This is a genomic window from Exiguobacterium sp. ERU653, from assembly GCF_018617775.1.
GTDB classification, from domain to species: domain Bacteria; phylum Bacillota; class Bacilli; order Exiguobacteriales; family Exiguobacteriaceae; genus Exiguobacterium; species Exiguobacterium marinum.
Window position 1 is genome coordinate 230,687 of sequence record NZ_JACSKV010000001.1, and the last position, 461,373, is coordinate 692,059.

Genomic DNA, 461,373 nt, shown 5'->3' on the forward strand with positions numbered 1-461,373 from the left:
TTGTTGCTGTCTTCACAGATGAGATGATTAATAATTCGATGTCTGTTTTATGGACACTAGTCATCTATTGCTATATTGCACGAGTGGGACTAATTATCACTGAAATCACAAGTGTATCGGTACCTTGTCGACAGCGGTATTGAGTTATTTGCCGGAAATTATGAACAAATCCTTTAAATAACATAATCTATTTACAAAAGAGAAGGACTACTGCATTTATAATCGAATATAAAATATCGAACAGAAGTCTAAAGAAAGGTGTGAAATCAGATGTATTCTGACCGGGAATTGTTCGCGGTGCATTATGCTGAATTTGAAGAAGATAGTATCTATACCTTGAAGTTATTTGGATATTTGAAAGGAAGTGAAATGTTGGCTTTTTTAAAAGGAGCGAATCTAGAGATTGAAAAGCCAAAAGTTTTATCTGAGCAGGAAATAATTTATGTACAAACTGAACTTCTGAAAATCTTGCCAGAAGGTAAAAAGAGCAGAGAAGATGTTGAGAAGATCGAAAAAAGCGACGGCATTTTTATTAGAATAGGATGAATTCTACAAAAAGCTGTCAACTATACACCTCAATTAAGTTTATGTTTAAAAGATATTTTAAACAATGTTAATAAATTCATTTTGTTTCGGCGTCGTTCTATCGGCGCCTTTTCTCATGGAGTAATTCATACTAATGCAAAGGGGCTCACTCAGTGTATGCAACCTGCCAAGATCCCGAAAAGGAGGCGCGTTATGCGCACACAACAATTCGCAGAGGGAATCGTCGTAATAATCGCGACGAGAGTCACCGCTCTATTAGGGGGATGGGATGTGGCGATTAAACTGCTCGTCACACTAATCGTCATAGATTATATGACAGGATTTCTTGCCGCAGCCAAGTATAAAAAAATAAATAGCGATGTTATGTTTTGAGGGGGCATCCGGAAGGGTGTTGTCTTTTTTGTTATCATCGTTGCTGTTCTCGCAGACGAGATGTTGAATAACTCGATGCCTGTTCTGCGTACACTCGTGATCTATTACTATATCGCTCGAAAAGGTTTGTCAGTCACCGAGAACTGCGCGCTTCTAGGTGTGCCACTTCCGCAACAATTGGTCGATGTCCTCGCGCAGTTACAGGGCGACAAACCAGAGCCGACCGTTGACCGTATTGCACAGGACGTGGCACCAGAGGACGAACAAGTCAAGCCGGTCAGCCGAGAGGTTCTTATTGATAAGGAATTAGCTGAGAAGGAAGTTATAGTTACAAAGGAGGAAGACAAATGATTGAGAAAGCTATATTGTTACTGAACAATGCTCGCATCATCGCTGGATACAAAAATCCCACTTGTCATAAAGCGATGGAATTTCAGCACTTTGGGATTGATATGGCGGATCTAAAACGTAAAGATTTGAGTGTATATGCTCCTTTCAAAATGAAAGTCACTGCTGTTGGAAATGACACACTCATGGGCGGTAGCGTCATCGCTATCAGTGAGAATCCAGTTGACGTCCTCTATGGGTCGAAGAAAGGTGCGCGTCGCCTCGTGGTCCGCATGGCGCACCTTGCTGAGGTTTACGTCAAGGTCGGGGATGTCGTCGTACCGGAAAATGCAAAGATTGCCGACTACGGATCTACCGGACGTTATGGCGGTTCGCCTCACCTACACATCGAGCTCGACACAGATATCGACTATCCTACGTACTCACCAACATTATTCCGTTCGTCGAACATCTGGAAGGCGGGGCGCGATTCAACCTTGAATCCTATGGATGTGTTCAAGGTTGATACAACAGGAAAACGCGGCTACAAGCAGACGTTTAATCATGCAATTGCTTCAGGTGCCTGGGTGCAACCGGACGACAAGACGACGCTTGAGCTCAATGGCAAGGTCATCAAGTCAAAAGGCATCTGAACGCACGAAGCCCCACTCAAACTGAACTGCTCCCCGTCAAGTAGACAGGGCAAATAATGAAAACCAAACTAGGCGGCTTGAGACCTGTATTCGACAGGGTTCAAGCCGTTTAGCCGTTTCTGGAAACGGTCATGGTTGTAGAATGATATGTAGGTCTCGATGGCCGACGTGAGTTCGCTATAGGCCTGAAACTCACGCAGGTAGTACATCTCGACTTTCAGGGTACCCCAAAAGCTCTCGATCGGGGCGTTGTCGAGACAACGTCCGACCCGGGACATGCTGTGGGTCAGCCCCGCATCTTCTACCATGCGACTGAACCCTCTCGATGTGTATTGATATCCTCGGTCACTATGGATCATCGGACCCGCTCCTGTACGGAGCCCCGCGATCGCTGGCATCATCGTCTGGAAGACGAGCGCGTTGTTGTTAGATTTCCCGATGCGATAGGCGACGATCGAGCCGTCATAGAGGTCGATGATCGCGCTCAGATACGCCTTCTTCCCGGCGCCATATTTGAACTCGGTGACGTCGGTGCACCATTTCTCGTCAGGTCGGGACGCACTGAATTCCCGGTTCATCAGGTTCTCGGCCACATGCTGCGGGGACGACTTTTTGTACCGTTTTCGCTTCGGGCGGATGACCGAACGGATCTCATGGATGCGCATGAGACGATAGATGCGCTTCTCGTTGTATGCCGGCAGGCCATGCTGACGTCGTCTGCGGTTGACCGTCATGGTGATCCGTCGATAGCCGTAGGTCCCGTTCACCTGATCATAGAGGAGGCGGATGTCCTCCAGTAGGCTCATGTTCTCCTCCTCGCGTACCGAGACGGTACGCTTCAACCATTTATAGTAGGCGGCCCGTGAAACCTGCGCGATCTCACACAGGAGCACGACCGGGAACGTATCGGTTGTCGACATTTCCTCGATCGCCATGTAACGCAATTGTAGCCGGATCTGGCTGATCAACCTCTCCTCTCGATCTCCTCTAACTTTTTTAGGAACAGGTTCTCGGCCCGGAGGCGCTCGTTCTCCCGCTCGATTTGTTGGATGCGACGTTCGAGCTTCTCCTCGTTGGTCAGTTCCTCTTCTTGCTTCGTCCGTCCACGCCGGTCCTCGAGCTCGTGCACGCCGTCGGCGTCATATTTTTTCGTCCACCCATAGACCTGTTGATACGACACGGCGAACATCTCGGCCGTCCGTTGATGTTCCGTCCATTGTCCAGGCAATACCTGACGATCTCCATGCGTTCCTCGAATGTGGTCTTTCTCCCTTTTGCCATAGCTCGATCCATCCCTTTTCTCGAATCTGTTAACTCGCTATGACTAGTATACTTCTTAATCCATCTCCGAAGAACAGACCAATCACTGATTTGATGTTTGGAGAGAACCTCCATTTTAGTGAACCCATCGAGATAGTCACGGACGGCCGCGAGCTTCTGTTCCTTGGTGTACAGTTTCCATGTCTTCGATTCCTTCAACGCATCAATCCCACCGGTATCGAATTTCACTTTCCACACCCGGAGGGCATCCTTAGAAACGTCATGGGCCTCCATAATTTCCTTCCATGTGTATGTCTCTGCTTCTATCATGCGCAGCGCACTCAGTTTTTGTTCGATCGAATGCCGACTTCTCGCCATAAAAAAACACTCCCCAATAGAATAAACAGATTTGTTATTTCATCTGTCTACCTATCGGGGAGCATTTCAAAACGAGTGGGGCCTTTTTTATTGGGCAATGTCTTTTTCAGGAACAGACAAATCTATCGGCCGTGAAAAACGACCTGTCATGAAATTGAAGTACACAGAACATAGGTCGCTGTCACAGCTGACGCGTAACAAGACTCGACCTTTTAGGATTTTTTCAATGCTGAAGATGACATCTCGCCTCTCAAGAGCAGTCGTGAGTCGTGTATAGATCCAGTTTAGTTCCTCTTCGCTTGCTTGGCGGAATGGTTTGCTATATCTAAAAATCTCCAATATCATCACGTCATACAAAGCATAATGCTCTAGGAAGAAGTCGTCATGTGTCTATATCGTTAAAAGAAGGTATGATACATCATAAGTAAGAACTCTATTTAAGAGTTTGTCGCGCCACTTCAAAAATATTTAATTTTAATATGAAGATAGTGAACGAAAGTAAATGTGATTATAGTATTTATATCTAGTTCAGATGTCTGTATTTGAATACGAAGAACCAACTGATTGCCCGGAAGACGCTCTTCGTCGGTGGGCTCAACTCCTCCATCGTACACCCTCGTGATGTATTCTGTGAGGCGGGCAATATCGTCGGCATCGCCTGTCTCGACCATGTTATCATCGGGGAAGACCATTACGTCAGCATGAAGCAGCGGGGATATATGAATGGGTAAGGAGTAGAGAGCAGGCATCGTGATGTCTGCTTTTTGTGTTTACGAGAGCACTGGCACCTCATTAAATTTTGGATATAGTTGGAAAAATGTGAATGGAGATGTAGAATTTGAAGAGAGCAGAAATAATGATGAATAAGTTTGTTCATAGGAGGTTATCGAATGTCGCGAATTACGATATGGAATTTGATTGGTTGGCTGTTTCTCCTTTTCTTAGCAGTCAGTAAAGCATTTTTTGATGAGCAATTGTCCTTGATTACGACTGGTCTGGGCGGATTGATTTGTTTGATGTTGAGTTTGTGGATGATCTATTCCGGAGAAGAAGAGTCATCACAACATCCGAATGAAAGGCCTGAATGAACAGCGCTATTTATACTGTCATTTGGCTAAAGATTATATGGAGAATCATATTGAGAAGAGCGGTGTAGGAATATGAATGTATTGTCGGAAAACGAATTAAAAGAAGCCCTTCAGATGATGAAAGATGGAGATTTAACGTATTACGAAAAAAACAAAGAAGCCATTCTCACAAGTATGGTTCAGCATATCGAGTCAACGGACGGCGAACTCCGTGACCGACTCATTTATACGATATTCTTTCGCCTCATCATTGAACAAAAAGACATCGATTACGACAAGATGAGTGAACTCCTTGGGACGTCCTTGCATGTTCTCTTGTTTCATGGGATTGAAGAAACACAGTCTGACGCTGTCTTCACGAGAGCATTCACGACTTTATTGATGGCCTTGATTCTGCATCGGGATGTAGAAGAGAACTTTTTGACAGATGAACAATTCCAGCAGGCGTCAGAAGGTCTGATTCGATATCTTCAGCTCGAAAAAGATACAAGAGGTTATGTCAACGGGAAGGGGTGGGCCCACTCGATTGCTCACGCGGCAGACGCGGTGGACGAACTGATCGCAAATCCGAAACTGGATCCAGAGTCATTTCCGCAACTCTTCAACGTCATCATCGATCAAATCATGCGTTCTGAGGTGTTGGCGCATGATGAAGACGAACGCCTTATCCATCCCATTCTACGTTTACTCGAACGAGGGATGGATTCTGAAATCATCCTTCGTCATGTGGAGCGGCTCCCACATCTCTTAGAAGAACGTAAACAAGATCTTGATGAGGAAAAATTTTGGTGCGTCGTGCATAATGTGAAAACATTTTTGAAGAGTCTGTATGTCCGTTTAAATGAAGAGCAGCGGCATGATCTGATACAACAATCTATTCTTGCCGCACTGAAAAAGTTGTGATCAAGGAACGTAGTTTACTCTAATCGAATCTGGATTTTGATTAGAAAACAAACGAGGTGTTTTTATGGAAAAAATCATTTGGGTTTTGATGATCGGGATGTCACTATTCGTCAGCTACATACACTTAGAACCGACACTTTTCTCGATTGTCCTGTTTATCTTGTTTTTATTTGTAAGTACGGTGCTCTTCCTTCGGTTCGACGAGGACCATTGGCTCGACCGTGTCTCACCGCTTGTCGGCATCGGGGTCGGTGCTCTATCGCTCATCGCTTATATTGGTCTTATTGTGCTCTCTTTTAATGAAATCGACCAACTCGGCATGTGGACGGTACTCGTCCGCCTCATGCTCATGTACGTCGGCATCTACCTTTTCGTCGTGACGACATCGAGCTTTTTGGCGGGAGCGACACGCCTGAAACCGTCCCGCTTCTTTCGACCAGTATTAATTTTCTCGGTCTTCTTCTACGGGGCGATGTTACTCATCCCGCTCCAACCAGGATTGTAACCGTTCTCTTCTTAGGCAGACGCTTACTCGCGTCTGCTTTTTTGATTTGCCTTTTTACCGAAAAGAAGGCAAACTAAAAGACGGTGAGACAGGACTGAGATGCGGTTATTGTAAATAACCTGTAATCGAATGAACGTTTTCAAACATGATTTTTCCGTTATAATAAAAAATAGTGTAACGAAGAGAGGAGCAACACCTATGTTTCGTAGTTTTAACCGAGAAATCGGAATCGACCTTGGAACGGCTAACACGCTCGTTTATGTAAAAGGTCAAGGAATTGTTGTACGTGAACCGTCCGTCGTGGCGTTCCGCACTGATACAGGAAGAATTGAGGCCGTTGGTAACCAGGCCAAAGATATGATTGGACGTACTCCAGGGAACGTCTCTGCACGTCGTCCTATGAAAGACGGCGTCATCGCTGACTTTGAAACGACTGCAACGATGATTAAATACTTCATGGAACAAGCTCAAAAATCAAAAGGCGGTTTGTTCGCATCGAAGACGAACGTCATGATTTGTGTACCGAGCGGTATCACGTCTGTTGAAAAACGTGCCGTCGAAGACGCAGCTAAACAAGCAGGTGCTCGTGAAGCATATACAATCGAAGAACCGTTCGCGGCAGCAATCGGTGCAGGCCTCCCGGTTTGGGAACCGACTGGCTCGATGGTCGTCGATATCGGTGGCGGAACGACCGAAGTCGCAGTGATCTCACTCGGCGGCATCGTGACAAGCCAATCGATTCGTGTCGGTGGTGACGAAATGGATGATGCCATTATTCGTTACATCAAAAACAAGTACAACCTCATGATCGGGGAACGTACGGCCGAGACGCTCAAAATGGAAGTCGGTTCGGCGCGCATCGATGCATCGAACGAAGCGGAAAAGATGGAAATCCGTGGTCGCGACCTCGTGACAGGACTTCCGAAACAAATCGAAGTCACATCTACAGAAGTGTGTGAAGCACTTTCGGATACGGTCGAAGCGATTTTAGCAGGTGTCAAGCAGACGCTCGAACAAACACCTCCTGAACTCGCAGCTGACGTGATGGACCGCGGAATCGTCTTGACTGGTGGCGGCGCGCTCCTTAAAAACTTGGACGACGTGATTTCAGACGAGACACACATCCCGACACTCGTTGCGGATGAACCACTCGACTGCGTTGCGATTGGTACAGGGAAATCTCTTGAAATGATGGACGTCCTCCGTTCGAAATCAGGCATCTCGTCACGGCGATGAGAGGTGAGACACGATGAGCCGATTCGTACGTAATAAAAAGCTCATCATCACGCTAGTTGTACTGATCTTGTTTTTTGTCATTTTAGGGGTTTCGATTCGAGGACGATCGGAATCAGCCTGGTACCAAGACGTCACGCGTGATGTGGTCGGCACGTTCCAGCGAGTGTTCGCGGTACCAATCGGATGGATGGACTCGACGGTCTCTTCCATCTCAGACGTCCGCGATATCTACGAAGAGAACCGCCAGCTGAAAGAACATTTGGCGAAGTACGCCGAGGTATCGGTTGAAGCGGATGATTTGCGTCGTGAGAATGAGGAACTTCGAAAGATGGTCGAAGCGAAAGACAAGTCGTTACGTGACTTCGACCTCATTCCCGCGGAAGTCATCGGTCGTACACCGAACGATTGGCAACGCTACGTCACTATCAACGTCGGTTCAGAACGAGGCGTTGAGAAAGGCATGGCCGTAACCGCGGCAAGTGGGATGGTCGGTCGTGTCATCCAGACGAGTGCCTATACGTCACAAGTTCAGTTGCTCAGCGACAACAATCGGACGAATAACGTTTCGGCTGTCGTCAAAGATGCGGATGGAAAAGCGACATATGGAACGATTGACGGATTCGATACCGAAACGAACGAATTGTTCTTCACGAAAGTATCGAATAGCGTCAAGTTGAAAGAAGGAGAACTCGTATCGACTTCTGGACTCGGGGGACGCTACCCGGCCGGACTCGTCATTGGTACAATCGAGTCGATTGAGACGGACGAATACGGGGTCTCACAAGTCGCCCGAATTAAACCGGAGGCCGACTTCAATGAGTTCTCACAAATGTACGTGATTAATCGGACACTAGACGAACCGTTTCTAACGGGTCCCGAGGAAGGAGGAGCAGCGGGTGAGTAACATGAAAGTGTTCATCGCCCTGTTCCTCCTTTTTCTTATTGAAGGAACATGGGCATCGATTTTCTCTTGGCACTATGCGACGCCGTTTCTCTTATTGACGCTCATCGGACTGATGTTTGTCAGTCTGTACGGTCGATGGGAAACGGCGCTCGGGTTTGGTCTTGTATTCGGATTGCTGTATGACATCGTCTACACCGACTTGCTCGGAATTTACGTATTTACTTTTTCACTCATTCCTCTCTTAGCCAGCTTCGTGTTAAAATATATAGGTGAGAACTTTTTCTCCGTCACCATCACATTTACGTTTATGATTCTTGTTTTCACCGTTTCGATTTACGGGATCATGGCGGCGATTGGTGGGACGTTGATGACAATTCAAACACTATTGGTTGAACAGATTCCAGGGACGATGTTTGTCAATGCCATCGCCATCGTGATTCTTTATTATCCGATGACGCGATACGTGACGACACGACCTGTTGTGAAAAGAGGGTAGCCATGATGGAGCGTAAACGACACATTACGATTAAAGGACATCGCAACGGCATTGCCATTCACTTCAATCCGAAGAGTGGCATCGACGAGGTGCTTACGGACTTAGAAGCGACACTCCAAGAAATGGAGCCGCCGTCCGGGAAGATTGCCCTGAAGTTGCATGCGGGTACTCGTTATCTTGACGAGGAGCTGTCACGTCAAATTCGTGAGGTCGTCGCTCGTCATGGCGTTTTTTATATTGAAGACTTGTCGAGCGATGTCATGTTGACGGAAGAAGCGAAAGCGACGTACGGCAGAAAGACGTTCCACTATCACAGTGGGACGATTCGTAGCGGGCAAGTCCTGACGTTTGATGGTTCTGTGCTCGTGATTGGGGATATCAATCCCGGGTCAGAAGTCCGGGCGACAGGAAGTATCTATTGTTTAGGAACGATACGAGGAAATGTACGTGCGGGTGTCGAAGGATGGGAAGAAGCGGTGATTACCGCGAGCCTGCTCCATCCGAAATTTTTAGCAATCGGCGAACATGTTCTCACCTCCGACGACGAGGAAGAACTTCCTGAAATCGAGATGGGTTGTGCGTATCAGACGAGTGACGGGATTGAGATGACACGTCTCCGGCACGTCATGACCGGTCTGAAAGACGCATATGCAATGGAATTACAGAGAGGGTGAGTGGAATGGAGCAAGTAGTGGAGCCTGTACATACAGAAAAAGAAGTGAAAAACGGCAGAGCCATCGTCGTGACATCAGGAAAAGGGGGCGTCGGTAAGACAACGACGACCGCGAACATCGGGACGGGGCTCGCCTTGTCTGGTCACTCGGTCTGTCTCGTCGATACGGATATCGGTTTACGTAACCTCGATATCATTCTCGGACTCGACAACCGGAGCATTTATAACCTCGTCGACGTCATCACAGGGCAGTGTAAATTGAACCAGGCACTCGTTCGTGACAAACGGTTCGAGGAGATGTACCTACTCCCGGCAGCACAGTCAAAAGATAAGACATCGGTCAATCCCGAACAAGTGAAGGAGATTGTCGATCAGTTGAAGACGGAATATGATTTCGTCTTGATTGATTGTCCTGCAGGAATTGAGCAAGGATTCATGAACGCGATTGCTGGAGCGGATGAGGCGATTGTCGTCACGACACCTGAGAAGGCAGCTGTTCAGGATGCAGACCGGATCATCGGGATGCTTGAACAAGCGGAGCATATCGATGCACCAAAGCTGGTTGTCAACCGAGTCAAGAATCACCTTGTCGAGTCAGGTGATATGCTTGACATCGATGACATCATGCGGATTCTTTCGATTGACCTGCTCGGCGTCGTGATTGACGATGAGGAAGTGATTGCTGCTGCAAACCGTGGGGTCCCGGTCACGATGAACCCAGATAACTATGCCGGACAGGCGTACCGGAACATCACACGCCGTATCCTCGGCGAATCGGTCCCGCTCATGTCGATTCAGACGGACGCGGCACCGGTCGGCTTCTGGGCAAAACTGATGATGAAGTTTGGAATGAAAAAAGTGTAAAGGCAACGAAAGTTGCCTTTTTCTGTCGAAAGGATTGATGCACATGAAGTTAATCTATGAACGCACCCCTTCGGTTGAGCGGGCGATGCTCGTGGACGGAGAACGTTTACTTGAAGTCGAGGAACGGTTTGTCGACCAACTGTCGGTCGGTACGATCGTCGAAGCTGCAATCGAACGGATTCATCCGTCGCTCGGTGCAGCCTTTTTGACGGACGGTGAGACGACGTTCTTCCTGCCGATCGCAGAGACGCTCCGTGCGCTCGCCTCTTACCCAGAGGTACCGGCAATCGGTCAGGCTGCTATCGTTGGGGAAAAGCGACTGGTTCAAGTGACGAAAGAAGGAATCAACGGTAAGCATCATAAAGTGACAGAAAATATTCGTTTCGGCGGACGCTATCTCGTCTACTTCCCGTTTGGTCGGCGGAAATTGTTTAGTCGGAAGCTTGACCTTGTCACGCAGGATCGTCTCTCGAAGGTGCTCGAGCTTTCAGAAGAGGAAGGGGTCCTGTTTCGGACGGAAGCCGGGCAAGTGGCACCTGATGCTTTACAGGAAGAACTGAACCTTCTTCGTGAACGTTCGACTGTTGTGATTGATCAGCGTTATGGACAAGATGAGTTACTATGTGAACACTTCGTACGACGCCATGTGGTCGAATCGGTCCTCCTGAATGACAAAGAAGGACAAACACGAATCGAACGATTGGACGTCCCCGTGAAACGTCACATCGGGAAAGGACGAATGCCTGAGGCGAAACGTCTAGACGGCGCAATCGAGAAGCTTGAGAGTCGTGCCGTCTGGCTAGACGGAGGGGCATTCGTCCTAATCGAACAAGTCGAGACGATGACCGTCATTGACGTGAACAGCGGAAAGAACGTTGCCGTCAAAGACAAAGGACGAGCGGCCGACACGATTAACGAGGCCGCCCTCTACACAATCATGGAGCAGTTGCGCTTGCGTAACATCGGAGGCATGATCACTATTGATTTCTTGCGCGGTTCGAAAGAAGGTCAGACTCGGCTCCTTAAAAAGATGAAAGAACTTGGGGCGCGTGATCCGCGACGTGTCGAGGTGTATGGATTCACACGGATGGGCTTGTTCGAGTTGTCGAGAGAACGGACGGGACGCTCGATTCAAGATCGAATGACGTATGCCGGCAAGCCTTCGAAACTGGCCATCTTCTCACAGTTCGAACGTGCACTACTTGATTTGAACGATCAATATGAAGCGGTCGTACTCTCGCTACCAAAAAAGTGGCACGATGCTTCTTGGCACGAATGTGACATCGAGGTGCACCTCGTTGAAGGGAATCCAGAGTTCGCGTTTTATGGAACGTCCGAAGAATGTCAGAATTTCTTATCTCGTCGTTGACAATGAATAATTGAGAATGGTATTATCTATAACGTTAGTTCGTTTGGAAGCACCCAAATGGCTACAACCGCACAGAACGGGTTTTTAAAGGTTTTTGCCCTGCCCAGGATGGCGAGTCTGAGTTTAACAAGGAGGTGCACGTATATGTACGCAATCATCAAAACTGGTGGTAAGCAAATCAAAGTTGAAGCAGGTCAAGAAATCTACATCGAAAAACTCGATGCTGATGTCGAAGGTTCTGTAGAATTCGGTGAGGTTCTTTTTGTTGGTGGTGACGATGTTAAAGTCGGCGCTCCACTCGTAGAAGGAGCTAAAGTTGTCGGTACTGTGGTAAAACACGGCCGCGCTAAGAAGATCACTGTCTTCAAAATGAAAGCTAAGAAAAACTACCGTCGTAAGCAAGGTCACCGTCAGCCTTACACGAAAGTTCGCATCGAGAAAATCGAAGCGTAAGCTATGATTCGGGTCAAGGTAAGACGAGACGAAGCGAATTTGATTCGCTCTGTCGAAGTGACTGGTCATGCCAACTTTGCAGAACCTGGTTCTGACTTGGTGTGCGCCGGTGTTTCAGCCATCATATTTGGTGCCTATAACGCCGTCGAAACGCTTGCGGGTCAATCGCTTCTTGTAGAAATGGCAGATCAAACAGAGGGTGGTTACTTTTATGTCGAGACGTATCCTGACTTATCACCGCAGGATATGGAACGCACCCAACTGTTATTAGAAGGGATGCTCGTGCAGTTAGACACGATCGCCCAAAGCTACGGTGAATATATCCAAATTGAACAATAGGAGGTGGACCTCATGTTACAATTGAACCTTCAGTTCTTCGCTTCGAAAAAGGGAGTTGGTTCGACTAAAAACGGTCGTGACTCAATTTCGAAACGTCTCGGTGCAAAACGCGCTGACGGACAAACAGTTTCAGCTGGATCAATCCTTTACCGCCAACGCGGTACAAAGATTCACCCAGGTGAAAACGTTGGCCGTGGTGGCGACGACACTTTGTTTGCGAAAGTTGACGGCGTAGTACGCTATGAGCGTCTTGGTCGCGACAAGAAACAAGTGAGCGTTTACCCAGGCGCGTAAGTTGAACGACGCAGAAGACTCTAGCCACTTTTTTGGTTAGAGTCTTTTTTTCTAGGAGAGGATCAAATGGATTCAGAACAGACACTCGAGCTCTTATCGACCGTCCGTCACGAATGGATGAATCGGCTTCAATTGATCTCACTCTATGCGGCACTCGATCCGACTAAGCTCGAGGAACTTTACGAACGCTATCGGAAACAGGCTGACGAGGAGAGTGCGCTCGTTCGTCTGAACGTGCCGCAGACGAGCCTTGTCGTGATTCAAGCGAATTGGGAAGGACGGATGACGTATACGATTTCGACCGACCAACTTGCCATCGATGACGCGCGAGTGGCAGAGATGCTTGTCCGTTTATTAGAAGACACGGACGGGCCGATTCATGTGACGTTCACGGACGGACTGATGGTTCGCGTCACGGGCACTGTCCCGGCAGGTGTGAACCCATCAGCCGATGTGTACGAACAGAACGTAGATAGTACTACGTTTCACATAAAGGAGGGGAAATAAATGTTTGTCGATCAGGTTAATATTTTTGTAAAAGCTGGAGACGGCGGAAAAGGTATGGTTGCCTTCCGCCGCGAGAAGTATGTCCCAGATGGTGGACCTGCAGGTGGTGACGGTGGTCACGGTGGAGATGTCGTCTTTGAAGTAGAAGAAGGGTTACGTACACTCGTTGATTTCCGTTATTCGAAGAAGTTTATCGCCTATGATGGCGAAAAAGGGATGTCAAAAGGGATGCACGGACGTAAAGCGAAGCCGCTCATCGTCAAAGTTCCACCTGGTACCATCGTGTTCGATGCACAAACGGATACGGTCATCGCCGATTTGACAGAGCACGGACAACAAGCAACGATTGCCAAAGGTGGACGTGGTGGACGGGGGAACTGTCGTTTCGCGACACCAGCCAACCCGGCTCCTGAAATTGCAGAGAACGGAGAACCAGGTCAAGAGCGCGAGTTACGTCTCGAGTTGAAATTACTCGCTGATGTCGGACTCGTCGGCTTCCCGTCTGTCGGAAAGTCTACGCTACTCTCGGTCGTTTCATCTGCACGTCCTAAAATTGGGGCGTACCACTTCACGACGATCACACCGAATCTCGGCGTCGTCAAGACAGCGGACGACCGTAGCTTCGTCATGGCCGACCTTCCTGGTCTCATTGAAGGAGCGAGTCAAGGCGTCGGTCTCGGTCACCAATTCCTGCGTCATATCGAGCGGACGAAAGTCATCGTTCATATGATTGATATGAGCGGAATGGAAGGACGCGACCCGTTCGAGGACTACACGACAATCAACCGTGAGCTCGAGTCGTATAACTTACGCCTTCTCGAGCGTCCACAAGTCGTCGTGGCGAACAAAATGGATATGCCGGACGCAGAGGAACATCTCGAAGAGTTCAAGAAGAAGGTAGGGGACGATGTCAAAGTCTTCCCAATCTCTGCACTCGCTCAAGATGGTCTTCGCAACTTGTTGATTGAAGTGGCGAACTTCGTCGATACGACGCCTGAATTCCCACTCGATGAGCTTGAAGAGAAGACAGCGACGCCTCGTGTCGTGTATCGTTATGAGAAGGAAGAAAAAGGTTATCAAATCCACATCGATGAATACGAACGCTTCGTCATCACGGGACCACGTATCGAGAAGCTCTTCAAGATGACGAACTTCGACCATGATGAGTCAATCAAGCGATTCGCTCGTCAAATGCGTCAGATGGGCGTCGATGACGATCTTCGTAAATTGGGTGCCGAAGACGGTAGCGTCGTCGCAATCCTCGATTTCGAATTCGAATTTGTGGAGTAAAAAATTATTTGTTAAGAAGAAACGGAGTGTGAAGCTAACGTGGACCCTGTGCCCTCGTCAAGTTTAATTCTATATGCAGTTTTGATTCTATTGTCAGCGTTCTTCTCGTCATCTGAGACCGCCTTATCGAGTGTGAACCGAGTGCGGATGATTCGGATGTCAGAGGATGGGGATAAACGTGCCAAGCGCGTCCTCAGCCTTGTCGACAATTTCGATGATACGCTCTCGACAATCCTCGTCGGGAACAACATCGTCAACATCGGTTCGGCGACGGTCTCGACTACGATTGCGACTACGATCTTTACCGGAGGGACGGGACTCCTTGTTGCGACATTCGTAACGACGATTCTCATCTTGATTTTTGGTGAGATTTTACCGAAGTCTCTCGCGAAAGAATTCGCAGAGAAGTACTCGCTCGCAATCAGCGGGATTCTTGTCTTTCTTGTCAAAATCCTCAAACCGGTCACTGTTGTGTTCACAGGTCTCAAAAATGTGACATTACGTCTCATCGGGATGAAAGATAAAGAGCCATCAGTCACAGAAGAAGAGTTGAAAGTGCTCGTCGATATGGGTGAAGAAGAAGGTGTTCTCGGCGAGACGGAAGCTGAGCTTGTGCACAGCGCATTTGCCTTTAACGACATTTCCGTGGATGACGTCCTGACACCACGTATTGATATTTTGGCCGTCGACATCGATGATACGCTCGATGAAATCAAAGATACGATTTTCAGTGGTGGTCATTCACGGTTACCGGTCTATAAAGACTCGATTGACAACGTCATCGGTGTCTTGTCGGAGCGAGACTTCTTGCGTTCGATGATGAGAGATGAAGTGACCGATGTCCGTTCGCTCATTCGACCGGTCACGTTCGTGTCACCGCAGACAAAACTGATTGAACTGCTTCCGATTCTCCAACAGAAACAGTCTCACATGGCTGTCGTCCTCGATGAATTCGGGGGGACAGCAGGTTTGATCACTCTAGAAGACATGCTCGAGGAACTTGTCGGTGATATTTGGGATGAGCACGACGAATCCGTCGTCTATCTCAGACGTCTCCGTGAAGGTGTGTATGAGTGTATGGCCGATATGGATGTTGATGAGTTCGCAGAAGAGATGGGAATCAAAGACCCAGACATCGATTCAAACACGATGGGTGGATGGTTCGTTGAATTGCTCGGTGACATCCCGGAGAAAGGTGCGCAAGTCATGTATGAAGACATGACGTTCACCGTCCTCCACGTGGAAAAACGTCGCGTCCGTAAGCTATTAGTGGAGACCGGCCAATCGAAGCAAGAAGACATGCAAGAAGCATAAGCAAAAGAGATGATTCGCTCATAGCGAATCATCTCTTTTTTTGTTATACCGACTGGCGTTCGATCCGTTCAATCAATTCATATGGACGTACTTTATAAATCGCGTACGGCATATAAATCGGGTCGATTGCATCAAGGAAGCGCATTTGGAAATGTTCCCGCTTGATATAGTCGCCGACGTTACCCGCATCAATCGGATAGAACCCGACTTCTTGCGTCTCGCCTGCTTGCGACCTGAGCTCACCTGATACGTATTTCGCGCGGAAGGTGACACAGAGGACGCGGGATGAGACGTTTTGATAAATCCCGGTGATGCCTTCCACTTCTATTTCTGCACCAGTCTCTTCTCGCACTTCGCGATGGATGGCGTCAACGAGTGACTCATGTTCTTCGACCTGTCCACCCGGCATTTCGAACGAGTCGTTCCGATGCATGTTTTTGACGAGTAGGACCTCGCCCGCTTCGTTCGTGATATGGGCCGTCACAGAGACGATAGTACGAGGTGGCGTATAGTGTCCCGTCGGCATCATGAACTCTTCGCTCGATTTGATATACAAGTCTTTTCCGAGACGGGCTCGTTTTTTCATCGCTTCTCGCCGTAACGCACTGCCTCGGTAATCCCGTTCGACTTGCTCATAATGTTCACGGTCCCGGTATTCCCATAAGGCCATGACCTCAGATTTGTCTTCCGTCACCCAGCGTCCGACAAGACGAGCGCCATGGGACGCTTGGATCGGGTAGATGTATGTATGAAAAAAGTCGGTGAATTCTTGCAGGCGTTCAGGTCGAATCGTATACGTTTTGCGACGATGGAACATGGTGATTCCTCCTTTTTTCGTTGTGCGGTATCCTGTATGTATGACCGCAATTCGCTTACATAGTTCTTATTCGACAGATTCCATCGTTTCCCTTTCCAACAAAAAAAGAATCCGTCACGTTTAGGCGGATTCTTTCAAACGCTTTGGTTGGTGGCGAAAATGACGAATGACGAGGGTCGTGCCGATTCCAAATGCTAGGAATGGGAGAACATTGTCCATGAAGTGCCCGATCATCCGCCAGTTATTGCCGAGCATCATCCCTACATGAATAAACACGAAGGACCAGGCCGCAAAAATCAATGTCGTCACTGTCAAGAATTTACGGAATGACAGACGCATCACACCGGCACTCACTGCGAACAACTGTCGCCAAAAGAGACTGAGACAGACGATCCAAGCCCCGTACTTCTCAAACCATCGTTCGGCCCGAAGTTGCTTGTCCGACCGAATTCGAAAATAGCGATACAGTTTTAAGGCGACGGGACGACCGCCGTACCGACCAATCCAATAAAGAGCGATTTGACTGAGCGTGAATGAAAACCACGCCAGTAGGAACATAAGAAAGAAAGGCGCATCATGTGATTCAACGAGAAAGCCGCCGTATGCGAGGACGAGTTCGTTCGGGATGAATTGAATCAAGATACCGATGGGGATGCTGAAGACACCGCATGCGGCAAGCAAATGCTCGAGAACGTTCATGACAAGTCCTCCTTTCAAAAGTTTCAGGAAAGATGTTCCATCCATCAGTATAACGGACATGAACCAAAAGAAAAAGAAGAGATGTCACATATTCGTGACGTCCCTTCAATCTAATTCGGATACGAGGATGCCAAGGCGGTCCAGTTCTTTCACCGCAGCATCGATTGCCTCTTTATGATCTGCTTCGAGCGTATGGATGTGTAAGCCCCCGGTCAGTTGTGAGAGCGGGGAGGCCCCATGTGTTTTGACACGTTCGAGAAATGCGCGAACGTCGCGTCGACTCTTCACCATAAGTTGACCGGTGATAGAACCGTAAACTGGGTGATCGATGACGACGTCTTTGATCGTGACTCCTTCATCAACGATGGCGTTCATTTCTGCCTCCATCTCGTTTGCAGTGTGACGACAAGCTACCTTTTTCGAATAAGTAGACGGAGTAAGGTCCCCGTGCAAATAGACATAACCACGGGCTGTGGCGATGATTTGATGACCTTTCGCTTTTAAGAGCGACAAGTCTTGGACGATGACTTGACGACTGACAGATACGTGCCTTGCGAGTTCAGATCCTGTGATTGGTTCAGCGCTCGATTCAATCAGCTGAAGTAAAGTGCGACGGCGTTCTTCGCCGGCTAAACGTTTGTTCATGATGTTCGACTCTCCTTGCTAAAGTGACGATGGCATCGGCGAGGGCCGATGTGTCTTCGACGGTCGTTTGTGCGCCGAAGGAAATACGGACGAGTCCATGGCAGGCACTCGTTTCATACCCGAGTGCTTCGAGCATGCGGTTCGGTCCATTCTGGCCGGCACGACATGCCGAACCGGCCGATACTTGGAACCCGAGATCATCGAGCTCAGTCATCCACCATTGCCCATCGCGTTGATGCGACACGAAGGAAAAGATAGCGGGACTTTGTTCGTCAAACTCGAGCCAATTGACATATCTTGAAGTCTTCTCTTTCAAGATAGCACGAAACGCCATGAAATTTCTCTGAAAACGCGTCAATTGCTCCTGTCGTTCCCCGAGTGCTTTCACGAAAGAGCTGATTCCGGGTACGTCAATCGTACCGGGACGAATCCCATATTGATGATGACCTGGATAGTATGGCGGTGGAATCAATCGTTCCATATAAAGCGCCCCCACGCCTTTTGGTCCCCCGACCTTATGGGCGCTGAACGAGTAGGCGTCGATGCCTTCGACAGAGATTGGGATTTTCCCGAGTGCCTGCACCCCATCCACATGGAAGAGGATTTTTCTGTACTTCAGTAAACATTGAATGTGATGAAGCGGTAACACCCATCCTGTGTCGGAATTGACGTGTTGGAGCGTGACGAGTCCGATGTCACGGTCAAGTAGGTGCGTAAACTGATCCAAATCAAACTTTCCATCTTTTAACTTCAAACGATGTACAATCACACCTTCCCGTTCCCATTCTTCAAGTGGAAGGGAGACCGAATCATGTTCATGCCAAGACGTAATCACTTCTTTGCCTTTCATACGTTTCCGTAAACTTGTGAGCGCGATGTAGTTACTCTCAGATCCACTTCCGGTAAACAATAATTTTCCGCGTAAGACGTCAATTCCGAGCGCTTGTTTGAATAGACGTCGTGCCTCAGTTAAATAATCTTCAGCCATATATCCTTGTGTGTGGAGTGATGATGGGTTCCCATAAACGTTTTGGGCCATAGCCACGTAATGGTCTAATGCAGCATGTGTCATTGGATGTGTAGCGGCGTAGTCGAAGTAGCGGTTCATCATGGACTCCCCTTTTCTCATGTTGTCTTCTACACAAAATTATGCGAAACTAGTTTACAAGTCAATATTACATATGGAATACAGGTGATATACAGGTGTCTTTACACAAAGAGAGAACTGACATTTTGATTATTGGTACTGGACTTGCCGCCGTCACAACGGCCTTGCATGTGCCGGGTTCTTTATCTGTTCTCCTCGTTTCAAAAGGCGGGGTGACGGAGAGTAACTCAGATTTGGCACAAGGAGGAATTGCGAGTTCGTATCTTGAGGAGACGAGTGAGGCACATAAAGAAGACACGATGTTCGCTTCAAACATGACATCGTGCTCAGCACGAGTAGACATTCTCGTCGAAGAAGGTCGTCAATCGATTGAAGAGATGGAGCGATTTGGTGTCCGATTTGATCTTGAAGAGGGCGAGTATGCCCTCGGACGAGAAGGCGCACATCGAGCGCATCGAATTTTTCATGCCGGTGGCGACGAGACGGGTCGTCATGTCATGCGACAATTACGTCAGTCGTTGTCAGACAACGTGAAAATGCTCGAACACGTCCTCGTACATGACCTGGTGATGAAAGAAGGACGAGTCGTCGGTGCGATGGCGTTTCATAAAGAAGAAGTCCTACATATTGAAGCCGGTGCTGTCGTGTTGGCGACAGGTGGCATTGGTGGACTGATCGATTGGACTTCAAACGCGCATACCGTGACCGGCGATGGTCTCGTTCTGGCAAATCGATGTGGTGCTAAGCTGACACACTTACAGCGGATTCAATTTCACCCCACATTACTGGCGACTGATGAGCCTCACCTCGTAACCGAGGCGCTCCGAGGAGCCGGGGCGACGCTCGTTGATAAGGAAGGAAACCATGTGATGGCGCATCATCCGCTTGGCAGTCTCGCTCCTCGAGATGAGGTGGCTTGGGTCCTGACTGAACAAGCGGGACCTGTTTATCTAGATACGACGACAGTGAAACGACTACGGGACCGCTTCCCGAAACTCGCTTTGACATGCGACAAGCTTGGGATTGATCGTCACCGGATTCCGGTACGTCCAGGTCTTCATTTTCATATGGGTGGAATCGAAGTGGATGACATGGGAAGAACCGGCGTTGATGGATTATACGCAGTCGGTGAAGTCGCGGATACAGGAGTCCATGGGACGAATCGGTTGGCTTCGAACTCGCTTCTTGAATGTTGGGTGTTCGGGAAACGGGTCGCGCGAGCGCTTCAGCTACATGACTCATCCTTTACGTCAAGTGAGACGATGGCTTACGACATCAAACCGGATGACTTCCGAACGTTACGTCATCAAATCGGTAAATGGTTGACAATCTCACCAAGTCTTGAAGAAATGAAATGTTTCTTACAAAATACCCAATCATTGACCTTGACGAAACACGTGACAAGACAATTAAGTGAACAAACTTTACAACTCGATGCAGCGCGTCTCCTCGCGCAAAGCATCCTTGAAATGGAGAGGTATGATGAACACGATTTATCTACGCGAACAGCTGCAGAACTTTTTGATTGAAGACATCGGATTTGGCGATTTATCGAGTGCGTTGATTGACCCGGATGATGAATCGGTCGCAACAATCGTTGCGAAAGAAGAAGGGATCTTTTGCGGAAAACCAATCGTTCAAGAACTTGCTACGATTCAGCAGTTTGATGTCTTGTTCTGCCAAGAAGACGGTCATCAAATCGCGATCGGCGACGAACTGATCGTCTTGAAAGGAAAGACACGTGTCCTTTTAGAGACGGAGCGCGTCCTATTGAATGTGATTCAACACGTGAGTGGTGTTGCGACCATGACACGTCAGTGCGTTGATTCTCTCAATGACGAATCGATTCACGTTACCGATACACGGAAGACGACCCCGGGCCTTCGTATGCTTGAGAAGTATGCGGTTCGTGTCGGCGGCGGCTATAACCATCGACTCCGACTCGACGATGCCGTCATGATCAAAGACAACCATATCGTCGCACTCGGTGGTGTGACAGAGGCCATTCATGCCGCACGCGCTAAAGTGGGGCATACGACCCCGATTGAAGTCGAGGTCGAGACGTTCACACAGCTCTTAGAGGCGATTCCGGCGAAACCAGATATTGTGATGCTTGATAATCGTACACCGGATGAATTGAGAGAATGGGTCCGGCATATCCCACGTCATATCAAAACCGAAGTGTCCGGGGGCATCACGCTCGATTCGATTGCCGCATACAAAGGAATTCGCATCGATGTGATCTCCCTCGGGCAATTGACCCATTCAGTGCGCGCGCTTGACTGTAGTATGAATTTACAAGGAGGAATGAAATATGCAACTACTCGGAACACTTCCACCGACGTACGCTAACCTTTCGGTGGAAGAAATGGAGACGCGGATTCAGGCAGTCAAAGACCGACTCGGGAAGCGACTGTTCTTGCCGGCACATCATTATCAAAAAGACGAAGTCGTCCAGTTCGCAGACGCGACAGGAGATTCGCTCCAGCTCGCGCGACTCGCGGAACAGATGAGCGAGGCGGAATTCATCGTCTTTTGTGGTGTCCATTTCATGGCAGAGACGGCTGATATGTTGACGCGGGACGACCAGATTGTCGTCTTGCCCGATATGCGTGCCGGTTGTTCGATGGCAGACATGGCCGATATCGATCAGACGGAGATTGCCTGGGAAGAACTGACGGAACGATTTGGAGAAGGAATCATACCGATTACATACGTCAATTCAACAGCGGCCATCAAAGCGTTCGTCGGTCGTCACGGTGGGGCGACCGTCACTTCGTCAAACGCCCATGAAATTGTCAAATGGGCACTTGAGGCCGGGGAACGAATTTTATTTCTTCCGGATCAACACCTTGGTCGGAACACGGCATATGACCTCGGGGTCCCGCTCGAGGCGATGGCCGTCTGGGACCCACTTCACGAAGAATTGGTTGCGGAAGGCGAGCTCGAACAAATTCGGGTCATCCTTTGGAAAGGACACTGTTCCGTCCATGAGAAGTTCACCGTCTCGCAAATTCAGACGTTTCGTGAACGCGAACCGGACCACCGCATCATCGTTCATCCGGAATGTACGTTTGACGTCGTTCAGGCAGCGGATGAGGCGGGATCGACATCGTATATCATCGACAAGATTGATGCGAGTGCGCCGGGGACGAAATGGGCGGTCGGAACGGAGATGAACCTCGTCAACCGCTTGGCGGCCACGTACCCACATCTTGATATCGTCTCATTGAACCCGTTCATGTGTCCGTGCCTCACGATGAATCGAATCGACTTGCAACATCTACTTTGGTCGCTTGAATCACTCGAGACCGATCCAGTGAATGTGATTCGTGTCGATGCTGACACGACAGAATTGTCGAAACGTGCGCTTGAACGGATGCTGGCACGGTAATCGCTTCAGGACAGGTAAACGCCTGTCCTTTTTTCGTGTCGTCCGTTATGGTACAATAAATGCAGTTTTTCCGACCGAAAAGGAGAGTACACCGTGATTGAATTCGTAAAAGGACCCGTCGCCTATGTGTGTGCGGAATATATAACGTTAGATGTTTCGGGCGTCGGCTACAAAGTACATGTGCCTAACCCGTTTTTTTATCGTGAACAAGACGAACATGTAATCGTATTTACGCATCATTACGTGCGTGAAGACCAACAGACGCTATACGGTTTCCGGTCACGCCGGGAGCGGGAGCTCTTCAATAAGCTTCTTAGCGTCAGCGGGATTGGACCAAAAGGAGCGCTCGCCATCGTCGCATCTGGCGATATCGATGCGTTGATTGACGCAATTGAAACCGAGAATGAGAAGTATTTGACGAAGTTCCCGGGAGTCGGTAAGAAGACGGCTAAACAGATGGCCCTCGACCTAAAAGGGAAGCTATCCGAACTCGCACCGGATTATGTGCCGAACGAAGGATTGTTCGCACAAGGTGCATCAGAACTAGACGAGGCGTGTGAAGCGCTCGTCGCACTCGGATATTCTGAACGAGAGATTGCGAAAGTACGCAAAGCATTGAGCGGGGAAATCTTGACGACCGACGCGTACATAAAACGCGCGCTACAGCTGTTATTGAAATAAGGAGGAAGCTATGGACGAACGATTGTTGTCACAATCTCATCAGCAATATGAAGACTCTGAAGAGTGGAGCTTACGTCCGCAGCGCTTCGAGCAATATATCGGGCAAGAAAAAGCGAAAGGCAATTTGTCGGTCTTCATTCAGGCCGCCAAACTTCGCAGTGAGACGCTCGACCACGTATTGTTATACGGACCACCTGGACTTGGAAAGACGACACTTGCCCAAATCATCGCCAACGAGATGGGTGTCGGGATCAAGACGACCGCTGGCCCTGCGATTGAACGACCAGGTGATTTGGCGGCAATCCTCTCGACACTTGAACCGGGAGACGTCTTATTCATCGACGAAATTCACCGGTTGAGCCGGACAATCGAAGAGATTCTCTATCCAGCGATGGAGGACTACTGTCTCGACATCGTCTACGGACAAGGCGAGATGGCACGAAGTGTGCGCATCGACCTGCCACCGTTCACGCTTGTCGGAGCGACGACAAGGGCCGGAATGTTGTCGGCACCACTTCGTGACCGTTTCGGCGTCACACTGAAGCTTGAATATTATGAACCGCATGAATTAGCGGCCATTGTCAGTCGGACGGCACAGTTGTTCCGTCTCTCGATTTCACCTGAGGCGAGCGGAGCGATTGCGAAACGATCGCGCGGGACGCCACGAATCGCGAACCGGTTATTGCGACGTGTTCGTGACTTCGCACAAGTGGCTGGAACGAAAGAAATCGACCCCGTGCTCGCATCCGACGCGCTCGACCGTCTTCACGTCGATGCGCTCGGTCTCGATGAAGTCGATCACCGGTTACTTCGGTCCATGGTCGAACGGTTCGGAGGTGGACCGGTCGGACTCGAGACGCTCGCCGCTACGATCGGTGAGGATGCTCAGACGATTGAAGACGTCTATGAGCCCTATTTATTACAACAAGGATTCTTGCAGCGCACGCCGCGAGGACGCATGATTACACAGTTTGCCAAGTCGCATTTTGGTTATGTTGAGGAAGAGGAGTAAGGTATGCAAGATATTCAATTAAACGTAAACGATTATGATTTTGAATTACCGGAAGAGTTGATCGCACAAGTCCCGTTACTCGATCGAACAAGCTCACGACTGCTCGTATTGGACCGTGAGACAGGAGACATCGAGCATCGTCATTTCCGTGACGTGCTCGATTACTTGAACGAGGGGGATGCGCTCGTCGTCAACGATTCACGCGTCTTACCGGCACGTCTTTTCGGTGCGAAACAAGAGACGGGTGGGAAAGTCGAACTGCTCTTATTGAAGCAGACGGAAGACGATGTGTGGGAAGCACTCGTCAAACCTGCAAAAAAAGTACGCATCGGTGCCATCGTCGAGTTCGGCGACGGACTTCTCCGCGCAGAATGCGTCGAGGAGCTCCCGGAAGGAGGACGTCGTTTCAAGTTTGACTACGACGGGATCTTCTATGAAATTTTAGACGAGCTCGGTACAATGCCGCTCCCGCCGTATATTCGCGAACAACTCGACGACCAGGACCGATACCAAACGGTCTATGCACGAGAACGTGGAAGTGCAGCGGCACCGACAGCAGGCCTTCATTTCACAGAAGAATTACTCGAGGCAGCCAAAGGGAAAGGCGTTCGGTTGATTCCACTCACACTTCACGTCGGCCTCGGTACGTTCCGTCCGGTGACGGCTGATTCCATCGAGGAACATACGATGCATAGTGAATATTTTGAGTTGTCAGCAGAGTCCGCAACAGCGCTCCAAGATGTTCGAGCTCAAGGTGGTCGCATCTTTGCGGTCGGAACGACGTCGACGCGGACGCTCGAGACCATCATGCGAGACCATGGGGACTTCGTCGAGTCATCGGGCTGGACGGATATCTTTATTTACCCTGGTGTCGAGTTGAAGGCAATCGATGGATTGATCACGAACTTCCATCTTCCAAAATCGACACTCGTCATGCTCGTCTCGGCGTTCGCGACGCGCGACATTATCTTACATGCTTATCGAACTGCGGTCGCAGAACGATACCGCTTCTTCAGCTTTGGAGATGCGATGCTCATCACGAGGAAGGAAGTAACAAAATGACAAAACATGCAGTCACTTACGAACACATTCACACATGTAAACAGACCGGAGCGCGGCACGGGATCGTCCATACGCCGCATGGCTCATTCGAGACACCGGTCTTCATGCCGGTCGGAACGCAAGCGAGCGTTAAAACGATGGCACCAGAACAAGTCAAGGCGATGGGCGCGAACATCATCTTGTCGAACACGTACCATCTATGGGTACGTCCGGGCCATGACGTCATCAAACAAGCCGGTGGTCTTCATAAATTCATGAACTGGGATGGCGCGATTCTAACGGACTCGGGCGGCTTTCAAGTATTCTCTCTCGCTGATCTTCGAAACATTCAAGAAGAAGGTGTCCATTTCCGCAATCACTTGAACGGAGACAAGTTGTTCTTGTCACCTGAGAAAGCGATGGAGATTCAAAACGCGCTCGGGTCGGATATTATGATGGCATTTGATGAGTGCCCGCCATATCCGGCGACACATGAATACATGAAGAAATCGGTCGAACGTACGAGCCGTTGGGCAGAACGTTGCCTCGAGGCACACGAACGTCCAGAAGACCAAGCGCTCTTCGGTATTATTCAAGGTGGAGAATATGAAGATCTTCGTCGTCAAAGCGCGCAAGACCTTGTCTCACTCGATTTCCCAGGATATGCGGTAGGAGGTCTCTCGGTCGGTGAACCGAAAGACGTTATGTATCGTGCCCTTGAATTCACGACACCTCTCATGCCTGAAAACAAACCACGCTATTTGATGGGTGTCGGCTCGCCAGATGCATTGATTGAAGGATCGATTCGTGGAATCGACATGTTCGATTGCGTCCTTCCGACACGAATCGCGCGTAACGGGACGCTCATGACATCAAAAGGTCGTGTCACGATTAAACAAGCAAAATATAAGACAGACTTCGGTCCAATCGATGAGAAGTGTGACTGTAACACGTGTAAAAATTATTCGCGTGCGTATGTCCATCACTTGATTCGTGCGGAAGAGATGTTCGGACTTCACTTGTGCACGACACATAACCTTCACTTCCTCGTGAAGTTGATGGAGCAGGTTCGTCAAGCGATTCGTGAAGACCGTTTGCTCGATTTCAAAGAAGAGTTCTTCGAAGAATACGGTTACAACAAGCCAAACGCGAAGAATTTCTAAGAAATCGTGTCGGACATTATGTGACATTGTTTCAGTTTCACGGTATAATGAACCTGATATTGAAGGAAAGGGTGAATGTTACACATGGAAACACTCGTTGCGTTATTACCAATGATCTTGATTTTCGTCGTATTTTACTTCCTTTTGATTCGTCCACAGACGAAACGCCAAAAAGAAGTACAATCGATGCAAAACGCCCTCGAGCGTGGCGACAGCGTTGTCACAATCGGCGGTTTACACGGCGTCGTTCATCAAATCGAAGACACACATGTCGTTTTGAAATGCGACCAGTCGCTTCTTCGCTTCAACCGAAGTGCAGTGGCAGAAGTCGTGAAAAAAGCGAATGCCTCATTTGAGGAATAATCAAGTAAGCGTCTGACCGTTACGGTCGGACGCTTTTTTGTGTCGAGAGAAGTTGGGGGATGATTCTACGGGCTGCCTCTTGCCCGCCATAGACGGCACGTGCGAACGGACCGATGATCAAGTCGGCGTATGCACCGGTTAAATAGAGACCGCCTGTCCACTCAAGTCGATTGTTCAACACTGGGGTTCCACACGGCGTGAAAGGGAGATCGAGTTGCTCGATCAATGGTCGTAAGAACGTTTCTTTCACGGGTTGAGGTCGTATCCCGGTGCACAACACGATTTCACTGTCGTCTAGACGCTCGCCATTTACCATGAGTGTGTCTTGATGACGTTCTACTTCACCGATTTGATGCGTAACGGCATCCGTTTGAATCAAGCGCTTTACTTTTAAGACGAGGTCGTTCGGAGCAGAACCTGGTTTTCTCTCCCGTGTGATGAACGAGCGTTTTGTCGTCCAGTCCTGCTGTAAACGATTGAACTGGTCCAATCCTTTCGGTCCCATGAACTCACGATCTGCATCGAACTGACTGACTTCTAGCGGACGTCTCGTTACGAGTGTGACGCGATGTCCTTGATTGACGCGCTTGACGACATAATGGAGTGCCGTAATACCACCGCCGATTACAGTCACATCATTTGATTCATCTCCTCGAACTTTCGTGAAAATGTGCTGGCATCGTTCGTTCGTCCATTCCGGCAATACGACGGACGCAGATTGACCGATCGCGACAATGACCGAGTCCGCCACAATCATACGTCGGTCAGTTTGGACGTGAAAACCCTGCCCTTCTTTACGAACTGCCATTACCCGTTCATTCCCGAGAAAGCAGTCATTTAGACGAAGTTCGTCCCATAGCATCAAGGCATGATCGTTGAACAGTTCGAGCGACGGACGTCCAAACGTGTCTTTGAAATGATTTGAACGGTAGGCATGACGGGATGCGAATTGCTTCAAGGCGTATGGGTTTGAAGAGACGTGGTGAACACGAGTCGAACGCAGGTGCGACATCGAAATCGAGTCGGTCTGTCGCGTCCAGTTGGCCAGCGGGTCGGAATTCGGATCGACAATTAGTAAATCATCTAATTTACCGCCTTGTTCTATATATGAGATGGCGAGTGTCATTCCGTGGACACCACCACCAATAATTAATACCGATGTGTTTTCAACATTCATTTGAATACCTCACAAAACGTAATTATTACGATTTAAAGTATACAAAAGATGACTTATTTTTGTCAAAATGAATTAGTTTCAAATTCATCCACCTTATTTCGAAAAATCGATTTGAATAGTGAAAACGTTTGCATTAATGTCAAGGTGAGAAGAAATCCGAGATGAAGGAGAACGAACGATATGGATGTGAAACGATTTGTAAGACCGTTCAAAAATTGGAAAGGGTGGACACGGAAACGAAGCGGTGTGAAACAAAATAGACGTTCTTCACTTAAAAGACGTATGGCAATCGCACTAGTTCCGACGATTATCGCCCTCGTCATTGTTGGAGCACTCGGGTCATATCAGTTGAGACAATCGACTGCTGCTTACGATCGGGTCCTCAGTGAAGGGATGCAAGAGATGCTCCTCGCAGAAAATTTGTCATTGGCAGTAACGGATGCTGAACGATATTTGAATTATTATATGCTTGTCGCAAATCCAAAGACACTCATTAGTTTACAGGGGGTTCAAGAGAATCGTGATGAGTTGATGAAAAAACTCAACGCATCGTCTTCAGATGAGAAAATCTTATCTTGGCTAGAAGACTTGGAAAAGTTTAACGAACTGTTGGACCGCGAAATGAATCGTGCGATCGAACTTCGCCAGCAACAAGACGAGATTGGATATAAGACTGTACTCAATACGAGTGTGACGCCTACGACGGACCGTGTCCGCATGACGGTGACAGATCTTGTCGAGTATAAAGGAGGCCTCCTTGAGTCTGAGACGGAGGTGGTTCAAAAGGATGCAGAAAGTTCGATTTTTTGGATGATTGTCATCAGTGTTGTCGGTGTCGTAATTGGAATTCTTTCTCTCTTAGCACTACAACGCCTATTCCTAAAACCGATCAACCGACTCGGTCGTCAAGCCCGAATCATGGCGGAAGGTGATTTGACGGGAGAAGATATCGAAGTCGCATCAAACGATGAACTTGGAGACCTTGTGACGGCGTTTAACGAGATGAAACATAACCTTGTCGGTTTGATTCGTCGCGTGGGAGAAGCTTCAGATAAAGTCACAGCCTATTCAGAGGAACTTTACGCAAGCACAGATCATGTGGCAACGACGACACAAGGTGTCTCACGATTATTCGAAGACATGAATATAGCTGCCCAAGGGTCATCCAAGCGCGCGGAGGAAGGAACGATCGGTGTCAATCAAGCGGTTGACGGCTTGAATCAAATTGCTGCCGCTTCACAAGGAGTGAATGAACAGACGATTCATACACTCGAGGCGGCGAACGGTGGACTAGATACGGTTCAATTGGCCGAGAAGCGAATGCAAGAAATCCGTCGGGCAAATGAAATGACCAATCAAATGGTGAGTCGTCTGTCGAACCAGTCGCTAGAGATTGAAAAGATCACCCGTTCCATTACAGCCATTACGGAACAGACGAACTTGCTTGCCTTGAATGCGGCCATAGAAGCGGCACGTGCCGGTGAGCATGGTAAAGGATTCGCGGTCGTCGCTGCGGAGGTTCGAAAGCTTGCCGAAGAATCAAAGCAGTCCGCGATTCAAATTCAAACCGTCGTCCGCGACATTCAGCGGGACACAGAACAAGTCGAATCGGCGTTTGAGGAGTCGAGTGTGCACGTAGAGAACGGGGTATCGCAAATGGGTGAAGTGGCCGAAGCGTTCCGGGAGATTGTAGCGGTCATCGAAGAAACGTCGCGTCAAATGAGTGAGATTGCTGCAGCGACGGAAGAGGTAAGTGCCAATACGACAGAGGTCGCGGTATCGGTTGAAGATATGTCTACGAACGCTGTCTCGACACAGCGAAGTGTCGAAGAAGCGGGTGCGAACGTCGAAGAACAACTTGCGGCTATTCAGGAAATCAATGGGATTGCCGAGACGATGAGCCATATGTCCTCCGAATTAAAAGATGTTGTCCATGTATTTAAAACAAATTAAAACAATGCCCTGACGGCTTCGTCAGGGCATTGTTTGTTACATCAATAGAATCAGACTTGTCGCCATAACAATCATCCCGGCGACCATTCCATACATTGAGTGATGGGCACGCCCATATTCGCGGGCGGCAGGTAGCAATTCGTCAAGTGAGATGAATACCATGATTCCACCGACTGCCGCGAATAATAGTCCGAATACCGTGTCGCTCAAGAACGGCATGAGAATCAAAAAACCGATGGCAGCTCCGGCCGGTTCGGCAAGTCCAGATAACATCGAAAGTTTGAACGCCTTCTTCCGTGAACCCGTCGCATAATAGATTGGAACCGAGACGGCAATCCCTTCCGGAATGTTATGCAAGGCGATGGCGATCGCGATGGCAAGACCGACGGCAGGATCATCAAGTGCCGAGATGAACGTCGCCAACCCTTCAGGAAAGTTATGAATTCCGATAGCGAGTGCCATGAAAATCCCCATTTTTCTTAGGCGGTTTTGTGTTTCCGGATGAGTGATGTTGGTCGATTCATTTGTTGCGGTCGTCGCCAATTCTTGAGTAGACGGATCATTTTGCATCGATTCAACGAATTTGACCTCGTGCGGGTTCTCCATTTTTGGGATGAATTTATCAATCAAGCCAATCAAGAACATACCACCGAAGAACGCAAGGACTGTATAAATCGTACCTGTGGATTCTCCGTGTGCGCCAACAAGCTCTTCAAGCGCTTTTGGGAAAATTTCGATGAATGATACATAAATCATGACACCTCCGGAAAAACCGAGTGATATCGATAAGAAAGCTGTGTTTGTTCGTTTCGCAAAGAATGCGATCATACTCCCGATCCCTGTCGCAAGTCCTGCAAACAAGGTGAGGAGGAACGCATAAATAATCGTACTATCCATGAGGGAAGACTCCTTTAATTTCGTAATGGTTAGGTTTATCATACATGAAGTTTTGCCTATGCGCAACATTTAGTCTTATACGCAAATTAGGACAGATAATCTGTGAACAGCCGTTACAATTTTAGGAAAATGATTGATAAATGTTTAGAAAATTTGTAATGTTAACAAGAGAAGTTTTTATCAAGAACAGTGGTCTAGAAAGGAAATAGTCGTATGTACAAAAAAGGCAACATTGTGATTTTCGCGATCCTCATGATTGCGACAATCCTGCTCGCTGTGTTCACGACACCATGGGTCGTCAAGAACACGAATCTCGGACTCGACCTAAAAGGTGGATTCGAAGTTTTGTATGAAGTGCAACCGCTCGAAGACGGTGATGTCATCGACGAATCGGCGATGAATGCAACCGTTCGCGCCATCAACAACCGAATCAACGTCCTCGGGGTATCCGAACCGGACGTTCGAATCGAAGAAAACAATCGAATCCGTGTCCAACTCGCGGGCGTGTCGAACCAAAACGAAGCGCGCGAAGTCATCTCGTCAACGGCACAATTGACGTTCCGTGACGTAAATGACAACGTCTTGCTCGACGGGAAAGACTTGGCGCCCCGTGGTGCTGCACTCAGCTACAACCAACAAGGGCAACCGGTCGTTGAGTTGACGCTTCAATCCGCTGACAAATTCGGTGAAGTGACGTCAGAAATCTCACAACGTCCTGCTCCCGAGAATCGTCTCGTCATTTGGCTCGATTACGAAGAAGGTGACACATACGAGGAAGAAATTCAAAAAGAGAACTCGAAAATTGTGTCAGATGCTTCCGTCAACGGGCCAATCTTGTCGGATAAAGCCATCATTTCAGGTGGTGGGATTGACGCAGAGAGCGGTCAACGCCTCGCTGACATCTTGAACGCAGGTGCGCTTCCGGTCAAGCTTGATGAGATTTATTCGACATCGGTATCGGCCCAGTTCGGTCAAGATGCACTTGAAGAAACGGTATTTGCCGCAACAATCGGGATTATCGCTGTATTCTTCTTCATGTTGTTCTTCTATCGTCTACCAGGACTCGTGTCGATTATTACACTCGTTCTATACATTAATTTGATCATGTTGTTCTTCAATGGAATCAATGCGGTCTTGACGCTCCCAGGGATCGCGGCACTCGTCCTCGGTGTCGGGATGGCGGTCGATGCGAACATCATCACGGCAGAACGGATCAAAGATGAACTCCGCTCTGGTAAGTCGGTCTTATCGGCGTTCCGTGCCGGTAACCGTCGTTCGCTCAGTACAATCATCGATGCCAACTTGACAACGCTCATCTCGGCTGCTGTTTTGTTCTATTTCGGACAGAGTTCAGTCAAAGGATTTGCGATTATGCTCATGATTTCAATTGCGATGACGTTCATCTCAAACGTGTTCATCTCACGTTATTTGATGCACCTCCTTGTCTCAAGTCGCCTGTTCGACAAACGTAAAGGATGGTTTGGTGTGAAGGAGAGTGAAATCCGTGAACTTTAAGCTTACTGAATGGAATTACGTCAAACATATGCGCACGATGTTCTTGATTTCGACAGCCATCGTCGTTCTCGGAATCGGTCTCTTGTTCTTCCGGGGATTGAATCTTGGAATCGACTTCGCCTCAGGAACACGTGTCGAGGTACAAACGGAAGAGCGGGTCTCACAAGAAGAGTTCACACAGGCGTTCAATGACGCGGGTGTCGACCAAGAGATTTCGAGCGTCCAATATGCAGATGAAGGTCGCTTGGCATATGTCACGTTCGTCGGACAATTAGGACAAGAAGAAGTTGCGAGCGTCAAGACGGCGTTCACAGAACAGTTCGGCAACGATCCGAACATCAGCACCGTGTCGGCTCAAGTCGGTCGTGACTTGGCGAAAAATGCCTTGTATGCGGTAGCCGTCGCTTCGATTGGGATCATTCTCTATATCACGGTCCGCTTCCAATTCTCTTATGCGGTCGCGACTGTGGTCGCGATGCTACACGATGCGTTCTTCATGATCGTCGCATTCTCGCTCTTTGGTGTTGAGGTCAACCTATACTTCATCGCAGCGATTCTGACGATTATCGGTTATTCGGTCAACGATACGATCGTTACGTTCGACCGGGTCCGGGAGAATATCACGTCGTATGAAAAAGAACGGAAAATTCGATCGATGGATGTGTATGAGTCGATCATCAATCGCTCGATTCAAGAGACGATTGTGCGTTCGGTCAACACCGTCATCACGGTACTCGTGACAGCCCTCGCCTTGTATGTGTTCGGTGCTGAGTCGATCCGTGGGTTCTCACTCGCATTGTTGGTCGGACTCTTCATGGGGATGTATTCATCCATCTTCATCGCATCTTACTTATGGCTCCTCATCAAACGTACAACCATCAACAAGAAAAAAGATACGCCGGTCACAGAGGCGTAACGACTGGGTCTCCCTTCCGAAGGGAGACCTTTTCAAATGTCAAGACGGCACATCTTTCACGCGGTCTGCTATAATCTACAATTGATTGGAGTGAAGGACATGTATCATTCGAAGAAACAGTGGGTCTATCCAAAAACAAATTTGGAAGACGTCACACGTTTACAAAGCGAATTAAATATATCAGCACAACTCGCGACGTTACTCGTTCAGCGTGGTCATCAGGACGTAGAGGCGGCCAAAGCATTTTTGTATGCCGAGGAAGAGCTCGTCTTTCATGATCCGTACTTGTTCGAACAGATGGAGAAAGTCGTGTCACGAATCAAGCGGTCGGTGGACGAAGGTGAGATGGTACTCATCTATGGAGACTATGACGTCGATGGTGTCAGCGCCTCTTCTGTCATGTGGCACGCCCTGACTGAAATTGGTGTCATGGCCGAGTGCTATATCCCGAACCGTTTCACAGAAGGTTATGGACCGAACAAAGAAGCGTTCCAGTGGGCGGCCGATGAAGGGTTCACATTGGTCATTACGGTGGATTGTGGGATTTCTGGAATTGAAGAAGCGACATTGTTGAAAGACCTTGGTGTCGATTTGATCATCACGGATCACCACGAGCCGAAAGAGACACTCCCGGACGCCTATGCGGTTATCCATCCGCACATCGACCCGAGATATCCATACGATAAACTTGCCGGTGCGGGGGTCGCCCTTAAAGTGGCGCATGCGGTTTTAGGAAGAATGCCGGAGGAACTCCTTGATTTGGCCGTTCTCGGCACGATTGCCGACCTCGTTCCACTAGACGGAGAGAATCGACTGCTAGCGAAAAAAGGGATCGCGGCACTCGAAGCTTCGAAGCGACCAGGTATCTTAGCATTACGAGAAGTGTGTGGTCTCGGTGACAGTGTATTGAATGAGGAGTCGGTCGGTTTTGCGTTCGGACCTCGTATCAATGCTGCGGGTCGTCTCGACTCGGCGATGCCGGCGCTTCAAATGCTCCTCGCCGAGCATGTCGAGGAAGCACTTGAGCTCGCGAAACAACTCGATAAGCAAAATAAAGAGCGTCAAGATATCGTCAAGACGATCACCGCTGAAGCGAAAGAACTCGTCGAAGCGTCGATGACAGAGGACCGTGTGCTTGTGGTCGCGAGTGAGAAATGGAACCCTGGAGTTGTCGGAATCGTCGCTTCTCGTCTCGTCGAAGCGTACTATCGTCCGGTCATCCTCCTCTGTCACGACCCGGAAACGGGCAAGGCGAAGGGTTCGGGGCGATCGATTGACGGGTTTGACCTGTTTAAAGAACTCTCTAAAAATGAAGACATCTTGCCACACTTCGGGGGACACCCAGCCGCGGCAGGGATGACGTTACAGTCTGAAAACGTCGCTGAGCTACGGGAACGACTGAACCATCAAGCGGAATCGATTCCCGGTGACGTGTTCGTGCCTCGGGTCAATGTCGATTTGAAACTGACGGTCAACGACGTCTCGCTCGATTTGATTACAGAAATCGGCAAACTCGCGCCATTTGGGATGGGTAACCCATCACCACGTGTTGTCGTGGCAGATGCGAAACTACGTGACATTCGTCAAATCGGACGTGATGCAACACATTTGAAAGTACAGCTCGCCGGAGACAAGCGTGAGCTCGATGGTATCGGGTTCGGGTTCGGACACGTCGTCTCGGAAATCTCGCAGATGGCTCATGTCTCGGTGATGGGGAGTCTTCAGGTGAACGAATGGAACGGGATGCGAAAGCCTCAGCTCATGATTCAAGATTTACGTGTCGATGACTTCCAAGTATTTGACTACCGTGGGAAGAAAAACTCGGTGCAAGAGTTGAAGGACCTGCCGAAAGAACATACGTCGTTCCTGTCATTCCAAGGAACATCAGAGGATTTTCCGCTTCATGAAGACGATGAACCACTCAATCGTTTCGTCGTCCTGCTCGATCTTCCTGACGATGAGGCGGTTCTCGCAGAAAAACTTCATGAAGGTGTCGAACGAATCTATTGTGCGTTCGGACAAGGGGACTCGTTCTTTGAACGTCTTCCGTCGCGTGAGGATTTCCGAACGTATTATGTGCATATGGCGACTTGCGAACGGAAAAATCTACGTGAAAACCTGATTCGTTTGTCAAAAGAGCGAAAATGGTCAAAAAATACGATTCAATTTATGCATCAAGTATTCTCTGAACTCGAATTTCTTGTTACAATGGAAGACGGACTGCCTGGAGTCAATCCGGAAGCACCGAAACGCGATTTGACCGAGGCGCCGTGCTATCAACGCCGGATTGGACGCCAACAACTCGAAGAGCGTTTCGTATACGCGTCATTGGCAGAGCTCAAAGAGCGGTTACAATCGTTGCGATTGAACAAGATGCAGGAGGCATACACATAAAATGAATTTCAAACAGCATATTAAAGAAGTAGCAGACTATCCAAAAGAGGGCATTAGCTTTAAAGATATCACGTCACTTATGCAAGATGGCGAAGTCTACAAGAAATCAGTAGATGAGCTCGTCGCTTATGCACGTGAGCGTGGAGCAGAGTTGATTGCTGGACCAGAAGCGCGCGGATTTGTCGTCGGTTGCCCGGCAGCCTATGCGCTCGAACTCGGGTTTGTACCGGTACGTAAAGAAGGAAAGTTACCGCGTGAGACAGTGCGTGTATCATACGGTCTCGAGTATGGAACGGACATCTTAACGATGCACAAAGATTCAATCAAACCTGGACAACAAGTTGTCATCCTTGATGATTTGCTCGCAACAGGTGGAACGATTGAAGCGACAATCAAAATGATTGAGCAACTTGGTGGAGTTGTAGCAGGAATCGGATTCTTGATCGAACTCGACGGACTCGGTGGACGAGAGCGTCTTGAAGGATACGACATCTTCTCACTCATCCGATACGAAGACTGATTTTTTTGAACGGGAAGCAGATGCTTCCCGTTTTTGAATAGTTTTTGAGGAAAATAACCGACAACCTTTGACAGGTCGTCAGATTTTTTCGATAATGGTTATAAAAATTAGAGAATCTTGAACATAAACTACTACCATGCTGCGACGAATCCAAAGCGATTGGAGCGGTAAGAAAAAGGGTGTCGAATGTTATGACCAAAAAACAAATCGTAAGTATTGAGGATCTTCTCGACGCGCTCGGGGAGTATATGGGTGACGACGATATAACCGAAGTGAAACGCGCTTACGAATACGCAAAACTTCATCATACCGGTCAGTTCCGACGTTCGGGCGAGCCCTATATCCTCCATCCGGTCCAAGTGGCCGGCATTCTCGTTGATATTGGCTTAGATGCCACGACGATCATCGGAGCACTCTTGCATGATGTTGTCGAAGACACGGATATTTCGTTACAGCAATTGACGGACGATTTCGGTCCGGATGTGGCCATGCTTGTAGATGGGGTCACGAAACTTGGTAAAATCAAATATAAATCGAAAAAAGAAGAACTCGCAGAGAACCACCGGAAGATGATTATCGCGATGGCTGAAGATGTGCGCGTCATCTTGATCAAACTTGCGGACCGTCTCCATAACATGCGTACACTTCAGCATATGCCGAAAGAGAAACAAGTCCAAAAGGCAGAAGAAACGCTTGAAATCTTTGCACCGCTCGCACACCGGATGGGGATTTCAACGATTAAATGGGAGCTCGAAGATATTTCGTTACGATATATCAACCCGCAGCAATACTACAAGATCGTCTCGATGATGAAACAAAAACGGACGGAACGAGAAGCGCTCGTCACTTCTGTCATCACAGAAGTGAACGGAGTTCTTGAAGAAGTGCACATCGATGCCGATGTAAACGGTCGGCCGAAACATATCTATTCCATCTACAATAAAATGTTCAAGCACAAAAAAGAATTTAATGAAATTTATGATTTGATGGCGGTCCGGATTATCGTTGACTCGATTCGTGATTGTTATGCGGTGCTCGGAATCATCCACACGCAATACAAACCGATGCCAGGACGATTCAAAGATTATATTGCCATGCCGAAACCGAACATGTACCAGTCGCTCCATACGACGGTGATCGGTCCTAAGGGTGAACCGCTCGAAGTCCAGATTCGAACGAAGGATATGCATTTCATCGCCGAGTTCGGGATTGCGGCACACTGGGCGTATAAAGAAGGGAAGAATGTCTCGACGAACGGATTCGACGAGAAAATCGCGCACCTTCGTGAGATTCTCGAACTTCAAAAAGACACGACGGATGCAGAAGAATTCATGGAGTCCCTCAAGGTCGACTTCTTTAGTGACATGCTTTACGTGTTCACGCCAAAAGGGGACGTGTTCGAGTTACCAAAAGGCTCTGTTCCGATTGACTATGCTTACCGAATCCATACGGAGATCGGGCACCGGATGACGGGGGCAAAAGTGAACGGACGGATGGTCCCGCTCGACTATAAGCTCGAGACGGGCGACATCATTGAAATCATCACGTCGAAGCACAGTTACGGTCCGAGTAAGGACTGGTTGAAGCTCGCCGTTTCGAGTCAGGCGAAGAATAAGATTCGCCAATGGTTCAAACGCCAACAGCGTGAAGAGAATGTCGAGAAAGGGAAAGATCTCGTCGAGGCGGAAATCAAAAAGCTTGGATTCGAACCGAAAGAAGTAATCGACGAGCCGGCACTCAGTATCGTCGTCGAGAAATTCAACTTTGGGAATGAAGAAGAAATGTATGCCGCTGTCGGTTATCAAGGCATCACTGCCGCTCAAGTCGCACATAAGTTGACCGAAAAGCAGCGAAAAGAGCCGAAGCTCGAGCTATCAGAAGCCATCAGCGAGTTAAAAGTCAGTCAGTCACCGAAGAAAAAGACGACGGAAGCAGGCGTGACGGTCAAAGGGATCGACAACATGCTTGTTCGGATGAGTCGTTGTTGTAACCCGGTACCGGGGGATGAGATCGTCGGGTATATCACCCGTGGACGCGGGGTCTCGATTCATCGGAAAGATTGCTTGAACATCGTCAACGAGCAACACCCGGAGCGTCTCCTAGATGTCGAATGGGAAGTTGGTCAGGCGAAAGAGAAAAACTATAACGTCGATATCGAAATCACTGGATATGACCGCTCAGGACTCCTGAACGATGTCCTTCAGGCCGTGTCGGCGACGAATACGAATATCATTGCCGTCAGCGGTCGGGGCGACCAAAACAAACAAGCCCGCATTTCGATGACGATCTCGATTCCAAACGTGAATCACCTGCAGAAAGTCGTCGAGCGCATCAAACAAATCTCAGACGTGTATTCGGTCAGCCGAGTCATGATGACGTGACGAAAGGAAGAGGAACGTGCGTGTATTATTGCAACGAGTGAAAGAAGCATCGGTCACAGTCGAGGATGAAGTCGTCGGGGCAATCAAAGCTGGATACTTGCTTCTCGTCGGTGTGACACATGAAGATACTGAAGAAGAAGTGAACTGGCTCGCCGACAAAGTGACCGGACTTCGCGTCTTCGAGGACGATCAAGAAAAGATGAACTTATCGATTCAAGATGTGTCTGGTCAAATTTTGTCAGTCTCTCAGTTCACATTGTATGGAGATACGATGAAAGGACGACGACCTGCTTTCACAAAGGCAGCGAAACCGGACATGGCCGAGACGCTCTATGAAAAGTTCAACGAGCGACTTCGGTCAAATGGACTCGTCGTCGAGACGGGACGCTTTGGTGAGATGATGGACGTCGCACTTGTCAATGACGGACCGGTCACACTCATGCTCGAAAAAAACGCTTGACAGATACCGGCTTGATTCGGCATCATGAAGCATATAGTCAAACACCTACGATAAAGAAGAGTACGGTCAACCCACCAGCAAAGAGAGCGATGCCTTGGCTGAAAGCATCGACTGGATGATGACCCGAACGACACTTTGGAGGTGCTCCTTTGAAAGCGAGTAGGGGGAGCCGTCTCATCGGGCGTTAACCGATTTCGAGTGGCAGAGTTTCAAGTGATGGCTCTGCAACGAGGGTGGTACCACGGGAAACTTACACAGGCTCTCGTCCCTTTGCGGACGAGGGCCTTTTTTGTATTTTTAAGGAGGGAAATGTGATGATGAAAGCACCACGCGGTACACAAGACCTACTTCCGGGCACGGTCGAGACGTGGCAATATGTCGAGGGGAAACTTCGCGACATGAGCGCCCGTTACAACTATAAAGAGATCCGCACACCAATCTTTGAAACGACGAACCTGTTTACACGTAGTGTCGGGGAGACGACGGACATCGTCCAAAAAGAGATGTTCACGCTCGTGAAGAAAGGGAAAGACGAGTATACGCTTCGCCCAGAAGGGACAGCCTCTGTCGTGCGTGCGTTCGTGACGAACAAATTGTTCGGGAATCCGGACCAACCGACGAAGCTCTACTACATGGGACCGATGTTCCGCTATGAGCGTCCGCAAAAAGGCCGCTTCCGTCAGCTTCACCAATACGGTGTCGAAGCGATCGGCAGTAGCGACCCGGCCGTTGACGCGGAGGTCATCAGCCTCGCTTACTCAATCTACAAGTCGTTTGGGCTTCAGAAAATCAAAGTCGTCGTCAATTCGCTTGGGGACGCGGAAAGCCGCAACGCCCACCGCGATGCGCTTATCCGTCACTTCGAGCCGGTGGCAGGTGAACTTTGCCAAGACTGTCAGTCACGTTTGTATAAGAATCCGCTTCGCATCTTGGATTGTAAAGTCGACCGCGATCACCCGTCGATGAAGACGGCACCGTCGATCCTTGAATATTTAAATGAAGAGTCGAAAGCATATTTCGACCAAGTGCTCGCACAACTCGATGCACTTGGTGTCACCTATGAAATTGACCCGACGCTCGTTCGTGGGCTCGATTACTACACGCACACGGCGTTTGAAATCATGTCCGAGGCAGAAGGTTTCGGAGCCATCACGACACTTTGTGGCGGCGGACGCTACAACGGTCTCGTGCAAGACATCGGTGGACCAGACATGCCGGGAATCGGTTTTGGGATCGGGTTGGAACGTCTCATCCTCGCCTTGGAGAATGAAGGGGTCTTACCTGAACTCGAGACAGGACTTGACGTCTTCATCGTCGCGCAAGGTGAGAAAGAAGTCGAATTGACGGCGACACGCCTCTTGCAACTACTCCGCATGGAAGGGTTCAAGGCAGACCGAGATTACCAAGGGCGCAAGTTCAAAGGACAGTTCAAGCAGGCGGACCGCCTGAAAGCCAAGTTTACAGTCATCTTAGGAGATGATGAAGTCGAACGCGGGGCAGCCGCCTTGAAAGATATGACGACTGGTGAACAAGTTGACGTGCCACTCTCGGCCGTCGCAGACAAAATTCGTGAACTATCGGAAGGAGCAGCACAATGATCGGACGCACACATATGAACGGCCGGGTGACAGAGTCACTCATCGGCCAAGAAGTACAACTTAAAGGATGGGTACAAAAACGTCGTGACCTCGGAGGACTCATATTCATCGACCTTCGTGACCGCACAGGGATCGTCCAAGTCGTCGTTCGCCCAGAAAACGAAGCAGTCCACCAACTCGCAGAGACGATTCGTAGCGAGTTCGTCCTCGACGTGAAAGGGACAGTGCTCGAGCGTGAGAACAAGAACCCGAACATGCCGACAGGAAACATCGAAGTCATCGCGTCTGAGATCAACATCTTGAACGCGGCGAAGATGACACCAATCCCAATCGGGGACGAAGCGGAAAACGTTTCAGAAGACCTTCGTCTTAAATATCGTTACCTCGACCTTCGTCGTCCGGCGCTTCAAGAGACGTTCCGCCTTCGTTCGAAGACGTCGAACACGATCCGTAACTTCTTGACAGAAGAGGAGTTCCTTGAAGTCGAAACACCGATTTTGACGAAGTCGACACCTGAAGGCGCACGTGACTACCTCGTCCCGAGCCGTGTCCACGGTGGAGAGTTCTACGCACTCCCACAATCACCGCAGCTCTTCAAACAGTTGCTCATGGTCGCAGGGTTTGACCGTTACTTCCAAATCGCGCGCTGTTTCCGTGACGAGGACCTTCGTGCAGACCGTCAGCCTGAATTCACACAAGTCGACATCGAGACGAGCTTCATGGACATCGAAGACTTGATGGCGATGATGGAATCGATGATGGGACAAGTCATGGAATCGACGCTCGGTCGTACGGACACACCGGCGAAGTTCGAGCGCATGACTCATGCTGAAGCGATGCGTCGCTTCGGTTCAGATAAGCCGGACACACGTTTCGGTCTTGAACTCATCGACGTGGCGGACGCCGTGACAGGTGCCGGCTTCAAAGTGTTCGATGCGGCACTCGAATCAAACGGACAAGTCAAAGCGATCAACGTCAAAGGTGAGGCGGACAATTTCTCACGTAAAGACATCGACAAGCTCCAAGAGTTCACAGCGGTATACGGTGCGAAAGGTCTCGCATGGCTCAAAGTGACAACGGAAGGCTTGAACGGGCCAATCGCGAAGTTCTTTGACGAGACGTATGCACAAAAGTTGATCGAAGCAACGAATGCAGAAGCGGGTGACCTTCTTCTCTTTGTCGCATCGAAACCAACTGTCGTCGCAGACAGCCTTGGCGCACTCCGCGTCAAACTCGGACACGAACTCGGTCTCATCGACGAGTCGAAATTCAACTTCCTATGGGTGACGGACTTCCCACTCGTGACGTTTGAAGAAGAAGAAGGTCGCTTCTATGCGAACCACCACCCGTTCACGATGCCAAACCGTGAAGACCTTCACCTTCTCGAGACAGACCCGGCAAGCGTACGCGCCATCGCCTATGACCTCGTCTTGAACGGTTACGAGCTCGGTGGCGGATCACAGCGTATTTACGAGCGCGACATCCAAGAGCGCATGTTCAAATTGCTCGGCTTCACGCAAGAAGAAGCAGTCGAACAGTTCGGCTTCTTACTTGAAGCGTTCGAATACGGTACACCACCACACGCAGGAATCGCACTCGGTCTCGACCGTCTCGTCATGATTCTTGCAGGTCGTTCGAACCTTCGCGACACGATCGCCTTCCCGAAAACGGCATCGGCAAGCGACTTGCTCACGCAAGCACCGAGTCCTGTCGTGGACGCGCAACTTGAAGAGTTGTCGATTCGTACGGCAGTGAAAGAGAAGAAATAAGCACAAAAAACGAGGGTTGCCATGGCAATCCTCGTTTTTTGTATGTGTGAAACGGATTTTGGATTCAACACGAGATGGTAGATATTTAATCGGAACACATACTCTTGTTAACGTTTATTCTCTTCTCGCTGCATATATTTCGCTGTTCGCTGCAACGCAAAACCGAACACAAACAGTGAGGCGATGACAGCAGACATCGTGTAAACCGAGTCGGTAAACGCCAGATAGATCCCGAACAGTCCGAGCCCGAAGCTCAAGAAGAAGAGCACCAACAGTCTCGGATGTTGTTTCAGTGTCTGTTTCATCGGCTCGGGACGTTCAACTGACAACCCGTGCCGTCCGTGACGAGTAGATTCGAATTGAACACTTGCCCGTCACTCTTCAAGACGAGCGTACGACGGTCTTCAAGGAAATCGATTTTCATCTGTTCGTCTAAAAATACTTTCGTCCAGTTTTTTATTAAGATTGGACCGAGGTTCGAGTCGATCTCAACGTCTTCTGGAGTCGTCTCCGTGACGTATCGAATCTCGAAGATTCCGCTGTTTCCACAGCCGCAACCTTCCGTTTCGTAAAAGAGGTGCATCTGTCCCTCGCGTTCGCCTTTCAACGACTTGATTCGTTCGAGCGCGCGTTCTGTAATGTGTACATGCATGTGTATCACTCCTTACCTTTATTATACGCCGATTGAAAAAAGAATGAAAAAAGGATGCATCCTGTTTTCCACCTTTCGGAAAAAAGCGTACACTTAATGTTTAGAAGGGGGTAAGAGAATGTTTGCACGTTTTTTTAGTTATTATCGGCCACATAAGAAGTTATTCATCCTCGACTTTTCATTCGCGATTCTCGTCGGACTGCTTGAACTCGGGTTTCCGCTCGCCGTTCAATGGTTCATCGATGATTTGTTGCCAGGTGGGGAATGGAACTGGATTATCATTGTCAGCATCGGTCTATTGATTCTTTACATATTGGCCATGATGATGCAGTATGTTGTCAACTATTGGGGACATAAGCTAGGAATCAACATCGAGACAGACATGCGAGAAGAGTTGTTCACGCATATCCATAAACAGTCGTTCCGCTTCTTTGACAACCATAAGACCGGGCATTTGATGAGCCGGGTCACGAACGACTTGTTCGATATCGGGGAAGTGGCGCACCACGGGCCGGAAGACTTCTTTATCGCCATCATGACGCTACTTGGTGCGTTCGGGATCATGTTCTCGATTGACTCAGAACTCGCACTCGTCACCGTTGTCGCGGTACCATTCCTCATCATCATGATCACGTATGCGAATAAAAACATGAACAAAGCATGGCAAAAGATGTACACGAATATCGGGGAAGTGAACGCACGCGTTGAGGACAGTGTGTCAGGGGCACGTGTCGTGCAGTCGTTCACGAATGAGACGTTTGAGATTGGACGTTTCCAAAAGGACAACAACTTCTATCGCGGCTCGAAGATTGAAGCGTATCGGGTCATGAGTAAGTCACTCGCCGGAATCTACATCACGACGCGTCTCATGACGTTACTCGTCCTTGTCTACGGGGCATACTTAACGTATGAAGGGCAGTTGTCTTACGGACAGCTCGTCGGGTTTATCTTGTATATGAACTTGCTCATTAAACCGATTGAGAAGATCACGGCACTTCTCGAGATGTATCCGAAAGGGATGGCAGGATTTAAACGCTTCACGCAACTTTTAGACGAAGAACCGGATATTAAGAATCGCGACGAAGCGGTTGATGTTGAGACGTTGAAAGGCGATATCGTCTTCGACGACGTCTCGTTCGGATACTCGGATTATCGCCAAGTGTTGACGGACATTGACTTGTCGATCAAGGAAGGGACGACCGTGGCCTTGGTCGGGACGAGCGGGGCAGGTAAGACGACAATCTGTTCACTCATCCCTCGTTTTTATGACGTCACAAAGGGTGCTATCTCGATTGACGGGATGGACATCCGTGATATGACGAAAGAGAGTTTACGTCGTCAAATCGGAATCGTTCAACAGGACGTCTTCTTGTTTGCGGGTACATTGCGTGAGAATATCGCTTATGGGAAGCTTGATGCGACCGATGCCGATATCATGTATGCGGTAGAGAAGGCGCATCTCGGGACGCTTGTCGAGGAGCTCGAACACGGTCTCGACACACAAATCGGGGAACGAGGACTCAAGCTCTCCGGTGGTCAGAAACAACGAATCGCTATCGCACGTATGTTCTTGAAAAATCCGCCGATTTTAATTTTGGATGAGGCGACTTCGGCACTCGATACGGAAACCGAGGCCATCATTCAAGATTCACTCAATGAACTGGCGGCGAATCGGACGACGCTCATCATCGCTCACCGCTTGGCGACGGTGAAGAATGCCGATCGGATCCTCGTCGTGACGGCCGAAGGAATCGTCGAGGACGGGACACATGAAGAGCTCAGCCAAAAAGGCGGCGTCTTCACAAATCTGTTACAACGCCAACAGCTTTAAACGGAGGGTCACCTGAGAATGGTGACCTTTTGGGCGTGATATGAATGGTTCGTGGGTAAATACATATGGATGAACGAAAGAGAAGGAGGCAGATACACCATGAAAGCTGTGCAAGTCGTAGGATATGGGAATGTCGATCAACTTCAAGTGATCGATATCCAAAAACCGACACCGAAAGCGGGAGAAGTACTGATCAAGGTGCGCGCCTGTGCCATTAACAATACCGAGATTTGGATGCGAGAAGGGGCGTATGGAACTGGCGAAAAGTCAGGTTGGCGCCCGGAAGGCGTCCATTTTCCCCGTATTCCCGGTTCAGACATCACGGGAGAAGTCGTCGAGGTTGGGGACGAGGTCGATCAAACGATGATTGGCCGACATGTCGTCTTGTTTCCGTTCACCTCGAGCGGACCTGAACGGAAAGAACACTTGTCAGACGATATGTCCTTTATTGGCTCAGAATATGACGGAGGTTATGCAGAATACGTTGCCTGGCCGGCCGACCTTTGTTTTGATATGCCACTCGATGATTTTGTCGAAAGTGCGGTTTTTTCCGTGAGCGGACTCACAGCGTGGCATATGAATGAGCAGTTACACATTCGTTCCGGTGAGACGATTGTCGTCACAGGTGCGAGCGGTGGTGTCGGTTCGCTCAACGTTCAGATTGCTGCGAACGTTTTCGGTGCGAAAGTGTTCGCCATTGTCGGTGATTTGAAAAACGAGCAAGAATTGAAAGCGTTCGGTGCGACCGAAGTCTTTTCCTATCGTTCTGAGACGCTCGCCGATGATATCATCGCGGCGAACGGCGGTCCGGTCGATGCCGTGCTTGATGTCGTCGGGGATGCGTTGTTTGATATGTCTCTTCAAGTATTGAAGAAGGGTGGGAAATTCTGCATTTCCGGTTCTGCCGGCGGACAGACGACCCATCTCGATTTCCGTACATTGTATTTGAAGCATATTGCGATGTATGGGTCTGTCCTCGGGACAAGGCATGAGTTCGCGGAAATGTTGCGTTCGATCGCGGAAGGGAAGCTAAAACCGGTCATCGATCGGACGTTCCCGCTTGAAGAGGCACGTGAAGCGCAAACGTACTTCAAACAATCGGGTAAGTTCGGAAAGATTGTCTTGATTCCGAACACATAAAAAGAGAGGGAATCCCTCTCTAATTCATGCAAATTTTACTTTGAGACGATCGACGTAGGCGATGAACAGGCGGAACCGTTCTAACCAGAACTGGAAGAACGGACCGATGAGGAAAATCGATAGGATGGTGCCGAAGAAGAGCGGTCCGCCAAGCGCCCAGCCTATAAGACAAGCAGTCAACTCCATCCAAGTCCGCATGGCACGGACAGACTTTTTAAAACGGTCTGCTAAGGCAAGCGTCAATCCATCACGGGGACCGGCACCATACCCGACAGCGACGTACAGACCGGCTCCCATACCCATCACAAATATGCCGAATGTGAGCCAAACGATATTCATGATCATCCCTTCGAAAACAGGAAGCCATTGCTCATTTAAAATCAAGTTCATGAATACCCCGACGAAAACCGCGTTGACGAGCGTCCCGAACTGAGGACGGACGCGATCGAGTATGTATTTGAATAGGACGAGTAGAAGACCGACGCATAAGATGACAGTTCCGATTGAAATCGGAAGATGGTGAGCGATTCCGATATGAAGGACGTCCCACGTGGAGACACCGAGATTTGCCGTGATCATGATCGATGAGCCGAGTGCGAGTAAGAACAATCCGGTCATGAAGAGGCCCCATTTGAAGAGAATACGTAAAAAGTGGATAGACCTTGCGTGCACGAACATCGCCTCGTTTCAATAAAATGATTGATTTATCTTAGCACACTCGATTTGAAAACATGAAAAAAACGTCTCAGCGTGAAAGCTGAGACGAGATCGTTATTTCTTCGGTGATTTTTTAGCTTTATTCTTTTTATAATATTTGTAGACGAACGGTGCGACCGCCGTCGCGACTTTGATTAATGATCCCATCTTACCTTTCTTAGCCATAGTAGCACCCCTTTCTCTTCTAGATGAATATATTCCACACAAATTGGTTTTGAAAACATTTTTCAAACACATCCTAATCTTTTTGTACTAAACTGTCATCCATCATACTAAGTAATGGAGGAGGTCACTTCATGAAAACAATTATATGGTACCAAAATGATTTACGCGTCGATGATCACTTGCCACTCGAGGAGGCGCTGCGACATGATGATCCGATAGAAGGGCATTATTTTATCAGTCCAAAGCAGCTCGTTGAGAATCGATATGGTGTCATTCCGCTCGGGAACGAACGGTTTCATTTTTTGAAAGAAACGTTAGAAGACGTGGCGGGTTCATTGAATGCTCTTGGGATTCCGTTCTATGTCCATGTTGGGCATCCGCTCGACATAATAGACCCGGCCGACCGTCTCTTGTTTCAGAGGGCAATCGGATACAATGAACGAAAGCGTGAAGAAGAAGTAATCGGGGAGTGGGAGGGGGAGTACGAAACGTTCGAAGGATTTACGTTATTTGAAGAAGTTGATATCCCATTTGAAAAGATGCCGTTCCTGTTTACAGAGTTCCGTAAAGCAGTCGAATATGATGTTCGACCACGCGAACTCACCTCCCGAAAGGCGACAGCGTCTAAACGCGAAGTGACGTTCCCATTCCCAGTTCAAGAAGTCGAGCAAGACCCGAGGACGGCATTCCCCTTCAAAGGTGGCGAATTAGCTGCAAAACGTCGGTTGAATGATTATTTGTCCGTGCCGATTCGAACGTATAAAGAGACACGGAATGGATTCGGGGTCGACGATTCGACAAAGTTGTCCCCGTATTTGGCGAATGGCTCGTTGTCCCCGCGTCGAGTCTTCTTTGAATTAGAAGCGCACGAGCGGACACATAGTGTGAACGAATCGACGTACTGGCTCTACTTTGAGTTGTTGTGGCGCGAGTTTTTTCAATGGGTCGCACTTGAACAAGGAAAACGATTGTTTCGGGAGCAGGGGATTCGTTCGAAGCCGAAGGAGTGGCGGGTCGATTCTGACATCATCGAGAAATGGCGACGAGGCGATACCGGAGTGGAGTTTGTCGATGCGTTCATGCGCGAGCTAAATGCAACAGGGTGGATGTCGAACCGGGGTCGGCAAATCGTTGCCAACTATTTCGCTAAGGAGTTAATGCAGGATTGGCGATACGGAGCAGCCTATTTTGAATCGAAGCTGATCGATTATGATGTCGCTAGTAATTGGGCGAATTGGGCTTATCAAGCGGGTGTTGGAAACGACTCACGAAATCGGCATTTTAACATCGAGCGTCAACAGTTCACGTACGATCCTGACCGTGCGTTTCGTAACAAATGGTTGTGACGAAACTGTCACGAGAAGTCGGTGTTTCTCATTGACTTCTTTTTATAGAAGCGCTATAGTTAAATCAACAGATGGGATACCTGAGGTGTACGAGAGCCGCCTTCGTTATTTTGAGCCAACACTTTGAATACGGGAGACCGAACTGCTAACCGGATCAACTGCCTCATCACGTGCAGGAGGACTTGTGAAGGAAACGCTAGGTCACCCACCTGCATACGCAGGTTCAAAAGCAAGGCATCGTCACGGCACTCCGGGCCCCATCGATTTTTTTGTAAACACGTCGCGAGACGTCTTTTTTTTGAATATAATTCCGAGTAAAATAGTATGAGAAAATAGAATTGGTTGGAGGAAGAAACATGTTACACCAGTTTTCACGAAATGAATTGGCCATCGGTTCAGAAGGCCTCGATGCTTTAAAAAATAAAACGGTCGCGATTTTAGGTGTCGGTGGCGTCGGCTCATTCGCAGCCGAGGCACTTGTGCGCAGTGGCGTCGGACGCATCGTCCTCGTCGATAAAGATGACATCGACATCACGAACGTCAATCGTCAAATCCACGCGTTGTTGTCGACAGTCGGTCAACCGAAAGTAGAAGCGATGGGCAAGCGTCTCCTCGACATCAACCCGGACTTAGACCTCGTTCAACTGAAGATGTTTTATACAGAAGAGACGTACGAAGAATTCTTCGCTCAAAACATCGACTATGTCATTGATGCTTCAGATACGATCATTTATAAGATCCATTTAATCGTAGAGTGTAAGCGCCGTGGTATTCCAGTCATCTCGAGTATGGGGATGGCAAACAAGATGGACCCGACTCGCATCAAAGTCGTCGACATCAAAGATACATCGTATGACCCGATTGCGAAGATGGTTCGGACACGTCTCCGTAAAGAAAAGATTTATAAAGGGGTCCCAGTCGTCTTCTCGGACGAATCTCCAATTGTGACGCGTGAAGACGTGAACGAGGTCGTCGGGAAGAAAGACGCTCCAATCCGGAAAGCAAAGATGCCACCGAGCTCGAACGCGTTCGTCCCATCGGTCGCAGGACTTGTAGCTGCCGGTTACGTCATTAACGACTTGCTCGAACAAGCAGGAGTCGAGATCAATCGAATCCAAAAGTAAAACGACGCGACTCGTTGTGAGTCAGCGTCGTTTTTCCCAATACTCAAGCCGTTTTTGGATTTGTTGCTCGAATCCACGAGGCGTCGGCTTATAGTAGTTCGGTCGTTTTCGGGCCAAATTCTCAGGCCAATAGTTTTGAGGAACGAACCCGTCTTTTTCATCATGAGGATATTTATAACCGACCCCGTTCCCAAGTTCACGTGCCCCGGGACTATGGGCGTCGCGGAGATGCACCGGTACAGGTCCACCTTCGACTGTTCGGACATGATGGAGCGCCTTGTCGATGGCAGTGATGACCGCATTTGATTTTGGGGCGGTCGCGAGATAAAGAACAGCTTCTGCAATCGGTATACGGGCTTCAGGAAAGCCGATGTATTCGCTCGCGCGTGCTGCCGCATCGACGACGAGTAGCGCGTTCGGATCGCTCATTCCGATATCTTCTGCGGCATGCACGTAAAGACGACGCATGATGAAGCGCGGGGACTCGCCAGCTTCGATCATGACGGCGAGCCAGTAGAGCGCGGCATCCGGGTCCGAACCACGAATCGATTTGATGAAGGCCGAGATGACATCGTAGTGTCGGTCGCCCGTTTTATCATATTTGATCGATTTTTGTTGAATCGACTCTTCTGCGACCTCTAGTGTGATGTGAATCTGCCCGTTCACTTCTGGCGTTGTTAAGACGGCGAGTTCAAGTGCATTTAATAGGACACGGTAGTCACCGTCCGCCATTTTGATATAATGGTCAGCAGCAGCTTCATCCATTTTCACAGGGTAGTTCCCGAGACCACGGGAGTCATGGAGCGCCCGGTCAAGGACGGCACGTAACTCCTCGGCACCCGGCTGCTCAAGTCGGAACACCGTCGCCCGAGACAACAGGGCGGCATTCACTTCAAAGCTCGGGTTTTCGGTCGTCGCTCCGATGAGGACGAGCTTTCCGGACTCAAGGGCAGGGAGAAGCGCGTCTTGCTGAAGTTTATTGAATCGATGGATCTCATCTAAAAAAAGAATCGTTCGCTCATCGTCGAAGTCAAACCGGGACTCCGCTTCACGAATGACGCTTCGCAATTCATCGAGCTTGGCGGTGACGGCGTTCAATTGGACGAACGTCGCCTTCGTGTAATTCGAAATGACACGAGCGAGTGTCGTCTTACCGGTACCCGGTGGACCGTATAAAATAATCGTACCGAGTCGATCCGCTTCGATGGCACGGCGAAGGAGCTTGCCCTCGCCGACGATATGTCGCTGTCCGATCACGTCATCTAACGTTTCGGGGCGCATCCGGTTGGCGAGCGGTCCACCATTCGATTGATGAAACAAATCAGGCATACGTAACCATTCCTTTCGACAAACGTTTGTTCGATTAGTATAACAGAAGGAGACTTGAAGATGAAAATATCTACAAAGGGCCGTTATGGCTTAACGATTATGATTGCGTTGGCACGAGAGACAGACAACAAACCGCTCAGTTTAAAAAAAATCGCGGCACGTCACGAGTTGCCGGAGCATTATTTAGAGCAACTGATCGGTCCGCTCCGAAACGGAGGCCTCGTCAAGAGCGTACGTGGTGCATACGGTGGCTATCAACTCGTCAAACCGGCAGAAGAAGTGACGGCAGGAGAAATTATACGCTTACTTGAAGGACCTTTAGCCGTTGTCGAGGACTCTGAAGCAGATGATGCGGTGAAACGAAAGCTTTGGGATAAAATCAAAGAGGCAATCGATACTGTCCTAGATGAGACGACACTCGCTGACCTCGCAGAAGAAGAGTCAGACGGCTACATGTTTTATATTTAAGAACGAGGTGACCTTATTATGAACTATTTTGATCACGCTGCGACGACGCCGATGCGACCGGAAGTCCTTGAAGCGATGACACCTTACTTTTTAGAGACGTATGGGAACGCGTCGAGCATTCACGGGATTGGTCGTAATGCCCGAGCGGCGCTCGATTCGTCACGTCGTGTCCTTGCGAAATGGATCGGTGCTTCACCGAACGAAATCGTGTTCACGTCAGGTGGGACGGAGTCGGATAATTATGCCTTGTTCGGTGCAGTCTATGCCCACAAAGGAAAAGGCAAACATATCATCACGACGAAAGTCGAACATCATGCCGTGCTTCATGCGATGGAACAGCTCGAACGAGAGGGGTTTGACGTCACGTATCTCGATGTCGACGCGTCAGGAGCTGTCGATGTAGATGTGTTCCGGGCCGCGTTACGAGATGACACGATTCTCGTGTCGATCATGTACGGCAACAACGAGGTCGGGACGCGCCAACCGATTCAAACGATTGGCGAGTTGTTACAAGACCATCAAGCCATTTTCCATACCGACGCGGTACAGGCGCTCGGTACAGAAGAAATCGATGTGAAAAAGATCCATGTCGATTTATTGTCGGCGTCCGCGCATAAAGTGAATGGGCCAAAAGGTATCGGTTTTCTTTTCATGAAAACAGGTGTAAAATTAGCGTCACGTTCTTTTGGTGGACAACAAGAACGTAAACGTCGAGCCGGCACGGAAAATGTTCCGGGTGCCGTCGGATTCCAAAAAGCAGCTGAACTCATCATGGCAGAGCGTGAGGACCGGGTGACACTCTATGCGTCGCTCGATCTGGCGCTGCGTCAACGTCTTGACGAACTAGGCGTAACTTATGAAGTGAACGGGTCAAACCGTTTACCTCACATCGTGAACCTATACCTCCCTGGAATTGACCTTGAACCTTTCCTCATCATGATGGATATGCGAGGCATGGCGATTTCGAGTGGGAGTGCCTGCACGGCAGGGTCGGTCGAACCGTCCCATGTATTGTCGGCGATGTACGGGGATTCAGAACGGACGCGTCAGTCTGTTCGAATCAGTTTTGGACACGGCAACTCGGTCGAGGACGCGAAACGGCTCGCGGAGCGACTACAAGAAGTCGTCTCGACATTTATGAACGGAGTGAGATAGATGAATTTACGCACGAAAGCCCCTGAAGAGACGACGGTCGTCGTCGGCATGTCAGGTGGCGTCGATTCATCGGTGACGGCCCACGTCTTGAAAGAACAAGGGTACAATGTCATCGGAATCTTTATGAAAAACTGGGACGACACGGATGAGAACGGTGTGTGTACGGCGACAGAGGATTATGAAGACGTCATCGCCGTGGCCAACCAAATCGGGATCCCGTACTATGCGGTCAACTTTGAAAAAGAATATTGGGACCGCGTCTTTGAATATTTCTTAGCAGAATATCGTCTCGGTCGAACGCCGAACCCGGACGTCATGTGTAACAAAGAAATCAAGTTCAAAGCATTCCTTGAACATGCTCTTCGACTCGGTGCCGATTTTGTCGCGACGGGGCATTACGCCCAAGTGAATTACGTTGACGGCGAACACCGTCTGCTACGAGGAAAAGACGACAACAAAGATCAAACGTATTTCTTGAACCAATTGTCTCAAGACCAACTCGCGCGGACGATGTTCCCGATTGGTCATATGGACAAGAAAGATGTGCGTGCGATCGCCGAAGAAGCAGGACTCGCGACAGCGAAGAAGAAAGACTCGACTGGGATCTGCTTTATCGGAGAACGGAATTTCAAAGAGTTCTTATCGGAATATCTTCCGTCACAACCAGGTGAGATGCGGACGCTCGACGGTGTCGTCAAAGGACGTCACGACGGGTTGATGTATTATACGCTCGGACAACGTCACGGTCTCGGGATTGGTGGCGACGGGGACCCTTGGTTCGTCGTCGGAAAAGATGTGGAGAACAACGTCTTGTTCGTCGGACAAGGCTTCCATCATGACGCGCTCTATTCGGACGCGCTCCTTGCTTCAAAACTCTCTTGGACGGGTGTTGCTCCAACAAATGAGTTCCGGGCGACGGCGAAGTTCCGCTATCGTCAACAAGACGTGCCGGTCACGGTCGCTCCGCTCGAAAATGGCGAAGTCCTCGTCAAGTTCGATGAGCCGCAACGTGCCATCACACCAGGACAGGCCGTGGTCTTCTATGACGGCGACGTCTGTCTCGGTGGAGCGACAATCGACGAAGCATACCGCAACGGCAAACGACTCGACTATATCGGATGAGGTGATTGAATATGAACGCAAACGAACAAGGCATCCAAGCGATGCAACAAGGTGAATTTGAACAGGCAGCCAAACATTTCAATGAGGCGATTGAAGAGAACCCGACGGACCCAACAGGTTTCGTCAACATGGGAACGTTGCTTCAGGCGATCAACGATTACGACCGTGCCGCCATCTTCTATGACAAAGCGATTGAACTCGATGATTCATTCGGTGCCGCGCACTATGCGAAAGGCGCTCTCGCTTATGAACTTGAACAATTGGAGTCTGCGGAGACCTCGCTTCGCCAAGCACTCCTTTCGGGGATGGACGATGCCGATCTTCATTTCATGCTCGGCTTGACGTACAAGGCGATGGGTGATTTTGTTCGCGCGATGCCACGTCTACGTGAGGCGAAGAAACAATCGCCGGAAGACGTGGAAATCACGTTCCAATACGGACTTGCACTTGCGCAAAGTGAACAGTTGGAAGAAGCGGTCGACGCATTGGAAGAGACGCTAGACCTCGATGCGAGCCATACGGATGCACGCTACAACTTGGCAATCGCATATGCCTTCTTGGGAGACCAAGAAAAAACATATGCCGAGCTTCAACGCGTCTTGGAGATGCAACCGGATCATGAACTTGCACGTGACGCCATCGCGAAGATGGATGCACTGCTTGGGAACTGATTTCTTGAATAGGAAAGTACCATCGCAATGGAGCGATGGCACTTTTTTCGTTAACGCGATTAGAGTTGTTTCGTCGTGATTTTGACGGGTTCTCCGGCAAATTCTCCGTAAGCCTCGTCCATATTTTTCGTATACAGTTCGATAATGTTATGGCTCGGATCCTTGAAGTAAGCAGAGCGCTCTTTCCCATTTTTCGTCTCGTCTTCATCCCACGTTCGCAGTTTGACCGGGACATCGGTATCATTCAAAATCTCAAGTGCTTTTTCAAACGACTCTATCGGAACGAAGAACGCGCAATGGACGTGGACGCCACCTTCGTCATAAAGTGTGTCCCAATCGGTCACATCTTGTTTGCGGTTCGCGTTTTCTTCCTCTGTGAAGTTACGCTTCAACCAAAGTCCGAGTCGCGTATTCCCTCCGATATAGAGCCATGTTGCCCACGGCTCGTTCGCGTGTTCTTGTGACTTACTTGGCTCGGCATCGTCTCCGACCCATTGTTCGACGACAGGGAGACCTAATTTTTCATGCCAAAATGCTACCGCTTCTTCCATATCCGTCACTTCTAACACGAGTTCGCATAATCCGCTGACTGGAATTCGTTTACCCATTTATGACTCCTCCTTCACTGTGTCATTCGAACAGTTCCCCGTTTCTTTGAATCAAAAACGCGACTACCCCTCTTGAAGTGGGGGAATGACAACTTATAGAAGGAGGTCGAGTGGCTTGCGAAAATTCAGCATGGTCAGTGTCATTTTGTTTTTCATTGTCGAGTATGTGTGGTTCACACAATTATTTGAATCGGTGAATGAACGACTGGCAGACGGGAAGTGGACGAATACGATTTTGTATCAAGTGGTCATTGAACCACGAGGGCTCTTGATGTTATTACTCATGCTGTTCGTAGCGCTCCTCATTGTCGGATGGGTTGTTCACTATGTGTACTCGGAACGGAAGTCTTGGCAGCATACATCTGAACACGTCGGTGTCGGGTGGGTCGTTCCATTGCTTCTTGCAGTACTCGGATTCCTCATTCCGAACGTATATATCCAAGTCGGAATCTTGCTCTTACAATTGACGTTCATTCCGCTCATCCCATTCATCGATCAGACCGTCCCGTTTTGGAAAGTCGTGACGAACTGGTTGATTCAGTTGGCGGTCATCGGTCTCGTCCTATTCGGGGCGAGGGGAATGCTGGAAGATTCGATTCGAATCGAGAAGACCGAGCTCTTCACAAAACTCGAGGCATATCAGGCATCTGGGGACTTAGACCGGATTCAGCGTCTGATTGAAGAAGTGGACCTTGATCAGGTTGAGCGCATTTTGGACCGGGTCGATATCGAACAGTTGATACGCATTTTAGAAGTCGTCGACCTTGATCGGATTGAACAAATCTTAAATCTGTTCGGATAGGTCATTTGTTCAATCGATTCATCTCGGGCTATAATGGATGATGGAAAAATAGCTGGAGGTGTCGGATATGATGGCAGCACCTTATGAGTTGACTGGAAAAGTCATTCGAGTCCTGTTTCAATCAGAAGAAGAAGCGCACACGATCGCGCTCGTACGAATAAAAGAAAAGAATTTTGAGACGGACGAGACCGAGATGGTCATCGCGGGCGTCGGTGTCGGCATCGAGAAAGGCGAGACGTATAAGGCGCACGGTCGTCTCGTCGAACACCCTAAATTTGGGAAACAGATGAAGGCCGATTGGATTCGCCGTGTCGTCCCGATGACGAAACGGGCAGCCGTCCGCTTTTTGACGAACGGATCTTTCCCTGGAATCGGTCAAAAGACGGCGCAGAAGATTGCGGATGCTCTCGGCGACGATTGTATCGACCAAATCGTGAAACATCCGAGCATCCTGTCAGAGGTCGACGGGTTGAAAGAGAAACAGGCACATGTGATTACGGAACGTCTGAACGTCTTATACGGGGTCGACCAACTGTTACTATTTCTCGCCCCATTCGACGTGACGCCACGTCTCGCCTCAAAGATTCATAAAGAATATGAAGGCCGAGCGATGGAAACGATTGAAAAGAATCCATACGCGCTCATGTACGATGTGCAAGGCATCGGCTTCAAAACGGCCGATGCCATCGCCGCGCATTTTGGGATTCAAGGAATCCATCCTGAACGCATCGCGGCAGCAGTACTTTACGTATTAGAACTCGAACAAGGGAACGGTCATCTATATGTAACCGCAGACCAACTCGAGGCCGAGATGCCTCGCATCATCGGAGCGGACCCAGGTGACGCCCTCGTCACGGCTTTGGAGTCACTTGCGAAAGAGGAACGAGTCGTTATCGAAGACGGGGTCGTCTATCATCCCCGTGTCTTCCGTGCCGAACGGAAGGCGGCAGAGGAGTTAGCCCGAATCATGGCGACGTCGACGACAGAAGACGTGGACATGACGACAATCTTTGATGCGGTCGGACGTGTTGAGGAGATGTTCTCGATCGAATATGCGACACAGCAACGAGAAGCCATTGAGCTCGCACTTAAATCACCGCTCATGGTACTCACCGGAGGGCCGGGTACAGGGAAGACGACTGTCGTTCGAGGCATCATTCATGCACTCAGTGACGTCTTCGATTGGAAGTTAGAGCCTGTACCGAACCAACCGTTCCCATTCGTCTTGGCCGCACCGACGGGTCGAGCGGCGAAACGCCTCAGTGAGTCGACAGGGCTACCGGCCTCGACAATTCACCGTCTGTTGAAGTTCGACGGAAGTTCGTTCCAAGTGGATGAAACGAATCCGCTTGTCGGGAAAGTCCTCATCGTCGATGAGGCATCGATGATTGACATCTTCTTGTTCCGAAGTTTGCTCAAAGCGGTACCGAACGGCATGAAAATCTTGTTCGTCGGAGACCGCGATCAGCTCCCGTCTGTCGGACCGGGGCAAGTACTTGCGGATTTGATGCAGACGGACGGGATTCCGGTCGTTCGACTTGACGTCGTCCATCGTCAAGCGTCGGAGTCGAGTATTTTACGGCTCGCGCATTCTTTGAACGCCAAGAAAATGCCGGACGATTTGTTGGCGGCTCTCCCGGACCGTCGTTTCTATACGGCGAATCAGGAGACGGCGCTTCAAGCGATCTGTCAGATGGCAGGGGCTGCCCTTCGGAAAGGGTATTCACCGTTTGACATCCAAGTACTCGCTCCGACGTATCGTGGTGTATGCGGGATTGACGGGTTGAACGAGGCGCTCCAAAATGTGTTCAATCCTAAATCGAATGCTCGTGAAGTAAAACACGGGACACGCATTTACCGAAATGGCGATAAAGTGCTACAACTCGTCAATAATGCTGAAGAAAACGTATATAACGGAGACATCGGTGAAATCACGAACATCTTCTTCGCCAAAGAGAACGTCGACAAGGTCGATAAGATTTATATTCGATTCGACCAGACGGAAGTCGAATATAACCGTAGTGAATGGGATCAGTTTACTCACGCCTACGCCATCACGATTCATAAGTCACAAGGTTCGGAGTTCCCAATCGTGCTCATGCCGGTCTTCTTCAACGGAGGATTCCGGTCGTCGCGTAACTTGATTTATACAGCTGTGACCCGGGCGAAGAAAAGTTTACTGCTGTTCGGGGACGTACGGGCACTCGAGGCGGCCACGCGAGAAGAGGAACCAGTACGACGGACGAAATTGGTCGAGCGCTTAGGTGGGAAGTCTTGACGTCTTCATAAGCGCGTGTGATAATGACGAATAGACAACTGAAACGATACAGACGATGAAGGAAATGAGTACGTCGTCACCACCTCTACAGAGACATCTTCCTAGGCTGCGAGAAGATGGGGGCAGGCCGACCGAAGCTATTCTGGAGTTCCCACTCAACCTGGGCGCCTCATCCACGTTAACGGATGTTTCGAGGCACGGTGTTACCGTGCGAACGAGGGTGGTACCACGAAGCGATGCTTTCGTCCCTTTCCACAGGGGCAGGCATCGCTTTTTTTCGTTTCGTTCAGAATTTAAGGAGGAATTGTTCATGAAACCGCTCAAATCATTGACTGGCGCACAGATTCGCCAAATGTACTTAGATTTCTTTAAATCAAAAGGTCACAGCGTTGAGCCGAGTGCTTCGCTCGTTCCGGTCGAAGACCCGACTCTTTTGTGGATCAACTCAGGCGTAGCGACACTCAAAAAATATTTTGATGGTCGTGTCATCCCTGCGAACCCACGCATCGTCAACGCTCAAAAATCGATTCGGACGAACGATATCGAGAACGTTGGGAAGACCGCTCGTCACCATACATTCTTCGAAATGCTCGGAAACTTCTCAGTCGGTGAATACTTCCGTGAAGAAGCAATCACATGGGGTTGGGAGCTATTGACGAGTGACGAATGGTACGGTCTCGACACGGAGCGCCTGTCCGTCACGATTCACCCGGACGATGAAGAGTCGAAACAGATCTGGTTGAAGCTCGGTGTGCCGGCTGACCGCATCATCCCGCTTGAAGATAACTTCTGGGAAATCGGTGAAGGCCCGTCTGGTCCGAATACAGAGATTTTCTTCGACCGAGGACCAGCGTTTGGAGACGACCCGACCGACCCTGAACTGTATCCAGGTGGGGAGAACGAGCGTTACCTTGAAATCTGGAACATCGTATTCAGTCAATATAACCATGATGGGCACGGGAATTATACGGAACTCCCACGTAAAAACATTGATACGGGGATGGGACTCGAACGGATGGTGAGCGTCCTTCAAGATGTTCCGACGAACTTCGATACCGATCTCTTCATGCCGATCATTCGTGAAACAGAAAAGATCAGCGGAGACGTTTACCGCCAAGATAGCAGCAAAGATGTCGCGTTCAAAGTCATCGCGGACCATATTCGTACCGTATCGTTCGCGATTGGTGATGGGGCACTTCCGTCGAACGAAGGACGTGGATATGTACTTCGTCGCCTCCTCCGTCGTGCCGTGCGTTATGCGAAGATGCTTGGCATCGAGCGTCCGTTCATGTATGAACTCGTCGATGTTGTCGGAGACATCATGATCGACTTCTATCCACAAGTGACTGAGAAGAAAGATTTCATTAAAAAAGTCATTAAAAACGAGGAAGAGCGTTTCCATGAAACATTGAACGATGGACTCGCGATCTTGAACGAAGTTGCAAAAGCACAAAAGGCAGCAGGGTCGAACGTGATCAGCGGTGAAGATGCGTTCCGTCTTTATGACACATACGGCTTCCCACTTGAATTGACAATCGAATACGCAGAAGATCATCAGATGACGGTCGATGAAGACGGCTTCAAAGAAGCGATGAATGAGCAACGTGAACGTGCACGACAAGCGCGTACCGACGTTGAATCGATGCAGATTCAGTCAGGTGTGCTCGCGGACATCACGATGCCATCGACGTTCCTCGGCTACAACAATTTAGAGACGAATGCAAAAATTGTCAGCTTGATTCACGATGGCGAACTCGTCGATGTCGTCGCTGCCGGGGAAGAAGCACAAGTGATGCTCGATCAGACACCATTCTACGCAGAAAGCGGTGGTCAAATCGGTGACAAAGGACAAATCGTCGGAGAAGATTTCGTTCTTCGTGTCAAAGATGTGTCAAAAGCACCGAACGGTCAAAACTTACACACGGTCACGGTCGAATCAGGTGTGGCAAAAGCGGAAGCGGCAGTCACGGCAACGGTCGACCAAGCATCACGTCAAGCGATCGTGAAAAACCATACGGCGACGCATCTTCTTCACCGCGCGCTAAAAGACACGCTCGGCGAGCACGTCAACCAGGCTGGATCACTCGTGACACCAGATCGCCTTCGTTTTGACTTCTCTCACTTCGGTCAAGTGACACCCGACGAGCTTCAATCGATTGAGCGTCAAGTAAACGAGAAGATTTGGGCATCGATCGGTGTCGACATCGAAGAGATGAACATCGCTGATGCGAAAGCAAAAGGAGCGATGGCACTCTTTGGTGAGAAATATGGCGATGTCGTTCGCGTCGTATCAGCAGGTGACTACTCGGTTGAACTTTGTGGTGGTTGCCACGTATCCAATACGGCTGAAATCGGACTCTTTAAAATCTTGTCTGAGTCAGGGATTGGCGCTGGGACACGTCGAATCGAAGCGGTCACAGGTGCTGGCGCATACGAAGTGATGAACCTGCAAATCGAGACGCTTGAAGCGGCAGCGAAACTATTGAAGACGAAACCTCTCGAGGTTCCGGTACGTGTTCAGGCACTTCAGGCTGAAATCAAAGAAGTAGAGCGCGCTTCAGAGTCACTCAAAGCGAAGCTTGCGAACATCGAAGCGTCTTCTTTAACAGATGCAATCGAGACAATCGGTGACGTCCAATTGATCGCGAAACGTGTCGATGGACAAGATATGGATGCTCTTCGTAGCATGGTCGACGACTTGAAAGGAAAACTCGGTTCTGCCGTGATCATCCTTGGGTCTGCGAACGGAGACAAAGTCAACCTCGTCGCGGGCGTGACGAAAGACTTGAATGACCGAGGCTTCCATGCCGGAAAACTCATTAAAGAAGTTGCGACACGTTGCGGTGGCGGCGGTGGCGGTCGTCCAGACATGGCGCAAGCCGGAGGGCGCGATGTAACAAAACTAGATGAAGCATTGAAGTTTGCTTCACATTATGTCCAATCACTGGCATAATAGAGTGTGAAGTGCAAACGGAAAGAGGTGGATTCTTGTGAGCCAAATGGATCGCACGATGCAATTCAATTTTCCAGAAGATGATCAACGTGCTAACACACGCGAAACGCTGATTACGGTATATCAAGCACTCGAGGAAAAAGGATATCAACCGATCAATCAAATCGTGGGATACTTATTGTCAGGTGACCCTGCCTACATTCCACGTCATAATGATGCGCGAAACTTGATTCGCAAAATTGAGCGGGACGAACTACTCGAAGAGTTGGTCAAATCGTATTTGAACGATCGTAGAGAGGGTTAATATGAAGCGAGTCATGGGACTCGATGTCGGTTCGAAAACAATTGGTGTCGCGGTAAGTGACCTAATGGGATGGACGGCACAAGGTGTGGAGACAGTCTACTGGACTGAACCTGACTTTGAAGAGGCCGTTCGTCTCCTTCGTCCGATTATCGAACAGTACGATGTGAAAGAAGTTGTTGTCGGTCACCCGAAAAACATGAACGGAACAATCGGTCCTCGTGGAGAGGCATCAGAAGCATTTGCTGAAGCCCTCACTGAACAGACTGGTCTTCCGAGTGTGTTGGTGGACGAACGATTGACGACGATGCAGGCGGAACGGATGCTCATTTCAGCAGATGTCAGCCGCAAAAAGAGAAAAGCGGTCATCGACAAAATGGCGGCCGTGATGATTTTACAAAACTACCTGGATCGTTCCGGGAATTAAAGGAGGAATCTCTCATGGCAGAAATCCGTCGTGAAGAAGAAATGTACCGTATTCCAGATGAAAATGGAGACGAGCATTTATTTGCAGAAATTTTCCGTATGACAAGCGATCGCACGAAAAAGACATTCGTCGTGCTTGAGCCGGTCGGCGCTCCGGAAACAGAAGATGAAGACACAATCGAAGTATATGCATTTGAAATTGAAGAACTTGAAGATGGCGAATTCATCTTGAAGCTTGTCGAAGACGATGAAGACTTTGACGAGGTTATGGAAGCATTCGATGTCGTCAGCGACGAAGTCGGTCTAGACTAAATAGGGGACGGGCGGCTAGGGATCATCCCTCGTCGCCTCTCTTTTTAAAAAGAACAGGGGAGAAATGCATGAATCATCCATCTATGTCAGATGAGAAACGTGCCCGCAACCGAATCGTTCGCCGTATCACGGTTGTCATCCTTGCGATCTTCCTTCTCGTCATCGCCACAGGATCTGCTCTCGCATATGTATTTGTGAAGCGCTCTGTCGAACCGATTGACCCGACATCGACGGAAACGGTCGAGGTCGAAGTCCCACTCGGAGCTGGTTCGGGATACATTGGTGAATTACTTGAAGAGAATGGGCTTGTAAGGAGTAGCACGATTTTCCGTTTCTATACACGCTTTAAAAATGAATCTTCGTTTCAGGCGGGGACGTATACACTATCTCCGTCACAATCAATCGATGAGTTGATTGAAACGTTGCAAACAGGTAAAGTCATTGTGGTCCCTGATATCAAGCTTGTCATTCCGGAAGGGTTCACAATCGACCAGGTGATTGCGCGACTTGCGAAAGTCGCCGAGATTCCGAAAGAAGAAATTTCAGAACAATTGAGTGACCGTGAATACATTCAGTCTCTCGTGAATGAGCACGAAATGTTGACGGAGGAAGTGTTGCAGGACGGCATCTATCATCCGCTTGAAGGATACCTGTTCCCAGCCACGTATGAATTTAATAAAGGGGTAACACTCAACGAAATTATCGATGAGATGTTATTGCCGACTGAAAGTATGTATCAAGAATACAAAGGTCGTTTAGCTGATTCAGGACGTACGTTCCACGAGACGCTCTCTCTTGCATCCGTTGTCGAGAAAGAGGCCGTGTCGACGGAAGACAGAAAAGAAATCGCCGGTGTCTTCGAGAATCGTTTAAACGACGGAATGAGATTACAATCTGACCCGACCGTTTGGTACGGTACAGGAGAAACATCAATTTTCACTTCGTTCGCTGACTTGGAGAACGATTCCTTATATAATACGTATCGTTATGAAGGCATTCCAGTTGGACCGATTGCGGCCGTGAGCCGTGACGCCTTTGAGGCAGTGCTCAACCCGAACGATACAGAGAACATTTACTTCTACGCACGCCCTCCACGTGAAGGGTTCCCGAATGGTGAAGTCTTGTTCGAAGTCAACTATGAGGACCATCAACAAAACGTCAATAAGTACCGTTCCGAATGGGAAGCGTTTGAAGAAGCAAACAGTAATTGATGGGACGACCGGAAGCATCTGCTTCCGGTCGTTTGAATGAAGAGAGTGAAGAGGTGGAACGAGTGGACCATGCATCCTATGAAGGATATGTAGAAAAATTGATTAATGACCGCTCCCCGCTGTTGACGGAGATGGAGGCATTCGCGCGCGTTCACCATGTTCCGATTATGGATCTGACAGGTTCTGAAGTGCTTCTCTCGTTACTGGCGATGCAACGACCGGCTCGAATCCTCGAAGTAGGGACGGCGATCGGCTATAGTGCCATTCGCATGGCGGAGTTGTTGCCGGATGCGGAAATCGTCACAATTGAGCGGAATGCTCGCCGGTTTGAAGAAGCGACGGGCTTCATCAAGCGATCAGATGTTCGTGAACGTATCACGCTCATTCATGGTGATGCTGTCGAATTGATCGGTTCGATTGAAGGGAAGTTCGATGCGGTATTTATTGATGCGGCGAAAGGACAATATCAAAAATTTTTTGATGGGTATGGCGCTTTAGTACCAATTGGTGGTACGATTTACAGCGATAATTTGTTTTTGAGAGGAGACGTCCTGCTTGAAGACGTATCAGTACTTGATCGTCGAAGACGCCGGCTTGTCCGTCTTGTAAAACAATTTACTGAGCAATTGATGGCACGGACCGATTATCATACTGCAATTTTGCCCCTTGGTGATGGCCTAGCAATCAGTCGTAAATTACGATGAGGAGGACTTAACTTTGATGCAACATAAACCCGTCATTATTGGCGTGGCCGGGGGGACCGGATCTGGAAAAACGACCGTGGCCCGCGCGCTCGTCGATTCGTTTCAAGGTCAATCGGTCGTCATGATTGAGCAAGACGCGTATTATAAGGATCAATCAGAGATGACAATGGAGGAACGGTACAAAACGAACTACGACCACCCCTTCGCCTTTGATAACGATTTGTTAATCGAACATATCCAACAGTTACAACAGCATCAGGCAGTCGAGAAACCAGTATATGATTATGCGGCCCATACACGGTCGGACGAGACGATTTTGATCGAGCCGGTCGATGTCGTCATCGTAGAAGGCATATTGGCGCTCGAAGATGCCCGTTTACGTGATTTAATGGATATTAAAGTCTTCGTGGACACAGATGCGGACGTTCGAATTTTAAGACGAATGCAACGTGATATTAATGAACGTGGACGCTCGATTGATTCAGTCGTGGCACAGTATACGAACGTCGTACGTCCGATGCATTTGCAATTCTGTGAACCGACGAAGCGGTACGCGGACATCATCGTTCCTGAAGGCGGAGAAAACTTTGTCGCGATTGATTTACTCGTGACAAAAATCCGTTGGGTGCTCACTGAGCGCAATCGCGCGTGAGGAAATAAATCGTTTTCAATTCACCCCTAGCTGTAATATACTAGGAGACAATGAAGGAGTGACAGAAATGGCTGAAAAACAACACTATATGACGTTAGACGGAAAAGCGAAAATCGAGAATGAATTAAACGAACTGAAGACGGTGCGCCGTAAAGAAGTCGTTGAAAATATTAAGATTGCTCGTGATTTCGGTGATTTGTCAGAGAACGCGGAATATGACGCGGCAAAAGAAGAACAAGCGATGGTCGAGGGACGAATCGCACAACTAGAAGAGATGCTCCGCAATGCGGTCATCATTCAAGATGACGCAGGGGATAACTCGGTTGTCTCTATCGGTAAGACAGTGACGTTCTTCATTCAAGAAGACAATGAAGACGAGACGTATACAATCGTTGGTGGAGCCGAAGCGGACCCGTTCACAGGGAAGATTTCGAATGAATCACCGATTGCCAAGGCGTTGCTTGGACGTACAATCGGAGACGTGGTTACGGTTCAAACACCGGGTGGCGACATGGTCGTCGAAATAAAAGAAATCAAATAATGCGAAGAGCGACCTCCTATTCGGAAGTCGCTCTCTTTATGAGGAGGAACCGGAATGAAAGTAGGCATCATCGGCGCGATGGAAGAAGAAGTGAATTTGCTTCGGAATGAGTTGACGGAACGGAAAGATACGGAAATCGCAAACTATCATTTTTATGAAGGCTATCTTGGAAACATGCAAGTCGTCATCTTGAAGTCGGGCATCGGCAAAGTCAATGCGGCAATCGGGACGACACTCTTGATTGATAAGTTCAAGCCGGACGTTGTCATCAATACAGGCTCTGCCGGCGGCTTTAAAAAAGGAATGAAGGTCGGCGACGTCGTCGTCTCGACGGAAGTCCGTCACCACGATGTCGACGTGACTGCTTTCGGGTATGAATACGGGCAAGTTCCAGGGATGCCGCCGGCGTATGAGGCAGATGCCAAACTCGTCAGTGTCTGTAAAGATGTGATTGAAAGCTTGCCTGATGTGAATGTCCACCAAGGGTTGATCGTCACAGGAGATTCATTCATCAATGACTCGAAACGTGTAGCAGACATTCTTGGACATTTCGACGAGGTCGCTGCTGTCGAGATGGAAGCTGCACCAATTGCACAAACATGTTATCAGTTCGGCGTACCGTTCGTCGTGACACGTTCCATCTCGGATAGTGCGGATGAAGAGGCGAACTTGTCATTCGATGAATTTTTAGAAACGGCTTCGATTAATTCTGCGAAGATGGTCATGGCTGTTACGAAGCGACTAGAAAAGGCATAACCGAGTTATACCGAAGAGGATGCATTGACATCCTCTTTTTATTCCCTTATATTAGTACCAGATACTAAGAATAGGGGTCGACGATATGAATATTGGAATCATCGGCATCGGATCGTTCTTACCGGACAATCGGGTGACAAATATCGATTTAGAAAAGCGAATGGATACGAGCGATGAATGGATTCGTACGCGTACAGGCATCGAGGCACGACATTTAGCAGAAACAGGGACGTCGGTTGCAGATATGGCAACACGTGCCGCAGAGCGTGCTCTACAGAGCGCAGGAGTCACGATTGATGAGATTGAGGCAATCGTTTGTGCGACGGCTACAGCACCATCTTTCCCGGCAACAGCATGCCTCGTGCAGGCGAATCTCGGTGCAAAGCGGGCTGTGGCGTTTGACGTGAGTGCAGCATGTAGCGGATTCATCTTTGCGATGGACACTGCGAAGAGCTTGATGGATTCAAAAGGGTTTAAAAAGACGCTCGTTATCGGGGCAGAAAAGATGGGAAGTCTGATTGATTGGGATGATCGATCGACCGCCGTTTTGTTTGGGGACGGGGCAGGTGCCGTCGTACTTGGAGAAGATGAGGTCGCTTCGATTGACTCATTCGTACTCGGAAGTGACGGTACGGGTGGTAAATACCTATATGAGAATGAAGAGGGTAAAATCGTCATGAATGGTCGTGAAGTCTTCAAGTTTGCGGTACGTAAAATGCCGGAAATCGTACTTGAATCGCTTAATAAAGCGGATAAATCACTGAATGACCTCGATGTTCTCGTACCGCATCAGGCGAACCGCAGAATCATCGATGCTGCGATGGAACGGTTGAGTTTAGAAGAAGAGAAAGTCGTCATGACCATTCAGGACCATGCAAACACATCGGCAGCATCCATTCCGCTCGCTTTAGCCGAAGCGGTAAAATCAGGTAAAATCCAAGATGGACAAACGGTCGTCATCGCAGGGTTCGGTGCCGGTCTCACATGGGGTGCTAGCTGTTTGACATGGAATCAGGCAACAATTACGGAGGGGAATCATCTATGAAACGAGTAGTAGTAACAGGGTTAGGAGTCGTATCACCGTTAGGAAACGACGTGTCGACAATGTGGGATCGCCTTTTAAAAGGGGACAATGCGATTGATACGTTGACGAAGATTGACATCAGTCAGTATCCGGCGAAGGTTGGGGCAGAAGTGAAAGAATGGAGCATTGAACACTTAGTTGAACCGAAAGAAGCACGTAAGATGGACTCTTTCATTCAATATTCACTTTTAGCAGCAGATGCTGCGCATAAAGACAGTGGGCTCGATGTGAAAGCGATGGCGGATGATGTCGGTACTTGGATTGGGAGCGGAATCGGTGGCGTCGAAACGATTGATAAACAATCTGCCATCCTACACGAACGTGGACCACGTCGTGTCAGTCCATTCTTCATTCCAATGATGATTCCGAATATGGCTAGCGGACAAGTGTCTATTTATCTTGGCGCAAAAGGACCGAGTAACTGTTCCGTGACAGCTTGTGCATCAGGGACGAACTCTATCGGGGAAGCGTTCCGCGTTATTCAACGTGGAGATGCGATTGCGATGTTCGCTGGTGGGGCGGAAGCACCGATCACACCACTCTCGTTCGCAGGGTTCTGTTCTAACAAAGCATTGTCAACGAATCCGGATCCAAGTACGGCGTGCCGTCCGTTTGACGAGAATCGTGACGGGTTTGTCATGGGAGAAGGAGCAGGTGTGCTCGTCTTAGAAGAATATGAGCATGCATTAGCACGAGGTGCGAAAATGTATGCAGAAGTCGTCGGATACGGCATGAGTTCAGATGCTTATCACATCACAGCACCGTCACCAGAGGCAGAAGGTGGCTCGAAGGCGATGAGTGAAGCGATTCGTGATGCCGGGATTAAACCGGAAGAAGTTCAATACATCAACGCGCATGGAACGAGCACGCCGCTCAACGATATGCTCGAAACAAAAGCGATTCGTCGTGTGTTCGGAGAACATGCCGACAAGCTCGCAGTGAACTCCTCGAAATCGATGATTGGACACCTCCTTGGTGGTGCAGGTGGCGTCGAGGCCGTCATCACAGCGCTTTCGATTCATGAAGGTAAAATTCATCCGACGATTAACTGCGAATCACCTGCAGCGGATTGTGATTTAGACTATGTACGAGAAGGAAATCGGGAACTTGAAATCCAGTATGCACTTAGTAACTCACTCGGCTTCGGGGGCCACAATGCGACACTCGCATTTGCGAAAGTGACGAACTGACGGTAGAAATATCATTCAAAAAAGGTTAGGGTATAAGGGTTGGTCTAACAGAAAGGAGCACAACGAATGAAAAAGAAATCATTCATCGTGACCGCCTTGTTAGGTTCAGTCCTTATCCTTTTTTTATTTATTTGGAACGAACAACGAGAGCAGTCACGTGAACTATTACCGCCAGAAGAGCAAACCTTGACGATTTACGGAGAGTCACTTCCAACACAACCGGATGTCATGTTAGCGATTGATCCGGCATCACAAACAATATTGTCGCATCTATATGAAGGACTGTATCGCTTTGGTGAAGATGGGTCCATCGAGCCGGCCCTTGTCGAAAAATTGGAGCGTTCAGAAGACGGGACGGTATATACGTTTACGTTAAAAGAGAGTACGACAACAGAAGGAAACGCGATTACGGCGCAAACGTTCATCGACCATTTTCGTAAACTTGTCGATGATGACACGAATTCACCATTCAGTTTTTTACTCGCAGATGTCAAATCGGCAAAAGAAATTGGTTTGGGGCAAAAAGAGCCCAGTACGTTAGGAGTTAAGGCAATCGATGATCAAACGCTCGAGCTGACCCTCATCCGACCGATGGAAGGATTCGAGAAGGTACTAGCGATGCCCGCATTTTTACCACAACTATCGGCGAAGGCGTGGGATGAACTAGAAACAAACGGTCCGTTTGAAATCAATTCAATTGATGATACAACTGTCTCGATACATAAAAACGAAACGTATCGTGAGGCGGAGAGCGTCATGCTCGAAACCGTTTCTATCCGTAGTGAGCCGAACTTGTCCGAAACATCCGGGATGCATCCGGTTCCATATGATTTTGACATGTCTACTGTTAACGAAGAGGTCATGACGATTCGGGACGTACCACGGAGTGGTGTATTTTACTTAAAACCGAATGTTGAAAAAGCACCGTTTAATGATGTAGCGTTTCGACAAGCCCTCGCGTTGACATTAGAACGGACGGCGATTGAAGATTCTCTCGCACGAGCGGAGCAAACAACGGAACGATTGCTCGTCATGGACGAAAAGTCAGCTGTCAAAGAGCTAGAAGGAGACCCCAGTCAATTATTTGAGGATGTAAAACAACGTCTCAAGAAGGACGAAGTGGAGATTGAACTGCTTAGTTTTGTTGATGAGGAAGCACGTCAAATTTCAACAAAGTTGAAAGAGAATTTAGAACAGTTGGACGGATTAACAGTCAAAGTCATCGAGCTTCCCTTAGGAGATAAAGTTAGGAAAGAAGTCTCAGGTGATTACGCATTCTCCTTGTCGGGTTGGCAACCAGACTATCCAATGTTATCAGCCTATTTGACTCAATTTGAGACAGAAAATGTGTTGAATTCGAGTCGATATGCAAGTGAGTCGTATGATGAGTTGCTAGATCAGGCGCGCGTGACAGAGAATTTAGATGAACGAAACAAGATCTTACGACAGGCAGAAGCACAGTTGTTAGAAGAAGCAGTTGTTATGCCAATCTATCAAGCAGGACGTTCATATATGATTGATAAAAGTTATGAACATGTCGGTTATCCGGTCATCGGTCCTTCATATGTCCTAACGTTTACAAAAAAATATGAAAATTGAGCTAAAAGCCCGCCGCTGTAGGCGGGCTTTTAGCCTATAGAGAAAATTTTTTAGAAAAATCAAAATAAACACTTTGCAAAATTATCAGAATATTGTATTATTGCATCAACGGGATTTTGGTAACAAATACTGTCAGAACAAATGACTGAATTTTCTACCATCATTCAATTCGTTAAAACGAAAAAATCAGGGGGTCATCGCAATGAATAAGAAAAAAGGTTTTGCTTTAGCATCTTCGGTTACACTTTTATCTAGTGCATTCCTAGCTGCATGTTCGACAGGGGATGAAGACACAGGGTCTTCAAACGGATCAGGTTCGGAAGGTTCTGCAGATGAAGCGCAAGTCCTCAACTTGCTCGACAGCTCGGATATTCCTTCACTTAACCCTACACTCGCAACGGATGCTGTATCGTTCAACGTGTTGAACAACGTTAACGAAGGTCTTTACCGTATGGATGAGAACGATGAGCCAACTCCGGGTATGGCTGAATCTCACGAAGTTTCAGAAGACGGGAAGACTTACACATTCAAGCTTCGTGAAGGCGCGACTTGGTCAAACGGGGAGCCTGTCACAGCGAACGACTTCGAATACGCTTGGAAAGAAGTACTCAACCCAGATAACGCTTCACAATATGCATACGTTATGTCTGTCATCGAAGGCGCAGATGCGTACAATACAGGCGAAGGCGAACGCGATGCAGTAGGCGTTAAAGCAATCGACGATCAAACACTTGAAGTTAAATTGACAGCACCAGCTGACTACTTCCTCGGATTGACAAGCTTTGGTGTCTTCATGCCAAAACTTGAATCATTCGACACAGAGCAAGGCGAAAACTTCGGTACATCTGCAGAGACGACTCTTTACAACGGACCGTTCAAACTCGATAGCTGGGAGCGCGAACAAGGTTGGAAGATGGTCAAGAACGAAGACTATTGGGATGCAGAAGCAGTTAAACTTGAAGAAATCAACGTTAAAGTCGTTAAAGAAGTTTCGACAGGTGTTAACTTGTACGAAAATGGTGACGTTGACCGCACAGGCTTGACTTCGGAGCTCGTAGCCCAATATCAAGATAACGAAGACTTCTCAACAGTCGTAGAACCGACGATTTTCTATCTCCAATTCAACACAGAAGTGGAAGAGCTTAACAACCAAAAAATTCGTAATGCGATTGACCGCGCTTACGACAAGTCTGCGATTGCAGAAACACTTCTTGCGAACGGTTCAATCCCTGCGAACTTCTTCGTTCCAAAAGACTTCGCATCAGGTCCTGACGGAAAAGACTTCCGTGAAGGTAATGGAGATATCGGCGGATACAACGTTGAAGAAGCTCAAAAACTTTGGGAAGAAGGGCTTTCTGAGCTCGGAACAGAAGAAATTGAACTTGAACTTCTCAACTATGACTCAGAATCTGCGAAGCAAATCGGTGAGTTCATTAAAGGTGAACTAGAGAAAAACCTTCCAGGTATGACGGTTACTATCAAGCAACAGCCGTTCAATAACAAACTTGACCTTGAGAACAACGGAGACTTCGAGTTCACGTTCGCTGGTTGGGGTCCTGACTACCAAGATCCAATGACATTCGTTGACCTCTTCGTCACTGACGGACCATACAACCGTGGTAAATGGTCGAACGAAGAATTCGATAAACTCATCGCTGATGCGAAATCAAGCACAGACCCTGCTGAGCGTTGGACTCAAATGCAAGATGCTGAGAAAATTGTTCTTGAAGAGAACGCAATCTCACCAGTTTACCAACGTGGTTCAGCTCGCCTTACGAAACCATACGTTAAGGATATCGTCGAGCATGCATTCGGTGCGGACTACTCTTACAAGTGGGCTTCAATCGAAGGCAAAGAATAATCAATCATCTTTACTAAGAGAGACAGGGACGCCTGTCTCTCTTTTTTGTGTATTAAAAAGACTCTCAAAAAATGAACTGCACCCCAATTGTTAGACACATCTAACAATTGGGGTGCAGTTTTTTAATAGGTTAAATTACTTTTTCACTTTTGCCCGTTTGCGACTAAGACCCATCGCTTTTTCAATCTTCGCGAGATTTTTATTGGCGACGGCTTCTGCTTTCGCGCGGCCAGCATCGAGAATTTCATCGAGTTCTGTAGAATCGATCAGTTCGTGGAAACGCGCTTGAATCGGTTCAAGTAAAGCGACGACAGCTTCCGCCACATCTTGCTTGAACGTTCCATAATTGGAGTTCTCATATTGTTTGACGAGGTCGTCAATCGATGTCCCTGTCGAGAGTGAATAAATTTCCAATAAGTTTGAAATACCTGGTTTGTTCTCACGATCGAACGAGATGACACCGCTCGAGTCCGTGACGGCACTCTTAATCTTCTTACGAATGACATTTGGTTCATCGAGCATTGAAATATACCCTTTTGCGTTTGTATCCGATTTTGACATCTTCTTCGTCGGATTCGTAAGAGACATAATGCGTGCGCCTTCTTTTTGAATGAGTGGTTCTGGCAACGTGAACGTCTCGTAGTAGCGTTTATTGAAACGTTCTGCCAAATCACGCGTTAATTCGATGTGTTGCTTTTGGTCATCCCCGACAGGAACGAGTTCTGTATTGTATAACAAGATATCAGAGGCCATGAGGGTCGGATAAACAAACAACCCTGCGCCAACGTTTTCGTTGCCTCGCGACTTATCTTTGTATTGCGTCATGCGTCCGAGTTCACCCATGCCGGCGATACATGTTAACATCCATCCAAGTTGGGCGTGCGCTTTTACTTCAGACTGTACGAAAATGGTTGCTTTCTCTGGATCGAGACCCGATGCAAGATAAAGTGCTGCTAGTTTCCTTGTGTTGTTCATGAGCTCGATGCGGTCAAGTTGAACTGTGATTGAATGTAAATCGACGATACAATAATATGCATTGTGATCGTCTTGTAGGTCGACGAATTGCTTCATCGCGCCAAGGTAGTTTCCGAGCGTCACGACGCCGGTCGGTTTAATACCTGAAAAAATAGTTGCCATGTGTATACACCTCCGTAAAATATAAAAAACCGCAGTCGTCCGCCCGAAAAAATCGGGACGAATAACCGCGGTGCCACCCAAATTTGCATGAAATATGCCACTTGAACGCAATAACGAGCGTGAACCGTCTCGCCATACTCAAGTTCAAGCGAGCCACTCCAAAGTCCATTCGTTCAAAGCCTTATCATCTACTTGCAGCACCGTAGACTCTCTGGAGAAAAGGAAATTTGAACTACTTGTCTTCTTCCATGTGTTCTTATTCTGCATTAAGTTTAGCACAGGATCCGGCTAACTAAAAGATGAATTAAATCAACGCAATGAGGAATGAGAGTACGGTACTCCCGACTCCCACATACACCCAGCTCCACGCTGATTGTTTGCGAAGAAGACGATCTTCAGGATCTTCTTCCTCGTCCTCTTCATAGTCTGAATCGATTTCTTTAAGTTTCGCCCGTCGATTTCGTTTGAAACCATACATGAAGCCATCGAACAGACCGGTCGCGCTCATATGTGAAAACATTCCGATCGCAAACGTGAGAACTCCTGAAACGAATAATCCGCCACTCAAATGAAAGAGAAAAGATTCACTTCGATAATAGGCGGAAAACGACCAAATGGTGTAGACGATTGTGACAATTCCCCAAACAAAAAATATATTTCGAAACTTTTTCAACGCTGTAATCTCCTTTCAAACCGTAGAAGGTATGAGTCGCCATTCTATGTTTCTTCTATGATACTAGTAAGACGGGGGGGAAAGCGAGTGTGAAAGGTAGATTTTATGATAGCGTTTTATTCCATAGTTGACAGTTTGATTAAAAATTTCTTACAATAGCCCTAACGTTCTTTCGTCGAATACTTTATGAAATATTCAGAAAATTAAAGAAAAAGTAAGATGTTCATTCGACGAACGGCTAGCTTTTCAAATCGAAAGGGGAAATCGCAATGAAGAAAAAATCGATTCTGCTCATGATGACACTCATCTTAGCACTCGGTTCAGTACTCGCAGCTTGTTCGACAGGCGGAGACTCTGATGGCGACGGTTCTTCAAATGGAGAAAAAGTTCTTCGTTTGACGGATACGTCAGATATCACAACAGCCGACCCGGCGCTTGCTACAGATGCGGTCGCATTCAACTTGATCGCAAACACGATGGAAGGTCTTTACCGTCTTGATAAAGATGGAAATGCCGTTCCGGCACTCGCAGAAAGTGAGCCGGAAGTAAGCGAAGACGGAACTGTTTATACGTTCAAACTTCGTGATGCTGAATGGTCAAACGGAGAACCGGTCACAGCAAATGACTTCGTTTATGCATGGCAACGTGCTGTCGATCCTGCGACAGGTTCACAGTACGCTTACATCATGAACACAATTAAAAACGCTGAGGCTATCAACACAGGTGACACGCCGAAAGAAGAGCTTGGCGTAAAAGCAATTGACGAGAAGACACTCGAAGTCACTCTTGAGCGTCCAGACCCATCATTCCTTTCGCTTACTTCATTCGGTACGTTCACACCAATCAATGAAGCATTTGCAACCGAAGCGGGAGAAGATTTCTCAACAAACCCTGAAAACCTTCTTTACAATGGACCGTTCACATGGACTAATTGGGATCGTGAACAAGGATATGTCTTAACGAAAAATGACACGTACTGGGATAAAGAAAACGTCGCACTTGATTCTGTTGACGTAAAAGTTGTTAAAGAAACATCTACAGTCGTGAACTTGTATGAAGCTGGTGATGTGGATTACGCTGGCCTTGCATCTGAACAAGTCGCAGCATTCCAAGAAGATGAAGACTACAACACAGGTCTTCGTTCGTCAATCGGCTACTTCAAGTTCAATCATGAAGATGAGATTTTCTCTGATGTAAATGCACGTAAGGCAATCGCACGTGCAGTTGACCCATCAGGAATCATCGATCAGCTCTTGAACAACGGTTCAATGGCAACAACTTCATTCATCCCGAAAGACTTCATCAAATATGAAGATGGAACGGATTATACTGAAGGCGTCAAATACTTCGAAACGAACGCTGACGAAGCAGCTTCACTTTGGGAAGATGCAACAGGCGGAGAAGCGACAACGATCGAACTTCTCTCATTCGATAGCGAAGTATCGAAACAAATCTCTGAGTACATGAAAGGTCAAATCGAGTCGAACTTGCCGAACGTAACGGTTGAGATCGCGCAACAGCCTTTCAACAACAAACTCGAGCGTGAAGCAAACGGGGACTACCAAATGTCGTTCGCATTATGGGGACCTGACTATCAAGATCCACTTACAAACCTTGGTATCTTCACATCAAATAACGGCCAAAATGATATCAAGTACAAGTCATCTGAATATGACAAGTTGATTAACGAAGCATCTGCTGAAACAAACATTGATGCACGTTATGACTTGTTCAAAGAAGCAGAAGCGCTCTTGATTGAACAAGATCAAGCAATCATGCCGATTTATCAAGCTGGTGTGGCATACTTGATTCGTCCAAACATCGAAAACTTTAACCGTCAATTATTTGGTGCTGATTACCAGTACAAATACGTTGATATCAAGTAATGGAATGAGGGGGCATGCGAACCGCATGTCCCCAATTTTCTAAAAAATTCTACTAAAGTAAGAGAAAATACTGTTCAAATGTTTTGTTGGTAAAGTATAATGTAGTAACAGTGAAAATTCAGAATAATCTTTGAAAAGAATATTCTTTGTTTTCAGCCACTGTACTAAGAGCCTTGAGATGAGGTGTAATCTATTCTTTCAGAAAATTCCTTTCATTTTGTGAATTTGAAAAATGGGTCATATGTCATAGTAAAGCTGTTGGTGCAAGTAGTAGAAAGAATTAGACAAAACACAGGGGGTTTTTATTCATGGGACGTTATATCCTACAACGGCTGACTTACGGCGTCATTACGTTCTTTTTGATTGCCACGTTTACGTTCTTCCTGATGGACCTGCTCCCAGGTTCTCCGTATCAAAACCAGGAAAAACTGACAGAATCACAAATTCAATTATTGAATGACCGCTACGGACTCAATGATCCGCTGCCGGTCCGCTACGCGACGTACATCGGAAACATGCTTCAAGGTGACCTTGGTGTATCATTCCGTACAGCAAACCGTCCAGTAACTGAATTGATTATGGAACGAATCGGTCCTTCAGCACAACTAGGGCTCCAAGCATTAGTTCTCGGAACTCTTGTAGGTATATTGTTAGGTGTTGTCGCGGCAATTCGTCACAACACGGTGATCGACTATGGTGCGATGTTCATATCGGTAATCGGTATTTCTGTCCCATCTTTCGTCTTCGCAGCCCTTCTTCAGTACTATGTTGGGGTCAAATTGCAGTTGCTCCCAGTCGCATTCTGGGATTCGCCAGCACATACGATTTTGCCGACGATTTCATTATCTCTTGGAGTCACGGCATCGATTGCTCGTTTTGTCCGTACCGAGATGCTTGAGGTTACGGGACAGGACTATGTCACGCTTGCCAAGGCTAAAGGACTTAGTGGTAACGCAATTGTGTGGAAACACATGGTGCGTAACGCAATGATTCCAGCTATTACAATTTTAGGTCCGTTAACAGCGGCTCTTTTGACAGGTACATTCGTTATTGAGAAAATCTTTGCTGTACCTGGACTCGGAGAATTGTTCGTCACGTCAATCACGTTGAACGACTATACCGTAATCATGGGGACGACACTATTTTTCTCGGCTGTCTTCATTTTAATTATCTTACTTGTCGACTTGCTATACGGCGTTGTTGACCCACGTATTCGTCTTGGGGGGAATAACTGATGATTGAAAACAAAAAGAATTTCGAACAGTTCGACCAAGACATGTTCGCACCCGTAAAAATGAATGAACAGCTTGGTGAAAGAATTGCAGGAAAAAGCTTAAACTTTTGGCAAGATGCTTGGATGCGTCTAAAGAAAAACAAAGCGGCAATCGTATCGCTTTCGATTATTTTACTTCTCGTGTTGCTCTCGCTCTTTGGTCCTATGCTTTCAGGGCGTGACGCATACGAACAAAATATTTCACAAGCAAAGCTTCCGCCTAAAGTCACTGGTCTCGAATGGGCAGGCTTTGACGGGATGGCGACACTCGGAGGACGCGACATCGATTTTTATGAACAAAAGAGTGTAGAAGAGAACTTCTGGTTCGGTACGGACTATCTCGGACGTGATCTTTGGTCGCGTATTTGGGAAGGGACGCGTATTTCCCTCTTCATCGGTTTGATGGCAGCGATTATCGATACGGTCATCGGAGTCGCATACGGTGGAATCTCTGCCTACTTCGGTGGACGTACCGATAATATCATGCAACGGATCGTTGAAATTTTGACAGGTGTACCAAACTTAATCTTAATCATTCTATTCATCTTGATCTTTGACCCGGGTGTCTTCACTATCATTTTAGCCATGGCGATCACAGGATGGATTGGGATGAGTCGACTCGTTCGAGGTCAGATTTTGAAATTGAAGAACCAAGAGTTCGTCTTGGCCGCTCGTACATTAGGCGCATCAAGTACCCGTTTAATTTTCAAACACTTGATTCCTAACACGTTGGGTGCGATTATCATCACACTCATGTTCACGATTCCATCTGCCATCTTTTTCGAGGCATTCCTCAGCTTTATCGGAATCGGGCTTCAACCGCCACAAGCATCACTTGGTACGTTGATCAACGATGGATACAAAGAATTACGGACATTCCCGTTCCTTCTTGTTATCCCATCGGTCATCATCGTCTTGCTCATGGTTAGCTTCAACTTGCTTGCCGATGGCTTGCGTGATGCGTTCGATCCGAAAATGCGTAAATAATACAGAAAGAGGGGGACTCGTGCATGGAAACGATTTTATCAGTACGAGACTTAGAGGTCTCGTTCCACACATATGCCGGAACAGTTCAAGCTGTTCGTGGTGTATCGTTTGATTTGAAAAAAGGCGAGACGCTCGCCATCGTAGGAGAATCGGGTTCAGGTAAATCCGTTACTTCGAAGGCAATCATGCGTCTCATTCCGAACCCTCCAGGTGAAATCACGAACGGAGAAATCATGTTCGAAGGGAAAGACTTGGCGAAATTATCGGAAAAAGAAATGCTCAAAATTCGTGGTCGCGACATCGCAATGATTTTCCAAGACCCGATGACATCACTTAACCCAACAATGACGATTTACAAACAGATCGCAGAAGGGCTAAAGCAGCACCAAGGATTGACAGGTGAGGATGCGAAGAAACGTACCCTTGAACTGTTGACACTTGTAGGGATTCCAAACCCTGAAGCGCGTTTGAAGCAATATCCACACCAACTTTCTGGTGGGATGCGTCAGCGGATTGTAATCGCGATTGCACTCGCATGTAACCCGAAAGTGTTAATTGCCGATGAACCGACAACGGCACTTGACGTTACGATTCAAGCACAGATTCTTGAACTGTTAAAAGACATTCAACAAAAGACGGGTACAGCAATTATCTTCATCACGCACGACCTAGGTGTTGTCGCGAATATGGCTGACCGCGTTGCTGTTATGTATGCAGGTCGTCTCGTCGAAAAAGGAACGGTTGATGAAATTTTCTATGAGCCACGTCATCCATATACATGGGGACTTCTTGGTTCAATGCCGCGTCCGACAGACGACCGAAATGAAGCGTTACCGGCAATCCCGGGTACGCCTCCGAACTTGCTCGATCCTCCGAAAGGAGATGCATTCGCACCGCGTAATCCATACGCGATGAAGATTGATTTTGAGAAAGAGCCGCCGATGTTCCAGGTAAGTGATACACACTTTGCGTCAAGCTGGTTATTACACCCGCAAGCACCAGTGGTGAATCCTCCACGTGCGATTCGTGAACTCGCTCTCAAATATCGTCCGGACAGTGCGTTCGCTAAATCGTTTACGAAAGGTGGTGCTGAATAATGGAAAGCGAGAAATTACTCGAGGTAAAAAACCTGAAGCAGCACTTTAAAATTGGCCGTGGTCGTGTCGTTAAAGCGGTCGATGGCATCACGTTTGATATTTACAAAGGTGAAGTGCTCGGACTCGTAGGTGAGTCTGGTTGTGGAAAGTCGACGACAGGACGTACAATCATCGGTCTTTATGATGCGACGGATGGTGATGTTGTCTTCAAAGGCGAAAACGTCCACGATAAAAAGTCAAAAGCAGACAAGTTGAAATTCAACCGTGCAATGCAAATGATTTTCCAAGATCCATACGCATCTCTTAACCCGCGTATGACCGTTGCAGATATTATTGCGGAAGGGATCGACATTCACGGTCTTGCGAAGACGAAAGAAGATCGCATGAACCGTGTGTATGATCTTCTTGAAACAGTTGGATTGACGAAAGAGCACGCGAGCCGTTACCCACACGAATTCTCGGGTGGTCAACGCCAGCGTATCGGGATTGCCCGTGCCCTAGCCGTTGAACCAGACTTCATCATTGCAGATGAGCCGATTTCTGCTCTTGACGTATCGATTCAAGCGCAGGTCGTCAACTTGATGAAAGAATTGCAACGCGATCGCGATTTAACGTATTTGTTCATCGCCCATGACTTGTCGATGGTTAAATACATCTCTGACCGCATCGGTGTTATGTATCAAGGTCACCTCGTTGAGCTTGCGACAGCCGATCGTCTCTACGAGAACCCAATTCATGCGTATACGAAATCGCTTCTTTCAGCGATTCCGCTTCCGGACCCGGAGCATGAACGCACACGTAAGCGGATTGTGTATGAATCAACTTCAAAAGGTCCAGTTGGACGTTCGGATGAGGATTCAAGCATTCCACCACTTCGCGAAGTTGAGCCAGGACACTATGTCTCACTCACAGACGAAGAGTACGAAGCGTACAAAGCACAACTCGTTTAATGAAAAAGATCCTGACTCACTCGTTGAGTCAGGATCTTTTTACACAAAAAAATCACCTATCGAACTAGGTGACCGGTTATCCATTTGAAATGCGAGGCAAGTTTGATAATCGTTCAACGATTGCATCAATCTGGCGAACGCGAGCTAACGCATCTTCGACTTCCATTGTTTCATAATGATGCAGACCGCCTGGCTGCTCGACGAATGTATCGGCGTCATGGACGAGCTGTTGAAGAGGTGTGCGCTGAATGCGGTTCGGTGGTAAATATGAATCGGTGTGTAAGAGAATCATCACAGATATCTCTTTTGCTCGAGCGGGGTCTTCCCCTAATCGAATCAATAGTTTATGGGCACGTTCAGCACCTTTGATCGCATGAATATCATTTTGACGATACAAATCATAATTCCATTTACCTTCCGTATACCATTCATAATGACCGATATCATGAAGTAAAGCGGCCTTTGTCGCTAAATCGGTGTCGAGCCCTCGCTTTGTTGCCATCTCGAGAGCGCGTTCACATACGTCGATTGCATGCTTTAAGCCTGATCGAGTCAAATATTTTTGGGTGATGGGATGTTTCATAATTGTTTCTAATGTGATTCTCATCATCGCTCTCCTCCTTAAAAATAAAAAGGTTATTTCTATTAACTATACAGGTTTTATTGGGTAGTTGCAAATTTCAACTATGTAAAGAAATCATGAACCTTTAAGAATGATTCACAATTCACAAACAAATGTGCTATAATTTAATTGTAGATTTAGTGCAACTTTAAGATTTTCAGAATCGGTAATGCTCTGCATGTTCCTTACGCTGTATGGGGGTGAGAGGCCATGAAAGAACGTGATAAAGTTTTACGAGAGAAAAAAAGACTTTTAAAAGAAGTGCTGAAGAAAAAGTTGAAAGACTTACAAGTAAAGCCAGGGAAAGAGACGGTGTCTCAACCGGTTTCTCGAATCCCTGCATCTTGATATAGGTCATTCAAGGTCGCATTCAACGAATGCGCCCTCTTTTCTTATCCGACTGATAAAGAATATCATTGAAGTTTCAACAATTAAGAATTATTATAATTAAGTGGATGCGAATTTGGGTATACAAATAGAGTCACTTAAAAAGATGGACGCATACTCGATCAGGGAGGAAGAAAAATGGTCACACTATATACGTCTCCAAGCTGTACATCTTGCCGAAAGGCACGGGCTTGGCTCGAAGAACACGATATCCCTTTTACAGAAAGAAACATATTTTCAGAACCGCTCTCACTTAATGAGATTAAGCAAATTTTACGTATGACTGAAGATGGGACAGATGAAATCATTTCGACACGTTCAAAAGTCTTTTCTAAAATCGATGTATCTGTTGATGCCTTATCACTTCAACAACTTTATGATTTGATTCAAGAATATCCGGGTTTATTACGTCGTCCGATTCTTATTGATGAGAAACGTTTGCAAGTTGGATATAACGAAGATGAGATTCGTCGATTCTTGCCACGGAAAGTTCGGACGTTCCAGTTGCAGGAAGCACAGCGACTTGTGAATGAATGAATGAAAGCATACTGTTTAAGCAGTGTGCTTTTTATTATTGATTATTTCCTATAAAATAAAGATATAACCCGTCATCCAGATTGAATGATGTCAAAAAGGGTACAATGATAAAAAGAGAATTTCCCCTCTCCTCCTTATGTGAATTGGGAGCGAGGTGAGAAGGGAGTGGACAATCGTGAAAATTGAGCGCATCAACGATAATACCGTCAAATTTTTCATCACATATGTGGATATTGAAAAGCGTGGTTTCGCACGTGATGAAATTTGGTACAACCGAGAACGTGGCGAGCAGCTGTTCTGGCAAATGATGGACGAGGCTAACGAACGTGAAGATATCTCGTTTGATGGTCCACTATGGATTCAAGTCCAGGCTTTTGAAAAAGGTCTAGAAGTGACGGTGACAATCGCGAAAAATGTGATGGATTCCGAAGATGATTCTGAACTCGGTTCGCTTCTCCGCTCGGCAATTGATGAAGCACGGGATCAGCAGTCAGTACTCGATCAATTGAGTGAGTTAGATGAACTTGAAGCTGAAACAGATGCTTGGGCCCCACTTGCGATGGAAACAAATGATTTCGAGGCAATCATTTCACTGAGTAAGCGTGCAGGTGACACTTTCAGTGATCTTGATTTGAAACTATATCATTATCAAGACCGTTACTACTTGTGGATTGAGTTCCCGGATGAAATGGAACCTGAAGACGAAGAGAATGCACTCAGTCTCTTAGCGGAATATCTATCATTCAGTACACAGACGCAACCTATGCTTGAGGAGTATGGAAAAACCATTCTCGAAGGAGACGTCTTTGCGAAAGTACGTCACTACTTTTAACGGTGCATCGCCTGTTCAGTTGGACAGGCGATTTTTTCAAATCAATGGCAAAGAGGTGTTGGTATGGTGAGACGAATACGTTTATTACTCAATGAAAGTGCTTGGTTTGTCCCCTTCTTATACGGAGCGGGCGGAATTTTACTAACGATTTTGACTCAACTGTTTAGTGAATTCTTTCGAGATTTACTCCCGAATTTCATATATTTAGATTTGGACTCAGCTGCATCTGTTTTATCTTCGACGTTTACGAGCCTTATGACGATGATGACATTCAGCTTTTCCACCATTTTAGTGGTTTTGACGACCTATTCGTCTCAATTTTCTCCACGGACAGTAAATAACTTCTTAACGAATACTGCGGCTAAGCATACGCTCGGCCTTTTCATCATGACCACAATTTACGGGATTTCGAACTTATTCCTCGTTCGCACTGCGGATGAAGGTGTTGTGCTGTCATCTGGAATTAGTGTAATCTTGGTGATTGGATCAATTTGGGCTTTCGTAAAATTCATTCAAACAGTCAGTGTCTCGATTCAGGCGGAGCGTCTCTTATCAACATTACATAAAGAGGCTTTGTCGGTCATCAGTGAGCAAAAAGATGCAATCGAGTCGGAAAAGGTGAATCTCGTTCTGTCAAGATCTGTTCATTCATTCGAAGGGACTGCAGTCCGGGCACCACGAACGGGATACGTCCGTTTGTTTTTAAGAGAAAAGCAAGGAGATCATGAAACGGACTTTGAATCAGTTGTAGCCGTGGGAGATTTTGTTGCAAAAGGGGACCTCGTTGGATTTTGGAAGAGTGAAGAAACTCCAGATGTCGAGTTGTTTGAAATCGGAGAAGTTCGTTCTTCGATGCAAGACCCGTCTTTTGCAATTGAAAAATTGAGTGAGATTGCGTTACGCGGGATTTCGCCGGGGGTTAATGATCCGAATACGGCCATCCACGCGATCCATTACATCGGAGATATATTAAGGGAATTATGTGAACTGCCGGATGGTGATTTCCTCTATTCAAATGGGAAGTGCGATTGGCACGTGAAACGTAAGACACTGGACACGATTTTATTTGAATCGTTGTCACCGATGCAAACATACGCAAATCAAGATATTTTCGTGATGGGTTCTGTATTTGAAGCGATTCGAATGGCTCGTCTCGAAGCCCATGAAACATTGGATTCAACGTTTGATGGTATGGTTGATTACTTTGAAGACGTAATTAATTGGGATCATTTTCATTCAAAAGAGCAACACTATTTGCGGAATAAGATGAATCGTGCGAAAAAGCTGACAGCATGAACAGAGACCACCTTTTCAAAAGAAGAGATGGTCTTTGTTCAAGAGAGGGTATAACCGCCGTCGACGGTAAGGGCTTGTCCATTTATATAAGTCGAAGCGTCAGTCAATAAAAATTCGACAACAGGAGCAACTTCTTCAGGTAAGGCTGCATGTCCACGGAAATGATGGCTCATGGCATCTTTGAACTTCGCCTCACCTCCATACAGTTTGTGGCTTAGCGGCGTATCAACAGGACCGAAACAGACAGCATTGAATCGTACTTTTCCTTTCATTCGGTGTGCAAACGTTTTGGTCAAGGCGACGACGGCCGCTTTTGAAGCAGCATAATGTGCGAGCATCGGTGGAAATTTGACGTGGCCAACGATGGCGGCATTGTTAACAACGCTGGCACCTTGTTCAAATAACGGGATTGCGCGTTGTGTGACCGTGTTAAGTGCATATAGGTTGACGTCGAATACTTCGGTATAGGCATCATGCGTGAGACGTTCTGGCGTACCGGGTCTGCCAAAAGTCGCCGCGTTGTTGAACAAGCCGTTTAACGTCACGCCCTGCTCTTTCAAATGTCTGAAGAGATGGTCGAGGTCTTCTGCAGACTGAAGGTCACAACGAATGAAGGTGGCCCGTCCGTCCGAATCAGATTCAAGGGAAGCCCCCCTTGTTTCATCACGACCAATCCCGATCACACGATGTCCATTCGTTGTTAACTGCAATGCGACGGCGCGTCCAATTCCGCTAGTCGCACCTGTTATTAGAAAAGTCCCCATAGTTTGTTCGCTCCCCTCAAAAATTTAGCGTTACGATGTATAATTAATGATAATACATGACAGAAACGAGGTCAGGTTATAATATGTTGCGACGCATACAAGTACTCTTTTCCCTTATTTTGCTCGCGGGACTCATTGCGATATTATCGTATTACTGGAGCTCACAAGTGATTGGACTCTTCTCGATTCTTGTCTTTTTGACAACGTTCAGCATTTTGCTAGTGATTCTGCTCGAAAATCGAAATCCGCAACGAACATTGATTTGGGCGATTGTCATGATTGGATTTCCTGTCATTGGATTGTTCGCGTACTTTGTGTTCGGTCAGAACTATCGACGAAAGCGAATGTTTACAGAAAAAGCGATGCTCGACGAAGAAACTTACTTAGCTTATCGCCAAAAGGCGATGACGCTATCCCCATCGCTTATGTTCACACACGACGATTATGAGAAGTTGATGCATCTCACTTCTTCGTTAAATCAGCTTCCGGTCTCCTCGAATACGTATACACAAATCTTGACGAATGGTCGTGAAAAATTCTCGAAACTGTTACCTGCTTTGAAAGGGGCGACAAGACACATCCATCTCGAATATTACATTTTTCGGGATGATCGTATTTCTCGGGAAATTCAGCGGATCCTCATCGAGAAAGCGAAAGAGGGGGTCGAAGTCCGCTTTTTATATGATGCGGTCGGCTCGATTCATACGAGTGGCACTTTTTTTGAAGAAATGAAACAGGCTGGCGTTCAAGTACAGGCGTTTTTCCCAGTCGTACTTCCGCTCGTCTCGAGCAAGACCAACTATCGTAACCATAGAAAAATTGTAGTAATCGATGGGACCGAGGCATTCACTGGAGGCTTGAACGTTGGGGATGAGTACTTGGGTGAACATTCTAAATTTGGATTTTGGCGAGACACGCATCTGTACGTCAGAGGAGAAGGAGTGTCTGAATTACAGCTAATTTTCCTACAAGACTGGTATTACATGACCGGTGAGCGTCTTTTCACTCCGTTTTATTTAGAGCCACTTGAAACGGTTCGAAGTGCGAGTGGAGGCGTCCAAATTGTGGCGAGTGGACCAGATGAACCATATGAAACGATGAAATCGATTTATTTTTCGCTGATTAATGCCGCGAAAAAGTCTGTTTATATCTCTTCACCCTATTTAATTCCCGATGAAGATATTATGAGTGCATTGAAGACGGCATCTTTGTCAGGGATTGATGTACGGATTGTGCTGCCGAGTTATCCCGACCATAAGATTGTATTTTATGCGAGCCGCTCCTATTATGAAGAGCTACTACTAGCTGGGGTGAAAATCTATTTATATGAGGAGGGCTTCATGCATTCAAAAGTTATCGTCGTTGATGACGGACTAGCTACGATTGGAACGGCAAATATGGATTTTCGTAGCTTCCACTTGAACTTTGAAGTGAATGCCCTCTTGTATAACACGAATTCAGTCAACCAACTGAAACAAGACTTATATCATGATTTTGAAGGATCTCACGAGTTAGTGTTAGAAGAGTTTGTGAAACGCTCATTCTTTATCAAACTCGTGGAGTCATTGGCTAGAATGTTTTCACCACTACTATAAAAAGGGGGGAGCAAGATGCGATTTGCAATCGGTCGGGAAGGGGACATTGTTGATTCTTTTACCCTAAATCGAATGCAGGCGGAGCAGCTTGCTCCTTTTCGATGCCCAACTTGTCAAGAAGTGCTCATCCTGAAGCAGGGCGTGAAGCGGCGCCTCCATTTTGCTCATATCCATACGTGTGGAAGCGCAGAATCGGTTCCACACCATCAAGACAAATGGGCGGTGAGTCAGTGGTTACAAGAAAGAGGGTATCCGGTCGACCAAGAAGTAACGATTGGAGCGCGACGTGCGGACATTTTAACTAAAATCGATGGAAAGTCGACGGTTATTGAGATTCAGGCATCTTCATTACGCCCGGAAGAATATGTCGAGCGGACGAGCGACTATGAGAAAGCAAATCTTGATGTCATTTGGCTCGCAAGTGGTCTCGACTTGAGGATGAACCAATCTTTCCAACCGTGGATGCGTCTTGAACTCTCGAGACGTCATATGTTGATGACGGTGAATAGCGGTTCTATAGTTCGTTTCAATGGGTTTCCGATTTCGATCAAGTATGGAATAGGCAATTGGGAAGCCTCTTCTTCAGCAAAGACGTCGCCGTTTGAAGCATACTATCGGTTCAACGCGATGGAATGGACGGAAATGATTCGTCGGAAGCGAATGGCTCCGCCCTATCCTTCCCCAAAGAATCGCCGATTGATCTTCAATCGTCTCTATCCACTCGGTTTATTGCCGGCACTTTTACCGACAGGCTGTTATCTTCCGCTCACATCGCTATGGGGAATACGTGTACATCCGGTAGATTTTCAGACCGTCCTTTATTTAAATCGGTACGAGTCACCGAATGATTCGATAGAATGGAGCATTGAAAAGACGTGTCGTCAGTTTGGAGTAACACCGACAAGCGACTTTTCGGAGTCATTTCATGTACAATGGAAACAACTCTTGAATGCATGTCGTCTATCTTGTGATGTCAGGTCATGGTCGTTGCCGATTACATATGAAGAGGCGAGACATCACGATACACGTTTGTTTCAAGGATTTCAACGATTGATGTTACAGTCGACCAATCGATAAGAAAAGGGAGTGGACGTATGTCAGAGGTATTAACAAGACAGCAAGTTCCAGTGGAAGAAACATGGAACTTAGAGACCATCTACAACGACGATCAAGCTTGGGAAGCAGACTTTCAAGCGCTGAAAGAACAAGTACCAGCTTTAATTGGATTTAAAGGCCGCCTTGGAGAATCGGCAGAGGTTCTACACGAGGCATTACAGCTTCGAGATGAACTATCTCGTAAGTTACATAAGCTGTACACATACGCACACATGCGTTATGACGAAGATACGGCAAATAGCCATTACCAAGCATTGAATGACCGTGCAGGCTCACTCGCGTCTCAAATTTCGGCTCAGCTCGCGTTTATGACGCCTGAACTTCTATCGATTGATGAAGCTCAGATTGAAGCCTACATGGATCAACACGATGCACTTCGTGTATATCGTCATGCATTCGATGAACTAGCGCAAGAACGTCCTCATGTGTTGACGGAAGCGGAAGAAGCGATCCTCGCTCAAGCAGGGGACGTACTCGGACAATCGAGTTCGACGTTCGGTATGCTCAACAACGCGGATTTAAAATTCCCGAAAGTGAAGAATGAAAACGGGGAAGAGGTCGAGTTGACACACGGCCGTTACATTACGTTCCTCGAGTCGGCTGACAGAACCGTCCGTGAGGGCGCATTTAAAGCGATGTACGGGACGTATGAGCAATACTTGAATACGTTTGCTTCTACGTTGTCAGGAAGCGTAAAGAAGGATAACTTCTATGCGACTGTCCGCAAGTTTGAAAGTGCAAGACAATCAGCACTTCACAATAATGCGATTCCGGAGTCTGTCTATGATGGTCTCGTTGAGGCAGTGAACGAACGTCTTGATTTGTTGCATCGTTACGTCGCGCTACGTAAACGTGCACTCGGCTTAGATGAGTTGCATATGTATGATTTATACACGCCGCTCGTCAAAGACGTAGAGATGAAAGTGTCATATGAAGAGGCAAAACAATTGATGGTCGACGGTTTAGCGCCGCTTGGTGAAGAGTACGTTCAAATTGTGAAAGACGGGCTCGACTCGCGTTGGGTAGATGTACGGGAAACACGAGGCAAACGCAGTGGCGCCTATTCGTCAGGCGCGTATGATACACAACCGTTCATCCTCATGAACTGGCAAGACAACGTCAACAATTTGTTCACGCTCGCACACGAGTTTGGACACTCTGTGCACAGTCATTACACGCGTACGTCACAGCCGTATCCATACGGTGACTACTCCATTTTTGTGGCGGAAGTTGCGTCAACGACAAATGAAGCCTTGTTGAATGATCATTTATTGAAGACGAGAACGGCAAAAGAAGAACGTCTCTATTTGTTGAACAATCAACTTGAAACGTTCCGTGGGACATTGTTCCGACAGACGATGTTTGCTGAATTCGAACATTTGATTCACAAGGCGGCACAAGAGGGTGTCTCGCTCACGCCAGAATATTTAAACGAGACGTATTTAGAGTTGAATAAACGATATTTCGGAGACGGCATTGTCATCGATGAAGAGATTTCATATGAATGGGCGCGTATCCCACACTTTTACTACAATTATTACGTCTATCAATACGCGACCGGTATTTCAGCATCAGCTGCATTGTCGCAACAGATCATGGAAGAAGGGGAGGCGGCTGTCCGTCGCTACATCGACAACTTCTTAAAGGCGGGTTCTAGCGACTATCCAATTGAAGTATTAAAAGCGGCGGGTGTAGATATGACAACGAAAGAGCCGGTACTCAAAGCGCTCAATCAGTTCGAAATGGTTCTCGATGAAATGGAATCATTGTTGTTCTCGTGAACAATATGTGACAATATACACAAAGAGGTTGTCAGATGAAGTTGGGCTAGGTATATTATAAGTGTGAAATCAATCACAAACCCCTTTATTGACCGTAAACTTTCTCCCATCTTGTAGGCCTTCCCCGGGCCTCAAGGTTCGACGTTTCTTGTCCCCGCTTGAAACGTCAAAAACCCCACGGCTCCCCGGCCGTGGGGTTCTTTTTTTATTTCGTTTGAGCCCATGCTTCCCCGCTACATCCCGGTACAGGACGACAACGTTGCTGCAAAGATAGCTTTTTCAGTTCGCGTTCAATCACAGTTTTCTCCATGTCTAGAATGTATGAAAGTTCGGTAATCGTCGATGCATCATAACGAGCCAATACTTTGGCTACGTCCCAATCGGTTGAACGGCTAGGGGCATAGCCTAACAACTCTGTCATGACCGATTGATACACATCGTACGGATACACGCCTTCAATCTTCAACGCCTCATCACGAGTCACAAAAGTGAGTGCGGGCAATGACTCAATCTCCCAATCTTTCAACACTTGATGGTCGACCGCTAACGCATTCAAGAGCTGGTTCGATTGAAGATCGGCTTCGAGTTCACTTAAATCAAGACCATACTCTTCGAAAGATCGTGCGAGTTCCCATAGATCGATGGGGTCGGGTTGTTTACTGGAAAATAAATCATTCACATGCAAATGACGCAAGAAACGCATTGCATGACGCTTTCCTTGTAATTCTAGCGCTTTGATCATGGTGAGAAGGCGAACCTCTTCCTGACATCCGCCAACACAGCTAGGAACAGTAGAGACCATGCGAAAACGAATGACATGTCCGTATTCAATCTCTAACTTTTTGATTAATGTCATCACATGAAAGTTTTCAGGGCTCGAAATGTCCATGAAATAGAATAGCTCCAATGGCTTATAAGTTACTTGAATAGGAGTTTCTTCCAGTGAACAAGATGACCCATTACAATGATCACGTTCCATTTGTGTCGCCTCCTCTCGTTAAAAATTCTTTTAACTTTGTATGCTTATTGTAGCAACGAAAAAAAAAGGTTGGCAATGTATCTGCTCAACCTTCAAGAGGATTCATTTTTAACTCCATGAATCGAACGATTTTATTTTTGGCGGGACGGTAAGGAAGTCCGTGTTCTGCTAAGAGTCGTTCAAAGGCGCGTCGACCGGCTTCTTCGTTCGTTACTTCAAATTCTATTTCGTAGTCTGTTGTCTCCAAATAATGGCTTTCATCTAGGACGAGTAGTCCATCTTTCATTTGATGTTCTGCCCGGTGCGTTTCGAGACGACCGAGGTGTTCGAGTGGGGCGCTCAACTGAAATGGTGCAAGTGCTTGTTTCATTTGGTCATCGTGAATAATGCCGTATTTAAATAAATCTTCAGCCTCTGCCTCTGTGATAGTTGCGTGTGTTTCAAGCAATCCGACATCATTCGGCTGTTTTAGCGTCAATACTTGACCTTGTTTCTTCTCGCGAATGCGGAGTGCTGCACCCTTTTCTTTTAACTGGAACGATGGTGTGTCAAAATAGTCATTCGCTTGCCAGCGAACTTGATCCTCTAACTTGTAGGTTTGAAGTAGCGTCTCGTATTCTTTTTTCGTCAACATTGATTTAAATTCAATTTCCACTTCTTGGGTCATGAATCATCGCTCCATTCTATGAACAATTGTTCGTTTATGATACCATACAAACGGATACATACGGAAAGGACACGTTTTTTTCCGGAAAAGAACGAAAGTGGTGACAGCGTATGCAATCAATAAACTGGGATCAGTTTTTAGTACCGTACCAAATCGCGGTAGACGAGTTGAAAGTGAAATTAAAAGCAGTTCGTAAGCAATTTAAGTCTCAAAATGACCATTCTCCGATAGAGTTTGTCACTGGTCGAGTGAAACCGATCGGGAGCATACTTGAAAAAGCGAAACGAAAAAATATCGCTAAACACGAATTGGCGACAGATATGCAGGACATTGCTGGATTACGAATTATGTGCCAATTTGTAGATGATATCGTTCACGTCTTGGATTTGCTTCATCGTCGAACAGATTTTAAAATAGTGGAGGAACGGAATTACATTACTCACCAAAAAGATTCTGGTTATCGATCGTATCATGTCATCATCGAATACCCGGTTCAAACGATTCATGGAGAAATCCCGACGCTAGTCGAAGTACAAATCCGCACGCTTGCGATGAACTTTTGGGCTACGATCGAGCATTCATTAAACTATAAATACGATGACGATATGCCTTTAGAAGTACAAGAGCGTTTGAGACGTGCGGCCGAGGCGGCATTTCTTCTCGATGCAGAAATGAGTCAACTCCGCGTCGAAATTCAAGACGCCCAGCAAGTGTTTCGGGATAAAGAGATGAACGTGAAAACGGATGAGGACTAGGGGGAATTGATATGCAGTTTGCGATTGTTTCGAGAGGGGATACGCGATCAGCGGAGATTGCCCAGGAACTGACTGGTAAACTTCAAGCTGCCGGGCATACGCGATCTGAGGAGCCGCGAATCGTGGTATCGGTCGGGGGAGATGGCACGATGTTGCAGGCGTTCCATAAATACATTGACCGACTCGATGAAACGCTTCTCGTCGGCATTCATACTGGACATTTAGGCTTTTATGCCGATTGGCAACCGGATGAATTGGACGAATTGACGGAAATGATTACGAGTGAGTCGTTCGAGCCGGTCTCGTACCCACTATTAGAAGTTCTGATCGACTACGAGAACGGAAAGACCGATCGTCAATTAGCGATGAATGATTGTACGATTAAAAATTACAAGCGAACTCTCGTTTGTGATTTATCGATACGAGATGATTATTTTGAGACGTTTCGTGGAGATGGACTGTGTATCTCGACCCCATCCGGTTCGACTGCTTATAATAAAGCGCTCGGCGGGGCAATCGTTCATCCGTCAATCGAAGCAATTCAAGTGACGGAAATGGCCTCGATTAACAACTTGGTTTATCGAACAATCGGGGCGCCGCTTCTTTTACCGAAACATCATCAAGTGAAAATCAAGCCGCATACGAAAACCGAATTCGAATTGGCGTTTGACCATCAAGAAGCTTTGTCTTGGTCTGACGTCGTCTCGATTCGATGTGCGGTTGCAAAAGAAAAAGTGACGTTCGCTCGATTTCGGCCTTTCCCGTTTTGGCGCCGGGTGCGCGAATCGTTCATTGAGGAAGGAAAGTAACGGATGCAAGGATTTACAATTCGTCGCGTTGTGGAAAAAGAAAGCCCACTTCGCGATTTTTTAATGCAAGATATGGGCATTTCCCGAAAAATGCTCACGCTCGTGAAGTATGAAGGGAAGATTGAAGTAAACGGAGTAGCTCGAACCGTGCGTCATAATCTCGAACAGGGTGATGAAGTGGAGGTCACGTTCCCAGAAGAATCTCCTTCGACAGAAATGGTCGCTTCAAACCGATTGCTTCGTATTTTATACGAAGATGACGCTTTGTTAGCGGTTGACAAACCTGCAGGAATCGCGACGATTCCATCAAGATTACACCCGACCGATACGCTCGCGAACGCAGTACTCGGATATTATAAGCAAATCGGTCTTCCTTCTGCGATTCATGTCGTCAACCGACTCGACCGCGATACGAGCGGGGTGGTTTTATTTGCGAAGTTTGGTTTTGTTCATCATCGATTCAGCGAACTTCAAAAGGCGAATAAATTGATGCGCTCGTACATGGCACTCGTCGAAGAAGAAGTGTTGCCCCACACAATTGATGCGCCGATTGGGCGTGCTGAGGGCTCAATCATGGAACGGGTCGTGACAGAAGATGGGCAACGTGCCGTCACACATGTTCTCGCTTGCCAGAAATTCGGAAGTGACTTTTTATTGACCATACGTCTTGAGACAGGACGGACCCATCAGATTCGCGTTCATTTGCGCCATATTGGACATCCTCTCATTGGGGACTCTATGTATGGTGGAGTCAACCGAATGGACCGTCATGCCCTTCACAGCGCGTCTGCACGATTTATTCATCCGCTAACAGGAGAAGAAATCTTTATCGAGGCGCCGATCCCAGAAGATTTTATCCGAGCGTGAACAAAGCCCTCAAGTTCAATTCCTTGAGGGCTTTTGTCAATCGTCATCAAACATATATGTTTTTGATTTGGATGCCACGTTCATCACGAGACCGATTGCAATCATGTTCATGATGATTCCCGTTCCCCCGTAACTGACGAATGGAAGTGTGAGACCCGTGATTGGCAAAACACCGATCGTCATCCCGATGTTTTGGAAAACCTGGAATGTGAACATAGCGATAACGCCGGTGACGATGTAACTTCCAAAAGCGCTACTTGACTCTAATGCAATATGAATCATGCGATAGAGGAACAGGAAAAAGACGATGATAACGAGCGCTGCACCAATGAAACCATAATGTTCGGCGATCACTGCGAAAATAAAGTCTGTCTGCGATTCCGGCAAATAGACGAGACCTTGTCCGTATCCTGTCCCGAACATTTGTCCGGACCCGATTGCTTGTAACGACTTGATTAACTGGAATGCTAAATCGTCTGAATACTCGTATGGATAAATCCATGCTTGAAATCGGTTGAGGGCATGGCCCGGTACGAACGCTTGCAACAACTCAAAATGGGAGAAGAACAAATACATAAATGTTCCGATTGTCAGAGCGGCCGCACTGAAGAGACCGAGCAACCACTTCCAGCCAATTCCCGAGACGATAATGACGGCGCCGAGCATCGTTATTAAGACGAGCCCTGTTCCCAAATCGGGTTGCGTTACAATCAGTCCGAGTGGAGGGAGGGCGACTAAAATCAGTTTGACCAAGAGCCACGTATCGAGTTGAGATGAGCCATATCGTTTGTTGTGTTCATACACAATCGTCGACATCGAAATTAGCAGGAACAATTTCATGAACTCGGCAGGTTGGAAACTGAAACCTGGAACGTTATACCACCCATACGCCCCATTAATATTTGGAACGAGCGTTGTATCTCGGAGAGGGATTAACCCTACGAGAAGGAGCAGGCCGAATGCGTACAAATACCAATGGATTTTCCGTAGTTGTTCATATTCAATCGTCATGATGGCAAACATCGCAAAAAAGCCAATAACGTAACGAATGCCTTGCTCGAGAGCGAAGTTGATATGCTGAAGGCGTGTCGGCAACATCGGCTGTGCCGTATAGATTGCACCGAGGCTGATGATCATTAACAGGAAGACGATGGTCAACAGCGTCGTGTCTAAACTTTTAAAATATGATTGAATGCGGTTCATAATGGAGTCGAGTCACCCTTTCTATACGTATTTTATCTTACCGCAACTTAAAAAAATCGCAATACGAAACGAGCCGGTTGACAAAAGAGAAACCTTTCTGTAATCTGATAACAGATATTATCACCAGGTACTAAAAAGGGGAGTTTATGATGTCAATTTTTCCAACGTTAACAGATAAAACTTATGTCGTCATGGGGATTGCCAACAAGCGCTCGATCGCCTGGGCCATCGCCAAAACGCTTGATGAAGCGGGAGCGAAGCTCGTATTGACTTATGCAGCAGAACGATTCAAATCAGGATTAGAATCACTTGCGGGTGAGTTAAAGCAAGAAGCGATTTTACTTGAGTGCGATGTGACGAACGACGAAGCGATTGAAATGACGTTCCGCTCAATCCACGAAGGAGCAGGGGAGATTCAAGGAATCGCTCATTCAATCGCGTTTGCTGACAAAGAAGCGCTCCGCGGTGAGTTCTCTGAGATGACACGAGGTCAATTCGCGCAGGCGTTAGACATTTCAGCTTACAGTTTGACAGCCGTTGTGAAAGCAGCGAAACCATATTTCGCATCCGATGCTTCAGTTATCACGCTCACGTATCTCGGTGGAGAGCGTGTCGTCCCGAACTACAACTTGATGGGCGTTGCAAAAGCGGCACTTGACTCAAGTGTCAAATACTTGGCGAACGAGTATGGACCTCACGGGGTTCGTGTCAATGCAATTTCAGCAGGCCCGATTCGCACGTTGTCGGCTAAAGGGGTCGGTGATTTTAACAGTATCCTTTCTGAACTTGAACAGAAGGCACCGTTACGTCGAAACGTATCTGCAGATGAAGTGGCTTCGACAGGACTCTTTCTTCTTTCGGGAATGGGGAGCGGCGTTACCGGTGAAGTCATTCACGTAGATAGCGGGTACCATATTTTATAAGTTTGGGCAATGGCGCAGTGATGCGCCATTTTTGTATTACCACATGAAAGAATCGGGTAAGGACCTATGAAGGAGGTCAGATCATGGGTCCTTATCAAATTGATTTCACAGTCGTGCAATATGTCAATCGTCAAGTCCAGCCATCAGGTCGAGCGAGCATCGAACCGGTGACACGCATCAAACGTGTTCAACGTATCCGGCCTCGGCGGGAAGAATGGCTAGAAGAAGAGCAAGAAAAAAACCCCGGTCGCTATGTCGACCGGAGCATATAAGTTTAACCACGGAAACGGAACGTCTCATAGACGTTCCACGTTTCGTTTTCGAGTTCGTACATGACGGCCATCCGTGTGATGGTCTCTTCAAAATGAACTTGTTCCATACGCAACCGCTCGAGTACATCGAACAGTTCCGCATCGGTCAAATCTTGACCGATGGTGATGTGCGGCAAAAATTCATATTTCGGCGGTTGATTGAGGAGACCTTCATGTAACCGCTGGTGAAGCGTGGATAGTTCACGTGTCGGGAGTACCTTCAAATACAATACATTGTTTGTTGGTGCGAAAGACCGGACACCATCGACTTTTAGATGAAGCGGTTTAGTCGAATCTGCGACTTGCTGTAAATATTCTAGTACTTTCGGCAACTCTTCTTCTGACACTTCTGTACGTGCTTTAATTGTCACATGAGGTGAAATTAACGCATATTTCGTGTCATAACGTTTTCGATAAGAGTTCGCAAAATCTTGCACTTGTTTTGACGGAAATAAGACTACCCCAATCTTCATTCCTCTTCCCCCTTTAATCGTTTACACTACATGTTTATGATGAACGATTTAATAAGCGAAGTCAAAGCAGGGTTCGTCTTTTTTTCGATTTTTCAGTATAATGGTTATATCATATAGAGAGATTATAACTCTCTGAACGAAGGGATGTGAAGCAGGATTCCGATCCTGCGCATACAATGAAACACGTACCACACTCACGAGACGTCCGAGACGCGGCTCGTGCTCGTCTATTCGAGCGCGGCGTCACGATCGAATCGATTGCGGAGATTGTCTATCAGATGCAAGCACCTTACTCACCGCATCTTTCATTAAAAGACTGCATGGATTCTGTCGAGGCGGTTCTCGACAAACGTGAATTACAACATGCAATTCTTGTCGGCTCAGAGCTTGATATGTTGGCAGAGAAAGGTCAGTTATCAGAACCACTCTTATCAATTATCGCATCTGATGAGGGATTATTTGGTGTGGATGAAACGATTGCGATTGGTGCCGTCAACACATATGGTTCGATTGCCGTGACCACATTCGGATACTTAGACAAGGCAAAAATAGGTATCATCAAGCAACTTGATACGAAGATGGACGACGGTCAAGTGCATACGTTCATGGATGACCTCGTCGGCGCGATTGCGGCAAACGCTTCAGGGCGTTTGGCACACCGGTTACGCGATATGGTCGATTTCGGAGAAGAAGAGATACGTGAACGAAAAGGGTTATATTGATGGCGTGGACACCGAAGAAGGTGATGATAGCCGGGACGGTCGCTTATGTGATCGTGTCGGTGTTTGTCGTTTTAGGGGCGGTCGATCCGATGAACACAATCGTATATGAATGGTTACAACCGTTACCGAATCGTATATTTTCATACGTCACAGAATTAGGGAGCGCTCAAGTAATCGTTGGACTCTCGATTTTAGGATTGTTGTTTTGGTTATGGCGAGGGAATCGTGTCGAGGCATGGCGCCTAGCGCTCGTGGGAATCGGGACACTTCTGTTGACCCAAGTGTTAAAACTCATCTATGGAATTGACCGACCCCTCATCGATGCGTCTCTTGATGCGACGACGTACAGTTTTCCGAGCGGACACGCTTCCGGTTCGTTTGCGCTGTATGGATTGATGGCGTATGTACTGTATCAAAAGAGACAGTCGAAGGTCGCTATTGCAATACTCGTCTGTCTTGTGGTTGCAGTGTCGCTAAGTCGGGTCATCTTAAATGTTCATTACTTTAGTGATGTGCTCGGTGGATGGTTCGTTGCACTGACCATGATTGCACTCTCTGAATGGTTCATAAGGAGGAAGACAGTTTGATCATCGTCGTAGATGTAGAAAAATGGCTGTTTGTTCACAAAAAAGAAGCGGATGAAGCATCAATTCCTACGATTTTAGTGGAAAAAGATATTGAGGGGGCAACGTGGTTCACTTCGATGAGAATTTTGTTCCAATTGAAAAAATGGGCGAGTCAACGCCAGTTTATCCCGCTTTTATCTTATAATGAAGGGACGTATCATTCGTATGAAGTGTTTCATGTCGATGCCGTCCCACCGATGACGTTACTCGATGGAGGACGGACGTTACTTGTGAACAACCAACGTGACGAGACTTACGATCTCGCCTTGCAGAAAAGTGGGCATGAATCGGAAGAATCCGTCTTGTCGTTCGCGCTTCACTATATTGAACAGGCGACAGGCGAAGATGTCGTGTTTGCGGGAAATGGCACGATTGACGTATCTCGAGTCGTTCCAAACGAATTATGGGATGCGACTAACCGACTCGATTCCGGCCGTCGCCTTTTTGAGTGGATGAGCGAAGAAGACTCACGTAAGGAGAATGGACATGACTGATTGGGAACATACGTTTCAGCAATTGTTAGAGGGACAAGTAGAGGAAGTGAAAGTGCCGAAAGAAGACTTCTTATTTGTTCGAACTATGTTAATTGAGAATGGTTGGCTTTTCGAAGTTGTAGGGGAAGCCAAGCATGGGGGAATAACCATCTATCGGAAAAATTCGATCACGCCGACTTCATAATATAAAGAGAAACGAAGGAAAGTTCTGATTTCAGATAAAGAAACAAGGTCTTTCTCCCACACGGAGACAAGACCTTGTTTTGTTTAAGCGTTTGAAGCTAATTTGATTTTTTGTCGTTTCATCTTGTGTAGTAACCATGCATAAAGGACTTCACAAGAGTTGTGAGGAAGGGTCAGCTCCACAAGAGGGTGAGCATGACCAAATATAGTGAAGCGCGAATGGTCCTCGTCGAGCAGAGAGACTTGAATGTCGGTCGCATCCTGTAGTGAAATGCGTTGTTCCCCTGCATGAGCATCTTTTAATTTCAGCATTTTTCCATTCGTCGCAAACTTGGTGAACGAAGAGACTCCTTGTACTTTCAGTTGTTCCATTTCGTGTATCTATCCATCCGCGTGATGAATAGATTTTCACCTCGCTTTCTCTATATTGCCTTCCATTCCTCCAGAAGGTTATTCCTAGTATAACGCCTCATTCAGAAAAGAAAAGTGTTAATTTAACAAAAAATTAAGACAATTTGTTATCAATTTTTAAGGATAGCGTTCAAGCCCGGTTATGAAGGGAAATTGCTTGAAATAATCAGTCTGAAAATAACAAAAAAGAACCTCTTGTCCAGAGGTTCAGATACGTTAGTTACATGTGTGACCTTATAACCGTTCGATTTGCCAAGTACGACGGCGATACATCAACTGTCCTTTAAGTGCGATGGACTCTTTCTTGGCGTCGAAGTCTTCTTCGAGGACGGACATGTCCTCATAGCGGCCAGCCACATAGAAAGAAATAACAATTTGTCGATTGAATAAACTTCGTTTTGTATGATCGAAGTCGATGATTAGCCCTTGAGGTGCCAAGTCGAGCAATTCATCAATTACAGGAAGTGGGATCGGGACAAAACTAATGTTGCGAATGTCTCGGTCGAGTTTACTTTGCAACATGTTTTGAACAAATCGATTGATGGTCGACCAGTCTCGAATGTAGAGGCTACTGTGCCGATCGTTCGCTTCGTTGAAAAAAGCAATCTCATTATCGAGCGAATCCAAAAACGGTTTTTTAATCCCACGTTCCATATGACTTAAAAACAGGATCTCTGCAATCTCATGATCAGACAACGTTTCAAGCGTGTTGTAATCTGGAAAGTCGATTGCTGTGAATGTCGTTTGGTTATTCAAATACTTTGACGAGAACGAAGAAAGCTCATGCGCTTCGATATAGCGAAAACGTGACCGTGATGATTGCCTCATCCCTTTAATATCGGTTCGACAAATGATCATCGGTCTCCTTACGGAAAAAGCCTCTGTTACATCGGCCAATGTTACACCATGAAGCGTGAATCGTTGGACGTCTCGGTCTAGTTTCAAATAAAAGAGTTGTTTTGACATATGGTATCCCCTCAGTTTGACATACTACATTCATAGTAGCAAAAACACTTGGTTTCTGCCATCTTGAGACGATTACTGAGGATTGAGTTCGATACATTTGGGAAAAGACAAGTATAATTGAGGAAATGAATAGGAAAGGCGGGTTCCATATGTGGGGATTGAAACGTAGTTTTCCTGAGCTCGCTACGCCACGGTTTATCCTTCGGGAGCTTGAACCGCGTGATGCAAGAGCGCTTTATACCATCTTATCCACGGAAGAAGTGATGCGATATTATGGGTCGGACCCGTTGCTTGCCGTCTATGAAGCGAAGAATGTGATCGCTTATTTTAAAGATCAATTTCAGCAAGGGAAAGCCATCCGCTGGGCGATTTGCGATCGATTTACGAACGATTTGGTCGGAACGATTGGATTTCACAATTGGACCGCCCAATACTATCGTGCTGAGATTGGATTTGAGGTCTCTCATCATTATTGGAGACAAGGTGTGGCGTTTGAAGCGGCTACGGCTGTCATCCAGCATGGATTTGAAGAGTTCAAGTTCCACCGAATTTCCGCATTGGTCGCACCAGGTAATGAAGGCTCGAATCGACTCGTACAAAAACTCGGGTTTATCGAGGAAGGATTATTGAAAGATTATGCGTACAGTCATGGTCGTTTTATGGATTTGACGATGTATCGATTACTCAAAACAGAATGGGAAGAAAAGGAGCATTCAATCTTATGAAAGCACTTGTCTTGTTACATGGGTTATGTGGTTCGCCACAGTACTTTGAACAGTTAGAACCTTTGCTAGATGCGGAAGTTCATGCATTCATATTACCGGGTCATGCAGGCACGGAAGTGGGACCGGAAACGATGGATCAGTTCGCGGACTGGGTCATTGAAGAGATACGACTGCGTAATCTTGACAAACCACTCGTGTTCGGGCATTCATTCGGGGGATATGTGACTACAAATCTCGTTCGTCGTTATGAGAGCGAGTTGTCTGGGTTTGGACTGATTCATTCAACCGCTGCGTCAGATTCAGAAGAGGCTAAAGAAAAACGCAATGCGGCGATCAATAAAGTCATCGAAGAAGGGGTAAAGCCGTTTATTGATGGGATGATTCCGAGTGTCTTCTCGAATGATTCAGACCCTATGCTCGTCGAAAATGCGATTAAGATTGGATACCATATGTCGGTCGATGGAATTGTGAATGCGCAACGAGCGATTCGGGATCGTGAAGATGAAGTGAACACTGTCGAGGCAACTGAACTTACGGGATTATTCATTTATGGAGAGAAAGATCCGAACATGAATGAGGACCGGGCGTTTTTAGGTGCGAGTCGTCACACGACCGCCGTTGTCCCTTACAGTCATATGGGGATGATGGAAGCACCTCAGGAAGAGGCTGCGATTATTAATCAATGGCTACAGGAGGCTTCTCATGAAAAAGTATAAATTGATTGCGATTTCTGGCAGCCTTCGGAAACAATCATTCAATACGGCTCTTCTCCGCTCAATCATCGGACTTGCTCGAGACGATTTTGACATTGAAGTCGTCTCAATCGAGCTCCCATTATTTAATGATGATTTGATTGACCCAGATGAACCGGAAGTGGTGGCCACTTTGAAACAAGCCGTTCGGGAAGCGGATGGATTACTGATCGTCACTCCGGAATATAATCACAGTATCCCAGGTGTCTTGAAGAACGCGATTGACTGGCTCTCGCTCGAACCGGGTACCCCACTTCGGGATAAACCGGTCATGATTGCCGGAGCGTCTCCAGGTATGCTCGGAACGGCCAGATGCCAGATTCATCTTCGACAAGTATTTGCCACAAATCGAGCAAATGTTTTACCAGGAAATGAAATCTTTATAACGCATTGTAAAGACAAAATCGGGGAATCAGGACTTCACGATGAAAAGTCCATTAGACAAATTAAAAAAACGTTATCTGAGTATTATAAATGGATTGAATTTTGGAAGCGTAGCGCAAAAAATTAACTTGAAGTCGTTCTTGTTGTTTGATAGAAAGGAATTGTGAAAACAAACACAAGAGGAGCGACACCAAAATGGAAACTTACATCGAACTGTACAATGGCGGCGAATTAGGTGATCGGGCGGTAATGAACGATGGAATGACGTTTGGACGTATGACGATTGTAGAGTTGTTCTATCAATCCAATCATATTTTCGGTTATGTAAAAGAAGACGGAGAAAAACGTTTCTTCCTTGAACCGATTGCAGATGACGACACGTTTACCGTGGATGGTGATACGTATTCGCTCCAACAGTTCATCGCGCTGTTCTAAACATAAATAGACGAATGATTGACGCAAGCGACTCGCTTGCGTTTTTTTGTCATTTTCGTCACGATGAAGAGTGAGGTGATGAGAATGAAACTAGTAGCAATTGAACCAACACCAAGTCCAAATAACTTGAAAATTATCGTAGAACCTCCATTTGAAGGAAGAGGCACCACGTATGACAAAGCGAATACCGATGCTCCGGTCATCATTCAGGAGATTGTCGCACTTCAAGGGGTGAAATCAGTCTATGCTGTATCTGATTTTATCGCTGTCGAACGTCATCCGAAACATGATTGGCACGACGTGATGAATGAGATTCGTCGAGTTTTTGGGGAACAAGTCGAGGAAGTCGAGACCGCCCAAATGGATACGGACTATGAACCGGTTCACGTTTCTGTTCAGTTTGTACTTGATGTTCCGATGCAATTAAAACTCGTCAAAGGGGACGAGGAAAAGCGAATCGGACTGTCGAAACGATTCGTTGATGCAGCGATGGAAGTTCAAGCACAGGTGAAAAATGTTATCCAAGACCGTCGTTGGGTGGAACAAGCCCCACGTTATGGCCAACTGGATGAAGTCAGTGCCGTCGCTCAAGAAGAGTTGGAGGCTGCGTATCCAAAAGAACGTGTCGAACGCATTGTAGCTCGGGCATTCGGACGCGAGGCTGATTTTGAGACGAACGCGAATCATTTACAATCGGAGAACTGGAAAGATCGGATGGCATTCCTAGATGAACTCGAAATCCATCATGAAAATATGCCATATTTCCGTCGTGCACTAGAAGATTCAGTGATGGCCATCCGTCGACAGGCTGTCGTGATGATCGGGATGTTTGAAGAGCGACGTGAGGAATATGTCACATATATCGAACAAGCCTTAGTAGACGCTTCTCCTATTGTGAGGCGCACAGCTGGGGACACAGTCTCAGACTGGGCGTTACCTCAATCACAGCCATCGATGATTGAGGCGCTAAAAGATAAGAACAAACTTGTCCGTTGGCGTGCGGCTCGATTCTTGTTTGATTGTGGAGATGAACGTGCTGTCCAAGCCCTATCAATTGCCGAAGAAGACCGTGAATTTGAAGTTTCATTACAAGCAAGACTTGCGAAAGAGCGGATCACGAGCGGGGAAACGGCACTCGGAACGGTATGGCAACAAATTTCTAACCGCTCTAAATAACTTGTTTCGTTCGACAAGTGTTGAATCAATTTGATTTACAATTTAAGGTAAAGAGGAGCGTCTGCAGTGCGGATTGCTCCTTTTTTCATAAAATCATATGCACATTTCCCCAATTGCTTAACATTTGATGTAAGCGTTTCGACAATAGGTATAATGTCATTGGTTCACTGTCGAACGATAGGACATATATATCGGTTTAAGATTGGTACACTAGGTTTATCACAGATGAACAAAGGAGCCTTACTTATGATATTGTTTGCAGAAACGCCTGAACTTGTAGCTTATAAGGAAGTAGTAGGAGAAACGATGGTCGTCACGTTTGAATCGATGCACAGTGAGACGTTCTCGATTACGGCTCAAGTCCGGTCTGATCTCGATATCGCAGATTCATTGTTCATGACCGGCTGGCAGCAATACATGGAACAAACTAAAGTTTCGTAAAAAAGGTAAATAATATAAGGAAAATCATTACAAACGTCTGCACTTTGTATACACTAGTGCTATAGACGTTTTTTTATTTTGTTGAGGAGAGTGGGATCCATGAAGAAAACTTGGTTGCTCGCCGTAGTGACGGCAATCTTATTAGTCGTAGTAGGGTGTGGTAAAGAAGAGGCGAAACCGAGTCAAGTGAACAGTGATTCGTCTGAACCACCGGCTCCATTGACGCTCGACACGGAAGTGGCATACGATTCATCTGCAAATACACTGTCGGCAACAATCAAAATGACGAACCCAAATGAAGAAGCCGTGGACGTGACATTCAATACGTCACAGCGCTATCAGTTGATTATCAAGCAAGGTGACAAAATCGTATTTGATTATGGTAGCGAATTTATGTTCACGGAATCGATTATTGAAGAAAAGTGGGCAGCGGATGAACAAAAGATCTTCGATGAGGTCTTACTGTTAGATGAATTAGAGGCTGGTGAATATTCAGTCGAAGTGGTCGGGCTCGCTCAAGTCGACGGGGCTCCGGAAATTGCTGTAACGGATGAGACGAAGTTCACAGTTGAACGATCTGTTTCAGAAAAACCTGAAGAAGATACTTCAGAACCATCTGCATCAGAACCTCAATCAGATGGTGCGTTCCGTGATGTACAAATTGATGTGAATGACACGATGATTCAAGTTAGTGGTTTCACGGACGAGGTAGAGTTCGAGTGGTCTGTATCAGATGGGCATAACCTGTATGCACAAGGAGCAGCTGAAGTCACAGGAGGCGGATTCTCGTTTGGCGTGTTGCTCGACGAAGCGCCAACGGATGATCAACAATTGTTCTTAGAAATGACACCGATTGGTGGAGAAGTCACATCATTTAAAATTCAATAACTTTCTTGACGGAAACGATTGTTTCCGTCTTTCTTTTTTTTAGAGTGCTAGTTGACGGGGTATAAGGATTATCGGACAATAAAGCAAAATGAGAGAATAGTGGGAGGGTCATCCATGCAACAACATATCATTGAATCAACACATGTCAAACCGACCATCGATCCGAAAGAGGAGATTCGACAGCGGATTGACTTCTTGAAAACTTACGTGAGACGAGCTAGTGCGAAAGGACTCGTCCTAGGTATTTCAGGAGGACAAGACTCAAGTTTGGCCGGAAAACTATGTCAACTCGCGATGGAAGAGCTGCGATCGGAAGAGGATGGAAACTATACGTTTTACGCGATAAGATTACCATATGGTGAACAACATGATGAAGGTGATGCGCAACTTGCTCTTGAGTTTATACGCCCGGACAAAGCATTGACCATCAACATCAAACCTGCTGTCGATGCATCACTTGAGGCGTTCCGACAAGCGACTGATCTTGAATTGAGTGATTTCCATAAAGGAAACACGAAGGCGCGAGAACGAATGAAAGCTCAATATGACGTCGCGGCAACTTTCGGTGCCCTCGTCGTTGGTACCGACCATGCAGCAGAGTATGTGACAGGATTTTATACGAAACATGGCGACGGTGCATGTGACCTCACACCTTTGACTGGCTTGAACAAGCGTCAAGGAAAAGCACTTCTCCACGAATTGGAGGCTCACGAACGTGTCATTTATAAAGTACCGACAGCAGACCTTGAAGATGGTCGTCCTGGACTTCCTGACGAAGTGGCGCTTGGTATGACGTATGATCAACTAGATGATTATTTAGAAGGGAAATCCATCGACCCGGAGATTGCCGAACTAATCGAGACGATTTTCAAGCGTTCACGTCACAAGCATCATATGCCTGCCTCTTTGTACGACGAGTGGTGGCAATGAAAATAGGAGAAGCTGTCGCGATGACAGCTTCTCCTTTATTTGTTTCACGCTTTCTTGAAAGGGGCGAACTGAATAATCAGAATGCATGTGAATGCGATGAAACTGAGTAAAGGAATTGTGACGAATCCAAAGTAGTTGACCCAGCGAATCAGGCAGTCGTTCGTACAGAAAGCCTCTCCATTAGGGATGCGTTCTAAAATCACGTGGTATAGGCTAATACACCATCCTGCTCCGGCCATGATTCCGACAAACAAGCGGTTGACATCACGAACGGTCAACATGGTGGTCAGATAGTAGATGGCCAGCGGATACATAAAAATACGCTGGAACCAGCATAATTTACACGGTAAAAAGAGCATAACTTCAGAATAATAAAGGCTGCCGAGTGTCGCGACAGCTGCGAAGATAAAGGCGAAATGACGGCGTTGCATCAGAATTCCTCCTAATACTCAAAATATTGAATAAACATGATATGATACATTGAAACAAATACTTATTCAGTATACAATCTTTCAAACGATAGAGAAACAGGTGACGTGATGCAAGTTTCAGAAGTAGAAGTGTTAATTATTCTTGCAGAAGAATTGAATATGCGTAAAGCGGCAGAGCGATTGTTCGTCTCACAACCGGCTCTCAGTCAGCGGCTCGTGACAATCGAGCATCAATGGGGGAAGAAGATTTTTGTTCGTTCGACCCGAGGGCTCGCATTGACACCAGATGGCGAGAAAATCATCGAGTTTGCCAAAAAGATGTACAGTGAAGAACAGGAACTAAGAGGCGAGCTGACAGCAAACCAAGGAGAAGTATACGGGACATTGAAAATCGCCGTCGCCTCTATCATGGGGCAATATTGGCTACCGAAAGTATTAAAGACGTTTGTGGAACGATATCCGTCCGTTCGAGTGAAGTTGGTCACAGGATGGTCGAGTGAAATGATGCGTTATATGCTTGAAGAAAATTATCATATAGGGATTATACGAGGGAATCCGGACTGGCGGGGCGAGCGTATGAAGTTGTTCTCCGACTCCTTACACTTGGTCGATTTGAAGATGACCGAACTCTCCCAACTGAAAAATAACGAACGCTCGTTCATTCAGTTTAAGAGTGATTCGACTTATTACCAGGAAATATTAGAGTGGTGGCAAGAACGGTTTTCAAGTCCGCCACTCACGACGCTTGTCGTAGATCAGATTGAAACGTGTAAACAGATGGCGTTACATGGAATCGGCTTTGCAATTTTGCCGGAGTCGACCATCAAAGATGTCAATGAGATGAATAAGATCCCATTGACCTCATCAGCTGGGGTGCCGCTTGTTCGAGACACTTGGATGCTCTCGACAGAATCGATGTTAGAGTTGGCGCAAGTTCAAGCATTTTGGAATATTGTTGAAGAAGTAACGAAGGAGACTGAATCATGAATTGGGCAATCGAAGCGAGAAGACAACTACATTTAATTCCAGAGGTCGGGTATGAAGAGTTCAAAACACAAGCGACTCTTGAACAATTGATTCGTTCGCTCGATTCACCACGTGTTCAGATCACGCATTGGCGGACGGGGCTCTTTGTACGTGTAGATGGACTTGTCGGTGAAAAGACGATTGGATATCGGGCTGATATGGATGGGTTACCCATTACGGAAGAGACAGATTTAGAATTTGCATCGATTCATGAAGGGATGATGCATGCGTGCGGTCATGACGTCCATATGTCCATCGCGCTCGGATTGATTAAACGTGCCGTCGAAGTACCGTTTAATCATCATCTCGTCATCTTCTTCCAACCTGCTGAAGAAGGACCGGGGGGAGCGGAACCGATGGCGAAATCTGAGTTGTTCTATCACTTTCGTCCAGATGCGTTATTCGGCTTACATGTCGCTCCTGAATATCCGGTCGGGATGGTAGCTTCAAGACCCGGTGTGCTATTTGCAAGCGCGCGCGAGCTCCATATGACGATTCATGGTAAAGGAGGGCATGGCGCCTTTCCTCATGCTGGGATTGATGCTGTCATCGTTCAAGCTGCGCTCATCATGCAACTGCAAACAATCGTGTCACGGAACATCGACCCGATGGGAAGTGCGGTCGTCAGCATCGGAAAGGTCGCGGCCGGGACGAAAGAGAATATCATTGCTGATACGGCTAAATTGGATGGGACGGTACGAGCATTGTCTGATAAAGAAATGGTCGTGCTCGAGAGTCGGATTCGTCAAGTCATCGCCGGGGTCGAGATGACGTATAACGTTCAAATTGATCTTGAATTCGGGAATCGCTACCATGAGGTCGTCAACGATGAGCGCTATCTCTATCAATTCGAAGAAGCGGTCGAAGAGGTGGGCTATTCGTATAAGACTTGCGTACCAGCCATGACGGGCGAAGATTTCGGATATATGCTGAAGCAAGTCCCGGGCTTCATGGTTTGGTTAGGGGTAAACGACATGGGGTCGGGTCTCCATCAATCGACACTCAATCCGGATGAACGTGCGATAGAAGTTGCCATTGATTTATTTGATCACTACTTCCGTACAGTCATGATTCAATAACTCGGAGCGGTCGCGTTTGTGACCGCTTTTAGTGTGTTCAAATAGGAGTGAAGCTTGGTGGAAAAGGGAAAAGTGAATGAATGTAAAGCGACGATTTTGTGGCGATTGCTCAAATGTGAACATTTTGCGAACTCAAGCATTAGGACATTACAGCGCAATACAAAATCATTATGATGAAAGTATCGAAGGGTATTCATCTGTGATTGTCGCTTCATACATGTTTCGAAGCGATAGAGAGAGATAGGAGGTAATCAATAGATGTTTCAAGATCCTGTCCTGATGAGCCGGGCATTGACGGCACTCACATTAGGGTTTCATGTGATTTTTGCCACACTCGGCGTCGGGGTTCCACTTTTAATCTTATTGGCAGAATTTTTAGGGATTCGTAAAAAAGATCCGAAATACACGCTCATGGCTCGACGATGGTCACGTGGCTATGTCGTGACGGTAGCGGTCGGTGTTGTGACGGGTACGGCAATCGGTCTACAGCTTTCTCTATTATGGCCGAATTTGATGCGCGTCGCGGGTCAAACGATTGCGCTCCCGCTGTTCATGGAGACGTTCGCGTTCTTCTTTGAAGCGATTTTCCTCGGAATTTATTTGTACACGTGGGATCGCTTTAAAAATCCGTGGCACCACATGCTTCTCGGCATTCCGGTAGCGGTAGGTGCATTGTTCTCAGGATTTTTCATCACAACGGTAAACAGTTTTATGAACCAACCTGTAGGGTTTGATATTGTCGACGGTCGTTTGGCGAACGTTAGTCCCCTTGAGGCGATGTTCAGTCCGGCGATGCCGACGAAGATGGCTCATGTGCTGACGTCTGCGATTTTAACATCTGCGTTCATCCTAGCAGCGATCGCAGCCGTACAATTGTTGCGTCAACGTCGTAATCAACTCGACAAGATGTCGATCGAGTACCACAAAAAAGGTCTTCGTTTGACGATGACAGTCGCACTGATTTTTGCGATTGCGACAGCGCTTGTTGGTGATTTCTCAGGTAAATATTTGGCTCAATACCAACCGGATAAATTAGCGGCAGCTGAATGGCACTTTGAAACCTCCTCCGAGGCAGAATTGATTCTCGGTGGTTGGTTAGAAGATGACGGTGAAGGCGGATATGAAGTCCGAGGGGCTTTGAAGATTCCTTATGCACTTTCTATTCTCGCTGGTGGTGTCCCGAACTATGAGGTGACAGGTCTAGATGAATTCGCAAAAGAAGACCAACCGCCGCTCTTTGTTCACTACTTTTTTGATGCGATGGTCGGAATCGGGATGCTTCTCGCGCTCATCTCTTTCCTATTCGTACTAGGGCGCTATATTAAGCGATTGAATCAGTTCAGTAAACCGATGCTCTTTGCGATTGCAGCCGGCGGACCGCTTGCGATGGCAGCGATTGAATTTGGATGGTTCTTCGCTGAGTTTGGTCGCCAACCTTGGGCGCTTTATGAGTTGATGCGCACGAGTGATGCAGCTACGACATCGGCAAATGTCGGTTGGATGCTTGTCGCTTTCGCGATCCTCTACGCGGTACTTGGAACAGTCACAGTATTGGTTCTATCACGCCTGTTCAAAGAGAACCCAGTAGGGAAAGAACTAAAACAATCCGAACATCGTGGTGAAGCGATGTTTGCGGATGAAGTGTGATCGGAGGGTATGACATGCAAATTCAAGAATTAGGGATTGCCGTCTTATGGACGTTCTTGTACGGCTATCTCATCGTCGCATCGATTGACTTCGGTGCAGGATTCTTCGCCTTTTATAGTCGCTATACGAAACGCGACCATCTAGTGAACCGACTCGTCAAGCGGTATTTGTCCCCGACATGGGAAGTTACGAACGTATTTTTTGTCTTCTTCTTTGTCGGAATTGTTGGATTCTTCCCTGACACGGCTTACTATTATGGGACGGCATTACTCGTTCCGGCATCTGTAGTTTTAATCTTGCTTGCGATTCGTGGTAGCTTTTATGCGTTTGCGAACTACGGGTCGAAAGAAAGTACGCTTTATGTATTCCTTTACGGGGCGACCGGGTTACTCATCCCAGCTTCGATGTCGACAGTATTGACGGTCAGTCAAGGTGGTTTTATCACCGAAACGGAAAACGGAGTCATCTTTGACGCGGCGAAGTTGTTTACCAACTTCTACTCGTGGACAGTCGTCATTTTAGCAATTGTCTCGGTCCTATATATTAGCGCCATGTTCCTTTTGTTCTATGCGGACAAAGCACGTGATCGAGATGCGGTCGAACTCGTCAGAAAATGGGCTCTCTTTTGGAGTGTACCGACGATTATTGCTTCAGGGCTTGTCTTCTTCGGCTTGAAATCGCAGGCGGCTTGGCACTATGAAAGTATTCTAGGAGGAAACTGGTGGTGGTTCGCGATGAGCTTCCTCTTCTTCGTCATCGCCGTCTCCTTCGTTTATATGAAACGGAACTACGGTATTGCTTTCCTGATGGTTATGGGACAATTTTTCATGGCTTGGTTCGGATACGGATATTCGCACTTGCCGTATATCTTGTATCCGTACATCGATATCAATGGAAGTGTCGTCAACGAGTCGATGGCGGTGGCGCTCGTCATCGTATTCATCTTAGGATTGCTCCTTCTCGTTCCGGCGCTCTATCTCTTGCTTCGTTTGTTCTTGTTCGACAACGACTACGTACGAGGGAAACGCTCGAGTGGAAAAGCATAATGTCAAAGACGGGATTTCCTTTATTTGAAGGGAATCCCGTTTTGTTTTTTGTATAGAGTTTTGAAGTGGAATCAGTTAAACTGAACGAAGAATCAAGAAGAGAATATGTGTAGGAAAGGGATGTAGCATCATGACAGGTGAATTTGCAGTCATCGGATTAGGACGGTTCGGTGGGTCGATCGTCCGTGAATTGTCTTCAAACGGATACGACGTCCTCGCCATCGATTCCGATGAAGAACGTGTCAACGAGTTTATGGGGTTGGCCACTCATGCCGTTATTGCCGATACGACCGATGAGAACGTATTGAAAAGTTTGGGGATTCGTAACTTTGAACATGTCATTGTCGCAATCGGAGAAAACATTCAAGCTTCGATTTTGACGACGTTAATATTAAAAGAGCTCGGTGTACAAATCATCACGGTGAAAGCGACAAACGATTACCATGAAAAAGTCCTTCGTCGAATTGGGGCAGACAACATCGTCCACCCAGAACGCGATATGGGCGTTCGAATTGCAAATGGATTGATGAGCCAAAGTATTCTCGACTATCTTGAGTTATCGAATGAACACTCGATTGTCGAAATCAAAGCGTCTGATAAGTTGTCGAACAAATCTCTTATTGATTTGGACTTACGGGCGAAATACGGGGTGAACATTGTTGCCGTTCGTCGCGATGATGATGTCCTCATTTCTCCGCAGGCGGATGAAATGATTTTATCAGAAGATATTTTGATCATCATTGGTAAAGATACTGATCTAGATAGACTCGAGCGGACGTTACGTTCGAAATAAAAAAGACCTCTTGAGCGATACCGTGATTGTTGAATCGTTTGATCCAACTCGACGGTTTGACTCAAAAGAGGTCTTTTTTTAGATTAGCTTCATGGTCTTCAAACCGTGTTCGATACCATCTTCGAGGATTGATTTTGTCACAAAATCCGCAACGTCCTTCGCTTCAGAACGAGCATTGCCCATGGCGATACCTGTCCCTACATATTGGAGCATGGCTAGGTCATTCAAAGCATCTCCGAAGGCGTACGTATTTTCAACGCGGTAGCCGTTCGTTTCGATAAAGTGACGGATGCCATCGGCCTTACTTGCCCCTTTATTGATCACGTCCATCGCATGAGGGTGCCAACGAATGAAATCGAACTCCTGATAGGTACCGATATAGTGATGTTCATCTTCTGGCGTACAGTAGAGGAGTGTCTGGTACACATCCTCTTCCACGTGGAAGTTCGGTTCAAATCGAGGAATCGGCATGGCAAGCTCTCCGAGGGATTGATTGACAATGGTATCATTCGGTTTTGAGGCGCCTCCACTGTCCTGTCCTAAATAGACGAGGGTATGGTCATTTGATGTGGCGTGAGTCGTCAAACGGGTTAAGGCGTCTTTTGAGAGCGTGTTACGATACACGATTTCGCCTTGATGCACAACGATTTGACCGTTGTAACATACAAGGCTGTCAATCCCGACGCGTTCCGGGATGTCCGAGAGCATGGCTGGTCCTCGCCCCGTAGCGATAAATGTTTCGACACCGTTTGCCTGCAAAGCTTGAATTGCTGAAATCGTTGAAGGTGGAATATAACTTCCTTCATGTAAGAGCGTTCCGTCAATGTCGAAAAAAACAACTTTTTGGTCTTCCATTTGATTCACCATTCTTTCTCTTTGTCTAAAAATATGTTTTTCGAACCCACTAAAAGGATAACATGAATTAGGGAAACTACCACGAATATCACATCGTTAGTGAAATATTGGCATGATATGAGCTATAATGAAAAAAGAATCTTACGGGCATATTCGAGAATCACTTATGTTTCACATAGATGTATTAATAATTAAAGTAAGGAGAGATTAAATGAAGTTTGTTAAGAACCACCAAACAGCTGTGTTCGCATTAGGCGGACTAGGAGAAATCGGGAAGAACACATACGTTGTTCAATTCCAAGATGAAATCATCGTCATCGATGCGGGAATTATGTTCCCAGAGGATGACTTGCTTGGAATTGACTATGTGATTCCAGATTACTCGTACTTGATTAAAAATAAGGACAAAGTAAAAGGGGTATTTATCACGCACGGTCACGAAGACCATATCGGTGGGATTCCATTTTTACTAAAGCAAGTTCAGTTACCGATTTATGCGACAAAACTCGCCCTCGGTTTGATTAAAGTAAAACTAGAAGAGCACGGATTGTTACGTGAAGCGGAGCTCCATGAAATTGATGAAGATGCAATCGTTAAATTCCGAAAAACGAGCATCTCGTTCTTCCGTACGACTCACTCGATTCCGAACTCACTCGGTGTCGTCGTGAAAACACCACAAGGGAATATCGTCCATACGGGTGACTTCAAGTTTGACTTCACTCCGGTCGGTGAACCAGCAGACCTCGCTAAGATGGCGGAAATCGGAAAAGAAGGTGTGCTCTGTCTTTTATCTGACTCTACCAATGCGGAAGTCGAAGGTTTCACGATGAGTGAAAGTGTTGTCGGAGGTACCATTAGCGAGACGTTCCGTAAGGCAGACGGTCGTATCATCTTTGCAACGTTTGCATCAAACATCTATCGATTACAACAAGTGGTCGATGCGTGTGCCGAGACTGGACGCCATCTGATGATTTTTGGTCGCTCGATGGAAAAAGTCATGACGATCGGGCAAGAGCTCGGTTTCATCAACGTTCCGAAAGGGATGATCATTGAGACGAATCAAATGCGTCATTACGACCCGAATGAGATTGCGATCCTTTGTACCGGCTCACAAGGTGAACCGATGGCCGCGCTCAGTCGCATCGCAAACGGGACACACCGTCAAGTGTCGATTATTCCTGGAGATACGGTCATCTTCTCATCTTCTCCGATTCCTGGTAACGCCATTTCCGTCGGGAAGACGATTGATCAGTTGTATAAAGCAGGGGCGGACGTTGTCTATGGGAAGTTGACGAACATTCATACATCAGGACACGGTTCGCAACAAGAACAGTTGTTGATGATTCGTCTTCTCAATCCAAAATTCTTTATGCCGATTCACGGTGAATATCGGATGTTGAAGAAACATGCGGAACTTGCTGAATCCGTTGGCATCCCGAAAGAGAACAGCTTCGTCATGGATAACGGGGAAGTGCTCGCCGTCGATGCCGATTCGGCTGCTGTCACCGGTAAAATTTCTGCGAACGCTGTTTATATTGATGGAAATGGAATTGGCGACATCGGAAATATCGTATTAAGAGACCGACGCATCTTGTCTGAAGATGGACTCGTTGTCGTCGTCATCAGTATCGACGGCAAGACACGTAAACTCGTGTCAGGACCAGATATCATCTCACGAGGATTTGTCTATATGCGTGAATCAGGTAGCTTGATTCGTGATGGTGAACGTCTGTTGAAGAAAACGGTCGAGCAAGGATTGTCAAATAAGCAGATGAAGTGGTCGGAGATGAAGCAACTTGTGTCTGAGACGCTCACACCATATTTGGCACAAAAGACGCGGAGACACCCGATGGTTCTACCGATTATTATGGAAGTGTGATTTCAACGGGCTGTAGAAAACTACAGCCTGTTTTTTTTCACCGCAATTAAGGAGGGGAAAGTATGGCTAATAAGACTGGGAAAAAGAAGTGGTGGAAGTGGGGGACGGCAATCATTGCGGTCATTTTTCTCATCACGCTCGTATATCATCAAATCAAACCATTACCGGAAGGGGTGTCACGTCAGTCCGAACCGTATATGATTTCGGATGACCAAATCGATTTTCTACATGATCTGACATATCAGGGTGAGGATACAGAAATTGTCGAGCAAGAAATCTTTAATGAAGTGGAACGAGCCATTCGAGAGGCGAAAGATTATATCGTCATGGACTTCTTCTTATTTAATCCTTATTCGAACGAAGATCGGCAATATCCAGATATTACTTCAAGACTCTCTTTCGCGTTGCTTGAACAAATGGAACGCTATCCAGACTTGAAAGTCGTCTTCATCACAGATGAAATTAATACAACATACAACGGTCACGTGTCAGACCATTTCGACGTACTAGAGGAAGCAGGGGCAGAAGTCGTTTACACGAATCTTGACGAACTTCGTGACCCGAATATTTTATACTCCTCGTTTTACCGGATGGCGATTCAATGGTTCGGAAATAGTCAGGACGGTTGGTTACCGAATCCGATGGCCTCATCTGCGCCGGACATTACTGTTCGTGCGTATTTGAGGCTGTTAAACATCAAAGCGAACCACCGGAAGGTCATGGTCACTGAAAATGAAGGGTTCGTGTTATCTGCGAATCCGCATGACGCCAGTGGGTATCATTCAAACGTCGGTGTCCATCTGAAAGGACCGATTTTAAAAGAAATCATTGAAGGCGAGCAAGCGGTTGCGACGTTCTCGAAAGGGGATGCACGACGCTTCCCGGATGACGAGGCGTTGTCTAGCATTGAGAGCGAACCGTCTGAGGCGACAATGAAAATTCGTTATGTCACGGAAGGGAAGATTCAAGAGTCGGTGCTCGACGCGATGAATGGAGCGGACGACGGAGATACCGTTTGGATCGGAATGTTCTACCTGGCTGATCGGAATATCATCCAGGCAATCGAGGACGCCGCGGGACGAGGTGTGACCGTTAATTTGATTCTCGACCCAAACACGAATGCGTTTGGTCGTTCAAAGTCGGGATTACCGAACTTACCGGTGACAGCCGAACTAAATACCGTCAACCCGGAACGAATCGAGATTCGCTGGTATGACGTTGGCAAAGAGCAGTATCACCCGAAAATTCTATATGTCGATGGAGATGAGAAAACGGTCGTGTTAGGCTCTGGGAATTATACGACCCGAAATATGAACGACTATAATTTAGAGGCAGATGTCGAAGTGAAGGGGGAAGGGGATACAGCATTCTTTGATGAAGTGGACGGGTATTTTAATCGTTTGTGGAATAACGAGAACGGGACATATGCGGTAGCATATGACGAAATACAAACAGACATTCCACTCGCTAAGTACGCAATCTATTGGCTTCAAAAAGTCACGTGGACGATGACATATTGAAAAAAACAGCTATCCTCAGTCAAAAGGGGATAGCTGTTTTAACGTTAATTCGTCTCAATGGGATTAAATTCATTCGTGTATTCGTACAAGAATTTCCCCGTCTCTTCCAATAAATCGCTCTTTCGATGGAGCGAGAAGTGGTCATACGGGACGGTTTCGGTTTGAATATTATTCGTATACTCTTCTAGTAGCAGAGAACTGGATTTCTCGATAAGATTAAATTCGCCACCTCGTCCGGAAAATGAGAGTACTTGTACGGAGCGTGGCCATGTCTCAAGTTTTGATTGGAATGCTTGCAACCCATCCGAGTTAGGTGATAAGTCACGGATAGCGGGACTACCTGTATTGATTCCGAAATTACTTGCAGATAGTCCGAAGTTCGCAAGTCGTGTGCCGCCGAACGGACTATCAAACGTGACGAACTTATCCACGATGTAAGTCTCTTGATTCAGGATATAGTTGGCAGCAGCAACACCACCCATACTGTGACCGATAATATACATGCGATCAAACGAACGATTTCTTGTTTTTTTATACGTTTCGATGGCAGCGTTAAACCACTTCGTCTGGTTGTTTAAAGAAGCCTCCGCATCTTCGAATTCGATTCGGACAATAGGGCGATTCGAACTATAATCATAAATTTCACAATCGGCTTTTCCTTTTACAGTAACAGTGCAGAGTGCGCCATCAGTCGCTTGACCACTTTGTTCCATAGCTTGAGAGAAGCGAAGGAAGGTCCGATCTGTACCGAGTAGACCATGCACTGCAAAAGTAGGGATGAATTCATTCGTTTGTGAAGCTTGACGAACCGCCTCAGATTGTCGCTCGTTCGCTAACTCTTGTCGGAATGTGACAATGATGAGCGATAGCGATAGCGAGACAATTAAAAGTCCTAGCAGTCGTGAACGAATCGAGGTCTTTCTCGGATTGCCAACATTTCGACGATATTTACGCCAAATAAAATAGGATAAGATTACCGCCGCAATGAGTACGATGATCGTCACAATCCACGCTTTGATGTTTGGCACGTGGGCGACGAGCTTCAAATTGTTTTGGCGTCCTCCATATACTTGCCACTCAACATGTTTCATAGAACGGAGATCAAGACCGGTCCCGTCCTCGACAAACACGCCGGTCGGCACGTTCAAGTTGAAACGGATATCGGCTTGACGGATATACCGCTCAGCTAACTTTTTAGGAGACCCTGTCAGTTCAACTCCTGGTAAGTCGACTTGATCAAGTCGAAGGTCGAGGTTCGTCTGAAGGGTGTAAGAATCGAACCAGATACCCTCTCGCTGTTCGATGTCGAATCGAATGTCTGGAGGAACCAAAATTCCAGCTGGACCCGTTTTCCACTCTTCTTTAATCTGTTGCAACTCATCCACATTTTTAAATGTCTTCCTCAAAACCATTCCTTCATAGTCGTCGGTACTCGAGTAATCATCCGTTTCATACCCGTTATCCTCAGCCTGTTCTTTCCATGTATCCCAATCGAGCCTGAGATTGAGCAACTTCATGACCGGATGTTCCCGAAAGGCGTATGTCGTTTCGAGAGAAACGGACTGATCGTAGTTTACAGTCGCGTCATAATTAATACGTACACATCCCCCGATTAAAAGAAATAAAAATGGGAATAGTAACAACAGTGCCCTTTTTCTCGAACTAAACATGTTAAATCGGTTCGCCGTAAGTTTCTAACGGGTTCGCTGTATTGATACGGTCATAAAACAAAATTCCGTCCAAATGGTCGAGCTCGTGCTGACAGACGATGGCGCGCATTCCGCGTAAGCGAAGCTTAATCGGCTTCCCGTCTCGGTCGAACCCTTCTAATGTGATTCGACGAAAACGAGGTACATTTCCTTTGACCACGCGGTCTACCGATAAGCAGCCTTCCCCACCATTTAAAAATGTTTGTTCGACGGAATGGCTCGTAATTTTAGGGTTGAAGATGGAGAGTTTGAATGTCTCTTCCTCTTCTTGAAGCAGTATCGTGAAGAAACGACGGTTCACGCCGAGTTGTGGAGCAGCGATTCCGACACCGCCCCGCAGCTCATATTTTTCGCTCATTTCTGGATCTTGACTATTGACGAGGAACGTCTCCATCTCGTCGAGTAATGCCAAATCTTCTTCTTTTGGCGGAATCGGTACTTCAGTTGAGCGAGCGCGAAGCCGTTCATCTCCCTCGCGAATCACATCTTTCATTGTTAACATAAACAACTTCCTTTCTATCAAACGTATACGTTTGATTATATCATATTTAAACAGGAAGTAATGTGGATGGTACAGAAGGTGAAATGAAAATAATACAGCGGTAAAAAAGACGTAATAACCCTTCAATGTAAGCGGTTTATTTTAGTGAGCATATTTTTTGCGTTATTGTAACAACCCGTTTTATACTAACAAGGAAACGGCAGGATAGAATAACTTTCCTGAATCACGTTAATACAGATTGCTTTTTTGGACAGATACACGTAAGATTTGAGATAGTGTTTGATCACAAAAAAGACAATTGTCTCATAGTTGAAAGGATGAGGTGAAACGAATGAACAACGTTCAGGTACTTCAAAACGTGGAAGAAAATTTCCAAACGTTCCGTATTCTCGACGAGAAGGGTGAGGTCGTCAACCAAGACGCAATGCCTGACTTAACGGACGAGCAACTTCAGGAGCTCATGCGCCGCATGGTCTATACTCGAATCTGGGACCAACGCGCCATCTCACTTAACCGTCAAGGACGCCTAGGATTCTACGCGCCAGTGGCAGGTCAAGAAGCGACGATGATCGGGACGCAATATGCGCTCGACAAAGAGGACTGGATTCTTCCAGGATACCGTGATATTCCACAACTCGTATTCCACGGACTTCCGCTCTATCAAGCATTCTTGTTCTCACGTGGACACGTGGCAGGAAACCGCATCCCTGAAGGTGTCAACGTATTGATGCCACAAATCATCATCGGTGCACAAATCGTTCAAACTGCGGGTGTGGCAATGGGTCTCAAACGCAACGGCAACAAAAATGTCGCCATTACTTACACCGGTGACGGCGGGTCATCACAAGGTGACTTCTACGAAGGATTGAACTTTGCAGGTGCATTCAAATCACCAGCAATCTTTGTCGTTCAAAACAACCGCTTCGCTATTTCGACGCCAGTTGAGAAGCAGACGGCAGCTAAGACGATCGCGCAAAAAGCTGTTGCAGCTGGAATCAACGGAATCCAAGTAGACGGAATGGACATTCTTGCAGTGCTTGCAGCGACACAACAAGCTCGTGTAGACGCACTCGAAGGAACACCTACACTCATCGAGTCACTCACATACCGTTACGGACCACATACGCTTGCTGGGGATGACCCAACACGTTACCGTACAAAAGAACTCGATACTGAGTATCAAGAAAAAGATCCGCTTGTTCGTTTCCGTCTCTTCCTTGAGAACAAGAAGCTTTGGAACGAGGATATGGAGAACGAAGTGATCGAGCAAGCGAAGGCAGATGTGAAAGAAGCAATCAGCCAAGCTGACAAAGAACCAAAACAAAAAGTTTCGGACTTCATCAACAACATGTATGAAGAACTTCCTTCAAACTTGAAAGAACAGCTTGAAGAATATACTGCAAAGGAGTCGAAGTAAGTTATGGCTCAAATGACAATGATCCAAGCGATTACTGATGCGATGCGCGTTGAAATGAAACGCGACGAGAAAGTACTTCTCTTTGGAGAAGACGTTGGTAAAAACGGTGGGGTATTCCGTGCGACGGAAGGTCTCCAAGACGAGCTCGGCGAAGACCGTGTCTTTGACACGCCACTCGCTGAATCAGGGATTGGTGGTCTTGCAATCGGTCTAGGTCTTACTGGATTCCGTCCAATCATGGAAGTTCAATTCTTCGGATTCGTATTCGAAGTTTTCGACTCAATCGCAGCTCAAATGGCACGTATGCGTTACCGCTCGGGTGGCGCTTACAGCCAACCGATTACAATTCGTTCACCATTCGGTGGTGGCGTTAAGACACCTGAGCTTCACGCGGACAGTCTTGAAGGTTTAATGGCTCAGTCACCAGGTCTAAAAGTCGTTATTCCATCAACTCCTTACGATGCAAAAGGTTTGTTGATCGCGTCAATCCGCGACAACGACCCGGTTGTGTTCCTCGAGCACATGAAATTGTATCGTTCATTCCGTGGCGAAGTGCCTGAAGGTGATTACACAATCGAACTCGGTAAAGCAGATGTGAAACGTGAAGGGACAGACGTTTCAATCATCACTTACGGTGCGATGGTTCACACTTCACTTAAAGCAGCGGAAGAGCTTGAAAAAGAAAACATCAACGTTGAAGTCATCGACCTCATGACAGTGAGCCCGCTTGATATTGAGACAATCGTAGAGTCTGTTAAGAAAACAGGTCGTGCGATCGTCGTTCAAGAGGCTCAACGTCAAGCAGGAATCGCAGCAAACGTTGTAACTGAAATTCAAGAGCGCGCAATTCTTCACCTCGAAGCACCAGTTCTTCGAGTGACTGCACCAGACACAGTCTTCGCATTCGCACAAGGTGAAGACATGTGGTTGCCTGACCATAAAGATGTCGTTGCAAAAGTTAAAGAAGTTGTGAACTTCTAAGATCGTGTCGAATAAACGATGAGGGAGATTTGTCTCCCTTATCGTGTTTACATGATGAATTGATGGGAGGAAAAACCAGTGGCAGTATTTGAATTTAAATTACCAGATATCGGTGAAGGTATTCACGAAGGTGAAATCGTCAAGTGGTTCGTAAAAGCAGGGGATACGGTCAAAGAGGATGATGTTCTCTTGGAAGTACAAAACGACAAAGCAGTCGTTGAAATCCCGGCTCCAGTCGACGGCACAGTCAAAGAGGTTAAAGTTTCTGAAGGTACAGTTGCCGTAGTCGGTGACGTCCTCGTTACATTTGACATCGAAGGCGACGCACCAGCAGGAGAAGAAGAAGAGACTCCTGAACAACCGAAAGCAGAAGAGAAAACAGAAGACGTAAAAGAAGAAGTGAAAGAAGACGCGCCACGCGACGTTCAACTTCACAAATCTGAGCGTGTCATCGCAATGCCATCTGTCCGTAAATATGCACGTGAAAAAGGTGTAGATATCCGTGAAGTGAGCGGTTCTGGCGACAACGGTCGTGTCATGAAAGAAGACATCGATGCATTCGCGAACGGTGAAGCACCGTCTGCAGAAGCTACAACAGAAAAAACAGATTCTGTAGCACCGGCAGCAGCTGCAAAAACGGAAATCAAGCCTTACGAGTCAGCGACTCCAGAGCTTGAAACACGTGAGAAAATCCGTGGAATCCGTAAAGCTATCTCGAAAGCAATGGTTAACTCGAAACACACTGCACCACACGTTACACTCATGGACGAAGTCGACGTTACAAAACTCGTCGCACTCCGTAAAGACTTCAAACAAGTCGCGGCTGACCAAGGTGTGAAACTCACATACTTGCCATTCGTCGTGAAAGCATTGACTGCTGCAGCGAAAGCATTCCCAACAATCAACGCTTCAATCGATGACGTGAACGAAGAAATCGTTTACAAAAACTACTACAACATCGGGATCGCAGCTGACACAGACAACGGACTCGTTGTACCAGTCGTTAAAGATGCAGACCGTAAATCAATCTATTCACTTGCTACAAACATTAACGAACTTGCGGGTAAAGCTCGTGAAGGCAAGCTCGCTGGGGACGACATGAAAGGCGGATCAATCACAATCACAAACATCGGTTCAGCCGGTGGACAATGGTTCACGCCTGTCATCAACCACCCAGAAGTTGCGATTCTCGGTATCGGCCGGATCGCTGAGAAAGCTGTCGTGAAGAACGGTGAAATCGTTGCCGCGCCAGTCCTTGCACTTTCATTCAGCTTTGACCACCGCCTCATCGACGGTGCGACTGCACAAAACGCTCTTAACATGGTGAAACGCTTGCTCGAAGACCCAGCACTTCTAATGATGGAGGGATAAGAACATGGTAGTAGGAGAATTCGCACAAGAAACTGATTTGCTTGTCATCGGTGCCGGTCCTGGTGGATACGTTGCCGCAATCCGTGGCGCACAGCTCGGAATGAAAGTAACGATCGTTGAGAAAGGCAACTTCGGTGGTGTCTGCTTGAACGTAGGATGTATCCCGTCGAAAGCGTTAATCACAGCTGGACACAACTTCCAACACGCTAAAGGACACGATTCAATGGGGATCTCGTCTGACAACGTGTCAGTGGACTTCACAAAAGTTCAAGACTGGAAACAGTCAGTTGTTAACAAATTGACTGGCGGTGTCAAAGGTCTCCTTAAAGGAAACAAGATTGAAATCCTTCAAGGTGAAGCGTTCTTCGCTTCTGAAGACACAGTTCGTGTCATCACAGAAGATAGCTCGACTCCTTACAAATTCAAAAAAGCGATTATCGCGACTGGTTCTACACCAATCGAGATCCCATCGTTCAAATGGTCAAAACGCGTCCTTTCTTCAACTGGTGCATTGGCACTTCCTGAAGTACCGAAAAAACTCGTCGTTATCGGCGGTGGATACATCGGTATGGAGCTTGGAACTGCATACGCTAACTTCGATACAGAAGTCGTCGTTGTAGAAGGCGCTAGCGACATTTTGTCTGGTTTCGAACCACAAATGACGCAAATCGTTAAGAAGAAACTCAAACAAAAAGGAAACGTCACAATCCACACGAATGCACTTGCTAAAGGTGTTGAAGAAACGGAAGACGGCGTAACCGTTAAGTTTGAAGTAAACGGTGAAGAGCAATCTGTTGAAGCGGACTATGTCCTCGTCACAGTTGGTCGTCGTCCAAACACAGGCGACATCGGTCTTGAAAACGCGGAAGTGAAAATTAGCGACCGTGGCATCATTGAAATCGATGACCAGTGTAAAACATCGAACGAAAACATCTACGCAATCGGTGATATCGTTCCTGGACCACCACTTGCACACAAAGCTTCTTACGAAGCGAAGATTGCAGCAGAAGCAGCTGCAGGTAAGCCAGCTTACCTCGACTACTCTGCAATCCCTGCAGTCGTCTTCACTGATCCTGAACTCGCAACTGTCGGTTACACAGAACCACTCGCAAAAGAAGAAGGACTCGAAATCACAGTTTCGAAATTCCCATTCGCAGCGAACGGTCGTGCACTCGCACTTGACGAGCCAGACGGCTTCATGAAGCTTATCACACGCAAAGAGGACGGTCTCTTGATCGGTGCTCAAATTGCGGGTACTGGCGCATCAGATATGATTGCTGAGCTTGGTCTTGCAATTGAAGCTGGTATGACTGCTGAAGATATCGCGCTTACAATCCACGCTCACCCATCACTCGGTGAGATGGCAATGGAAGCTGCTGAAATCGCAATGGGGATGCCAATCCACGTTGTAAAATAATAACGGCAATGAACCTCTCTCACGATTCGTGAGAGAGGTTTTTTATATAGGTGACGATGCGTTCGACTTCCTTGAATCCAATTTTTTTGTGAAACTGTTGGCTGTCTTTATTTTCAAGTTCGGTATCCGAAGCCAGTTCGATACACCCGTTACGTGTGGCAAAGGTAGAGGCAGCCTCAATCAAATGCGATGCAACACTTTGATGTCGTGCTGATTCGATGACATAGACACCTTCCACGTAGGCAGTCGGGGATGCAGACGAACCGGGCACATAATCATACCGGAAACTGAGTTGACAGAAACCGATGGATCCTCCCGTGTCGGAGGATGCGATGAAATAATGCATCTTCTTTGAAGTGAGACCGAGCTTGACCTCCATCTGGAGTTCGTCAATCGGTGCGTCAGGCCATAACTGATGCATCAATTGAACGAGTGCGGTTTGATCTGATTGTGAGGCATATGCAATTTTCATGTCGAACGCTCCTTTGTTTAGGTTTCATACTCATAGTATAAAGGAAAATACTTGTGAAGAGAGAAGGGAGGGAATCCTGATGGCATTCGATGAGGAGTTATTATATACCGTATCCGAGACGAGTCGCGTAAGATTCACTGGAATCGAAACAGAAGCTGCACGTTATGATTTCGGGTTTGTGTACACCCATCAGTTTATGGGAAAAGTGTTGGTCGTATGTATGCAAACCGGACAATCGGCCCTTCTCGATCAACATGCGCTAGAAGAGCCGCGCCAATTATATCCGATGCTAGGTATCAACTTGAATGATACGGCGCACGTCGCTGAATTTTTACGGGTTTGTTTAGCTGAAAAAATAAAAGAATCAGAGGAAATTGATACTTGAAAAAATGTAAGCGTTTTCTTATAATAGGTAACAGGGGAAGCAATTCGATCATCTACAGCCACCTTTTCTGAGATGACATAAAAAATGAGCCGGTCGTAATGACCGGCTCATTTTTTTGTTTAACGAATCGCTTTTGTTTGTTGGATGACTTTAATCATTTGGAGCGACTCGTCTTCGAGACCTTGAACCGGTAGTCCTGCTTCGATGTTGGCCATGATATAGTCGAGCGTCGACGTTGTGATCAATTCACCTGGGATGATAATCGGAATCCCTGGAGGGTACACCATGATGAATTCCGCTGAAATGCGTCCGACAGCGTTCTCGAGTGGAATTGTTTCCGTTTCTTCATAAAACGCATCACGTGGGCTAAGCGCAAGTGGTGGAATCTCAGGAAGCATGATTGATAACGAGTCATTCCCAGACTTCTGATAAACGGAGACGACATCGTGCATCGCATCGATCAATGCCTGGATTGTCGACTCATCATCTGCTGATGTGACAATGAAGAGAACATTCAGTAAATCCGACATCTCCACTTCGATCCGATGTTTTTCACGAAGATATTTTTCCACTTCAAAGCCTGTCACACCGAGTTCACGTACCGATACGAGCACTTTTGTCTCGTCGAGTGCGTAAGTCGATTCAGAATGAAGCTCGGCATGCCCGTATACAGACAAGTTGGGCATATGACTGATGGCCGTACGGGACGTTCTAGCGAGATCTAATGCCCGTTCGTTCATCTCATGCCCTTTTGTCGCGAGTTGTCGACGTGCAGCATCAAGAGAAGCAAGGAGCAAGTAAGACGTTGAGGTCGTTGTAATCATTGAAAGCATCGCATGGATCCGTTCCGGTGAAACGAGACCGCGACGTACGTTCAAAATGGAGCTTCCAGTCATCGAGCCCCCAAGTTTGTGTACGCTCGTAGCGGCCACATCAGCTCCAGCTTGCATAGCTGAAAGAGGAAGTTCATCGTGGAACGGGAGATGAACCCCATGTGCCTCATCGACGAGAACAGGAACATCTTGCGCATGGGCGACGGAAACGATGCGTTCTAAGTCACCGGCGACACCGAAATAAGTCGGGTTGATGACGAGCACAGCTTTTGTATCAGGGTGAAGTTCGAGAGCACGTTCTACCGCGCTAGCTGTGATGCCATGCGCAATACCGTACGTCTCATCGAATTCTGGATGGATGAAGACCGGATGAGCACCAGTTAAGACAAGAGCAGACATGACCGATTTGTGCACGTTTCGCGGCACAATAATCTTTTCATTCGGTCCAACGACGCCCATGATCATCGCCATGATTGCGCTCGAAGTTCCTTGTACGGAGAAAAAGGTCTCATCAGCACGGAACGCCTCTGCCGCTAAGCGCTCCGCTTCAGCGATTGCCGCCTTTGGATGATGGAGGTCATCTAGAGGGGCGATGTTAATCAAATCAATTTTTAAGGCGTTTTCGCCAATAAAGTCACGAAACTCAGGATCCATACCTTTCCCGCTTTTATGACCGGGAATGTGGAACGCTATCGGGTTCGAGTCGACATGTTCAAGCAACGTGTCAAATAGTGGCGTTTCGAGCTGAGTAGCACCTTTTAATTTCAATCGTAAATCCCCCTTGGAAACAGTTTATTTATATGATGAAAGATATCGTTACGTTATATGCTGATTTAAAAAAGAAGCAACAAAAAAACTATAGAGATTTCTAGCTCAACTTGCAATAGTTTTTTTTGTTGTTACAATGAGTGTCGAGGTGAACAATATGCAAATCAATTATCCAATCAATCCGGATTGGACGACAGACGAATTGATTGATGTCGTCGAGTTTTATAATGTCGTCGCACAGGCGAATGAAGGTGGGGTCGAGCGGGAAGTTTTCCTCGACGCATATCGGACCTTCAAACAAATCGTAACATCTAAGTCAGAGGAGAAACAACTGAACGCGGTTCACGACGAACAGACGGGATATTCCACTTATCGTACCGTACAAGCGGCAATGAAGTCCTCGAATAAAAGAATCAAACTGTAAGTCTAAGTATGCCTGTGCAATTTGAGGCATACTTTTTTGTTATTTCTCTTTTAAATCGGGTACAGTTCTTTAACACTGATTCAGGTTTAATGGGCTCAAAATTGGGAATATATCCAGTAAGATAAAAAATTCAAAATAGTCAGACAATTCTCTTTCTTTTTCAGATTTTATCTGATATACTCAATTCAACTCATTAAACCGTAACTTGTAGCCCAACAAAAGGAGTGTGGCATCTTATGAAACAAGTGATTGAGGCATTCAAAAGAAAAGACGCAGAAAAACGGATTCCGGTGCTGCGCTTAGAGATTGATTATGAATTGGCAACCCTCTTCGATGCGATGGCGTCACAAGATGATGCCACAGTTCAGGCTAGCAAGCATCGGTTAGAGAAGTACCGCCAAGAATTATTGCGTCTCGAAGCCTAACCATTACACACATTCAACCAGTATTCCGAGCGGATACTGGTTTTTGTTTGGTACAATACAGTTGAGGTGATCACAGATGATAGAATGGTTTGCAGTCGATTTAATCAAACAGGCGGGGGAGTTAATTCGTCGTGAGATAGATCAAAGTTATGAAGTGGAACGAAAGACCGGAAAGGGGGATTTGGTCACTGAAATTGACCGGGCGGTGGAACAGCTGATTGTTCGTCGTATTCAAGAAGCATTTCCACACCATCAAATCATGGGGGAAGAAGGGACGACAGACTCACCGGACACGTTAACAGGGACGGTATGGTTCGTTGACCCGATTGATGGGACGTTAAATTTCATTCATCAGAAACGAATGTTTGCGATTTCGGTTGCTATAATGATTGATGGAGCCGTGGAGTATGGATTCGTGTATGATGTGATGGCAGATGAGATGTTTATGGCTCGAAAAGGTTTTGGTGCGACGTTAAACGGTAGGATGTTGACGACTCTTCATGAACATCAAGTACGAGATGCTTTTTTAAGTATGAATGCCACGTGGGTTACGCCGAACCATCAAATCGCCCCGGAAATCCTCGCTCCGATTGTACGGGACTCGATTGGGACACGGGCGCACGGGGCCGCGTCACTTGAACTTGCCTGGCTAGCTGCCGGGCGTGTTGACGGGTACATCACGATGCGTAATATGCCGTGGGACTATGCTGCTGGGAAGCTGCTCGTAGAAGAAGTAGGAGGGCGTGTCGTTTCTGTATACGGTGAACCGATTCAGTATGATAGCAAAACGTCCGTATTGGCAGGCAGCGAATCATTCGTGAACGATGTCATCAAACATTATGTCATCGCAAAAGGGGTGACAGCCGAAGCGAAGCCAGATCTTCACATCGTGGAGCATGAGTCTTATGAAGAAGTCCGGGATCTTCTCGTGTTAGCGAATCCGAATGAAGCGATGGTCCTAAAACAATTTCAGGAAGGGCGTACGTTCAAAGCGTTACTCGGTGGTGAAATCGTGGGTGCATACATGTTAGTGTCACACGAGGTGGGACGGGTCGAACTCGTGAATATCGCAGTGAAGCCGGAACGCCAAAACCAAACAATCGGACAGCGAATGCTACAGGATGCAGTGAAGCGGGCATCATCGTTCGGCGGAAAAGAACTCCTCGTCTGTACGGGAAACTCTAGCATCATGCAACTTCGCTTTTATCAACAAGCCGGTTTCCGATTCGACTCGGTTGAACGGGATTACTTTATCAACCACGGATACGAAGTGATTGAAGAAGATGGATTACTCCTTCGAGATCGCGTCTGTTTGACGCGTCCGATTTAACTTTTGATGAAGAAGGTGTAGCTTTGACCTGAGTCAAAGCTACACCTTTGTTTTCATGAAGATTGACGGTCTGAAAGAATGCGACGGCGTAACTGGATGCCAAAGAACGTTGCGACACCACTTAACACGAGACTACCTAAGATGATAGCGGTGCTCCCTTCGGCAACTCCGATGCCGACACCGACAAATCCAGCGACGACGGCTAAAGCAATCAATAAAAACATAAGCTGCATGGAGACTCCTCCTCATTTTCTGTTATCTTCCCTATTGTATGATAAAAAACATGCAATGAAAACGTTCACAGTCGATTCCACTCGACAAAGGTACTGTGACGTGTGCTATACTCTTAAAGTTGAAGAAAAGTTGAAATTTTTTAAATAAGAGAGGAATAACTACATGAACGTAAGAACAAACCTTCGTAACGTAGCCATCATCGCTCACGTTGACCACGGTAAAACAACGTTAGTTGATGAATTATTGAAACAGTCTGGTACATTCCGGACGAACGAGGCAGTCGCAGAACGTGCGATGGACTCAAACGATATCGAGCGTGAGCGCGGAATCACAATTCTCGCGAAAAACACGGCCATCGATTATAAAGACACACGAATTAACATCGTCGATACTCCAGGCCACGCAGACTTTGGTGGCGAAGTTGAACGAATCATGCGTATGGTAGACGGCGTAATCCTTGTCGTCGACGCGCGTGAAGGTTGTATGCCACAAACTCGTTTCGTCTTGAAAAAAGCGCTCGACCAAGGACTTCGTCCAATTGTTGTCGTCAACAAAATTGATAAGCCTATGGTTCGTCCGCTTGATGTTGTCGACGAAGTCGTTGATCTCTTGATTGACCTTGGTGCAGATGAAGATCAACTTGAATTCCCTGTCGTCTACACATCGGCTGTCAGCGGTTCAAGTTCGTTCGATCCTGATCCAGAAAAACAAGAAGATACCATTACTCACGTGCTCGACACGATTCTTGAAAACACACCGGCTCCAATCGATAACTCGGATGAGCCGCTCCAATTCCAAGTCACAATGCTCGACTACGACAACTATCTCGGTCGAATCGGTGTTGGTCGCGTCTTCCGCGGGAAAATTAATGTCGGAGAACAAGTCTCACTTTGTAAGACGGATGGGTCAATCAAGCAACTTCGCGTCACAAAATTGTTCGGTTACTTCGGACTCAAACGCGTTGAAATCGAAGAGGCGAAAGCTGGAGATTTGATTGCAGTTGCCGGTATGGAAGACATCAACGTCGGGGAGACGGTCACGCCGGTTGGGAAAGAGGATGCACTTCCGCTTCTTCGTATCGATGAACCGACACTTCAAATGCGCTTCATGACGAACAACTCACCGTTCGCAGGACGTGAAGGGGACTTTGTCACAGCGCGTAAAATCGAAGAGCGTCTCTTGAAGCAACTCGAGACAGACGTTTCACTTCGTGTCGAAGCGACTGACTCACCGGACCAATGGGTTGTATCTGGTCGTGGAGAGCTTCACCTCGGAATTTTGATTGAAAACATGCGCCGTGAAGGATACGAACTCCAAGTATCTAAGCCGCAAGTCATCATTCGTGAAGACGAAGACGGTACGAAAGTTGAGCCATTCGAACGCGTTCTCATCGATGTTCCAGAAGAGTATACAGGACCTGTCATGGAATCAATCGGTCTCCGTAAAGGGGAACTCGCAAACATGAACACGAACGACAATGGACAAACACGTATGGAATTCATCGTTCCTTCACGTGGTCTCATCGGCTATCGTAACGAGTTCTTGTCTGCGACACGCGGATATGGGATTTTGAACCACACGTTCGAAGAGTATCGTCCGTTCATCCAGGCTGACATCGGCGGTCGTCGCAGCGGTGTCATGGTTTGTATCGAGCCTGGTAAGTCTACAGCCTACTCAATCGGCGCCCTTGAAGACCGTGGAACGATCTTCATCGAGCCAGGTACGGATGTATATGAAGGGATGATTATCGGTGAATGTAACCGTGACGTCGACCTTGCCATCAACGCTGTTAAAGGGAAGCAGTTGACAAACATGCGTGCCTCGGCAAAAGACTCTACACAAGTCTTGAAACGTCCGCGCGTATTCTCGCTCGAAGAGTCGCTCACATTCTTGAACGATGACGAATATTGCGAAATCACGCCAGAGTCAATTCGTCTCCGTAAGAAAGTGTTGAACAAAAACGAACGCGAGAAAGCTGACAAGCGTCGTAAACTTGGTAAAGAATAAATGGTAAAAGGGAACGCTTCGGCGTTCCCTTTTATGTGGAATAGTGTAGAATGGATGTGTATGAAATAAAGGGGGACTTATTGTCTTGAAAGCTTCTCAAACAATTGATATCACACAGATTGACGTTCCGTGGATCGCCTCGATGTTAGGTGTCGGTAGCGACCAGAACGACTTTTCCGTCGGTTTTAATGCACTTGTCGTTGTTGTCATTTTACTGACGATTCTCGTTTTTAAACTTGGTTTTGCGAAACAGTTGGCGTGGTGGAAGTCACTCATTGTCTATATTCTTCTGTCACTTGGAGCAGGGACGATGGCACTCGTCTTTTTCACTTGGCCAATTCCGGAAGTCCTTACCGTTATGGCGATTGTGTTGGCCATCTATCGGGGACGCCTCTGGTGGAACCGTCGTCAAGATGCAGTTGAAGGATAAAAAAATACGGGCGTCTCTTCGGAGGCGCCCGTTTGCATTACCAATTTCGTTTTTGACGAAATGTAGGATATAACTTAAATTGTCCAGATGCAGCGCGTTCGGTGGTTCGTTCGCTGATTCGCGCCTGACACTCTTGACACATATACGTTTTAGCCGGTTTATTGCGCAATCGTTTTGCTTCAAATGACCATGAATCGATCGTTTCGATTTTATCGCAAAGAGAACATTTTACACGCATCTTCTCACCTTCCTCTATAGGATGAGTATAGCATGATTTCATCCGTTGAAAGCAGGGAATTAAACCGGTAAGGGAGAATGATACAACCATACCCGATTAAAAGGAGGGGAGTTGAATGGCGAGTAAGGCAACGTTTGAATTGACATCCGCGCAAGAGCGTCTGTTAAATGACATGCCGTTAACATTTCTCGTCGGTTTTGATGAGGCGAAGCGTTGGCCAATAAGCCATGCCATCAGTTGGGTGCAAGCAATCGATGCTGTCACGATTCGACTTGCTTTGACCAAAAACTCACACATCGTCACCATCTTGACGACTGAAAAGACGGCAGGTCTCATCTTTATCGAAGATGGTCAATCTTATCACGTCTTGCTTTCATCCATCCAAGAATTTGAGCCATCGATCAAACCGAGTCTTCACCTTCGTTTTTTCGAAGGGCATGTTGAAGAAGTGAGGAACATCTCGTTTTATGGTGCATCCTACGCTCAGCCTGAAATCACAAAAACGTATGATATCCGTGCGGCGGAGAAGCTAGACCGTGAAGTGGGAGAAAGCCTTCATTCTTGACCACCATCCTATATTCGAGGGGCGGCAAAGTCTATGAAAAAAACGTATGTCTTAGATACGAACGTACTTCTACATGATCCGCTATCCTTATTTCAATTCGAAGAACATGATGTGGTCATTCCGGCCATCGTCTTAGAAGAGCTTGATGGTAAAAAACGAAACATGGATGAAGTTGGACGTAATGCTCGTGAAACGTCGCGTGTCTTGGACCAACTTCGGGCAACAGGTAAACTTCATGATGGCGTGCCACTTGAAAACGGGGGCCGTCTCTTTGTCGAGATTGGTCACGAGCATCAGGTCGATATTCCTTTTGACGTGATGACGAACGATAATCGGATTTTAGTCGTCGCGTTGAAACTAATGAAACAATATGAGGATGATGAAAATCGAAAAGTCGTCATCGTCTCAAAAGATATATTAGTCCGAGTGAAAGCAGATGCGATTGGAATCGATGCAGAAGATTATTTGACAGACCATATCGTGGATACAACTGACTTGTACGCTGGATACCGCGAAATTGAGGTCGACCAGTCACTCGTCGATGAATTTTATAAGGTTCGTCAACTACCAACATCCGCCTTTACCCAACAAGTCCTTTATCCGAACTCGTTTGTCGTCTTGAAAAGTAATGTCTCAAAGGCGAGTGTACTTGCGGTAGTCGATGCTCTCCAACCAATCATAAGGCCATTGGCGCTCGACGCTGACCACATTTGGGGAATTCACCCGCGAAACGTCCAACAACGAATGGCACTCGACCTGTTGCTTCGAGATGATATTCCTTTCGTCACTTTACTTGGGAAAGCTGGTACCGGTAAGACGCTCCTTGCTCTAGCAGCAGGGCTCTCGCTTGTTGAAGATGAACAGCGTTACAATAAGCTGGTCGTCGCTCGCCCGGTCGTGCCGATGGGGAATGATATCGGCTACTTGCCAGGGGAAATGGAAGAAAAGCTTCGCCCATGGATGCAACCGATTTATGATAACCTGGAATTTTTATTTAATGCGAATTCAAAAGACGAGCTCGGGAATATATTAGCCGGTATGAAATCGATTCAGCTCGAAGCGCTCACCTATATTCGAGGTAGAAGCATGCCTGACCAGTTCATCATCATCGATGAGGCGCAGAACTTAACGAAGCACGAAATCAAAACAATTCTCACCCGAGTCGGGGAGAACTCAAAAATCGTACTCGTCGGTGACCCATACCAAATCGACCATCCGTACTTGGATGAATATTCGAACGGACTGACGTATGCGGTGGAACGGTTCAAAGGACAAAATGTCTTCGGGCATGTCCGGCTGGTGAAAGGGGAGCGTTCGTCGCTCGCAAGATTGGCTGCAGATTTACTATGACGGATGCACGACAAATAACGCCGAGCACCTTGCCCGGCGTTATTTTGTATCGAGTTGTAGCGACTGGACGTTCGTCCGTTCTAAGAAAGCGTTCGAGATCATGATTAGTCCCGTGATGATGAACAAGGCCGAAAAACCGAAATAGGCTACGATTTGAGAACCGAATAGCGGCCCGAGTAAATTCCCCATAAATTGAGCGGACTGGTTATACGAAAAGATTCGACCCGTCGCCGATACGGGAGTGTGTTGGCGTAAGAGTGACTGAACCGATGGCATCAAGGCGGCTGTCGCGAATCCAATTCCAAAGCGCAGTAAAATGAGTTGGGTCGTCGATGTGACGTATGCTTGCGGAATTAAGAAAACGCTATAGAGAAGCAGTGCCCAAAACAAGATACGTTCTGCACCGTATCTGTCCGATAAGCGTCCGAGACGCTGAGCTGAAAAGAGAGCGGCGAGTCCTGGGGCGGATGCGACGATACCTGCCATGAAAGCGAGGGCGGTCGTATGCGGGTTCAATTCACGTACATATAATGTCAAGAGCGGCCCGATGGATTGTGTCGAGAACTGAATAAGGAACGTTGTCACAAACAGTCCGACAATCAACTGAGGATGTCGCAGTGAGGCGAAAATGGACTTCATCGAAGCGAGCTCATCACGCTTCACGGGAACGAAATCTTCTTTGACGAACCAGAGCGTGATGAGAAATGTCAGGAAGAGTGCACTTCCGGTAAAGAGAAAAACGGATCGAAGCCCAATCCAGTCTGCGAGCAACCCGCCGATAAGCGGGCCTAAAAGACCTCCGGTGATGCCACCGGTTGACAGGGTACCAAGCGCCCAGCCACTTTTCTCTTTAGGGGTTTGGGAAGCGACCAAGGTGATACCGGCCGAGATAAATCCAGAGACGGCACCCATGAGTAAGCGCAACCCGACAAGTTGATAGACATCTTGGACGAAGCTGATGAGAAACATGACGACGGCCATACCGAGACTGGCCCGGATCAGCATCAGTTTTCTCCCTTTTCGGTCAGCTAATCGGCCCCACATCGGGGAGACGATTGCGGCAACGAGGAATGTCGCACCAAACGCAACAGCAGACCAGGTGACGACATGATCTGGGTCCTTCACACCGAGCTGTTCAATGAATAGTGGAAGAAATGGTAGAACAAGACTCATCGAAGCGGCAGTCAAGAAGCTACCGATCCAAACTACCATTAAATTTCGTTTCCATAAAGGAATCGTAAGCGTCACAACCTTTCATAGATTCATTATAATCAATACACTATATGTTACACTTTATGAACTAAAAAGTCCAAAAAATGAGAAGGAAATTTCCTCCTCATTGATTGCTCAGTACGGTGATGTGGTTGACTTGACGAATGACTTGATCCTCATACAACACATAGACCGGACCATCAGCGAGTACTTTTCCGTCCTTTGAAAATTGTAAATACACACGTGGCGCCTCGTTGAGTGGAATCGTCAAAATCGTGTCGCCATAGAATCGTATATGTGTCGCCAAGTCGACAGGTTCAGCATTGTTCAAAAATGGGGCGAGCGGCATGGCGAACGAATCGCGAAGTGCTTCGTCCTTGTCTTGTCGTGACATCGGTTTATTGTGGTCGATTCGGGTTCCTTGTGATAATCCATCATCCCATGCTTTCCCCATTTTCGCATAGTAGGCATCACGGTCATTCACTATCACCGCGTCCAAATCTTCAATCTTTCGTTTCCGTTCGTCAAAAATCCATACGGTCGGGTCAATCGTCAAACTGTGGCGAACCGATCCGTCTAGTGGAAATATCATGATTACGTCCCCCTTCATGCACATTACATGTTTCATTATAGCGTTCTTTCTTTTAAAATGGAAAAAGGAAGAATGTCGCATTCATTTATACTGTACATTGAATTATGATGAAAGATAATGTACAGTTGAGTTATGACAAACAGTCTGTCATCGTACGGAGGAGGGGTCGTAGTGGCGACAAATTTGGCTGCAATCCAACGGGAGCAAGCGCTTCAATTACTCGAGGCGGATGCTGAAAAAATCCGTTGTCTGATTGAAGTACAGTTAGAAAACCTTAAAATGCCGAAGTGCCCGCTTTATGAAGAGGTGCTTGATACACATATGTTTGGACTATCGCGCCAAATTGATTTTGCGGTTCGTCTTGGACTCATTTCAGACATTGAAGGTAAAGGACTGCTCGATTCATTGGAACAAAAGTTGTCTGCCTTGGCAGAAGCTTCAGAATTATGAACCTTATACTCAAACTGTGCAAGTGGCGCTGTTTGAGTATTTTTTTATAAAGGTTGTCGGATTGTTGTACATAAGGAAGTGAATACATGAAAACACGGTTTCGGTATTTTGATTTTGCGTTGTTTTTGTCAGTGCTCTTGCTCGTAGGGATCAGCTCCATCATGATTTATAGCGCGAGCGTATGGAATCGTGGGGATTACGCAAATAGTAGCTTATTTTATCGCCAACTCATCTACGTCGGGATCGGGATTTTTGTCTACTTGTTTGCGACGTTATTCCGTTATGAGATGTTTCGTAATAAAGGTCTTCGCCTCACTCTCTATACGGTGTCGGTCATTCTGCTGTTTGTCACATGGGCGATGCCGCCGTTAAATGGGGCGCGGGCTTGGCTCATCATCGGAGGGTTCACGATTCAACCGGTCGAGATCGCAAAATTCGTTCTCATCATTTTACTTGCGAATTACTACCATGAATTATGGAATAACGAGTTGAAAGGGTTACCGGGTCGACTAGCCCGAGCCGCCATTGTGAAAAAAGGGTGGCGCGCACAAATCGGTGCCTTCTTTTTAGTACCGGTCCTCTTTTACTTCTCGCTCTATGCCATCGCGATCAACGGTCAACCGGATATGGGTGGATTGTTTGTTCTCGGTTCCATCATGCTACTTATGTGGTTCGGTGTCGGGGCACCACTTCGGGTTTTGATTCCTGGTATTTTAGCGGGGATTGGAGTTGTTTTCTTATTGTTTACGACCATCTTCTCGGAGAATCAACGAAGCCGAATTGAAGTCGTGTTCAACCCATTTATGGACCCGGAAGGATATGGTCACCAATTGCTCATGTCGATCATTTCGATTGTGCATGGAGGATTGACCGGTGTCGGGCTCGGGAACAGTTTTCAAAAGTATGGGTATTTGCCAGAACCTGAGACTGACTACATCATGTCGATCATTGCTGAGGAGTTAGGGTTCTTCGGTGTGTTGACGGTTTTGGTATTACTCTTCTTTATCGCGTTTCGCGCGATTCATATCGCCAATCATGCGGATAATCATTTTGCGATGTTCGTCTCGTTTGGTATTGCATCACAAATCATTGTTCAAACGGCCATCAACATCGGTGCGATGTCCGGTTGGTTCCCAGGGACAGGGGTGACCTTACCGCTTGTCAGTTATGGTGGGACATCGCTCATTATGATGATGGGGGTTCTCGGTGTGCTCAGTAGTATCTCGATGCGAAATCGTCATCAAGAAGCGACAAGACGAGAAGAAATTCGAGTGAAGTCAGAAGAAAATGTACAACGTTCACCGCTTCACGTGATCAGGTAATATCAATATCTAATTTCATTAATGGGGGGATTTCATTTGAAAGCAATCAAAAAGTTACTTGTTGCAAACCGTGGGGAAATTGCCATTCGGGTATTCCGAGCGGCGACGGAGTTAAGTATTCGGACCGTGGCCGTCTATTCGCAAGAAGATAGCGGCTCGTTACACCGTTTTAAAGCCGATGAGGCCTATTTAGTGGGACTGGATAAAAAGCCGATCGATGCGTATCTCGATATCGAAGACGTTATTCGAATCGCTAAAGAATCGGGCAGTGATGCGATTCACCCAGGATATGGATTCCTTTCTGAAAATATCGAGTTGGCACGACGTTGCCGCGAAGAGGGGATTATCTTCGTCGGACCTAACGAGTCGCACCTACATGCCTTCGGGGACAAAGTACGTGCACGCCAAAGTGCAATAGCCGCTGGACTCCCTGTCATTCCGGGATCAGACGGTCCACTCACATCTTATGCAGATGCGGAGGCGTTTGCCAATGAGCACGGTTTCCCGCTAATGGTCAAAGCATCTATGGGTGGCGGGGGACGCGGTATGCGTGTCATTCGTACGGAAGCCGAAATGAAAGATTTAATTGAACGTGCGAAATCAGAAGCGAAACAAGCGTTTGGTTCTGATGAAGTGTACATAGAAAAATTAGTTGAACGTCCGAAACATATCGAGGTCCAAATCCTCGGGGATGAGCATGGTCACATCATTCACTTGTTCGAACGTGACTGCTCGGTTCAGCGTCGCCACCAAAAAGTCGTCGAAGTGGCTCCGTGTGTGACGTTGTCTGAAGCATCTCGACAAGCGATTTGTGATGCAGCGGTTCAACTTATGCGGCACGTTGGATATGTCAACGCCGGTACGGTCGAATTTTTGGTGACTGAAGACGAATCGTTCTACTTCATCGAAGTCAATCCGCGTGTCCAAGTCGAACATACCATTACCGAGATGGTGACAGGCTTTGATATCGTTCAAACACAACTGATGATCGCTCAAGGCGAGTCGCTTCACGGCGATTTGATTCAAATGCCACGACAAGAGGACATTAAACTTCTCGGATACGCGATTCAGTCACGTGTTACGTCAGAAGACCCAGGCAACAACTTCATGCCGGACACTGGAAAAATTATGGCGTATCGTTCACCGGGCGGCTTTGGTGTCCGTTTGGATGGTGGGAACGCATATGTCGGTGCAGAAATTTCTCCATACTATGACTCGCTTCTCGTTAAATTGTCGACACATGGGATGACATTTGAACAAGCTGCCTCAAAAATGGTTCGAAACTTGAATGAATTCCGGATCCGTGGAATCAAAACGAACATTCCATTCTTGATTAACGTGATGAAACATGCGAATTTTATCAGTGGTGACTACAACACGTCGTTCATCGATGAGACGCCAGAGCTTTTCGTTTTCCCGAAACGGAAAGACCGTGGAACGAAACTGTTGAACTATATCGGAGACGTCACGGTGAACGGATTCCCTGGTGTCGGATTGAAGGATAAGCCGATTAGCCGTTCAGTGCGAATCCCGCATAACCTCCCGTCAGAAGCGAAGCCAGGAACGAAACAAATCCTGACTGAACTCGGACCTGATGGGCTCGCCGACTGGATCAAGCATCAACCTGAACTGTTATTGACAGATACGACGATGCGTGATGCGCATCAGTCATTACTCGCGACACGTATGCGGACGCAGGACATCCTCAATATCGCGGAGCCAACGAGCAAACTGATGCCGGAATTGTTCTCGGTCGAGGCGTGGGGAGGGGCGACATTTGATGTCGCTTATCGCTTCTTGTCTGAAGATCCATGGGTTCGACTCATGAAGCTTCGTGAGAAGATGCCGAACGTCTTGATTCAAATGTTGCTCCGCGGTGCGAATGCGGTCGGATATAAAAACTATGCAGACAATGTCATTGAGAAGTTTGTACATGAAGCGGCTTATGCAGGTGTTGATATATTCCGAATCTTTGACAGTCTCAACAACTTAGAGTCGATTCAACTTGCGATTGATGCGACATTGCCGACAGGGAAAGTGGCAGAGGCTGCCATCTGTTATACAGGCGATTTATATGACGGTAACCGCCCGAAATATCACTTACCTTACTACGTCGATCTTGCGAAGAAGCTTGAGGCGAGTGGTGCCCATATCTTGGCAATCAAAGATATGGCTGGTCTCTTGAAGCCAGAATCTGCATATGCACTCGTATCGGCATTGAAAGATGCTGTCGATTTACCGATTCATCTTCATACACACGATGCATCCGGAAACGGGATTTTCACATATGCACGGGCGACAGATGCCGGGGTCGACATCGTAGACGTTGCTGCGAGCTCGTTGTCAGGGATGACGTCACAGCCTTCAGGTGGAAGCTTAGTGTATGCGCTCAACCATCATGAACGTCAACCAAAGATTGATCCAAAACACTATGAAGTCATCAGTGACTACTGGCAAGACGTTCGTCACAACTATGAACCGTTTGAAAGTGATATGCGCGCTCCACATCCGTCTGTATACGAACATGAGATGCCAGGGGGGCAATATTCAAACCTTCAACAACAGGCGAAAGCAGTCGGACTCGGGGACCGTTGGGGAGAAGTCAAAGCGATGTACGCACGGGTCAATATGTTGTTCGGTGATATCGTCAAGGTGACACCGTCATCAAAAGTCGTCGGTGACATGGCGCTCTTCATGGTCCAGCACAACTTGACGGAAGAAGATGTGATGACGCGTGGTCATCAGTTAGACTTCCCAGACTCGGTCGTCGAAATGATGCGAGGTGAGTTAGGGACGCCTCCTGGTGGATTCCCGAAAGAAGTGCAACAAGTCATCTTGAAAGGGGAAGAACCACTAAACGTTCGTCCGGGTAAACTGATCAAGCCGTACGACTTTAAATCTGCAGGTCAAGAACTGTTCGAGAAATTCGAACGACCGGTCACGGACTTTGAGCTTCTCGCCCATGCGCTCTATCCGAAAGTGTATGAAGACTATATCAAACATACAACGACATATGGTGACGTATCGGTGCTCGACACGTTAACGTTCTTCTATGGACTAAACGTTGGCGAGACGATCCATGTTGAAATCGAGACTGGGAAAACGTTGATTATTAAGCTCGTGCAAGTCAGTGCACCAAACGAAGATGGCATTCGTCTCGTCTCTTATGAGATGAACGGGGTACCACGTGAAATCGAGATTAAAGACGTTAACGTCAAGTCGGCGACGACGAGCCGTCCGAAAGTGGACCGGGGGAATCCGAAACAAGTTGGTGCATCGATGCCAGGTTCTGTCTTGAAAGTACTGGTTGAACCAGGCAGTCGTATTCATCGTGGGGAGCAGCTGCTCGTCACGGAAGCGATGAAGATGGAGACGACCATTCAAGCAGCACAAGATGGTGAGATTAAAGCCATCCACATAAAAGAAGGCGACACAATACAAAGTGACGATTTGTTGATTGAATTTGTATAATCAAAAGAAGCATAGTTCGCTATGCTTCTTTTTTGTAGATAGGAGTGAAAATCATGAAACGAGTATGTTGGTTCCGATCCGATTTTAGACTGACCGATAATCATATGCTACACCGTGTTTTGAAAGATATGGGGGAAGGTGACGACCTAGATTTTGTTTTTTGGTTAAACCCTGAATATTGTGATCCGTTTGAGGTACGCCACGACTACTTCTTTTCGACAATGCGTACCTTTATGGATGATTTAGAAGCGGATGGGTTAGGACTTCGTGTCCTCGTCGCCGAGTCAGAAGCTGACTTTGTGAAACAGCTCGGTGACATCGACGTTCTTTATTTTAATGCGGAATATGTGGAACCGTTCAAACAGCGCGACGATCGCGTCATCGAAAAACTTGGTGAAGAAGTGAAAGTCGTACGACTGCTTGACCGGCATCTGTTTCAACCTGATGCGTTTAAGACAAAGAGCGGTGATCCATACAAGGTGTTCACCCCGTTCAAAAAAGCGGCATATGCCGAACAGCCGCCGAAACCTTACGATGTGGATGTCGATCGCTTAGCGCAATTCATTAGCACAAAGAATGAAATACCGAGTGAACTAAAAGACTTGTTCAAACGTTGTGAACGCGAGTGGAAAGGGTTAGGGGAGACCGAGGCGAAGAAACGGTTGACCCGCTTCGTCAATGATCGCATGGTCGATTACGGTGAGAAACGTGACATTCCAAGCATCGCAGGAACGAGTCGATTGTCCCCATACTTACGTACCGGTGTATTGTCGATTCGAACCATCACCGAACAGGTATTGTCCGCTAAACAGTCGAAAGGACGCGACACGTATTACGACGAACTATTGTGGCGCGAATTTTACTACATGGTCATGGCAAAGTTCCACGGATTGAAAGAACAACCGTTCAATCCCAAATATAAGTCGCTTGAATGGGAAGAAAATGATGAACAGTTCGAAAAATGGTGTAACGGGGAGACCGGTTATCCAATTGTAGACGCAGCGATGCGTCAACTGAACGAGACCGGATGGATGCACAACCGCCTACGTATGATTGTCGCGTCCTTCTTGACGAAACATCTCCTTCTCGATTGGCGAAAAGGGGAACTTTATTTCGAACGGAAACTGATTGATTACGAGGCCTCGTCGAATATCGGTGGGTGGCAATGGGCTGCTTCGGTTGGGACCGATGCCGTTCCATATTTCCGCATCTTCAATCCGACGACGCAATCTGAACGGTTTGACCCCGATGGAACGTTCATTCGACATTATGTGCCGGAACTGAAGCATGTGTCAGATAAGTCAATTCACTTCCCGGACCCGTCGGAAAGGGAAGATTATCCGATGCCGCTTGTCGACCATAAAGAAGCGAGAGAACGTGCCCTCGAACGATTTAAAGAATTGTAAACAAAAAAGCGCTGAAGCGCTTTTTTGTTTGAGTTATCCATTCATGTCTTTCAGTCGTGCTACATCTTTCCGAGCTGTCGATCGATAAGCGTGGTAAGAAAGGTATGACAGAATACCAAAGTAGCAAGTAATCAAGAATGCGTGTAGAAGTGGCACGTATGTGGCGTGGCCACCAAGTACGATCCATGCTCCTGTTCCGACTTGAAGAAGGATGAAGAAGAGGGACGCCATCATCCCACGTTCGATCAACTGATCCATCTCTTTCTTCGCTAAGTAGAGAACGAATAATGTGTACAGGACAAGGAGCCCCGCCATCAATCGATGTCCCATTTGAACATAAGATTCGAACGTCCATACATTTTGGTCACAGATTGGCCAACCGACACATGCGTAAGTAGCGCCTAAATGTCGGACGTACGCTCCCGTATAGACGACAATCATCGTATAAATAGAAAGGCCGTACAGATGAGCGCGCAATTTCTTTGATACAACTTTATGTTCTCGGTCCCCCTCGAATAAGAGAATCGTCAAAATGAGTAGCGATGCGAATGAGACGAGAGAGATACCGAAATGAAGTGCCAAAATGGCATCTGATTGTTGCCATATGACTGCTCCTGCTCCAATGATCGATTGGATGAGCATGAAGATAAATGCGAGAAATGCAAAGATTTTTACATCAATACGACGTTTGACAGCGATGAACGTCCAAATTGCGAGCGCAATGATGAGAAGGCCTTCAAAGCCAGATACTACACGGTGACTGTATTCAATCATCGTTTCAACGCTCGGGTTCGTTGGAATCAATTTTCCGTGACAGAGTGGCCAGTCCGTCCCACAACCATCCCCTGAGTCCGTCTTCGTCACGGTTCCACCCATGATGAGGACAAGCATCATTCCGAGGGTGACAAACCCTGAGAAAAACGCGAGTTTTTTATGCATGCATTACCACCTGCTTCTAATCAAAATCCGATAAAATTGTGCCTTGTTTATTTATATTTTTTTCGCCATACTTATTATACGGCTTTCTGTTCGAAAAACGAAATGGAAAAGCTTGCAATCGTTATCAAAAACGTTATTCTAATATTAGTAAAGCACATTAGGTGTGACAAATATCACACTATCGACACAAAAAACTCGCTATTTCACAAGCATAAAAGGCGTATTTTATAAAGAAATATGGTATCTTTGTAGAGAGTTAAGTGTATTTTGTTCATATTGTGTTTTTTCTGTGAAGAGAATGCGAGGATTTCGTGATTATGTGGGGGGGTCAGTATGACAAAAGTCAACCCAGGAATGACGGTAGAGTTAGAATATACAGAGTCAACGTCATTTCGAGATTACGTCGCCTTAGCGAAAATGGGAATCGTTCGTGCCAACCTGTTGTTGGTGTTTGCGGGATTTTTCGTGGCAGCGACGTATCAGAGCGATACGCCAGTACTTTACTTGTTTGAAGTTTGGCCACAGCTCTTATTAACGATGTTAGGAAGCGCACTCGTGATTTCGGGGAGTTGTTACCTAAACAACTTCGTGGACCGAGATATCGATTACTTAATGGATCGTACGGACAATCGACCGAGTGTAACCGGCAAGATTTCAGGGGAGAAAATCTTACTCCTCGGATTGACACAACTTGCGATTGGAACACTGTTATTGCTCCTTGTATCGTACGTCGCTGCAGTATTCGGTTTAATCGGGGCATTTTTTTATGTCGTGATTTATACGATGTGGCTTAAGCGTACGAGTACGCTCAATACGGTCGTCGGGAGTATTTCGGGAGCCGTTCCACCGCTCATCGGTTGGGCAGCGCTTGATCCGACACTTCATATCGATGCGTGGCTCATGTTCCTTGTCATGTTTTTATGGCAACCACCGCACTTCCTAGCGCTCGCGATGCGACGTACGGAAGAGTATCGAGCGGCAGGCATTCCGATGCTTCCGGTCGTGAACGGATTTGCCATCACGAAACGGCAAATCATCTGGTGGATTGCGACGCTAATTCCAGCATCGCTCTTATTTATGCATTACGGTCTTGTTTACTTGACAGTCGCAGCCGGTTTAGGGGGCTACTGGTTGTATCTCGGGTTGAAAGGATTCAACGCCGAGGATGAAATCAAGTGGGCAAACAAAATGTTCTTCTATTCATTAATTTATTTAGTCGTGTGGATTATCGCGCTGATTTTGACAGCACTTTGGTGACCGCACTCACTATATAGAAAACCATTACACATCATTTTGGGAGAAAGTGGGGATTGTTGTGAAATCATTTAAGAAGCTTCTGTTTGGCATCGTCCCGATGATGATGTTCGCAGTCCTGTTGTCAGGTTGCGGTCAAGAGGGATTGTCTGCATTGAAGCCGATGGGAGAAGGGGCTGAGCTTCAGCTCCGCATCATTCTCATCAGTTTGGCAATCATGCTCTTCGTACTCATCATCGTCTCGGTCATTTACGTGTACGTGCTCATGAAGTTCCGTCGGAAAGACGAATCGATTCCGAAGCAAGTTGAAGGTAGCAGTACACTTGAGATGATTTGGACAGTCGTTCCGATTATCCTTCTCATCATTCTCGCTGTTCCGACAATCACGACGACTGTCGAACTCGCGAAAGCGAAAGAAGCGAAAAAAGAAGAAGAAATCAATGTTACAGCTAACTTGTACTGGTGGGAGTTCGAATATCCAGAGGCAGGTGTAGTGACAGGGCAAGAGCTCGTCATTCCAGTCGGAAAACGAGTCGGCATCAACTTGACGTCTAAAGATGTCATTCACTCATTCTGGGTACCGGCTTTATCTGGTAAGACAGATACGAACCCAGGACTTGATAACGAAATGTGGTTGCATGCAAATGAACCAGGTACTTACTATGGAAAATGTGCTGAGCTTTGCGGTCCGTCACATGCCCTTATGGACTTTAAAGTCATCGCGCTCGAGCAAGAAGAATACGATCAATGGCTCGCTGACATGAAAGTCAAGCAAGACGATAACGGTGAGAACCTCGTCGCAGACAACACGAACTTGACGACAGGTGAACAAGTGTATGTCGAAAGTTGCTTGAGCTGTCACGGCGGCGGTAAAGTGGCACCAAGTTTAACGAACTTCGGTGATCGGGAATGGCTCGCAGGTTACCTCGAAAACAACGAGGACAACTTGAAAGAGTGGATTCGTGACCCGCAAGAGAAGAAACAAGGGGCTCTCATGCCAGGTTTCAATGAAGGTCAAATCAGCAACGAAGAATTAGACGCACTCGTTGACTTCTTGTATGAGCAGAAGATTGACTAACGGGAAAAGGGGGATTTCACGTGGCACAGACCACTGCAATGCAGCAATCGCGTAAATACAATGGCATCATGGATTGGATTACGACGGTTGACCACAAAAAAATCGGTATTTTGTATTTGTTTTCAGGAATCTTCTTCCTCCTTCTCGGTGGAATTGAAGCATTACTGATTCGTTGGCAACTCGTTAAACCAATGAACGACTTTGTCAGCGGTGAGACATTTAACCAATTGATTACGATGCACGGGACGACGATGATCTTCCTTGCGGCGATGCCGATGCTATTCGGCTTCATGAACGCGGTCACACCGCTTCAAATCGGGGCACGCGACGTTGCGTTCCCATTCATTAACTCATTAGGTTTTTGGTTGTTCTTCTTCGGTGGAGTCATGCTTAACTTGAGCTGGTTCTTCGGAGCAGCACCAAACGCAGGGTGGACAGCATACGCGCCACTTTCAACACAACCGGAAGCGACAGGGGTAGACTTCTACGCTCTTGGTCTTCAGATTTCAGGTTTCGGTACACTGATGGCCGGGATTAACTTCCTCGTCACCATCTTGAACATGCGTGCGCCAGGAATGAAACTCATGCGTATGCCACTCTTCACATGGACGACTTTCGTTGCATCGGCATTGATCGTCTTCGCATTCCCGCCACTTACGGTCGGATTGTTCATGTTGATGTTCGAGCGACTCTTCGGAGCCGCATACTTTGACCCGGCACTTGGCGGGAACGTTGTCATCTGGGAACACCTTTTCTGGATCTTCGGTCACCCGGAAGTATATATCTTGATCTTACCGGCATTCGGTATTTTCTCGGAAATCATTCCAACATTTGCGCGTAAACGTCTCTTCGGTTACACGACGATGGTCTTCGCGACAATGCTCATCGGTTTCCTTGGATTCATGGTTTGGGTTCACCACATGTTTACAGTCGGTCTTGGTCCGGTTGCCAACTCGATTTTCGCTGTTGCAACGATGGCGATTGCCGTACCAACGGGTGTTAAAATCTTTAACTGGCTCTTCACACTGTGGGGCGGTCAAATTAAATTCAACGTCGCTATGCTTTACTCAGTCGCGTTCATTCCTTCATTCCTCGTTGGTGGGATGACAGGTGTTATGCTTTCAGTCGCACCCGCTGACTATCAGTACCACGACAGCTACTTTGTTGTCGCTCACTTCCACTACGTTATCGTAGGTGGAGTTGTATTCGGTCTCTTCGCAGGACTTTACTACTGGTTCCCACTCATGTTCGGAAAAGCCCTTTCTGAAAAGCTTGGATACTGGCAGTTCTGGTTGTTCTTTATCGGATTCCACTTGACGTTCTTCCCGCAACACTTCCTCGGATTGTTCGGTATGCCACGTCGAGTCTTCACATACCTCGATGGTCAAGGTTGGGATACACTCAACGTGCTCTCGACAATCGGTGCATTCTTCATGGGTGTGTCAACGATTGTCTTGCTCGTCGCTGTTGTGAAAGCCTTCTTGTCAAAAGAACGCGTCAAAACAGACCACTGGGGAGACGGACGTACGCTTGAGTGGACACTTCCTGTTCCGACTCCGGAGTACAACTTTGCACAAACACCACTCGTCAAAGGACTTGATACGTTCTGGCTCGAGAAAATGGCTGGTAACAAACGCGTATCAGTCGCTGAAGAAGTTTCGGACATCCACATGCCGAACAACTCGCTCATTCCGTTCTTCATGTCACTCGGCCTCTTCATCGCAGGACTCGGTGCCATTTTCCAGATGGATAACACAGTTGTCGGCTGGTCATTGATCGGATTTGGATTAGCGATGACGTTCGTCTCGATGTTCCTACGTTCTTGGATTGACGATCACGGCTACTACATTCCGAAGTCACAAGTCGAAGCAGACTTGAAAGCGATTCGTGAGAAAGGAGAACAATAAATGGCACATACAGTTGAAAAACACCCAGTGACCGGTATCCCGGCCAATCCAGAGAAAGCAACGCTGGAAGGGAAAAATAAATATGTGGCTTTCTGGTTCTTCCTTGGTGGTGAGACAGTCCTCTTCGCCTCGCTCTTTGGAACATACGTTGGTCTCTTGAACTCTGGTGCGCCAGAGGAATTACGCTCATATAACATTTTTGAAATGGAGCTCGTCTTCATCATGACGATGCTCCTCCTCACAAGTTCACTCACAAGTGTCCTTGCGATGATGAACATGAAAGCAAACAATCCAGGACGGATGAAGCTTTGGTTGATTGTGACACTCCTTCTTGGTGCTGGATTCCTTGGTGCGGAGATTTACGAGTTCATTCACTACTACCACATTGGTCACACGTTCACGTCGAGCGCATTCGGTTCAGCCTTCTACACGTTAGTCGGCTTCCACGGAGCGCACGTCACGTTCGGTCTCCTTTGGATTACGACGCTCTTGATTCGTAACTGGAACCGTCCGATTGATGTATACAACGCACCAAAGTTTTATGTATCAAGTCTATACTGGCACTTCATCGATGTTGTTTGGGTCTTCATCTTCTCAATCGTCTACCTCTTAGGGATGGTGAACTAATATGGAAAAACGAGCTATGAACGAATCACACAAACAATTAGAGCTAGAAGTAAAAGCAGAATCAAAGCGTGAGTATCAGCTTCAATTGATTAGTTTTGCGATGATGATTTTACTCACGTTCGTGGCATTCGGTGCCGTTTATGCGGAACTCATGCCAGTTTGGGCAGCAGGTGGCTTCTTGATCATCTTGGCAGTCATTCAAGTCTTTCTACAGTTATATATCTTCATGCATATGAATAACCGTGGGAACACATGGATCGTCGGTATGATGTGGTTAGGCATCTTTATTGCTATCATCACGGTAGCTGCACTACGCTTACTCATTTGGTAATTGTGACAAAGGATTGAACATCTGTGGAAACACGGATGATTCGGTCCTTTTTCCTTTACTTCAAAAATGAATGAATAGTAATCTTGAAGTGAACGGTTTCAAAGGTTAGGGAGAGAAAGAAAAGGGGTGAACGGATGCTCTGGAATACGTCGGAGCTGCTCAATCAATTTGATTGGCTCACGTTATGGAGTCCGCTGTTCGGATTGCTCATGGTCGGGATTTATGTATTATACGCCGTCGTGACAGAGAGAATGGCGAAGCGAGGATATGCCTCGACCACGTTGTTACAAAAGTTTAGTATGTTGTTTGCCATTGTCTTGTATTACATCGGTTTTGGAAGTCCAATCGATGTCATGGCACATATCATTTTATCGGTGCATATGTTCCAGATGGTGCTCGTCTACATTTTGGCACCGGCACTCGTCGTTTACGGTCTGCCGTACTGGGTGTTTGAAAAAGTACTTAGCTTCAAGTTTATTGGACCGATGTTTAAGTTTTTAACGACGCCACTGATTGCGCTCATTTTATTCAACGCATTGTTCTCGATTTACCATATGCCGGTCGTATTCGACTACGTCTTGACGAACTATGGCGTTCACCGGATCTTCCACGGTGCACTAGTCGTCTTTAGTTTGACGATGTGGTATCCGGTCATCGTTCCGCTCGTCTCAGACGAAGAGGAAGGAATGTCCGATTTGAAACGAATGGTATATATTATCGCCAATGGGGTCTTGTTGACACCGGCCTGTGCGCTCATCATCTTTAGTCAAACGACGCTTTATAATGCGTATACGGATCCGCAGACGTTTGCGACGGTCCTTGGATACTGTCTACCGAACGGTGACGTGTCCGGAATCGATTTAGAGGCGTTAATGGGAGCGACGAATAGCGCGCTCGAAGACCAACGTTTCGGTGGGGTCCTCATGAAGCTCGGTCAAGAAATCGTGTATGGTTTCTTCTTCGGCTGGACGTTCTTCGGCTGGGTGCGTCGGACGAAATCTCTTGCTCTCGATGAAGGCATGTCATTCACTCCGCAAGAAACAAATGAGAAAAATTAAAAAGAACAAAAGGGGAAACGTTGATGAACTATCTTGCCTTAATTAGTGTGTCATTCATCGTCATCAGTGCGATTCTAGTCGCCATCGGATGGGTGATTATCGCAAAAGACCGCAGCAACATTGAAAAACATAAAAAGGTGATGACGGCTGCCGCGATTGCAGCGACGACGTTCTTCATCCTATACGTCTCGCGTACCATTTTTGTCGGAAACACGGCATTCGGAGGACCGGATTCAGTGAAACCATTCTATCTCGGGTTTATGATTTTCCATATCCTTCTCGCGACAACAGGTGGTGTCCTCGGATTGATCACGCTCTATCTCGGTTATAAAAATAAAATCGAGAAACACCGTAAGATTGGACCAAAAGCTTCAGTCGTCTGGTTCTTTACGGCTATTACGGGTGTGACGGTTTACATTCTTCTCTATGTGGCATATGACCCTGGTGAAACGACGAACGTATTCCGCGCGATAATCGGAGGATGATTTATAGAGAGGGAGAGCTGTATGAAACGGAATAGCTATATGACGGTCGGTTTGACCGTCTTGACGCTTGTTGTCATCGGAGTAGCCGTGTATTTTGTTTTCTTCAATCAAGACGACCTACCCGTCATTCAAGAGCCAACCCCGTTCACATTGACGAACGCATTAAATGAAGAGACGTACAATTCCGATAATGGAAAAGTGAAAATCGTGACGTTCTTTTACACGAACTGTCCAGATATTTGTCCGCTCACGTTACGTGATTTCATGAAGCTCGAAAAAGAATTAAAAGATGAGAACTTATACGGCTCAGACGTAGAACTCGTCGCCATCACGGTCGACCCGGACGTGGATACCGTGCCCGTACTTAAAAACTATGGTGAGGCGTTCCAAGCGGAGCCGACGGGATGGAAGATGTTGACGGGAGACCAGGTCGACATCGACCGCATCACGCGTCAACTTCAATTTTATTATTCCAAGGCGAACAGTGGACTCGTGACGCACGCGACGACGATGTACGTCATCGACCGTCACCATGATGTACGTGCTGTCGCTCAGATGGCAACGGCAGGGGATGACCCGGTCGATATTGAATCTATCATGGAGGACGTGAAAGTACTCGCGAATGAAAAGGAGTGATCACCATGAATGATACGATGGCTGTGATTGGGAATGACTATTCATACGGAGACGTGACGATCGCGGAACGGGCGATTGAAGATTTGATTGCCTGTAGCGCCATTGAATTTGGCTTGAAAGAAGTGAAAGTCGTCTCTCGCTCGAAAGACCACTATGATTATCTAATCATTGCACCATTATCACTCGTCGAGGCAGAGCGATTGTATCGCTATGTTCGAGACCAATTCGATTTATTGCTCGGTCAAGTCGATGTGACATTGACCGTCATTGCGACGAACTGATTAAAGCCCACGGAAGCGAATCTGCTTCGGTGGGCTTTGTTTCCATTCGTACTTTTTAATGAGATTGATACAAGATAAAAATTTTATTCTTAAGTGGGTCATGAAAAAGTTCTGCAAAGAAGCAATACCCATCTTGAAAGTCATCTAGGTCTGCTTCATTTGAAAGTACGATATGAGATTTGTATGACTCGCTCTAATGAGATTGAATATCGCTGATTGATTGAGGTGAGGATCTAGTATATTCCGATCATGTATTTGATAAGTTGAGAAATAAAGAGTCTGGATGGATTCAGAACAAATCATTTGTTCTAATTCATTGTTTGAATCAGGCAGAGGAAGCATTTCTAATTGGATGCGTGACGCCCCAGTGTATAAGATGCTGCCCTCTCTTTCAAAATAAATCGAGTGATTCAAGGTCGGGAGCCTTCAATCTAGTCAAAAAACAAACCCCTTCGCTTATGCAAGGGGTTTGACTTCTAGTGTTTCTGCGAGTGCCTTTAGACGACGTTCGCAGTCGCGGACGATTTCTTCTGGGAAGACTTCATCGTATTCAACACCGTGTGGGTAATAATGCTTTCCTAAAATCGGTGTGAGCATTTTGACAACAGCGTGACGATCTTCGATTTGACCTTCGATCGCGTATACAGGTAAGCGAAGATAGAATGTTTCGCCGGTCGATTGTTTCTCATATTTCATATCATACGTGGCACGCTCGTAGTCCCAAGCACCTTCACGGATGAAATGATGATGATCCATGATCGTCTCGAGCAAACCAAAACGGATTTCTTTTCCCTCGATGTGGAACTGCTCAAATTTCATCATAATCCCCCTTTTCGAATAAACCTCATATGTCATCATACCATATTCAAAAACGTTCTTGGAATAACGTGTGTTCAAATTGTGAAAAAAAGATGAACGATTAATCAACCAAGTGTATTTAAGTATTCCTCGATTTTTTGGGGAAGTTTTACACCGAGCGGAAGCAGTCCTTCTGAACCGAAAAAGACGTTGAACTCCAAAATATAAAATCCGTCTTCCGTCACGATGACGTCAAACGCCGCGTGATTGATGGATAACGTATTCGCAATCGTTTGAACTTCTTTGACGACGTCTTCCGGGATGTCTTCGTACGAAAAGTTGGCTCCTTGGGCGACGTTGTTTAAAAAGGCCTCACTGACACGCCAGTAGGCACCGACGACTTCTTCTCCAATCACGATAACGCGTAAGTCACGATCATTCGGAATAAACTCTTGTACGTAGAACGTATCATGTTTCTCGACGTATTCTAACCAGTCCTGGTCGTTTTTAATCAACCATACGCCTTGACCCATCGAGGACTTGGCTTTTTTGGCGACGAACGGATAGTGGAACTCTTCCAAAACGCGTTCAATTGTGTATGGGTTTTTTCCGTAAATCAACGTCTTCGGAATGCGATGAGGATACGTCGCTTTAAATGCACGCGTCATCTCGATTTTGTCGTGACCGAGGTGATATGTCGCAGGAGACGGGAAAATGGCTTTGTTCATCCCATAGATGATGGAATTGACCATCCAATACTCGGGGAACAAGACGAGGTCGGCAGCGCGTACCTTGTCGAGTTGGTCGAAATAATATTCGGGTTTCGCATAATCCGTCTTGATGCCGGCTGATCGAATCATATTAAAAGAAACTTTTTTCATATACAGACGCACATGGTGCGTCTCTTCACTTCCTTTCTACATTGAACGCCTTGCGGTCACATTCAATTATAGTGTGGATTGCTTACATAGGGAAACAATTGTGGTAAAATCATGGCAGAAAGGGTGAGGGGTATGATAATCACTGAACAGACGATTGCCCTGCTCGATCAAACAGAAGAATTGACCGATTTGATTGAAGCAAGCGAATCGTTTCAAACATATATTCAAACGAAAGCGGCACGGCGCACATCGCAGGAAGCCAAGGAAATCGAGCGCGAGTTTTTAAAGATGAAAGAAGATTACGAATATGTCCAACGTTTCGGGAAACATCATCCGGATCATGACCGCATAAAAAAAGAGATGCATCTCATCAAACGTCGTCTCGACGTTCAGCCGGAAATTGCGGCGTTCAAAAAAGCGGAACGAAACTTGGATAAGTTGTTAGGGGAAGTGAGTGAACTATTGGCTCATTCAGTCTCTCCTAAAATCAAAGTCCCGACCGGCAACCCATTCTTTGACGAAGGTGGATGTTCCGGAGGGGGCAGTTGCGGAGGAGGCGGAAGTTGTGGATGCGCCGTCTAAGTTGAATGAACGGATTGGTATCGTCGTATATGTGAATTCCTTGAAACAATTGAAGGCACTCAGACGTTATGCAAACCTGTACTTTGTCTCGAAACGAGAGAAGTATGCTTTTCTTTACACGGACCTCGAAGGTTATGAAACCGTAATCGAACAAGTGAAGGCTCTGCCATTCGTGGAAGCGGTCGTTCGGAGTGAGCGTCCGTTCGTTTCAGAAACGTACGAGACAAAATTGAAATAATCAAAAAGATGAAGGTGGCGTCACCTTCATCTTTTCTGCTGGAGGGAAAGACATGCGTGTCATATCTGGAGAACGAAAAGGGACCCGATTGAAGGCGGTCCCGGGCACGGCTACGCGGCCGACGACGGACAAAGTGAAAGAGTCATTATTTAACATCATCGGACCTTATTTTTCCGGGGGGAAAGCGCTAGACCTTTACGCGGGTAGCGGAGGACTAGGAATCGAGGCATTATCGAGAGGTTGTGACGAAGCCATTTTCGTCGACCGTCAACCGAAAGCCGTCCAAACGATTCAAGAGAATTTACAGACGACCCATTATGAAGAGAAAGGGAAGGTATATCGTCAAGATGCCAAAGCTGTGCTCGAGCAGCTCAAACTGAAACAGGAATCTTTCAAACTCATCTTTATGGACCCTCCCTATTATGCGGAAGAACACGTTGCGTTCTTACAACTAATCGATGAGTCTGACATGTTGATCGATATCGGCGTAATCGTCTGTGAACATGGTAGTGACGTGACGTTACCGGAGCGAGTGGGACGATTTGAACGAATTAAAGAACAGCGATACTCAGATGTGATCACCATCAGTTTTTATGAGTATGCATCGATTGAGGAGTGAAACGAATGAAACGAATTGCGATATGTCCGGGCAGCTTTGACCCCATCACGAACGGACATCTAGATATAATTGAACGAGCGGCGGCCATTTTTGACGAGGTCATTGTCGCCGTCCTTGAGAATTCAAGCAAGGCCCCACTGTTTGATGTGGAAGAACGATTAGGACTTATACGAGATGTGACGACACATCTTCCAAACGTGTCGGCCGATGCGTTCGGTGGATTACTTGTCGAGTATGCTGCAGAGCGGGAAGCGGCGACGATTGTCCGTGGGCTTCGTGCGGTATCGGATTTTGAATACGAGCTTCAAATCGCATCAATCAACAAAAAGTTGAATGAGAACGTAGAGACGTTATTCATGATGACGAATAGTCAATATTCGTTCCTCAGCTCGTCCATCGTCAAAGAAGTGGCGAAATACGGTGCGTCGGTCAGTGAGCTCGTACCGGAGCAAGTCGAAGTGGCGTTACGGAAAAAATATCAAGTGAGCTCGGGACAATGAAATCGTTAAAAATTGGTCTCGGTCTACTTGTTACAGTGCTGCTCTTTCTTTTCGTACCGCTCCCTTACTACATCTCCTCACCTGGAGCAGCGACCTCGATTGAAGAGTTCCTGACTGTCCAAGGCGGCGTAAAGGATGAAGGGGAACTGATGATGGTGACGATCTCCCAACGACGCGCGACACCTTTTTGGTTAGTAGAAAGTTGGATCACACCGTTCACGGAAGCAAATTTATCTAGTCGCTATTTATATGATGGTGAAAGCGAAGCAGATTACGACCGTCGTCAGAAATTATTAATGGATTCGTCGCAACAAGCAGCGATTCAATATGCCTATAAACTCGCTGGCAAGGAAGTGACAGTCGACTTTGATGGAATCTATGTGTCCGCACCGATTCCAGGGTCGCTCGCTGCCAATATATTAAAGCCCGGAGATGTTATCACCGCAATTGACGGGATGTCTTTTGCAACACGCGGAGACTTTTTAAAGCGGGTGATGGAATTTGATGCAGGTGATGAAGTGAGATTGACGATTGAGAGAGACGGGGAAGAGCGCATCGTCAAAACGCTCATTCAACCGATTGACCAGAGCGGCGATCGGGTCGGAATCGGGATATACGAGCCCCTTCCCGTGCAGGAAATCACAGCCAACCCTGAAGTGAATGTGTCCTTGACGAATGTCGGAGGACCCTCCGCAGGATTGATGTTCACGCTTGAAATTTATGATCAATTGACGCCGGGTGATTTGGCGAATGGCAAACGGATTGCCGGAACGGGAACGGTCGATGAGGAAGGAAATGTCGGACCGATTGGGGGCGCGTGGCAGAAGATCGTCGCGGCCGATGAAGAAGGCGCGGAAGTCTTTTTTGTCCCATCTGGTTCGAACTATGAAGAAGCGCTTGAATCGCGAGACCGTCTCGACAGTGACATCGAAGTTGTCCCTGTGAAGACGGCCGAAGATGCGATTCGTTATTTAGAAAAAATGAACTGAGGGCGTTGGCGATGTTCAATCAACTCATCGTTTTGAAGAGGGAGTCGATACGCTTCGGTTACACGGGCTTCGAAGTCGAGACGTGCATCGAACTTACTGACGATTGGAAGGTCTTGTTTCACATCTCGTAGCGCAAGTCGCCCAATTTCATTAAATGCGAGCGGTCTCACGTATGGGACATCGTCAAAAAGTGTCGGGACTTCCTCTTTTAACCAATGAAGCAGAACTGACACAAACGCCCGTTGAATCGCGGTACGCGTGTAACGACGGGTCGAGACGGCAGTAAGGGCCTGGTCGAAAGACGTCTCTAATCCTGCACGTATAAGTCGCGGTGCGAGAGATGCATCAATCCCTACGAGTTCAGTTAGCGTGGTGAGTGGAAGTGTTCGAAGTTTATATTGCAAGACTGGCCAATACAATTCCCAATGGGTCATCGATTGCGTCCGAAACATCGCTTCTGTCGCTTTTGGCACGGCACGAACTTCTCCAGAGTCCAAGTAATGTGCCCGAATGCCTGTCGCTGACATGACGTCCGCCAATGAAGGATCATGATAATCCGCACCTAGTCGTTTGACCGTGTGCAACTGAATCGTCTTCGCCGCTTTGGCGTAATGATAGGCCAAAATATTATTAGGGCGAGTCAAATCAAATGTAGGATAGACGGTCTGAAACGCACGACTCGAAGCTTGTGCAGATGAATGACCTGCTTGCAGCGCTTGACGGAGTTCCTTTTTATATATCGGCATCTCTTCGACGTCTGCTCGTGCTGCATGAAGAATAGCATCGACATCACCGCTCTCGCTCCCGAACGATAAGGTTTGGCAACCGAGTTGTTCTGCGATTGAGACAGCGGCTGTGGCGAAACGGTCGGCGCGCTGCACACCATATTGGGTCGGCAGTTCGATGACAAGGTCGATGCCACCGCTCTCGACGGCCGCTTTTGCCCGTTTCCACTTATCGAACGATGCTGGTTCTCCTCGTTGAGTGAACTGTGCACTCATGATGGCAATCATGATATCAGCCCCTGTTTCTTGACGTGCAGTTTGCGCTTGGTAATAGTGCCCGTTGTGAAATGGGTTGTACTCTGCAATAATGGCCGTCTTTTGCATGATTTACTCCTTTGCATTGTCGTATGGATTGGTGTAAGATGAGTAAGTACGCTTTGGCAAAGCGCCGTCGTCAACTGATTTTAGTGTAAAGAAAAAACATTGACAAAACAAGTTGGCCTATCTATAATTCATATTGTTGCAATTGAGGTGATTCGGATGAAATGGTCTATTGCACAGCTACTTAAGCTCCGAAACCAGGGTGACGGTTTTACAATCGATGAGATGGTAGAACTACCAGAGCTGACTCAGCTCCATCCGGATATCCGTTCGATTCGCCCGGTGCATGTGCACGGGGATGCATCGTTCACATCTAATCAAGTTACATTCAATCTGAAGATTCAAGGTGACCTGACGTTGCCAGATGCGCGAACGTTAGAAGATGTCACTTATGAATTCGATATTGAATCGCTCGAGCCTTTCTTTTTGGAGAATGGGCGTTATACGGAGCAATTCGATGACGTGAATTTGCCAGAAGGAAATACGATCAGTCTTGTACCGATTGTAAAAGAGCTCATCATGTTAGACGTCCCGATGCAAGTTTACGGGAACGAAACAGACAAAACTCAGGTTGAAGGAGAAGGCTGGACGCTCACTGACGATCAGCCCGAAACCCAACCAAAAATTGACCCGCGCTTCGCGGGACTGGCTGACCTGTTCTCGAAAAAAGAGAACGAGGAAGGTTAACTTTTCAAGGAGGTGGACAACGATGGCAGTACCATTCCGTAGAACGTCGAAAACTCGCAAACGTCTTCGTCGTACTCACTTCAAACTCAACGTACCTGGTATGAACGAGTGCCCGAACTGTGGGGAAATGAAACTTTCACACCGTGTTTGCAAATCTTGCGGACATTACAACGGTAAAGAAGTAACAAGCAAATAATGCGAGAAGAAGCGATCTGATTTCAGGTCGCTTCTTTTTTGTTTGCGATTTTTGGGTCATAGCGAAAAGATGTGGTAAACTTTTTGTGCGAAAATAGTTTTTATAGGAGGAGGGCAACTATGAACTCCATCAAACGTATCGGGATAATCGGAAACGGAGCGGTCGGACTATTGATGGCATCCTTACTTGCTGATGATTATGAGGTGACAGTCTATGGACGAAACATATCATCACCCGACGAGCGGCTATCCATTACGAGGACAGGTATGACGAATGGATCAGCGCATGTATCTCTCAAGTCTAGCGAGACGTTACAAGAGACCGACGAGGACATCTTCTTTGTCACGACAAAAGCCCATCAAGTAGAGGGAGCTACGGAGCGACTGACAGGAAAAGTGCCGGTCTTCATTTGTTCAAATGGGATCGCACATCTTGACTATGCGAAACGCCGAGGCTTTCATTTGGGAATCGTCGAACACGGTGTGACGAAATCAAGGGGCGGGATAGAACACCGAGGACTCGGACGTATTCGAATCGGAAGTTCGACAGGTCTTCCCCCGATTCAGATTAAAGAGAGTCCGCTCCAGCTTGTGTGGGAAGAGGATATCGAACAAGTCGTCATCGAAAAGCTATTCGCCAATGCCATCATCAATCCCATCACAGCATTATGTCGTGTCCCGAATGGAGCACTCGTTAACTCTCCATATCGTGAGATTGCGCAGTCAATTTATCGTGAGTTGACGCCGTTGTTTCCGCAACAAGTCCCATACACATACATTGAGTCAATCATCGCAAGCACCGCGGAGAACCGTTCCTCGATGCTTCGAGACATTGAAGAAGGTAGGCCAACAGAAGTGGATGCAATTTTAAAGCCGGTGATTGAAAAAGCCGCTCTGAGGCAGAATTCACTCACCGTCATTCCACTGCTACATAAATTGATTATAGGAGCGAGCGCATCGTGTTAGTGTATATCGTTTCATTTCCACTCATCTTATGGTTTATGGTGTATATGATACTTAGAAAAATTATGCCGAAATCAATCAACTCATTTAAACTCGCCTGTGATACTGGAGTTCTCCTATGGTTTTATGCATGTGGCGTTTTACTCGAGGCTATCGTCGGGACGGAAGTGTTTCTTTTATTCCTTGCTATTTGTTGTGCCATTTTTCCAATCAATGCAATCTGGCAACGGATTCGATATGAGGAAGTATTGTTTACAAAGATGTTTGTCCACGGCTGGCGTTTGCTCTTTTTGCTCCTTGTGCCGACACATGCGATTTTATTCGCAATCGGTGTGGCTCGAGAAATGATTCGTTGATTGATTGAAAGGAAGTTGTTATTCGTGAAAGTAGAAGCATTTGATGCCCTATATACACCCACATCTCCGATGATTCAAGTGGAGCATGGGTACGGGCGTTGGCTCGATTATCGAGGCATGGATGAGGTCGAGAAACGTGCGCAGGAGATTACGGGACGCTCCTATGAACATTTGCATGAGATTGTCCATATTTTAAAACAGCAGCAACGGCAGTTTGGGGAACTATCGGATCGACTAGTAGCGAACCTTGATCTACTCGAACAGCGAGAAGCATACGTCATGGTGACGGGACAGCAGGTTGGCGTATTCGGTGGACCTTTGTTTGCTGTGTACAAACTGTTGGCAGTCATCAAACGGGCGAAGCAGGCAGAGAAAAAACTAGGAAAGCCGGTCCTTCCGATTTTTTGGATGGCGACGGAGGACCATGACTTCGCTGAAATCAATCATGTTTTCACGACCCAGACGTTTTCGAGAACTTTAAAGAAAGATGCTTTGTCCACAATTCCGCTAGCAGGAAAAGCTTCCGTAGGGGAACTGGAGTTCGATCGTCTAAAACTCGAGCTTGTTCAAATGGCGCAGCAGTTACTATTGAACGAGACGGAGACCCCGTATACCTCTGATTTGTACAATGAGTTAATCGACCTTATTCAAATGAGCCATTCTTTCGCTCAGTTTTTTGGTAGGATGATGCGTCGATTCGTAGGAACTGATTTTTTGTTATTTGATCCACATACTCAAGACGTCCGTGCACTCGAACGTCCGATGTTCCGACGTCTCATCGAACATCAAGACGCGCTCCAGCATACGCTCGCCCATTCCTATGAAGAAGGAATGCCGTCAGTAGAATTAAATAAAGAGGCGGCACATCTGTTTTATCATGACGGCACGCGTGAGTTGCTCACAAAAATTGATGGGGTGTATACGACCAAACGTGGACATCGATTCACGGAGACAGAGTTGCTCAGTGAAATAGAAGCGCACCCGGAACGTTTTTCAAACAATGTGGTCTCACGCCCGCTCATGCAAGAATATTTGTTTCCGACACTTGGATACGTTGGTGGTCCCGGCGAAATCGCTTACTGGTTGCAACTACGTCCGTTATTCCATGAGCTCGGATGGAAGATGCCGCTTCTCCTCCCACGTCTTGGTGGCGTGATCGTGTCGAGAAATGATGAAAAAAAATTACGACAAGAAAGCGTGACCTTAGAGGAATATATGAAACAGCCACTACCGGACTATCCATTTGATGATGAATCGTTCGAAGCGAAGTTGTATGCATTTCGGACGCTCACGGAAGCGGTCAGTCAGGAAGCAAGTAAGCACGGAAGACGATTCGAATCGAAGTCGAAACATGTTCTCGAGCAGTTGGCAGATGAGATGCGTGCTGAAGCGAAACGGAATCAATATCGATTGAACGCCCGCCGGATTCATCTTTCGACCCGACTGTTCCCGATGGATGCTCCTCAAGAGCGTATTTTATCGATGGTTCCGATTTTAAACCGTCACGGTCTAGACGTTTTTCATCGGTTGAAACTAGTTTATGAAGACTCAGAAGCGGAGCGTTGTTTATTCCTTGTATAACATTTTCATATGGGCTCTTGACATTTGTCAGGAGTTTTTTTTGTTGTTACCTTTTTGTTTCCTCTTTTCGCTAAAAACCTGTACGGACCTTGACATTTTTATGATAAAGTAAGTGTAATAATACAGTTGAAATATGTAGGTTGAGAGGGTTTTTTGAATGTTTGAGCATGAAACGGTTTTAAAAATGGAGTCCATCGAGGGATTGAACATCAAACCAGATGGGGTATATGTGGATTGTACGTTAGGTGGAGCGGGTCATAGTGAAGAAATCGCAAAGCGTCTAACGACGGGTCAACTATATGCATTCGACCAAGATGACGTCGCACTCGCGCATGCGAAAGAGCGATTGGCTCCTTATGAAGGCCGTGTGACGTTTATAAAGAGCAACTTCGTTCACTTGAAAGAAGAACTTCAGCAACATGGTGTCATGAAAGTGGACGGTGTACTATTCGACCTAGGCGTTTCCTCGCCACAGCTAGATGAGGCAGAACGTGGATTCAGTTACAATTATGACGCACCACTCGATATGAGAATGGACCGGTCACGGGAGTTTTCAGCTTATCATGTTGTGAATGAATGGTCGTTTGGGGAACTTGCTCGTATTTTCTTTACATACGGGGAGGAAAAGTTTTCAAAACAAATCGCACGAAAAATTGAGCAAGCTCGTGCTGATAAACCGATTGAGACGACGTTCGAGCTTGTCGACTTGATTAAAGAAGCGATTCCTGCACCAGCACGACGCAAGGGCGGTCATCCGGCGAAGCGGACGTTCCAAGCCATTCGAATTGCCGTCAATGACGAGTTGAACGTATTCGACCGTGCCGTTCAAGATGCAATCGATTTACTCGCAGTGAACGGACGGATCTGTGTCATTACGTTCCACTCATTAGAAGACCGAATTTGTAAGCAAGTGTTTAAAGAACGGAGCCAATATCCACCTTTACCACCAGGGTTGCCGGTCATTCCGGAAGAATTCGAACCCGAGCTCAAACTCATCACGCGTAAACCGATCATGGCGAGTGAAGGAGAACTCGAAGATAATCGTCGTGCACGCTCAGCTAAACTGAGAGTGGCCGAAAAACAAAAATAATTTAGCTAGTAGGAGGGATACCTGATGCCAGAAGCTGCCCGTAAGGCGTTGCAGCCTCAAGTTACACCGAATCGAAATCCGATTCCGCAAGAACGACCAATACCTGTTCCAAAACGACGCACGTTGACCTTGTTTGAATCGATCCTGTATCCAGTAATGATTGGTTCAGTGGTCATGTTCGGTGGCATCACGGTGTCGAAACACAACGAAGCATATAACATTATGCGTGATACAGCAGCCGTTAATCAGCAGGTCGACGGGGTTGCAAAAGAAAATGAAGAACTAAAGTATGAAATCGCCCAATTAAGCTCGCCAGAAAGAATTTACGCGATTGCCGAGAAACTCGGAATGAAATTCAATGAGAAGAATGTCAAGGTGATTGATTGATGAATTCTCTACAACAGAGTAAAAAAAGAGTGGCGTGGGTAGCGATTGTCTGCTTCACCCCGCTCTTTTTATTTTTTGTCGGATGGTTTCTTTACTTATCGCTCACGCATACGTATAAAGGTGAGAACATGCTGGCGTTCGCAGAAGAACAACGGTGGAAAGCAGTCAGTACGTTGGAGGCAGAGCGGGGCGAGGTGTATGACCGATTCGGCCAACCAATCGCAATCAATATCCCTTCCTATCGACTTGTCGCGGTAATGAAGCTTGGTGGCGAGCGAGTCGAAGGGAAAACGCTCATGCCAGATGAGATTGACGAGGCCGCAAAAAAACTTTCGACGGTCCTTCCGATGACAGAGGCAGATTTATTGAAACGGCTCGAGCAAAATATCGACCGTGGGCAAATCGAGTTCGGTGTTCCCGGCCGTGATTTGACCGTTGAGCAAAAAGAAGAAATCGAAGCGTTTGAGCTTCCAGGGATTACCTTCGTCGAAGAACCGAAGCGCTATTACCCGAATAAAGTATTCGCTTCATCTGTCATCGGATACGCGCAAAAGATTGACCAAAATGGTCGGATCGAACTCGTTGGTGAACTTGGGATTGAAAAGTCACTTAACGATATTTTAAGTGAGTCATACGGATTATATCGATTCGAGAAAGATTTAGCCGGACGTGAACTCGTGTCGAGTGACGAACAGCTGAAGATTGAACCGGAAGACGGAGCCGATGTCCAATTGACGATCGACCACCGTATTCAACAGTTGCTTGAGACGAAGATGAACGAATTGTATGAGGAATACGAACCAAAACACGCAACGGCCATCATCATGGACCCGAAAACAGGCGAGATTGTCGCCCTATCTGACCGTCCGTCTTTTGATCCGAACACGCGTGAGATTTCTTCGTACAGCAACTTTTCGGTCTCTTCTCGATTTGAACCAGGATCGACGATGAAAATCTTTACGCTAGCGGCTGCAATCAATGAAGGAGTATACAACCCAAACGAACTGTATGAATCAGGGTCGTACAAATACGGGAAGACGGTCTTCAATGATTACAACATTACCGGATGGGGTACCATTCCTATGGAAGAAGGGGTGTGGCACTCATCAAACGTCGCGTTCTCGATTTTAGCGAACGAACGACTCGGTCTTGGCCGTTATGAGGATTATTTCAAAGCATTCAAGTTTGATCAACGAACTGGAATCGATTTGCCTGGAGAGGTCAATAGTCAATTCGACTTTGAAAGTCCGATGAACGTCTTAATTACGGCCTGGGGTCAATCCACCGCGGTGACACCGATGCAAATTTTGCAGGCGACATCAGCGATTGCGACTGATGGAACGATGAAACAACCGCACGTCATTAAAAAAATCGTCAATAGTGAGACCGGAGAGACGATTCGGACGACGAACCCGAAAGAGGTTGGTCAGCCAATCACTGCAGAGACAGCAAAAAAAACGCGTGAAGCACTGGACGGTGTCGTGAACAGCGATGTGGGGACTGGGCAATTGTATGCGTTAGACAATTATCGCGTCGTCGGGAAGACAGGGACTGCCCAAATTGCAGAGAACGGGAAGTATTTGAGTGGACAGTATATTCACTCGTTTGTCGGGATGGCGCCAGAAGACGATCCGGAACTCGTCATGTACATCGCTGTCGATAGACCAAACAGTGACTCGTCGACGACTGGACCGCGCATCATGGCCCCGCTCTTCAAAGACGTGATGGATGTCGCGTTACGTTATCGGAGTGTCGAACCTGAAAAGCAAGAAAAAGCGGTCGAAGCGTCGACGAAGACGACTTCTTCTTATATCGGTAATAACCGCGAAGATGCGGTGAAAGAGTCGACAGATCACTCATTTAATCCAATCGTGTTAGGTGACGGGGACGAAGTGACAGCACAAAGTCCTGTTAAAGGGCAGTCATATGTTGTCGGAGAAAGATTGTTGCTAAAAACGAGTAATTCGTTTACGATGCCAACATTAAAAGGTTGGTCGCTACGTGATGTGAAACGCTTAGCGACCCTCTATCAACTAAATTTAGAAATCGATGGGACCGGTTTTGTCACATCACAATCGATTAGCAAAGGAAAGCCGGTTAAAACTGGTGCCTCCTTGAAAGTGAAATTGGAGACACCGTCGAATTAACGCACGAGATCAAGAGGGCTGCGGCTCTCTTTTCCTATGTATGAGGAGGAAATATGAATGGAACAATTGACAGTTCAGAAGTTAGCGTCTTGGTTTGGGATTGAGGTAGACGACGAGCGTCTTGTCAAACGCGTCGCTACGGATTCGAGAGATGAAAATGAATCGGGGCTATTCGTCCCAATCGTCGGCGCGCGTGTCGATGGACATGATTACATCGATGTAGCAATCGAAAAAGGAGCAATCGTCACGTTTTGGGAAGAAGGACGTCCGCAACCTGACAACCTTTTTGTCATCCCTGTCAAATCGACGGTCGAGGCACTTCAAACGGCAGCATCCCGTTATTTAGAAGAAATCAATCCGCTCGTGGTCGCGATTACGGGATCGAACGGAAAAACCTCCACGAAAGATATGATTGCCGTCGTCTTAGAAGAAAAGTATAAAACACATAAGACGGCTGGGAACTTCAACTCGGACGTCGGCTTACCGCTCACTGTGCTCAGAATGCCGTGGGACACGGAAGTCGCTGTATTAGAGATGGGCATGAACGGATTCGGTCAAATCGAACAATTGTCGAAACTCGCTAAACCGAACGTGGCCTTTGTTACGAATATCGGGGAGTCTCACGGTGAGCAAGTCGGAGGTCGTTCGGGTATCGCAAAAGCGAAGCTTGAAATCAAGGCGGGTCTCAAACCGGACGGTCGACTGATTGTCGATGCGGATGAACCGCTTCTCGCAAATCAAGGGTATAGGGTCGGATATGCTGAAACGGCCGATGGGAAAATCGACGTGGTCGAGACGACGTTCGATGCATCCATCTTTAAATACAACGGTGATTTATATGAACTGAAGGTGTTAGGTGCTCATCAGATTCGAAATGCAGCCTATGCGATTGCATGTGGATTGGAATTCGGTCTTAGTCATGTAATGATTCAACGCGGGCTAGATCGAATCAAGTTGACGTCGATGCGGATGGAAAAACAGATGTTCGGGGAAACACATCTCATTAACGACGCTTACAATGCGAGTCCGACGTCGATGATCGCAGCGATTGAAACGGTCAAGTCACTCGAAGGATTCTCAAAACGTGTGCTCGTCCTTGGTGACATGTACGAGCTAGGTGCCGATGAACGAGAACAACACAAACAAGTGGGCATCGTCGTGACGTCCCCAGTGACAGATTGCATTCTCGTTGGCGAAAAAGCAAAATGGATTGCGGATGGGATTCAAGATTCGCGTGTGAACGTCCACGTGGTCCCGACAGTTGAAGAGGCAAAGACACTTCTTCATCATTATCAGCGACCGGATACTGTGGTATTGTTAAAGGCATCTCGAGGACTGGCGCTTGAGCGTCTCGTTCAATAAATAGAGTAGTGAGGTAGCAACATGTTAATTAGTTTAATCGTATTAATCAGTTCATTATTAAGTGTCTTAATCGTCATGCCACGAGCGATTCCGGCATTGCGTCAGTTAAAGTTTGGACAGGAAATTCGTGACGAAGGTCCAGGTTGGCACCAAAAGAAGTCAGGCACACCAACGATGGGTGGAATTGTCATCTTGCTCGCCATTCTCGTCGGGTTCATCGTGTCCGTCATCTTTGGAGAAGCGGTCGCCGGATTCGGGACACTTTTATTCGTGACGATGGCGTTCGGGGTGATCGGGTTTTTAGATGATTACATCAAGGTCGTCAATAAGCGCAACCTCGGATTGACGTCCCTTCAGAAGTTGATTGGTCAAATCGGAGTATCGGTCTTGTTCGCATGGTTCTTATCACTCGGAGGAGAACTTGATACGTCGATTTCAATCCCGTTCACTTCGATCTCGTTTGATACAGGTTGGTTTTATATCGCCATCGTAATCTTTTGGCTCGTCGGATTCTCAAATGCCGTCAATTTGACGGATGGGCTAGACGGACTAGTTTCGTTCTCAGCTATCCCGACATTTACGTTCTTTGGAATCTATGCCCTTACACAAGATGAGCTTGGCATTGCCTGGTTCGCTTTTGCGGTCGTTGGCGCATTGATTGGATTCCTCGTCTTCAATAAGTATCCGGCGAAGATTTTCATGGGTGACACAGGGTCACTCGCTTTAGGTGGGGCTGTGGCCGGACTCGCGCTCATGTTAAAACTTGAGTTGCTTCTTGTCTTTGTCGGCATCATCTTCGTTATCGAAACGTTGAGTGTGATTCTGCAAGTCATCTCGTTTAAAACGACAGGGAAACGACTCTTTAAAATGAGTCCAATTCACCATCATTTCGAAATGGTCGGTTGGTCAGAATGGCGCATCGTGCTAACGTTCAGTGGAATCAGTTTAATTACGGCAGGTTTATCATTATTACTCATGTAAAAGGGTGAGACAGATGGAAAAGCAATGGCACAGTAAAAAAGTTCTCGTCCTCGGCGCCGCTAAGAGCGGAATTGCAGCGGCAACATATCTGCATCATGCGGGAGCAGATGTGACGATCAACACGGGGAACATCCCACCCGAAGACGAACAAGATAAAATTCAAGCTCTTGGAATCCGCTCGGTGTTCAATGAACATCCCGTCGGTTTATTGAATGAGACAGAAGTGATTGTTAAAAATCCAGGTATTCCTTATCAGATTCCATTGCTCCAAGAAGCAATTTCTCGTGAAATCCCGATTTATACCGAAGTGGAGCTCGCTTATTTGGCAACTGAAGCAGACTTCGTCGCCATCACCGGCTCAAATGGGAAAACAACAACGACGACACTCGTCTATGAGCTACTCAAAGGAGGGAAACGTCCGGTACATCTTGCAGGTAATATCGGATTCCCCGCGATTGAAGTTGCGGCTGATGCAAAGACGGACGATTTGATTGTCATTGAATTGTCGAGCTTTCAGTTGATGGGGGTCGAGTCCTTCCATCCGCGTTCGGCAGCATTGCTGAATCTATCAGAAGCCCATCTCGATTATCACGGCGACTTCGACTCGTATGCAGATGCAAAAGGAAACTTGTTCCGTCAGATGACACGTGACGACCAAATCGTCGTCAAATTGACAGACTCCGAAGTGATGAAACGTGTCCCTGCTCATCTTGCACCAAACACATTTAGTTTTGAGCGAGGAGATGCTTCCGTCGTGGACGGTTGGGTCACGGTACGCGGGGAGCGAGTCATTCGCGTGAACGAATTGGCATTAGGCGGTGCCCATAATGTCGAGAACATACTAGCGGCACTCCTGTTGGTCGAACCGTTTGATATTCCAAAAGCACACATCGAGCGTGTATTACGAAACTTTGGTGGTGTCGCGCATCGGACTGAAAGTTTAGGTGATGTTCTCGGACGTGCCGTCTACAATGATTCGAAGGCGACGAACAACGTCGCGGCGGAAGCGGCGCTACGAGGATTTGATGCTCCGATCGTATGGCTCTGTGGAGGACTTGAGCGGGGTGCAGATTTATCTTCGCTCGTCGCTGCCCTTTCCAACGTCAAAGCTGTCGTCGCGTACGGTGAAACGAAAGAGCGTTTCAAAGAACTTGGGGAGTCCCAAGAAATCCCATCTTTCACGGTCGAGACGTTAGCAGACGCCGTCACACTCGCGTTTGAGCAATCTGAAACAGGAGATATCATCTTGTTATCCCCTGCTTGTGCGAGTTGGGATCAATTTAAAACGTTTGAAGAACGAGGTGAACACTTCATCCATCTCGTTCGCGCATATGAGGAGGCGAACCGATGAAAATCATGATTTCTGGTGGAGGTACCGGTGGTCATATTTACCCGGCCCTCGCATTGATTGAGACGTTACAAAAACGTCACCCTAATTTACAGGTACAATACGTCGGAACGGAGAATGGGTTAGAAGCCGATCTTGTTCCTAGAGCTGGTGTCCCGTTCAAATCAATTCAAATCGCTGGATTGAAGCGCTCCCTCTCCCTCGAGAACTTGAAGACGGCGTACTGGTTCTTGAAGGCTGTACGCTCTCTAAAAAAAGATATGGCAGCATTCAAACCAGACGTCGTCATCGGAACAGGCGGATTCGTGTCAGGACCGGTCGTCTATACGGCGCAACAACTAGGTATCCCGACCATCCTGCATGAACAAAACAGCATCCCAGGGTTGACGAATAAGTTTTTATCCAAAAAAGCTGATCGGGTCGCTCTTTCGTTTAAAGGATCGGATGTCCATTTCCCAGGCGCGAACGTCCGCTTGATCGGAAATCCGCGTGGTAGCGAAGTATTGCAGACGGAAGTCGATGCGGCTGCCGTACGAGAACATTACCAGTTAGATGCACGTCCAATCGTCTTGGTATACGGTGGAAGCCGAGGTGCGGAAGCAATCAACCGTGCAGTTATAGAGGCTGTTCCAGCAATCTCGGACTTGCCAATCAATGTACTCTACGTAACGGGTAAAGTACATTACGAAGCCGTGTTAAAACAAGCGCCAAAGTCTGAAAATGTTCATATTCATCCATATGTGTATGATATGCCATCACTGCTCGCTTGTACGTCACTCGTCATCTCTCGAGCAGGGGCATCGACGATTTCAGAATTGACCGCACTCGGATTACCGAGCGTGTTGATTCCGAGCCCTTACGTGACGGCAGACCATCAGACAAAAAATGCTTCTGCCCTTGTCGAGAACGGGGCGGCGCTCCTCGTAAAAGAAGAAGTTTTGACGGGAGAAACGCTCATTCAAGCGATTCGAAAAGTCCTTGAACGTCAGGAAGAGATGGCGAAAGCCTCCCGTGCACTCGGATTCCCGGATGCATCAAATGCCTTGGCCGATTTAGTAGAAGAAGTCATTCGATAAAGGAGAAGAATCCGATGGAACCAAGTCAACAAACGGTACGCAGTTTAGAAGACCGTATTCCGTACATGAAGAAACAACGACGAAAAAAAGCGAATCGTCGGATGTTCTCTGTGCTCTCACTGTTTGGGATCCTTATCTTACTTGTGGTCTATATGCAAACCTCGATGTCGAACGTGAAAGAAGTGACTGTATCCGGACTCTATTGGTTAGAAGAGTCTTATGTGTTTCAAGATATGGAACTCGACACATCGACAAAGTTCATCGGTTTGTCCCCAAAAAAGATGAGTGCGCAAATGGAAAAGTTGCCTGGTGTCAAGCGGGTAGAAATTGATCGCTCTTGGTATAATTTGGTATACGTCAACGTAACGGAAGAGAAGATGATTGCATATGCGAGAGCGGACAAAGGCGACGTCGTCGTCTTAGCCGATGGTTCACTCCATCCGACAGGTACCATCACCGACCCGAGGAAATTAAAAGATGGTCCATTGCTTAGGGAATTTAATTCGGAGCAAGAGCTTGAAAAAATTGCGAGTGAACTTGAACAAGTGGATGATGCGACGCGTGCCCGTATGTCGGAAATCATCTTGTCAAAACAAAAAGGAGAACCGACGCGCTACGAGATCTTTATGAATGACGGAAATACGTTGCTCACACCGCCTTTGAAGTTAAGCGAAACCGTATCAAAGTATGGAGAAATATATGAAAACATCCCTAAAGGCGAGCGTGGAACAGTCGTCATGGATGGTGGTTTTTATTTTGTTCCATACAAGAAAACGAATGAATAATCAGTTATATTACAGTCCTTAGACAGATAAGGACTGTTTTTTTGTCGTTTGTAAACGAATTGATAACGCGAAACCGCTTAAATTGTAGGATTCTACCTTTTCTCACTATCTTATTTGTTGTAAACTTAGACGTGAGATATCTTGTCGAAACCAACAACTTTATTGGATATCTGTCATATTTGTCATGTAATTTGTATAGGAAAATTATAGAGCGGAGGTGTTTCCCTTTTGGAAGCGAATGGTTATGTGGCCGCATTAGATATTGGAACGTCAGAGATTAAGCTCGTCGTCGGTGAATTGCTCGGCGGAACGCTTAATATTTTGGCGGAAGGGTGTGCACCGTCTGCGGGTGTAAAACGTGGCGCTGTCGTAGACATCGATAAAACAGTCCAAGCGATCAAACAAGCCGTTGAACATGCTGAAACATCGTTAGGCGATCAAATTCAATCTGTATACGTTGCCATTGAAGGAGAACATATCCAAATTGCCCCATGTCATGGGATCGCATCCGTGAAGCGAGAAGATCAGGAAATTACAGATGAAGACGTGATGGAAGTCATTAATTCAGCTCAAGTGATGCGACTACCAGATGAAATGAGTGTCATTGATGTGATTCCATCTTCATTCACGGTCGATCAACAAACGGGTGTCGTGGACCCTCGTGGCATGCTTGGTTATCGACTAGAGATGCATGGGAAAATGGTTACCGGATCGAAGACAATTTTACATAGTATTCGTCGTTCGATTGAACGCGCCGGACTACGTCTCGAAGGATTTATTTTGGGGAACCTCGCGCTCGGCATGAGTGCGGCCTCTGTTGACGAAATCGATTTAGGGATTGGACTTGTCGATGTCGGACATGAAAAGACAACGGTCTCAGTATTTTATCGTGGAGACCTCGTCTATTCGTATATCCTTCCAGTCGGTGGCGATCATATGACGAGAGATTTAGTCTATAAATTAAATTGTAAGTATCAAGATGCCAAAGTGGCGAAAGAAGAGTACGGTCTCGCACTCGAAGAAATGGCTGATGAGACAGAAGGTTTCTCCTACACGAATATCAATGGGGAAGTGGCGTTTGAACCACAATCAGAAATTAGCTATGTTTTAGAAGCGAGAATAGAGGAAATGTTTACCCTTATGTTGAATAAGGTTCAAAAAGTAGGTGTTCCGACGCTGAATGGTGGATATTTACTTTGTGGTGGAGCAGCTGCTCTACCTGGTATTCAAGAATTGGCAACGCGTATTTTGGGCCAAAAGACGAGATTATATCAACCTTCGTCGATTGGGGTGAGACACCCAAAATATGCGACGGCAGTCGGAGTATTGAAATATGTCTTAATGAGTGATCATCACGTTTCAAAATCTCAACTTGAAAAACCGGAAGTTCGCTATGAATCGCTTAATAATAAGCAGGAAGCGACCGATACTCATGTTGGAGAGAACGAATACGAGACCGATCAAGAGTCGAAAAAAGGTTTTAGTCGTTTTATGGAAAAATTATTTGGCGTTTAAGCTGACGTTGTAATACAACTTGGAAAATATGTAGGGGGATACCTGAAATGATGTACTTTGATGAGGCGATTGACGCCGTAGCAAAAATTAAAGTAATTGGAGTCGGTGGTGGCGGGTCGAACGCTGTTAACCGGATGATTGAGCATGGGGTGCAAGGAGTCGAATTCATCGCTGTCAATACGGATGCACAAGCCTTGAACATGTCGAAAGCTGATGTGAAACTTCAACTTGGTGCTAAATTGACACGTGGTCTCGGTGCAGGTGCGAACCCTGACATCGGAAAAAAAGCGGCAGAAGAAAGTCGTGAACAGTTACTCGAAGCGCTTGACGGAGCGGATATGGTCTTCGTCACGGCGGGTATGGGGGGCGGAACCGGAACGGGTGCTGCTCCAGTTATCGCTGAGATTTCGAAAGAAATTGGCGCGCTAACAGTTGGTGTTGTCACAAAGCCGTTCATGTTCGAAGGACGGAAACGGATGCAACACGCCCAGCACGGGATACAGGCATTTAAAGAAAAAGTAGATACACTCATCGTGATTCCAAACGATAAGCTTCTTGAAATCGTTGAACGTAACACGCCGATGATTGAAGCGTTCCGTGAAGCGGATAACGTACTTCGTCAAGGTGTGCAAGGGATTACAGATTTGATTGCGATTCCAGGTCTCATCAACCTCGACTTCGCTGACGTGAAAACGATTATGACGGAAAAAGGATCTGCTCTTATGGGTGTCGGTGTCGCTACAGGTGAAAACCGAGCTATTGAAGCAGCAAAGAAAGCGATTTCGTCTCCACTTCTTGAATCTTCGATTGAAGGGGCAAAAGGTGTCTTGATGAACATTACGGGTGGACTTAGCCTCAGCTTGTATGAAGTGACAGAAGCGGCTCAAATCGTTCAAAGTGCAGCCGATGAAGAAGTGAATTTGATTTTTGGTTCGGTTATCAACGAAAACTTGAACGATGAAATCATCGTCACGGTGATTGCAACTGAATTCGCTGAGGAAGCGCAAGGGACGAATCCGTTCCCTCAGCAACCGAAAAAGCAGCCTGAAGTTGAGAACAAGGAACCTCAACCAAAAGCAAATGAAACGGCTCAACAAGATGAAGGGAACTTCCATCGCCCAGTGTATGGAGGAGACGTCCCAGATGAGACGATTAACATCCCTGCGTTCGTGAGACAACGTCGTAACTAAACAAGATAGGGATGCCGGTTCTCGGCATCCCTTTTTCTAAAAGGAGAGACCGATGCAACTGTTACATACATGGGAAACAAAGACGAATCGCTATCACGCCTATGTGACAACGCGAACGGATGGACACAATGCAGGGAATGTCGGACTTCACGTCGACGATGACATTGACCAGGTCGTTCTAAATCGTCAGTTTTTCTTTCAACAAGCTAACCTTTCTTTAGAAGGCTCGGTATGGACCGATCAAGTACATGAAACGAGCGTTCGATATGTGAATGCCTCGGATCGTGGGAAGGGTGCATTTCGATACGATGAAGCGATTCCGCAAACAGATGGTCTCTTAACTACGGAAGAATCGTTGCCGTTAGCACTTGTCTTTGCAGATTGTGTGCCGCTCTTCTTCTGTGCAAAAGACTATGGAGTCATTGGGATCGCCCATGCCGGGTGGAAGGGAACTGTCGGTAATATCGTCGAGTCTATGATTCGCGCATTCGAAGACAAGGGGATTGATGCTAAAGAAGTGGAAATGCTTGTCGGTCCGTCGATTTCAGGATACGACTATGAGGTCGACCGTCGTGTACTAGATGCGGTTCAATCCGTTTCGCCGATTGCCTATAACCAAGCGGTACGAGATGAGTCAGGCAATCATGCCCATTTATCACTTCAGACTGTTAATGAAGTATTGGCAAAAGAGCATGACACACCCGTCATCCAATCGAATTTAACGACTGGTGCAGACGCCCCGTTTTTCTCGTATCGTGATGGAGAGGTTAAGCGCCGATTTGCAGCAGTCATCGTCAAGGAGCGTAAATTGTGAGTATTTCAGATAATGTAAAACAAGTTCAATCGATTATGTCAGCGCACGTTCAAGGAGTGGAACCAACGTTAATCGCCGTCACGAAGTCGGTTGGCGTGGATGTGACGAATGCCCTCTATGAAGAAGGGATTCGTGATTTTGGAGAAAATCGTCCGGAGTCATTGCTCGAAAAAGTCGAAAACTTGCCGAAAGATGCGAGATTTCATTTTATCGGTACGTTACAGACGCGCAAGGTGAGACAAATCATCGATCACGTCGCAGCCATTCATTCTCTAGATCGGTTGTCACTCGCATCAGAGATTGATAAACGAGCAAACAGAACAATTGATTGTTTCGTTCAAGTGAACACGTCAGGAGAAGATTCAAAACATGGGCTTGAAATAGAGGAAGTCATGCCATTCATCGAGAATTGTAAACAGTATCCTCATATTCGAGTCATTGGGTTGATGACAATGGCGCCGTTCACGGAAGAAGAGACAATCCTTCGTGAGACGTTCCGTCGTTTACGCCATGTACGTGATGAAGTGACGGCAAAAGGATACGATCACGCTCCTTGCACGGAACTGTCGATGGGGATGTCAAACGATTATCCAATCGCAATTGAAGAAGGCGCATCGTTTGTTCGTATTGGTACCGTACTTGTGCAATAATATATCTTAAGGAGGAATCCGTTATGTCAATCAAAAACAAAATGAAAGATTTCTTTGGACTCGAGGAAGATCCGAACAGCACATATGAGGAAGAAGAGTATGCCGTCGCAAATACAGCAACTCCTTCAACGACTGAAACATCGGTCATGAAACAAGAGGATCGTCCAAAATCAGCGAATAACCTCGTCGCGTTAAATACGAAAAAGAAAGAACGTTCAAAAGTCGTATTGGCTGAACCGCGTGTGTTCGCTGAAGCACAGGACATTAGTGATCAACTAAAAGAAAACCGTGCTGTCATCGTCAATCTTCAACGCATGTCAAAAGAACAATCGCGTCAAGTCGTCAACTTCCTTTCAGGTGTTGTCTATGCATTGGAAGGGTCGATGACTTCGATTGGACATAACACGATTCTGTGTACTCCGAACAACGTCGAATTGACTGGCTCAATCTCAAACTTGATCTCGGAGGATGAACTTCACAGTAAAGGGTGGTAACTGAATGGAAAATGTAATTCCTGCCTTAGGCAACACGTTGAGTGATCTACTTGGCATCTATAGTTGGATTCTCATCGGCTATATCTTATTATCATGGTTCCCGAACGCACGTGAATCAAAGTTTGGTCAAATTTTATCGGCTTTGTGTGAACCGTTCTTGGCACCGTTTCGTCGAATCATCCCACCAATTGGTGGCATGCTTGATATCTCTCCAATCGTCGCTTTATTCGTGCTTCGTATGGCACAAGCCGGAATTGCTGCGATTTTCGGGTGATGTATGAGCGTCTATGACCACTACAGACCAAGTGAACGGGCGTTCGTCGAACAAGTGCTCGACTGGGTGCAACAAGTCGAGAGTAGTTATGTGTTGAAATTGACGGACTTTTTGGACCCGCGTGAACAACAAATCGTCAAACAGATTGTCGGTAATCAACTTGTGATGCATAGTGATGGCGGATTCGAAGGCGCAGAAAGGTGTCGACTTATTTTGGCTCCGGATTACTATGAACTGAATCCTCATGATTTTGAAATTGAAATCCGACGTATCGAATACCCAACAAAGTTTGTGGATTTGACGCATCGACAAGTGACGGGAACCTTACTCAATGCAGGGCTGAAACGTCAAAAGTTTGGAGATGTCGTCCTTCAAGATGAGATTGTACAATTTGCGACGACGCGTGAATCAGTCGGATTCATCGAAATGAATTTGGATCGTGTCGGAAAAGCGAAAGTTCGCATTTCCTCCGTTGAGCAAGACGAGATTCTTGTCGTTCCGACAATTGAATGGGTCGAAGGATTTGGTATCGTTTCTTCTTTACGATTTGATACGGTTGTGAGCGAGGTTTTAAACATGTCCCGTCAAAAAGCACAAGCACTCGTCAAACATGGCGACTGCAAAGTAAATCATAAAGTCATTGAAGATGCGAGCTTCATTCTCGAACCAGACGACCTTCTATCCGTTCGTGGACACGGTCGCATCAAATTGATGGAAATTCTAGGTTCGACCAAACGTGAAAAAATTAAAATACAGTATGGCACCATACGTTGAATTTTAGGAGGAAAGTCGAATGGCGTTGACACCGATTGATATTCATAATAAAGAATTCTCTTCCCGTTTTCGTGGGTACGACATCGATGAGGTCAATGAATTTTTAGATCAAATCATTAAAGAGTTTGAACTATTGATTCGTGAGAATCGACGGTATGAAGAACTTGTCAACGATATGCAAGCTCGCATTGACTACTTTTCCTCGATGGAAGATACGTTGAACAAGTCGATTATCGTTGCACAGGAAGCTGCGGAAGAAGTGAAGAACAACGCTCAAAAAGAAGCGAGCCTCATTTTGAAACAAGCAGAGCGTGAGGCGTACGCCCGTGAAGAAGAAGCAGCCCGAAAAGAGAAACTTGCTGAACGAGAAGTCGTTCAAATGCTCAAAAAGGTTGAGTTATACCGTACACGTTTCCGTGTCCTCGTAGATGCCCAAATGGAGCTCCTCAATAGTACGGAGTGGGAAACGATTGTCGGCGAGCCGCCTGTACAGACGGTTCTTGACGATAGAACTGAACTTGCGTATAATGACGACGAAGTCACACAGAATGAAGAACAACATGGATAAATGATCAACACGTTGAGTAGGACGCGTCGATCGAGTCATACCTACGAAGCGACTTAGGGGCGGTGAGAGCCTAAGAGAAAGACTCGAATCGGTATCCCCTATGAGTTGTCACGCTGAACTTGAGTAAGCGTGTCCGCCTGACCTCGTTATCGGTTACCGAGAGCGGTCTCATTTGAGGTGAGACTAGTAGGGTGGTACCGCGAGTCAACCAACTCGTCCCTATCAGGGATGGGTTGGTTTTTTTGTTTTCTAAAAAATGTTGATGGAGGAGTTTCGATGAACTACAAAGATACGCTATTAATGCCAAACACTGAATTCGCGATGCGTGGGAATTTACCAAAACGCGAACCAGCGATGCAAACGGAATGGGAAGACATGGACCTTTATAACAAGGTGCAAGAAAAAAATGCTGGGAAACCACAATACATCTTGCATGATGGACCTCCATACGCGAATGGCGACATCCACATGGGACACGCGATGAATAAAGTATTAAAAGATATCATCGTTCGTTTCAAAGGGATGAACGGATATCAGTCTCCAATGATTCCAGGTTGGGATACACACGGACTTCCAATCGAGAATGCCCTTCAAAAAGCAGGCGTCAACCGTAAAGAGATGACGGTCGCTGAATTCCGAGAGAAGTGTGCGGAGTATGCAATGGAGCAAGTGAATTCGCAACGTGAACAATTCAAACGTCTCGGTCTTCTCGCAGACTTTGAAAATCCATACATCACCCTCCTTCCTGAGTATGAGGCTGCACAGATTCGCTTGTTCGGAACGATGGCTGAAAAAGGTTATATCTATAAAGGGAAAAAACCTGTCTATTGGTCACCATCTTCTGAATCGGCACTAGCTGAGGCAGAAATTGAATACTATGATAAAAAGTCACCAGCAATCTACGTGGCATTCCGTGTCGTAGATGGGAAAGATACGTTGACGTCAAACGATCACTTTGTCATCTGGACGACGACACCTTGGACAATCCCGGCGAACCTTGGTATCGCGGTGAGTGATGAGTTGACGTATACGCGCATCGAACATGAAGGAAAAGGTTATATTGTCGCTGAGACGCTTGTCGAAGAAGTGACGACAGCGCTCGGATGGTCAGATTACACAGTGAGCGGTTCTTGGAATGGACGTGACTTCGAGTACATGACGGCACAACACCCGTTGTATGAACGCACGTCACTCGTCGTCCTTGGCGATCACGTCACAGCGGATGCGACAGGACTCGTTCACACAGCTCCTGGGCACGGGGAAGACGACTACCGCGTCGGACAAGCGTACGGATTAGATGTCCTTTGTCCGGTAGATGACCGTGGATATATGACGGATGAAGCACCTGGATACGAAGGGCTATTCTACGAGGATGCAAATAAGCAAATCGGGATGAAACTTGAGGAGAATGGATATTTGCTCAATTTAAAGTTCATCAAACACTCGTATCCACATGACTGGCGTACAAAGAAACCGGTCATCTTCCGTGCGACACCGCAATGGTTCGCTTCAATTAAAGATTTCCGAGAGGATATGCTCCGTGAAGTCGAAGAAGTGAACTGGGTCCCGGAATGGGGAATGACTCGTCTTTACAACATGGTTCGTGACCGTGGAGACTGGGTCATCAGCCGTCAGCGTGCGTGGGGTGTTCCGATCCCGATCTTCTATGCGGAAGATGGAACGGAAATCATCACGAACGAGACGATTGATCACATCGCAAACTTGTTCCGTGAACACGGTTCAAACGTTTGGTATGAGCGAGAAGCAAAAGATCTTCTTCCGGAAGGATTCACACATCCGAACAGCCCGAACGGAGAATTCCGTAAAGAACTCGACATCATGGACGTCTGGTTTGATTCAGGGTCATCCCATGCCGGTGTGTTAGAAGAACGTGAAAATCTTCGTCGTCCGGCAGATCTTTACCTTGAAGGATCTGACCAATACCGCGGATGGTTCAACTCATCACTCTCAACAGCTGTTGCGACGACAGGCAAAGCACCGTACCGTAACGTCTTGAGCCATGGTTTCGTTCTTGATGGGGACGGACGCAAAATGTCGAAATCTCTTGGTAACACCATTGCACCGAACGATCTCGTGAAGCAGTACGGTGCTGAAATCGTACGTCTTTGGGTCGCATCTGTCGACTATCAGTCTGATGTACGTGCGTCACATGACAACTTTAAACAAGTATCAGAAGTTTACCGGAAGATGCGTAACACAATCCGTTTCCTTCTTGGAAACTTGAACGGCTTTGAACCATCGATGCGTGTCGCGTTTGAAGATATGCCGGAAGCGGACCGTTTCATGGCAACGAAGCTCAAGCAATTGCAGGCGAAAGTTGTTAAAGCCTACGATGAATTTGACTTCATGGCCGTGTACCATCTCGTTCATAACTTCTGCGTCAACGAGTTGTCATCGTTCTACCTTGACTTCACAAAAGATATTTTGTATATCGAGCGTGAAGACGATCTCCGTCGTCGTGCCGTTCAGACGGTCATGTACGATGCGGTCGTCCTCTTGACAAAACTGTTGGCGCCAATCCTTCCACATACTGCCGACGAGGCGTGGAAAGAGGTTCCTGGGAAGTCAGAAGCAAGCATCTTCTTGACTGATCTTGAAGAAGTCGATGCGTTGACTACTGACGAGAAAACGTTGTTAGAGAAATGGTCGAAATTCCTCGTCTTCCGTGACGATGTCCTCAAAGCGATCGAAATCGCACGTGGCGAGAAGCTGATCGGGAAACCGCTCGAAGCCAAATTGATTCTTGCACCGAAAGCCGAGACTGCCGGCTTGTTGAATACAATCGACAACGTAAGCCAACTGCTTCAAGTATCACAAGTGGAGTGGGCTGAGACGGCAGACGTTGATTATGCGACGACAAAAATCACAGTCATGAAAGCAGATGGTGCCGCTTGTGCACGTTGTTGGACGTACTCGACAGAGGTTGGACAAAACGAAGAGTATCCTGAGCTTTGCCCACGCTGTGCATCAGTAATCGGTTAAGACGAACCGGAGTGGCGTCCCCACTCCGGTTTCTTAACGGCTTGAAAGGAGACGTATATGAAACGATATTATGGATTGGCCTTCATCTTGATTTTGCTCGACCAACTAACGAAATGGGTCGTTGTACAGACGATGACGATTGGTCAATCAATTGAGGTCATCCCGAATTTGTTGTATTGGACTTCTTATCGCAATAAGGGAGCGGCTTGGGGGATGTTAGAAGGACAGATGGTGTTTTTCTTCATCATCACGATTCTCGTCGTCGCCGGTTTGGTATACTTCTTACACAAAGAGGTGAACGGGTATCAACTTCTTGGATATAGCGTCGGATTATTGTTGGCCGGTGCCATCGGTAACTTTATCGATCGCTTGTTTCGTGGCGAAGTCGTCGATTTTGTCGACACGTATCCGTTCGGCTACAACTTCCCGATTTTTAACGTGGCTGATATGGCGCTCACGTTCGGTGTCATTTTGATGGTTATTGGTATTTTATTTGAAGAAAAATTACACAAAGAAAGGGGACAATCGTAATGGAATCCTATACTTTTGTCGCCGATGAAAAGGCAAGGATTGATAAGTGGGTAAGTGACCGTGGAGAGTGGTCACGCTCGCAAGTACAAGAATGGATAAAGACAGGGGTATTACTCGTTAATGGTACTGCCGTCAAACCGAACTATAAGCTCCAATTGGGCGATGAGATTGAAGTGAACATACCGGAAGCGGTAGAACTAGAAGTGTTGCCTGAACAAATTTCACTCGATATCGTATATGAAGACGAAGACGTCATCGTCGTCAATAAGCCACGAGGGATGGTCGTTCACCCTGCAGCCGGTCACACGTCCGGAACGCTCGTCAACGCCCTTCTCGGACATTGTGATGACCTATCAGGTATCAATGGTGTGAAGCGTCCGGGAATCGTACACCGAATTGATAAGGATACGACGGGACTCCTCATGGTCGCCAAAAATGATTTGGCTCATGAATCACTTGCGAGTCAATTGAAAGACAAGACGATCAAACGTGAATATATCGCGCTCGTCCATGGTGAACTTGTCCATGAACTTGGGACAATTGAAGCGCCGATTGGACGCGATACGAATGATCGTCAGCGTATGACGGTGACGGACCGGAACGCAAAAGAAGCCGTTACACATTTCCGTTTGCTCGAACGCTATAAAGACTTTACCCTCGTCGAATGTAAGCTTGAGACAGGTCGTACGCACCAAATTCGTGTGCATATGCGCTATATCGGTCATTCGCTCGCGGGAGACCCGAAGTATGGACCGCGTCGTACAATCGATTTAGGGGGTCAAGCATTGCATGCGGCGACACTCGGTTTTTACCATCCTCGAACAAAACAATGGATGGAATTTGAGGCGCCACTCCCTGAAGACTTTAAAGCGGAACTCGCAAAGTTAGATAAAATCGAGAAAACTCGTTGACTTCTATCCCGTTCCGATTTATAGTCTAGGAAGCATAACACCTTTAAACCCAGTCCAGAGAGGCTGCGAAAGGATTGTGACCGAGGTCACATTTACGTCAATTCAACCCCGGCATCAGACTGCCGTTTTTGATGAAGACTCCCTTTCCAGCCGGACGAGGGAGTCTTCTTTTTTGAATGAAGCATGAAAGGAGGAATCACGTGAAACAATCAGTTATTTTAGATGAGTCAGCCATCCGTCGCGCCTTGACGCGAATCGCCCATGAAATTATCGAGCGTAACAAAGGAATCGATGATATCGTTCTCGTTGGGATTAAGACGAGAGGGGAGACACTCGCCGATCGGCTTGCCCGTCGCATCGAGGAGATTGAAGGTAAACCGGTCGCACTAGGGAATCTCGACATCACTCTTTATCGCGATGACTTATCGAAAAAGTCGTTAGATCCGGAAGTGAAAGCAACAGAACTGCCACATGACATCAATGGAAAGACTGTCGTCCTCGTCGACGATGTGCTTTATACCGGTCGTACGGTTCGTGCCGCAATGGACGCGCTCGTCGACCACGGTCGCCCGGATTATATCCAGCTCGCGGTCTTGATTGACCGGGGACATCGGGAACTTCCGATTCGACCTGATTTTATTGGGAAGAACGTTCCTACATCCAAATCCGAGCAAGTCGTCGTCCGACTCAGTGAAGTCGACACGGCAGATGAAGTCACAATCAACCAGCAATAAATCATACCTTTAAGGTGGTCCAGAGAGGCCAGGAAGGAGAAATTCAATATGAAACAACCCGTACTACACATCCATGAGCGTCCCGCTCACTTTCCACAATGGCTACTTTTCAGCCTTCAGCACGTCTTCGCCATGTTCGGAGCGACGATTTTAGTCCCGATTTTGACAGGATTAAATACATCGGTCGCCCTCGTCGCTTCCGGAGTGGCCACGCTCTCATTCCTAGCGATCACTCGCTTCAAAGTCCCAACATACTTAGGTTCAAGTTTTGCCTACATCGCGCCAATCATTGCGGTCAGTCAGCAATGGGGTGTCGAAGCCGCACTGTTCGGCGGCATCGTTGCCGGTTCCGTATACGGTGTTGTTTCGTTGATCATCTATAAAACAGGTGTCAATTGGTTGCTTCGATTGCTTCCACCAGTTGTTGTCGGACCGGTCATCATGGTCATCGGGCTCTCGCTCGCACCAGTCGCCATCGACATGTCGATGAATCAAGATGGTGCATACAATGGCACATTCATGATGATTGCACTACTTACACTTGGGATCACGATGCTCGCCATGACGAAATTGAAAGGTGTTTGGGGAGCGGTTCCGATTCTATTCGGAATCGTTGGAGGGTATGCCATCGCCGCTGCGTTCGGAATCATCGACTACTCACCAATCCAACAAGCTAGCTTGTTCCAACTTCCTGACTTCACAATGGTGTTCGTCGACTATATGCCGATGTGGCAAGTCGGTGCGCTCCTCGCCATCGTACCCGTCGCACTCGTCACGATGACGGAGCATATCGGAGATCAAATGGTCACCTCGAAAATCATTGGACGGGAGACGATGAAAGATCCGGGTCTCCACCGGACATTACTAGGTGATGGGGTAGGGAAGGCAGTCGCTTCTGCGCTCGGTGGTCCACCGTGTACGACGTATGGGGAAAACAACGGTGTCATGGCGATCACACGGGTGTACAGTGTGTATGTCATCGCAGGAGCGGCGCTCATGGCCATCAGCTTCGGATTCCTCGGTCACGTTGAAGCGTTCATCTCGACCATCCCGAATCCGGTAAAAGGGGGCATCTCGATCCTCTTGTTCGGGGTTATCGCCTCAAACGGGCTGCGCACGATGGTGGAAAGTAAAGTCGACTTGGCGGAGAAACGCAACTTGATTATCTCATCGGTCATCCTCGTCATCGGTCTAGGCGGGGCAATGGTACAACTTGGCAGCTTCCCTGTACAAGGAATGGCGCTCGCGACAGTCGTCGGGATTCTCTTAAACGTCATCTTACCGAAAGAAGAAGACGATTCGATTGACGAAGTCAACACAACTGAAGAAACGAAACAAGCAAGTAACTTTTAAATCGATCCCGTGAGGTCGGCAAAGTGAAGGCTCGTTTATTTGGGCGTACTCTGCTCAAGTAAAGGCGTCCCTTCACTCGGTGAAGAGACGCCTTTTCTCTTTGCCTCTACAAAAGGAGGAGACGAACATGAATACGATGCAAACCAATGTCAAACCAGTCAAACACTTCGTTAGCTTAGACACACTTTCTCTCGATGAAATCATGGGCATGATTGAAGAGTCGTTGCGCTACAAGCAAGGTGATCTTCCGCCACTATTTGACGGAAAGACGGTCGCAAACTTGTTCTTTGAAAACTCGACCCGGACGAAAAACTCGTTTCAAATGGCCGAGCGACATTTGAACATGCAAGAGATTCCGTTCGATGTGACGACATCATCTGTCACAAAAGGTGAAACATTGTATGACACATGCAAGACGCTTGAAGCAATCGGAGTAGACACGCTCGTCATCAGACACCCGGAAGCGGGGTACTATCATGAACTCGTTGAGAAATTGAACATCCCGGTACTGAATGGGGGTGATGGCAGTGGCGAACACCCATCCCAATCGTTACTCGATCTCGTCACCATCTTTGAAGAGTTCAGAACGTTTCAAGGATTGAACGTCGCCATCTGTGGAGACCTCGTTCACAGTCGTGTCGCTCGCTCGAATGCAAGTGTTCTGAATCGCCTCGGGGCAAATGTGGTCGGATGTAGTCCGGCTTCTTGGTGGGACGATTCGATGGGGTTGGAGCGAAAAGAGCTTGATGATGTCTTAGGTGAAAGTGATGTCATCATGCTGCTCCGTGTCCAGCACGAGCGCCACATTATGGGTGACATCTTTTCAAAAGAAGAGTACCACACGCGTTACGGCTTGACGGTCGAACGAATCGAACGAATGAAAGAAGGTGCCATCATCATGCACCCGGCTCCGGTCAATCGGGATGTCGAGATTGCCGGATGTTTGATTGAGCATGAACGGTCACGAATCTTCCCGCAAATGAAGAATGGGGTATACGCCCGTATGAGCATCTTAAATCGAGCATTAGGAGGTCAACAATGATACTTCAACACGCGACATGGTATGACAAGGGAACGAAGCGTACGACAGCCATTCAAGTGAAAGACGGAAAGATTGAATCACTTGACTATAAAGGGGAGACGACGGGACAAGAAATCGTCGATGCATCGGGCTATTTGCTCGCTCCAGGACTTGTCGATGTGCATGTTCATTTAAGAGAACCAGGAGGCGAAGCGAAAGAGACGATCAAGACAGGGACGCTGGCTGCTGCGGCAGGTGGTTTCACGACCATCTGCTCTATGCCGAATACGCGACCGGTTCCAGACAATCGCGAGACGATGGATGTTCTCCTTCAAAAGATTGAACAGGATGCGGTCGTCCGTGTCCTTCCATACGCCGCCATCACGAAACGACAGCTCGGTGAAGAACAAGTCGACATGGAATCGCTCGCAGATGCGTTTGCTTTCACAGATGACGGGGTCGGCGTCCAATCAGCAGCGATGATGCGTGAAGCGATGCGTGAAGCGAAACGATTGAACAAAGCAATTGTCGCTCACTGTGAGGACAATACGCTTAAAGCGGGCGCGGTCCACGAAGGGAAATTCAGTGAGGTGCATGGAATTCAAGGGATTCCGAGCCTCGCCGAAAGCATTCATATCGCTCGCGACGTTTTGATTGCTGAAGAGACAGGGTGTCACTATCACGTCTGTCACGTCTCATCGCGGCAATCGGTTCGTGTCATCCGGGATGCGAAACGGGCAGGCATCAAAGTGACCGCAGAAGTGACGCCCCATCATCTCGTCTTGAGCGAAGAGGACATCCCGGGTCTCGATGCAAACTTCAAGATGAATCCACCGCTCCGGAGCGAGGATGATCGACAAGCCCTCATCGAAGGATTATTCGACGGGACGATTGACATGATCGCAACGGACCATGCTCCCCATACAGCTGAAGAAAAAACACAAGGGATGGAGCGGGCTCCGTTTGGCATTACCGGTTTCGAAACAGCACTTCCACTTCTTTACACGACGTTTGTAAAAACCGGGGTCATGGAAGAGCATCAGTTGCTCGACTGGATGACGAAACGTCCGAGTGACGTATTCGGCTTATCGAGAGGGGAACTTCAGGTGGGGGCGGACGCGGACATGGTTTTCATCGACACGGAAACGACGCGTGTGGTCGATCCCACGACATTTTATTCAAAAGGAAAGAATACACCGTTCGCGGGGAGAGAGCTTGTCGGGTGGCCAGTCATGACGATGGTCGGCGGCGAAATTGTATATAAGGGGCGATTTGATGAAACGAACATTATGGCTTGAGGATGGCATGGCATTTGTCGGTAAAGGATTCGGGGCACCGGCGGATACGATGGGGGAAGTCGTCTTCCAGACAGGGATGACAGGTTACCAAGAAATCTTATCGGACCCATCGTACTGCGACCAAATGATTGTTCTTACGAACCCACTGATCGGGAACTATGGCGTCAATCGTGAGGATTTTGAAACGACGGTACCGATGGCAAAAGCATTAATCGTGAAAGAGGCGTGCGATACGCCATCGAACTTTCGTTCAACGGCGACACTCGACGCGACACTTACCCGCTTCGGCATTCCAGGACTAACGGATATCGATACACGGATGTTGACACGTCATTTACGTGCAAAAGGGGTAATGCGCGGCGTCCTCATCGATGGAGAGTTGACTTGGGACGAGGTACGGGCTCGATTTGATGAAGTTTCTCCAACAGATCAGGTGGCACGCGTATCGACGAAACGGACGTATGTGAGTACGGGAACTGGTCCTCGCATCGCCTTGATCGACTTCGGGGCGAAACTCGGTATCATGCGTGAACTGATGAAGCGAGAGTGTGAGGTCATCGTCTTCCCGCACGACGTGACGGCAGAAGACGTATTGCGGTATGAGCCGGACGGTATCATGTTGTCGAACGGACCTGGAGATCCAAAAGATGTTCCGACGGCACTACCACTCATCGAACAACTCATGCCGACGACTCCGATGTTCGGGATTTGTCTCGGTCACCAGCTGATCGCTCTCGCAAACGGGGCGGACACGTTCAAGCTTCCGTTCGGACACCGTGGCGCGAACCATCCGGTACTTGAGCTCGAGACAGGTGCCGTGACCATCACGTCACAAAATCATGGATATGCGGTAGAGGAAACGTCACTACTCGATACACCGCTCATCGTGACACATCGTGCGGTCAACGATGGAACGATTGAAGGGGTGAGACACCTCCACCATCCGACGTTCTCGGTACAGTACCATCCCGAGGCAGCACCGGGACCGTACGACGCCAACGACTTGTTTGACCGTTTCATGCAACTCGTACAAGAAAACAAACAGAAAGTGGGAATTTGACATGCCAAAACGACCAGATATTCAGAAAATCCTCGTAATCGGATCAGGACCGATTGTAATCGGACAAGCAGCGGAGTTTGATTATGCTGGTACACAGGCATGTCTTGCCTTGAAAGAAGAAGGCTATGAAGTCATTCTCGTCAACTCGAATCCTGCAACAATCATGACGGATCCGACGACAGCGGACCGTGTCTACATCGAACCGCTCGAACCAGAATTCGTCGAGCGGATTATCCGGCAAGAACGTCCCGATGCACTTCTGGCGACGCTAGGAGGACAAACAGGGTTGAACTTGGCATTTGAACTCGACAAACGGGGTGTCTTACGTGATTGTGGCGTGGAACTTCTCGGGACGAAACTGTCTGCGATTGTTCAGGCGGAGGACCGGGAACAGTTCCGTAACTTGATGTTTGAACTCGGTCACGGTGTACCTGAAAGTGAGATCGTCCATACGCTCGAGTCTGCTTGGGGATTTGCGGAACGGATTGGGTATCCGATCATCATCCGACCTGCGTACACGCTCGGGGGAACCGGTGGAGGGATTGCCCATGACCGGGAATCGTTCGAGCAAATCGTCGAATCTGGACTAAAAGCGAGTCCTGTGACGCAAGTCTTGTTAGAGAAATCGATTGCCGGGATGAAAGAAGTCGAGTTCGAGGTGATGCGTGACTCGAGTGACCAAGCCATCATCGTCTGTGCGATGGAAAACTTTGACCCGGTCGGAATCCACACCGGTGACTCGATTGTGTTCGCCCCGACTCAGACGCTGTCAGATCGGGATTACCAGATGCTACGTAGCGTCTCGCTCGACATCATTCGGGCACTTGGGATTGAGGGAGGATGCAACATCCAATTCGCCCTCGACCCAGACAGCTTCACGTACTACGTCATCGAGGTGAATCCACGTGTTTCCCGAAGTTCGGCGCTCGCTTCAAAAGCGACAGGCTATCCGATTGCCAAACTCGCTGCAAAGGTCGCTGTCGGCTACAAGTTATCAGAATTGAAAAACCCGGTCACAGAGACGAGCTACGCCTCGTTCGAACCGGCGCTCGATTACGTCGTCGCCAAAATCCCACGTTTCGCTTTCGATAAGTTTGAGTCCGCGGATCGCCGCTTAGGCACACAAATGAAGGCGACGGGTGAGGTCATGGCCATCGGTCGAAATTTAGAAGAGGCACTGTTAAAAGCGGTACGTTCGCTCGAACTGGGCACGGAAGAACTCTATGTTCCACAACTTCAAGCATTAGACACAGAACAGCTCGAGAATGGACTCATCCATCCGACAGACGAGCGTTTGTTCATCGTATATGAGGCCCTTCGTCGCGGATACACGGTAGAAGCGCTACACCAACTGACAAAAATCGATCGATTCTACTTACACAAACTGAGTCGGATTTGGCAAGTTGAGCAACAACTCGTCGCGGAGCCGTTAACGTCAGAACGTTTATTCGATGTGAAACGCCTCGGATTCAGTGATGTGGCAATCGCCCGCATGCTCTCGATGGATACAGAAGCGGTTCGCACGAAACGGAAAGAATGGAACATACGTCCCGTCTATAAGATGGTCGATACGTGCGCGGCCGAGTTCGCTTCTGAGACGCCATACTTCTATGGAACGTATGAAGTGGAGAATGAAGCGGTCAAGACAGACCGGGAGTCCATCCTCGTCCTCGGGTCGGGACCGATTCGAATCGGTCAAGGTGTCGAATTCGACTATGCGACCGTTCACTCGATCCAAACGATTCGAGATGCGGGTTACGAAGCAATCATCATCAACAACAACCCAGAAACGGTCTCGACGGACTTTTCCATCTCCGATCGATTGTATTTCGAGCCGTTGACGACAGAAGATGTATTCGAGGTCATCGAGAACGAGAATCCTCTTGGTGTCATCGTCCAATTCGGTGGGCAGACTGCCATCAATTTGGCGGCATCGCTAGAAGCGAACGGCGTAAAGATTCTTGGGACGGCTCTGGAAGATATCGACCGTGCCGAAGACCGGAAGGCGTTTGAAGCCACATTGTCCGCTGAGCGATTGGCTCAACCACCAGGGAAGACAGCGACAAATGTGGAAGACGCCGTCGTTTGTGCGAATGAACTCGGCTATCCGGTACTCGTCCGACCATCGTATGTCCTCGGTGGACGGGCGATGGAAATCGTTTATGAACAGTCTGAGCTTGAGCGGTACATGCGACATGCGGTCATCGCCTCGAAAGATCGACCGGTACTCATCGATCGCTATTTGACAGGAATTGAGATTGAAGTCGATGCGATCTGTGACGGGACGGACGTCTACATCCCAGGGATCATGGAGCATATCGAACGTGCCGGCGTACACTCGGGCGATTCGATTGCCGTCTATCCGCCACAACGTCTCAGTGACGAATTGAAGCAAAAAGTCGTCGACTATACGATCAAATTGGCGAAAGCATTCCGAATCAAAGGGCTTCTCAATATCCAGTTCGTCTATGCGGACGACCTATACGTCATCGAGGTGAACCCACGTGCGAGTCGTACCGTGCCGTTCATCTCGAAAGTGACAGGTTTACCGGTCGCACGGATCGCGACTCAGACGATTCTTGGGACGAGCTTGAAAGAACTCGGTCTCGGGACGGGCATTCATCCAGAGTCAGACGGTATCTCGGTCAAAGTACCAGTCTTCTCGTTTGCGAAATTGAAAGAGGTAGACCCATCGCTCGGACCAGAGATGAAGTCGACAGGGGAAGTCATGGCGACAGACCGGACGCTCGAAAAAGCGCTCTACAAAGGGCTCGTCGCAGCGGGGATGAACATCGCCTTGAAAGGGAACGTGCTCATGACGATTGCCGATCATGATAAGGATGAGGCCATCGCCTTGGCGAAACGTTTCGACCGTCTCGGTTTCCGCCTCATGGCAACGAGTGGGACGGCAGACGGTCTCGAAGCGGAACAGATGCGTGTTCGTCGAGTCGGCAAAATTCAAGAAGATGGTGAGACGATGCTCAGCGTGATCGAGCGAGGAGACGTCGACTTGATTATCAATACGACGAGTCGTGATGCCCTCGTCACAAAAGATGGCTTCTTGATTCGGCGTATGGCTGCAGAACAAGGCACGCTCTGCCTCACATCGCTCGATACAGCCGAAGCCTTGTTACAAGTCATTGAAAGTCTATCGTTCCAAACGGTCAGCATTCCGGCGTTCACAAAGTTCGGGGTGATGGTATGAAACGTGACGTGACAATTGTCAGCAACCGTCAAATCGCCAGAGCGACGATGGAGATGAAAGTACGCTGCCCCGGGGTGGAGATCGCCCCTGGGACGTTCTTTCATATCAAGACGTCCGGCTTGTTACGTCGGCCGTTGTCAGTGGCGAACGTCGAAGGAGACGAAATCACCTTCATATATAAAGTGATTGGGGAAGGAACATCTGAATTAGCTGCTAAGCGTGTTGGGGACACGTTGGACGTTCTTGGTCCACTCGGAAACGGATTTCCACTTGCACAACATGGAAAGCGGGTCGTCCTCGTCGGTGGTGGCATTGGGGTCCCACCCCTATACTACGTCAGACGTCGACTACATGAGATGGGGATCGAGACGATTGCGATTCTCGGGTTTGATTCACAAGAAAGTGTCTTTTATGAAGACGCATTTCGTGAACTTGGTGAGACCATCATCACGACAGTAGACGGCAGTCACGGGGAGCTTGGATTCGTCACGAGACCACTTGAACGCGTCGAAGCGGACGTGTTGTTTAGCTGTGGACCGGAAGCCATGTTAAAGGCAGTCGCCGCTTCACCCATTCCTGAACGATATCTCTCGATCGAGAATCGGATGGGCTGCGGGATTGGCGCCTGTTTTGCCTGCGTCTGTCAGGCACCGGAGGGTTATGTGAAAGTCTGTAGTGACGGTCCGGTATTCAATGCGGAAGAGGTGCTGTTATGAGATTGAATGTCGAGTTACCAGGTCTTCATTTAAAAAACCCGATTATTCCGGCTTCGGGATGTTTCGGATTCGGTGAAGAGTTTGCAAAACTGTATGATCTCTCCATCTTAGGAGGCATCATGATTAAGGCAGCGACGGAGGAATCGAGGTTCGGAAATCCGACCCCACGTGTCGCCGAGACTGCACAAGGCATGCTCAATGCGATCGGTCTTCAAAATCCAGGCGTCGATGCGATCATCGAAGAAAAATTGCCATTCCTCTCGACGTTCGACACGGAAATCATCGCCAATGTCGCCGGTTCGACGCCGGGTGAGTATGTAGAAGTCGCTCGTCGAATCAGTGCAGACCCGACCATTAAAGCGGTCGAATTGAACATCTCGTGTCCGAACGTGAAATGTGGGGGCATGCAGTTTGGGACGGACCCGGTGATGGCTGCAGAACTCACGCGACTCGTCAAAGCGGCTTCGAGTAAGCCGGTCTATGTCAAGCTGTCCCCGAACGTCACGTCGATTACCGACATGGCACGAGCGGTCGAGGCGGCCGGTGCGGACGGATTGACGATGATTAACACGCTCGTCGGGATGCGAATCGATATCGAAACGGGGCGACCGATTTTAGCGAACAGAATCGGCGGATTATCCGGTCCAGCCATCAAACCGGTAGCCGTCCGAATGGTATATGAGGTCGCGCAAGCGGTCAATATTCCGATTATCGCCATGGGTGGGGTTCGAACGGTCGACGATGTGCTTGAATTCATCTACGCTGGGGCGTCAGCCGTCGCGGTCGGAACGGCAAACTTTGAGAATCCATACGTCTGTCAGGAAATCATTGATGCGCTACCGGCACGACTTGATTCACTCGGAATCGAACATATTTTGGATGTGAGGGGGAAGGCTTATGCACAACTTGTATCTCGCCCTTGACGTGGAGACACGAGAAGAAGCATTTCACTTGTTACAACCGTTCCCGAACCGACCGGCTGTCAAAGTCGGGATGGAACTTTTCTATCGGGAAGGCGCACGATTTGTTGAAGAGTTGGTCGACCGCGGTTACCCGGTCTTTCTTGATGTGAAAGTACATGATATCCCGGAGACGGCACGTCGTACGATGCGTCAAATCGGAAAACTTGGGGTGGCTGTGACGAACGTCCACACACTAGGTGGCGAAAAGATGATGCGTTATGCGTTAGACGGGTTACGTCAGGCAAGTGATACGACTCGTTTGATTGGGGTCACACAGTTGACGTCGACAGATGAACGAATGATGAAGACGGAACTAGGAATCGCAGGACGACTCGATCAAGCTGTCATCCGCCAAGCGACCCTCGCCAAACAGGCTGGACTCGACGGGGTAGTCGCGTCTGTTCAAGAAGCGAAGATGATTCATCAGGAACTCGGGGACACGTTTATGACCGTCACACCAGGTATCCGACTCGGTGAAACCGATGATGATCAAGTACGGGTCGCGACACCGAGTGAAGCTAGGCTGGCTGGTGTCCACTCGATTGTCGTCGGGCGACCGATTACACGTGCGACCGATCCGGTTACCATGTACGAACAATTCATGATGGAATGGGGACAAACGTATGAAACAAATTGCTGAAGCACTATTACAGATTGAAGCTGTCACACTTTCGCCGACCGAGCCATATACATGGTCGAGCGGGCTAAAGAGTCCGATTTATTGCGACAATCGGTTAACACTCAGTTATCCTGAAGTTCGTCAGGTGATCATCGATAAGTTGGTGAAGTCGATTACCCCTACACAGGTTGATGTCATCGCAGGCACAGCTACGGCCGGTATTCCTCACGGGGCATTGCTCGCTGACCGACTTGGTCTTCCTTTCATCTATGTTCGTTCGAGTGCGAAAGGACATGGAAAGGGAAATCAAATCGAGGGGAAACTCGATATAGGCGCACGCGTGCTCGTCATCGAGGACTTGTTGTCGACAGGGATGTCAAGTATCGATGCAGCGAAAGCGATTCTTGAAGCGGGTAGTAAGGTCGTTGGGATTCAAGCCATCTTCTCTTACGAATTGCCGATTCTCGAAAAAAATCTAGCCGCGGCAAACCTTTCTGCCGAGTCATTGACGACATTCTCAGAATTAATTGAAGTTGCAGAAACGAAAGGAATCCTCAACCGTTCGGAACTTAATTCTTTACGTGAGTGGCAGCAAGACCCCCGTGCTTGGAGCGATTTGGTCACCTCTTAAGAATCCACCCTCGGGCGGATTCTTTTTCGATTCGGCATATGTCATACTTCATGGTAAAATAACGGAAGTGATTCAAAAAGGAGAGGCATATGGCGTATTCAAGAAGCAAAGAGAAGACATGGAGCGCACGGTTTCGTGCGATTCCGAAACACCGTAAAATCGCCTTCGGTCTTGTCTTGACCATCATCCCAACGCTGTTTTTCGTGAATTTATTTGTATTCAGCCATTTATTAGCGTTAGGAGACCAATACGAAGACCGATATCAAATGAAAAAGTTGCGACTCGAAACGAATCATGGCAACGTCGAATTTGTGCGAAGTCCAAATGAAAAAGTTCAGATTGAAGTGATGCAAACGAACTCAAAAGAACGACGAATCAAAGTCAAATCAGTCGGAGATACCATTTACGTTGTCGAGAGATATGGATGGTTCAGTTATGTTGGTAGCCGTGCGAGTGATGAACCTTCACGCTACAAGATACGTGTCTCGTTACCGAGCTCTATGACATCTGTTCACCTTGAGGCTGAGCAAGTGACCGGACAAGGATTGAATGCGAAGACGATTGTGATGGATGCGAATGCGGTGAATTTGAAACAAATCGATAGCGACCGTCTGCGAATCGAATCAAAAAGTGATACGACGATCGAGTCGGCAAGGCTCGTGAGCGGGGTCATTCGTTCTTATCGCCATGCGACCGTCAGTGACGTCGTCGTCAATCAGGCGATGACCATTCAAACGGAAGCGGGAACGCTCAGTTATACGCCAAAACATGCGACCGGGCAAGTGAACGTGACGACAGCGGGGAAGGTTACAAGCAGCGACCGTTATGAGGAAGTCGAGCCGGGTGTCTATCAATTGTCTACCTCGAATCGACCAGTCGTGGAGTTGATTTCTGAAACAGGGAAGGTCGATTTGAAATGAATGGAAAACGATACATCCCGAAAGTCGGGCTTCGTACGTTAAAGACTGGTATTGCCGTTTCGATTACCGTCGCTATCTCATGGTATGTATTTGGAATTTATTCTGGAATGGGGGCCATCGCAGCCGTTGTTGCGATGCAACCGACGGTCAAACGTTCCTCAAATATTGTATTCAGCCGAATCTTTGGAACGGTAGTCGGTCTCATGTGCGGACTCTTTATCGTTTATTTATTCGGCGTCAACCCGCTATCAATCGGATTGGCCGTCATCGTGGCCCTCACGCTCAATACGACGTTTGATAAGACACATATGTCGACATATGCGGCATTTGCCATCGTCATGATGCTCGAAAGTCCGACTTCTGATTTCTTTCATTACGCATGGACGCGTTCGTTATTGACGGCGGTCGGAGTGTTCGTCTCACTTGGCGTCAACTATGCGTTTTTGCCGCCTCGTTATGAAGATCGGTTATTAAATGAGGTACGAAAGACTTCATCCTTTCTATTTCATCATTGGCGCGAACTCGTCGGCTCACCGGCTGAACTATTGGAGACGCGAGCCCGTATTCTAGGACATCAAGAGTTGCATATGATGCTTCAAGAGGATATGAAAGTGACGAACGTTAAGTTGAAATATATGACGATTAAACAGTACCGATTATTGATTCACCTTGAAGACAAACTCGTATTGTTACTAGAAAGTTTAGCCGAACATCGAGAAGCGCTTTTAATGATGAGTGAGGAAGAACGACAAGCGTTCGAATCTGAATTTTTATATTTACTGGCACACCATCACGATATTCTTTATACATGTGACAAGCCCTATTCGCTCTTCAAACTTCCACATGAAGATTTATCCGTTTCAGAAATTTTACATGGGCATTTGCTCGACTATCATGAACAGCTCGAAGCGTTCAAGCATGATCCGAAAACGTGAACCCTCTACACGTAGAAGACCCGCCATGATGATGACGGGTCCAGCTTGTTGACAAATAACATGTTCGAACTCGTCCTTCCGGCGCCCACGCTTTCTTGTAGGAGTCGGGGGCGCCGTCGGGCGAGCAACGCAAACGGTCGTCATCTGGCGGCCGTTTGTTTTCTTCCAAGGCCTCGACGGCCGAAGAAAAAGCTCGATACTTACTTCGAATCGATGTATCAGGGGGAAGGGAAGGTAGACGCCGAGCCCGCCCGTCATTGACCCCGAGATCATCCTCCTCGGGCCGCTGTTCAAGATCCGTTCCGTTCGTCAGACCGTGAAGGATGGATCGTGTCGACTTGTTGATCATTAGATCCGCCCCCTGTGTGTTCTTCTCACACCATTATATGGGACGAAGGACAAAAGGTGACCAAGAACGGGCAGGCGAGACTCCTGAGGGAATAGCAAGCAAAGGGAGACCCAGCAGTGACGCAGTCGCGATGCGGCTCCCTGCTTGCCCCTAGGAAAGCGAGCCATGTCCGGATTGGGCATAACACCTATACTTTGTCTATAGTCTGGACCCGCCATCACCATGGCGGGTCTTCATGTTCACGATTGTTTCAATGACTTCATCAATTGTTCATCTGGGGTCACATAGACGGTCTGTTGATCCGTATAGATGACGAACCCTGGTTTCGCACCGCTCGGTTTTTTCACGAAGCGAGCACGTGTGTAATCGACAGGGACGCCACTCGACGCACGTGCCTTCGAGTAATAGGCTGCGACTGATGCGGCTTCGAGTAATGTCGTCTCATCCGGTTCCGTCGAACGAATGATGACGTGAGAACCTGGGATGTCTTTGACGTGTAACCAAATCTCGTCACGACGCGCAAATTTGAACGTCAGATGGTCGTTTTGTGTATTATTCTTCCCGACGAAGAATTCTGTGCCCGTTGAAGAGGTGTATGCCTCGAGTGAAATCTTCGGATTTGCTTTTTTCTTTTGACGCTTTTGACGGATGTATCCTTCTTCTGCGAGTTCTTCCCGAATCTCGAGCAGATCCGATGGTGATGCGACGTCGAGTTGCGCGATGAGTGTTTCTAGGTACGCAATCTCCGCATCGTTCAGTTCAAGCTGTTTCTTTACTTCGACTTTCGCGACTTTCAGTTTGTTGTATTTCTTATAGTATTGTTGCGCATTCTCATTCGGTGTTTTGAGTGGGTCGAGTGGAATGGAGATGGTCGCACCGTTCTCGTCATAATAATCAACGACTTCGGCAACACGCATCCCTTTCTCCAATTGGAACAGATATGTCGTCAACAACTCACCGTATTTTTGTAACTCATCCGCTCGCTCCGTCGCTTTCAAATCATCCAAGAGGCGGCGGCGTTTCAATTGATTCTTTTCGAGTTCTGATTTTAAGAGACGTTCGACATCGTGCGCTTGTTGTCTGACGCGGTCCCGGTTCGCCTTTTCATAATAGAAACGGTCGAGCACTTCTTTACTCGATTCATACGTTTCCTCGGTTTCGATGTCTCCAGCTGTCAACGCAATCGGAGCGAATCGTTCTTTCCCACTCGCGAGTTGTTGAAAGACGTATGGTCCGTCGAGTTGACGTAGAACGTTCTCGAACGCTTGCTGCAAGGAATCACGGTTCGGCATCTTCGTGAGATGGACGACTTCTTGAGCGATTTGAGGGCTGACGCCTGCGAACGTGGCGACAATTTGTTTATCCAACTTACCGGCATTCCAATCGATGCGCTTCAATCCTTCCGTCATTTCTGTCAACGGATCAAACTTGTTTTGTTCAGGCGGGAGTAGATAGTCACTTCCTGGCATGATTGTCCGGTACGTATTTTGTGAAGGGGGAAGATGTTTGATTGCATCTAAAATCTTGCCCTCTTCCGTCGTCAAGACGACGTTCGAGTGGCGCCCCATCAGTTCGATGTATACTTTCTTCGATTCTTCATCGCCGAGCTCATTACGAGAGCGAACCGAAATGACGATGACGCGGTCCCGTCCGATTTGTTCGACCGCCGTGATGAATCCGCCTTCTATATGCTTACGAAGCATCATGCAAAACATCGGTGGTTCTTGCGGATTTTTAATCGGTGTATCCGTCAATTGGAGACGGGCATACATTGCGTTTGCTGATATGAGTAGTTGCGCGTTCTGTCGATTCGAGCGAATCTGTAGCATCAAGTCGAGTGAATACGGTTGATGTACTTTGTTGACTCGTCCTCCGACGAGCGATTGTAATTCTTTTACGACACGATATGTCATTAATCCATCATAAGCCAATGATCTCATCACCTTTGTTCATTTTCTGTCTCTACGTTATCAGAAAAACAGAAAATATGGTACGATGGAGTAGGAAATCCGAACTTCTTCTTGCCGGAACAATTGATTGACTGCTATTATAATTAAATGTGATGTTAGAAGATGGAGGGCTTGCAGTGAATTTTAAAGAACGAGGATTATTAATCGTTTTGTCTGGACCAAGCGGTGTCGGTAAAGGAACCGTTTGTCGTGCTCTTCGTGAGGAAGAGGACAACAACCTTAAATATTCGGTGTCGGCTACGACTCGAAAGCCACGTGAAGGGGAAGTTGAGGGAATACATTACTTTTTTAAATCGAGAGAAGAGTTCGAACGGATGATCGAACAAAAAGAACTGCTTGAACATGCCGAATTTGTCGGCAACTATTACGGGACGCCTGTAGAGTGGGTGCGTGAAACGCTCGAAAACGGCCAAGATGTCATTCTTGAAATTGAGGTGCAAGGGGCGTTCCAAGTGAAGGAACTTCTCCCGGAAGCCGTCTTTTTATTCTTGGCACCACCTAGCCTTCAAGAGCTCCGTAATCGTCTCATCGGACGGGGAACAGAGTCAGAAGAAGTCATCAAGCAACGCCTGCTCGTCGCGCGTGAGGAAATCGAGTTGATGGATGCCTATGACTACGTCGTCACGAACGACGAGGTCGACAAAGCCATCGATCGAATTAAAGCGATCGTGACAGCTGAGCATTGTAAACGTGAACGTGTTGCGTCACTCTATAAAAAAGCTATGATGGAGGTCATTTAATGTTATACCCTTCGATTGATGCCTTACAACGTGTTATCCCGTCAAAATACACGATCGTTACGGTCGCTGCAAAACGGGCGCGTCAGATTCAAGATGGAAAAGCACCGAAAGTCGCCGAGCCAAAATCATATAAGCCGGTCGGTCAAGCGTTAGAAGAACTATTTTCGGGTGATACGACAATCATCGTGAACGAAAAAAACAACGGATGAAGTGTGACCCAAGTCGTTTGCGACTTGGGTCTCATTGTCTATAAGGGGGAGTTTGGGAATGGTGAAGGATCGTACTATTTTGTTATGTGTGAGTGGTGGCATCGCGGCTTATAAAGCGTGTTCGCTCACATCGAAATTGGTTCAAGCCGGAGCGAATGTTCACGTCGCGATGACAAAGTCAGCAGAACAATTCGTGGGTCAGGCGACCTTCCAGGCACTCAGTCGAAACCCGGTCTATACGGACGTATTCGAAGAACATGACCCGACAAAAATTGCCCATATCGATGTGGTCGACTCGAGCGACTTGATCGTCGTGGCTCCAGCAACGGCAAACACCATTGCGAAATTAGCGAACGGGATTGCCGACGACTTCATCACGACGTCGATTTTGGCGGCGAAGTGTCCAGTTATCGTCTCACCGGCGATGAATGTGAATATGCTCGAACATCCTGCGACGCAGCGAAACATCGAGACGTTGAAATCATACGGCTATCAGTTGATTGAGCCCGGCGTCGGCAATTTGGCATGTGGTTGGATTGGCGGTGGACGTCTACCGGAACCTGAAGATTTGGTTCGCATCATCGAGAGTCAGTTCGTTCCGAAACTATATATGGGGAAAGAAGTATTGATCACGGCTGGTCCAACTGTCGAACGCATCGATCCGGTCCGTTACTTATCAAACGACTCATCTGGAAAAATGGGTGTAGCGCTCGCTGAAGTGGCACGTGACATGGGCGCCCGCGTCACACTCGTCCACGGTCCTCTTCAAGTCCCGGTCCCAGACGGTGTGAAGGCCATTCCGGTCGAGTCGAGTGAAGAGATGCTTCGAGAAGTGACGAGCCGCTTCGAGTTGCTCGACCTCGTTGTGAAGTCGGCAGCGGTCGCGGACTATCGCCCGAAAAACGTTTATTCAGAAAAACATAAAAAGGTTCACGGTCCGCTCACAATCGAACTTGAAGAAACGACAGACATTTTAAAGACACTTGGTGAACAGAAGACCCATCAAGTGTTGGTCGGCTTTGCGGCAGAGACGGAACGACTTGAGGAGCATGCGGCAGCCAAACTGAATCGAAAGAATGTCGATTTCCTCGTTGCTAACGATGTATCTGGCAGTGACATCGGATTCGGTGCGGACGACAATGAGGTCGTCTTGTTTAGCGGGGACGGATCGATTCTTAAGTTGCCGAAACAATCGAAAAAAGAGTTGGCCTTCGAGTTGCTCACATACTTTAAGGAAGCGGTCCGATGATTGCACATGTTCATGTCGATGCGCCGGTGATCACGATTGATCGCCCGTTTGATTATGAAGTACCCGAACAGTTTGAGACGTTGATTGAACCAGGTATGCGTGTATCGGTTCCGTTCGGGTCACGACGTTTACTCGGAATCGTCGTCGGAACGTCAGACGGGACGAGAGAAGGATTGAAACCGTTAGAAGCCTTGTTAGATGAGGAATCCTCACTCACGGAAGAATTACTCGACCTGTCAATCCATGTGAAAGAGACGACGCTTTGCTTTCGGTCATCCGCTCTTCTTGCGATGCTCCCGGCTGCGCTCAAGGTCAGCTATGACAAAGAAATCAAAGAAGGTCAGGTCCCAGACGGTGTCCGTTTAGGAACGCATCTGTCTGAATATCCGAAAGACGTACAATCGCTCATCCTCGGGCTAGCTAAAAAGGGGGAATTGACTCTTGCACCTGTCTTGAAAGAAAAGAAAACGGTCAAAACCGATGTCCTTGTCGAGCTACTCGATGCGACTGTCGTCTCGAAACGTGCGAAAAAGCAACTCGAGGCAATCCGTCAGCTTGAAGAGACTCCTCGTATGTATTGGTCCGCGCTTCGACAAATCGGATTGACCCGTCCGCAGCTACAAAAGCTCGCGGACTTAGGTGCAGTTCGATTGACCGAGGTAGAATTGAATCGTGATCCGTACGCGACGATTGAACAAGTCAAAGAAACGGTCCAATTAAATGACAGTCAGGCGAGAGCGGTCCAGGCCATCCATGAGGCGGACGCGGGCGAGACACTTCTCGTCCATGGTGTGACGGGGAGTGGGAAGACTGAGGTCTATTTAGAATCAATCGGACAAGTCATCGATGAAGGGAAACAGGCGATCTTACTCGTCCCTGAGATCAGCTTGACCCCGATGATGGTGAAACGGTTTAAGCGACGGTTCGGTGAACGGGTCGCGGTCTTACACAGTGCACTTTCAAAAGGTGAGAAGTATGATGAGTGGCGAAAAATCAAACGTCGTGAAGTCGACGTCGTCGTCGGCGCACGTTCTGCCATCTTTGCCCCGCTCGACCGACTTGGTCTGATCATATTAGATGAAGAGCACGAGACGACGTACAAGCAAGAAGAGAATCCGCGCTATCATGCGCGTGATGTCGCCATTTGGCGGGCGCGGTATCATGGGTGTCCGGTCGTATTAGGCAGTGCGACCCCATCACTTGAATCGTATGCTAGAGCACAAAAAGGTGTCTACCGCTATTTACATTTGAAAGAGCGGTATGGTGGCGAGATGCCGCCGGTCCACATCATCGATATGCGTCGTGAGCTGGCCAAGGGCAATACGACAATGTTCTCGGAAGAATTGTTTAACGGCATCCTCGACCGAATCGAGAAAAAAGAGCAGTGCGTTATTTTGCTAAATCGTCGCGGGTTTACTACATTCGTCATGTGCCGTGATTGTGGAGAAGGGATGACATGTCCGCATTGCGCCGTCAATTTAACGTATCATCAACATGGAGACCGGTTGAAGTGTCATTATTGCGGCTACGAGGTAGGTATGCCATCGACGTGTCCGTCATGTAGCAGTAAGAAAATCAAACAGTTCGGGTCAGGCACTCAAAAAATCGAGACAGAATTACTGAACCGAATTCCAGAGGCGCGCATCATTCGTATGGATCAAGATACGACGTCACGAAAAGGTTCACATGAGCAATTGTTGCGCCGTTTCGAAGAAGGAGAGGCTGATATTTTACTCGGCACGCAGATGATCGCAAAAGGACTCGACTTCCCGAACGTCACACTCGTCGGGGTGCTCGCAGCGGATGCGACGCTCGGAATGCCTGATTTTCGGGCGACCGAACGTACCTTCCAGCTCGTCACACAAGTGGCAGGACGTGCGGGACGGGGAAAACTTCCAGGTGAAGCATTCGTCCAAACGTATAATCCTGACCATTATGTGATTGAAACAGCGAGTGAACATGATTATGAGTCGTTTTTTGCCAAAGAGATGGGTCTAAGGCAAGTCGGAAATCATCCTCCGTATTGGTTTTTGACGCTCGTCACGTTTTCGGCGGAAAATCCGCTTGTCGCCAAGAGTGAGGCGGAATTGTTCGCATCCGACTTTTTACAAGCGCAAGTGGAAAACAGCCGCTTGAACGGTCCAATGCCTGCGCCTTTGTCAAAGCTGAAGAACGCGTATCGCTATCAAGTGTTTATAAAAACGAAGCAACCCGAAGCGCTCTATGTGGAGCTGGCACGATTACAGCAAGCAAGAGCAAAAGCGATCAGTAAGAAAGAATATCAAATGAGTATCGATGTGAACCCATACGTATTCATGTGAGGTGGAGAGACATGTATAAAGTAGTAGAAGTACCAAATGAAATTTTACGCGTGACGTGCGAACCAGTGACAAAGTTCGATAAAAAGTTACGTCAAACGGTCGACCGTTTATTCGATACAATGTATGAGTATGATGGAGTCGGTGTCGCGGCACCGCAAGTCAATTTGAATCAGCGACTTGCGGTCGTCCATACAGACGATGAGACGGGACCGCTCGTCTTGATCAATCCGGAAATCATTGAGACGTCAGGTCGAGAAGTCGGACTTGAAGGATGTTTAAGTATCCCGGGTGAATTCGGATTCGTGGAACGACATGAATCGATTGTCGTCAAAAATCAGGACTTGAAAGGACGTACTTATACGGTTAAAGCGAATGGCTTTTTTGCCCGTGCGATTCAACATGAGATGGACCATCTGGACGGCGTCTTGTTCACAGACAAGCTCGCGGTGCCTAATTCCGGGAAGGACAAACGCATCGTCTTCATGGGTACGCCGACGTTTGCCGTATCTGTACTTGAGCGACTGCTTGAAGAAGGATACAATGTCGTAGGTGTCGTTTCTCAGCCCGACAAACCGGTCGGTCGAAAACGTGAGCTGAAGCCGACGCCTGTAAAAGAATGTGCCCTTCGTCATGGGATTTCGGTTCTACAGCCCGAGAAAGTTCGAACAGATTATGCAGAGATTTTAGAGTTACGCCCAGACCTCATCGTCACAGCGGCGTACGGACAAATCGTTCCGACTGGATTACTCGAGGCACCGCCAAACGGAGCCATCAATGTCCATGCCTCTCTTCTTCCAAAATACCGTGGAGGTGCACCGATTCATCAAGCGATCCTCGATGGTGAGTCTGAGACGGGTGTGACGATCATGTATATGGTCGACAAGTTGGACGCAGGTGATATGATTGCCAATACGATTGTACCGATTAAAGAAACGGATACAGTCGGATCATTGTTTGATAAACTAGCTGTAGCAGGCAGTGACCTGCTCATTCGCACCCTTCCGGCCTTCTTGGAAGGATGGATTGAAGCAGTCCCTCAAGATGAACGTGAGGTAACATTTGCGCCAAATATCAGCCGTGAGCGGGAACAGATTGATTGGACGATGGACGGGGAAGCCATATACAACCATATTCGAGGTATGAATCCCTTCCCGACTGCCTATTCAACACTGGACGGAGAACGGGTGAAGTTGTTCATGGGAGAAAAAACGACCGGCACAGGACAACCTGGAGTAGTTATTCGTCTCGAAGAAGACGGATTTGTCGTGGCGACCGGAAACGATGTTGCCATCAAAGTGACGGATTTGCAACCGGCCGGTAAAAAACGAATGGATGGTGCGACCTTCATGCGTGGCGCCGGACAGAAGCTACGTGTTGGCGACCGATTAGGAGGAAATCATGAACGTACGTGAAGCAGCGCTTGATACGCTGATGAAAATTGAACAGGGCGGCGCGTACTCTACGATTGCCGTCAATGACACATTGAAACAAAAAAAGGTGGGCCCAAAAGATGTCGGCCTTTATACAGAACTCGTTTACGGGACACTAAGCCGTAAGGGAACACTCGATTACATTTTAAAAGATCGCATTCGTTCCCCGAAGAAGCTCGATAAGTTCGTCCTCCCGCTACTTCGAATGAGTGTGTATCAACTCTTTTATCTCGATAAAGTACCGGACCGAGCCGTCCTACATGAAGCGGTCGAAATCGCGAAGAAACGGGGGCATCATCTCGGAACGAGTAAGTTTGTGAACGGGGTGTTACGTAACGTCCTCCGTGAAGGGTTTCCGGACTTCAGTGGCTTGACCGACGCGGAAAGGATTTCAATCGAGCATAGTCACCCGGAATGGCTCGTCGCAGACTGGATTGACTTGTATGGGGTCGAGACGGCAGAGGCGATTTGTCAATTGAACAACGAACCTGCTCCTGTAACGGTTCGGGTCAACCGCAAACGTATTACGGTAGATGAGATGATGAGCAAATTGGCTGACGCAGGTGTTCTGACGTCGCGGTCTGAACTATCCATTGATGGACTAGTAGTAGAGTCCGGAAACGTCCATTCGACCTCATTCATCGAGGAAGGCCTTTTGTCGATTCAAGATGAGAGTTCGATGATTGTCGCAGATGCCCTCGGTGTTTCGACAAATGATCATATTTTGGACGCGTGTGCCGCCCCTGGTGGGAAGGCGATGCATACGGCCGAGCGAATGGAAAATGGGTCGCTCACCGCACTAGATTTACATCCACATAAAGCAAAGTTGATCGACCAGCAAGCCAAACGTTTACACATCAATGGAGTGACCGCACTTGCCCTTGATGCTCGTTTAGCAGGTGAACGGTTTGAACGAGAGAGCTTTGATCGGATTCTTTTAGACGTTCCGTGTTCAGGACTCGGCGTCATTCGCAGGAAGCCGGATATTAAATGGACGAAGGATAAGACTCAGCTTGAAAACTTACCAAAGATCCAACGACAAATCATCGATGCCGTATTGCCACTGCTCAAACCAGGTGGTACGCTAGTTTACTCGACATGTACGATCGACCCGTCTGAAAATGAGATACAGGCTGACTACATTCTGTCGAAAGGATTGGCGTGGGACGAAACGCTCAAAGGACGTCTCCCGCAATCTGTTCGTCCGATCATGGAATCGGACCGTGCTGAACTAAAATTATTACCGACGACATTCGGTACCGACGGCTTCTATATCGCCGCATTTAAGAAAGAGGTATAAAACAATGAATCCAAAAGCAGTTGAAAAGAATCCACTCGTAGGCGCAAAGCCGTCACTCTATTCGTTGACGTTTCCTGAACTCGAGACATGGGTGATCGAAGCAGGAGAAAAGTCATTCCGAGCGAAACAGTTATATGACTGGATGTACGTCAAACGTGTCATAACTTTCGACGATATGACGAACGTCCCGAAAGCGCTTCGCGACAAACTTGAAGCATCCTTCCAATTGACGACATTAAAAGAATTGGTCAAACAAGAATCACAGGACGGTACAATCAAGTTCCTATTTGAATTACAAGACGGTTATTCGATTGAAACGGTTCTTATGCGTCACGAATACGGAAACTCAGTTTGTGTCACGACACAAGTCGGATGTCGCATCGGATGTACGTTCTGTGCGTCCACACTCGGTGGATTGAAACGAAATTTAGAAGCCGGTGAAATCACGGCGCAGGTTCTCGACGTGCAGCGTGCATTAGACGCAACAGGAGAGCGTGTCGACTCGGTCGTCGTCATGGGAATCGGCGAGCCGTTCGACAACTACGATGAGTTGATGCGTTTCTTACGTACGGTCAACCATGACAACGGGCTCAACATCGGAGCGCGTCATATCACGGTATCAACAAGTGGGATCGTTCCTAAAATTTATAAGTTTGCCGATGAAGGAATGCGAATCAACTTCGCCATTTCGCTTCACGCGCCAACGACTGAATTGCGCACCAAGCTCATGCCAATCAACCGTGCCTTTGACTTAGACAAGTTGATGGACTCGGTCCGTTATTACACGGAAAAGAGCGGTCGTCGGATCACGTTTGAATATGGACTCTTCGGTGGCGTAAATGATACGGAAGAGTATGCCCATCTTTTAGCGGACCTATTGAAAGGAATCAAATGTCACGTCAACTTGATCCCCGTCAACCATGTACTCGAACGTGATTACGTACGGACACCACGAGCTCAAATCTTCGCCTTTGAAAAAGTGCTCAAAGACCGCAACGTGAACGTAACGATTCGCCGCGAGCAAGGATCGGATATCGATGCCGCTTGTGGACAGCTTCGAGCGAAGGAGCGCGAACAAGAAACGAGGTAATCAGATAGATGGAATTAGCATTTCGAACAGATCGCGGACAAGTACGCACACAAAATGAAGATGCAGTTTTAATCTTAGGCGATACCTTATCAGGAATTGCGCTAGTTGCAGACGGGATGGGTGGACATGCAGCGGGAGAGGTCGCGAGTCAAATCGTGATTGAAGAGTTTCGACGTGCTTTCCCGTCGCTCCCTCAAACTCCTGTCGAAATCGAACGATGGTTCCGCCATCACATCGACCTGGCGAATGAACAAGTGCTACAATTTGCGAAGCAATCCGATCTCGTCATGATGGGAACGACTGTAGCGGCCGTTTGTTGGAGCAGGGAGACGGTTGTGATTGTCCATATTGGAGATAGTCGTGTCTATGCGCTCCAAGCGAACGAATTGAGACGTCTTACGGAAGACCATTCTTACGTCAACGTGCTCAAACAGCTCGGTGAATTGACGGAAGAAGAGATGCGGATTCATCCGAAACGAAATGTCATCACTCGGGCGATCGGTTCAAGCGAACAGGTCAAACCTGACGTGCAAGTGCTCGCTGACCCTGAGTTTGATGTGATTTTAATTTGTACGGATGGATTGACGACGCATATGACCGATGGGGCGATTCAACACGTTTTACAACAAGCTGTATCGGCTGAACAAAAAGCTGAACAACTCATTGCGGAAGCCAATCAATTGGGAGGGAGCGACAACATCACGGTCGCCCTCATTCAATTTACAGATAGAAAGAGAGGATGAATCCGATGCGAAGCGGAGAACGAATCAACGATCGTTATCGGATCGAACAACAAATCGGCAGCGGAGGCATGGCAAATGTCTACCGAGCTCATGACGAGATCTTAAACCGAACCGTCGCCATCAAGGTGTTGCGATCTGAATTCTCACATAACGAACAATTTATACGCCGGTTCGAGCGAGAAGCCCATGCGGCTACGAGTCTGAACCATCCGAATATCGTCGCCATCTATGACGTCGGCGATGAAGAAGATTTGTACTATATCGTCATGGAGCATGTCGATGGGGTGACATTGAAACAATATTTGCAAGAAGAGTACATATCTGTCGATGAGGCACTGCGTATCATGGGACAGATTTGTGATGCGATAGATCATGCCCATGCGAACCGAATCATTCATCGTGATATCAAACCACAAAATATGATGATTGATCAACTTGGAAACGTGAAGGTGACCGATTTCGGGATTGCGGTTGCGATGTCGAATGCGACGTTGACGCATACGATGTCGGTACTTGGATCTGTCCACTATTTCTCGCCTGAACAAGCACGTGGTAAATTTGCTGATGAGAAGTCAGATATTTATTCGCTCGGTGCCGTCCTTTATGAGCTGTTGACAGGTCGTGTGCCGTTCATAGGAGAGACACCGGTTGCCGTTGCGCTTCAACATCTGCAGGACGATCCAATTCGACCGATGGACTTGAATCCGAATATTCCCCAAGCACTTGAAAACTGTGTCATGCAAGCGTTGGCGAAGTCACCGGGAGCCCGTCATACTTCGGTTGCAGCCTTCAAGAAAGATTGTATGACCGCATTGAGTCGTGAACGTGCCGATGAACCGAGACGTCTCCCAACCAATCAGGATGAGTTCGACAAAACGCTCGTCATGACACCAATCATGACTGAAGAAAAAACGGAAACACCTGGATCGACATCTTCAATTTCTGCATCAAAAGAGCAGGAAGCTGAAGAACAGCCACCGCTCAAAAAGAAGAAGCGTAAATGGTGGATTTGGATTTTGCTCGTCGTGTTATTAATTGGTGGTGGTATCGCAGCATACGTGGTCGCTGATGAGGTGTCACGTGCCGTCGTACCTGATGTTGTCGGAATGAGCATCGGTGATGCCACGTCTGAACTTGAAAACGCAGGCTTTGTCGTCGAAGTGACAGAGCGGGCGAGCGATGACGTCAAAGAAGGTGAGGTCATTTCGCAAAACCCTCAAGAAGGACGTAAACCGAAACGAGGCACGACGGTGTCAATTGTCGTTTCTGCCGGTAAAGAGACGGTCGAGATGCCGAATGTGGAAGGACTTTCGCAAACTGCGGCTGAACGAATGCTAAAAGACTTGGCGTTCAGTGACCTTGAAATTAAAACAGAGGCTTCAGAAACGGTCGACAATGGAGATGTTATTTCCCAATCGCTCGAACCAGGTGAAGAGGTCGTGCCGTCCGAAGTAACGGTCACGCTCGTCGTATCGACAGGAAGCAACAAAGTGGAACTGTCGAATCTTGCCGGGTACACGTTCGAGGAAGCATCGACCTATGCTGAGCAAAACAAACTGAAAATTGTGAGACGTGATGAATTTTCGACAAGTGTTCCAAAAGGTCAAATCATCCGCCAACTTCCGACGGCAGGGACTGCAGTTGACCCTGGTACAGAACTCACAGTCATCGTCTCAGAGGGCGTTGAACCGACCGATGTTTCGATTGAACGAGAAGTCAGTGTCGAAGTCGAGCAACCGGATAAAGACAAAAAACCGAAAGCGGTCGAAGTCGTCATTCGTACGGTCGATGCACGTGGTGAAATTGAAGTATTACGAGATGAAATCACAGAAACAACAACGTATTCGTATACGCTCGTCATTGCCCCCAACGAAGTCGGGACAGCAACGATTGAAGTTGATGGTGAGATCGTCCGAACCGATTCAGTCACATATGCGCAAGCCAAAGAGGCACAATAAAGAGGTGACGGTAGCGTCACCTCTTTTTAAAGGAGGTAGTCATATTGAAAGGAACGATTATTCGCTTACAGGGTGGATTTTATGATGTCATGACCGAATCGAATCAAGAGATTCGGTGTCGCGCCAGAGGAAACTTTCGGAAACGTAACATCTCGCCTGTAGTTGGTGACGATGTAGTGATTCAAGACCAAGAGGATGGGACCGGATATATTCTTGAAGTAGAGGAGCGTCAGAACCATCTCGTCCGACCGCCGATTGCCAACATCGATCAAGCATTTCTCCTCTTTTCAGTAAAAGAGCCAGCATTTTCCTATCATTTGCTTGATCGATTCCTCATTCTGATTGAGTCAAAACAGATCCATCCGATCATCGTCTTGACGAAGATGGACTTGCTGAGTGAAACAGAAACCGGACCGATTCAAGAGGCGGCCGATTGCTATCGTGCAATCGGATATGATGTGATTGAGACGTCAACGGAGCTTTCGGATGGAGTCGAGCAAGTACGGAGACTCTTTAAAGGGAAGACGAGTGTCTTTGCCGGGCAGACGGGCGTCGGAAAAAGTTCGCTACTGAATGCAGTCGCACCAGAACTCGAGTTAGCAACCGGTAAAATCTCCAAGTCGCTCGGTCGGGGGAAGCATACGACGCGTCATGTGACGTTGATTCAATTGGCGGACGGATTAGTAGCAGATACACCGGGATTTTCGAGTTTGGAGTTTCCACAGGAACTCGAGACTGATGAGCTCAGATGGTGTTTCCCGGAGTTTGTCGAACGACACGACGATTGCAAGTTCCGAGGATGTGTTCACATCAACGAACCAGGCTGCGCCATTAAACAAGCCGTTCAAGATGGTAAAATTGCTTCAACTCGCTACGATAATTATGTTACCTTTATGGAAGAGTTAAATGATCGAAAACGGAGGTATTGACAGATGATTAAAATTGCACCATCCATTTTAGCTGCCGATTTTGCCAATTTGGAGGCAGAAGTGAAAGCTGTTCAAGAAGCGGGAGCAGATTATATCCATTTCGATGTGATGGACGGTCAGTTCGTGCCAAACATTTCGATTGGTCTACCTGTGCTCGCGAGCTTACGTAAAAAATCAGATATGGTCCTCGATGTGCACTTGATGATTGACCAACCGGAGCGATACGTGGAAGATTTTGTGAAGGCAGGCGCGGATATCGTGACCGTTCATGTGGAAGCAACGAACCATTTGCATCGTGTCTTGCAACAAATCAAAGTGGCTGGTGCGAAATGTGGAGTCGTCTTGAATCCGCATACACCATTGTCGACGATCGAACATGTGCTCCCAGATGTTGATATGGTATTGCTCATGACCGTCAACCCAGGGTTTGGTGGACAAGCGTTCATTGAATCGGTCGTACCGAAAATTTCAGCGCTCAACCAACTGCGTCAGGATCGCCAACTTGATTTTGAAATTGAAATCGATGGTGGGGTCAACGAAGAGACGGCGAAACATTGCATCGATGCGGGTGCCGATGTACTAGTTGCCGGTTCGGCCATCTACAATCAACCGGATTATAAAGCAGCCATCGATAGCATTCGTGGCGCATCTCGTGTATAATCAACGATAGAACAACAAGATATTGTCGCAAGGGGTGTCACATGATGTGGCTGAGAGGCATACGCTAACCCTTTGAACCTGTTCCGTTCACACGGACGTAGGGATGTGGCGAAAATGCACGTTGCGAATCTAAGCAGCATGGCGTTTACGTCATGCTGCTTTTTGTCGTTTAAACAGTTAAAGGAGGAAGAAAGATGAAATCACGTTTTAAATTACAAGCGCTCATCGAAATTTCATTGTTTGCGGCGCTCGGGCTAATCTTTGATTTACTCATCCCATACCGCTTGCCACAAGGGGGTTCGATTAGTCTAGCGATGCTCCCAATCTTTGTGATGGCATTCCGTCACGGATTGAAAGGGGGACTTGCGACAGGTGCACTCGTCGGGACGCTTCAACTGTTGTTCGGTGCCTACATCTTCACACCTGTACAGTTCTTGCTCGACTATACGGTCGCTTATGGCCTCGTCGGTATGGCGGGTATGTTTGCTGGTCGTGTGAAACAGGCGGCCGGTCAAGGTGCGACGAAGACACTCGCGACATATTTGGTGCTCGGTGCCTTGATCGGGTCGGTGTTGCGTTATGCGGCACATGTCATCTCGGGTATCGTCTTTTTCGCCGAGTATGCGGAAGGTCCGGTCGTAGCGTATTCACTCGGTTATAACGCGACGTACATGGCCCCATCCTTTATTATTTCAGCCATCGTATTAGTATTACTCTTTACAACAGCTCCACGTTTCACACGTGTAGCTACACGGGACATTCGTCAATGAATGTCTTGATCGTCGCGGCAAGTCCGGAAGTTATTCCTTTACCGCGTCATGCCGATTATGTCATCGGTGTTGATGGAGGTTATCAGAGACTGTTAGATGAAGGGATTGAACCGGACGTTGTGGTCGGAGATTTTGACTCGTTTGTGGGAAAACCACCGAAAGAAGCGTTACGCTATCCGTCCGAGAAAGATATGACGGACCTTGAGATTGCGCTTCAGTTGGCAAGAGAGCGAGGGGCAACGAGGATGCACGTATACGGGGCGCTCGGTGGACGAGTCGATATGACGTTCGCGAACGTCGGTTTGCTCGAGAAGTATCCTGAGATGGTTTTGCATGGGAATGGTCAAACGGTCTATCTCGTTAAAGCCGGTGATTATAGCTTTTCAAAAAAAGAAGGCTACTATTTGTCTTTCATACCTTGGAAGACAGCGACTATTTCTATTGATGGTGTCAAGTACCCGCTCGAACATCATGACATCAAGAGTGAAGAAGCGCTGACGATTTCCAATGAATGGACTGAAGCATTTGCCCGATTGACGGTTCATCGGGGGATCGTTCTCGTCATGGTCGTCAAAAAATAAGCAAAAAAAATCCCATCGGCGAATGCCGTTGGGATTTATTCGTTCGTGTATAAGTATTATACGCGTTCAACGAGACCAGATTTAAGTGCGCGAGCTGAAACCCAAACGCGTTTCGGTTTACCGTCAACGAGAATACGAACTTTTTGTACGTTCACACCCCAAGTACGTTTTGTCTTGTTGAGTGCGTGCGAACGGTTGTTACCTGATTTAGGTGATTTACCTGTTACGTAGCATTTACGTGCCATGCGTTTCCCCTCCTTTTTTATGTGGGTTCGTCCTAATAGACACTCGTTTATATTAGCACGGCTTTTTTCCCGATGCAACTAGAAAATCATACCATGACAAGAAAAAAACTTGACATTACTCGCAAGGATTTGAATAATGAATGAGGTTATCGCGCTAATTGACCGAGTTTCTGGAGCAGGTTCTTTTAATAACTAGGTACTTATTGTAGAATGTACATTAGGAATCATTCCGAATAAAGGAGGCTACTCCATATGGCAATTGAAATGAAGACAACATATGGCAATATTGACATCACAAGTGACGTCATCGCAACACTCGCAGGTGGTGCAGCGATGGAATGCTTCGGTGTGGTCGGCATGGCTTCACAAGCACAATTGAAAGACGGCATTGCTGAATTGTTAAAACGTGAAAATTATGCACGTGGTGTCGTCGTACGTCAAGAAGATGAAGATGTACATATCGACATGCACATCATTGTAAGCTACGGAACGAAAGTATCTGAAGTCGCATACAACGTGCAAAGCCGAGTGAAGTACACGCTTGGAGAAACTTTAGGATTAAACGTTTCGTCGGTAAATATATTCGTTCAAGGCGTTCGTCTGACGAATGACTGACGAAAACGGAGGAGGATTTGGTGTGGGTTTAAAACGTTTAGATGGATTGGCGCTCTCAAACATGATTGCGAACGGAGCGACCAACTTGAGCCAAAACGCAGATTATGTAGATTCGCTTAACGTCTTCCCGGTTCCAGACGGAGACACGGGAACGAACATGAATTTGACGATGACGTCAGGTGCGAAAGAAGTAGCGGCCATGAACTCATCAAATATTGCAGAGGTGTCATCAAAGTTCGCTCGCGGACTGCTCATGGGGGCACGTGGGAACTCGGGCGTTATTTTAAGTCAGTTGTTCCGCGGATTCGGTAAAGCCGTTGAAGGAAAGACAGAACTCACGACAGTTGATTTTGCGGAAGCTCTCAAGCGAGGTGTCGACACGGCATACAAGGCGGTTATGAAACCGGTTGAAGGAACGATTTTGACGGTTGCTCGTGAAGCGGCCGACGAAGCGCTCCTTGCATCAGAGTCGACAAGTGATTTCACTGAATTTATGAAACGTGTCATCGTTGAAGCGAAAGCATCGTTAGATCGTACGCCGGACTTGTTACCGGTATTAAAAGAAGTCGGTGTTGTCGACTCTGGCGGTCAAGGACTTCTCGTCATCTATGAAGGATTCCTCGCGAGCCTAGAAGGCAAAGAACTCGAAAAACCTCATGCTCCAGTGATGGATGCGTTGATCGAGGCAGAGCATCACGCGCATGCGGCGCAAGGATTCATGTCAACAGAAGACATTGAATTCGGCTACTGCACGGAAATTATGGTTCGTTTCCAAGATGATAAGTTGAAAGATACACCATTCAACGAAGACACGTTCCGTAACGAATTGTCTGAACTAGGGGACTCACTTCTTGTCGTCGCGGACGAAGAATTATTAAAAGTTCACGTTCACGTCGAGACACCAGGTGAGGTCATTACGAAAGGGCAGCGCTTCGGTGAACTCGTCGCAGTCAAGATCGAGAACATGCGTCAACAGCACTCGACAATTCTCGAAGAAGAACACGGCATAAATCTACAGGGCGTTCAACAAGATGAGAAACCAAAAGCACCATTTGCAATCGTGACGGTGGCAATGGGTGAAGGTGTCAGTGAGTTGTTCCGTTCCCTCGGATCGGCACACGTCATCGAAGGCGGACAGACGATGAACCCATCAACAGAAGATATCGTCAAGGCGATTGAATCTGCACATGCGGAACATGTCTTCATCTTCCCGAATAACTCAAATATCATCATGGCTGCTGAACAAGCAGCGTCTGTCGCACCTTGTGGCGTGTCGGTCATTCCAACGAAGACGGTCCCGCAAGGCCTTGCAGCAGCAATCGCCTTTAATCCTGAGGCAGATGTCGAGATGAACGAACAAGCGATGAAGTCGGCTGCTGAGACAGTGAAATCCGGCCAGGTGACGTACGCTGTTCGTGATACGAGCATCGATGGCGTTGAGATTAAAAAGGACGAGCATATGGCGATTGCAGAGAAGAAAATCGTCTCGTCGTCTTCATCAAGCCTTGAAGCGGCTAAGCGACTAGTCGATGCTCTCATCGACGCGGATGACGAAATCATCACAATTTTAACGGGTGAAGGTTCATCTGAATCAGATGTAGAAGCGTTGACGTCATATATCGAATCAGTGAATGATGAGATAGAAATTGAAGTTCACGACGGCAAACAACCGCTTTACTCTTATATTTTTAGTGTGGAATAAGCTGTTTCAAGTCCCTACCTTCTGTATAATGAAGGTAGGGATTTTTGAAAGGGGGAAAATTGATGAAATATCGTAGTGTGTTTGACATTATCGGTCCAGTCATGGTCGGTCCGTCGAGTTCACATACAGCAGGAGCCGCTCGAATTGGGTTGATGGCAGGGAAGTTGTTCGGGAGAACACCACGTACCGCGCATATCACATTTTACGGGTCATTCGCTGACACATATCGAGGTCACGGGACAGATGTTGCCATCGTCGGTGGAATCATGGGATTTGATACGTTCGACTTGAGAATCCCGCAGGCGTTAGACATCGCTAGTGAGAAAGGCATCGAAGTCATCTTTGAAACGAGTGATTTGTTGACAGATCATCCGAATACGGCACGCGTCCTGCTCGAAGATGAACTTGGGACATTTGAAATCGTCGGCGTCTCAATCGGTGGGGGAACGATTGAAATTACCGAATTGAACGGGTTCCCGTTAAAATTGACAGGAGGGGGACCCGCACTCGTCGTCTTACACCATGATCGATTCGGTGCAATCGCAGCAGTTACGGGAGTTTTGGCGAATCACCAATTGAACATCGGTCATATGGAAGTGAGCCGTCACGAAAAAGGAATGCAGGCCTTGATGGCCATTGAGATTGATGAGACCATCCCTGCTGACGTGCTAGCAGAACTCGAGCGGTTGCCACAAATTGAACGGATAGCTATTTTTGGGGAATAAGGAGAATGTGTGATGTTTAAATCAGTAGAAGAGTTAGTGACGATTGCCACAGAACGAGGCATTCCGATTTCTGAAGTGATGATCGAACAAGAGATGCACGTCAGACGCTCAAGTCGGGAGGACATCATCGGTATGATGAACCGGAATCTCGAGGTGATGGAAGAAGCGGTCGAACGTGCGCTCCAAGGTGTCACGTCTGTTACGGGATTGACGGGGAACGATGCCGTACTCATGCAAGACTATATTCGCTCAGGCAAATCGCTTGCCGGAGACCTCATTTTAGATGCGGTGTCAAAAGCAATCGGGACGAACGAAGTGAATGCCGCGATGGGACGAATCTGTGCGACACCAACTGCGGGGAGCGCGGGCGTCGTGCCAGGAACGTTGTTTGCAGTGAAGGATCGTCTCGAGATGGACCGTGATGCGATGATTCGTTACTTGTTCACATCAGGTGCATTCGGATTCGTCGTGGCGAACAACGCCTCCATATCGGGAGCGGCGGGCGGATGCCAGGCCGAGGTCGGATCGGCGACCGCGATGGCTGCAGCTGCAATCGTCGAAGCGGCCGGCGGAACACCGGACCAATCGGCTACAGCATTTGCAATCGCACTTAAAAACATGCTTGGTCTCGTCTGTGATCCTGTGGCGGGTCTCGTAGAAGTCCCATGCGTGAAACGTAACGCTATGGGTGGTGCCAATGCAATTGTCGCCGCAGACATGGCGCTCGCGGGCATCACCTCGCGTATTCCATGTGATGAAGTCATCTCGGCGATGCATGAAGTCGGTCAAATGATGCCGACCGCATTAAAAGAGACGGCAAAAGGTGGACTTGCCAATACACCAACGGCTCGTCGTCTCGAACGAAATATATTTGGAGCGAAAGAAGATGCGAAACAATGAACGACTGACGACTTTGAAAGGAGTCGGGCCAGAAATGGCCAAAAAATTAGAAGTGATGGGACTTGTTCGAATCGAGGACGTGCTAGAGCACGTCCCGTTTCGTTATGAGAATTATAATAGCGGAACTGTGACCACGGCTATACATGGGGACCTTGTCAAATGGAGTGGGACAGTCCAAGGCGAACCGCTCGTTCGTTATTATAGTAAAGGTAAAAATCGCCTTCAGTTCAGACTATTACTAGAAGAACGGTATGCAGTTCAAGTGACGATGTTCAATCGCGCGTTTTACAAGGACAAGCTAGTGATTGGCGAAACGGTGACGGTCAAAGGAAAATGGGACATGAATCGGATGACGATCAGCGCGACCGACCTCGAATTTGGTGCCCCGTCAGGCGGACTACAGCCGATTTATTCACTTCGAGCCGGGCTGACGCAAAAGAATTTCAGTCGAATCGTGAAACTGGCTTTTGAACAGGTGAGCGATCTCCCGGAACAGGTGCCGCAAGTCATTCGCGACCGGTATCGACTAGAAGATCGGATGACGATGCTTCGTGGGATGCACTTTCCAGATACTGTTGACACTTATAAACGAGCGAGACGAAGTTATGTATATGAAGAATGTCTCATGTATCAATTGAAATTGCAGGCGTTTCGGAAAATGGAGCGGTCAGGAAACGGTCGGGCCCTTCAACTCGACAAACATCAATTGAATGAATTCGTCAAACGACTCGCATTTCCGTTAACGGGAGCTCAGACACGGGTCATCCGTGAAATTGTATCTGACCTTGAAAAACCAGAACGGATGAACCGACTATTACAAGGGGATGTCGGGAGCGGGAAGACCGTCGTTGCCGCGATTGCCTTGTATGCGACCGTCATGGCAGGGTATCAGGGTGCATTGATGGTGCCGACCGAGATTTTAGCAGAACAACATGCGACGTCTTTACAGGAATTGTTTGAACCGTTTGGCATCACGATCGCCCTGTTGACGAGCTCGGTAAAAGGAAAGGCGCGAGAAGCGCTCCTTACAGCAATCCAATCAAGAGACGTCGACATCATCGTAGGGACACATGCACTCATTCAAGGGCCGGTCGAGTTTTCGAATTTACATTTGGCGATCACGGACGAACAGCACCGTTTTGGTGTCGAGCAGCGGAAGAAGCTACGAGACAAGGCTGAATTTGCGGACGTGTTATATATGACCGCGACTCCGATTCCAAGAACACTTGCTATCAGTGCGTTCGGAGAGATGGACGTCTCGACAATCGATGAGATGCCAAAAGGACGAAAACCGATTGAAACGTATTGGGCGAAACATGACCAAATCGATCGTGTTCATTCGATGGTCGATCGGGAACTGTCGCTCGGTCGCCAAGCATACGTGATTGCGCCACTTATTGAAGAGTCGGATACGCTCGAAGTGGAGAGTGCGACGGCTTTGTATGAAATTTTGAAAGACCGCTTCCCGAATCATGAAGTCGGACTGATGCACGGAAAGTTATCGAGTGCTGAAAAGGATGACGTGATGAAGTCGTTCGCCGATAATGCGACACAAATTCTTGTGTCGACGACTGTCGTCGAGGTAGGCGTGAACGTTCCGAACGCTTCTCTCATTATCATTCATGATGCCGAACGTTTTGGGCTCGCCCAGTTACATCAGCTGAGAGGCCGGGTTGGTCGTGGCGCCCATCAATCATTCTGTGTCCTTGTCGGAGACCCTAAGTCCGACGTCGGAAAAGTTCGGCTGAAAACGATGACTGAAACGAACGACGGCTTCGTATTAGCGGAAAAAGATTTGGAGTTACGTGGTGCCGGTGATTTCTTCGGTACCGCGCAGAGTGGTCTACCAAGCTTCCGGGTCGCCGATCCCGTTCTCGATTTGAAAGTGATGGAAGTGGCGAGACAAGATGCTGTGGCGATGCTCGAAAGTGATGCATTTTGGCATGAAGACCAGTTTAAGGTGCTACGTAGCTATTTAAAACAACTCGACCTTCTCGTAGGGGAAAGGTTAGAATAATACTTGAAAATGACGACTAAAGAATATATACTGCTATTAGTACCAGGTGTTAAGTTCTTTAGTGATTAGTTTAGGAGGGAACTGAATGCGGGTACCTAAGAAAGAGCGGCAACGCTTGTTACAAGAGACGATTGAACACAACCCGTTCATCAAAGACGAAGAACTATCAAAACAGTTTTCCGTCAGCATCCAGACGATTCGGCTCGACCGGATGGAATTAAAAATTCCAGAAGTAAGGGAACGAATCAAACATGTGGCTTCCGAACATCTCGATGAAGTCAAATCGCTTTCAATGAGCGAGGTCATCGGTGATATGATTGACTTAAAACTAGATGACTCTGCCATCTCAGTCCTCGATATAGAAAAAGAACACGTCTTTAGCCGCAATGAGATTGCCCGTGGACACGTCTTGTTCGCGCAAGCCAACTCGTTAGCGGTGGCGCTCATCAATGATGAATTGGCGTTGACCACTAAAGCGGACATCCGCTTCAGTCGCCAAGTCCATCTTGGAGAGCGAGTCGTTGCCAAGGCTCGTGTGATGAAGCTACGTGGGGACGGGAGAACAGATGTCACGGTCGAAAGTTATGTCGGCGAGGAGTGCGTCTTTGACGGCGACTTCACGATTTACCGACGTGGTGAGGAGGAACAAGCATGAAGTTAGCGATTGATGCAATGGGTGGCGATCACGCACCGAAGGCGATTGTGGAAGGTGTGAAACGGTTCGTCGAACAATATCCGAACGAATCGATGGAACTCTTTTTAGTCGGTGATGAGGTAAAAATTGCCTCATACGGTCTTGACGACCCGCGTGTGACGGTCGTTCCAGCAAGTGAGATCATCACAAGTGAGGATGAACCGGTTCGAGCGGTTCGCCGTAAGAAAGACAGTTCGCTCGTTGTAGCGGCAAAGCTCGTCAAAGAAGGGAAAGCGGATGCCCTCGTGTCTGCCGGAAATACCGGGGCATTGATGGCGGCATCTCTTTTCATCATCGGACGAATCCCGGGAATCGAGCGTCCGGCATTATCTCCGACGTTCCCTACATATACAGGTAGTGGTGTCGTCGTACTAGATGTCGGAGCGAATCCGGATGCGAAGGCCGAACACCTTGTAGATTATGCGATCATGGGTTCGCTCTATGCGGAACACGTCCGTGGCATTAAAACGCCACGTGTCGCCCTTCTCAATATTGGGACAGAAGCCGGGAAAGGAAATGCGCTCACAAAAGATGCGTTCCCCCTCCTTGAAGAGGCCCCTGTCCACTTCGTTGGAAATGTCGAGGCACGTGAAGCGATGTCAGGTGACGTGGACGTCATCGTGACAGAAGGATTTGCTGGAAACATCTTATTAAAAGGTGTAGAAGGCTCGTCGGCGATGCTCATGAAAATGATGAAAGAACAATTCACGAGCAATCTTGTATCAAAACTCGCCGCTCTCATCTTAAAACCAAAATTAAGACGATTGAAAGAAACGCTTGATTATCGCGAACATGGTGGAGCTGGATTATTTGGGATCAATGCGCCTGTCATCAAAGCTCATGGGTCGAGTGATGCACTCGCGATCATGAGTGCATTGAAACAGGCAAAAATCATGGTAGACCACGATGTCGTCGATAAAATCAAGCGTGCCAAAGCGATAGACTAAGCGAAAGCAGGTGAGGACATGGGGAAAGTAGCATGGGTGTTCCCAGGACAAGGCTCTCAAGCCGTAGGAATGGGACAGACATTTTTAGATCATCCGGAGACACTTCAAGCAATCGGGCGTCGACTCGGGTTTGACCTTCTTGAAGTCATGTCATCGGGATCGAAAGAAGACCTTCAAGCAACTGAAGTCGCACAGCCGGCCATCGTGGCGCATGCCTCGTTGCTCGCAAAAGCCTATGCGGATAAAGGGGCGGCACCAGATGTCGTGATTGGGCATAGCGTAGGTGAATACGCAGCGCTCGTCAGTGCGGGTGTCATCGATTTAGAAGAGGCGACCGTGCTCGTCCGTGAACGTGGTCATTTGATGTCTGAAGTGAAGGACGGAACGATGGCGGCTGTCGTCGGGATGACCGATTTGACAGAAGCGCATCACATCACAGAAAAAATCAGTGCGAGCGGGGATTTGGTTCAAATCGCTAACTTGAATTGTCCTGGTCAATTTGTGATTTCAGGGCATGTCGACGCTGTCGAACAGGCGAGCGTTGAATTGAAAACCGCTGGTGCGAAACGGGTATTGCCATTGAATGTATCTGGAGCGTTTCATAGTTCCTACATGATGCCGGCAGCGACACGATTCCAAGATGTCCTCGCCTCGTCACCGTTTGAAGCGGCTTCAGTCGACTTTATCTCGAACGTGGATGCTGCTGTACATCGTGACCCTGAACAATTGAAGGTGCTATTGACGAAACAACTTTATTCGTCAGTCCGCTTCGAGGATTGTGTTCGAAAAGCGATTGCAAATGGTGTGGACACATTCATTGAATTCGGTCCGTCTTCACCACTTTCTGGATTGATTAAACGAATCGATTCGAGCGTTTCGATTCAAAAGGCGACCACGCTCGAAGAAGTCGCCTCGTTAGGAGGAGAAGTTCGTGCATGATCAAGTAGCGATTGTGACTGGCGCGTCCCGTGGAATCGGTGCGGCCATCGCGAAACGTTTAGGGGAAGACGGTTTTCGAGTCGTCGTGAACTACTCGGGTAGTGAACAGAAGGCAAATGACGTTGTGACAGCGATTGTGGAGGCAGGCGGAGAAGCCATTGCCGTGAAGGCAGACGTCTCAAACGCAGATGATGTTAAAGCGCTCGTCAAGACGACAGTCGATTCATTTGGACGAATCGATTGCCTCGTCAACAATGCGGGGATTACACGTGACGGGTTACTCATGCGAATGAAAGAAGGCGATTTCGAAGACGTGCTATCGACGAACTTGAAAGGGGCCTTTCTGACATCGCAAGCCGTCACGCGACCTTTGCTCAAATCGAATGCAGGTCGAATCATCAATATCGCCTCGGTTGTCGGGATTACTGGAAATGCGGGACAGGCGAATTATGCGGCTGCGAAAGCAGGGTTAATCGGATTGACAAAATCGGTGGCTCGCGAACTCGCGGGACGTCATGTGACAGTCAATGCCGTGTGTCCTGGTTTCATTCAAACCGACATGACCGATGCCTTGACAGATGCACAACGAGAGGCTACACTCGAGCAGATTCCGTTCAACCGTTTTGGTCAAGTCGAAGAGGTGGCGAATCTCGTCTCGTTCCTAGCATCAGAACAAGCCGCATATGTGACCGGACAGACAATTGCCGTCGACGGTGGCATGACAATGGCGTAAAAGAGAACTTTACCAACAGACTGACATTTAATATACTTACCTTTGGAGGGATTTTATCATGACAAAAGAACAAATTTTAGTAGACGTACAAGAAGCAGTGGCAGAGAAGCTCGGGAAAGATGTATCTGAGATCACAGCGGACAAATCATTCAAGGATGACCTTGGCGCTGACTCGCTCGAAGTGATGGAAATGGTGATGGACCTCGAAGATAAATTCGACATCACAATCGAAGACGAGGACGCTGAAAAACTTGCGACTGTCGGCGACGTAGTGGCTTATATCGAAACAAAAGTGTAATCAAGCCATCCCACCGCCCGGAACCGAGCGGTGGGCTTGTGCTTATTCATGGAGGGAACTATGACAAAAGACAAAAGACGGTTTGACCGTCAAGGGTCGGCGCAGCGACGTCGGCGACAGGAGATGGAACGAGCACGCATCTTAGAATTATTCAAATCATTAGAAGAACGTTTAGACGTTCAATTTTCAGATCGCGACTTACTCATGCAGGCGTTCACCCATTCTTCTTATGTGAATGAACAACGAGGGTTACGGAAAGATAATGAACGTTTAGAATTTTTAGGGGATGCTGTTCTAGAGTTAACTGTATCTCGCTTCTTATATGAGACTTATCCGGAGCGCTCCGAGGGGGAATTAACGAAATTACGAGCGGCGATCGTTTGCGAACCGTCACTCGTGAATTTTGCGGAAGCCTATGCTTTTTCTGACTTCACCTTGCTTGGAAAAGGTGAAGAGTTGACCGGTGGGCGAAAACGTCCGGCACTACTTGCCGATGTATTCGAATCCTATATCGGTGCTCTTTATTTGGACCAAGGAATTGAGGCAGTCGAACGATTCCTCGCCGAAGCGGTTTTTCCGAAAGTCTTAGCGGGTGTATTTGAAGAACAGACTGATTTTAAAAGTCAGTTGCAGGAAAGTGTGCAACGCGAAGGGCTCGGTCCTGTATCGTATGAGATTATCGAAGAGCGTGGTCCGGCGCATAGCCGTGAATTCGTGGCGCATGCCCGTCTCAGTGACGATATTGTCGGTGAAGGGATTGGACGCTCTAAAAAAGAAGCCGAGCAATTGGCGGCGAAAGAAGCGCTCATCGCCTTTAACAGGCGTTACGCAGATTTATAAACGAAAGGAGTGGACCCGATTAGGTCCACTCCTTTTTCATGTCAATTGACCGAGCTCTTCGACAATCCCGTCAACTTCCGATATAGAAAGGGAAGAACGTGTCATTACGTACTCGTAAATCTCTTTCACCGCTGATGGGTCGGCTGCATTATATTCTTCCGCTTTGATCGCACCGCGGTTAATAATATTCATCTTATCCAAAATAGCTTCAATCATCTGTTCATTCGTCATCTGTATTCCCCTTTCTACAGTTCTTTTAAGAATAGCATGATTCGGGCATTTTGACGAACTGTTAACTGTGGTAAAATATACAGATGAATGCTTACTGCGGATAGGATGGTCACGATGCACTTAAAACGAATCGAACTCGCTGGCTTTAAATCATTTGCCAAGCGAATTGAATTAGATTTCCGTCCCGGCGTCACGGCTGTAGTTGGGCCGAACGGGAGCGGGAAATCAAATATATCGGACGCTGTTCGCTGGGTACTCGGAGAACAGTCGGCCAAATCACTTCGTGGTGCCAAGATGGAAGATGTCATCTTTGCCGGAAGTGAGGGTGAGAATCACCGTAACGTCGCCGAGGTCACGCTCGTCCTTGATAATCGCGACGAACAGTTACGTTTGCCTTATGAAGAAGTGAGTGTGACCCGTCGCGTGACCCGAAGTGGGGACAGCGACTATTTTGTGAATAAAAAACCTTGTCGATTAAAAGACGTGATTGATTTGTTTCTCGATACAGGTCTTTCCCGGGATGCGTTCGCCATCATCGGGCAAGGTCGGGTCGAACAAGTCATTTCCGGGAAACCAGAAGACCGCCGAGCCGTCATCGAAGAGGCAGCGGGAGTCCTCAAATATCGTCAGCGTAAAAAACAGGCTGAGCGTAAATTACAGGACACCGAGTTAAATTTGTCCCGAGTCGATGATATTTTATTTGAATTGGCTGATCGTGTCGAACCGCTACGTGAACAGGCAGCACTTGCAAGAGAGTATAAAGTCGCGAAAGCAAGACACGATGAACTTGAAACAGGCATTATGGGTGCCGAAATTCAGTTGCTTCAACGTGAGATTGAACAAGTGACGGTCCGTCATGCAGAATCTGTTCAACAGTTATCCGATTGCGACCATTCGGTTCGTGACCTTACTGAAGAACGAAGTCAACTCGAGGCTGCACTTTCGACGCTTCGTGACGAGTTGACCGAATTGAATCAAACAGAGCGTGAACATTCGACATACGTCGAACGATTGACAGGTGACATCAAGCTCGCCAAAGCACAAGAAGAGCACGGCGCCGAGATGAAAGACCGTCTCCTTCGTCAACGTGAAGAAGTGAGCGCCGAGATGGTAGAACTTGAGACGCGGCTACAAGTCGTTCGTGACGACTTGTCTCAAAAAGTAGCCACGTTGCGCCAGACGACTGAGTCGAGAAATGCGCTTCAACAACAATTGACAGCAGCCTCGCGTGATTTCAATTCCGAAATCGAAGCGGTACAAAGCGAAGCGTTCGAACTCGCGACAACGCGAGCGACGATCAGTAACCAACAAAAACGGGAGCAACGGGATATCGATGTCGCCGTCGAGTCGAAGGAACGTCTTCTACGGGAGAATAAACACCGTCTTGATGAACGTTCCTCACAAGAAGCGACACTCAATGAGGCGCGAGAGCAATATGAACAAGTACAAAGTCGCTTCGAACACTTGAGTGAAAAAGAGACGGAACTTCGCGAAGAAGAGACGACGATCCGTGAAAAATTAACGCGAGCAGAGACATCGTACTATGACCTCGAACGCCGTCGTCAAAAGACAGAAGACCGAATTGAAATGCTCGAACGGATGAAGCAATCGTATGAAGGCTATTTCCATGCGGTCAAATTCGTCTTGAAAGAGCGCTCCCTGGGAGTACTTGGTGCTGTCGCTGAATTGATTCGTGTTCGTCCTTCGTATGAAGCCGCGATTGAAACGGCTCTTGGGCAGACACAACAACATGTCGTTGTTCGGGATGAAACGGTGGGACGACGGGAAATCGACAAATTACGAAAAGCAAACGCGGGTCGTGCGACATTCTTACCGATGACGACCATCAAACCAAGATTCGTACCGAGTGAAGTGTTGCATCGACTCGAATCGATGCGTGGATTTATTGGCGTGGCATCGGAGCTCGTCGAGACGGATGAATCGTTCGAAACGCTGAAAAAATCACTTCTTGGTGCGGTACTTGTTGCCGAGACGCTTGAAGTCGCGAACCAAATCGCACAATCGACAGGATACCGTTTCCGTGTCGTCACGTTAGAAGGGGACATCGTCAACGTCGGCGGTTCGATGACGGGTGGTAGTCGTAAGCAAGGGGTGGCCCTGTTCACGCAATCGCGTGAATTAGATGACTTGAAACAAGGTTTGACACAAGGTCTTGCTATGCTTCACGAGCAAAAACAACGTCTTGAAGAGTATACAGACGCGTTGACAAAGATCACGCAAGCGTTATCAACACTCCGAAACGAGAAACGTACCGTCGAAGTGACGTTTCGAGAGGTCGAGGCAGCTTATCGTACGGCCGAGCGTGCCTCGCTCGATGCGAAGTCACAACTTGAATTATTCGACCATGAAATGATGCGCTATGAGCAAACGATTGAGACGTCGACCGCTGAACTAGAACGATTGACGATAGAATTAGCCAATACGGACCGCGAGCAGGCAGAAATTCGTGTCCGTCTCGAGTCACTCCGTGCTGAACAAGCGAAAAGCGCTGAGAGCACGGGCAAATTCGAAACGTTGCTTCGTCAAAACGAACTCGATTTGCAACGGCATACCCTTGAAGAAGAGCGAGTTCGGCATGAAATGGATCGCTTGACGACTGAACGGAATCGTTTGAAGGACCGTTTGAGTCAGTTAGAGCGTGAGCTCGCGCGACTCGACAGTGGAGAAGTCGTCTCATCGGCACAGCTTGAAGAGACGCTCGCAGCTGCGGAGACAGAGTTCATAGCAATCCAAGGACGACTTCACGAGTTGACGACAACACTCAAGTCGAATGAAGAGGCGTACCGCATCATGCGTCAGCGAGTCGACCAGGCGACGGAAGCGCAACGTCAAGCAGACACGATTGTTCGGAAGTTTGAAACGGCCAAACAAGAGTTCGAATTAAAACGACAATGGAAGCTCGATGCGTTAGAAGAGAACGGACTCGTCGCCGAGCTACTACCAGAACTCGAGATCCCGCTCGAAGATGCGAAAGAGGAATTCAAGCTGCTCGTTCGTCAAATTGAGGAGATCGGACCTGTCAATTTGAATGCAATCGAAGAGTTCGATAGTGTTCATGAACGTTTCACATTCTTATCTGAGCAACGAGACGACCTCGTCAGCGCAAAAGGGGATTTATATGACATTATCGCCGAAATGGACCGTGAAGTGACTCGTCTCTTCAAGGAGACGTATACGAGCGTTCGTGCTCACTTCAAACAGACGTTCACTGAACTGTTCGGTGGAGGTGAAGCGGATTTGAAATTAATAGATGAGTCGGATCTACTGAATACGGGAATCGATATTGTGGCCAAACCACCTGGCAAAAAGTTACAGACGCTCAGTCTATTGTCCGGAGGGGAACGTGCGTTGACGGCCATCGCTTTGTTGTTTGCGATTTTGAAGACGCGTCCGGTACCGTTTTGTGTCCTCGATGAAGTCGAGGCGGCTCTTGACGAGGCGAACGTACATCGATTTGGAGAATACATTCGTACGCTGTCGATTGACACGCAATTCGTCATCATCACGCACCGAAAAGGTACGATGGAAGCTGCAGATACGCTATACGGCGTCACGATGCAACAGAATGGGGTGTCCGAGGTGCTCTCGGTTGAACTGTCTGAAGCAAAACGTGTCGTCGAAATGGATGAAGAGATGGAGGAATCACGTTGAGTTTTTTTAAAAAGTTAAAAGATAAATTAACGACATCTACCCAAGAGGTGTCACAGAAGTTTACAGATGGATTGACGAAGACACGTGACGGATTTGCGAGTGCCGTCAATGACCTCGTCTATCGTTTCCGTGAGGTGGATGAGGATTTCTTCGATGAACTCGAAGATTTGCTCATCCAAGCGGACGTCGGTGTCACGACGACGATGGACCTCGTCGAAGACTTGAAGGAAGAAGTGAAACGACGCAATTTGAAAGACCCGGTCCTTGTCCGTGACGCACTCGTCGAGGTCGTAGCGAATCGGCTTCAAGAAGATGAATCGGATCGTGAACTCAATATGCAGGATGGACTCACTGTCATTTTGTTTGTCGGCGTCAACGGCGTCGGAAAGACGACGACGATTGGGAAACTGGCGCACCAATTGAAGTCAGAAGGTCGCTCCGTCATGCTCGCGGCAGGTGATACGTTCCGTGCCGGTGCTATAGAGCAACTTGAAGTGTGGGGAGAACGTGTCGGGGTGCCGGTCATTCGTCAAACGGAAGGATCGGACCCAGCGGCAGTCGTATACGATGCCGTTCAGTCTGCGAAGTCACGTAACATGGATGTACTCATCTGTGATACGGCAGGACGTCTCCAAAATAAGGTCAATTTAATGAAAGAGCTCGAGAAAGTGAAACGTGTCATCGAACGAGAAATTCCGAACGGACCACACGAAGTCTTGCTCGCACTCGATGCAACGACGGGACAAAACGCCATGATTCAAGCGAAAGCGTTCAAAGAGGCAACGAACGTAAGTGGGATCGTCTTGACTAAACTCGATGGGACGGCAAAGGGCGGAATTGTCCTTGCAATCCGTAATGAACTCGACATTCCGGTTAAATATGTCGGTCTCGGAGAGAAGATGGATGATTTACAGGTGTTCAATCCGGAACAGTTCGTCCTTGGATTGTTCGGTGATGTTTTTGAAGACAAGACACAGGGTGACTCGACTGAAAAAGACGACACAAACAAAGACCTCGCCTAAGTTTTACTGTTAAGAAAAAAACTTGACAAGTACTTGGGACGGCTGTACTATTGGTAGTTGTAAAGGGATTTCACTTAACATGTGGAGGTGAAAGGTTTGACGCTCGAAAAAACGAATCGCATGAACTATCTCATCGATTTTTATCAAGCGCTCCTCACACCGAAACAGCGCAACTATATGTCTCTTTATTACCTAGATGACTACTCGCTCGGAGAGATTGCGGAAGAGTTTGAAGTCAGCCGTCAAGCGGTCTACGATAACATAAAGCGTACAGAAACGATGCTTGAACAGTACGAGGAAAAGCTTGCTCTATTCGAAAAATTCGAACAGCGTCAGCAACTTCTTCAGACCCTCAAACGTCAAGTCGAGCTCACGGATGACGTGAATGCCACGATTTCTGCGCTTGAGAATTTAGAGTAGGGGGCTGGAGCATGGCATTTGAAGGATTATCAGAACGGTTGCAATCGACACTTTCAAAAATGCGCGGTAAAGGGAAAATCTCGGAGGCAGACGTCAAAGAGATGATGCGTGAGGTTCGCCTCGCACTACTAGAAGCCGACGTCAATTTTAAAGTGGTCAAACAATTCGTCAATGACGTGAAAGAGCGCGCGGTTGGTCAGGATGTCATGAAATCATTGACGCCAGGTCAGCAAGTCGTCAAAATCGTTCACGAAGAGTTGACGAATTTGATGGGAAGCGATGTCGTCCCGATTTCATTTAGTCAGAAACCTCCGACAGTCGTCATGATGGTCGGTCTGCAAGGGGCGGGTAAGACGACGACGACCGGCAAGCTAGCGAACTTGATTCGTAAAAAGCATAACCGTAGTCCACTTCTCGTTGCGGCGGATATATATCGTCCAGCGGCAATCAAGCAACTCGAGACACTCGGGAAGCAACTCGATTTACCGGTCTTCTCACTTGGCGATCAAGTAAAACCGGAAGAGATTGTGACGAAAGCACTCGAGTACGCAAAAACAAATCATCACGATTTCGTGTTGATCGATACGGCTGGTCGCCTTCATATCGATGAGACGCTCATGGGTGAGCTCGAAAATGTGAAGACGATTGCCAAACCAAATGAAATCTTCCTCGTCGTCGATTCGATGACGGGTCAAGATGCGGTCAACGTGGCCGACAGTTTCAATGAGAAACTCGGAATCACCGGGGTCGTGCTGACAAAGCTCGACGGAGATACACGAGGCGGGGCAGCCCTTTCGATTAAGGCAGTCACGGGAGCGCCGATTAAGTTCGTCGGTCTCGGAGAAAAGTTGGATGCCCTCGAACCATTCCATCCAGAGCGCATGGCGTCAAGGATTCTTGGAATGGGGGACGTGCTCTCGCTCATTGAAAAAGCCGAGACACAAATGGACCAAGACGCAGCGAAGGAGCTAGAAAGCAAAATTCGTGACGCGTCATTCACGTTCGATGATTTCATTGAACAGTTGGCTCAAGTGAAAAACATGGGACCAATTGATGAATTACTTTCGATGTTACCTGGTGCAGGTAAGATGAAAGGGTTGAAGAACGTCCAAATCGACGAGAAACAACTCGATCACGTCGAGGCGATCATTCGATCGATGACAAAACATGAGCGCACCAATCCGGAAGTGCTCAATGCGAGTCGTCGAAAGCGGATCGCAAAAGGGAGCGGTCGCTCGATTCAAGAAGTGAACCGTCTCATCAAACAGTTCGATGACATGAAGAAGATGATGAAACAAATGTCAGGACAAATGAAAGGGAAGAAAAAAGGCCTCGGTCTTCCATTCTTCTAACAAAAACTTTTGTCAGTCGAACGAAAAAGCTGTATACTATAAAAGTTGTCAATTCTTAAACACATGATGGAGGTATATTACCATGGCAGTTAAAATTCGTCTTAAGCGCATGGGCGCAAAAAAATCACCTTTCTACCGTATCGTTGTAGCAGACTCACGTTCACCACGTGACGGTCGCTTCATCGAGCAAGTTGGTCACTACAACCCGGTTGCAAAACCAGAAGCAGAAGTTCGCATCAACGAAGAACTCGCGCTCAAATGGTTGGCAGACGGCGCGAAGCCATCTGACACAGTACGTAACTTGTTCTCTAAAGCAGGGATCATGGAGAAATTCCACAACGCGAAAAACGCGAAGTAATGATGTGGCCGACCTTTTCTGAGGTCGGCCTATTTTGTTGAGGAGGGAAATGAGATGGATTGGTTATATGTTGGAAAAATCGCCAATACGCATGGACTTAAAGGCGAAGTGAAGATTTTGGCGGCAACAGACTTTCCGGAAGAACGTTTTAAAAAAGGAAACACGCTGTTTCTTGATGTGGACGGAACGAAACAAGAAATGACAATCACGACATATCGTCCGCATAAGCAGTTTCATCTTGTCACGTTCAAAGGACTTGAGAATATCAACCTCGTAGAAAAATATAAAGGATTGAAGCTATATGTTCATGCCGAACACGTCCACGAGTTAGATGAACATGAATTCTATTATCATGAAATCATTGGTTGTGAGGCCATCGTGGACGGGATTGTCATCGGTGTCGTCGATGACATCTTTGAAACGAACGGTGCGAACGATGTGTGGGTGATCAAGCGCCCAGGTAAGTCGGATGCTCTCATCCCCTATATCGAATCGGTCGTTAAAGAAATCGACTTGGAAACGAAGCGAGTTGTCATCACACCGATTCCTGGAATGATTGACGATGAAGATTGATGTGTTGACGTTGTTCCCGGACATGTTTCAGGCGCTCGATCATTCCATCGTTGGCCGGGCGAAAGCGCTCGGGCAGGTGGACATGACCTTTGTCAACTTTCGGGACTTTTCAACGAACAAGCATCATAAAGTCGATGATTATCCGTATGGCGGCGGGGCGGGCATGTTACTCACGCCACAACCAATCTTTGATGCGTTTGACTCTCTCGAGGCACGAAAGCCTCGAATCATCCTCACGACCCCAACTGGAAAACCGTTTAATCAACAGATGGCAGAGGAATGGGCAAAGGAAGAACATCTGATCTTTTTATGCGGGCATTATGAAGGGTTTGATCAGCGTATCCATGATGAACTGGCGACCGATGAGGTGTCGATTGGGGACTTTGTTCTGACTGGTGGAGAGCTTGCGACGATGGTGATGATCGATGCGACCGTGCGACTACTTCCGGACGTCCTCGGCGATCAGGCGAGCCATGAAGATGATTCTTTCTCGACCGGACTTCTTGAGTATCCGCACTATACACGACCGGCTGAATTTCGTGGGTTGAAAGTACCGGACGTCCTCCTATCGGGGAACCATGCCCGAATCGAGGAATGGCGGCGGGAACAATCGCTTGAGCGGACCTATCGAAAACGGCCGGATTTGCTCGAACATGCCGAGTTGACGGAACATGATAAAAAGTTTCTGCAATCGTTGCGCGATTGAGAAATATATGCTATGTTTGAGCATGTGGGTTAAACCCACCGATTACCGATGTTCCGCTGTTGGATGCTTGGGCATATGAAGATATGAACATTGAAGAAAAAGGAGATATGATTCATGAACACACAAAAACTGTTCCGTGAAATCACAGAAGAACAATTCAAATCGGACGTACCTGCTTTCCGTCCTGGTGACACAGTACGTGTCCACGTTAAAGTTGTAGAGGGAACGCGCGAGCGTATCCAGATCTTCGAAGGCGTAGTCATTAAGCGTAAAGGTGGCGGCATCAGCGAAACATTCACAGTCCGTAAGATTTCTTACGGTGTAGGTGTTGAGCGTGCATTCCCGCTTCACTCACCACGCGTTGCGCAAATCGAAGTTGTACGCTACGGTAAAGTTCGCCGTGCGAAACTTTACTACCTCCGTAACCTTCGCGGTAAAGCAGCACGTATTAAAGAAATCCGTCGTTAAGATGGGAATTGAGCTTGTCGCTTGCGACAAGCTTATTTTTTTCTAGTACAATAAGTTCAAATGGATAGAGGAGTGAGTGAAGTTGAAAGAAGTGTTTAGTTGGCTAAAAGCCATCGTCGTCGCTCTTGTCATCGCGTTCGTTATCCGGACGTTCATCTTCGTTCCTGTCATCGTTGAAGGAGAGTCGATGATGCCGACGCTCCACAATGCGGATCGAATGATCGTCAGTAAAATTTCGAACTATGTTGGAGAGCTAGACCGAGGCGATATCGTCGTATTCCATGCGACAGAATCAAAAGATTATATTAAACGTGTCATCGCTATTCCAGGCGACACGCTCGAATATCGAGATGACGTGCTCTATATTAATGATGAAGCGGTTGAAGAGCCGTATTTAGATGAGTTCCGTGCACAGATGAACGGGTTTCCGCTGACGGAGAACTTTACACTTGAACAAGTGACGGGTGAGTCGGTCGTTCCTGAGGATTCGTATTTCGTCATGGGAGACAATCGTCAAAACTCGAAAGACAGCCGTGAGATTGGGTTTGTGTCGAAAGAGGAGATTGTCGGCAAGACAAACTTCATCTTCTGGCCGCTCGATGATGTTGGCACGATAGAAGATTAAGGTGGTGCTTTTTTGGCAATTCAATGGTTTCCTGGCCACATGGCCAAAGCAAGAAGACAAGTTACTGAAAAGTTAAAACTGATTGATGTCGTCATCGAGCTCGTAGATGCGCGTGTGCCGCAATCGAGCCGTAACCCGATGGTCGATGAGATTACGGCGGGCAAACCCCGTCTTATCGTCTTGAACAAGTCAGACATGGCGGATCCCGTCGTCACCGACGCTTGGCTCCGCGCCTTGAAGCGCGATGACGTCGAGGTCGTCGCCGTCGATGCAAAGCATAGTAAAGGCTTGAAACAACTCATCACGGGTGCTCAAAAGTTGATGAAAGAAAAACATGACCGCATGCGTGAAAAGGGGCGTAACCCTGGACCGATTCGTGCACTCATCATCGGTATCCCAAACGTCGGGAAGTCAACACTCATCAACCGTCTCGCAGGACGAAACATCGCCATCACGGGCGACCGTCCGGGTGTGACGAAGCGTCAACAGTGGATCAAGATGAAAGGCGGCGAGATGGAACTCTTGGACACGCCAGGTATTCTCTGGCCGAAATTTGAGGACCAACAAGTTGGTTATCGCTTGGCCGCAACAGGCGCCATCAAAGATGAGATTCTCAACTTGGACGACATCGCCCTGTACACCGTCCGAGAATTGCAGGCGCGTTACCCGGAGCAATTAAAGGAACGATTCAAAATCGAGACGTTACCTGATGATGCGGTGGAACTTCTCGAGATGATTGGGAAGAAACGCGGTTTACTCAGTGGTGGATACGTCGATTTTGAAAAAACGAGCGAACTACTTTTGAATGAACTTCGACATGAAAAAATCGGACGGGTCTCCCTCGAGACACCGGCCGACCATGAAATGATTTGAAGCTCTGTGAAAACAGGGCTTTTTTGAGTAGGAGGAGAAAGATTGTGACGATTCAACAGATTAAACAACAGCTTCAAGATATCCGATATGAAGAGTGGATACAAATGAAGTCAACATTATCACAAGACCCACGGGTGGGTGTGCAGACGTTGATTCGGCAGAAGGAGCTGCAATTTGAACGGGAGCGGATGTTACGGTCCGATTTCGAACGACGCTTGACATATGAGCGCGAGTTAACACGTGCAGGATATGAACGGATTGTCGGCGTGGATGAGGTCGGTCGCGGTCCACTCGCAGGACCAGTCGTGGCGGCTGCCGTTTTATTACCTGAAGGATTTTACGTCGCGGGGTTGAATGATTCTAAAAAAATGACGAAAACGGCACGAGATGCGGCTTACAATCAAATCATGGAAGTTGCAGAAGTCGGTGTCGGAATCGTCGAGTCGGGGACAATTGATGATATCAACATATATGAAGCGACAAAACTTGCAATGATGGAGGCCATCCGTCAAGTCGGAGACGCCGATGCCTTATTGATTGACGCGATGAAGCTTGACCTCGATATTCCACAACAATCTCTAATCAAAGGGGACTCGCTCAGTGTCTCGATTGCCGCGGCAAGTGTCGTCGCCAAAGTCGTTCGGGACCGGATGATGGAAGAATACGACCTTACATATCCTGGCTACGGATTTGACAAGAACGCAGGATACGGGACCGAGGCACATATAGAAGGGTTGAGGCGCCTCGGGGTGACGCCAATTCATCGTCGTACGTTTGCCCCTATCAAGCATATGTGAAAGGAGTGATCGCGTTGCGTATCGATCACCAAGGAGTATTACCGTTCAAAGTGACCGAACAGACATCGCGACCGCTTTTGCTAGGCAATACAGTGGTCGGAAAGGTGTTGCAATTGTTACCCGGCAACGAGGCGGTTATGCAACTACCGCAAGGCATGTTCCGAGTCGGAGTCAATGCGAACGTCAAGGAGAATGTGACGTATAAGATGGTCGTCACGGACGTCGAACCAAAGCTTGTCTTGAAAGTGGTTACCCAAGCGACAGAGTCACTCATGACTGCTAAGTCCCCGCTACAAGTGCTAGGGGAGCAACTGGCGCGATTCATGCGGGAGCCGATGCAGACGCCGGAATCCCTCAAAAACGCGGGAAAAACAATGCTAGAGAGCGGATCCGGCAATGATGTGAAGACACTCGTCGGAGAACTGTTCAAAGCGAAAGGCGAGCCAAAGTTTGAGCAGTTCGTGAGAGCACAGGAGGCGTTCAACGCAGCCCAACATCCACCATTCGTCGCTCAAGCATTTCACATACCGCAATTAGGTACGTTTGAAAACGTCCAATTTCGGTTAGAGGCACCGAAGCGGGATGTAATTGACTCTGATCATGCAAGGATCGTGTTGTTTCTTGAGACGCCAAAGTTTGGCGAAACGGGAATCGATGTGTTGATTCAAAAGCGATACGTGTCTGTTCGAGTGTTCAATGAGCGACACGATTTAAGTCAATATGTTAGCGCATATGAACCGCTCTTGAAAGAGAGCTTGAATCGCGTTTCGTTCGAACTATCTTCTTTTTCGTATGAAGTGAAACGAGAACATGTTCCTGCTACGTTCGCGCCGCTTGGAAAGGTGGACCTCCAAGTATGAAAGACCAGAAGAAAGCGATGGCGCTCTCCTATGAGCAGTCGATGGATGCGCCACATGTCGTCGCCAAAGGAACGGGAATTGTAGCCGAACGCATGCTTGAGATTGCACTCGAAAACGGAATACCTGTTCATGAAGACCCAGCACTGCTTTCCTTACTCTCTGCTTTGAATATCGAAGATCAGATTCCGGAGGACGTCTATCAAGTCATTGCCGAACTTTTTGTGTTTCTTTATCAGATGGAACAGGATAAAATTTGATTTGTCTAGGGATATATGTGAAAAAAAGATGAAAACTTAAAGCAAGAACGATAGACAGCGCTTTCAGTTTTTCGTTACAATAGACGTGCCGATATTAAAGGGGACTAAGGGGGAAAACATATGAATATCCATGAGTATCAGGCAAAAGAATTGCTAAAAGAGTTTGGGGTAGCCGTTCCGACGGGTTATCCAGCCTTTACGGTTGAAGAAGCTGTAGCAGCAGCTGCGAAGCTTGATGGTGAAGTGAAAGTTGTAAAAGCACAAATTCACGCAGGTGGCCGCGGTAAAGCTGGCGGCGTCAAACTTGCGAAGACAGATGAGGAAGTGAAGCAATACGCTTCAGAGATTCTCGGGAAAACGCTCGTGACACACCAAACTGGTCCGGAAGGAAAAGTTGTCCAGCGTCTCTATATCGAAGAAGGTTCTGCGATTGACCAAGAATTTTACTTAGGACTCGTGCTTGACCGTTCGATCGGCCGAATTGTCATCATGGGTTCATCTGAAGGTGGTATGGACATCGAAGAAGTCGCTGAACATACACCGGAGAAGATTCATAAAGAGATCGTCGACCCAGTCGTGGGCTTACGTCCATTCCAAGCTCGTCGTCTCGCATTCAAGATGGAAGTCCCGACGAAACTCGTCAACAAGTTCAGTGACATGGTCATGAAGTTGTACAAAGTGTACGTCGAGACAGATTGCACGATTGCAGAAATTAACCCGCTCGTTACGACGAAAGACGGCAACGTCATCGCGCTCGATGCAAAATTGAACTTCGATAGCAACGCACTCTATCGTCACTCGGAGATCCTTTCGCTCCGTGACACGACAGAAGAAGACCCGCGTGAAGTGGAAGCGTCTAAACATGACCTCAGCTATATCGCACTTGACGGGAACATCGGCTGTCTCGTCAACGGTGCCGGCCTTGCGATGGCAACGATGGATATCATCAAACATTACGGCGCCGAACCCGCTAACTTCCTCGATGTAGGCGGCGGCGCGACGAAAGAAAAGGTAACAGAAGCATTCAAATTGATTTTGTCAGACGACCAGGTCAAAGGAATCTTCGTTAACATTTTTGGTGGAATCATGAAGTGTGACATCATCGCAGAGGGGATTGTCGCAGCGACGAAAGAAATCGGACTCGACTTGCCACTCGTCGTTCGCTTAGAAGGAACGAACGTTGATGCCGGGAAACGCATTCTCGATGAATCTGGACTTGCGATCACGACAGCCAACTCGATGGCTGATGGTGCGGAAAAAATCGCAGCACTTGTTCGATAAGGGGGAAACGACATGAGTATTTGGGCGAATAAAGATACGAAAGTAATCATTCAAGGGATTACAGGGAAACAAGGTCTGTTCCACGGCGAACAGATGCTTGCATATAACACGAAATTAGTCGGTGGTGTCACACCTGGTAAAGGTGGCACGACGGTGCTCGACAACGTGCCAGTCTTCAACACGGTGTCTGAAGCGGTAGAAGCGACAGGTGCCAATGCATCCATCATCTATGTTCCACCAGCTTTCGCAGCGGACTCGATTATGGAAGCTGCGGACAGCGGCATCGAATTGATCATCTGTATCACAGAGGGAATCCCTGTTGTAGATATGATTCAAGTGAAACGCTATCTCGAGGACAAACCGGCGCGCTTGATTGGACCGAACTGTCCTGGAATCATCACACCAGGAGAAGCAAAACTTGGCATCATGCCTGGCTATATTCATACGAAAGGGCATGTCGGAATCGTCTCACGTTCTGGGACGCTCACGTATGAGGCGGTACATCAGTTGACGACTGCGGGAATCGGTCAATCAACGGCTGTTGGAATCGGGGGAGACCCAGTCAACGGAACGAACTTCATTGATACGCTCAAAGCGTTCAACGAAGATGAAGACACGAAAGCTGTCATTATGATCGGGGAGATCGGTGGAACAGCTGAAGAAGAGGCTGCTGAATGGGTGAAAGCGAACATGACGAAACCAGTCATCGGGTTCATCGGTGGCCAAACGGCACCTGAAGGCAAGCGCATGGGACATGCCGGCGCGATTATCTCAGGCGGCAAAGGGACGGCTGCAGAGAAAATTAAGACATTGAACGCAAATGGGATCGAAGTAGCTGAAACGCCAGCTGTCATCGGTGAAACATTGATTCGTGTCTTGAAAAATGAAGGTTTATACGAAGCGTGTGTCACGGGTCAACCGACGACATAAGAGTCTTGAGGGATGCTTGCATCCCTCATTTTTTTAAAGGAGAGTTTGTGATGAATCAAACAATAGCTCGGTTTGCCGCTGCACGAATTCCGGTTGAATTTGTGCATCATTATTTGAACGGGACGCTAGAAGCACATCGCACTCAAATCTCTACACACGTTTGGAAGCGGGCTGAACGGGCGTTGCACGCGTCTGAGTCGTATACTCAGTTCGTCACGTGGGAAGATAAGCTGTTTCCAAAACGGTTACTCGACATCCCCAACCCACCATATTGCTTGTTTTACGATGGAGATTTAGAGGTACTACAAGAAAGAACGACTGCGATGGTCGGAAGTCGTGAGTTGAATCGAATCAGTCAATCGCTCGTGAATCATTATCACTCTTTAATAGAAGAAACTGTTTCGGTTTCAGGCGGAGCGCTTGGCATTGATGGCCTTGTCCACGAGCTTGCCTTAAATAAAAATCGTCCGACCGTGGCGGTGCTCGGAGCGGGGTTAAAAAACCTCTATCCAGCAGCGAACCGGAACATGCTTCTACGACTTCCTCTGAATGGAATTTTGTTGAGTGAGTACACGCCCGACACCCCGATTCAAAAATTTCAATTTTTGGAAAGAAATCGATTGGTGAGTGGTCTCGGTGATACACTCGTCGTCTTACAAGCAAGGAGAAAGAGCGGAACCATGAATACGGTCGGACACGCCTTAGAGCAAGGAAAGACGGTATTCGCGGTACCAGGTTCACCACTCGATCCACTTGCTGAAGGACCGAATCGATTGATTGAAGAAGGTGCGATTCCATTGACGAATTCTGATCAAATTATTCAAGATCTTAAGATTGTACGTTGACAAACCGGTGAGAACATGAATATTATGGTAGGGATTTAAATGACCTCTAAAAGGGGAGCAGATGTATGGCAAAATATTTGGTGATCGTCGAATCACCTGCGAAAGCAAAAACTATTAAACGTTATTTAGGTCCGAATTATATGGTCAAAGCTTCGATGGGACACGTCATCGATTTACCGAAAAGTCAACTCGGTGTAGACGTGGAACACGACTTTGAACCGAAGTATATTACCATCCGTGGTAAAGGGCCGGTATTGAAAGAATTGAAGACGGCGGCTAAAAAAGCCACGAAAATCTTTCTCGCGGCCGACCCCGATAGAGAAGGGGAAGCGATTGCCTGGCATTTGGCTCGCGCGCTCGGTGTCGATGAGACGACTGAATGTCGCGTCGTCTTTAACGAGATCACAAAAGATGCGATTAAAGAATCGTTTAAACACCCACGTAAAATTAATCATGACCTCGTCGATGCGCAGCAAGCCCGGCGTATTCTAGACCGTCTCGTCGGTTATGGGATGAGTCCTTTATTATGGAAGAAAGTAAAAAAAGGACTATCTGCTGGACGAGTCCAATCGGTTGCTGTAAAGATGATCATCGACCGTGAACGCGAAATCAATGCGTTCGACCCGGAAGAGTATTGGACAATCAAGCTTGATTTGAATCATGATGGGGAAATGTTCGAGACTTCATTTTACGGAAAAGATGGGAAGAAGATGGAATTGAAGTCGGAAGAGGACGCTCAATCAGTTCTTGATACCATCGATGACACGTTTAAAGTCATTGACGTAACGAAGAAAGAACGAAAGCGAAACGCTTCGCTACCGTTTACGACGAGTTCGTTGCAACAGGATGCGGCGCGTAAATTGAATTTCCGTGCGAAGAAAACAATGATGCTCGCCCAACAATTATATGAAGGAATCGATCTTGGTAAGAAAGAGGGCACGGTCGGTCTGATCACGTACATGCGTACAGATTCGACACGGATCTCTGATTTGGCGAAGACAGAGGCAAAAGAATACATTGAATCGACATTCGGCGAGGAATATGTAGCTCTGCAGAAACAAAAGGAAAAGAAAGCAGCAAACGCACAAGATGCCCACGAAGCCATTCGTCCGACTTCAGCGCTACGTGACCCAGCTTCCTTGAAGCCTTATCTGTCACGCGACCAGTTGAGACTATATAAATTGATTTGGGAGCGTTTAATTGCAAGCCAAATGGCACCAGCAGTATTAGACACAGTTAAAATCGATGTCGAGTCGAACGGCATGATTTTCCGTGCCAATGGATCGACCGTTAAATTCCCAGGTTTCATGAAAGTGTATATTGAATCGAAAGATGATGATATCGTGGATACGAATCAAGAGAAGGAAGGACTACTACCTCCTCTTGAAGTGGAGGATACGGTTAGTTTCGAAACGATCGAACCGAAGCAACACTTCACGCAACCACCACCACGTTATACAGAGGCGCGCCTCGTTCGGGCGATGGAAGAACTCGGTATCGGTCGACCGTCGACTTATGCACCGACACTCGACACGATTCAACGACGAGGTTACGTCGTTTTAGAAGAGAAGAAGTTTGTTCCGACTGAACTTGGAGAACTCGTGATTGAAATGATTGATGAGTATTTCAATGACTTTATTACTGTTCAGTTCACGGCCGATATGGAGACACTCCTTGACTCAATCGAGCATAAGGAAGTCGAGTGGACCGAGGTCGTCGCACCGATTTATCGATCATTCGAGAAGCGCTTGAAGCGTGCCGAAGAAGAAATTGAAAAAATCGAAGTGAAAGATGAGCCTGCGGGAATCGACTGTGAAGTCTGTGGTTCGCCGATGGTCATCAAAATGGGACGATACGGTAAATTTATGGCTTGTTCGAATTTCCCGAACTGCACTAACACGAAACCGGTACAAGTCGAAATCGGGGTTCCTTGTCCAAATTGTAAGGATGGGCAAATCGTGGAACGACGCAGTAAAAAAGGTCGTCTTTTCTATGGGTGCTCGAATTATCCGGAATGTGAGTTCGTTTCATGGGACAAACCGGTTGCGAAACCGTGTCCAGTGTGCGACAGCTTGATGGTCGAGAAGAAAATTAAAGACGGTCTGAAATATCAATGTACGAACTGTACCCATACCGAGGTACATCAGCAAGAGGAGGATTAATGTTGCAACAACGTGTAACTGTAATCGGGGCTGGGTTGGCCGGTTCCGAAGCGGCATGGCAACTCGCCAAACGCGGCATTCAAGTCGATTTGTATGAAATGAGACCGGTACGCCAAACACCGGCTCACCACACAGATCAATTCGCAGAGCTCGTTTGTTCGAACTCGCTTCGTGCGAACGGTCTTCAAAACGCGGTCGGTGTCTTGAAAGAAGAGATGCGGACGCTTGATTCGCTCATCTTGAAAGCGGCAGACACGGCAAGCGTGCCAGCTGGTGGCGCCCTCGCTGTCGATCGTCATGAGTTTGCCGGATTCATCACCGAGAAACTAAAAAATCATGAGAACGTCACAGTGCATACTGAAGAGTTAAAAGAAATTCCAGAAGGCATTGTCATTGTAGCGACAGGCCCATTGACGTCTCCTGATCTTTCTGCGTCACTCAAAGCGTTTACAGGTGAAGATTATCTCTACTTCTATGATGCGGCTGCCCCAATTTTAGATGGCGATACAATCGATCGCGAAAAAGTATATTTGAAGTCGCGTTACGACAAAGGTGAAGCTGCTTACTTGAACTGTCCGATGACAGAAGAAGAGTTTGATGTGTTTTATGAAGAACTGGTCAAAGCGGAAGTCGTCCCGCTCAAAGAGTTCGAAAAAGAAATTTACTTCGAAGGATGTATGCCGTTTGAAGTCATGGCGGAGCGTGGGAAGAAGACACTTCTATTCGGACCGATGAAGCCGGTCGGATTAGAAGATCCGAAGACGGGCAAACGTCCGTATGCGGTCGTGCAACTTCGCCAAGACAACTCAGCAGGGACGCTTTATAATTTAGTTGGCTTCCAGACGCATCTGAAGTGGGGCGAACAAAAGCGAATCATTCGACTGATCCCTGGGCTTGAAAATGCAGATATCGTCCGTTACGGTGTCATGCACCGAAATACATTCATCAATTCACCGAGCCTGCTCAAGCCGACGTATCAGGCACGCACGCGTGATACACTCTTCTTTGCCGGTCAGATGACGGGTGTTGAAGGATACGTAGAATCAGCGGCATCTGGACTTTTAGCTGGAATTAATGCAGCGAGGATGATTGCGGGTGAAGAACTTGTCGTTTTACCAAGAGAGACGATGCTTGGTTCGATGGCGCATTATATCACCACAGCTGACGGGAAACACTTCCAACCGATGAATGCGAATTTCGGATTAGTCCCTTCACTCGAAGACACTCCAAAGAAAATGAAAAAGCAAGAACGGTACGAACGTTATGCCAATCGAGCTTTAGATACGATTCAACAATTTAAAGACCTTTGAAAAAGAGAGCCAATTTTTGGCTCTTTTGTTTTGAAGTAAAATTTCAATTGTGTATTTTGTTTCATACTTTGAAAATTTTCAGATTATTGAACGACTATCTATTGTCACCGTACATTCTGTATGCTATGCTAATTTCGATTTGACGAGAACATGCGTTTTTACGTGTCATCGAGGAGGCGATAAAATGGGATTCTTAGAGGATCGACAATCATTTTTACGCTATTGCCAAATTGAACGTCGACTGTCTCCTCATACGAAACGCTCTTACGAGCAAACGCTCGAACAGTACGCCGCATATTGCCAATCAGCGCATCAAGACCCTTATGATGCACAGACGGCGCGGCGTTATTTATATGTCCTTTACGAGAAACAGTTGGCCGCGTCCACGGTGTCCCAAAAAGTGTCTTGCCTCAAGCAATTCGGGAAGTATATGGCAAGGGAGTATGGGGGAGAACCGCTGTTTCACGATCTCACTTCACCGAAAAAAAGACAGTCATTACCGACCTTCGCTGTCCCGACTGAAGTCGAGCTACTGCTAGAGGCTGCGTTAAAGCAGGACGATCCGTTTTTAAAAGCGAGAGACGTAGCCATTCTCGAAGTTTTATATGGGACGGGGATTCGTGTTGCTGAGCTTTGTGGGATGAACCTCTCGTCCTTTGATGAAGTATTGTCATTCGTACACGTGTTAGGAAAAGGGAAAAAAGAACGGTATGTCCCGGTCGGACAATATGCTGTAGAAGCGTTACGACATTACATCGAAATACGCGTAGAAGTCGTTCCTCCTTCGGAAAATGCATTATTTTTGAGTCAAAGAGGGAATCGAATGACAACAGACCAAATTCGGTATGTTATGAAGCGTTTGAGAAAAGAGAGTGGGGTACATAAGCCGCTCACCCCGCATTCGTTGCGTCATAGTTTCGCAACGGACTTGTTAGAGCGTGGAGCGGACTTGCGCGCTGTGCAAGAGTTGCTCGGACATGAGTCACTGTCAACGACCGGGCGCTATACCCACGTATCGACTGAACGACTACGTTCGATTTATCAAGCGACACATCCAAGAAAGTAGGAGGTTACGATATGTTTCATGCAACGACGATTTTTGCAGTTCGACACAATGGCCAATGTGCGATGAGTGGAGATGGCCAAGTTACGTTTGGGAATGCCGTCATCATGAAAACCAAGGCGAAGAAAGTGAGACGCCTGTACGGCGGGAAAGTCGTTGCCGGTTTTGCAGGTAGCGTAGCCGATGCTTTCACATTGTTTGAGAAGTTTGAATCGAAACTTGAAATGTATAACGGTAACTTGCCGCGTGCCGCGGTCGAACTTGCGAAAGAATGGCGCGGAGATAAAATGTTACGTCAGCTTGAAGCGTTATTGATTGTCATGGACGCCGAACATCTATTATTAGTCTCTGGGAATGGAGAAGTCATCGAGCCGGATGATGGGATCCTCGCGATCGGGTCAGGCGGAAATTATGCGCTCGCGGCAGGTCGCGCGCTCGTCCGTCATTCTCCTGACAAATCCGCAGAAGAAATTGCGCGAGCCGCTCTTGAAATTGCTGGTGAGCTTTGTGTGTATACAAATGATCAAGTCATTGTAGAAACGATCGGAGGCGCTGCTGAATGAATCGAGAGTTGACACCTAGACAAATCGTATCGGAATTAGACCGCTTCGTAATCGGTCAAAAGAATGCCAAACGGGCCGTAGCGATTGCATTACGCAATCGTTATCGCCGTCAAAAGTTAAGTTCAGACCTTCGAGATGAAGTCACCCCTAAAAATATCTTGATGATCGGGCCGACAGGGGTCGGGAAAACTGAGATTGCCCGCCGTTTAGCTAAACTAGTCGGAGCACCGTTCGTCAAAGTAGAAGCGACAAAATTTACAGAAGTCGGCTACGTCGGCCGGGATGTCGAATCGATGGTGCGTGACCTTGTGGAGGCATCTGTACGTCTCGTCAAAGAAGAGAAGAAAGAAGATGTAAAAGAACCTGCTGAACGTGCGGCGACTGAACGATTGTTAGATGCCCTTCAAGGGAAAGCGAAAGCTGCACCGAGCTCATCAAACCCGTTTGAAGCATTGTTCGGCGGTCAGACACAACAACCTGAGTCATCGAATGACACGACTAAAACAGACCGGGCCCAACTCCGTCGTCTGCTCGAGCTCGGTGAACTTGAAGATCGGGTCATTGAAGTCGAACTTGAAGAAAAACAGACTGTCGACTTGTTCCAAGGGCAAGGAATGGAAGGCTTGTCTAATCTACAGGATATGCTTGGACAAATCGTTCCGAAGAAGCGGAAGCAACGTAAGCTGACAGTTCGCGAGGCACGCCCCCTTGTCGTAGCAGAAGAAGCAGAAAACCTTCTTGATTTGAACGAAGTCCACGATGAAGCGGTACAGCGAAGCGAGCAAATGGGGATCATCTTCGTTGATGAAATCGATAAAATCGCAACAAAGTCACAAGATCACGCCGGTGTTTCTCGAGAAGGTGTACAGCGAGATATTCTTCCGATCGTCGAAGGATCTACGGTCGTCACGAAGTACGGACCGGTCAAAACGGACCATGTGCTCTTCATCGCAGCCGGTGCTTTCCATATGGCGAAGCCATCTGACTTGATTCCAGAATTACAAGGTCGTTTCCCGATTCGCGTCGAATTGAACAGTTTGACAGAGGAAGACTTCGTCAAAATTTTGACTGAGCCATCACAAGCGCTGATTAAACAATATACAGCATTGTTAGAATCTGAAGAAATCACGGTCGAGTTTACACATGAAGCGATTGAAGAAATAGCAAAAATTGCGACACATGTCAACCGCGAGACCGATGATATCGGAGCACGCCGTCTATATACAATCATGGAGCGTGTCTTGGAAGATTTATCATTTGAAGCTGCGGATATGCCACAAACGAGCGTGGAAATCACACCAGCTTACGTACAAGAAAAAGTAGGCTCAATCGCAGATGATCGAGACTTGAGTCAATATATTTTATAAGATTCTGTATGCACATACAGGGAGGAAATAGACATTATGAATTTACTAGACAAAACTCGCCAATTAAACACGATGCTTCAACAAGAAGCAAGTGCGCACGTTGATTTTAAAGAGATGGCGGACAAAATGCGTGAAGTACTTGAATCAAACACGTTTATCGTGAGCCGTCGTGGACGTTTACTCGGCTTTGCAATCAAACAACAAATTGAAAATGAACGCATGAAGGCATTCTTGGTGGACCGACAGTTCCCAGAACCTTATGCCTCAAACTTGTTCAATGTCAAGGAAACGACAGCGAACATCGATATCGACAGCGAATATACGGCATTCCCTGTCGAGAACCATGATCTCTTCCTAAACTCGATGACGACGATTGTTCCGATCATCGGCGGTGGTGAGCGTCTAGGTACACTCGTCTTAGGGCGCTTGGCGAATGAATTCACAGAAGACGACCTCGTCCTCGCTGAATACTCAGCGACAGTAGTTGGAATGGAAATCCTTCGGGAAAAAGCTGCGGAAGCAGAGACATCAGCCCGTAAGAAGGCTGTCGTTCAAATGGCGATCAATTCATTATCGTATTCAGAACTTGAAGCAATCGAGCATATCTTTGAGGAGCTCGGTGGTAACGAAGGACTGCTAGTTGCTTCCAAAATTGCCGACCGAGTGGGAATCACACGCTCAGTAATCGTAAACGCACTTCGAAAATTGGAAAGTGCGGGGGTTATTGAGTCACGTTCTTTAGGAATGAAAGGAACGTATATTAAAATATTAAATGACAACTTCTTGTTTGAATTACAAAAACTAAAATCAAACTAGAACGCAACTTTTGATGTATAATTAACATTGAAAACCCTTAAAAAGGGACTTTATTCCTAAAAAACCGCTTTCTCTTGGCAGAGGGCGGTTTTTTTTAGTGCAAAAGTAATTTTTTTCAGAATTTGTCGGCAATTCGACAAAAATACATTAAGCCATTTACCTATGTTTTAAAAAATATCTTTCAGAACTGTTACAGATTTGTTTCAATGAAATAGTGGAATTTCCAAATCAGGTATATTCAGTAGTTATCACACGAAAGCGAGTGAACGCCGTGAATTGGATTGGTAGTGACTATCAATTACTCAAGCAAGCCGTTAATCATGCAGTTCTCAATCAGAAGGTTATCAGTCATAACCTTTCAAACATTGACACACCAAATTTTAAAGCGAAACAAGCGATATTTGAGCAGACACTTCAAAGTGAGATGCGTCTCAAACTACAAGGTGGTCGACCGAGTGACTCGACTCAATCAAAAGTAGTCGATCGAGCAGGTGGAGCGATGAGAAGTGATGGCAACAATGTCGACTTAGATTATGAAATGAGTGAACTGGCACGAAACCAACTCCAGTACGAGGCGACGATGGAGCAATTAAATCGCAGGCTCGGAGGATTAAAATCAGTTATTCGGGGAGGGCGTTAATCGATGGGAATGTTTGATAGTTTTCATATTTCAGCATCAGCGTTAACGTCTCAACGTTTACGAATGGATACCGTCTCAGCCAACATTGCCAATGCCCAAACGACACGAGGGAAACTCGTAGATGGCGAGTGGCAACCTTATACGAGAAAGATGACTGTGTTGCAGGAAGCACCTTTCCGAAAACAAATGGATGCTGTTAATGGTGGGGTGCAAGTGTCTCAAATTATCGAAGACGATGCACCTTTCAAGTTGGCCTACAATCCGAGCCATCCCGATGCGGACGAGCGTGGGTACGTACAAATGCCAAACGTTGATTTGTTAAAAGAGATGGTCGACCTAATGGGTGCAACTCGCTCTTACGAAGCGAACATTGCTGCAATGAACGCATCGAAGGCGATGCTCGTCAAAGCGATGGAGATTGGAAAAGGATAAGGAGTGATCAGGGATGCAAATTAATCCGATTCAATTGATGAGCCCGGAAGTCATGCCATCAATGAACAAAACGAACCCATCTCAGTTTGGGTCGTATTTGAATGAAGCGATGAACGCGCTGAATGAGACACAACAAGCGACAAGTGAGGCCCGTAAAGATTTGGCCGTCGGAAAAGCTGACCTTCATCAAGTGATGATCCAAAGCGAAGAGTCGTCGATTGCGATGCAACTTGCCATCGAGGTGAGGAACAAGGCTGTTGAAGCCTATCAAGAAATGATGCGAATGCAAGTTTAATTGTAGAGGATGACAAGTTGCGATGAATGAACAATTAAAAGAACGATTCAAATCCATGACCGACTCATTGAAGGCGATTTCAACGAAGCAAAAACTCGTATGGGGCATCTCGATTGCGGTCATTCTAATCGCGGCCTTCGTACTCACATTCTTCCTTTCGAGACCAAACATGTCACCTCTCTATACGAACTTGTCTGCACAAGAAGCAGGTGAAGTGACGGAGAAGTTGACGGCGGACGGAGTGAAGTCAGAAATCAAGGCGACTTCGAACGGTGTGAGCGTATATGTACCAAATGAAATGGTCGATCAGTTAAAAGTGAGCCTTGCCGCGGCCGGGATTCCAAAATCCGGATCGATTGACTATAGCTTCTTCAGTGAAAACGCAGGTTTTGGAACGACAGACCGTGAAATGGCTGTCATCGAACGAAGTGCAATGCAGACGGAGTTAGAGCGTCTCATCACTCAAATTGAAGGTATCAATCAAGCGAAAGTCATCATCTCCCTTCCTGAAAAGTCTGTCTTTTTAGCAGAAGATCAAGGCGAACCGACAGCTTCAATTGTATTAAACGTCGGTGCAGGAACGAGCTTGGAACCGAATACAGTGAAAGGCCTCTATCATTTAATCAGTAAGAGTGTTCCTAACTTAAAACCTGAAAATATTTCAATTATGGATCAATACTTTACGTATTATGATCTCGATCAAACGGTAGTTGCAGGGGGCTCTTCATCTGACCCATTGGCACTAAAACGTCAAGTCGAAAAAGATGTCCGTCAACAAATCCAACAGATGTTATCTGTCTTACTAGGTGAACGGAGCGTACTCGTTTCTGTCACAGCTGATATCGATACGACACAGACAGCCGAAGAACAGAATTTAGTGACGCCAGTTGATGAAAAAAATATGGAAGGTATTGTGACTTCAGCTGAACGAATCGCAGAAGCTTACACAGGCGCAACTGGGACGGCGACAGAAGCAACTGGGACTGGTGAAAATGACACAATCAACTTCCCGGCAGCTACAGGGGACGGAACGGAAGAAAGTGAAAAGAATCATGAAATCATCAATTATGAAGTGAATCGCATCACCAAACAGATTCAAAATGCACCGTATACGATTCGCGACCTAGGTGTGCAACTCATTGTTGAGCCGCCAGATGGTGCAACGAGTATCGATCCACAACTCGAAGGTGATCTCGAAACGATGATGTATTCCATCATTCGAACTTCATTAGCGAAGACGGATGTGGCCATCACAGATGCCGAACTCGAACAGAAGGTCGTCGTTGTGTCGAGACCGTTCGCCGAAGTAGAAGAAATCGCGGCAACGGAACTACCTACACCATGGTGGATGTATGCGACAGCAGCCGGAGCGGTCATTCTTATTGCGCTCATCTTCTTCGCGATGCGTAGACGCAAGCAAGAAGTCGTGGAAGAGACGAACGAATGGGAAGTCCCATATGAAGATGAAGTTCCAGACCTGGACCTCGAGGAGCGAGGTGAAGGGGCAGTGAAGAAGAAACAGTTAGAAAAATTAGCTGAAAGTAATCCAGAAGAGTTTGCTAAACTGCTTCGTACTTGGATGTCTGAGGAGTGAGTAACGTGAATTATGCAAAACAATCGAATCGCGAAAAAGCAGCGATGCTCATGATTTCCCTGGGACCGGAAGTGGCGGCGAACGTCTATAAGCATCTTTCTGAAGAAGAGATGGAACAACTGACGCTTCAAATTTCAGCGTTAAAAAAAGTGTCCCCGGAAGAAAAAGATAGCATTCTCGGTGAGTTCCATGAGCTCGCCATGGCACAAAGCTACATCACTCAAGGTGGGATCGGATTTGCGAAAACGGTCCTTGAGAAGGCCGTTGGTGAAGATAAAGCGATGGCATTGATTCATCGTCTAACATCGACCTTACAAGTACGACCGTTCGAGTTTGCACGAAAAGCAGACCCGAAACAGTTACTGAACTTTATACAAAATGAACATCCACAGACGATTGCATTGATATTAGCCCATTTAGAACCGGTCAAGTCAGGCCAGATATTATCGGAGCTACCGCCTGAGATTCAATCGGAAGTAGCAAAACGGATTGCGACGATGGATCGACTCAATCCTGACGTTATTCATGAAGTGGAACAAATTCTTGAAAAGAACCTCTCGCAAACGGATATGCAAGATTATGCCCAGTCGGGTGGTATTGAGGCGGTTGTCGAAGTGTTGAATGGTGTCGACCGGACGACGGAACGCACGATTCTCGATGCGCTCGAAATCGAAGACCCAGAGCTCGCAGAAGAAATCAAGAAACGCATGTTCGTATTCGAAGATATCGTCACACTCGACTCTCGTGCGATTCAACGAATCATCCGTGAAGTGGCGAACGATGATTTGTTGTTAGCACTCAAAGTGTCTTCAGAAGAAGTAAAACAAATCATCTTCAAAAACATGTCACAACGGATGGTCGAAACGTTCAAAGAAGACATGGAATTCATGGGGCCAGTGCGATTGCGTGACGTGGAAGAGGCGCAGAGCCGCATCGTCGGAATCATTCGCCGCCTAGAGGATGTCGGCGAGATTGTAATCAGCCGAGGTGGAGGAGATGACATCGTTGTCTAATGTAATCAAACGTCAACGTGCAATGTCGAACATTCCGCAACGGATTGAATCCAAACGATTAGAAACACCCGTTATTGAACCGACCGATCACATCGACCATCATCAAGTCATCGAGTCGCGCTACGAGAAGCTGAAACAGGATGAAGAAGCATTTCAACAGTTTCAACTGACAGAAGTAGAGCAATTAGAACGTTTGAAACAACAAGCGTTTGAAGAAGCCCGTTCAGAAGGGTATCAAGCTGGTCTTCTTCAAGGGAGACAGGATGGACTGGCGGAGTTTGAAGACATCACGACGCGTTTAAATTCCGTTTCGACCGAGCTCGAACTCTTGTTTGAAGAAAAATGGAAGCAAGCGGAAGAACAGCTGATTGAATTGGCCGTTTCAGTCAGTGCTCATGTGACAACGGATCTTGTTCGAAAAGATGAAGAGTTGTTTGCGACGATGATTCGTGAACAGATGTCACACCTAATTGACGCCGAAGCACTCACAATCTTTGTACATCCGACCCGACTCGCATCGATTCAGCAATTCGAATCGATGTGGCGGACAGACGAGACACCGCCTCTTAAGTATCGTGGAGATGGATCGCTTGACGAAACAGCTATTCGAATTGAATCGCCACATCGAGGAAATGAAGTCGATTTATCGTACAGCTTCGAACGCATCCAAGCCAAAATCGAGGAGGTTTTAGCGGATGGCGCTTATTGAACAGGTCATCGAATCAATCAAGCAGTCCGCAGATGGCGAGTATACGCGTAAAATCGGTAGAGTCTGTCGGGTCGTCGGATTGATGATTGAATCAAATGGACCGAGCGCGTTTGTCGGGGAACGATGTTTGATTGTCCTTCCTTCAAATGAAACGGTTGAAGCAGAAGTAGTTGGCTTCAATGAAGAGCGTGTTCTTCTCATGCCATACGGTGAAACTATCCAAATCGCACCGGGTTGTCTTGTAAAAGGGACAGGGAAGATGCTTCAAGTTCCTGTAGGCGCAGAACTGATCGGACAAGTACTCGACGGTTTAGGACGTCCCTTATCCGGTGAGCAACTCGTGACCGGAAAACGTTACGACGTTCAACGCAAACCGCCGAACCCACTGAATCGACCGAGGATTTTAGAAGCTCTATCGACCGGTGTCCGCATGATTGATGGTCTTTTGACCGTCGGAAAAGGTCAACGTGTCGGATTATTTGCCGGGTCTGGCGTAGGAAAGTCGACGTTGCTCGGGATGATTGCCAAACGTTCTTCTGCTGACATTAATGTCATTGCACTCATTGGAGAACGTGGGCGAGAAGTGAAAGAGTTCATCGAAAAAGAGCTTGGACCGGAAGGAATGGCTCGATCCGTCGTGATTGTAGCGACGAGTGATCAGCCACCGCTTGTCCGCTTGAAGGGTGCATACACGGCTACCGCGATTGCAGAGTATTTCCGCGACCAAGGAAAAGAAGTGGTTCTCATGATGGACTCGGTGACACGTTTTGCGATGGCGCAGCGTGAAATTGGACTCGCAACCGGTGAACCACCGACATCTAAAGGGTATACACCGTCTGTATTCGCCATGTTGCCACAACTGCTAGAACGGAGTGGTACCGCAGCCAGCGGATCAATCACGGCGTTTTATACGGTGCTTGTCGATGGGGATGATATGAACGAACCGATCGCTGATGCGGTGCGAGGGATATTAGATGGACACTTTGTCATGGACCGTTCGCTTGCGAACCGTGGACAGTTTCCTGCGATCCATGTCTTAAAGTCGATTAGCCGGGTCATGAATCAAATCGCGTCTCCTGTACATCGGGAAGCGGCTCAAACATTCCGTAGCTGGTTGGCAACTTATATCGATGCAGAAGATTTGATTAATATCGGTGCATATAAAAAAGGGACCAATCCGGCAATCGATACGGCAATTGAGAAGTATCCATTCTTATTGACGTTCTTGAAGCAATCGATTGAGGAAGACGCCGCATTTGAACAGACGATGGGCCACTTGTCACATATCGCGCGAGGTGAATCATGAATAGACTCATATTAGAACGAATCATGCCTATAGCTGAACATGAGAAAGAAGATGCTGCCTTAGAAGTAAGGGGGTTGAAATCGAAACTCGAAACGGAGATGGAGAAGTTATATGATCTCCTCTTAATGTATGAAACATTGATTAAACATCAAGATGAACAATCTGGAAGAATCGATCTCCTCATGTCGCAATATCGTGAAAAAACACGAGAACAAGTGAAACGTCAAATCGAGACGCAACAGCTCGTCGTTCAACAAGCGCGCAATCACTATCATGTATCGCAAGAGCGATTGCTCGGCAAAGTGGTGGAAGAAAAGAAATATGTGACACTGCATGAAAAAGCCAGCCTGCATGAGATGACAGTGGCAAAACTTACAGAGCAACAAATGATGGACGAACTTGCTGTGATTCATCATGGGAAAGGGAAGTAGCATGGCAAAAGAGAACAATAAACGAGGCAAGCAAATGATTGTGGCGTTGGTCCTCATCCCAGCGATTTTCATTTTAGTTGGCGGAATCGTCGTCATGAACTATGCGATGGACCGTCCACTGTTATCTGTTCCCTTACTAGAAGTAAAGAATGACGAAAAGACGGGGGAAACTAAAACGTCTGAGACTCAAGTCAATGTAACGGGAATCGATTCAGAAACAACGAATCGCTTGAAAGCGGCGAACAGTGAGATTGAAAAATTACGGAATGAGAATGTTGAATTGACGAACGAAGTAAAAGCGAGACAAGAAGAAATTACCGATTTGATTCGCGAACGAGATCGTCTCACCTCTGAGCTTGAAGCAGCGACTAAAGAAGATGAAACCTCATCCGATGTTGCCAGTGTCTATGAAGAAATGTCTGCCAAACAGGCTGCAGCAATCATGGGCGAGCTAGAGAGCCCACAGGTAGCTGACCTGTTAAAGGAATTATCTCCTAAACAGCAGGCGGATATTTTAGGGCGTATGAACGCACAGCAAGCTGCGGTTGTGACGCAGCTTCTCCAATGAACATGAAAAGGGAGGGCCAACATTGAATATCGCTTTATTGACACAAGCCATTCAAGGATCAACGGCTCGAGCCGGAGTTGCGGAAGGTGAGTCGCAGAGCGCAGGCGGCTTTCTAGACCTCCTGTCGGCGATGCTCGGTTCGACGCAAGGCTCTGGAGAGCAAACAGCACTTCCTCATCTTGAAGAAGGCGCGCTTCCTGAAGCAGCGGTCGACCTTGAAAAGATGGCTAAGGAACTCGAGTCATGGTTTCAAAAACCTGACACGTTGGATTGGCTTAAGTCATTACCGCAAGATGCGTATCGTACGTTTATGGATGCGTATGTAGGATTACTCGGGCAATTGTCCAATTCTTCACAAGAAGCTGAGACGCTCTCAACTTCGGTTTTACCGGTGATTACGCAGGCTAGCTCATCAATCAATGTAATGAACCAAAAAGAAGCAGCTGGTCAAACGCCACATGTTCCAGTCACTCAACCTGTTCCGAATCAAGAACTTGCAAAGCATGTTCAAACGATTCAGCGGATCATCACGCAACATAAAGGTCCAGGCGAGGGCACAATGAAAGAAGTTCCCGTAATGACGAATGTTGAAACCGTAAAAATAGCAAAACCTGCACTTCAGTCAAGTAATGTCGACTGGATGCCGAAAGGAATGAACTGGTCGAGACCACAAATTGATGTGGATACCGTCATGTATGCTTCAAAAGGGTCAATTCCTGAAAACTTACAAGCTCGGATTGAAGCGGCTCTTCAAAAGGCACCGTTCAAAAGTGGGGCGGATGGTTCAAAAGTGTTCACCGTGAGGCTATATCCGGAGCAACTTGGAGAACTTGTCGTCAAGTTGGAACGGAAGAACGGGGAGCTTGTCGTCAAAATGTTTGCCAGTAGCCAAGAGGCGAAGCAACTGATTCAGTCGCAAGTCCAACAGTTGCAGCAAACATTGGCACCTCATTCTCAAAACGTTCGGGTTGAGGTCAACTTGACACAACAAGCTCTTGATTCGAAGTCGGGCACGTCAGAAGGTTCTGAGCAACCGGACCAGGAACAACCTAACGAACAGCCGAAAGGAGGATCTGAAGATGACGAGCATCCAGCCGAAGACGAATGATTATACATTGCCAGACCAGTCGCTTCCAAAAGCGACGAATCAATACGACAAGGACATGTTCATGAAATTGTTACTCGCTCAAATCGCGAACCAGGACCCGATGTCGCCGATGGAAGACCGTGAATTCATCGCACAGATGGCGCAATTCTCTTCACTCGAACAGATGCAAACGATCTCGAAACAACTTGACTCTGTCCTCGTTGACCGCCATATGTCATCGATTTCTGAATACAGTAGCATGATTGGTAAAACAATCGACTTCACATCAGAAACGAGCGAAGAGACGACAAAAGGGTCAGGTCGCGTTGTCTCAATCTCTCGAAATGATTTAACAGGGTATATGGCCGATCTTGAAGACGGCACGTCAGTCAGCGTATACGATATCACTTCCATCAAATAAGCGTAGGAGGAAATATAATGTTAAGAGCAATGTACTCAGGAATCAGTGGATTGAAGAACTTCCAATCAAAGCTAGACGTCGTCGGGAACAACATCGCCAACGTCAACACGTTCGGATATAAAAAAGGTCGCGTCACGTTCAAAGACCTCGTCAGTCAGCAAGTTGGTAGTGCATCGGGTGGTAACGGAACGACTGCAGGGGGGATTAACCCGAAAGAAATCGGACTAGGTGGTACGATGGCAACGGTCGATAACGTGTACAACCAAGGGGCCATGCAAAATACAGGGCGTGCCCTTGATGTTGGAATTTCAGGTGAAGGTTTTTATGTAACACGAACTGAAAATGGATTCCAATATACTCGTGCAGGTAACTTTTATACTGACAATGATGGAAACCTTGTCACTGGGGACGGGACGTTCTTACTAGCTTCTCGTACAGCGACACCACCAGCTGGAACTCCACCACTTAATTCTGTTGAAACCGCAATTGCACCATACGATCCAACGGTAACTCCTGGTCCAGCAGATGGATATGGCCGTATTCAGATTCCTCCAACTGCCAAAGCGATTTCGGTTGCAAAAGACGGTAAAGTCAGCTTTGTAGATGATGCAGGTAAATTACAAGTTGCGGGTTATATTGTCACAGCAAACTTTGCGAACAATGCAGGTCTTTCAAAGACTGGGGCAAACAACTTTTCTGAATCACAAAACTCAGGTGTACCGCAGATTGGAGTCCCGGGGGCAGAAGGTAGAGGAACACTCGTCTCCGGTGCGCTTGAAATGTCAAACGTTGACCTCTCTGAAGAGTTCACGGAAATGATTGTGGCACAACGTGGTTTCCAGGCGAATACACGTATTATTACAACTTCAGACGAGATTCTTCAAGAGCTCGTTAACTTGAAACGCTGATGATTCGCGTCACGGCATTTCGAGGTGAGGAGTTCGTGCTCAACGCCCTGCTCATCGAAACGGTGAAAGCAGAGCCCGACACGATTATCCAATTGTTTAATGGCAAAACGTATCTCGTGAAAGAAACGAAAGACCAAATCATTGAACGAACCGAAGTCTTTTACCGCTCAATTGGTTTAGTCGGAACGATGTTCACAAGAGGTGAAGAAGATGAGTGAAGAAGAAAAGAAAAAAGGTGGCGGCCTGAAGGTCGTGATTATCTTGCTAGTCGTCCTGCTCGTCATGGGCGGAGCCGGGTTCATGACCTACAAATACGTCTTCGGTGATAACGTCACTGCTAAAACGAAACCGGTCACGGCTGAAGAGTTGGCGGAACGTAGTTTCATGACAGATGATATGACGACAAACATTCAAGACGAGCGTTTCATCAACGTTCAATTTACGATTGTCACTGATGCAGCTGAAACAAAAGAGAATTTAGAACTGCGCAAGTTCCAAGTTCATAACGTTATTCTTGGCGATTTGGCTGGCATGACCAAAGCACAGTTGACGACGAAAGAAGATATGCAAAAGTTCGAACAGACATTACGAGAACAACTTAACGGACTGCTTGAAGAAGGTGAAGTCCAACGCGTCTATATGACGAAGAAAATTATTCAGTGAGGTGGCATCATGGGAGAAGTACTGTCTCAACAAGAAATTGATGCCTTACTATCTGCTCTAAGCAGTGGGGATGTCGAAGCGGATTCCTTTCTCGCACAAGAGGAAGAGAAAAAAGTTCGACAATACGACTTCAAGCGAGCCGTTCGATTTTCTAAAGATCAAATTCGTAGTTTAACTCGGATTCACGAGCACTTCACTCGCATGTTAACGACATTTTTCTCGGCCCAGCTTCGCACATATGTTCAATTTTCGGTCAACTCGGTCGAACAATTACCGTACGATGAATTCATTCATTCTATTCCGAGTATGACGATGATCAACTTGATTGAAGCGCCACCGCTCAACGGTCGGTTCATCATCGAGGTCAACCCGAACATTTCGTATGCGATGTTAGACCGCTTACTTGGTGGCCCGGGTGTCGAGGTGGATAAAATCGAATCGTTCACTGAAATCGAGATGCGGATTTTGACGCAATTGTACAAGCGTGCCTTTTCAAGTTATGGGGATGCATGGGAATCGATTGCAGAGATTAAAGCAGAAATGTCTGCTGTTGAAGTGAATCCGCAGTTCTTGCAACTCGTTTCACCAAACGAGACGGTCGTGTTGATCTCGATTGGAGTGACGATTGGGGAAGTGAGTGGGACAATCAACGTCTGTCTCCCATTCGTGACAATCGAACCTGTTTTATCCAAACTCTCGAGTCATTATTGGATGCAGGAAGCGAATCGTCGGAATGCGAGCGAATCGAGTAAAGAACCGCTCAAAGCCCAGTTGATGAACTCGGCGGTCGAGGTTGTCTCTTTACTCGGTGAGACGACAATTACGTTTGGAGATTTACTGCATCTAGAAGTTGGAGATTGTTTGGCACTTGATCAATTAGCGAAAGAACCTCTATCCGTCATGGTGGGAGAAAATAAAGTATTTAAAGGGCAAGTCGGTGTGAGCGGGAAGCGAATGGCTGTGCAAGTGCTTCACCGTGTGAAGGAGGAAGAGCAATGAGTGAGATGCTGTCACAAGATGAAATTGACGCGTTATTACGTGGAACAAGCGACAATACGCCGACGCCGGAAGTCGAAGTGAAAGAAGAACATTTAGATTCGATGGAGAGCGACGCACTTGGGGAAATTGGTAACATTTCGTTCGGCAACTCGGCAACGGCCTTGTCGACACTACTACAACAAAAAGTTGAAATCACGACACCGATTGTCAGTGAAGTGACAATTGATGCCTTGCGTGAGCGTTACCCAACTCCTCACGTGGCCTTACGTGTTGGTTACACAGAAGGAATTAAAGGGGAGAACGTCCTCGTGTTGACTCGCGAAGATGCGGCCATCATTTCTGATCTTATGCTAGGTGGAACGGGTGAGAATGTAGATCCTGATAGTCTCGATGAGATTCGTTTATCGGCTGTTCAAGAAGCGATGAACCAGATGATGGGTGCGGCAGCAACGTCACTGTCGACGGTATTTTCGAAAAAAATCGACATTTCCCCACCACTTGTTGAAGTATTTGATGCAACGAAGAATCAGACCATTATCGATCGGCTTGAACTTTGGGAAACAATGGTACTCATTGAATTCAATCTCAAAGTGGGCACATTGATTGACTCTAAAATCGTCCAGATTGCACCAATTCAGTTTGGAAAGCAATTGGTCGATGAGTTGATGAAAGCAACCGGGGAAGTAAAACAATCGGTAAAAGAGCAACCGAAAGTGGAAGCACCAAAACCGCAACCGCAAGCACAATCACAATCTGTTGCCCCGCAACCGGATAAGCAAAAGCCCATGCCTGAAGTGGCAGTGAGTCAGGCAGAATTTATGCCGCTCCAATCATCGGCCTCACAAGATGCAGCCCCGGCGAACCTTGGTCTATTGTATGACGTTCCGTTGAACGTGACAGTAGAGTTAGGAAGAACGAAAAAATCCGTTCGGGAAGTGCTTGAGTTATCGCAAGGCTCCATCATCGAACTCGACAAGCTAGCAGGTGAACCGGTCGATATTTATGTCAATCAACAACGAATCGCTAGAGGAGAAGTTGTGGTCATTGAAGAAAACTTTGGGGTACGTGTAACAGAAATTATTCAACCGCATGAGCGGATCGGAATCGTCTAAGGAGGAAATTAGAATGAGTGCAAAAGTATTAGTAGTGGATGACGCAGCGTTCATGCGCATGATGATCAAAGATATTTTGACAAAGAACGGATATGACGTAGTAGGTGAGGCGGAGAACGGAGCGGACGCAATTGCGAAATACCGTGAACTCACACCGGATCTCGTCACACTCGATATTACGATGCCTGAGATGGACGGTTTGGCAGCCTTGAAAGAAATTCGCAGTTTTGACTCAAACGCTAAAATTATTATGTGTTCGGCGATGGGGCAACAAGCGATGGTCATTGATGCGATTCAAGCCGGTGCGAAAGATTTCATCGTCAAGCCGTTCAACGCAGAACGCGTCATCGAAGCAGTTTCTAAAACGGTCGCACAATGAAGCAATGGTGGTTGATTATTCTTCTCGTGGTCGGGCTCTTTGTTCCGGCCACGGTTGAGGCCGCCACCGTAGACCAACAATTCGAGCAACAACAGACAGATGAAGTGGAAAGTAAAGTTCCAACGACAGCGTCAACGATTGGCAATGGCGTGAAAGTCGTGTTAAGTCTCGTTGTCGTGGTCGGTGGTTTCATCGTCTTGATGCGTTGGCTCAGTTCAAAAACACAAGGCGTGAAAGCGACTCAACATATGAAACATCTCGGAGGTGTCCCTCTCGGAAAAGATCGCTCTGTCCAGCTCGTGAAGCTCGGGGACCAAGTGTACGTCCTTGGTGTAGGTGACTCGATTCAACTGATCGATCGACTCGATGCGGAAGCGGTGGATGACGAGCAAACAGAATCTTTGTCACTCCGAACGTCAAATTCGAATGCATTTTTAGACACCTTTAAGAAACAACTTGCTCAGCTAGAAGAAGTGAGGAAGAAATCATGACAACGTTTGAGCAATTAATCAATTTAGAAACACCGGACAGTACCTCGACATCCATCAAGTTATTGATTTTGTTGACGTTACTGACGCTTGCACCATCCTTTTTAATCTTGATGACCTGTTTCACCCGGGTCGTGGTCGTCCTGTCATTCATTCGACCAGCGCTCGGTACACAGCAAACCCCGCCAAACCAATTGATTGTCGGATTGGCATTGTTTATCACACTGTTCGTCATGTCGCCGGTTCTCTCTGACTTAAACGAGAACGCTTTGAAGCCTTACCTCGATGACAAGATCTCACAAGATGAGGCGTTCGATGAGGCGAGTGGGACGATGAAGGCATTCATGTCGAAATATACGAGACAAGAGGATTTGCAATTGTTTTTGAAGTATGGGAATTACGACCAGCCTGAAACACTTGATGATGTACCGCTTCTCGCTTTGGTACCTGCTTACGCGATCAGTGAGTTGAAGACCGCATTCCAAATCGGCTTCATGATCTTCTTACCGTTTTTAATCATTGATATGGTCGTCGCAAGTGTCCTCATGTCGATGGGGATGATGATGCTTCCACCGGTTATGATCGCACTACCGTTTAAATTATTACTGTTTGTATTGGTCGATGGTTGGCACTTGATTGTGGAATCATTGCTTAGAAGTATGTAGGGGGAACGGACATGACACAAGAAATGGTCATCTATTTGGCAACAGAGAGTGTGTGGACATTATTAAAAATTGCAATGCCACTTTTACTCATCTCACTGATTGTCGGTCTCGTGATCTCGATTTTACAGGCCACGACTCAAATTCAAGAACAGACATTATCGTTCGTCCCAAAAATCATCTCAGTCTTTATTGGACTGGTCATCTTCGGACCATGGATGCTTCAACAGATTGAAGGGTTCACCCGATTGATCTTCGAGCTAATGGTTGAGGTTGCGTCGAAATGAATGCAGTCGATTTCATCAGTATGTATGGGTTAACGTTCGCGCGACTGTCTGGCTTTTTTGTCAGTGTCCCGTTGTTCTCGACGAAGCAGTTACCGGTCATGCATCGCGTGGGGTTCAGTGCGTTTTTAGCGTATTACGCGATGTTCACATTGACCGAGCCGATACAAATGACCAATGGGTTTGTGTTGCAAGTGGTATATGAGGTCGTAATCGGACTATTGCTCGGATTATTGATCAATATTCTCTTCTTTGCTCCGCAAATTGCCGGTGGGGTGATCGATTTACAACTCGGTTTGGCAATGGCTTCCGCGTATGATCCGATGTTTGGAGGGCAATCGCCATTGATCGGACGATTTTATTATATTTTTACGCTATTCATTTTATTGACGAGTAACTTGCATCTTCTGCTGATTGATGGTATTTACTATAGTTTTCAAATCTACCCACCCGGTCAACCGATGATCAACTTTACCGAAGCCTCGCTCATGATGGCCGTAAAAGTCGTCACGATGACGATGATGGTCGCATTACAGTTAGCGTTACCGATGATGGCGTCTTTATTACTTGTTGATTTAGCACTTGGTTTTTTGGCGAAGTCGGCACCGCAGTTCAATATCTTTGCTATCGGTTTTTCATTCAAACTCATTGCCGGGTTCTCCGTCATGGTCTTGTTGTTAGGGCTGACACTGACATCAATTAGCCAGTTCATTCCGTTGCTTCAAGAAGTGATGCACGATTTTATGCTTATACTAGGAGACGCGTCATGAAGAAGCCTCTATACCCTTTATCGGTCAATCTACAGTTTTTTGCAGGTGAAAAAACAGAAAAAGCGACACCGCGTAAACGAGAGGATTCTCGTAAGAAAGGGCAAGTCGCTAAGTCTGCGGATTTGACTGGAGCGTTTGCGCTCTTTGTAATGTTCCTCATGTTATCGTTTTTTGGGCCATTTATCGGTCAACAATTACTTTCGTTGATTGGAGATTTACTCAGTCCGGAATATTTATTGTTCAATGTGACTGGAGGCATGTCGGATATGGTGGTCGATTTGATGCTGCGCGTTGGATTGATTTTAGCACCATTCTTTATCGTTGCCGTCGTGTTTGGGATTTTGATCAACTACCTCCAAATTGGAGCGCTATTTTCGTTAGAGGCCATTCAGCCGAAGCTCGAGCGGATTGACCCGATTAAAGGGGTGAAACGCATCGTCAGTATGAAAGCGGTCGTCGAATTTTTAAAGTCCTTATTCAAATTTTTAATCATCCTGACAACCGCAGTTACTGTCCTTTGGCAAAATCAAAAAGAATTGTCTCGCATGGCCGTCGAACAGATTCGAGAATCGATTATCGCACTCGCGAGTATTACGATTCAGCTTGGACTTTGGGTGAGTGTCGCTTTACTCGCACTTGCGTTACTTGACTTTTTCTATCAACGTTTTGATTTCGAAAAATCGATTCGAATGTCAAAGCAAGATATTAAAGATGAGTACAAAAATTCCGAAGGTGATCCACTCATTAAATCAAAGATCAAACAGCAGCAACGAGAAATGGCGATGCGACGTATGATGCAAGAAATTCCAAATGCAGACGTCGTCATCACGAACCCGACCCATTACGCGGTCGTCATTCGATATGACGATACGAAAGACTTTGCACCACTCGTTGTCGCAAAAGGTGTCGACCGAGTCGCCTTTCATATTCGAGATGTAGCAAAAGAACATGACGTGGCGATTGTAGAGAATAAGCCGCTCGCACGAGCACTCTATGCGCAAATCGACATCGGTGAGGTGGTAGATGAGTCGTTTTATCAAGCGATTGCGGAAGTTCTCGCATTCGTCTACCAAATGAAGCAACCGTCTTGAGGAGGAGTATGTGTTGGCAGTAAAAGCGAAAGACTTTGCAATTTTGATTGGCGTCTTGATGATTGTCATTATGCTAATCATCCCGTTACCGGGCTTTTTATTAGATTTTTTAATCATCGTAAATATATTAATCGCGATCATGATTTTACTTGTAGCGATGAATGCCAGGGAAGCACTCGACTTCTCCGTATTCCCTTCTCTCTTATTGATTGTGACGTTGTTTCGTCTCGGGTTGAACGTATCGACGACTCGTTCGATTCTTTCGAACGGGTACGGTGGGGAAGTCATCGCGACATTCGGTGACTTTGTAATCGGCGGGAACGTCCTTGTCGGGTTCGTCGTCTTCCTGATTCTCGTCATCATTCAATTCGTCGTCATCACGAAGGGTGCGGAACGTGTGTCTGAAGTATCTGCACGTTTTACGCTCGATGCGATGCCAGGGAAACAGATGGCCATTGATGCTGACTTGAACTCTGGGTTGATTGATGACAAAGAGGCTCAGATTCGTCGCCGTAAAATTCAAAGTGAAGCCGACTTTTATGGGTCGATGGATGGTGCCTCGAAGTTCGTTAAAGGGGATGCCATCGCTGGGATTATTATTGTAACAATCAACTTGATTTTTGGAATTATCATCGGTGTCGCTCAAATGGGTTTACCGGTTGGACAAGCGTTTCAAACGTTCTCACTCATGACGATTGGGGACGGGCTAGTCAGTCAAATCCCGGCTCTCTTAATTTCAACAGCGACTGGGATTATCGTGACCCGTGCCGTCTCGGACGGGAACTTAGGAGAAGATGTGATTGACCAGCTCGGGCAAAACCCGGCGCTGCTCTATATCGCAGGCTCGATCGTCTTCATGCTTGGATTCGTGTCACCACCACTTCTTCCGGTAACGATGATTATCGCTGGTACCGCGTTCTTCGGTGCCTATACGATGCGACGTAACATCCGTCAGGCAACGGAAGAACCGATGATCGAGGAAGAACCTTCAACAGCACCGACTGAGTCGGTTGTCTCGTTGTTGCAAATTGACTCGATTGAATTTGAATTCGGATATGGCTTGATTCCGCTTGCGGACGAGTCGCAAGGTGGTGACCTGTTAGATCGGGTCGTCATGATTCGTCGTCAACTCGCACTCGAACTCGGGTTTATCTTACCGACTGTCCGGATTCGTGACCACTTGCAACTTTCACCGAACGCCTACCGAATTAAAGTGAAAGGGAATGTCGTCGCGGAAGGTGAGTTGCTGCTTGACCATTACTTGGCGATGAGTCCGGGGATTGAAGACCCTGAAGTATATGGGATTGAAACGACAGAACCGGCATTCGGGCTTCCTGCTCTTTGGATTGATGAGGAGACTCGGACGAGGGCAGAGATGAGCGGGTATACCGTTGTCGACCCCCCATCCGTTGTCGCGACACATTTAACAGAGACGCTGAAGAAACATGCCGCTGACTTACTCGGACGAGAAGAAACGAAGCAACTCGTCGAACATTTGAAGGAAACTCATCCTGTTCTAGTAGAAGATGTCACGCCATCGGTTCTCTCAATCGGCGAGATTCAAAAGGTGTTACGCCACTTGTTACAGGAAAATGTATCGATTCGAAACTTGCCTCTTTTGGTCGAGACGATGGCAGACTACGGAAAAGTGACGAAAGATGCAGAGATTCTTGGAGAGTATTGCCGTCAAGGCTTGTCACGTCAGTTGACCGATCAAGTGAAGCCTCCTGAGGGGCCGCTTTACGTGGTCACGCTCGGCGGTCAGACAGAACAAACCGTTCAAGAAGCGGTTCAGAAAACGGAGTTTGGGAACTATTTAGCCCTCGACCCGGAGCAAGCTCGGGAAATTATCGAACGTACGGGCGAGCAACTGTCCATGTTTGAACGGTATGGGGCATCGGCTGTGATTTTATGTTCACCGACAATTCGTCTATTCGTTCGACAATTGCTCGAACGGTATTATCCCGATGTTCCAGTGTTGGCATATAACGAATTACTCAGTTCCGTCGAAGTGAAAAGTATTGGGGTGATTTAAGATGCAGATTAAAAAGTTTACGGCTAAGACGATGGCAGAAGCGATGGCGAAAGTAAAACAAGAGCTCGGTGATGAAGCGGTCATCCTCAATTCACGACAAGTGAAGACCGGATGGTTCGGGCTCTTCGCCTCAAAGCAAGTGGAAGTCATTGCAGCGCTTGAAAAAGAACAAACGACCATACAGCCGCGGCAGTCTGTCCCGGTACGGACGGAATCAACGAAACCTGTAACACCTCAAACGCCACCTCCTCGCGTAGTTGGTGCACCGGCACCGAGGCTTCACTCTTCACTGCGACACGTTGAATCGTTACTCTCGACAGGGTCATTTGAAGATGAATCATGGGAAGAGACACTGAACGAGTTGTACTATACGACAAAATCCATAGAAGAGGTCGAACGATATGTGTACGAACAAGTCAAATCGTCCTTCATTGAACCACCGGATGCCAAACGATATGTAATGGTCGTTGGACCGACGGGGGTTGGGAAGACAACAACGCTTGCTAAACTTGCAGCGCACTTCAAGTTGAAGGAAGGCAAGACGGTCGGCTTGATCACGACCGATACGTATCGAATCGCAGCGATTGAACAGTTGAAAACGTATGCTGAAATCATGAGTATTCCGGTCGAGGTGGCGTATGACTTTCATGATTTTAAACGGGCGAAGCAATTATTTGCCCGTAAAGATATCGTATTGATTGACACGGCGGGACGAAATTTCCGTGATCCTGCATATGTGGAACAATTTCATGAGCATCATGACTTTACAGAAACGAGTCTTTCACTCGTGTTGAGTTTGACTTCAAAAATGAAAGACATGGACATGATCTATTCCCAGTTTGAATCGTTGCCCCTCAGCTCGCTCATCTTTACGAAAGCGGACGAAACGAGTGATATCCATGCGATGTACCGCATGGTGAAAAAGAGTGGTCTGCCGGTCGCATGGATGACGGATGGTCAAGAAGTGCCAGATGACTTGATTCGAGGACATGCGGATGCATTGACGAAACGACTGTTCGAGAAAGAAGGGTGGGCAAGATGGACCAAGCAAGGCGTTTAAGAGCAATTAATGGTGCCCATCCGACGACGATTGCCTTTGCGAGTGGAAAAGGCGGAGTCGGAAAAACGAACGTATGCGTCAACACAGCGATCGCCTTAGCCGAGCTCGGGAAACGGGTGTTGATTGTCGACTTTGACATTGGTATGGCCAACGTTCATATTCTTATGAATGCAATGAAGTCCAGAACGATGATTGAGTCTGTCAAAGCTCGTATTCCGTTGGCTTCAGCTGTTCAGAAAAATGTGTATGGTGTCGATATATTACATGGAGGGAGTGGGCAGGACCAACTCGTCCATCTCTCAGATGATGACATGCAATTTCTCATGCGAGAACTCGAAGTACTGACCGAATATGATTACGTCCTTTTCGATATGGGGGCTGGAGCGACGGACACTTCGCTCCAATTTATTGCCGGGTGTGATGAGATGTTTTTAATCTTGACTCCTGAACCTACCTCGTTAATGGATGGTTATGCATATACGAAACTGGTGCATCATCAGTATCCTGACTTACCGCTAGGCGTCATCGTCAACCGAGCTCAGTCTGGTGAGGAAGCACTTCAATGTTTCGAACGGATGGAAGTCGCATGCAAACAGTTTTTAAATAAAACGATTCGATTCCTCGGCTTTCTACCAGATGACGCATCTGTCAGAAAGGCAGTCATCGCACAAGTCCCGTTTTATCAATACAATCGAAAAAGTGATATTAGCTGGCGGCTCGAACGAATTTTGACAACGCTTACGGGGACGCCGCCGAAACCACGTCACTTGATGAATCGTTTGATGGGGAATTTAAGGAAACAGTGGAACCGAGTATAACGACAGGGAGGTAATAGAGATGGACGTGAACGAATACTTAGGGTTGTTTTTAGATGAGTCCCAAGAACATATCCAATCAATCAACACGCAATTACTTAAATTGGAGCAAACAGGCGGCGCAGATGTCGTACAAGAGATTTTCCGGTCTGCACATACCTTGAAAGGTATGTCTTCGACGATGGGATATGAACGAGTCGCAAATTTGACACACGAGATGGAAAGTGCGCTCGACCTCGTGCGGGGCGGTAAAAAAGAAAGTAACCAATTATTGTTGGATACGATGTTCATCGCTATGGAACAGATGGAGGACATGATTGCAGACATCGAAAGCGGAGGAAAGGGCGCGAACGTGGATGTTTCTGAAACGGTCGCCGGATTCCAATCATTCATCGGTGGTAAAGAGGCTGTAGTCGAACAAACGTCAGAGACAAATACGTTCGAAGTCGATCTGTATACGAATTCGGTCATCGATCAAGCGAAACAATCTGGATTTGAAGCATATCAAATCACTGTCAAATTATCAGAAGCTGTTGTGTTGAAAGCGGCACGGGCGTATATGGTATTTGATCGCCTCCAAGAGTTGGGTGAAGTCGTACGTACGTACCCTGAGACAGAAGAGATTGAACAAGAACAATTCGATTTGTCGTTTGACGTCTTATTCCTATCGCAGGAGACGACAGAAATGATTGAACACGCCATCGCCCAAGTATCAGAAGTAGAACGCGTTGAAGTCAGTACGTTCACAGAAAAGTCCGACAGTGAACCAGAAGTCGCTGTGACGGCCGAGACGATTGCCCCCGAACCAATCGTACAAAGTGTTCCGGATAAGGAAGAATCGAAAGACGCGAAGGACGGAAAAGAGCAAGTGGCAGCACAGGCTCAAGCAAAAACGATTCGCGTCAACTTAGAACGCATCGACCGACTCATGAACTTGTTCGAAGAATTCATCATCGATCGCGGACGATTAGAGCGCTTAGCTGATGAAGTTGGTCAACCTGAATTAAATGAAACGGTCGAAAAAATCAAACGTGGAACGAACGAATTGCAATCACTCGTCTTGACTCTCCGTATGATGCCGATTGAGCAAGTGTTCAATCGCTTTCCACGTATGGTTCGCTCGGTCGCAAAAGAAATCCACAAGAAAGTACAGCTGGATATCTCTGGTGCAGAAACAGAACTTGATCGCACGGTCATCGATGAGATTGGCGACCCACTCGTTCACTTGATTCGGAATGCGATTGACCATGGAATCGAACGTCCAGAAGCGCGTCTTCAAGCCGGGAAACCAGAGCAAGGTATGCTATCTTTACGCGCTTATCATGGCGGAAACCGCGTCTTTATAGAGATTGAGGATGACGGCGCAGGTATTAACGTCGACAAGGTTCGTTCGAAAGCGTTGGAACGTGGTGTCATCACGGATGATGAAGCGACGGCGATGTCTGAGAACGAATTGGCGATGCTCATCTTTGCTCCAGGTTTCTCGACGGCAGACGTGGTGACTGACCTGTCAGGACGTGGGGTTGGACTCGATGTTGTCAAAAATAAAATTGAGTCACTCGGTGGTGTCGTTTCCTTAGAGACGGTCACAGGGCAAGGTACGAAATTCCAAGTTAGTTTACCGCTCACTCTCTCGATCATCTCGGCGATGCTCGTACAAGTTGGCGAGGAGTCTTACGCAATTCCGTTGACATCAATTCTTGAGACGACATTACTCGATGAAGCAGATATTTTAACAGCACATCGTGAGCGGGTCTTTGACTTCCGAGGTCAATTGGTCCCACTCGTTTACTTGAAAGAAATGTTTGAGATTGAATCGGAAACAAAATCGCAATTCCCGGTTGTCGTTGTTCGTAAAGGCAATAAACTCGTCGGAGTCGTCGTCAATGATTTGATTGGCCAACAAGAAATTGTCATGAAACCGCTCGGTACGTATCTTGAAGGGATTCCGGCTATCTCTGGGGCGACCATTCTCGGTGACGGTCGCGTCGCCCTTATCGTAGATAGTAACGATCTCTTTTAAGGAGGAATATTGATGGAACAGAAATGGGTAGTCTTTTCACTTGAAGAAAATACGTATGGGATCGACGTGCAATCGGTACGTTCAATTGAGCGTCTTCAGCCAATCACACGGGTCCCGAACGCACCATCACATGTCAAAGGGGTCATCAACCTTCGAGGTGTCGTCACACCGGTCATCGACCTTCGTTTACGCTTAGGTTATGAAGAAATTGAGCCAACAGACGAAACAAGAATCTTAATCGCCTCTTTGAATCAGGGAGACGCAGGGTTCATCGTCGACCGTGCGAACGAAGTTGTCGAAAGCGATGAAGTACGGATTGAGCCGATTCCAGAATCGAGCCGCGATATGATTTCAGCACATTTGACAGCGATTGCCAAAGGGGAAGACAAACTCTTCTCTCTGATCGATGCGAATGCGTTGTTCGAGGAACAGTATGCTGAGTGAGTTTGAACAAGACCTGTTAAAGGAACTGGGAAATATAGGGTCTGGACATGCGGCCACTGCCTTGTCCGCCATGTTAGCGAAGCCGGTGAACATTACCGTGTCCTCTGCTGAGATGGAACCGATTATGTATTTACCTGATCGAGTGGGTGGTCCGGAGCGGCATGTCGCCTCGGTATTATTGGAATTAGATGGTGAGATTCGCGGAATGATCCTCATCTTGTTCGCAGTTGAAGACGCTGAACAGATGGTATCCACGTTAATCGGAATGCCCTACTCATTTGACTCTGGTGATGTACTCGGTCAATCGGCATGGGAAGAAGTTGGGAATATCATGAGCGGTGCATACGCCCGGGCACTTGGCGATTGGTTACAGACACCGATTATGATTCAAGTACCGGCAACGGCAATCGATATGGCAGGGTCCATCGTCGAATTTGTCGTCACATCGGTCCAACCCGAAGAGGATGCAGCGCTCTATATTGATACGACATTTATGATCGATCAAAAAGTAAGTGCAGGACATGTGTTGTTCCTACCGACACATGGGTCGCTCAAACGGATTCAAGAACGGTTGCTTAGAAATGGCTGATGTATTAAAAATTGGCATTGCCGAATGGAAACAGACAACTGCGCCGAATCGGTTACGTACAGCCGGTCTCGGATCGTGTGTGGGTATCATCTTGTATGATACCCGCCTCCAATTGGCGGCAATGGCCCATGTGATGTTACCGGACTCGGCGATTGCTCGAAAGAATCAAACGATTGAAGTAGGAAAATATGCGGACACCGCCATTGATACGCTCGTACAGTCTTTAAAACGAGAAGGTGCGACAAGACTTCAAGCCAAAATGGCAGGCGGCGCACAGATGTTTCAATTTAAATATGAGAACGAAGCGATGCGAATCGGTGAGCGAAACGCCGAAGCGATTCGCCAAGCATTAAAAGTTCATCGCATCCCGCTCGTGGCGGAAGATTGTGGTGGACATAACGGACGAACGATTGAATTTGACGTTGCCACATCAATTTTATCGATTCGGACGGTGAGCGTGGGTACGAAAGAACTATAAGGGGGGATCGACATGACGACTCATCTTACACAGTTGTGGGATCGCTGGAATACGGACCGTGATATGGATACAGCAAACGAACTACTAGCACATTACGAGTTTCTAATCCACTACCACGTACAACGGATGATCGTGACGCTTCCAAAGAGCGTCGAACGCGACGAATTGAAAAGTTTGGGTTACATGGGATTGTACGATGCCCTTATGAAATATGATCCAGAGCATAATAATAAATTTGATACGTATGCCGCTTTTCGGATTCGGGGAGCCATTATCGACGGGTTACGAAAAATTGATTGGTTGCCTCGTTCAGTCCGGGAAAAAGTAAAAAAAATCGACCACGTGGCAGAACAGCTTGAACAATCGTTGCATCGTGCTCCTACAAAAAGTGAATTAGCGAGTGCTTGTGGCCTTTCGGTTTCAGAGATTGAACGGACGATGGCAGAAGGGTATTTTGCGAATATGTTATCGATTGACGAAGCTGTGACATTGCAGGAAGAAGGGAAAGTCATGTCTGTCACATACTTTGACCCTGATTCCGAAAAACCGGAAGATACGCTGTTGCAGCGAGAGTTGATTGACGTGCTTGCGGCAGAAATCGATCATTTGTCTGAAAAAGAACGGCTTGTTGTTTCATTGTTTTATTTTGATGAATTGACATTGACCGAGATTGGTGAGGTGCTAGAACTTTCGACATCCCGTATCTCGCAAATTCACTCGAAAGCTCTGAAGACGTTAAAAAATGCGCTTGGGCGGTCCTATCTTGAAGAAAAAACATCGTGAGGAGATGAACAAGTGTATATTGTATATGTGATGACTGCTTGTTTGGTTGCTTACGGTTTTTTGTTCGGTTACCGCCAAGTTCAAATATTACAAGAGCGGGTAGAACGGCTCGAAAGAGAGAAGCAGGAGACAGAAACATTGCTTCTTTCTTTCATGGAGTCGATGAACGATCTCGTCGCTTCGGAGCCACCTGAACGCGAACTAAAGGTTAAAGAAGAAAGTTTACCTTTAACATCTGTTGAAGAGTCCAATGAGTCATTGAAAACAACGACAGATGAAACAAAATCGTCTGCGTCGGTTGACGTAGACGATGTCTTGTTACGGCATTCGGTCAGAGATGCTGCCCGAATCCTCGGAAAAGGCGAAGGAGAACTGGCTCTATATGCGAAACTTCGTAAAAAGTGAGAGTTGCCGGAATTAAAGACATATGCTATAGTAGTTCTCGGTGTTAAACACATCACACACGTCTCGGGATCATATTCCTCGGTGCCGAAAGGTCGGAATATAACAATGAACGAGGCGGAGGACTTTTTTAAACCACAAGGAGGAAATTTATCATGGCAGTAATTTCAATGAAACAATTGCTTGAAGCTGGTGTACACTTCGGTCACCAAACACGCCGTTGGAACCCAAAAATGGCGAAATACATCTTTACAGAGCGTAACGGGATCTACATCATCGACCTTCAAAAAACGGTCAAAAAAGTAGACGAAGCTTACAACTTTGTTCGTGAACTCGCGGCAGAAGGCGGAAACGTCCTCTTCGTTGGTACGAAGAAACAAGCTCAAGATACAATCAAAGAAGAAGCAATCCGTTCAGGAATGTTCTTCATTAACGAGCGTTGGTTGGGTGGAACACTCACTAACTTCTCAACAATCAAAAAGCGTATCAACCGCTTGAAGCAACTCGAAAAAATGGAAGAAGACGGCACGTTCGAAGTACTTCCTAAGAAAGAAGTCATCATCTTGAAAAAAGAAATGACTCGTCTTGAGAAGTTCCTCGGCGGAATCAAGGACATGCCTGGTGTGCCTGACGCTCTCTTCATCGTTGACCCACGTAAAGAGCGTATCGCAATCGCGGAAGCTCACAAATTGAACATCCCAATCGTTGCGATTGTCGACACAAACTGTGACCCAGATGAAATCGACTACGTAATCCCAGCGAACGACGATGCAATTCGTGCTGTTAAATTGCTCACTTCGAAGATGGCTGATGCAATCATCGAAGCGAAGCAAGGTGAAGAAGAAGTTGCTGAAGAAGCTGTAGCGACAGAAGCTGAAGCTACAGAAGCTGAGTAATCAGTGAGACAATAGGTGATAAAGGGAAAGCCTTTTATCACCTTTTTTTAGGACATGTATACAAGAAGCCCCGTGCTTTTTCTTAAAATTTGTAGTTTTACAAGGAGGAATTTCCGATGGCAGTTACAGCAGCAATGGTAAAAGAACTTCGTGAAAAAACAGGAGCAGGAATGCTCGATTGCAAAAAAGCACTCGTCGAAACAGACGGTGACATGCAAGCAGCAATCGACTTCCTTCGTGAAAAAGGGATTGCAAAAGCAGCAGCAAAAGGTGATCGTATCGCCGCTGAAGGTTTGACAGCAGTAGCAGTTGAAGGCAACAAAGCTGTGCTCGTCGAAATCAACTCAGAAACAGACTTCGTTGCGAAAAATGAGAAGTTCCAAACACTCGTTAACAACGTAGCGAAAGCAGTTCTCGCATCAGGCGCAACAACTGCAGAAGCTGCACTTGCAGCTGAGTACGAAGCAGATAAAACGCTTGAAACGTATATCCAAGAAGAGGCGTCTACAATCGGAGAGAAAATTTCACTCCGCCGTGTAGCAGTTCTTGAAAAAGCTGACGATGCAGTATTTGGCACGTACCTCCACATGGGTGGTCGCATCGGTTCAGTCGTTGTGATCGACGGAACATCTGACGAAACAGTTGCAAAAGACGTAGCGATGCACGTTGCTGCAGCACGTCCACTTTACGCTACACGCGATGAAGTATCAGCTGAAGAAATCGACCGCGAGAAGAAGGTCTTGACTGAGCAAGCGCTTAACGAAGGGAAGCCTGCTAACATTGTTGAGAAGATGATTGCTGGTCGTATGAACAAGTACTTCGAGGAGATTTGCCTCGTAGACCAAACGTTCGTAAAAGACAGCGACTTCAAAGTTGGTAAATACGTAGAATCAAAAGGCGGAAAAATCAACTCGTTCGTACGCTTCGAAGTAGGAGAAGGTATGGAGAAACGTGAAGAGAACTTTGCTGAAGAAGTTATGAACCAAATTAAAAAATAATCTGCGTCATGACATGTGATGCAACTAAAATTGGGAACACGTCTTTATAACCTTGAGTTAGTTCGTTAAGGGAGCGTGTTCCCTTTTTTCAAGCAAGAGGAGGCAAAGTTATGGAACCGAAATATAAACGAATTGTGTTAAAATTGAGTGGAGAAGCGCTCGCTGGAGATCAAGGTTATGGAATCAATCCTAACATTGTAAACTCAATCTCAAGTCAAATTAAAGAATTGATTGAGATGGGTGTAGAAGTCGCCGTTGTTGTAGGTGCCGGAAACATTTGGCGTGGAAAGACAGGCAGTGAACTGGGGATGGATCGGGCAAATGCAGACTATATGGGTATGCTCGCGACTGTCTTGAACTCGCTCGCTCTTCAAGATAGCCTTGAAACGTACGGTGTCCAAACGCGCGTCCAAACATCAATTGAAATGCGACAAGTTGCTGAACCATACATTCGTCGACGTGCTATGCGTCATCTTGAAAAAGGACGCGTCGTCATCTTTGCAGCCGGCACAGGGAACCCATATTTCTCAACGGACACGACAGCCGCTCTACGTGCTGCTGAAATCGAAGCTGACGTCATTTTAATGGGTAAAAATAACGTGGATGGCGTCTATTCTGCCGACCCGAAATTGGATACGACTGCAGTGAAGTATGACACGTTGTCTTATCTTGATGTCTTAAAAGACGGACTTCAAGTCATGGATTCGACAGCAACATCGCTTTGTATGGACAACCACATTCCATTGATTGTATTCTCATTGCTTGAAGAAGGTAATATTAAACGTGTCGTACTCGGAGAACATATCGGGACGGTAGTAGGAGGAGTCAATTCATGAGTGTCAAAGAAGTATTGAAAACAGCTGAAGAAAAGATGGAAAAAGCACATTCTTCACTAAAACGTGATTTCGGAACGCTTCGCACTGGCCGTGCCAGCGCATCGATTTTGGACCCTGTCCAAGTTGATTATTATGGTGTCCCGACACCGCTCAATCAAGTGGCGAACATCAATACACCGGAAGCGCGCTTGCTTTTGATTCAACCATGGGATAAATCAATGGTTTCGGATGTTGAGAAAGCGATTCAAAAGGCAGACCTCGGCTTGTCTCCATCTTCTGACGGAACAGTCATCCGTTTGGCAATCCCTGCCTTGACAGAAGAGCGTCGTAAAGAATTAGTTAAAATCACGAAAAAATATGCGGAAGAAGCGAAAGTCGCTGTCCGTAACGTTCGTCGTGACGCAAACGAAAACTTAAAGAAACTCGAAAAAGATGGCGAATTAACTGAAGACGATCTCCGCGGATATGCAGATGACGTTCAAACGTTGACGGATTCGTATATTAAAAAGATTGATGAATCTGCAGCAACGAAAGAAAAAGAAATCATGGAAGTGTAATCACGGAAGTGGTATACCAAAAAGCTGTGTGGGGACCCTTTTTCTGAGAGGGTCCTTCTTTCATACAATCAGGAGGATAACAGAATGTTTAAATGGGTGAATCCTAAAACGAAAATCGAGGCAGAGTTGAGTGTTCCTGAGCACGTGGCCATCATCATGGATGGAAATGGACGCTGGGCCAAAAAACGTGGTCTCCCTCGCATCATGGGTCACCGAGAAGGGATGAAGTCAATCCGTGAGGCGGTTCGAACAGCGCAGGAACTCGGGATTCAATCTCTGACACTTTACGCCTTCTCTACGGAGAACTGGACTCGTCCGGAAGAGGAAGTCTCGTTTTTAATGAAACTGCCAAAACAGTTCTTAGAGACGGATTTAAAAGAACTCCATGAACAGAATGTGCGGGTGCTCGTCGCAGGAGATACAACCAAACTTCCTCGAGAGACGCGTGAGGCCGTCGACGAGGCGAGAGAGCGGACCGTTATGAATACCGGATTGAAGCTTGTGTTTGCGCTTAACTATGGTGGGCGCGATGAGCTCGTTCAAGCGATGCGCAGTATCGCCGAAGATGTACAGTCGGGATTAATTCAATCGAATGCCATCGACGATCACTTAATCGGTGAACGACTCATGACGCACGTCCAAGATGTGGATCTCGTTATTCGAACGAGCGGTGAACAACGACTCTCTAACTTTTTATTATGGCAAAGCGCATATGCGGAACTTCATTTCACAGAAGTATTGTGGCCGGAATTTAAGCGTGAGCATTTTGTAGAAGCGATTGAATCTTATAACGCGCGCACGCGTCGTTTTGGTGGGGTGTAACATGAAGACAAGAATCATTACAGGGCTTTGGGCCGGAGCCATCTTTATTACGGTGATTGCGCTTGGAGGCAACGCATTTGTTTCATTGATGGGCATTCTTGCGCTCATTGGATTAAGTGAATTCACATTGATGCGACAGCATAAACTATTGGCATTCCCATTTTTAGTGACGTCACTCCTCGTGGCGTTCCCGTTCATTTTGTTGTTACTTGAAACGCAAATCGTTACGGACGAGATGCCGTTCACGATCGAACAATGGCTCGTGTTAGGACTTGTGTTATTACTATTTTGGACGGTCGTCACTAAAAATCGATTCACCTATGAAGATGTCGGATTCTATTTCGTCTCGGCTGTCTACTTGGTCGTCGGGTTCTCAAGTTTTGCTCTAGTACGTCTGTCTGACGATGGTTTGTCGAAAGTGTTGCTCATCTTGTTCATGATTTGGGCGACGGATTCTGGAGCCTATTTCAGTGGGAAGGCGTTCGGAAAAGCAAAACTATGGCCATCAATCAGTCCGAACAAGACGATTGAAGGAGCAATCGGCGGTATTGTATCTTCCGTTGTACTCGGCGTCATCTTCGTCTGGATCGATCCAATCTTACCAGTATTCGAAGTGATCATTTTAGCTATCGTCGTAGCCGTCGTCGGACAGCTCGGTGATTTGGTACAATCCGCTTATAAACGTCAGTTCGGAGTAAAAGACTCGGGTCATCTCTTACCTGGTCATGGAGGAATCTTAGACCGATTCGATAGTATGATTGCGGTCTTCACAGTCATTTGGGTGTTTAATCTGCTATAAAAGGAGTGTCGAGATGAAGCGAATTAGCTTAATTGGAGCGACTGGTTCGATTGGTGTGCAAACGTGTGACGTCATTGAACAGCACCCCGACCTGTTTGAACTTGAGGCGTATGCATTCGGAACGAACGTCGATGTCGCCACAGAATGGATCAATCGACTTAGACCAAAATATGTGTCAGCGACAAGTATCGAGGTACTCGAACAATTAAAACCGCGCCTTACATATGAACCACTGTATTTTATTGGTCCAGAAGGCCTGAAAGAATGCGCGACGGCAGAAAGAGCCGATATCGTCGTGACAGCGGTGGTAGGAGCGGTTGGTCTTGAACCGACACTTGCAGCGATTCAAGCAGGAAAAGATATCGCGCTCGCCAACAAAGAAACACTCGTCACCGCAGGACATCTCGTCAAAGCTGCCGTGAAAGAATATGGGGTCAATTTGTTACCTGTCGATAGCGAACACTCTGCAATCTTTCAATGTTTAAACGGGGAACGTAGAGAAGATGTCTCGAAAATCATTTTAACGGCATCGGGTGGAAGTTTCCGTGACCGTTCACGGGAAGAATTAGTCGATGTGACGGTTGAAGATGCGTTGAATCATCCGAACTGGTCGATGGGAGCGAAAATAACCATCGACTCGGCGACAATGTTCAACAAAGGACTAGAAGTCATCGAGGCACACTGGTTGTTCGATATCGACTATAATGATATTGAAGTCATCTTGCATCGAGAATCAATCATTCATTCGATGGTCGAATTTAAAGATGCAGCCGTAATGGCTCAGCTCGGAAACCCGGATATGCGGGGACCGATTCTCTATGCGCTTTCGGAACCGAAGCGGCTTGAAATTGAGGGGAATAAGCGGTTAAACTTGAATGAAATCGGAAAGCTTCATTTTGAAGAGGCTGATTTCGAGCGTTATCCGGCACTCCGGTTAGCGTTCGAAGCAGGAATAATCGGAGGATCAATGCCGACTGTTCTGAATGCAGCCAATGAAATGGCAGTGGACCTATTCTTGAAAGGTCACATCACTTTCTTAGAAATTGAACGACTCGTTGAAGAGGCGATGGCTCAACATGAGGTGATCGCCGAACCGACGCTCGCGCAAATTCTAGAAGTTGACCGAGTAGTACGTCAACAGATTCAGCAAGGAATTGAAGGTGGGGAATAAATCATGACGACTTTTATCGCCATCGTTTTGATGTTTGGCGTTCTCATTTCGGTACACGAATGGGGACACCTCGTCATGGCGAAACGGGCAGGCATTCTCTGTCACGAGTTTGCAATCGGATTCGGTCCAAAAATTGTTTCGTTCCGTAAAAATGAAACGCTCTATACCATTCGTCTTTTACCAATCGGTGGCTATGTCAAAATGGCCGGAGAAGACTTTGAACCGGTTGAAGTACGCGCGGGTCAGCATGTCGGACTCCGTTTAACCGAGCAAGGGACGGTAGATCGCGTCTACTTCCAACCGGACACGGCAACAGATGTTCAAGTCGTTGGAACTGTCGATAAGTTTGACTCGACACATGAATTGAAAGTACAACTCCTCATCGATGAGGAAGTACGCGTCTATTCACTAGAACGAGACACACTCCTTGTCGATCAAGGGATGGAAATTCAAATCGCACCGTACGATCGAACGTTTGGAGCTCAGTCGGTTTGGAAACGTGTTTTGGCAATCGCAGCCGGTCCGGCGATGAATTTCGTGTTGGCGTTCATCTTGCTCATTATTGTCGGCCTTGTTCAAGGGACTCCGACGAACGATGGGCAAATCGGTACGGTTCAACCCGATTCAGCCGCTGATGAGGCAGGTTTGATGAGCGGGGATGAAATCGTATCGATTGAAGGCGAATCGATTTCAGATTGGCTCGATTTACGTTCGGCTCTTTCTGACCGGGCTGACACCCCTACGGAAGTCACGTATGTTCGTGATGGTGAGGAAGCGACAGTCACACTCACCCCTCAAGCGGTCGAACAAAATGGAGAAACTGTCGGCATTCTCGGTGTCACGAACGCGCTTGAACGTTCACCAGTTAAAGCCGTGACGACAGGTGCTGAGACGACGTGGACGATGTCTACCCTTATCTTTTCTGCGGTCGGAGATTTAGTGACGGGTCAAGTTGGGGTCGATCAACTCGCAGGTCCGGTTGGAATCGTACGCATGACAGATGAAGTAGCAGCGAGCGGTTTGATTATGTTGTTGAACTGGACTGCGCTTCTTTCGGTCAACCTCGCCATCTTCAACTTGCTTCCCCTTCCTGCGTTAGACGGGGGACGATTGATTTTCCTCCTGTTCGAAGCGGTAAGAGGACGTCCGATTGATCCGAAAAAAGAAGGGTTCGTCCACTTTATCGGGTTCGCACTATTGATGCTCCTAATGTTAATTGTCACTTGGAACGACATTCAATCATTCTTTAAATAATTTTTTTGTAGAGAAGGGAAACGTTGAACTGTATGAAACAATCTAGATTGCTCATGCCTACATTAAGAGAAGTACCGGCTGACGCGGAAGCGGTCAGCCATCAACTTCTCGTCCGTGGAGGTTTCATTCGCCAAAATGCGGCTGGAATCTATTCTTATCTTCCACTCGGACATCGCGTGTTACACAACATTCAAACGATTATTCGTGAAGAGATGAACCGGGCAGGTGCACAAGAACTATTGATGCCTGCCATTCAACCAGCAGAACTTTGGGAGGAGACGGGACGCTGGGACATTTATGGCCCTGAATTGATGCGATTGACAGACCGTCATGACCGTCGCTTCGCACTCGGCGCGACACATGAAGAATTGATTACGTCCATCGTTCGCGATGAACTCAATTCTTATAAGAAACTTCCGATGAACCTATACCAAATTCAAACAAAATATCGTGATGAGCGTCGGCCACGCTTCGGTTTGCTTCGCGGACGCGAGTTCTTGATGAAAGACGCGTATTCATTCCACGCGACACAAGAAGGTTTAAATGAAGAATATACAAATATGTATAACGCGTATTCACGAATCTTCGACCGCACTGGCCTCAAATACCGTCCAGTCGTTGCGGACTCTGGGGCAATCGGTGGGAAAGACACGCATGAATTTCAAGCACTTGCAGCTATCGGTGAAGATACAATCGTCTATACAGACACGTCGAACTATGCGGCGAACATTGAGATGGCAGAAACGTTAGACCGCTATGAGATGCAACAGGCGGAAGTTCGTCCGCTTGAGAAGGTGGATACTGAAGAAAATCGTACGATTGAAGACGTGGCAAAATTCTTGAATATCGATTCGAAGACGACAATCAAGTCCGTCTTGTTCAATGTCGACGGAGAGACAGTCATGGCGATCGTTCGTGGAGACCACGAAGCGAACGAAGTCAAAGTGAAGAACGCACTCGGTGGACTCGACATTCAACTTGAAGAAGAAGCAAAAATCGTTGAGTTGTTCAACTGTGCGCCAGGTACACTCGGACCGATTAACGCTCCGGTCAAAGTGGTCGCTGATTATGCGGTTAAATATTTAGTAAATGCTGTATGTGGAGCGAACGAAGCGAATACGCACTTCACAGGCGTGAATGCAGAGCGTGATCTCTCAGAGTTGACGTATCACGATTTACGTTTTGTGGTCGAGGGCGACTTAGCGCCTGACGAGTCAGGTCCGGTTCGTTTTGCACGCGGAATTGAAGTGGGCCAAGTATTTAAACTCGGAACACGATATTCAGAAGCGATGGGTGCGACATTCCTCAATGAAGAGGGTCGTGCCGAACCACTCATCATGGGTTGTTACGGCATCGGGGTGTCACGCACACTTTCAGCTATCGTGGAACAACATCATGATGACCGTGGAATCGTTTGGCCACGTAACGTTGCACCGTTTGATCTTCATTTAATTGCAATCAACGCGAAAGACGAGACGCAACTTGAACTTGCAAACCGTCTACATGATGAACTTGGTCAAACGTATGATGTTTTGTTTGATGATCGCAAAGAGCGAGCTGGCGTCAAGTTTGCGGATGCGGACTTGATTGGACTTCCAATTCGTGTAAACGTCGGTAAAAAGGCGGCCGAAGGCATCGTCGAAGTGAAAGTACGTGCGACTGGTGAAGTGGTTGAAACATCAATCGATGAGTTGGAACAAGTCATCGCTACAAAGTTTAGCGAGGCTCATTAATGGATGAAGGTGACAGCGGAAGCGGTCACCTTCATTTGTCGAATTGGCATGAAGGGGGAAAGATGAACCCGTGGAAGCGAATCAAAAAATGCAATTATTGTTAGGTGACCTTGGGATTACAACAGAGTCAAACGACTTGTTCGACGAGGCAGAACTCTCACGACTCGTCGTCAATAAAAAACGACGTACGTGGACTTTTTATTTTTCATTTCCAGCAGTTTTACCGTACGAGGTGCACCAGTTGTTTATGAGTCGATTAGAAAACCGGTATGCGACGTTCGCGGACGAAGTGTACGCCCGATTCTCAACGACAAAAGGTGGGAGCGAGCAAGACTATATCGATTATTGGCCTAGAATCGTCAGTGAATTGAGTCAAGTGTCTGGTGCGATGCGCGGTTATTTCGGTTCTGTATCTCCTCGTTTTGAGCAGAATAAACTATTGATTCCCGTGCGTTCCGCACCTGAAGCCAGTTACGTGGACAAAGAACTCTGCCAAGAAATCCAAGCGCTTTATAGTGCCTATGGGTTCACGAAAAAACCGTGTCAGGCCCATTTCTCAGAAGATGCCGAGGCAAGTCAGGCCCTTCGCGAACAGGTCGTTCAAGAAGATATCGAACAAGCGAAAATGGCGCTTGCTGCCCAATTCGCCAAAACGACGGAAACAAACGACGAACCGATTACGGAAATTCGGATGGGTGCGCTCATCAAAGATGAGATTGTACCAATCAAGACGATTATCGAAGAAGAACGACGTGTCGCGATTCGTGGTCTCGTCTTCTCTGCGGAGCGGAAAGAGCTGAAGAGTGGCAAGAAATTGTTCACTTTCAAAATGACCGACTACACCGATTCGTTGATTGTGAAAGTATTTGCGCGCGATGACGATGATGACCGGATGCTCAGTGCTGTCAAAAAAGGGATGTGGATTCAAACGGCTGGTCGGGTCGAAGACGACTCCTTCATGCGTGAATTGTGTATGATGGCATCGCAACTCCAGGAAGTGAAAGTCGAACCGCCGCGTGATGAGTGGGAAGGCGAGAAACGTGTAGAACTTCATGCGCATACACAGATGAGTCAAATGGATGCTGTCACAAATGTGTCTGCTCTTGTCGCGCGGGCAGCGCAATGGGGCCATCGAGCAATCGCAATCACGGATCATGCTGGTGTCCAGGCGTTCCCAGAAGCGTATTATGCTGGAAAAAAGAATGATATCAAAGTGTTATACGGGGTCGAGGCGAATGTCGTCAATGATGGTGTCCCTGTCGCTTATCATGCGACCGATGTAGCGTTAGACGATGCGACTTACGTCGTATTCGACGTCGAGACGACAGGTCTTTCTGCTGTCTATAACAAAATCATCGAACTCGCTGGTGTCAAAATCAAAGATGGAGAGATTATCGACCGGTTTGAGGCGTTCGCTGACCCGAAACATCCCTTATCAGCGACAACAATTGAGTTGACTGGAATCACCGATGATATGGTTCAAGGACAGCCTGACCCGGAAGTCATCACAAAGCAGTTCGTCGACTGGTCTAGAGATAGTATTCTCGTTGCCCACAATGCTTCATTCGATATGGGTTTCCTTGAGGCGACACTTCGAAGTGGTGGTCATGAGCCGGACGACTATCCGGTCATCGATACACTTGAACTAGCCCGGACGTTGATGCCGACATTAAAAAACCATCGGCTGAACACTCTTGCGAAACGATTCGATATCGAATTGACTCAGCATCACCGTGCCATCTATGACGCGGAGGCGACGGCATATTTATTGCTGAAGTTACTAGACCTTGCCAAACAGATGTTCGAAATGACGACGCATCGTTCATTAAATGCGAAAGTCGGGAGTGACGTGTCAAAAATCCGTCCATTCCATGCGACCATCTATGCGAAGAATAAAAAACCTGGACTCCGTCATCTATATGAACTCATTTCGTTATCCCATATTGATTATTTACATCGGATGGCACGGATGCCGCGGTCAGAACTTGTGAAACGCCGAGAAGGGTTACTGATTGGCTCAGCTTGTGACAACGGTGAGATCTTTGATGCCGCCTTGAACAAATCAGACGATGAACTCGAGAAGATGATGTCGTTTTATGACTTTATCGAAATTCATCCGCCGGCGCTCTATCATCACTTGATTGATAAAGAAATCGTTGCAAACGAATTGGAGCTCCGTGAGATTATCAAACGAATCATCCGTGTCGCTGATAAGGCTGGATTACCGGTTTGTGCGACAGGGAATTTGCATTATTTGGATCGCCAGGACCGATCGTATCGGGAAATTTTAATTCGTACCCAAGGTGGGGCAAACTTCATTAACACACGAAAAGAATTACCGCACGCCCACTTCCGGACGACAAAAGAAATGATGGAAGAGTTCAAATTTTTGGGAGATGAGTTGGCGCGTGAGATTATCATCACAAACCCGAACGTGATTGCCGACCAAATCGAATCAATTCAGATTATTCCGGATGATCTGTACACGCCAAAAATTGAAGGGGCGGACGATGAGGTTCGAAACATGAGTTATGACATGGCTCGATCGATTTATGGTGACGAGCTACCGGAAATCGTTGAGGCACGTCTCGAGAAAGAATTGAAGTCGATTATCGGACACGGATTTGCAGTCATTTATTTGATTTCACATAAACTCGTTAAAAAATCGTTGGATGATGGATATTTGGTCGGTTCACGTGGGTCGGTCGGATCAAGTCTCGTCGCCACGATGACGGAAATCACCGAAGTCAACCCGTTACCGCCACACTATGTCTGTCCTAACTGTCAACATTCTCACTTCTTCAATGACGGTTCTGTCGGTTCAGGATACGATTTACCGGACAAAGAATGTCCGGAATGTGGGACATGGTATAAAAAAGATGGGCACGACATCCCGTTCGAGACGTTCCTTGGTTTCAAAGGGGACAAAGTACCGGATATTGACTTGAATTTCTCAGGTGAGTATCAGCCGCATGCCCACGCCTATACGAAAGTATTGTTCGGAGAAGAATATGTATATCGTGCAGGAACGATTGGAACGATTGCGGATAAGACGGCTTATGGGTATGTAAAAGGATATGCGACTGAGAACGATAAAATCTACCGTAACGCCGAAGTCGATCGTCTTGTGTCCGGTGTCACCGGTGTGAAACGGACGACGGGTCAGCACCCGGGGGGGATTATCGTCGTACCTGATTATATGGACATCGCCGAAATTTCACCGATTCAATATCCGGCCGATGATAAGTCGTCCGAATGGAAGACGACCCACTTCGACTTCCACTCGATTCACGACAACTTGCTCAAATTAGATATTCTCGGGCACGATGACCCGACCGCCATCCGGATGTTGCAAGATTTGTCCGGCATCGATCCGAAGACAATCCCGACAGATGACCCGACCGTCATGAAAATTTTCTCGTCCCCGGACGTGCTCGGTGTTACACCGGAGCAAATCGAATCGAAAACGGGAACACTCGGGATTCCAGAGTTCGGGACGAAGTTCGTGCGCCAAATGCTCGAAGAGACGAAACCGTCAACGTTCTCAGAACTCGTTCAAATCTCGGGACTGTCCCACGGAACCGACGTTTGGATAGGTAATGCAAACGAGCTAATCTACAACGGCACGTGCGAACTGAAAGACGTGATTGGATGTCGTGACGACATCATGGTTTACTTGATTTATGCGGGTCTTGAACCATCATTCGCATTTAAAATCATGGAGTCTGTCCGTAAAGGGAAAGGACTCACGGACGAGATGGAGTCCGAGATGCGGGCGAATGATGTGCCGGAATGGTATATCTCGTCTTGTAAGAAAATCAAGTACATGTTCCCTAAAGCGCACGCGACGGCGTACGTGTTGATGGCGGTCCGAATCGCCTACTTCAAAGTGCATCACCCGATCCTTTACTATGCGACATATTTTACCGTTCGAGCAGGAGACTTTGACTTGTCCGCCATGATCAAAGGTCCCCAAGCTGTAAAGAAAGCGATGTCGGATATTCGTGAAAAAGGGTTTGATGCGACCGCGAAAGATAAAGGACTTCATACCGTCCTCGAACTCGCGTTAGAGATGCTAGAGCGAGGAATGAAATTTCAAAACATCGACTTGTACCGATCGAGTGCAACCGAGTTTTTGATTGAAGACAATACGCTGATTCCACCGTTTAATGCAGTCGACGGACTTGGCACGAATGCTGCGAAAGCGATTGTCGAGGTGAGGGAAGAAGGGCAGTTCCTGTCAAAAGAAGATTTACGGAAACGAGCGAAACTGTCAAAAACGGTCATTGAGACACTCGATACGATGAAATGTCTCGAAGGCTTGCCTGATGAGAACCAACTCTCATTCTTTGATTTTGGGGTGTAAGTTGCGAATTATCGGGAAAATATGATATATTAGTATCGAACAAAGTTGGATACTACGACGGAAAGGAGTAGGGAACCCTACTCCTTTCTTGTATGTAAAAGCCAGAAGGAGGGATGAGAGTGTCCAAAATAACAGAAGTCGTTGAATCGATTGCGTCGCCAATCGTCGAACGAGAAAACATGGAATTGGTCGATGTGGAATTCGTAAAAGAGGGTCCTGACTGGTTCTTGCGTGTCTATATCGATAAACCAGGGGGCGTCGATTTAGACGATTGCGTCAATATCAATGAACAACTCTCGGAAAAACTGAACGAATCCGATCCGATTGAACAGGCTTATTATCTTGATGTCTCGAGTCCTGGTGCGGAGCGTCCGCTGAAAAAGCCGAGCGATTTTGAACGTGCGGTAGGCAAAAACGTCTACATGAAAACGTTCGCTCCGATCGATGGTGCCAAAGAGTTTGAAGGAATTTTGACGGCATATGATGGGGAAACGGTCGTGATCGAGACGCGCATCAAGACAAGAAAAAAAGCGGTATCGCTACCGGTAGACAAAATTGCACAAGCCCGCTTAGCGGTCACGTTTAGTTAAGGAGAGGGAAGAAGATGGGTCCACAATTACTCACTACAATCGATCAGATTGCCAAAGAAAAAGGAATCGACAAAAATATTATTATCGAAGCACTCGAACAAGCGCTCATTTCTGCATATCGTCGCAACGTGGCGAATCCGAATGAGCACGTGAAAGTCGAGTTCGACCAGGTGACGGGAGATATCCGTGTCTACGCACTACTAGAAGTCGTAGAGCGACTCACACAACCAGATCAACAGCTCTCACTCGAAGAGGCACACGAAATCGATCCGAACTATGAGCTTGGTGATTTTCATAAAGAAGAAGTCACACCAAGTGATTTCGGACGTGTCGCAGCGATGACGGCAAAACAAGTGGTTACACAAAAAATGCGTGAAGCCGAACGCGAACGCATCTACAACCACTTCGCGGACAAAGAAGACGAAATCATGACTGGAATCGTGGAACGTTTTGACCCGCGCAACTTGTATATCGGTTTAGAAAACAACATTGAAGCGGTCCTTACACCGAATGAACAGATGCCAAATGAGTCATACCAGATTCATGACCGAATTAAAGTATACGTTACAAAAGTTGATTCGACGACAAAAGGATCTGGTGCAGCGATTCAAGTATCACGTACGCATCCTGGACTTTTGCGCCGTCTATTTGAACTTGAAGTGCCTGAGATTTCAAACGGGACAGTCGACGTCATGTCTGTATCGCGTGAAGCAGGTGACCGTTCGAAAATCGCTGTTCATTCGGATATCGTCGATCCGGTCGGGGCGTGTGTTGGACCGAAAGGACAGCGTGTCCAAACGATTGTCGATGAGTTGAACGGTGAGAAAATTGATATCGTTCGCTGGTCTGAAGACCCAAAAGAGTTTGTCCGTAATGCACTTAGCCCGGCTCAAGTCGTTGCCGTATATGTCAATGAACCGGCGAAATCAACAACGGTCGTCGTACCAGATTATCAATTGTCTCTCGCAATCGGGAAACGTGGGCAGAACGCACGCCTTGCTGCGAAATTGACAGGATGGAAAATCGACATTAAGAGTGAAACGGATGCGGAAGCACTCGACTTGTTCGATACGTTCGCTGAAAAAGTTGAATCCGAATCAGAAATTGTTCAAAATGAAGTTGAACAAGACTTATCAAATGCTACAGTTGAAACGACTGCGGTGAAAGAAGAGGAATGACCATGAAGCAAAAGAAACTTCCTTTGCGTAAGTGTGTGGTCACACAAGAAATGCTCCCGAAAAAAGAATTGATTCGTGTCGTTCGAACGCCTGAAGGTGACGTAGTCATCGATCAGACGGGCAAAGTGAACGGTCGTGGGGCTTACTTATCAAAAGATATCGATGTTGTTCGTCAAGCAGAGAAAAAACGGACGCTCGACCATCACTTGAAAGTAAAGACGAACGATGACTTGTATGAACAGTTGAAAACTGTCGCAGGTGACGAATCATGAGTCAGTGGGAATCATTGTTAGGCCTTGCTGCTCGAGCGAGGAAAGTAACGATGGGAGAAGAGTTTGTATTGAAGGATGTCCGAGCGGGCCGTGCCAAGCTCGTCATTCTAGCCGGAGATGCAGGGGCCTCGACGAAAAAACGAGTCTCTGACAAGTGTGCGTCTTATCAAGTGCCATTGATTGAAGTGAGCGATCGCTACACAATCGGCGCTGCACTTGGTAAAGATATGCGTGTCGTCGTATCGGTCACGGAATCCGGATTTGCGAACAAGCTTAAGCAACTTCTCTCTTAACTATTAATGGAGGTGGATGCTTTGGGAAAACGCGTCTATGAATTTGCAAAAGAACAGAATGTAACGAGTAAACAAGTCATTACTCAATTAGAAAAATTGAACAAATCGGTGAAAAATCACATGGCCGTCCTCGATGAGGAAACGGTAAAACAGTTAGACCGAGTGTTCAATCCTGAGAAATATCGTGCCGAGAAACAAGCTGAATCAAAACCGGCTTCAACTTCGAACGAACCGAAGCAAGAGAAAAAAGAAGCTCCAAAAGCACGTCCGCAAGCTGGGCAACAAAACCGTGGCGGTCAAAACAATCGCGGTGGTCAAAACCGTTACAACGACCCACGCAATAAAAAACGTGGAAAAGGGAAAGGCAAAGGCAAGCCAGTAAAAGCTGCCATCCCACAAGAAGCCGATCCAAACTCGAAGACGAGCCAACGGAAAGCGGCTCGACTCGCGCAAGAGGCCGAGATGGGTAACGTCATCAAATATGAAGATGTACTCAGCGTTTCAGATCTTGCAGAAAAAATGAACAAAAAGCCGAACGAAATCATCATGAAATTGATGGGGCTTGGTGTGATGGCTACGATTAACCAAACGCTCGATGACGAGACAATTGAGTTACTCGCAACCGAGTTCGGTTATGAAGTCGAAAAAGAAGTTGTCGTAGATGAGACAGACTTTGAAACAGTTGAGGTTGACTTCTCGCAATATGATCTTGAAGAGCGCCCGGCTGTCGTTACAATCATGGGTCACGTTGACCACGGGAAAACAACGCTTCTTGACTCGATTCGCAACACGAAAGTCGTAGCAGGAGAAGCTGGTGGAATCACGCAACATATCGGGGCGTATCAGGTTTCTGTTAACGATAAGAAAATCACATTCCTTGATACACCAGGTCACGCGGCGTTCACAACGATGCGTGCCCGCGGTGCGGAAGTGACAGATATCGCCATCATCGTCGTAGCTGCTGACGATGGCGTCATGCCACAGACAGAAGAAGCAATCTCACACGCGAAAGCGGCGAACGTTCCAATCATCGTTGCGGTGAACAAAATGGATAAAGAAGGCGCAAACCCTGACCGTGTCAAACAAGAATTGACAGAGTTCGGTCTCATTCCTGAAGAGTGGGGTGGCGAAACAATCTTCGTTCCAATTTCTGCGATTAAAGGCGAAGGAATTGACGAGTTGCTCGAGATGATTCTCCTCGTATCTGAAGTTGAAGAGTACAAGTCAACACCTGAAATGCCAGCTCGTGGTTCAGTCATCGAAGCAAAACTCGATAAAGGACGCGGACCGGTCGCTACACTGCTCGTTCAACACGGTACACTTCGCATCGGAGATCCAATCGTCGTCGGTAGCACGTTCGGTCGAGTACGGGCAATGGTCAACGATATTGGCCGCCGTGTGAAACAAGTCGGTCCATCAACGCCGATTGAAATCACAGGTTTGAACGATGTTCCACAAGCCGGTGACCAGTTCATCGTCTTTGAAGATGAGAAAAAAGCACGTGCAATCGGAGAGAAACGTTACCAACGTTACCTCGAGTCACAGCGCCGTGAATCAGCGAAAGTAAGTCTTGATGACTTGTTCAGCCGCATTCAAGAAGGTGAAGTGAAAGATTTGAACGTGATCATCAAAGCGGACGTTCAAGGTTCAGCAGAAGCATTGGCTGGGTCACTCCGCAAAATTGATGTAGAAGGCGTCAAAGTCAATATCGTCCACCAAGGTGTCGGTGCAATCACAGAAGGTGACGTGATCCTCGCATCAGCGGCAAACGCCGTGATTATCGGATTCAACGTTCGTCCTGACGGAAACGCCCGTTCAATGGCTGAACAAGAAAATGTTGAAATGCGTCTTCACCGCATCATTTACAACGCGATCGAAGAAATTGAGAGCGCGATGAAAGGTATGCTTGATCCAGAATTCGTCGAAGAAATCACTGGTCAAGTTGAAGTCCGTGATGTCTTCAAAGTATCGAAAGTCGGTACGATTGCAGGTTGTTATGTGACAGAAGGTAAAATCACACGTGACGCAGGTGTCCGTGTCATTCGTAACGGAATCGTCGTGTACGAAGGTAAACTCGATACACTTCGCCGCTACAAAGATGACGTGAAAGAAGTTGCGACAGGGTATGAGTGTGGGATTAAAGTAGAGAAGTTTGATGACATCAAAGTAGAGGATGTCATCGAAGCGTTCGTCATGAAAGAAATCGAACGTAAATAATGTGAGGAGGGATCACGTATGAATATTCGTGCCCAACGTGTCGCCGAGCAAATGCGTAAAGAAATTACAGACGTCTTGTTACGGGAAGTCAGTGACCCGCGCACTAAAAACGCTACAATCACGAGCGTTGACGTGACGGGGGACTTACAGCAAGCAACGGTCTATTATACGGTGCTCGGTGATGAGGAAGATGTGAAAGCAGAAACGCAAGCAGGTCTCGACAAAGCGAAAGGATTTATCCGTCGCGAAATCGGGAACCGCATCCGTCTTCGGAAAACACCAGAAATCTCGTTTGAATACGACTCATCAGTCGCATATGGTACGCATATCGATTCATTGATTCGTGATTTGAACAAAGATCAATAAGTAGAAGGGGAGACGTCGTTCTCCCTTTTTTTATATGGAGGGATGAAATTGGAACCGAACGGAGTGCTCGTACTCGATAAGGATCGTGGCATGACAAGTCATGACTGCGTATTTAAATTACGAAAATTGTTTCATACGAAAAAAGTGGGTCATACGGGTACGCTTGACCCGGAAGTGACGGGCGTATTACCCATCTGTTTAGGACGAGCGACAAAACTCTCCCGCTTTTTGACGGATGAAGGGAAACGTTATGTGGCCGAAGTGACGATTGGGACCGCGACGATGACTGAGGACGCTCATGGTGAGGTCGTTGAACAGAAGGTGATTGCAGAAAACGAATTGGATGAAGACCAAATCGATGAAGTGATGAGTCGACTGATCGGGATCATTGAACAGGTTCCACCGTACTACTCGGCGGTCAAAGTGAATGGGAAGAAACTGTATGAGTACGCGCGAAAAGGACAAACGGTCGAACGTCCCCGTCGCATGGTCGAGATACATCGTTTGGAACGCACAAGTGCGTTGACGTTTGAAGACGGTGTGTGCCGATTCCGAATGGAAATCGATTGTGGGAAAGGGACGTATATTCGAACGCTCGCTGTACAAATCGGGGAGAAGCTCGGTTACCCTGCCCACATGAGTGAACTTCGTCGCACGAGCTCAGGGTCGTTCGAGGAAAGCGGTGCGGTATCGCTCGATGCCTTACAAGCATTCGACACAGTCGAGGAGCGAATGGCACATGTCGTGCCGCTTGAGGACGTGATCAAGCGTTGGCCGGCCATTACAATTCCAAAGAATAGAGAACGTTATATTCGGAACGGTGGGAAACTGAACGGCATTTCGCTCGAATTTGATTTATTTACTGTCTATAATGAAGAAGGAATCCCTCTTGCTTTATATCGAAGACAAGATGGAACGACAGACGCTACAGTCGAGGTCATGCTGGCCATCGACTAAGGGGGAATTTTGACAGTATGGAAACAAGACATCTCACTTATCCAGATACACCAGACGCGTATCCATCCGTCATGGTACTCGGCTTTTTTGATGGTGTCCATAAAGGGCATCAAGCTGTGATTTCACATGCCAAACATGTGGCAGCTGAACATAACCTTCCGGTGACGGTCGTCACGTTCGACCCACATCCGAAGCAAGTGCTCTCAAATAAACCGGATGCAGTGCGCTATATCACGCCGTTATCCCGAAAATTGAAACGCATTGAAGCGCTCGGGGTGGAACGTTGTCTCGTCTTAACGTTTACAAAAGAATTGGCTGGACTTTCTCCGCAACAGTTTGTTGATGATTATTTAATCGGCGCGGGGGCTGTACATGTGACGGCAGGATTTGACTATTCGTATGGCAAATTCGGAGAAGGGACGATGGAGACGCTGCCTTATCATGCGCGTGATCAATTCACAACGTCTGTCGTCACAGAACAGACGAGGCATGGAGAAAAAGTGTCTTCAACCCGAATCCGTAAGTTATTGGCAGAGGGGCAAGTCGATGAGGCCCACGAACTACTCGGTGCTCCCTATGTCATCTGTGGTGAAGTTATACATGGAGATGCTAGAGGACGTACAATTGGATTTCCAACAGCGAACGTCTTGATGGATGCTTCTTATGTCATGCCACGTCTAGGTGTTTATGCGACACGAGTCAAGCTTCAAGATGGTCGGACGTTCTATGCTATGACAAATGTTGGACGTCGCCCGACGTTTTACGAGACGGGAGCGGTCTCCGTCGAAAGTCATCTGTTTGATTTTTCAGAGGATTTATATGGGCAAGTCATTGAAATCGAATGGATTCAATTTATCCGTAACGAACGCGCATTTGATGGCTTGGATGCATTGGTCGCACAGCTCAAACAAGATGAGGTGTCGGCCCGTTCAATCCTATCTTGACTTTCAGGAGCGTGTACGCTATCCTTGTCAAGTACGCAAAGTACACCGTTTCGCTTGGCTGGACGATTCACCAACGCCGGCTCGGCAACGCGGCAATTTTTTATTAAATGGAGGTGGAGAGGCAATGGCACTCTCAAAAGAACGTAAAAACGAAATTATCGCGGATTTCGCGACAAAACAAGGTGACACTGGTTCACCGGAAGTACAAGTGGCAGTGTTGACTGAACAAATCAACACATTGAACGACCACCTTCGTACACACAAGAAAGACCACCACTCACGTCGCGGTCTCTTGAAAATGGTTGGACGTCGTCGTAACTTGCTTACGTACCTTCGTAACAAGGACGTTACGCGCTACCGTGAATTGATTCAACGCCTCGGTCTCCGTCGTTAATCGATTGAGACTGTTCAACGGGCTGGGACAACGTCCTAGTCCGTTTCTTCTTTTTTAAAGGAAAATGATTAGACATTCGTAGGAATGAGTTACATAATAAACTAGATAAGGTTTGAGAGGAGAATGTACATGTTAGGTACGAAACAAGTATTCTCTACAGAATGGGGCGGACGCCCATTGTCTGTAGAGGTCGGTCAACTTGCGAAGCAAGCAAACGGCTCAGCACTCGTTCGCTATGGTGACACGGTCGTCCTTGCGACAGTAACAGCTTCAAAAGCACCAAAAGATTTAGACTTTTTCCCATTGACGGTCAACTATGAGGAGAAACTTTACTCGGTCGGTAAAATTCCAGGTGGATTCCTCCGCCGTGAAGGTCGTCCAGGTGAAAACGCGATTTTGACATCGCGTCTCATCGATCGTCCAATTCGTCCACTCTTCCCAGATGGATTCCGTCATGATATTCAAGTCATGATTTATGTCATGTCGAACGACCCGGATTGTTCAGCTGAAATGGCGGGAATGCTCGGTACGTCGATCGCACTCTCGATTTCAGACATCCCGTTCGATGGCCCGATTGCTGGAGCGACGGTCGGACGTGTTGACGGTGAGTTCGTCGTTAACCCGACGACAGCTCAGCTCGAACAGACGGACCTCGAACTCCAAGTCGCCGGAACGGCAGATGCGATCAACATGGTTGAAGCAGGCGCGAACGAAGTACCGGAAGACGTCATGCTCGAGTCAATTCTGTTCGGTCATGAAGAAATCAAGAAACTAGTTGCGTTCCAATCAGAGATCGTAGAGGCTGTTGGGAAACCGAAGTTCGAATACACGGTATCGAAATTTGATGACGCCTTAACAGAAGAACTCGAGGCGGCTCGTCCAGAAATCAACGCCGCGGTCCAAGTCGAAGAAAAACATGCACGTGACGAAGCAATCAATGAAGTGATCGCTAAATACGTAGCTGCCTATGAAGAGACGCTCGCCGATGAACCAGCCAAGTTGAAAGAAGTGTCTGGCATTTTGAACAAATTCGTTAAAGACGAAGTCCGCCGTTTGATCACGGTCGACAAAGTTCGTCCGGACGGTCGTCGCCCGGAAGTCATCCGCCCGCTCGCATCAGAAACTGGCTTATTGCCACGTGCACATGGTGTTGGTCTCTTCACACGCGGTCAAACGCAAGTCATGTCGGTGGCAACGCTTGGCGTGATTGGTGACGCACAAATCATCGACGGAATCGGTTTGGAAGAGAATAAGCGCTTTATGCACCACTATAACTTCCCGCCGTTCTCAGTCGGAGAAGCACGTCCGGTCCGCGCACCAGGTCGTCGTGAAATTGGTCACGGGGCACTCGGTGAACGAGCACTTCTGCCGATTATTCCGAAAGAAGCAGACTTCCCGTACACGATTCGTCTCGTTTCGGAAGTACTCGAATCAAATGGCTCGAGTTCACAGGCGTCAATCTGTGGATCGACGCTCGCTTTGATGGATGCAGGTGTGCCAATCAAAGCGCCGGTCGCTGGAATCGCCATGGGTCTCATCATGGAAGGTGAACACTACACGGTCTTGACAGATATTCAAGGACTTGAAGATCACCTCGGCGATATGGACTTCAAAGTTGCTGGAACAAAAGACGGAATCACGGCTCTTCAAATGGATATTAAGATTGCGGGAATCACGCGCGAAATCTTAGAGGAAGCTCTTGAGCAGGCACGTGCTGGTCGTCTACACATTCTTGATCATATGCTTGAAACGTTAGAGGCACCACGTACGCAACTATCGAAATATGCACCGAAGATTGTGACGATGACAATCAATCCGGATAAAATCCGCGACGTCATTGGACCGGGTGGTAAAATGATCAACAGCATCATCGATCAAACTGGTGTCAAAATTGACATTGAACAAGATGGTACAGTATTCATCGCCTCGACCGACCAGGAAGGGATCGATCTTGCCATGTCATTGATTGGGGATATCGTTCGCGAAGTCGTCGTTGGGGAAGTATTCGACGCAACGGTTCGCCGCATCGAGAAGTTCGGCGCATTCGTCGAGCTCTTCAAAGGAAAAGATGCACTCGTACACGTTTCAGAGTTCAGCCTTGAGCGTGTTGCGAACGTCGAGGATGTGGTGAAACTCGGTGATACGATTCAAGTCAAAGTCACAGAAATCGATGATAAAGGTCGTGTCAACGCATCACATAAAGCGCTCATCTTAGAAGGATTGTCTCCTGAAGAGCGTGAGGCTTACGAAGCGAAACGGAAGGCTGCACGTGAAAGCCGTCCACCTCGCGAAGGCCGTCCGCCACGTCGTGACGGGGACCGTCGTCCACCGCGCTCGACAAATTAATTATTCTGGCCATCGTCTTGGTGCGATGGCCTTTTTCATAGGAGTGAGAACATGGAATGGATGACACTAGAGAACGGTGTACGCATCATCATCGAACCAATCGAGGGTTCGCACAGCACTTCAACCGGTGTGTTTATTAAAGCCGGGACACGCACGGAATCGTTTGAAAATATTGGCATCAGCCATTTGATTGAGCATATGTTGTTCAAAGGAACGAAAACGAAAAATGCAAAAGAGATTGCTTCTTTTTTCGATGAACTTGGTGGAAGTGTCAACGCCTTCACCTCGAAAGACCATACGTGTTTCTATGTGAAGACGCTCGATGAACATGCGGTCATGGCGCTTGATGTGTTGACGGATATGTTGTTCGAGTCAGTGCTTGACGAAAACGAACTCGAAAAAGAAAAACGTGTCGTCGTGGAAGAAATTAAAATGTACGAAGACACGCCAGAAGATCTTGTGCACGAATTACTGGCTATCGCGGCATATCGGGATGACCTACTCGCCCAACCAATTCTTGGAACGGAGGAGAGTGTCAATCGATTGACACGAGACCAACTCGTTGACTATTTGCAAGAACGCTATACAGCAGAAGAAATTGTCGTCTCGATTGCAGGGAATATATCTAACGAGTTGATTGATGCCGTGAAGGGTAGGTTTGCCAACATCCCTTCTAGGGAATCTTCGAAACAACTCAATCAACCGGAGCTATTCCATGATACCGTGACAAAACAGAAGGAAACAGAACAGGCGCACCTATGTTGGAACTATGGAGCAATTTCAGCGACGGATGAACGGTTACCACACTTGGCACTGATGAATAACGCAATCGGCGCGACGATGTCCTCGAGACTGTTTCAGTCGATTCGTGAAGAGGAAGGCTTGGCCTATTCAATCTACTCTTACTACACGACATTCGCTGATCATGGCACCTTTACCATCTATGTCGGAACATCATCCGATACGTTAAAGCAAGTCGAAGTCATTCTCGAAAGAGAGTTAACCCGACTCGTCGAAGAAGGATTGACGGATGAAGAGGTGGATAAAGGCAAGCGGCAATTGAAAGGTTCTCTCGTGCTTGGAAACGAAAGCTCGAGCGCACGTATGAATCGCAATGGACGAAACTTGCTCTTACTTGACGAAGTTGAACCGATTGAACACGTGATTCAAAAAGTGGAACGCATCGAAGTCGAAGAGGTCAATGCATTGATTCGTGAAGTGCTTCAACAGCAACCAGCGAAATCATATGTCCTCCCAAACGAAGGGTGACTTGAAACCGAATTGTAAGTTCTCTACACTGATTAAGAGGTATTCTTTAGTGTGGATAGGATACAGGTGAAAGAAGGGAAAGACTTGAACTTAACGGATTTAGTGAAGACGATACAACTAATTAATCAACCAAATCTTGAAGGCATCATAGTGACGCATGTGACGACCGATTCGCGAGAAGTGGTTCCGGGAACGTTGTTTGTCGCCATCAAAGGTTATACGGTCGATGGCCATGAATACGCGGCGCAAGCGGTGAAACGAGGAGCGGTAGCGGTTGTCAGTGAACGCCCACTCGAGCTAACGGTTCCAAACTTAATTGTACGTGATAGCTCACGTTCAGTCGGACTACTGGCTTCAGCTTTTTATCAGTATCCCTCTGAACAGATGCGACTGTTCGGGATTACGGGAACTAATGGGAAAACAACGACGACGACGATCTTACGTGATGTTCTTGACGTCCTTGGGCACTCGACCGGATTGATTGGAACTGTCGAAGTACGTATTAATGACAACATTGTTCCAAGTAAAAATACAACGCCTCAAAGTTCAGAGCTTCAACAGTTGCTTGCACAAATGCGTGACGAAGGCGTGACTGATGTCATGATGGAAGTATCATCACACGGCCTTGAGCTCGGTCGTGTCATCGGAACGGATTTTGACATCGTAGGATTCACAAATTTGACGCATGACCACTTGGATTTTCATGGTACGTTCGAAAACTATGCGCGTGCGAAAGGATTGCTTTTCGCACAACTCGGTCAAATGGCTTCACGGGGAAAAGTAGCCGTCTTGAACGCAGACGATGCCCAAAGTGCGCACTACGAAACGATGACCGGTGCTAAAGTATTGACATATGGAATCGATACGCTAGCGGACTTGATGGCATCGGACATTGAACAGACACTCTCTCAGACGAGTTTTGTGTTGAACTACCAAGGCATACGTCTCCCGGTGACCGTACAGTTTATCGGTCGGTTCAACGTATACAATCTGTTGCTTGCGACAGGTTGTCTTCTCGCTGCCGGATATTCGCTTGAGAGAATCGCTGAAGCACTTGAAACGATTCATCCTGCCAAAGGACGAATGCAACGCCTAGACGTCCCGGGTTATAATGTATACGCAGACTATGCGCATACACCAGATGGAATCGAACAGTGTTTGAAGTCCCTTGTTGGCGTACCAAAAGAGAAGATTGTCTTTTTAATTGGGACCGGTGGAAACCGTGATGTCACGAAACGCCCGGCGATGGGTGAGATGGCATCGACCTACGCTGGAACCGTCATCATCACGACAGATGATCCACGCTTCGAAGCTTACGAATCCATCACGAACGGCATCGCGGCTGGAATGACTCATGACAGTTATGTCGAGATTGGTGATCGTGAAGAGGCAGTTCGTTATGCGGCAAGTTTAGCCAAAGCGGATAATATCATCGTATTAGCAGGAAAAGGGCATGAAAAGTATCAGATTATCGGAAATGAAAAGTTGCCGCTCGATGAAGAGGCGATTGTCCGAGCAACCATTTTGAATACGGAGGAATCGTGATTTATGGCAGTACAATCAATTACGTTGACAGAAAAAGAACATGACGACTTCGTCAAAACGCATGACCGTGGTGATTTATTGCAACTGTCGAGTTGGGGAGATGTGAAGCGCCAAAATGGATGGACATCAGAGCGCATCGCTGTAGCGCGTGATGGAGCGACGACCGGTGCCGCACTTCTTTTATTTAAACGTGTTCCAAAATTACCATTTACTTTATGTTATGCACCTCGTGGTTTTGTCGTGGACTATGACGACTTGGCATCTCTTCAAGCACTTGTGAATGAAGCAAAACGTGTTGCGACGGCACATAAAGCCATCGTGATTAAAATTGACCCAAATATTGATCGTGACGAGATGCCTGGTCTATTGACGGAAATGGATGCGATTGGATTTAAACATAAAGGCTATGGTGGCGGATTTGACTACGCACAGCCCCGTTTCACGATGGAAACAGATTTACGTCCAAGCGAGAAAGATATTTTTGCGAAATTCCATCACAAGTTCAGATATAATGTTCGGTTAGCTGAAAAGAAAGGCATTGTCTGTACAGAAGTCGATCGTGATGGACTCAAGACGTTCGCTAATCTGATGAAAGTGACAGGAGAGCGTGATGGTTTCGCCACTCGAGGTCTCGATTATTTTGAAAACCTATATGATTGTCTACAACCGAATGATGCCCGTCTATTTTTAACCAAACTTGAGCCGAAAATTGCGCTTGAACAGCAACAAGCAACACTCGAAAAAGCGAAAAAAGAGTTGAGTAAAATCGAACGGGGGTTAGAGAAGGAGACGCTCGAAAAGAAACGAACGAGCCTTCTTAACCGCAAAGAGCAGACAGAAGCGCAAATTCAAAAAGCCGAACAAGCGTTACCTGAGCTCGTTGAACTAGACCAGACATATCCGAATGGAATCGTCTTGTCGGGTGGGTTATTGACACTTGCAGGACGTCGCTCGTATTACTTATACGGTGCCTCATCCAATGAATTCCGTGAATTCATGCCAAACCACTTGATGCAGTGGACAATGATGAAGGCAGCTAAGGAGAGCGGTGCAGAGCGATATGACTTCGGTGGAGTATCGGGAAGTACTGACCCAAATGATGAATATGCAGGTCTATATGCCTTCAAGTCTGGATGGGGAAGTGACATGATTGAGAAGGTCGGGGAATTTGATCTCGTCTTAAATCGTCCTTTCTATATGGCACTCGAAAAAGGTTTGCCAATCCTTAAAGGATTACGTAAACGGTTAAGAAGATGAGATGGACAGGTGTGTTATCACTTGCGATGGTCGCCTTCTTGATTGGAATTACGCTAGCTTATTTTTATATGCAACCTGAACCGGTACCATGGGTGGACGAACCTACGTTTGAGGCGGATATGTGTGTGCGGAACAAAGAGGCGGAGGACGCCGTGTTAGCGAGGACAAAGATTGAATTTGATCGTTTACATCCACAAGTCGTGAATCGAGGAGTCTCGTTCATACGATTAGCGCAATCTTGTCTAGACCTTGAAGTACGACTCACATCAGGATATCGCTCGGCGAAGGAACAAAATACTTTGTATGCACAAGGTCGGTCTGAACCAGGACAAGTTGTGACGAATGCCAAAGCGGGTCAAAGTTATCATAACTATGGACTTGCGATTGATTTCGTCATTATCCATAACAACAAGGCGGACTATGATTTGAACACTGACCGCAATCGAAATGATGTACCAGATTGGCAAGAACTCGGGGAATTAGGGAAGGCGCTTGGCTTCGAATGGGGCGGTGACTGGAACTCATTTCCGGACTATCCTCACCTCCAAATGGACTTTGGCTTGTCAATCCGACAACTTATCGCAGGGAAACGACCTGACAAAGAAGCGGTTGTACCGATTGCCGATGCACTAAAGCCTCTATTAGATTGAACGGAAATGTTGGCAATGAAGCCGTTTTCCGCTACAATATTCAGTAGCGATAAGGGGACGAAACAGAATATGAATCAATTAGGAGGTTTTTGTTAGTGTCTAAAAAGAAGACAGAGAATATTAGCGTCTTTGCGCTTGGAGGCGTAGGCGAAATCGGGAAGAACATGTACGTCGTGGAGCTAGACGACGACATCTTCGTCATCGATGCCGGACTCATGTTTCCAGGCGATGAGATGCTTGGGATTGACATTGTCATCCCAGACATCACCTATTTAAAAGAAAACAAAGATCGCGTACGAGCAATTTTCATCACACACGGTCACGAAGACCATATCGGTGGACTCAGCTACGTGCTACGCGATTTGAAGCACGTTCCGGTATACGGAACGAAATTAACTCTTGGGTTGATTGAATTGAAATTAAAAGAGGCTGGTTTGTTAAAAGAAGTCGACCTTCGCATGATTGACGCCAAAACGAAATTGACTATCGCTGATCATTTCATCACATTCTTCCGCGTCAATCACTCGATTCCCGACTGTGTCGGTGTTTGTATTCAAACATCTCAAGGTGCAATCGTCCATACCGGAGATTTTAAGTTTGATTATACACCGGTCGACGGTAAGCAATCCGACTTTAACAAGTTAGCGGCGATTGGACAACGTGGGGTTCTCGCTCTACTTTCAGATTCGACAAATGCAGAGCGACCGGGACAAACTGGTTCTGAATCGCTCGTCGGTGCTGAATTGAACGACGTCATCTATCAAGCCGAAGGCCGTGTCATCGTGGCATCGTTCGCATCGAACGTCCATCGCTTGCAACAAGTATTCGCGGCAGCGGAAGCAAATGACCGTAAAGTGGCGGTTGTAGGTCGTAGTATGGTCAATATCGTCGAAGTTGCTCAAAAATTAAACTACCTTCGTTTCAAGGCGAAGACACTCGTCGAATTGTCGCAAGTGAATCGACTGCCGGATAATAAAGTCGTCATTTTAACAACGGGATCTCAAGGAGAGCCAATGGCAGCATTGACTCGTATGGCACGTAATGCGCACAAACAAGTCAACATTCGTTTGAACGATACGGTTGTCATTGCCGCTACTCCGATTCCTGGGAATGAGAAGTCAGTTTCGAAGACGATTGATTTATTATTCCGCTCTGGTGCGAACGTCATTTATAACCAACGTAAAGTTCACGTATCAGGGCACGGTTCGGCAGAAGAGTTGAAGTTGATGCTCAACCTCGTCAAACCGAAATACTTCTTACCGATTCACGGTGAATATCGTATGCAAATGGCGCACTCAAAACTTGCTGAACAAGTAGGCGTAAAATCAAACAATATCTTCATCGTTGAAAAAGGTGATGTCGTTGAGTTTACAGGTCGAAAAGCCCGGATGAGCCGAAAAGTTCCTGCTGGTAATGTCTTGATTGACGGAATCGGCGTCGGCGATGTCGGAAACATCGTTCTTCGTGATCGTCGATTATTGTCACAAGATGGAGTTGTCCTTTGTGTCGTCACATTGAATCGAAAACAGAAGAAATTGATTTCAGGACCTGAACTCATCTCACGTGGATTCGTGTATATGCGAGAGTCGGAAGAGATGATTTCAGAGGCAAACCGTATTGTCACGAAACAGATTGAAAAGAGTCTGCAAGCTGGCAGTGACTGGACCGAATTGAAATCAAATATCCGCGAGCGACTAAGCGTCTTCTTGTTTGAACAGACGAAACGTCGTCCGATGATCTTGCCGATCATCATGGAGATTTAATGGAATGTGAGTGAGGCAAAAGTCATCCGACTTTTGCCTTCTTTTTTTAGGAGGGACTATAGTGGCACAAAAAACAAGAAAGACTCCCGTGAAGCGTAAACGACCTGCGCCACGAAATACGAGAAAACGAAAAAAACAACCGATTGCGCCACGTACATACGGATGGGGAATTTTTGTTCTTTCCATCGTTGCATTCGTATTTGCCTTCTTTAATTTAGGCTGGATTGGTCAACAGTTGTCCGAGCTGTCCGAATATATTTTTGGTGGTTGGGGTGCGCTTACTTATTTGATGGTAGCCGTCATCTTATGGGTCGTGCTCAATTCAATGAGACTGATGGAACGAGCAGGTTTACTCAATATGACCGCCTCACTCTTGTTGTTCGGTGACTTATTGTGGGGAGAAGAGCGTGGTAGAGTCAATGGTGCTTTATATGATTTAAATCAATATTTGTTTTCTGATTTTGGTCTCGTCTTTTTAGGCGTCGTGTTCTTCGTTGTCGGAGTATCTCTGTATGTGCCGACAGTTTGGGGGAAGCTGTACCATCGAATGAGTGAATCCGTTGCAGCTGTGAAGAAAGAATGGCAAGCACGACCAAAAACCGAGAAGAAGCAAGCCTCGAATCGAACACGTACTGCACAACAAAATCAAAAGGTGTTACATACGGAAAGAGAGGCAGCATCTGAATCAGAGTCAGACACCGTCACGATGAATGACATCCCGATTGTAGGATTTAGCGAGAAAGTTGTGGCAGAAAAGAAAGATGCTGAAACGGAAACACCCCAATCTACGGAAACTGATGCATCCAGCACGACAGAAGAGATGATGATGACTGCAGCTCAAGATGTCTCAGATACTTATGAACTCCCTCCTTTTTCAAACTTAAAGGAGCCGGTAATCACTGATTTATCGGGAGAAAATGCGCGCTTGAAAGAGAATGCGGCAAAACTCGTGAAAACACTAAAGTCATTTGGTGTCGGAGTCAAAGTGTTAAAGATTCATCTCGGACCAACCGTTACGAAATATGAGTTACAACCAGATATTGGTGTGAAAGTAAGTCGAATCACCTCGTTAAGTGATGATTTAGCACTTGCACTTGCTGCTAAAGATATCCGAATTGAGGCACCGATCCCAGGGAAGGCGGCCATCGGTATTGAAGTACCGAACCAGGAAGTCGCTCCGGTGTGCTTACGAGAAGTGCTTGAAGCAGATCCAGTCAAACAAGACGATTCAAAATTGCTCGTCGCTCTTGGTCGTAGTATCAGTGGGGAGACCGTCGGAATCTCACTTAACAAAATGCCGCATTTGCTCGTCGCGGGATCAACAGGTTCAGGAAAATCAGTTTGTATCAACGGCATGATCGTATCCTTGTTGATGCGTTCTCGACCTGATGAGGTCCGGCTCATGATGATTGACCCGAAAATGGTCGAATTGAATGTATATAACGGTGTTCCTCACTTATTGACTCCGGTTGTCACAGACCCGAAGAAAGCCGCTCAGGCACTAAAACAGGTAGTTGCCGAGATGGAACGACGTTATGAACTATTCAGTCGATACGGGGTACGCAACATTGAAGGGTATAATGAACTCGTCAATCAATCAGACGATGAAGATGCGAAACGTCTACCGTTCATCGTCGTTATCGTCGATGAACTAGCAGACCTGATGATGGTCGCATCAAATGATGTCGAAGATGCGATTATGCGACTTGCGCAAATGGCTAGGGCTGCAGGTATTCATATGGTTCTCGCTACTCAGCGCCCATCGGTTGACGTAATCACCGGGGTCATCAAGGCGAATATCCCATCACGGATTGCATTTGCGGTCTCTTCTCAAACCGATTCGCGAACTATTCTTGACGGAGGGGGAGCAGAGAAATTGCTCGGACGTGGGGATATGCTGATGCTTGCGAACGGTATGAACAAACCTGTCCGTATTCAGGGAGCGTTCGTCTCCGACCAAGAAGTCGAGATGGTCGTCAATCATGTCATCGCACAGCAACGAGCGCAGTATGTGGAAGCGATGATGCCGAAAGAGGAAGAAGTGACGACAATCGACTCGGATGATTCATTGTTCGGAGAAGTCGTTCAATTCATTGTCACTCAGGAAACGGCATCGACATCGATGATTCAGCGAAGATTTCGAATCGGGTATAATCGGGCTGCCCGATTGATCGATTCGCTTGAAGAAGCCGGTTACGTGGGGCCGTCAGAAGGTTCGAAACCTCGAAAAGTGTTCATTCAAGAACGAGAAGAATAATAAAAACGAACGATTATATATACTAATATATAATCGTTCGTTTTTTAATGGTATACATAGAATGCGGAAATATTAGCGATAATTAAAGAAGTTCGTTATAATAGAAATGTAATATAGCACATATGACCTATATTATTTAATAATGCATACTTTAAAAAAACCTTGAAACGCTTACATATTTTAATAACGTTTTCATTTTACAAAGTTTTTTCAAACATGAAAGAAAAGAGTAAAATGGACTCAGTGGTACGGTTCAACACGATTAAAAAAAATATTTCCCTGATTCCGAACAAAAACTATTGCGTTCTAATTCTCGAATCCCTATACTTAATATTGGCAAGGACATTCATACGTCAGATGTCTGAGCACTGGTAAGTAAATTAAAGGTGGTGAGGCCAATGTCGATTAAGCTCGATCATCGATTGCTCTATCTTCGAGTAATTGAAAAAATTAAGCAAGATATCGACGCTGGTGTCTATCGGGAAGGCGAAAAGTTACCTTCGGAATTCGAACTTTCGAAACAACTTGGAGTCAGTCGAGCAACACTTCGTGAGGCACTCCGAATTCTCGAAGATGAGAAATTCGTGGTGCGAAAGCATGGGGTAGGGACATTTATCAGTTCCAAGCCGCCGTTTACATCAGGAATTGAAGAGTTATTCAGTGTCACTGATATGATTACGCGTGCGAAGATGACACCAGGAACGAAAGTATTGGTGGCCGAGAAGGTGTTGGCAACAGAGAGAGAAGCCGATCGTCTCAAGATTGAGCCGAACTCACCGATTTATCGAATTGTTCGAATTCGATATGCGGATGACACACCGGTCGTATATTGTGTCGATAAAGTGCCGGCCCATCTCGTCTCAAATCCTGAAACATTGACTGAAGGGAAGTCATTGTTTGATGCTCTTGAAAAAGAGGTAGGACGTCGAGTCGCGTATGCGATTACGCATATTGAGCCGAGCGTCAGCTCTGACATATCGTCACAACTTCAGACGGACCAACCGTTACTCGCTTTAAAGCAATTGCATTACGATGAGAGTGATTTACCATTGCTCGATTCGGCCAACTTTTTCCGAGCAGATCGATTCGATTTCCATGTCGTACGTAAACGAGTGTAAAACGACCAATTTTTTTGACGGAAAGGGTTATTTTTGGGGAATAGCGTGAAAGCGCTTTCTTATACCGGTGTAAAGACTACTGATGACATGACAACAAAATTTGTTATGAACCGAAAGGGGAAACACGACGATGATGAACAAAAAGAAAACGATTCTCTCAGCTTTAGCAGCAGGACTCACACTCTCTACAGTACTCGCGGCTTGCGGTGGCGATGACAACGAAGGTGGCTCATCTACAAACGGTGAAGGCGGAGAAGGTAGCGACTTCAAAGTAGCGATGGTTACTGATACCGGCGGTGTAGATGACAAATCGTTCAACCAATCTGCATGGGAAGGGTTGAAAAAATTCGGTGAAGAAAACGACTTGACTGAAAACGAAGGATATAAATATCTTCAGTCAGCAAAACAAGCAGACTATCAGCCGAACTTACAGCAATTGGCACGTGATAACTTTAACTTGATCTATGGAATCGGCTTCTTGATGGCAGAAGATATTGGTAAAGTTGCAGAACAATTCCCTGACAACAACTTTGCAATCGTCGATATGGTTGTTGACGCTCCGAACGTTGCTTCAATCACTTTTAAAGAACAAGAAGGTTCGTTCCTCGTAGGTGTTGTTGCTGGTCTTACGACTACAACTGACAAAGTTGGATTTATCGGTGGGGTAGAGTCAGATTTGATCAAGAAGTTTGAAAATGGATTTAAAGCTGGTGTAATGGCTGTAAACCCTGATGCGACAATCGATGTGAAATATGCTGAAGACTTCAACTCAGCTGAAAAAGGAACAGCAATCGCTTCAGGTATGTACGGTTCTGGTTCTGACATCATTTATCATGCAGCTGGTGGTACGGGTGTAGGGGTATTCACAGAAGCGAAAAACCGTAAGAAGAACGGCGAAGATGTTTGGGTTATCGGGGTTGACCGTGACCAGTATGAAGAAGGACTTCCAGAAAACGTCACACTTACATCAATGGTTAAACGTGTAGATACAGCTACACTTAAAGTTTCGAAGATGGCAATGGACGGGGAGTTCCCAGCTGGTGAAATCGTTGAGTTCTCTCTTAAAGACGAAGGTGTAGGAATCGCGCCAACTTCTGAAGAAAACGTTGCTGCTGACGTTCTTACGAAAGTTGACGAGTATCGTCAACAAATCATCGACGGCGAGGTAGTTGCACCAGCAACTGACGCTGAGTTCGAAGAGTTCATGAAAACAGTAAAATAATTCATTTGAGTATAGGGGGGACCCATGTGGTCTCCCTTTACTTAAAGTTAGGGGTGAACTTCCTTGGAATATGTAATTGAAATGCTAAATATTCGCAAAGAGTTCGGTACGTTCGTTGCGAACGATAATATCACGCTCCAATTGCGTAAAGGAGAAATCCATGCGCTTCTAGGAGAAAACGGGGCCGGGAAGTCGACGCTCATGAACGTGTTATTTGGTCTATATCAGCCTGAAGGTGGAGAGATTCGCGTACACGGGAAGAAAGTTGATATTGAGAATCCGAACATCGCCAATGATCTTGGGATCGGGATGGTCCACCAACACTTTATGTTGGTTGAAAAGTTTACCGTCACGGAGAACATCATCCTTGGACTTGAGCCGAAGAGCGGTGTGACAATCGATCGCGCGTCAGCTCGTCAAAAGGTAATGGATATTTCTGAACAGTACGGACTTAAAATTGATCCAGATGCGAAGATTGAAGATATTTCGGTCGGTATGCAGCAACGAGTAGAAATCTTGAAAACGCTCTATCGTGGAGCGGATATTTTGATTTTCGACGAACCGACGGCAGTGTTGACGCCGCAAGAGATTCAAGAACTTATCCAAATTATGAAACGTTTGATTGCTGAAGGTAAGTCGATCATCTTGATTACGCACAAGCTGAAGGAAATCATGCAAGTGGCGGACCGTTGTACGGTCATTCGTCGTGGTCGCTACATTGGAACGGTTGAAGTGGATGAAACGGTTAATGAAGATAGTCTGGCTGAAATGATGGTCGGGCGTGAAGTCAACTTCGCTGCTGAGTATTCAAAAGCAGAACCGCAACAAGTTGTTCTCGATGTTCAAGGGCTCGTCGTTAAAGACAGCCGTGGATTGAAGGTTGTTGAAGGATTAGACTTACAAATTCGGGCTGGGGAAGTGCTCGGAATTGCTGGAATCGATGGTAACGGTCAAACCGAGTTAATTGAAGCGATTACGGGTCTTAAAAAACCGGAATCAGGAAAAGTTCAGCTCAATGGGAAAGATGTGACTGGTCAAACACCGCGTAAGATGACAGAATCCGGCATCGGACATATTCCGCAAGACCGTCATAAACACGGACTCGTCCTCGACTACTCGATTCGGGACAACATGGTTTTACAAACGTATTACAAAGAACCTTTCTCTAAGCGAGGGCTAATGAATTACAAAGCTGTTGCAGAGAAGGCGAAGGCGTTAATTGAGAAGTTTGACGTCCGAACTCCATCTATCGATGTGCCGGCGCGTGCGCTCTCGGGAGGGAACCAGCAGAAGGCAATCATCGCCCGGGAAGTCGACCGTTCACCAGATTTACTCATCGCTGCACAACCGACACGTGGTCTTGACGTCGGTGCGATTGAATTTATTCATGAACAGCTCATTAAAGAGCGTGAAAAAGGACGCGCCGTCTTGCTCATCTCATTCGAACTTGATGAAATTTTACACGTATCCGACCGTATTGCTGTTCTTTACGAAGGGAAAATCGTGGGGATTCGTGATCCGAAAGAGACGACTGAACAAGAACTTGGCTTCTTGATGGCCGGCGGTCAGAGAGGGGACGAAACAGAATGAAAAAATTAAGTTTAAACCAGCTCCTCATTCCATTCCTATCGATTATTTTAGGTCTTCTCGTCGGTGCCATCGTCATGTTGATCGGTGGTTACGACCCGGTTCAAGGGTTCATCTCATTATTCGAAGGAATGTTTGGTAGTCCGTATGCCATCGGTGAAACGCTGCGAGCGGCTGCACCGCTCATCTTCTCGGGTCTTGCCGTTGCGTTCGCCTTCCGTACAGGGCTTTTCAATATCGGAGTAGAAGGTCAAGTATTGATTGGGTGGGTCGCGGCCGTATATGTAGGAATCAACTTCGATGGTTTGCCGATGTTTATCCACTTGCCGCTCGCGCTTCTCGCAGCAATGATCGCAGCAGCAATTTGGGCTTTCGTACCAGGATTCTTGAAAGCGAAGTTTTACGTCCATGAAGTCATCACGTCCATTATGATGAACTATATCGCACTTTATACGACAAATGCGATTTTGCGTAATGTCATCGGTGTGACGAACGAGCGGACAGAATCAATCAATGAGTCTGCATCTCTCGCATCACCTTGGCTACAAGAGTTGACGACATATTCTCGACTTCACTGGGGTGTTCTCGTCGCTGTCCTTGCAGCAATTGTGTACTACTATATTCTTCAGCGTACGACGCTTGGTTATGAGTTACGTGCAGTTGGGTTCAACAAAAATGCATCTCAATATGCAGGAATGAGCGTAAACAGAAATATCGTCCTGTCGTTCGTCATTTCAGGTATGTTCGCTGGACTTGCTGGAGCTATGGAAGGTCTTGGAACATTCGGAAGTATGACTTTATCGGCATCGTTCACAGGTGTCGGATTTGATGGGATTGCCGTGGCCCTTTTAGGAGCTAATACAGCGATCGGTGTCGTTCTCGCCGCGATTCTCTTTGCAGGATTGAATATTGGTGGTTTGGCGATGCAACTTGGTGCGAACGTACCGTCAGAACTCGTCAAAGTCATCATTGCAGCAATCGTCATCTTTGTGGCATCTGGTTACGCCATCAACTATGTCGTAGAAAAACTAAAAGGAAATCGTAAGAAAGGAGTGGAGAAAAAATGAGCTTCTTAGAAGTCCTCTATATCGTCGTACCGGTTGCACTTGCCTATGCGACTCCACTCATTATCGCAGCACTCGGTGGGATTTTCAGCGAACGCTCTGGTGTCGTCAACATTGCTCTCGAAGGAATTATGATCATCGGTGCCGCGACTGGGATTATCACAACGCTTACTTTAACTGATTTAGGTGCTGGCGTCTTCAGTCCATGGATTGCCTTGCTTGTAGCAATGGTAGTCGGTGCATTATTCTCTCTCTTTTTGGCCGTACCTGCGATTCTGTGGCGCGCGGACCAAACTGTTCTTGGGGTAGCAATCAATATGCTCGCGATCGGTCTTGCCATCTTTGTTGTACGTGTGCTCTACAATAAAGGACAAACTGACTTTATCGAATATCGGATTGCGAAAGAGAACGTACCGTTTTTATCAGATATTCCTGTACTCAAAATGTTCTTCATTAACGTTCAATATACATCATTCGTGGCGATTGCCTTGGCGTTTGTCGTATGGTTCGTCATCTTTAAGACGCCGTTTGGACTTCGCCTTCGCTCAGTCGGTGAGCATCCGATGGCAGCTGATACGATGGGGATCAACGTAACGAAAATGCGCTTCATGGGTGTCATGCTCTCTGGTGCGTTTGGTGGTCTTGCCGGTGCAGTATATGCTGTAACCGTTACGACGAACTTCAGTGGAACGACAATTGTTGGTCAAGGCTTCTTGGCGATTGCCGCAATGATCTTCGGGAAGTGGAATCCACTCGGTGCGCTAGGCGCCGGACTGTTCTTTGGATTTGCGCAGGCGCTCTCGATTATCGGAAGTAATTTGCCGATTATCAATAATGTGCCACAACTTCTCCTGTTGATTGCGCCATATGCGCTCACGATTCTTGCACTCGCTGGTCTTGTCGGGCGTGCGGATGCACCGAAGTCGGTCGGTATCCCATATATTAAAGGGAAACGCTGATTAGAAATAGGACATATGTCCACTATGATAAGGTTGTTTGGTACTTAAGCCAAACAACCTTTTTTGTTATACTTGGCTAGAGCTGTCATGATTATAAGAGAGTGAATCGAAAAGACATGAAAAAAGACATATCAGTCAAATGACCGATACGTCCTTCGTAAATTATTCGAATTTTAGAGCATCGCCGTCGAATGATTCGTCCGCCACTTTGATTGAATCAGTTGGACAACCTTCGAATGCATCCATCATGTCTTCGTGTAATTCATCAGGGATTTCAACAGTACCTGTGTTGTCATCCATCAAGTTGAACGCGAGACCTTCATCATCATAATCGTAAATATCTGGTGCCGCTGCGCCGCAAGCTCCGCATGCGATACATGTATCTTTATCGACGATAGTAAATTTTGCCATGATAATAACCCTCCAAACGGTTTGTTTCTCTTAGAAATCATTCTACTGACTATGAGTAATTGTAGTCTACATACCCAATTATTTCAATGAGGAAACGAGTGTCTTTTTGGTACGATAATGTTTTTTTTAAGGAAGTGACGATTTGGTTCATTTAGCGGATGGGATTTTACTGCTGGCCATTAAACGATTAAATGGAGAACGGAGTGAACGTAGTCTATTTCATGTTCTGAACGGGAAACGTTCGGCCACAACGTTACAAGATGCGTTCTTCTATGAGTTAGAGTCTATTTTTGGACAGTTTCCGCAAGCGACATACTCATATGAGTCCATGTTGAAAGGATTTGAAAAACGGGGGTGGTTGGACCGAAAACAATTCAAATTGACGAAAGCAGGCGAAATGATCTCATCACCTGAGGCTGTTGAGCGTTTATTCAATCGGTTAGGTGGAGAACGACGCGACTATAATGCGACGACGTGGAAAAGGTTGAGTTTATTCGTGCAGACCTTCATGTCTAAAGAGCATGCGCGAACATTTTATCCGGTTCAAGCTGACCGTCCTGCAGAGCAATGGGTAAAACAGTTATTGCAACTCGATCGTGATTGGAAAGCGCTCATGCGGACGTTCCATCTAGAGATTGAAAAAGCGCTTGATCACGTTGGGGATCCGTATGCGACTGCGGTCGTCTACCGGTTTACTGGAGCGTTCGAAACAGGATTGACGTATGAACAAATTGCTAGTTTGCTTGATGTCGATGCCGAAACGGCCCGCCTCTATTTTTTGGCAGGATGGAACGAGTTGCTGAAAGTGTTACCGGAAGATGCGAAAATCCGAGGGTTCACGTATGGGTTATCGACAGACCGGATGACGTATTCTGCGCATGAATCGTATGACCTCTTTCTGAAGGGATACACATTCGATCAAGTTCAGGCAAGGCGTCGATTGCGGACGAGTACGATTGAAGACCATGTGGTGGAGATGGCGATGTATTTAGCTGTCTTCCCGCTCGAACAATTTGTGCCGATGCAGGACATTGTCGCCATCGAAAAATTACGAGGTCCGGTCAGTTGGGCTTTGAAGCCTGTCTTTGAAGAAATGGGTAACGTCAGCTATTTTCAAATACGTCTTGTGTTCGCAAGGCTGAAACGAGGTGAGACATTTGTATGAATCGACATTGAAACGAGTCTTTGGATATGATTCGTTCCGACCTGGTCAACACGACATCATTCAAGCAGTGGTGGAAGGACAGGATGTCTTGGCCGTCATGCCGACCGGTGCGGGAAAATCGTTGACGTTTCAACTCCCCTCCTACATAAAGAATGGAGGTTTGACGGTCATCGTCTCGCCGCTACTCTCTCTGATTGAGGATCAAATGCTTCATATCCGGGAACGTGGTGAGCGTGGCGTAGCCCGATTGACATCTATGGAGTCGATTGAAGAAAAGCAGGACATCATCAATCATTTGAAGCGTTATCGTTTTTTATATCTCTCACCCGAACAATTGGCTGTTCCTTATGTCACGCGTGCGTTGGCGAATGTGAAAATTCAAATGCTTGTAATTGATGAAGCGCATTGTATCTCCCAATGGGGCCATGAATTTAGACCAGAATATGCCCGGTTAGGCGAGTTGCGAAAGCAAATCGGCAGCCCGCAATGTATGGCGGTCACGGCGACGGCTCCTGAGAGCGTAAAGCAGGATATCGTTGAGAAGTTAGCACTCTTCTCACCCGAACAATTCGTTCATTCAGCCAATCGACCCGAGATTCGATTAATGGTCGAGCGACTGGAGAAAGAGAAGAAACTCGAGAGACTGAAGGAATTAGTTCGAGAGATTCCGAAACCGATCGTCGTTTACACGGCAACACGTCGGGAGGCAGAGGCGCTAGCGTTTGAGCTAGAAGACGCATTGTTTTATCACGGTGGAATGTCTACAGAAGACCGACGACTCGTGCAATCTCAATTCTTACGGAACGAGGTGTCGGTCATGGTCTGTACAAGCGCGTTCGGAATGGGGGTCAATAAAGATAACGTTCGTTCGGTCATCCACTTCCAATTACCTGCGACGGTCGAAGCGTATATGCAGGAAATCGGCCGGGCCGGACGCGATGGACAGCCTGCGTTTGCTGTGCTCCTATATGCAGATGGGGACGAGCGAATCCAGCAGTTTTTGATTGACGGTCAATATCCAAAAGACGAGGATGTTCGTTTGGCATATTTTGAGCGTGAGAACGGCACATCTCTAGCGCAGTTACCGCGTTTACTAAAAATGAATGAAGAAGATTCAAAATTCTTGTTGTTAAAGCAGTTGTTGTCCGAACGTTCTCTTCAAGAAGCACTGGATTGGGTAAAAGAAAGAAGGCGCGACCGATACCGTCAGCTTGGACAGATGATGGATTATGCACTCATTCGCACGTGTCGGCGCGATTATTTACTACGCTACTTTTCGGAACCAACGATTGAACAAAACGAATGTTGCGATATATGTGGCGCCATCGTGTTCCCAGACACACCTAAAATCGTTCGGGAAAATGTGACAGAATGGAAAATACGGTTGACGCAAATCTTTTCCTTTGAATAATATCATAGTAAAATGATAAAAAAGGTAAAGGAGGGCATATGTTGCGACATCGGAATCAAGCGGATTCTTTACGCGAGCAGTTGGCGGACACATTGCCGTCTCGATCTGAGAGACAAGAGCACGAACGAAAGAGAAAGTTAAATGATAACTGGATGAAGCGCCCGTTGGCGATGACATTAACTTTCGCCATGTTAGCGATTATTCTCATTTTCATATATATCGGGCGACATGCCATATTTTGAAGTAGGGTGCGAGCAAGGTTCGCACCCTTTTTTAATTGACGAATTATAAAAACACACGATTGCACAATAAAAGGGGTAAACCTTTTAGAATGAGGATATACTAAAATCATAGAACGAGTATGAGAGGAGGGCGGAGATGCCGAAATACTCTATAAAAACGGTCGCGACGTTAACGGGCGTTAATCCTACGACGATTCGCGCTTGGGAGCGTCGCTATCAATTTATTGTACCGAGCAGAACGGAATCTGGTCACCGCCTATATTCAGATCAAGATGTGGAAAAAATTAAATGGGTGGTCGATAAGCAAAAAGAAGGCCTGAGTGTCTCGCAAGCGATTCAACAGCTACATCAAGCGCCGGAAATAGAGCCAGAGCCATCATCTACCAAGTTATATGACGAAGAATTGAAGGATGGACTGCTTCATGCGTTGCTCTCTTTTGATGAGCGGTCAGCGCACGACTTAATCAATCGCGCATTTAATACATTTAGTTTTGAAAAAGTGACAAAGGACATCATTGGACCGCTCCTGATGGATATAGGTTCACGTTGGGAAGAAGGATCGATTACCATCGCCCATGAGCATTTTGCGACGGCATTTTTACGAGCAAGGCTCTCCACTTTGTCTCTTCAAATGCCGATGAATCCATTCCTTCCACGCATTACATGTGTATGTGCGCCCGGTGAAATGCATGAGATTGGTTTGTTGTTCGTTACACTTTACTTACGTCAACATGGATACGATGTCGTCTTTTTGGGAGCAGGGTTCCCGAAAGAAGACTTGAGTAAGGCATTGCATGATATTGATACGACTTGCCTCATTTTTGCATGCACACTGACAGAACATATCCCCGACCTATTAGATGCCATCGATTATATTCAAGAAGAGCATTCTGATTTGAAAATCGGGGCAGGTGGATATGCGGTCAGTCTCGAGCGGGATCGATTCAATGGAGCATTTCTTGGGGACTCACCGGAAGAATGGACCAAATGGTTATCAACTATTTGACACGGGATTAAAACGGGAGTAGCTTATTAGTAGGATTGATTATTCACTGGAGGTTTTCGATTGAGATTTGAAAAACAAACAAAAGAACATCTTCGTGTATATGTGACTGCAAATGAACTCTCGTTACGTGGAATCGCCATCGATACGATTGTAGGAGAAAATGGTCAACAGCTGTGGAAAGAGTTGCTTGAAACAGCAGAGAGTGAGTATGGCTTTTCTCCACAAGGCGCGGTTGATTTAAACGTGACGATGTTTCCTCGTGATGGACTCGTCATCGATGTTCAAAAAGGTGAAGCGATTGCCGAGCTTGATATCGAGCAGGTCGAGATTCGACTGACGATTGACGTGATTCACCACTTGATTTATCAGTTCGAGGACCTTGAAGATGTAATCAACGCTTCGATTCGTCTCTTTCCACATATACATGAAACCGAACAGGGTGGGGCGCTTTATCACTATGAAGGTCGTTATTATCTCCACTTTGTGGAGGTGCTTCCTGCACAAGTGGAAGAAAGGCTTGCTGCCATCTTGTCCGAGTATGGAAAAACGACTACGGTAAGTCCATACGTCATGATGGAGTACGGAAACACAATTCAAACGAAACAAGCCGTGAAAGAGCTGTACGATGCGTTCGCATGAGTACGGCTTTTTTTACTTTTCTGTTCCTATTGTTTTTAAGGTGTCCGTGTTATGATTAGACTTGAATTTTTAGTAGTTAGTTGAAGGAGAGATTGGAATGAAAGTCGCTGTTTTATATGGTGGAGTGTCAGGAGAACGAGAGGTTTCCCTCACAAGCGGACGAGGGATGATTGAAGCACTGAAGGAACGTGGTCACGAGGTCACGGCCATCGACTTTCATCCGGAACGAGCGAACGAGTTGTTGACATTAGATGTCGATGTTGTCGTCAGTGCGTTGCACGGAAAGTATGGAGAGGATGGTCGAGTCCAGTCTTTACTAGAGATGGCGGGTATCCCGTACACAGGATCAGGTGTGTTGGCGTCGGCCCTCGCGATGGACAAGGCGAGAGCGAAGATTATTTTTGCTGCATCTGGCATTCGTGTTGCACGGGATGTTTTGATTGAATCACCAAAGTCTATTGATGCGAAAGTAAGGGAGTGGGGAAATGAGTTCCCATGTGTTGTCAAACCTGCCCAAGAAGGGTCTTCTAACGGATTGACGATCGCGTTTGATGAGGGGATGTTGCGCACTGGGATTGAAAAGGCGTTCGCATGTGATTCAGCGGTTCTCGTAGAACAGTATATCAAAGGAAAAGAATTGACTGTGCCGGTGATCGGGAGCTTTGGGCAAGAAGAAGCGTTACCCGTAATCGAAATCATTCCAAAAAATGAGTTTTATGATTATGAATCGAAGTATACAGAAGGTGGTTCGATTCATGTTTGTCCGGCTGAAATTCCAGTAGAACTAACGGAAGAAGTTCAGCAGGCTGCTAAACTCGCACACCGCGCGCTAGGTTGTTCAGGGTACTCGCGTTCAGATTTTTTGGTCTCTGACATAGGAGAAGCCTATATTTTAGAAACGAACACATTACCTGGTATGACACCGCTTAGCCTGTTCCCGGATAGCGCAAGAACAGTTGGTATCTCTTATGGGGAACTCTTAGATCGTTTCATCGATTTAGCATTAAAACGTGAAACGAAGTAAGGGAACGATTATTCTAGCCTTAAAGAAAACGCTTTCATTATTTTTGTAAAACCCTTTCAAATTGAACGCGTATCGGCTATACTTTTAAACGAATACGAGGTTAATTCTTGGGGGAGAATTGACAATTTAGGGGAGGAAACCTTCATGATAACGGATCAAGAAAAAGGTCATCAAAAACGAAAAAACATCTTGGAATCGACACAAGAGGTGATTCACGAAGCTTTAGATAAACTCGGCTATCCAGATGAGATGTACGAGTTGTTGAAAGAACCGCTTCGCATGCTGACCGTTCGGATCCCAGTTCGCATGGACGATGGCTCGACGAAAATATTTACAGGATATCGTGCCCAACATAACGATGCGGTCGGACCTACAAAAGGAGGCATTCGGTTCCATCCGAGCGTAACTGAAGTAGAGGTCAAAGCATTGTCTGTTTGGATGAGCTTGAAAGCAGGAATTGTCGACTTGCCGTACGGTGGAGGAAAAGGCGGAATTGTCTGCGACCCACGTGAAATGAGCTTCCGTGAGATTGAGCGTTTAAGTCGCGGTTACGTTCGCGCAATCAGCCAATTTGTTGGACCGACGAAAGATATCCCAGCACCAGACGTGTTTACGAACTCACAAATCATGGCTTGGATGATGGATGAGTATAGCCGAATCGATGAGTTCAACTCACCTGGATTTATCACTGGTAAACCACTCGTCCTTGGTGGTTCGCATGGACGTGAGACAGCAACTGCGAAGGGTGTGGCCATCATGATTCGGGAAGCGGCACTCCGTCGTGGCATCGAACTCAAAGGAGCACGCGTCGTCGTTCAAGGGTTTGGGAACGCTGGTAGCTTCCTCTCGAAGTTCATGTACGATGCTGGAGCGAAAGTAATCGCGGTCAGCGACGCTTACGGTGCCATCCATGACGAGAACGGTCTCGATATCCCATATTTGTTAGATCGTCGCGATTCATTCGGTACAATCACGACATTGTTCAAAAATACAATCTCGAATCAAGACATGTTGGAACTTGATTGTGACATTCTCGTACCGGCAGCAATCGAGAACCAAATCACAGAAGAGAATGCGGACGCCATCAAAGCTTCAATCGTTGTCGAAGCAGCGAATGGTCCAACGACAAACGAAGCGACGAAAATTTTGACAGAGCGTGGGATTCTTCTTGTGCCGGATGTCTTGGCATCAAGTGGTGGTGTCACGGTTTCTTACTTCGAATGGGTACAAAACAATCAAGGTTATTATTGGACGGAAGAAGAAGTTGAAGAAAAACTTGAAAAAGTGCTCGTCCATTCGTTTAATACAGTCTACAATACATCTTCAGCCCGTAAAGTCGATATGCGTCTGGCTGCCTATATGGTCGGTGTACGGAAGATGGCGGAAGCGTCACGTTTTCGCGGTTGGGTCTAATCAAAAAAAGTTCGGTCAACTCAAGTTGACCGAACTTTTTTATCTATACTTTGCGGTTTATCGACGTAGGCGCGGGAGTTAAACTTGGATTCGATTCGCAATTGTAGCTGCGATCGCCTTGCCGTGGAATCGACCATTTTCGATAAAAATCTTGTTCGCATCGTTCCCAGCTGCCACAACACCAGCGATGAACAAGTGTTCGACGTTCGTTTCAAACGTCTCTTCGTCGTATGTCGGGACCCCACTCTCTTCATCGATGATAATCCCTGAGCTTTCGAATAAATGATGGTCTGGTTGATAACCGGTCATTGCGAGAACGTAATCCGCATCAACATGTTTTTCTTCGCCAGATTGATGATAATAGACACCGTCCTCAGTGATTCGATCAATCGTCGCGCCAAATTCCATTCGGACTTTCTCATGACGGACGAGCGAATCAAAGTTTGGGAGGACCCATGGCTTGACGGAAGGACTATACGAGTCGCCTCGATAGAGCACTGTGACATATGCCCCGGCTTTTTCGAGCTCAATCGCAGCATCGACAGCGGAGTTCTTCCCGCCGATAATCGTAACGTGTTGACGGTAATAGGGATGTGCCTCGTTGAAATAATGATGGACGTGTGGCAACGATTCACCTGGTACATCGAGCATACGTGGACGTCCGTAATACCCTGTGGCTAAAATCACATAGTCCGCTTCACGAACTGTGACGCCGCGTCGGTCATGTCTTGAAGTCACGACGAAGCGGTCATTGGTTTTTTCGACAGATTCAACCGTTTCAAACGGGTGAACGTTTAGTCCGGTGCGCGTGACGACTTCCCGATAATAGACGAGTGCGTCTTGTCTTCGTGGTTTTAAGTCTTTACATATAAACGGGATGTCTCCGATTTCTAACAGGGTTGCAGATGAGAAGAACGTCTGATGTGTCGGATATCGATAGATTGCATCGACGATATTTCCCCGTTCTATCACACTACAAGAAACCCCGATCTTCTCTAACTCGATGGCCGCCGAAAGACCGCATGGTCCAGCGCCGACAATAATCGCTTGTTTATTCACTGAAAATCACCTCTTTGCTCATTGTAGGGAAGGAGACGCTTGTGCGCAAGGTTATTGTTGGAAACTGAAACTGTGTTCCATGACTGACTGTGAGGAACCGGACTCGAGTTCCACGAGCAGCCGGAGTCGGGCTTTTTGTGAATTTAATCCGTTTGAGAATATGAGGCCCATTTCTTTCAATTGTTTGCCGCCACCATCATATCCATATACATCTTGCACGATGCCATTGAAGCAACGACTAACAATCACGACTGGAATTTCCTCGACCAAATGTTCGAGTGCTGACAGAAGAGACGGTGGGACGTTCCCTTGGCCTAACACTTCGAGGACGAGTCCGTCGTATCCGAGAGTGATCACAGATTCGAGTAAATCAGGTTCCATCCCGGCAACAACTTTCAAGACCGCGACGCGTTTTGTGATGGATGGAATCATTTTCGGCTGTCTAGTCATCGGTTGACTATAGATGAGTACGTGGTCCTTTGTGACCATACCCACATTTCCGAAGTGGACGGATTTGAACGTATCGACCGAAGAAGTGTGGGTTTTTGTGACGTTGAAAGCCGAGTGGATTTCGCCGTTAAATACGACGAGTACCCCTTTTCCACGGGAGGCTTCACTTTTTGCGACACGAAGGGCAGTAATTAAATTGAATTCTCCATCCGAACCGACTTCATTCGAGGAACGCATCGCACCCGTCAAGACGATTGGGACTGGTGCGCCGAGCGTGATCTGCAGAAAGTAAGCAGTCTCTTCAAGCGTATCGGTACCGTGTGTGACCACAACCCCATCATACGTATCTTGCGTCAATTCTCGTTGAATAAAATGCGCCAACTCAAGCATTTTTTCTGGTGTCATGTGTGGTGACGGGATATTCGAAAAATGTTTCGTTGTAATATGAGCGATATCTGTCGCTTTCGGAAGTGTGGCATCAATCGGATTGACGTCGCTTGGTTCTACGTGACCAGTGCCAGATTGAGACATGGCGATCGTACCGCCGGTGTGGATGAGTAATAAATGATTCATAGATGTCCTCCTAATTATTTTTATGAAGATTTCCATTTTCTAGGCGTTCTATACTTTTTCTTTCAAGCAATTCAGTGTATGCTAAAGAAAGAAAGGGGAGATGTATGATGATCGCAATCGCTTTGTCTGCGGTTGCACCTGGGCTCGCCCTTCTATCCTACTTCTATCTTCGCCATGAACTAGAAGCAGAACCGCTCGGATATGTGATTCGTTCTTTCGTGGCCGGGGCCGTTCTCGTGTTTCCGATCATGTTTATCCAATATGCGTTCGTTGAAGAAGGAGTGCTTACTGGACCGTTTTGGCAGGCGTATATCACTACTGCCTTACTTGAAGAGTTTTTTAAATGGTTTATGATTTATTATACAATATATATACATAAAGTCTTTGATGATTACTACGACGGGATTCTCTATGCGGTCGCCTGCTCATTAGGCTTTGCGACATTGGAGAATTTTTTATACTTATGGGTGTATGATTCATTAGAAATCGCGATTTGGCGAGCCGTTCTGCCGGTAAGTGGACATGCTTTGTTCGCAGTCGTGATGGGTTATTGTTTAGGACGGGCAAAGCACTCGACACGTGAACGTCTGTGGCTATTCATGGCGGTCCTTTCCGCAACAGTCATTCACGGAACGTTCGATTTGATTTTGATTCTTGAACCGAACCACAAACTGCCTGCCGTGCTCTATATCGTCATTTTATGGATGGTGGCACTTTTGCTCGTACGAGCTGCCAATCTGTCCAATCGTCGTCAATTTAAATAAAGGGGAAGAATAAGTATGTTAAAAGAAGGTCAAGAGTTGAGAATTGAAGTGGAAGGGCGCGCTGAGGGGAAAACGAAGATTGCCGCCATTACTGATCAAGTCGTATGGATTGAATCACCGAGCGACATGACGACGTTAAAAACGTTTTTTTTACATGAAGAGGAACAGCTGCGAGTCTATTTCTTTCAAGGAGAAAATCAATTGTATGCATTCGATACAAAAGTCGTGAAACGAATCAGCGATGCACAGATGACACTTCGCTACGCTTTCCATCTTCCCGACGAGAAAAAAATCAAACGGATCCAGCGTCGTGAATACTTACGAGTCCCTGAAATGATTGACGTGAAAGTGCTCGCGGTCGACGGAGATAGTTTTGAATCGTTCGAAACGACATCCCTCGATGTCTCTGCCGGCGGAATGAAGATTATTGCGAATCGCGCTCCTATAGAAGTTGATGAGTCCCTCATCGTTGTTTTCCGAATTGAGGACGAAATCGGTTCAGATCAGCTCTTCCGTGTAAAGAGCCGCCTTGTGCGGATACATAAGCAAGAAGTGAAGCAGGAACTTTCCTTAGCCTTTGAAGATTTGACATCACGTGACCAGGAAACGATTTTACGATACTGTTTCCGCATTCAGCTTGAAGCACGAAAACGGACAGGGTCTGTATTTTCTTCACGATAAAAAACTGTTATGATGTTCTCGGGATTATTGACCGAGAGGAGGAGGGTATCGGGATCACTCGATACCCGTTTTGTATGAAAAAATCATTACAAATTGCTTTAGACGGACCGGCGGGTGCCGGAAAAAGTACAATCGCCAAGTCATTGGCGAAACAATTGGGATATGTCTATATCGATACAGGTGCCATCTATCGGGCAGTCACGTTTCGTGCGCTGAGCGAAGGGATTGCGCTCGAAGATGGACCTGCACTTGCTCGGATGATTGAGAAGATGACGCTTCGACTCGTCCCGTCCGAAGAAGGACAGCGTGTATTCGATGGAGAGGAGGAAGTGACGAACGTCATTCGCTCAAGTGAAGTGACGAATAACGTAAGTTTTGTCGCACGCCAACCGGAAGTGCGAGATGCCTTGATGGACCTTCAACGTGATTTGGCTAAAGAAGGCGGTGTCGTCATGGACGGCCGCGATATCGGGACGCATGTTCTCCCGAATGCCGATTTGAAAGTTTTCATGACGGCATCGGTCGAAGAGCGAGCTCGTCGCCGTCACGAAGAAAACCTGTCAAAAGGGATTGCGAGTGATTACGAACTATTGAAACAAGAAATAGCGCTTCGTGATAAACGGGATTCAGAACGTGAAGTCGCTCCTCTCCGCCAAGCTGACGATGCACACTTCCTTGACACGACGACGTTGGCGATTGATGGCGTTGTTCAAGCAATCGAACGATTAATTGAAGAGGTGAAAGCATGAGTAAACCATTAAACAATGGACCGTTCGGCATGTATCGGCTGGCAACAGCCGTCGTGAACGTCATACAACGGGCATTATTCCGAGTCGAATTTATCGGACGAGAGAATGTCCCTATGGACGGGTCGATTCTCGTCTGCTCGAATCACCAATCGAATTGGGATCCCGTGCTTCTCGCGTGCGCCATTCCAAAGCAGCGTCCGCTCCGATTTTTTGCCAAGAAGGAACTTTTTAGTGTTCCGGTATTGAAGCATATTTTGAAGCGGGCAGGTCAGATTCCGGTGTCACGTGGGGAAGGTGACCGTCAAGCGCTTCGTGTCGTGCTTCAAAAGTTGAAAGAGGATGAAGTCATCTCTATCTTTCCGGAAGGAACGCGATCAAAAGACGGTACGCTCGGGAAGGCACAAGCGGGTGTCGGATTCTTTGCGATGCGTTCGGAGGCGCACATCTTACCGATTGCCATCATTGGGAAATACAAGTTTCGTGCGAAACTCCGCGTCATCATCGGAAAGCCGATTGACTTGTCAGAACTGAAAGCACGTAAGGCAAGTGCGCAAGAAGCGTCCGATTTGATCATGAATACGATTGCTGACCTCTATTTAAAGCATTCACTCACGAAGTGAGGGAAGGATTACGGAATTGAGGTTTAAACTTCTTTCAATAGAGGTACAATCTTCATAACGCCTTGACAAATTCTCGGAATTATAAGAGATTTATACTAGGTGTAAGCGCCTTATGGCGCTCCTTTTTGTACTCATCGTGAGGGGGTAGTGTTGGAATGGTCGAAGAAATGAAAGATATGCCTGATTTTGAAATTAATCGTGGTCAGATTGTGACCGGGACAGTCGTCAAAATCGAGGATAAGCAAGCGCTGATCGATATCGGTTATAAAACCGAAGCGATTTTGCCAATTAGCGAAGTATCAAGCATGCATCTAGACGATTTAAACGAATCACTCCAAGTGAACGACGAGATTCGTGTCAAAGTAAAAAAAGTCACGGACGAAGAAGTGGTCGTTTCGAAAAAGGACGTCGATGCCGAAGCAGCTTGGGATCGAATCGTCGAAAAATTCGAATCGGGTGAAGTGTTTGAAGTGATGGTAAAAGATAAGGTCAAAGGTGGCCTTGTTGTCGATATCGGAATTCGTGGGTTTATCCCTGCATCCCTTGTCGAAAGTCACTTCGTTGAAGACTTCTCGTCATACTTGAACAACCCAATTACCGTAAAAGTCGTCGAGATTGACCGCGAAAAAAATCGCGTCATCTTGTCACATAAAGCAGTTGTCGAAGCAGAAATGAGCGCGAAGAAATCGGAAACGCTCGAATCGCTTGAAGTTGGTCAAGTAATCGAAGGAACGGTTCAACGATTGACAGATTTCGGTGCGTTCGTCGATATCGGTGGCGTGGACGGTCTCGTTCACATCTCGGAAATGGCTCATAGCCGTGTCGAGAAGCCGAGCGATGTCGTAACAGAAGGCGATCGTGTCAAAGTGAAAGTTCTCGGACTCGATTTAGATAATGAAAAAGTGAAACTTTCGATTAAAGAAACGCAACCAGGCCCGTGGGAAACCATCGAAGGGAAAATCCAACCAGGGGACGTGATTGAAGGAACGGTCAAACGTCTCGTAACGTTCGGTGCGTTCGTCGAAGTCGCGCCGCAAGTGGAAGGACTCCTTCATATCTCACAAATTGCGAATCGTCACATCGCAACGCCATCTGAAGTATTGTCAGAAGGCCAGGAAGTGAAAGTGAAAGTGTTGGACGTTCATCTTGACGATAAGAAAATCTCATTGTCGATGCGTGCACTCGAATCATCTGAACCGACTCGTCAAGATGATGACCAAGCGTTGCTCGATGAATATAGCGACCAAGGAGGATTCTCTGTTTCTGAATTGACAGGGGATGACTCTTCGGACGACTCAAAATAAGATGATCGTTCAAGCGGGAGTCATACTCCCGCTTCTTTTTGTATGGTCACTTAATTTTGCCTGTGATATGATAGGTAAGTTGCGTTTCGAAATGATGAAATGATGAAATTTTGATAGAAAGTTAGTGAGGTGTTGTTATGGGAATTCCAGCAGTGGCCATCGTTGGCCGACCGAATATCGGGAAATCCACAATTTTTAACCGCATCATCGGAGATCGTGTCTCGATCGTTGATGATAAGCCGGGCGTCACACGTGACCGTATTTACGGTACAGGAGAGTGGCTAAATCGTAAGTTCCATTTAATCGATACAGGTGGTATCGAAATAGGGGATGAGCCGTTGCTCGTTCAAATGCGTCATCAAGCAGAACTTGCAATCGATGAAGCAGATGTTATCATCTTTATGGTGAATGGTCGTGAAGGAATCACAGCAGCCGATGAAGAAGTGGCGAACTTGTTGTTCCGCTCGAACAAACCGATTGTTCTTGCCGTGAACAAAGTGGACAACTTTGAAATGCGAGATCTTATGTATGAGTTCTATTCACTTGGATTCGGGGACCCGTTCCCGATTTCTGGGACACACGGTCTTGGTCTTGGAGATTTACTCGACCAAGTATTTGAACTCGCTCCAGAAAAAGACGACTATGAATATAACGATGATGTCATTCAGTTTTCGTTGATTGGTCGTCCGAACGTCGGGAAGTCTAGTTTGACAAACTCGATTCTTGGTGAAGATCGTGTCATCGTCTCAAATATTGCCGGTACGACACGCGACGCAATCGACACGCCATTCACACGTGATGGACAAGAGTATGTCATCATCGATACGGCGGGTATGCGTAAACGCGGGAAAGTATACGAATCGACAGAGCGTTACAGTGTTATGCGTGCGCAGAAAGCAATTGAGCGCTCGAACGTTGTCCTCGTCGTCCTCGACGGTGAAGAAGGCATCATTGAACAGGACAAACGCGTTGCAGGTCTCGCGCATGAAGCTGGGAAAGCGATTGTCATCGTCGTCAACAAATGGGATGCCGTCGAAAAAGATGACAAGACGATGAAGAAGATGGAAGAAAAGATTCGTCAAGAATTCTTGTTCCTTGATTATGCACCGATCGTCTTCTTATCAGCGCTCACGTCGAAACGCTTACAGACATTGTTGCCTGTCATCAAACAAGTGGCAGAAACACATCGTCGTCGTATCTCGACGAGCGTGTTGAACGATGTCATCGTCGACGCGGTCGCGATGAACCCGACACCGACGGATAAAGGACAGCGATTGAAGATTAACTATGCGACTCAAGTTGCTATCGAACCACCGACATTCGTCTTGTTCGTCAACGACCCTGAATTGTTACATTTCTCTTATAAACGTTATTTAGATAATCAAATTCGTAAAGCATTTGACTTCACCGGGACACCGATTCATATCGTGGCTCGTCAGAAAAACTAATAACGGGGGTGCCACTTATGGCAAACGTAGCTGTCATAGGAGCGGGAAGCTGGGGAACGGCCATCTCGCTCGTTTTAGCAGATAATGGACACGATGTCCTGCTCTATGGACGTGAACAGGAACATGTCGATGAAATCAACTCGTCGCACACCAACTCGTTTTATTTGAAAGATGCGCCATTACCGGAATCGATTCGTGCGACGACGGATATGAAAGAAGCTCTCGACAATCGTAGCATCGTCTTTCTTGTTGTCCCGAGTTCGGCAATTCGTCCGGTCTCAAAAGAGTTGAACTCACTGTTGACGAAGCCTGTCACAATTGTCCATGCCGCGAAGGGGATTGAACCGAAGACGCATAAGCGTCTCTCGGAAATCATCGCAGAAGAAATCGAACCATCGAAACGCCGGGCAATCGGCGTATTGACAGGTCCGACACATGCGGAGGAGGTCGCGGTTCGAAAACCGACGACCATCACGATCGCCTGTGAGGACCTCGATGTCGCGGACGAAGTGCAGGAGTTGCTCACAAACGATCAGTTCCGTGTGTACTTGAACTCAGACGTCGTTGGTGCTGAATATGGCGGAGCGCTCAAAAACATCATAGCCCTTGCTGCCGGAATGACAGACGGACTTGGCTATGGGGATAATGCGAAAGCAGCCCTCATGACCCGTGGGATTGTTGAAATTGCAAGGCTTGGCGTGAAACTCGGTGCGAACCCTGCTTCTTTCTCGGGCCTCACTGGAATCGGAGACTTGATTGTGACAGCAACGTCACAACATAGCCGAAACTGGCGAGCGGGAAATGCGATTGGACGCGGTGAGAAGCTTGAAGACGTTCTAGGCAATATGGGAATGGTCGTCGAAGGTGTTCGGGCTTGTGAGGCGGCTCACTTTCTTGCGAAAGATGCAGGTGTCGAGATGCCGATCACGGAAGCACTTTATAATGTGTTGTTCGAAGGCAAGAGCCCTCATGATGAAGTGAAAAAACTAATGAGACGACCACAAAAGCACGAGATGGAACAAGTCTTTCATTTCGAAGAATAAGAATGGTTTGAAGAGGGGCTGACGTTTTCGTTCAGTTCCTCGCTTTTTTTTGCTAAACTTGAAGTCTGGAGAACATAGAGAAAGTAGGGGGATAGACGTGACACCGTCACTCATCAAAATGTGGATTTCATTTGCAGGGATCGGTGCTTTTGCCGTTGCTGCATTAATGGTCGCCATCAGTCATACGAAACTGACCGGTTGGTTTGCGACTCTTGTAAGAATAATCGCGTTCATCATTTTCTTGTTTGGGACTGTTATTATGATTTTTGTCGTCGTCTCAGGACCGACGGGAGGATAAACGTTATGAAAAAGATGATCATCGCTGTCAGTTTGGTACTGACGACTCTGTTGGCAGGTTGTATGTTTCCTGAATCGGAACGGACGAATAATGTTCCGTATGAAAATCAATTAACTACCGTACAAAGTGCGGTCGATGCGTATCGTGAACAATCCGGCGTGTTGCCGATTAAGACGAAACCGGCGGAAACGCCTCTTATGGAGCGTTACCCAATCGAATTTTCACGTCTCGTCCCTGGGTACTTGTCTGACCCGCCGGCGAACAGTTTCGAGGGTGGTGGATTATTCCAATATATTCTCGTTGACGTCGAGACTGAACCGACTGTGAAATTAATTGATTTACGTGTCTCGGAGCGGTTACAGCAACTTCAAACAAACATCAATGCTTTCCGAGCAAAAGAGGGGAAATTTCCGTTCGATGGATCACTCGGCAAGAATCAGTTCACATTAGACTACGATAAAATCTTTATCACGGAGGAACCGGTCATTCCAAGCCCTTACTCTGATCGGGAGCTTCCAATCTATGTAGATGGCACGGGACAACTTTTTGTAGACTATCGAAAAGATGTGGAAGAAGCGCTTCAAAAGACGGATGAGTCGCCAAAAATCGGTGATGATATTCGTTATTTGCTCTATAAAGATGCTCCATTTGCCCCAGCTTATTCTCAAGGTTATACAATAGATGAACAAGGAGAAGTCGTTTTTTTAAACAATTGAGCTTGTTTTGATAGTGAATGTCATGAAATCATGCAAAAAATGTTGTCATATCAACGTTTGTACGATATGATTAATCCCGTAAACTCCCTGTGAGAGGAGGTGAATCGTGATGAACAAAACTGAATTGATCCAAGCTGTTACTGAGAAAGCCGATGTTTCTAAAAAAGAAGCAACGAAAATCGTAGAAGCTACGTTTGAATCAATCACTGAAGCACTCCAAAACGGTGAGAAAATTCAATTGATCGGTTTTGGTACTTTTGAAGTTCGTGAGCGTGCTGCCCGTAAAGGTCGTAACCCACGTACAAAAGAAGATATCGAAATCCCAGCGAGTAAAGTTCCTGCATTTAAAGCAGGTAAAGCGCTCAAAGATGCGGTCAAGTAATCTGCAATACATAAGTCGCCGATAGGCGGCTTTTTTGTTGTGTTTGCGAGTTCTAATGACGTGAATGTGACAAAAATGTGCTATACTATGTCAGAATGACAATGAAGTGGGCGAGGGGGGATAGCATGGAAAAGTTGACAAATGAATTTGTTGTCACAGACCTTGCTCGTCAAATCGAAACACGTATGAATCATCCCTATTTGACGAAACACGAGGTGGTACCAGCCATCGACATGCTGTTGCTTCGTTGGATGGTCGAGATGATTGATTTGGAATCGATTGAGCATCGACAACTCGTGATGGCAACCTATTTTGCACATCAAGCGCTCGAATTACACGATCAAGTGAACAGTAGTCCGAGAGGGTCTCTAGCCCGCCAATTAAAAGTGCTCGCTGGCGACTTTGCTTCGGCTCAGTTTTATAAAATCTTGACAGACTTTCCATCGTCATATGGTGACCGGTTTGGGCAGTCCGTACAGCGCGTCAATGCGGCGAAGTGTACCTTGTTGCTCGAGAAGAACGCCTCGATGACTGTTTGGCTTGAAGCAAACATCGGATTGATTCAAACACTTTCCGAATTGATTAAACAACCTTATTTAACAACGAGTGGGAAACAAATGATTGAAAAGAAAGCGACAACCCTCAGGCAAGACCAAAAAGAGCAACTGACGACGTTGCTCGCATATGCGGTCGCTTAGAACGGAAAGGATGTTACACGTTGCAACCGATAGAAAAAGAGCAAAAAGTATACGAAGTATTTCAGTCCATTTCTCCTAGCTACGATACGATGAACTCGATTATCAGCTTCCGACTTCATAAATGGTGGCGACGGACAACGATGAAAAAAATGAACGTCTTTCCGGGGGCTAAATGTCTAGATGTTTGTTGCGGGACAGCCGACTGGACGATTCAATTGGCGGACGCTGCCGGAAATACGGGTGTCGTCAAAGGTCTCGACTTTTCAGAAAACATGCTAAAAGTTGGAGAAGAAAAGGTGAAATCATGGTCGAACATCGAGTTACTTCACGGCAATGCGATGGCACTGCCATTTGGAGATCACTCATTTGATTACGTCACGATCGGATTTGGACTGCGGAACGTTCCGGATTACATGACGGTATTGCATGAAATGCATCGGGTCTTGAAACCGGGAGGGACGGTCGTCTGTCTCGAGACAAGCCAACCGACAGCACCGGTCTTTAAAGAATTGTATCGATTTTATTTTGGGACGGTCATGCCGTTATTCGGTAAAATGTTTGCCGGGTCATATGATCAGTATAAGTGGCTCCAAGAATCGACCGACCAATTTCCGGATCGTTTGAAGCTCAAACGCATGTTCGAAGAGGCCGGGTTTGAACAAGTCGAAGTGAAGACATTCTCCGGAGGTGCATGTGCTATGCATCTAGGAAAGAAGTGGTGAAACATGTCTTTGAAGCGACTCTATCGTCATATGAACCGAGAGATTGATCAAATCGATCAATTTTTATCTACTCGAGTCAGGACGGACCACCCCGTCATTGAATCAGCATCGCGCCAACTCCTCGATGCGGGTGGTAAACGCATCCGTCCAGCCTTCGTCCTATTGAGCGCAGGGTTCGGTGAGACGAAAGATATCCGTTTGACGAAAGTTGCCTCAAGTCTTGAGTTGATTCATATGGCATCACTCGTCCATGACGACGTCATCGATGATGCGATGCTCCGTCGCGGAAAACCGACCGTAATGGAGCGATATGATGAAACAGTGGCGATGTATACAGGGAATACGTTATTTGGAGAGGCGATTCGTCTCGTATCCGAAATTGAGTCACCGCAAGTGATGCGAATTATGGCAGATACGATGGAACGTATTTGTGTAGGTGAAATCAATCAAATCCAAGATCAATACGAATGGGCACAATCACCAAAGCGATATTTAGATCGAATTGCACGAAAGACTGCTCTTTTGATTGAAACGAGTTGTGCGGCTGGCGCCGTCATTTCAGGAGCATCTCCTCAAGTGGTGAAACAGTTGAGCCTGTTCGGATATGATATCGGCATGGCGTTTCAAATGACGGACGACTTGTTGGATTTTACGGCGAAAAGCTTTCAACTCGGCAAACCAGTCGGTGAAGATTTAAAACACGGTCATAAGACTTTGCCACTCCTTTATTCTTCTGAAGACCCAGGTTTTTATGATCGTCTTCGCCGGGTGAACGCGTCAACGGATTCGGAAGTGACGAAGTCTCTCGTACGGGAAGTGCAACAAAATGGAACGCTAGAACGAAGTCAACACACGATTGACCGATATGTCAATCGTGCCATCAGCCGGTTAGAAGGGTTGCCAGATGTCCCTGATAAGCGATCGTTGATTGAAATTGCACAATATATTGGAAAGCGTAAATGGTAAACTCCCATGGAACCCCTTTCAAAAATGTGAAAGACCATGTACACTAAAAACGTACATCGTACACACTTATTGACTTAGGGGGATTTGGGGAATGGAAAAGACATTTTTAATGGTTAAACCGGATGGGGTAAAACGTGGATTGATTGGGGAAATCGTCTCACGCTTTGAAAACAAAGGATATACGTTGAACCGTCTCAAAATGGTGACCCCGTCAGTTGAGGTCGCGGAGGCACACTATGCAGAGCATAAAGAAAAACCATTCTTCGGTGAATTGGTAGAGTTTTTGACTTCTGGTCCGGTCGTTGCGATGGAATGGGAAGGTGAAGACATCGTAGCGGTCTCTCGTCTTATGATTGGCAAGACGAAGCCACTTGATGCGCAACCAGGAACAATTCGCGGCGATTTTGCATCAACGATGTCACAAAACGTGATTCATGGTTCTGATAGTGTGGCAAGCGCAGAGCGCGAACTTGCACTTTGGTTCGCTGAAATCGCCTCACACGTTTCATGACTTTTCGAGGGACGGGGAAACCTGTCCCTTTTTGATTCCCTTGAAATGCCTATGTTCAGAAGAATGAGGAAATGAGAAAGAATTGAGGTTGAAATTGGTGATGAATGATTATGCCATCTTCGTAAAAAAGTTTTATATCAAGTCTGGTATTGACTTGAATTTATATAAAGAGGCGCAGATGAAGCGTCGAATGGTCGCCTTGCGTGAAAAGAAAGGGTATGCATCGTTCCTTGAATATTTGAAGGCGATGGATATGGATCGTCAGTTATACGAGGAATTTCTTGACCGGATGACGATTAATGTGAGTGAATTTTACCGTAACCCGATTCGGTGGCAACAGCTAGAAGAGGATATTCTGCCTTATTTGATCCGTTCGAGTAAAGGGAAGCTTCGCGTGTGGAGTGCTGCCTGTTCGACAGGAGAAGAGCCCTACTCGCTCGCCATGTTACTGTCAAAACATTTGGCTCCATCTCAATTTTCAATCATGGCTACAGATTTAGATGATGTCGTCATCGAAAAGGCGAAACAAGGAAAGTATCATGAACGGGCACTGATTGACTTACCCGTTGAGTTTCAAAAGCGTTACTTTACGCGTCGTGGGGAGGACTATTTCATCTCAGACGAAATTAAGCAACTGGTTTCGTTCAAAAAACATAACCTATTAGCGGATGTATATGAACGAAACTTCGACTTGATCGTCTGTCGAAATGTATTGATTTACTTCACAGAAGATGCGAAAGGAAAAGTATATTCGTCGTTTCAACGGGCGTTACGTCCTGGTGGGATGTTATTTGTCGGTGGAACCGAACAAATTTTCCAGCCAAAGCGTTACGGCTATGCGATGAAACAAAGTTTCTTTTACGAAAAAATAGATGGATGAGGTGAACGGATGCGTTATTTGACAGCTGGTGAATCACATGGTCCGGGACTGACGGTCATCGTAGAAGGTGCACCTGCAGGACTTGTCGTAGACATTGATCAGATGAATCTTGAATTGAAGAAGCGGCAGTCCGGATATGGGCGAGGACGTCGCATGCAAATCGAGTCTGATCAAGTGGAGGTTCGTTCTGGTATTCGACATGGGAAGACAACCGGTGCCCCAATCACTTTTTGGATTGAAAATAAAGATCATACGCACTGGAAACACGTGATGCAAGCAGAATCGATTGAAGGCGACATCGAGGTGAAGCGTCGCGTCTCACGACCGAGACCTGGACATGCGGACCTAGTTGGTGGATTAAAGTATGACCATCGAGACTTGCGAGATGTTTTAGAACGCTCGAGTGCGCGAGAAACGGCAGCCCGTGTCGCAGTCGGGGCTTTTTGTAAGCAACTGCTTCAACAAGTTGGGATGTCACTCTTTAGCTATGTAAAAGTGATTGGTGGGGAGAAGGCAGACATGCAGACGTTCGATTCGTTAGAAGAAACTTTGGAGATTATCGACGCATCACCTGTACGTACATTTGATACGAAAGCTGCAGAAAGAATGATGCAACGAATCGATGAAGCGAAAGCGAATGGGGACTCGATTGGCGGAATCGTCTGTACCGAAGTGCATGGTGTCGTTCCTGGTCTAGGCTCTTACGTACAATACGATCGAAAACTGGATGCGAAAATCGCGCAAGCTGTCATGAGTGTCAATGCTTTCAAAGGTGTCGAATTTGGGGACGGATTCGAGATGGCGTATCGGCCTGGTTCGGAAGTAATGGACCCGATTGCTTATGGAGATGAGGGGTATACCCGACTCAGTAATCACCTCGGCGGATTCGAAGGCGGGATGACAACGGGTATGCCGATTGTCTGTTCAGCGGTCATGAAACCGATTCCGACGCTCTACAAACCGCTTCAATCCGTCGATATTGATACAAAAGAGGCATTCCTTGCTCAAATTGAACGGAGTGACTCGTGTGCTGTACCTGCAGCATCCCTCGTCGTCGAGGCGGTCATCGCGTTTGAAATCGCGAAGGAAGTGTGTGAGACGTTCGGACATGATACGATGGAACGAATCAGTCGCCGTGTCGAGGATTACCGGGAGGAGATACGCATATGGTGACGATTCCAATTGCGGCATCGACCCCGTATGATGTCGTCGTCGATGATCAAGACCGGTGGATTAAAACGATTGAGTTATCAGGTTATCCGATACTTTGGGTCGTCACGGACGAACATGTCGATTCTCTATACGGGAACTCATTTCGTACACAGTTGGAACAAGTGCATTCACACGTCGTCTGGTCCGTCGTTGAGGCGGGTGATGCGTCAAAGTCGTTAACCCATCTAGAACATCTTGTCGCGGAAGGGTTAAGTCACGGATGCGATCGTCACTCACTGATTGTCGCCTTCGGCGGTGGGATGATTGGTGACTTGGCTGGCTTTTTAGCAAGCGTCTACATGCGTGGTGTTCCTTACATACAAGTTCCGACGACGATTTTAGCCCATGATTCCGCTGTTGGTGGCAAAGTTGCGGTCAACCATCCACTTGCGAAAAATGCGATTGGGGCGTTTTATCAACCGATTGGAGTCAATTATAATGTGTCTCGACTCAAATCCTTACCGGTTCAAGAAGTGCGGAGTGGTCTCGGTGAACTGTTGAAACATGCGTATTTGTCACGTTACGTCCTCGAAACCTCTTTCGAGGACGACTTGTTTTTAGCTTTGACGGATGTTGAACAAATCGATTGGGTTTGTTGGCTTGCCCGTGGAATTGAAGTGAAACGAGCGATAGTCGAAACAGATGAGCGAGAACAAGGGATTCGAGCTTGGCTTAATTTCGGACACACATTCGGACATGCCCTTGAATCAGTCGAAACTTATCGCATCCCACATGGTGAAGCAGTATTGCATGGTATGGTGTTCGCCTTTTTACTGTCCGGGGATGAAGTCCGGGCCAAGCGTTTGTTCGATTGGATGCGTTTGAATGATGTCACGCCGATCGACTGGAAACCGTTCTCTTATTATGTGGAGAAAATGGTTCGGGATAAAAAGAATCGTAACGGGTCGATTCGTTTTGTATTACTTCGTGAATCAATTACTGTTGAACCGGTGGCGCTAGAGCTCCTTCAACGTACGTTTGAGCAGATGAAAGGATGGTGGGAACGATGAGTTTAAACGGTTCAATCCGTGTCCCGAGTGATAAATCAATCACGCACCGGGCGCTGTTATTTGGAATGATGGCGAGCGGGACGACGCGTGTGCGGCATCCTCTTCTCGGTGCCGATTGTCGTTCGACGCTCGAAGTGATTCGATTACTCGGAGCCGACGTGGAGGAACAGCGAGAAGAGCTGATCATCACAGGAATCGAGTCACCGCAATCGGCACGTCTTGACTGTGGAAACTCGGGAACGACCATGCGCTTATTGATCGGTCTCTTGTCCGGCTATAACGGGTCATTTGAACTTGTGGGTGATGACTCGCTATCGAAACGTCCGATGCGACGGGTTACCGCGCCGTTACGTGAGATGGGAGCACACGTCAAAGGAGATCAGGCACCGCTCTTCATCGAAGGGGCGATGCTTCAATCCATTGACTATACGTTACCTGTGGCGAGCGCCCAGGTAAAGTCAGCCATTCTACTCGCCGGATTACGCGCCTCGGGAACGACGATTGTTCGCGAACCGATGTTGTCACGAGACCATACAGAGCGTATGTTACCACTATTCGGAGCGAAACTATCTGTCGAAGTGGAAAAAGGGGAGCGCGTCATTCGCGTCGACCCATCTCGGTTGAACGGAGCGACGGTGAACGTGCCGGCGGATCCGTCTTCGGCCGCCTTTTTCTGGGCCGGGGCATCCATCGTATCTGGAAGCTCGGTGACGACAACAGATGTTTGTTTGAATGAGACACGAATCGGCTTTTTACGGACGCTTGAGCGGATGGGGGCGAACGTCGTCATTTCCAATGAACGACTGGTCGGAGAAGAGATCGTCGGTGACGTCACGGTCAAGACGAGCGTACTATCCGGTACAGTTGTTGAAAAGGACATGATTCCCTCACAGATTGATGAATTGCCATTATTTGCACTCGTCGCCTCACAGGCGAACTCACCGTCAGTCGTGAAAGACGCTGCGGAACTTCGGGTGAAAGAGACAGACCGTATTGATTCGGTCGTCTCACAACTCAGAAAACTTGGTGTGGACATCGTCGGTACCGAGGACGGATTCATCGTTAATCCGAGTCGACTTCACGGAGGAAGTGTCACGACGTATGGAGATCACCGCTTATCCATGATGTTACAAATCGCCGCACTCATGACAGATGAATTCGTTCACATTGAAGAAATAGAAGCATCCGATGTCAGCTATCCGCGATTCCGTCAAGATTTACAACGGGTTCAACGTAAGATAGAATAACGACAAACCGAAGGCCAGGAGGACGAAACATGCTAGATGAATCAGCATTAACACATATAATCGAGATGCTTGAGTCTGGTGAGACTGAACATGCGCTCATGCATATTGAACAACTTGAGAAAGAAGGGTCAGATGATGATCGTTTAGCGGTTGCTGACCTGTATTTAGAACTAGGTCTTGCCGACCGTGCTACCGAAGTACTTTCTAAACTGTACGTCGATTACGAAGGGGACCCAAACGTTGCCCTATCACTCGCGGAAGCATATTTAGATAGCGACCGGGAAGAAGAAGCGATTGCTGTTCTTGAGAAAATCAAGTCGAATGACGCGGAAACACAAGTGAGAAGCCTCGTCTTGTTAGCTGACTTATATCAATCTCAAGGGTTGGATGAAGTGGCTGTGAAAAAACTGATGGAAGCACTTGAAAAGAACCCAGACGAACCGTTATTGATTTATGGCTTGGCCGAACTTTACGCATCGACCGGTTCATTTGAACAAGCGATCCCGCTCTATGCGCGACTTCCAAAAATGAAACTACCTTCAGAAATTGATTATCAGGCGGATTACGCAGAGGCCCTCACGATGGTCGGCTCGTTCGAAGAGGCGCTTGAAGAGTACGAATCAGCAACCCATCGTGATTTGAATACCGTCTTCGGTCATGCGATGACGGCACATCGGATTGGACGAGAGGAAATTGCGATTAAGCAGTTTAAAGAACTTCAGGCGATGGACCCGGACTTTACTTCGCTTTACCTTCCTTATACCGAGTCGCTCGATGCAATCGGACAAACGGAAGAAGCATTAGAAATCATCGGCCAGGGTATCACACGTGATGATTACAATGATGAGCTTCGTCATGTCAAAGCAAAACTGCTTCTCAAACTTGGAAATCGAGAAGGTGCCATTAAGGAACTCCGTGAAGCGCTCGTGCTAAATCCGGAATCGATTCAAGCGACAGAACTCCTCTTATCAATTTTGTTCGAGACAGGAGAATTCGATGATGTTCTCGAAACAATAGACGCACTCGAAGACCACACGACGTCACCGCTCATGACATGGTATAAGGCGAAAGCGAAATATGAGCTCGAAGAGTACGAAGAAGCGGTCAGTCTGTATGCATCAATCGAACCGATTTTGAAAGAGGACGTGTCATTTGTGACGGAATGGGCTACACTGTTGATAGAGGAAGGTCGTAGACAAGAAGCACGACGTGTGGTCGAGCAATCGCTTGCATTGATGGTCGATCTCGAAGATCGTCAAGTACTCGAAGATCAGCTCGAACAATTGTCTGATGACGTAGAATGATAAAGGGAAGGGAATGAGGTCAAATGGTCGAGCGGAAACGGAAATTTTTGAAGCGATTCGTCGCTCATCATACACTTCGGAAGCGCGAAGCAAAGTGGATTCTTGACTATTGGTTGAGACATCCTGATAAGCTGGGAAACGTTCATTTCGTGACAAACGCCTCGGTCTCGCCACGAAGTCTTGTGATGACGGCTTACGGCTTTGACGGCGAACCGTTTCGATACCGACGGGGAGACCTTGTGACCATGAATCCTGAGAAAGCCTATCATGATATTCGTCTACACGATGGGCCAATCTATGTGGAGTTAAATTTTCAAGGCATGATGATTGATGAGAATTGGGTGGACATCGTGGAACAGAATCCCTTTGAACCTGTGGCGGAAGTGAAAGATGAAGTATCCTCCTCAGCCCAAACGGTCATACAAGCCTCTGTTGCTCAATTTGAAGAAGAGCGATTATTGATTGAAATCGATAAGGCGCTTGATCGCAGAGACGAGAATTTATTCCGTAACTTGACGAGTCAACTCCATCAAGTGCGGGCATCGAAATTATTTTGAAAAAAACAAGCGCTTCCGTTCCGGTAGTCGCTTGTTTTTTGGTATATTAATAACGTAGGAATACACAATTATTTCACAGTTCGTTCATAAGTTTGGAATGTGAGCGATGTCATGTACGCTACAATAGACATGATGAGATAAGTTGGAGAGGAGGGAAAAGATGAGGTTCGATAGTCAAGGGGCACTGCGCTCGATTGCCGAACGACAATATGTCGATACGCTCATCGTTCCGCTCGCAGAATTGGCGTTTGGTGAAGACATGGTTCGTAAAGCCGAAAGCTATGAAGTGATTCATGCCGTCACGGTTGAAACAGAACGTCAGTTATCTGGTCGAACGATGCTCAGCCCGCCAATTAGTTACACCGATGTCGAAGCCGGAGTGGAATTGGCAAAAGATGTAGTGACAAAAGCGGATTCATCCGGATTTTCTCACGTATTGTTTATTGCGTCAGACGTCCGTTTCAAATCGTATGATTTGCCGATTATGTTTGTACCGCCGCTTGCGTTAGGAGCGATGTCGAGCGATCAAGCGCACACGATGGTTCAAAATTTTGCGACACAAGTTATTACAGAGCTTTCGAGCCGTTGGATGGCGACATGAAGCGGTTGACGTAGAGGTTTTATTGATATACTATTTTGTTGAGTGAGAAATTTTTGTGAAGAATGCATAAAGAATTATGGGGTTATGCACACGAATGAGGGGGGAACGAAATGGCTCAAAATGGGTCAAAAGTCACACGCCGTCAGTTCTTAACGTACACACTGACTGGAGTAGGTGGCTTTATGGCGGCAACATTGATCAGTCCGATGGTCAACTTTGCGATCGATCCGGTCTTGAAAAAAACTGGAGCAGGCGACAAAGTAAAAGTTATGAGTCTTGATGACATCACGACTGAGCCGCAACGTGTCGACTTTAAGAAACAAACACAAGATGCTTGGTACGAATTTGAAGAAACACTTTCAGCATGGGTTTACAAAACAGAAAGTGGCGAGATTGTCGCACTTTCTCCGATTTGTACACACCTCGGCTGTCAAGTAGCTTACGCGGGTGATCCAACTCGTCCAACTGAATTCTTCTGCCCATGTCACTTAGGACGGTATGAAAAAGATGGGACGAACATCCCAGGTACACCACCAACAGCACCACTTGCTCGTTATGAAAAAGAAGAAAAAGATGGGTTCCTATATCTAGGTAGCCCAATTTCACAGAAGTGAGAGGGGGACTAGTCGATGTTACAAAAAATTTATGATTGGGTCGATGAACGCGTAGACATCACACCACTTTGGCGCGATATCGCAGACCACGAAGTACCGGAACACGTCAACCCTGCTCATCACTTCTCTGCATTTGTCTATTGTTTTGGTGGTTTGACGTTCTTTACAATCGTCATTCAAATCCTTTCGGGGATGTTCTTGACGATGTATTACGTACCAGACATCATTAACGCTCACGCGTCAGTGTACTACTTACAAAATGAAATCGCACACGGACAAATTGTACGTGGGATGCACCACTGGGGCGCATCAGTCGCCATCGTCATGTTATTCTTACATACGCTCCGCGTGTTCTTCACGGGATCGTATAAGAAGCCACGTGAACTTAACTGGGTTGTTGGTGTTCTCTTGTTCTTCGTCGTCTTGGCGCTTGGACTTACAGGATACTTGCTTCCTTGGGACATGAAAGCATTGTTCGCAACGAAAGTTACGCTTCAAATCGCTGAAAGTGTACCGGTCATCGGTGGTATTGCGAAGACACTTCTCGCCGGTGGTGAGATTGTCGGGGCGAGCACACTCGCACGATTCTTCGCGATCCACGTCTTCTTCTTGCCGGCGGCATTGTTTGGATTGTTGGGAGCCCACTTCTTGATGATTCGTAAACAAGGTATTTCTGGACCGCTATAAACCGATTCGAGGAGAAAAAGGAGGAGAAACGATATGCATCGCGGTAAAGGGATGAAATTTGTAACCGACTCTCGAGTAGGAATCTCGAATCGGAAACAAAACATTGCAAAAGACTATTCAGAATATCCAGGACGCACAGAAGCGTTTTGGCCAAACTTCTTGCTTAAAGAGTGGATGGTAGGGTCGGTCTTCTTGATCGGCTTCATCGCTTTGACAATCGTCGAGGCAGCACCGCTTCAAAATATCGCCGATCCAACGAACACGTCATACATTCCGTTACCGGACTGGTATTTCTTGTTCTTGTATCAGTTGTTAAAATATCAATTCGCTGCTGGAGACTGGATTTTGCTCGGTACGGTCATTATTCCAGGTTTGGCGTTTACGGCACTTCTCATCGCACCTTGGCTTGACCAAGGTCTAGAGCGTCGACCTGCTAAGCGACCAGTCGCCATCAGTTTCATGTTGCTCGGTATTCTCTCGGTCTTTTACTTGACTTGGGAATCTGTTCAAACGACACACTGGGATCAAGTCCACGCTCAAGGTGAACTTCAAGTTCCAGGTGAAGGTCCTGAAATTGATACAGCGGCACCGGGATATGAGATTTATTCGGCTCAATCATGTGTGAACTGTCACGGTCAAAACCTAGAAGGTGGAGCAGCGGCTCCTGGCTTGGTCGGTACGACGTACACGGCTGACGAGATTGCGGATATCGCTGTAAATGGAATTGGGACGATGCCTGCTGGACAGTGGGACGGCTCACCTGAAGATTTACAAGTATTATCTGAATTCATCGCTTCATATGGTGAAGGCGGCGAAAATAACGAGTAAGCCATAAAGTGTAGCCTGAATACCGGGCTACACTTTTTTACTTTAATTACGATAAACTGAAAGAAAAAAGGATTGAGACAATGAACCCGATGTTTTTAAAACCTTTCTTGACGCATCGAATCGTACTAACCATTCTTTTCATGATTAACTTAGGGGGTACGATTTACGGCTATATCTGGTATGAACCGCAACTACGAGACACTCCATATATTTATTGGCCATTCGTCCCGGACAGTCCGACGGCATCTCTCTTCTTTACGATTGTGCTCGGATTATGGATGATAAAAAAAAGCTCCCCTTTATTCGAGACACTTGCGTTTATTACGTTGATTAAATATGGAGTCTGGGCAGTCATAATGAATATTATGTATTTAGGAAAGCTACCGGCGGATGCACCGACCATTACCATCTTGATGGCAGTTATGTTGATGGTTTCGCACGGTGCGATGGCTTTGCAAGCACTCATCTATGCTCCGTTTATGAAATGGACGGTTGCATCGTTTGTCTGTTCTCTAATTTGGGTGATTCATAACGACGTAGTAGATTATGTGCTCGGTCAATGGCCACGTTATCCGTCACTCGCAGAAGAGATTATGTGGATCGGCTACGGCTCGTTCTGGTTGACGGGATTATGTTTTTTTATGGGATATGCGTTCGTCCTGCGTCCATCGCTTGAAAATAAGTTCATAAGAATGTAAAATCAAATTATCAAATACATTCAGAGGTGAAATAGAAAATGTCATTAGGTGGCTATATTTTCTATCTTGCACTGATTATGCTCATTCCATTATGGGCCCAGATGCGAGTGAAAAGTACGTATAAACAGTTTCTACAAAAACCGCTCCAAAGCGGTGTCACAGGTGCACAAGTAGCTGATTTCATCATGAAACAAAACGGTGTTCATAATGTTCGAATCGAGATGGTCGATGGATTGATGAGCGACCACTACGACCCGGTCAATAAAGTTGTACGGTTGTCGCGTGAAGTGTATCAAGGATCGACGATTTCATCGGCTGCAATCGCGGCGCACGAAATCGGTCACGTGATTCAAGATGCAACGGACTATAAGATGATGCGTGTTCGTCATAGTCTTGTTCCTGTCGTCAACATCACATCAAACTTGTCATTCCCATTATTACTTGGTGGTTTCTTGTTCGGCGCACTCGGACTTGCACAACTCGGTGTCATCATGATGCTCGGGGCGGTCATATTCCAACTCATCACGTTACCGGTCGAGTTCGATGCTTCGAAGCGTGCGATGACTCAGTTGACGTCGCACGGAATCGTGACGGCGACGGAAGAGACAGGTGCACGAAAAGTGTTGAATGCTGCCGCATGGACATACGTGGCTGCAACACTCGTTGCGGTTGCCGAACTCATTCGCTTGGCGCTCATCGTCTTTATGCCACGTGATGAATAGAAGTGAATCCCGTCGAATGACGGGATTTTTATTATTGTCTGAAAGGAATGTTTGATGATGAAACCAAAACTGACGGTAGACGGTCACAATCAACTGCAGACTAGACTTTCGAAGTTGAGAGACGAAAAGACGGATGCACGGGAACGCCTTCGCACTGCCCGTAAGTTTTGCGATTTCCGAGAGGATGTCACATACGCCGAGGCAGTCGATCATTATGAACAGATTGAGACCGATATTTTAGAAATTGAACGGGTGCTTGATGATGCGGTCATCATCGAGTCGGAACAATCGAAAATTGTCACGTTCGGTAACAAGGTCGTCATTCGAGAAGTGGGAGAGGATGAGACCGAAAATTATCGGATTGTCGGTGAAGCCGAGGCAAACATAGAAAATGGGACCATTTCAATCACATCGCCACTCGGTCGTGAGTTGATTGGTGCGGAGGCCGGCCAAATTGTTCAGATTGAATCACCAGGTGGTGCACTTCAATTTGAAGTTCTCCAAATCGAGGCATAAAACATCGCTCCGTTCATTAAGTGAACGGAGCGATGTTTGTATGACCTTATTTCAGCGGCATACGGTTCTCGTCGAACGTAAATCCTTCTCCACCGACTTCATAAACATGGTGGAACGTGACGAACGCGTGCGGATCGATTTGTTTAACGATTGTTTTCAATCGATTCACTTCGTTTCGACCGACGACGACGTAGAGGACCTCGAGTTCTCGGTTCGAGTAGCCACCTTTTGCGAGCAATCTTGTCGTTCCACGATTCATCGTCGCATGGATCCCGTCCGCAATGGCGGTCCGATGGTCGCTGATGATCATCGCCGCCTTACCAGCATATGTCCCTTCCTGCATCGAGTCGATGACACGAGCCCCGATATAGACGGCGAGAAGTGTATACATCGCTTCGCGGATATCGAGATAAGTCAAACTGAGGACGATGACAAAGAAGTCAAAGATGAGAAACGTCTTGCCAATTGACCAACCAAAATATCGTTGTACGAGACGAGCGATAATATCCACTCCTCCAGTCGTGCCACCGTTATTGAAGATGATACCAAGCCCGACCCCGATAAAGAGACCAGCGAAGAGACTCGCAAGCACCATGTCGTCTGTCAAGTCGATGACGAGCGTCGAGTATTTAGCGATAAGCGCATACCAAAGTGAAAATGAGAACGTCCCGATGAGCGTATAGATGAAGGTCGTTCGACCTAACAGTTTATAACTCATGAAAAAGAGTGGGATGTTTAGAGCCAAGTTGGTGACAGATGGCGAAATATCGAACAGACCACGAAGGATCAATGTGATTCCGGTGAATCCACCTTCAGCCAAATTATTTTGGACGTTGAAGTGATAAACGCCGAATGCAAAAATAAACGAACCTATTAGTATAAAAATAATATTCCGAACGCGAATCGGTAATTGTACCGTCATCAGGTTCACCTCCCCTTAGATAGAGTACTCGAAAAACAGTTCAGTTGACTAGCCTGAACATATGACATTCAGAAACGAGTCGGCTATACTTTTCAAAGAAGAGGTGATGTAAATGAAAGTAGTAGCCATCGGGGCACATCCAGACGATATTGAAATCGGGATCGCCGGCATGACCGCCCAATGGACGAAAGAGAAGATTGAAGTCGTTTATGTCGATTTGACGAGAGCGGAGTTGTCTTCTAATGGAGATGTCGAAATGAGACAACAAGAAGCGAGGGAAGCAAATTCGGTGTTAGGTGTACGCCGTGTAAATTTAGGGTTCAAAGACCGAGGAATCGACGGAAGTGAGGAACAACTAAAAGCCATCGTTTCTTTGATTCGCAATGAGCGCCCGACTCATTTGCTGTATCCCTATGAGGTCGATCGTCATCCGGATCATGCGGCCTGCGCACACCTCGTGACCGAGGCGCTGTTTAATGCCGGCATCCGCAAATACTTACCTGATCTCGACGCATACCGTCCGGAAAGTGTATATCAGTACATGATTAATGCATACGTAGAGCCGGATGTGTGTGTGGATATTAGTGACATGATTGAAGTGAAAAAACAGGCGTTACAGTGTTATGCGAGTCAATTCACACCCGTGGATGGGGTACAGACACCTTTGACTGACGCGTACGTGGAACGAGTCGTCGCCCGCGAACGACATTTTGGTAGTTTGATCGGTGTGGCGTACGCGGAAGGATTAAAACGTGTTCGACCATATGTCGTGAAACAAGCAGGTGATCTTGCATGAAGTATTCAATCGGGATTCTTTGTTATCCGTCAGTCGGTGGTTCGGGGATTTTGGCGACAGAACTCGGGATGAAGCTCGCAGATCGGGGACATGACGTCCATTTCATCACGAGTAGCATGCCGTTTCGTCTGAACGCCTACCATCCGAATATTACGTTCCATCAAGTCGAGATCAACCAATATTCGGTCTTCCGTTATCCACCGTACGACATGACGCTTTCAGCGAAAATCGCAAGTGTCATCCAAACGTTCGGGCTCGATGTCATACATGCCCATTATGCGGTACCGCACGCCGTATGTGCAGCGCTCGGTCGTGAGATGGCAGGGGTGAAGACTCCAATCGTCTCGACGTTACATGGAACGGACATCACGGTGCTCGGTGAGGATGAGGAATTGAAACCTGCCATTTTATACGGATTGCGTCAATCGAACGCGATTACGGCCGTGTCACACAGTTTGAAGCGAGAGACTGAAGAGCGGATTGCGAGTGATTTACCGATTCGAGTCATTCACAACTTTATCGACGAATCGGTCTATACGCCTCAACTCGACCCGACGCTAAGGGAACGATACGGCTTGTCGAAAGAGGACCGGGTCGTCATCCACATCTCGAACTTCCGTCCTGTCAAACGAGTCGACCTGGTTTTGGAAGCATTCGACCAAATGGATGTGCCGAACAAAAAACTATTGCTTGTAGGTGACGGTCCGCTGATGGGGGCGATGCGTCGATTCGTGGCAGAGATGGGGCTTGAAGACCAGGTCATTTTTGCAGGAAAGCAAGAACAAGTCGCCGCTCTTCTCGCAATAAGTGACGTCCATGTTTTGTTATCAGATAAAGAAGCGTTTGGTCTCGTCGCCCTCGAAGCAATGGCGACAGGCGTGCCGTCAGTCGTAAGTGACGCAGGAGGTCTCCCAGAAGTGATCACAGATGGCGAGGACGGCTTTGTCGTACCGAGAGGAGATGTGACACAGGCCGCAGAGGCGATACAACGTATGTTGACAGATGATTCGCTACGAGAACGCTTCAGCCAGAACGGATTAGAGAAATCCCGACGCTTTGCCTCGCAAGACATCGTGACCGAATATGAGCGTTTGTATGAACAGGTGGTGACATCATGACAGAATGGGAATATGCAAAAAAAATCATCGAAACAATTGAATACCATGGCGGTGAAGCCTATATTGTCGGTGGCGCCGTACGCGATTATGTGCTCGGGAGTTTGCCAGACGATATTGATTTGGCGACCTCACTTTTTCCTGAAGAGGTAATGACGCTGTTCCCGAAAGCAGTCCCGACCGGTATTGAACATGGAACGGTCACCGTCATTCTCAATCATCACCCGTTCGAGGTGACGACATTCCGTTCGGAAGGCTCGTATTCGGATTCGAGACGGCCCGACCATGTCGCGCTAGGGGTGTCGCTAGAAGAAGATTTGTTGCGTCGTGATTTCACGATGAACGCGATGGCATTCCATGATGGGCAAGTCGTTGATTTGTTTGGTGGTCAACATGACCTTGAGGAACGAATCATCCGGACGGTCGGAAGCCCATACGAGCGGTTCGGAGAGGACGCCCTACGCATTATGCGTGCACTCCGGTTTATGTCGCAGCTCGACTTCACGTTACATGAGGAGTTGCGCCACGCAGCGAATAGGCTTGGTCACAGGCTCGAACACATTGCGATGGAGCGCATCGCAATCGAATTTGAAAAACTGTTGACCGGTCCTGCCTACAGACGGGCGTTAGGTGAAATGATTGAGCTCGGTATTCATCACTACTTACCGAACGTTTCGACAGAACTGATGCGATGTGTACAGGAAGACGTGCGAACACCGGTGAATGCGGTCAGTGGATGGGCGCTCTTTATCTATCATGCGAAAGACGAGGATTGGCTTCTGCCGTGGAAACGATCTAACACTATTAAACGAGAGGCACGTACGCTTGCACGATTATGTGAGGTGGGACTTGATACGATGACCGTTTATCTGACGGACGAACACACGCTCTCGACCTATTTCCGAATGAACGGAGAAAGTGACCGTAGCCACGAACTGAAACAGTCGCTTCCGATGAAATCACGCAAAGAGATGATGTTTAACGGACGAGATGCCCTTGAACTCGGGGCGAGAGGGGAAACCATCAAGCATCTGTTGGCCGACCTTGAACAGCGCGTCGTCTTACAAGAGGTGCCGAACCACGAGACTGTATTGAAAGAGGAGGCGAAACGATGGCTTCAACGCGCGGGCGTGTCCTGACATTATTACAAGACGGTGAAGTATGGAGCGGTCAAGAGCTGGCACGTCAGTTAAATATTTCACGTACCGCTATTTGGAAACATATCGAAACCCTTAAACAAGACGGATATGCGATTCATACCATTCCAAGGAAAGGATATCAATTGCTTGAACAGAGTGATCGGTTTGATGAGCCAGCCTTTGTCTCGTTTCGTAAAGGACGTTTCGGTCAAGTCGTCCATGCGTTCGATCAGGTCGATACGACACAACGAATTGCGCATGAACTCGCACAACAACACGTGACGGAAGGAACGCTCGTCATCAGCGAAGAACAGACGTCGGGTCGTGGGCAACTTGGTCGTAACTGGCATAATCCGAAGCATGTTAATATTGCGGCGAGCGTTATCCTGAGACCGGAGTTGCCGATTCGAGATGCGTCGAAATTGACCTTGATGGCAGCAAGTGCGTTCGCAAGGGCGCTCAACAACCGAAATATCGATGTGACAATCAAATGGCCGAATGATTTACTGATGAATGGAAAGAAAATTGGCGGCATTTTGACAGAGATGCAGACGGAAGGCGATCGTATCCAGGCGGTCATCTTAGGTTTTGGGATAAATGTAAACGGTGAAGAAATACCGACAGAGCTAGCGCACCGGGCCAGCTCACTCTATCTAGAGACCGAGACAAAATATCATCGAAGCGAGATACTAGCCGACCTATTAACAGAACTCGAAATCGAGTACGATCAATTCCTCGAGTCAGGATTTGCGCCGATTCGCACAAATTGGATGCGACATGCTGCTTATTTGAATGAAACGGTTACTATACATGCTTCCCGAACAACTCGCACGGGCGTAATGCGAGGTATTTCCGATGAAGGAGCTTTACTTCTTGAAGAAGAAGAAGGAAAGATTGAATCGATTTACTCTGCAGAGATTGCAGTGTGGAATGATTGATGAAAGCGAGACCATCGTCTATACTTAATGTGTCGGACGCTATCGATTCTTGAAGTGTACCGCGCTTGCAGACTGTCACATTCAGTTGTCTGCCTTGATCATTTTGACAGGGACAGAAGGACACTAACTCATGAAAACCATGAATTTGTTTTTCGTGCGCCTTCTTGCCAATCGTGTAAGAAGGCGTTTATTCTTTCCTGTCTCCACGTTTAGGAGGAGAAACACATGCACACGATGACTTCGTTATTAAAAAAGATGAATGAGCAGGAAAAGCTCGTCATGTTGACGGCGTATGACTATCCATCAGCCAAACTTGCCGAGGCGGCTGGGGTAGATTTGATTTTAGTCGGCGACTCACTCGGTATGGTCGTCCTCGGTTACGACTCGACAATCCCCGTGACAACGGAAGATATGCTCCATCATTCGAAAGCAGTGCGCCGTGGAGCACAAAATACGTTCGTCGTTGTGGATATGCCATTTGCGACATATCATGGAGATTTTGATCGGACGCTTCAAGCAGCTTCTCGCATGTTCCAAGAAGGCCATGCGGATGCCATCAAACTAGAAGGTGCCGGTGAAGTACTTCAAACGATTGAACGTCTCACTCAAGTAGGAATGCCTTGTGTTGCCCATCTAGGATTGACGCCTCAATCGGTTGGGGTGCTAGAAGGATATAAAGTACAAGGAAAGTCTCTCGAGGCTGCTGAAATGCTCCTTCGTGATAGCTTAGATGCTGAACGGGCTGGTGCGAAGATGCTCGTTCTCGAATGTGTCCCTCATCAATTGGCAAAACGAATCGCGGAAGAATTGACGATTCCTGTCATCGGAATCGGTGCGGGAGCGGATGTCGACGGCCAAGTCCTCGTCTACCATGACGTCTTGAAATATGGAGTCGATCGTCTCCCTAAATTCGTTCAAGCGTATGCGGATGTGAGTGAAGTGGCGACTGATGCCATCCGTTCTTATGTCGAAGAGACGAAGAATGGTCACTTCCCGCTTGAACGCCATACGTTCACGATGGATGAGTCACTACTCGACTCGTTGTATGGAGGAAAATGATGAAGATTGTATCGACTGTCGAAGAATTACGTCACGCTCTACCGTTTAATCAAACCATCGGCTTTGTTCCGACGATGGGTTATTTACATGAAGGTCATATGAGTCTCGTCGAAAATGCGCGTCGCGAAAATGACTTTGTTGTCATGAGTATCTTTGTTAACCCGACTCAGTTCGGTCCGAACGAAGACCTCGATCGTTATCCACGAGATTTTAAACGAGATGAAAAGTTGGCTCGAGAAGCAGGTGTCGACCTTCTGTTCTATCCGGTGACGGAAACGATGTATCCAATCGATATGGCACGCGTTTCCATTCGAAAGGGAGCTGACGTACTGTGCGGAGCGAGTCGTCCTGGTCACTTTGATGGTGTATTGACAATCGTTTCTAAATTATTTAATCTTGTTCAACCGACACGTGCGTACTTCGGTCTAAAAGATGCCCAGCAAGTAGCTCTCATTGAAGGCTATGTCCGAGATTACTTTGTGCCGGTCGAGATTCGACGTTGCCCGATTATTCGTGAGGAGACAGGACTTGCCAAGTCTTCTCGAAACGTGTATTTGTCTGACGTCGAAAAAGAAGAGGCGAGTCAAATCTTTAAAGCGCTGAGGGCAGCAAGAGAAACGCTTGAGGCAGGTCTTGAGATTGAAGAAGTGAAACGACAACTGACCGTACGATTAAACGAGATTCCGAACAGTCAAATCGATTATGTAGAACTCGTCGATTATCCGACGCTCGGTATTGCCTCAAACGACTCAGATGAACTATTACTTGCGGTGGCTGTTCAGTTTGAACGGGCCCGATTGATTGATAATGTGATTTGGAAGAAGGGGTGAATCCAATGATTCGAACATTTATGCACGCTAAGCTTCATAAGGCAACGGTGACAGAAGCAAACTTACACTACGTCGGTTCGATTACAATCGATGAGGATTTGATGGATGCTGTAGGCATCATGGAAAATGAGCATGTGCACATCACAAATAACCATAACGGGGCACGCATTGAGACGTATGTCATCAAAGGAGAACGTGGATCTGGTGTGATTTGTTTGAATGGAGCGGCAGCACGCCATTTCCAAGTCGGTGATGTCGTCATTATTATGGCGTACGGTCAAATGACTGCGGAAGAGGCAAATACGCACCGTCCAAAAGTTGCTGTATTGAACGAGCAAAACGAGGTAGATCAACTTCTTTACGAAGAGATTGCCCATACAATTTTGTGAATTATTCGGGGGTGTCGACAGAGGCATCCCCGTTTTTTCGTCGTTCATTCTATGGTAAGATGAGACAGATAGAAAGCACGAGCGTGCCTAAGATGGGATGGATGTTATGGACACGTATGTGATTGTGGATATAGAGACGACGGGACATTCCGTTAAGTCCGGTGATGAATTGATTGAGTTTGCAGCGGTCGTCGTACGAGATGGTGAAGTGATTGAGCGCTACAGCACCTTGATTCGACCGAGTCGACCAATCCCACCTTTTATTACGCAATTAACAACGATTAGTGATGATGACGTAAGTGATGCACCGACATTCGAAGATGTGATTCCCGACATTTGGAAGATGTTAGATGGTCGGGTATTTGTCGCGCATAACGTCGCCTTTGATTTAACTTTTTTAAACGAGAGTCTTGAACAAGCTGGGTATCTTCCATTTCAAGGACGAGCGATTGATACGGTAGAATTGGCTCGTATTCTTTATCCGACATTGGAGAGCCATGCGTTAGAAGCATTATCCGATACATTTAACCTCATACATACAGACGCGCATCGGGCACTTAGTGATGCCGACGCGACAGCCGAGCTTTTCATCCGGATGCTCGACCGATTACGCGATTTACCTATGGTGACATTGAAGAAACTTCGCGTCTTGTCTGAGTCGTGGACAAGCCACATCGAACCGTTATTTGATGAATTGATTTTGGATGTTGGGATTCGACCGGACGACGAGTCACGCTTTGATATTCATCGAAAAATTGCGCTACATCGACCGACAGACGGATTTGTTCCGGCCGAAGATCGCGAACCGTTTGAACCGTTCCTACTTCGCACGATTGAAGAGACGCTCCCGTCACTTTTTGAGCAGTTCGAGCCGAGACAAAGTCAATTTGAAATGATGCGACACGTCTATAAAGCGTTAGATGACGAGGAGACGTTATTGGTTGAAGCCGGAACCGGGACAGGAAAGACGTTGGCGTATTTGATTCCGAGTGCCCATCATGCACTCGAGACGAAAAGACCAGTTGTTATTAGTACGCATACGATACAATTGCAAGAACAATTACTAAATCGAGATTTACCGGTACTTCGCCAAATTTTTCCTGAGATTGAATTTACACTTTTAAAAGGAAGACGAAACTATATCGATTTACGTAAGTTTGAGATGATACTAGATGAATCAAATGACGGACTCTTGGTAGCGATGTGTAAAGCGATGGTCCTCGTATGGCTGACGGAAACGGAGACTGGAGATTTAGAAGAGCTCTCCTTTCCAGGATCTGCGACGCAAGGTCCCGCCTCGTTCAAACGTTTGATTCAAGCCGATGCTTCGAGTGAATTCGGTCGATTTGACCCATGGTATAGTCGTGACTTTTTCACAAAAGCTGTGCTTCGATCAAAAGAAGCAGACTTGATTGTAACGAATCATGCTTTGTTGTTCTCCGACTTACAACATCAGGCAGGTATTTTGCCAACCGATACACCACTCGTCCTAGACGAGGCGCATCAAGTCGAAGAAGTAGCTTCGCATCACTTTGGTGTAACGTTTGACGCTATTCAATTTGATCGGTTATTCAAGTGGTTCGGATATGGCGCGGATGGGAAATTCCATTCTCGCATCATTCAGCTGGCGGACTTGACATCCGTCACCGAAGAGGCGGAAGCGTTTAGCCAACAGATTGATTCATCACTCGCCAAGGTCGAAGAAGAACTTGAAGACCTCCTGACGGCGCTCCAATCGTTAGGGAAGAAAAAAGAACCACGACAAACGGTTCGTTTTGAACGGGAAAGCTCATCGTTCAGCCCGATTCGTGAGGTGGCGAATCGATTAGAGGACAAGCTTCGGACGCTCAGAACGTCACTTAGGCATTTGCATCGACTCCTTGATGAACGGAAAGAGCACATGACGTTTAAACAACGCGCGCTCTTGGGTGATTTAAAAACACTAATCGGGGATGTTCGAGAACTTGAGAGTGTCATCTATGAAACAATGTTGACACGAGACGATGATGCAGTCAGTTGGGTCGAGTTGAATTTAGGTAATCGAAAGTTGACCTCGGTATATACGCAACCGGTTGAAATTGGACCGTTGTTACATGAACGGCTGTTTAAGAAGAGACCGACGATTTTAACATCGGCGACGATGACGGTCTCTGGTAAGTTTAGTTTTATGGAGCGACGGCTCGGGTTAGAAGGTGAGCCAATCCGAAGAGTCGTATTACCTTCACCGTTTAACTTTAAAGAACAAGCCAAGTTGTTTATCCCATCAGACTTCCCGTTGATTAACGATGTACCGCTTTCACAGTTTGTCGACCAGACGGCGCAATCGATTGTTCAAATTGCGAACGTGACAAAAGGACGAATGCTTGTCCTCTTCACATCGAATGAGTTGTTACGTTTGACTTACGAACAAGTAAAAGATCACCTCGACCCGTCTTATACGCTCCTCGCACAAGGTGTCAGCGGAGGCTCTCGTAGCCGATTGACGAAACAGTTCAAGCGGATGGAACAATCCATTCTCTTTGGGACAGCAAGTTTTTGGGAAGGTGTCGACATTCCGGGAGAGGCGTTGACGTGCCTGGTCATTGTTCGACTACCATTCGCCCCACCGGATCAGCCTATCATGCAAGCCCGTTCAGAAAAAATTGAGTCGATAGGGAAATCGCCATTCTTTGAACTATCACTCCCTCAAGCCGTCATTCGATTTAAACAGGGTATCGGTCGATTGATTCGATCAAAAGGGGACTACGGGGCGATTTTTGTATTTGATCGTCGTGTGGAGACGACCCGTTATGGCAAACAGTTTATCAATAGTTTGCCAAAAGTCGATCGAATCGAAGGAACGTTAGATACCTCTCTGTCTGAGTTGGAATTGTTCTTAGATGAGAAAGAAAAGTCTGTAACACGAAATGATAGATAACGCTAGGCATCATGATATTATCGCTTTATAATGATACGTATAGTGTTTTGGAGGAGGAATCAATATGAATTCGAATATCGAGACGCTTGCGAGCGTACGCATCGAACCGACGGCGGACGTCTATAAGATTGTCGATTTATTGAATCGTACTTTAAAAAGTCAAGATTTGATGTTCGGACTTTCACTTGAGAAGAAAGTGAATGATCCAAAGAAGGAAGAGATGGTTTTCACCATCTATCGTACAGAATGACAAGAAAAACAAAATGGATCGTCTCGTTACTGACGGCACTGATTGGTGTCGTCCTTGTCTTTAGTTTGATGTATCGCTTCACGATTGGATATACAGAAAACCAAAAGGAACAACTTGTCGAGGAAGCGACGAATCGTCTCACTGAAAAGGCACCTAACCTGAAAGTGGAACAGGGTGAACTGTTCAATGGAACGGATGCGTATGTTGTTTTTTCAGAAGAAAACGGGAATTCTATTTGGTTTGTTCCACTTGATGACAAACTAGAGATTGAGCAACGTGAATTCGGTGAAGTGAAAGCGAAAGACGTCTGCGCACGTTCTATCGAGGAAACTGGCGGACAACTTGTCAGCTGTAAATATGGGTTCGACGAGCGAGCACTCATCGAAGTGGTTACAAAAGCAGATGCATCTTATACGTACTCATACTATACGCTACAGTCCGGAGAGTTTATTCGACGTGTTCAACTGACTGATCAAATGTGACGAATTAGAGGGGGATTATGATGGATCATCTATTAGCGAAACGAGTGAAACAACTTACGCCATCGACAACGTTAGCAATCACAGCTAAAGCAAAGGCGCTCAAGGCTTCGGGCAAAGACGTCATTGGTCTTGGGGCGGGTGAGCCGGATTTCAATACTCCGGAACGAATCATTGATGCTGCTTGTCAAGCGGCTCGAGATGGGGATACAAAATACACGCCATCTGGCGGGACGGTCGCGTTGAAAGATGCCATCATCGAAAAGACGAAACGCGATAGTGGATTGTCGTTCGAACGCAACGAGGTGATGGTCGCTTCTGGTGCGAAACATGCCCTTTATGCTTTGTTCCAAGCCATTCTAGATGAAGGGGACGAAGTGATTGTCCCGACACCGTATTGGGTCAGTTACCCAGAACAAATCAAATTGGCGGACGGAGAGCCTGTCCTAGTCGATACGAATGAAGAGACGTCATTTAAATTGACGCCAAATCAACTCGAGAATGCGATTACAGCTCGCACGAAGGCCGTTATCTTAAACAGTCCTTCGAATCCAACGGGAATGATTTATACGAAAGAAGAGCTACAGGCACTCGCCGATGTCGTTCTTCGACACAACCTTCTCGTTGTGAGCGATGAGATTTATGAAAAATTGATTTACGGTGATGCGGAATTCGTATCGATTGCCACACTCCCAAATATGCGCGAACGTACCATCATCATCAATGGTGTATCGAAGTCTCATGCGATGACGGGATGGCGGATTGGTTACGCTGTTGGTGATGCTAAAATTATTGGTGCGATGACGAATTTGGCTTCACATTCGACGTCGAACCCGACGTCTCTCGCCCAAGCGGCTGCAGTGGAAGCTTATAACGGCCCACAGGATGATGTGGAAATGATGCGTCAATCGTTTGAAGAACGACTTGAAATCGTCTATGATCGTCTCGTCAAAATCCCTGGAATCACATGTTTGAAACCGCAAGGCGCATTTTACTTATATGCCAATGCAAAAGTTGCCGCGACAGAGAGCGGATACGATACAGTAGATGATTGGTGTGAGGCTGTTCTCGAAGAGGCGAACGTGGCACTCGTGCCAGGTTCTGGTTTTGGACAGGACGATTACGTACGATTATCATATGCTACTGAATTAAAACGCGTTTTAGAAGCGCTCGATCGAGTAGAAGACTTCGTTACGAAGCGCGCTCGATAAGCGAAAGGATGGAAATGAACATGACAACAATTTCGATTAACCAATTTAAAGACTATGAAGGCCAAACGGTCCGTGTAGGGGCCTGGATTGCTAACAAACGATCAAGCGGGAAGATTGCGTTCCTCCAACTACGTGATGGGAGCGGATTTGCTCAAGCAGTCGTCGTGAAAGCTGATGTTGCTGAAGAATTGTTCACCCTCGCTAAAGGCGTGACACAAGAGACTTCTGTATGGGTAACAGGTAACGTCAAATCGGATGGTGGACGTACACCACTCGGATTTGAGTTAGAAGTGTCAGATTTAGAAGTGATTGCGGAGTCAGTGGATTACCCAATCACACCAAAAGAGCACGGAACGGAATTCTTGATGGACAATCGTCATTTATGGCTCCGTTCACGTCGCCAACACGCGATCATGAAAGTTCGTAACGAAATCATTCGTGCGACATATGAATTCTTCAACAAAGAAGGATTCGTCAAAATCGATCCGCCAATCCTTACGAGCAGTGCACCGGAAGGCACGACAGAGTTGTTCGAGACAGACTACTTCGGTCAATCAGCCTACCTCTCGCAGACGGGTCAATTGTATATGGAAGCCGCTGCAATGGCGCTCGGTAAAGTATTCTCATTCGGTCCGACGTTCCGTGCGGAAAAATCAAAAACACGTCGTCACTTGATCGAGTTCTGGATGATTGAGCCAGAGATGGCATTCTTCGATCACGACATGAGCCTCGAGATTCAAGAACAATACGTCTCATACATTGCGCAATCAGCGCTTACGAACTGTAAGAACGAGCTTGAACTTCTCGAACGTGACCTTGAAAAATTGGCGCAAGTGAAGGCACCATTCCCACGTGTCCGTTATGAGGATGCAATAACATTCTTAAAATCAGAAGGGTTCGATGATATCGAATTCGGCGACGATTTTGGTGCACCACATGAGACGGCGATTGCCAACGCACACGATCAACCAGTATTCATCACGCACTGGCCAAAAGAAATCAAACCGTTTTACATGAAAGTGGACCCGGAAAACCCAGAACTCGTTCTGTGTGCAGATTTGATTGCACCAGAAGGATATGGAGAAATCATCGGGGGATCTCAACGTGAGGACGACTACGATCGTCTAAAAGAAGAGATCATCAAAGAAGGTCTTGACGAAACAGATGCTTACGATTGGTACCTCGAACTCCGTCAATACGGTTCGGTCCCTCATTCTGGTTTCGGACTCGGACTCGAGCGTACGGTCGCTTGGATTAGTGGAATCGAGCACATCCGTGAAGCGATCCCGTTCCCACGTCTATTAAACCGAATCCACCCTTAACGATTAATCGGGGAAGACGTCATGTCCTCCCCGATTGATGTGTCTTAGAAAGGAAGTGCGACATGGATGCACATCAATTGATTCAATTATTCGAGCAAAGTCCGGTCGTCATTCCGCGAAAACTGTTTACCGATGCAAGACGACTCGATTTGTCACCGATTGAGTTCAGTCTTATCGTTCATCTACTCGAAATGACTGGTGAAGGCATCGTCATGCCTCTTCCGAGCGAGTTAGGGAAACGGTTGAATGTGTCGGAAAATGAGGCCCGGTCAGTGCTACTTGGGCTGTTGCAAAAAGAATTGATTGCAATCGATGCATCAAGTAATAGCGAGCGATATAGTTTGCTACCACTTTTCGAGGCATTGCAAGCTGAAGAGAAGATTACGCCGCAACAGACATTGAATGAAAACATCATTCATACATTCGAACGGGAATTCGGGACGATCACCCCGTTTGAGATTGAACAAATCGTCGGATGGATGACGGAGGATGGTTTCAGTGAAGAACTCATCATGGCGGCACTCCGTGAAGCGAAATTACGGAATGTGCGAAATTTCAAATACATGGACAAAATCTTACGTGTTTGGCAGGATCATCAAGTCGAATCGCTCGAGGATGTCGTGGAATATCAACGGAGGAATAAGTGATGTTGACGAGAGTTCAGCTGCAAGAAATAGCGGACACGATGAAGCAAATGTTCCCGGATGCACATTGCGAATTGACGCATCAAAATCCATTCGAATTAGTAGTCGCTGTCGCGCTATCTGCGCAAGCGACAGATGCCCTAGTCAACAAGGTGACACCAGGTTTGTTTGAAGCGTTTCCGACTGTTGAAGCGATGGCTGCGGCAGAAGTTTCGGAGATTGAGACGTTGATTAAACGCATTGGACTGTATCGGAATAAAGCGAAGAATGTGAAGGCGCTCTCTGAGAAAATCGTGAACGAGCATGACGGGATTGTGCCGTCAGACCGGACGTCACTCGAGGCACTTCCAGGTGTCGGCCGCAAAACGGCTAACGTCGTCTTGTCAGTCGCCTTCCATGAACCGGCATTTGCGGTAGATACACATGTAGAGCGTGTCTCGAAACGTCTCGGTATCTGTCGTTGGAAAGATAACGTCCGTCAAGTTGAAGAGACATTGATGAAAAAGTTCCCGCGCGATGAGTGGTCGCAACTTCATCATCAATTTATTTTCTTTGGACGCTACCATTGTAAAGCGCAGCGACCGGCTTGTGAGACTTGTCCGCTGCTTCATATGTGCCGGGAAGGTAAGAAACGGATGAAATCGACGAAAGTCACCACATAAAAATGCATCGACACGTTCTGTGTCGATGCATTTTCGCTTTAATGATTCCAAGGGTGGTCGCTCCATTCACGACGCTTTTTCGTGATGGGTACTTTCTTGAAGCCCCAGTTGCGGAAGTCTTGGTCCGGACTTTCTTTACGAATGTAAATTTTGTCCTTAATCGCTTTGAAAATTCGGTTCTCGTCCCCATAATGGACGAACCGTGGTTTTACCTCAATCACACCTCGACGAACACGTGACAACGGGAGACAGACGAGGTCTGCAATCTCTAGACCGGATTGATACATTGTGTTCTGCTTCTCAGAGAAGATGAATCCTTTAATCTTTTGACGACTTTTTTCGACATCGAGATGGACCGTACCCGAGTTGAAAATATCGAAAAATGCTTTTTGAATCAATAAGTTCTGGTAATCATCTCTAGATTCGAGGACGACACGAGCACTGACTGCTTCTGTTTCTTCTAAAAAAGCATAAAATGATTTCATGAGATGAGCAAAGGCGACTACATATGGATCTTTTGGCGTCGAGTAAAAATCATGTAATTTCTGCTTATCGACCTCGACGCTAACGATTGTACAATCGATGCCACGTAAAAAATCAGGTAGTTTATCCCAAAAATCACGCAACATGTCGATTGTGATGCCGTCTTCTTTTCCATAAGGATGTTCAGCCTTTAAAATTTCTTTTAGATGTAGCGGGATCTGTTCGGTTTTAAAAACATCTCGCTTAAACGCTTGAAGGCGTCGCTTTAATACACAAGGTAATCCAGTCTCATCCGCATCGATTGAATATTTGTACTCCATCAGAACACCAGTCAAATTGAACTGTGTGTTGCCTTTCGGTGTACCTGTCTCATCGACGAACATGACATACTTCTTTCCACTTTCCATCCAATCCCTCCAAAACGGCTTAACGTCTACGTTTTTTAAGCTACCTATTTTATTTCCAAATGGTGATACGGTCAATCAATTGCACAGAAATTGCACACTTTTTTTCAGAATGACATCAATTAGGTTTATCGATGTACAATCTTGGCTAAACAGAAGAGGTGCTATTATCATAGAGAAACAATCGGGTCTTACGTGACGAGAGCTTTTCAATTTGGATACACAATCGCTTACATACTAGTTTAACATACGGGAGTTTGGTACGATATGTGTTGCGGTAAATCCACACAAGTGTCGACCGACAGAAGTCGACAATCAGACCTGAGACGGAAGGAACGAGTGGACCGACCTGTTAATATGTATGTATGGGGTGACGACATTGTTCCATTATCCAAACGGTAAGAAAGTAAAAGTGACAAAGGAACCAAAGGGGGAAGGAATTTCGAGAGAAGTATCGAATTCTCCAACCTATGCGAATCGCGGAATGAATTTAGAGACGTTGTTAAATGAAACGAATGAATTCTATCGGATTCATCAACGAGCTGTCATTCATAAGAAACCGACACCGTTACAAATTGTCAAAGTCGACTATCCGAAGCGCAGTGCCGCTAAAGTGACGGAAGCCTATTTCAAGCAGGCATCCACGACCGACTATAACGGAGTGTATCGCGGTAAGTACATTGACTTTGAAGCGAAAGAAACGAATAATAAGACGTCGTTTCCGCTCGGGAATTTTCATGAACATCAGATTGAACATATGCGCGAGTGTGAACGTCACGGAGGGATTTGTTTTGTCATCATCCGCTTTAGTCGCTATAATACGCAATATGTATTGACCACGGAACAACTTGTTCAGTGGTGGGAACAACGACTGACGGGACGAAAATCGATTCCGCTCAGTTTTATTGAACAGGACGCGATTGAAGTTCCGACGAGAGCCTTACCGTCGATTGATTATTTGACGGTGCTCGATCAATGGCTCGATTGAATAGAAGGAGTGAACCATGAATGGAGCGAAGTAGGGTCGCACGTCGACAAGATTCGACGACGAATAAACGTAAAAAAACTGGTAAACAACCAAAGACTAAAGGTAAGAAACCGATGTGGAAACGCATCTTTTTATTAGGTTTCATGCTATTTATTGCAGCAGTCATTGCATTTGGAGCATATACCGTATATGCGATTGCGACGGCACCAGAGCTTGACGAAGAAAAACTCGTTGATACGTATCCAATTCAGCTGATTTCGGCTGAAGGTGAACCGCTCGAAGGTGCCGGTCAAATTCGGGAGTACGTCTCCATCGACGACATTTCACAAGTGATGCAACAAGCGGTCGTCTCAATTGAAGATCGTCGCTTTTATGAACATAACGGAATCGATTTGCGTCGAATCGGTGGTGCAGTTGTGGCCAACTTGACTGACGGTTTCGGTGCAGAGGGTGGATCTACCATCACGCAGCAGTTGGTGAAACAGTCGTTTCTTTCAACAGACAAGAAGTTGAAGCGTAAGCTTCAAGAGCAGTGGCTTGCGCTCAAACTTGAACGTGAGTATACGAAAGAACAGATTTTAGAAATGTATTTGAACAAAAACTACTATGGTAGTGGTGGATACGGTGTTCAAACCGCATCGAAACGCTACTTCAACAAGCCAGTCTCTGAGGTCAATTATCAGGAGGCTGCCATCCTCGCAGGTCTTCCACAACGTCCGAGCGCCTATGACCCAATCAATGGTGACCAGGAGTTGACACGTTATCGGCAGGAACAGGTCTTGTCTGCGATGAAACGAGACGGTCATATTTCTGAAGAACAGTATAACGAAGCACTTGATGTCGCGATTGCTGACGTCATCTCACCGGGTGAAGAGACGGAAGAGGAAGCGTTCACGCGTGCGATATACTCACGTGTGCTTCAAGAGTTAGAAGATGATTATGGGCTTGACCAGTCAGATATTTATGGCACAGGTCTGAAAGTGTATACGTCAATCAATAAAGAGTTGCATACAAAAATCAATAGCGACATTAAATCGAACAACGTCAATTTACAAACAAATGGTTTCCCTGAGGACTTGAGAATGGGTGCGACCGTACTTAATACGAAAACAGGTGAGATTGTCGCCATCGTCGATAGCCAGCAAGCGAAACAAGGTGATACGACGTATCGTGACTACTCAAATGAAAAATATCAAATTGGATCGACGGCGAAACCGTTCTTCGACTATGGTCCAGGAATTGAAAATGGACAATGGTCGACGGGGAAAATATTGCTTGACGCCGAGTTAGAAGGTACGTACAGTCCAAACAACTATTACACTGGTTTCCGTGGTCCAAATACGATGCGTCAATATTTGAAAATTTCTGCGAATACGCCAGCTGTTCGTGCATTCCAAGAAGTACGTGATGAATACGGACAAGATGCAATCGAATCGTTCGTGAAAAACGTTGGTATTGAGCCTTCTTATTCCGGAGATCAACTAAATGAGTCTAACGCACTTGGTACTGCCGAAGCGAGCACGACACAGATGGCTGCTGCTTACGCAACACTTGGCGCAAACGGTATGTATACGAAACCTCATTTGATTCAAAAGATTGAATTCAATGACGGTTCAAGTATCAACTCTCCAATCAAAGCGAAGCAAGCGATGGAAGACTATACAGCATACATGTTGACGGATATGCTCCGTGACGTCGTCAGTGCTGAAGGTGGAACATATGTCCCAGGTGCATTTCCTTGGGACGTAGCCGGTAAAACTGGAACAACGAACGAGCCTAACTCGACAAACCCGAAAGATAAATGGTTTACTGGTTACTCCACAGATTACTCGATTTCTGTGTGGACAGGAAAAACGAAAGAGTCGACAGTCGCTTCTTTTGATCCAGACTACGCTCAATACTATTTCGAGTATATGATGCAACAAGTGACGAATGCGACGGGACAACCAGACCGTTTCCAGCGTCCGGACTCCGTTTTATCACTTGGCAATGAGCTCTATGTAAAAGGGACGAAACCGAAAGACCTTCAACCAGAGAAATTGGATGCTCCTACGGGCGCAAGCGTCAACTATGATATAGATTCACAATCTGGTTCAGTCTCATGGTCATATGATTTCGACGCTGTGAAAGCGGACGGATATAATGACATCACGTTCACAGTGACGCAGAAATCTGCTGACGGCACTGAAAAAGTCGTGGGTACGACAGGTGAGACGAGTGTGGATATTACAAACTTGCCTGAAGGTGAGACGACGTTCACGATTGTGGCGAACGCCGCGAACCCGTTGACGGGTGAACAGCAATCCGGACCAGTGCAAGCGACCTACTCGATTGAACCGAAAGAAGAACCAAAAGAGGAGGAAGAAAATCCTTCTGAAGACGAGAGCAATGAAGATAACCCGTCAGACGAGAACAACGGCAACGGGAATGAAGATAACAACGGCAATGGTAACGGAAACAACGAAGACACCACTGACGAACAAAATCCTGACGAACCAGCGACGGATGATGGCACTGATGAAGGAACCGACGAGCCGACTGATGGAGAGGATTCAGGAGCTCCGTTAGAAGGTCAATCGAATGAAGAATCGCCTGACACGAATCGTGAGGACGGCAATTCTGACAACACTGATAACTAAGGAGGACAGGGCGACATTGTGCGCCCTGTTTTTCGTGCGACTTTGTTATAATGAAAAGAAAGGGAACAGGATGGTGACACATGGTTCAACTCTCTTTAAAACGCAAGATGAAAGTGTTATTTGTCATTGATCGACTGCAAGACGACGATTTTGGAGTGCCTCTTGGTGGACATCTCGGACTGAAGCTTTCACATTTGCTGTTACAAGAGTCGATTCCATTCGGACGTCTCATTCAAGACCGATCGGTCGCTAAGGCGACTGGACATTCTTATGTAAAAAGAATCGGTGTCGAAACGATGTTTACGGGCGAGGAATCATATTATCCTGACTTATTTCGTGGCAATCGCCAAACGTTGTCGACAGACGAAGATTACTATAAAACGGTGCAACGCTATGCGAAACATCTTTTAGCGGTTCATTCGAAATGTACGAAACTACATACCATTGTCTTATTTGGGCGGTCAACGCAACGTCTGTTTCAAGACGCGCTGACCCGTCTTGAAGAAGAAAATGAGCATGTTGCCGCTACGTTTCAAAGCATGACTTTGTTTCACATGCCCGCTGTATCGAGAATGATACGAGATGAACGGATTAATCATATCCGAGAAGTCGTAGTAGAACTTGCACCTTCGAATTCTTAAAAAAAAGAAGGTGAACTGATGCGGAAATCGCGCTCTGTAGAAGAGATGGTTAAAGAATTAAAAGAAGACCCGAGCTTTGCGAAAAACGTACGACATTGGCATACGGTCGATGCGCGCCCAGCACAATATGCGCCCATCCCGGAGCAAGTACCAGAACAATTGACAAACGTATTGAAAAGTCGGGGAATTGAGCAACTGTACACGCACCAAGCTGAAGCTGTGAAACAAACGGCTGCCGGTCATTCGACTGTGATTGTAACGCCTACTGCCTCTGGTAAGACGCTCTGTTATAACTTGCCTGTCTTGTCAAAGATGATTGAAAAACCGACTGCACGCGCACTATATCTGTATCCGACAAAAGCCCTTGCCCAAGATCAGAATAGTGATTTAATGGAGATGGTCGAGGCACTCGAAGGCAACTTACGATGCTTCACGTATGATGGAGATACATCTCCGGCCGCCCGCATGAAAGTTAGAGATGCAGGGAATATCGTTATTACCAATCCTGATATGTTACATTCGGGAATTTTACCACACCATACGAAGTGGATTCGTCTATTCGAAAACTTAGAATACATCGTTGTCGATGAGTTGCATACGTATCGTGGCGTATTCGGCAGTCATGTGGCGAACGTGTTTCGCCGCTTAAAACGAATTTGTGCCTACTATGGAAGTCATCCGAAATGGATTATGACATCAGCGACTATCGCGAACCCGCGTGAACTTGCTGAATTGTTAACGGAAGAAGAAGTTGTATTGGTTGACCGGAACGGCGCACCACAAGGTAAGAAACATCTTGTCTTCTATAATCCACCTGTCGTCAATGAAGCGCTTGGGATTCGTCGGAGTGCGACGCTCGAGACGAAACGCATCGCCTCAAAATTCGTGGAAGCGAACATTCAAACGATTGTGTTCGCCCGATCACGTGTACGTGTCGAGGTATTATTGACTTATTTACAGGAACTGACGCGACGAGAACTTGGTCCAAAATCGATTGTCGGCTATCGAGGGGGGTATCTTCCGTCTGAACGCCGTGAGATTGAACGGCGCTTACGGAATGGTGAAATAAAAGCTGTTGTTTCAACAAATGCGCTAGAACTCGGTGTTGATATCGGTCAATTGCAAGCGTGTGTCCTGAATGGTTATCCAGGCACTGTCGCTTCGCTATGGCAACAGGCAGGTCGGGCCGGACGACGTCATTCGGAGTCGCTTGTGGTGTTTGTGGCATCATCTTCTTCCCTTGACCAGCTTGTCGTCGAACAACCAGATATGATTTTAGACCGTTCACCGGAAGCTGCCCGTTTAGACCCGAACAACCTCATTATTTTAGTCGACCATATGAAATGTGCCGCATTCGAATTGCCGTTTCATAAAAGTGAACGGTTCGGGACGGTCGACCCGGAAGATATTTTAAAGTTTTTAGCGGATGCACAAGTGTTACATGAGCGGGCCGATAAATATTATTGGATGACGGATTCCTTCCCAGCGCATGACATCTCGCTTCGGACGAGCGATCAAGAAAATGTCGTCATTGTCGATCAAACCGCAAAACATCAAGTGATCGGCGAAATGGACACGTTCAGTGCGATGACACTATTGCACGATGAGGCGATCTATTTGCATGGTGCCGAGCAGTATCAAGTCGAGAAGTTAGATTTTGAAGAAAAAAAGGCATTTGTACGCCGAGTCGATGTCGATTACTATACGGATGCGAATTTGGCCGTAGAATTAAAAGTGCTAGAAGAGAACAAGACAGATGGTGTGAAAACGTTCGGAGAAGTTTCTGTCATCGCGATGGCCACTCTCTTTAAAAAAATTAAGTTCGGGACGCATGAGAATATCGGGTCTGGCCCGATTCATCTTCCGGAGCGAGAACTGCATACGACGGCGACATGGTTCACATTGGATGAACGCTTTGCCTATTCGGAGGCTGATCTCGAAGATCAACTTGAAGCGGTCAGTGATTTACTCAGACGGCTTGCGCCGCTCTATCTCATGTGTGATACGCTCGATTTATTTACAACCATTCAAATGAAGTCGACTCACACGACTAAACCGACCGTTTATTTATACGACCGCTATCCGGGTGGCATCGGTCTTAGTGAGGCACTCTATAAAGATGCAGACGAGGTACTTGAAGCAGCGGAACGAACGGTATCCGACTGTCCGTGTGAGAGCGGATGCCCTCGCTGTGTCGGTATGATTGGATACGGGGACTTCAAACAGCAAGTCATCCGTCAGTTACAAGCATTGAAAGGATCGTTATGAAAGCAAAGTTATCTAGATTAATTAAAACGAAAGAACCTGTCGAACCATCACGCGTCTCCTCACCTGACGAAGTGGAGCAGCAAAAATGGATTGAACAGGGTGGAGAAATTTTAACGTTCGAAGGAGAATGGTGTGTTCGTCTCCGAACTACGTATCCGCTTGATGAGATGTACCACGACTTTGCGTTCGGAGATGCAAGACTTATGATGCATCGAACCGAGCATCCTTTCTTTACGGTCGACCTAGAGCCTGAACAAGTCCTGTTTATGGATACGGAGACGACCGGGTTGCGTGGGTCTGGGACGTCGATTTTTTTAATCGGATTCGCGAGAATTCAAGCGGATCAACTTGAAATGATTCAATATGTCTTGCCTCATCCTGCCTTTGAAACTGCTTTCTACTATCATTTTTTACAGGATATCGGGGATGAGGTGCGGTTCGTCACTTATAACGGGAAGTCCTTTGACTGGCCACAAATCAAAACGAGACATACGTTTGTCAAATCACGGGTAAAAGCATTGCCTTCCGTCGGGCATGTTGATCTACTACATGCGGCAAGACGGTTGTTGAAACCGAGATTAGAATCGGTGTCGCTCAAAGCAGTTGAAACGTATTTCGGTCACGGACGGACAGACGATTTACCTGGTTTTTTAGCCCCGATGCATTATTTTCAGTACGTCAAAGAACGGAACCCAGAGATACTATCGCCGGTCCTTGAGCACCATCATGCGGACTGTTTGAGCCTTGTTTCTCTTTACACACGACTCAGTCAACTCGTCACGACTCCCGAGACAGATTTCGGAGAAGAACGTGCGCATTGGTTACATGACCTTGGGGATCAGGAAAGTGCACTCAAAGAGTTTGAACAACTTTCGAGTCCTTCGAAGCGAGCCGTCATGCGGCAAGCGATGTTATTGAAGCGAACGAGTCGCATGGAGCAAGCAATCCCGTTATTTGAGTCGCTGCAGACGATTGAAGGCTATGTCGAACTTGCCAAGTATGCAGAGCACAAGCAAAAGGACGTGGAACTCGCGATTGATTATACGGAGCGGGCCATGGAACTGCTCGAGAAAAAACGTACGGTTTTGCGTCAAACGATTGTACGAGAGAAAGACGAGCTAGAACATCGCCGTGCCCGTTTAGAAAGGAAGCGATTATGAAAGTAGTAGCCGTTACAGGATATCGTCCTCATGAACTGGGCATCTTTAAAGCGGACCATCCAGGAATTGAAATCATTCAGGAAGCTTATCGTAAAAAGATACTCGAAGTCATCGAACTGGGCGCCGAGTGGTTTATTTTTAGTGGAACGAATGGTTGTGAATTATGGGCTGGACAAGTATTGTTAGAGTTAAGAGAAACGTACCCGATTAAAATTGCAGTATTTCCTCCGTTCTTAAATATGGATGAACGGTATAAGCCGTTCGAACAGGAATTATTTGCACAGCTGCAACTTGAAGCGGACTTTTTTGAACCGTTGACACAGCGGCCATACGAAGATCCGAGTCAACTACGCGCTAAAACTGCATTCTTTTTAGACAAAGCAGAAGGATTGATTACCTTATACGACGAAGAAACGGAGGGAAGTCCCCGCTTTTTAGTCGATGGGGCTCGGCGAAAGTCCACTATGGAGGTCTTTCTCATCACACAGGAAGATTTACGTGTCATCGAGGAAGAAAAACAATGGGAACAACAATGGGAGTGATATGATGCAAACCGAATTAACGGCAGAAGCAATTTATAAACAAGAATTTAAAACGGCACTACGAGGTTATTCGCAAGAAGAAGTTGATCAATTTTTAGACGTGGTCATCCGGGATTATGAAAAAATGATGAAAGAAATCGAACGTCTTCAAAAAGAAAATGACTCATTGCGTCGCGAGCCTGCACCTGTTGCGGAACCTGCTAAACCGGCACAGCCGGTTGCGTCTAACTATGACATGCTGCGCCGTATCTCAAATTTAGAAAAAGCGGTCTTTGGTAAGCAAGTAGGGCCGAGTGAATAATCAATAATGAATAGGGGGTGGAATCAATGTTGCAAGTGTTAACGGCCACGGAGAAACAACCTGTCAAACAACAGACAAAAAAGCTGTTTCGTACGAAAGAAGAAGTGATGAAGGCACCGACAAGCTATACAGATCGTCTCGTCGAGAACATCAGACAAACATGTCGATTTGACTGGATGATGATTGAACAAGTCGAATTTGGCGAGGATCTCGTTCATTACGTGCTCGTCGGGCCGAAAGGTGTATTCTTGATTCAATTAAATCGAACTCCAGCCCCTGTCCATTTGACGAACCGTGAGTGTCGGACGGAGACGTCTATGGGATGGAAGCACATCTATCCACATCCTGTCACGGAGCTAGAGCGAATGACTAAACAAGTGCGGGCACGGTTGAAGAAAGAGTGTGGACAAGCGATTCCGGTCTATTCCTTCTTGATCTTCCCGGAGACGGAACAGTTGAAGCTGAAGCGGGTCAAGGCCAATTGTGGCGATTCTTTTACACTCGTCGATCAGGTCATCAGCAAAACGACTCTTGAAACGTTGACGGAGCCTCTCGTCAAACAAATCGCTTACTACTGCTCAGAAAGACAGATACATAAATAAGAAGATGGCCGAGTGAGATGCATTCGGCCATCTTCTTATTTTAAAAGTTCTCTTGCTTTTGCGGCATCATCTCGATGTACGAATAGCGCGACACGATCGTCTAAATTTTTAGCGAGCGGTTTTAACAATTTACCGGTCGGAAGTCCTTGTTCGATACGACATGTGATTTCCTGTTCTGTCAGGTAATGATAATCAGCTAATAACTCTTCGCCCTGTTTCCCGAACGCTTCACCGAAGCGAACCCATTTTAAGTTGCGAATCGTACGAATCGTGACTAAAATGATGAACAAGATGGCGAGCACAATGATGAGTAATGTTTCCAACGCATTCAACCCCTTCTTTACACAAGTTTAATAGGGTGACGAGTTGAAAGCAATACGAACGGAACGTTATACTAAAATGGAAAAGAGGGGATTATATGAAAAAACCGATTCAATCGAGACGAGAGGCGATCTCGCTCTTAGAAAACCAGCAAGTACTCTACGTTCGGATTCATAATGGACAAACGGGCATGATCAAGTCGACGGAGGAAGGCATTATCGTCGCCATCCCGAATGAAGAGACTGACAAGATTGACTTTCGCAAGCTAGAAGACATCGAGGCATTCGAAGCATTCTACGATTTGACGCTCTCGAAACCTGGTATTCTGTATGTGAATGTTGAAGAGTAAATGACATGGAGAGCTTCACCAATTTGGTGAAGCTCTCCATTTATACACCCTTAAGATGGTGGAAGCCAGACAGCCAACTTGTCCTGTAACGGTTTTAGACGGACGTGGTGTTGCTTGTGCAACAAATAGCCGTCCGGACGGATGACTAGAATACCACGTTTCATAAAGAGTGACTTGGCAAGCTCATTCCCTTGGTCGAAAAATGGACGGCTTGTCTTGGACAATGAGATAGTCTGAAGGAACGGGTGATACTCATTTAAGTATTCATAGATTGGCGTCAAATCACGTTTGCCATCGTCAAATACGAGCACTTGAAAGCGCCCATCGGCAATCTCTGAAATCTTCGTCCGAAATCCATCGTCGGTTCGTAAAATTTCAGTCTCTGGGAATATCTTTCCTTCGGCGACGCGACGAAACGGCATACGTAACGCTTTTGGGTACGATAGATGAAGTTGCGAGATTCGTTCCGTGATCTTTTGATTGACGAGATTGACTCGTGTGAAGACATCAGCCCCGATTGCTTGAAACGGTAATAGCATCGGGAGTGTCGTCTGGAGCATCTCAGTCGCGAAATTCGTCGTCTGTAGAACATTCCTTGCCACATACTCACGCTCATTCCGATACGTCGAGACGACTTGATGCGGTGCGCCTGTCTTCAAATGGAGCCATAGCTTCCAACCTAAGTTGAATGCATCCGCAATCCCGGTGTTCATTCCTTGTCCCCCGACCGGTGAATTGATATGAGCGGCATCGCCCATTAGGATGATGCGATTATGGATGAACGTATCGACCATTCGATTATGAACCCGAAAGAGCGAGAACCATTCGACATCGTGTATGCGAACTGGCATATGACTACGTTGTTCCACGAATTGTTGAAGGTCAGATTCGACGAACGACTCATCGGTCCGTAAGTTTCCCGTGATTCGAATCGTTTCATCCGTGAGTGGAAAGACCTCGAGTACTCCTCGATCCGAGAAGAAAATATGCACCTCTTCACGAGAAATGGGCCAATCTGCTTTCAAATCTGCTAATACCCACGCCTCTTTAAACGACTTCCCACTGAATGGGAGAGCGAGCATTCGACGGATGGAACTATTGGCGCCATCTGCAGCAACGACATATTTAGCTTCGACAGAACGATGAGCTCCGTCTTCAGCAGTCAAATGTGCGATCGTCCGCGATGGATATTGTGTGATGGAAGACAGTGACTCTCCGCGTCTCACTGCGTGGCCATGTTTTTGCAAGGCACGCTCTAAAATTTCTTCTGTTTCATTTTGACGCAACAGTGTCACGAACGGATACGGAGTGACAAGCTTTGAAAATTCGAGCTTTGCCGTCCATTGACCTGAGAAATAGAGATTTCCCCGCTCAATCGTACGGGCCCGTTCGAGTACTTCTTGGGCGACGTCTAATCGAGAAAACACCTCAATTGTCCGTGGTTGAATCCCGATGGCTCGAGAATTATCCGACGGGGTCGTCTTTCGGTCGATGATTTGAAATGAGACGCCATATCTTGCCAAGGTCAGTCCGAGGGTAAGGCCGGTAGGTCCGGCTCCGACGATTAGTACATCCACTTGTTCATTCAAAGTGATCAACTCCTATCATTAATAATGATATTTCCGACATTAGCAGCGATTAAACGAAAAGTAGGGTATAGAACGGTATAGGATATTCGATGATGGAAGGTGAGTGAACAGTGTGCAGCCATTGATTAATGAAGACCAAATTCGAAATAGCTTTACAATGGAAGAAGATTACGAACAGACAGCAGCGGTTTTGATTCCGCTCGTAGAAATAGAGAAGGAATGGCATGTCGTCTTTGAAGTACGTGCCCATACGATGCGGCAGCAGCCCGGCGAAATTTCTTTTCCGGGAGGACGACTTGAAAAAGGAGAAACACCTGTTGAAGCCGCCGTTCGAGAAACGTGTGAGGAATTAGAGATTACTTCTGGTCAAGTTGAAGTCATCGGTAAATTAAGGCCACTTGCCACACCCCATCGACAATTGATTTATCCGTTTGTCGGGATGTTGTCACGGCTTCCAACTGCACAGGGAACGGATGAAGTTGATCATTTATTTACCGTTCCTTTATCTACATTACTTATGATAGACCCGTTCCATGGTGAGATGGAGTGGACGATGAACCCAGATCAAAATATCCCACTTGATCGCTTGGCAAATGCTAAAGCGTACGAAAAACGGGTAATTAAAATGAAAGAACCCTTTTATGAACACGATGACTACATCATTTGGGGGCTTACTGGAAAATTTTTGACACAATTTATTCAACGCATAAAAGAAAACGTATTCAAACCGACATAATTTCGTTATAATGATAGAAACAAATTTAGATTGGAAGTGAATGGGTGTGTCTGAAGAATTCCTCGTAGGTGATATCGTGAAGTCGACTCGTGAAGGATGGGTTGCTGAAGTGACCGCCGTACTGACCAATACCGTGATCGCAGACGTATCGATTATGGAAGAATTTCAACAACTCGGGCTCGAGTTTGAAAAACAAGTTTTATTAAAATCAGAATTAGAATTGATTGAACGCGCCAGCTGACCTTTTTTTTGAAAGGGATGATTGAGGTGTCCATTGACAAAAAAGTTCGTGAATGGCAAGAGGCGGGATTGTTAGATGAATCGACCGGTAAAAGACTAGTCGACTATGAACATAAACAACGGGCGGCTAGTGAGCGAAACAATCACAAGCCGCCCGTTTTAGTTATTGTCGGGTCGATTTTATTAGCGCTCAGTCTATTTAGCTTCGTCGCAGCCAATTGGCAGAGGATTCCCGACCTTTTAAAGATTGGACTATTTCTTCTTTTTATGGTTGGATTTTATGTGTTTGCCGAACGAGTTCGCTTGAAAACCCCGAGGTATGTCATATTATTACGCGTGTTAGGATTCGTCTTTTTTGTGGCGACCATGGCGGTCATCTTTACGACGTATAATCTGTCGGGGCAGTTGACCTTGCTGTTTTGGATACTCTTCACGATGGCAGTCCTTCACCGAATCATGTATGAGCACGTCATCTTTTCCATCATCTCCGCTATCACTGCGTTCATGGCTGTCATAAACAGTTTCGAAGGCATCGGGTTGACGTTAATTGGATTTGCACTCATCGTGACATGGGTATGGTTCCATTTTGTGGAAGAATCGTTAGATCGGACGTTTGCTTGGCTTACCTTTTACGGATTATTTAACATCTTTGGTCAATATGTGGACTATGAAGGTAGACTATGGCCACTTTGGTCTCTTGTTATCCTCCATGTGCTTCTCTTGTTTTATCGAAAACAAGCCGGGTGGCAATCTATATATCTGTTTGTCGCAGCTGTTTTGTCGATTGGATATTTAGTAAATGTAACGGGAAGCTGGCTTTCTCAAAGACCACCATCCATTCTTGAGGCAACGCTCCTTTCTATTTCATTCGTTGCGATCTATTTAATCCATCGTCGAAACGACCTTTTGTGGGTAAGCTTTCTTGCTGTGATCCCATTTGCGCTATTCGAAGATTCAGGTGTGTTATTGGCAGTGATGATCGAAGTCATTGCACTCACGTACCTCGTTCGCCAAGATATGACGAGACAACCCACCATCTTCGCCTTTATCTATTTTTTAGTCGTCCAAATGACGATTTACTTCATTTATGTTTGGGACCGTTTGGATGTATCCCTCTTCTTCTTAATCGGTGCACTGATCGTCTTTGCGTTGTCACTCGGATTATGGTGGCGTAATCGTACAAGAAAGGGTGTGACGACATGAACCGGTTGTCTACGTGGGTCATTCCGGCCGTACAAGTTATGATTGCCATTTTGTTTGTCATCCTCGTCTATGCCATCTCATGGGTAGGGGAGACGTACACGTTTAAGGGGACTTCGTTTGAACCGTTCGATCCATATTTTGGAGACTCGATTTATCTTGAATATAACGAGTTTGAAGGACGACAAAATGTGGAGGCGGGTACGGTTTACGTCTCGTTCGATCAAGGGGAAGACGGATTTGCTGTGATTGACCGAGTTGAGTCAAAACCGTTTCTCGGAGGGGTACGGGCGAACTATTATGACCGTATTCTTTATATAGAAGAAATGGGGTCGTATCGTGTCCCTCAAGATGAAGTGGATGCGGTCGAAGGTGAAAATTCTTTTACGGTTCAAGTCGATGTTGCGCCGTGGGGGATGCTCAGATTGCATGATTTGAAGCCAATTGAATAAGTGAAAAGCATGACAGGGAGATTACAGATTTGTTACAAGTGTTATTGTAACGAATCTGTAATTTTTATGTGAAACCTTGCAATAGCAACGTTTTTCGCAATTGTTACAATCTGTAACCACTTTTTATGTCATATGTCAGGATTATTTCACTTCGATAAAATAGCTACTCCAAGATGACGTGTCGTGGTAAATTAACATCTGTTCGTTACATAACGAGAAAGGTGATGACCTTACTACGATGAAATTGATTAAATATATGATAGTAATTGGAACCGCGATGATGGGAATGTTCACATTCATGGATCAAGCAGATGCTGCTCAGATCGGAATCGGGACAGAACAGAAAATTGTTCAAAATCCACTTGAATTAGAACGACAAGCGATTGAAGAAGAGAGGCAAAAGGAAATCGCTCGTCAAAAGAAAATTGCCGAAGAGAAACGCTTAGCTGAAGAGAAACGTTTAGAAGCAGAACGTCTCGCTGCAGAGAAAGCGAAGGAAGAAGCAGAGAAGGCGAGACTAGCTAAACTTGAAGCAGAGCGTAAGGCAGAAGAAGAACGTAAAGAAGCGGAAAGAGTGGCGGCACAAAAGGCAGCGGCTTCTTCAAACAAGAACGCTACGGCATCACCAGTGTCTACGACAACGAGTAAAAAAGTCATTACTGTCGAATCGACAGCTTACTCAAACGATGTTGCTGACAATAAGGCGTATGGAGGTCGTGTTTTGACTGCGACTGGTCATGACGTGACTGATTCGATTTATTATAACGGCATGCGAATTATCGCCGTCGATCCTTCTATCATTCCATTAGGTTCAAAAGTGCATATTCAAGGTGTTGGTGATGCAATCGCCCTTGATACCGGTGGCAGAATCAAAGGACATATTGTTGATTTATTGGTCGATTCAAAACAGGATGCGATCCAATGGGGTCGTCGACATATCCAAGTCACTCTTTATTAATTTTGAAGGTTCTCTATTCAGGAGAGCCTTTTTTTGTTTAACAATGCATGGAAAAGGGCAAAATACTATTTGAATTTCCATTTTGGAAATAGTCGAGGAGGGATTACGTTGATTGAGTTTCGGGATGTATCAAAACGTTATGAAGACGGGACATTGGCCGTCAAAGAGTTAAGCTTAACAGTTCAAAAGGGAGAAATCTTTATATTGATTGGTCCTTCAGGTTGTGGCAAGACTACAACAATGAAAATGGTGAATCGGTTAATCGATCACACAGATGGAAAAATATTGATCGATGGAAAAGAAATCTATCAATTTGATATTTACGAGTTACGTCGTAATATCGGATATGTGTTACAACAAATCGCACTATTCCCACACTTGACAGTAGAAGAAAATATTTCTGTCGTTCCTGAACTATTAAAATGGAAGAAGGATCGAACAAAAGACCGCGTGACAGAGTTGATGGAAATTGCCGGTCTCGATCCGAAATTACGTGCCAAAAAACCTTCAGAGCTATCAGGAGGTCAACAGCAACGAGTTGGTGTATTGCGTGCCCTAGCGGCAGACCCAGAAGTCATTTTGATGGACGAACCTTTCTCAGCACTTGACCCGATTAGCCGCGGACAATTGCAAGACGACATCAAACGATTGAATGATGAACTAGGAAAGACGATTCTCTTTGTCACACATGATATGCAGGAAGCGATGAAGCTCGGTGATCGTATCGCATTGATGCGTGATGGCGAATTGATGCTTATCGGTACGCCAGAAGAGATATTGGCGAGCAATGACCCATTCGTCTTGGAATTTACACAACGTGGAAGAGGTGAGCTGGATGCTTGAGACGTTCCAAAATAGACAAGGACAGCTTGTCGAGGCACTGATTGAGCACTTACAGCTCTCTGTCGTATCACTTTTAATCGCCGTCTTGATTGCCGTACCGTTAGGAATCTGGCTGACGCGTCGTAAAAAAATTGCTGAAACCGCTATTGGTGTTACTGCCATCATTCAAACGATTCCTTCTCTTGCTTTGCTCGGGTTGATGATTCCGCTCGTAGGAATCGGTGCATTACCTGCAATCATTGCGCTCGTCTTATACGCGCTTCTTCCGATTTTACGGAATACGTTTACAGGTTTGAATGAAGTAGATAAATCATTACTTGAAGCAGCAAGGGCTTGTGGAATGAAGCCGAATCAGAGTTTGATGAAAGTCGAACTTCCGCTTGCTCTCCCTGTCATAATGGCTGGTATTCGAACTGCCATGGTCCTTATCGTAGGAACAGCGACACTCGCTGCCCTCGTTGGAGCGGGTGGGCTTGGTACATTAATTTTGCTTGGGATTAACCGAAATGACAATTACTTAATTTTACTTGGGGCCATACCGGCTGCTATTTTAGCACTATTGTTTGATTTCTTGTTGCGTCAGATGGAAGGTGCAACAGCATCTCGCAACAAAACGAAATTGATTGCCGTCTCAACCGTACTCGCCTTGATTATCATCACTCCGCTCGCATTCGGTCGCTCACAGGAGACGGATTTAGTCGTCGCCGGAAAACTTGGACCTGAGCCTGAAATTTTGATGAATATGTATAAGTTGTTAATTGAAGAAGAAACGGATCTATCCGTATCAGTGAAACCGAACTTTGGTGAAACGACATTCGTATGGGGTGCTCTGAAATCTGGTGATGTCGACATCTATCCGGAATTTACTGGTACGGCACTCGCTAGTCTCGTAAAAGAGTCACCTGAGTCAAATGATGCACGCGAGGTGTACGAACAAGCGAGAGATGCACTTGCAGAAGACGGATATGTGATGCTTGAGCCGATGCAGTTTAATAATACGTATGCACTTGCTATTCCACGTGAATATGCAGAAGCAGAGGACATTACTGCGATTTCAGATTTACGAAACGTGGAATCAGATATTAAAGCAGGGTTCACCCTTGAATTTACAGATCGTGAAGATGGATATCCTGGTCTTCAAGATGAGTATGGATTTGATTTCCCATCCGTTGTGTCGATGGAGCAAAAGTTGCGTTATCGTGCCATTTCTCGAGGAGACGTCAATCTAGTTGATGCCTACGCAACTGACCCTGATATTGCCGAAAATGACTTGGTCGTTTTAAAAGACGATCGACAGTTCTTCCCACCTTATCAAGGGGCACCCCTCTTGAAAGAAGAGACACTTGAAGAATATCCAGAAATCGAAGATGCCCTTAATCAACTCGCTGGAAAAATCACGGACGAACAGATGTCTGAATTGAACCGACGTGTCGCTTACGGAAATGAACGTGCATATGACGTAGCGAAAGACTTCTTAGAACAGGAAGGGTTATTATGAGAGCTTTGATTATTTCGAATCCGAAGTCTGGTACGAGCGAGACGATGCTCGGGGAGGTCATTGGAACGATTGAATCGCTCTATGAAGAAATCACCATCAAGAAAACGCAAGAAATTGGGGATGCACTCCGATTTTCCTCAGAGAGTGGACCTTTCGACCATCTCATCGTGATTGGTGGGGACGGTACGCTGAATGAAGTAGTGAACGGATTGATGACGTTAGAGCGCGAGGAGCGACCTACCGTAGGCATCATTCCGGCCGGGACATGTAATGATTTTGCGCGAGCGCTCGAACTCCCAATTCAACCGACACAAGCTGCAAATGTCATTAAGTCGAAACATACGCAACAAGTGGACGTCATTCAAGTGGATGAGATGTATGCTCTCAATTTTGTCGGGATTGGATTGATTGCCGATACATCACGACAAATCGACCCAGATGAAAAGGAATCACTAGGGTCAATCGGCTACTTTTTAGCGACGATTCGACAATTTCGTGAAGCGGATCCGTTTGAAATCCGGTTATATCGAAAAGATGAGTTGCTCTATGAAGGCGATGTAAGTTTTCTCTATATTGGAAACGGTAGCTACCTCGGGACAGTCCCGACGAAGCTTGAGACACAGTCCTTTTCTGATGGACTGTTAGAGGTTGTTCACAGTTCATCAATCGGGTTTCCGATGATTCGACAACTTTTGGCGCAGCAACTCGGTCTCGATCAAAAATCCCCCGAGTGGAATCACTTTCAGGCTTCTCATGTGAAAGTAGAATTGAGTCAACCTCAAATTATCGATATCGATGGTGAACATTTCGAATCTGAACAATTGTCCATCCAGATTCAAGAGAATGCAGTAACATTTTTAACGCCATAAAGCATCAACAGAGAAAAGTATTCAGACTTTTCTCTGTTTTTTGTTGTCCTGATTGTTGAACCGTGTTAGTATTTCACTATTATTATGAAAATGAAATGAAAAACAGGAAGTAGGGGTAATCATGGCGCAAAATTCATTCGCCTCAAAAATTGGATTCATTTTAGCTGCCGCAGGTTCGGCGATTGGTTTAGGTGCGATATGGAAATTTCCGTATGTCACTGGAACTAGTGGGGGCGGTGCCTTTTTACTCATGTTTTTGGCGTTCACGTTATTACTTGGTTTACCATTATTGATTGGGGAGTTCATCGTTGGACGTTCGACTCAAAAGACAGCACTTCTTGCTTTTAAACAATTGGGACATGGACGATGGAGCATCATCGGCTATCTTGGTGTCATTGCCTGTTTCTTGTTGCTTTCCTTCTATAGTGTTATTGGGGGATGGGTCCTCATTTACATCGGACTCGGTTTGAGCGGAACATTAAATGGACGAAGTGCTGATGAATTTGGTGATGTCTTCGGAAGTGTCGTGTCAACACCTGAAATCGCCGTCATCGGACAGTTTTTATTTCTCACGATTACGCTTTTGATTGTCTTACGTGGGGTAGAAGCGGGAATCGAACGGATGAGCAAGATTTTAATGCCATTATTGTTCATCAGTTTTATAGTCCTCGTTGTCCGCTCATTGACACTCGACGGGGCGATGGAAGGAGTCCGCTTCTTCTTACAACCTGACTTCTCTGCTCTCACAGGGGAATCGGTCTTATTTGCCCTTGGACAAGCCTTCTTCTCCTTATCTCTAGGGGTGGCTGCGATGCTGACATATGCATCTTACATTAAGACGAAAGGGACGCTGAATCGTTCCGCGAACATGATTGTTCTATTGAATATTACCGTTTCGCTCCTAGCAGGTCTTGCTATCTTCCCGGCAGTTTTTGCTTCAGGATTAGACCCAGCTGAAGGACCGGCATTGCTCTTCGTCGTCCTACCGGCGGTCTTCAATCAAGTTCCGCTCGGTGGATTTTTCATGGTATTGTTCTTCTTATTATTCGCATTCGCTTCAATCACGTCTTCGATTGCGATGTTAGAGGTCGTCGTCGCGGGTGTGACCGATCGTCTGAATGAAAAGAAACCGACATGGTCGAAGAAACAAGTAACGGTTACAGCTGCCTTGCTCGTCTTCCTCGTCGGTGTGCCTTCTGCGCTGTCATTTGGGTTATTGAGCGATTTACAAATCTGGAACGGGCGAACGTTCTTCGACACGATGGATTACCTCGTCAGTTATATTTTAATGCCGGTCGGAGCCTTCTTAACGTCAATTTTTGTTGGTTATGTAGTAGACCAACGTATTTTAAAAGACGAGATTCAAACATCTCAACCAGGTATGAAGCTTTATCCAATCTGGCATGCACTCATACGCTATGTTATACCGGTGACAGTAGGAATCGTCATGGTATCTACGTGGCTTAACACATAATTGAGGAACCGTAGGCTCTCGAGTCTACGGTTTTTTTCGTCTCGCAACGGGAATGAAGTCGATATAGGTAGTTGTTTCTACACCTGTGGACGGAGGAAACAAAGACTTTTATTATGCTAAAATGATAGAGGTGACGAAACTTTTTTTGATCGGTTTCGTAATGTACAATAGAAGTAACATGAGATGAGGTGAAAAGAATGAAAACATGGATGAAATGGGCCCTGACTGGGGCAGTCATATACTTTGCCATCAACGTATTCGATTTCTCCTGGTTATTCATTATAGTAGGGGCGCTCGTCTTGAACGAAGTCTGGTCAACGAATAAGCGCAAAAACCGTCAGCGAACACCGACAACGGTCGCAAAACGGGCGAAGAAAAAACTGCTGCTTGATGAGGAAGAATCGTTCTCAGGCTCAAGAATCCTAAAACCGATTGAAGATCCTATCCCGGCACGTCAATTCGAGGCGACGGATGATTTAGAACTTCAATTCTTGCAACGGACGATTGAGCAAGGGTATGAGAAACTGCAGCAGATTGACCGTGTCTTGCCTGAAATCAAAGATGTAGAAGTAAGGCGAGAAATGAAAGCAGTGTCAAAAGAAGCGCATGAATTGTTCGAGGAACTTTTCGAAAATCCGCAAGACGCGAAGCATGTTCGAGACTTGTTCACATTCTACTTAGATTCCCTCGTCTCGGTCGTCTTGAAATTTAAAGAACTGGAAGGAAAACGGGTCATCATTCAAGAAGAAACTCGAGAACAATTAATAACGAATATGCGGCTAATTGTCGATAAATTTAAAGAACAGCGCGGACGTCTTCTTGAAGATGATGCCGTAGACTTTGAACGTGAACTGATTATGATGGAGCGAGTCTTATCTGATCAGCCGGAAGGGAGAAAAAAGCATGACTTCATCGAATGAAACGAACTGGCAGTCATGGCCGGAAGAAGAGCTGACATCTGATACAAAAACAAAAACTGAGGCAGAGGGGTTTAGCGACCCGTCTGTAGAGTGGTCATCTGTTTCGCAGGCAGAGGAAGTGCCTGCTATCCAAGCGAAGCCAGACGTCCCTCAAGAGCACCGTGAGCGCATCACGCGATTGGCTGAATCAATCGATATTAAAAAGACGGATTCGGTTATGTTGTTTGGGTCGAATGTCCAACGTGAACTGTCACAATTCTCCGACCAAATTTTGACGGAAGTCCGAATGAAAGATGGCGGGGACGCCGGGAAACTTTTGTCAGATTTGATGCAAAACGTCCGAAAGATGGACCCGGACATGCTTCAACCGGAGAAGAAGAGTTTCATGGATAACATCCCGCTCATCGGTCGCGCAAAAAAGAAGGCTGAAAACTATAAACTTCAATTCGAAAAAATGAACGTCTATTTGGAAGAAGTTATCCACAATTTAGATCGTGCCAAGTTCGGTCTAATGAAAGATATCACGATGCTCGATCAAATGTATGACAAAAACAAGCGTTATTTCGAAGAATTAAACGTCTATATCGCAGCGGGTGAAACAAAGCTAGATCATGTACGTGAGCATGAGATTGCGCCACTGCGACATGAAGTGGAAGTTTCTAAAGACCAGTCAAAATTGCAACAATTGAACGACATGATTCAATTGGCGGACCGTTTTGAGAAGAAATTGCATGACTTAAAACTCAGTCGTACCATTAGCCTTCAAATGGCACCGCAAATTCGGGTCATTCAGCAGAATAACCAAATCCTTGCCGAGAAGATTGAATCGGCGGTCGTCAACACGATTCCGCTTTGGAAAAACCAGGTCGTTCTTGCGCTCAGCCTAACGCGTCAGAAGACGGCACTTCGTATGCAGCAGGACGTGACGAAGACGACAAACCAGTTGCTTGAGCAGAACTCGAAGATGTTGAAAGATTCTTCGATTGAAATCGCACAAGAAAATGAAAAAGGGATTGTTTCTGTTGAATCACTGAAAGTTGCTCACGAGAACTTACTCTCGACGTTGGATGAAACATTACGCATTCAACAAGAAGGGAAGCAAAAACGTCGCGACGCCGAGCGTGAACTCGACCGAATGGAGCACGAGCTTAAAGAGAAAGTCATCGAGATCGCCTCGAAAAATAAAGAACTGCCAAAAGACACTGGATACTAAGGGGGGAAGTCTGAGCAATCAGACTTTCCTTTTCTACGAGGAGGGACTTGTGTGGAGAAACAACGATTGTGGGACGAGACGTGGTTGCTGTTTGCCGATATGATGGCCGAGCGACACTCGAAGTGTGCGTCCAAGAGCGTGGCATGTGTCATTGTGAAGGATGAAAAACCGATTTCGATTGGCTTGAACGGAACACCATCCGGTCATACGAATTGTAATGAGATTTATATTAAAAAAGAAGAAGGATTTTATAAGCATGCGAACTATGTGACGTCGACGGACGTTGATATGATCAACGAACCAGCACGACTCATCCGTGATGGTGTGACATATATCAAATGTACGGACCCGTATGATCATCATCACTGGTCGAAACAACATGAAATCCATGCCGAAATCAATGCGATTGGAAAACTGGCTGCTGATTCGACGAACGCCTTCGGTGCGACCGCTTATGTTACCCATTCGCCGTGTCACGCCTGTTCACTTGCCCTAATCGCCGCACGAGTCGCACGAGTCGTCTATGCGGTCGGTTACGAGCATGGCGATGGATTAGAATTGATGCGTGACAGTGGGATTGAAGTGCTACATATGCCACTAGAAAAAATGTACAAAAATACATTGTAAACGTTTTCATAAGGTGATATATTATTAATGTACTGCCAATGGTGTTTTACTCTTCCATTATTCGCCCCTCCTCGGAGGGGCCTTTTTTTTGTTCGAAATCAAGTGAGACAAACTTTACACATAATGTTCAATATTTCACAATATATACTCTGAAATCTCTTATATAATGAAAATAGATTCAGGAGAGGGGAAATTGTTTATGGAAAAACTTGTTCGCTTTACAGATGGTGCATATGAAGTAGAAGCCTTGATCACGCTCGAAGAAGTGTGGGAAGATAAATTTGCGATTGGCATGCGTAAAGAGTTGGCTGTCAAATCGTTGACGATTAACGGAAATGAAGTATCTGAGATTAAACATGTTCGAGCTTTACTTCGATATTATCCGACGCTTGGTGTATCAGGAATCTTGTTGGCGCTTGATAAGGCAGCCGCCGAAATTGTCGCTTTGTCGAAAGATCAGGACCCAGCACTACAATATGTTGAGCTCGTAGCCCTCCAAATGGACGAGGCATCTACGAACGATATAAAAACATTGTACGCAGCGATGTGATCTCAATTGGGTGAACAATTTCACCCAATTTTTTATTGCATCTATTTTTCTTTATGGTATGATGTTTACAGATGAAGAAATGGAACGCCATATCGTTGTCAACCATAAGCATGGGGATCTAGATAGCTAGATCGCTGTCAAAAAGCCACGTTCATAGGAACGTGGCTTTTTTTTGTGCAATCATGTCGAAATCCGCCCCAACGTCTTTGGCGAGATGTGCATCCGATCCCAATGTGAATGGGATATGTAACTCGCTGGCAGCTTTTGCGAGTCCTGCGATGTAAGGTTCCCCGCAATCCGGTTTTCTGAGTCCGGCCGTGTTGAAGTCGAGTCCAAATCCTCGGTCAGCGATCACCTGTAAGAGTCGTTCTTCTTCCTTTTTTACTTCGGAACGCTTCCAGTCATAATTTTTTTGGTATTTAATCGGGAGGTCAAGGTGTCCAATCCGAGCGACACGGATGTCTTTCCACGAAAATGCGAGACCCTGTTCAATCGATTCATAATAAGCTTTCATGACGTTCTCGAATGAGCCGAGCGCTGAGACAAGTTCATCGAACGTTTCGGCAGAATAATCAATCGGCATATACGTGCCATCTACATATAGGAAATGCTGCGATAAAATGACTTCATCAAGCAATGGTGCGAAAGGTTTCAGTAAAGCGATGGTTTCCTTCTCCAGATGCGGCAACAAGTCGACTTCTAATCCGACTTTAATGTCGATAACCGCTTGATACTGCTTCTTTATCTGATGCAACGTATCGAGATAATCAGGAAGTAGATCAATCGACATCGCCGAATCTCGATTCGGTACAGGGTCGATAAATGACGCAGGAAATGGTGCATGTTCTGTAAAAGTGATTGTTTGCAGGCCATTTTCGATTCCGACTTGAATATATTGTTCAAGTGGGTCTTTTGTACCGTGTGGACAAAATGGAGTATGCACATGTCCATCGTGGGTAAAATCAAACATTTTGTTACACGTCCTTTATAAGTTAATTGGTTGACAGGTATGATTGTATTTGATAAATTTAACACACTACTTTAGTTTGGTAAAGTGATAATAAGATAAAGGGTGGTTATCATGATTTGGTCAAATTCGAAAGGTTCGATTCCAGAAGGATGGTATGAACTTCAATCAGGAGATGTCATTCGACCAAAACGGTGGATGCTTTCATTTTTAGAAAAAGCAGAGGCGAGCGGTTATGCGGTCATCGATCCACCGCTTCTCGAATACTATTCGCATTATCAAAATTTGGCGCTCTTTGATGAGTCGGCCTATTATCGGTTATTTGGGAATGACGGCGAACTTCTCGTCATGCGCCCTGACTATACACTTCAGATTGCGAGAAAATTAGCAGACGGTCATGAACCGATGCGCGTCGCTTATGCGGGTGCCGTCTATCGTCGGACGGTCAAGCATTCCGGTCAACCGCATGAACGACAGCAGCTTGGACTCGAGTGGGTCGACGGCGAAGAGAAGGATTATCATCTCATCGAATCATTTCTCGATATGGCGGAAGGAGTCCTGCCTACGAATCGATTAACGATCAAAATCGGTTCTGCGGCCGTCATCTCACTTATTGCAAAAGAAACAGGCGTTCAAGAGCGGACATTCCGTAAAATCTTGGCGATTCGCAATTTAGAATCGTTACGTGAATTAGCGGAGACATATCGTTATCCATTGATTGCGAAATTACCGTTTCTAATTGGCAATTCAGCGCTCGAGGAGTTGCGCACTCAAGCACCGGCTTCTTTAAAAGAGGCAATCGATGATGTCGATGAGGCGGTACAACACTTGCGCGCAATCGGCTTAGAAGTGTCATACGATTTTGGTCAAACTGGTGATTTTGACTATTACTCTGGTTTGACCGTGACAGGAAGCGTCGAAGGGAAGCGTGTCCTGTCAGGAGGACGATACGATTCACTATATGGCCATTTCGGACAATCGAGACGAGCGTTCGGCATGTCGCTTGATTTAGAACAGTTAGATGAGGTGATCAAATGAAAGTAGCGGTCGCGAAAGGTCGGATCGAAAAAGCAGCTCGTCAATTTTTTGTAGAACGTGATTTACCCGTATGGCCTGAAACACGTGGACGTGAGCTGACAGTACAAGCAGGCGATCATGAATTTATTTTCGTCAAAGGGGACGATGTCTATAAATATGTGATGCACGGAGCGGCAGATGTGGGGATCGTCGGTGGAGATATTTTACGGGAAAAAACGCCGGGTGTGCTTGAAGTCGTCGATTTGCCGTTCGGACGTTGTCGAATGGCTGTTTGTGGTCCAAAAGTCCGACGTAACGGAATGAAAAAATTGAAGGTGGCCAGTAAATATCCGAACATCGCCATCTCACACTTTGCGTCGAAACGACAAAACGTAGAAGTGATCGCGTTGAATGGATCAGTCGAACTCGCGCCTTTAACCGGACTCGCTGATTGCATCGTTGACATCGTTGAGACAGGGGCGACACTTGCCGCGAACGACTTAGAAGAATATGAGACAATCTTTTCAATCAATGCAAAATTCATTACGAGCGAAACGGCTTTGGCGGAACAGCCCGACGAATTGAAGGCATGGATTCGAAAGCTGAGTCAGGAGGAGAACACATGAGCACTGAAACGAATCGATCACGGCGCGAAGCATGGGCCGAGGCCGTGAAACCAATCGTTGAATCGATCGAAACCCGTGGAGACGAAGCGCTCCTTGAGTGGACGAAACAATTCGACGGTGTCGACAAAATTGAATCGGTTGATTTAGCCCGCTTTACCCCGCCAGCAGCGTATGCTGAACTGACGGAAGCGTTGACGTTAGCGGCGGAACGAATTCGTACGTTTCACGCGCATCAAGTACGGAATGAAGACGTGTTTGAAGATACGATGTTTCGACTTGGAAGACGCTATATGCCACTTGATTCGGTCGGTGTCTATGTACCGGGTGGGACAGCCGTCTACCCATCGAGCGTGCTCATGAACGTCATTCCGGCGAAAGTGGCTGGCGTCAAACGAGTCGTCATGGTCACGCCGCCGAAAGCAGATGGGATTGACATCTCGCTCTTGATTGCAGCCAAAATCGCGGGTGCTGATGAGTGTTTTCTTGTCGGAGGCGCGCAAGCCGTTGCTGCACTCGCATACGGAACGGAAACGATTCGTCCCGTCGATAAGATTGTCGGACCAGGAAATGCGTATGTCGCGACAGCGAAAGCGCTCGTGTCCCACATTGTCGGCATCGACTCCGTTGCGGGACCGTCCGAAGTGTTAATCATTGCCGATGAAACGGCGAACCCGAAGTGGGTCTCGGCTGACCTGCTCGCACAAGCGGAACATGACGTCGAGGCGACAGCGATTGCGCTCGTCACGACAGAGACGCTTCGTGATGAAGTGGAGCGAGAACTTGAACGACAGCTCGCGCTCTTACCACGACAAGACATCGCAAGAGAAGCGTTGAAACGTGGCGGCGTCTTTTATCGGAAAATCGAGGATGCGATCGAGTATGCGAATACGATGGCCGCGGAGCACGTCCAGTTGGCCGTCAAAAATCCGGAACAATTGATGAAGTCGATTCGTCACGGTGGATCGTTCTTCCTCGGTCACGAGGCAGCGGAAGCGTTCGGAGACTATATCGCTGGACCAAATCATGTCTTGCCGACTAGTGGAACGGCTCGATTCTCAAGTGGACTATCGGTCGACGACTTTTATCGCCGCCAGACATTCCTTGAGATGACAGAACTTGATGAGACAATCACAAAGGCTGCGATTCGAATCGCCAAACAAGAACAATTAGAAGGACATGCCCGTGCGATGGCTGTTCGGATGGAGGGCATATGAGACGAAACTATCAAAATATCCCTCGCTATGTACCACATGCCGTGTCAGGATTCGCACTCAATCAAAACGAAAGCCAATATCCGTTACCAGAACGACTAGAGCGATCGATTCGAGACGTGTCACTTGAGGCGCTCAGTCGTTATCCGGTCGAAGAGTTGATTGCCTTAAAAGCGAGTTATGCCAACTATGCAGTAGTTGAGGCGACACAACTCATGGTCGGAAGCGGAAGCGACGAACTGTTGGCGATTTTAAGTCAGGCAATCTTAGATACGGAGGACCACGTCCTCGCTCCGGCTCCAGACTTTTCGATGTATGGCATCTACACACAAATTGCGAGGGGGCAGTTCACACAACCTGATACGAACGGATTGAACTATGAGACATTCGTCGAGCTCATTCAAACGATCAAACCGAAGCTCGTCCTGATTTCAAATCCGAATAACCCGACCGGCAAGATGTGGACACTTGACGAATTGTCAGATATTGCGTCACGTGTTCCGTACCTCATCGTAGATGAAGCTTATATCGATTTCACAATGCAGGACTCATTTGTATCTCGCTTGAACGAACATCCAAACGTCATCATCTTACGGACGTTATCGAAGGCGTTCGGTTTAGCGAACCTCCGGATTGGTTTCATGATTGCGTCAGAAGAAATCATTGAGCAGATTGATCGCTTCCGATCGCCGTTCAATGTCAGTGGACTCAGTGCCGCTGTCGCGAACGTCGTCTTACGAGATGAATCATATATTCAAGAATCGATCGAGTTCCATACGACACAACGTGAAAAATTGACGGACTTATTACGTCCAATCGGCGAGATTTTACCGAGTCGTGCCAACTTTATTTATGTCAAAACGGATGATAGTGAAGGATGGGCATCGCGCTTCCTTGAAAAAGGAGTTCATGTACGTGCGTTTCCGGATGGATTACGTGTCAGTGCAGGGACAGACGAGGCGTATGCCTATATCCGACAAACGATTGAAGAGGTGAATTCTGTTGAGAACAGCTGAACTAAAACGTGAGACGAAAGAGACGAAAATTGACATTCGATTAAATCTAGACGGAACGGGTGAAAGTTCTATTCAAACGGGGGTCGGTTTTTTTGACCACATGTTGACGTTACTCGCCTTTCACAGTCAGATGGATTTACACGTGAAAGTCGAAGGCGACACATGGGTCGATGCCCACCATACGGTCGAGGATGTCGGGATCGCACTCGGTCAGCTTATCGCCAAGTCTCTCGGGGACAAAGTCGGAATTCGCCGCTACGGGTCGAGTTACATGCCGATGGATGAGACGCTAGCGCGAGCGGTCGTCGATGTGTCAGGGCGACCTTATCTCGTCTATCAGGCGGAGATTCGTAATCCAAAGCTTGGTGATTTTGATACCGAACTCGCTGAAGAGTTCTTTCGGGCCGTTGCCATGAACGGCAGGCTTACCCTTCATCTCGCCGTCCTTTACGGGTCAAATTCACATCACATGATTGAAGGGTTGTTTAAGGCGTTTGGTCGAGCGCTTGCCGAGGCGGTATCAAGCGATGGGACGAACCGACTCCCTTCTACGAAAGGATGGATCGAAGGATGAAAGTAGCGGTCATCGATTATGGCATGGGAAACGTGTTCAACGTCGAACGTGCCTTACAAGCCATCGGTTGCTACGTCGTGATCACGAACGATGCAAATCAAATTGAAGAAGCGGATGCCATTTTACTTCCTGGGGTCGGTGCCTTCCCGCAAGCGATGCAATCGCTCGAACAGACGGGTCTGATCCCCTTATTGCAAAAGATGGCGACGGAAAAGCCGTTTTTAGGGATCTGTCTTGGGATGCAACTCTTGTTTGATTCGAGCACGGAAGGGATGCCGACGAAAGGTCTCGGGTTGATTCCGGGAACGGTTGAGCGGATGCGTGCGAAGCGTCTTCCACACGTCGGATGGAACTCGATCCTACGCGATGAGGACGTCTATTTTGTCCACTCTTACCATGCCGTGACGGACGACGAATACATCGTGGCGGCGGCTGAATATATGGGTGAGAAAGTTCCGGCAATCGTTCAAAAAGGGCTCGTCACGGGCATGCAGTTCCACCCAGAAAAAAGTGGGACGTTCGGTCTCAGTTTACTTCAAGAATGGAAGGAGGCGGTCGAGCGTGAGATTACTACCCGCCATTGATCTGATTGGAGGCAAGATCGTCCGTTTGACGGAAGGTGATTTTTCGACGGAAGAACAATACGGGGACCCGTATGAATTATTAAAAGCGTGGCAAGGGAAGGTCCCGATGATTCACTTGATTGATTTAGAAGGGGCTAAGGCAGGGGAGCCGCGTCACTTAGACGTTGTCCGCTATGCGAAGTCTCTTGGCTTTCTCGTTCAAACGGGAGGCGGGATTCGTTCAGAGTCCTCACTTGATGCGGTCATGGAAACAGGTGCGGACCGTGTCCTCTTAGGGACAAAGGCATTCACGGATCCTGACTTTTTGGATCGGGCCATTGAAAAGTATGGCAAACGAGTCGCTGTGGCACTCGATGCCTATGACGGGAAGGTCGCCATCAACGGATGGCAGGAAGCGACAAAGCTCGATGACATCTCGGTCGCCCAAGACCTCGTCAAACGGGGCATCGAGACGATTCTTTATACGGACATCGGATCTGACGGAAAATTGAACGGACCGAACGTTTCTCGGATGAAGGCGTTACGTCAAATCGTCAACGTCACACTGATTGCCTCAGGCGGTGTGACGACAGAAGAGGACGTGAAGGAACTGAAGATGGCCAAGATTGATGAGGCGGTCGTCGGGAAAGCGCTCCTATCCGGTAAAGTGAGTATCGAAGAACTGATTGAATGGGAGGCGCGTTATGCTTAAACACAGAATTATTCCATGTCTCGATGTGAAGGAAGGTCGTGTCGTCAAAGGGATTGAATTCGTGCAATTACGAGATATCGGGGACCCGGTCGAAATCGCGAAATATTACGATGAGTCCGGAGCCGATGAACTCGTCTTTCTCGACATCACGGCAAGTACGGAACGACGCCAGACGATGCTCGATGTCGTCAGTGCGGTCGCGCGAAAAGTATTCATCCCGTTGACGGTCGGTGGAGGGATTCGTTCGCTAGAGGATATCTCTTCACTGTTAAAAGCAGGAGCGGACAAAGTATCGTTGAACACGCTCGCTGTCGAATCACCGAGTCTCATTCGTGAAGCCGCGGACCGTTTCGGATCACAATGTATTGTTGTCGCAATCGACGTAAAGTTTGAAGACGGCGAATACTACGTGTACACATATGGCGGCAAACAGAAAACCGAGCTGTTGGCAGTCGAATGGGCGAAACAAGTGGCCGCGCTCGGCGCGGGGGAACTTCTTGTCACGTCCATGAACCAGGACGGGAAGCAGAGCGGATATGACCTGGCAATTTTAGAACAACTGCGTGAAGTCGTCGACATTCCGATTATCGCGTCTGGTGGGGCAGGGAATGCGGAGCACGTAGTCGAGGCACTTAAGAAAGTCGACGCTGCTTTACTTGCCTCCATCTTACATGACCGAAAAACGACAGTAGAAGAGGTGAAGCACGTATGCACGAGTCACAACTTGCCGATGCGGTTCGTTTCGACGAAAATGGACTGATTCCCGCCATCATCGTCTCAAACGAAGACGGGGCAGTCCTCATGTTAGGATATATGAACGAGGAGGCGATTCAACAGACGCTTCGTGAACGGGTCGTCACGTTCTGGTCTCGTTCAAAAGGTCGGCTTTGGATGAAAGGAGAGACGAGCGGGAACACGCTTGATGTCGTCAGCATCCACGTCGACTGTGACCAGGATGCACTTCTCGTTCGTGTTCATGCGAACGGTCCGACGTGTCATACCGGAAATCGAACCTGTTTCTTTACGGAGGTGAACGTATGATTCATGAATTGGAGCAATTGATTGAGTCCAGAAAAAATGAACCGAAAGAAGGTTCTTATACGACGTATTTGTTTGAACAAGGCGTCGAAAAAATAGCAAAGAAGTTCGGAGAAGAATCGTTCGAGGTCGTCATTGCTGCCATGACGGACGAAGACTTGGTCGAAGAGTCAGCAGACCTTCTGTATCACCTGCTCGTCTTGTTGGCGGCTAAAGGGGTCTGCTTAGAGGATGTGGAAGCGTTACTCGCCAAACGTCACGGTACGACAACACCGGCGAAGCCTCGTCGCGACGTCACAGAATGGTAAATGAAAGAGGAAGGAGACGTGCTCCTTCCTCTTTTGAGTTATCGATTGACCGAAGCGGCCATGCGAATGTATGTATGGCGTCTTCCACGAATGGCAATCGAAAGTGCCTGAATGTTCTCTGGTACGGCGATCCCAGACAATCCGGCGTCACCGATATGAACGATGTCCGCACCGCCGCGCTTCGAAGAGAGTGCGATGTCCCGAACGGTCGCGACATCAGCCCCTTCTTGAGACGTGCCGATGGCTGCTAGAGTGAGTGCCCCGAGCGCTTGCAATTCTTGTACAAGTTCGTGGAACGCCTCTTCACGGACGCCAGGTACCGTGCCTGGCGCCGGTAGTAGGATGATGTCTGCGCCAGCTTCGACGAAGCGAATATATGCGTCGCGGTCCAACACATTGCCGGCACCGGCCTGATGCATCTTCCCAGCAATGATGACACCGGCAAATTCACGACGCGCCTGAATGATCGCTTGTTCGATTGCTTCATTTGTGACCCCGGTATTCGGGTTACCTGTCAGACAGACGAAATCGATCCCGAGCTCAGATGCTTTTTGGAACGCTTCGATTGAGGCGAGTCTGCCTCGTTTCACTTCATTCATCTCAGACGACTTCTCTGAAAAATCGACAGGTTCCAAATTGATTCCAATTGGCAATCCAATCAGTCGTTTTAATTCAAGAATCGGATGGTCGCTCATCTCATCACCTGGCATCTTGCCGAACAACGCATGACTTTCAAGTCCTTTAATATAAGGATGGAACACATCCAACATGTTCAATAAAATCAAATCGGCACCGAACGCTCGCGCCAGTTCTGCGTTCGTTACTTCCGGGTAAAGCGGCTGCACCGTCGGAATGACCTCGGCCATGACCGTCCGTCCCTCCGCTTTTCGAATTGATTCGACTAAATCTTGACGATTAAACGTGATAAAATCACTTGCCCGACAGTCTAATATTCGTTTCATCACATCTGCCTCCTTCTGCTCATCACTCTCTCTATTCCCTAAATGATTTGAAAATCCTCTATACTATTCATTGAGGAGGGATGAAAATGACGGAAAAAGAAAAGATGATTCGTGGCGAATTATATTTAGCTGGTGATGAGACGCTCGTCGCCGACAGGAAACATGCTCGGCGATTAACCGAGCGATTCAATCGTTCAGGAATCGATGACTTGGAAGAGCGAAAAGAAATTCTTAGCGCATTACTTGGTTCAACGAAAGAGTCGTATTACATCGAACCGAACTTCAAATGTGATTACGGGTACAATATTCACTTGGGAGAGCGGTTCTATGCGAACTTTGATTGTGTCTTTCTAGACATCTGTCCCATCACGTTTGGGGATGACTGCATGCTCGCACCGGGTGTACATATTTATACGGCGACACACCCCATTGATCCGATTGAGCGAATCTCTGGGTATGAATTCGGAAAACCGGTGACCATCGGGGAACGCGTATGGATCGGTGGCGGGGCCATCATCAACCCGGGTGTGACGATTGGGGATGAGGCTGTCGTCGCATCCGGTGCGGTCGTCACAAAAGATGTACCGCCTCGAACGGTCGTCGGAGGTAATCCGGCACGTGTGATCAAGACGATCGACTGACAAAAACTCCTGAACACGAGGTTCAGGAGTTTTTGACGTTCATGGATTCAACGTACTGATGAATCGCTTCTTGTGTAAGCTGGAGTGCCGCCTCATCACCGATCGTCACCCGAATCCCCGTCGGTTGTTTCGACGTGTGTACGTTCAAGGCAGTCAAATGGGACCATACTGCTTCAGGCTGCTCTAACTCGACATACAAAAAGTTCGTCGTGGCAGGGAGGACATGGCCGATGGATTCAAAGGCAAATGCCCACTTTTGCCGCATCTCGTCGTGCCATTCGATTGTTTCTTGAAGATAAGTCACGTCTTTTAAGAAGATGTTGCAAATCTTCGCGCTCACCCCGCTAATGTTAAATGGCGGGATGAATTGACGGAAATATTGTGCGAGTTCGATGTTCGTCACCATGAATCCGATTCGGACGTTCGCTAATCCGAACGCTTTTGACATCGTGCGAAGGACGATGAGATTCGGATGGTTCGCAATGAACGGGATCATGCTGGCATCTGGTGTGAAGTCCATATACGCCTCATCTACCACGAGGTACGGCACGAGTGAGGCGAGATGCGCCAATTCTTCCACGTTCCAAAGCTTTCCGGTTGGATTGTTCGGATTCGAGAGAAGGAGAAGCTTCGGACGATGCATCTCAATCGCCTCTATTATTCCATCATACGACAAATCAACGGCTTGAATATGATGACCGTGTGCGATTGTCGTGAAAATCGGATACATCGAAAAGTCAGGTGCAGGAGATAAGACGATGTCATGTGGAGCGAGCAGTGCTTGCGTCACGACGTGAATCATCTCATCACTCCCACACCCGACGAGTAATTGCTCAGGTGTGACGCCGACGTACGCAGCGTAGTGTTCGAACAATTCATTGATCGGTTCGACCGGATATTCGTGTAAGTCGTGATACGTCACCGAATCAAGTTGGCTCATGATTCGGTCAGGTAACGGGAACTGACTTTCATTTTGGTTCAACCGATGTCCCGTCGGATAGACGACGGGGTAGATCGGTAGCTTGACTTGTCTCATTCAGTCGGCTCCATCGAGAACCATTTTTCCACCAATTCATCGATTTCACCAGACTCCATCATTTTGTTCAACTCTTCATTGAACTGGTCGCGTAATTCATCATCTAATTTGAAGGCGGCTGCCGATCCTTTTTCGCCATCCTCTTTCAAAGCGAATGTATAGAAGTTGTCATCTTGGTCTAAGTATTTTTGTGCGACCGTGTCTTCAATGACCATCGCATCGATTCGACCTGTATTCAACTCTTGAACAATCTCAGGGATTTTGTTCAATGATACGAGTTCAGCGTCAGGAGCCTGTTCTTTTGCGATGTTTTCTTGAATCGAAGCCGTTTGGACACCGATTTTCTTCCCAGACAAATCTTCAATCGCCTGAAGCGACTCGTCTTTTGTCATAATCAAGTTTGTTGCTGATAAATAAATGTCCGAGAAGTCTGCATTTTCTTTCCGCTCTTCTGTTGGTGTCATCCCAGCCATGACAAAGTCGATTCGCCCACTGTTCAAGGCTCCGAGTAAGCTACCGAAGTCCATATCTTCAATCTTCAATTCGTAGCCGAGACGTTCCGTGATCGTTTCTGCGATTTCAATATCGAATCCGACGATTGCATTCCCGTTCGCTGTATCAACAAATTCGTATGGAAAGTAATCGGCACTCGTCCCCATAACGATTGTTTTCTGTTCTGTCGCTTCCCCTTCCGTTTCTTGACTACATGCACCGAGTAATACCGCGCTCATCATAAGTGAACCTGCTAATAACCATTTTTTCATATGTATAATGCCTCCCTGTTGTAGATGAGACTAAGTGTATATGCATAATTATTAATTGTAAAGAATAAATATACAAAATTTTTAAAAGAATAAACACTTTCGATATGAAAGCGTTTTAAAGTGATTGAATCAAGTTTTTGACTGCTCGTGGCGATTTCAAATGAATCAAATTGAGTTTTGTCGGATGCTGTTCAATCTGTTGCAACAGCTGTAGCCGTTGAATGTTTGGGAAATTCCAAACCCATTTGAGGAAGGCAAAATCGAGTTTTTCCTCACAGGATGCGCCCATATCCGGTCGTGTCGTACCACGGTAACGGATTACTCGTTTAAGGACACGGTATATACAGACGGTGCGTGGTAGGTCAATCAAGATGACAGTGTCCGCTGCCTGCAATCGTAAATCAAGCGTATTCCCGAAGTTTCCATCGATGATCCATTCATCTTTCTTCACGAGTTGCTGTTGAATACTGATTCGTTCTTCTCTTGTTGCCATCACCCATCCCGGTTTCCACATGAGGGCATCTAAATGATAGACATCAAGTTTTAATCGTTCACCGAGCTGGCGGGCGAGTGTGGATTTTCCCGCACCGCCTGAACCGATAATCATGATTCGTTTCATGTTTATATTGCTATTAATCGGTAAGTTGCTCATCTATTCTTGCTCATCCTCCAATACAATCCATTTCTTCAATTGACTGTCCTCTTCGTAAATGACCCGGACATCCATCTGTCCGATGACAAGACGTTGTTCCGAACTGAACACGACAATCGGATAGTTCGTGGACACCGGCTTGTCCTTCTCAAAAATAGGGCTATGCGCCTGCATCGCGTAATATCCGTCCGATCTCGTGTTGGCCGCGCCTGCATCAATCTGTGTCACATGGTCAAACCCTCTCAGTCTGAGCACATAACTGTACGATGTTCTCGCCCCACGTTCGAGACGCCATTCTTCGATGATGGCTGACTTATCGTCTATCGTTCGTTCTTCTAGCACTTTTTGCGCCGTATACTCTTTTTCATAAGGAATCATTTCCTGAATGCTGACGACCGTCATCGTCGCGAGCTTGAGCGACTCCTCAGAAGGCGGGGTAATCAGTATACCAATAAAGATGAGGATGGGAATCAATAAATAAACCATGACACGACTGCGCATTTTCATCACCTTACCTTTTCAGATGTGAACTATTTCTGCATAAGAGAATCAGTTCCCTTCAAAAGAACGCTGGAATCTCAAAAACCGATTCATTTCTTCAATTTTTTGAAAGAGCGGGTATGATACAGAGAGGAGGGATGTACATGAAAATCGGGGTCATTGGTGGAGGTGTCGCAGGGTTAACAGCAGCTGCGCTCGCGCAGCAGAAAGGGCATGATGTAGTCGTCTTAGAGGCATCACGTGAATGGGGCGGGTGTGCCGGGAAGTTTCAACGGGGTGACTACTTGTTCCCGGCAGGCGCGACGCTTGGAATGGGATTTGAACGAGGAGGGGTCCATCAGCGGGTTCTCGATAAGCTGGGGGAATCAGTTGAGGTCAGCTTACTCGATGAAGTGATGGATATTCATCTGCCTGACGTCACCATCACCTATTATCACGACCGAGAACGTCTGCTTGATGAGCTCAGTCGCGTGTTCCCAAAGCATTACGAGGCAATCCATGCGTTTTACAGTGAAGTGTGGGGAGACTTTGAGAAGATTCGACCATTGTTTCAGCAGTTGCCTGCTCTTCCACTTCGCACGGTCTCGGACATGGTTTACGCACTAAAAGGTTTCCGACCGAACCAAATGACAGCACTCCTGAAGCTCCAGCGCCCACTCGGTGACACGTTAGCCCGTCATGGACTAAACGGAACGATGTTCGAGCGATTCATCGATGGCGTCCTGCTCGACAGTTTACAGACAGGAGCGAAAGACGCGAGTCACTTACTTAGTGCTGTGGCGCTATCGATCTATCATGAAGGGGCATATTATGTAGAAGGGGGACTGTATCAATTGGCTCTTGCATTAGAGCGCGCCGTCCGAACGTTTGGTGGCGAGACGAAATTAGGGAGGGACGTCCAGTCCATCGAACGAGTGACGGATGGGTGGCTCGTCACCGATCGAAGAGGACGACTTGAACTGGTCGATGTGATTGTTTCCGCCATCCCGATTGAGCGGACGAGCGAACTTCTGAGAGGAAAGGATCGAGGACGGTTCAATCGACAGTATCGGAGACAATTGAAACAGTCGCAATGGGGTACGTTCAGTCTGTACCTCGTCTTGCCTGAGGATGTGTGTCGACAGAAACCGTTGTTTCAACAAATCTATCACGAGCGATTACCGAGTGGGCATGCGTTCATCTCGATGTCCGCGCCAGGCGACGTGTTACGGACAGAACGACCGGAACGAACCATCACCGTATCAACACATATTGATTTATCGGAATGGCAAGATTGGAAAGACCGGGCGGCATATGAGAAACTAGAACAAGATTGGACCAATCGTCTCGTCGACGTCGTCGCGACTGCATTTCCTGAGTGGAATCGTGAGTCGTCACTTCTCCTTCCCGGTGGACCCGGGGCATGGGTAAAATATACGAAACGTCCACATGGGGCAGTCGGAGGTTATGCCCAGACGTCAAGCCAGGCGCTGTTTCGTGCCGCGAGTTATCGCACCGACTTGCCAAACTTTTTTGTGTGCGGGGATACCGTGTTTCCGGGAGCGGGGACGATTGGCGCGATGACGAGCGGATTACATGTCGCCCGATCGCTCGGGGTGATGATTGATTAGGGGGATATTGATGAAGAAAAAAGCATTTCATGAATTGACAACGATAGAATTGTATCGCTTGCTGGCTTTACGGACTGAGATTTTTGTGGTCGAACAGAACTGTCCGTACCAAGAAATCGACGGGAAAGATGAACAAGCCATTCATTATTGGATTGAAGAAGATGGAGAGATCGTCTCTGCGCTTCGCGTGTTGACGGAAGCATCTCCGGTCGCCATCGGACGTGTCGTGACGAAAGCGACACATCGAGGGAAAGGGTATTCCCGTACGTTGATGGATGCGGCGATTAAGGACTTCGGTCACGAGACGTTATATCTGCAAGCGCAGACGTATGTAGAACCATTCTACGCATCGTTCGGATTCAAACGGACTAGTGAAATTTACAATGAAGACGGGATTCCACATGTGGATATGTTACGTGAATCCTAAAATCCCGCTAGTACCGTTTCCGAATCGTTCATGTTAGAATGAGAAAGAACATTCACGTGCCATTGAGCACGATTACATCATAGACATAAAGGGGTTTACAATGGTGACCGATCAACAAGTAATTGCAAAAGCAAGAGAATTGGCAGACGTATTAGCACAAACACCTGAAGTGGCACGTTTCAAGGAAGCGGAAGCGAAAGTGAACGGTAGCGACCGCGTACAGACGTTGATTAAACGAATTAAGTTCTTACAAAAAGAAGCGGTCAACTGTAAGCACTACGGCAAGACGGAAGCACTTGCGAAAGTCGAGCAAAAGATTGATAAAGCGATGGAAGAACTCGACTCGATTCCGGTCGTTCAAGCATTTCAAGAAACACAAGTCGAAGTGAACGACTTGCTTCAATACGTGACGGTCACGCTCGCGAACTCCGTGACGGATCGCATCATCGAATCGACGGACGGCGACGTCCTTGCAGGGAAGACAGGTAGCGGCATGGCGGCTGAACAAGCACGCGGCGGTTGCGGATACTAAAACGACACAGCTGGCCGATGGTCAGCTGTTGTACTTTCTAGAGGTGAATCAGCATGCAAGAAGTCCATCAGACACCAATGATGAAACAATATTTCTCCATCAAGGCAGACTATCCGGACGCCTTTTTATTCTATCGACTCGGCGACTTTTACGAGTTGTTTTTTGAAGATGCGCAAATTGTCGCAAAGGAGTTAGAGCTCACGCTCACTTCTAAAAATGGGAAGCAGGCCGAACACCCAATTCCAATGTGTGGCGTCCCACACCATTCGGCGGCAATCTACATTGAACAACTGATTGAAAAAGGATTCAACGTCGCCATCTGTGAACAGACGGAAGACCCGAAAGCGACGAAGGGGCTCGTGAATCGGGAAGTCATCCAAGTGATTACGCCAGGTACATACATGGCGTCACTTAGCGAGAAAGAGAACCGTTATCTTGTCGCCATTTCAAATATCGCGGGACGTTTTGGAATTGCTCGAGGTGACGTGACGACCGGTGAATCGTGGTTAACGACACTTTCGTCAGAAGAGGCCGTCTTACGGGAAATCGAAGGGTTACTCCCGAATGAGGTCATCGTCGAGGATGAACGACTCGCTGATTTGTTACGACAGACCGGGATCCCTCTCTCGATTCAAGTGGACAAGCAGGATAGTCCGCTCGCACAAGGTGCGAAAGATGAGGCACAGCGCTCGGCGTTTGAGTTGTTGTTCGCTTATCTCACGAAAACACAGAAGCGGTCGCTCGACCACTTGCAACCAGCTGTCGCCTATGAAGTTGAACAGCATATGCAACTTGACGCCAATACGGCCCGAAATCTTGAACTGTTCCGATCTGCTCGTTCCGGGGAACGAAAAGGGTCACTCTTATCGCTCCTTGATGAGACGACGACAGCGATGGGCGGACGACTGTTAAAACGCTGGCTCGAACAGCCTCTTTACACCGAACAAGGCATCAAAGAGCGCCAAGACGCGGTGGAAAACTTAGTGGACGACTTCATGTTGCGTGATCAACTACAAGAAGAGCTGAAGCGAGTCTACGACATCGAACGCCTTGTCGCAAAAGTAGGGTACGGGACGGCGAATGCACGCGACCTCGTCCAACTACGCGATACGCTCGAACGGATGCCAGCCGTCCGGTCACTCTTACAGACGGTGAAAGCCGATCGCTTACAGCAAATCGAACAGAATCTTGACTCGTTCGAGACGTTGAGTGATCAGCTTCGGGCTGCCCTTGTCGACTCACCACCGATCTCGACGAAAGAAGGTGGGATGATTCGTCACGGTTACTCTGAAGAGCTCAATGAACTGTTAGAGGCAAAAGCGAACGGGAAATCGTGGATCGCCAATCTCGAACAACAGGAACGCATCGCGACCGGCATCAAGTCGTTGAAAGTCGGGTATAACCGTGTATTCGGTTACTACTTGGAAGTGACGAAGGCGAATGCGAAGTTGCTTGAAGAAGGACGTTATGAGCGAAAACAGACGTTGACGAATGCGGAACGTTACATCACGCCAGAACTGAAAGAGAAGGAAGCGCTCATCTTAGGTGCGGAAGAGAAGAGCTGTACGCTTGAATATGACTTGTTTGTCGCACTTCGCGAAGAAGTGAAGACGTACACGAAGGACCTTCAGCAATTGGCCCGTTCACTCAGCGAGTTGGATGTGCTCCTCGCTCTTGCCGTTGTGGCCGAAAGACGAGAGTATGTCCGCCCAGTTACAGCGAAGCATGTACAAATCGAACGCGGACGTCACCCTGTCATTGAGACGGTCCTGCCGAGAGGCGAGTATGTCGCCAATGACTTGACGCTTGACGACACACGTCAAATGTTGCTTATCACGGGTCCGAACATGTCCGGTAAATCGACGTACATGCGTCAGTTTGCCCTGATTGCGATCCTGCATCAAATCGGTTCATTCGTCCCGGCAGAAGCGGCGGAACTCCCGCTCTTTGACCGAATCTTTACACGAATCGGTGCGGCGGACGATTTGGTGAGCGGACAGTCGACGTTCATGGTCGAGATGACCGAGACACGACAAGCCGTCACCGAAGCGACGAGCAATAGTCTGATTCTATTGGATGAGATTGGTCGCGGGACGTCAACGTATGATGGAATGGCGCTCGCACAGGCAATCGTTGAATATATCGCCTCGCCAATCGGCGCGAAGACACTCTTCTCGACGCACTATCATGAATTGACGGTGCTCGAAGATTCGATTCCGACGCTTGAGAACGTCCATGTTCGGGCGATTGAGCGGGATGGGCGTGTCGTGTTCTTGCATGAAGTACATCCGGGACGTGCCGACAAGTCATATGGGATTCACGTGGCAGAATTGGCCGAACTCCCAGGTTCGTTGATTGACCGGGCCCGGACGATCCTGTCAGAACTTGAATCCGAAGCAACGAAACCGAGTTTGAACGAGCAACCCGCTCCACCTCCAGTGGAAGAAGTCAGCCAGTTGTCGCTGTTCGAGTCGAATGACGCCGTACGGGAACAACTGCTTAAACTCGATTTATTGGCAATGAATCCAATCGAAGCGATGCAGGCACTTTATGAACTGCAACAGACCGCAAAGAAAGGGTGAGTCGATGGGAATCATTCGAGAGTTACCGGAACAACTCGCGAACCGAATCGCAGCCGGGGAGGTCGTCGAACGACCGGCTTCCGTCGTGAAAGAATTAGTCGAAAATGCGATTGATGCGGGAGCGACGAAAGTAGACGTCGACTTACAAGAAGCGGGGATCCGTCTCATCAAAGTCCGTGACAACGGGCATGGATTCCATGAAGAAGATGCGGCGCGAGCCTTCTTGCGACATGCGACGAGTAAGATCCGGGACGAGCACGACTTGTTCCGTATTCGGACGCTTGGTTTCCGCGGGGAAGCGCTCGCCTCGATCGCTTCGGTCAGTCAAGTCTCATTGAAGTCAAAACGTGCGGACGAGGACGGTTTTGAAATGACGCTTGAAGGTGGTGTCGTCAAGGCGACGAATCCGGCAGCGACGAACGTCGGGACTGAAATTACGGTCAGCCAGCTCTTCTTCAACACACCGGCCCGTCTGAAATATTTGAAGACGTCAGCAACAGAGCTTGCGAGCATTACCGATACGTTGAACCGTTTGGCACTGTCTCATCCAGAGATTCGCTTCACGGTCTTCCATGAAGAGAAAGAATTGTTGCGAACGAACGGGAATGGCGACTTGAAACAAGTCATGCTCGCCATCTATGGTCGTCAAGTCGCCGCACAAATCGTGACGGCATCGAGTAAGACGAATGACTATACGCTGAGCGCACATCTCGTGCGCCCAGAAGTGACCCGTTCGAACAAACAATACGTGACTCTCATTCTAAATGGGCGAAGCATCAAGAACTTTGCCCTGACACAAAGTGTGCTTGAGGGCTACCATACGCTCTTACCGATCGGTCGCTATCCGATTGCCGTGCTCGAGGTGAAGATGGACCCGATGTTGATTGACGTGAACGTCCATCCGACGAAACGTGAAGTGCGGTTGTCAAAAGAAAAAGAACTATGCCAGCTCATCAGAGAGACCGTTCAATTGACGCTCCGTGAGCAACGTCTCATTCCGTCTGTGAAACAAGAATTAAAGCCAAAACGAGAGACACCGTCTGAACAGTCGAAACTCGACTTTTCGATGGAGCCGCAACCTAAACAGGCAGATCCGGTCGAGTGGAACTATCCGATTCCGAGAGAACGGAAGGAGACGCTCACGTCTCCTTCCCAGTGGAATCCGGCGCCGCTCGTTCATGAACCGGAGCCAGAGATGATTGAACCAAAACAGGTCGAAAAGCCTGTACATCAGTCGGAGCGTTTACCGGCGTTAGACGTCATCGGACAACTGCATTCAAGTTATATCATCTGTGGAGCGGAAGACGGGATGTACGTGATGGACCAACATGCCGCCCAGGAACGCATCAAGTATGAGTTGTTCTATGAGCAGTTAGGACGTCCGGAAAAAGAGTATCAGCTCCTATTGATTCCGTTGACGTTAGAATTCACACAAGAAGAGACGCTCGCCATCGAAGAAGTACTCCCGCTCCTAGCGGATGCCGGCATCACGTTAGAACCGTTTGGCGGCAACACGTTCCTCGTGCGCGAGATTCCGACATGGTATCCGCAACATGACTTAGAAGGTACGATTCGTGATTTAGTAGAGATGGCGATTCAACAGCGTTCGATTGATATTGCGAAATATCGTGAGGAAGCATCAATTCTCATGGCGTGTAAACGATCGATCAAAGCGAATCATCCACTTAATATGGAGATGATGCGACAATTGATTGATGATTTAAGCCGAACAACGTCTCCTTTCACATGTCCTCACGGTCGACCGATTCTCGTGAAGTGGAGTACGTATGAACTCGAGAAGTTGTTTAAACGCGTCATGTAATCGTCTTGTTACTTCTTTTTAATACGCTGTAACGTTTATTCAACAGTCCACATGGGAAAACTATACACATGTCACGCAACGCATCGAGGTTGAGAGGTGGCTTTTTCACTGCCTCACCCTCAAGATGTCGACATGAAATGTATATCCATGTAGGAGGAAAAGAAAATGACGAACAAACTTCAAGTATCAAAACGAGAATTACGCCCACGCTCACTACGCACGAAGTTGCGTAACGAAGGAAAAGCGTTAGGCGTCGTCTACGGCTATAAAGTAGACAGTACGCCAATCGTGTTTGACGAGATGGATCTTCGTAAAATTCTTCGAGACCATGGTGACAATGCCTTGATTGAACTCCATTACGATGGAAACAAAATCAACACGCTCGTGCACGGATCGGAAACGAACCCGTTCACAAACTTCTATCAACACGTTGAGTTCATGGCTGTGAAGATGGATGAAGAGACAGAAGTCGAAGCGGATATCATCCTTGTTGGTGACGCGAAAGGCGTCAAAGAAGGCGGATACCTCGCCCAGTCACTCTATAAAGTGACGGTCGCAGCGACACCTGCCAACATTCCTGAACGCATCGAACTTGACGTGTCAGACCTCGAAATCGGTGATTCGGTGACGGTAGCAGACCTTCCGAAAGACAAATCGTACACGATTGTCTCAGAGTCAGACATGCATATCGCATCAGTGAATGAGCCGGTTGCTTCTGAGGAAGAAGAGACGGAAGAAGCTTCAACTGAAGGGGAAGCTTCAGAAGGATCTTCTGAAGAAACAGAAGAATCGACTGAGGATAAAGAATAAAAGTTACGTCTGTGTCTGTAATAATGACACGACTCAATTGAGAGGAGCATCGTCCCGAGATGGGGCGATGCTCCTCTGTTTATGAAGCAGCTCTGTTTACTGAACATTTTTTGAGCAACCGATTTTCAGGTGTCGAAACCATTTTTATTATTTCCTTTTAACAATAGTAGGCGAGAATTCTCCTTCCTCTAAGCGTCTGGGGGCGAAGCCCAGCGTAGGTGGGAGATGAATCGCCCGTCTTGGCAAAATTGTATTGGCTTGATATAATCAGTGTAACCAATCAAAAGGACTGATATATCAATGAAAATGGATACAAATAAACATTCAGTCTTTCTTCTGAATTATCACCTCGTCTTGGTAGTCAAATATAGACGCAAGGTGATTGACGACGACGTCTCGGAGTTCGCGAGACGAACGTTCGAACGGATCGGCGCGTCATACCATATCACACTGACCGAATGGAATCATGACGGTGATCATGTCCATGTGTTGTTCAAAGCCCACCCGAACACAGAGATGTCGAAGTTTCTGAACGCCTACAAGAGCGCCAGCAGCCGACTGATCAAACGAGACTTTCCACACGTCAAGAGACGACTGTGGAAAGAAATGTTCTGGTCTCGAAGCTACTGCCTCGTGACGACCGGCGGTGTGACGATCGACGTCATCAGGCAATACATCGAAAAACAAGGGAAGGAGTGATCACGTTGCTGAAGGCGTACAAGTTTCGACTATATCCGACAAAGCTACAACAAGAATACTTCATAAAGACGTTCGGTTGCGTCCGTTTCGTGTACAACAAGATGCTCGAAGAGCGTATCCGGCTGCATGAAGAGTCGAAGCTGAACCCTGACGCGAAACAGAAGCTCCCGACCCCGGCGAAGTACAAGCCCGAATTCCCTTTCTTGAAAGAGGTCGACAGTCTGTCCCTTGCCAACGCCCAGATGGATCTGAACAAGGCATACGCCAACTTCTTCCGGGACAGGTCTGTCGGTTTCCCGAAGTTCAAATCGAAGCACAGTGACCGCGCCTCCTACACGACCAACAATCAGAACGGTAGCGTCCGGATCGAGGACGGGAAGGTGAAACTCCCTAAGATCGGCTTCGTGAAGTTCAACCAACATCGTCCTTTCGAGGGGATCATCAAGTCCGTGACGGTCTCGATGACGAAGACGGGCAAGTTCTTCGTCTCCATCCTCGTCGATCAAGATGAGAAAAATTGGATTCCTGCCAAAAGTAAAATCGGTATCGATCTCGGCCTTGAACACTTCGCCATCATGACAAATGACGAGATGGTTTCAAACAAGATTGACAATCCTCGCTTCCTTCGCAAGTCGGAAGAGAAGGTCAAGAAGGCGCAGCGCGCTTTGTCACGAAAGAAGATCGGGAGCAAGAACCGAGAGAAGGCCAGGCTGATTCTCGCCAGGAGACACGAGAAAATCGCAAACCAACGCAAAGACTTTCTTCATAAATTGTCGAAACGAATCGTTGACGAGAACCAAGTCATCGTCGTGGAGACATTGAAATCGAACAACATGATGAAGAACCACAAGGTCGCCAAATCGATCGCCGACGTCAGTTGGTATGAGTTCGTCCGACAGCTAGAATACAAGTGTAAGTTCTACGGACGGACGCTCATCAAGGCGGATCAATGGTACGCATCGACGCAAATCTGCTCTTCCTGCGGCGAAAAAGGCGAGAAGAAAACAGTGGATGTACGCGAATGGACGTGTACGTGTGGCGCTCATCATGACCGCGACATTAATGCGAGCATCAACCTGTTGATGTTGGCAAACTAAAACGAATTCCTTCAGGGTGGGAACCATCCGACGAGCTTGGTAAACAACCGTGGCTAGTAAAAGTGCGGTCTTCCCAAGAAGCTCCCACTTCAATTTGCGAAGCAAATAAGTGGCGAGTAGTTCACATGCTCCAATCATTTTTTTGAAGAAAATTAATAAAAAATATAGAAGAGCTAAATTAAACAACAGTCCAAATAGTTCAAAGCTGTAATCTCCCTCTCCTAAGTTCCCTAACCAGCGGGCTGGAAATCCATAGTATGTGTAGGGCCCCTCTTCTTTAATCCCGATTTGAGGAATGAAAGAAAGGATCATTACAATAATAAAGCTTAGAGAAAACATCTTAAAATTGAATGTAGATTTAGCTTTTAACACTTTCCAACAAAACCCTTTCTGTTGTTATTAGTATTTTCATCACCCGATTTTCAGATTCCAAATTGCACTAACATTTTTGTTTGTCACAAATCCGCCATATGTAAACGATTACGATGTGAACACTCTGTCAATTCCTTCTAGAAGTGATTGTCAACAGAGACTGTACAGTTTATATTGTTAATGATTTCACATATTAGAACTGATACTTTCCTATTTAACTATTCAGAAAGAAGGGTTTGTGACATGGCATCAATGGAAATCCATGCACTCGAATCATTACGGAAAAAAGCACAGGCTTCCTCGCAAATGATTCATTATCGTCCAATGGAATACTTTTTACGGGCAATGTTAGCCGGGATCTTCATCGGCTTTGCTTCAATCTTTACGTTGAAAGTCGTTAACGGTATGTATTTAGCGGAATCTCCGTTCACGACACTCATCGGGGGCTTCTCGTTCGGGATCGCGCTCGTCATGATCATCTATGGGGGAGCCGAGTTGTTCACAGGGAATACGATGTATTTTACGACGTCCACATTGCGCGGCTATACGACGCTCAGTGATACGATGCTCGTCTGGTTGCTCTGCTTCGTTGGGAACGCACTCGGGGGCATCCTTTTCGCATTATTACTAGCACCGACTGGCGTCATCCAAGAACTTGGCATGAACAACTGGTTGTTCGCTGTCGTCGAGGGAAAAATGCATCATACGACGGTCGAAATTTTCTTCCGCGCCATCTTCTGTAACTGGATGGTCTGTCTCGCTATTTTCTTACCGAAACAAATGAAAAATGAGTTCGCTCAAATCTTCTCGATGATCTTTCTTGTCGCGGTCTTCTTCGCTTCAGGATTCGACCACGTCATTGCCAACTTCGTCTTGTTCGCCTTGACGCTCGTCGTCCCACACCCTGAGACGATCAGCATGGCAGGTGCGATTCACAACTTGATTCCTGCGACGTTCGGTAACATTATCGGTGGAGCGCTCTTCATGGGAGCCATCTATACATGGCTTAACTCGAAAGGTCTCCGTGAGGCACAAGAACTCGAGGAAGAAGTCGAATTAAAAGTCGTAAAAGCTGCTAAATAAATGACGTTTATCACATATAACGTAGAGCCTTGTCTTATCGAAGACGAGGTTCTTTTTTGTCGTAAAGGCACAGGTAAACTGTCACAATATCGACTCGTGACCATCGAGAAAAACACGTGTCATAATCTATATATAGGATTTTAAAAACAATTTTAAATGTTTAAGATCCATATATAGTGAGGTGATAGGTTTTGAAATTATTGCAGTTGTATGAGGACGTCTGCGTCTTACCAGACCAAGACTTAGTGCAGGAAAATGCGAACGTGGACGGAAAGTCCCCGCTCGGGAAATTAGCACGACTCTCTTCAGAAGTGTCTAAAGAACTGTCGCAGACGTATTTAATGTCGGAGCGATCAAAACAGGCCGTAAGTGAGAACTATCTATACGTGCACGACGCCGACTATTACATCACAGGCTCAACGACATGTTGTCAAATTCCACTCGGTCAATTATTAAAAGATGGATTCCATACGGGGCATGGAACGATTCGGTCACCAAAAGACATTCGCTCCGCCATGGCACTCGCGTCCATCATCCTTCAAGCGAATCAAAATATGCAGCATGGGGGACAGGCGTTCCCGATGTTTGACGTCGATTTGGCACCGTATGTCGAGAAGACATATGAGCGCCAACTGAGCCGACTCCAATCATTGCCTGTTGACTGGGACGATGCGCAATTGGAGCAACTCGCGGAAGAAGAAACGATCTCTGCGACGTATCAGGCGTGTGAAGCGTTCATCCACAATGCGAACTCGATGCATTCACGAGGTGGCGGGCAAGTGCCCTTCGTCTCAATCAATTACGGGACGGACACCTCAAAGTGGGGACGCATCCTCATTCGGGAGTTGCTACGTGCCACGGAACGTGGGTTAGGGAATGGAGAGACCCCGATTTTTCCCATTCAAATCTTTAAAGTAAAAGAAGGCATCAACTTCCACGAGGACGATCCGAACGTCGATCTTTTCCGTGAAGCGTGTCGCGTCACGGGCAAACGGCTTTTCCCGAACTTTTCTTTCATCGATGCCCCGTTCAACGCGTCATACTACGATGGGACGCATGAATCAGAGGTGGCGTATATGGGCTGCCGCACTCGGGTCATGGGAAACCGGCACGGGGAGGAGACGTCAATCGGACGTGGCAATCTTTCCTTCTCCACACTCAACTTAGTGAAAATGGCGCTTGTCTCGGAGTCGCTCACTGACTTTTACCGCATTCTCAACCGATATATCGACATCGGCATCGAACAGTTGGTCGAACGTTTCGACTATCAATGCACGCGTCGCGCTGAAGAATTCCGATTCCTCTACACACAAGGTGTCTGGCGTGGAAGTGAGCAGTTACATATGCAAGATGAAGTCCGAGACGTATTGAAACAAGGAACGCTCTCACTCGGCTTCATCGGGCTCGCCGAAACGCTGAAGGTGTTGACAGGTAGTACACATGCCGAGTCGCGTGAGGCGGAACGAATCGGTCTCGACATCGTCACCCATCTAGCCAATCGAATGCGTGTGGCAGCCGAAGCGTACGATTTAAATTTTTCGTTGCTTGCGACACCGGCAGAAGGACTGTCAGGTAAATTTGTGACGCGAGACCAGGAAGAGTTCGGGATGATTGAAGGTGTCACCAATCGTGCCTTCTATACGAATTCGTTCCATGTGCCGGTCTATCAGTCTGTATCCATCCGTGAGAAAATTCGGATTGAGGCACCGTATCACGCGTTATGTGACGCTGGGCATATTTCATATGTCGAGGTCGACGGTTCTCTCGCCCACAATGCGGAAGCGGTAGAATCGATTGTCCGCTTGATGCGTCAGCATGACATCGGCTATGGTTCCATCAATCATCCGGTCGACCGTTGCGGGAATTGCGGGTTAGAGGGATTGATTGATGCGGCCTGTCCGACTTGTGGCGAGGATGAAGACATCGAACGAATCCGTCGGATCACCGGTTATTTAGTCGGGACGATGGATCGCTGGAATACGGCAAAGCGAGAAGAAGAACGAGCGAGGGTGAAACATGATGCGCATTCTATCCGTCGTTGAAGAGTCTGTGGTCGATGGACCGGGGATTCGGACGGTCATCTTTACTGCAGGCTGTCCCCATCGCTGTAAAGGTTGTCACAATCCGTCTTCCTGGAATCCAGCCGGTGGTGAGGAAGTCGAAGTGGAGGAACTCGTTCAACGCATCAAGGTGAGCGGCTGGGACGGTGTGACTGTCTCAGGGGGTGAACCGTTTATTCAATCGTCAGCGTTAGCGGAACTCGTCATGGCATGTAAGTCGCTCGGTAAAAATGTGTGGGTGTATACCGGTTATACGCTTGAACAGTTGGAAGCGATGCACGACGAAGCGGTTCAAACCGTGTTAGACTACGCCGATGTGCTCGTTGACGGTCGCTTTGAGCAGTCGCTACGAGACATGGGACTCCGCTTTCGGGGATCGAGTAATCAACGGATCATCTTTTTGAATAAAGTGTAATCGAGGCAGAGATGTCTCGATTTTTTGTATAATGATGAAAAAGGGGGAGTATTGATGAAATGGTGTAGTTTTGAGATGCAGGAAGAACAAGGAGTGGGAATTGTCGAGGGTGATTTCGTCTACGATGTCAGCAATCAAGTACATACGACAAACTTACTCGAAGTCATCGCGCGTGAATTCGAGCCGGATATCGATTTGGACGTGGCGCCCTCATACCGAGTGACGGAGGTGAAATTGCTCGCCCCATACCGTCCGCTAAAAAACGTGATTTGTATCGGCAAGAACTACGAAGAACACGTGAAAGAGATGGATACAGCGGGAGCGGGGAAACTCGTCATCTTCACGAAAGCGCCGACCTCGGTCGTCGGTCCGGAGGCTGTCATTGAGCGTCATCCGGAATTGACGGATAAACTAGACTATGAGGGTGAGCTCGCCGTCATCATCGGAAAGTCGGGACGAGACATCGAAGCGGTCGAGGAACACATTTTCGGGTATACGATTTTAAATGACGTGACGGCACGGGACGTACAAAAAGAACATGTCCAATTCTTCCGTGGTAAGTCGTTCGATACGTTTTGTCCGATGGGACCGTTCATCTTGACACCTGACGAGCTCCAGTTCCCTCTCCAAATCAAAACAAGTGTTAACGGGGAGACGCGTCAAAACGGGACGACAGCCGATATGATTCGTCCGATTGACGAGCTCATTCGTACATTGTCGAAAGGCATGACGCTCGAAGCGGGTGACATCATCGCGACGGGTACGCCTGCAGGGGTCGGGCATGGGATGACGCCACCGACGTATCTTCAAACGGGAGACACCGTCGAAGTGGCGATTGAAGGTCTCGGTACGTTAAGAAATGTGATTGTCTGAATGAAATGACGCAAAATGTGAAGAATCTTGTAATTCATTTATCATTTTATAAATGAGTGTTCCTCTTCGTTATAGTAAGGGTAGAAGATAACACAGAGGAGATGAATCATTATGGATCGTCACGATCAATCAAATGAACGCGATCAATTACATGAATCAGAACAACAAAAAGATTGGTTAGATACAGAACTCGGTTCATCCAACCGAGAAGAGACAATGGTACGAACACAAACAAAACCGTCATTCGTCAGCCGCATGTTCCCAGGACTTGTGGGCGGAGTCATCGGGGCATTGCTGACGGGCGCAATTGCTTACCCGTTTATCGACCAACCTGCAACGAGTGTCAGTGACACGAACGTGACCTCGCAAGGGACTCCGGTCCAGACGTCATCAAACGTGTCCGATTCTTCGGTCACGAATGCCGTCGCGACCGCCCAACCTGCCGTCGTGACCGTGAACAATTTCGCCCAAACCGGATTCTCAAGTGAAGCCGTCGAGGCTGGAGTCGGGTCGGGCGTCATCTATAAAAAAGAAGGCGACTCGGCATATATCGCAACGAACCACCACGTCGTCAATGGAGCGGACAAGCTGACGGTCACCTTTAATGACGGAACGACAGCGGAAGCGACACTCATGGGAAGTGACGCGACGTATGACTTGGCCGTCTTAAAAGTTGACGCTGATAAGGTACCGGCCGTTATCTCAATCGGTAAATCGAGTGAGTTGAAACCGGGACAAACCGTTATTGCCATCGGGAATCCGCTCGGACAATTCGAAAACTCCGTGACACGCGGTGTCGTCTCCTCGACGTCACGTCTCGTACCGGTCGATACGGATGAGAACGGACAGGCCGATTTCAACGCCGAGGTCATTCAAACGGATGCGGCCATCAACCCAGGTAACTCAGGTGGTGCGTTAATCAACGAAGAAGGACAACTCGTCGGGATCAACTCGATGAAGATTGCGACGGCAGAAGTCGAAGGAGTCGGATTCTCAATCCCGGTCGACATCGCGCTTCCGCTCATCAATCAAATCGAACAGACGGGAGAAGTGAATCATCCTTCGCTCGGCGTATCGCTTCGTGACGTGTCAGAGTTCCCTCCAGGTTACTTGACGGAACAAATCAATTTACCTGAATCGGTGACTGCCGGAACGATCATCGTGGAAGTGCAACAAAATAGTTCAGCTGCGAAAGCGGGTCTTGAGGCACGTGACGTCATCGTAAAAATCAATGACAAAGACGTCAGCTCGTTCATTGATCTCCGTAGTGAATTGATTCGAGATACAGACGGAACGGTCGACATCGAATATGTCCGTGACGGAAAAACGGAGACGGTTCAAGTCGAGATTCAAAATGCGAACGGTTCTGCATTGTAAAAGGTGGGCAATAAGCCCGCCTTTTTTGCTATGCTAATACAAAAGGAGGATGAGATATGGTACGAAACTTATATGGGGTGCTACTCTTCGGGGCAGGGATGTTACATTTTGTCAGAGAGAAGGCGTTCATGTCGATTATTCCGAAGTCTTGGCCGTTCCGTCGACTGATGGTGCAACTGAGCGGAGTCGTTGAAGTCACATTCGGAGCGATGCTCTTACTGAACAAGGGGACGTCGTTCGTAAAACGGACGTTGCCGGCATTTTTTATCGCCGTCTTCCCGGCAAATATCAACATGGCTGTAAAACCTTCTAAAATCGGTGGGAAGGTCATTCCGAAATGGATCACATGGGGACGACTCCCGCTTCAATGGGTTTTGATCAAAGGTGTCAAAAAAATATAAAGGTGTGGAGATACATATGACAAGCGTACTCAAGTGGTTTGAGCATTTCCATGCTCATCCAGAAATCAGTTGGAAAGAAGTCGAGACGACTCGAACAATCGCATCCATCTTATCAGACTGGTCGATTCCCCATCGAACGTTTGAGGACGTGACCGGGGTGATTGCGGAGATTGGATCGGGAGAAGAGGTGATTGCGGTCCGAGCCGATATCGACGCGTTATGGCAACAAGTGGACGGTACGTTTCGAGCGAACCATTCATGTGGGCACGACGCGAACATCAGCATGGTACTCGGTGCGCTCGAACAGTTGAAAGACGAAGCGTTACAAAAGCGAATCCGTTTCATCTTCCAACCTGCCGAAGAGCAAGGAAACGGTTCCCTCGCCATGATCGAACGCGGTGCGTTAGAAGACGTGACGCAACTGTTCGGAATCCATTTGCGTCCACAAGAAGAGTTGAAAAGGGGACAATACGCGGCAGCGATTCAACATGGGGCTGCCTTCTTCCTGAAGGGAGAAGTGCTTGGAGATGATGCTCATGGTGCGAGACCACATCAAGGGCAGAACGCACTCGATGTCATCTTTACGATTCAACACATGTTAAAAAGCATTTACTTGTCGCCTTTTGAGCCACATTCCGTCAAGTTGACAAAAGTCCATGCTGGGAGTGACAACATGAACATCATTCCAGGAAATGCGACGTTCTCGATTGATGTCCGCGCTCAACAAAATGAAGAATTGCACGAACTGCGCAATCGTGTCGAAGACATGCTACATCACGTCGGTCAACTCCATCACGTGAAACTGGAATGGGAGTGGCAAGACTTCACACCGGGAGCTGTTGTCGGGGAAGAATCTAGCCAAATCGTCAAGCGAGCGATTGAGAAACGCTTCGGTGAGTCGGCTCTCGTCGAACGGATTGTCACGTCAGGTAGTGATGATTTTCATTTTTATACCGTTGAGAAACCGACGCTGGATGCGACGATGATTGGAATCGGGGCTGATTTAGGTCCAGGTCTTCATCATCCTCATATGACGTTTGACCGTGACGCCTTGGAAGACGGGGCACTCCTGCTCGCGGATGCACTCCGGATTGCAGCGACATAAATCAGGATGAGTGGGATAGACAGATGTCTGTCCACTCATTTTTTTATTGCATCAGTCCATTGTAAGCGCTATCATAACGTTATTAGCGACAATATAACGACAATTCTGAATTTTCGCTATAAGGGGAGGAAACTAGATGGAAACAATGGGGAACAAAAAAGACATGAAACTAGGATGGGCACTGTTGCCACTCAGTGTGATGATTGTCGTCATGCTCATCTCGATCGTCCAACTCGGTCAAGGACCACATATCCCGCTCATCGTTGGGACGGCAGTCGCCTCGATCGTCGCCTGGCGTCACGGGTTCAAGTGGAAAGAAATTGAAGAGATGATGTATAAGGGGATTCGACTCGCCTTGCCGGCAGTCGTCATCATCATTTTGGTCGGGTTGACGATTGGAGCATGGATCGGTGGAGGGATTGTCGCAACGATGATCTATTTCGGACTGAAGATCATTTCGCCGGCATACTTTTTGTTAACGATTTGCCTCATCTGTGCGGTCGTCGCCCTTTCGATCGGGAGCTCATGGTCGACGATGGGGACGATTGGAGTAGCGGGGATGGGCATCGGGCTGAGTATGGGGATACCAGCGCCGATGGTAGCGGGGGCTGTCATCTCGGGTGCATATTTTGGGGACAAGATGTCACCATTGTCAGACACGACAAACTTGGCGGCCGGCTTGACTCATACTAATTTATTCGTACATATCCGGCACATGTTATATACGACGATTCCAGGACTCATCATTGCGCTAGGGGTCTACGCATGGCTCGGTAGACGATTTGCGGATTCGACGACAGACTCGTCCGAAATCACACAGACACTAACGATTTTAGAGGACAGTTTTGTCATCTCACCATGGTTACTCGTCGTGCCACTCGCTGTCATTTTGCTCGTTGTAAAGAAGGTGCCGGCGATTCCGGCACTCGTCGTCGGGATTGCACTCGGTTTCTTGGCTCAAGTGTTCATCCAAGGGGGCACGCTCGCAGACAGCGTAGGCGCACTCCAAAGTGGCTATGTCATTGATACCGGAAATGAGCTGGTCGATAACCTCTTCAGCCGAGGAGGTCTTGATGCGATGATGTATACAGTTTCGATGACCATCGTCGCGATGACGTTCGGGGGCATTTTAGAATATTCGGGAATGCTTCAATCAATCATGAATCAAATTCTTAAGTTGGCAAAAACAGCAGGTTCGCTGATCGCTTCGACGATTCTAGCGGGGATTGCGACGAATGCGACGTGCTCCGAGCAGTACATCTCAATCGTCGTCCCGTCACGCATGTTTGCCGGGGCGTATGAAAAAATGGGACTGCAGTCGAAAAACTTATCTCGTGCCCTCGAGGATGGAGGGACGTTGACATCCGTGTTTATCCCGTGGAACACGTGTGGGGTATTCATCCTCGGCACACTCGGAGTCGGGGCTTTCGAATATGCACCGTACGCCGTCTTGAACTTCATCGTACCGGTCATTTCGATTGTATATGCCTTCACAGGATATACGATTGAACGCATGGCGGTCATCCAACAGGAAGAACCCGTCGCGGAACAAGCGGCTCAATAAAAGATTCCCGGTCGTCAATCGACCGGGAATTGAAATTTATAGACAGTGCGCGGTCGACCTTGACTGTAACTCATCTCTTCGCCAATCCGATGAACGAGTTTTGCATCAACCAATTTTTTGATGAGTCGTTCTGTCGTACGACGTGTCACGTTTAAATGGTCGGTCAACTCTTTCGCTGTAAACTCGAGATGGTCCGTTGAAAAGTGAATGAGCTTTTCGATATTAGTCGGACTCATACCGGTCTGTTTCATCATGTCATAGACATGCGTTTGCGTGACGCGGAAATGAATCGGTGCGGGTTGATCGGTGAACGTCATTCGTTTTGAATCATCGACGATTCGAATAGTGGCATCGCTTGTCTTATGAAGGGCAAGTTCGGCATGGTCAAAGGCACGTTGATAATCGGATCCATACCCGATGCCGACATGACCAGGAGTGTCCTCTGACAAGATGAAACCGTTTGAAATGGCGGATTCAATCTTTCCTTTATTCGATAGAAGGACGATACTGTCTTGGGCGGTCCCCATCAATTTGCCACCGAAACAGTGATGTTTTCTCACATGGTTGAGCGTATCTTTACTTGCATCCGAGTAGCAGAGCACAGCAAATTGTGACTGATCTGATTTGTTCAAACGAATCTGTTGAATAAAATTATGGAAGTGGTGGAGAATCCTTTCTTTTGGCTCAATCATGAGTTGACTAGCAAAACCATTTTCCACTAAGTGACGATGGACTCGCTCGACACTCGTCAAGGCGAATCGTGTCGTCCCGTTTTGTTGAAGCTGTTCATGAAACGCAATCAACTCTTCGAAATTCATATACGGACTGAGCTCTTTCACTTGCGATGGCGACATGTGACTTGGAAATGATGTTAAAATCGATTCAAGTCGTGACGTGTCGACGAGATCGATGGAGAGATTTTCGATCCGGAGCTGCTCAGTCAACGTCACGTATAAGAGTGACGTCAATAACACGACATCATCTTGAACGACATGGTGGGCGTATGGAAGGGTCGCCTCCTCTGTCGCGTACGTATAAGGGAATGAACCGGAAAAGAACACTCCGTCAAAAAATAGGAGTTGTGTAGCGATGTCTTTCGCTTCACGTGGGTCATCATAAGGAAATCCTTCGATCCGGACATCGGGTAAGGAAGAGGAACCTTTCCGTACCTGTTGAATAAACGCTGGTGAGCCGACGACGGCGATATGGATGGACATATAAAAATCCCCCTTGCAATTTAGCGACTATATAACGACAATATAGAGGAAAGAGCAGTTGAAGTAAAGGAGTGATGAAAATGAATATTCAAAAAATAGAAATTTTCTCGGTTCGCTTTCCGTTAAAAGTACCATTCATCGTCAGTTATCACCGTTATGATGATATGCCGTCTGTCATTGTCAAAATGACCACGTCTTGTGGACTGATTGGTTATGGAGAAGCCGTGGCGGATGAGCATGTGACAGGGGAGTCGGCAGAGAGCACTGTCAGTGTCCTCCGTCATCTGTTGGCGCCGCTCTTAATCGGAAAAAATCCGATGCATCTAGAGCATATTCATGACGAGATGGACCGTGCGATTCGTGGTGTTCCGGCTGCCAAAGCAGCGCTCGATATCGCGTGTCATGATGTGATTGGGAAAAAGCTGGATCAACCAATCTACGAATGGATTGGCGGTCGGTACCATGAGTCATTCCCAGTCACTCACGTCTTGAGTATCGGAGAGCCGAGCCATATGGCACAAGAGGCACTCGAACAAATGAAACGAGGCTATACGGCAGTGAAGATGAAGGTCGGAGTCGATGTGCAAACGGACGTGGCGCGTGTCAAGGCGGTACGGGAAGCAGTAGGAAATGACGTGCCGATTCGAGTCGACGTTAACCAAGGATGGGTCAATGCGGCCAATACGGTTCAAGCCATGCGTCTACTCGAACCGTATGGAATCGATTGGGTCGAACAACCGGTCAAGGCGGATGATTTTGAAGGCATGTTCGAAGTGAAACAAAAAATCTCCGTCCCACTCATGATCGATGAAGGGCTGAAAGACGTTCACGATATGAGACGCTTGACGATGATGCAGGCAGCCCATAAAGCGAACATCAAGCTGATGAAGTGTGGTGGCATCTATCCGGCGAAGAAGTTAGTCCATATGGCGGAAATGTCGGGGATTGAATGTCAAATCGGTTCAATGGTCGAATCATCGATTGCATCGAGTGCAGGATTCCACGTCGCTTTCTCGAGTAAAATCGTGAAGACGGTCGAGTTGACGGGACCGCTCCGGTTCGGGAAAGATGTCGGAAACTTATCATATGATTTACCAATCATCTCGCTGAACAATCGTCCCGGACTCGGTATTGACGTCGATGAAGATGTGTTACGTGACTTGACGACGGATTCTTACGTGATTGGAGAAGATTCACATGTGGCAAGGTGAAATCAAAGACCTTTCACTTCAAGTAGACGTTCTAAGCTTGTCAGATTTACCTGAACTATTGTCCGTTCAAGATGCGGTCATTCAGGTGTTGGCTGAACCAGAACATTATCAATCTCTATCAATCGAAGAGTTCACGAAACTATTGAAGGATCAGACATTGATTGGGGCAAAATCAGATGGTCGGATCATCGCATTCCGAGCGATGCTCATCCCGCCGATTGACAACGAACATTTAGGGCGAGATATCGGTTGGCCAGAGGATTTGCTTGAACGTGTCATTTATCAAGAAGTGACGAACGTCCATCCAAAATTCCGTGGATATGGACTACAGACACATTTAGGCAAACTGTTGATGTCACAAGTTGAATCGGATAACCGATTCGATGTCGTCTGTGCAACCGTCGCCCCATTCAATATTCCAAGTATGAAAGACAAATTCTCTCTTGGACTCCGAATCGGTGCGTTTAAAGAGAAGTATGGTGGGAAACTTCGATATATTTTTTACAAAGAGATGCATCGTATGTGGCAACCTACTTCAGAAGTGACGGAGGTGCCGATGGAAGATCGGGCGCGACAAGTTGAGTTGCTTCAAGCAGGTTGGGTCGGGACGGACATGATGAAACAAGGGGAACAGTGGGTCGTTCGATATGAGAAGTAAAAAATCCTCGTCAAGCTTAGCCTGACGAGGATTTTTGTTACTCAAGGACGAAGAGTACATCATTCGCGAATTTTTCATACGTGCGGTCACTCGGATGGAATTGGTCGGTCGCGAGATCTCGTGATAAATCAGAGATGTAGGAGAACGGGTCAATCACATTGATGTTTTGAGCATTCGCTAATTGTTTCGCAGATGCATTCCAATCGAGGATGAGTTGATTGAACGCCTGTCCGTTCTCATCATTTTGAAACGGATTGTATAGACCGATATAGACGATAGTCGCCGAGTCGTTCAATGATCGAATTTCAGAAAAAATGGTTTCAAGATTTGTCTTCGCATCCGTGATGACTTGTTGAATATCGACCTCTTCGAAATTATCGACATTTTCTCCACGGTTGAACAAATCGTTTCCTCCAATGGTCAACGTGATATATCGGGCGTTCTCGATTGTCCGACGCACTTCAGGCTGCTCGAGTTGTGTGAGTAAATCTTCTGTGCGTGCTCCAGAGATGGCCAGGTTTTGGGTACGGACACCGTCTTCTTCAAGTACCGTACTTACGGGTTGAACATATCCAGCACCAGACGTTGACCCTACCCCGCGCGTCAACGAATCGCCAAGTGCGACGTAGACGTCTCCTTCTGGTTCAGGGCGTTCGTCTTCGGAGACGGAAAGTGTTCGTTCCGGGGGGGTGACGATATCCTGATAACCAATCCATAGACCGTATAAGGCGATTACCGTTAATAAAACGGCACCACTTAAAAATGCATACCATTTCGACTGTTTCATGGGCTGACCTCGCTTTCTATACACATATCATATCAAAAATGTATGGATGTGCCCTATGTGAATGTTCGAATAGGACAGATTCGCTTTTGTCCGATAGAATAAGAGAAGAGGTGAGACAATGGAACCGACGTTAAAGCTACATCAACTAACAAAAGTGATTGGTAAAAAGACGATTATCGATAATATTTCGTTAGACGTCTATCCAGGCGAGGTATTCGGATTTTTAGGACCAAACGGCGCCGGGAAGACGACGACGATTCGAATGATTGTTGGCTTGATCAAACCGACGAAAGGAAATGTATCGATTTGTGGGTATCGTGTCGACAAACAATTTGTTCAAGCGATGAACCAAATCGGAGCCATCGTCGAGAATCCAGAACTGTATAAATTTTTATCCGGACGTGAGAACTTAGAAGCATTTGCACGGATGTTACCTAATGTGGATGACAAACGGATTCAGGAAGTCATCGATCTCGTCGACTTGACTGCTCGAATTGATGATAAAGTGAAAACGTACTCCCTTGGGATGCGTCAACGGCTCGGAATTGCTCAGGCGTTGTTGAATAACCCACGAGTTCTCATTTTAGATGAGCCGACGAACGGACTCGACCCAATGGGGATTCGAGATTTGCGATTATTCATTCGTCGTCTTGTAGAAGAGACGGGACTGAGTGTTCTCGTATCGAGTCACATCTTGGCGGAGATTGAACTACTTGCGGATCGAGTCGCTATCATGTCCCGAGGTAAGATCGTCAAAGTAGGTACAGTTGAATCATTAATTGAAGAACTTGCATCGACAGTTGACTTGCATGTCACTAATAGTTTTGAAGTGTTACCCATCGTTCAAGGATACGTTGGAATCGATCAAGCGGACGTGGTTGATGAGCGGACGATTCGCATTTCGATGAACGTTGAAGAGACGGCAAAGTTGAATCGCTATTTAATAGAAAGAGACGTCGAAGTGTTCGGACTCGAACGACGGGTGCAGACACTAGAAGACCTCTTCATCACATTGACAGGCGGTGATCATATTGCCTAATCCATCGATGCTTGGCCTTATTCGTAATGAAGTATTAAAGATTCATCGGAAACGCAGATTGATGGTTGTCTCTATTATATTGATCGTACTCGTCTCCATGTTTACGTACGCAAACTATCGTCAAATCGAGAAGCAACGTGAAGAACAAGGCACGATTGATTGGCGTGTCGATCTCCAGCAAGAGATCATCGATACGCAAAACCGACTCGCCTCTGCGAACGTCCAAGACGAGTTCAGGCAGATTCTCGAATTTCAAGTCCAACAGAATCAATATTATCTTGATAATGATATCAATCCGAATTATCCGGGGGCCCCGACGTTCATGCGTGTCTTCTTCTCCCAAGGGACGACGCTCGTCTTGCCGCTCTTTATCATCGTATTGATGGCGGATATCGTCAGCGGGGAACATAACGATGGGACAATCAAGACACTGTTATCCCGTCCGGTCCGGCGATTTAAGATTCTGCTCGCAAAATGGCTGACAACGCTACTCTATACATCGATCCTAATTTTTGTGACCGCCATCGTCAGTTACGCCATATCCGGAATCGTTCTCGGTTGGGACGGTTGGACCGCTCCGATTCTGACTGGTTTCCAAGCTTCACCGACCGGCACGTTCTCGACAGATTTTGTGCATACTTTGCCGATGTGGGAATACTTGCTCATGTCGATGGGACTGTCGTGGCTTGTCGTCGCCGCAGTCGGAACAATTTCACTTATGATCTCTGTATTGGTGAAAAACACGGCGACTGGAATCGGGATTATGATGGCCGTCCTCATCTCTGGGCCGCTTTTGACATCACTAGGCTCAAATTGGGATAGCTCGAAATACCTGGTGAACGTCAACTTCGGCCTTCATACCTATTTGGAGGGACAAGCCCCACCCATTGATGGGATGACATTACCGTTTTCTCTACTTGTCATTCTCATTTGGTCGATGGCCGCCCTGGCGTATGCGTTTTATCACTTTACGCAAAAAGATGTCTATTAATTTGTTAGTGCTACCTTCCTAGGTAGTACTATTTTTTTTGGCTGAAATGAGGATAAGAGAATAGGTTGTGGTCCGGATGACTCAATATTTAGAATTGTCAAAATAATTAAAAAGATGGATACAAGCCTTTTGGTAAAGTGTGTAAAGTAAGAGTTATCACAAAGGAGGGAAACACATGAAAAAAGTTGTATCTACATCATTAATCGCAGGCATCTTGCTCGTACCACAACTGGTCGGTGCGGCAGAATTGAAGTCAGGCACATTGACGAAACCATCAGAAAGTGCACCAACGACGATCGTCAAAGAGTACGTCAAATCAAAAGGTGAATTCAAGACGATCGAGTCGAAGTCGGACAAAGTCGGGAAAGTGGTTAAGCTTCAACAAACAGTTGATGGCGTGCCCGTATTCGGTGGTGTAGTAGTCGGTGTCGTAGATGAAGCGGGTCAATTGAAGACGGTTGTAGACGATGCCAAATCGGTGAAAAACCTACATAAGTCAATCAAGTTAAGCGAGAAGAAAGCCATCGCGAGTTATAAAAAGCTCGTTGGACATAAAGGGGCTTACGAGCTCGAACCTGAAGCGGAATTGATTGTTTATCCAAAAGGTGACAAGTCGGTCTATGCGTATCAAGTGACCGGAACAATCCTTGAAGCGGAAGAACCGTCACGTTGGACATATTTCATCGATGCGGGCACTGGAGAAGTTCTCAACAAATACGATCAATTGGCACACGCTAAACCGACGAACGGTGTGACGGGCACAACATATACAGGAACGGGAATCGATGTTCTTGGATACAGTCAGACGTTCAAAACGACAAAGAGTGGTTCATATTACTATTTACAGGATTCAACACGAGGAAAAGGGATTTATACGTACGATGCTGGAAACCGTACACGCCTTCCGGGTTCACTTTGGGCTGATGTCGATAACGTCTTGAACACCACATATGACCGTGCAGCGGTTTCAGCACACGTCAACGCAACGAAAACGTATGACTTCTATAAGAATACGTATGGACGTAACAGTTATGATAACGCTGGTGCTGCCCTCAACTCGACGGTTCACTATAGCCGTAGTTACAACAACGCGTTCTGGGATGGTAGCAAGATGGTATATGGTGACGGAGATGGTCAGACGTTCACATACCTTTCAGGTGCACTTGACGTAGTCGCTCATGAATTGACACACGCGGTCACGGAGTATACGGCAGGGTTGATCTATCAAAACGAATCTGGTGCAATCAATGAGGCAATATCAGATATTTTAGGAACGGTTGCCGAATATAGTGTAGGTACAAACTTTGATTGGTTGGTAGGGGAAGACATCTACACACCGGGAGTTGCAGGCGACGGACTTCGTTCGATGGCAAACCCTGCCGCATATGGAGACCCAGATCACTACTCGGAACGTTACACAGGGACACAAGACAATGGTGGGGTTCACATCAACTCGGGTATCGTCAACAAAGCGGCATACCTCTTAGGAAACGGTGGATCACATTACGGCGTATCTGTACAGGGTGTAGGAGTCATGGAGATGGGGGATATCTATTACCGCGCTCTAAACGTTTACTTGACGCCAACATCAAACTTCTCAAGCCTTCGTCAAGCGGTTGTGCAATCCGCAAAAGACCTTTACGGTTCAACGAGCCCGCAAGCGGTATCGGCTGCGAAATCATTTGACGCTGTCGGAATCTATTAATACCTCGAAATCCTTTCCGGATGTTCCGGAAAGGATTTTTTTTACATAGGAAAGGGTCATTGATGGAATGATTCAAATGCTTGAAAACGAGTAATGGATGACGTTCTCGTGAACAATAAAAATTCCCCTTGCACTGTAAGCGAATTCAAGCTAAAGTGATACAGTAGAATAGAGGTCAGACATCTGTACAAAAGGGGTAATGAATGTGGGTAACGTAAGTTTATTATTTGGTGGCGTCGCGCTATTTTTAAATAGTCTTGTCCTTCTCGGGAAGGTAGATACAAAAAGTGCTGGGGTATTTAGTCTGTTTACAGGAATCTTACAAACGTTTATCGCCACGTGGTTATTGATCGGGGCAAGTTCTGAAGAGCAGTTCGGTCTCGCAAGCATTTATCTGTTTTCATTCACTTATTTATACGTTGGTGTGACATTTATTTTGAATTTAGACGGTCGTGGAGTCGGCTGGTTCTCGTTATTCGTATCGATTGCAGCTTCATTTTATGGGGTGATGGCGATTGCTGGCGGCGATTCAATGGGTGCGTTGACGTGGTTCTTCTGGTCATTCTTATGGTCGCTCTTCTTTTTCGGGATGGGACTTGGTCGACCAAACGAGGCATTTACAGCTCGTGTTGCCCTTGTATTGTCATGGTTAACTCTTATTGTTCCAGCGATGATCGGGTTGGCAGGACTTTTGAACGGGTTATACGAGATGATTTGGTGGGCTGCGAGTGGTACAGCAATTCTTTACTTCATCGTATCCGTTAAGCGTACGAAACAATCTGTTGAGGTTGCGTAAATAACGTTTATAAAATCATACGAGGTCATCTAGTGTGATTCAATCGCACCGGGTGACTTTTTTAGTTCCAGTAGTTCGATATATATAGTGATGGTTTTCTTGTTCTTCTTAGCGCACTCTTTATGAGTGTGTTTTATTTTGTGTCTAAATTGTGAAAAATGGGAATGAGGAAGCTAAAGGAGGCGAAAGCAGATGAGTGATGGACTCGTGTTATTACTCGGATTACTTTTATGTGGCTGGATGCTGTTTGCCGTCGTATTTGATGATAGAATAAAAAGAAGAATTTGATGACCCGTCTCGCGAGGAGACGGGTTTTTAATTGAGGAGTGAAGAGTATGAAAAAAACACCTGTCGTCGTCATCGTCGGACCAACCGCCGTTGGAAAAACAAAGACGGGTATCGAACTGGCGAAATCGTTCGACGGCGAAATCGTTTCGGGTGATTCGGTTCAAGTGTATCGAGGTATGGACATCGGTTCAGCGAAAGTGACGAAAGAAGAGGCCGAAGGGATCCCACATCATTTGATTGATATATGTGATCCGGATGACGCCATGAGCGTCGCGATGTTTCAGCAGTTAGCACGTGCCGCCATCGATGATATTTATGCCCGTGGCAAGTTACCGATTATCGTCGGCGGGACGGGGCTATACATTCGCTCCATCTTATATGACTATGAATTTGTGGAGCGACCTGTGGATGAAGCGTTGCGGGCTGACCTCGAACGATTGGCAGAAATCGAAGGGCGTGAGGCGCTACACCAAAGATTGGTTCAACTTGACCCAGAGCGTGCGGCTACGATTCACCCGAATAACGTGCGTCGCGTCGTGCGTGCGCTCGAGGTGGCGATGCAAGGTGATACACAGACGACGGACAGTGCTCCATCCGAACATTATGATTATCGATTGTTCGTCCTTCATGCGGATCGTGAGATGCTATACGCCCGAATCAATCAACGCGTCGATGCGATGATGGAGGCAGGGCTTGTCGAAGAAGTCGAACGACTTTTGGCACAAGGATATCGTGATACGCAGGCGATGCGAGCCATCGGCTATAAGGAAATTATTCCATACGTAGAAGGAGAAATCTCAAAAGATCGGGCTACATATTTGTTAAAACAACATACAAGACAATTTGCCAAACGGCAGTTGACGTGGTTCCGACATCAATTTGATGGAATTTGGGTAGATATGGGACGAAAATCATTTGAACTATCATATAAAAGTATTTATGATGATGTAGAGGAGTTTTTTCGAAAATTCCGATTATTTTAAAGAGATAAAGACTAGGGGGAATCCAGCATGAAAGCGAGCTACAACATCCAAGACCATTTTTTGAATCAACTTCGAAAAGAAATGGTGCCAACGACTGTATTTTTAGTAAGTGGGTTTCAAATTCGAGGTATCATCAAATCATTTGATAACTTTACTGTCATCGTCGAATCGGAAGGGCGTCAACAGTTGATCTATAAACATGCGATTTCGACATTTTCACCGGCACGTAACGTGACGCTTTATGAGCCGGATGCAGTAGAAGTAACAGAAGGATGAGCATAAGAAAAGGAGCGGGCCGGGGACCGCTCCTTTTCTTATGCCGTTTTTGATGTTCCTGGCTGTTTGATTGCCTCAAGTACACGCTGAATGGCGCACCCACCGAGTAGAGAATCTACTTGACCACAAATCTGAGTTGGTGTTGACCGATGTAACAATGTGTATGTCCGTTTCCATGCCCGTTCAGCCGATTGAATTCGGACGAGAAGGTCAGCATGGCTTAATTCTTTTAACTTGTCGATGTTGAGGCGGTTCGTACGTGCGAAGGCCGACAGAATCACTGCTTTCGCTAGAGGGGTCTGAAGTGGGTACCCGGATAGCTCGAGAGTAGCCATCGCCCCTTTCATCTCATGTTCGACGATTTTGTCGAGTGACTCATCTTTTGCATATGGATTACCGGAATGGTGCGTAAGAGACTGCTCTAAATCTTGCATTCCCACCGGACAAGCAGACGCTTGTAAAATATGTTCAATCGATTGCTGTTCTTGTGCATAACGTGTCGCTTCCCCCGAGGCGATGAAACGTTCATACGTATCGATTAATGAAATCATTCTCGTTTCCCCCTTTATAGAACTACCTTTATCGTACCAATAATCGTAAGCGCTTTCAATATGGTGGAGACGAAATTGAAACCCTACTAGAAAGTATGTTCGCCTAATGCGTGGAAACACGATACAATGTCAGAAGATGCGAGGAGGGAATGTATATGAACTATTACCAACAGATTGATCCGATCATAGGTACTTCTACGAACCAAGAAAGATTTCGAATACCTCAAATTGAAAAATCGAAAGAACGTTTAGACCGGTTACAGGACGGCGCACCTGTCCAGACGAAAGCGCTTGTCAGTACGGTTGAAGTGAAGGAAGGGAAGAGCGGTGCGAAGTGGCTACAACTAAGTGTCACGACGGCGACCGGGATGATGCGCGCGAAACATTGGCTCCGTGGGAACGAGAGCGAACTACTTCCAATCTATGAGTCTGGCGTGATTGAATTGTCAGGAAAAATCGATATCTATCCAAAACCAGATGGTGCAAAATCAATCATTATCGACCGGGTTCATCCCATCTCAAAAGATGAAGCCATCTCTTTACTCCCTGGCTTACCGGGTGACGAAACGATGGAACAATTTGCTGATGAGTTATTCAGCTTAATCGATACGTTGTCGCCGACTTATCAACAGATCGCCTATGGTCTCCTTGATTTCGTTTGGGATGATTTCGTACTGTCGCCAGCAGCGCTTTACCATCATCATAATTACGCTGGAGGATTGCTGAAGCATACCGTTTGCATGTTACGTCTCGGATATCGGATTCAAGAACAGGATGATTATTTGGCCATGGTGTTCCGTGTAATCAAAGAAGCCGAGCAGTTGCATAAAGTCGACCTTTGGAATACGATGAACGGGGTTAAAATTGAACAGGCCTATAAAGGAACGTTCGAATCATTGTATGCCGCATGCGAAGCGATGGCAGAACGGAAAGAGCCATTGAACTGGGACGAACTCGCACTTGGAATCCTTTTCCACGACATCGGAAAAATATATGAATACAGTCATCTGCTATCTAGTCCGAATCGTTTTGAGAAACTATCTCCTGTTGAGGGTACAAGTGAAACGACCGGCATCTCGATCAATCCGATTGGGACATTAATTGGGCATATGCCATACGGTGGCCTGTTGTTCGAAGAGACGTTACGCCAATCAAAGATTCGACTGCCGATCGACGTTCATCATCGTATTTGGCATATGATTTTATCGCATCACGGGAAGCGTGAGTGGGGATCAAGTGTCTTGCCGATGACGACGGAAGCTTGGATGCTTCATATGATTGATTTATTGGATGCGCGCTATGAGAAATGGGCTCGCGCACACGAAGAACTGTAAGAAAAGGGTGATAATATGATTCCCGTACAATTAGTGACCGGGTTTTTAGGAGCAGGCAAGACAACATATATGAATCGTTTACTCGCTGCGACCGATGAGAAGATTTGTTTGATTGTTAACGAACTTGGGTCTGTCAATATCGATGAACAGTTGATTGTGAAGATGGACCAGGAGCAAATCGAGCTCTCGAACGGCTGTATTTGTTGTTCGATTCAAAATGACTTGAGTAAGACGTTTTATCAACTCGTGGCGAAGAAGGAGACATTTGACCGAATCATCATCGAGACGACTGGTGTTGCCGACCCAGCCCCAATCATCCAGACAATTTATTATGATGAATATTTACGACAACACTTCAAGATGAATGCTATCTTAACTGTCGTGGATGCAAGCCAAATGGATCGCGAACTGTTTAAAGAAGGCATTCATCAAATCGCCTATGCGGATTTGATTTTGTTAAATAAAACGGATTTAGTCTCAGTGGAAGAGCTGGACCAGGCACATCAGCGAATTGAACAACTCAACCCGACTGTTCGGATTGTGGAGACTGTCCAAACAGTAGGCGATTACGAACTACTCGAAAATACGTTCCAACTGTCACGAGTCGACGAACAGAAGTTGAGTCAACTGACGGAGATGAGTGAATCGGTGTCTTCCCTTCGTGCGATCACACTGAATGCTGAGCGCCCTTTGTCTCGGGAGCGGGTGACCCGTTATGTCCGTGAGGTACTGATGCATTATGAGGATTCGATTTATCGGATGAAAGCGATTGTCCGACTAAAAGACGAGAATCGAAAGTTCGTCATTCAAGCAACGAATCAACTGATGGGTGCGACGTTTGCAAACGAGGTACATGAAGGGGACCGTTCGGTATTCGTTTGGATCGGGAAGGAATTAGATGCCGAAGCATTGGCACGAGGATTAAAATCATGTGAGGTGGAGCAGAATGAAGCTCATTCTAGTTGATGGATTTAACTTATTGTCACGCTATTATTTTGCAACGGAGCGTAGACGAGCACAAGATCCGGACGTAACGGTGAAAGGCTTGCTTCGAAAAGTAGATTCATGGACGACAGACTTTTCGCATATTGCTTTCTTTTGGGACGGAACGCGAGAGTCCACACATCGTTATGCTATGTACCCTGAATATAAAGCGACGCGTAATGGACTGCCTGAACCATTGTTTGATGACTACTTGAAATTGAGGGTCGCTTTGGATGAACGTGGCATCTTACAATCCGAGTTGACCGGGTACGAGGCCGATGATTTGATGGGTGCGGTCGCGACAGCTTTTCCCGGGGAATCATACCTTTATTCCTCTGACCGTGACTTACTTCAGTTGTTATCACCGAACGTGTTTCAAATCATGCCGAAAAAGGGAGAAGAACAGCTCATCAACGAAGGTTCGTTTGAATCGATGTACGGAGTAAAGCCGAAACAGTTTGTTGATGTGAAGGCACTCCAAGGAGATGCTTCAGATAATATTCCAGGTGTGCGCGGAATCGGTCCGAAAACGGCAACTATCCTGATTCAACATTACGATACGATTGAGACGCTTTACATGCACGTGCAGAATGAAACGCTTGAAGCGACCCACCAAAAGTTTGCAAAAAAACTAGACGGTCATGAAGAGATTGCGCTCTTGTCAAAACGTCTGTCGCAGATTGACATTTATGCTCCAATCAATACGGACTGGGAGGCGTACCGCTTTGGTTCACATCTATTTTGACGCGGCAACCAATCAAACGACTGGAGAAAACGGCATCGGTGTTTGGATCAAGTCATCAGACGGTACAGTATCAACATTCAAGCAACGGGTGCTAGGGCTGTCGAGCGTCCATGCTGAACTAGCAGCTTGTGCCTATGCACTTGAAAAGGCGCATTTGATGCAAGAGGAGACGTCATTCATGCTCTACTCTGATGCTGACGTGGTTGTTCGTGCATTAGAGCAACGCTTCATGAAAGATGATTCGGCGAAGCCGCTCTTTCTTAAAGCGTTGATTGCGTATGATGAACTACCCACTATCTTTTTGAAATGGATTCCGCGTGTGGAAAATCGAGCGGATTTGATCGCCCGTGAGGCATTGAATGGAACGAGTTAAGTGACTAAGATCATTCTTGGTCGCTTTTTTGACGGAGTCATTTCTTTTTAGATGGTTTTTCGCTAAAATGAAAGCGTACTCAACTATAGAGGGGGAATTTACAATGGATTATCGGATCGAACGGGACACAATGGGGGAAATTAAAGTCCCAGCTAATGCGAAATGGGGAGCGCAAACGCAGCGAAGTCTTGAAAACTTTAAAATTGGTGCTGAGAAGATGCCGCTTGAGATTGTATACGCTTTTGCCATTTTGAAAAAAGGAGCGGCTTTAGCGAACGCCGAACTTGGTGTACTTGAGGAAGACAAAGCAATCATCATCTCGGAAGTTGCGGATGAGATTTTAGCAGGGCAACACGACGCCGAATTTCCGCTTGTCGTCTGGCAGACGGGTTCAGGAACGCAGTCCAACATGAACGTCAACGAAGTCATCGCGCATCTTGCCAATGAAAAGTTACAGGCACGAGGACAATCGATCACGATTCATCCAAATGATGATGTCAACAAATCGCAGAGCTCGAACGATACGTATCCGACAGCGATGCACATCGCAGCCATCCTTTCCGTACAAGATGATGTCCTACCGGCAATCGACTCGCTTTACAAAACCCTTTCGCAAAAAGCGAAAGCGTATATGGATATCGTCAAAATCGGACGGACGCATCTTCAAGATGCGACACCGGTCACGCTCGGACAGGAAATCAGCGGCTGGGTGCGGATGCTAGAACTGTCAAAACAGATGATTGAACGGACGATAGAACCACTCACTGAGCTTGCTCTCGGAGGAACGGCCGTCGGGACAGGTATCAACGCGCACCCTGAGTTCGGTGAAGTCGTAGCCAAGAAAATCTCAGAAGAGACAGGCAAGCCGTTCATTACAGCCGTGAACAAATTCCACGCTCTAACGAGTCACGATCAACTCGTCTTCACGCACGGTGCTTTAAAAGCACTAGCGATGGACGCCATGAAGATTGCGAACGATGTGCGTTGGTTGGCTTCTGGTCCGCGTGCGGGAATCGGAGAAATTACGATTCCAGAAAATGAACCGGGAAGCTCGATTATGCCTGGTAAAGTAAACCCGACGCAAAGCGAGGCTCTCACGATGGTTGCCGCGCAAGTACTTGGTAATGATGCGACGATTGGCTTTGGGGCGAGTCAGGGGAATTTTGAACTGAATGTCTTCAAGCCGGTCATCATGTACAATTTCCTACAAACATGCCGTCTATTGACGGACAGCTTACATTCATTTAATGATCATTGTGCTGTCGGGATTGAACCGAATCAGGAAGTGATTTCACGAAACGTAGAGCAATCACTCATGCTCGTCACAGCACTCAATCCGCATATCGGATATGAGAACGCTGCAAAAATTGCAAAATCGGCACACAAAAACGGCACCTCTTTAAAAGAAGCGGCATTGAAAACAGGTTTATTGACAGAAGAACAATTCAATCAATGGATTCGTCCCGAAGAGATGACTACTCCAAATCTAAAAGTGAAAAAATAACGAAAAGCGGTCACAAGACCGCTTTTTGTATGTCTATTTTAGGACATATGACCTATGTATATGTAAAACAATAGAAAATAAATAAGGAAATAGTTGTATTTTAACCGCCGAAGTCGCATAATCGAAGCATAAGATAATTCGGGGAGTACGAACATAGGGGGGACGAAAATGGAGCAAGGTCAACTCACTGAGCGTATACATATGATTTTGAAGAAGATATCAGAGTCTAGACAAATTCCAAAAAGCGATATCGAATTTCTACTCGATTGGATGAAGAAGGAAGTTAGACAACGACGTTTGATGCATTTGTTAGAAATCTTTAGTCGTGTCGAGTCTGACGCGAAGGAGTTACCTAGTGTCCTCACCCAAGCGGAAGCGTTGACCCTGATTTCACCTGTGAAGCGATATATCCATACAGTCCTAGGAATTGAACAAGAAGATGAAGACCTTGTCCTGATTTTATCAGCAAGTTTTTCTACATTTAGTCGCTATAAATCGCGTGTCGAAAAACTAGGAGCTCGTCCGGTATTTTTACAAACTCTCGAAGAAGCGGTTGAATACGATTATGAGGATGTGCCAAAAGCCATCATCATGGACGTCGAACTATGGCCGCAGTTCAAAGAACGAGACATCCAATCATTCGTCAGCAAAATGAGAAAACTCTATGTGCCGCTCATCGTCATCGGTACGAATGAACACTATCGTCTTGCTGCATACTCTTACGGATTCGATGATTATTGGGAATCGTGGGTTCCGATGGAGGAACGGTTGGTACGTCTCGGATTACATATTGAAAAATCCCGTCTCGTATCAAAGGCGTTACTCGTGGATGAATTGACAGGAGCCTTTAACCGCAAGTATTTGAAACCGACATTCTCTCGATTCATCTCGAGATTGGAGCGCTCTGGAGAGAGTTTTGCTGTCGCCTTACTTGATATCGATCATTTCAAACAATTGAACGATACGTTCGGTCATTCATACGGAGATGACGTCCTTCATCGTGTATCAGAGGAAATTCGCCATGCGATTCGCTCGAGCGATGAGCTCATTCGTTATGGTGGAGAAGAATTTTTAATTCTCTTAAATGTTTCAGATCGGGCGATTGTCGAAACGGTGTTGGAGCGTGTCCGTTCAAAAATCGAAACGATGGAGTTTCCTTATGACCATCAAGTGACGGTATCGATTGGCTACACGCGCGTCTGCCAGACGGGCTATACACTTGGTGAATGGTGCGCCTATGCAGATGAGGCGTTATACAAAGCGAAACGAGATGGACGAAATCGTGTTGTCCGTTATTCATCTGCAGTCCGTGAAGAGAAGCGGATTGCATATGTGACGATGTCAACGAATACATATATTTCGCTCGCGGACCGACTGCCTAAAGAACACCGCCGATATGAAGTAGTGTATCGTCCTTATGAAGCGTATTCTTGTAACGATAACATTGAAATGTTCGTCTTGGATGATGCCCGGGTAGATGAAGCGAGAGGTACATTGTCTGCCGTGAAGGAGCAGCGGGGGAAATATAGCCACATTCTCGCAGTATCGAAACGTACCGCATCTGAGCTTGAAGCGATTTATGATGACTATGCGGATGAAGAACATGACGAAATCATTACGAAAAAAATTGAACAGTGGCTAGAAAAACTACCAGACTAAAAAGCAGACATCAATGATTACTCGATGTCTGCTTTGTCGTATTGTTTGAACGTGAAGGAATATGCATGTCTTTCGTCTTGTGGATGATTGATTTGATTTGTGACTGTCCATTCCCCTGTGCGTTCAGGATAATACGTGTCGGCCTCGAACCTAGATTCGACTTCCGTGGCATAGATTCGACTCGTCATCGGCATCGTCTGCTCATATAAGGTGGCACCACCAATGACAAACCATTCTTCCTGCTCACTCAATTCAACAAGACGGTCCAAGTCATGCCATACTTCGACTTGATCTGCTTCAAATGAAGAATCGGACGTGACGACGATATTGCGTCGGTTTGGCAAAGCCTTTCCGATTGATTCGAACGTCTTTCTTCCCATTACGACGGTCCCGCCAGACGTGACGGTCTTGAAGTGTTTCAAGTCATCTGGCAAGCGCCATAACAAATCATTGTCTTTTCCGATTTCTCGGCTCTGCCCATACGCAACGACATGCGAAATCATACGCTCACTTCCCCTTTAATATGTGGATGCGGGTCATATCCGAGAATCTCAAAGTCTTCAAAACGGAATGATTCGATTGAGGGGACGTCTCGGACAATCTTGAGTTGTGGTAACGGGCGTGGCTCACGTGACAGTTGAAGCTCCACTTGCTCGAGATGGTTGTGGTAAATATGTGCATCTCCGATTGTGTGGACAAAATCACCAACCTCAAGGCCGGTCACATGCGCAACCATGTGCGTCAGAAGCGCATAGGAAGCGATATTGAACGGAACTCCTAAAAAGGTGTCGGCACTCCGCTGATACAATTGGCAAGATAGCTTCCCGTCGGCGACATAGAATTGGAACAACAGATGACAAGGTGGGAGGGCCATCTCCTCTAGTTGTCCAGGGTTCCATGCGGAGACGATCAACCGTCTCGAATCAGGATTTGTCTTGATTTGTTCAATCACTTGAGCCAACTGATCGACGGTCGAGCCGTCCGGGCGCGGGAACGAACGCCATTGTGAGCCGTATACGGGTCCTAGATTACCTTCTTCATCTGCCCATTCGTTCCAAATACGGACTCCATTCTCTTGTAGATAACGAATGTTTGTTTCTCCCGAAATGAACCAAAGTAGTTCATGAATGATCGAACGAGTATGTAATTTTTTCGTCGTGATAAGGGGAAAACCTTCCTGCAGATTAAAGCGCATTTGATAGCCAAAAACGCTCGTCGTCCCTGTACCAGTCCGGTCTTCTTTCGCTATTCCATTGTCGAGAATATGTCGACATAAGTCATGATATTGCTTCATACGTGATGTGCCTCCTTCTCAATCTCCTACCACTAAAGGTATCATATAATATCAATATTGTAGAGTGGAAACACAAGATATAGTGGTGAGAATCATCCCTAATCAATATCATGGAACAACAATCACGATTCTTCGTTTTCGCCACTCCCGGTTTCGGGTATAATGGTGAATGAATATAAGGAGGGGTTTGATGAAACTTCAAGGAAAGAAAGTTCTTCAACTTGTCAGTAATGACTTCGAGGATTTAGAACTTTGGTATCCGGTGCACCGTCTTCGTGAAGAAGGAGCGCACGTGATCCTCGCGGGAGAGAAAGCCGATCATGCGTATATCGGTAAATATGGTGTCCCTGCCAAATCAGACGTATCGTTTGATGATGTAGACATCACTTCGTTCGATGCGATTCTCGTTCCGGGTGGTTGGTCACCTGACTTGTTACGTCGTTTTGATTCGGTGAAGGGGTTCGTCCGCTATATGGATGAACAAAAGCGACCGATCGGTCAAATTTGTCATGCTGGTTGGGTGCTGATTTCAGCGAACATTTTAGACGGGGTGAACGTGACGAGCACGCCGGGAATCAAAGATGACATGGAAAATGCGGGTTCGATTTGGCATGATGAGCCGGTCGTCGTTGACGGACATATCGTCTCGAGTCGCCGACCACCAGATTTACCAGATTATATGCGCGCGTTCATCGACGTATTCGCAAAACAGTAACTGAATCATAAAGGAGCTATACAACGTTGAACTTAAAATCGAATCCATTACTTCGTAAATCTATGCACTCTACAGCTTATAGTGCCGAGCCGATGACAAAAGCAGGGACATGGTCCAAAGTGTTTACATTGCTTCTTCTCGTGACGGCGGCAGCCGGTACGACATGGCTTGTCGTCCCTACAATTGGGGAAGAACTCTTGTTCCCGATCATGATTGGATCGCTCATCCTCGGGTTTATCTTTGCCTTGGTCATCACGTTTAAACCGAATACAGCGCCGGTCGTTGCACCACTTTACGGTATTGTTGAAGGTGTGTTTGTCGGTTCGATTTCGTATTTCTTTGAAGCGATGGTCCCTGGTATTGTGGGACGTGCCGTATTGACGACGTTTGTCGTTGCTTTTGCGATGTGGTTTGTCTATACGACAGGGCTCGTCAAAGTGACACAAAAATTCAGAGCCGGTGTCATGGCTGCCATGTTCACAGTCATGTTGCTATATCTCGTGCAACTCGTCATGAGTCTATTCGGTTCAGGGTTGGCGTTTATGACCGGTTCGAGCCCGCTTGCAATCGGCGTACAGTTTGTCATTGTCATCGTCGCTTCGCTCGCGCTCGTCTTAGACTTTGACTTTATTGCAAGTCAGGTCGAAGCTCGTGCGCCGAAACAATTAGAATGGGTGGCGGCGTTCGGATTAATCGTCACACTCGTCTGGTTGTATATTGAATTGTTAGACTTATTGTATCGTCTAGCGATGAGAGAATAACATTTAATCATCGATCCATTGGGTCGATGATTTTTTCACGAAAGGATGTGTCCATCTGTCTGAAAGGACAGATTTATGATGAAGAAAATTGTGATTATCGGGTCGGGAATCGTTGGTGTATCGACAGCCTATCATTTAGCAGGTAGAGCTGACGTGACGGTCATCGACCGTAAAGAAGAAGGACGTGCGACAGATGCGGCAGCAGGAATCGTCTGTCCGTGGATTGCGCAACGACGCAATAAAGCATGGTACGCACTCGCAAAAGGAGGTGCGCACTATTATCCGCAGATCGTGAAAGAGTTGGAAGCTGAAGGGGAAACGGAGACCGGATACAAACGGGTCGGGACTCTTGCGCTACATGAAGAAGCAAAACTTGACCAGATGATGGAGCGGACGATGAAACGACGTGAAGAGGCCCCGGAAATCGGCGACCTCGAACGATTGACCGCACAAGAGGCACAACTCCGCTTTCCTCCGTTATCTGATGAATATGATGCGCTTCTAGTAACAGGTGGAGCACGTGTGGACGGTGGAAAATTCCGAGGAGCACTCGAGCGTGTCGCCCAAAAACGCGGTGCAAAGTTCGTCTATGGTTCGGCACGATTGACTGGTGGGGATGAGATTGGCGTAGAGTGTGACGGAGTTCTCCATGAAGCGGATGAAATCATCCTTGCGGCGGGGGCGTGGCTACCGGAACTGTTACAGCCTATTGGATATACAGCTCGTGTCGACGGAGAGAAGGCGCAACTCGTTCACGTTCAGTTAAAGGACACCGATGCATCGAATTGGCCGGTTGTCATGCCACCACGGAGACGGTATTTACTTGGATTTGACGATGGTAAGGTTGTCATCGGCTCAACGCATGAGAAAGGAAAAGCATTCGATGCACGACCGACGGCGATTGGTGTTCATGAAGTACTGACAAAAGGTTTGGAGTCTTCACCCGGTCTTGCTGAAGCAGAACTCATTGAAACGAAAGTTGGCTTCCGTCCAGTCACACCGAATTCGATCCCTGTGCTTGGAAGGGTGCCCGGGGCAGAAAACCTGCTAGTCGCGAACGGTCTAGGCTCATCCGGATTGACGGTAGGCCCATTCATCGGGAAAGTATTAAGTGATCTCGTTCTTACAGGCGACGCCGAAGTGGATCTATCGCTTTATCCGATCGAAGACTTTATCTATAAAACATGAAGAAAGGTGGCTGTCTGAAAATCTTAGACAGTCACCTTTTAACGTTTAATAACCCCGTTTAAAAAGAAATGAAAATAATCTTCCATCGTTTCTTTCATATCACCGATTGAAAAATGAGGGTCGGACAGGATGGCCTGCTGCATTAACTGAACATAGCGAAGATAAGAGGCGGTCGATAAGGTCACATCGATTGATCCTTGTTGCTTACCGTACTCAATCAGTCGGGCGAAGGCGGCGTATCCCCGGGTCGCAAGTTGTTCCCAGTTCGGGTCCTGTTGCATTGTCTTCGTAATGGTCTCATCAAAGAGAACCGCTGTCTTAATTTTTCGCTTCAAGATGTCTACGAGTAACGCGTCGAAGGGAGTATTCGATTCGATTTTTTGATCGATCCAACTCATTTGTTCCTCAGTCATTTTTTTCAATACTTCAATGATGACCTGCTCTTTTGAACCAAAATAATTATAAATGGATACGGGGGAAACGTGTGCTTTTTTAGCGAGCTCGCTTACGGTAAATCGAGATTGCTTCTCTGTCATTAAGTTAAAAGCCGCGCTTAAAATGGCCTGTCGTTTTTCTTCAGTGCGTTTTGCGAATCCATCCATTTGTATAATCGCTCCTTTCTATAGTTTTGTAATAAATATACCATTACCATTTCAAAAAAGAACGTGATATACTAATTTTGTAATCATATTAAATGAATATTTCAAAAAAAGGGGGATTCGAGATGATTCGGATTCAGCAATTGACGAAACGGTTCGATTCGACACACGGTATTTTTGACGTCTCGCTTAACGTATCACCGGGAATGATCTTTGGATTCATCGGACCGAATGGTGCGGGTAAATCAACAACGATTCGGCATTTGATGGGACTTTTGAAACCAAATGAAGGGAAAGCCTCAATCAATGGATTCGATTGTTGGCAAGAAACAGAGAAGGTGAAAGAGAGCGTTGGCTATTTGCCGGGAGAAATCAATTACCCACAAAACATGACCGGAGAAGAAATCATTCGGTTGACCCGTCATTTGCACAAAACAGATACTGACCGCGAACGGCGGCTTCGTGAACGATTTTCATTTGATGAAGCGACGAAAGTACGGAAGATGTCAAAAGGAATGAAGCAAAAGTTGGCTATTATCACGTGCTTCATGAAAGATGTGCCTGTCTATATTTTAGATGAGCCGACGAGTGGACTTGACCCGCTCATGCAGGAACGGTTAATCGATTGGTTGATTGAAGAAAAACGAGCAGGAAAAGCGATTCTCATGAGTTCACACCATTTTCCAGAGATGGATCGGACGTGTGATCGTGCCGCATTGATTAAAGACGGCCGCATTATCATCGAGGAAAACATGGGAGAACTTCGACAGCATAGTGTGAAACGATATCGAATCGAATTCTCATCAGAGACAGAGGCGATCCGATTCATCGAAGATTCCGGATCGCGAGATGGAGTACACGTCGAGGTCGCGATCACGTCGCCACGAGAATTAAACAACTTAATCCGAACGCTTGCCGACTATGAGATTCGTTCACTTGAGAGTGGCGCAGACGAACTCGAACACTTGTTTATGCAGTATTACGGGGAGGGGACATAAATGTTAATAAGATCTATGTTTAGACAAAATCGCAGTTGGATTCTCGGTTATTCAATCGGAACAAGTATCTACCTCTTCTTTTTGGCGGCTATTTTCCCGTCCATTCAGGAAACGGGATTGATTGAGGCAAAGTTAGAGTCGTTACCACCGGAACTGCTCGACGTGTTCCAAATCGATGCGACGATGGCGATGGATAATTTGCTCAATTTGTTGTCGAGTAATTATTATGGATTGATCTTTTATGTACTCGCTGTGTTGTTTGCGTTGACGTTTGCCTCAAAACTCCTCGCCAAACCGGTCGATTCTGGAGAAATCATGCTTTACATGGCGGCACCGATTTCTCGAGTCACGTATGTATTGTCCACATTTGTCATCCTCATCATTGCAGTAAGTTTTTTTGTCGGATTAAATGGGCTCAGTCTCATGGCAGCAGATGTATTGTTTGATTTACAAATCGACTATTCTGTTCTATGGATGCTTCAATTGAACGGAGCACTCATGCTGCTCGTATTAGGTGTCGTTGCTTATATGTTGGCAAGTCTGTTCGATGATAGTAGCAAATCCTATATAGTGACGGGTGGAATCTTTACGTTTTTCTTAATGGTGAATATCATTAACGGAGTGAGTGAGCAGTTCGAATGGCTAGGGAACATTTCCTTCTTCTCTCTCTTTGATGCTCCGGCCATCATGCGTGAAGAATTTGGTGGCATTCATTTCATATGGTTAATCGGCTTATTAATGTTCTTTTCAGTACTCTCGTTCATCCGTTTTATCCGAAAAGATTTGACGATTTAGTTTTTCAAAATAAATTCTCGGGTATGATAGAATCAGTTCGATAGAATAAAAAGGGGATGAACTAGATGTTATATGCTACGTTAAGAAACAAGGTAGAAATTCCGATGATCGGCTTTGGAGTGTGGCAAGTCGACAATGATACTGAAGCACCAGCAGCTGTCGTTGAGGCCATTAAAACGGGCTATCGTCATATCGATACGGCTGCAATTTATAAAAACGAAGATGGCGTCGCAAAAGGAATTAAAATTTCAGGAGTCGACCGTTCAGAATTGTTCATCACATCGAAGATTTGGAACGATGATATTCGTGAGGGGAAAACAAAAGTAGCTTTTGAAAACTCATTGAAGCGCCTCCAGACAGATTATCTGGACCTTTGCCTACTTCATTGGCCGGTAGATGGCTTTGTCGAGGCATGGAAGGACCTCATCGATTTGTACGAGGCTGGGAAGATTAAAGCAATCGGTGTATCAAACTTCAAAGAGCATCATCTTGAAGCGTTGAAAGAAGCGGAACTTATGACACCACTCATTAACCAGGTGGAACTACACCCACAACTACCACAACCAGATTTGCTAGACTATTGCCAAGATGAAGGCATTCAAATTGAAGCGTGGAGTCCACTTATGCAAGGAAAGTTCTTAGACATTCCTGTCTTTTCGGAAATAGCTGAAAAGCATGACCGGACGCCTGCACAAGTTGTGCTTCGATGGCACCTCGAGTCGGGTCACGTCGCCTTACCAAAGTCGGTTACACCACACCGAATCCGTGAGAATTTTGACGTGTTTGACTTTTCACTCGATGCAGACGATTTAGCAAAAATCGACCAAGTGGCGACGGGTGAACGTCTCGGACCAGACCCAGATGAAATCGATTTTTAATCAAAAGGGACTCGCTTAGGCAAGTCCCTTTTGACGTGTAGAGTCACACGGATCGGGGTATTGATTATTATGTTGCTAAAAGGAGGTGTTTGATCTTCGTTTAGAAGATCGAGGATATGGACTTATCTAAATGGCCGATAGTGAACTGGGTCGCTTTCTTGGCGACGGTTGTCATCAATTATTTTGCGAGTGGTGACAATGCCGCGGTTTCAGATCAAATCGATATTTACTTTAAGCCAGCGGGATACGCCTTCTCGATTTGGGGAGTCATCTATGTGGCGTTACTTGTATGGTTAGTCTTGCAAGTGAAAAAAGGGACGGTGGCGAATCAACAAGCAAATCGAATGAAGGCAGGATTTCTAATCTCATGTGTATTGAACGGGTTATGGCTACTTGCATTCACGAATGAGTGGTTCATCATCTCTCTCGTCGTCATGGTATCATTCTTAGCTTCTCTTTGTTGGCTGTACTATATCGCGTTCCGAACGTCTACAAGTTGGCTCGACCGCTTCCCATTCTCCATTTATATCGGTTGGGTATCGGTTGCAACAATCGTCAATACGTTTGTCGTCATGAAGACGGAGCAGATTACTTCACTGTTAGGACTCGATGAACTTGCTTGGACGTCACTCATGCTCATGGTTGGGGTCGTACTAGCCCTTCTCTTCATGTGGTGGCATCACGACTTCATCTATCCTCTCGTATTCGTTTGGGCATACATCGGTATTTTTGCAAGAATCGAAGAGGGGACGCTATATGTCGTCATCGTTAGTGCGCTCGCATTGCTTGCAATTGGGTATATCGGATTGATTTTGTGGAAGCGACCGAAATCGTTTATACACCATACGCGTAAAACAGTTGAATAATAAAAAAGGGTATCTTAAGTGATATCCTTTTTTACGTTCTTAAGAACCTATAAATAAATAATATTGATGGATATTTATTCTTTATCTAATATAACTAAAACTGAGTAACTCATTGATATCAGTGATGTATGCGCTTTCATATATATTCTTTGATATTCTTATTATGCAAAAATACATACAGTGTACTTGATTTATCAGAATATTTAGAACAAAATGTTAATTACGAAACTGTGAGTGAAAGGGGTCGATGATATGAGTCGAGTTGGACTGTATGACTCAAGATTTGAGAAAGATGCGTGCGGAATTGGACTATATGTCAATTTACACGGACTTAAAAAACATGAGATTGTCCGTAAATCACTTTCGATGTTGTGTAATTTAGAGCACCGAGGTGGACAAGGCGTCATCGATGCCGGAGATGGTGCTGGCATTATGACAGAGATTCCACATGAGTTGTTCATGCAAACGATGAACCTTCCGTCACTCGGTCGTTACGCTGTCGGAATGGTTTTTTTTCAGCCGTCAGAAGATCGACTGAATGAAAAAGTTAAATTAATGGAACGTATGGCGGATGAATTGGATTGCTCGACGATCGAGTGGCGCGAAGTACCCGTGGACTCCACACAAATCGGTGAACATGCCCGTGTGACGCAACCGGTCATCTATCAGTGGTTCATCTCATGTCCATTCCTAGATGAAGATGCAAATGAACGGGTTTTTTATGAACTCAGACGAAAAATCGAAAAAGTCGAAATGTTAAACTTATATATCGCTAGTTTGTCGACGAAGACAATTGTCTATAAAGGAATGTTGACGCCTAGCCAAATCTCCGCATTTTACTTGGATTTACAATCGCCTCACTATAAGAGTACATTCGGCATTGTCCATTCTCGATTCTCAACGAATACATTCCCGTCCTGGGAACGAGCGCATCCAAACCGGATGATTGTCCATAATGGTGAAATCAATACGTTACGAGGAAACATCGATGCGATGCGTTCACGTGAAGGAGTCACCTCAACAGACCTGTTTGAAGACGTGAATCACTTGTTCCCTGTTCTCCAAGAGGATGGCAGTGACTCCTCAATGCTCGATAATGCCTTTGAATTTTTCACGCGGACCGGTCGTTCGATAGCGCACACAGCCATGATGTTAATTCCAGAACCGTTCGTGGAAGCGAAAATGGGACCTTTCAAACGTGACTTCTATCAATATCATTCTTCAATCATGGAACCGTGGGATGGTCCGACTGGTGTCGTCTTTACAGATGGTCGGCAAATCGGGGCAATTTTAGATCGGAATGGCTTGCGTCCGATGCGTTACATCGAAACATTGGACGGGGAATTGATCCTGTCGTCTGAGACGGGGGTCATTCCGGTCGATGCTGAGAACGTCAAATCAAAGCAACGTCTCAGACCGGGGCAGTTGTTGTTGATTGACCTGATTGAGAAGCGATTGATTCCAGACAGTGAAATCAAGGAGACGATTGCGAAGTCAGAGCCATATCATAAATGGCTAAAGCAAATGATGATTATTGAGGACAGAGGTGTTCAGGAGCAAACGGTTTCAGAGCTAGACCGTGTGCAGCGTGCATTCGGTTATACAAAAGAGGACATCGAACAATACATGGTTCCTTTAATTAATGACGAGAAAGATCCAATCGGGTCGATGGGACACGATCAACCAATCGCTGTGCTTTCGACACGCCCACGATCGCTGTTCCATTACTTCAAACAACATTTTGCACAAGTGACGAACCCGCCTATTGACGCATTGCGAGAGAAGATTGTCACGGCGACATTCACCTGGATTGGTCCGCAAGGAGATCCGGTCCATACAGGACGCGGGCATGCGAAGCGTGTCTGGTTAGACCATCCGATTATTGATGGCACCACCCTTGATCAGATTGATGAGCGACTCACACTCAAACGAATCGATGCAACATTTGCGAGTGATTTAGAATCGGCACTTGACGCACTCTTGAAGAGCGTCAGTCAAGCTGTTCAAGAAGGTGCGAACGTCATCGTCCTATCTGATCGCCTCATGAATGAGTTGCGAATTGCAATGCCTTCACTTCTCGTACTTAGTGCGGTACACCAGCATTTAATTCGGGAGAACTTACGCTCGAGCTGTAGCATCATTTGTGAGAGTGGAGAAGTTCGAGAAGTGCATCAGGCAGCGACGTTGATTGGTTACGGAGCAGATGCGGTCTATCCATACGTCGCGTATGCAACGATTCAAAACTTAGTTGAACATGGTCAAATCGCTCATACGTTTGAAGAGGCTGTTCGATCTTATCAGAAAGCGGTCGTAGAAGGGATCGTCAAAATCATGTCGAAGATGGGTATCTCGACGATTCAAAGCTATCGTGGGGCTCAAATTTTCGAAGCGATCGGATTAGACAGTCGATTGATTGAAAGGCATTTCCGAGGAACGACATCTCTACTATCTGGGATTGGATTCGTTGAACTAGAGGGCGAGGCGAGAGTGTTGCACGAATCCGCTTACCAGACGAATCGTCCGCTAGAAGCGGGGAGCGATTTCCAGTGGCGGGCAGACGGAGAAGAGCATGCATTCAATCCAAAGACAATTCATTTGTTGCAACGAGCTTGCCGTGAGAATGATCGAAAGTACTACGACGCCTACGTCAAATTGCATGAGTCTTCAGGACAGTTTATCCGCCAGTTGTTTACGTTCAAAGCACAACGTCCTGTGGCGCTTGACGAAGTTGAACCTATCACTTCGATTGTGGGACGATTCAAGAGCGGCGCGATGTCGTTCGGGTCGTTGTCGAAAGAAGCGCACGAAACACTCGCCATCGCCATGAACCAGATTGGTGCGAAAAGTAACTCTGGTGAAGGGGGAGAGGACCGCGCTCGTTATGTGGCAGATGAATTTGGAAACGAGCGAATCAGTCGCATCAAACAAGTCGCGAGTGGACGTTTCGGTGTGACAGCCGAATATCTTTATCATGCCGATGAAATTCAAATTAAAATGGCTCAAGGAGCAAAACCTGGAGAAGGTGGACAACTTCCGGGGAACAAAGTGTATCCATGGGTAGCGGAAGTTCGAGGTTCGGTTCCTGGGGTTGGACTGATCTCGCCGCCTCCGCACCACGATATATATTCCATCGAGGATTTGGCACAACTGATTTTTGATTTAAAGCATGTGAATCCGAACGCAAAAATCAGTGTCAAGCTCGTATCGAAATCAGGGGTCGGGACGATTGCGGCAGGTGTGGCAAAAGCGAACGCGGATACGATTGTCATCAGTGGATATGATGGCGGGACCGGTGCTTCTCCGAAGACATCAATCAAGCATACGGGACTCCCTTGGGAACTCGGTCTCTTAGAGACACATCAAACGCTTGCATTGAATGGATTGCGGGGGAGAGTCACGCTTGAGACGGACGGAAAGCTTATGACAGGGCGGGATATCGTCATGGCCGCAATCTTCGGAGCGGAAGAGTTCGCTTTTGCGACAGCACCGCTTGTCGTTCTCGGCTGTATCATGATGCGCGCATGTCACTTAGATACTTGCCCGGTCGGTGTAGCGACGCAAGACCCGGTACTTCGCCAAAAATTCATGGGGAAACCAGAACATGTCGTCAACTTGATGACATTCTTAGCTGAAGAAGTACGGGAGATCTTAGCATCACTTGGTGTGACGTCACTCGACGAAGTGATTGGTCGAACGGATTTACTCGAAGAAAGTGAGTGGAAGACGACTCATCCGAAAGCAAAACGATTGGATTTAGCACCGATGCTCTCAATGCCGACACCACTCCCAGAATCTGAAGAGCTACCTCATCCGGCATATTATTCCTATGATCACCGGAAATTGATTCCAGCAGTTTCCCGGTCGATTAGCTCGTTGCAGCCGACATTCTTCGTTGGTCGGATTCGCAACACCGATCGAGCGGTCGGGACGCAGTTAGGATTTGAAGTAACGAAAGTTCATGGTCAGTTTGGCCTTCCGGACGATACGATTTCACTTCGACTTAGTGGGTCGGCCGGACAAAGTTTAGGTGCATTCATACCACGTGGAATCACCATTTCTGTGATTGGAGATGCGAACGATTATATCGGTAAAGGCTTGAGTGGAGGGAAACTGGCGTTGATTGCTGAAAAACATGCCCCGTTTGACGAGAGTGAACAAATGATTGCTGGTAACGTTTGCTTATACGGAGCGACGAGCGGTCAAGCTTTCTTTAACGGGCACGTCGGTGAGCGTTTTGCCGTCCGAAACTCAGGTGCGGCGACAGTCGTCGAAGGAGTCGGAGATCACGGGTGTGAATATATGACCGGTGGAACGGTCCTTGTACTCGGACAGATCGGACGAAATTTTGCGGCCGGTATGTCTGGTGGAACAGCTTATATTTACGGAGCACAAGCGTATGAACAACTCGTCAATGAGGAACTCGTTTCCGTCGAACGAGAACTGGACGATGAGGACATGGAACAAATTTATACACTTCTTGAAGCGCATCAATTCCATACAGACAGTGTCAAAGCGCGGACGATTTTAGAGTCGTTTGAACAAGAGCGTATAAACTTTGTGAAAGTCGTTCCGAGAGACTATGCGAACGTCTTAGACGTGATGCGTCAGATTGAAGCAAAACGTCCGGAATTGAGTGAGGCTGACAGAGCACTTGAATTGTTCCGCGTAGTGACTGAAGGAGGTACCGCATGAAACATAACTTTTTGAATATCGCGCGAACGACCTTACCAGAGCGTCAGGTTGATGAACGGGTGAGAGATTATGAGGAATATGCGACACGGATGGATGATGAATCCGTCCAACAACAGGCCGCACGTTGTATGGACTGCGGCACGCCGTTCTGCCATGTCGGGGAGTTGATTGGTCAGGAGACGATCGGTTGCCCGATTCATAACTTTATTCCAGAATGGAACAAGCTTGTGACGAAAGCTGACTGGATGGGTGCGTATCATCGATTGATGGAGACGAACAACTTCCCGGAGTTCACGGGAAGGGTTTGTCCGGCGCCGTGTGAAGGATCATGTACGCTCGCCATTAGTGAAGATCCTGTTGCCATCAAATCGATTGAACGGACAATCATCGACCGTGCCTTTGAAGAAGGATGGGTGAAACCGAGATCGATTCAGCATAGAACCGGGATGACAATCGCCATCGTCGGAAGCGGTCCAGCCGGATTGGCTGCAGCCGATCAATTGAACCAGCTTGGACATTCGGTCACCATCATTGAGAAGGCGGACGAAGCGGGTGGGCTCCTCATGTACGGAATCCCGAACATGAAACTGGATAAAGGTGTCGTAAGACGTCGTGTTCGTCTGCTCGAGCAAGAGGGAATCGTCATCCGGACGAATGTAGAGGTCGGTACCGACGTGACGGTCGAATCGCTTCGTAACGAGTACGATGCTGTCATTTTGGCGACTGGCGCACAAAAACAGCGTACACTTGGGATTGATGGAGATGATGCCATTGGCGTGGAAATGGCAATGGACTATTTGACAGCCTCGATGCATGAACGAAAAGGAGTGTATCTCGAATCGAAATTTGACGCCAAAGACAAAGATGTCATCGTCATCGGAGGTGGGGACACAGGCGCCGATTGCGTGGCGACTGCGATTCGTCAAGGCGCAAAATCAGTCGTTCAATTTGGTAAGCACCCATCAAAAGGGTTGCTTCGTGCACCTGAGAAACCTTGGCCGCTGCAGCCTGACACGCTAACGACAGATTATGCGTACGCTGAATCGCTCGCGGTGTATGAGAAAGACCCGAGAACGTATTTGATTCGTTCCAACCAAATCGTCACGAAAGAAGGACGTGTCACTGGGATTGAAACGGAACGGATGACGAAAGTTGTCAACCCGGATGGTCAGGCGACTTTCTTCGTGGAAGAAGATTCGATAGAGACGTATCCTGCGGATCTCGTCCTCGTTGCGATTGGGTTTGAGAGACCGGAGCATGAATTGCGGAAAATCGGCGTCGAAAAGACGAAGGATTTCCATACAGTAACGGATAATGTCTTTGTCGCCGGGGATGCGAAGCGAGGTCAAAGCTTAATCGTTTGGGCAATTCGAGAAGGGCGAGAAGTGGCAGAAGTGGTCGACTCCTATCTCGATACTTGCAAGACTGTCTTAAAAACCTCATCATAAAAAAGGAGCGACAACCGTCGCTCCTTATCTTTTGTTTAGGAGGAGTTTTATGTTTACCGAAATCCTCATGTACACCGGAATCTGGTTTATCCTCATTTTAATTTTACTAGGAACGATTTATTCACGACGGAAGAAATGATTAAAGGACCATTGCCGCAATCACCCCGAAGATGATGAGAGGGATGTTGTAGTGTAGGAACGTTGGCCAAACCGTCTCACGTAGGTGATCGTGTTGGCCGTCAGCGTTCAATCCACTCGTAGGTCCGAGCGTCGAGTCACTTGCAGGACTCCCCGCATCACCAAGAGCACCCGCAGTCCCGATGATGGCAATCGTCGCCTCCACAGAGAAACCGTACTGTACACAAAGAGGTACAAAGATGGCTGCAATGATTGGAATGGTCGAGAAACTTGACCCGATTCCGAGCGTGATCACTAGTCCGACGAGTAGCATAACGAGAGCGGCAATCATTTTCGAGTCACCCATCAGATTGCTCGCACCGTTGACGAGCGGATCAATCGCGCCTGTTTCACGAATGACGGCTGCGAATCCGCTTGCGGCAATCATGACGAAACCGATGAACGCCATCATGCGCATGCCGCTCGTGAAAATGTCATCTGCCTCCGACCAAGGGATGAGGCGGAAAATCGAGAGTAACATCAGTCCTGTCACTGCCGAGGCGATCATCGACTCGGTCTGTAATTGAACGATGAGAACGATGAGAACAACGACAAGCGTCATGATCATCTTGAAACCGCCCATTTGACGAACTTCATAGTCAGACGGTCCGAGCGCAATTGTTTCATACGTTCGCGGTTTCCGGTAATGAATGAACGCTGCGATCAATCCGACGACCATACCTAATGCCGGGATTCCCATGATTGAGATGATATTGACGTCGCCGACTGTCAAGCCGTTCGCTTCGACATTCGCAATGAGAATCTCATTCAAATAAATACCGCCAAATCCGACTGGTAACAACATGTATGGTGTCACAAGACCGAAAGTTAAGATTGTCGCTACGAGACGGCGATCTAGTTTCAATTCATTGAATAAGACGAGTAACGGTGGAATCACAATCGGGATAAAGGCGATGTGAATCGGGAGTACGTTCTGTGAGCTGATCGACAATAATAAGAGTAGCGACAATAAGAACGCTTTGACATAACTCACGCGTTTACCCGACACGTCACGACCCGACATGGCAATCAGTTTTTCGGCCAAGACGTCTGGTAGACCCGTCTTCGACAACCCGACGGCGAATGCGCCGAGGAGTGCGTAACTGAGCGCGATGCTCGCTCCGCCCCCGAGGCCATTGCTAAAGGCGGTCAACGTATCGTTAAACCCAAGTCCTCCAACAAGCCCTCCGACTAGCGCCGCTAATATTAAGGATAATACAATGTGCACTCGACTGATGGCGAGCGCGAATAAGACGATGACTGCAAGTAACACTGCGTTCATATACATCCAACACCTTTCATGTTTTCTTTCTCTTAGTATCACTTTAACACGATAAAGACTTTTTGAAATTTAACATAGGATATGACCCTTGTCAAATCGCTCATGAAAAAAGCGATAACTCGTAAAAGTTATCGCTTGCGTGTTACATATCGACGTTGTGATACACTTGGCGCACATCTTCCAAGTCTTCGAGAACGTCAATTAATTTTTCGAATTGTTCTTTCGATGCGTCATCGAGCGACACTTCGTTCTGTGGGAGCATCGTCAACTCTGCGACGGCAAACTCCTCAACCCCGGCAGCCTTGAATGCGGTCTGAACGGCGTGGAACGCTTCAGGCTCGGCATAGACGATTACCGTCTCGTCTTCTTCGATGACATCACGAACGTCAAGGTCGTGTTCCATCATAAGTTCAAGAACATCATCTGCAGACATTTGGTTGACACCGATGACGGCTGTTGCATCGAACATATAAGCGACCGAACCACTGACGCCCATGTTGCCTCCATTTTTACCGAAAGCAGCACGAACTTCTGATGCTGTACGGTTCACGTTGTTCGTCAACGTGTCGACGATGACCATCGCACCATTCGGTCCGAATCCTTCATAACGAAGTTCGTCGAAGTTCTCTTCGTCGCCGCCTTTTGCTTTATCGATTGCACGATCGATGATTGCGCGAGGCACGTTATATGTTTTAGCGCGCTCCACCACAAATTTTAATGACTGGTTCAATTCAGGATCTGGTTCCCCTTGTCGGGCGACCACATAGATTTCGCGACCGAACTTCGCATAAACGCGACTCGTGTTGGCATCTTTAGACGCCTTCTTCTCTTTAATGTTGTTCCATTTACGACCCATTACATGTCATCTCTCTTTCCATTTGTACGTAGATTCATTACAGATTATATAAGAAGTTGGCTGAATTGACGAGTAAAGATTTACTCGTCGCCTTTGTCCATTTTCTCTACAATCTCAGTGAGGGTCTTCAAACTTTCAATCAGCCGGTCTGTCTCATCTTCATTTAAAAATGCGAGGCGCTCTTCGAATAGCGTTCGGAACGAGTCTCTTCGTTCAAGTAAGATTCGCTCACCTTTCTCCGTCAGCTGGTTCCATATCACTCGACGATCCCGTTCGTCGGGTACGCGGGTAATGTAGCCCTCGTTCAACAGTTTCGTGATGAGAGGGGTGACGTTCGGTGGTGCGATGGAGAGTGTCTCGCTAATTCGTCCATTCGTGACTGCCCCCTCGTCTTCAATCAACATTAATAGATGGAAATGAGAAAAGTTCAAGTTTGGAATTTGAGGAAAATCAGATCGACGTAGCAATTTACGACGAATTAAAGGGATTAGTTTGACAAACTGGTCCGCTGCATCTTGTTTCGGCATAATAGATTCACTTCCTAGTTAGGTTCTATGTTCATTATACACGAGTCAGGTGCATTTGAACCTAAAAACGGGTTGATGTGATGATTGATACATCTTATAAGAGATAGAACTGACACAATTAATGTAAGCGTTTACATGAATTGTTACTCATGTTTTCATGAAAACGTATTCGATTTTACTGAGGGTGCATGTAAAAATCAAGAGCTATCAACAAATGATAAAAAAATATTGTGAAAGAGTTCACATTGTTGTCACCCACAAAACCGGGAAAACATTGTATTCTATGAATGTGAAGGAAAGCACAATCTCTTGAAAACAAGCACCACATCGTGCTTCCATCAAGTCAATATGTTCATTAAAAGCTCTCACTTATGAGGAGGAACCTAACATGGCAGTTAAAGAGAAAGCAAAAGTGGAAACAACGGCAGAACAAATGGTGGATACGCTCGTAGCGGGCGCACACGCCGCACTCGATACGTTAATGACGTTCGACCAAGAGAAAATTGATCACATCGTACAAGCGATGGCGCTCGCAGGTCTAGAGAAGCACGTCGAACTTGCGAAACTAGCATATACAGAAACAGGTCGCGGTGTCTTTGAAGATAAGATGATCAAAAACATCTTTGCGACAGAATATATTTATAACTCACTTCGTGGAGAGAAAACGGTTGGCGTTTTAGAAGATGACGTTCAAAACGGAATCACATACATCGCAGAGCCGGTCGGTGTCGTTGCAGGTGTCACACCGGTCACGAACCCTACTTCTACTACGATGTTCAAAGCGATCATCGCCATTAAAACACGTAACCCGATTATCTTTGCCTTCCACCCGTCAGCTCAACAATGTTCTAGTGAGGCAGCGCGGGTCCTCCGTGACGCAGCGGTAGCCGCAGGAGCTCCTGAAAACTTGATTCAATGGGTAGAAGTCCCGTCACTTGATGCGACGAAAGCACTCATGAATCATCCTGGTGTCGCGATGGTCCTTGCTACTGGTGGAGCAGCGATGGTCAAGTCCGCCTACTCGACTGGTAAACCGGCTCTTGGTGTCGGACCGGGTAACGTACCAGCCTATATCGACAAAACAGCAAAAGTGAAACGTGCCATCTCAGACGTTATCCTTTCAAAAACGTTCGACAACGGGATGATCTGTGCGTCTGAACAAGCAATCATCGTCGACCAAGAAGTATACGAAGAAGTGAAAGCGGAAATGACAGCACTCGGTTGCTATTTCTGCTCACCTGAAGAAAAAGCGAAACTTGAAACACTCGTCATCCGTACGGACACATGCGCAGTCAACCCAGAGATCGTCGGGAAGCCGGCAGCGTGGATTGCAGAAAAAGCAGGTCTCAAAGTCCCGGCTGACACAAAAATCTTGATTGCTGAACTTGAAACAGTTGGCGCGACAGAACTTCTCTCACATGAAAAATTGAGCCCGGTCCTCGGTGCTTATAAAGTTCAATCACGTGAAGAAGGATTTGCGGTTGCTGAAAAAATGCTTGAAATCGGTGGTCTCGGCCATACAGCTGTCATCCACTCAACGGACGACGATGCCATCCTTGATTTCGGTCTTCGTATGAAAGCTTGTCGCATCATCGTCAACTCACCATCAGCACACGGTGGAATCGGTGACCTTTACAACGAAATGACACCATCCCTCACGCTCGGTTGTGGGTCTTACGGTAAAAACTCCGTCTCTGAAAACGTGACGGCGAAACATCTACTCAATGTGAAAAAGGTGGCGAGACGTCGCGTGAATATGCAATGGTTTAAAGTACCTGAAAAAATCTACTTTGAGAAAAACTCTGTCCAATACCTTCAATCACTCACAACGAAAAAGCGGGCGATGATTGTAACGGATGAAATGATGGTCAAACTCGGATTCGCTGATAAAGTCATCAAAAACTTACCAGCAGGTGTTGAGTACCGTATTTTCGACCAAGTCGAACCAGATCCATCTGTTGAGACGGTCATGAACGGTGCTGAAGCGATGCGTCACTTCCAGCCAGACATGATCATCGCACTCGGTGGTGGATCACCAATGGATGCTGCGAAAGGGATGTGGCTCTTCTATGAACGTCCAGAAGAGAAGTTCTCAAACCTTCGTCAGAAATTCATGGATATTCGCAAACGGACATACAAGTTCCCGACACTCGGTAACAAATCAATGTTCGTCGCAATCCCAACAACTTCTGGTACAGGTTCAGAAGTAACACCGTTCACCGTCATTACAGACAAAAAACGTAATGTGAAATATCCGATTGCTGACTATGCAATCACACCAGACGTCGCCATCGTCGACCCTGAGTTCGTTATGACCGTACCAGCATCAATCACGGCAGATACAGGAATGGACGTGTTGACACACGCCATCGAAGCTTACGTATCAGTCATGGCAAACGACTATACGGACGGACTTGCGCTCCGTTCGATGAAGATGATCTTCGACTACCTACCAAAAGCGTATGAAAACGGTAGCGACGCGGAAGCTCGTCAGAAAGTGCACAACGCGTCAACAATGGCAGGTATGGCGTTCGCGAACGCGTTCCTCGGCATCAACCACTCGATCGCTCACAAAATCGGTGGAGAGTTCCACGTACCGCACGGTCGTACAAACGCAATCCTCATGCCACACGTCATTCGTTACAATGCGACACGCCCATCAAAACTTGCGGCGTTCCCGAAATATGAGTCATTCATCGCCGACGAGCGTTACGCAGAAATCGCACGTTACCTCGGTCTTCCGGCAAGCACGACAGCAGAAGGTGTCGAATCACTCGTCCAAGCAATCATTGAGCTCGGACAACGTTTGAACATCAAACTCTCGTTCAAAGCACAAGGCATCAAGAAAGCAGATCTCGATGCGAAGATCGACAAGATGGCGGTCGACGCATTCGAAGACCAATGTACGACGGCGAACCCGAAAATGCCGCTCGTTGAAGAATTGAAAGAGATCATGTACGCAGCATACGAAGGCGTATAAGGTTCAATATTTACAAGTGGGCCCGTTCAATTCGAACGGGCTTTTCTTGTGGTCTGAACAGGATATTCAGTTTTTAAAATTATATTTAAATTGATAAAAATTAGAATAGTCAGGCTATAAATAGCTGTATATAATAAAAATTGGTATACATAGCAATTTATTGATGAATGGAGATTGTGTTATGTTCATATTGATTAGTTTGTTGCGTTCAATCGCGACAGTTGTTCTTTTCTTCAATCCAATCCATCCGACGCCGCTTGAGACCGCGGAATATATTTCATCAGTCGATCGAAATGCGGATAGTTGGGAGAGTGCCGACTTTTTTGAATCTTTCGGAACCGAACTATCCATCGATATGAACCGGAACGTCCTTTATACAGAACGGGTGACCGGTTGGACTGAGATTGAGGTGGGAGATGGAACGTATGAAGGTCTTTCATCGATGACATTTGATCAACCGTTCAAAGGAACAATTTTACATATGGAATGGGGACAAGATATTCCGGACGTCAAAGAGAAAGTGATTGTCTTACCAACGACAAAGTTTTCATATGACAATATCGAGGATGCGTATACCGTCGATTACGCGGGTGAAGTATTGAATGATCAGGAAGCGAATGCATACTTGTCAGAGCTCGCATCTGCAGGAGCTGTAGGATACTTGATCACACCATATGAAGATGATCCATATGAGATGGGCTTTGTTTTCACGTCATCCTACATGCCGTTAGATGGCACGGGTGTAGACTCCGATACGGCTGAACAGCTGAAGGTTGGACAATCGATAAAAGTAGAGCCTTACCGTGAAGAGATCCCATATGTCGAATTTGTTCAAACAGGGAAGAGTAATCAAGAAATTATTCTCATGTCACGACTCAATTCTTCCTGGCATGGAGCCCATTATTTGTCTGCCGTCGGTCCGTCTACGGTCTTATATCACCTCATGCAGGTGATGAACGAGGAAGTGCCAGACTATACGATTCGATATGTCTTTTTGAATGGGAACGGCGACTCTAGAGAAGCGAGTGACGATTTCCTTGAACGGCTAGCGGGACAAAAAGAAAAAGTGGAAATGGTCGTCATGCTCGATATTCTTGGGACTGGTGACGGTCCACTATACGTTCGTACGAAAGGAATGAAATCCTATCCCGTACTAGAACAGGCGCCATTCGCTGAACTGGAGGTGCGTTCGTTGGCAAGTTCACCGGGTGACGCTTACGATGATGAAGGAATACCTTATCTGATGTTGAGTGATTCACTTGAAGGAAGTTGGCATGTGTTTACGGAGAAGGACACAATCGAACGTCTGACGAAAGACGGTTTATCCGATGCCGTCAATTGGCTACATGCTTGGCTTACTGACTGACCTCATAGATGTCGCTGTCTCATTTGACGGCGACATATTTTTTTAGATGTCGGTTTCGGGTATGATAGTAATGGAGGCGATACGATGAAACAAGAGATGACGATTACGACAGCATACGGAACGATTGCAGGAACTTTTCTTTCCCATGAGGAGCCTCGGGCGACAATCGTCATGTTGAGTGGGAGTGGACCGAGTGACCGTGATGGTAACATGGGTGGTGTCGGTTTTAATACGTATGCCAAGTTGGCAGAAGCATTGTACGACCACGGTTACAACGTGTTCCGATATGACAAACAAGGAATCGGGAAGTCAGACGGAGACTTCAATAAAGTTGGCTTACATGATTTGATTAACGATGCGATTCTTGTCGTGCGCACCATTCGACAACTGGCCGATGTAAATCGCTTATATCTACTCGGTCATAGTGAAGGGGCCGTCCTTGCTCCTGCCGTTCAGCTTGAGACGAAGGCGGATGGACTGATCTTACTTTCCGGTTTCCATGAATCGTCCAAGCAGATGTTCCTATACCAAGCAGATGCACTCGCTAAAGACATCGAACATGTGAAGGGAATAAAAGGTCTCTTCTATCGGTTGACGGGCGTTGCCAAAAAGGTCAGACAACGACAGGACGATTTGTTAGAGCGGTCTTTACGGACGAACGTCTCGTCTTTCAAATATCGAGGTCAAGTCGTAAATGCGAAATGGATTCGAGAACATGCATCCTATGACGTCCGAGAGCGGTTGGAGCATGTGACCGTCCCGGTTCTTGCGATTACCGGGGGACGTGATGTCCAAGTCCCACCAGAACACGTTCATATGATACAAACAAAAGGGGAGGTCACCTCATCGATCATTGATGATATGAATCATCTTCTCGTGACACGGGAGTCACCCCATTCGCTTCTCATGCTGTATAAAGAGTATCGAGAAGCGATCGATGCGCCGATTCATCCAAAACTCGTTCAAGAATTGGATGAATGGTTAAAAAAACAGTCATAAACTCGAAAAACGGTCATATATTGACCGTTTTTTATGTTATAATTGTGACAAATTGAATGAAACTGAATGTTTTTGAATGATTTTAGTTGTTTTTATAATGAAAACGCTTTATATTAGACGTATGGAGGGAACAAGATGTTAACGAAACAACGACATCAGTTGATTTTGCAACGCTTATCTGAACAGAAGGTTGTCAAATTAAAAGAATTGGTTGATTTGACGGATTCATCCGAGTCGACGATTCGTCGAGATTTGACGGACCTCGAAGCGGAAGGGTATCTGGCAAGGGTTCACGGAGGCGCAACGCTCATTGCGACTCCAGATGAGGAACCGACATTTGAAGAAAAGCGAGACCGGTTCGTAGATGAAAAAGTTGCGATTGCACGGAAGGCCGCAACGTTCATCGAAGACGGGATGTCGATTTATTTAGATGCCGGTACAACCACTCAGGCGATGGTTCCGTTTTTAGAAGGGAAAAAGATTGTCGTCGTCACAAACAGTCTACCGATTGCGAATGAATTATTTGATCTTGATATTAAGACGTTTGTGATTGGCGGAGAATTAAAGCGTTCCACCCAGGCGCTTGTCGGGTATAACGCACGCGAGAGCATGATGAATTATCGAGTCGACCTCGCCTTTCTCGGAATGAACGGAATCGACCTTGATGCGGGTTACACGACCCCAGACCCAGAAGAAGCGCTTGTCAAAAAAACGGCAATCGAATTGGCACAAACGTCCTTCGTACTCGCTGACGCATCGAAAATCGGGAAACGGACGTTCAGCCGAGTCGCGACGTTAGATGCCGCACAGTTGATCACATCAAGCAGTGAGTCAATGAGTTCCATCCAAACAATCACAAAGGTGGTGAACGCGAAATGATTTATACGTTAACACTCAACCCTTCTATTGATTACTACGTAACATTACCTAAAGTACATCTAGGAGAAGTGAACCGAATCGAAGAGACGACAGAGCGAGCAGGTGGGAAAGGCATCAACGTCTCAATCGTTCTCCGGGAGTATGCACAAGACACAAAGGCACTTGGTTTCATCGGTGGGACGACAGGTGACTTCATTAAAAAGTCACTCGTCGATCACGGTGTACACACCGATTTCGTAGAGGTGAATGGGAACACCCGGATCAACGTCAAGATTCGGGCGAAAGAGGAAACTGAACTGAATGCGAGCGGACCGAATATCACAGAGCGCGAGCTCGAACTGTTGACGGCCAAGTTCGATCAAGTTCAAGAAGGCGATATCGTCGTCCTCGCGGGTAGTATTCCAAGTAACTTACCAGACTCGCTATATCGGACGATTGCCGAATCGATTCGCGAAAAAGGGGCTGACTTTGTCGTTGATACGACGAAAGAAGCCATGCTCGAAGTGCTCGCCCTCGAACCACTCATGATCAAACCGAACCACCATGAATTAGGTGAATTGTTTGATACCGAAATTGAAACATTCGAGGAAGCTCTTCCTTATGCGGAACAACTCGTCAAACGTGGGGCGAAAAATGTCATCATCTCCTTTGCGGGAGACGGGGCGCTACTCGTTAACAAGGACGGAGCCGTCACAGCAAACACACCGACAGGGAAGCTCGTCAATTCGGTCGGTGCAGGAGACTCGCTCGTCGCCGGATTTGTCGCGAATGTGAAAGAAAAAGGCGAACAAGAAGCATTTCGATATGCGGTCACGACAGGAAGCGCATCTGCATATACGTTCGGTCTATGTTCGAAACAAGAGATTGATCGCTTGATCGATCAAGTACAACTCACACCACTTAAACGAATGGAGGAAACAACATGAAAATCACGGACTTGCTCCAACGCGACACGATTCAATTGAATCTAAGCGCGAGTTCTAAGCGTGAGGTCATCGAAGAACTTGTCGATGTCCTCGACCGCGCCGGTAAACTATCGGACCGCAACGGTTATCGCGATGCGATCCTAAAACGTGAAAGCGAGAGCACGACTGGGCTCGGTGAAGGCATTGCCATCCCGCACGCGAAAACGAGTGCAGTCAAGTCACCAGCGATCGCGTTCGGTCGCTCGGAAGGTGTCGACTACGAAGCGTTAGACGGACAACCGAGCCGCCTCTTCTTCATGATTGCGGCAGGCGAAAACGCTAATAATGAACACCTTGAAACACTCTCTAAACTTTCAGTTTACTTGATGGACCCTGCATTCCAGGAACGGCTCTATGCGGCTACTTCTGAAAACGATGTCATCCGTGCAATCGAAGAAAAAGAAGCAGCAGAAGAGAAGCCAGAGGTCGTCAAACCGACAAACACGGATGCACCGTTCATTTTGGCGGTCACGGCTTGTCCGACCGGTATCGCTCATACGTATATGGCAGCAGATAGCTTGAAGCAAAAAGCGGAATCGATGGGCGTCGACATCAAAGTCGAAACGAACGGGTCGACTGGCGTCAAAAATGAATTGACGCGCGCGGACATTGACCGGGCAACAGCAATCATCGTCGCAGCGGACAAGGCTGTTGAAATGGATCGCTTCGCTGGTAAACGAGTCATTGAAGTTCCTGTTGCACAAGGGATTCGGAAACCGGAAGAACTCATCAATCGTGCGGTGAAACAAGATGCGCCGGTATATGAGGCTTCGAAATCGTCAGGTGGTGCTTCGAAAGAGCAACGTACAGGCGTGTACAAGCACTTGATGAGCGGTGTATCCGCGATGCTTCCACTCGTTGTCGCAGGTGGACTCTTGATTGCCATCAGCTTCTTCTGGGGCATCAACTCCGCCAACCCGGATGACCCGTCTTACAATGAATTTGCTGCACAGTTGATGACAATCGGTGGAGCTGCATTCGGCTTCCTCGTTCCGATTCTCGCCGGTTTCATCGCGATGTCGATCGCCGATCGCCCAGGTCTCGCACCAGGTCTCGTGGCCGGGGTACTCGCAAGTCAAGGGAACGCAGGATTCCTCGGTGGTCTCATCGCTGGTTTCTTGGCAGGTTATGTCGTCCTGTTCTTGAAAAAAGCACTCGCAAAATTGCCTGCTTCACTTGAAGGAATCAAACCAGTCCTCTTGTATCCGTTACTCGGTTCGTTTATCTCAGGTATGGTCATGTTGCTCGTCGTCAATGAACCGATTGCAGCACTCATGACATGGTTGATGGATACGTTGAACAGCATGAGTGGCGCGAACGCCATCCTTTTAGGAGTCATCGTCGGTGGGATGATGGCAGTCGATATGGGTGGTCCGATCAACAAGACAGCGTACGTCTTCGGTACGGCAGCACTTACAGCGGGTAACCAAGAAGTCATGGCAGCGGTCATGGCTGGAGGGATGGTACCACCACTCCTCGTCGCACTCGCATCAACAGTCTTCGCTCGTCAAAAGTTCTCGAAACAAGAGCGCGAAGCAGGAAAAACCGCTTATATCATGGGAGCTTCGTTTATCACGGAAGCGGCGATCCCATTCGCAGCTGCGGACCCGATTCGCGTTCTTCCATCAGCGATTCTCGGTTCTGCCATCGCAGGCGGATTGTCCGCATTCTTCACGATTCAATTGCCGGCGCCACACGGTGGAATCTTCGTCTTCCCACTTCTTGAAGGAGCTGGAAACGTCGCGGTGAGTATGGGTCTTTACGCACTCGCCATCTTGGCAGGTGCAGTGGTCGGAGCATTGCTCCTCTCGTTCTTGAAAAAACCGTTAACAACGGCTACACCGGTTCAGTCAAAAGAAGTTGCGTAATTAGTGAATAGACACTGCCTCAGTAGAGGTAGCGTCTATTTTTTTATGATAGGTGATCGAATAGAATTCACATAATTCGAGATTGCATGTTGGGGATTTGTGGTAAACTATTTGTAAAGATTCGGGTAGGAGGGGGTCACATTGGACATTCGGGTCGCCAAACCAGACGATGTATATGGGATTGCGAGAGTGCGTGTGAACGGATGGCGCACGACCTATCGGGGGATCGTACCGACCGAGTACTTATTGAAACTTTCGTCCGGTTCCATCGAATGGGCAGAACGGTTGCGGACAGCACTTCGTCGTCAAGAGGTAGCCGGCTTTGTGGCGATTGTCGATGACGAGATTGTGGGCTTCGTCCTATACGGAGAAGAACGTACGGGTGAGTATCCAGACCATACGAACGAAGTGTATGCCATTTATATTTTAGAGAACCATCAAGGGAACGGAATCGGGTCCGCTCTCCTTGAACATGCCGTGCAATCGATGTGTGAAGCAGGTCTCTTGATCTGGGCACTTGAGATGAATCCGTTCCGAACATTTTATGAGCGAAAACAGGGGCAGGTCATCGACCAAAAAGATCGAGAGTTTGGCGAATTGATGCTCCGAGAAGTGGCGTATGGATGGGAAAAGACTCGTCACGGTTCAATATTAGGGGCTTAAGCTTACTGACTGTAGTGTATTCTACGGTCTTTTTTTGTGCCCGATGTAGGAAAGAAAATAAAGAAATGTCATTATAAATCAATTGAAAATACTATTGTTCAATCAAACAATCTCTTCTATACTGAATTGAACAAAAATTTCCAAATGAAGGGTTGGGAGACATTGAAGCACCGAAAAATATGTATCAAGTTAAGTGGAGCCGCTCTAGCTGGTGATAGAATGGATAATTTTGACGAAATGAGTCTCAGCCTGATTGCAGAGGTGATATTGTCACTCGCAAAAAGCGGGGTTGAAGTATGTGTCATGGTCGGTGGGGGAAATCTCTTTCGCGGGAATCAAGCAGAAGCGTGGGGGATCAATCGAGTGGAGGCTGACAGTATCGGGACGCTCGGGACAGTCATGAATTCATTGATGCTACGTGGTATCTTGAAACGAGATACCACTCGAGAAGTGCGCGTTATGACGTCGATTCCAATGCCGTGTGTAGCCGAGCCATACATTCAACTTCGAGCCATCAATCATTTGAAAAAAGGATATATCGTCATTTTTGCAGGCGGTAACGGTCAACCGTTCGTCTCTTCAGACTATCCGGCTGTTCAGCGTGCGATCGAAGTGGGATGCGATGCCTTGTTCGTGGCAAAGAACGGTGTCTCCGGCGTATATGACCGAGATCCTCGTTTGGATTCGGACGCTCGTCAATTTGAAACCCTACACTATAACGACGTCATCGCTCATGACTTGAAAGTGATGGATCAATCGGCATTACTCCTCGCTAGAGACCACGGTTTGCCGATTCACTTGTTCGACTTCAAGGAACGGAACGCCATTCATCGGATTCTCCAAGGAGAGACCATTGGAACGCTGATTCATCACCATGACACGCAACTTTTGCAGAATTGAAGAGACAGCATGTATGAAGTAACAGTTGGTCACGTCAAAGGGACAAACGGAATACCCGTCTCGTATTCGTACCTGCAGGCTGATTCGTCATCCGACACACTCGTGATGTTGTTACCGGGATACGGATATACGAATGATTCTCCAATGTTTCGGTATACGACTGGATTATGCCTAGAGAACGGGTTGAACGTTCTTGAAATCAACTATAATTATCGGGATGAGCGGTATGATTCAGTCGATGTATTTAAGGTGGTTGTGGAAGACGTTCGACTCGTCATCGATCAAGTGTTACATAACTATTCCGTTCAACAATACATCGTCGTCGGAAAATCGCTCGGTACGATTGCGATGGCAAGTGAACTTACCCGAAACGTGTTTCATGATGCTAAACTGATTTGGTTGACACCTTTGTTGAAACAAGACGACATATACGAAGCGATCCAGTCTCATAAAGGTCAACAGATTGTTCTCATGGGAACAGCGGACCAACATTATGTACTGGAACGAATCGAGCATCTTGAACATCTAGCATTGACTGAACTCGAGATTGTCGAGCAGATGAATCATAGTCTCGAGTACACAGGTAACACATACGAGTCACTACGGCTACTTGAAACACTACTCAAGCGAGTTGAGCAATTTATGATTTCCTCATAGGTCGTGAACCGGTGGGGAGTTTCACAGGGCGATTGCGATCAAATGTAAAGGGGAGACAACGTGATATTTACCACTGAGCGTCTAGAAATCAGACCATTTACGGAGAAAGACTTGCATGCTACATTCGAAATGAATAGCAAGCCAGAAGTATGTAGATATCTTTTGCATGAGCCTTGGACTACTGAGAACGTGGAGACAGAGTTTAGAAAGAAACGAGATCAGCGTACGCTCTCCGAAAAGAGTGCGTTGAGTCTGGCGGTGCTCCATCAACAAAAAGTAATCGGTGATCTTACGGTATGGTACACGGGGATGAAAGAAACCGTCGAGATCGGCTATTGTTTTTCTGATTCACATTCAGGAAAAGGATATGCAACGGAGGCGGTGAGCGGATTGCTTGGGGAGTTGTTTACGAAGCTCAATCTACATCGAGTGCAAGCCAATCTCGACGCCAGAAATGTTGCTTCTCAGAAATTATGTGAACGGGTTGGGATGAGAAAAGAGGCCCATTTCATCAAAGATTACTGGAGTAAACAGGAGTGGACTGACAGCATGGTGTACGCCATGTTGCACGAGGAGTTTGTCAATAAAATGGATGAAAAATGCGAATGGGAAAAGAGATGACGTGACGCGCCACCTCTTTTTATTTTACAATTTTCCAATCACCGTCAACGGGTCGACACGTTCTGTATAATCCGCAGGGACGTCACTGAATGAAATCGTTCCGTCTGACTCTATAATGAACGTGGCCGGTTTCGGCAACTGCCAATCCTCGTTCCCATTATGTGCATCGACGTGCAGCCCAGACGCCTTATAAACGTCGATCAAGTAATCCGGCATGTCAAAGACGAGGTCGAATTGGCGTGCGACTTGATTATCCACGTCGCTCAATACATAAAAATCAAGTTCGTTCTTTTCTTTCGTTGAAAGGGAATAATCCGGCGTCTCAGGACTGATTGCGACAAGAGTCGCCCCTTTTTCTTGAATCGTTGGCAACTCGCGCTGGTATGCGCGAAGCTCGAGGTTACAGTATGGACACCATCCGCCACGATAAAACGTGACAATTACAGGTCCTTTTTCGAGCAACGAATGCAACTCGACTTTTGTTCCGTCCGCGTGAGGCAATTCAAACAGAGGTGCTGACTCACCTACTCTTAATCCTGACGCCATTCCCGAATCTTTCAATTCCTGCGTTGCCTTTGCCATCAATCGTTGCTTCTCGGCAGGTGCTTTTTGTTTGAACTGTTCCTTATAACTTTTAATTTCTTCTAATAATGAATTCATATTTTTACCCCCTTTCCTGATAGGTTAACTCAATTTTATATTTAATTCGAATAATTTGGTTTTAAATTTTATATTGTACGTATGAAACTCCATTTCAAGTTCCGAAAAATAATTTTCGAATAATTCAATCAACTATTAAAATATATATTTCTAAACCGATATTGTGAATAACCCAAGGAGGCCTCGGTAGGTCAACGACACTCCTTGAACACTTTATTCGAGGTAGGAGATGTTTTATGAAACAGAAACGTACGATTAGTATCAAGCAAAAGTTGATTGTCTTATCCGTTCTATTATTACTCATTCCAGCCACATTGATTGGAATCGTCGCTTATTCGCAGGCGAAAAGTAAGATTGAGTCTCAAATGATCCAGTCTGCCAATTCGGGGGTAGACCGGATGAACAATGAGGTCACGAACCTCATCGAGCCGATTCAAACGGACATCTCGTTTTTTGCGAATCGGATTGATGCTTCGATTTATGAAGAAGGAGAAGAGAATCAGGCGTTAGCAGAGAAGTTTACCGAGTATTTAGAGACGCATCCAAAAGTGACGAACATTTACTTTGCTTCAGCGGAAGGCGCGATGACAATCTATCCTGAGCAGGGATTGCCAGAAGGATACGACCCACGAATTCGTCCTTGGTATGAAGCGGCTGAAGCAAGTGGACAAGATGTCGCCATCACGAATCCGTATGTCGATGCCTCTTCTCAAAAAATGATGATTACCGTATCGAAGAAGACAGCTGACAGTAGTGGTGTGGTCGCTGTTGACGTCGATGTGAACGATATAGCTGAAGTGGCGTCAACCATTCAAATCGGTAAAGAAGGATACGTTGCCATCTTCGACGAGGCAGAACAAGTTGTCATCCATCCGTCGACGGCTGTCGGTGAAAAAATAACTGAGCCTTGGGCGAAATCTCTCTTTGCCGAGGAAGAGGGTATTCTATCTGCAACTGAGAACGGGGAAGGTGTTGAGAAAGCATTCGCAACGAACCCGATCACAGGATGGAAGATTGCAGGTACTTTATATGACGGTGAGATTCAGGACGAGACGGTCGGTATCCTCTGGACGACTGGATTTGTCATCATCGGAATGTTTGGTGTCGCAGCCATCCTTCTCTACTTCGTCCTTCGTTCAATCTTACGTCCATTGCGTGTATTGACTGAGGGAGCAGAACGGATCAAGGCAGGTGATTTGACAGAGCCGATTACCGTCTCATCGAACGATGAAATCGGTCGTGTCTCAGAAAGTTTTAACGAAATGAGCGATTCACTCCGTATGGTGTTACTTCGTCTCGATGATTCAATCAGTCAAGTGGCCGCATCTTCTCAAGAACTGATGGCCAACTCGGCACAAAATACCATGTCGTCGGAGCAAATTGTTCAAGCGGTCGATCAAATGGCGCTCAGCGCCGATGGGTCGAAGCGACAACTCGACGACAATGCGACATCACTTCAAGCAATCACATCCGGTATCATGCGCATCTCGGAGAGCTCGATGGATGTATCCGAACTGTCGCGTGAAACGTCAAATGAAGCCGAGGACGGATCGACGACCGTAAAAGAGAACGTCAAGCAGATGCAGGCAATCGATGCGTCAGTCGTGACGTTTGAAGGGGTTATTCAGTCGTTGGCGAACCGTTCGAATGAAATCGGAGAAATCGTCACGGTCATCAACGGCATTGCAGAACAGACGAACCTGTTGGCCTTGAACGCTGCGATTGAAGCGGCACGTGCAGGTGAGAATGGAAAAGGGTTCGCGGTCGTCGCGAGCGAAGTCCGAAAGCTTGCCGAACAGTCACAACAGTCGACAAAACAAATCGCAGGACTGATTGATCGGATCAAACATGAGACGGAACAATCCGTTCACTTGATGAAAGAAGTATCTACTCATACGAAAGCAGGATTGACGTCATCTGAGATGACAGCAGACCGCTTCGAGAAAATTAAAGAGCGTACAGTCGCGATGACACCGCGCATCGAAGATGTGACCGCAACTGTCGAGGAGATTGCGGCGAACGTTCAGGAAGTGGCCGCGACCGCGTCACAAATCGCTGACATCGCCGACGAAAACTCCAATGTCTCAAAACAAGTCGCAGCGACGACTGATGACCAATTGAAGTCGATTGAAGAAGTGTCACAATCAGCAAAATCACTCGCAACGATGGCGGAGGAACTTCAAGAACTCGTTTCACGCTTTAAACTTTGAAACACCAATGAGGCAGAGCGCTTTGCTCTGCCTCATGTCGTCGTTTTTATAAAATTGGACTGAGGAGTCGTGACACCCCTTCCCGTGCACGGACCGTCCATTTACGGGTTTCATAGTCTTCCATCGTATAAACTCGGCTGACCGCGGTGTCGGTTTCAAACAAAGAGACGAGTTCGAGGGCGACACGTTCATCATAAATGAGAGCGTTCACTTCAAAGTTGAGACGGAAGCTTCGGGCATCTAAATTCGTCGTCCCAACGGTCGCGATCTCATCATCGACGACTAGGATTTTTGCGTGCAGAAATCCTTCATCATACAAGTAGACGTTCGCACCATAATTGAGCAACTCTCCGAGGAAAGAGAGGGATGCCCACATGACGAACGGGTGATCCGGTTTTCCGGGAATCATGATATCGATTTGAATCCCGGAGAGTAACGCCATCTTACAAACATCCATGAAGCTTGTATCAGGTATGAAGTAAGGCGTTTGAATGACGACCCGTCGTTTTGCCGACATGATCATCTTCACCATCATATTCTTTAAATGTTCCGTATCCGAGTTCGGTCCACTCGTGACGATTTGCATTGGAGACTTGTCTTTAATCTCGTGTCGCGCAAAAGAAAATGTATTTTCTGGTTCGTGGTCGCGATGACCTGAATAGTTCCAATCCAAGATGAAACGGTGTTGAAGATGATAGACGACGTCACCTTCAACCCGCAAATGCGTGTCGCGCCAATAGCCAAATTTTTCGACGAGTCCGAGATATTCGGTGCCGACGTTGAAGCCGCCGACATATCCAATCTTCCCGTCAATGATGACGACCTTACGGTGATTTCGATTGTTCAGTTTAAAGTTGATCATTCCGAGAGTAGGTGGGAAGAAAACACGGACTTCTCCGTCGTTCGCAATCAACTCTTTAAAGTCGGAGTTTCGAAGGCTCCGAGATCCGACCGCATCATAAAGGAGTCGTACTTTGACACCGGCTTTCGCACGCTCAATCAATTCCTTCAAAAGTGCTTGGCCGAGGGCGTCACGTTGAATGATGTAGTATTGAATGTTAATCTCGGTTTCGGCAGAGCGGATATCATCCATTAGCGCTTTGAATTTTTGTTCACCATCGTGCAAGATGAGGGAACGATTATGTACGCTAATCAATGATTTAGCTGAACGTAAATTCATTTGAAGCAATTGATCGTACTTTTCAAACAATGGCTGAGCGAGCAATGTTTCTCGGGCATGAATCTGTTCGATTTGTGATTCTACTTGAAGCGCATGGAAAGAACGCTCTTCCACACTCAAGTTGTAGAAGTTATCCTTCTTGAGTTGTCGTCCGAGAAAGAGGTAGATGATAAAGCCGAGCACCGGTAAAAAGAATAGGACGAGCAACCAGGCCCAGGTCGCCCCGACGTCCCTTCTTTCGGCAAAGATGACAGCGAGTGCGAACAACAGGTTTAACCCAAGGACGATATACAGTCCCCAGCTGAATAAAATGGACAAATTCAACGACATACACTCCTAAAAATCAATTTGTAGCTTAATCATACATCAAATGAGGGAATAGATTGCTATCAAATGAAATAGGGGGAGTAGACGATGGATATGGAAGTCGTATGGAAGCAAGGGATGGCGTTTGAAACGCATACGCCTTCGGGACACAAGATCACACTCGACGCGTCAGAGGATGTTGGGGGACATGACACCGGTCCTCGCCCGACCGAGATGTTACTTCACGCAACTGCATCCTGCACGGGAATCGATATCGTATCGATTTTGCATAAGATGCGTCAACCGCTCGAGTCGTTCGAGATGAAGATTGATGGGGTTCGTGCAATCGAACATCCGAAACGCTTTACAGCCATTCACATCTTATATATTTTGAAAGGCGATATGTCGGAAGAGCGGGTTCGACGGGCAATCGAACTGTCTGTTGAACGATATTGTTCCGTTTCACACAGTCTGAACGCGACATTGTCCTATAGTTATCAATTAAACGATAATGGAGTCATTCCGTTTGAAATGAAAGAGTGAGCAAGATGGTTGAAAGACATAGTGTTCTCCGTTATATTTGTATTTCAAATACTGTGTAATTAAAGGAGGACGTTATGATTCGACTCGCGACGAAGCGCGATGCCAAGAGCATCGCGAACCTAATCGAACAACGAGCCGTAGCGCTAAATGAACAGGGAAGCGACCAGTGGACCGAATATTTGGAACAGGACCTCGTGGAGCGTGTGCTCACTGATATTACGGAAGGCAGTGTATATGTCTTTGAAGATAATCAACAAATTTTAGCTTCAATCGCATTGTTGCCTCCTGATGAATGGGACGACAATTTATGGGATGACAGTGAGTATGGACAATACATCCATCGAATCGTCGTCAGTGAAAAGTTAAAAGGACGCGGGGTTGGACAGCAACTCATGGAGCACGTGTTACAGTCGGCCGACGAGGATGAGCCGATCCGACTCGACTGTGTCGCTGATAATGAATTCCTCAATAGTTATTATCCACGTTTTGGTTTCGTCTATGTTGACTCCCGAAACGGGTACAATACGTTCGAATACAGATTAGATGAGAGTATGAGTGCATGAGGGTCTTTGGACCCTTTTTTTGATATAATGATTAAAGCGAAAAGGAGGGGTTTTCCATGATTAAATCTATCTTAGTGGGGTTCGGCTTTTCTGCGAACACATTTCATCTCCCGTTCTTAAATACCGTTGACTCATTTGAAGTGGTTGGAGTCGTCTCAACGCGTCCGAGCGAAGTTCACGCCAAACTACCAGAAGCTAATGTATATGAGACGTTAGAGGAAGCATTACAAGCAGATGCATCCTTGTTCATTATCACGACACCTTCTCACTTACATAAAGAGATGGTCGCTTCTTGTCTACGAGCAGGTAAAGACGTATTAGTAGAGAAACCAGCTTTTCTGACGACTGCAGAAGGATATGAGTTAATAAAACTTGAAGCGGAGACGGGTCAAATCGTCAATGTGTATCAAAATCGTCGCTTTGATGGTGATTTCTTAACAATCAAGTCGTTGCTTGACTCAAACGCAATAGGTGATTGGAAAGTAATGGAATCACGATTTGATCGCTTCCGACCGAATGTACGTGACCGTTGGCGGGAAAATGCAGGACAGGGCTCAGGCATCTTATTTGATTTAGGAAGTCATCTCATCGATCAAACGCTCGCTTTGTTTGGAAAGCCTGATCGGATTCAAGCGGATGTGATGACTCAACGAGAGGGTGGACAATCTGACGATGGGTTTCATGTGACGCTCTATTACGGAAATAAACGAGTCTATCTTCGTTCAAACCCGTTCATCGCAGGAGAAACTCCACGTTTTGAACTGCATGGAACGAATGGAAGTTTTGTGAAATACGGTCTTGATCCCCAGGAAGAGGCGCTGAAGGATGGGAAATTAGAAGCTGATATTTTAGAAACTGGTATCCTGTCTGTCGAAGATGTGGAAACGATTCAAGTTGAGAAGGGAAGCTACCTCACTTATTATCACCAGTTGGCGGAAAGTTATCAGACACGACGCCCGATTGTCTCTTTAAAAGATGCCGCATTGACAACACAAATTATTGAACTTGCTCGTCAATCGAGTGAAACAGGTGTAGTAATCACGGTGGACTGATGTCGTATCAATATCCTTCAACATGCGGATTCGCTATATAGCGGGTCCGTTTTTTAATTGTGAGTGAATCAACATACGAAAGAAATAGTGATATGTTTTTCGTAAACTACACTGTACGGAAATTGATTGTTAATAATAAAAAGTTACATTATTCATCTGTGTACTCATCCTCAAATGGGAAAAATAGTTAAGAAAATCACTTATAAAGGGGTGAGATGATGGAAACAAGAATCATCAAAGACCGAGCCGAGTGGGAATATTGGTTAAGTCAAACACAATGTGATGTATATGACAGTTATGATTATGTCAAAGTGAATTGTGGATCACATGACTCGCCAGAACTTTTTGTCGCCAATACATCAAAGGGGATGTTGATATATCCATATATACGAAGACGAATCGATCAGCGGTATGATGATCTCGTGACAGCCTATGGTTATGGTGGACCATTTCGAGTTGGAGAGTTCACAGATGACGAAGTAAAGGTCGCTCGCCATACCTTTTTATTACGAGAAGAAAACGAAATGACGGTCACAGAGACAATTCGCTACCATCCGCTTAGAATAGATGAAGCCATCATGAAAACGTTTGGACAGGCTTTCCCTATTCGAAAAACAGTCCATGTTCAGCTGGATAAACCTTATGAACAGTTGACAGAGCGATTTCATAAAATGACGAAGCGTAATGTAAAACGGGCGACGCGTGAACAATTGACCGTTGTACAAGGTGGCGCTGAAGACATTCAAACATTTATAAGATTATATGAAGAAACCATGAATCGTCGTTCAGCGAATTGTGATTATTATTATTCAACTTCGTATTTTAGAAAATTGCTCACGAGTGAGTCGTTTGAAGCCGAGTTTTTATTTGCGCTTCATGGTGAAAGCGTGATTGCAGGAGTGTTGCTCTTGTATGGAGAGACAGGTGCTCATTATCATCTAGGTGGATCGTTAAATAACTTTTTGTCACTCCGACCAAACCATTTTCTGTTTAGTGAGATGATTCGCCGTTCAAGTGATAAAGGAAAAGTATACTTGCACCTTGGTGGGGGGGTGACAGGACAGGATGCTCTCTACGATTTTAAATCGAGTTTCTCTGGAGAAGAACCGCTCACTTATTATATTGGAAAAAGTATTCTAAAGGACGATGTGTATCAAAGGTTAAACGATGCCCATATTCAACTGCATGGAATGTCTGATTACTTTCCGACGTATCGAGCACCTGTAAAGATTGATACGCCACTTTCATCGACAAAATAAAACAATCGATGCAACAGAACGCTTGAACGTTCCGTGCATCGATTGTTTTGGTTATGCAGCATCTTCTTCTGTCGATTCGACTTTTTCAGTATGACGGACGATTGGGAAGTTTTTAAATAGGCGGCTTCCGATCAAACCAAAACCGATTCCTAAGATGAATAAAACGACAGCTGTGATTGTGACCGTTTGCCAGTCATTGAATCCATACATAACGAGAAGTCCCGGGATACCCGCAGCTGAACCAGGAGCATCATTGATCATACCCGTCATTGCCACGATCAGTCCTGCGACAGCCCCACCCACAAAGTTCACACTATAAATAGGAATTGGGTTTGCGGAAATTAAATCAGCTTGAGTCAACGGCTCAATTGCAACTGATAGTTGATCTTTCTTCGTTCCAATCTTCAATTGACGGAACAACAAGTAATTCATCGAGATCGATGCGGTCAATGCAAGTGCGGCAATTGCCATCGGCACACCTGTCAAGCCGAGCATCGCTGTTAAAGCCATCGAACTGAGAGGGGACGTCGACACGACAGTGACAATTCCTCCTAGCACGAGCCCCATGACGACCGGGTTTTGCGTCGCCGCGAGTTCAATGACTGCACCAATTTGAGCGAGAGTGTTTGACACAAGTGGGTCTACGCCGATTGCGACGAGTCGTGCGAGTGGAGCCATCACAATGACGTAGAAGATCATATCGACCCCGGTCGGAAGATAGCGATTGATGCGTGTACCAACTAAGGCAAGGATATATCCTGCGAAAAATCCAGGAAGGATACCGAATCCAGACACGGATAATCCAATCATCATACTATATACGGGGTTGATCCCGAGTGCGATGGCAACGAGTGCCGCCGCAGCAGGACCTGATAACGAACCGGCTGCCTGCCCAACCTCTTCATATAAAGGAAGTGGCAGTAATCCTCCGATGGCGTAGGCGTTGAACGCTTCGACAAGGAAACTTGCGATTGCCGCACCTGCCAAGGCGCCCATCGCTTTCATTCCGAATGGTGCCTTGTAGCTGAAAAGTGTGAACAAGGCCAGGATGAGCAGTAAGAGTGCAACTCCTTGAATAATGACCATAAACTCTTCCTTCTTTCTATCTATCTGTATTCATTCATAATTTCTTCTATATTCAATGATAGAAACGCTTCTGTAAAGCCATTTTGACGAGAAAAATTAAAATTGAAGCATGATATCGTTTACATGAAGAAACAAAGAATCATGGTAGCGCTTACTTTAAAAATGACATCAATTGTACAAGTTTTGACGTGTCGAGCCGCATCAGATTGGGAACAGGTAGAGGAAAGACTTTTCATAAAGTATTGGTCGAGGAGGAAGAATCATGCAGAATGCAGACAGACAGTGGCATGCTCTCGAAGTAGATGAAGTAAAAGCAAGAGTGGAGACTGATATCGAAAAGGGGCTCTCGAAAGAAAGTGTCACAAGTCGTCAGGAAGAGTTCGGTAAAAACGTGTTACCGGAGAAAGAGAAAATGCCTGAAATCATAAAGTTCTTAAGACAATTTAATGACATTCTTGTTTACGTCTTGATCGGTGCGGCAGTTGTCACCGGTTTTCTTGGTGAATATATCGATACGATTGTTATCGTCTTAGTCGTCACGGTCATCGGTGTCGTTGGATACTTACAAGAGAACAAAGCGGAAGAAGCACTAGAAGGAATCAAAAAGTTGCTGGAAACGAAAGCGACCGTCATTCGTGACGGGAAACAATCCGAAATCGACTCGAGTGACCTCGTCGTCGGAGATGTACTCGTCCTCGCAGCTGGTGATAAAGTGCCAGCCGATGCCCGGGTTGTTCGGGCAGAAAAGTTCAAAGTAGAGGAGTCCGCACTGACCGGTGAAGCGACAACGGTCGAGAAAAAACCGGATGTCGTCAATGAAGAAGCCGTACTCGCTGACCGTAAGAACATGGTCTACTCAGGAACGAGTGTGGCGACAGGTAGCGCTAAAGCGATTGTTACAGCAATCGGCGAAGGAACTGAGCTTGGGCAAATCAATGCATCCATCTCAGAAGTACAAACCGTCAAGACACCACTCATTCGTCAGACGACGAAATTTGGTCAAACCGTATCGATTGCCATCTTAATCATCTCTGTGGTGATTTATGCATTTGGTTATTTCATGAGAGATTATGAACCTGTCGAACTGATGCTGACGACGATTGGTCTGGCAGTCGCAGCAATCCCAGAAGGATTACCAGCTGTCATCTCCATTATCTTAGCGCTCGGAGTTCGGAATATGGCTGAACAGAAAGCGATTGTTCGAAGCTTACCATCTGTCGAGACGTTAGGCGCAGTATCCGTCATCTGTACGGATAAGACCGGTACGTTAACGAAGAATGAGATGACCGTCAAACAAATCGTGACGGCGAAACATGACATTGAAGTCTCAGGAAGTGGATATGCACCGAACGGAGACCTAGAATTGAACGGTCAACCGTTTGATTTGGATGACGATGAATCGATGATTGACCTTTTGACTGTCGGAAAGACGTGTAACGATGCACAGTTGAACGAAGAGGATGGGGGTTGGGTCATCAATGGGGATCCGACCGAAGCTTGTTTACTGACTGTCGCAGAAAAAGCGGAACGTCCGATCGAACGACTTAAAGTCATCTCCAAAATCCCATTTGATTCTGAATACAAGTACATGGCTACGCTCGTCGATTATAAAGGAGAGCGCATGATTTTCGTCAAAGGTGCACCTGACCGTCTATTTGAGATGGCATCTTCTGAAGATTTCACTGAAGAGTATTGGGACGATAAACGTAAAGAAATTGCTGACCGAGGTCAACGTGTCCTCGGTGCCGGTTTCAAGAGAGTTGACAGTTCGAAACAATCGATTGACCATGAAGATGTTGAAAATAGTCTGACTTTCCTCGGGTTATTCGGTATCGTCGATCCGCCACGACAAGAGGCGATCGATGCTGTTGCCGCGTGTCGTGATGCTGGCATCCGAATTAAAATGATTACGGGTGACCATAAGGACACGGCTGTCGCAATCGCAAAAGAGCTCGGTATGGAAGTTGAAGGAGCGCTCGAAGGCCGCGAATTGACGGATATGTCCGATGAAGAAATCAAAGAGGCGTCCGTTCATAATGACGTGTTCGCGAGAACGAGCCCGAACGATAAACTTCGACTCGTCAAAGGGTTACAAGAGAACGGGTTGATCACCTCGATGACTGGAGACGGCGTCAATGACGCTCCAGCCTTAAAACGTGCAGATATTGGGGTGGCGATGGGAATCAAAGGGACGGAAGTCGCAAAAGAAGCCTCTCAGATGGTTCTAGTCGATGATAACTTCAAAACAATCTATAACGCCGTCCGTGAAGGTCGCCGAGTATATGATA

462 protein-coding genes, 1 other RNA gene, 6 pseudogenes, 1 riboswitch and 4 other annotated features (2 of these 474 only partly in view) are annotated in these 461,373 nt (G+C 47.0%); of the genes and pseudogenes, 405 read left to right on the plus strand and 64 right to left on the minus strand.

What is annotated here, in order from left to right; genetic code table 11:
• The 4 genes and pseudogenes from KNO95_RS01205 to KNO95_RS01225 all read left to right on the plus strand — a co-directional run.
• Positions 1 to 143: the 3' portion of a phage holin family protein gene (locus KNO95_RS01205; protein WP_051545988.1), read on the plus strand. Its footprint begins 130 nt before the window's first position; 143 of the gene's 273 nt are visible here — the last part of the coding sequence; its start codon lies beyond the left edge, outside the window; the stop codon is at positions 141 to 143.
• Positions 144 to 297: 154 nt separating this feature from the next.
• Positions 298 to 546 (plus strand): hypothetical protein, encoded by a 249-nt coding sequence (locus KNO95_RS01210; RefSeq protein ID WP_152538891.1) that lies wholly within the window; start codon positions 298 to 300, stop codon positions 544 to 546.
• Between the two features lie 192 nt (positions 547 to 738).
• Positions 739 to 1,269 (plus strand): annotated as a pseudogene (locus KNO95_RS14380) (phage holin family protein).
• A complete protein-coding gene (locus tag KNO95_RS01225; protein ID WP_026826479.1) occupies positions 1,266 to 1,898 on the plus strand; it encodes a peptidoglycan DD-metalloendopeptidase family protein in 633 nt (210 codons plus the stop codon). The pseudogene KNO95_RS14380 and the gene KNO95_RS01225 overlap by 4 nt, the downstream one beginning before the upstream one ends.
• A gap of 68 nt (positions 1,899 to 1,966) precedes the next feature.
• Here KNO95_RS01225 and KNO95_RS01230 read toward each other — a convergent pair.
• Positions 1,967 to 3,536 (minus strand): annotated as a pseudogene (locus tag KNO95_RS01230) (IS3 family transposase).
• A 527-nt stretch (positions 3,537 to 4,063) separates the two neighbouring features.
• On the opposite strand from KNO95_RS01230, the pseudogene KNO95_RS01235 reads away from it, so the two are divergent.
• The 16 genes and pseudogenes from KNO95_RS01235 to KNO95_RS01310 all read left to right on the plus strand — a co-directional run.
• Positions 4,064 to 4,267: pseudogene (locus tag KNO95_RS01235) on the plus strand (JAB domain-containing protein); the annotation flags it as partial.
• 159 nt (positions 4,268 to 4,426) lie between these two features.
• Positions 4,427 to 4,624 carry a hypothetical protein gene (locus KNO95_RS01240; protein WP_026826476.1) on the plus strand — a complete coding sequence of 66 codons (198 nt, stop codon included), beginning with the start codon at positions 4,427 to 4,429 and terminating at the stop codon, positions 4,622 to 4,624.
• Between the two features lie 72 nt (positions 4,625 to 4,696).
• Positions 4,697 to 5,527 carry a DUF2785 domain-containing protein gene (locus tag KNO95_RS01245; protein WP_026826475.1) on the plus strand — a complete coding sequence of 277 codons (831 nt, stop codon included), beginning with the start codon at positions 4,697 to 4,699 and terminating at the stop codon, positions 5,525 to 5,527.
• A gap of 64 nt (positions 5,528 to 5,591) precedes the next feature.
• Complete coding sequence (locus tag KNO95_RS01250; RefSeq protein WP_026826474.1) at positions 5,592 to 6,032, plus strand: hypothetical protein; 441 nt, start codon at positions 5,592 to 5,594, stop codon at positions 6,030 to 6,032.
• A gap of 198 nt (positions 6,033 to 6,230) precedes the next feature.
• Complete coding sequence (locus KNO95_RS01255; RefSeq protein ID WP_026826473.1) at positions 6,231 to 7,268, plus strand: rod shape-determining protein; 1,038 nt, start codon at positions 6,231 to 6,233, stop codon at positions 7,266 to 7,268.
• A 13-nt stretch (positions 7,269 to 7,281) separates the two neighbouring features.
• The gene (mreC, locus tag KNO95_RS01260; protein WP_026826472.1) at positions 7,282 to 8,172 is read left to right on the plus strand and encodes a rod shape-determining protein MreC; all 891 of its coding nucleotides are present in this window, start codon (positions 7,282 to 7,284) and stop codon (positions 8,170 to 8,172) included.
• A gap of 1 nt (position 8,173) precedes the next feature.
• The gene (gene mreD / locus KNO95_RS01265) at positions 8,174 to 8,668 is read left to right on the plus strand and encodes a rod shape-determining protein MreD (protein WP_051546024.1); all 495 of its coding nucleotides are present in this window, start codon (positions 8,174 to 8,176) and stop codon (positions 8,666 to 8,668) included.
• A 5-nt stretch (positions 8,669 to 8,673) separates the two neighbouring features.
• The gene (locus KNO95_RS01270) at positions 8,674 to 9,342 is read left to right on the plus strand and encodes a septum site-determining protein MinC (RefSeq protein ID WP_235181854.1); all 669 of its coding nucleotides are present in this window, start codon (positions 8,674 to 8,676) and stop codon (positions 9,340 to 9,342) included.
• Positions 9,343 to 9,347: 5 nt separating this feature from the next.
• The gene (gene minD / locus KNO95_RS01275; RefSeq protein ID WP_051545985.1) at positions 9,348 to 10,205 is read left to right on the plus strand and encodes a septum site-determining protein MinD; all 858 of its coding nucleotides are present in this window, start codon (positions 9,348 to 9,350) and stop codon (positions 10,203 to 10,205) included.
• A 43-nt stretch (positions 10,206 to 10,248) separates the two neighbouring features.
• The gene (locus tag KNO95_RS01280; RefSeq protein WP_214878185.1) at positions 10,249 to 11,574 is read left to right on the plus strand and encodes a ribonuclease E/G; all 1,326 of its coding nucleotides are present in this window, start codon (positions 10,249 to 10,251) and stop codon (positions 11,572 to 11,574) included.
• Positions 11,575 to 11,629: 55 nt separating this feature from the next.
• Positions 11,630 to 11,703, plus strand: a sequence feature (ribosomal protein L21 leader region).
• A 15-nt stretch (positions 11,704 to 11,718) separates the two neighbouring features.
• Positions 11,719 to 12,027 carry a 50S ribosomal protein L21 gene (gene rplU, locus KNO95_RS01285; protein ID WP_026826467.1) on the plus strand — a complete coding sequence of 103 codons (309 nt, stop codon included), beginning with the start codon at positions 11,719 to 11,721 and terminating at the stop codon, positions 12,025 to 12,027.
• 3 nt (positions 12,028 to 12,030) lie between these two features.
• The gene (locus KNO95_RS01290) at positions 12,031 to 12,366 is read left to right on the plus strand and encodes a ribosomal-processing cysteine protease Prp (RefSeq protein ID WP_026826466.1); all 336 of its coding nucleotides are present in this window, start codon (positions 12,031 to 12,033) and stop codon (positions 12,364 to 12,366) included.
• A gap of 12 nt (positions 12,367 to 12,378) precedes the next feature.
• On the plus strand, positions 12,379 to 12,660 hold the full coding sequence (gene rpmA, locus KNO95_RS01295) for a 50S ribosomal protein L27 (RefSeq protein WP_026826465.1): 282 nt from the start codon (positions 12,379 to 12,381) through the stop codon (positions 12,658 to 12,660).
• 66 nt (positions 12,661 to 12,726) lie between these two features.
• Positions 12,727 to 13,167: a Spo0B domain-containing protein gene (locus KNO95_RS01300; RefSeq protein ID WP_026826464.1), complete on the plus strand. Its 441-nt coding sequence runs from the start codon at positions 12,727 to 12,729 to the stop codon at positions 13,165 to 13,167.
• Positions 13,168 to 14,457, plus strand: a complete 1,290-nt coding sequence (gene obgE / locus KNO95_RS01305; protein WP_026826463.1) for a GTPase ObgE — start codon at positions 13,168 to 13,170, stop codon at positions 14,455 to 14,457.
• A 39-nt stretch (positions 14,458 to 14,496) separates the two neighbouring features.
• A complete protein-coding gene (locus tag KNO95_RS01310; RefSeq protein WP_026826462.1) occupies positions 14,497 to 15,771 on the plus strand; it encodes a hemolysin family protein in 1,275 nt (424 codons plus the stop codon).
• A 43-nt stretch (positions 15,772 to 15,814) separates the two neighbouring features.
• On the opposite strand, the gene KNO95_RS01315 is transcribed toward KNO95_RS01310, so the two are convergent.
• The 4 genes from KNO95_RS01315 to KNO95_RS01330 form a co-directional block, all read right to left on the minus strand.
• On the minus strand, positions 15,815 to 16,588 hold the full coding sequence (locus tag KNO95_RS01315; RefSeq protein ID WP_026826461.1) for an NUDIX domain-containing protein: 774 nt from the start codon (positions 16,586 to 16,588) through the stop codon (positions 15,815 to 15,817).
• Between the two features lie 120 nt (positions 16,589 to 16,708).
• A complete protein-coding gene (locus tag KNO95_RS01320) occupies positions 16,709 to 17,287 on the minus strand; it encodes a DedA family protein (RefSeq protein ID WP_026826460.1) in 579 nt (192 codons plus the stop codon).
• Between the two features lie 105 nt (positions 17,288 to 17,392).
• Positions 17,393 to 17,932: a transcription repressor NadR gene (locus KNO95_RS01325; protein WP_214700676.1), complete on the minus strand. Its 540-nt coding sequence runs from the start codon at positions 17,930 to 17,932 to the stop codon at positions 17,393 to 17,395.
• Positions 17,877 to 19,040, minus strand: coding sequence for a cysteine desulfurase family protein (locus KNO95_RS01330; RefSeq protein WP_051545984.1), 1,164 nt, complete (start codon positions 19,038 to 19,040; stop codon positions 17,877 to 17,879). The genes KNO95_RS01325 and KNO95_RS01330 overlap by 56 nt, the downstream gene beginning before the upstream one ends.
• A gap of 95 nt (positions 19,041 to 19,135) precedes the next feature.
• On the opposite strand from KNO95_RS01330, the gene KNO95_RS01335 reads away from it, so the two are divergent.
• The 8 genes from KNO95_RS01335 (at position 19,136) to yajC (ending at position 26,694) form a co-directional block, all read left to right on the plus strand.
• Positions 19,136 to 20,569 (plus strand): L-aspartate oxidase, encoded by a 1,434-nt coding sequence (locus KNO95_RS01335; RefSeq protein ID WP_026826458.1) that lies wholly within the window; start codon positions 19,136 to 19,138, stop codon positions 20,567 to 20,569.
• On the plus strand, positions 20,523 to 21,392 hold the full coding sequence (gene nadC, locus KNO95_RS01340; RefSeq protein WP_026826457.1) for a carboxylating nicotinate-nucleotide diphosphorylase: 870 nt from the start codon (positions 20,523 to 20,525) through the stop codon (positions 21,390 to 21,392). The genes KNO95_RS01335 and nadC overlap by 47 nt, the downstream gene beginning before the upstream one ends.
• Complete coding sequence (gene nadA / locus KNO95_RS01345) at positions 21,355 to 22,434, plus strand: quinolinate synthase NadA (protein WP_026826456.1); 1,080 nt, start codon at positions 21,355 to 21,357, stop codon at positions 22,432 to 22,434. The genes nadC and nadA overlap by 38 nt, the downstream gene beginning before the upstream one ends.
• A 93-nt stretch (positions 22,435 to 22,527) precedes the next feature.
• Entirely contained in the window at positions 22,528 to 23,115 is a 588-nt protein-coding gene (gene ruvA / locus KNO95_RS01350; protein ID WP_015881166.1) for a Holliday junction branch migration protein RuvA, read from the plus strand.
• A 10-nt stretch (positions 23,116 to 23,125) separates the two neighbouring features.
• Positions 23,126 to 24,127 (plus strand): Holliday junction branch migration DNA helicase RuvB, encoded by a 1,002-nt coding sequence (gene ruvB, locus KNO95_RS01355; protein WP_026826455.1) that lies wholly within the window; start codon positions 23,126 to 23,128, stop codon positions 24,125 to 24,127.
• A gap of 3 nt (positions 24,128 to 24,130) precedes the next feature.
• Entirely contained in the window at positions 24,131 to 25,189 is a 1,059-nt protein-coding gene (gene queA / locus KNO95_RS01360) for a tRNA preQ1(34) S-adenosylmethionine ribosyltransferase-isomerase QueA (RefSeq protein WP_026826454.1), read from the plus strand.
• Positions 25,186 to 26,331, plus strand: a complete 1,146-nt coding sequence (gene tgt / locus KNO95_RS01365; RefSeq protein WP_026826453.1) for a tRNA guanosine(34) transglycosylase Tgt — start codon at positions 25,186 to 25,188, stop codon at positions 26,329 to 26,331. Before queA ends, tgt begins: the two co-directional genes overlap by 4 nt.
• Positions 26,332 to 26,415: 84 nt before the next feature.
• Positions 26,416 to 26,694 carry a preprotein translocase subunit YajC gene (gene yajC / locus KNO95_RS01370; RefSeq protein ID WP_026826452.1) on the plus strand — a complete coding sequence of 93 codons (279 nt, stop codon included), beginning with the start codon at positions 26,416 to 26,418 and terminating at the stop codon, positions 26,692 to 26,694.
• 19 nt (positions 26,695 to 26,713) lie between these two features.
• On the opposite strand, the gene KNO95_RS01375 is transcribed toward yajC, so the two are convergent.
• The gene (locus tag KNO95_RS01375; protein WP_026826451.1) at positions 26,714 to 27,871 is read right to left on the minus strand and encodes an NAD(P)-binding domain-containing protein; all 1,158 of its coding nucleotides are present in this window, start codon (positions 27,869 to 27,871) and stop codon (positions 26,714 to 26,716) included.
• A 180-nt stretch (positions 27,872 to 28,051) separates the two neighbouring features.
• Between KNO95_RS01375 and KNO95_RS01380 the strand changes: the two genes are divergently transcribed.
• Positions 28,052 to 29,824: a methyl-accepting chemotaxis protein gene (locus KNO95_RS01380; RefSeq protein ID WP_026826450.1), complete on the plus strand. Its 1,773-nt coding sequence runs from the start codon at positions 28,052 to 28,054 to the stop codon at positions 29,822 to 29,824.
• Between the two features lie 36 nt (positions 29,825 to 29,860).
• Here KNO95_RS01380 and zupT read toward each other — a convergent pair whose 3' ends face one another.
• A complete protein-coding gene (gene zupT / locus KNO95_RS01385; RefSeq protein WP_026826449.1) occupies positions 29,861 to 30,721 on the minus strand; it encodes a zinc transporter ZupT in 861 nt (286 codons plus the stop codon).
• 213 nt (positions 30,722 to 30,934) lie between these two features.
• Between zupT and secD the strand changes: the two are divergent.
• The 7 genes and pseudogenes from secD (at position 30,935) to aspS (ending at position 42,274) form a co-directional block, all read left to right on the plus strand.
• Positions 30,935 to 33,152 (plus strand): annotated as a pseudogene (gene secD / locus KNO95_RS14575) (protein translocase subunit SecD).
• 36 nt (positions 33,153 to 33,188) lie between these two features.
• The gene (gene recJ / locus KNO95_RS01400) at positions 33,189 to 35,546 is read left to right on the plus strand and encodes a single-stranded-DNA-specific exonuclease RecJ (RefSeq protein ID WP_235181853.1); all 2,358 of its coding nucleotides are present in this window, start codon (positions 33,189 to 33,191) and stop codon (positions 35,544 to 35,546) included.
• A 1-nt stretch (position 35,547) separates the two neighbouring features.
• Positions 35,548 to 36,066: an adenine phosphoribosyltransferase gene (locus KNO95_RS01405; protein WP_026826447.1), complete on the plus strand. Its 519-nt coding sequence runs from the start codon at positions 35,548 to 35,550 to the stop codon at positions 36,064 to 36,066.
• 191 nt (positions 36,067 to 36,257) lie between these two features.
• Complete coding sequence (locus KNO95_RS01410) at positions 36,258 to 38,447, plus strand: RelA/SpoT family protein (RefSeq protein WP_026826446.1); 2,190 nt, start codon at positions 36,258 to 36,260, stop codon at positions 38,445 to 38,447.
• Positions 38,448 to 38,463: 16 nt separating this feature from the next.
• The gene (dtd, locus tag KNO95_RS01415; protein ID WP_026826445.1) at positions 38,464 to 38,907 is read left to right on the plus strand and encodes a D-aminoacyl-tRNA deacylase; all 444 of its coding nucleotides are present in this window, start codon (positions 38,464 to 38,466) and stop codon (positions 38,905 to 38,907) included.
• Positions 38,908 to 38,945: 38 nt separating this feature from the next.
• Positions 38,946 to 39,180 (plus strand) — a binding site (T-box leader).
• 44 nt (positions 39,181 to 39,224) lie between these two features.
• Complete coding sequence (gene hisS / locus KNO95_RS01420; RefSeq protein ID WP_251129346.1) at positions 39,225 to 40,505, plus strand: histidine--tRNA ligase; 1,281 nt, start codon at positions 39,225 to 39,227, stop codon at positions 40,503 to 40,505.
• Positions 40,502 to 42,274 carry an aspartate--tRNA ligase gene (aspS, locus tag KNO95_RS01425; RefSeq protein WP_026826443.1) on the plus strand — a complete coding sequence of 591 codons (1,773 nt, stop codon included), beginning with the start codon at positions 40,502 to 40,504 and terminating at the stop codon, positions 42,272 to 42,274. Before hisS ends, aspS begins: the two co-directional genes overlap by 4 nt.
• Positions 42,275 to 42,381: 107 nt before the next feature.
• Here the strand turns inward: aspS and KNO95_RS01430 are convergent, their stop codons facing one another.
• Both KNO95_RS01430 and KNO95_RS01435 read right to left on the minus strand, forming a co-directional pair.
• The gene (locus KNO95_RS01430) at positions 42,382 to 42,603 is read right to left on the minus strand and encodes a hypothetical protein (RefSeq protein WP_152538888.1); all 222 of its coding nucleotides are present in this window, start codon (positions 42,601 to 42,603) and stop codon (positions 42,382 to 42,384) included.
• Positions 42,576 to 42,926 carry an iron-sulfur cluster biosynthesis family protein gene (locus tag KNO95_RS01435; RefSeq protein ID WP_034771157.1) on the minus strand — a complete coding sequence of 117 codons (351 nt, stop codon included), beginning with the start codon at positions 42,924 to 42,926 and terminating at the stop codon, positions 42,576 to 42,578. Before KNO95_RS01435 ends, KNO95_RS01430 begins: the two co-directional genes overlap by 28 nt.
• 118 nt (positions 42,927 to 43,044) lie before the next feature.
• On the opposite strand from KNO95_RS01435, the gene KNO95_RS01440 reads away from it, so the two are divergent.
• Entirely contained in the window at positions 43,045 to 44,757 is a 1,713-nt protein-coding gene (locus tag KNO95_RS01440; protein WP_026826441.1) for an ABC transporter ATP-binding protein, read from the plus strand.
• A gap of 99 nt (positions 44,758 to 44,856) precedes the next feature.
• The gene (locus KNO95_RS01445) at positions 44,857 to 45,897 is read left to right on the plus strand and encodes an alcohol dehydrogenase family protein (RefSeq protein WP_026826440.1); all 1,041 of its coding nucleotides are present in this window, start codon (positions 44,857 to 44,859) and stop codon (positions 45,895 to 45,897) included.
• Between the two features lie 24 nt (positions 45,898 to 45,921).
• Here the strand turns inward: KNO95_RS01445 and KNO95_RS01450 are convergent, their stop codons facing one another.
• A complete protein-coding gene (locus KNO95_RS01450; protein ID WP_026826439.1) occupies positions 45,922 to 46,575 on the minus strand; it encodes a DUF6198 family protein in 654 nt (217 codons plus the stop codon).
• Between the two features lie 335 nt (positions 46,576 to 46,910).
• Here KNO95_RS01450 and KNO95_RS01455 point away from each other — a divergent pair, with 335 nt between their 5' ends.
• The 3 genes from KNO95_RS01455 (at position 46,911) to KNO95_RS01465 (ending at position 49,249) form a co-directional block, all read left to right on the plus strand.
• On the plus strand, positions 46,911 to 48,125 hold the full coding sequence (locus KNO95_RS01455; RefSeq protein WP_026826438.1) for a DASH family cryptochrome: 1,215 nt from the start codon (positions 46,911 to 46,913) through the stop codon (positions 48,123 to 48,125).
• A gap of 74 nt (positions 48,126 to 48,199) precedes the next feature.
• Positions 48,200 to 48,386: non-coding RNA, 6S RNA (ssrS, locus tag KNO95_RS01460), on the plus strand.
• A gap of 95 nt (positions 48,387 to 48,481) precedes the next feature.
• Positions 48,482 to 49,249 carry a tRNA threonylcarbamoyladenosine dehydratase gene (locus KNO95_RS01465; protein WP_026826437.1) on the plus strand — a complete coding sequence of 256 codons (768 nt, stop codon included), beginning with the start codon at positions 48,482 to 48,484 and terminating at the stop codon, positions 49,247 to 49,249.
• Positions 49,250 to 49,270: 21 nt separating this feature from the next.
• Here the strand turns inward: KNO95_RS01465 and KNO95_RS01470 are convergent, their stop codons facing one another.
• Positions 49,271 to 50,578 (minus strand): replication-associated recombination protein A, encoded by a 1,308-nt coding sequence (locus tag KNO95_RS01470; protein ID WP_026826436.1) that lies wholly within the window; start codon positions 50,576 to 50,578, stop codon positions 49,271 to 49,273.
• 60 nt (positions 50,579 to 50,638) lie between these two features.
• On the opposite strand from KNO95_RS01470, the gene cymR reads away from it, so the two are divergent.
• The 4 genes from cymR to KNO95_RS01490 are packed head-to-tail and all read left to right on the plus strand — an operon-like array spanning position 50,639 to position 53,994.
• Positions 50,639 to 51,046 carry a cysteine metabolism transcriptional regulator CymR gene (gene cymR / locus KNO95_RS01475; protein WP_026826435.1) on the plus strand — a complete coding sequence of 136 codons (408 nt, stop codon included), beginning with the start codon at positions 50,639 to 50,641 and terminating at the stop codon, positions 51,044 to 51,046.
• An 18-nt stretch (positions 51,047 to 51,064) separates the two neighbouring features.
• Entirely contained in the window at positions 51,065 to 52,201 is a 1,137-nt protein-coding gene (locus KNO95_RS01480; RefSeq protein WP_026826434.1) for a cysteine desulfurase family protein, read from the plus strand.
• Complete coding sequence (gene mnmA / locus KNO95_RS01485; RefSeq protein ID WP_026826433.1) at positions 52,202 to 53,323, plus strand: tRNA 2-thiouridine(34) synthase MnmA; 1,122 nt, start codon at positions 52,202 to 52,204, stop codon at positions 53,321 to 53,323.
• 11 nt (positions 53,324 to 53,334) lie between these two features.
• A complete protein-coding gene (locus tag KNO95_RS01490; RefSeq protein ID WP_026826432.1) occupies positions 53,335 to 53,994 on the plus strand; it encodes a tetratricopeptide repeat protein in 660 nt (219 codons plus the stop codon).
• A 59-nt stretch (positions 53,995 to 54,053) separates the two neighbouring features.
• Here the strand turns inward: KNO95_RS01490 and KNO95_RS01495 are convergent, their stop codons facing one another.
• A complete protein-coding gene (locus KNO95_RS01495) occupies positions 54,054 to 54,602 on the minus strand; it encodes a VOC family protein (protein WP_026826431.1) in 549 nt (182 codons plus the stop codon).
• Between the two features lie 115 nt (positions 54,603 to 54,717).
• On the opposite strand from KNO95_RS01495, the gene KNO95_RS01500 reads away from it, so the two are divergent.
• The 15 genes from KNO95_RS01500 to KNO95_RS01570 all read left to right on the plus strand — a co-directional run bounded on the left by KNO95_RS01500 (position 54,718) and on the right by KNO95_RS01570 (position 71,272).
• Complete coding sequence (locus KNO95_RS01500) at positions 54,718 to 55,404, plus strand: hypothetical protein (RefSeq protein WP_214878188.1); 687 nt, start codon at positions 54,718 to 54,720, stop codon at positions 55,402 to 55,404.
• Positions 55,405 to 55,474: 70 nt separating this feature from the next.
• Positions 55,475 to 57,682, plus strand: coding sequence for an SF1B family DNA helicase RecD2 (gene recD2, locus KNO95_RS01505; protein ID WP_251129218.1), 2,208 nt, complete (start codon positions 55,475 to 55,477; stop codon positions 57,680 to 57,682).
• A 310-nt stretch (positions 57,683 to 57,992) separates the two neighbouring features.
• Positions 57,993 to 60,635 carry an alanine--tRNA ligase gene (alaS, locus tag KNO95_RS01510; RefSeq protein ID WP_214702345.1) on the plus strand — a complete coding sequence of 881 codons (2,643 nt, stop codon included), beginning with the start codon at positions 57,993 to 57,995 and terminating at the stop codon, positions 60,633 to 60,635.
• 37 nt (positions 60,636 to 60,672) lie between these two features.
• Positions 60,673 to 60,939 carry an IreB family regulatory phosphoprotein gene (locus KNO95_RS01515; RefSeq protein ID WP_026826427.1) on the plus strand — a complete coding sequence of 89 codons (267 nt, stop codon included), beginning with the start codon at positions 60,673 to 60,675 and terminating at the stop codon, positions 60,937 to 60,939.
• Position 60,940: 1 nt separating this feature from the next.
• The gene (gene ruvX, locus KNO95_RS01520) at positions 60,941 to 61,363 is read left to right on the plus strand and encodes a Holliday junction resolvase RuvX (RefSeq protein ID WP_026826426.1); all 423 of its coding nucleotides are present in this window, start codon (positions 60,941 to 60,943) and stop codon (positions 61,361 to 61,363) included.
• A gap of 14 nt (positions 61,364 to 61,377) precedes the next feature.
• Positions 61,378 to 61,674 (plus strand): DUF1292 domain-containing protein, encoded by a 297-nt coding sequence (locus KNO95_RS01525; protein ID WP_214702341.1) that lies wholly within the window; start codon positions 61,378 to 61,380, stop codon positions 61,672 to 61,674.
• 68 nt (positions 61,675 to 61,742) lie between these two features.
• Positions 61,743 to 62,885 carry an endolytic transglycosylase MltG gene (gene mltG / locus KNO95_RS01530; protein WP_214702340.1) on the plus strand — a complete coding sequence of 381 codons (1,143 nt, stop codon included), beginning with the start codon at positions 61,743 to 61,745 and terminating at the stop codon, positions 62,883 to 62,885.
• A gap of 62 nt (positions 62,886 to 62,947) precedes the next feature.
• The gene (locus KNO95_RS01535; protein ID WP_214878886.1) at positions 62,948 to 63,589 is read left to right on the plus strand and encodes an O-methyltransferase; all 642 of its coding nucleotides are present in this window, start codon (positions 62,948 to 62,950) and stop codon (positions 63,587 to 63,589) included.
• Positions 63,590 to 63,605: 16 nt separating this feature from the next.
• On the plus strand, positions 63,606 to 64,241 hold the full coding sequence (gene udk / locus KNO95_RS01540) for a uridine kinase (protein ID WP_214702339.1): 636 nt from the start codon (positions 63,606 to 63,608) through the stop codon (positions 64,239 to 64,241).
• Between the two features lie 67 nt (positions 64,242 to 64,308).
• Positions 64,309 to 64,782 (plus strand): transcription elongation factor GreA, encoded by a 474-nt coding sequence (gene greA / locus KNO95_RS01545; protein WP_026826421.1) that lies wholly within the window; start codon positions 64,309 to 64,311, stop codon positions 64,780 to 64,782.
• 54 nt (positions 64,783 to 64,836) lie between these two features.
• Positions 64,837 to 65,538 carry a 5'-methylthioadenosine/S-adenosylhomocysteine nucleosidase gene (mtnN, locus tag KNO95_RS01550; protein WP_214702337.1) on the plus strand — a complete coding sequence of 234 codons (702 nt, stop codon included), beginning with the start codon at positions 64,837 to 64,839 and terminating at the stop codon, positions 65,536 to 65,538.
• An 85-nt stretch (positions 65,539 to 65,623) separates the two neighbouring features.
• Positions 65,624 to 66,583 carry a beta-ketoacyl-ACP synthase III gene (locus KNO95_RS01555; protein WP_214878190.1) on the plus strand — a complete coding sequence of 320 codons (960 nt, stop codon included), beginning with the start codon at positions 65,624 to 65,626 and terminating at the stop codon, positions 66,581 to 66,583.
• On the plus strand, positions 66,580 to 67,812 hold the full coding sequence (fabF, locus tag KNO95_RS01560) for a beta-ketoacyl-ACP synthase II (protein WP_026826418.1): 1,233 nt from the start codon (positions 66,580 to 66,582) through the stop codon (positions 67,810 to 67,812). The genes KNO95_RS01555 and fabF overlap by 4 nt, the downstream gene beginning before the upstream one ends.
• Positions 67,813 to 67,878: 66 nt before the next feature.
• Positions 67,879 to 69,411 carry a peptide ABC transporter substrate-binding protein gene (locus KNO95_RS01565; protein WP_214702333.1) on the plus strand — a complete coding sequence of 511 codons (1,533 nt, stop codon included), beginning with the start codon at positions 67,879 to 67,881 and terminating at the stop codon, positions 69,409 to 69,411.
• Positions 69,412 to 69,613: 202 nt separating this feature from the next.
• On the plus strand, positions 69,614 to 71,272 hold the full coding sequence (locus tag KNO95_RS01570; protein ID WP_214702332.1) for a peptide ABC transporter substrate-binding protein: 1,659 nt from the start codon (positions 69,614 to 69,616) through the stop codon (positions 71,270 to 71,272).
• A gap of 135 nt (positions 71,273 to 71,407) precedes the next feature.
• On the opposite strand, the gene trpS is transcribed toward KNO95_RS01570, so the two are convergent.
• Together trpS and KNO95_RS01580 are read right to left on the minus strand one after the other, a co-directional pair.
• Positions 71,408 to 72,409, minus strand: a complete 1,002-nt coding sequence (trpS, locus tag KNO95_RS01575; protein ID WP_214702331.1) for a tryptophan--tRNA ligase — start codon at positions 72,407 to 72,409, stop codon at positions 71,408 to 71,410.
• A gap of 50 nt (positions 72,410 to 72,459) precedes the next feature.
• Positions 72,460 to 72,667, minus strand: a binding site (T-box leader).
• A 46-nt stretch (positions 72,668 to 72,713) separates the two neighbouring features.
• On the minus strand, positions 72,714 to 73,082 hold the full coding sequence (locus tag KNO95_RS01580; protein WP_214878191.1) for a DUF3899 domain-containing protein: 369 nt from the start codon (positions 73,080 to 73,082) through the stop codon (positions 72,714 to 72,716).
• Positions 73,083 to 73,351: 269 nt separating this feature from the next.
• On the opposite strand from KNO95_RS01580, the gene KNO95_RS01585 reads away from it, so the two are divergent.
• From KNO95_RS01585 to KNO95_RS01605, 5 genes are all read left to right on the plus strand, one after another.
• The gene (locus KNO95_RS01585; RefSeq protein ID WP_214878192.1) at positions 73,352 to 74,968 is read left to right on the plus strand and encodes a peptide ABC transporter substrate-binding protein; all 1,617 of its coding nucleotides are present in this window, start codon (positions 73,352 to 73,354) and stop codon (positions 74,966 to 74,968) included.
• 308 nt (positions 74,969 to 75,276) lie between these two features.
• Positions 75,277 to 76,203, plus strand: coding sequence for an oligopeptide ABC transporter permease (opp3b, locus tag KNO95_RS01590; RefSeq protein ID WP_026826412.1), 927 nt, complete (start codon positions 75,277 to 75,279; stop codon positions 76,201 to 76,203).
• The gene (gene opp3C / locus KNO95_RS01595; RefSeq protein WP_026826411.1) at positions 76,203 to 77,228 is read left to right on the plus strand and encodes an oligopeptide ABC transporter permease; all 1,026 of its coding nucleotides are present in this window, start codon (positions 76,203 to 76,205) and stop codon (positions 77,226 to 77,228) included. Before opp3b ends, opp3C begins: the two co-directional genes overlap by 1 nt.
• A gap of 23 nt (positions 77,229 to 77,251) precedes the next feature.
• Positions 77,252 to 78,325, plus strand: a complete 1,074-nt coding sequence (locus tag KNO95_RS01600; RefSeq protein ID WP_026826410.1) for an ABC transporter ATP-binding protein — start codon at positions 77,252 to 77,254, stop codon at positions 78,323 to 78,325.
• A complete protein-coding gene (locus tag KNO95_RS01605; protein WP_214702329.1) occupies positions 78,325 to 79,275 on the plus strand; it encodes an ABC transporter ATP-binding protein in 951 nt (316 codons plus the stop codon). Before KNO95_RS01600 ends, KNO95_RS01605 begins: the two co-directional genes overlap by 1 nt.
• A gap of 76 nt (positions 79,276 to 79,351) precedes the next feature.
• Here the strand turns inward: KNO95_RS01605 and KNO95_RS01610 are convergent, their stop codons facing one another.
• The gene (locus tag KNO95_RS01610) at positions 79,352 to 79,885 is read right to left on the minus strand and encodes an HD domain-containing protein (RefSeq protein WP_214878193.1); all 534 of its coding nucleotides are present in this window, start codon (positions 79,883 to 79,885) and stop codon (positions 79,352 to 79,354) included.
• 222 nt (positions 79,886 to 80,107) lie between these two features.
• On the opposite strand from KNO95_RS01610, the gene KNO95_RS01615 reads away from it, so the two are divergent.
• From KNO95_RS01615 to KNO95_RS01630, 4 genes are all read left to right on the plus strand, one after another.
• On the plus strand, positions 80,108 to 80,245 hold the full coding sequence (locus tag KNO95_RS01615; protein ID WP_015881216.1) for a hypothetical protein: 138 nt from the start codon (positions 80,108 to 80,110) through the stop codon (positions 80,243 to 80,245).
• Between the two features lie 177 nt (positions 80,246 to 80,422).
• A complete protein-coding gene (gene spxA / locus KNO95_RS01620; RefSeq protein ID WP_015881217.1) occupies positions 80,423 to 80,821 on the plus strand; it encodes a transcriptional regulator SpxA in 399 nt (132 codons plus the stop codon).
• 175 nt (positions 80,822 to 80,996) lie between these two features.
• Positions 80,997 to 81,653 (plus strand): adaptor protein MecA, encoded by a 657-nt coding sequence (gene mecA, locus KNO95_RS01625; RefSeq protein WP_026826407.1) that lies wholly within the window; start codon positions 80,997 to 80,999, stop codon positions 81,651 to 81,653.
• A 63-nt stretch (positions 81,654 to 81,716) separates the two neighbouring features.
• Entirely contained in the window at positions 81,717 to 82,949 is a 1,233-nt protein-coding gene (locus KNO95_RS01630; RefSeq protein ID WP_214702328.1) for a DUF2254 domain-containing protein, read from the plus strand.
• 38 nt (positions 82,950 to 82,987) lie between these two features.
• Here KNO95_RS01630 and KNO95_RS01635 read toward each other — a convergent pair whose 3' ends face one another.
• Positions 82,988 to 83,713, minus strand: a complete 726-nt coding sequence (locus KNO95_RS01635; protein ID WP_214702327.1) for an SDR family NAD(P)-dependent oxidoreductase — start codon at positions 83,711 to 83,713, stop codon at positions 82,988 to 82,990.
• Positions 83,714 to 83,796: 83 nt separating this feature from the next.
• Here KNO95_RS01635 and cls (KNO95_RS01640) point away from each other — a divergent pair, with 83 nt between their 5' ends.
• From cls (KNO95_RS01640) to pepF, 3 genes are read left to right on the plus strand one after another with little or no spacing between them, the layout of a single operon-like run.
• A complete protein-coding gene (gene cls, locus KNO95_RS01640) occupies positions 83,797 to 85,308 on the plus strand; it encodes a cardiolipin synthase (protein WP_214878194.1) in 1,512 nt (503 codons plus the stop codon).
• Between the two features lie 15 nt (positions 85,309 to 85,323).
• Entirely contained in the window at positions 85,324 to 86,385 is a 1,062-nt protein-coding gene (locus KNO95_RS01645) for a competence protein CoiA (protein WP_214702324.1), read from the plus strand.
• Between the two features lie 17 nt (positions 86,386 to 86,402).
• On the plus strand, positions 86,403 to 88,205 hold the full coding sequence (pepF, locus tag KNO95_RS01650) for an oligoendopeptidase F (protein ID WP_214702323.1): 1,803 nt from the start codon (positions 86,403 to 86,405) through the stop codon (positions 88,203 to 88,205).
• Between the two features lie 205 nt (positions 88,206 to 88,410).
• On the opposite strand, the gene KNO95_RS01655 is transcribed toward pepF, so the two are convergent.
• Both KNO95_RS01655 and KNO95_RS01660 read right to left on the minus strand, forming a co-directional pair.
• The gene (locus tag KNO95_RS01655; RefSeq protein ID WP_026826401.1) at positions 88,411 to 89,184 is read right to left on the minus strand and encodes a DsbA family protein; all 774 of its coding nucleotides are present in this window, start codon (positions 89,182 to 89,184) and stop codon (positions 88,411 to 88,413) included.
• Between the two features lie 85 nt (positions 89,185 to 89,269).
• Positions 89,270 to 89,851: a CYTH domain-containing protein gene (locus tag KNO95_RS01660; RefSeq protein WP_026826400.1), complete on the minus strand. Its 582-nt coding sequence runs from the start codon at positions 89,849 to 89,851 to the stop codon at positions 89,270 to 89,272.
• A gap of 110 nt (positions 89,852 to 89,961) precedes the next feature.
• Between KNO95_RS01660 and yjbM the strand changes: the two genes are divergently transcribed.
• The 3 genes from yjbM to KNO95_RS01675 are packed head-to-tail and all read left to right on the plus strand — an operon-like array spanning position 89,962 to position 92,282.
• On the plus strand, positions 89,962 to 90,606 hold the full coding sequence (yjbM, locus tag KNO95_RS01665; protein ID WP_026826399.1) for a GTP diphosphokinase: 645 nt from the start codon (positions 89,962 to 89,964) through the stop codon (positions 90,604 to 90,606).
• A gap of 11 nt (positions 90,607 to 90,617) precedes the next feature.
• The gene (locus tag KNO95_RS01670; protein ID WP_026826398.1) at positions 90,618 to 91,415 is read left to right on the plus strand and encodes an NAD kinase; all 798 of its coding nucleotides are present in this window, start codon (positions 90,618 to 90,620) and stop codon (positions 91,413 to 91,415) included.
• 3 nt (positions 91,416 to 91,418) lie between these two features.
• Positions 91,419 to 92,282, plus strand: coding sequence for an RluA family pseudouridine synthase (locus tag KNO95_RS01675; protein WP_214702322.1), 864 nt, complete (start codon positions 91,419 to 91,421; stop codon positions 92,280 to 92,282).
• Positions 92,283 to 92,318: 36 nt separating this feature from the next.
• Here KNO95_RS01675 and KNO95_RS01680 read toward each other — a convergent pair whose 3' ends face one another.
• Positions 92,319 to 93,485 (minus strand): FtsW/RodA/SpoVE family cell cycle protein, encoded by a 1,167-nt coding sequence (locus KNO95_RS01680; protein WP_026826396.1) that lies wholly within the window; start codon positions 93,483 to 93,485, stop codon positions 92,319 to 92,321.
• A gap of 149 nt (positions 93,486 to 93,634) precedes the next feature.
• Here KNO95_RS01680 and fabI point away from each other — a divergent pair, with 149 nt between their 5' ends.
• Both fabI and KNO95_RS01690 read left to right on the plus strand, forming a co-directional pair.
• The gene (fabI, locus tag KNO95_RS01685; RefSeq protein ID WP_214878195.1) at positions 93,635 to 94,408 is read left to right on the plus strand and encodes an enoyl-ACP reductase FabI; all 774 of its coding nucleotides are present in this window, start codon (positions 93,635 to 93,637) and stop codon (positions 94,406 to 94,408) included.
• 83 nt (positions 94,409 to 94,491) lie between these two features.
• The gene (locus KNO95_RS01690; RefSeq protein ID WP_015881231.1) at positions 94,492 to 94,680 is read left to right on the plus strand and encodes a hypothetical protein; all 189 of its coding nucleotides are present in this window, start codon (positions 94,492 to 94,494) and stop codon (positions 94,678 to 94,680) included.
• 2 nt (positions 94,681 to 94,682) lie between these two features.
• Here the strand turns inward: KNO95_RS01690 and KNO95_RS01695 are convergent, their stop codons facing one another.
• Positions 94,683 to 95,192 carry a YjcG family protein gene (locus KNO95_RS01695; RefSeq protein WP_214700736.1) on the minus strand — a complete coding sequence of 170 codons (510 nt, stop codon included), beginning with the start codon at positions 95,190 to 95,192 and terminating at the stop codon, positions 94,683 to 94,685.
• 176 nt (positions 95,193 to 95,368) lie between these two features.
• Between KNO95_RS01695 and KNO95_RS01700 the strand changes: the two genes are divergently transcribed.
• From KNO95_RS01700 to KNO95_RS01715, 4 genes are read left to right on the plus strand one after another with little or no spacing between them, the layout of a single operon-like run.
• Complete coding sequence (locus tag KNO95_RS01700; RefSeq protein WP_214700764.1) at positions 95,369 to 95,914, plus strand: phosphatidylglycerophosphatase A family protein; 546 nt, start codon at positions 95,369 to 95,371, stop codon at positions 95,912 to 95,914.
• Entirely contained in the window at positions 95,914 to 96,501 is a 588-nt protein-coding gene (locus KNO95_RS01705) for a phosphatase PAP2 family protein (RefSeq protein ID WP_214702321.1), read from the plus strand. The genes KNO95_RS01700 and KNO95_RS01705 overlap by 1 nt, the downstream gene beginning before the upstream one ends.
• A complete protein-coding gene (locus KNO95_RS01710; protein ID WP_214702320.1) occupies positions 96,498 to 97,034 on the plus strand; it encodes a hypothetical protein in 537 nt (178 codons plus the stop codon). The genes KNO95_RS01705 and KNO95_RS01710 overlap by 4 nt, the downstream gene beginning before the upstream one ends.
• A complete protein-coding gene (locus KNO95_RS01715) occupies positions 97,027 to 97,218 on the plus strand; it encodes a hypothetical protein (protein ID WP_214878196.1) in 192 nt (63 codons plus the stop codon). The genes KNO95_RS01710 and KNO95_RS01715 overlap by 8 nt, the downstream gene beginning before the upstream one ends.
• A gap of 83 nt (positions 97,219 to 97,301) precedes the next feature.
• Here KNO95_RS01715 and KNO95_RS01720 read toward each other — a convergent pair whose 3' ends face one another.
• A complete protein-coding gene (locus tag KNO95_RS01720) occupies positions 97,302 to 97,589 on the minus strand; it encodes a hypothetical protein (protein ID WP_015881237.1) in 288 nt (95 codons plus the stop codon).
• A gap of 273 nt (positions 97,590 to 97,862) precedes the next feature.
• Positions 97,863 to 98,594, minus strand: a complete 732-nt coding sequence (locus tag KNO95_RS01725; protein ID WP_214700743.1) for a hypothetical protein — start codon at positions 98,592 to 98,594, stop codon at positions 97,863 to 97,865.
• A 149-nt stretch (positions 98,595 to 98,743) separates the two neighbouring features.
• Between KNO95_RS01725 and KNO95_RS01730 the strand changes: the two genes are divergently transcribed.
• The 8 genes from KNO95_RS01730 (at position 98,744) to nadE (ending at position 104,325) form a co-directional block, all read left to right on the plus strand.
• Positions 98,744 to 99,319 carry a GNAT family N-acetyltransferase gene (locus KNO95_RS01730; protein WP_026826388.1) on the plus strand — a complete coding sequence of 192 codons (576 nt, stop codon included), beginning with the start codon at positions 98,744 to 98,746 and terminating at the stop codon, positions 99,317 to 99,319.
• A complete protein-coding gene (locus KNO95_RS01735) occupies positions 99,316 to 100,035 on the plus strand; it encodes an alpha/beta fold hydrolase (protein WP_051545982.1) in 720 nt (239 codons plus the stop codon). Before KNO95_RS01730 ends, KNO95_RS01735 begins: the two co-directional genes overlap by 4 nt.
• Positions 100,022 to 100,582: an NADPH-dependent FMN reductase gene (locus tag KNO95_RS01740; protein WP_214878197.1), complete on the plus strand. Its 561-nt coding sequence runs from the start codon at positions 100,022 to 100,024 to the stop codon at positions 100,580 to 100,582. Before KNO95_RS01735 ends, KNO95_RS01740 begins: the two co-directional genes overlap by 14 nt.
• 68 nt (positions 100,583 to 100,650) lie before the next feature.
• Positions 100,651 to 100,890 carry a hypothetical protein gene (locus tag KNO95_RS01745; protein WP_026826385.1) on the plus strand — a complete coding sequence of 80 codons (240 nt, stop codon included), beginning with the start codon at positions 100,651 to 100,653 and terminating at the stop codon, positions 100,888 to 100,890.
• 84 nt (positions 100,891 to 100,974) lie between these two features.
• Positions 100,975 to 102,066, plus strand: coding sequence for a virulence factor (locus tag KNO95_RS01750; protein ID WP_214702315.1), 1,092 nt, complete (start codon positions 100,975 to 100,977; stop codon positions 102,064 to 102,066).
• Between the two features lie 246 nt (positions 102,067 to 102,312).
• Complete coding sequence (locus KNO95_RS01755; RefSeq protein WP_015881244.1) at positions 102,313 to 102,507, plus strand: hypothetical protein; 195 nt, start codon at positions 102,313 to 102,315, stop codon at positions 102,505 to 102,507.
• Between the two features lie 99 nt (positions 102,508 to 102,606).
• Positions 102,607 to 103,395: a BsuPI-related putative proteinase inhibitor gene (locus KNO95_RS01760; RefSeq protein WP_214878198.1), complete on the plus strand. Its 789-nt coding sequence runs from the start codon at positions 102,607 to 102,609 to the stop codon at positions 103,393 to 103,395.
• Between the two features lie 114 nt (positions 103,396 to 103,509).
• A complete protein-coding gene (gene nadE, locus KNO95_RS01765; protein WP_214878199.1) occupies positions 103,510 to 104,325 on the plus strand; it encodes an ammonia-dependent NAD(+) synthetase in 816 nt (271 codons plus the stop codon).
• 44 nt (positions 104,326 to 104,369) lie between these two features.
• On the opposite strand, the gene KNO95_RS01770 is transcribed toward nadE, so the two are convergent.
• Positions 104,370 to 104,756, minus strand: coding sequence for a disulfide bond formation protein B (locus tag KNO95_RS01770; RefSeq protein WP_214702309.1), 387 nt, complete (start codon positions 104,754 to 104,756; stop codon positions 104,370 to 104,372).
• Positions 104,757 to 104,864: 108 nt separating this feature from the next.
• Here KNO95_RS01770 and KNO95_RS01775 point away from each other — a divergent pair, with 108 nt between their 5' ends.
• The 5 genes from KNO95_RS01775 to KNO95_RS01795 all read left to right on the plus strand — a co-directional run bounded on the left by KNO95_RS01775 (position 104,865) and on the right by KNO95_RS01795 (position 110,347).
• Positions 104,865 to 105,743 carry a transcriptional regulator CcpC gene (locus tag KNO95_RS01775; protein WP_026826380.1) on the plus strand — a complete coding sequence of 293 codons (879 nt, stop codon included), beginning with the start codon at positions 104,865 to 104,867 and terminating at the stop codon, positions 105,741 to 105,743.
• Complete coding sequence (locus tag KNO95_RS01780) at positions 105,740 to 106,861, plus strand: N-acetyldiaminopimelate deacetylase (RefSeq protein WP_026826379.1); 1,122 nt, start codon at positions 105,740 to 105,742, stop codon at positions 106,859 to 106,861. Before KNO95_RS01775 ends, KNO95_RS01780 begins: the two co-directional genes overlap by 4 nt.
• Before the next feature lie 258 nt (positions 106,862 to 107,119).
• Positions 107,120 to 108,508 (plus strand): cytochrome ubiquinol oxidase subunit I, encoded by a 1,389-nt coding sequence (locus tag KNO95_RS01785; protein WP_214702307.1) that lies wholly within the window; start codon positions 107,120 to 107,122, stop codon positions 108,506 to 108,508.
• Positions 108,509 to 108,522: 14 nt separating this feature from the next.
• Positions 108,523 to 109,554: a cytochrome d ubiquinol oxidase subunit II gene (locus KNO95_RS01790; protein ID WP_026826377.1), complete on the plus strand. Its 1,032-nt coding sequence runs from the start codon at positions 108,523 to 108,525 to the stop codon at positions 109,552 to 109,554.
• A gap of 130 nt (positions 109,555 to 109,684) precedes the next feature.
• Positions 109,685 to 110,347, plus strand: coding sequence for a potassium channel family protein (locus KNO95_RS01795; protein ID WP_026826376.1), 663 nt, complete (start codon positions 109,685 to 109,687; stop codon positions 110,345 to 110,347).
• A gap of 78 nt (positions 110,348 to 110,425) precedes the next feature.
• On the opposite strand, the gene KNO95_RS01800 is transcribed toward KNO95_RS01795, so the two are convergent.
• Positions 110,426 to 111,214: a Cof-type HAD-IIB family hydrolase gene (locus KNO95_RS01800; RefSeq protein WP_200868284.1), complete on the minus strand. Its 789-nt coding sequence runs from the start codon at positions 111,212 to 111,214 to the stop codon at positions 110,426 to 110,428.
• A 199-nt stretch (positions 111,215 to 111,413) separates the two neighbouring features.
• Here KNO95_RS01800 and rnjA point away from each other — a divergent pair, with 199 nt between their 5' ends.
• Together rnjA and KNO95_RS01810 are read left to right on the plus strand one after the other, a co-directional pair.
• A complete protein-coding gene (gene rnjA / locus KNO95_RS01805) occupies positions 111,414 to 113,081 on the plus strand; it encodes a ribonuclease J1 (RefSeq protein WP_026826374.1) in 1,668 nt (555 codons plus the stop codon).
• Positions 113,082 to 113,143: 62 nt separating this feature from the next.
• Positions 113,144 to 114,601 carry a phospholipase D family protein gene (locus tag KNO95_RS01810; RefSeq protein WP_214878200.1) on the plus strand — a complete coding sequence of 486 codons (1,458 nt, stop codon included), beginning with the start codon at positions 113,144 to 113,146 and terminating at the stop codon, positions 114,599 to 114,601.
• A 44-nt stretch (positions 114,602 to 114,645) separates the two neighbouring features.
• On the opposite strand, the gene KNO95_RS01815 is transcribed toward KNO95_RS01810, so the two are convergent.
• On the minus strand, positions 114,646 to 116,271 hold the full coding sequence (locus KNO95_RS01815; protein ID WP_214878201.1) for an alpha/beta hydrolase: 1,626 nt from the start codon (positions 116,269 to 116,271) through the stop codon (positions 114,646 to 114,648).
• Position 116,272: 1 nt separating this feature from the next.
• Positions 116,273 to 116,812, minus strand: a complete 540-nt coding sequence (gene def, locus KNO95_RS01820; protein WP_026826371.1) for a peptide deformylase — start codon at positions 116,810 to 116,812, stop codon at positions 116,273 to 116,275.
• A 331-nt stretch (positions 116,813 to 117,143) separates the two neighbouring features.
• Between def and pdhA the strand changes: the two genes are divergently transcribed.
• The 4 genes from pdhA to lpdA all read left to right on the plus strand — a co-directional run bounded on the left by pdhA (position 117,144) and on the right by lpdA (position 121,998).
• The gene (pdhA, locus tag KNO95_RS01825; RefSeq protein WP_026826370.1) at positions 117,144 to 118,229 is read left to right on the plus strand and encodes a pyruvate dehydrogenase (acetyl-transferring) E1 component subunit alpha; all 1,086 of its coding nucleotides are present in this window, start codon (positions 117,144 to 117,146) and stop codon (positions 118,227 to 118,229) included.
• A 3-nt stretch (positions 118,230 to 118,232) separates the two neighbouring features.
• The gene (locus KNO95_RS01830) at positions 118,233 to 119,210 is read left to right on the plus strand and encodes an alpha-ketoacid dehydrogenase subunit beta (protein ID WP_026826369.1); all 978 of its coding nucleotides are present in this window, start codon (positions 118,233 to 118,235) and stop codon (positions 119,208 to 119,210) included.
• 78 nt (positions 119,211 to 119,288) lie between these two features.
• Positions 119,289 to 120,581, plus strand: coding sequence for a dihydrolipoamide acetyltransferase family protein (locus tag KNO95_RS01835; RefSeq protein WP_026826368.1), 1,293 nt, complete (start codon positions 119,289 to 119,291; stop codon positions 120,579 to 120,581).
• Between the two features lie 4 nt (positions 120,582 to 120,585).
• The gene (gene lpdA, locus KNO95_RS01840) at positions 120,586 to 121,998 is read left to right on the plus strand and encodes a dihydrolipoyl dehydrogenase (protein WP_026826367.1); all 1,413 of its coding nucleotides are present in this window, start codon (positions 120,586 to 120,588) and stop codon (positions 121,996 to 121,998) included.
• 19 nt (positions 121,999 to 122,017) lie between these two features.
• Here the strand turns inward: lpdA and aac(6') are convergent, their stop codons facing one another.
• The gene (gene aac(6') / locus KNO95_RS01845; RefSeq protein ID WP_214702302.1) at positions 122,018 to 122,470 is read right to left on the minus strand and encodes an aminoglycoside 6'-N-acetyltransferase; all 453 of its coding nucleotides are present in this window, start codon (positions 122,468 to 122,470) and stop codon (positions 122,018 to 122,020) included.
• Positions 122,471 to 122,549: 79 nt separating this feature from the next.
• Here aac(6') and KNO95_RS01850 point away from each other — a divergent pair, with 79 nt between their 5' ends.
• Positions 122,550 to 122,855 (plus strand): DUF3055 domain-containing protein, encoded by a 306-nt coding sequence (locus KNO95_RS01850; protein ID WP_034771146.1) that lies wholly within the window; start codon positions 122,550 to 122,552, stop codon positions 122,853 to 122,855.
• 119 nt (positions 122,856 to 122,974) lie between these two features.
• Here KNO95_RS01850 and KNO95_RS01855 read toward each other — a convergent pair whose 3' ends face one another.
• A complete protein-coding gene (locus KNO95_RS01855; RefSeq protein ID WP_214702301.1) occupies positions 122,975 to 124,456 on the minus strand; it encodes an aminotransferase class I/II-fold pyridoxal phosphate-dependent enzyme in 1,482 nt (493 codons plus the stop codon).
• Between the two features lie 157 nt (positions 124,457 to 124,613).
• On the opposite strand from KNO95_RS01855, the gene KNO95_RS01860 reads away from it, so the two are divergent.
• From KNO95_RS01860 to KNO95_RS01870, 3 genes are all read left to right on the plus strand, one after another.
• Positions 124,614 to 124,880 (plus strand): UPF0223 family protein, encoded by a 267-nt coding sequence (locus KNO95_RS01860; protein ID WP_026826363.1) that lies wholly within the window; start codon positions 124,614 to 124,616, stop codon positions 124,878 to 124,880.
• Between the two features lie 236 nt (positions 124,881 to 125,116).
• The gene (locus tag KNO95_RS01865; RefSeq protein ID WP_015881266.1) at positions 125,117 to 125,305 is read left to right on the plus strand and encodes a hypothetical protein; all 189 of its coding nucleotides are present in this window, start codon (positions 125,117 to 125,119) and stop codon (positions 125,303 to 125,305) included.
• Positions 125,306 to 125,381: 76 nt separating this feature from the next.
• Positions 125,382 to 126,635, plus strand: a complete 1,254-nt coding sequence (locus KNO95_RS01870; RefSeq protein ID WP_214702300.1) for an inositol monophosphatase family protein — start codon at positions 125,382 to 125,384, stop codon at positions 126,633 to 126,635.
• Positions 126,636 to 126,688: 53 nt separating this feature from the next.
• Here the strand turns inward: KNO95_RS01870 and KNO95_RS01875 are convergent, their stop codons facing one another.
• Positions 126,689 to 126,868 (minus strand): DUF5325 family protein, encoded by a 180-nt coding sequence (locus KNO95_RS01875; RefSeq protein WP_026826361.1) that lies wholly within the window; start codon positions 126,866 to 126,868, stop codon positions 126,689 to 126,691.
• A 163-nt stretch (positions 126,869 to 127,031) separates the two neighbouring features.
• On the opposite strand from KNO95_RS01875, the gene typA reads away from it, so the two are divergent.
• Positions 127,032 to 128,876, plus strand: coding sequence for a translational GTPase TypA (typA, locus tag KNO95_RS01880; RefSeq protein ID WP_026826360.1), 1,845 nt, complete (start codon positions 127,032 to 127,034; stop codon positions 128,874 to 128,876).
• A gap of 85 nt (positions 128,877 to 128,961) precedes the next feature.
• Positions 128,962 to 129,306, plus strand: a complete 345-nt coding sequence (locus tag KNO95_RS01885; RefSeq protein WP_051545981.1) for a YlaH-like family protein — start codon at positions 128,962 to 128,964, stop codon at positions 129,304 to 129,306.
• Between the two features lie 37 nt (positions 129,307 to 129,343).
• Here the strand turns inward: KNO95_RS01885 and KNO95_RS01890 are convergent, their stop codons facing one another.
• A complete protein-coding gene (locus KNO95_RS01890; protein WP_026826358.1) occupies positions 129,344 to 129,544 on the minus strand; it encodes a YlaI family protein in 201 nt (66 codons plus the stop codon).
• Positions 129,545 to 129,659: 115 nt separating this feature from the next.
• On the opposite strand from KNO95_RS01890, the gene KNO95_RS01895 reads away from it, so the two are divergent.
• Together KNO95_RS01895 and KNO95_RS01900 are read left to right on the plus strand one after the other, a co-directional pair.
• Positions 129,660 to 130,109 (plus strand): PNPOx family protein, encoded by a 450-nt coding sequence (locus KNO95_RS01895; RefSeq protein WP_214702299.1) that lies wholly within the window; start codon positions 129,660 to 129,662, stop codon positions 130,107 to 130,109.
• A gap of 33 nt (positions 130,110 to 130,142) precedes the next feature.
• A complete protein-coding gene (locus KNO95_RS01900) occupies positions 130,143 to 131,459 on the plus strand; it encodes a PhoH family protein (protein ID WP_026826356.1) in 1,317 nt (438 codons plus the stop codon).
• A gap of 39 nt (positions 131,460 to 131,498) precedes the next feature.
• Here the strand turns inward: KNO95_RS01900 and KNO95_RS01905 are convergent, their stop codons facing one another.
• The gene (locus KNO95_RS01905; protein ID WP_251129226.1) at positions 131,499 to 132,671 is read right to left on the minus strand and encodes a multidrug efflux MFS transporter; all 1,173 of its coding nucleotides are present in this window, start codon (positions 132,669 to 132,671) and stop codon (positions 131,499 to 131,501) included.
• A 124-nt stretch (positions 132,672 to 132,795) separates the two neighbouring features.
• Positions 132,796 to 133,263: a hypothetical protein gene (locus KNO95_RS01910; RefSeq protein ID WP_214878202.1), complete on the minus strand. Its 468-nt coding sequence runs from the start codon at positions 133,261 to 133,263 to the stop codon at positions 132,796 to 132,798.
• A gap of 171 nt (positions 133,264 to 133,434) precedes the next feature.
• Between KNO95_RS01910 and KNO95_RS01915 the strand changes: the two genes are divergently transcribed.
• The 4 genes from KNO95_RS01915 to KNO95_RS01930 all read left to right on the plus strand — a co-directional run bounded on the left by KNO95_RS01915 (position 133,435) and on the right by KNO95_RS01930 (position 139,912).
• On the plus strand, positions 133,435 to 133,713 hold the full coding sequence (locus KNO95_RS01915) for an Fpa/YlaN family protein (protein ID WP_015881276.1): 279 nt from the start codon (positions 133,435 to 133,437) through the stop codon (positions 133,711 to 133,713).
• 86 nt (positions 133,714 to 133,799) lie between these two features.
• Positions 133,800 to 135,035, plus strand: coding sequence for an FtsW/RodA/SpoVE family cell cycle protein (locus KNO95_RS01920; protein WP_214702297.1), 1,236 nt, complete (start codon positions 133,800 to 133,802; stop codon positions 135,033 to 135,035).
• Between the two features lie 21 nt (positions 135,036 to 135,056).
• Positions 135,057 to 138,506, plus strand: a complete 3,450-nt coding sequence (locus KNO95_RS01925; protein WP_214878203.1) for a pyruvate carboxylase — start codon at positions 135,057 to 135,059, stop codon at positions 138,504 to 138,506.
• A 53-nt stretch (positions 138,507 to 138,559) separates the two neighbouring features.
• On the plus strand, positions 138,560 to 139,912 hold the full coding sequence (locus KNO95_RS01930; protein WP_214702295.1) for a cryptochrome/photolyase family protein: 1,353 nt from the start codon (positions 138,560 to 138,562) through the stop codon (positions 139,910 to 139,912).
• A 33-nt stretch (positions 139,913 to 139,945) separates the two neighbouring features.
• On the opposite strand, the gene KNO95_RS01935 is transcribed toward KNO95_RS01930, so the two are convergent.
• Positions 139,946 to 140,851 carry a COX15/CtaA family protein gene (locus tag KNO95_RS01935; protein WP_214702294.1) on the minus strand — a complete coding sequence of 302 codons (906 nt, stop codon included), beginning with the start codon at positions 140,849 to 140,851 and terminating at the stop codon, positions 139,946 to 139,948.
• Positions 140,852 to 141,184: 333 nt separating this feature from the next.
• Here KNO95_RS01935 and cyoE point away from each other — a divergent pair, with 333 nt between their 5' ends.
• The 9 genes from cyoE to KNO95_RS01980 all read left to right on the plus strand — a co-directional run bounded on the left by cyoE (position 141,185) and on the right by KNO95_RS01980 (position 148,508).
• Positions 141,185 to 142,108, plus strand: coding sequence for a heme o synthase (gene cyoE / locus KNO95_RS01940; protein WP_214698116.1), 924 nt, complete (start codon positions 141,185 to 141,187; stop codon positions 142,106 to 142,108).
• 97 nt (positions 142,109 to 142,205) lie between these two features.
• On the plus strand, positions 142,206 to 143,183 hold the full coding sequence (coxB, locus tag KNO95_RS01945) for a cytochrome c oxidase subunit II (RefSeq protein WP_214702874.1): 978 nt from the start codon (positions 142,206 to 142,208) through the stop codon (positions 143,181 to 143,183).
• Between the two features lie 38 nt (positions 143,184 to 143,221).
• Positions 143,222 to 145,090, plus strand: a complete 1,869-nt coding sequence (gene ctaD, locus KNO95_RS01950) for a cytochrome c oxidase subunit I (protein WP_214702872.1) — start codon at positions 143,222 to 143,224, stop codon at positions 145,088 to 145,090.
• Entirely contained in the window at positions 145,091 to 145,717 is a 627-nt protein-coding gene (locus tag KNO95_RS01955; protein ID WP_034771133.1) for a cytochrome (ubi)quinol oxidase subunit III, read from the plus strand. It abuts the gene before it with no gap.
• Between the two features lies 1 nt (position 145,718).
• Entirely contained in the window at positions 145,719 to 146,048 is a 330-nt protein-coding gene (locus tag KNO95_RS01960) for a cytochrome C oxidase subunit IV family protein (protein ID WP_214698117.1), read from the plus strand.
• A gap of 134 nt (positions 146,049 to 146,182) precedes the next feature.
• Positions 146,183 to 147,106, plus strand: coding sequence for a cytochrome c oxidase assembly protein (locus KNO95_RS01965; protein WP_026826344.1), 924 nt, complete (start codon positions 146,183 to 146,185; stop codon positions 147,104 to 147,106).
• A gap of 23 nt (positions 147,107 to 147,129) precedes the next feature.
• Positions 147,130 to 147,591: a DUF420 domain-containing protein gene (locus tag KNO95_RS01970; RefSeq protein WP_214698118.1), complete on the plus strand. Its 462-nt coding sequence runs from the start codon at positions 147,130 to 147,132 to the stop codon at positions 147,589 to 147,591.
• Between the two features lie 21 nt (positions 147,592 to 147,612).
• Positions 147,613 to 148,227 carry an SCO family protein gene (locus tag KNO95_RS01975; protein WP_026826342.1) on the plus strand — a complete coding sequence of 205 codons (615 nt, stop codon included), beginning with the start codon at positions 147,613 to 147,615 and terminating at the stop codon, positions 148,225 to 148,227.
• Positions 148,228 to 148,232: 5 nt separating this feature from the next.
• A complete protein-coding gene (locus tag KNO95_RS01980) occupies positions 148,233 to 148,508 on the plus strand; it encodes a hypothetical protein (protein ID WP_214702293.1) in 276 nt (91 codons plus the stop codon).
• A 456-nt stretch (positions 148,509 to 148,964) separates the two neighbouring features.
• Here KNO95_RS01980 and KNO95_RS01985 read toward each other — a convergent pair whose 3' ends face one another.
• Positions 148,965 to 149,327 (minus strand): YugN family protein, encoded by a 363-nt coding sequence (locus KNO95_RS01985; protein WP_015881291.1) that lies wholly within the window; start codon positions 149,325 to 149,327, stop codon positions 148,965 to 148,967.
• Positions 149,328 to 149,431: 104 nt separating this feature from the next.
• Positions 149,432 to 150,187 (minus strand): ATP-grasp domain-containing protein, encoded by a 756-nt coding sequence (locus KNO95_RS01990; RefSeq protein WP_026826339.1) that lies wholly within the window; start codon positions 150,185 to 150,187, stop codon positions 149,432 to 149,434.
• 132 nt (positions 150,188 to 150,319) lie between these two features.
• On the opposite strand from KNO95_RS01990, the gene KNO95_RS01995 reads away from it, so the two are divergent.
• From KNO95_RS01995 to KNO95_RS02015, 5 genes are read left to right on the plus strand one after another with little or no spacing between them, the layout of a single operon-like run.
• A complete protein-coding gene (locus tag KNO95_RS01995) occupies positions 150,320 to 150,769 on the plus strand; it encodes a YlbF/YmcA family competence regulator (RefSeq protein WP_026826338.1) in 450 nt (149 codons plus the stop codon).
• On the plus strand, positions 150,753 to 151,007 hold the full coding sequence (locus KNO95_RS02000) for a DUF2129 domain-containing protein (protein ID WP_235181850.1): 255 nt from the start codon (positions 150,753 to 150,755) through the stop codon (positions 151,005 to 151,007). The genes KNO95_RS01995 and KNO95_RS02000 overlap by 17 nt, the downstream gene beginning before the upstream one ends.
• 52 nt (positions 151,008 to 151,059) lie before the next feature.
• Positions 151,060 to 151,626, plus strand: a complete 567-nt coding sequence (gene rsmD / locus KNO95_RS02005; RefSeq protein WP_214878204.1) for a 16S rRNA (guanine(966)-N(2))-methyltransferase RsmD — start codon at positions 151,060 to 151,062, stop codon at positions 151,624 to 151,626.
• 5 nt (positions 151,627 to 151,631) lie between these two features.
• Positions 151,632 to 152,126, plus strand: a complete 495-nt coding sequence (coaD, locus tag KNO95_RS02010; protein WP_026826335.1) for a pantetheine-phosphate adenylyltransferase — start codon at positions 151,632 to 151,634, stop codon at positions 152,124 to 152,126.
• Positions 152,123 to 153,115: a SepM family pheromone-processing serine protease gene (locus KNO95_RS02015; protein ID WP_026826334.1), complete on the plus strand. Its 993-nt coding sequence runs from the start codon at positions 152,123 to 152,125 to the stop codon at positions 153,113 to 153,115. Before coaD ends, KNO95_RS02015 begins: the two co-directional genes overlap by 4 nt.
• Here KNO95_RS02015 and KNO95_RS02020 read toward each other — a convergent pair.
• Positions 153,094 to 154,224 (minus strand): tRNA(Met) cytidine acetate ligase, encoded by a 1,131-nt coding sequence (locus KNO95_RS02020; protein WP_214702292.1) that lies wholly within the window; start codon positions 154,222 to 154,224, stop codon positions 153,094 to 153,096. The two genes, KNO95_RS02015 and KNO95_RS02020, sit on opposite strands and share 22 nt — an antisense overlap.
• Before the next feature lie 156 nt (positions 154,225 to 154,380).
• Here KNO95_RS02020 and KNO95_RS02025 point away from each other — a divergent pair, with 156 nt between their 5' ends.
• The 36 genes from KNO95_RS02025 to KNO95_RS02200 all read left to right on the plus strand — a co-directional run bounded on the left by KNO95_RS02025 (position 154,381) and on the right by KNO95_RS02200 (position 191,357).
• A complete protein-coding gene (locus KNO95_RS02025; protein ID WP_026826332.1) occupies positions 154,381 to 154,908 on the plus strand; it encodes a YceD family protein in 528 nt (175 codons plus the stop codon).
• A gap of 22 nt (positions 154,909 to 154,930) precedes the next feature.
• On the plus strand, positions 154,931 to 155,104 hold the full coding sequence (gene rpmF / locus KNO95_RS02030) for a 50S ribosomal protein L32 (RefSeq protein WP_015881300.1): 174 nt from the start codon (positions 154,931 to 154,933) through the stop codon (positions 155,102 to 155,104).
• Positions 155,105 to 155,223: 119 nt separating this feature from the next.
• A complete protein-coding gene (locus tag KNO95_RS02035) occupies positions 155,224 to 156,069 on the plus strand; it encodes a ketopantoate reductase C-terminal domain-containing protein (RefSeq protein WP_214878205.1) in 846 nt (281 codons plus the stop codon).
• The gene (locus KNO95_RS02040) at positions 156,063 to 156,422 is read left to right on the plus strand and encodes a DUF3397 domain-containing protein (RefSeq protein WP_026826330.1); all 360 of its coding nucleotides are present in this window, start codon (positions 156,063 to 156,065) and stop codon (positions 156,420 to 156,422) included. The genes KNO95_RS02035 and KNO95_RS02040 overlap by 7 nt, the downstream gene beginning before the upstream one ends.
• 24 nt (positions 156,423 to 156,446) lie before the next feature.
• The gene (gene bshC / locus KNO95_RS02045) at positions 156,447 to 158,003 is read left to right on the plus strand and encodes a bacillithiol biosynthesis cysteine-adding enzyme BshC (RefSeq protein WP_026826329.1); all 1,557 of its coding nucleotides are present in this window, start codon (positions 156,447 to 156,449) and stop codon (positions 158,001 to 158,003) included.
• Positions 158,004 to 158,160: 157 nt separating this feature from the next.
• Positions 158,161 to 159,093, plus strand: coding sequence for a 16S rRNA (cytosine(1402)-N(4))-methyltransferase RsmH (gene rsmH / locus KNO95_RS02050; RefSeq protein WP_214702291.1), 933 nt, complete (start codon positions 158,161 to 158,163; stop codon positions 159,091 to 159,093).
• Positions 159,094 to 159,117: 24 nt separating this feature from the next.
• Positions 159,118 to 159,480 carry a cell division protein FtsL gene (gene ftsL / locus KNO95_RS02055; protein WP_026826327.1) on the plus strand — a complete coding sequence of 121 codons (363 nt, stop codon included), beginning with the start codon at positions 159,118 to 159,120 and terminating at the stop codon, positions 159,478 to 159,480.
• The gene (locus KNO95_RS02060) at positions 159,480 to 161,627 is read left to right on the plus strand and encodes a penicillin-binding protein (RefSeq protein ID WP_026826326.1); all 2,148 of its coding nucleotides are present in this window, start codon (positions 159,480 to 159,482) and stop codon (positions 161,625 to 161,627) included. Before ftsL ends, KNO95_RS02060 begins: the two co-directional genes overlap by 1 nt.
• A 57-nt stretch (positions 161,628 to 161,684) precedes the next feature.
• Positions 161,685 to 162,989: a UDP-N-acetylmuramoyl-tripeptide--D-alanyl-D-alanine ligase gene (locus tag KNO95_RS02065; RefSeq protein WP_214702290.1), complete on the plus strand. Its 1,305-nt coding sequence runs from the start codon at positions 161,685 to 161,687 to the stop codon at positions 162,987 to 162,989.
• A gap of 21 nt (positions 162,990 to 163,010) precedes the next feature.
• Positions 163,011 to 163,970 carry a phospho-N-acetylmuramoyl-pentapeptide-transferase gene (mraY, locus tag KNO95_RS02070; RefSeq protein ID WP_026826324.1) on the plus strand — a complete coding sequence of 320 codons (960 nt, stop codon included), beginning with the start codon at positions 163,011 to 163,013 and terminating at the stop codon, positions 163,968 to 163,970.
• 13 nt (positions 163,971 to 163,983) lie between these two features.
• On the plus strand, positions 163,984 to 165,321 hold the full coding sequence (murD, locus tag KNO95_RS02075) for a UDP-N-acetylmuramoyl-L-alanine--D-glutamate ligase (protein WP_026826323.1): 1,338 nt from the start codon (positions 163,984 to 163,986) through the stop codon (positions 165,319 to 165,321).
• Positions 165,318 to 166,394 (plus strand): undecaprenyldiphospho-muramoylpentapeptide beta-N-acetylglucosaminyltransferase, encoded by a 1,077-nt coding sequence (gene murG / locus KNO95_RS02080; RefSeq protein ID WP_214702288.1) that lies wholly within the window; start codon positions 165,318 to 165,320, stop codon positions 166,392 to 166,394. Before murD ends, murG begins: the two co-directional genes overlap by 4 nt.
• Positions 166,395 to 166,408: 14 nt before the next feature.
• On the plus strand, positions 166,409 to 167,179 hold the full coding sequence (locus KNO95_RS02085; RefSeq protein ID WP_026826321.1) for a cell division protein FtsQ/DivIB: 771 nt from the start codon (positions 166,409 to 166,411) through the stop codon (positions 167,177 to 167,179).
• Positions 167,180 to 167,407: 228 nt separating this feature from the next.
• Complete coding sequence (gene ftsA / locus KNO95_RS02090) at positions 167,408 to 168,694, plus strand: cell division protein FtsA (protein WP_214702287.1); 1,287 nt, start codon at positions 167,408 to 167,410, stop codon at positions 168,692 to 168,694.
• Positions 168,695 to 168,741: 47 nt separating this feature from the next.
• Positions 168,742 to 169,884 (plus strand): cell division protein FtsZ, encoded by a 1,143-nt coding sequence (gene ftsZ, locus KNO95_RS02095; RefSeq protein ID WP_026826319.1) that lies wholly within the window; start codon positions 168,742 to 168,744, stop codon positions 169,882 to 169,884.
• Between the two features lie 52 nt (positions 169,885 to 169,936).
• Positions 169,937 to 170,698: a purine nucleoside phosphorylase YfiH/LACC1 family protein gene (locus KNO95_RS02100; RefSeq protein ID WP_214878206.1), complete on the plus strand. Its 762-nt coding sequence runs from the start codon at positions 169,937 to 169,939 to the stop codon at positions 170,696 to 170,698.
• Positions 170,695 to 171,348 carry a YggS family pyridoxal phosphate-dependent enzyme gene (locus KNO95_RS02105; protein ID WP_214702283.1) on the plus strand — a complete coding sequence of 218 codons (654 nt, stop codon included), beginning with the start codon at positions 170,695 to 170,697 and terminating at the stop codon, positions 171,346 to 171,348. Before KNO95_RS02100 ends, KNO95_RS02105 begins: the two co-directional genes overlap by 4 nt.
• A gap of 23 nt (positions 171,349 to 171,371) precedes the next feature.
• Positions 171,372 to 171,842, plus strand: a complete 471-nt coding sequence (locus KNO95_RS02110; RefSeq protein WP_026826316.1) for a cell division protein SepF — start codon at positions 171,372 to 171,374, stop codon at positions 171,840 to 171,842.
• Between the two features lie 4 nt (positions 171,843 to 171,846).
• Positions 171,847 to 172,116 carry a YggT family protein gene (locus tag KNO95_RS02115; RefSeq protein WP_026826315.1) on the plus strand — a complete coding sequence of 90 codons (270 nt, stop codon included), beginning with the start codon at positions 171,847 to 171,849 and terminating at the stop codon, positions 172,114 to 172,116.
• Positions 172,117 to 172,119: 3 nt separating this feature from the next.
• Positions 172,120 to 172,890, plus strand: coding sequence for a YlmH family RNA-binding protein (locus tag KNO95_RS02120; RefSeq protein WP_214702282.1), 771 nt, complete (start codon positions 172,120 to 172,122; stop codon positions 172,888 to 172,890).
• A gap of 19 nt (positions 172,891 to 172,909) precedes the next feature.
• Entirely contained in the window at positions 172,910 to 173,458 is a 549-nt protein-coding gene (locus tag KNO95_RS02125; protein ID WP_026826313.1) for a DivIVA domain-containing protein, read from the plus strand.
• 3 nt (positions 173,459 to 173,461) lie between these two features.
• Positions 173,462 to 173,682, plus strand: a binding site (T-box leader).
• A 52-nt stretch (positions 173,683 to 173,734) separates the two neighbouring features.
• Positions 173,735 to 176,461, plus strand: a complete 2,727-nt coding sequence (ileS, locus tag KNO95_RS02130; protein ID WP_214702280.1) for an isoleucine--tRNA ligase — start codon at positions 173,735 to 173,737, stop codon at positions 176,459 to 176,461.
• A gap of 57 nt (positions 176,462 to 176,518) precedes the next feature.
• A complete protein-coding gene (gene lspA / locus KNO95_RS02135; RefSeq protein ID WP_026826311.1) occupies positions 176,519 to 176,992 on the plus strand; it encodes a signal peptidase II in 474 nt (157 codons plus the stop codon).
• The gene (locus tag KNO95_RS02140) at positions 176,992 to 177,903 is read left to right on the plus strand and encodes an RluA family pseudouridine synthase (RefSeq protein WP_214698154.1); all 912 of its coding nucleotides are present in this window, start codon (positions 176,992 to 176,994) and stop codon (positions 177,901 to 177,903) included. Before lspA ends, KNO95_RS02140 begins: the two co-directional genes overlap by 1 nt.
• A 176-nt stretch (positions 177,904 to 178,079) precedes the next feature.
• Positions 178,080 to 178,637: a bifunctional pyr operon transcriptional regulator/uracil phosphoribosyltransferase PyrR gene (gene pyrR, locus KNO95_RS02145; protein WP_251125007.1), complete on the plus strand. Its 558-nt coding sequence runs from the start codon at positions 178,080 to 178,082 to the stop codon at positions 178,635 to 178,637.
• 48 nt (positions 178,638 to 178,685) lie between these two features.
• The gene (locus KNO95_RS02150) at positions 178,686 to 179,990 is read left to right on the plus strand and encodes a uracil-xanthine permease family protein (RefSeq protein ID WP_026826308.1); all 1,305 of its coding nucleotides are present in this window, start codon (positions 178,686 to 178,688) and stop codon (positions 179,988 to 179,990) included.
• Between the two features lie 127 nt (positions 179,991 to 180,117).
• On the plus strand, positions 180,118 to 181,032 hold the full coding sequence (locus tag KNO95_RS02155) for an aspartate carbamoyltransferase catalytic subunit (protein WP_214702279.1): 915 nt from the start codon (positions 180,118 to 180,120) through the stop codon (positions 181,030 to 181,032).
• On the plus strand, positions 181,029 to 182,309 hold the full coding sequence (locus KNO95_RS02160) for a dihydroorotase (RefSeq protein ID WP_214702278.1): 1,281 nt from the start codon (positions 181,029 to 181,031) through the stop codon (positions 182,307 to 182,309). Before KNO95_RS02155 ends, KNO95_RS02160 begins: the two co-directional genes overlap by 4 nt.
• Positions 182,287 to 183,369 (plus strand): carbamoyl phosphate synthase small subunit, encoded by a 1,083-nt coding sequence (locus KNO95_RS02165; RefSeq protein ID WP_214702277.1) that lies wholly within the window; start codon positions 182,287 to 182,289, stop codon positions 183,367 to 183,369. Before KNO95_RS02160 ends, KNO95_RS02165 begins: the two co-directional genes overlap by 23 nt.
• Before the next feature lies 1 nt (position 183,370).
• Complete coding sequence (carB, locus tag KNO95_RS02170; protein WP_214702276.1) at positions 183,371 to 186,574, plus strand: carbamoyl-phosphate synthase large subunit; 3,204 nt, start codon at positions 183,371 to 183,373, stop codon at positions 186,572 to 186,574.
• On the plus strand, positions 186,571 to 187,290 hold the full coding sequence (locus KNO95_RS02175; protein WP_214702275.1) for a dihydroorotate dehydrogenase electron transfer subunit: 720 nt from the start codon (positions 186,571 to 186,573) through the stop codon (positions 187,288 to 187,290). Before carB ends, KNO95_RS02175 begins: the two co-directional genes overlap by 4 nt.
• Positions 187,287 to 188,213, plus strand: a complete 927-nt coding sequence (locus KNO95_RS02180) for a dihydroorotate dehydrogenase (protein ID WP_214702274.1) — start codon at positions 187,287 to 187,289, stop codon at positions 188,211 to 188,213. The genes KNO95_RS02175 and KNO95_RS02180 overlap by 4 nt, the downstream gene beginning before the upstream one ends.
• Positions 188,188 to 188,892: an orotidine-5'-phosphate decarboxylase gene (gene pyrF, locus KNO95_RS02185; protein ID WP_214702272.1), complete on the plus strand. Its 705-nt coding sequence runs from the start codon at positions 188,188 to 188,190 to the stop codon at positions 188,890 to 188,892. The genes KNO95_RS02180 and pyrF overlap by 26 nt, the downstream gene beginning before the upstream one ends.
• Positions 188,876 to 189,502, plus strand: coding sequence for an orotate phosphoribosyltransferase (pyrE, locus tag KNO95_RS02190; RefSeq protein WP_026826300.1), 627 nt, complete (start codon positions 188,876 to 188,878; stop codon positions 189,500 to 189,502). The genes pyrF and pyrE overlap by 17 nt, the downstream gene beginning before the upstream one ends.
• 89 nt (positions 189,503 to 189,591) lie before the next feature.
• Positions 189,592 to 190,422 (plus strand): hypothetical protein, encoded by an 831-nt coding sequence (locus KNO95_RS02195; RefSeq protein ID WP_214797870.1) that lies wholly within the window; start codon positions 189,592 to 189,594, stop codon positions 190,420 to 190,422.
• Positions 190,419 to 191,357: an FUSC family protein gene (locus tag KNO95_RS02200; protein ID WP_214702269.1), complete on the plus strand. Its 939-nt coding sequence runs from the start codon at positions 190,419 to 190,421 to the stop codon at positions 191,355 to 191,357. Before KNO95_RS02195 ends, KNO95_RS02200 begins: the two co-directional genes overlap by 4 nt.
• 588 nt (positions 191,358 to 191,945) lie before the next feature.
• Here KNO95_RS02200 and KNO95_RS02205 read toward each other — a convergent pair.
• Entirely contained in the window at positions 191,946 to 193,637 is a 1,692-nt protein-coding gene (locus KNO95_RS02205) for an Rqc2 family fibronectin-binding protein (RefSeq protein WP_214702268.1), read from the minus strand.
• A gap of 131 nt (positions 193,638 to 193,768) precedes the next feature.
• Here KNO95_RS02205 and gmk point away from each other — a divergent pair, with 131 nt between their 5' ends.
• The 13 genes from gmk (at position 193,769) to KNO95_RS02270 (ending at position 207,656) form a co-directional block, all read left to right on the plus strand.
• The gene (gmk, locus tag KNO95_RS02210) at positions 193,769 to 194,416 is read left to right on the plus strand and encodes a guanylate kinase (RefSeq protein WP_214702267.1); all 648 of its coding nucleotides are present in this window, start codon (positions 193,769 to 193,771) and stop codon (positions 194,414 to 194,416) included.
• A complete protein-coding gene (gene rpoZ, locus KNO95_RS02215; protein ID WP_026826295.1) occupies positions 194,416 to 194,625 on the plus strand; it encodes a DNA-directed RNA polymerase subunit omega in 210 nt (69 codons plus the stop codon). Before gmk ends, rpoZ begins: the two co-directional genes overlap by 1 nt.
• A gap of 58 nt (positions 194,626 to 194,683) precedes the next feature.
• A complete protein-coding gene (gene coaBC / locus KNO95_RS02220) occupies positions 194,684 to 195,874 on the plus strand; it encodes a bifunctional phosphopantothenoylcysteine decarboxylase/phosphopantothenate--cysteine ligase CoaBC (RefSeq protein ID WP_214878208.1) in 1,191 nt (396 codons plus the stop codon).
• Complete coding sequence (gene priA / locus KNO95_RS02225) at positions 195,871 to 198,195, plus strand: primosomal protein N' (RefSeq protein WP_214702265.1); 2,325 nt, start codon at positions 195,871 to 195,873, stop codon at positions 198,193 to 198,195. Before coaBC ends, priA begins: the two co-directional genes overlap by 4 nt.
• An 11-nt stretch (positions 198,196 to 198,206) precedes the next feature.
• On the plus strand, positions 198,207 to 199,607 hold the full coding sequence (gene fmt, locus KNO95_RS02230) for a methionyl-tRNA formyltransferase (protein WP_214702264.1): 1,401 nt from the start codon (positions 198,207 to 198,209) through the stop codon (positions 199,605 to 199,607).
• Positions 199,594 to 200,925 (plus strand): 16S rRNA (cytosine(967)-C(5))-methyltransferase RsmB, encoded by a 1,332-nt coding sequence (gene rsmB / locus KNO95_RS02235; RefSeq protein ID WP_214878210.1) that lies wholly within the window; start codon positions 199,594 to 199,596, stop codon positions 200,923 to 200,925. Before fmt ends, rsmB begins: the two co-directional genes overlap by 14 nt.
• Positions 200,926 to 200,929: 4 nt before the next feature.
• Complete coding sequence (rlmN, locus tag KNO95_RS02240) at positions 200,930 to 202,015, plus strand: dual-specificity RNA methyltransferase RlmN (RefSeq protein ID WP_214702262.1); 1,086 nt, start codon at positions 200,930 to 200,932, stop codon at positions 202,013 to 202,015.
• Positions 202,016 to 202,023: 8 nt separating this feature from the next.
• Positions 202,024 to 202,758, plus strand: coding sequence for a Stp1/IreP family PP2C-type Ser/Thr phosphatase (locus KNO95_RS02245; protein ID WP_026826290.1), 735 nt, complete (start codon positions 202,024 to 202,026; stop codon positions 202,756 to 202,758).
• Positions 202,759 to 202,763: 5 nt separating this feature from the next.
• Positions 202,764 to 204,716, plus strand: a complete 1,953-nt coding sequence (gene pknB, locus KNO95_RS02250) for a Stk1 family PASTA domain-containing Ser/Thr kinase (RefSeq protein WP_214878212.1) — start codon at positions 202,764 to 202,766, stop codon at positions 204,714 to 204,716.
• Between the two features lie 41 nt (positions 204,717 to 204,757).
• On the plus strand, positions 204,758 to 205,645 hold the full coding sequence (rsgA, locus tag KNO95_RS02255; RefSeq protein ID WP_214702870.1) for a ribosome small subunit-dependent GTPase A: 888 nt from the start codon (positions 204,758 to 204,760) through the stop codon (positions 205,643 to 205,645).
• Between the two features lie 3 nt (positions 205,646 to 205,648).
• The gene (gene rpe, locus KNO95_RS02260; RefSeq protein WP_026826287.1) at positions 205,649 to 206,305 is read left to right on the plus strand and encodes a ribulose-phosphate 3-epimerase; all 657 of its coding nucleotides are present in this window, start codon (positions 205,649 to 205,651) and stop codon (positions 206,303 to 206,305) included.
• A 20-nt stretch (positions 206,306 to 206,325) separates the two neighbouring features.
• A riboswitch (TPP riboswitch) is annotated at positions 206,326 to 206,426 on the plus strand.
• 73 nt (positions 206,427 to 206,499) lie between these two features.
• Entirely contained in the window at positions 206,500 to 207,075 is a 576-nt protein-coding gene (gene thiT / locus KNO95_RS02265) for an energy-coupled thiamine transporter ThiT (RefSeq protein WP_026826286.1), read from the plus strand.
• Positions 207,072 to 207,656: a thiamine diphosphokinase gene (locus KNO95_RS02270; RefSeq protein WP_214702260.1), complete on the plus strand. Its 585-nt coding sequence runs from the start codon at positions 207,072 to 207,074 to the stop codon at positions 207,654 to 207,656. Before thiT ends, KNO95_RS02270 begins: the two co-directional genes overlap by 4 nt.
• A gap of 56 nt (positions 207,657 to 207,712) precedes the next feature.
• On the opposite strand, the gene rpmB is transcribed toward KNO95_RS02270, so the two are convergent.
• On the minus strand, positions 207,713 to 207,901 hold the full coding sequence (gene rpmB / locus KNO95_RS02275) for a 50S ribosomal protein L28 (RefSeq protein WP_015881349.1): 189 nt from the start codon (positions 207,899 to 207,901) through the stop codon (positions 207,713 to 207,715).
• A gap of 252 nt (positions 207,902 to 208,153) precedes the next feature.
• Between rpmB and KNO95_RS02280 the strand changes: the two genes are divergently transcribed.
• The 11 genes from KNO95_RS02280 (at position 208,154) to rnc (ending at position 218,311) form a co-directional block, all read left to right on the plus strand.
• Entirely contained in the window at positions 208,154 to 208,516 is a 363-nt protein-coding gene (locus KNO95_RS02280; protein ID WP_015881350.1) for an Asp23/Gls24 family envelope stress response protein, read from the plus strand.
• Between the two features lie 22 nt (positions 208,517 to 208,538).
• Positions 208,539 to 210,218 (plus strand): DAK2 domain-containing protein, encoded by a 1,680-nt coding sequence (locus KNO95_RS02285; RefSeq protein WP_026826284.1) that lies wholly within the window; start codon positions 208,539 to 208,541, stop codon positions 210,216 to 210,218.
• A 62-nt stretch (positions 210,219 to 210,280) separates the two neighbouring features.
• Positions 210,281 to 210,943: an L-serine ammonia-lyase, iron-sulfur-dependent subunit beta gene (sdaAB, locus tag KNO95_RS02290; protein ID WP_214698189.1), complete on the plus strand. Its 663-nt coding sequence runs from the start codon at positions 210,281 to 210,283 to the stop codon at positions 210,941 to 210,943.
• Between the two features lie 12 nt (positions 210,944 to 210,955).
• Positions 210,956 to 211,843: an L-serine ammonia-lyase, iron-sulfur-dependent, subunit alpha gene (gene sdaAA, locus KNO95_RS02295; protein ID WP_026826282.1), complete on the plus strand. Its 888-nt coding sequence runs from the start codon at positions 210,956 to 210,958 to the stop codon at positions 211,841 to 211,843.
• Positions 211,830 to 213,860 (plus strand): ATP-dependent DNA helicase RecG, encoded by a 2,031-nt coding sequence (gene recG / locus KNO95_RS02300; RefSeq protein WP_214698191.1) that lies wholly within the window; start codon positions 211,830 to 211,832, stop codon positions 213,858 to 213,860. The genes sdaAA and recG overlap by 14 nt, the downstream gene beginning before the upstream one ends.
• Before the next feature lie 85 nt (positions 213,861 to 213,945).
• On the plus strand, positions 213,946 to 214,515 hold the full coding sequence (fapR, locus tag KNO95_RS02305; protein ID WP_015881355.1) for a transcription factor FapR: 570 nt from the start codon (positions 213,946 to 213,948) through the stop codon (positions 214,513 to 214,515).
• Positions 214,512 to 215,501, plus strand: a complete 990-nt coding sequence (gene plsX / locus KNO95_RS02310) for a phosphate acyltransferase PlsX (RefSeq protein WP_214702257.1) — start codon at positions 214,512 to 214,514, stop codon at positions 215,499 to 215,501. Before fapR ends, plsX begins: the two co-directional genes overlap by 4 nt.
• An 18-nt stretch (positions 215,502 to 215,519) precedes the next feature.
• Entirely contained in the window at positions 215,520 to 216,440 is a 921-nt protein-coding gene (fabD, locus tag KNO95_RS02315) for an ACP S-malonyltransferase (protein ID WP_214878214.1), read from the plus strand.
• Positions 216,433 to 217,173, plus strand: coding sequence for a 3-oxoacyl-[acyl-carrier-protein] reductase (gene fabG / locus KNO95_RS02320; protein WP_214878216.1), 741 nt, complete (start codon positions 216,433 to 216,435; stop codon positions 217,171 to 217,173). Before fabD ends, fabG begins: the two co-directional genes overlap by 8 nt.
• Positions 217,174 to 217,231: 58 nt before the next feature.
• On the plus strand, positions 217,232 to 217,471 hold the full coding sequence (gene acpP, locus KNO95_RS02325) for an acyl carrier protein (protein ID WP_026826277.1): 240 nt from the start codon (positions 217,232 to 217,234) through the stop codon (positions 217,469 to 217,471).
• Positions 217,472 to 217,531: 60 nt separating this feature from the next.
• A complete protein-coding gene (rnc, locus tag KNO95_RS02330) occupies positions 217,532 to 218,311 on the plus strand; it encodes a ribonuclease III (protein WP_285800405.1) in 780 nt (259 codons plus the stop codon).
• A 36-nt stretch (positions 218,312 to 218,347) separates the two neighbouring features.
• On the opposite strand, the gene KNO95_RS02335 is transcribed toward rnc, so the two are convergent.
• Entirely contained in the window at positions 218,348 to 218,542 is a 195-nt protein-coding gene (locus KNO95_RS02335; protein ID WP_034771119.1) for a DUF1128 family protein, read from the minus strand.
• Between the two features lie 114 nt (positions 218,543 to 218,656).
• Here KNO95_RS02335 and smc point away from each other — a divergent pair, with 114 nt between their 5' ends.
• The 84 genes from smc to KNO95_RS02755 all read left to right on the plus strand — a co-directional run bounded on the left by smc (position 218,657) and on the right by KNO95_RS02755 (position 303,023).
• Complete coding sequence (gene smc, locus KNO95_RS02340) at positions 218,657 to 222,214, plus strand: chromosome segregation protein SMC (protein ID WP_214878218.1); 3,558 nt, start codon at positions 218,657 to 218,659, stop codon at positions 222,212 to 222,214.
• Positions 222,211 to 223,236 carry a signal recognition particle-docking protein FtsY gene (gene ftsY / locus KNO95_RS02345; RefSeq protein ID WP_026826273.1) on the plus strand — a complete coding sequence of 342 codons (1,026 nt, stop codon included), beginning with the start codon at positions 222,211 to 222,213 and terminating at the stop codon, positions 223,234 to 223,236. Before smc ends, ftsY begins: the two co-directional genes overlap by 4 nt.
• 96 nt (positions 223,237 to 223,332) lie before the next feature.
• Complete coding sequence (locus KNO95_RS02350; protein ID WP_214702252.1) at positions 223,333 to 223,656, plus strand: putative DNA-binding protein; 324 nt, start codon at positions 223,333 to 223,335, stop codon at positions 223,654 to 223,656.
• 11 nt (positions 223,657 to 223,667) lie between these two features.
• Positions 223,668 to 225,008: a signal recognition particle protein gene (gene ffh, locus KNO95_RS02355; RefSeq protein WP_214702251.1), complete on the plus strand. Its 1,341-nt coding sequence runs from the start codon at positions 223,668 to 223,670 to the stop codon at positions 225,006 to 225,008.
• 82 nt (positions 225,009 to 225,090) lie between these two features.
• Entirely contained in the window at positions 225,091 to 225,366 is a 276-nt protein-coding gene (gene rpsP, locus KNO95_RS02360) for a 30S ribosomal protein S16 (protein ID WP_015881366.1), read from the plus strand.
• Between the two features lie 54 nt (positions 225,367 to 225,420).
• A complete protein-coding gene (gene rimM, locus KNO95_RS02365; protein ID WP_214698201.1) occupies positions 225,421 to 225,939 on the plus strand; it encodes a ribosome maturation factor RimM in 519 nt (172 codons plus the stop codon).
• Positions 225,929 to 226,645, plus strand: a complete 717-nt coding sequence (gene trmD / locus KNO95_RS02370) for a tRNA (guanosine(37)-N1)-methyltransferase TrmD (protein WP_026826269.1) — start codon at positions 225,929 to 225,931, stop codon at positions 226,643 to 226,645. The genes rimM and trmD overlap by 11 nt, the downstream gene beginning before the upstream one ends.
• Before the next feature lie 114 nt (positions 226,646 to 226,759).
• A complete protein-coding gene (rplS, locus tag KNO95_RS02375) occupies positions 226,760 to 227,113 on the plus strand; it encodes a 50S ribosomal protein L19 (protein WP_015881369.1) in 354 nt (117 codons plus the stop codon).
• A gap of 82 nt (positions 227,114 to 227,195) precedes the next feature.
• Complete coding sequence (gene lepB, locus KNO95_RS02380; protein ID WP_026826268.1) at positions 227,196 to 227,738, plus strand: signal peptidase I; 543 nt, start codon at positions 227,196 to 227,198, stop codon at positions 227,736 to 227,738.
• Between the two features lie 12 nt (positions 227,739 to 227,750).
• Positions 227,751 to 228,611, plus strand: coding sequence for a ribosome biogenesis GTPase YlqF (ylqF, locus tag KNO95_RS02385; RefSeq protein WP_214698205.1), 861 nt, complete (start codon positions 227,751 to 227,753; stop codon positions 228,609 to 228,611).
• A 44-nt stretch (positions 228,612 to 228,655) separates the two neighbouring features.
• Entirely contained in the window at positions 228,656 to 229,408 is a 753-nt protein-coding gene (locus KNO95_RS02390) for a ribonuclease HII (protein ID WP_214698206.1), read from the plus strand.
• Positions 229,409 to 229,413: 5 nt separating this feature from the next.
• On the plus strand, positions 229,414 to 230,268 hold the full coding sequence (locus KNO95_RS02395) for a hypothetical protein (RefSeq protein ID WP_353047574.1): 855 nt from the start codon (positions 229,414 to 229,416) through the stop codon (positions 230,266 to 230,268).
• A complete protein-coding gene (locus tag KNO95_RS02400) occupies positions 230,265 to 230,525 on the plus strand; it encodes an EscU/YscU/HrcU family type III secretion system export apparatus switch protein (RefSeq protein WP_026826264.1) in 261 nt (86 codons plus the stop codon). The genes KNO95_RS02395 and KNO95_RS02400 overlap by 4 nt, the downstream gene beginning before the upstream one ends.
• Before the next feature lie 120 nt (positions 230,526 to 230,645).
• Positions 230,646 to 231,806 (plus strand): ADP-forming succinate--CoA ligase subunit beta, encoded by a 1,161-nt coding sequence (sucC, locus tag KNO95_RS02405; protein WP_026826263.1) that lies wholly within the window; start codon positions 230,646 to 230,648, stop codon positions 231,804 to 231,806.
• A 12-nt stretch (positions 231,807 to 231,818) separates the two neighbouring features.
• On the plus strand, positions 231,819 to 232,736 hold the full coding sequence (gene sucD / locus KNO95_RS02410) for a succinate--CoA ligase subunit alpha (RefSeq protein WP_026826262.1): 918 nt from the start codon (positions 231,819 to 231,821) through the stop codon (positions 232,734 to 232,736).
• Positions 232,737 to 232,786: 50 nt separating this feature from the next.
• Positions 232,787 to 233,581 (plus strand): DNA-processing protein DprA, encoded by a 795-nt coding sequence (dprA, locus tag KNO95_RS02415; RefSeq protein WP_214878221.1) that lies wholly within the window; start codon positions 232,787 to 232,789, stop codon positions 233,579 to 233,581.
• Positions 233,582 to 233,646: 65 nt separating this feature from the next.
• On the plus strand, positions 233,647 to 235,743 hold the full coding sequence (topA, locus tag KNO95_RS02420) for a type I DNA topoisomerase (RefSeq protein ID WP_026826260.1): 2,097 nt from the start codon (positions 233,647 to 233,649) through the stop codon (positions 235,741 to 235,743).
• Entirely contained in the window at positions 235,743 to 237,053 is a 1,311-nt protein-coding gene (gene trmFO / locus KNO95_RS02425) for an FADH(2)-oxidizing methylenetetrahydrofolate--tRNA-(uracil(54)-C(5))-methyltransferase TrmFO (protein WP_214878223.1), read from the plus strand. The genes topA and trmFO overlap by 1 nt, the downstream gene beginning before the upstream one ends.
• Positions 237,054 to 237,237: 184 nt before the next feature.
• Positions 237,238 to 238,119, plus strand: coding sequence for a tyrosine recombinase XerC (locus KNO95_RS02430; RefSeq protein ID WP_026826258.1), 882 nt, complete (start codon positions 237,238 to 237,240; stop codon positions 238,117 to 238,119).
• A gap of 11 nt (positions 238,120 to 238,130) precedes the next feature.
• Positions 238,131 to 238,679, plus strand: a complete 549-nt coding sequence (hslV, locus tag KNO95_RS02435; protein ID WP_026826257.1) for an ATP-dependent protease subunit HslV — start codon at positions 238,131 to 238,133, stop codon at positions 238,677 to 238,679.
• On the plus strand, positions 238,676 to 240,046 hold the full coding sequence (gene hslU / locus KNO95_RS02440; protein ID WP_214702245.1) for an ATP-dependent protease ATPase subunit HslU: 1,371 nt from the start codon (positions 238,676 to 238,678) through the stop codon (positions 240,044 to 240,046). Before hslV ends, hslU begins: the two co-directional genes overlap by 4 nt.
• Positions 240,047 to 240,082: 36 nt before the next feature.
• Positions 240,083 to 240,862: a GTP-sensing pleiotropic transcriptional regulator CodY gene (gene codY / locus KNO95_RS02445; protein ID WP_026826255.1), complete on the plus strand. Its 780-nt coding sequence runs from the start codon at positions 240,083 to 240,085 to the stop codon at positions 240,860 to 240,862.
• A gap of 271 nt (positions 240,863 to 241,133) precedes the next feature.
• Positions 241,134 to 241,502 (plus strand): flagellar basal body rod protein FlgB, encoded by a 369-nt coding sequence (gene flgB, locus KNO95_RS02450; protein ID WP_214702244.1) that lies wholly within the window; start codon positions 241,134 to 241,136, stop codon positions 241,500 to 241,502.
• 3 nt (positions 241,503 to 241,505) lie between these two features.
• Positions 241,506 to 241,934, plus strand: coding sequence for a flagellar basal body rod protein FlgC (gene flgC / locus KNO95_RS02455; protein WP_026826253.1), 429 nt, complete (start codon positions 241,506 to 241,508; stop codon positions 241,932 to 241,934).
• Positions 241,935 to 241,947: 13 nt separating this feature from the next.
• Entirely contained in the window at positions 241,948 to 242,229 is a 282-nt protein-coding gene (gene fliE / locus KNO95_RS02460; RefSeq protein WP_026826252.1) for a flagellar hook-basal body complex protein FliE, read from the plus strand.
• Positions 242,230 to 242,251: 22 nt separating this feature from the next.
• Positions 242,252 to 243,823, plus strand: coding sequence for a flagellar basal-body MS-ring/collar protein FliF (gene fliF, locus KNO95_RS02465; RefSeq protein ID WP_214702243.1), 1,572 nt, complete (start codon positions 242,252 to 242,254; stop codon positions 243,821 to 243,823).
• Positions 243,824 to 243,828: 5 nt separating this feature from the next.
• Positions 243,829 to 244,836 (plus strand): flagellar motor switch protein FliG, encoded by a 1,008-nt coding sequence (gene fliG, locus KNO95_RS02470; RefSeq protein WP_026826250.1) that lies wholly within the window; start codon positions 243,829 to 243,831, stop codon positions 244,834 to 244,836.
• Positions 244,820 to 245,545 (plus strand): FliH/SctL family protein, encoded by a 726-nt coding sequence (locus KNO95_RS02475; protein ID WP_214702242.1) that lies wholly within the window; start codon positions 244,820 to 244,822, stop codon positions 245,543 to 245,545. The genes fliG and KNO95_RS02475 overlap by 17 nt, the downstream gene beginning before the upstream one ends.
• Positions 245,532 to 246,851, plus strand: coding sequence for a flagellar protein export ATPase FliI (fliI, locus tag KNO95_RS02480; protein WP_026826248.1), 1,320 nt, complete (start codon positions 245,532 to 245,534; stop codon positions 246,849 to 246,851). The genes KNO95_RS02475 and fliI overlap by 14 nt, the downstream gene beginning before the upstream one ends.
• Positions 246,848 to 247,282, plus strand: coding sequence for a flagellar FliJ family protein (locus tag KNO95_RS02485; RefSeq protein WP_214702241.1), 435 nt, complete (start codon positions 246,848 to 246,850; stop codon positions 247,280 to 247,282). The genes fliI and KNO95_RS02485 overlap by 4 nt, the downstream gene beginning before the upstream one ends.
• A 1-nt stretch (position 247,283) precedes the next feature.
• Positions 247,284 to 247,850: a MotE family protein gene (locus KNO95_RS02490; RefSeq protein ID WP_026826246.1), complete on the plus strand. Its 567-nt coding sequence runs from the start codon at positions 247,284 to 247,286 to the stop codon at positions 247,848 to 247,850.
• A 22-nt stretch (positions 247,851 to 247,872) separates the two neighbouring features.
• Positions 247,873 to 248,958, plus strand: a complete 1,086-nt coding sequence (locus KNO95_RS02495) for a flagellar hook-length control protein FliK (RefSeq protein WP_214702240.1) — start codon at positions 247,873 to 247,875, stop codon at positions 248,956 to 248,958.
• On the plus strand, positions 248,930 to 249,358 hold the full coding sequence (locus KNO95_RS02500; RefSeq protein WP_026826244.1) for a flagellar hook capping FlgD N-terminal domain-containing protein: 429 nt from the start codon (positions 248,930 to 248,932) through the stop codon (positions 249,356 to 249,358). Before KNO95_RS02495 ends, KNO95_RS02500 begins: the two co-directional genes overlap by 29 nt.
• Positions 249,359 to 249,375: 17 nt before the next feature.
• Positions 249,376 to 250,266 carry a flagellar basal body rod protein FlgG gene (gene flgG / locus KNO95_RS02505; protein WP_026826243.1) on the plus strand — a complete coding sequence of 297 codons (891 nt, stop codon included), beginning with the start codon at positions 249,376 to 249,378 and terminating at the stop codon, positions 250,264 to 250,266.
• Positions 250,266 to 250,484 carry a flagellar FlbD family protein gene (locus KNO95_RS02510; protein ID WP_026826242.1) on the plus strand — a complete coding sequence of 73 codons (219 nt, stop codon included), beginning with the start codon at positions 250,266 to 250,268 and terminating at the stop codon, positions 250,482 to 250,484. Before flgG ends, KNO95_RS02510 begins: the two co-directional genes overlap by 1 nt.
• Positions 250,477 to 250,929, plus strand: a complete 453-nt coding sequence (locus tag KNO95_RS02515; protein WP_026826241.1) for a flagellar basal body-associated FliL family protein — start codon at positions 250,477 to 250,479, stop codon at positions 250,927 to 250,929. The genes KNO95_RS02510 and KNO95_RS02515 overlap by 8 nt, the downstream gene beginning before the upstream one ends.
• Before the next feature lie 9 nt (positions 250,930 to 250,938).
• Positions 250,939 to 251,928, plus strand: a complete 990-nt coding sequence (gene fliM / locus KNO95_RS02520; protein ID WP_026826240.1) for a flagellar motor switch protein FliM — start codon at positions 250,939 to 250,941, stop codon at positions 251,926 to 251,928.
• Positions 251,925 to 253,040 carry a flagellar motor switch phosphatase FliY gene (gene fliY, locus KNO95_RS02525; RefSeq protein ID WP_026826239.1) on the plus strand — a complete coding sequence of 372 codons (1,116 nt, stop codon included), beginning with the start codon at positions 251,925 to 251,927 and terminating at the stop codon, positions 253,038 to 253,040. Before fliM ends, fliY begins: the two co-directional genes overlap by 4 nt.
• A 13-nt stretch (positions 253,041 to 253,053) precedes the next feature.
• Positions 253,054 to 253,419: a response regulator gene (locus tag KNO95_RS02530; protein ID WP_026826238.1), complete on the plus strand. Its 366-nt coding sequence runs from the start codon at positions 253,054 to 253,056 to the stop codon at positions 253,417 to 253,419.
• Positions 253,416 to 253,910 (plus strand): flagellar biosynthetic protein FliO, encoded by a 495-nt coding sequence (locus KNO95_RS02535; RefSeq protein ID WP_026826237.1) that lies wholly within the window; start codon positions 253,416 to 253,418, stop codon positions 253,908 to 253,910. The genes KNO95_RS02530 and KNO95_RS02535 overlap by 4 nt, the downstream gene beginning before the upstream one ends.
• Complete coding sequence (fliP, locus tag KNO95_RS02540) at positions 253,907 to 254,572, plus strand: flagellar type III secretion system pore protein FliP (protein ID WP_026826236.1); 666 nt, start codon at positions 253,907 to 253,909, stop codon at positions 254,570 to 254,572. Before KNO95_RS02535 ends, fliP begins: the two co-directional genes overlap by 4 nt.
• A gap of 11 nt (positions 254,573 to 254,583) precedes the next feature.
• A complete protein-coding gene (fliQ, locus tag KNO95_RS02545; protein ID WP_026826235.1) occupies positions 254,584 to 254,856 on the plus strand; it encodes a flagellar biosynthesis protein FliQ in 273 nt (90 codons plus the stop codon).
• Entirely contained in the window at positions 254,853 to 255,623 is a 771-nt protein-coding gene (gene fliR / locus KNO95_RS02550) for a flagellar biosynthetic protein FliR (RefSeq protein WP_026826234.1), read from the plus strand. Before fliQ ends, fliR begins: the two co-directional genes overlap by 4 nt.
• Positions 255,620 to 256,714, plus strand: coding sequence for a flagellar biosynthesis protein FlhB (gene flhB / locus KNO95_RS02555; protein WP_214878225.1), 1,095 nt, complete (start codon positions 255,620 to 255,622; stop codon positions 256,712 to 256,714). The genes fliR and flhB overlap by 4 nt, the downstream gene beginning before the upstream one ends.
• A 13-nt stretch (positions 256,715 to 256,727) precedes the next feature.
• The gene (gene flhA / locus KNO95_RS02560) at positions 256,728 to 258,749 is read left to right on the plus strand and encodes a flagellar biosynthesis protein FlhA (protein ID WP_285801751.1); all 2,022 of its coding nucleotides are present in this window, start codon (positions 256,728 to 256,730) and stop codon (positions 258,747 to 258,749) included.
• 1 nt (position 258,750) lies between these two features.
• Complete coding sequence (locus KNO95_RS02565) at positions 258,751 to 259,809, plus strand: flagellar biosynthesis protein FlhF (protein ID WP_026826231.1); 1,059 nt, start codon at positions 258,751 to 258,753, stop codon at positions 259,807 to 259,809.
• Positions 259,788 to 260,627, plus strand: a complete 840-nt coding sequence (locus KNO95_RS02570) for a MinD/ParA family protein (protein WP_034771109.1) — start codon at positions 259,788 to 259,790, stop codon at positions 260,625 to 260,627. The genes KNO95_RS02565 and KNO95_RS02570 overlap by 22 nt, the downstream gene beginning before the upstream one ends.
• 19 nt (positions 260,628 to 260,646) lie before the next feature.
• Positions 260,647 to 262,647 carry a chemotaxis protein CheA gene (locus KNO95_RS02575; RefSeq protein WP_214702238.1) on the plus strand — a complete coding sequence of 667 codons (2,001 nt, stop codon included), beginning with the start codon at positions 260,647 to 260,649 and terminating at the stop codon, positions 262,645 to 262,647.
• 12 nt (positions 262,648 to 262,659) lie between these two features.
• Positions 262,660 to 263,091 (plus strand): chemotaxis protein CheW, encoded by a 432-nt coding sequence (locus tag KNO95_RS02580; RefSeq protein ID WP_026826228.1) that lies wholly within the window; start codon positions 262,660 to 262,662, stop codon positions 263,089 to 263,091.
• Positions 263,081 to 263,680 (plus strand): chemotaxis protein CheC, encoded by a 600-nt coding sequence (locus KNO95_RS02585; RefSeq protein ID WP_026826227.1) that lies wholly within the window; start codon positions 263,081 to 263,083, stop codon positions 263,678 to 263,680. Before KNO95_RS02580 ends, KNO95_RS02585 begins: the two co-directional genes overlap by 11 nt.
• Positions 263,673 to 264,158: a chemotaxis protein CheD gene (locus tag KNO95_RS02590; protein WP_026826226.1), complete on the plus strand. Its 486-nt coding sequence runs from the start codon at positions 263,673 to 263,675 to the stop codon at positions 264,156 to 264,158. Before KNO95_RS02585 ends, KNO95_RS02590 begins: the two co-directional genes overlap by 8 nt.
• 12 nt (positions 264,159 to 264,170) lie before the next feature.
• The gene (locus KNO95_RS02595; protein WP_026826225.1) at positions 264,171 to 264,941 is read left to right on the plus strand and encodes a FliA/WhiG family RNA polymerase sigma factor; all 771 of its coding nucleotides are present in this window, start codon (positions 264,171 to 264,173) and stop codon (positions 264,939 to 264,941) included.
• A 12-nt stretch (positions 264,942 to 264,953) separates the two neighbouring features.
• Positions 264,954 to 265,346 (plus strand): hypothetical protein, encoded by a 393-nt coding sequence (locus KNO95_RS02600; RefSeq protein ID WP_214878229.1) that lies wholly within the window; start codon positions 264,954 to 264,956, stop codon positions 265,344 to 265,346.
• Positions 265,347 to 265,498: 152 nt separating this feature from the next.
• On the plus strand, positions 265,499 to 266,239 hold the full coding sequence (rpsB, locus tag KNO95_RS02605) for a 30S ribosomal protein S2 (RefSeq protein WP_015881415.1): 741 nt from the start codon (positions 265,499 to 265,501) through the stop codon (positions 266,237 to 266,239).
• A 116-nt stretch (positions 266,240 to 266,355) separates the two neighbouring features.
• Positions 266,356 to 267,237 carry a translation elongation factor Ts gene (gene tsf, locus KNO95_RS02610; protein ID WP_026826223.1) on the plus strand — a complete coding sequence of 294 codons (882 nt, stop codon included), beginning with the start codon at positions 266,356 to 266,358 and terminating at the stop codon, positions 267,235 to 267,237.
• Positions 267,238 to 267,347: 110 nt separating this feature from the next.
• Positions 267,348 to 268,073, plus strand: coding sequence for a UMP kinase (gene pyrH, locus KNO95_RS02615; RefSeq protein WP_026826222.1), 726 nt, complete (start codon positions 267,348 to 267,350; stop codon positions 268,071 to 268,073).
• Positions 268,070 to 268,630 (plus strand): ribosome recycling factor, encoded by a 561-nt coding sequence (frr, locus tag KNO95_RS02620; RefSeq protein ID WP_026826221.1) that lies wholly within the window; start codon positions 268,070 to 268,072, stop codon positions 268,628 to 268,630. Before pyrH (KNO95_RS02615) ends, frr begins: the two co-directional genes overlap by 4 nt.
• Before the next feature lie 84 nt (positions 268,631 to 268,714).
• Entirely contained in the window at positions 268,715 to 269,452 is a 738-nt protein-coding gene (locus KNO95_RS02625; RefSeq protein ID WP_026826220.1) for an undecaprenyl pyrophosphate synthase, read from the plus strand.
• Position 269,453: 1 nt separating this feature from the next.
• Positions 269,454 to 270,251 (plus strand): phosphatidate cytidylyltransferase, encoded by a 798-nt coding sequence (locus KNO95_RS02630; protein ID WP_026826219.1) that lies wholly within the window; start codon positions 269,454 to 269,456, stop codon positions 270,249 to 270,251.
• A gap of 13 nt (positions 270,252 to 270,264) precedes the next feature.
• On the plus strand, positions 270,265 to 271,422 hold the full coding sequence (dxr, locus tag KNO95_RS02635; RefSeq protein WP_214878231.1) for a 1-deoxy-D-xylulose-5-phosphate reductoisomerase: 1,158 nt from the start codon (positions 270,265 to 270,267) through the stop codon (positions 271,420 to 271,422).
• A 3-nt stretch (positions 271,423 to 271,425) separates the two neighbouring features.
• Positions 271,426 to 272,676 carry an RIP metalloprotease RseP gene (gene rseP / locus KNO95_RS02640; protein ID WP_026826217.1) on the plus strand — a complete coding sequence of 417 codons (1,251 nt, stop codon included), beginning with the start codon at positions 271,426 to 271,428 and terminating at the stop codon, positions 272,674 to 272,676.
• Between the two features lie 32 nt (positions 272,677 to 272,708).
• Positions 272,709 to 274,409 carry a proline--tRNA ligase gene (locus tag KNO95_RS02645; protein WP_026826216.1) on the plus strand — a complete coding sequence of 567 codons (1,701 nt, stop codon included), beginning with the start codon at positions 272,709 to 272,711 and terminating at the stop codon, positions 274,407 to 274,409.
• Positions 274,410 to 274,479: 70 nt separating this feature from the next.
• Positions 274,480 to 278,775, plus strand: coding sequence for a PolC-type DNA polymerase III (locus KNO95_RS02650; RefSeq protein WP_214878233.1), 4,296 nt, complete (start codon positions 274,480 to 274,482; stop codon positions 278,773 to 278,775).
• A gap of 113 nt (positions 278,776 to 278,888) precedes the next feature.
• Positions 278,889 to 279,365, plus strand: coding sequence for a ribosome maturation factor RimP (gene rimP, locus KNO95_RS02655; protein WP_251125008.1), 477 nt, complete (start codon positions 278,889 to 278,891; stop codon positions 279,363 to 279,365).
• Between the two features lie 14 nt (positions 279,366 to 279,379).
• Entirely contained in the window at positions 279,380 to 280,543 is a 1,164-nt protein-coding gene (gene nusA / locus KNO95_RS02660; protein ID WP_026826213.1) for a transcription termination factor NusA, read from the plus strand.
• A complete protein-coding gene (gene rnpM / locus KNO95_RS02665; protein WP_200868282.1) occupies positions 280,540 to 280,815 on the plus strand; it encodes an RNase P modulator RnpM in 276 nt (91 codons plus the stop codon). The genes nusA and rnpM overlap by 4 nt, the downstream gene beginning before the upstream one ends.
• Positions 280,812 to 281,108: a YlxQ family RNA-binding protein gene (locus KNO95_RS02670; RefSeq protein WP_026826211.1), complete on the plus strand. Its 297-nt coding sequence runs from the start codon at positions 280,812 to 280,814 to the stop codon at positions 281,106 to 281,108. Before rnpM ends, KNO95_RS02670 begins: the two co-directional genes overlap by 4 nt.
• Positions 281,109 to 281,129: 21 nt before the next feature.
• The gene (gene infB / locus KNO95_RS02675; RefSeq protein WP_026826210.1) at positions 281,130 to 283,325 is read left to right on the plus strand and encodes a translation initiation factor IF-2; all 2,196 of its coding nucleotides are present in this window, start codon (positions 281,130 to 281,132) and stop codon (positions 283,323 to 283,325) included.
• 18 nt (positions 283,326 to 283,343) lie between these two features.
• A complete protein-coding gene (rbfA, locus tag KNO95_RS02680) occupies positions 283,344 to 283,691 on the plus strand; it encodes a 30S ribosome-binding factor RbfA (protein ID WP_026826209.1) in 348 nt (115 codons plus the stop codon).
• Between the two features lie 42 nt (positions 283,692 to 283,733).
• The gene (gene truB / locus KNO95_RS02685) at positions 283,734 to 284,648 is read left to right on the plus strand and encodes a tRNA pseudouridine(55) synthase TruB (protein WP_251129229.1); all 915 of its coding nucleotides are present in this window, start codon (positions 283,734 to 283,736) and stop codon (positions 284,646 to 284,648) included.
• A gap of 17 nt (positions 284,649 to 284,665) precedes the next feature.
• A complete protein-coding gene (locus KNO95_RS02690; protein ID WP_214878238.1) occupies positions 284,666 to 285,592 on the plus strand; it encodes a bifunctional riboflavin kinase/FAD synthetase in 927 nt (308 codons plus the stop codon).
• Positions 285,593 to 285,716: 124 nt separating this feature from the next.
• Entirely contained in the window at positions 285,717 to 285,986 is a 270-nt protein-coding gene (rpsO, locus tag KNO95_RS02695; protein ID WP_026826206.1) for a 30S ribosomal protein S15, read from the plus strand.
• A gap of 129 nt (positions 285,987 to 286,115) precedes the next feature.
• Complete coding sequence (gene pnp / locus KNO95_RS02700; protein WP_026826205.1) at positions 286,116 to 288,332, plus strand: polyribonucleotide nucleotidyltransferase; 2,217 nt, start codon at positions 286,116 to 286,118, stop codon at positions 288,330 to 288,332.
• A gap of 51 nt (positions 288,333 to 288,383) precedes the next feature.
• Positions 288,384 to 289,601 carry a M16 family metallopeptidase gene (locus tag KNO95_RS02705; RefSeq protein WP_214702228.1) on the plus strand — a complete coding sequence of 406 codons (1,218 nt, stop codon included), beginning with the start codon at positions 288,384 to 288,386 and terminating at the stop codon, positions 289,599 to 289,601.
• Between the two features lie 51 nt (positions 289,602 to 289,652).
• Positions 289,653 to 291,146 carry a UDP-N-acetylmuramoyl-L-alanyl-D-glutamate--2,6-diaminopimelate ligase gene (locus KNO95_RS02710; RefSeq protein WP_353048110.1) on the plus strand — a complete coding sequence of 498 codons (1,494 nt, stop codon included), beginning with the start codon at positions 289,653 to 289,655 and terminating at the stop codon, positions 291,144 to 291,146.
• A gap of 3 nt (positions 291,147 to 291,149) precedes the next feature.
• On the plus strand, positions 291,150 to 292,403 hold the full coding sequence (locus KNO95_RS02715) for a lipid II:glycine glycyltransferase FemX (RefSeq protein WP_026826202.1): 1,254 nt from the start codon (positions 291,150 to 291,152) through the stop codon (positions 292,401 to 292,403).
• Complete coding sequence (locus tag KNO95_RS02720; RefSeq protein WP_214702227.1) at positions 292,400 to 293,053, plus strand: M15 family metallopeptidase; 654 nt, start codon at positions 292,400 to 292,402, stop codon at positions 293,051 to 293,053. Before KNO95_RS02715 ends, KNO95_RS02720 begins: the two co-directional genes overlap by 4 nt.
• A gap of 95 nt (positions 293,054 to 293,148) precedes the next feature.
• The gene (locus KNO95_RS02725; protein ID WP_026826200.1) at positions 293,149 to 294,816 is read left to right on the plus strand and encodes a ribonuclease J; all 1,668 of its coding nucleotides are present in this window, start codon (positions 293,149 to 293,151) and stop codon (positions 294,814 to 294,816) included.
• 61 nt (positions 294,817 to 294,877) lie between these two features.
• Positions 294,878 to 297,073, plus strand: coding sequence for a DNA translocase FtsK (locus KNO95_RS14385; protein WP_214702226.1), 2,196 nt, complete (start codon positions 294,878 to 294,880; stop codon positions 297,071 to 297,073).
• A 398-nt stretch (positions 297,074 to 297,471) separates the two neighbouring features.
• Positions 297,472 to 298,191 carry a GntR family transcriptional regulator gene (locus tag KNO95_RS02735; RefSeq protein ID WP_026826198.1) on the plus strand — a complete coding sequence of 240 codons (720 nt, stop codon included), beginning with the start codon at positions 297,472 to 297,474 and terminating at the stop codon, positions 298,189 to 298,191.
• Between the two features lie 133 nt (positions 298,192 to 298,324).
• The gene (locus tag KNO95_RS02740; RefSeq protein ID WP_214702863.1) at positions 298,325 to 299,413 is read left to right on the plus strand and encodes a BMP family lipoprotein; all 1,089 of its coding nucleotides are present in this window, start codon (positions 298,325 to 298,327) and stop codon (positions 299,411 to 299,413) included.
• Positions 299,414 to 299,476: 63 nt separating this feature from the next.
• Positions 299,477 to 301,003 (plus strand): ABC transporter ATP-binding protein, encoded by a 1,527-nt coding sequence (locus KNO95_RS02745; RefSeq protein WP_026826196.1) that lies wholly within the window; start codon positions 299,477 to 299,479, stop codon positions 301,001 to 301,003.
• Complete coding sequence (locus KNO95_RS02750; RefSeq protein WP_026826195.1) at positions 301,000 to 302,067, plus strand: ABC transporter permease; 1,068 nt, start codon at positions 301,000 to 301,002, stop codon at positions 302,065 to 302,067. Before KNO95_RS02745 ends, KNO95_RS02750 begins: the two co-directional genes overlap by 4 nt.
• Positions 302,064 to 303,023 (plus strand): ABC transporter permease, encoded by a 960-nt coding sequence (locus tag KNO95_RS02755; protein ID WP_026826194.1) that lies wholly within the window; start codon positions 302,064 to 302,066, stop codon positions 303,021 to 303,023. Before KNO95_RS02750 ends, KNO95_RS02755 begins: the two co-directional genes overlap by 4 nt.
• A gap of 162 nt (positions 303,024 to 303,185) precedes the next feature.
• Here KNO95_RS02755 and KNO95_RS02760 read toward each other — a convergent pair whose 3' ends face one another.
• The gene (locus KNO95_RS02760) at positions 303,186 to 303,434 is read right to left on the minus strand and encodes a ferredoxin (protein WP_026826193.1); all 249 of its coding nucleotides are present in this window, start codon (positions 303,432 to 303,434) and stop codon (positions 303,186 to 303,188) included.
• 142 nt (positions 303,435 to 303,576) lie between these two features.
• On the opposite strand from KNO95_RS02760, the gene KNO95_RS02765 reads away from it, so the two are divergent.
• The 7 genes from KNO95_RS02765 (at position 303,577) to KNO95_RS02795 (ending at position 310,334) form a co-directional block, all read left to right on the plus strand.
• Positions 303,577 to 304,599 (plus strand): YpbB family protein, encoded by a 1,023-nt coding sequence (locus KNO95_RS02765; RefSeq protein WP_214878239.1) that lies wholly within the window; start codon positions 303,577 to 303,579, stop codon positions 304,597 to 304,599.
• Entirely contained in the window at positions 304,583 to 306,010 is a 1,428-nt protein-coding gene (locus KNO95_RS02770) for a RecQ family ATP-dependent DNA helicase (protein WP_353048111.1), read from the plus strand. The genes KNO95_RS02765 and KNO95_RS02770 overlap by 17 nt, the downstream gene beginning before the upstream one ends.
• A 38-nt stretch (positions 306,011 to 306,048) precedes the next feature.
• The gene (locus KNO95_RS02775; RefSeq protein ID WP_251125011.1) at positions 306,049 to 306,252 is read left to right on the plus strand and encodes a hypothetical protein; all 204 of its coding nucleotides are present in this window, start codon (positions 306,049 to 306,051) and stop codon (positions 306,250 to 306,252) included.
• A gap of 136 nt (positions 306,253 to 306,388) precedes the next feature.
• On the plus strand, positions 306,389 to 307,258 hold the full coding sequence (locus KNO95_RS02780; RefSeq protein WP_026826189.1) for a MerR family transcriptional regulator: 870 nt from the start codon (positions 306,389 to 306,391) through the stop codon (positions 307,256 to 307,258).
• A gap of 60 nt (positions 307,259 to 307,318) precedes the next feature.
• Entirely contained in the window at positions 307,319 to 307,897 is a 579-nt protein-coding gene (locus KNO95_RS02785; RefSeq protein WP_026826188.1) for an adaptor protein MecA, read from the plus strand.
• Between the two features lie 97 nt (positions 307,898 to 307,994).
• The gene (locus KNO95_RS02790) at positions 307,995 to 308,921 is read left to right on the plus strand and encodes a D-alanine--D-alanine ligase (RefSeq protein WP_214702224.1); all 927 of its coding nucleotides are present in this window, start codon (positions 307,995 to 307,997) and stop codon (positions 308,919 to 308,921) included.
• A 144-nt stretch (positions 308,922 to 309,065) separates the two neighbouring features.
• Positions 309,066 to 310,334 carry a Glu/Leu/Phe/Val family dehydrogenase gene (locus tag KNO95_RS02795; RefSeq protein ID WP_026826186.1) on the plus strand — a complete coding sequence of 423 codons (1,269 nt, stop codon included), beginning with the start codon at positions 309,066 to 309,068 and terminating at the stop codon, positions 310,332 to 310,334.
• Between the two features lie 78 nt (positions 310,335 to 310,412).
• Here the strand turns inward: KNO95_RS02795 and KNO95_RS02800 are convergent, their stop codons facing one another.
• On the minus strand, positions 310,413 to 311,393 hold the full coding sequence (locus KNO95_RS02800; RefSeq protein WP_026826185.1) for a YpdA family putative bacillithiol disulfide reductase: 981 nt from the start codon (positions 311,391 to 311,393) through the stop codon (positions 310,413 to 310,415).
• A 51-nt stretch (positions 311,394 to 311,444) separates the two neighbouring features.
• Positions 311,445 to 312,416, minus strand: a complete 972-nt coding sequence (locus KNO95_RS02805; RefSeq protein WP_214702223.1) for an asparaginase — start codon at positions 312,414 to 312,416, stop codon at positions 311,445 to 311,447.
• Positions 312,417 to 312,523: 107 nt separating this feature from the next.
• Here KNO95_RS02805 and prsW point away from each other — a divergent pair, with 107 nt between their 5' ends.
• From prsW to KNO95_RS02940, 27 genes are all read left to right on the plus strand, one after another.
• Positions 312,524 to 313,180 (plus strand): glutamic-type intramembrane protease PrsW, encoded by a 657-nt coding sequence (prsW, locus tag KNO95_RS02810; protein WP_026826183.1) that lies wholly within the window; start codon positions 312,524 to 312,526, stop codon positions 313,178 to 313,180.
• A gap of 15 nt (positions 313,181 to 313,195) precedes the next feature.
• Entirely contained in the window at positions 313,196 to 313,861 is a 666-nt protein-coding gene (locus KNO95_RS02815) for a flagellar brake protein (protein WP_214878241.1), read from the plus strand.
• Between the two features lie 74 nt (positions 313,862 to 313,935).
• Entirely contained in the window at positions 313,936 to 314,610 is a 675-nt protein-coding gene (gene cmk, locus KNO95_RS02820) for a (d)CMP kinase (protein ID WP_214878242.1), read from the plus strand.
• Complete coding sequence (locus KNO95_RS02825) at positions 314,607 to 315,230, plus strand: lysophospholipid acyltransferase family protein (protein ID WP_251125012.1); 624 nt, start codon at positions 314,607 to 314,609, stop codon at positions 315,228 to 315,230. Before cmk ends, KNO95_RS02825 begins: the two co-directional genes overlap by 4 nt.
• Before the next feature lie 155 nt (positions 315,231 to 315,385).
• Positions 315,386 to 316,534 carry a 30S ribosomal protein S1 gene (rpsA, locus tag KNO95_RS02830; RefSeq protein ID WP_026826179.1) on the plus strand — a complete coding sequence of 383 codons (1,149 nt, stop codon included), beginning with the start codon at positions 315,386 to 315,388 and terminating at the stop codon, positions 316,532 to 316,534.
• 137 nt (positions 316,535 to 316,671) lie between these two features.
• A complete protein-coding gene (gene der / locus KNO95_RS02835; protein ID WP_214698268.1) occupies positions 316,672 to 317,982 on the plus strand; it encodes a ribosome biogenesis GTPase Der in 1,311 nt (436 codons plus the stop codon).
• Positions 317,983 to 317,999: 17 nt separating this feature from the next.
• Entirely contained in the window at positions 318,000 to 319,025 is a 1,026-nt protein-coding gene (locus tag KNO95_RS02840; protein ID WP_214702217.1) for an NAD(P)H-dependent glycerol-3-phosphate dehydrogenase, read from the plus strand.
• 97 nt (positions 319,026 to 319,122) lie between these two features.
• Complete coding sequence (locus KNO95_RS02845) at positions 319,123 to 319,323, plus strand: DUF2768 domain-containing protein (protein WP_026826176.1); 201 nt, start codon at positions 319,123 to 319,125, stop codon at positions 319,321 to 319,323.
• Between the two features lie 5 nt (positions 319,324 to 319,328).
• Positions 319,329 to 320,039: a hypothetical protein gene (locus KNO95_RS02850; RefSeq protein WP_214698274.1), complete on the plus strand. Its 711-nt coding sequence runs from the start codon at positions 319,329 to 319,331 to the stop codon at positions 320,037 to 320,039.
• A gap of 109 nt (positions 320,040 to 320,148) precedes the next feature.
• Positions 320,149 to 320,421, plus strand: coding sequence for an HU family DNA-binding protein (locus tag KNO95_RS02855; protein ID WP_015881465.1), 273 nt, complete (start codon positions 320,149 to 320,151; stop codon positions 320,419 to 320,421).
• 125 nt (positions 320,422 to 320,546) lie between these two features.
• Positions 320,547 to 321,119, plus strand: coding sequence for a heptaprenyl diphosphate synthase component 1 (locus KNO95_RS02860; RefSeq protein ID WP_214702215.1), 573 nt, complete (start codon positions 320,547 to 320,549; stop codon positions 321,117 to 321,119).
• A gap of 20 nt (positions 321,120 to 321,139) precedes the next feature.
• Entirely contained in the window at positions 321,140 to 321,841 is a 702-nt protein-coding gene (locus KNO95_RS02865) for a demethylmenaquinone methyltransferase (RefSeq protein ID WP_214702213.1), read from the plus strand.
• A 3-nt stretch (positions 321,842 to 321,844) separates the two neighbouring features.
• Positions 321,845 to 322,807 carry a polyprenyl synthetase family protein gene (locus KNO95_RS02870; protein WP_026826172.1) on the plus strand — a complete coding sequence of 321 codons (963 nt, stop codon included), beginning with the start codon at positions 321,845 to 321,847 and terminating at the stop codon, positions 322,805 to 322,807.
• 91 nt (positions 322,808 to 322,898) lie between these two features.
• Positions 322,899 to 323,318 carry a nucleoside-diphosphate kinase gene (gene ndk, locus KNO95_RS02875; protein WP_026826171.1) on the plus strand — a complete coding sequence of 140 codons (420 nt, stop codon included), beginning with the start codon at positions 322,899 to 322,901 and terminating at the stop codon, positions 323,316 to 323,318.
• A gap of 100 nt (positions 323,319 to 323,418) precedes the next feature.
• Positions 323,419 to 324,198 carry a CheR family methyltransferase gene (locus tag KNO95_RS02880; protein ID WP_214878243.1) on the plus strand — a complete coding sequence of 260 codons (780 nt, stop codon included), beginning with the start codon at positions 323,419 to 323,421 and terminating at the stop codon, positions 324,196 to 324,198.
• Positions 324,199 to 324,207: 9 nt separating this feature from the next.
• Positions 324,208 to 325,371, plus strand: coding sequence for a chorismate synthase (aroC, locus tag KNO95_RS02885; protein WP_026826169.1), 1,164 nt, complete (start codon positions 324,208 to 324,210; stop codon positions 325,369 to 325,371).
• On the plus strand, positions 325,365 to 326,420 hold the full coding sequence (locus KNO95_RS02890) for a 3-dehydroquinate synthase (protein ID WP_214702211.1): 1,056 nt from the start codon (positions 325,365 to 325,367) through the stop codon (positions 326,418 to 326,420). The genes aroC and KNO95_RS02890 overlap by 7 nt, the downstream gene beginning before the upstream one ends.
• Positions 326,417 to 327,667, plus strand: a complete 1,251-nt coding sequence (gene aroA, locus KNO95_RS02895) for a 3-phosphoshikimate 1-carboxyvinyltransferase (RefSeq protein WP_214878245.1) — start codon at positions 326,417 to 326,419, stop codon at positions 327,665 to 327,667. The genes KNO95_RS02890 and aroA overlap by 4 nt, the downstream gene beginning before the upstream one ends.
• Positions 327,668 to 327,696: 29 nt before the next feature.
• Complete coding sequence (locus KNO95_RS02900; protein ID WP_026826166.1) at positions 327,697 to 328,971, plus strand: tetratricopeptide repeat protein; 1,275 nt, start codon at positions 327,697 to 327,699, stop codon at positions 328,969 to 328,971.
• Positions 328,972 to 328,994: 23 nt separating this feature from the next.
• Entirely contained in the window at positions 328,995 to 329,528 is a 534-nt protein-coding gene (locus KNO95_RS02905) for a ReoY family proteolytic degradation factor (protein WP_026826165.1), read from the plus strand.
• A gap of 160 nt (positions 329,529 to 329,688) precedes the next feature.
• Entirely contained in the window at positions 329,689 to 330,129 is a 441-nt protein-coding gene (locus KNO95_RS02910) for a DUF2487 family protein (protein ID WP_026826164.1), read from the plus strand.
• A 110-nt stretch (positions 330,130 to 330,239) separates the two neighbouring features.
• Positions 330,240 to 330,743 carry a QcrA and Rieske domain-containing protein gene (locus KNO95_RS02915; protein WP_026826163.1) on the plus strand — a complete coding sequence of 168 codons (504 nt, stop codon included), beginning with the start codon at positions 330,240 to 330,242 and terminating at the stop codon, positions 330,741 to 330,743.
• A 15-nt stretch (positions 330,744 to 330,758) separates the two neighbouring features.
• Complete coding sequence (qcrB, locus tag KNO95_RS02920) at positions 330,759 to 331,430, plus strand: menaquinol-cytochrome c reductase cytochrome b subunit (RefSeq protein ID WP_026826162.1); 672 nt, start codon at positions 330,759 to 330,761, stop codon at positions 331,428 to 331,430.
• A gap of 33 nt (positions 331,431 to 331,463) precedes the next feature.
• Positions 331,464 to 332,258 carry a menaquinol-cytochrome c reductase cytochrome b/c subunit gene (locus KNO95_RS02925; RefSeq protein WP_214698286.1) on the plus strand — a complete coding sequence of 265 codons (795 nt, stop codon included), beginning with the start codon at positions 331,464 to 331,466 and terminating at the stop codon, positions 332,256 to 332,258.
• Positions 332,259 to 332,338: 80 nt separating this feature from the next.
• Complete coding sequence (locus KNO95_RS02930) at positions 332,339 to 332,956, plus strand: DUF1405 domain-containing protein (RefSeq protein ID WP_214702205.1); 618 nt, start codon at positions 332,339 to 332,341, stop codon at positions 332,954 to 332,956.
• Between the two features lie 38 nt (positions 332,957 to 332,994).
• A complete protein-coding gene (locus tag KNO95_RS02935; RefSeq protein WP_026826159.1) occupies positions 332,995 to 333,678 on the plus strand; it encodes a zinc metallopeptidase in 684 nt (227 codons plus the stop codon).
• Between the two features lie 57 nt (positions 333,679 to 333,735).
• Complete coding sequence (locus KNO95_RS02940; RefSeq protein ID WP_026826158.1) at positions 333,736 to 334,194, plus strand: GreA/GreB family elongation factor; 459 nt, start codon at positions 333,736 to 333,738, stop codon at positions 334,192 to 334,194.
• Between the two features lie 46 nt (positions 334,195 to 334,240).
• Here KNO95_RS02940 and KNO95_RS02945 read toward each other — a convergent pair whose 3' ends face one another.
• Entirely contained in the window at positions 334,241 to 335,116 is an 876-nt protein-coding gene (locus tag KNO95_RS02945) for a YitT family protein (RefSeq protein ID WP_026826157.1), read from the minus strand.
• Positions 335,117 to 335,228: 112 nt separating this feature from the next.
• On the opposite strand from KNO95_RS02945, the gene bshB1 reads away from it, so the two are divergent.
• The 14 genes from bshB1 (at position 335,229) to nth (ending at position 348,867) form a co-directional block, all read left to right on the plus strand.
• Positions 335,229 to 335,912 carry a bacillithiol biosynthesis deacetylase BshB1 gene (gene bshB1, locus KNO95_RS02950; protein ID WP_214702204.1) on the plus strand — a complete coding sequence of 228 codons (684 nt, stop codon included), beginning with the start codon at positions 335,229 to 335,231 and terminating at the stop codon, positions 335,910 to 335,912.
• On the plus strand, positions 335,909 to 337,030 hold the full coding sequence (gene bshA, locus KNO95_RS02955) for an N-acetyl-alpha-D-glucosaminyl L-malate synthase BshA (protein WP_214702203.1): 1,122 nt from the start codon (positions 335,909 to 335,911) through the stop codon (positions 337,028 to 337,030). The genes bshB1 and bshA overlap by 4 nt, the downstream gene beginning before the upstream one ends.
• Positions 337,027 to 338,166: a CCA tRNA nucleotidyltransferase gene (locus KNO95_RS02960; protein WP_026826154.1), complete on the plus strand. Its 1,140-nt coding sequence runs from the start codon at positions 337,027 to 337,029 to the stop codon at positions 338,164 to 338,166. Before bshA ends, KNO95_RS02960 begins: the two co-directional genes overlap by 4 nt.
• Complete coding sequence (locus KNO95_RS02965; RefSeq protein WP_214878247.1) at positions 338,139 to 339,104, plus strand: biotin--[acetyl-CoA-carboxylase] ligase; 966 nt, start codon at positions 338,139 to 338,141, stop codon at positions 339,102 to 339,104. The genes KNO95_RS02960 and KNO95_RS02965 overlap by 28 nt, the downstream gene beginning before the upstream one ends.
• 225 nt (positions 339,105 to 339,329) lie before the next feature.
• Positions 339,330 to 340,163: a 3-methyl-2-oxobutanoate hydroxymethyltransferase gene (gene panB, locus KNO95_RS02970; RefSeq protein WP_214698296.1), complete on the plus strand. Its 834-nt coding sequence runs from the start codon at positions 339,330 to 339,332 to the stop codon at positions 340,161 to 340,163.
• A complete protein-coding gene (gene panC / locus KNO95_RS02975) occupies positions 340,163 to 340,993 on the plus strand; it encodes a pantoate--beta-alanine ligase (protein ID WP_026826151.1) in 831 nt (276 codons plus the stop codon). The genes panB and panC overlap by 1 nt, the downstream gene beginning before the upstream one ends.
• A gap of 5 nt (positions 340,994 to 340,998) precedes the next feature.
• Complete coding sequence (gene panD, locus KNO95_RS02980; RefSeq protein WP_026826150.1) at positions 340,999 to 341,382, plus strand: aspartate 1-decarboxylase; 384 nt, start codon at positions 340,999 to 341,001, stop codon at positions 341,380 to 341,382.
• A 106-nt stretch (positions 341,383 to 341,488) separates the two neighbouring features.
• The gene (dinG, locus tag KNO95_RS02985; RefSeq protein ID WP_214702199.1) at positions 341,489 to 344,299 is read left to right on the plus strand and encodes an ATP-dependent DNA helicase DinG; all 2,811 of its coding nucleotides are present in this window, start codon (positions 341,489 to 341,491) and stop codon (positions 344,297 to 344,299) included.
• 64 nt (positions 344,300 to 344,363) lie between these two features.
• Positions 344,364 to 344,549 carry a YpmA family protein gene (locus KNO95_RS02990; RefSeq protein WP_015881492.1) on the plus strand — a complete coding sequence of 62 codons (186 nt, stop codon included), beginning with the start codon at positions 344,364 to 344,366 and terminating at the stop codon, positions 344,547 to 344,549.
• Positions 344,546 to 345,031 (plus strand): hypothetical protein, encoded by a 486-nt coding sequence (locus tag KNO95_RS02995; RefSeq protein WP_214878249.1) that lies wholly within the window; start codon positions 344,546 to 344,548, stop codon positions 345,029 to 345,031. Before KNO95_RS02990 ends, KNO95_RS02995 begins: the two co-directional genes overlap by 4 nt.
• A 20-nt stretch (positions 345,032 to 345,051) precedes the next feature.
• Positions 345,052 to 346,239: a pyridoxal phosphate-dependent aminotransferase gene (locus tag KNO95_RS03000; protein WP_026826147.1), complete on the plus strand. Its 1,188-nt coding sequence runs from the start codon at positions 345,052 to 345,054 to the stop codon at positions 346,237 to 346,239.
• 20 nt (positions 346,240 to 346,259) lie between these two features.
• The gene (gene asnS / locus KNO95_RS03005) at positions 346,260 to 347,561 is read left to right on the plus strand and encodes an asparagine--tRNA ligase (protein WP_214702198.1); all 1,302 of its coding nucleotides are present in this window, start codon (positions 346,260 to 346,262) and stop codon (positions 347,559 to 347,561) included.
• Positions 347,562 to 347,623: 62 nt separating this feature from the next.
• On the plus strand, positions 347,624 to 348,208 hold the full coding sequence (locus KNO95_RS03010; protein ID WP_026826145.1) for a DnaD domain-containing protein: 585 nt from the start codon (positions 347,624 to 347,626) through the stop codon (positions 348,206 to 348,208).
• The gene (gene nth / locus KNO95_RS03015) at positions 348,208 to 348,867 is read left to right on the plus strand and encodes an endonuclease III (protein ID WP_214878251.1); all 660 of its coding nucleotides are present in this window, start codon (positions 348,208 to 348,210) and stop codon (positions 348,865 to 348,867) included. Before KNO95_RS03010 ends, nth begins: the two co-directional genes overlap by 1 nt.
• Before the next feature lie 38 nt (positions 348,868 to 348,905).
• Here the strand turns inward: nth and KNO95_RS03020 are convergent, their stop codons facing one another.
• Complete coding sequence (locus KNO95_RS03020) at positions 348,906 to 349,757, minus strand: DUF3800 domain-containing protein (protein WP_034771101.1); 852 nt, start codon at positions 349,755 to 349,757, stop codon at positions 348,906 to 348,908.
• Positions 349,758 to 350,115: 358 nt separating this feature from the next.
• Here KNO95_RS03020 and recU point away from each other — a divergent pair, with 358 nt between their 5' ends.
• From recU to KNO95_RS03060, 8 genes are all read left to right on the plus strand, one after another.
• Positions 350,116 to 350,742, plus strand: a complete 627-nt coding sequence (recU, locus tag KNO95_RS03025; protein ID WP_214878253.1) for a Holliday junction resolvase RecU — start codon at positions 350,116 to 350,118, stop codon at positions 350,740 to 350,742.
• A 20-nt stretch (positions 350,743 to 350,762) separates the two neighbouring features.
• Positions 350,763 to 353,381, plus strand: coding sequence for a transglycosylase domain-containing protein (locus KNO95_RS03030; protein ID WP_214878255.1), 2,619 nt, complete (start codon positions 350,763 to 350,765; stop codon positions 353,379 to 353,381).
• 80 nt (positions 353,382 to 353,461) lie between these two features.
• Positions 353,462 to 354,022 (plus strand): hypothetical protein, encoded by a 561-nt coding sequence (locus tag KNO95_RS03035; RefSeq protein WP_214878257.1) that lies wholly within the window; start codon positions 353,462 to 353,464, stop codon positions 354,020 to 354,022.
• Between the two features lie 18 nt (positions 354,023 to 354,040).
• Positions 354,041 to 356,290 carry a DEAD/DEAH box helicase gene (locus KNO95_RS03040; RefSeq protein WP_214878259.1) on the plus strand — a complete coding sequence of 750 codons (2,250 nt, stop codon included), beginning with the start codon at positions 354,041 to 354,043 and terminating at the stop codon, positions 356,288 to 356,290.
• Complete coding sequence (locus KNO95_RS03045) at positions 356,287 to 357,450, plus strand: ribonuclease H-like domain-containing protein (protein WP_214878261.1); 1,164 nt, start codon at positions 356,287 to 356,289, stop codon at positions 357,448 to 357,450. Before KNO95_RS03040 ends, KNO95_RS03045 begins: the two co-directional genes overlap by 4 nt.
• The gene (locus KNO95_RS03050) at positions 357,447 to 357,992 is read left to right on the plus strand and encodes an SLOG family protein (protein WP_026826137.1); all 546 of its coding nucleotides are present in this window, start codon (positions 357,447 to 357,449) and stop codon (positions 357,990 to 357,992) included. The genes KNO95_RS03045 and KNO95_RS03050 overlap by 4 nt, the downstream gene beginning before the upstream one ends.
• Positions 357,993 to 357,996: 4 nt before the next feature.
• On the plus strand, positions 357,997 to 358,293 hold the full coding sequence (gpsB, locus tag KNO95_RS03055; RefSeq protein WP_051546020.1) for a cell division regulator GpsB: 297 nt from the start codon (positions 357,997 to 357,999) through the stop codon (positions 358,291 to 358,293).
• Between the two features lie 26 nt (positions 358,294 to 358,319).
• A complete protein-coding gene (locus KNO95_RS03060) occupies positions 358,320 to 358,895 on the plus strand; it encodes an NERD domain-containing protein (RefSeq protein ID WP_214698309.1) in 576 nt (191 codons plus the stop codon).
• 35 nt (positions 358,896 to 358,930) lie between these two features.
• Here the strand turns inward: KNO95_RS03060 and KNO95_RS03065 are convergent, their stop codons facing one another.
• Positions 358,931 to 359,218, minus strand: coding sequence for a hypothetical protein (locus tag KNO95_RS03065; RefSeq protein ID WP_026826134.1), 288 nt, complete (start codon positions 359,216 to 359,218; stop codon positions 358,931 to 358,933).
• 95 nt (positions 359,219 to 359,313) lie between these two features.
• On the opposite strand from KNO95_RS03065, the gene KNO95_RS03070 reads away from it, so the two are divergent.
• Positions 359,314 to 359,565 (plus strand): hypothetical protein, encoded by a 252-nt coding sequence (locus tag KNO95_RS03070; RefSeq protein WP_214698313.1) that lies wholly within the window; start codon positions 359,314 to 359,316, stop codon positions 359,563 to 359,565.
• Positions 359,566 to 359,615: 50 nt separating this feature from the next.
• Here the strand turns inward: KNO95_RS03070 and KNO95_RS03075 are convergent, their stop codons facing one another.
• Positions 359,616 to 361,154, minus strand: coding sequence for an FAD-dependent monooxygenase (locus KNO95_RS03075; protein WP_214698315.1), 1,539 nt, complete (start codon positions 361,152 to 361,154; stop codon positions 359,616 to 359,618).
• A 112-nt stretch (positions 361,155 to 361,266) separates the two neighbouring features.
• Here KNO95_RS03075 and KNO95_RS03080 point away from each other — a divergent pair, with 112 nt between their 5' ends.
• The 13 genes and pseudogenes from KNO95_RS03080 (at position 361,267) to KNO95_RS03140 (ending at position 372,734) form a co-directional block, all read left to right on the plus strand.
• Positions 361,267 to 361,890, plus strand: a complete 624-nt coding sequence (locus KNO95_RS03080) for an NUDIX hydrolase (protein WP_235181848.1) — start codon at positions 361,267 to 361,269, stop codon at positions 361,888 to 361,890.
• A 40-nt stretch (positions 361,891 to 361,930) separates the two neighbouring features.
• Positions 361,931 to 362,131 carry a DUF2187 family protein gene (locus KNO95_RS03085; protein ID WP_026826130.1) on the plus strand — a complete coding sequence of 67 codons (201 nt, stop codon included), beginning with the start codon at positions 361,931 to 361,933 and terminating at the stop codon, positions 362,129 to 362,131.
• Positions 362,132 to 362,148: 17 nt separating this feature from the next.
• On the plus strand, positions 362,149 to 363,333 hold the full coding sequence (locus KNO95_RS03090; protein ID WP_214878893.1) for a DUF2157 domain-containing protein: 1,185 nt from the start codon (positions 362,149 to 362,151) through the stop codon (positions 363,331 to 363,333).
• Positions 363,330 to 363,782, plus strand: a complete 453-nt coding sequence (locus KNO95_RS03095; RefSeq protein ID WP_214702188.1) for a GDYXXLXY domain-containing protein — start codon at positions 363,330 to 363,332, stop codon at positions 363,780 to 363,782. The genes KNO95_RS03090 and KNO95_RS03095 overlap by 4 nt, the downstream gene beginning before the upstream one ends.
• A gap of 238 nt (positions 363,783 to 364,020) precedes the next feature.
• Positions 364,021 to 364,740 carry a 3D domain-containing protein gene (locus KNO95_RS14435; protein ID WP_285801752.1) on the plus strand — a complete coding sequence of 240 codons (720 nt, stop codon included), beginning with the start codon at positions 364,021 to 364,023 and terminating at the stop codon, positions 364,738 to 364,740.
• Positions 364,741 to 364,848: 108 nt separating this feature from the next.
• Positions 364,849 to 365,565: pseudogene (locus KNO95_RS03105) on the plus strand (ABC transporter ATP-binding protein); the annotation flags it as partial.
• Positions 365,566 to 365,575: 10 nt separating this feature from the next.
• Positions 365,576 to 367,081, plus strand: coding sequence for an ABC transporter permease/substrate-binding protein (locus KNO95_RS03110; RefSeq protein ID WP_034771093.1), 1,506 nt, complete (start codon positions 365,576 to 365,578; stop codon positions 367,079 to 367,081).
• Positions 367,078 to 367,950 carry a diacylglycerol/lipid kinase family protein gene (locus KNO95_RS03115; protein ID WP_026826124.1) on the plus strand — a complete coding sequence of 291 codons (873 nt, stop codon included), beginning with the start codon at positions 367,078 to 367,080 and terminating at the stop codon, positions 367,948 to 367,950. Before KNO95_RS03110 ends, KNO95_RS03115 begins: the two co-directional genes overlap by 4 nt.
• Positions 367,951 to 368,071: 121 nt before the next feature.
• Positions 368,072 to 369,424 carry a sodium-dependent transporter gene (locus KNO95_RS03120; RefSeq protein WP_214702184.1) on the plus strand — a complete coding sequence of 451 codons (1,353 nt, stop codon included), beginning with the start codon at positions 368,072 to 368,074 and terminating at the stop codon, positions 369,422 to 369,424.
• 197 nt (positions 369,425 to 369,621) lie between these two features.
• Complete coding sequence (locus KNO95_RS03125) at positions 369,622 to 370,344, plus strand: 5-bromo-4-chloroindolyl phosphate hydrolysis family protein (RefSeq protein WP_214698322.1); 723 nt, start codon at positions 369,622 to 369,624, stop codon at positions 370,342 to 370,344.
• Entirely contained in the window at positions 370,328 to 371,557 is a 1,230-nt protein-coding gene (locus tag KNO95_RS03130) for a toxic anion resistance protein (protein ID WP_026826121.1), read from the plus strand. Before KNO95_RS03125 ends, KNO95_RS03130 begins: the two co-directional genes overlap by 17 nt.
• Before the next feature lie 51 nt (positions 371,558 to 371,608).
• The gene (locus tag KNO95_RS03135; RefSeq protein WP_026826120.1) at positions 371,609 to 372,184 is read left to right on the plus strand and encodes a deoxycytidylate deaminase; all 576 of its coding nucleotides are present in this window, start codon (positions 371,609 to 371,611) and stop codon (positions 372,182 to 372,184) included.
• A gap of 199 nt (positions 372,185 to 372,383) precedes the next feature.
• Positions 372,384 to 372,734 (plus strand): hypothetical protein, encoded by a 351-nt coding sequence (locus tag KNO95_RS03140; RefSeq protein WP_026826119.1) that lies wholly within the window; start codon positions 372,384 to 372,386, stop codon positions 372,732 to 372,734.
• Positions 372,735 to 372,885: 151 nt separating this feature from the next.
• On the opposite strand, the gene hisJ is transcribed toward KNO95_RS03140, so the two are convergent.
• Positions 372,886 to 373,704, minus strand: a complete 819-nt coding sequence (gene hisJ, locus KNO95_RS03145; protein ID WP_214878263.1) for a histidinol-phosphatase HisJ — start codon at positions 373,702 to 373,704, stop codon at positions 372,886 to 372,888.
• Positions 373,705 to 373,815: 111 nt separating this feature from the next.
• Between hisJ and KNO95_RS03150 the strand changes: the two genes are divergently transcribed.
• The 9 genes and pseudogenes from KNO95_RS03150 to hisIE all read left to right on the plus strand — a co-directional run bounded on the left by KNO95_RS03150 (position 373,816) and on the right by hisIE (position 380,766).
• The gene (locus tag KNO95_RS03150; protein WP_214702180.1) at positions 373,816 to 374,739 is read left to right on the plus strand and encodes an ATP phosphoribosyltransferase regulatory subunit; all 924 of its coding nucleotides are present in this window, start codon (positions 373,816 to 373,818) and stop codon (positions 374,737 to 374,739) included.
• Entirely contained in the window at positions 374,736 to 375,344 is a 609-nt protein-coding gene (hisG, locus tag KNO95_RS03155) for an ATP phosphoribosyltransferase (RefSeq protein WP_214878265.1), read from the plus strand. The genes KNO95_RS03150 and hisG overlap by 4 nt, the downstream gene beginning before the upstream one ends.
• Complete coding sequence (gene hisD, locus KNO95_RS03160; protein WP_214878266.1) at positions 375,341 to 376,558, plus strand: histidinol dehydrogenase; 1,218 nt, start codon at positions 375,341 to 375,343, stop codon at positions 376,556 to 376,558. The genes hisG and hisD overlap by 4 nt, the downstream gene beginning before the upstream one ends.
• On the plus strand, positions 376,555 to 377,571 hold the full coding sequence (locus KNO95_RS03165) for a pyridoxal phosphate-dependent aminotransferase (RefSeq protein ID WP_214878267.1): 1,017 nt from the start codon (positions 376,555 to 376,557) through the stop codon (positions 377,569 to 377,571). The genes hisD and KNO95_RS03165 overlap by 4 nt, the downstream gene beginning before the upstream one ends.
• Positions 377,558 to 378,145, plus strand: a complete 588-nt coding sequence (gene hisB, locus KNO95_RS03170) for an imidazoleglycerol-phosphate dehydratase HisB (RefSeq protein ID WP_214702176.1) — start codon at positions 377,558 to 377,560, stop codon at positions 378,143 to 378,145. Before KNO95_RS03165 ends, hisB begins: the two co-directional genes overlap by 14 nt.
• A complete protein-coding gene (hisH, locus tag KNO95_RS03175) occupies positions 378,142 to 378,729 on the plus strand; it encodes an imidazole glycerol phosphate synthase subunit HisH (RefSeq protein ID WP_026826112.1) in 588 nt (195 codons plus the stop codon). Before hisB ends, hisH begins: the two co-directional genes overlap by 4 nt.
• Positions 378,707 to 379,420 (plus strand): 1-(5-phosphoribosyl)-5-[(5-phosphoribosylamino)methylideneamino]imidazole-4-carboxamide isomerase, encoded by a 714-nt coding sequence (hisA, locus tag KNO95_RS03180; protein WP_214702174.1) that lies wholly within the window; start codon positions 378,707 to 378,709, stop codon positions 379,418 to 379,420. Before hisH ends, hisA begins: the two co-directional genes overlap by 23 nt.
• Complete coding sequence (hisF, locus tag KNO95_RS03185) at positions 379,413 to 380,180, plus strand: imidazole glycerol phosphate synthase subunit HisF (protein WP_214878268.1); 768 nt, start codon at positions 379,413 to 379,415, stop codon at positions 380,178 to 380,180. The genes hisA and hisF overlap by 8 nt, the downstream gene beginning before the upstream one ends.
• Positions 380,129 to 380,766: pseudogene (hisIE, locus tag KNO95_RS14440) on the plus strand (bifunctional phosphoribosyl-AMP cyclohydrolase/phosphoribosyl-ATP diphosphatase HisIE). The gene hisF and the pseudogene hisIE overlap by 52 nt, the downstream one beginning before the upstream one ends.
• A 38-nt stretch (positions 380,767 to 380,804) precedes the next feature.
• Here hisIE and KNO95_RS03200 read toward each other — a convergent pair.
• Positions 380,805 to 381,728 (minus strand): DUF7916 family protein, encoded by a 924-nt coding sequence (locus KNO95_RS03200; RefSeq protein WP_214878269.1) that lies wholly within the window; start codon positions 381,726 to 381,728, stop codon positions 380,805 to 380,807.
• 86 nt (positions 381,729 to 381,814) lie between these two features.
• On the opposite strand from KNO95_RS03200, the gene KNO95_RS03205 reads away from it, so the two are divergent.
• Positions 381,815 to 382,369 carry a maltose acetyltransferase domain-containing protein gene (locus KNO95_RS03205; RefSeq protein ID WP_285800471.1) on the plus strand — a complete coding sequence of 185 codons (555 nt, stop codon included), beginning with the start codon at positions 381,815 to 381,817 and terminating at the stop codon, positions 382,367 to 382,369.
• A gap of 22 nt (positions 382,370 to 382,391) precedes the next feature.
• Here KNO95_RS03205 and KNO95_RS03210 read toward each other — a convergent pair whose 3' ends face one another.
• The 4 genes from KNO95_RS03210 to KNO95_RS03225 form a co-directional block, all read right to left on the minus strand.
• A complete protein-coding gene (locus KNO95_RS03210; RefSeq protein WP_214878270.1) occupies positions 382,392 to 383,405 on the minus strand; it encodes a pyridoxal phosphate-dependent aminotransferase in 1,014 nt (337 codons plus the stop codon).
• Positions 383,402 to 384,169, minus strand: coding sequence for a transporter substrate-binding domain-containing protein (locus tag KNO95_RS03215; RefSeq protein ID WP_214702168.1), 768 nt, complete (start codon positions 384,167 to 384,169; stop codon positions 383,402 to 383,404). Before KNO95_RS03215 ends, KNO95_RS03210 begins: the two co-directional genes overlap by 4 nt.
• Before the next feature lie 115 nt (positions 384,170 to 384,284).
• Positions 384,285 to 384,788, minus strand: coding sequence for a DNA topology modulation protein (locus KNO95_RS03220; protein WP_214702850.1), 504 nt, complete (start codon positions 384,786 to 384,788; stop codon positions 384,285 to 384,287).
• 33 nt (positions 384,789 to 384,821) lie between these two features.
• Positions 384,822 to 385,328, minus strand: coding sequence for a hypothetical protein (locus tag KNO95_RS03225; protein WP_214878271.1), 507 nt, complete (start codon positions 385,326 to 385,328; stop codon positions 384,822 to 384,824).
• 137 nt (positions 385,329 to 385,465) lie between these two features.
• On the opposite strand from KNO95_RS03225, the gene KNO95_RS03230 reads away from it, so the two are divergent.
• The 16 genes from KNO95_RS03230 to nhaC all read left to right on the plus strand — a co-directional run bounded on the left by KNO95_RS03230 (position 385,466) and on the right by nhaC (position 404,151).
• The gene (locus tag KNO95_RS03230) at positions 385,466 to 386,932 is read left to right on the plus strand and encodes a phytoene desaturase family protein (RefSeq protein WP_214702165.1); all 1,467 of its coding nucleotides are present in this window, start codon (positions 385,466 to 385,468) and stop codon (positions 386,930 to 386,932) included.
• Positions 386,933 to 386,942: 10 nt separating this feature from the next.
• Positions 386,943 to 387,359, plus strand: a complete 417-nt coding sequence (locus KNO95_RS03235; RefSeq protein WP_214702164.1) for a GNAT family N-acetyltransferase — start codon at positions 386,943 to 386,945, stop codon at positions 387,357 to 387,359.
• Between the two features lie 100 nt (positions 387,360 to 387,459).
• The gene (locus tag KNO95_RS03240; RefSeq protein WP_012726155.1) at positions 387,460 to 387,891 is read left to right on the plus strand and encodes a YlbF/YmcA family competence regulator; all 432 of its coding nucleotides are present in this window, start codon (positions 387,460 to 387,462) and stop codon (positions 387,889 to 387,891) included.
• A gap of 53 nt (positions 387,892 to 387,944) precedes the next feature.
• On the plus strand, positions 387,945 to 390,473 hold the full coding sequence (gene mutS / locus KNO95_RS03245) for a DNA mismatch repair protein MutS (RefSeq protein WP_214878272.1): 2,529 nt from the start codon (positions 387,945 to 387,947) through the stop codon (positions 390,471 to 390,473).
• A 4-nt stretch (positions 390,474 to 390,477) separates the two neighbouring features.
• Entirely contained in the window at positions 390,478 to 392,295 is a 1,818-nt protein-coding gene (gene mutL / locus KNO95_RS03250) for a DNA mismatch repair endonuclease MutL (RefSeq protein WP_214702162.1), read from the plus strand.
• 165 nt (positions 392,296 to 392,460) lie between these two features.
• A complete protein-coding gene (locus KNO95_RS03255; protein ID WP_214702161.1) occupies positions 392,461 to 393,105 on the plus strand; it encodes a 50S ribosomal protein L25/general stress protein Ctc in 645 nt (214 codons plus the stop codon).
• Positions 393,106 to 393,405: 300 nt separating this feature from the next.
• Positions 393,406 to 393,804 (plus strand): IS200/IS605 family transposase, encoded by a 399-nt coding sequence (tnpA, locus tag KNO95_RS03260; RefSeq protein WP_214702159.1) that lies wholly within the window; start codon positions 393,406 to 393,408, stop codon positions 393,802 to 393,804.
• Positions 393,805 to 393,809: 5 nt separating this feature from the next.
• The gene (gene tnpB, locus KNO95_RS03265) at positions 393,810 to 394,901 is read left to right on the plus strand and encodes an IS200/IS605 family element RNA-guided endonuclease TnpB (RefSeq protein WP_214702157.1); all 1,092 of its coding nucleotides are present in this window, start codon (positions 393,810 to 393,812) and stop codon (positions 394,899 to 394,901) included.
• 624 nt (positions 394,902 to 395,525) lie between these two features.
• A complete protein-coding gene (locus KNO95_RS03270; RefSeq protein ID WP_034771482.1) occupies positions 395,526 to 396,356 on the plus strand; it encodes a formate/nitrite transporter family protein in 831 nt (276 codons plus the stop codon).
• A gap of 191 nt (positions 396,357 to 396,547) precedes the next feature.
• The gene (locus KNO95_RS03275; RefSeq protein WP_214878274.1) at positions 396,548 to 398,398 is read left to right on the plus strand and encodes an anaerobic ribonucleoside triphosphate reductase; all 1,851 of its coding nucleotides are present in this window, start codon (positions 396,548 to 396,550) and stop codon (positions 398,396 to 398,398) included.
• Entirely contained in the window at positions 398,376 to 398,831 is a 456-nt protein-coding gene (nrdG, locus tag KNO95_RS03280) for an anaerobic ribonucleoside-triphosphate reductase activating protein (protein ID WP_214702154.1), read from the plus strand. Before KNO95_RS03275 ends, nrdG begins: the two co-directional genes overlap by 23 nt.
• Before the next feature lie 54 nt (positions 398,832 to 398,885).
• Positions 398,886 to 399,704 carry a fumarylacetoacetate hydrolase family protein gene (locus KNO95_RS03285; protein WP_214702152.1) on the plus strand — a complete coding sequence of 273 codons (819 nt, stop codon included), beginning with the start codon at positions 398,886 to 398,888 and terminating at the stop codon, positions 399,702 to 399,704.
• A 111-nt stretch (positions 399,705 to 399,815) separates the two neighbouring features.
• Positions 399,816 to 401,081 (plus strand): S1C family serine protease, encoded by a 1,266-nt coding sequence (locus tag KNO95_RS03290; protein ID WP_026826093.1) that lies wholly within the window; start codon positions 399,816 to 399,818, stop codon positions 401,079 to 401,081.
• A gap of 56 nt (positions 401,082 to 401,137) precedes the next feature.
• Positions 401,138 to 401,482 (plus strand): DoxX family protein, encoded by a 345-nt coding sequence (locus KNO95_RS03295; RefSeq protein ID WP_214702150.1) that lies wholly within the window; start codon positions 401,138 to 401,140, stop codon positions 401,480 to 401,482.
• A gap of 16 nt (positions 401,483 to 401,498) precedes the next feature.
• Positions 401,499 to 402,587, plus strand: a complete 1,089-nt coding sequence (locus KNO95_RS03300; protein WP_214878276.1) for an amidohydrolase — start codon at positions 401,499 to 401,501, stop codon at positions 402,585 to 402,587.
• A gap of 136 nt (positions 402,588 to 402,723) precedes the next feature.
• Positions 402,724 to 404,151: a Na+/H+ antiporter NhaC gene (gene nhaC / locus KNO95_RS03305; RefSeq protein ID WP_214702147.1), complete on the plus strand. Its 1,428-nt coding sequence runs from the start codon at positions 402,724 to 402,726 to the stop codon at positions 404,149 to 404,151.
• Between the two features lie 14 nt (positions 404,152 to 404,165).
• Here nhaC and KNO95_RS03310 read toward each other — a convergent pair whose 3' ends face one another.
• Entirely contained in the window at positions 404,166 to 405,368 is a 1,203-nt protein-coding gene (locus KNO95_RS03310; RefSeq protein ID WP_214878278.1) for a MarR family transcriptional regulator, read from the minus strand.
• A gap of 80 nt (positions 405,369 to 405,448) precedes the next feature.
• Between KNO95_RS03310 and KNO95_RS03315 the strand changes: the two genes are divergently transcribed.
• Both KNO95_RS03315 and KNO95_RS03320 read left to right on the plus strand, forming a co-directional pair.
• Positions 405,449 to 406,579 (plus strand): mandelate racemase/muconate lactonizing enzyme family protein, encoded by a 1,131-nt coding sequence (locus tag KNO95_RS03315; RefSeq protein ID WP_214702145.1) that lies wholly within the window; start codon positions 405,449 to 405,451, stop codon positions 406,577 to 406,579.
• The gene (locus KNO95_RS03320; protein ID WP_214702144.1) at positions 406,566 to 407,237 is read left to right on the plus strand and encodes a hypothetical protein; all 672 of its coding nucleotides are present in this window, start codon (positions 406,566 to 406,568) and stop codon (positions 407,235 to 407,237) included. The genes KNO95_RS03315 and KNO95_RS03320 overlap by 14 nt, the downstream gene beginning before the upstream one ends.
• A gap of 37 nt (positions 407,238 to 407,274) precedes the next feature.
• Here the strand turns inward: KNO95_RS03320 and KNO95_RS03325 are convergent, their stop codons facing one another.
• Positions 407,275 to 408,024, minus strand: a complete 750-nt coding sequence (locus tag KNO95_RS03325; protein WP_214702143.1) for a GDSL-type esterase/lipase family protein — start codon at positions 408,022 to 408,024, stop codon at positions 407,275 to 407,277.
• A 118-nt stretch (positions 408,025 to 408,142) separates the two neighbouring features.
• Here KNO95_RS03325 and KNO95_RS03330 point away from each other — a divergent pair, with 118 nt between their 5' ends.
• The 6 genes from KNO95_RS03330 to hfq all read left to right on the plus strand — a co-directional run bounded on the left by KNO95_RS03330 (position 408,143) and on the right by hfq (position 414,102).
• Positions 408,143 to 409,063, plus strand: a complete 921-nt coding sequence (locus KNO95_RS03330; RefSeq protein ID WP_214698369.1) for an ABC transporter ATP-binding protein — start codon at positions 408,143 to 408,145, stop codon at positions 409,061 to 409,063.
• Positions 409,056 to 410,054, plus strand: coding sequence for an ABC transporter permease (locus KNO95_RS03335; protein ID WP_084483598.1), 999 nt, complete (start codon positions 409,056 to 409,058; stop codon positions 410,052 to 410,054). The genes KNO95_RS03330 and KNO95_RS03335 overlap by 8 nt, the downstream gene beginning before the upstream one ends.
• Positions 410,055 to 410,229: 175 nt before the next feature.
• Entirely contained in the window at positions 410,230 to 411,759 is a 1,530-nt protein-coding gene (locus tag KNO95_RS03340; protein WP_214878280.1) for a M4 family metallopeptidase, read from the plus strand.
• Positions 411,760 to 411,964: 205 nt separating this feature from the next.
• Complete coding sequence (locus KNO95_RS03345) at positions 411,965 to 412,555, plus strand: AmiS/UreI family transporter (RefSeq protein WP_214878282.1); 591 nt, start codon at positions 411,965 to 411,967, stop codon at positions 412,553 to 412,555.
• 335 nt (positions 412,556 to 412,890) lie between these two features.
• Entirely contained in the window at positions 412,891 to 413,826 is a 936-nt protein-coding gene (miaA, locus tag KNO95_RS03350; RefSeq protein WP_214878284.1) for a tRNA (adenosine(37)-N6)-dimethylallyltransferase MiaA, read from the plus strand.
• A 27-nt stretch (positions 413,827 to 413,853) separates the two neighbouring features.
• On the plus strand, positions 413,854 to 414,102 hold the full coding sequence (gene hfq, locus KNO95_RS03355; RefSeq protein ID WP_214878286.1) for an RNA chaperone Hfq: 249 nt from the start codon (positions 413,854 to 413,856) through the stop codon (positions 414,100 to 414,102).
• 38 nt (positions 414,103 to 414,140) lie between these two features.
• On the opposite strand, the gene KNO95_RS03360 is transcribed toward hfq, so the two are convergent.
• Positions 414,141 to 414,653 carry a hypothetical protein gene (locus KNO95_RS03360; RefSeq protein ID WP_214702137.1) on the minus strand — a complete coding sequence of 171 codons (513 nt, stop codon included), beginning with the start codon at positions 414,651 to 414,653 and terminating at the stop codon, positions 414,141 to 414,143.
• Positions 414,654 to 414,808: 155 nt separating this feature from the next.
• On the opposite strand from KNO95_RS03360, the gene KNO95_RS03365 reads away from it, so the two are divergent.
• The 6 genes from KNO95_RS03365 (at position 414,809) to KNO95_RS03390 (ending at position 421,252) form a co-directional block, all read left to right on the plus strand.
• The gene (locus tag KNO95_RS03365) at positions 414,809 to 415,987 is read left to right on the plus strand and encodes a DNA-binding protein (protein WP_214878288.1); all 1,179 of its coding nucleotides are present in this window, start codon (positions 414,809 to 414,811) and stop codon (positions 415,985 to 415,987) included.
• Positions 415,988 to 416,002: 15 nt separating this feature from the next.
• Positions 416,003 to 416,953 carry a CobW family GTP-binding protein gene (locus KNO95_RS03370; protein WP_214878290.1) on the plus strand — a complete coding sequence of 317 codons (951 nt, stop codon included), beginning with the start codon at positions 416,003 to 416,005 and terminating at the stop codon, positions 416,951 to 416,953.
• Entirely contained in the window at positions 416,934 to 417,716 is a 783-nt protein-coding gene (locus KNO95_RS03375; RefSeq protein ID WP_214878292.1) for a 5'-3' exonuclease, read from the plus strand. The genes KNO95_RS03370 and KNO95_RS03375 overlap by 20 nt, the downstream gene beginning before the upstream one ends.
• A complete protein-coding gene (locus KNO95_RS03380) occupies positions 417,697 to 418,089 on the plus strand; it encodes a reverse transcriptase-like protein (RefSeq protein ID WP_026826076.1) in 393 nt (130 codons plus the stop codon). Before KNO95_RS03375 ends, KNO95_RS03380 begins: the two co-directional genes overlap by 20 nt.
• Positions 418,090 to 418,192: 103 nt before the next feature.
• Positions 418,193 to 419,593: a class II fumarate hydratase gene (gene fumC, locus KNO95_RS03385; protein ID WP_026826075.1), complete on the plus strand. Its 1,401-nt coding sequence runs from the start codon at positions 418,193 to 418,195 to the stop codon at positions 419,591 to 419,593.
• Between the two features lie 168 nt (positions 419,594 to 419,761).
• Positions 419,762 to 421,252 (plus strand): GGDEF domain-containing protein, encoded by a 1,491-nt coding sequence (locus KNO95_RS03390; protein ID WP_026826073.1) that lies wholly within the window; start codon positions 419,762 to 419,764, stop codon positions 421,250 to 421,252.
• Between the two features lie 17 nt (positions 421,253 to 421,269).
• Here the strand turns inward: KNO95_RS03390 and KNO95_RS03395 are convergent, their stop codons facing one another.
• Both KNO95_RS03395 and KNO95_RS03400 read right to left on the minus strand, forming a co-directional pair.
• The gene (locus KNO95_RS03395) at positions 421,270 to 421,755 is read right to left on the minus strand and encodes a dihydrofolate reductase (protein WP_214702134.1); all 486 of its coding nucleotides are present in this window, start codon (positions 421,753 to 421,755) and stop codon (positions 421,270 to 421,272) included.
• A complete protein-coding gene (locus tag KNO95_RS03400) occupies positions 421,752 to 422,546 on the minus strand; it encodes a thymidylate synthase (protein ID WP_214702133.1) in 795 nt (264 codons plus the stop codon). The genes KNO95_RS03395 and KNO95_RS03400 overlap by 4 nt, the downstream gene beginning before the upstream one ends.
• 190 nt (positions 422,547 to 422,736) lie before the next feature.
• Here KNO95_RS03400 and KNO95_RS03405 point away from each other — a divergent pair, with 190 nt between their 5' ends.
• The 3 genes from KNO95_RS03405 (at position 422,737) to KNO95_RS03415 (ending at position 425,210) form a co-directional block, all read left to right on the plus strand.
• Complete coding sequence (locus tag KNO95_RS03405; protein ID WP_214702132.1) at positions 422,737 to 423,261, plus strand: type 1 glutamine amidotransferase domain-containing protein; 525 nt, start codon at positions 422,737 to 422,739, stop codon at positions 423,259 to 423,261.
• A 26-nt stretch (positions 423,262 to 423,287) separates the two neighbouring features.
• On the plus strand, positions 423,288 to 424,022 hold the full coding sequence (locus KNO95_RS03410) for a Bax inhibitor-1/YccA family protein (protein WP_214702130.1): 735 nt from the start codon (positions 423,288 to 423,290) through the stop codon (positions 424,020 to 424,022).
• 78 nt (positions 424,023 to 424,100) lie between these two features.
• Positions 424,101 to 425,210, plus strand: a complete 1,110-nt coding sequence (locus KNO95_RS03415; RefSeq protein WP_214702129.1) for an NAD(P)/FAD-dependent oxidoreductase — start codon at positions 424,101 to 424,103, stop codon at positions 425,208 to 425,210.
• 38 nt (positions 425,211 to 425,248) lie between these two features.
• Here KNO95_RS03415 and KNO95_RS03420 read toward each other — a convergent pair whose 3' ends face one another.
• Positions 425,249 to 425,812, minus strand: a complete 564-nt coding sequence (locus tag KNO95_RS03420) for a TetR/AcrR family transcriptional regulator (RefSeq protein WP_214878293.1) — start codon at positions 425,810 to 425,812, stop codon at positions 425,249 to 425,251.
• Positions 425,813 to 425,934: 122 nt separating this feature from the next.
• Between KNO95_RS03420 and KNO95_RS03425 the strand changes: the two genes are divergently transcribed.
• The 6 genes from KNO95_RS03425 to KNO95_RS03450 all read left to right on the plus strand — a co-directional run bounded on the left by KNO95_RS03425 (position 425,935) and on the right by KNO95_RS03450 (position 435,486).
• The gene (locus KNO95_RS03425; protein ID WP_214878295.1) at positions 425,935 to 426,807 is read left to right on the plus strand and encodes an ABC transporter ATP-binding protein; all 873 of its coding nucleotides are present in this window, start codon (positions 425,935 to 425,937) and stop codon (positions 426,805 to 426,807) included.
• Complete coding sequence (locus KNO95_RS03430; protein ID WP_214702123.1) at positions 426,808 to 427,602, plus strand: ABC transporter permease subunit; 795 nt, start codon at positions 426,808 to 426,810, stop codon at positions 427,600 to 427,602.
• 65 nt (positions 427,603 to 427,667) lie between these two features.
• Positions 427,668 to 428,480, plus strand: coding sequence for an aldo/keto reductase (locus KNO95_RS03435; protein WP_214702121.1), 813 nt, complete (start codon positions 427,668 to 427,670; stop codon positions 428,478 to 428,480).
• 116 nt (positions 428,481 to 428,596) lie between these two features.
• Positions 428,597 to 429,346, plus strand: coding sequence for a tryptophan-rich sensory protein (locus tag KNO95_RS03440; RefSeq protein ID WP_214702120.1), 750 nt, complete (start codon positions 428,597 to 428,599; stop codon positions 429,344 to 429,346).
• Between the two features lie 252 nt (positions 429,347 to 429,598).
• On the plus strand, positions 429,599 to 434,038 hold the full coding sequence (gene gltB / locus KNO95_RS03445) for a glutamate synthase large subunit (RefSeq protein WP_214878297.1): 4,440 nt from the start codon (positions 429,599 to 429,601) through the stop codon (positions 434,036 to 434,038).
• A complete protein-coding gene (locus KNO95_RS03450) occupies positions 434,035 to 435,486 on the plus strand; it encodes a glutamate synthase subunit beta (RefSeq protein ID WP_214702117.1) in 1,452 nt (483 codons plus the stop codon). The genes gltB and KNO95_RS03450 overlap by 4 nt, the downstream gene beginning before the upstream one ends.
• A 139-nt stretch (positions 435,487 to 435,625) precedes the next feature.
• Here the strand turns inward: KNO95_RS03450 and KNO95_RS03455 are convergent, their stop codons facing one another.
• From KNO95_RS03455 to KNO95_RS03465, 3 genes are all read right to left on the minus strand, one after another.
• Positions 435,626 to 436,945: a Na+/H+ antiporter family protein gene (locus KNO95_RS03455; protein ID WP_214702116.1), complete on the minus strand. Its 1,320-nt coding sequence runs from the start codon at positions 436,943 to 436,945 to the stop codon at positions 435,626 to 435,628.
• A 142-nt stretch (positions 436,946 to 437,087) separates the two neighbouring features.
• A complete protein-coding gene (locus tag KNO95_RS03460) occupies positions 437,088 to 437,801 on the minus strand; it encodes a YebC/PmpR family DNA-binding transcriptional regulator (protein WP_026826059.1) in 714 nt (237 codons plus the stop codon).
• An 80-nt stretch (positions 437,802 to 437,881) separates the two neighbouring features.
• Positions 437,882 to 438,328, minus strand: coding sequence for a MarR family winged helix-turn-helix transcriptional regulator (locus KNO95_RS03465; RefSeq protein WP_026826058.1), 447 nt, complete (start codon positions 438,326 to 438,328; stop codon positions 437,882 to 437,884).
• A 388-nt stretch (positions 438,329 to 438,716) separates the two neighbouring features.
• Here KNO95_RS03465 and adhE point away from each other — a divergent pair, with 388 nt between their 5' ends.
• The 10 genes from adhE to KNO95_RS03515 all read left to right on the plus strand — a co-directional run bounded on the left by adhE (position 438,717) and on the right by KNO95_RS03515 (position 450,226).
• Positions 438,717 to 441,308, plus strand: coding sequence for a bifunctional acetaldehyde-CoA/alcohol dehydrogenase (gene adhE / locus KNO95_RS03470; RefSeq protein WP_026826057.1), 2,592 nt, complete (start codon positions 438,717 to 438,719; stop codon positions 441,306 to 441,308).
• 181 nt (positions 441,309 to 441,489) lie between these two features.
• The gene (locus tag KNO95_RS03475; RefSeq protein WP_214878299.1) at positions 441,490 to 442,674 is read left to right on the plus strand and encodes a zinc-binding metallopeptidase family protein; all 1,185 of its coding nucleotides are present in this window, start codon (positions 441,490 to 441,492) and stop codon (positions 442,672 to 442,674) included.
• 84 nt (positions 442,675 to 442,758) lie between these two features.
• Positions 442,759 to 443,673 carry an alpha/beta hydrolase gene (locus tag KNO95_RS03480; RefSeq protein WP_214878301.1) on the plus strand — a complete coding sequence of 305 codons (915 nt, stop codon included), beginning with the start codon at positions 442,759 to 442,761 and terminating at the stop codon, positions 443,671 to 443,673.
• A gap of 135 nt (positions 443,674 to 443,808) precedes the next feature.
• A complete protein-coding gene (locus KNO95_RS03485) occupies positions 443,809 to 444,552 on the plus strand; it encodes a DeoR/GlpR family DNA-binding transcription regulator (protein WP_214702110.1) in 744 nt (247 codons plus the stop codon).
• Positions 444,549 to 445,478, plus strand: coding sequence for a 1-phosphofructokinase (gene pfkB, locus KNO95_RS03490; RefSeq protein ID WP_214702109.1), 930 nt, complete (start codon positions 444,549 to 444,551; stop codon positions 445,476 to 445,478). The genes KNO95_RS03485 and pfkB overlap by 4 nt, the downstream gene beginning before the upstream one ends.
• The gene (locus KNO95_RS03495) at positions 445,475 to 447,385 is read left to right on the plus strand and encodes a PTS fructose transporter subunit IIABC (protein ID WP_214702108.1); all 1,911 of its coding nucleotides are present in this window, start codon (positions 445,475 to 445,477) and stop codon (positions 447,383 to 447,385) included. The genes pfkB and KNO95_RS03495 overlap by 4 nt, the downstream gene beginning before the upstream one ends.
• Before the next feature lie 141 nt (positions 447,386 to 447,526).
• Positions 447,527 to 448,048 (plus strand): GNAT family N-acetyltransferase, encoded by a 522-nt coding sequence (locus KNO95_RS03500; protein WP_026826051.1) that lies wholly within the window; start codon positions 447,527 to 447,529, stop codon positions 448,046 to 448,048.
• A 144-nt stretch (positions 448,049 to 448,192) separates the two neighbouring features.
• Complete coding sequence (gene pyrH / locus KNO95_RS03505) at positions 448,193 to 448,948, plus strand: UMP kinase (RefSeq protein ID WP_214878303.1); 756 nt, start codon at positions 448,193 to 448,195, stop codon at positions 448,946 to 448,948.
• Positions 448,949 to 448,957: 9 nt separating this feature from the next.
• Entirely contained in the window at positions 448,958 to 449,605 is a 648-nt protein-coding gene (locus KNO95_RS03510) for an alpha/beta family hydrolase (RefSeq protein ID WP_214702106.1), read from the plus strand.
• A gap of 60 nt (positions 449,606 to 449,665) precedes the next feature.
• Positions 449,666 to 450,226, plus strand: coding sequence for a GNAT family N-acetyltransferase (locus tag KNO95_RS03515; protein ID WP_214878305.1), 561 nt, complete (start codon positions 449,666 to 449,668; stop codon positions 450,224 to 450,226).
• Positions 450,227 to 450,250: 24 nt separating this feature from the next.
• Here KNO95_RS03515 and KNO95_RS03520 read toward each other — a convergent pair whose 3' ends face one another.
• The gene (locus KNO95_RS03520) at positions 450,251 to 450,886 is read right to left on the minus strand and encodes a peroxiredoxin-like family protein (RefSeq protein ID WP_214878307.1); all 636 of its coding nucleotides are present in this window, start codon (positions 450,884 to 450,886) and stop codon (positions 450,251 to 450,253) included.
• Positions 450,887 to 451,122: 236 nt separating this feature from the next.
• Between KNO95_RS03520 and KNO95_RS03525 the strand changes: the two genes are divergently transcribed.
• On the plus strand, positions 451,123 to 453,096 hold the full coding sequence (locus KNO95_RS03525; protein ID WP_214878309.1) for a methyl-accepting chemotaxis protein: 1,974 nt from the start codon (positions 451,123 to 451,125) through the stop codon (positions 453,094 to 453,096).
• A 46-nt stretch (positions 453,097 to 453,142) separates the two neighbouring features.
• Here KNO95_RS03525 and cls (KNO95_RS03530) read toward each other — a convergent pair whose 3' ends face one another.
• Positions 453,143 to 454,606, minus strand: a complete 1,464-nt coding sequence (cls, locus tag KNO95_RS03530; protein WP_483297730.1) for a cardiolipin synthase — start codon at positions 454,604 to 454,606, stop codon at positions 453,143 to 453,145.
• A gap of 84 nt (positions 454,607 to 454,690) precedes the next feature.
• Between cls (KNO95_RS03530) and KNO95_RS03535 the strand changes: the two genes are divergently transcribed.
• From KNO95_RS03535 to KNO95_RS03550, 4 genes are all read left to right on the plus strand, one after another.
• Entirely contained in the window at positions 454,691 to 455,125 is a 435-nt protein-coding gene (locus KNO95_RS03535) for an OsmC family protein (RefSeq protein ID WP_026826044.1), read from the plus strand.
• A gap of 74 nt (positions 455,126 to 455,199) precedes the next feature.
• The gene (locus KNO95_RS03540) at positions 455,200 to 455,688 is read left to right on the plus strand and encodes a GNAT family N-acetyltransferase (protein WP_026826043.1); all 489 of its coding nucleotides are present in this window, start codon (positions 455,200 to 455,202) and stop codon (positions 455,686 to 455,688) included.
• Positions 455,689 to 455,744: 56 nt separating this feature from the next.
• Complete coding sequence (locus KNO95_RS03545; RefSeq protein WP_214878313.1) at positions 455,745 to 456,740, plus strand: Gfo/Idh/MocA family oxidoreductase; 996 nt, start codon at positions 455,745 to 455,747, stop codon at positions 456,738 to 456,740.
• A 218-nt stretch (positions 456,741 to 456,958) separates the two neighbouring features.
• A complete protein-coding gene (locus KNO95_RS03550; RefSeq protein ID WP_214702096.1) occupies positions 456,959 to 457,999 on the plus strand; it encodes a lipid II:glycine glycyltransferase FemX in 1,041 nt (346 codons plus the stop codon).
• Between the two features lie 51 nt (positions 458,000 to 458,050).
• Here KNO95_RS03550 and KNO95_RS03555 read toward each other — a convergent pair whose 3' ends face one another.
• Positions 458,051 to 459,085: a PTS sugar transporter subunit IIC gene (locus tag KNO95_RS03555; protein ID WP_026826040.1), complete on the minus strand. Its 1,035-nt coding sequence runs from the start codon at positions 459,083 to 459,085 to the stop codon at positions 458,051 to 458,053.
• A gap of 262 nt (positions 459,086 to 459,347) precedes the next feature.
• Between KNO95_RS03555 and KNO95_RS03560 the strand changes: the two genes are divergently transcribed.
• On the plus strand, positions 459,348 to 461,373 hold the 5' portion of the coding sequence (locus KNO95_RS03560; RefSeq protein ID WP_214878315.1) for a cation-transporting P-type ATPase. 638 nt of this gene lie beyond the right edge of the window; 2,026 of the gene's 2,664 nt are visible here — the first part of the coding sequence; it begins with the start codon at positions 459,348 to 459,350; the stop codon falls past the right edge of the window.

What these genes read in the sequence shown, in the direction of transcription:
- KNO95_RS01320 (WP_026826460.1), bottom strand. Translation starts at nt 17,287, where the DNA reads ATGAACGTTCTCGAGCATTTGCTTGCCGCATGCGGTGTCTTCAGCATC.
- KNO95_RS02125 (WP_026826313.1), top strand. Translation starts at nt 172,910, where the DNA reads ATGGCGTTGACACCGATTGATATTCATAATAAAGAATTCTCTTCCCGT.
- KNO95_RS01470 (WP_026826436.1), bottom strand. Translation starts at nt 50,578, where the DNA reads ATGCCTGATTTGTTTCATCAATCGAATGGTGGACCGCTCGCCAACCGG.
- KNO95_RS02780 (WP_026826189.1), top strand. Translation starts at nt 306,389, where the DNA reads ATGCCGAAATACTCTATAAAAACGGTCGCGACGTTAACGGGCGTTAAT.
- fabF (WP_026826418.1), top strand. Translation starts at nt 66,580, where the DNA reads ATGAAACGAGTAGTAGTAACAGGGTTAGGAGTCGTATCACCGTTAGGA.
- KNO95_RS01405 (WP_026826447.1), top strand. Translation starts at nt 35,548, where the DNA reads ATGAATTTCAAACAGCATATTAAAGAAGTAGCAGACTATCCAAAAGAG.
- KNO95_RS02200 (WP_214702269.1), top strand. Translation starts at nt 190,419, where the DNA reads ATGAATGGAAAACGATACATCCCGAAAGTCGGGCTTCGTACGTTAAAG.
- recG (WP_214698191.1), top strand. Translation starts at nt 211,830, where the DNA reads ATGCGAAACAATGAACGACTGACGACTTTGAAAGGAGTCGGGCCAGAA.
- KNO95_RS02065 (WP_214702290.1), top strand. Translation starts at nt 161,685, where the DNA reads ATGGAACAATTGACAGTTCAGAAGTTAGCGTCTTGGTTTGGGATTGAG.
- yjbM (WP_026826399.1), top strand. Translation starts at nt 89,962, where the DNA reads ATGCAATCAATAAACTGGGATCAGTTTTTAGTACCGTACCAAATCGCG.
- KNO95_RS02850 (WP_214698274.1), top strand. Translation starts at nt 319,329, where the DNA reads ATGAAAAAGATGATCATCGCTGTCAGTTTGGTACTGACGACTCTGTTG.
- KNO95_RS03495 (WP_214702108.1), top strand. Translation starts at nt 445,475, where the DNA reads ATGAAAATCACGGACTTGCTCCAACGCGACACGATTCAATTGAATCTA.
- KNO95_RS02530 (WP_026826238.1), top strand. Translation starts at nt 253,054, where the DNA reads ATGAGTGCAAAAGTATTAGTAGTGGATGACGCAGCGTTCATGCGCATG.
- KNO95_RS14435 (WP_285801752.1), top strand. Translation starts at nt 364,021, where the DNA reads ATGAAATTGATTAAATATATGATAGTAATTGGAACCGCGATGATGGGA.
- KNO95_RS01995 (WP_026826338.1), top strand. Translation starts at nt 150,320, where the DNA reads ATGATAATCACTGAACAGACGATTGCCCTGCTCGATCAAACAGAAGAA.
- dprA (WP_214878221.1), top strand. Translation starts at nt 232,787, where the DNA reads ATGAATCAAACAATAGCTCGGTTTGCCGCTGCACGAATTCCGGTTGAA.
- KNO95_RS02015 (WP_026826334.1), top strand. Translation starts at nt 152,123, where the DNA reads ATGAAATCGTTAAAAATTGGTCTCGGTCTACTTGTTACAGTGCTGCTC.
- KNO95_RS02510 (WP_026826242.1), top strand. Translation starts at nt 250,266, where the DNA reads ATGATTCGCGTCACGGCATTTCGAGGTGAGGAGTTCGTGCTCAACGCC.
- KNO95_RS03110 (WP_034771093.1), top strand. Translation starts at nt 365,576, where the DNA reads ATGCTTGAGACGTTCCAAAATAGACAAGGACAGCTTGTCGAGGCACTG.
- dinG (WP_214702199.1), top strand. Translation starts at nt 341,489, where the DNA reads ATGGACACGTATGTGATTGTGGATATAGAGACGACGGGACATTCCGTT.
- KNO95_RS01740 (WP_214878197.1), top strand. Translation starts at nt 100,022, where the DNA reads ATGAAAAAGTATAAATTGATTGCGATTTCTGGCAGCCTTCGGAAACAA.
- mraY (WP_026826324.1), top strand. Translation starts at nt 163,011, where the DNA reads ATGTTAATTAGTTTAATCGTATTAATCAGTTCATTATTAAGTGTCTTA.
- rbfA (WP_026826209.1), top strand. Translation starts at nt 283,344, where the DNA reads ATGAATATTCGTGCCCAACGTGTCGCCGAGCAAATGCGTAAAGAAATT.
- mreD (WP_051546024.1), top strand. Translation starts at nt 8,174, where the DNA reads ATGAAAGTGTTCATCGCCCTGTTCCTCCTTTTTCTTATTGAAGGAACA.
- dxr (WP_214878231.1), top strand. Translation starts at nt 270,265, where the DNA reads ATGAAGCGAATTAGCTTAATTGGAGCGACTGGTTCGATTGGTGTGCAA.
- rpsB (WP_015881415.1), top strand. Translation starts at nt 265,499, where the DNA reads ATGGCAGTAATTTCAATGAAACAATTGCTTGAAGCTGGTGTACACTTC.
- KNO95_RS02795 (WP_026826186.1), top strand. Translation starts at nt 309,066, where the DNA reads ATGATAACGGATCAAGAAAAAGGTCATCAAAAACGAAAAAACATCTTG.
- KNO95_RS03395 (WP_214702134.1), bottom strand. Translation starts at nt 421,755, where the DNA reads ATGATTTCGCATGTCGTTGCGTATGGGCAGAGCCGAGAAATCGGAAAA.
- KNO95_RS01715 (WP_214878196.1), top strand. Translation starts at nt 97,027, where the DNA reads ATGACTGATTGGGAACATACGTTTCAGCAATTGTTAGAGGGACAAGTA.
- KNO95_RS03545 (WP_214878313.1), top strand. Translation starts at nt 455,745, where the DNA reads ATGATTAAATCTATCTTAGTGGGGTTCGGCTTTTCTGCGAACACATTT.
- KNO95_RS03370 (WP_214878290.1), top strand. Translation starts at nt 416,003, where the DNA reads ATGATTCCCGTACAATTAGTGACCGGGTTTTTAGGAGCAGGCAAGACA.
- KNO95_RS02140 (WP_214698154.1), top strand. Translation starts at nt 176,992, where the DNA reads ATGGAATCCTATACTTTTGTCGCCGATGAAAAGGCAAGGATTGATAAG.
- KNO95_RS01725 (WP_214700743.1), bottom strand. Translation starts at nt 98,594, where the DNA reads ATGTCAAAACAACTCTTTTATTTGAAACTAGACCGAGACGTCCAACGA.
- ileS (WP_214702280.1), top strand. Translation starts at nt 173,735, where the DNA reads ATGAACTACAAAGATACGCTATTAATGCCAAACACTGAATTCGCGATG.
- trpS (WP_214702331.1), bottom strand. Translation starts at nt 72,409, where the DNA reads ATGGCAACTATTTTTTCAGGTATTAAACCGACCGGCGTCGTGACGCTC.
- KNO95_RS03215 (WP_214702168.1), bottom strand. Translation starts at nt 384,169, where the DNA reads ATGAAAAAATGGTTATTAGCAGGTTCACTTATGATGAGCGCGGTATTA.
- frr (WP_026826221.1), top strand. Translation starts at nt 268,070, where the DNA reads ATGAGTGTCAAAGAAGTATTGAAAACAGCTGAAGAAAAGATGGAAAAA.
- recD2 (WP_251129218.1), top strand. Translation starts at nt 55,475, where the DNA reads ATGGCAGCACCTTATGAGTTGACTGGAAAAGTCATTCGAGTCCTGTTT.
- KNO95_RS03070 (WP_214698313.1), top strand. Translation starts at nt 359,314, where the DNA reads ATGAAAAAACCGATTCAATCGAGACGAGAGGCGATCTCGCTCTTAGAA.
- thiT (WP_026826286.1), top strand. Translation starts at nt 206,500, where the DNA reads ATGAAATCACGTTTTAAATTACAAGCGCTCATCGAAATTTCATTGTTT.
- nth (WP_214878251.1), top strand. Translation starts at nt 348,208, where the DNA reads ATGTTGACGAGAGTTCAGCTGCAAGAAATAGCGGACACGATGAAGCAA.
- KNO95_RS03255 (WP_214702161.1), top strand. Translation starts at nt 392,461, where the DNA reads ATGACGAACAAACTTCAAGTATCAAAACGAGAATTACGCCCACGCTCA.
- fabD (WP_214878214.1), top strand. Translation starts at nt 215,520, where the DNA reads ATGGGGAAAGTAGCATGGGTGTTCCCAGGACAAGGCTCTCAAGCCGTA.
- KNO95_RS01900 (WP_026826356.1), top strand. Translation starts at nt 130,143, where the DNA reads ATGAAAAAAACGTATGTCTTAGATACGAACGTACTTCTACATGATCCG.
- KNO95_RS01240 (WP_026826476.1), top strand. Translation starts at nt 4,427, where the DNA reads ATGTCGCGAATTACGATATGGAATTTGATTGGTTGGCTGTTTCTCCTT.
- nadA (WP_026826456.1), top strand. Translation starts at nt 21,355, where the DNA reads ATGCAACTACTCGGAACACTTCCACCGACGTACGCTAACCTTTCGGTG.
- KNO95_RS01435 (WP_034771157.1), bottom strand. Translation starts at nt 42,926, where the DNA reads ATGCATGTACACATTACAGAACGCGCGCTCGAACGAATCAAGTCGTTG.
- KNO95_RS03040 (WP_214878259.1), top strand. Translation starts at nt 354,041, where the DNA reads ATGCGGAAATCGCGCTCTGTAGAAGAGATGGTTAAAGAATTAAAAGAA.
- KNO95_RS01850 (WP_034771146.1), top strand. Translation starts at nt 122,550, where the DNA reads ATGGCATTCGATGAGGAGTTATTATATACCGTATCCGAGACGAGTCGC.
- KNO95_RS02160 (WP_214702278.1), top strand. Translation starts at nt 181,029, where the DNA reads ATGATACTTCAACACGCGACATGGTATGACAAGGGAACGAAGCGTACG.
- KNO95_RS03415 (WP_214702129.1), top strand. Translation starts at nt 424,101, where the DNA reads ATGAAGAAAATTGTGATTATCGGGTCGGGAATCGTTGGTGTATCGACA.
- KNO95_RS03330 (WP_214698369.1), top strand. Translation starts at nt 408,143, where the DNA reads ATGGAACCGACGTTAAAGCTACATCAACTAACAAAAGTGATTGGTAAA.
- KNO95_RS03090 (WP_214878893.1), top strand. Translation starts at nt 362,149, where the DNA reads ATGATTGAGGTGTCCATTGACAAAAAAGTTCGTGAATGGCAAGAGGCG.
- KNO95_RS02110 (WP_026826316.1), top strand. Translation starts at nt 171,372, where the DNA reads ATGTCAATCAAAAACAAAATGAAAGATTTCTTTGGACTCGAGGAAGAT.
- plsX (WP_214702257.1), top strand. Translation starts at nt 214,512, where the DNA reads ATGAAGTTAGCGATTGATGCAATGGGTGGCGATCACGCACCGAAGGCG.
- pyrF (WP_214702272.1), top strand. Translation starts at nt 188,188, where the DNA reads ATGCACAACTTGTATCTCGCCCTTGACGTGGAGACACGAGAAGAAGCA.
- KNO95_RS03460 (WP_026826059.1), bottom strand. Translation starts at nt 437,801, where the DNA reads ATGGGTCGTAAATGGAACAACATTAAAGAGAAGAAGGCGTCTAAAGAT.
- KNO95_RS02935 (WP_026826159.1), top strand. Translation starts at nt 332,995, where the DNA reads ATGTCATTAGGTGGCTATATTTTCTATCTTGCACTGATTATGCTCATT.
- KNO95_RS02775 (WP_251125011.1), top strand. Translation starts at nt 306,049, where the DNA reads ATGTTGCGACATCGGAATCAAGCGGATTCTTTACGCGAGCAGTTGGCG.
- ftsL (WP_026826327.1), top strand. Translation starts at nt 159,118, where the DNA reads ATGCCAGAAGCTGCCCGTAAGGCGTTGCAGCCTCAAGTTACACCGAAT.
- KNO95_RS03165 (WP_214878267.1), top strand. Translation starts at nt 376,555, where the DNA reads ATGAGACGAAACTATCAAAATATCCCTCGCTATGTACCACATGCCGTG.
- KNO95_RS02720 (WP_214702227.1), top strand. Translation starts at nt 292,400, where the DNA reads ATGAGATGGACAGGTGTGTTATCACTTGCGATGGTCGCCTTCTTGATT.
- gpsB (WP_051546020.1), top strand. Translation starts at nt 357,997, where the DNA reads ATGCAAACCGAATTAACGGCAGAAGCAATTTATAAACAAGAATTTAAA.
- KNO95_RS02085 (WP_026826321.1), top strand. Translation starts at nt 166,409, where the DNA reads ATGGAACCAAGTCAACAAACGGTACGCAGTTTAGAAGACCGTATTCCG.
- bshA (WP_214702203.1), top strand. Translation starts at nt 335,909, where the DNA reads ATGAAGTATTCAATCGGGATTCTTTGTTATCCGTCAGTCGGTGGTTCG.
- cyoE (WP_214698116.1), top strand. Translation starts at nt 141,185, where the DNA reads ATGACAAAAGTCAACCCAGGAATGACGGTAGAGTTAGAATATACAGAG.
- KNO95_RS01750 (WP_214702315.1), top strand. Translation starts at nt 100,975, where the DNA reads ATGAAACTAGTAGCAATTGAACCAACACCAAGTCCAAATAACTTGAAA.
- KNO95_RS02120 (WP_214702282.1), top strand. Translation starts at nt 172,120, where the DNA reads ATGAGCGTCTATGACCACTACAGACCAAGTGAACGGGCGTTCGTCGAA.
- KNO95_RS03405 (WP_214702132.1), top strand. Translation starts at nt 422,737, where the DNA reads ATGAAACTTCAAGGAAAGAAAGTTCTTCAACTTGTCAGTAATGACTTC.
- KNO95_RS01555 (WP_214878190.1), top strand. Translation starts at nt 65,624, where the DNA reads ATGAATATTGGAATCATCGGCATCGGATCGTTCTTACCGGACAATCGG.
- KNO95_RS03010 (WP_026826145.1), top strand. Translation starts at nt 347,624, where the DNA reads ATGGATGCACATCAATTGATTCAATTATTCGAGCAAAGTCCGGTCGTC.
- KNO95_RS03130 (WP_026826121.1), top strand. Translation starts at nt 370,328, where the DNA reads ATGACTTCATCGAATGAAACGAACTGGCAGTCATGGCCGGAAGAAGAG.
- KNO95_RS02755 (WP_026826194.1), top strand. Translation starts at nt 302,064, where the DNA reads ATGAGCTTCTTAGAAGTCCTCTATATCGTCGTACCGGTTGCACTTGCC.
- KNO95_RS02570 (WP_034771109.1), top strand. Translation starts at nt 259,788, where the DNA reads ATGGACCAAGCAAGGCGTTTAAGAGCAATTAATGGTGCCCATCCGACG.
- KNO95_RS03035 (WP_214878257.1), top strand. Translation starts at nt 353,462, where the DNA reads ATGGTTCAACTCTCTTTAAAACGCAAGATGAAAGTGTTATTTGTCATT.
- KNO95_RS01610 (WP_214878193.1), bottom strand. Translation starts at nt 79,885, where the DNA reads ATGATGAGAATCACATTAGAAACAATTATGAAACATCCCATCACCCAA.
- nadE (WP_214878199.1), top strand. Translation starts at nt 103,510, where the DNA reads ATGCAACAACATATCATTGAATCAACACATGTCAAACCGACCATCGAT.
- KNO95_RS03120 (WP_214702184.1), top strand. Translation starts at nt 368,072, where the DNA reads ATGGCGCAAAATTCATTCGCCTCAAAAATTGGATTCATTTTAGCTGCC.
- pdhA (WP_026826370.1), top strand. Translation starts at nt 117,144, where the DNA reads ATGAACAACGTTCAGGTACTTCAAAACGTGGAAGAAAATTTCCAAACG.
- gltB (WP_214878297.1), top strand. Translation starts at nt 429,599, where the DNA reads ATGAGTCGAGTTGGACTGTATGACTCAAGATTTGAGAAAGATGCGTGC.
- KNO95_RS02630 (WP_026826219.1), top strand. Translation starts at nt 269,454, where the DNA reads ATGAAGACAAGAATCATTACAGGGCTTTGGGCCGGAGCCATCTTTATT.
- opp3b (WP_026826412.1), top strand. Translation starts at nt 75,277, where the DNA reads ATGGGACGTTATATCCTACAACGGCTGACTTACGGCGTCATTACGTTC.
- KNO95_RS03315 (WP_214702145.1), top strand. Translation starts at nt 405,449, where the DNA reads ATGAATATTCAAAAAATAGAAATTTTCTCGGTTCGCTTTCCGTTAAAA.
- KNO95_RS02905 (WP_026826165.1), top strand. Translation starts at nt 328,995, where the DNA reads ATGGTCGAGCGGAAACGGAAATTTTTGAAGCGATTCGTCGCTCATCAT.
- KNO95_RS01605 (WP_214702329.1), top strand. Translation starts at nt 78,325, where the DNA reads ATGGAAAGCGAGAAATTACTCGAGGTAAAAAACCTGAAGCAGCACTTT.
- fmt (WP_214702264.1), top strand. Translation starts at nt 198,207, where the DNA reads ATGTATAAAGTAGTAGAAGTACCAAATGAAATTTTACGCGTGACGTGC.
- ruvB (WP_026826455.1), top strand. Translation starts at nt 23,126, where the DNA reads ATGGACGAACGATTGTTGTCACAATCTCATCAGCAATATGAAGACTCT.
- spxA (WP_015881217.1), top strand. Translation starts at nt 80,423, where the DNA reads ATGGTCACACTATATACGTCTCCAAGCTGTACATCTTGCCGAAAGGCA.
- KNO95_RS03365 (WP_214878288.1), top strand. Translation starts at nt 414,809, where the DNA reads ATGAACTATTACCAACAGATTGATCCGATCATAGGTACTTCTACGAAC.
- rnpM (WP_200868282.1), top strand. Translation starts at nt 280,540, where the DNA reads ATGACCATGAAGCAAAAGAAACTTCCTTTGCGTAAGTGTGTGGTCACA.
- KNO95_RS03340 (WP_214878280.1), top strand. Translation starts at nt 410,230, where the DNA reads ATGAAAAAAGTTGTATCTACATCATTAATCGCAGGCATCTTGCTCGTA.
- ndk (WP_026826171.1), top strand. Translation starts at nt 322,899, where the DNA reads ATGGAAAAGACATTTTTAATGGTTAAACCGGATGGGGTAAAACGTGGA.
- KNO95_RS01315 (WP_026826461.1), bottom strand. Translation starts at nt 16,588, where the DNA reads ATGTTCCATCGTCGCAAAACGTATACGATTCGACCTGAACGCCTGCAA.
- KNO95_RS03020 (WP_034771101.1), bottom strand. Translation starts at nt 349,757, where the DNA reads ATGGAAAGTGGAAAGAAGTATGTCATGTTCGTCGATGAGACAGGTACA.
- rpmB (WP_015881349.1), bottom strand. Translation starts at nt 207,901, where the DNA reads ATGGCACGTAAATGCTACGTAACAGGTAAATCACCTAAATCAGGTAAC.
- KNO95_RS03220 (WP_214702850.1), bottom strand. Translation starts at nt 384,788, where the DNA reads ATGAAACGAATCATGATTATCGGTTCAGGCGGTGCGGGAAAATCCACA.
- KNO95_RS01480 (WP_026826434.1), top strand. Translation starts at nt 51,065, where the DNA reads ATGAACTATTTTGATCACGCTGCGACGACGCCGATGCGACCGGAAGTC.
- rseP (WP_026826217.1), top strand. Translation starts at nt 271,426, where the DNA reads ATGACGACTTTTATCGCCATCGTTTTGATGTTTGGCGTTCTCATTTCG.
- pfkB (WP_214702109.1), top strand. Translation starts at nt 444,549, where the DNA reads ATGATTTATACGTTAACACTCAACCCTTCTATTGATTACTACGTAACA.
- KNO95_RS01810 (WP_214878200.1), top strand. Translation starts at nt 113,144, where the DNA reads ATGGCTAATAAGACTGGGAAAAAGAAGTGGTGGAAGTGGGGGACGGCA.
- KNO95_RS03310 (WP_214878278.1), bottom strand. Translation starts at nt 405,368, where the DNA reads ATGTCCATCCATATCGCCGTCGTCGGCTCACCAGCGTTTATTCAACAG.
- mtnN (WP_214702337.1), top strand. Translation starts at nt 64,837, where the DNA reads ATGAAAGTAGGCATCATCGGCGCGATGGAAGAAGAAGTGAATTTGCTT.
- aroC (WP_026826169.1), top strand. Translation starts at nt 324,208, where the DNA reads ATGCGTTATTTGACAGCTGGTGAATCACATGGTCCGGGACTGACGGTC.
- flgC (WP_026826253.1), top strand. Translation starts at nt 241,506, where the DNA reads ATGGGAATGTTTGATAGTTTTCATATTTCAGCATCAGCGTTAACGTCT.
- KNO95_RS03425 (WP_214878295.1), top strand. Translation starts at nt 425,935, where the DNA reads ATGATTCGGATTCAGCAATTGACGAAACGGTTCGATTCGACACACGGT.
- rsmD (WP_214878204.1), top strand. Translation starts at nt 151,060, where the DNA reads ATGCGTGTCATATCTGGAGAACGAAAAGGGACCCGATTGAAGGCGGTC.
- coaBC (WP_214878208.1), top strand. Translation starts at nt 194,684, where the DNA reads ATGGTGAAGGATCGTACTATTTTGTTATGTGTGAGTGGTGGCATCGCG.
- KNO95_RS01830 (WP_026826369.1), top strand. Translation starts at nt 118,233, where the DNA reads ATGGCTCAAATGACAATGATCCAAGCGATTACTGATGCGATGCGCGTT.
- KNO95_RS01700 (WP_214700764.1), top strand. Translation starts at nt 95,369, where the DNA reads ATGAAACACGTACCACACTCACGAGACGTCCGAGACGCGGCTCGTGCT.
- KNO95_RS02825 (WP_251125012.1), top strand. Translation starts at nt 314,607, where the DNA reads ATGAGTAAACCATTAAACAATGGACCGTTCGGCATGTATCGGCTGGCA.
- KNO95_RS01860 (WP_026826363.1), top strand. Translation starts at nt 124,614, where the DNA reads ATGCAAATCAATTATCCAATCAATCCGGATTGGACGACAGACGAATTG.
- KNO95_RS01290 (WP_026826466.1), top strand. Translation starts at nt 12,031, where the DNA reads ATGATTCGGGTCAAGGTAAGACGAGACGAAGCGAATTTGATTCGCTCT.
- KNO95_RS01270 (WP_235181854.1), top strand. Translation starts at nt 8,674, where the DNA reads ATGGAGCGTAAACGACACATTACGATTAAAGGACATCGCAACGGCATT.
- KNO95_RS01585 (WP_214878192.1), top strand. Translation starts at nt 73,352, where the DNA reads ATGAAGAAAAAATCGATTCTGCTCATGATGACACTCATCTTAGCACTC.
- mutS (WP_214878272.1), top strand. Translation starts at nt 387,945, where the DNA reads ATGCAAGAAGTCCATCAGACACCAATGATGAAACAATATTTCTCCATC.
- lspA (WP_026826311.1), top strand. Translation starts at nt 176,519, where the DNA reads ATGAAACGATATTATGGATTGGCCTTCATCTTGATTTTGCTCGACCAA.
- KNO95_RS03125 (WP_214698322.1), top strand. Translation starts at nt 369,622, where the DNA reads ATGAAAACATGGATGAAATGGGCCCTGACTGGGGCAGTCATATACTTT.
- qcrB (WP_026826162.1), top strand. Translation starts at nt 330,759, where the DNA reads ATGTTACAAAAAATTTATGATTGGGTCGATGAACGCGTAGACATCACA.
- flgG (WP_026826243.1), top strand. Translation starts at nt 249,376, where the DNA reads ATGTTAAGAGCAATGTACTCAGGAATCAGTGGATTGAAGAACTTCCAA.
- nhaC (WP_214702147.1), top strand. Translation starts at nt 402,724, where the DNA reads ATGGAAACAATGGGGAACAAAAAAGACATGAAACTAGGATGGGCACTG.
- coaD (WP_026826335.1), top strand. Translation starts at nt 151,632, where the DNA reads ATGAAACGAATTGCGATATGTCCGGGCAGCTTTGACCCCATCACGAAC.
- KNO95_RS03475 (WP_214878299.1), top strand. Translation starts at nt 441,490, where the DNA reads ATGTTCATATTGATTAGTTTGTTGCGTTCAATCGCGACAGTTGTTCTT.
- hisH (WP_026826112.1), top strand. Translation starts at nt 378,142, where the DNA reads ATGAAAGTAGCGGTCATCGATTATGGCATGGGAAACGTGTTCAACGTC.
- KNO95_RS02515 (WP_026826241.1), top strand. Translation starts at nt 250,477, where the DNA reads ATGAGTGAAGAAGAAAAGAAAAAAGGTGGCGGCCTGAAGGTCGTGATT.
- KNO95_RS02490 (WP_026826246.1), top strand. Translation starts at nt 247,284, where the DNA reads ATGGCAAAAGAGAACAATAAACGAGGCAAGCAAATGATTGTGGCGTTG.
- pyrE (WP_026826300.1), top strand. Translation starts at nt 188,876, where the DNA reads ATGAAACAAATTGCTGAAGCACTATTACAGATTGAAGCTGTCACACTT.
- KNO95_RS01870 (WP_214702300.1), top strand. Translation starts at nt 125,382, where the DNA reads ATGATAGAATGGTTTGCAGTCGATTTAATCAAACAGGCGGGGGAGTTA.
- lpdA (WP_026826367.1), top strand. Translation starts at nt 120,586, where the DNA reads ATGGTAGTAGGAGAATTCGCACAAGAAACTGATTTGCTTGTCATCGGT.
- rimP (WP_251125008.1), top strand. Translation starts at nt 278,889, where the DNA reads ATGAGAGTGTCCAAAATAACAGAAGTCGTTGAATCGATTGCGTCGCCA.
- miaA (WP_214878284.1), top strand. Translation starts at nt 412,891, where the DNA reads ATGAAAAAAACACCTGTCGTCGTCATCGTCGGACCAACCGCCGTTGGA.
- KNO95_RS03095 (WP_214702188.1), top strand. Translation starts at nt 363,330, where the DNA reads ATGAACCGGTTGTCTACGTGGGTCATTCCGGCCGTACAAGTTATGATT.
- panB (WP_214698296.1), top strand. Translation starts at nt 339,330, where the DNA reads ATGCACACGATGACTTCGTTATTAAAAAAGATGAATGAGCAGGAAAAG.
- KNO95_RS01980 (WP_214702293.1), top strand. Translation starts at nt 148,233, where the DNA reads ATGAATGATACGATGGCTGTGATTGGGAATGACTATTCATACGGAGAC.
- KNO95_RS01975 (WP_026826342.1), top strand. Translation starts at nt 147,613, where the DNA reads ATGAAACGGAATAGCTATATGACGGTCGGTTTGACCGTCTTGACGCTT.
- KNO95_RS01775 (WP_026826380.1), top strand. Translation starts at nt 104,865, where the DNA reads ATGCAAGTTTCAGAAGTAGAAGTGTTAATTATTCTTGCAGAAGAATTG.
- KNO95_RS02500 (WP_026826244.1), top strand. Translation starts at nt 248,930, where the DNA reads ATGACGAGCATCCAGCCGAAGACGAATGATTATACATTGCCAGACCAG.
- hisG (WP_214878265.1), top strand. Translation starts at nt 374,736, where the DNA reads ATGAAAGTAGCGGTCGCGAAAGGTCGGATCGAAAAAGCAGCTCGTCAA.
- KNO95_RS02115 (WP_026826315.1), top strand. Translation starts at nt 171,847, where the DNA reads ATGGAAAATGTAATTCCTGCCTTAGGCAACACGTTGAGTGATCTACTT.
- KNO95_RS02740 (WP_214702863.1), top strand. Translation starts at nt 298,325, where the DNA reads ATGAACAAAAAGAAAACGATTCTCTCAGCTTTAGCAGCAGGACTCACA.
- rsmB (WP_214878210.1), top strand. Translation starts at nt 199,594, where the DNA reads ATGAACGTACGTGAAGCAGCGCTTGATACGCTGATGAAAATTGAACAG.
- truB (WP_251129229.1), top strand. Translation starts at nt 283,734, where the DNA reads ATGAAATTGGAACCGAACGGAGTGCTCGTACTCGATAAGGATCGTGGC.
- yajC (WP_026826452.1), top strand. Translation starts at nt 26,416, where the DNA reads ATGGAAACACTCGTTGCGTTATTACCAATGATCTTGATTTTCGTCGTA.
- KNO95_RS01660 (WP_026826400.1), bottom strand. Translation starts at nt 89,851, where the DNA reads ATGACCCAAGAAGTGGAAATTGAATTTAAATCAATGTTGACGAAAAAA.
- KNO95_RS03440 (WP_214702120.1), top strand. Translation starts at nt 428,597, where the DNA reads ATGGACTTATCTAAATGGCCGATAGTGAACTGGGTCGCTTTCTTGGCG.
- priA (WP_214702265.1), top strand. Translation starts at nt 195,871, where the DNA reads ATGATTGCACATGTTCATGTCGATGCGCCGGTGATCACGATTGATCGC.
- KNO95_RS03060 (WP_214698309.1), top strand. Translation starts at nt 358,320, where the DNA reads ATGTTGCAAGTGTTAACGGCCACGGAGAAACAACCTGTCAAACAACAG.
- ftsZ (WP_026826319.1), top strand. Translation starts at nt 168,742, where the DNA reads ATGATGTACTTTGATGAGGCGATTGACGCCGTAGCAAAAATTAAAGTA.
- KNO95_RS01245 (WP_026826475.1), top strand. Translation starts at nt 4,697, where the DNA reads ATGAATGTATTGTCGGAAAACGAATTAAAAGAAGCCCTTCAGATGATG.
- KNO95_RS02735 (WP_026826198.1), top strand. Translation starts at nt 297,472, where the DNA reads ATGTCGATTAAGCTCGATCATCGATTGCTCTATCTTCGAGTAATTGAA.
- greA (WP_026826421.1), top strand. Translation starts at nt 64,309, where the DNA reads ATGGCTGAAAAACAACACTATATGACGTTAGACGGAAAAGCGAAAATC.
- KNO95_RS01655 (WP_026826401.1), bottom strand. Translation starts at nt 89,184, where the DNA reads ATGGAACGTGATCATTGTAATGGGTCATCTTGTTCACTGGAAGAAACT.
- KNO95_RS03555 (WP_026826040.1), bottom strand. Translation starts at nt 459,085, where the DNA reads ATGGTCATTATTCAAGGAGTTGCACTCTTACTGCTCATCCTGGCCTTG.
- KNO95_RS02990 (WP_015881492.1), top strand. Translation starts at nt 344,364, where the DNA reads ATGAATTCGAATATCGAGACGCTTGCGAGCGTACGCATCGAACCGACG.
- KNO95_RS02815 (WP_214878241.1), top strand. Translation starts at nt 313,196, where the DNA reads ATGTTAAAAGAAGGTCAAGAGTTGAGAATTGAAGTGGAAGGGCGCGCT.
- KNO95_RS01735 (WP_051545982.1), top strand. Translation starts at nt 99,316, where the DNA reads ATGAAAGCACTTGTCTTGTTACATGGGTTATGTGGTTCGCCACAGTAC.
- KNO95_RS02475 (WP_214702242.1), top strand. Translation starts at nt 244,820, where the DNA reads ATGACATCGTTGTCTAATGTAATCAAACGTCAACGTGCAATGTCGAAC.
- KNO95_RS03000 (WP_026826147.1), top strand. Translation starts at nt 345,052, where the DNA reads ATGGATCATCTATTAGCGAAACGAGTGAAACAACTTACGCCATCGACA.
- KNO95_RS03150 (WP_214702180.1), top strand. Translation starts at nt 373,816, where the DNA reads ATGATTTGGTCAAATTCGAAAGGTTCGATTCCAGAAGGATGGTATGAA.
- KNO95_RS01570 (WP_214702332.1), top strand. Translation starts at nt 69,614, where the DNA reads ATGAATAAGAAAAAAGGTTTTGCTTTAGCATCTTCGGTTACACTTTTA.
- KNO95_RS03400 (WP_214702133.1), bottom strand. Translation starts at nt 422,546, where the DNA reads ATGAAGCAATATCATGACTTATGTCGACATATTCTCGACAATGGAATA.
- KNO95_RS01375 (WP_026826451.1), bottom strand. Translation starts at nt 27,871, where the DNA reads ATGAATGTTGAAAACACATCGGTATTAATTATTGGTGGTGGTGTCCAC.
- KNO95_RS03510 (WP_214702106.1), top strand. Translation starts at nt 448,958, where the DNA reads ATGTATGAAGTAACAGTTGGTCACGTCAAAGGGACAAACGGAATACCC.
- KNO95_RS03290 (WP_026826093.1), top strand. Translation starts at nt 399,816, where the DNA reads ATGGATCGTCACGATCAATCAAATGAACGCGATCAATTACATGAATCA.
- KNO95_RS02860 (WP_214702215.1), top strand. Translation starts at nt 320,547, where the DNA reads ATGGAAAAGTTGACAAATGAATTTGTTGTCACAGACCTTGCTCGTCAA.
- pyrR (WP_251125007.1), top strand. Translation starts at nt 178,080, where the DNA reads ATGAAGCATGAAAGGAGGAATCACGTGAAACAATCAGTTATTTTAGAT.
- tsf (WP_026826223.1), top strand. Translation starts at nt 266,356, where the DNA reads ATGGCAGTTACAGCAGCAATGGTAAAAGAACTTCGTGAAAAAACAGGA.
- KNO95_RS01490 (WP_026826432.1), top strand. Translation starts at nt 53,335, where the DNA reads ATGAACGCAAACGAACAAGGCATCCAAGCGATGCAACAAGGTGAATTT.
- KNO95_RS02760 (WP_026826193.1), bottom strand. Translation starts at nt 303,434, where the DNA reads ATGGCAAAATTTACTATCGTCGATAAAGATACATGTATCGCATGCGGA.
- KNO95_RS01795 (WP_026826376.1), top strand. Translation starts at nt 109,685, where the DNA reads ATGACAGGTGAATTTGCAGTCATCGGATTAGGACGGTTCGGTGGGTCG.
- fapR (WP_015881355.1), top strand. Translation starts at nt 213,946, where the DNA reads ATGCGGGTACCTAAGAAAGAGCGGCAACGCTTGTTACAAGAGACGATT.
- cls (WP_214878194.1), top strand. Translation starts at nt 83,797, where the DNA reads ATGTTGCGACGCATACAAGTACTCTTTTCCCTTATTTTGCTCGCGGGA.
- KNO95_RS01920 (WP_214702297.1), top strand. Translation starts at nt 133,800, where the DNA reads ATGAAAACACGGTTTCGGTATTTTGATTTTGCGTTGTTTTTGTCAGTG.
- hslU (WP_214702245.1), top strand. Translation starts at nt 238,676, where the DNA reads ATGAATCGAGAGTTGACACCTAGACAAATCGTATCGGAATTAGACCGC.
- fliY (WP_026826239.1), top strand. Translation starts at nt 251,925, where the DNA reads ATGAGTGAGATGCTGTCACAAGATGAAATTGACGCGTTATTACGTGGA.
- KNO95_RS03085 (WP_026826130.1), top strand. Translation starts at nt 361,931, where the DNA reads ATGGGTGTGTCTGAAGAATTCCTCGTAGGTGATATCGTGAAGTCGACT.
- tgt (WP_026826453.1), top strand. Translation starts at nt 25,186, where the DNA reads ATGACAAAACATGCAGTCACTTACGAACACATTCACACATGTAAACAG.
- aspS (WP_026826443.1), top strand. Translation starts at nt 40,502, where the DNA reads ATGATCGGACGCACACATATGAACGGCCGGGTGACAGAGTCACTCATC.
- KNO95_RS01300 (WP_026826464.1), top strand. Translation starts at nt 12,727, where the DNA reads ATGGATTCAGAACAGACACTCGAGCTCTTATCGACCGTCCGTCACGAA.
- KNO95_RS02715 (WP_026826202.1), top strand. Translation starts at nt 291,150, where the DNA reads ATGGCAGTACAATCAATTACGTTGACAGAAAAAGAACATGACGACTTC.
- KNO95_RS03535 (WP_026826044.1), top strand. Translation starts at nt 454,691, where the DNA reads ATGGATATGGAAGTCGTATGGAAGCAAGGGATGGCGTTTGAAACGCAT.
- KNO95_RS01440 (WP_026826441.1), top strand. Translation starts at nt 43,045, where the DNA reads ATGTTTGCACGTTTTTTTAGTTATTATCGGCCACATAAGAAGTTATTC.
- KNO95_RS01705 (WP_214702321.1), top strand. Translation starts at nt 95,914, where the DNA reads ATGGCGTGGACACCGAAGAAGGTGATGATAGCCGGGACGGTCGCTTAT.
- cmk (WP_214878242.1), top strand. Translation starts at nt 313,936, where the DNA reads ATGAAAAAATCATTACAAATTGCTTTAGACGGACCGGCGGGTGCCGGA.
- tnpA (WP_214702159.1), top strand. Translation starts at nt 393,406, where the DNA reads ATGAAAATGGATACAAATAAACATTCAGTCTTTCTTCTGAATTATCAC.
- KNO95_RS01225 (WP_026826479.1), top strand. Translation starts at nt 1,266, where the DNA reads ATGATTGAGAAAGCTATATTGTTACTGAACAATGCTCGCATCATCGCT.
- KNO95_RS02855 (WP_015881465.1), top strand. Translation starts at nt 320,149, where the DNA reads ATGAACAAAACTGAATTGATCCAAGCTGTTACTGAGAAAGCCGATGTT.
- der (WP_214698268.1), top strand. Translation starts at nt 316,672, where the DNA reads ATGGGAATTCCAGCAGTGGCCATCGTTGGCCGACCGAATATCGGGAAA.
- rnjA (WP_026826374.1), top strand. Translation starts at nt 111,414, where the DNA reads ATGAAGTTTGTTAAGAACCACCAAACAGCTGTGTTCGCATTAGGCGGA.
- KNO95_RS02430 (WP_026826258.1), top strand. Translation starts at nt 237,238, where the DNA reads ATGGGATTCTTAGAGGATCGACAATCATTTTTACGCTATTGCCAAATT.
- KNO95_RS02020 (WP_214702292.1), bottom strand. Translation starts at nt 154,224, where the DNA reads ATGCAAAAGACGGCCATTATTGCAGAGTACAACCCATTTCACAACGGG.
- bshB1 (WP_214702204.1), top strand. Translation starts at nt 335,229, where the DNA reads ATGAAAGTAGTAGCCATCGGGGCACATCCAGACGATATTGAAATCGGG.
- KNO95_RS03050 (WP_026826137.1), top strand. Translation starts at nt 357,447, where the DNA reads ATGAAAGTAGTAGCCGTTACAGGATATCGTCCTCATGAACTGGGCATC.
- KNO95_RS01930 (WP_214702295.1), top strand. Translation starts at nt 138,560, where the DNA reads ATGAAACGAGTATGTTGGTTCCGATCCGATTTTAGACTGACCGATAAT.
- pepF (WP_214702323.1), top strand. Translation starts at nt 86,403, where the DNA reads ATGTCAGAGGTATTAACAAGACAGCAAGTTCCAGTGGAAGAAACATGG.
- KNO95_RS01465 (WP_026826437.1), top strand. Translation starts at nt 48,482, where the DNA reads ATGTTACACCAGTTTTCACGAAATGAATTGGCCATCGGTTCAGAAGGC.
- trmD (WP_026826269.1), top strand. Translation starts at nt 225,929, where the DNA reads ATGAAGATTGATGTGTTGACGTTGTTCCCGGACATGTTTCAGGCGCTC.
- KNO95_RS01670 (WP_026826398.1), top strand. Translation starts at nt 90,618, where the DNA reads ATGCAGTTTGCGATTGTTTCGAGAGGGGATACGCGATCAGCGGAGATT.
- sdaAB (WP_214698189.1), top strand. Translation starts at nt 210,281, where the DNA reads ATGAAATATCGTAGTGTGTTTGACATTATCGGTCCAGTCATGGTCGGT.
- nadC (WP_026826457.1), top strand. Translation starts at nt 20,523, where the DNA reads ATGAACACGATTTATCTACGCGAACAGCTGCAGAACTTTTTGATTGAA.
- typA (WP_026826360.1), top strand. Translation starts at nt 127,032, where the DNA reads ATGAACGTAAGAACAAACCTTCGTAACGTAGCCATCATCGCTCACGTT.
- codY (WP_026826255.1), top strand. Translation starts at nt 240,083, where the DNA reads ATGAATTTACTAGACAAAACTCGCCAATTAAACACGATGCTTCAACAA.
- KNO95_RS01630 (WP_214702328.1), top strand. Translation starts at nt 81,717, where the DNA reads ATGGTGAGACGAATACGTTTATTACTCAATGAAAGTGCTTGGTTTGTC.
- udk (WP_214702339.1), top strand. Translation starts at nt 63,606, where the DNA reads ATGCAACATAAACCCGTCATTATTGGCGTGGCCGGGGGGACCGGATCT.
- KNO95_RS03230 (WP_214702165.1), top strand. Translation starts at nt 385,466, where the DNA reads ATGAAAATCGGGGTCATTGGTGGAGGTGTCGCAGGGTTAACAGCAGCT.
- KNO95_RS01695 (WP_214700736.1), bottom strand. Translation starts at nt 95,192, where the DNA reads ATGAAGATTGGGGTAGTCTTATTTCCGTCAAAACAAGTGCAAGATTTT.
- asnS (WP_214702198.1), top strand. Translation starts at nt 346,260, where the DNA reads ATGACAACAATTTCGATTAACCAATTTAAAGACTATGAAGGCCAAACG.
- KNO95_RS02625 (WP_026826220.1), top strand. Translation starts at nt 268,715, where the DNA reads ATGTTTAAATGGGTGAATCCTAAAACGAAAATCGAGGCAGAGTTGAGT.
- KNO95_RS02880 (WP_214878243.1), top strand. Translation starts at nt 323,419, where the DNA reads ATGAATGATTATGCCATCTTCGTAAAAAAGTTTTATATCAAGTCTGGT.
- KNO95_RS01600 (WP_026826410.1), top strand. Translation starts at nt 77,252, where the DNA reads ATGGAAACGATTTTATCAGTACGAGACTTAGAGGTCTCGTTCCACACA.
- KNO95_RS02750 (WP_026826195.1), top strand. Translation starts at nt 301,000, where the DNA reads ATGAAAAAATTAAGTTTAAACCAGCTCCTCATTCCATTCCTATCGATT.
- rpe (WP_026826287.1), top strand. Translation starts at nt 205,649, where the DNA reads ATGATTAAAATTGCACCATCCATTTTAGCTGCCGATTTTGCCAATTTG.
- KNO95_RS02925 (WP_214698286.1), top strand. Translation starts at nt 331,464, where the DNA reads ATGCATCGCGGTAAAGGGATGAAATTTGTAACCGACTCTCGAGTAGGA.
- alaS (WP_214702345.1), top strand. Translation starts at nt 57,993, where the DNA reads ATGAAACCGCTCAAATCATTGACTGGCGCACAGATTCGCCAAATGTAC.
- KNO95_RS02245 (WP_026826290.1), top strand. Translation starts at nt 202,024, where the DNA reads ATGGAATTAGCATTTCGAACAGATCGCGGACAAGTACGCACACAAAAT.
- rpsA (WP_026826179.1), top strand. Translation starts at nt 315,386, where the DNA reads ATGGTCGAAGAAATGAAAGATATGCCTGATTTTGAAATTAATCGTGGT.
- KNO95_RS01745 (WP_026826385.1), top strand. Translation starts at nt 100,651, where the DNA reads ATGGAAACTTACATCGAACTGTACAATGGCGGCGAATTAGGTGATCGG.
- KNO95_RS01325 (WP_214700676.1), bottom strand. Translation starts at nt 17,932, where the DNA reads ATGAACAAACGTTTAGCCGGCGAAGAACGCCGTCGCACTTTACTTCAG.
- trmFO (WP_214878223.1), top strand. Translation starts at nt 235,743, where the DNA reads ATGTTGCAACAACGTGTAACTGTAATCGGGGCTGGGTTGGCCGGTTCC.
- KNO95_RS01875 (WP_026826361.1), bottom strand. Translation starts at nt 126,868, where the DNA reads ATGCAGCTTATGTTTTTATTGATTGCTTTAGCCGTCGTCGCTGGATTT.
- KNO95_RS03235 (WP_214702164.1), top strand. Translation starts at nt 386,943, where the DNA reads ATGAAGAAAAAAGCATTTCATGAATTGACAACGATAGAATTGTATCGC.
- KNO95_RS02485 (WP_214702241.1), top strand. Translation starts at nt 246,848, where the DNA reads ATGAATAGACTCATATTAGAACGAATCATGCCTATAGCTGAACATGAG.
- KNO95_RS03030 (WP_214878255.1), top strand. Translation starts at nt 350,763, where the DNA reads ATGGAGCGAAGTAGGGTCGCACGTCGACAAGATTCGACGACGAATAAA.
- KNO95_RS02690 (WP_214878238.1), top strand. Translation starts at nt 284,666, where the DNA reads ATGGAAACAAGACATCTCACTTATCCAGATACACCAGACGCGTATCCA.
- KNO95_RS01770 (WP_214702309.1), bottom strand. Translation starts at nt 104,756, where the DNA reads ATGCAACGCCGTCATTTCGCCTTTATCTTCGCAGCTGTCGCGACACTC.
- KNO95_RS02565 (WP_026826231.1), top strand. Translation starts at nt 258,751, where the DNA reads ATGCAGATTAAAAAGTTTACGGCTAAGACGATGGCAGAAGCGATGGCG.
- KNO95_RS02100 (WP_214878206.1), top strand. Translation starts at nt 169,937, where the DNA reads ATGCAACTGTTACATACATGGGAAACAAAGACGAATCGCTATCACGCC.
- minD (WP_051545985.1), top strand. Translation starts at nt 9,348, where the DNA reads ATGGAGCAAGTAGTGGAGCCTGTACATACAGAAAAAGAAGTGAAAAAC.
- KNO95_RS01970 (WP_214698118.1), top strand. Translation starts at nt 147,130, where the DNA reads ATGAACTATCTTGCCTTAATTAGTGTGTCATTCATCGTCATCAGTGCG.
- KNO95_RS02915 (WP_026826163.1), top strand. Translation starts at nt 330,240, where the DNA reads ATGGCTCAAAATGGGTCAAAAGTCACACGCCGTCAGTTCTTAACGTAC.
- KNO95_RS03300 (WP_214878276.1), top strand. Translation starts at nt 401,499, where the DNA reads ATGACAAGCGTACTCAAGTGGTTTGAGCATTTCCATGCTCATCCAGAA.
- KNO95_RS03390 (WP_026826073.1), top strand. Translation starts at nt 419,762, where the DNA reads ATGGAGCAAGGTCAACTCACTGAGCGTATACATATGATTTTGAAGAAG.
- sdaAA (WP_026826282.1), top strand. Translation starts at nt 210,956, where the DNA reads ATGTTTAAATCAGTAGAAGAGTTAGTGACGATTGCCACAGAACGAGGC.
- KNO95_RS03525 (WP_214878309.1), top strand. Translation starts at nt 451,123, where the DNA reads ATGAAACAGAAACGTACGATTAGTATCAAGCAAAAGTTGATTGTCTTA.
- KNO95_RS02155 (WP_214702279.1), top strand. Translation starts at nt 180,118, where the DNA reads ATGAATACGATGCAAACCAATGTCAAACCAGTCAAACACTTCGTTAGC.
- KNO95_RS02790 (WP_214702224.1), top strand. Translation starts at nt 307,995, where the DNA reads ATGAAAGTCGCTGTTTTATATGGTGGAGTGTCAGGAGAACGAGAGGTT.
- rlmN (WP_214702262.1), top strand. Translation starts at nt 200,930, where the DNA reads ATGAATCCAAAAGCAGTTGAAAAGAATCCACTCGTAGGCGCAAAGCCG.
- KNO95_RS03210 (WP_214878270.1), bottom strand. Translation starts at nt 383,405, where the DNA reads ATGAGACAAGTCAAGCTACCGATCTACCCCGTCGTCTATCCGACGGGA.
- flhB (WP_214878225.1), top strand. Translation starts at nt 255,620, where the DNA reads ATGAAGAAGCCTCTATACCCTTTATCGGTCAATCTACAGTTTTTTGCA.
- KNO95_RS02960 (WP_026826154.1), top strand. Translation starts at nt 337,027, where the DNA reads ATGACAGAATGGGAATATGCAAAAAAAATCATCGAAACAATTGAATAC.
- KNO95_RS03485 (WP_214702110.1), top strand. Translation starts at nt 443,809, where the DNA reads ATGTTAACGAAACAACGACATCAGTTGATTTTGCAACGCTTATCTGAA.
- zupT (WP_026826449.1), bottom strand. Translation starts at nt 30,721, where the DNA reads ATGGATAGTACGATTATTTATGCGTTCCTCCTCACCTTGTTTGCAGGA.
- prsW (WP_026826183.1), top strand. Translation starts at nt 312,524, where the DNA reads ATGATCGCAATCGCTTTGTCTGCGGTTGCACCTGGGCTCGCCCTTCTA.
- KNO95_RS02965 (WP_214878247.1), top strand. Translation starts at nt 338,139, where the DNA reads ATGGCTTCAACGCGCGGGCGTGTCCTGACATTATTACAAGACGGTGAA.
- fliI (WP_026826248.1), top strand. Translation starts at nt 245,532, where the DNA reads ATGGCGCTTATTGAACAGGTCATCGAATCAATCAAGCAGTCCGCAGAT.
- hslV (WP_026826257.1), top strand. Translation starts at nt 238,131, where the DNA reads ATGTTTCATGCAACGACGATTTTTGCAGTTCGACACAATGGCCAATGT.
- KNO95_RS01615 (WP_015881216.1), top strand. Translation starts at nt 80,108, where the DNA reads ATGAAAGAACGTGATAAAGTTTTACGAGAGAAAAAAAGACTTTTAAAA.
- KNO95_RS01960 (WP_214698117.1), top strand. Translation starts at nt 145,719, where the DNA reads ATGGAAAAACGAGCTATGAACGAATCACACAAACAATTAGAGCTAGAA.
- fumC (WP_026826075.1), top strand. Translation starts at nt 418,193, where the DNA reads ATGGATTATCGGATCGAACGGGACACAATGGGGGAAATTAAAGTCCCA.
- KNO95_RS02930 (WP_214702205.1), top strand. Translation starts at nt 332,339, where the DNA reads ATGAACCCGATGTTTTTAAAACCTTTCTTGACGCATCGAATCGTACTA.
- KNO95_RS03375 (WP_214878292.1), top strand. Translation starts at nt 416,934, where the DNA reads ATGAAGCTCATTCTAGTTGATGGATTTAACTTATTGTCACGCTATTAT.
- KNO95_RS03480 (WP_214878301.1), top strand. Translation starts at nt 442,759, where the DNA reads ATGAAACAAGAGATGACGATTACGACAGCATACGGAACGATTGCAGGA.
- KNO95_RS01985 (WP_015881291.1), bottom strand. Translation starts at nt 149,327, where the DNA reads ATGAAATTTGAGCAGTTCCACATCGAGGGAAAAGAAATCCGTTTTGGT.
- KNO95_RS02335 (WP_034771119.1), bottom strand. Translation starts at nt 218,542, where the DNA reads ATGACGAATGAACAGATGATTGAAGCTATTTTGGATAAGATGAATATT.
- KNO95_RS02870 (WP_026826172.1), top strand. Translation starts at nt 321,845, where the DNA reads ATGTCTTTGAAGCGACTCTATCGTCATATGAACCGAGAGATTGATCAA.
- KNO95_RS01525 (WP_214702341.1), top strand. Translation starts at nt 61,378, where the DNA reads ATGGCAGAAATCCGTCGTGAAGAAGAAATGTACCGTATTCCAGATGAA.
- coxB (WP_214702874.1), top strand. Translation starts at nt 142,206, where the DNA reads ATGATGATGTTCGCAGTCCTGTTGTCAGGTTGCGGTCAAGAGGGATTG.
- fliP (WP_026826236.1), top strand. Translation starts at nt 253,907, where the DNA reads ATGACAACGTTTGAGCAATTAATCAATTTAGAAACACCGGACAGTACC.
- KNO95_RS02890 (WP_214702211.1), top strand. Translation starts at nt 325,365, where the DNA reads ATGGTGACGATTCCAATTGCGGCATCGACCCCGTATGATGTCGTCGTC.
- fliR (WP_026826234.1), top strand. Translation starts at nt 254,853, where the DNA reads ATGAATGCAGTCGATTTCATCAGTATGTATGGGTTAACGTTCGCGCGA.
- KNO95_RS02805 (WP_214702223.1), bottom strand. Translation starts at nt 312,416, where the DNA reads ATGAATCATTTATTACTCATCCACACCGGCGGTACGATCGCCATGTCT.
- KNO95_RS03115 (WP_026826124.1), top strand. Translation starts at nt 367,078, where the DNA reads ATGAGAGCTTTGATTATTTCGAATCCGAAGTCTGGTACGAGCGAGACG.
- hfq (WP_214878286.1), top strand. Translation starts at nt 413,854, where the DNA reads ATGAAAGCGAGCTACAACATCCAAGACCATTTTTTGAATCAACTTCGA.
- KNO95_RS03270 (WP_034771482.1), top strand. Translation starts at nt 395,526, where the DNA reads ATGGAAATCCATGCACTCGAATCATTACGGAAAAAAGCACAGGCTTCC.
- rpsP (WP_015881366.1), top strand. Translation starts at nt 225,091, where the DNA reads ATGGCAGTTAAAATTCGTCTTAAGCGCATGGGCGCAAAAAAATCACCT.
- KNO95_RS01755 (WP_015881244.1), top strand. Translation starts at nt 102,313, where the DNA reads ATGATATTGTTTGCAGAAACGCCTGAACTTGTAGCTTATAAGGAAGTA.
- KNO95_RS01250 (WP_026826474.1), top strand. Translation starts at nt 5,592, where the DNA reads ATGGAAAAAATCATTTGGGTTTTGATGATCGGGATGTCACTATTCGTC.
- KNO95_RS01410 (WP_026826446.1), top strand. Translation starts at nt 36,258, where the DNA reads ATGACCAAAAAACAAATCGTAAGTATTGAGGATCTTCTCGACGCGCTC.
- KNO95_RS03240 (WP_012726155.1), top strand. Translation starts at nt 387,460, where the DNA reads ATGGTGACCGATCAACAAGTAATTGCAAAAGCAAGAGAATTGGCAGAC.
- KNO95_RS01445 (WP_026826440.1), top strand. Translation starts at nt 44,857, where the DNA reads ATGAAAGCTGTGCAAGTCGTAGGATATGGGAATGTCGATCAACTTCAA.
- rnc (WP_285800405.1), top strand. Translation starts at nt 217,532, where the DNA reads ATGACAAAAGACAAAAGACGGTTTGACCGTCAAGGGTCGGCGCAGCGA.
- KNO95_RS02535 (WP_026826237.1), top strand. Translation starts at nt 253,416, where the DNA reads ATGAAGCAATGGTGGTTGATTATTCTTCTCGTGGTCGGGCTCTTTGTT.
- rpoZ (WP_026826295.1), top strand. Translation starts at nt 194,416, where the DNA reads ATGTTATACCCTTCGATTGATGCCTTACAACGTGTTATCCCGTCAAAA.
- pnp (WP_026826205.1), top strand. Translation starts at nt 286,116, where the DNA reads ATGTTAGGTACGAAACAAGTATTCTCTACAGAATGGGGCGGACGCCCA.
- mreC (WP_026826472.1), top strand. Translation starts at nt 7,282, where the DNA reads ATGAGCCGATTCGTACGTAATAAAAAGCTCATCATCACGCTAGTTGTA.
- fliE (WP_026826252.1), top strand. Translation starts at nt 241,948, where the DNA reads ATGCAAATTAATCCGATTCAATTGATGAGCCCGGAAGTCATGCCATCA.
- mnmA (WP_026826433.1), top strand. Translation starts at nt 52,202, where the DNA reads ATGAATTTACGCACGAAAGCCCCTGAAGAGACGACGGTCGTCGTCGGC.
- KNO95_RS02580 (WP_026826228.1), top strand. Translation starts at nt 262,660, where the DNA reads ATGGAACAGAAATGGGTAGTCTTTTCACTTGAAGAAAATACGTATGGG.
- KNO95_RS01890 (WP_026826358.1), bottom strand. Translation starts at nt 129,544, where the DNA reads ATGCGTGTAAAATGTTCTCTTTGCGATAAAATCGAAACGATCGATTCA.
- KNO95_RS02940 (WP_026826158.1), top strand. Translation starts at nt 333,736, where the DNA reads ATGAAACCAAAACTGACGGTAGACGGTCACAATCAACTGCAGACTAGA.
- KNO95_RS02900 (WP_026826166.1), top strand. Translation starts at nt 327,697, where the DNA reads ATGCTAGATGAATCAGCATTAACACATATAATCGAGATGCTTGAGTCT.
- KNO95_RS01785 (WP_214702307.1), top strand. Translation starts at nt 107,120, where the DNA reads ATGTTTCAAGATCCTGTCCTGATGAGCCGGGCATTGACGGCACTCACA.
- recU (WP_214878253.1), top strand. Translation starts at nt 350,116, where the DNA reads ATGTATGGGGTGACGACATTGTTCCATTATCCAAACGGTAAGAAAGTA.
- KNO95_RS01965 (WP_026826344.1), top strand. Translation starts at nt 146,183, where the DNA reads ATGCTCTGGAATACGTCGGAGCTGCTCAATCAATTTGATTGGCTCACG.
- KNO95_RS02025 (WP_026826332.1), top strand. Translation starts at nt 154,381, where the DNA reads ATGAAATGGTCTATTGCACAGCTACTTAAGCTCCGAAACCAGGGTGAC.
- KNO95_RS01790 (WP_026826377.1), top strand. Translation starts at nt 108,523, where the DNA reads ATGCAAATTCAAGAATTAGGGATTGCCGTCTTATGGACGTTCTTGTAC.
- obgE (WP_026826463.1), top strand. Translation starts at nt 13,168, where the DNA reads ATGTTTGTCGATCAGGTTAATATTTTTGTAAAAGCTGGAGACGGCGGA.
- KNO95_RS02180 (WP_214702274.1), top strand. Translation starts at nt 187,287, where the DNA reads ATGAGATTGAATGTCGAGTTACCAGGTCTTCATTTAAAAAACCCGATT.
- carB (WP_214702276.1), top strand. Translation starts at nt 183,371, where the DNA reads ATGCCAAAACGACCAGATATTCAGAAAATCCTCGTAATCGGATCAGGA.
- sucD (WP_026826262.1), top strand. Translation starts at nt 231,819, where the DNA reads ATGAGTATTTGGGCGAATAAAGATACGAAAGTAATCATTCAAGGGATT.
- recJ (WP_235181853.1), top strand. Translation starts at nt 33,189, where the DNA reads ATGTCAAGACGGCACATCTTTCACGCGGTCTGCTATAATCTACAATTG.
- rpmF (WP_015881300.1), top strand. Translation starts at nt 154,931, where the DNA reads ATGGCAGTACCATTCCGTAGAACGTCGAAAACTCGCAAACGTCTTCGT.
- acpP (WP_026826277.1), top strand. Translation starts at nt 217,232, where the DNA reads ATGACAAAAGAACAAATTTTAGTAGACGTACAAGAAGCAGTGGCAGAG.
- rplU (WP_026826467.1), top strand. Translation starts at nt 11,719, where the DNA reads ATGTACGCAATCATCAAAACTGGTGGTAAGCAAATCAAAGTTGAAGCA.
- KNO95_RS03200 (WP_214878269.1), bottom strand. Translation starts at nt 381,728, where the DNA reads ATGAAACGAATATTAGACTGTCGGGCAAGTGATTTTATCACGTTTAAT.
- smc (WP_214878218.1), top strand. Translation starts at nt 218,657, where the DNA reads ATGCACTTAAAACGAATCGAACTCGCTGGCTTTAAATCATTTGCCAAG.
- pyrH (WP_214878303.1), top strand. Translation starts at nt 448,193, where the DNA reads ATGAAGGGTTGGGAGACATTGAAGCACCGAAAAATATGTATCAAGTTA.
- KNO95_RS03320 (WP_214702144.1), top strand. Translation starts at nt 406,566, where the DNA reads ATGTGGCAAGGTGAAATCAAAGACCTTTCACTTCAAGTAGACGTTCTA.
- fabI (WP_214878195.1), top strand. Translation starts at nt 93,635, where the DNA reads ATGTCAATTTTTCCAACGTTAACAGATAAAACTTATGTCGTCATGGGG.
- KNO95_RS01380 (WP_026826450.1), top strand. Translation starts at nt 28,052, where the DNA reads ATGGATGTGAAACGATTTGTAAGACCGTTCAAAAATTGGAAAGGGTGG.
- KNO95_RS03435 (WP_214702121.1), top strand. Translation starts at nt 427,668, where the DNA reads ATGTTATATGCTACGTTAAGAAACAAGGTAGAAATTCCGATGATCGGC.
- hisD (WP_214878266.1), top strand. Translation starts at nt 375,341, where the DNA reads ATGAGCACTGAAACGAATCGATCACGGCGCGAAGCATGGGCCGAGGCC.
- ffh (WP_214702251.1), top strand. Translation starts at nt 223,668, where the DNA reads ATGGCATTTGAAGGATTATCAGAACGGTTGCAATCGACACTTTCAAAA.
- rsmH (WP_214702291.1), top strand. Translation starts at nt 158,161, where the DNA reads ATGTTTGAGCATGAAACGGTTTTAAAAATGGAGTCCATCGAGGGATTG.
- KNO95_RS03140 (WP_026826119.1), top strand. Translation starts at nt 372,384, where the DNA reads ATGGAAAAACTTGTTCGCTTTACAGATGGTGCATATGAAGTAGAAGCC.
- mutL (WP_214702162.1), top strand. Translation starts at nt 390,478, where the DNA reads ATGGGAATCATTCGAGAGTTACCGGAACAACTCGCGAACCGAATCGCA.
- KNO95_RS01330 (WP_051545984.1), bottom strand. Translation starts at nt 19,040, where the DNA reads ATGAACCGCTACTTCGACTACGCCGCTACACATCCAATGACACATGCT.
- rpsO (WP_026826206.1), top strand. Translation starts at nt 285,717, where the DNA reads ATGGCACTCTCAAAAGAACGTAAAAACGAAATTATCGCGGATTTCGCG.
- nusA (WP_026826213.1), top strand. Translation starts at nt 279,380, where the DNA reads ATGGGTCCACAATTACTCACTACAATCGATCAGATTGCCAAAGAAAAA.
- KNO95_RS01450 (WP_026826439.1), bottom strand. Translation starts at nt 46,575, where the DNA reads ATGTTCGTGCACGCAAGGTCTATCCACTTTTTACGTATTCTCTTCAAA.
- KNO95_RS03520 (WP_214878307.1), bottom strand. Translation starts at nt 450,886, where the DNA reads ATGAATTCATTATTAGAAGAAATTAAAAGTTATAAGGAACAGTTCAAA.
- KNO95_RS02840 (WP_214702217.1), top strand. Translation starts at nt 318,000, where the DNA reads ATGGCAAACGTAGCTGTCATAGGAGCGGGAAGCTGGGGAACGGCCATC.
- cls (WP_483297730.1), bottom strand. Translation starts at nt 454,606, where the DNA reads ATGTCGTTGAATTTGTCCATTTTATTCAGCTGGGGACTGTATATCGTC.
- aroA (WP_214878245.1), top strand. Translation starts at nt 326,417, where the DNA reads ATGAGTTTAAACGGTTCAATCCGTGTCCCGAGTGATAAATCAATCACG.
- sucC (WP_026826263.1), top strand. Translation starts at nt 230,646, where the DNA reads ATGAATATCCATGAGTATCAGGCAAAAGAATTGCTAAAAGAGTTTGGG.
- KNO95_RS03450 (WP_214702117.1), top strand. Translation starts at nt 434,035, where the DNA reads ATGAAACATAACTTTTTGAATATCGCGCGAACGACCTTACCAGAGCGT.
- KNO95_RS01925 (WP_214878203.1), top strand. Translation starts at nt 135,057, where the DNA reads ATGGGGGGATTTCATTTGAAAGCAATCAAAAAGTTACTTGTTGCAAAC.
- KNO95_RS01675 (WP_214702322.1), top strand. Translation starts at nt 91,419, where the DNA reads ATGCAAGGATTTACAATTCGTCGCGTTGTGGAAAAAGAAAGCCCACTT.
- KNO95_RS01760 (WP_214878198.1), top strand. Translation starts at nt 102,607, where the DNA reads ATGAAGAAAACTTGGTTGCTCGCCGTAGTGACGGCAATCTTATTAGTC.
- KNO95_RS02575 (WP_214702238.1), top strand. Translation starts at nt 260,647, where the DNA reads ATGGACGTGAACGAATACTTAGGGTTGTTTTTAGATGAGTCCCAAGAA.
- KNO95_RS03455 (WP_214702116.1), bottom strand. Translation starts at nt 436,945, where the DNA reads ATGAACGCAGTGTTACTTGCAGTCATCGTCTTATTCGCGCTCGCCATC.
- KNO95_RS03540 (WP_026826043.1), top strand. Translation starts at nt 455,200, where the DNA reads ATGATTCGACTCGCGACGAAGCGCGATGCCAAGAGCATCGCGAACCTA.
- KNO95_RS03465 (WP_026826058.1), bottom strand. Translation starts at nt 438,328, where the DNA reads ATGCCGAAACAAGATGCAGCGGACCAGTTTGTCAAACTAATCCCTTTA.
- pyrH (WP_026826222.1), top strand. Translation starts at nt 267,348, where the DNA reads ATGGAACCGAAATATAAACGAATTGTGTTAAAATTGAGTGGAGAAGCG.
- KNO95_RS03360 (WP_214702137.1), bottom strand. Translation starts at nt 414,653, where the DNA reads ATGATTTCATTAATCGATACGTATGAACGTTTCATCGCCTCGGGGGAA.
- murG (WP_214702288.1), top strand. Translation starts at nt 165,318, where the DNA reads ATGAAAATCATGATTTCTGGTGGAGGTACCGGTGGTCATATTTACCCG.
- panC (WP_026826151.1), top strand. Translation starts at nt 340,163, where the DNA reads ATGAAGATTGTATCGACTGTCGAAGAATTACGTCACGCTCTACCGTTT.
- KNO95_RS02035 (WP_214878205.1), top strand. Translation starts at nt 155,224, where the DNA reads ATGAACTCCATCAAACGTATCGGGATAATCGGAAACGGAGCGGTCGGA.
- fliM (WP_026826240.1), top strand. Translation starts at nt 250,939, where the DNA reads ATGGGAGAAGTACTGTCTCAACAAGAAATTGATGCCTTACTATCTGCT.
- KNO95_RS01495 (WP_026826431.1), bottom strand. Translation starts at nt 54,602, where the DNA reads ATGGGTAAACGAATTCCAGTCAGCGGATTATGCGAACTCGTGTTAGAA.
- KNO95_RS01255 (WP_026826473.1), top strand. Translation starts at nt 6,231, where the DNA reads ATGTTTCGTAGTTTTAACCGAGAAATCGGAATCGACCTTGGAACGGCT.
- KNO95_RS02280 (WP_015881350.1), top strand. Translation starts at nt 208,154, where the DNA reads ATGGCAATTGAAATGAAGACAACATATGGCAATATTGACATCACAAGT.
- KNO95_RS02590 (WP_026826226.1), top strand. Translation starts at nt 263,673, where the DNA reads ATGGCTGATGTATTAAAAATTGGCATTGCCGAATGGAAACAGACAACT.
- panD (WP_026826150.1), top strand. Translation starts at nt 340,999, where the DNA reads ATGATTCGAACATTTATGCACGCTAAGCTTCATAAGGCAACGGTGACA.
- KNO95_RS01720 (WP_015881237.1), bottom strand. Translation starts at nt 97,589, where the DNA reads ATGGAACAACTGAAAGTACAAGGAGTCTCTTCGTTCACCAAGTTTGCG.
- KNO95_RS02645 (WP_026826216.1), top strand. Translation starts at nt 272,709, where the DNA reads ATGAAACAATCTAGATTGCTCATGCCTACATTAAGAGAAGTACCGGCT.
- fliQ (WP_026826235.1), top strand. Translation starts at nt 254,584, where the DNA reads ATGACACAAGAAATGGTCATCTATTTGGCAACAGAGAGTGTGTGGACA.
- KNO95_RS03325 (WP_214702143.1), bottom strand. Translation starts at nt 408,024, where the DNA reads ATGAAACAGTCGAAATGGTATGCATTTTTAAGTGGTGCCGTTTTATTA.
- KNO95_RS01690 (WP_015881231.1), top strand. Translation starts at nt 94,492, where the DNA reads ATGGGTCCTTATCAAATTGATTTCACAGTCGTGCAATATGTCAATCGT.
- KNO95_RS03295 (WP_214702150.1), top strand. Translation starts at nt 401,138, where the DNA reads ATGGTACGAAACTTATATGGGGTGCTACTCTTCGGGGCAGGGATGTTA.
- opp3C (WP_026826411.1), top strand. Translation starts at nt 76,203, where the DNA reads ATGATTGAAAACAAAAAGAATTTCGAACAGTTCGACCAAGACATGTTC.
- ruvX (WP_026826426.1), top strand. Translation starts at nt 60,941, where the DNA reads ATGAAGCGAGTCATGGGACTCGATGTCGGTTCGAAAACAATTGGTGTC.
- KNO95_RS01280 (WP_214878185.1), top strand. Translation starts at nt 10,249, where the DNA reads ATGAAGTTAATCTATGAACGCACCCCTTCGGTTGAGCGGGCGATGCTC.
- KNO95_RS01910 (WP_214878202.1), bottom strand. Translation starts at nt 133,263, where the DNA reads ATGATATTTCCACTAGACGGATCGGTTCGCCACAGTTTGACGATTGAC.
- KNO95_RS02400 (WP_026826264.1), top strand. Translation starts at nt 230,265, where the DNA reads ATGAAAGACCAGAAGAAAGCGATGGCGCTCTCCTATGAGCAGTCGATG.
- KNO95_RS02175 (WP_214702275.1), top strand. Translation starts at nt 186,571, where the DNA reads ATGAAACGTGACGTGACAATTGTCAGCAACCGTCAAATCGCCAGAGCG.
- KNO95_RS01895 (WP_214702299.1), top strand. Translation starts at nt 129,660, where the DNA reads ATGGCGAGTAAGGCAACGTTTGAATTGACATCCGCGCAAGAGCGTCTG.
- KNO95_RS03430 (WP_214702123.1), top strand. Translation starts at nt 426,808, where the DNA reads ATGTTAATAAGATCTATGTTTAGACAAAATCGCAGTTGGATTCTCGGT.
- KNO95_RS02910 (WP_026826164.1), top strand. Translation starts at nt 329,689, where the DNA reads ATGAGGTTCGATAGTCAAGGGGCACTGCGCTCGATTGCCGAACGACAA.
- KNO95_RS03550 (WP_214702096.1), top strand. Translation starts at nt 456,959, where the DNA reads ATGGAAACAAGAATCATCAAAGACCGAGCCGAGTGGGAATATTGGTTA.
- KNO95_RS01990 (WP_026826339.1), bottom strand. Translation starts at nt 150,187, where the DNA reads ATGAAAAAAGTTTCTTTTAATATGATTCGATCAGCCGGCATCAAGACG.
- KNO95_RS03225 (WP_214878271.1), bottom strand. Translation starts at nt 385,328, where the DNA reads ATGAAAATGCGCAGTCGTGTCATGGTTTATTTATTGATTCCCATCCTC.
- KNO95_RS01455 (WP_026826438.1), top strand. Translation starts at nt 46,911, where the DNA reads ATGAAAACAATTATATGGTACCAAAATGATTTACGCGTCGATGATCAC.
- KNO95_RS02150 (WP_026826308.1), top strand. Translation starts at nt 178,686, where the DNA reads ATGAAACAACCCGTACTACACATCCATGAGCGTCCCGCTCACTTTCCA.
- KNO95_RS01730 (WP_026826388.1), top strand. Translation starts at nt 98,744, where the DNA reads ATGTGGGGATTGAAACGTAGTTTTCCTGAGCTCGCTACGCCACGGTTT.
- KNO95_RS01780 (WP_026826379.1), top strand. Translation starts at nt 105,740, where the DNA reads ATGAATTGGGCAATCGAAGCGAGAAGACAACTACATTTAATTCCAGAG.
- KNO95_RS01645 (WP_214702324.1), top strand. Translation starts at nt 85,324, where the DNA reads ATGCGATTTGCAATCGGTCGGGAAGGGGACATTGTTGATTCTTTTACC.
- KNO95_RS03205 (WP_285800471.1), top strand. Translation starts at nt 381,815, where the DNA reads ATGACGGAAAAAGAAAAGATGATTCGTGGCGAATTATATTTAGCTGGT.
- KNO95_RS02995 (WP_214878249.1), top strand. Translation starts at nt 344,546, where the DNA reads ATGACAAGAAAAACAAAATGGATCGTCTCGTTACTGACGGCACTGATT.
- KNO95_RS02945 (WP_026826157.1), bottom strand. Translation starts at nt 335,116, where the DNA reads ATGACGGTACAATTACCGATTCGCGTTCGGAATATTATTTTTATACTA.
- KNO95_RS01635 (WP_214702327.1), bottom strand. Translation starts at nt 83,713, where the DNA reads ATGGGGACTTTTCTAATAACAGGTGCGACTAGCGGAATTGGACGCGCC.
- rplS (WP_015881369.1), top strand. Translation starts at nt 226,760, where the DNA reads ATGAACACACAAAAACTGTTCCGTGAAATCACAGAAGAACAATTCAAA.
- KNO95_RS01680 (WP_026826396.1), bottom strand. Translation starts at nt 93,485, where the DNA reads ATGAACCGCATTCAATCATATTTTAAAAGTTTAGACACGACGCTGTTG.
- KNO95_RS01935 (WP_214702294.1), bottom strand. Translation starts at nt 140,851, where the DNA reads ATGCATAAAAAACTCGCGTTTTTCTCAGGGTTTGTCACCCTCGGAATG.
- KNO95_RS03285 (WP_214702152.1), top strand. Translation starts at nt 398,886, where the DNA reads ATGAAATGGTGTAGTTTTGAGATGCAGGAAGAACAAGGAGTGGGAATT.
- hisS (WP_251129346.1), top strand. Translation starts at nt 39,225, where the DNA reads ATGAAAGCACCACGCGGTACACAAGACCTACTTCCGGGCACGGTCGAG.
- KNO95_RS03420 (WP_214878293.1), bottom strand. Translation starts at nt 425,812, where the DNA reads ATGGATGGATTCGCAAAACGCACTGAAGAAAAACGACAGGCCATTTTA.
- hisF (WP_214878268.1), top strand. Translation starts at nt 379,413, where the DNA reads ATGCTTAAACACAGAATTATTCCATGTCTCGATGTGAAGGAAGGTCGT.
- topA (WP_026826260.1), top strand. Translation starts at nt 233,647, where the DNA reads ATGGCAAAATATTTGGTGATCGTCGAATCACCTGCGAAAGCAAAAACT.
- KNO95_RS02195 (WP_214797870.1), top strand. Translation starts at nt 189,592, where the DNA reads ATGGCGTATTCAAGAAGCAAAGAGAAGACATGGAGCGCACGGTTTCGT.
- KNO95_RS02165 (WP_214702277.1), top strand. Translation starts at nt 182,287, where the DNA reads ATGAAACGAACATTATGGCTTGAGGATGGCATGGCATTTGTCGGTAAA.
- queA (WP_026826454.1), top strand. Translation starts at nt 24,131, where the DNA reads ATGCAAGATATTCAATTAAACGTAAACGATTATGATTTTGAATTACCG.
- KNO95_RS02270 (WP_214702260.1), top strand. Translation starts at nt 207,072, where the DNA reads ATGAATGTCTTGATCGTCGCGGCAAGTCCGGAAGTTATTCCTTTACCG.
- KNO95_RS01800 (WP_200868284.1), bottom strand. Translation starts at nt 111,214, where the DNA reads ATGGTGAATCAAATGGAAGACCAAAAAGTTGTTTTTTTCGACATTGAC.
- cymR (WP_026826435.1), top strand. Translation starts at nt 50,639, where the DNA reads ATGAAAATATCTACAAAGGGCCGTTATGGCTTAACGATTATGATTGCG.
- def (WP_026826371.1), bottom strand. Translation starts at nt 116,812, where the DNA reads ATGTTAACAATGAAAGATGTGATTCGCGAGGGAGATGAACGGCTTCGC.
- gmk (WP_214702267.1), top strand. Translation starts at nt 193,769, where the DNA reads ATGTTAGAAGATGGAGGGCTTGCAGTGAATTTTAAAGAACGAGGATTA.
- KNO95_RS02060 (WP_026826326.1), top strand. Translation starts at nt 159,480, where the DNA reads ATGAATTCTCTACAACAGAGTAAAAAAAGAGTGGCGTGGGTAGCGATT.
- rpmA (WP_026826465.1), top strand. Translation starts at nt 12,379, where the DNA reads ATGTTACAATTGAACCTTCAGTTCTTCGCTTCGAAAAAGGGAGTTGGT.
- hisJ (WP_214878263.1), bottom strand. Translation starts at nt 373,704, where the DNA reads ATGTTTGATTTTACCCACGATGGACATGTGCATACTCCATTTTGTCCA.
- KNO95_RS01565 (WP_214702333.1), top strand. Translation starts at nt 67,879, where the DNA reads ATGAAAAAGAAATCATTCATCGTGACCGCCTTGTTAGGTTCAGTCCTT.
- KNO95_RS01865 (WP_015881266.1), top strand. Translation starts at nt 125,117, where the DNA reads ATGAAACAAGTGATTGAGGCATTCAAAAGAAAAGACGCAGAAAAACGG.
- KNO95_RS03045 (WP_214878261.1), top strand. Translation starts at nt 356,287, where the DNA reads ATGAAAGCAAAGTTATCTAGATTAATTAAAACGAAAGAACCTGTCGAA.
- murD (WP_026826323.1), top strand. Translation starts at nt 163,984, where the DNA reads ATGGAAAAGCAATGGCACAGTAAAAAAGTTCTCGTCCTCGGCGCCGCT.
- KNO95_RS02595 (WP_026826225.1), top strand. Translation starts at nt 264,171, where the DNA reads ATGACGACTCATCTTACACAGTTGTGGGATCGCTGGAATACGGACCGT.
- KNO95_RS01815 (WP_214878201.1), bottom strand. Translation starts at nt 116,271, where the DNA reads ATGTTTAGTTCGAGAAAAAGGGCACTGTTGTTACTATTCCCATTTTTA.
- KNO95_RS02705 (WP_214702228.1), top strand. Translation starts at nt 288,384, where the DNA reads ATGGAATGGATGACACTAGAGAACGGTGTACGCATCATCATCGAACCA.
- mltG (WP_214702340.1), top strand. Translation starts at nt 61,743, where the DNA reads ATGAATCATCCATCTATGTCAGATGAGAAACGTGCCCGCAACCGAATC.
- ctaD (WP_214702872.1), top strand. Translation starts at nt 143,222, where the DNA reads ATGCAGCAATCGCGTAAATACAATGGCATCATGGATTGGATTACGACG.
- KNO95_RS01955 (WP_034771133.1), top strand. Translation starts at nt 145,091, where the DNA reads ATGGCACATACAGTTGAAAAACACCCAGTGACCGGTATCCCGGCCAAT.
- pknB (WP_214878212.1), top strand. Translation starts at nt 202,764, where the DNA reads ATGCGAAGCGGAGAACGAATCAACGATCGTTATCGGATCGAACAACAA.
- KNO95_RS02670 (WP_026826211.1), top strand. Translation starts at nt 280,812, where the DNA reads ATGAGTCAGTGGGAATCATTGTTAGGCCTTGCTGCTCGAGCGAGGAAA.
- KNO95_RS01905 (WP_251129226.1), bottom strand. Translation starts at nt 132,671, where the DNA reads ATGGTAGTTTGGATCGGTAGCTTCTTGACTGCCGCTTCGATGAGTCTT.
- rimM (WP_214698201.1), top strand. Translation starts at nt 225,421, where the DNA reads ATGGATTGGTTATATGTTGGAAAAATCGCCAATACGCATGGACTTAAA.
- KNO95_RS02585 (WP_026826227.1), top strand. Translation starts at nt 263,081, where the DNA reads ATGCTGAGTGAGTTTGAACAAGACCTGTTAAAGGAACTGGGAAATATA.
- adhE (WP_026826057.1), top strand. Translation starts at nt 438,717, where the DNA reads ATGGCAGTTAAAGAGAAAGCAAAAGTGGAAACAACGGCAGAACAAATG.
- fliF (WP_214702243.1), top strand. Translation starts at nt 242,252, where the DNA reads ATGAATGAACAATTAAAAGAACGATTCAAATCCATGACCGACTCATTG.
- nrdG (WP_214702154.1), top strand. Translation starts at nt 398,376, where the DNA reads ATGCGCATTCTATCCGTCGTTGAAGAGTCTGTGGTCGATGGACCGGGG.